At 63.3% G+C, this 461,373-nt stretch carries 383 protein-coding genes, 8 tRNA genes, 3 rRNA genes, 9 pseudogenes and 1 riboswitch (2 of these 404 running past the window's edge); of the genes and pseudogenes, 213 read left to right on the forward strand and 190 right to left on the reverse strand.

The features are described from left to right. From LOY53_RS08000 to mqo, 4 genes and pseudogenes are all read left to right on the forward strand, one after another. Positions 1–987: the 3' portion of an ABC transporter transmembrane domain-containing protein gene (locus LOY53_RS08000; RefSeq protein WP_258703828.1), read on the forward strand. 777 nt of this gene lie to the left of the window's left edge; only the last 987 of its 1,764 coding nucleotides appear in the window; its start codon lies off the left edge, out of view; the stop codon is at positions 985–987. A gap of 736 nt (positions 988–1,723) precedes the next feature. After that, positions 1,724–1,834: pseudogene (locus LOY53_RS26835) on the forward strand (hypothetical protein); the annotation flags it as partial. 228 nt (positions 1,835–2,062) lie between these two features. Further along, complete coding sequence (locus LOY53_RS26840; RefSeq protein WP_374707402.1) at positions 2,063–2,767, forward strand: methyl-accepting chemotaxis protein; 705 nt, start codon at positions 2,063–2,065, stop codon at positions 2,765–2,767. 378 nt (positions 2,768–3,145) lie between these two features. After that, a complete protein-coding gene (gene mqo / locus LOY53_RS08010) occupies positions 3,146–4,714 on the forward strand; it encodes a malate dehydrogenase (quinone) (RefSeq protein WP_252827188.1) in 1,569 nt (522 codons plus the stop codon). 179 nt (positions 4,715–4,893) lie between these two features. Here the strand turns inward: mqo and LOY53_RS08015 are convergent. Both LOY53_RS08015 and LOY53_RS08020 read right to left on the reverse strand, forming a co-directional pair. Continuing rightward, positions 4,894–4,970 (reverse strand) — tRNA-Pro (locus LOY53_RS08015). A gap of 81 nt (positions 4,971–5,051) precedes the next feature. Then, complete coding sequence (locus LOY53_RS08020) at positions 5,052–5,273, reverse strand: YgdI/YgdR family lipoprotein (RefSeq protein ID WP_027596642.1); 222 nt, start codon at positions 5,271–5,273, stop codon at positions 5,052–5,054. A gap of 185 nt (positions 5,274–5,458) precedes the next feature. On the opposite strand from LOY53_RS08020, the gene moaB reads away from it, so the two are divergent. Further along, positions 5,459–5,998: a molybdenum cofactor biosynthesis protein B gene (gene moaB, locus LOY53_RS08025; protein WP_099430048.1), complete on the forward strand. Its 540-nt coding sequence runs from the start codon at positions 5,459–5,461 to the stop codon at positions 5,996–5,998. A 22-nt stretch (positions 5,999–6,020) separates the two neighbouring features. Beyond that, positions 6,021–7,208 carry a gephyrin-like molybdotransferase Glp gene (gene glp / locus LOY53_RS08030; protein WP_252827396.1) on the forward strand — a complete coding sequence of 396 codons (1,188 nt, stop codon included), beginning with the start codon at positions 6,021–6,023 and terminating at the stop codon, positions 7,206–7,208. Here the strand turns inward: glp and LOY53_RS08035 are convergent. After that, on the reverse strand, positions 7,197–8,444 hold the full coding sequence (locus LOY53_RS08035; RefSeq protein ID WP_258703829.1) for a glycosyltransferase family 4 protein: 1,248 nt from the start codon (positions 8,442–8,444) through the stop codon (positions 7,197–7,199). The two genes, glp and LOY53_RS08035, sit on opposite strands and share 12 nt — an antisense overlap. Positions 8,445–8,756: 312 nt before the next feature. On the opposite strand from LOY53_RS08035, the gene yegS reads away from it, so the two are divergent. Beyond that, positions 8,757–9,644: a lipid kinase YegS gene (gene yegS / locus LOY53_RS08040; protein WP_238214659.1), complete on the forward strand. Its 888-nt coding sequence runs from the start codon at positions 8,757–8,759 to the stop codon at positions 9,642–9,644. On the opposite strand, the gene LOY53_RS08045 is transcribed toward yegS, so the two are convergent. From LOY53_RS08045 to LOY53_RS08055, 3 genes are all read right to left on the reverse strand, one after another. Next, positions 9,628–10,287, reverse strand: a complete 660-nt coding sequence (locus LOY53_RS08045) for a response regulator transcription factor (protein ID WP_027596637.1) — start codon at positions 10,285–10,287, stop codon at positions 9,628–9,630. The two genes, yegS and LOY53_RS08045, sit on opposite strands and share 17 nt — an antisense overlap. Then, positions 10,277–11,173: a sensor histidine kinase gene (locus LOY53_RS08050; RefSeq protein WP_252827191.1), complete on the reverse strand. Its 897-nt coding sequence runs from the start codon at positions 11,171–11,173 to the stop codon at positions 10,277–10,279. The genes LOY53_RS08045 and LOY53_RS08050 overlap by 11 nt, the downstream gene beginning before the upstream one ends. A gap of 371 nt (positions 11,174–11,544) precedes the next feature. Continuing rightward, the gene (locus LOY53_RS08055; RefSeq protein ID WP_252827192.1) at positions 11,545–12,051 is read right to left on the reverse strand and encodes a histidine kinase; all 507 of its coding nucleotides are present in this window, start codon (positions 12,049–12,051) and stop codon (positions 11,545–11,547) included. Positions 12,052–12,401: 350 nt separating this feature from the next. Here LOY53_RS08055 and LOY53_RS08060 point away from each other — a divergent pair, with 350 nt between their 5' ends. Beyond that, positions 12,402–13,337 (forward strand): chemotaxis protein CheV, encoded by a 936-nt coding sequence (locus LOY53_RS08060; protein ID WP_099453380.1) that lies wholly within the window; start codon positions 12,402–12,404, stop codon positions 13,335–13,337. Between the two features lie 55 nt (positions 13,338–13,392). Beyond that, entirely contained in the window at positions 13,393–14,193 is an 801-nt protein-coding gene (locus LOY53_RS08065) for an MOSC domain-containing protein (protein ID WP_258703830.1), read from the forward strand. A gap of 100 nt (positions 14,194–14,293) precedes the next feature. On the opposite strand, the gene LOY53_RS08070 is transcribed toward LOY53_RS08065, so the two are convergent. After that, positions 14,294–16,222, reverse strand: coding sequence for a transglycosylase SLT domain-containing protein (locus tag LOY53_RS08070; RefSeq protein WP_027596633.1), 1,929 nt, complete (start codon positions 16,220–16,222; stop codon positions 14,294–14,296). A 220-nt stretch (positions 16,223–16,442) separates the two neighbouring features. Between LOY53_RS08070 and LOY53_RS08075 the strand changes: the two genes are divergently transcribed. Continuing rightward, a complete protein-coding gene (locus tag LOY53_RS08075) occupies positions 16,443–18,371 on the forward strand; it encodes an ATP-binding cassette domain-containing protein (RefSeq protein ID WP_258703831.1) in 1,929 nt (642 codons plus the stop codon). A 65-nt stretch (positions 18,372–18,436) separates the two neighbouring features. On the opposite strand, the gene LOY53_RS08080 is transcribed toward LOY53_RS08075, so the two are convergent. Next, positions 18,437–18,877 (reverse strand): universal stress protein, encoded by a 441-nt coding sequence (locus tag LOY53_RS08080; protein WP_099430039.1) that lies wholly within the window; start codon positions 18,875–18,877, stop codon positions 18,437–18,439. Between the two features lie 110 nt (positions 18,878–18,987). Between LOY53_RS08080 and LOY53_RS08085 the strand changes: the two genes are divergently transcribed. From LOY53_RS08085 to LOY53_RS08115, 7 genes are all read left to right on the forward strand, one after another. Further along, positions 18,988–19,425 (forward strand): hypothetical protein, encoded by a 438-nt coding sequence (locus tag LOY53_RS08085; protein ID WP_027596630.1) that lies wholly within the window; start codon positions 18,988–18,990, stop codon positions 19,423–19,425. 514 nt (positions 19,426–19,939) lie between these two features. Further along, on the forward strand, positions 19,940–22,087 hold the full coding sequence (fadB, locus tag LOY53_RS08090) for a fatty acid oxidation complex subunit alpha FadB (RefSeq protein ID WP_186703866.1): 2,148 nt from the start codon (positions 19,940–19,942) through the stop codon (positions 22,085–22,087). Positions 22,088–22,108: 21 nt separating this feature from the next. Next, the gene (gene fadA / locus LOY53_RS08095; protein ID WP_027596628.1) at positions 22,109–23,284 is read left to right on the forward strand and encodes an acetyl-CoA C-acyltransferase FadA; all 1,176 of its coding nucleotides are present in this window, start codon (positions 22,109–22,111) and stop codon (positions 23,282–23,284) included. Positions 23,285–23,362: 78 nt separating this feature from the next. Next, positions 23,363–23,614 (forward strand): DUF1653 domain-containing protein, encoded by a 252-nt coding sequence (locus tag LOY53_RS08100; protein ID WP_027596627.1) that lies wholly within the window; start codon positions 23,363–23,365, stop codon positions 23,612–23,614. A gap of 100 nt (positions 23,615–23,714) precedes the next feature. Next, entirely contained in the window at positions 23,715–26,324 is a 2,610-nt protein-coding gene (topA, locus tag LOY53_RS08105; protein ID WP_027596626.1) for a type I DNA topoisomerase, read from the forward strand. Positions 26,325–26,545: 221 nt separating this feature from the next. Next, on the forward strand, positions 26,546–27,061 hold the full coding sequence (locus LOY53_RS08110; protein WP_252827196.1) for a DUF6586 family protein: 516 nt from the start codon (positions 26,546–26,548) through the stop codon (positions 27,059–27,061). Between the two features lie 50 nt (positions 27,062–27,111). Continuing rightward, positions 27,112–27,345, forward strand: a complete 234-nt coding sequence (locus tag LOY53_RS08115; RefSeq protein ID WP_004376430.1) for a hypothetical protein — start codon at positions 27,112–27,114, stop codon at positions 27,343–27,345. 50 nt (positions 27,346–27,395) lie between these two features. Here the strand turns inward: LOY53_RS08115 and sulA are convergent, their stop codons facing one another. Then, positions 27,396–27,872, reverse strand: coding sequence for an SOS-induced cell division inhibitor SulA (gene sulA, locus LOY53_RS08120; protein WP_027596624.1), 477 nt, complete (start codon positions 27,870–27,872; stop codon positions 27,396–27,398). Positions 27,873–27,885: 13 nt separating this feature from the next. Beyond that, entirely contained in the window at positions 27,886–28,494 is a 609-nt protein-coding gene (gene lexA, locus LOY53_RS08125) for a transcriptional repressor LexA (protein WP_027596623.1), read from the reverse strand. A gap of 206 nt (positions 28,495–28,700) precedes the next feature. On the opposite strand from lexA, the gene LOY53_RS08130 reads away from it, so the two are divergent. Genes LOY53_RS08130 through nagZ form a run of 3 tightly spaced genes read left to right on the forward strand, consistent with a single transcriptional unit; the run spans position 28,701 to position 30,997 of the window. After that, the gene (locus LOY53_RS08130; protein ID WP_027596622.1) at positions 28,701–29,411 is read left to right on the forward strand and encodes a TetR/AcrR family transcriptional regulator; all 711 of its coding nucleotides are present in this window, start codon (positions 28,701–28,703) and stop codon (positions 29,409–29,411) included. A gap of 40 nt (positions 29,412–29,451) precedes the next feature. Continuing rightward, positions 29,452–29,976, forward strand: coding sequence for a L,D-transpeptidase (locus tag LOY53_RS08135; RefSeq protein WP_258703832.1), 525 nt, complete (start codon positions 29,452–29,454; stop codon positions 29,974–29,976). A 22-nt stretch (positions 29,977–29,998) separates the two neighbouring features. Next, complete coding sequence (gene nagZ / locus LOY53_RS08140; protein ID WP_258704162.1) at positions 29,999–30,997, forward strand: beta-N-acetylhexosaminidase; 999 nt, start codon at positions 29,999–30,001, stop codon at positions 30,995–30,997. A 159-nt stretch (positions 30,998–31,156) separates the two neighbouring features. Here the strand turns inward: nagZ and LOY53_RS08145 are convergent, their stop codons facing one another. Genes LOY53_RS08145 through mfd form a run of 3 tightly spaced genes read right to left on the reverse strand, consistent with a single transcriptional unit; the run spans position 31,157 to position 38,537 of the window. Continuing rightward, complete coding sequence (locus LOY53_RS08145; protein WP_408981353.1) at positions 31,157–34,504, reverse strand: SNF2-related protein; 3,348 nt, start codon at positions 34,502–34,504, stop codon at positions 31,157–31,159. Between the two features lies 1 nt (position 34,505). Beyond that, on the reverse strand, positions 34,506–35,078 hold the full coding sequence (locus LOY53_RS08150) for a CsiV family protein (protein WP_099453388.1): 573 nt from the start codon (positions 35,076–35,078) through the stop codon (positions 34,506–34,508). A gap of 9 nt (positions 35,079–35,087) precedes the next feature. Further along, positions 35,088–38,537, reverse strand: a complete 3,450-nt coding sequence (mfd, locus tag LOY53_RS08155) for a transcription-repair coupling factor (RefSeq protein WP_099453389.1) — start codon at positions 38,535–38,537, stop codon at positions 35,088–35,090. Positions 38,538–38,704: 167 nt separating this feature from the next. Between mfd and LOY53_RS08160 the strand changes: the two genes are divergently transcribed. The 3 genes from LOY53_RS08160 (at position 38,705) to sthA (ending at position 42,921) form a co-directional block, all read left to right on the forward strand. Continuing rightward, the gene (locus tag LOY53_RS08160; protein ID WP_027596617.1) at positions 38,705–40,168 is read left to right on the forward strand and encodes a glyceraldehyde-3-phosphate dehydrogenase; all 1,464 of its coding nucleotides are present in this window, start codon (positions 38,705–38,707) and stop codon (positions 40,166–40,168) included. Between the two features lie 185 nt (positions 40,169–40,353). Beyond that, the gene (locus tag LOY53_RS08165) at positions 40,354–41,325 is read left to right on the forward strand and encodes an FAD:protein FMN transferase (protein WP_408981354.1); all 972 of its coding nucleotides are present in this window, start codon (positions 40,354–40,356) and stop codon (positions 41,323–41,325) included. 201 nt (positions 41,326–41,526) lie between these two features. Further along, a complete protein-coding gene (sthA, locus tag LOY53_RS08170; protein WP_027596615.1) occupies positions 41,527–42,921 on the forward strand; it encodes a Si-specific NAD(P)(+) transhydrogenase in 1,395 nt (464 codons plus the stop codon). Between the two features lie 42 nt (positions 42,922–42,963). Here the strand turns inward: sthA and LOY53_RS08175 are convergent, their stop codons facing one another. Then, a complete protein-coding gene (locus LOY53_RS08175; RefSeq protein ID WP_258703833.1) occupies positions 42,964–43,686 on the reverse strand; it encodes a glycerophosphodiester phosphodiesterase in 723 nt (240 codons plus the stop codon). A 30-nt stretch (positions 43,687–43,716) separates the two neighbouring features. Next, on the reverse strand, positions 43,717–44,301 hold the full coding sequence (locus LOY53_RS08180; protein ID WP_027596613.1) for a PilZ domain-containing protein: 585 nt from the start codon (positions 44,299–44,301) through the stop codon (positions 43,717–43,719). Between the two features lie 93 nt (positions 44,302–44,394). Between LOY53_RS08180 and LOY53_RS08185 the strand changes: the two genes are divergently transcribed. From LOY53_RS08185 to LOY53_RS08195, 3 genes are read left to right on the forward strand one after another with little or no spacing between them, the layout of a single operon-like run. After that, entirely contained in the window at positions 44,395–45,645 is a 1,251-nt protein-coding gene (locus tag LOY53_RS08185; RefSeq protein ID WP_252827199.1) for a lipoprotein-releasing ABC transporter permease subunit, read from the forward strand. A 7-nt stretch (positions 45,646–45,652) separates the two neighbouring features. Beyond that, complete coding sequence (lolD, locus tag LOY53_RS08190) at positions 45,653–46,336, forward strand: lipoprotein-releasing ABC transporter ATP-binding protein LolD (RefSeq protein WP_172960376.1); 684 nt, start codon at positions 45,653–45,655, stop codon at positions 46,334–46,336. A 55-nt stretch (positions 46,337–46,391) separates the two neighbouring features. After that, positions 46,392–47,633, forward strand: a complete 1,242-nt coding sequence (locus LOY53_RS08195) for a lipoprotein-releasing ABC transporter permease subunit (protein ID WP_027596610.1) — start codon at positions 46,392–46,394, stop codon at positions 47,631–47,633. A 137-nt stretch (positions 47,634–47,770) separates the two neighbouring features. On the opposite strand, the gene LOY53_RS08200 is transcribed toward LOY53_RS08195, so the two are convergent. After that, on the reverse strand, positions 47,771–49,123 hold the full coding sequence (locus tag LOY53_RS08200; protein WP_252827200.1) for a heavy metal sensor histidine kinase: 1,353 nt from the start codon (positions 49,121–49,123) through the stop codon (positions 47,771–47,773). Beyond that, complete coding sequence (cinR, locus tag LOY53_RS08205) at positions 49,120–49,800, reverse strand: two-component system response regulator CinR (protein ID WP_238216307.1); 681 nt, start codon at positions 49,798–49,800, stop codon at positions 49,120–49,122. Before cinR ends, LOY53_RS08200 begins: the two co-directional genes overlap by 4 nt. Positions 49,801–49,962: 162 nt before the next feature. Here cinR and LOY53_RS08210 point away from each other — a divergent pair, with 162 nt between their 5' ends. Together LOY53_RS08210 and queF are read left to right on the forward strand one after the other, a co-directional pair. Further along, positions 49,963–50,460, forward strand: coding sequence for a cupredoxin family protein (locus LOY53_RS08210; protein WP_258703834.1), 498 nt, complete (start codon positions 49,963–49,965; stop codon positions 50,458–50,460). 67 nt (positions 50,461–50,527) lie between these two features. After that, the gene (gene queF, locus LOY53_RS08215) at positions 50,528–51,358 is read left to right on the forward strand and encodes an NADPH-dependent 7-cyano-7-deazaguanine reductase QueF (protein WP_252827203.1); all 831 of its coding nucleotides are present in this window, start codon (positions 50,528–50,530) and stop codon (positions 51,356–51,358) included. A 138-nt stretch (positions 51,359–51,496) separates the two neighbouring features. Here the strand turns inward: queF and LOY53_RS08220 are convergent, their stop codons facing one another. Further along, complete coding sequence (locus LOY53_RS08220) at positions 51,497–51,760, reverse strand: DUF4404 family protein (RefSeq protein WP_104887300.1); 264 nt, start codon at positions 51,758–51,760, stop codon at positions 51,497–51,499. Between the two features lie 122 nt (positions 51,761–51,882). Continuing rightward, entirely contained in the window at positions 51,883–52,446 is a 564-nt protein-coding gene (locus tag LOY53_RS08225) for a phosphonoacetaldehyde phosphonohydrolase-related protein (protein WP_258703835.1), read from the reverse strand. A 191-nt stretch (positions 52,447–52,637) separates the two neighbouring features. Here LOY53_RS08225 and LOY53_RS08230 point away from each other — a divergent pair, with 191 nt between their 5' ends. Continuing rightward, the gene (locus LOY53_RS08230) at positions 52,638–53,345 is read left to right on the forward strand and encodes a VacJ family lipoprotein (protein WP_027596604.1); all 708 of its coding nucleotides are present in this window, start codon (positions 52,638–52,640) and stop codon (positions 53,343–53,345) included. Between the two features lie 44 nt (positions 53,346–53,389). Here LOY53_RS08230 and LOY53_RS08235 read toward each other — a convergent pair whose 3' ends face one another. Continuing rightward, positions 53,390–53,689: a PilZ domain-containing protein gene (locus LOY53_RS08235; RefSeq protein ID WP_099430026.1), complete on the reverse strand. Its 300-nt coding sequence runs from the start codon at positions 53,687–53,689 to the stop codon at positions 53,390–53,392. Positions 53,690–53,959: 270 nt separating this feature from the next. Here LOY53_RS08235 and rssB point away from each other — a divergent pair, with 270 nt between their 5' ends. Next, complete coding sequence (gene rssB, locus LOY53_RS08240; RefSeq protein ID WP_027596602.1) at positions 53,960–55,144, forward strand: two-component system response regulator RssB; 1,185 nt, start codon at positions 53,960–53,962, stop codon at positions 55,142–55,144. Next, positions 55,141–55,623, forward strand: a complete 483-nt coding sequence (rssC, locus tag LOY53_RS08245; protein WP_027596601.1) for an anti-sigma factor antagonist RssC — start codon at positions 55,141–55,143, stop codon at positions 55,621–55,623. Before rssB ends, rssC begins: the two co-directional genes overlap by 4 nt. A 125-nt stretch (positions 55,624–55,748) precedes the next feature. Here rssC and LOY53_RS08250 read toward each other — a convergent pair whose 3' ends face one another. From LOY53_RS08250 to dusA, 4 genes are all read right to left on the reverse strand, one after another. Further along, positions 55,749–57,614, reverse strand: coding sequence for an alkaline phosphatase D family protein (locus LOY53_RS08250; protein ID WP_252827205.1), 1,866 nt, complete (start codon positions 57,612–57,614; stop codon positions 55,749–55,751). Between the two features lie 179 nt (positions 57,615–57,793). After that, positions 57,794–58,720 (reverse strand): transaldolase, encoded by a 927-nt coding sequence (gene tal, locus LOY53_RS08255; RefSeq protein ID WP_027596599.1) that lies wholly within the window; start codon positions 58,718–58,720, stop codon positions 57,794–57,796. A 227-nt stretch (positions 58,721–58,947) separates the two neighbouring features. Next, complete coding sequence (locus LOY53_RS08260; RefSeq protein WP_085274224.1) at positions 58,948–59,208, reverse strand: hypothetical protein; 261 nt, start codon at positions 59,206–59,208, stop codon at positions 58,948–58,950. Positions 59,209–59,233: 25 nt separating this feature from the next. Further along, on the reverse strand, positions 59,234–60,244 hold the full coding sequence (dusA, locus tag LOY53_RS08265) for a tRNA dihydrouridine(20/20a) synthase DusA (RefSeq protein ID WP_258703836.1): 1,011 nt from the start codon (positions 60,242–60,244) through the stop codon (positions 59,234–59,236). A gap of 363 nt (positions 60,245–60,607) precedes the next feature. Between dusA and LOY53_RS08270 the strand changes: the two genes are divergently transcribed. Further along, a complete protein-coding gene (locus tag LOY53_RS08270) occupies positions 60,608–61,192 on the forward strand; it encodes a tetratricopeptide repeat protein (RefSeq protein ID WP_258703837.1) in 585 nt (194 codons plus the stop codon). Between the two features lie 245 nt (positions 61,193–61,437). Here LOY53_RS08270 and LOY53_RS08275 read toward each other — a convergent pair whose 3' ends face one another. The 4 genes from LOY53_RS08275 to LOY53_RS08290 form a co-directional block, all read right to left on the reverse strand. Continuing rightward, positions 61,438–61,875 (reverse strand): acetyltransferase, encoded by a 438-nt coding sequence (locus tag LOY53_RS08275; protein ID WP_258703838.1) that lies wholly within the window; start codon positions 61,873–61,875, stop codon positions 61,438–61,440. Positions 61,876–62,088: 213 nt separating this feature from the next. Then, complete coding sequence (gene arsH / locus LOY53_RS08280) at positions 62,089–62,790, reverse strand: arsenical resistance protein ArsH (protein WP_258703839.1); 702 nt, start codon at positions 62,788–62,790, stop codon at positions 62,089–62,091. A 9-nt stretch (positions 62,791–62,799) separates the two neighbouring features. Beyond that, positions 62,800–63,270 (reverse strand): arsenate reductase ArsC, encoded by a 471-nt coding sequence (locus LOY53_RS08285; protein WP_258703840.1) that lies wholly within the window; start codon positions 63,268–63,270, stop codon positions 62,800–62,802. Positions 63,271–63,298: 28 nt separating this feature from the next. Continuing rightward, positions 63,299–63,646, reverse strand: a complete 348-nt coding sequence (locus LOY53_RS08290; protein WP_258703841.1) for a metalloregulator ArsR/SmtB family transcription factor — start codon at positions 63,644–63,646, stop codon at positions 63,299–63,301. A gap of 441 nt (positions 63,647–64,087) precedes the next feature. On the opposite strand from LOY53_RS08290, the gene LOY53_RS08295 reads away from it, so the two are divergent. Together LOY53_RS08295 and LOY53_RS08300 are read left to right on the forward strand one after the other, a co-directional pair. Continuing rightward, complete coding sequence (locus LOY53_RS08295) at positions 64,088–64,345, forward strand: hypothetical protein (protein ID WP_258703842.1); 258 nt, start codon at positions 64,088–64,090, stop codon at positions 64,343–64,345. A 115-nt stretch (positions 64,346–64,460) separates the two neighbouring features. Continuing rightward, entirely contained in the window at positions 64,461–64,748 is a 288-nt protein-coding gene (locus LOY53_RS08300) for a DUF3077 domain-containing protein (RefSeq protein ID WP_258703843.1), read from the forward strand. 261 nt (positions 64,749–65,009) lie between these two features. On the opposite strand, the gene LOY53_RS08305 is transcribed toward LOY53_RS08300, so the two are convergent. Both LOY53_RS08305 and LOY53_RS08310 read right to left on the reverse strand, forming a co-directional pair. Next, positions 65,010–66,092, reverse strand: a complete 1,083-nt coding sequence (locus tag LOY53_RS08305; RefSeq protein ID WP_258703844.1) for an AraC family transcriptional regulator — start codon at positions 66,090–66,092, stop codon at positions 65,010–65,012. Positions 66,093–66,287: 195 nt separating this feature from the next. Further along, positions 66,288–67,298, reverse strand: a complete 1,011-nt coding sequence (locus LOY53_RS08310; RefSeq protein WP_258703845.1) for a phosphotransferase enzyme family protein — start codon at positions 67,296–67,298, stop codon at positions 66,288–66,290. 229 nt (positions 67,299–67,527) lie between these two features. Between LOY53_RS08310 and fabG the strand changes: the two genes are divergently transcribed. Genes fabG through LOY53_RS08325 form a run of 3 tightly spaced genes read left to right on the forward strand, consistent with a single transcriptional unit; the run spans position 67,528 to position 71,214 of the window. Next, positions 67,528–68,301 carry a 3-oxoacyl-ACP reductase FabG gene (fabG, locus tag LOY53_RS08315; RefSeq protein WP_099430006.1) on the forward strand — a complete coding sequence of 258 codons (774 nt, stop codon included), beginning with the start codon at positions 67,528–67,530 and terminating at the stop codon, positions 68,299–68,301. 40 nt (positions 68,302–68,341) lie between these two features. Next, a complete protein-coding gene (locus tag LOY53_RS08320; protein WP_099430005.1) occupies positions 68,342–69,892 on the forward strand; it encodes an APC family permease in 1,551 nt (516 codons plus the stop codon). A gap of 11 nt (positions 69,893–69,903) precedes the next feature. Beyond that, on the forward strand, positions 69,904–71,214 hold the full coding sequence (locus tag LOY53_RS08325) for an aspartate aminotransferase family protein (protein ID WP_252827215.1): 1,311 nt from the start codon (positions 69,904–69,906) through the stop codon (positions 71,212–71,214). A gap of 77 nt (positions 71,215–71,291) precedes the next feature. Here LOY53_RS08325 and LOY53_RS08330 read toward each other — a convergent pair whose 3' ends face one another. Continuing rightward, a complete protein-coding gene (locus LOY53_RS08330) occupies positions 71,292–73,217 on the reverse strand; it encodes an AMP-binding protein (RefSeq protein ID WP_252827217.1) in 1,926 nt (641 codons plus the stop codon). 457 nt (positions 73,218–73,674) lie between these two features. Between LOY53_RS08330 and sfnG the strand changes: the two genes are divergently transcribed. The 9 genes from sfnG to LOY53_RS08375 all read left to right on the forward strand — a co-directional run bounded on the left by sfnG (position 73,675) and on the right by LOY53_RS08375 (position 83,218). After that, positions 73,675–74,769, forward strand: a complete 1,095-nt coding sequence (gene sfnG, locus LOY53_RS08335; RefSeq protein WP_258703846.1) for a dimethylsulfone monooxygenase SfnG — start codon at positions 73,675–73,677, stop codon at positions 74,767–74,769. Positions 74,770–74,899: 130 nt separating this feature from the next. Next, entirely contained in the window at positions 74,900–75,499 is a 600-nt protein-coding gene (locus tag LOY53_RS08340; RefSeq protein WP_252827221.1) for a DUF2491 family protein, read from the forward strand. Positions 75,500–75,511: 12 nt separating this feature from the next. Beyond that, entirely contained in the window at positions 75,512–75,937 is a 426-nt protein-coding gene (locus LOY53_RS08345) for a DUF350 domain-containing protein (RefSeq protein ID WP_027596588.1), read from the forward strand. 28 nt (positions 75,938–75,965) lie between these two features. Further along, positions 75,966–76,682, forward strand: coding sequence for a DUF1190 domain-containing protein (locus LOY53_RS08350; protein ID WP_252827223.1), 717 nt, complete (start codon positions 75,966–75,968; stop codon positions 76,680–76,682). A gap of 2 nt (positions 76,683–76,684) precedes the next feature. After that, positions 76,685–77,842, forward strand: a complete 1,158-nt coding sequence (locus LOY53_RS08355) for a glutathionylspermidine synthase family protein (RefSeq protein ID WP_252827225.1) — start codon at positions 76,685–76,687, stop codon at positions 77,840–77,842. Positions 77,843–78,106: 264 nt separating this feature from the next. Then, positions 78,107–78,589 carry a formate dehydrogenase subunit gamma gene (locus tag LOY53_RS08360; protein ID WP_252827226.1) on the forward strand — a complete coding sequence of 161 codons (483 nt, stop codon included), beginning with the start codon at positions 78,107–78,109 and terminating at the stop codon, positions 78,587–78,589. Continuing rightward, complete coding sequence (locus LOY53_RS08365) at positions 78,583–80,142, forward strand: NADH-quinone oxidoreductase subunit NuoF (protein ID WP_258703847.1); 1,560 nt, start codon at positions 78,583–78,585, stop codon at positions 80,140–80,142. The genes LOY53_RS08360 and LOY53_RS08365 overlap by 7 nt, the downstream gene beginning before the upstream one ends. Further along, entirely contained in the window at positions 80,139–83,018 is a 2,880-nt protein-coding gene (gene fdhF, locus LOY53_RS08370; protein ID WP_258703848.1) for a formate dehydrogenase subunit alpha, read from the forward strand. The genes LOY53_RS08365 and fdhF overlap by 4 nt, the downstream gene beginning before the upstream one ends. Next, positions 83,015–83,218, forward strand: coding sequence for a formate dehydrogenase subunit delta (locus LOY53_RS08375; RefSeq protein WP_085274167.1), 204 nt, complete (start codon positions 83,015–83,017; stop codon positions 83,216–83,218). The genes fdhF and LOY53_RS08375 overlap by 4 nt, the downstream gene beginning before the upstream one ends. Positions 83,219–83,348: 130 nt before the next feature. On the opposite strand, the gene LOY53_RS08380 is transcribed toward LOY53_RS08375, so the two are convergent. Then, positions 83,349–84,212: a universal stress protein gene (locus LOY53_RS08380; RefSeq protein ID WP_258703849.1), complete on the reverse strand. Its 864-nt coding sequence runs from the start codon at positions 84,210–84,212 to the stop codon at positions 83,349–83,351. 154 nt (positions 84,213–84,366) lie between these two features. Between LOY53_RS08380 and LOY53_RS08385 the strand changes: the two genes are divergently transcribed. Continuing rightward, entirely contained in the window at positions 84,367–84,984 is a 618-nt protein-coding gene (locus LOY53_RS08385) for a tRNA-(ms[2]io[6]A)-hydroxylase (RefSeq protein ID WP_027596580.1), read from the forward strand. Positions 84,985–85,019: 35 nt separating this feature from the next. Here LOY53_RS08385 and LOY53_RS08390 read toward each other — a convergent pair whose 3' ends face one another. Further along, a complete protein-coding gene (locus tag LOY53_RS08390) occupies positions 85,020–85,340 on the reverse strand; it encodes a YqjD family protein (protein ID WP_027596579.1) in 321 nt (106 codons plus the stop codon). Between the two features lie 126 nt (positions 85,341–85,466). Between LOY53_RS08390 and LOY53_RS08395 the strand changes: the two genes are divergently transcribed. Further along, on the forward strand, positions 85,467–85,730 hold the full coding sequence (locus tag LOY53_RS08395) for a hypothetical protein (RefSeq protein ID WP_027596578.1): 264 nt from the start codon (positions 85,467–85,469) through the stop codon (positions 85,728–85,730). Positions 85,731–85,735: 5 nt separating this feature from the next. Here the strand turns inward: LOY53_RS08395 and LOY53_RS08400 are convergent, their stop codons facing one another. Beyond that, the gene (locus LOY53_RS08400; protein WP_258703850.1) at positions 85,736–86,215 is read right to left on the reverse strand and encodes an LEA type 2 family protein; all 480 of its coding nucleotides are present in this window, start codon (positions 86,213–86,215) and stop codon (positions 85,736–85,738) included. 136 nt (positions 86,216–86,351) lie between these two features. Between LOY53_RS08400 and LOY53_RS08405 the strand changes: the two are divergent. From LOY53_RS08405 to zapE (LOY53_RS08435), 7 genes and pseudogenes are all read left to right on the forward strand, one after another. Beyond that, a pseudogene (locus LOY53_RS08405) lies at positions 86,352–86,858 on the forward strand (RNA polymerase sigma factor); the annotation flags it as partial. A 4-nt stretch (positions 86,859–86,862) separates the two neighbouring features. Further along, positions 86,863–87,735: a FecR domain-containing protein gene (locus LOY53_RS08410; protein WP_252827230.1), complete on the forward strand. Its 873-nt coding sequence runs from the start codon at positions 86,863–86,865 to the stop codon at positions 87,733–87,735. 197 nt (positions 87,736–87,932) lie between these two features. Continuing rightward, positions 87,933–90,290 carry a TonB-dependent receptor gene (locus LOY53_RS08415; protein ID WP_408981355.1) on the forward strand — a complete coding sequence of 786 codons (2,358 nt, stop codon included), beginning with the start codon at positions 87,933–87,935 and terminating at the stop codon, positions 90,288–90,290. A 662-nt stretch (positions 90,291–90,952) separates the two neighbouring features. Continuing rightward, complete coding sequence (locus LOY53_RS08420; RefSeq protein ID WP_085274169.1) at positions 90,953–92,032, forward strand: extracellular solute-binding protein; 1,080 nt, start codon at positions 90,953–90,955, stop codon at positions 92,030–92,032. Between the two features lie 147 nt (positions 92,033–92,179). Continuing rightward, positions 92,180–92,497, forward strand: a complete 318-nt coding sequence (locus LOY53_RS08425) for a hypothetical protein (protein WP_027596572.1) — start codon at positions 92,180–92,182, stop codon at positions 92,495–92,497. 22 nt (positions 92,498–92,519) lie between these two features. Then, the gene (locus tag LOY53_RS08430; RefSeq protein ID WP_252827232.1) at positions 92,520–93,668 is read left to right on the forward strand and encodes a PQQ-dependent sugar dehydrogenase; all 1,149 of its coding nucleotides are present in this window, start codon (positions 92,520–92,522) and stop codon (positions 93,666–93,668) included. Between the two features lie 173 nt (positions 93,669–93,841). Further along, positions 93,842–94,948, forward strand: coding sequence for a cell division protein ZapE (zapE, locus tag LOY53_RS08435; RefSeq protein WP_252827233.1), 1,107 nt, complete (start codon positions 93,842–93,844; stop codon positions 94,946–94,948). 139 nt (positions 94,949–95,087) lie between these two features. Here the strand turns inward: zapE (LOY53_RS08435) and LOY53_RS08440 are convergent, their stop codons facing one another. The 6 genes from LOY53_RS08440 to yegQ all read right to left on the reverse strand — a co-directional run bounded on the left by LOY53_RS08440 (position 95,088) and on the right by yegQ (position 101,008). After that, positions 95,088–96,086, reverse strand: coding sequence for an alpha/beta fold hydrolase (locus LOY53_RS08440; RefSeq protein ID WP_258703852.1), 999 nt, complete (start codon positions 96,084–96,086; stop codon positions 95,088–95,090). Positions 96,087–96,161: 75 nt separating this feature from the next. Beyond that, entirely contained in the window at positions 96,162–96,599 is a 438-nt protein-coding gene (locus LOY53_RS08445; protein WP_258703853.1) for a YqaA family protein, read from the reverse strand. Then, on the reverse strand, positions 96,599–97,027 hold the full coding sequence (locus LOY53_RS08450; RefSeq protein WP_258703854.1) for a DUF411 domain-containing protein: 429 nt from the start codon (positions 97,025–97,027) through the stop codon (positions 96,599–96,601). Before LOY53_RS08450 ends, LOY53_RS08445 begins: the two co-directional genes overlap by 1 nt. Positions 97,028–97,041: 14 nt before the next feature. Continuing rightward, positions 97,042–97,911: a copper resistance protein B gene (locus LOY53_RS08455; protein ID WP_258703855.1), complete on the reverse strand. Its 870-nt coding sequence runs from the start codon at positions 97,909–97,911 to the stop codon at positions 97,042–97,044. Beyond that, positions 97,904–99,595: a copper resistance system multicopper oxidase gene (locus LOY53_RS08460; RefSeq protein WP_258703856.1), complete on the reverse strand. Its 1,692-nt coding sequence runs from the start codon at positions 99,593–99,595 to the stop codon at positions 97,904–97,906. The genes LOY53_RS08455 and LOY53_RS08460 overlap by 8 nt, the downstream gene beginning before the upstream one ends. A 78-nt stretch (positions 99,596–99,673) precedes the next feature. After that, positions 99,674–101,008, reverse strand: a complete 1,335-nt coding sequence (gene yegQ, locus LOY53_RS08465; RefSeq protein ID WP_252827243.1) for a tRNA 5-hydroxyuridine modification protein YegQ — start codon at positions 101,006–101,008, stop codon at positions 99,674–99,676. A gap of 130 nt (positions 101,009–101,138) precedes the next feature. Here yegQ and LOY53_RS08470 point away from each other — a divergent pair, with 130 nt between their 5' ends. Beyond that, positions 101,139–102,203, forward strand: a complete 1,065-nt coding sequence (locus LOY53_RS08470) for an AI-2E family transporter (RefSeq protein WP_027596563.1) — start codon at positions 101,139–101,141, stop codon at positions 102,201–102,203. A 128-nt stretch (positions 102,204–102,331) separates the two neighbouring features. On the opposite strand, the gene LOY53_RS08475 is transcribed toward LOY53_RS08470, so the two are convergent. The 3 genes from LOY53_RS08475 to LOY53_RS08485 form a co-directional block, all read right to left on the reverse strand. Further along, positions 102,332–102,787, reverse strand: a complete 456-nt coding sequence (locus tag LOY53_RS08475; RefSeq protein ID WP_027596562.1) for an REP-associated tyrosine transposase — start codon at positions 102,785–102,787, stop codon at positions 102,332–102,334. Positions 102,788–102,975: 188 nt separating this feature from the next. Next, positions 102,976–103,803: a phosphonoacetaldehyde hydrolase gene (phnX, locus tag LOY53_RS08480; protein WP_027596561.1), complete on the reverse strand. Its 828-nt coding sequence runs from the start codon at positions 103,801–103,803 to the stop codon at positions 102,976–102,978. Positions 103,804–103,837: 34 nt separating this feature from the next. Continuing rightward, the gene (locus LOY53_RS08485; RefSeq protein ID WP_252827245.1) at positions 103,838–104,944 is read right to left on the reverse strand and encodes a 2-aminoethylphosphonate--pyruvate transaminase; all 1,107 of its coding nucleotides are present in this window, start codon (positions 104,942–104,944) and stop codon (positions 103,838–103,840) included. 134 nt (positions 104,945–105,078) lie between these two features. Between LOY53_RS08485 and LOY53_RS08490 the strand changes: the two genes are divergently transcribed. The 13 genes from LOY53_RS08490 to LOY53_RS08550 all read left to right on the forward strand — a co-directional run bounded on the left by LOY53_RS08490 (position 105,079) and on the right by LOY53_RS08550 (position 124,215). Beyond that, positions 105,079–105,942, forward strand: coding sequence for a LysR substrate-binding domain-containing protein (locus tag LOY53_RS08490; protein WP_258703857.1), 864 nt, complete (start codon positions 105,079–105,081; stop codon positions 105,940–105,942). A gap of 64 nt (positions 105,943–106,006) precedes the next feature. Continuing rightward, the gene (locus LOY53_RS08495) at positions 106,007–107,041 is read left to right on the forward strand and encodes an AraC family transcriptional regulator (protein WP_252827249.1); all 1,035 of its coding nucleotides are present in this window, start codon (positions 106,007–106,009) and stop codon (positions 107,039–107,041) included. A gap of 72 nt (positions 107,042–107,113) precedes the next feature. Further along, positions 107,114–111,586, forward strand: a complete 4,473-nt coding sequence (locus LOY53_RS08500; RefSeq protein ID WP_258703858.1) for an NEL-type E3 ubiquitin ligase domain-containing protein — start codon at positions 107,114–107,116, stop codon at positions 111,584–111,586. A 112-nt stretch (positions 111,587–111,698) separates the two neighbouring features. Continuing rightward, complete coding sequence (locus LOY53_RS08505) at positions 111,699–116,255, forward strand: NEL-type E3 ubiquitin ligase domain-containing protein (protein WP_258703859.1); 4,557 nt, start codon at positions 111,699–111,701, stop codon at positions 116,253–116,255. Between the two features lie 89 nt (positions 116,256–116,344). After that, positions 116,345–117,991, forward strand: coding sequence for an acyl-CoA synthetase (locus tag LOY53_RS08510; RefSeq protein WP_258704164.1), 1,647 nt, complete (start codon positions 116,345–116,347; stop codon positions 117,989–117,991). 12 nt (positions 117,992–118,003) lie between these two features. After that, complete coding sequence (locus LOY53_RS08515; protein ID WP_252827254.1) at positions 118,004–118,771, forward strand: SDR family NAD(P)-dependent oxidoreductase; 768 nt, start codon at positions 118,004–118,006, stop codon at positions 118,769–118,771. Positions 118,772–118,783: 12 nt separating this feature from the next. Continuing rightward, complete coding sequence (locus LOY53_RS08520; protein ID WP_238216230.1) at positions 118,784–119,977, forward strand: acetyl-CoA C-acyltransferase; 1,194 nt, start codon at positions 118,784–118,786, stop codon at positions 119,975–119,977. An 8-nt stretch (positions 119,978–119,985) separates the two neighbouring features. Then, entirely contained in the window at positions 119,986–121,113 is a 1,128-nt protein-coding gene (locus LOY53_RS08525; RefSeq protein ID WP_252827255.1) for an acyl-CoA dehydrogenase, read from the forward strand. Between the two features lie 13 nt (positions 121,114–121,126). Further along, positions 121,127–121,900 (forward strand): enoyl-CoA hydratase, encoded by a 774-nt coding sequence (locus LOY53_RS08530; RefSeq protein WP_099429973.1) that lies wholly within the window; start codon positions 121,127–121,129, stop codon positions 121,898–121,900. Positions 121,901–122,244: 344 nt separating this feature from the next. Beyond that, positions 122,245–122,649, forward strand: coding sequence for a TraR/DksA C4-type zinc finger protein (locus tag LOY53_RS08535; protein ID WP_099453432.1), 405 nt, complete (start codon positions 122,245–122,247; stop codon positions 122,647–122,649). 181 nt (positions 122,650–122,830) lie between these two features. After that, a complete protein-coding gene (locus tag LOY53_RS08540) occupies positions 122,831–123,025 on the forward strand; it encodes a hypothetical protein (protein WP_027596551.1) in 195 nt (64 codons plus the stop codon). Between the two features lie 510 nt (positions 123,026–123,535). Further along, positions 123,536–124,006 (forward strand): hypothetical protein, encoded by a 471-nt coding sequence (locus LOY53_RS08545; RefSeq protein WP_027596550.1) that lies wholly within the window; start codon positions 123,536–123,538, stop codon positions 124,004–124,006. Further along, positions 124,003–124,215 carry a hypothetical protein gene (locus LOY53_RS08550; RefSeq protein WP_027596549.1) on the forward strand — a complete coding sequence of 71 codons (213 nt, stop codon included), beginning with the start codon at positions 124,003–124,005 and terminating at the stop codon, positions 124,213–124,215. The genes LOY53_RS08545 and LOY53_RS08550 overlap by 4 nt, the downstream gene beginning before the upstream one ends. Positions 124,216–124,227: 12 nt before the next feature. On the opposite strand, the gene LOY53_RS08555 is transcribed toward LOY53_RS08550, so the two are convergent. The 7 genes from LOY53_RS08555 to LOY53_RS08585 form a co-directional block, all read right to left on the reverse strand. Beyond that, positions 124,228–124,593 (reverse strand): Na+/H+ antiporter subunit G, encoded by a 366-nt coding sequence (locus LOY53_RS08555; protein WP_027596548.1) that lies wholly within the window; start codon positions 124,591–124,593, stop codon positions 124,228–124,230. After that, positions 124,590–124,868, reverse strand: a complete 279-nt coding sequence (locus LOY53_RS08560) for a K+/H+ antiporter subunit F (RefSeq protein ID WP_003259015.1) — start codon at positions 124,866–124,868, stop codon at positions 124,590–124,592. Before LOY53_RS08560 ends, LOY53_RS08555 begins: the two co-directional genes overlap by 4 nt. Continuing rightward, entirely contained in the window at positions 124,865–125,353 is a 489-nt protein-coding gene (locus tag LOY53_RS08565) for a Na+/H+ antiporter subunit E (RefSeq protein WP_252827257.1), read from the reverse strand. The genes LOY53_RS08560 and LOY53_RS08565 overlap by 4 nt, the downstream gene beginning before the upstream one ends. Continuing rightward, positions 125,350–127,029 (reverse strand): monovalent cation/H+ antiporter subunit D, encoded by a 1,680-nt coding sequence (locus LOY53_RS08570; RefSeq protein ID WP_027596546.1) that lies wholly within the window; start codon positions 127,027–127,029, stop codon positions 125,350–125,352. Before LOY53_RS08570 ends, LOY53_RS08565 begins: the two co-directional genes overlap by 4 nt. Further along, the gene (locus LOY53_RS08575; RefSeq protein ID WP_003250128.1) at positions 127,026–127,370 is read right to left on the reverse strand and encodes a Na+/H+ antiporter subunit C; all 345 of its coding nucleotides are present in this window, start codon (positions 127,368–127,370) and stop codon (positions 127,026–127,028) included. The genes LOY53_RS08570 and LOY53_RS08575 overlap by 4 nt, the downstream gene beginning before the upstream one ends. Beyond that, complete coding sequence (locus LOY53_RS08580; RefSeq protein WP_099453436.1) at positions 127,370–130,285, reverse strand: monovalent cation/H+ antiporter subunit A; 2,916 nt, start codon at positions 130,283–130,285, stop codon at positions 127,370–127,372. The genes LOY53_RS08575 and LOY53_RS08580 overlap by 1 nt, the downstream gene beginning before the upstream one ends. A gap of 150 nt (positions 130,286–130,435) precedes the next feature. Continuing rightward, positions 130,436–131,386, reverse strand: coding sequence for a DMT family transporter (locus LOY53_RS08585; RefSeq protein WP_099430943.1), 951 nt, complete (start codon positions 131,384–131,386; stop codon positions 130,436–130,438). Between the two features lie 83 nt (positions 131,387–131,469). Here LOY53_RS08585 and LOY53_RS08590 point away from each other — a divergent pair, with 83 nt between their 5' ends. After that, complete coding sequence (locus LOY53_RS08590; protein ID WP_099429969.1) at positions 131,470–132,033, forward strand: helix-turn-helix domain-containing protein; 564 nt, start codon at positions 131,470–131,472, stop codon at positions 132,031–132,033. A 25-nt stretch (positions 132,034–132,058) separates the two neighbouring features. Here LOY53_RS08590 and LOY53_RS08595 read toward each other — a convergent pair whose 3' ends face one another. Beyond that, positions 132,059–132,607, reverse strand: a complete 549-nt coding sequence (locus LOY53_RS08595; protein WP_099453438.1) for a cysteine hydrolase family protein — start codon at positions 132,605–132,607, stop codon at positions 132,059–132,061. Between the two features lie 82 nt (positions 132,608–132,689). Here LOY53_RS08595 and LOY53_RS08600 point away from each other — a divergent pair, with 82 nt between their 5' ends. Together LOY53_RS08600 and LOY53_RS08605 are read left to right on the forward strand one after the other, a co-directional pair. Beyond that, positions 132,690–133,673 carry a GlxA family transcriptional regulator gene (locus LOY53_RS08600; protein ID WP_258703860.1) on the forward strand — a complete coding sequence of 328 codons (984 nt, stop codon included), beginning with the start codon at positions 132,690–132,692 and terminating at the stop codon, positions 133,671–133,673. Positions 133,674–133,780: 107 nt separating this feature from the next. After that, on the forward strand, positions 133,781–134,161 hold the full coding sequence (locus LOY53_RS08605) for an antibiotic biosynthesis monooxygenase (RefSeq protein WP_258703861.1): 381 nt from the start codon (positions 133,781–133,783) through the stop codon (positions 134,159–134,161). Here LOY53_RS08605 and LOY53_RS08610 read toward each other — a convergent pair. Continuing rightward, a complete protein-coding gene (locus tag LOY53_RS08610; RefSeq protein WP_258703862.1) occupies positions 134,140–134,910 on the reverse strand; it encodes a S9 family peptidase in 771 nt (256 codons plus the stop codon). The two genes, LOY53_RS08605 and LOY53_RS08610, sit on opposite strands and share 22 nt — an antisense overlap. Further along, entirely contained in the window at positions 134,894–136,006 is a 1,113-nt protein-coding gene (locus LOY53_RS08615) for a DUF3182 family protein (RefSeq protein ID WP_258703863.1), read from the reverse strand. Before LOY53_RS08615 ends, LOY53_RS08610 begins: the two co-directional genes overlap by 17 nt. Positions 136,007–136,233: 227 nt before the next feature. Here LOY53_RS08615 and LOY53_RS08620 point away from each other — a divergent pair, with 227 nt between their 5' ends. Beyond that, a complete protein-coding gene (locus LOY53_RS08620; protein WP_252827262.1) occupies positions 136,234–138,042 on the forward strand; it encodes an aminopeptidase P family protein in 1,809 nt (602 codons plus the stop codon). A gap of 57 nt (positions 138,043–138,099) precedes the next feature. Here the strand turns inward: LOY53_RS08620 and LOY53_RS08625 are convergent, their stop codons facing one another. Further along, positions 138,100–138,381: a hypothetical protein gene (locus tag LOY53_RS08625; protein ID WP_027596536.1), complete on the reverse strand. Its 282-nt coding sequence runs from the start codon at positions 138,379–138,381 to the stop codon at positions 138,100–138,102. Positions 138,382–138,572: 191 nt separating this feature from the next. Further along, positions 138,573–139,460 (reverse strand): threonine/homoserine exporter RhtA, encoded by an 888-nt coding sequence (gene rhtA, locus LOY53_RS08630; RefSeq protein ID WP_258703864.1) that lies wholly within the window; start codon positions 139,458–139,460, stop codon positions 138,573–138,575. A gap of 158 nt (positions 139,461–139,618) precedes the next feature. On the opposite strand from rhtA, the gene LOY53_RS08635 reads away from it, so the two are divergent. The 7 genes from LOY53_RS08635 (at position 139,619) to LOY53_RS08665 (ending at position 147,146) form a co-directional block, all read left to right on the forward strand. Next, on the forward strand, positions 139,619–139,987 hold the full coding sequence (locus LOY53_RS08635; RefSeq protein WP_258703865.1) for a hypothetical protein: 369 nt from the start codon (positions 139,619–139,621) through the stop codon (positions 139,985–139,987). Positions 139,988–140,033: 46 nt separating this feature from the next. Then, positions 140,034–141,570 (forward strand): 16S ribosomal RNA (locus LOY53_RS08640). Between the two features lie 79 nt (positions 141,571–141,649). Continuing rightward, a tRNA-Ile gene (locus LOY53_RS08645) sits at positions 141,650–141,726 on the forward strand. Between the two features lie 6 nt (positions 141,727–141,732). Continuing rightward, positions 141,733–141,808: transfer RNA gene (locus tag LOY53_RS08650), tRNA-Ala, on the forward strand. Between the two features lie 232 nt (positions 141,809–142,040). Continuing rightward, a 23S ribosomal RNA gene (locus tag LOY53_RS08655) occupies positions 142,041–144,932 on the forward strand. 128 nt (positions 144,933–145,060) lie between these two features. Next, positions 145,061–145,176 (forward strand): 5S ribosomal RNA (rrf, locus tag LOY53_RS08660). Together the 16S, 23S and 5S rRNA genes with 2 tRNA genes alongside form the textbook arrangement of a ribosomal RNA operon. A gap of 155 nt (positions 145,177–145,331) precedes the next feature. Next, the gene (locus tag LOY53_RS08665) at positions 145,332–147,146 is read left to right on the forward strand and encodes an ABC transporter ATP-binding protein/permease (RefSeq protein ID WP_252827266.1); all 1,815 of its coding nucleotides are present in this window, start codon (positions 145,332–145,334) and stop codon (positions 147,144–147,146) included. A gap of 32 nt (positions 147,147–147,178) precedes the next feature. Here LOY53_RS08665 and LOY53_RS08670 read toward each other — a convergent pair whose 3' ends face one another. Then, complete coding sequence (locus tag LOY53_RS08670; RefSeq protein WP_252827268.1) at positions 147,179–147,883, reverse strand: SOS response-associated peptidase family protein; 705 nt, start codon at positions 147,881–147,883, stop codon at positions 147,179–147,181. A 99-nt stretch (positions 147,884–147,982) separates the two neighbouring features. Between LOY53_RS08670 and LOY53_RS08675 the strand changes: the two genes are divergently transcribed. After that, on the forward strand, positions 147,983–148,411 hold the full coding sequence (locus tag LOY53_RS08675; RefSeq protein WP_027593988.1) for a LexA family transcriptional regulator: 429 nt from the start codon (positions 147,983–147,985) through the stop codon (positions 148,409–148,411). Positions 148,412–148,418: 7 nt separating this feature from the next. Here LOY53_RS08675 and LOY53_RS08680 read toward each other — a convergent pair whose 3' ends face one another. Next, entirely contained in the window at positions 148,419–149,621 is a 1,203-nt protein-coding gene (locus tag LOY53_RS08680) for an MFS transporter (RefSeq protein ID WP_408981356.1), read from the reverse strand. Between the two features lie 135 nt (positions 149,622–149,756). Between LOY53_RS08680 and umuC the strand changes: the two genes are divergently transcribed. Then, a complete protein-coding gene (umuC, locus tag LOY53_RS08685; RefSeq protein WP_252827273.1) occupies positions 149,757–151,031 on the forward strand; it encodes a Y-family DNA polymerase in 1,275 nt (424 codons plus the stop codon). Positions 151,032–151,144: 113 nt separating this feature from the next. On the opposite strand, the gene LOY53_RS08690 is transcribed toward umuC, so the two are convergent. Then, the gene (locus tag LOY53_RS08690) at positions 151,145–152,428 is read right to left on the reverse strand and encodes an arsenic transporter (RefSeq protein WP_258704165.1); all 1,284 of its coding nucleotides are present in this window, start codon (positions 152,426–152,428) and stop codon (positions 151,145–151,147) included. 240 nt (positions 152,429–152,668) lie between these two features. Here LOY53_RS08690 and LOY53_RS08695 point away from each other — a divergent pair, with 240 nt between their 5' ends. The 5 genes from LOY53_RS08695 (at position 152,669) to LOY53_RS08715 (ending at position 157,846) form a co-directional block, all read left to right on the forward strand. After that, positions 152,669–154,909, forward strand: a complete 2,241-nt coding sequence (locus LOY53_RS08695; protein WP_252827276.1) for a TonB-dependent siderophore receptor — start codon at positions 152,669–152,671, stop codon at positions 154,907–154,909. Positions 154,910–155,085: 176 nt separating this feature from the next. Next, positions 155,086–155,373 (forward strand): hypothetical protein, encoded by a 288-nt coding sequence (locus LOY53_RS08700; protein ID WP_027593983.1) that lies wholly within the window; start codon positions 155,086–155,088, stop codon positions 155,371–155,373. Continuing rightward, on the forward strand, positions 155,370–156,890 hold the full coding sequence (locus LOY53_RS08705) for a PepSY domain-containing protein (protein ID WP_258703867.1): 1,521 nt from the start codon (positions 155,370–155,372) through the stop codon (positions 156,888–156,890). Before LOY53_RS08700 ends, LOY53_RS08705 begins: the two co-directional genes overlap by 4 nt. Continuing rightward, the gene (locus tag LOY53_RS08710; RefSeq protein ID WP_258703868.1) at positions 156,887–157,219 is read left to right on the forward strand and encodes a DUF3325 domain-containing protein; all 333 of its coding nucleotides are present in this window, start codon (positions 156,887–156,889) and stop codon (positions 157,217–157,219) included. Before LOY53_RS08705 ends, LOY53_RS08710 begins: the two co-directional genes overlap by 4 nt. A gap of 87 nt (positions 157,220–157,306) precedes the next feature. Then, a complete protein-coding gene (locus LOY53_RS08715; RefSeq protein WP_252827281.1) occupies positions 157,307–157,846 on the forward strand; it encodes a histidine phosphatase family protein in 540 nt (179 codons plus the stop codon). A gap of 12 nt (positions 157,847–157,858) precedes the next feature. Here the strand turns inward: LOY53_RS08715 and LOY53_RS08720 are convergent, their stop codons facing one another. Together LOY53_RS08720 and LOY53_RS08725 are read right to left on the reverse strand one after the other, a co-directional pair. Then, positions 157,859–158,644 (reverse strand): sulfite exporter TauE/SafE family protein, encoded by a 786-nt coding sequence (locus LOY53_RS08720; protein ID WP_027593979.1) that lies wholly within the window; start codon positions 158,642–158,644, stop codon positions 157,859–157,861. Positions 158,645–158,765: 121 nt separating this feature from the next. Further along, the gene (locus tag LOY53_RS08725; protein ID WP_252827282.1) at positions 158,766–159,371 is read right to left on the reverse strand and encodes a helix-turn-helix domain-containing protein; all 606 of its coding nucleotides are present in this window, start codon (positions 159,369–159,371) and stop codon (positions 158,766–158,768) included. A gap of 115 nt (positions 159,372–159,486) precedes the next feature. Here LOY53_RS08725 and LOY53_RS08730 point away from each other — a divergent pair, with 115 nt between their 5' ends. The 3 genes from LOY53_RS08730 to LOY53_RS08740 all read left to right on the forward strand — a co-directional run bounded on the left by LOY53_RS08730 (position 159,487) and on the right by LOY53_RS08740 (position 162,245). Beyond that, complete coding sequence (locus LOY53_RS08730) at positions 159,487–160,623, forward strand: FAD-binding oxidoreductase (protein ID WP_258703869.1); 1,137 nt, start codon at positions 159,487–159,489, stop codon at positions 160,621–160,623. Between the two features lie 12 nt (positions 160,624–160,635). Beyond that, on the forward strand, positions 160,636–161,013 hold the full coding sequence (locus tag LOY53_RS08735; RefSeq protein WP_252827284.1) for a RidA family protein: 378 nt from the start codon (positions 160,636–160,638) through the stop codon (positions 161,011–161,013). Between the two features lie 167 nt (positions 161,014–161,180). Further along, positions 161,181–162,245, forward strand: coding sequence for a hypothetical protein (locus LOY53_RS08740; protein WP_099429949.1), 1,065 nt, complete (start codon positions 161,181–161,183; stop codon positions 162,243–162,245). 75 nt (positions 162,246–162,320) lie between these two features. Here the strand turns inward: LOY53_RS08740 and mcpA are convergent, their stop codons facing one another. Continuing rightward, positions 162,321–164,207: a methyl-accepting chemotaxis protein McpA gene (gene mcpA / locus LOY53_RS08745; protein ID WP_099453456.1), complete on the reverse strand. Its 1,887-nt coding sequence runs from the start codon at positions 164,205–164,207 to the stop codon at positions 162,321–162,323. Positions 164,208–164,348: 141 nt separating this feature from the next. After that, positions 164,349–165,227: a LysR family transcriptional regulator gene (locus tag LOY53_RS08750; RefSeq protein WP_252827285.1), complete on the reverse strand. Its 879-nt coding sequence runs from the start codon at positions 165,225–165,227 to the stop codon at positions 164,349–164,351. Positions 165,228–165,329: 102 nt separating this feature from the next. Between LOY53_RS08750 and LOY53_RS08755 the strand changes: the two genes are divergently transcribed. After that, positions 165,330–165,758: a PACE efflux transporter gene (locus LOY53_RS08755; RefSeq protein WP_027593972.1), complete on the forward strand. Its 429-nt coding sequence runs from the start codon at positions 165,330–165,332 to the stop codon at positions 165,756–165,758. 64 nt (positions 165,759–165,822) lie between these two features. On the opposite strand, the gene LOY53_RS08760 is transcribed toward LOY53_RS08755, so the two are convergent. The 5 genes from LOY53_RS08760 to LOY53_RS08780 form a co-directional block, all read right to left on the reverse strand. After that, complete coding sequence (locus LOY53_RS08760; RefSeq protein ID WP_258703870.1) at positions 165,823–166,887, reverse strand: hypothetical protein; 1,065 nt, start codon at positions 166,885–166,887, stop codon at positions 165,823–165,825. A 111-nt stretch (positions 166,888–166,998) separates the two neighbouring features. Continuing rightward, the gene (locus tag LOY53_RS08765; RefSeq protein ID WP_027593970.1) at positions 166,999–167,679 is read right to left on the reverse strand and encodes a GntR family transcriptional regulator; all 681 of its coding nucleotides are present in this window, start codon (positions 167,677–167,679) and stop codon (positions 166,999–167,001) included. Positions 167,680–167,694: 15 nt separating this feature from the next. Next, positions 167,695–168,399, reverse strand: coding sequence for a FadR/GntR family transcriptional regulator (locus LOY53_RS08770; RefSeq protein ID WP_099453459.1), 705 nt, complete (start codon positions 168,397–168,399; stop codon positions 167,695–167,697). A 44-nt stretch (positions 168,400–168,443) separates the two neighbouring features. After that, on the reverse strand, positions 168,444–169,754 hold the full coding sequence (locus LOY53_RS08775; RefSeq protein WP_027593968.1) for a C4-dicarboxylate transporter DctA: 1,311 nt from the start codon (positions 169,752–169,754) through the stop codon (positions 168,444–168,446). 247 nt (positions 169,755–170,001) lie between these two features. Next, positions 170,002–170,316: a helix-turn-helix domain-containing protein gene (locus LOY53_RS08780; protein WP_027593967.1), complete on the reverse strand. Its 315-nt coding sequence runs from the start codon at positions 170,314–170,316 to the stop codon at positions 170,002–170,004. Between the two features lie 164 nt (positions 170,317–170,480). Between LOY53_RS08780 and LOY53_RS26845 the strand changes: the two are divergent. From LOY53_RS26845 to LOY53_RS08790, 3 genes and pseudogenes are all read left to right on the forward strand, one after another. Further along, positions 170,481–170,912: pseudogene (locus LOY53_RS26845) on the forward strand (PAS domain-containing protein); the annotation flags it as partial. Between the two features lie 126 nt (positions 170,913–171,038). Beyond that, positions 171,039–172,148, forward strand: coding sequence for a methyl-accepting chemotaxis protein (locus tag LOY53_RS08785; RefSeq protein ID WP_408981370.1), 1,110 nt, complete (start codon positions 171,039–171,041; stop codon positions 172,146–172,148). A gap of 12 nt (positions 172,149–172,160) precedes the next feature. Continuing rightward, on the forward strand, positions 172,161–173,849 hold the full coding sequence (locus LOY53_RS08790) for a bifunctional diguanylate cyclase/phosphodiesterase (protein WP_252827288.1): 1,689 nt from the start codon (positions 172,161–172,163) through the stop codon (positions 173,847–173,849). On the opposite strand, the gene LOY53_RS08795 is transcribed toward LOY53_RS08790, so the two are convergent. The 4 genes from LOY53_RS08795 to LOY53_RS08810 all read right to left on the reverse strand — a co-directional run bounded on the left by LOY53_RS08795 (position 173,846) and on the right by LOY53_RS08810 (position 182,374). Beyond that, complete coding sequence (locus LOY53_RS08795) at positions 173,846–174,331, reverse strand: Lrp/AsnC family transcriptional regulator (protein WP_252827401.1); 486 nt, start codon at positions 174,329–174,331, stop codon at positions 173,846–173,848. The two genes, LOY53_RS08790 and LOY53_RS08795, sit on opposite strands and share 4 nt — an antisense overlap. Before the next feature lie 84 nt (positions 174,332–174,415). After that, the gene (locus tag LOY53_RS08800; RefSeq protein WP_258703871.1) at positions 174,416–175,474 is read right to left on the reverse strand and encodes an ornithine cyclodeaminase; all 1,059 of its coding nucleotides are present in this window, start codon (positions 175,472–175,474) and stop codon (positions 174,416–174,418) included. Between the two features lie 198 nt (positions 175,475–175,672). Further along, the gene (locus LOY53_RS08805) at positions 175,673–180,499 is read right to left on the reverse strand and encodes a dermonecrotic toxin domain-containing protein (RefSeq protein WP_258703872.1); all 4,827 of its coding nucleotides are present in this window, start codon (positions 180,497–180,499) and stop codon (positions 175,673–175,675) included. A gap of 75 nt (positions 180,500–180,574) precedes the next feature. After that, complete coding sequence (locus LOY53_RS08810) at positions 180,575–182,374, reverse strand: sigma-54-dependent Fis family transcriptional regulator (protein ID WP_258703873.1); 1,800 nt, start codon at positions 182,372–182,374, stop codon at positions 180,575–180,577. A gap of 223 nt (positions 182,375–182,597) precedes the next feature. Here LOY53_RS08810 and LOY53_RS08815 point away from each other — a divergent pair, with 223 nt between their 5' ends. The 6 genes from LOY53_RS08815 to LOY53_RS08840 are packed head-to-tail and all read left to right on the forward strand — an operon-like array spanning position 182,598 to position 188,515. After that, the gene (locus LOY53_RS08815) at positions 182,598–183,692 is read left to right on the forward strand and encodes an ABC transporter ATP-binding protein (protein ID WP_258703874.1); all 1,095 of its coding nucleotides are present in this window, start codon (positions 182,598–182,600) and stop codon (positions 183,690–183,692) included. Beyond that, the gene (locus tag LOY53_RS08820; RefSeq protein WP_252827294.1) at positions 183,692–184,789 is read left to right on the forward strand and encodes an ABC transporter ATP-binding protein; all 1,098 of its coding nucleotides are present in this window, start codon (positions 183,692–183,694) and stop codon (positions 184,787–184,789) included. The genes LOY53_RS08815 and LOY53_RS08820 overlap by 1 nt, the downstream gene beginning before the upstream one ends. Continuing rightward, complete coding sequence (locus LOY53_RS08825) at positions 184,786–185,649, forward strand: carbohydrate ABC transporter permease (protein WP_258703875.1); 864 nt, start codon at positions 184,786–184,788, stop codon at positions 185,647–185,649. The genes LOY53_RS08820 and LOY53_RS08825 overlap by 4 nt, the downstream gene beginning before the upstream one ends. A gap of 3 nt (positions 185,650–185,652) precedes the next feature. Beyond that, entirely contained in the window at positions 185,653–186,453 is an 801-nt protein-coding gene (locus LOY53_RS08830; RefSeq protein WP_258703876.1) for a carbohydrate ABC transporter permease, read from the forward strand. 12 nt (positions 186,454–186,465) lie between these two features. Continuing rightward, positions 186,466–186,738 (forward strand): DUF2160 domain-containing protein, encoded by a 273-nt coding sequence (locus LOY53_RS08835; protein ID WP_099453467.1) that lies wholly within the window; start codon positions 186,466–186,468, stop codon positions 186,736–186,738. A gap of 37 nt (positions 186,739–186,775) precedes the next feature. Then, a complete protein-coding gene (locus tag LOY53_RS08840; protein ID WP_252827295.1) occupies positions 186,776–188,515 on the forward strand; it encodes an ABC transporter substrate-binding protein in 1,740 nt (579 codons plus the stop codon). A 125-nt stretch (positions 188,516–188,640) separates the two neighbouring features. Here the strand turns inward: LOY53_RS08840 and folD are convergent, their stop codons facing one another. Beyond that, the gene (gene folD / locus LOY53_RS08845; protein ID WP_027593957.1) at positions 188,641–189,495 is read right to left on the reverse strand and encodes a bifunctional methylenetetrahydrofolate dehydrogenase/methenyltetrahydrofolate cyclohydrolase FolD; all 855 of its coding nucleotides are present in this window, start codon (positions 189,493–189,495) and stop codon (positions 188,641–188,643) included. Positions 189,496–189,765: 270 nt separating this feature from the next. Here folD and LOY53_RS08850 point away from each other — a divergent pair. The 11 genes from LOY53_RS08850 (at position 189,766) to LOY53_RS08900 (ending at position 199,723) form a co-directional block, all read left to right on the forward strand. Beyond that, positions 189,766–189,842 (forward strand) — tRNA-Arg (locus tag LOY53_RS08850). Between the two features lie 40 nt (positions 189,843–189,882). After that, positions 189,883–189,958, forward strand: a tRNA-His gene (locus LOY53_RS08855). 52 nt (positions 189,959–190,010) lie between these two features. Continuing rightward, positions 190,011–190,095: transfer RNA gene (locus tag LOY53_RS08860), tRNA-Leu, on the forward strand. 36 nt (positions 190,096–190,131) lie between these two features. Then, positions 190,132–190,207, forward strand: a tRNA-His gene (locus LOY53_RS08865). Between the two features lie 488 nt (positions 190,208–190,695). Beyond that, complete coding sequence (locus LOY53_RS08870) at positions 190,696–190,995, forward strand: DUF6388 family protein (protein WP_238210583.1); 300 nt, start codon at positions 190,696–190,698, stop codon at positions 190,993–190,995. A 247-nt stretch (positions 190,996–191,242) separates the two neighbouring features. Continuing rightward, positions 191,243–192,556 (forward strand): trigger factor, encoded by a 1,314-nt coding sequence (gene tig / locus LOY53_RS08875; RefSeq protein WP_085273229.1) that lies wholly within the window; start codon positions 191,243–191,245, stop codon positions 192,554–192,556. Positions 192,557–192,647: 91 nt separating this feature from the next. Further along, positions 192,648–193,289, forward strand: coding sequence for an ATP-dependent Clp endopeptidase proteolytic subunit ClpP (gene clpP / locus LOY53_RS08880; RefSeq protein WP_027593952.1), 642 nt, complete (start codon positions 192,648–192,650; stop codon positions 193,287–193,289). A gap of 108 nt (positions 193,290–193,397) precedes the next feature. Further along, positions 193,398–194,681: an ATP-dependent Clp protease ATP-binding subunit ClpX gene (clpX, locus tag LOY53_RS08885; RefSeq protein WP_033699106.1), complete on the forward strand. Its 1,284-nt coding sequence runs from the start codon at positions 193,398–193,400 to the stop codon at positions 194,679–194,681. 166 nt (positions 194,682–194,847) lie between these two features. Then, positions 194,848–197,244 carry an endopeptidase La gene (gene lon, locus LOY53_RS08890; protein WP_027593950.1) on the forward strand — a complete coding sequence of 799 codons (2,397 nt, stop codon included), beginning with the start codon at positions 194,848–194,850 and terminating at the stop codon, positions 197,242–197,244. A gap of 152 nt (positions 197,245–197,396) precedes the next feature. After that, on the forward strand, positions 197,397–197,669 hold the full coding sequence (locus LOY53_RS08895; protein WP_027593949.1) for an HU family DNA-binding protein: 273 nt from the start codon (positions 197,397–197,399) through the stop codon (positions 197,667–197,669). Between the two features lie 182 nt (positions 197,670–197,851). After that, positions 197,852–199,723 (forward strand): SurA N-terminal domain-containing protein, encoded by a 1,872-nt coding sequence (locus LOY53_RS08900; protein WP_252827296.1) that lies wholly within the window; start codon positions 197,852–197,854, stop codon positions 199,721–199,723. A 73-nt stretch (positions 199,724–199,796) separates the two neighbouring features. Here the strand turns inward: LOY53_RS08900 and LOY53_RS08905 are convergent. Next, positions 199,797–200,836: pseudogene (locus LOY53_RS08905) on the reverse strand (patatin-like phospholipase family protein). 162 nt (positions 200,837–200,998) lie between these two features. Here LOY53_RS08905 and LOY53_RS08910 point away from each other — a divergent pair. The 3 genes from LOY53_RS08910 to LOY53_RS08920 all read left to right on the forward strand — a co-directional run bounded on the left by LOY53_RS08910 (position 200,999) and on the right by LOY53_RS08920 (position 202,974). After that, on the forward strand, positions 200,999–201,277 hold the full coding sequence (locus LOY53_RS08910) for a hypothetical protein (RefSeq protein ID WP_027593946.1): 279 nt from the start codon (positions 200,999–201,001) through the stop codon (positions 201,275–201,277). Between the two features lie 14 nt (positions 201,278–201,291). Beyond that, positions 201,292–202,059, forward strand: coding sequence for a CHAD domain-containing protein (locus tag LOY53_RS08915; protein WP_258703877.1), 768 nt, complete (start codon positions 201,292–201,294; stop codon positions 202,057–202,059). 117 nt (positions 202,060–202,176) lie between these two features. Continuing rightward, on the forward strand, positions 202,177–202,974 hold the full coding sequence (locus LOY53_RS08920; RefSeq protein ID WP_258703878.1) for an acyl-CoA thioesterase II: 798 nt from the start codon (positions 202,177–202,179) through the stop codon (positions 202,972–202,974). 16 nt (positions 202,975–202,990) lie between these two features. Here LOY53_RS08920 and LOY53_RS08925 read toward each other — a convergent pair whose 3' ends face one another. The 3 genes from LOY53_RS08925 to LOY53_RS08935 form a co-directional block, all read right to left on the reverse strand. Beyond that, complete coding sequence (locus LOY53_RS08925) at positions 202,991–203,359, reverse strand: Mpo1-like protein (protein ID WP_258703879.1); 369 nt, start codon at positions 203,357–203,359, stop codon at positions 202,991–202,993. 88 nt (positions 203,360–203,447) lie between these two features. After that, entirely contained in the window at positions 203,448–204,926 is a 1,479-nt protein-coding gene (locus tag LOY53_RS08930; protein WP_258703880.1) for a methyl-accepting chemotaxis protein, read from the reverse strand. A 215-nt stretch (positions 204,927–205,141) separates the two neighbouring features. Then, on the reverse strand, positions 205,142–205,939 hold the full coding sequence (locus tag LOY53_RS08935) for a TatD family hydrolase (protein WP_252827301.1): 798 nt from the start codon (positions 205,937–205,939) through the stop codon (positions 205,142–205,144). A gap of 158 nt (positions 205,940–206,097) precedes the next feature. Between LOY53_RS08935 and LOY53_RS08940 the strand changes: the two genes are divergently transcribed. The 4 genes and pseudogenes from LOY53_RS08940 (at position 206,098) to greB (ending at position 209,059) form a co-directional block, all read left to right on the forward strand. Then, positions 206,098–207,504 (forward strand): transglycosylase SLT domain-containing protein, encoded by a 1,407-nt coding sequence (locus LOY53_RS08940; protein WP_252827302.1) that lies wholly within the window; start codon positions 206,098–206,100, stop codon positions 207,502–207,504. 110 nt (positions 207,505–207,614) lie between these two features. Next, the gene (locus tag LOY53_RS08945; RefSeq protein WP_099453479.1) at positions 207,615–208,052 is read left to right on the forward strand and encodes a DoxX family protein; all 438 of its coding nucleotides are present in this window, start codon (positions 207,615–207,617) and stop codon (positions 208,050–208,052) included. Between the two features lie 208 nt (positions 208,053–208,260). After that, a complete protein-coding gene (locus LOY53_RS08950) occupies positions 208,261–208,578 on the forward strand; it encodes a hypothetical protein (protein ID WP_027593938.1) in 318 nt (105 codons plus the stop codon). Positions 208,579–208,589: 11 nt separating this feature from the next. Next, positions 208,590–209,059: pseudogene (gene greB, locus LOY53_RS08955) on the forward strand (transcription elongation factor GreB). Positions 209,060–209,174: 115 nt separating this feature from the next. Here the strand turns inward: greB and LOY53_RS08960 are convergent. Both LOY53_RS08960 and LOY53_RS08965 read right to left on the reverse strand, forming a co-directional pair. Continuing rightward, positions 209,175–211,682: an ABC transporter permease gene (locus tag LOY53_RS08960; protein ID WP_258703881.1), complete on the reverse strand. Its 2,508-nt coding sequence runs from the start codon at positions 211,680–211,682 to the stop codon at positions 209,175–209,177. A gap of 4 nt (positions 211,683–211,686) precedes the next feature. Beyond that, positions 211,687–212,370, reverse strand: coding sequence for an ABC transporter ATP-binding protein (locus LOY53_RS08965; protein WP_027593935.1), 684 nt, complete (start codon positions 212,368–212,370; stop codon positions 211,687–211,689). Between the two features lie 10 nt (positions 212,371–212,380). Here LOY53_RS08965 and LOY53_RS08970 point away from each other — a divergent pair, with 10 nt between their 5' ends. The 3 genes from LOY53_RS08970 to LOY53_RS08980 all read left to right on the forward strand — a co-directional run bounded on the left by LOY53_RS08970 (position 212,381) and on the right by LOY53_RS08980 (position 214,423). After that, positions 212,381–212,986: an arylesterase gene (locus LOY53_RS08970; protein ID WP_027593934.1), complete on the forward strand. Its 606-nt coding sequence runs from the start codon at positions 212,381–212,383 to the stop codon at positions 212,984–212,986. 58 nt (positions 212,987–213,044) lie between these two features. Next, the gene (locus LOY53_RS08975; protein WP_099453482.1) at positions 213,045–213,326 is read left to right on the forward strand and encodes a hypothetical protein; all 282 of its coding nucleotides are present in this window, start codon (positions 213,045–213,047) and stop codon (positions 213,324–213,326) included. 119 nt (positions 213,327–213,445) lie between these two features. Then, positions 213,446–214,423, forward strand: coding sequence for a L,D-transpeptidase family protein (locus tag LOY53_RS08980; protein WP_186678978.1), 978 nt, complete (start codon positions 213,446–213,448; stop codon positions 214,421–214,423). A gap of 123 nt (positions 214,424–214,546) precedes the next feature. Here LOY53_RS08980 and oprI read toward each other — a convergent pair whose 3' ends face one another. Next, entirely contained in the window at positions 214,547–214,798 is a 252-nt protein-coding gene (oprI, locus tag LOY53_RS08985) for an outer membrane lipoprotei OprI (RefSeq protein ID WP_003259780.1), read from the reverse strand. A gap of 506 nt (positions 214,799–215,304) precedes the next feature. On the opposite strand from oprI, the gene LOY53_RS08990 reads away from it, so the two are divergent. Beyond that, positions 215,305–215,586 (forward strand): GNAT family N-acetyltransferase, encoded by a 282-nt coding sequence (locus LOY53_RS08990; protein ID WP_025338432.1) that lies wholly within the window; start codon positions 215,305–215,307, stop codon positions 215,584–215,586. A gap of 38 nt (positions 215,587–215,624) precedes the next feature. On the opposite strand, the gene LOY53_RS08995 is transcribed toward LOY53_RS08990, so the two are convergent. After that, positions 215,625–216,701: a 3-deoxy-7-phosphoheptulonate synthase gene (locus LOY53_RS08995; RefSeq protein WP_099429929.1), complete on the reverse strand. Its 1,077-nt coding sequence runs from the start codon at positions 216,699–216,701 to the stop codon at positions 215,625–215,627. 233 nt (positions 216,702–216,934) lie between these two features. Between LOY53_RS08995 and LOY53_RS09000 the strand changes: the two genes are divergently transcribed. The 3 genes from LOY53_RS09000 (at position 216,935) to cysB (ending at position 219,590) form a co-directional block, all read left to right on the forward strand. After that, positions 216,935–217,882 carry a putative 2-dehydropantoate 2-reductase gene (locus LOY53_RS09000; protein WP_252827305.1) on the forward strand — a complete coding sequence of 316 codons (948 nt, stop codon included), beginning with the start codon at positions 216,935–216,937 and terminating at the stop codon, positions 217,880–217,882. A 106-nt stretch (positions 217,883–217,988) separates the two neighbouring features. After that, positions 217,989–218,486, forward strand: a complete 498-nt coding sequence (locus LOY53_RS09005) for a universal stress protein (protein ID WP_027593929.1) — start codon at positions 217,989–217,991, stop codon at positions 218,484–218,486. Between the two features lie 129 nt (positions 218,487–218,615). Beyond that, complete coding sequence (cysB, locus tag LOY53_RS09010) at positions 218,616–219,590, forward strand: HTH-type transcriptional regulator CysB (protein WP_027593928.1); 975 nt, start codon at positions 218,616–218,618, stop codon at positions 219,588–219,590. A 55-nt stretch (positions 219,591–219,645) separates the two neighbouring features. Here the strand turns inward: cysB and LOY53_RS09015 are convergent, their stop codons facing one another. From LOY53_RS09015 to LOY53_RS09035, 5 genes are all read right to left on the reverse strand, one after another. Continuing rightward, complete coding sequence (locus tag LOY53_RS09015) at positions 219,646–220,380, reverse strand: phosphoadenylyl-sulfate reductase (RefSeq protein ID WP_252827307.1); 735 nt, start codon at positions 220,378–220,380, stop codon at positions 219,646–219,648. Positions 220,381–220,484: 104 nt separating this feature from the next. Then, positions 220,485–221,828 carry an aminodeoxychorismate synthase component I gene (gene pabB / locus LOY53_RS09020; protein ID WP_258703882.1) on the reverse strand — a complete coding sequence of 448 codons (1,344 nt, stop codon included), beginning with the start codon at positions 221,826–221,828 and terminating at the stop codon, positions 220,485–220,487. 193 nt (positions 221,829–222,021) lie between these two features. Beyond that, positions 222,022–223,002: an alpha-L-glutamate ligase-like protein gene (locus LOY53_RS09025; protein ID WP_027593925.1), complete on the reverse strand. Its 981-nt coding sequence runs from the start codon at positions 223,000–223,002 to the stop codon at positions 222,022–222,024. After that, a complete protein-coding gene (locus tag LOY53_RS09030; protein WP_027593924.1) occupies positions 223,002–224,537 on the reverse strand; it encodes an inactive transglutaminase family protein in 1,536 nt (511 codons plus the stop codon). Before LOY53_RS09030 ends, LOY53_RS09025 begins: the two co-directional genes overlap by 1 nt. Before the next feature lie 5 nt (positions 224,538–224,542). Continuing rightward, entirely contained in the window at positions 224,543–225,079 is a 537-nt protein-coding gene (locus LOY53_RS09035; RefSeq protein ID WP_027593923.1) for an ATP-dependent zinc protease, read from the reverse strand. A 293-nt stretch (positions 225,080–225,372) separates the two neighbouring features. On the opposite strand from LOY53_RS09035, the gene LOY53_RS09040 reads away from it, so the two are divergent. The 6 genes from LOY53_RS09040 (at position 225,373) to prpD (ending at position 234,003) form a co-directional block, all read left to right on the forward strand. After that, a complete protein-coding gene (locus tag LOY53_RS09040; protein ID WP_027593922.1) occupies positions 225,373–226,089 on the forward strand; it encodes a GntR family transcriptional regulator in 717 nt (238 codons plus the stop codon). Further along, complete coding sequence (gene prpB / locus LOY53_RS09045; RefSeq protein WP_027593921.1) at positions 226,086–226,976, forward strand: methylisocitrate lyase; 891 nt, start codon at positions 226,086–226,088, stop codon at positions 226,974–226,976. Before LOY53_RS09040 ends, prpB begins: the two co-directional genes overlap by 4 nt. Positions 226,977–227,149: 173 nt before the next feature. Beyond that, positions 227,150–228,277 (forward strand): 2-methylcitrate synthase, encoded by a 1,128-nt coding sequence (gene prpC, locus LOY53_RS09050; RefSeq protein WP_099453488.1) that lies wholly within the window; start codon positions 227,150–227,152, stop codon positions 228,275–228,277. Between the two features lie 161 nt (positions 228,278–228,438). Next, on the forward strand, positions 228,439–231,027 hold the full coding sequence (gene acnD, locus LOY53_RS09055; protein WP_085273352.1) for a Fe/S-dependent 2-methylisocitrate dehydratase AcnD: 2,589 nt from the start codon (positions 228,439–228,441) through the stop codon (positions 231,025–231,027). A gap of 160 nt (positions 231,028–231,187) precedes the next feature. Beyond that, positions 231,188–232,378 (forward strand): 2-methylaconitate cis-trans isomerase PrpF, encoded by a 1,191-nt coding sequence (gene prpF, locus LOY53_RS09060; RefSeq protein ID WP_258703883.1) that lies wholly within the window; start codon positions 231,188–231,190, stop codon positions 232,376–232,378. Positions 232,379–232,518: 140 nt separating this feature from the next. After that, positions 232,519–234,003, forward strand: coding sequence for a 2-methylcitrate dehydratase (gene prpD, locus LOY53_RS09065; protein ID WP_258703884.1), 1,485 nt, complete (start codon positions 232,519–232,521; stop codon positions 234,001–234,003). Between the two features lie 87 nt (positions 234,004–234,090). Here prpD and acnB read toward each other — a convergent pair whose 3' ends face one another. Beyond that, positions 234,091–236,700, reverse strand: a complete 2,610-nt coding sequence (acnB, locus tag LOY53_RS09070; RefSeq protein ID WP_099429920.1) for a bifunctional aconitate hydratase 2/2-methylisocitrate dehydratase — start codon at positions 236,698–236,700, stop codon at positions 234,091–234,093. Between the two features lie 404 nt (positions 236,701–237,104). Between acnB and LOY53_RS09075 the strand changes: the two genes are divergently transcribed. Continuing rightward, a complete protein-coding gene (locus LOY53_RS09075; protein WP_177323889.1) occupies positions 237,105–237,584 on the forward strand; it encodes a DUF1289 domain-containing protein in 480 nt (159 codons plus the stop codon). Between the two features lie 57 nt (positions 237,585–237,641). Here the strand turns inward: LOY53_RS09075 and queD are convergent, their stop codons facing one another. Next, positions 237,642–237,998 (reverse strand): 6-carboxytetrahydropterin synthase QueD, encoded by a 357-nt coding sequence (gene queD, locus LOY53_RS09080; RefSeq protein ID WP_033699061.1) that lies wholly within the window; start codon positions 237,996–237,998, stop codon positions 237,642–237,644. A gap of 134 nt (positions 237,999–238,132) precedes the next feature. Between queD and LOY53_RS09085 the strand changes: the two genes are divergently transcribed. The 5 genes from LOY53_RS09085 (at position 238,133) to LOY53_RS09105 (ending at position 242,182) form a co-directional block, all read left to right on the forward strand. Next, positions 238,133–238,441 carry a PepSY domain-containing protein gene (locus LOY53_RS09085; RefSeq protein ID WP_258703885.1) on the forward strand — a complete coding sequence of 103 codons (309 nt, stop codon included), beginning with the start codon at positions 238,133–238,135 and terminating at the stop codon, positions 238,439–238,441. Then, entirely contained in the window at positions 238,441–238,755 is a 315-nt protein-coding gene (locus LOY53_RS09090; protein WP_027593912.1) for a PepSY domain-containing protein, read from the forward strand. Before LOY53_RS09085 ends, LOY53_RS09090 begins: the two co-directional genes overlap by 1 nt. Beyond that, complete coding sequence (locus tag LOY53_RS09095) at positions 238,756–239,424, forward strand: response regulator transcription factor (protein WP_027593911.1); 669 nt, start codon at positions 238,756–238,758, stop codon at positions 239,422–239,424. Further along, positions 239,421–240,740: a sensor histidine kinase gene (locus tag LOY53_RS09100; RefSeq protein WP_252827309.1), complete on the forward strand. Its 1,320-nt coding sequence runs from the start codon at positions 239,421–239,423 to the stop codon at positions 240,738–240,740. The genes LOY53_RS09095 and LOY53_RS09100 overlap by 4 nt, the downstream gene beginning before the upstream one ends. A gap of 284 nt (positions 240,741–241,024) precedes the next feature. Beyond that, positions 241,025–242,182, forward strand: coding sequence for an HPP family protein (locus tag LOY53_RS09105; protein WP_252827310.1), 1,158 nt, complete (start codon positions 241,025–241,027; stop codon positions 242,180–242,182). Here the strand turns inward: LOY53_RS09105 and LOY53_RS09110 are convergent. Further along, the gene (locus tag LOY53_RS09110; RefSeq protein ID WP_085273236.1) at positions 242,156–243,022 is read right to left on the reverse strand and encodes a LysR family transcriptional regulator; all 867 of its coding nucleotides are present in this window, start codon (positions 243,020–243,022) and stop codon (positions 242,156–242,158) included. The two genes, LOY53_RS09105 and LOY53_RS09110, sit on opposite strands and share 27 nt — an antisense overlap. A gap of 181 nt (positions 243,023–243,203) precedes the next feature. Between LOY53_RS09110 and LOY53_RS09115 the strand changes: the two genes are divergently transcribed. Then, on the forward strand, positions 243,204–245,093 hold the full coding sequence (locus tag LOY53_RS09115; protein WP_258703886.1) for a propionyl-CoA synthetase: 1,890 nt from the start codon (positions 243,204–243,206) through the stop codon (positions 245,091–245,093). 114 nt (positions 245,094–245,207) lie between these two features. Here LOY53_RS09115 and zapE (LOY53_RS09120) read toward each other — a convergent pair whose 3' ends face one another. Next, positions 245,208–246,293, reverse strand: coding sequence for a cell division protein ZapE (gene zapE, locus LOY53_RS09120; protein ID WP_252827313.1), 1,086 nt, complete (start codon positions 246,291–246,293; stop codon positions 245,208–245,210). Positions 246,294–246,410: 117 nt separating this feature from the next. Beyond that, a complete protein-coding gene (locus LOY53_RS09125) occupies positions 246,411–246,653 on the reverse strand; it encodes a hypothetical protein (protein WP_027593905.1) in 243 nt (80 codons plus the stop codon). A gap of 270 nt (positions 246,654–246,923) precedes the next feature. Here LOY53_RS09125 and LOY53_RS09130 point away from each other — a divergent pair. After that, positions 246,924–246,998 (forward strand) — tRNA-Gln (locus LOY53_RS09130). A gap of 245 nt (positions 246,999–247,243) precedes the next feature. Here the strand turns inward: LOY53_RS09130 and LOY53_RS09135 are convergent. From LOY53_RS09135 to LOY53_RS09145, 3 genes are read right to left on the reverse strand one after another with little or no spacing between them, the layout of a single operon-like run. Continuing rightward, on the reverse strand, positions 247,244–249,631 hold the full coding sequence (locus tag LOY53_RS09135) for a hybrid sensor histidine kinase/response regulator (RefSeq protein WP_252827314.1): 2,388 nt from the start codon (positions 249,629–249,631) through the stop codon (positions 247,244–247,246). Between the two features lie 13 nt (positions 249,632–249,644). Then, complete coding sequence (locus LOY53_RS09140; RefSeq protein ID WP_027593903.1) at positions 249,645–250,106, reverse strand: response regulator; 462 nt, start codon at positions 250,104–250,106, stop codon at positions 249,645–249,647. A 15-nt stretch (positions 250,107–250,121) separates the two neighbouring features. After that, a complete protein-coding gene (locus tag LOY53_RS09145; RefSeq protein ID WP_252827404.1) occupies positions 250,122–252,371 on the reverse strand; it encodes an ATP-binding protein in 2,250 nt (749 codons plus the stop codon). 307 nt (positions 252,372–252,678) lie between these two features. Between LOY53_RS09145 and LOY53_RS09150 the strand changes: the two genes are divergently transcribed. The 7 genes from LOY53_RS09150 (at position 252,679) to LOY53_RS09180 (ending at position 259,019) form a co-directional block, all read left to right on the forward strand. Beyond that, positions 252,679–253,206 carry a spore coat U domain-containing protein gene (locus LOY53_RS09150; protein WP_252827315.1) on the forward strand — a complete coding sequence of 176 codons (528 nt, stop codon included), beginning with the start codon at positions 252,679–252,681 and terminating at the stop codon, positions 253,204–253,206. Positions 253,207–253,236: 30 nt separating this feature from the next. After that, positions 253,237–253,773 (forward strand): spore coat U domain-containing protein, encoded by a 537-nt coding sequence (locus LOY53_RS09155; RefSeq protein ID WP_252827316.1) that lies wholly within the window; start codon positions 253,237–253,239, stop codon positions 253,771–253,773. An 18-nt stretch (positions 253,774–253,791) separates the two neighbouring features. Continuing rightward, positions 253,792–254,325, forward strand: coding sequence for a spore coat protein U domain-containing protein (locus LOY53_RS09160; RefSeq protein WP_238210683.1), 534 nt, complete (start codon positions 253,792–253,794; stop codon positions 254,323–254,325). Between the two features lie 3 nt (positions 254,326–254,328). Next, a complete protein-coding gene (locus LOY53_RS09165) occupies positions 254,329–254,832 on the forward strand; it encodes a spore coat U domain-containing protein (RefSeq protein ID WP_027593898.1) in 504 nt (167 codons plus the stop codon). A gap of 39 nt (positions 254,833–254,871) precedes the next feature. Beyond that, positions 254,872–255,648 (forward strand): molecular chaperone, encoded by a 777-nt coding sequence (locus tag LOY53_RS09170; protein ID WP_099429910.1) that lies wholly within the window; start codon positions 254,872–254,874, stop codon positions 255,646–255,648. A 162-nt stretch (positions 255,649–255,810) separates the two neighbouring features. Continuing rightward, on the forward strand, positions 255,811–258,054 hold the full coding sequence (locus LOY53_RS09175; RefSeq protein WP_408981371.1) for a fimbria/pilus outer membrane usher protein: 2,244 nt from the start codon (positions 255,811–255,813) through the stop codon (positions 258,052–258,054). Continuing rightward, positions 258,051–259,019 (forward strand): spore coat U domain-containing protein, encoded by a 969-nt coding sequence (locus LOY53_RS09180; RefSeq protein WP_252827319.1) that lies wholly within the window; start codon positions 258,051–258,053, stop codon positions 259,017–259,019. The genes LOY53_RS09175 and LOY53_RS09180 overlap by 4 nt, the downstream gene beginning before the upstream one ends. Positions 259,020–259,072: 53 nt before the next feature. Here LOY53_RS09180 and LOY53_RS09185 read toward each other — a convergent pair whose 3' ends face one another. After that, complete coding sequence (locus tag LOY53_RS09185; RefSeq protein WP_258703888.1) at positions 259,073–260,221, reverse strand: M14-type cytosolic carboxypeptidase; 1,149 nt, start codon at positions 260,219–260,221, stop codon at positions 259,073–259,075. A 209-nt stretch (positions 260,222–260,430) separates the two neighbouring features. Here LOY53_RS09185 and LOY53_RS09190 point away from each other — a divergent pair, with 209 nt between their 5' ends. Beyond that, positions 260,431–261,396 (forward strand): ABC transporter substrate-binding protein, encoded by a 966-nt coding sequence (locus LOY53_RS09190; RefSeq protein WP_258703889.1) that lies wholly within the window; start codon positions 260,431–260,433, stop codon positions 261,394–261,396. 132 nt (positions 261,397–261,528) lie between these two features. Here the strand turns inward: LOY53_RS09190 and LOY53_RS09195 are convergent, their stop codons facing one another. Further along, positions 261,529–261,771, reverse strand: coding sequence for a hypothetical protein (locus tag LOY53_RS09195; RefSeq protein WP_252827323.1), 243 nt, complete (start codon positions 261,769–261,771; stop codon positions 261,529–261,531). Next, the gene (locus LOY53_RS09200) at positions 261,764–262,546 is read right to left on the reverse strand and encodes a VacJ family lipoprotein (RefSeq protein WP_258703890.1); all 783 of its coding nucleotides are present in this window, start codon (positions 262,544–262,546) and stop codon (positions 261,764–261,766) included. Before LOY53_RS09200 ends, LOY53_RS09195 begins: the two co-directional genes overlap by 8 nt. 256 nt (positions 262,547–262,802) lie before the next feature. On the opposite strand from LOY53_RS09200, the gene LOY53_RS09205 reads away from it, so the two are divergent. Together LOY53_RS09205 and LOY53_RS09210 are read left to right on the forward strand one after the other, a co-directional pair. Further along, positions 262,803–263,516, forward strand: a complete 714-nt coding sequence (locus LOY53_RS09205) for a response regulator (protein WP_252827325.1) — start codon at positions 262,803–262,805, stop codon at positions 263,514–263,516. After that, positions 263,513–264,868, forward strand: a complete 1,356-nt coding sequence (locus tag LOY53_RS09210; protein ID WP_252827326.1) for an ATP-binding protein — start codon at positions 263,513–263,515, stop codon at positions 264,866–264,868. The genes LOY53_RS09205 and LOY53_RS09210 overlap by 4 nt, the downstream gene beginning before the upstream one ends. A gap of 14 nt (positions 264,869–264,882) precedes the next feature. On the opposite strand, the gene LOY53_RS09215 is transcribed toward LOY53_RS09210, so the two are convergent. From LOY53_RS09215 to dkgB, 3 genes are all read right to left on the reverse strand, one after another. Next, positions 264,883–265,347 (reverse strand): DUF1348 family protein, encoded by a 465-nt coding sequence (locus LOY53_RS09215; RefSeq protein ID WP_258703891.1) that lies wholly within the window; start codon positions 265,345–265,347, stop codon positions 264,883–264,885. 194 nt (positions 265,348–265,541) lie between these two features. Beyond that, positions 265,542–266,723, reverse strand: a complete 1,182-nt coding sequence (locus LOY53_RS09220) for an MFS transporter (RefSeq protein ID WP_252827327.1) — start codon at positions 266,721–266,723, stop codon at positions 265,542–265,544. 149 nt (positions 266,724–266,872) lie between these two features. Beyond that, positions 266,873–267,676, reverse strand: coding sequence for a 2,5-didehydrogluconate reductase DkgB (gene dkgB, locus LOY53_RS09225; protein ID WP_252827328.1), 804 nt, complete (start codon positions 267,674–267,676; stop codon positions 266,873–266,875). 288 nt (positions 267,677–267,964) lie between these two features. Between dkgB and LOY53_RS09230 the strand changes: the two genes are divergently transcribed. From LOY53_RS09230 to LOY53_RS09245, 4 genes are all read left to right on the forward strand, one after another. After that, positions 267,965–268,297, forward strand: coding sequence for a DUF6543 domain-containing protein (locus LOY53_RS09230; RefSeq protein WP_258703892.1), 333 nt, complete (start codon positions 267,965–267,967; stop codon positions 268,295–268,297). After that, positions 268,294–269,667 carry a dermonecrotic toxin domain-containing protein gene (locus tag LOY53_RS09235; RefSeq protein ID WP_258703893.1) on the forward strand — a complete coding sequence of 458 codons (1,374 nt, stop codon included), beginning with the start codon at positions 268,294–268,296 and terminating at the stop codon, positions 269,665–269,667. Before LOY53_RS09230 ends, LOY53_RS09235 begins: the two co-directional genes overlap by 4 nt. A 56-nt stretch (positions 269,668–269,723) precedes the next feature. Further along, positions 269,724–271,991, forward strand: coding sequence for a leucine-rich repeat domain-containing protein (locus LOY53_RS09240; RefSeq protein ID WP_258703894.1), 2,268 nt, complete (start codon positions 269,724–269,726; stop codon positions 271,989–271,991). 89 nt (positions 271,992–272,080) lie between these two features. After that, entirely contained in the window at positions 272,081–277,297 is a 5,217-nt protein-coding gene (locus LOY53_RS09245) for an NEL-type E3 ubiquitin ligase domain-containing protein (RefSeq protein WP_258703895.1), read from the forward strand. A gap of 73 nt (positions 277,298–277,370) precedes the next feature. Here LOY53_RS09245 and LOY53_RS09250 read toward each other — a convergent pair whose 3' ends face one another. Next, positions 277,371–277,865 carry a DUF934 domain-containing protein gene (locus LOY53_RS09250; protein ID WP_099453512.1) on the reverse strand — a complete coding sequence of 165 codons (495 nt, stop codon included), beginning with the start codon at positions 277,863–277,865 and terminating at the stop codon, positions 277,371–277,373. Then, positions 277,849–279,501 carry a nitrite/sulfite reductase gene (locus LOY53_RS09255; RefSeq protein ID WP_258703896.1) on the reverse strand — a complete coding sequence of 551 codons (1,653 nt, stop codon included), beginning with the start codon at positions 279,499–279,501 and terminating at the stop codon, positions 277,849–277,851. Before LOY53_RS09255 ends, LOY53_RS09250 begins: the two co-directional genes overlap by 17 nt. 215 nt (positions 279,502–279,716) lie before the next feature. Between LOY53_RS09255 and LOY53_RS09260 the strand changes: the two genes are divergently transcribed. After that, positions 279,717–280,793, forward strand: coding sequence for an ABC transporter substrate-binding protein (locus LOY53_RS09260; protein WP_252827332.1), 1,077 nt, complete (start codon positions 279,717–279,719; stop codon positions 280,791–280,793). A gap of 342 nt (positions 280,794–281,135) precedes the next feature. On the opposite strand, the gene LOY53_RS09265 is transcribed toward LOY53_RS09260, so the two are convergent. Together LOY53_RS09265 and metH are read right to left on the reverse strand one after the other, a co-directional pair. Then, positions 281,136–281,354 carry a DUF2970 domain-containing protein gene (locus tag LOY53_RS09265; RefSeq protein ID WP_085273248.1) on the reverse strand — a complete coding sequence of 73 codons (219 nt, stop codon included), beginning with the start codon at positions 281,352–281,354 and terminating at the stop codon, positions 281,136–281,138. 164 nt (positions 281,355–281,518) lie between these two features. Beyond that, positions 281,519–285,226 (reverse strand): methionine synthase, encoded by a 3,708-nt coding sequence (gene metH, locus LOY53_RS09270; protein WP_258703897.1) that lies wholly within the window; start codon positions 285,224–285,226, stop codon positions 281,519–281,521. A gap of 136 nt (positions 285,227–285,362) precedes the next feature. On the opposite strand from metH, the gene LOY53_RS09275 reads away from it, so the two are divergent. From LOY53_RS09275 to LOY53_RS09295, 5 genes are all read left to right on the forward strand, one after another. After that, entirely contained in the window at positions 285,363–287,702 is a 2,340-nt protein-coding gene (locus tag LOY53_RS09275; protein ID WP_408981357.1) for a fatty acid cis/trans isomerase, read from the forward strand. A gap of 192 nt (positions 287,703–287,894) precedes the next feature. Continuing rightward, positions 287,895–288,929: an acyltransferase gene (locus tag LOY53_RS09280; protein WP_258703898.1), complete on the forward strand. Its 1,035-nt coding sequence runs from the start codon at positions 287,895–287,897 to the stop codon at positions 288,927–288,929. Between the two features lie 58 nt (positions 288,930–288,987). Then, positions 288,988–289,572: a Fe-S biogenesis protein NfuA gene (nfuA, locus tag LOY53_RS09285; protein WP_012271640.1), complete on the forward strand. Its 585-nt coding sequence runs from the start codon at positions 288,988–288,990 to the stop codon at positions 289,570–289,572. 214 nt (positions 289,573–289,786) lie between these two features. Beyond that, positions 289,787–290,395, forward strand: coding sequence for an SCO family protein (locus LOY53_RS09290; protein WP_027593876.1), 609 nt, complete (start codon positions 289,787–289,789; stop codon positions 290,393–290,395). After that, positions 290,395–290,883, forward strand: coding sequence for a copper chaperone PCu(A)C (locus LOY53_RS09295; RefSeq protein ID WP_252827335.1), 489 nt, complete (start codon positions 290,395–290,397; stop codon positions 290,881–290,883). The genes LOY53_RS09290 and LOY53_RS09295 overlap by 1 nt, the downstream gene beginning before the upstream one ends. A gap of 35 nt (positions 290,884–290,918) precedes the next feature. Here LOY53_RS09295 and LOY53_RS09300 read toward each other — a convergent pair whose 3' ends face one another. From LOY53_RS09300 to LOY53_RS09335, 8 genes are all read right to left on the reverse strand, one after another. Beyond that, positions 290,919–291,146, reverse strand: coding sequence for a hypothetical protein (locus tag LOY53_RS09300; protein ID WP_027593874.1), 228 nt, complete (start codon positions 291,144–291,146; stop codon positions 290,919–290,921). Between the two features lie 76 nt (positions 291,147–291,222). Then, positions 291,223–292,056 (reverse strand): AraC family transcriptional regulator, encoded by an 834-nt coding sequence (locus tag LOY53_RS09305; RefSeq protein ID WP_252827337.1) that lies wholly within the window; start codon positions 292,054–292,056, stop codon positions 291,223–291,225. Then, entirely contained in the window at positions 292,053–292,367 is a 315-nt protein-coding gene (locus LOY53_RS09310; RefSeq protein ID WP_099429890.1) for an AzlD domain-containing protein, read from the reverse strand. Before LOY53_RS09310 ends, LOY53_RS09305 begins: the two co-directional genes overlap by 4 nt. After that, positions 292,364–293,065, reverse strand: coding sequence for an AzlC family ABC transporter permease (locus tag LOY53_RS09315; RefSeq protein ID WP_252827338.1), 702 nt, complete (start codon positions 293,063–293,065; stop codon positions 292,364–292,366). The genes LOY53_RS09310 and LOY53_RS09315 overlap by 4 nt, the downstream gene beginning before the upstream one ends. Positions 293,066–293,156: 91 nt before the next feature. Further along, positions 293,157–293,852 (reverse strand): sel1 repeat family protein, encoded by a 696-nt coding sequence (locus LOY53_RS09320; protein ID WP_252827339.1) that lies wholly within the window; start codon positions 293,850–293,852, stop codon positions 293,157–293,159. A 156-nt stretch (positions 293,853–294,008) separates the two neighbouring features. After that, positions 294,009–295,103, reverse strand: coding sequence for a hypothetical protein (locus LOY53_RS09325; protein ID WP_252827340.1), 1,095 nt, complete (start codon positions 295,101–295,103; stop codon positions 294,009–294,011). Between the two features lie 25 nt (positions 295,104–295,128). Continuing rightward, positions 295,129–295,755: a LysE family translocator gene (locus tag LOY53_RS09330; protein WP_099453521.1), complete on the reverse strand. Its 627-nt coding sequence runs from the start codon at positions 295,753–295,755 to the stop codon at positions 295,129–295,131. 2 nt (positions 295,756–295,757) lie between these two features. Beyond that, positions 295,758–296,534 (reverse strand): YqcI/YcgG family protein, encoded by a 777-nt coding sequence (locus LOY53_RS09335; protein ID WP_252827341.1) that lies wholly within the window; start codon positions 296,532–296,534, stop codon positions 295,758–295,760. Positions 296,535–296,694: 160 nt separating this feature from the next. On the opposite strand from LOY53_RS09335, the gene LOY53_RS09340 reads away from it, so the two are divergent. After that, positions 296,695–297,615 (forward strand): LysR substrate-binding domain-containing protein, encoded by a 921-nt coding sequence (locus LOY53_RS09340; RefSeq protein WP_252827342.1) that lies wholly within the window; start codon positions 296,695–296,697, stop codon positions 297,613–297,615. Here LOY53_RS09340 and LOY53_RS09345 read toward each other — a convergent pair. Then, positions 297,600–298,505: a LysR family transcriptional regulator gene (locus LOY53_RS09345; protein WP_099453522.1), complete on the reverse strand. Its 906-nt coding sequence runs from the start codon at positions 298,503–298,505 to the stop codon at positions 297,600–297,602. The two genes, LOY53_RS09340 and LOY53_RS09345, sit on opposite strands and share 16 nt — an antisense overlap. A 119-nt stretch (positions 298,506–298,624) precedes the next feature. Between LOY53_RS09345 and LOY53_RS09350 the strand changes: the two genes are divergently transcribed. From LOY53_RS09350 to LOY53_RS09380, 7 genes and pseudogenes are all read left to right on the forward strand, one after another. Further along, a complete protein-coding gene (locus tag LOY53_RS09350; RefSeq protein WP_252827343.1) occupies positions 298,625–299,815 on the forward strand; it encodes an MFS transporter in 1,191 nt (396 codons plus the stop codon). Between the two features lie 223 nt (positions 299,816–300,038). Beyond that, positions 300,039–302,399: a DNA polymerase II gene (locus LOY53_RS09355; RefSeq protein WP_258703899.1), complete on the forward strand. Its 2,361-nt coding sequence runs from the start codon at positions 300,039–300,041 to the stop codon at positions 302,397–302,399. A gap of 79 nt (positions 302,400–302,478) precedes the next feature. Then, complete coding sequence (locus LOY53_RS09360; RefSeq protein ID WP_258703900.1) at positions 302,479–307,011, forward strand: NEL-type E3 ubiquitin ligase domain-containing protein; 4,533 nt, start codon at positions 302,479–302,481, stop codon at positions 307,009–307,011. A 228-nt stretch (positions 307,012–307,239) separates the two neighbouring features. Then, positions 307,240–307,800: a DUF4174 domain-containing protein gene (locus tag LOY53_RS09365; protein WP_258703901.1), complete on the forward strand. Its 561-nt coding sequence runs from the start codon at positions 307,240–307,242 to the stop codon at positions 307,798–307,800. 164 nt (positions 307,801–307,964) lie between these two features. After that, positions 307,965–308,255: pseudogene (locus tag LOY53_RS09370) on the forward strand (EF-hand domain-containing protein); the annotation flags it as partial. A 93-nt stretch (positions 308,256–308,348) separates the two neighbouring features. Next, positions 308,349–309,185 carry a DUF692 domain-containing protein gene (locus LOY53_RS09375; protein ID WP_252827346.1) on the forward strand — a complete coding sequence of 279 codons (837 nt, stop codon included), beginning with the start codon at positions 308,349–308,351 and terminating at the stop codon, positions 309,183–309,185. Beyond that, a complete protein-coding gene (locus tag LOY53_RS09380) occupies positions 309,166–309,864 on the forward strand; it encodes a DUF2063 domain-containing protein (protein WP_252827347.1) in 699 nt (232 codons plus the stop codon). The genes LOY53_RS09375 and LOY53_RS09380 overlap by 20 nt, the downstream gene beginning before the upstream one ends. Before the next feature lie 53 nt (positions 309,865–309,917). On the opposite strand, the gene LOY53_RS09385 is transcribed toward LOY53_RS09380, so the two are convergent. From LOY53_RS09385 to LOY53_RS09395, 3 genes are all read right to left on the reverse strand, one after another. Next, a complete protein-coding gene (locus LOY53_RS09385) occupies positions 309,918–310,427 on the reverse strand; it encodes a DoxX family protein (protein WP_252827348.1) in 510 nt (169 codons plus the stop codon). Positions 310,428–310,592: 165 nt separating this feature from the next. After that, the gene (locus tag LOY53_RS09390; RefSeq protein WP_258703902.1) at positions 310,593–311,879 is read right to left on the reverse strand and encodes a HAMP domain-containing sensor histidine kinase; all 1,287 of its coding nucleotides are present in this window, start codon (positions 311,877–311,879) and stop codon (positions 310,593–310,595) included. Then, a complete protein-coding gene (locus LOY53_RS09395) occupies positions 311,876–312,616 on the reverse strand; it encodes a response regulator (protein WP_027593856.1) in 741 nt (246 codons plus the stop codon). The genes LOY53_RS09390 and LOY53_RS09395 overlap by 4 nt, the downstream gene beginning before the upstream one ends. Before the next feature lie 219 nt (positions 312,617–312,835). Between LOY53_RS09395 and LOY53_RS09400 the strand changes: the two genes are divergently transcribed. Both LOY53_RS09400 and LOY53_RS09405 read left to right on the forward strand, forming a co-directional pair. After that, on the forward strand, positions 312,836–313,111 hold the full coding sequence (locus tag LOY53_RS09400) for a DUF2790 domain-containing protein (RefSeq protein WP_258703903.1): 276 nt from the start codon (positions 312,836–312,838) through the stop codon (positions 313,109–313,111). 10 nt (positions 313,112–313,121) lie between these two features. Further along, positions 313,122–313,637, forward strand: coding sequence for a thioredoxin family protein (locus tag LOY53_RS09405; RefSeq protein WP_085273255.1), 516 nt, complete (start codon positions 313,122–313,124; stop codon positions 313,635–313,637). A 54-nt stretch (positions 313,638–313,691) separates the two neighbouring features. Here LOY53_RS09405 and LOY53_RS09410 read toward each other — a convergent pair whose 3' ends face one another. Both LOY53_RS09410 and aroQ read right to left on the reverse strand, forming a co-directional pair. Continuing rightward, positions 313,692–314,540, reverse strand: a complete 849-nt coding sequence (locus LOY53_RS09410; RefSeq protein WP_258703904.1) for a shikimate dehydrogenase — start codon at positions 314,538–314,540, stop codon at positions 313,692–313,694. Beyond that, complete coding sequence (gene aroQ / locus LOY53_RS09415) at positions 314,537–314,986, reverse strand: type II 3-dehydroquinate dehydratase (RefSeq protein WP_027593852.1); 450 nt, start codon at positions 314,984–314,986, stop codon at positions 314,537–314,539. The genes LOY53_RS09410 and aroQ overlap by 4 nt, the downstream gene beginning before the upstream one ends. 222 nt (positions 314,987–315,208) lie before the next feature. On the opposite strand from aroQ, the gene LOY53_RS09420 reads away from it, so the two are divergent. The 3 genes from LOY53_RS09420 (at position 315,209) to LOY53_RS09430 (ending at position 320,964) form a co-directional block, all read left to right on the forward strand. Beyond that, positions 315,209–316,444, forward strand: coding sequence for a TolC family protein (locus LOY53_RS09420; RefSeq protein ID WP_258703905.1), 1,236 nt, complete (start codon positions 315,209–315,211; stop codon positions 316,442–316,444). A 157-nt stretch (positions 316,445–316,601) separates the two neighbouring features. Then, a complete protein-coding gene (locus LOY53_RS09425) occupies positions 316,602–317,801 on the forward strand; it encodes an efflux RND transporter periplasmic adaptor subunit (protein ID WP_252827353.1) in 1,200 nt (399 codons plus the stop codon). A gap of 16 nt (positions 317,802–317,817) precedes the next feature. After that, the gene (locus tag LOY53_RS09430; protein WP_258703906.1) at positions 317,818–320,964 is read left to right on the forward strand and encodes a CusA/CzcA family heavy metal efflux RND transporter; all 3,147 of its coding nucleotides are present in this window, start codon (positions 317,818–317,820) and stop codon (positions 320,962–320,964) included. Positions 320,965–321,094: 130 nt separating this feature from the next. Here LOY53_RS09430 and LOY53_RS09435 read toward each other — a convergent pair whose 3' ends face one another. From LOY53_RS09435 to LOY53_RS09460, 6 genes are all read right to left on the reverse strand, one after another. Continuing rightward, positions 321,095–322,432, reverse strand: a complete 1,338-nt coding sequence (locus LOY53_RS09435) for an MFS transporter (RefSeq protein ID WP_252827355.1) — start codon at positions 322,430–322,432, stop codon at positions 321,095–321,097. A 191-nt stretch (positions 322,433–322,623) separates the two neighbouring features. Next, on the reverse strand, positions 322,624–324,774 hold the full coding sequence (locus tag LOY53_RS09440) for a TonB-dependent siderophore receptor (protein ID WP_258703907.1): 2,151 nt from the start codon (positions 324,772–324,774) through the stop codon (positions 322,624–322,626). 66 nt (positions 324,775–324,840) lie between these two features. Continuing rightward, the gene (locus LOY53_RS09445) at positions 324,841–325,248 is read right to left on the reverse strand and encodes a DUF2946 family protein (protein ID WP_027593845.1); all 408 of its coding nucleotides are present in this window, start codon (positions 325,246–325,248) and stop codon (positions 324,841–324,843) included. Positions 325,249–325,329: 81 nt separating this feature from the next. Then, positions 325,330–326,106, reverse strand: coding sequence for a ParA family protein (locus LOY53_RS09450; RefSeq protein ID WP_027593844.1), 777 nt, complete (start codon positions 326,104–326,106; stop codon positions 325,330–325,332). Positions 326,107–326,234: 128 nt separating this feature from the next. Further along, positions 326,235–327,818, reverse strand: a complete 1,584-nt coding sequence (locus tag LOY53_RS09455; RefSeq protein ID WP_252827358.1) for a sensor domain-containing diguanylate cyclase — start codon at positions 327,816–327,818, stop codon at positions 326,235–326,237. A gap of 87 nt (positions 327,819–327,905) precedes the next feature. Then, positions 327,906–328,385 carry a hypothetical protein gene (locus LOY53_RS09460; protein ID WP_258703908.1) on the reverse strand — a complete coding sequence of 160 codons (480 nt, stop codon included), beginning with the start codon at positions 328,383–328,385 and terminating at the stop codon, positions 327,906–327,908. A gap of 128 nt (positions 328,386–328,513) precedes the next feature. Between LOY53_RS09460 and LOY53_RS09465 the strand changes: the two genes are divergently transcribed. Together LOY53_RS09465 and LOY53_RS09470 are read left to right on the forward strand one after the other, a co-directional pair. Next, positions 328,514–329,011 (forward strand): GNAT family N-acetyltransferase, encoded by a 498-nt coding sequence (locus LOY53_RS09465; protein ID WP_258703909.1) that lies wholly within the window; start codon positions 328,514–328,516, stop codon positions 329,009–329,011. Positions 329,012–329,150: 139 nt separating this feature from the next. Then, positions 329,151–329,465 (forward strand): hypothetical protein, encoded by a 315-nt coding sequence (locus LOY53_RS09470; RefSeq protein ID WP_252827360.1) that lies wholly within the window; start codon positions 329,151–329,153, stop codon positions 329,463–329,465. A gap of 66 nt (positions 329,466–329,531) precedes the next feature. Here LOY53_RS09470 and LOY53_RS09475 read toward each other — a convergent pair whose 3' ends face one another. From LOY53_RS09475 to LOY53_RS09500, 6 genes are all read right to left on the reverse strand, one after another. Continuing rightward, positions 329,532–330,869, reverse strand: a complete 1,338-nt coding sequence (locus tag LOY53_RS09475) for an OprD family porin (protein ID WP_258703910.1) — start codon at positions 330,867–330,869, stop codon at positions 329,532–329,534. Beyond that, positions 330,866–331,300 carry a pseudoazurin gene (locus tag LOY53_RS09480; protein WP_099453542.1) on the reverse strand — a complete coding sequence of 145 codons (435 nt, stop codon included), beginning with the start codon at positions 331,298–331,300 and terminating at the stop codon, positions 330,866–330,868. The genes LOY53_RS09475 and LOY53_RS09480 overlap by 4 nt, the downstream gene beginning before the upstream one ends. Positions 331,301–331,317: 17 nt before the next feature. Further along, on the reverse strand, positions 331,318–332,097 hold the full coding sequence (locus LOY53_RS09485) for an ABC transporter ATP-binding protein (RefSeq protein WP_408981372.1): 780 nt from the start codon (positions 332,095–332,097) through the stop codon (positions 331,318–331,320). A 5-nt stretch (positions 332,098–332,102) separates the two neighbouring features. Continuing rightward, positions 332,103–333,119 (reverse strand): iron ABC transporter permease, encoded by a 1,017-nt coding sequence (locus tag LOY53_RS09490; protein WP_258703911.1) that lies wholly within the window; start codon positions 333,117–333,119, stop codon positions 332,103–332,105. Next, positions 333,119–334,129: an ABC transporter substrate-binding protein gene (locus LOY53_RS09495; protein ID WP_258703912.1), complete on the reverse strand. Its 1,011-nt coding sequence runs from the start codon at positions 334,127–334,129 to the stop codon at positions 333,119–333,121. Before LOY53_RS09495 ends, LOY53_RS09490 begins: the two co-directional genes overlap by 1 nt. A 126-nt stretch (positions 334,130–334,255) precedes the next feature. Then, a riboswitch (cobalamin riboswitch) is annotated at positions 334,256–334,455 on the reverse strand. A 28-nt stretch (positions 334,456–334,483) separates the two neighbouring features. Then, entirely contained in the window at positions 334,484–335,650 is a 1,167-nt protein-coding gene (locus LOY53_RS09500) for a DUF1624 domain-containing protein (protein ID WP_258703913.1), read from the reverse strand. Between the two features lie 400 nt (positions 335,651–336,050). Here LOY53_RS09500 and LOY53_RS09505 point away from each other — a divergent pair, with 400 nt between their 5' ends. Continuing rightward, on the forward strand, positions 336,051–336,797 hold the full coding sequence (locus LOY53_RS09505; protein ID WP_099453547.1) for an outer membrane beta-barrel protein: 747 nt from the start codon (positions 336,051–336,053) through the stop codon (positions 336,795–336,797). Positions 336,798–336,924: 127 nt separating this feature from the next. On the opposite strand, the gene LOY53_RS09510 is transcribed toward LOY53_RS09505, so the two are convergent. The 3 genes from LOY53_RS09510 to lpxO form a co-directional block, all read right to left on the reverse strand. Further along, positions 336,925–337,494, reverse strand: a complete 570-nt coding sequence (locus LOY53_RS09510; RefSeq protein ID WP_252823478.1) for a GNAT family N-acetyltransferase — start codon at positions 337,492–337,494, stop codon at positions 336,925–336,927. Positions 337,495–337,572: 78 nt separating this feature from the next. Next, positions 337,573–337,917, reverse strand: coding sequence for a carboxymuconolactone decarboxylase family protein (locus tag LOY53_RS09515; protein WP_013973174.1), 345 nt, complete (start codon positions 337,915–337,917; stop codon positions 337,573–337,575). Positions 337,918–338,014: 97 nt separating this feature from the next. After that, positions 338,015–338,914 carry a lipid A hydroxylase LpxO gene (lpxO, locus tag LOY53_RS09520; protein WP_027593830.1) on the reverse strand — a complete coding sequence of 300 codons (900 nt, stop codon included), beginning with the start codon at positions 338,912–338,914 and terminating at the stop codon, positions 338,015–338,017. A gap of 157 nt (positions 338,915–339,071) precedes the next feature. On the opposite strand from lpxO, the gene thpR reads away from it, so the two are divergent. Next, entirely contained in the window at positions 339,072–339,617 is a 546-nt protein-coding gene (gene thpR / locus LOY53_RS09525; protein WP_252823480.1) for an RNA 2',3'-cyclic phosphodiesterase, read from the forward strand. Between the two features lie 13 nt (positions 339,618–339,630). On the opposite strand, the gene LOY53_RS09530 is transcribed toward thpR, so the two are convergent. From LOY53_RS09530 to LOY53_RS09545, 4 genes are all read right to left on the reverse strand, one after another. After that, positions 339,631–342,066, reverse strand: coding sequence for a TonB-dependent receptor (locus LOY53_RS09530; protein ID WP_252823481.1), 2,436 nt, complete (start codon positions 342,064–342,066; stop codon positions 339,631–339,633). Between the two features lie 94 nt (positions 342,067–342,160). Next, positions 342,161–343,135, reverse strand: coding sequence for a FecR domain-containing protein (locus tag LOY53_RS09535; protein ID WP_252823482.1), 975 nt, complete (start codon positions 343,133–343,135; stop codon positions 342,161–342,163). Next, positions 343,132–343,638, reverse strand: coding sequence for a sigma-70 family RNA polymerase sigma factor (locus LOY53_RS09540; RefSeq protein WP_027593826.1), 507 nt, complete (start codon positions 343,636–343,638; stop codon positions 343,132–343,134). Before LOY53_RS09540 ends, LOY53_RS09535 begins: the two co-directional genes overlap by 4 nt. 212 nt (positions 343,639–343,850) lie before the next feature. After that, positions 343,851–344,756 (reverse strand): AraC family transcriptional regulator, encoded by a 906-nt coding sequence (locus LOY53_RS09545; protein WP_258703914.1) that lies wholly within the window; start codon positions 344,754–344,756, stop codon positions 343,851–343,853. A gap of 180 nt (positions 344,757–344,936) precedes the next feature. Here LOY53_RS09545 and calA point away from each other — a divergent pair, with 180 nt between their 5' ends. Further along, on the forward strand, positions 344,937–345,989 hold the full coding sequence (calA, locus tag LOY53_RS09550) for a vanillin reductase (RefSeq protein WP_186678760.1): 1,053 nt from the start codon (positions 344,937–344,939) through the stop codon (positions 345,987–345,989). Between the two features lie 60 nt (positions 345,990–346,049). Here calA and LOY53_RS09555 read toward each other — a convergent pair whose 3' ends face one another. Further along, positions 346,050–347,366, reverse strand: a complete 1,317-nt coding sequence (locus LOY53_RS09555; RefSeq protein ID WP_258703915.1) for a hypothetical protein — start codon at positions 347,364–347,366, stop codon at positions 346,050–346,052. 202 nt (positions 347,367–347,568) lie between these two features. Here LOY53_RS09555 and LOY53_RS09560 point away from each other — a divergent pair, with 202 nt between their 5' ends. Next, on the forward strand, positions 347,569–348,768 hold the full coding sequence (locus tag LOY53_RS09560) for a sugar transporter (RefSeq protein ID WP_027593822.1): 1,200 nt from the start codon (positions 347,569–347,571) through the stop codon (positions 348,766–348,768). Between the two features lie 66 nt (positions 348,769–348,834). Here the strand turns inward: LOY53_RS09560 and LOY53_RS09565 are convergent, their stop codons facing one another. From LOY53_RS09565 to LOY53_RS09575, 3 genes are read right to left on the reverse strand one after another with little or no spacing between them, the layout of a single operon-like run. Next, positions 348,835–349,419, reverse strand: coding sequence for a LysE family translocator (locus tag LOY53_RS09565; RefSeq protein WP_258703916.1), 585 nt, complete (start codon positions 349,417–349,419; stop codon positions 348,835–348,837). A 50-nt stretch (positions 349,420–349,469) separates the two neighbouring features. Next, positions 349,470–350,300: an AraC family transcriptional regulator gene (locus tag LOY53_RS09570; protein WP_252823487.1), complete on the reverse strand. Its 831-nt coding sequence runs from the start codon at positions 350,298–350,300 to the stop codon at positions 349,470–349,472. A gap of 48 nt (positions 350,301–350,348) precedes the next feature. After that, positions 350,349–351,272, reverse strand: a complete 924-nt coding sequence (locus LOY53_RS09575) for a LysR family transcriptional regulator (protein ID WP_252823488.1) — start codon at positions 351,270–351,272, stop codon at positions 350,349–350,351. A 103-nt stretch (positions 351,273–351,375) separates the two neighbouring features. On the opposite strand from LOY53_RS09575, the gene LOY53_RS09580 reads away from it, so the two are divergent. Then, the gene (locus LOY53_RS09580) at positions 351,376–352,029 is read left to right on the forward strand and encodes an oxygen-insensitive NAD(P)H-dependent nitroreductase NfsB (protein WP_027593818.1); all 654 of its coding nucleotides are present in this window, start codon (positions 351,376–351,378) and stop codon (positions 352,027–352,029) included. 138 nt (positions 352,030–352,167) lie between these two features. Here the strand turns inward: LOY53_RS09580 and LOY53_RS09585 are convergent, their stop codons facing one another. Together LOY53_RS09585 and LOY53_RS09590 are read right to left on the reverse strand one after the other, a co-directional pair. Further along, positions 352,168–353,322, reverse strand: a complete 1,155-nt coding sequence (locus LOY53_RS09585) for a cysteine desulfurase family protein (protein WP_258703917.1) — start codon at positions 353,320–353,322, stop codon at positions 352,168–352,170. A gap of 185 nt (positions 353,323–353,507) precedes the next feature. Then, complete coding sequence (locus LOY53_RS09590; protein WP_258703918.1) at positions 353,508–354,434, reverse strand: LysR family transcriptional regulator; 927 nt, start codon at positions 354,432–354,434, stop codon at positions 353,508–353,510. A 140-nt stretch (positions 354,435–354,574) separates the two neighbouring features. Here LOY53_RS09590 and LOY53_RS09595 point away from each other — a divergent pair, with 140 nt between their 5' ends. From LOY53_RS09595 to LOY53_RS09605, 3 genes are all read left to right on the forward strand, one after another. Beyond that, on the forward strand, positions 354,575–355,804 hold the full coding sequence (locus LOY53_RS09595; protein WP_258703919.1) for an acyl-CoA dehydrogenase: 1,230 nt from the start codon (positions 354,575–354,577) through the stop codon (positions 355,802–355,804). Positions 355,805–355,921: 117 nt separating this feature from the next. Beyond that, positions 355,922–357,325, forward strand: a complete 1,404-nt coding sequence (locus tag LOY53_RS09600) for a PAAR domain-containing protein (protein ID WP_252823492.1) — start codon at positions 355,922–355,924, stop codon at positions 357,323–357,325. Then, complete coding sequence (locus tag LOY53_RS09605) at positions 357,315–357,710, forward strand: hypothetical protein (protein WP_252823493.1); 396 nt, start codon at positions 357,315–357,317, stop codon at positions 357,708–357,710. The genes LOY53_RS09600 and LOY53_RS09605 overlap by 11 nt, the downstream gene beginning before the upstream one ends. Positions 357,711–357,785: 75 nt before the next feature. On the opposite strand, the gene LOY53_RS09610 is transcribed toward LOY53_RS09605, so the two are convergent. The 7 genes from LOY53_RS09610 to ribBA all read right to left on the reverse strand — a co-directional run bounded on the left by LOY53_RS09610 (position 357,786) and on the right by ribBA (position 365,830). Beyond that, positions 357,786–358,850, reverse strand: a complete 1,065-nt coding sequence (locus LOY53_RS09610) for a TerC family protein (protein WP_252823494.1) — start codon at positions 358,848–358,850, stop codon at positions 357,786–357,788. A gap of 169 nt (positions 358,851–359,019) precedes the next feature. Next, the gene (locus LOY53_RS09615) at positions 359,020–360,327 is read right to left on the reverse strand and encodes a substrate-binding domain-containing protein (RefSeq protein ID WP_258703920.1); all 1,308 of its coding nucleotides are present in this window, start codon (positions 360,325–360,327) and stop codon (positions 359,020–359,022) included. A gap of 109 nt (positions 360,328–360,436) precedes the next feature. Next, positions 360,437–361,585, reverse strand: a complete 1,149-nt coding sequence (locus LOY53_RS09620) for an ABC transporter ATP-binding protein (RefSeq protein ID WP_258703921.1) — start codon at positions 361,583–361,585, stop codon at positions 360,437–360,439. 19 nt (positions 361,586–361,604) lie between these two features. Beyond that, positions 361,605–362,414, reverse strand: coding sequence for an ABC transporter permease (locus tag LOY53_RS09625; protein ID WP_027593811.1), 810 nt, complete (start codon positions 362,412–362,414; stop codon positions 361,605–361,607). Between the two features lie 6 nt (positions 362,415–362,420). After that, complete coding sequence (locus LOY53_RS09630; protein WP_033694105.1) at positions 362,421–363,338, reverse strand: ABC transporter permease; 918 nt, start codon at positions 363,336–363,338, stop codon at positions 362,421–362,423. After that, complete coding sequence (locus LOY53_RS09635) at positions 363,335–364,360, reverse strand: polyamine ABC transporter substrate-binding protein (RefSeq protein WP_099429850.1); 1,026 nt, start codon at positions 364,358–364,360, stop codon at positions 363,335–363,337. The genes LOY53_RS09630 and LOY53_RS09635 overlap by 4 nt, the downstream gene beginning before the upstream one ends. A gap of 348 nt (positions 364,361–364,708) precedes the next feature. Continuing rightward, positions 364,709–365,830 carry a bifunctional 3,4-dihydroxy-2-butanone-4-phosphate synthase/GTP cyclohydrolase II gene (gene ribBA / locus LOY53_RS09640; protein WP_258703922.1) on the reverse strand — a complete coding sequence of 374 codons (1,122 nt, stop codon included), beginning with the start codon at positions 365,828–365,830 and terminating at the stop codon, positions 364,709–364,711. Positions 365,831–365,908: 78 nt separating this feature from the next. Between ribBA and LOY53_RS09645 the strand changes: the two genes are divergently transcribed. After that, the gene (locus LOY53_RS09645) at positions 365,909–366,202 is read left to right on the forward strand and encodes a DUF1330 domain-containing protein (protein WP_258703923.1); all 294 of its coding nucleotides are present in this window, start codon (positions 365,909–365,911) and stop codon (positions 366,200–366,202) included. A gap of 22 nt (positions 366,203–366,224) precedes the next feature. On the opposite strand, the gene LOY53_RS09650 is transcribed toward LOY53_RS09645, so the two are convergent. After that, positions 366,225–366,947, reverse strand: a complete 723-nt coding sequence (locus LOY53_RS09650) for a pirin family protein (RefSeq protein WP_252823497.1) — start codon at positions 366,945–366,947, stop codon at positions 366,225–366,227. 92 nt (positions 366,948–367,039) lie between these two features. Continuing rightward, entirely contained in the window at positions 367,040–368,059 is a 1,020-nt protein-coding gene (locus tag LOY53_RS09655; protein WP_252823498.1) for an alpha/beta hydrolase, read from the reverse strand. 146 nt (positions 368,060–368,205) lie between these two features. On the opposite strand from LOY53_RS09655, the gene LOY53_RS09660 reads away from it, so the two are divergent. Beyond that, a complete protein-coding gene (locus LOY53_RS09660) occupies positions 368,206–369,090 on the forward strand; it encodes a LysR family transcriptional regulator (RefSeq protein WP_186703333.1) in 885 nt (294 codons plus the stop codon). A gap of 121 nt (positions 369,091–369,211) precedes the next feature. Next, a complete protein-coding gene (locus LOY53_RS09665) occupies positions 369,212–369,976 on the forward strand; it encodes a hypothetical protein (protein WP_099453565.1) in 765 nt (254 codons plus the stop codon). 17 nt (positions 369,977–369,993) lie between these two features. On the opposite strand, the gene LOY53_RS09670 is transcribed toward LOY53_RS09665, so the two are convergent. Then, entirely contained in the window at positions 369,994–370,395 is a 402-nt protein-coding gene (locus tag LOY53_RS09670) for a GFA family protein (protein ID WP_252823499.1), read from the reverse strand. A gap of 89 nt (positions 370,396–370,484) precedes the next feature. Further along, complete coding sequence (locus LOY53_RS09675; RefSeq protein ID WP_027593800.1) at positions 370,485–371,108, reverse strand: glutathione S-transferase family protein; 624 nt, start codon at positions 371,106–371,108, stop codon at positions 370,485–370,487. Positions 371,109–371,285: 177 nt separating this feature from the next. Here LOY53_RS09675 and LOY53_RS09680 point away from each other — a divergent pair, with 177 nt between their 5' ends. From LOY53_RS09680 to LOY53_RS09690, 3 genes are all read left to right on the forward strand, one after another. Further along, entirely contained in the window at positions 371,286–373,712 is a 2,427-nt protein-coding gene (locus tag LOY53_RS09680) for a TonB-dependent receptor (RefSeq protein WP_258703924.1), read from the forward strand. Positions 373,713–373,884: 172 nt separating this feature from the next. After that, entirely contained in the window at positions 373,885–374,619 is a 735-nt protein-coding gene (locus LOY53_RS09685) for a hypothetical protein (RefSeq protein WP_099453568.1), read from the forward strand. A 224-nt stretch (positions 374,620–374,843) separates the two neighbouring features. Beyond that, positions 374,844–375,332, forward strand: coding sequence for an REP-associated tyrosine transposase (locus LOY53_RS09690; RefSeq protein ID WP_252823500.1), 489 nt, complete (start codon positions 374,844–374,846; stop codon positions 375,330–375,332). A 100-nt stretch (positions 375,333–375,432) separates the two neighbouring features. Here LOY53_RS09690 and LOY53_RS09695 read toward each other — a convergent pair whose 3' ends face one another. From LOY53_RS09695 to LOY53_RS09705, 3 genes are all read right to left on the reverse strand, one after another. Beyond that, positions 375,433–375,975, reverse strand: coding sequence for a WYL domain-containing protein (locus tag LOY53_RS09695; protein WP_252827407.1), 543 nt, complete (start codon positions 375,973–375,975; stop codon positions 375,433–375,435). 98 nt (positions 375,976–376,073) lie between these two features. Then, a complete protein-coding gene (locus LOY53_RS09700) occupies positions 376,074–376,982 on the reverse strand; it encodes a LysR family transcriptional regulator (protein ID WP_252823502.1) in 909 nt (302 codons plus the stop codon). Positions 376,983–377,365: 383 nt separating this feature from the next. Beyond that, on the reverse strand, positions 377,366–378,790 hold the full coding sequence (locus LOY53_RS09705; RefSeq protein ID WP_027593793.1) for a PLP-dependent aminotransferase family protein: 1,425 nt from the start codon (positions 378,788–378,790) through the stop codon (positions 377,366–377,368). Between the two features lie 327 nt (positions 378,791–379,117). On the opposite strand from LOY53_RS09705, the gene LOY53_RS09710 reads away from it, so the two are divergent. Beyond that, positions 379,118–380,527: an amino acid permease gene (locus LOY53_RS09710; RefSeq protein WP_027593792.1), complete on the forward strand. Its 1,410-nt coding sequence runs from the start codon at positions 379,118–379,120 to the stop codon at positions 380,525–380,527. Positions 380,528–380,530: 3 nt separating this feature from the next. On the opposite strand, the gene LOY53_RS09715 is transcribed toward LOY53_RS09710, so the two are convergent. Beyond that, entirely contained in the window at positions 380,531–380,710 is a 180-nt protein-coding gene (locus LOY53_RS09715) for a hypothetical protein (protein ID WP_099429838.1), read from the reverse strand. A gap of 107 nt (positions 380,711–380,817) precedes the next feature. On the opposite strand from LOY53_RS09715, the gene tam reads away from it, so the two are divergent. Then, positions 380,818–381,594 carry a trans-aconitate 2-methyltransferase gene (tam, locus tag LOY53_RS09720; RefSeq protein WP_258703925.1) on the forward strand — a complete coding sequence of 259 codons (777 nt, stop codon included), beginning with the start codon at positions 380,818–380,820 and terminating at the stop codon, positions 381,592–381,594. Here tam and LOY53_RS09725 read toward each other — a convergent pair. Continuing rightward, a complete protein-coding gene (locus LOY53_RS09725) occupies positions 381,584–381,955 on the reverse strand; it encodes a DUF2784 domain-containing protein (protein ID WP_258703926.1) in 372 nt (123 codons plus the stop codon). The two genes, tam and LOY53_RS09725, sit on opposite strands and share 11 nt — an antisense overlap. A 163-nt stretch (positions 381,956–382,118) precedes the next feature. Then, a complete protein-coding gene (locus LOY53_RS09730; RefSeq protein ID WP_085273296.1) occupies positions 382,119–382,988 on the reverse strand; it encodes a LysR substrate-binding domain-containing protein in 870 nt (289 codons plus the stop codon). A gap of 243 nt (positions 382,989–383,231) precedes the next feature. Here LOY53_RS09730 and LOY53_RS09735 point away from each other — a divergent pair, with 243 nt between their 5' ends. From LOY53_RS09735 to LOY53_RS09755, 5 genes are all read left to right on the forward strand, one after another. Continuing rightward, positions 383,232–384,548 (forward strand): MFS transporter, encoded by a 1,317-nt coding sequence (locus tag LOY53_RS09735; RefSeq protein ID WP_252823506.1) that lies wholly within the window; start codon positions 383,232–383,234, stop codon positions 384,546–384,548. Positions 384,549–384,562: 14 nt separating this feature from the next. Then, positions 384,563–385,954: an FAD-dependent oxidoreductase gene (locus LOY53_RS09740; protein ID WP_252823508.1), complete on the forward strand. Its 1,392-nt coding sequence runs from the start codon at positions 384,563–384,565 to the stop codon at positions 385,952–385,954. A 94-nt stretch (positions 385,955–386,048) separates the two neighbouring features. Next, the gene (locus LOY53_RS09745; protein ID WP_085273298.1) at positions 386,049–386,759 is read left to right on the forward strand and encodes a YebC/PmpR family DNA-binding transcriptional regulator; all 711 of its coding nucleotides are present in this window, start codon (positions 386,049–386,051) and stop codon (positions 386,757–386,759) included. 137 nt (positions 386,760–386,896) lie between these two features. Continuing rightward, positions 386,897–387,841, forward strand: coding sequence for a LysR family transcriptional regulator (locus tag LOY53_RS09750; RefSeq protein WP_099453582.1), 945 nt, complete (start codon positions 386,897–386,899; stop codon positions 387,839–387,841). A gap of 87 nt (positions 387,842–387,928) precedes the next feature. Further along, positions 387,929–389,341, forward strand: a complete 1,413-nt coding sequence (locus LOY53_RS09755; RefSeq protein ID WP_252823511.1) for a DOPA decarboxylase — start codon at positions 387,929–387,931, stop codon at positions 389,339–389,341. Positions 389,342–389,460: 119 nt separating this feature from the next. Here the strand turns inward: LOY53_RS09755 and LOY53_RS09760 are convergent, their stop codons facing one another. Next, entirely contained in the window at positions 389,461–390,834 is a 1,374-nt protein-coding gene (locus LOY53_RS09760; RefSeq protein ID WP_027593782.1) for an MFS transporter, read from the reverse strand. A gap of 466 nt (positions 390,835–391,300) precedes the next feature. Between LOY53_RS09760 and quiC the strand changes: the two genes are divergently transcribed. Further along, positions 391,301–393,208 carry a 3-dehydroshikimate dehydratase QuiC gene (gene quiC, locus LOY53_RS09765; RefSeq protein WP_027593781.1) on the forward strand — a complete coding sequence of 636 codons (1,908 nt, stop codon included), beginning with the start codon at positions 391,301–391,303 and terminating at the stop codon, positions 393,206–393,208. 163 nt (positions 393,209–393,371) lie between these two features. Here the strand turns inward: quiC and LOY53_RS09770 are convergent, their stop codons facing one another. Together LOY53_RS09770 and LOY53_RS09775 are read right to left on the reverse strand one after the other, a co-directional pair. Continuing rightward, the gene (locus tag LOY53_RS09770) at positions 393,372–394,040 is read right to left on the reverse strand and encodes a bifunctional 2-polyprenyl-6-hydroxyphenol methylase/3-demethylubiquinol 3-O-methyltransferase UbiG (protein ID WP_252823513.1); all 669 of its coding nucleotides are present in this window, start codon (positions 394,038–394,040) and stop codon (positions 393,372–393,374) included. A gap of 184 nt (positions 394,041–394,224) precedes the next feature. After that, complete coding sequence (locus tag LOY53_RS09775) at positions 394,225–395,037, reverse strand: helix-turn-helix transcriptional regulator (protein ID WP_258703927.1); 813 nt, start codon at positions 395,035–395,037, stop codon at positions 394,225–394,227. 110 nt (positions 395,038–395,147) lie between these two features. On the opposite strand from LOY53_RS09775, the gene LOY53_RS09780 reads away from it, so the two are divergent. Further along, entirely contained in the window at positions 395,148–395,480 is a 333-nt protein-coding gene (locus tag LOY53_RS09780; protein ID WP_252823516.1) for a DUF2834 domain-containing protein, read from the forward strand. Next, a complete protein-coding gene (locus tag LOY53_RS09785; protein ID WP_258703928.1) occupies positions 395,480–395,905 on the forward strand; it encodes an MAPEG family protein in 426 nt (141 codons plus the stop codon). Before LOY53_RS09780 ends, LOY53_RS09785 begins: the two co-directional genes overlap by 1 nt. A 67-nt stretch (positions 395,906–395,972) precedes the next feature. Here the strand turns inward: LOY53_RS09785 and LOY53_RS09790 are convergent, their stop codons facing one another. The 3 genes from LOY53_RS09790 to LOY53_RS09800 are packed head-to-tail and all read right to left on the reverse strand — an operon-like array spanning position 395,973 to position 400,386. Then, positions 395,973–397,301 (reverse strand): TolC family outer membrane protein, encoded by a 1,329-nt coding sequence (locus tag LOY53_RS09790; RefSeq protein WP_252823519.1) that lies wholly within the window; start codon positions 397,299–397,301, stop codon positions 395,973–395,975. 1 nt (position 397,302) lies between these two features. Continuing rightward, positions 397,303–398,643, reverse strand: a complete 1,341-nt coding sequence (locus tag LOY53_RS09795; protein WP_258703929.1) for an HlyD family type I secretion periplasmic adaptor subunit — start codon at positions 398,641–398,643, stop codon at positions 397,303–397,305. Between the two features lie 6 nt (positions 398,644–398,649). After that, positions 398,650–400,386, reverse strand: coding sequence for a type I secretion system permease/ATPase (locus tag LOY53_RS09800; RefSeq protein ID WP_252823521.1), 1,737 nt, complete (start codon positions 400,384–400,386; stop codon positions 398,650–398,652). Between the two features lie 455 nt (positions 400,387–400,841). Here LOY53_RS09800 and LOY53_RS09805 point away from each other — a divergent pair, with 455 nt between their 5' ends. After that, positions 400,842–411,668: a peroxidase family protein gene (locus LOY53_RS09805; protein ID WP_258703930.1), complete on the forward strand. Its 10,827-nt coding sequence runs from the start codon at positions 400,842–400,844 to the stop codon at positions 411,666–411,668. Positions 411,669–411,839: 171 nt separating this feature from the next. On the opposite strand, the gene LOY53_RS09810 is transcribed toward LOY53_RS09805, so the two are convergent. The 15 genes from LOY53_RS09810 to LOY53_RS09880 all read right to left on the reverse strand — a co-directional run bounded on the left by LOY53_RS09810 (position 411,840) and on the right by LOY53_RS09880 (position 432,530). Then, positions 411,840–412,136 (reverse strand): chorismate mutase, encoded by a 297-nt coding sequence (locus LOY53_RS09810; RefSeq protein WP_252823522.1) that lies wholly within the window; start codon positions 412,134–412,136, stop codon positions 411,840–411,842. Between the two features lie 65 nt (positions 412,137–412,201). After that, a complete protein-coding gene (locus tag LOY53_RS09815; RefSeq protein ID WP_258703931.1) occupies positions 412,202–414,628 on the reverse strand; it encodes a TonB-dependent receptor in 2,427 nt (808 codons plus the stop codon). 94 nt (positions 414,629–414,722) lie between these two features. Continuing rightward, a complete protein-coding gene (locus LOY53_RS09820) occupies positions 414,723–415,691 on the reverse strand; it encodes a FecR domain-containing protein (protein ID WP_258703932.1) in 969 nt (322 codons plus the stop codon). Further along, complete coding sequence (locus LOY53_RS09825; RefSeq protein ID WP_252823524.1) at positions 415,688–416,221, reverse strand: sigma-70 family RNA polymerase sigma factor; 534 nt, start codon at positions 416,219–416,221, stop codon at positions 415,688–415,690. The genes LOY53_RS09820 and LOY53_RS09825 overlap by 4 nt, the downstream gene beginning before the upstream one ends. A gap of 151 nt (positions 416,222–416,372) precedes the next feature. After that, positions 416,373–417,158 carry an ABC transporter ATP-binding protein gene (locus LOY53_RS09830; protein ID WP_252823525.1) on the reverse strand — a complete coding sequence of 262 codons (786 nt, stop codon included), beginning with the start codon at positions 417,156–417,158 and terminating at the stop codon, positions 416,373–416,375. An 11-nt stretch (positions 417,159–417,169) separates the two neighbouring features. After that, on the reverse strand, positions 417,170–417,925 hold the full coding sequence (locus LOY53_RS09835) for an ABC transporter permease (protein ID WP_252823526.1): 756 nt from the start codon (positions 417,923–417,925) through the stop codon (positions 417,170–417,172). Positions 417,926–417,935: 10 nt separating this feature from the next. Further along, the gene (locus LOY53_RS09840) at positions 417,936–418,688 is read right to left on the reverse strand and encodes an ABC transporter permease (RefSeq protein WP_252823527.1); all 753 of its coding nucleotides are present in this window, start codon (positions 418,686–418,688) and stop codon (positions 417,936–417,938) included. A gap of 186 nt (positions 418,689–418,874) precedes the next feature. Further along, positions 418,875–421,322, reverse strand: coding sequence for a TonB-dependent siderophore receptor (locus tag LOY53_RS09845; RefSeq protein ID WP_258703933.1), 2,448 nt, complete (start codon positions 421,320–421,322; stop codon positions 418,875–418,877). A 129-nt stretch (positions 421,323–421,451) separates the two neighbouring features. Next, positions 421,452–423,695, reverse strand: coding sequence for a TonB-dependent receptor (locus LOY53_RS09850; protein WP_252823530.1), 2,244 nt, complete (start codon positions 423,693–423,695; stop codon positions 421,452–421,454). A gap of 302 nt (positions 423,696–423,997) precedes the next feature. Next, positions 423,998–425,056 carry an ABC transporter substrate-binding protein gene (locus LOY53_RS09855; protein ID WP_252823532.1) on the reverse strand — a complete coding sequence of 353 codons (1,059 nt, stop codon included), beginning with the start codon at positions 425,054–425,056 and terminating at the stop codon, positions 423,998–424,000. Continuing rightward, positions 425,053–426,117 (reverse strand): ABC transporter substrate-binding protein, encoded by a 1,065-nt coding sequence (locus LOY53_RS09860; protein ID WP_252823534.1) that lies wholly within the window; start codon positions 426,115–426,117, stop codon positions 425,053–425,055. The genes LOY53_RS09855 and LOY53_RS09860 overlap by 4 nt, the downstream gene beginning before the upstream one ends. A gap of 18 nt (positions 426,118–426,135) precedes the next feature. After that, the gene (locus tag LOY53_RS09865; protein WP_252823536.1) at positions 426,136–427,287 is read right to left on the reverse strand and encodes an LLM class flavin-dependent oxidoreductase; all 1,152 of its coding nucleotides are present in this window, start codon (positions 427,285–427,287) and stop codon (positions 426,136–426,138) included. A gap of 258 nt (positions 427,288–427,545) precedes the next feature. Further along, positions 427,546–429,396: an ABC transporter ATP-binding protein gene (locus LOY53_RS09870; protein ID WP_258703934.1), complete on the reverse strand. Its 1,851-nt coding sequence runs from the start codon at positions 429,394–429,396 to the stop codon at positions 427,546–427,548. Further along, complete coding sequence (locus tag LOY53_RS09875; protein ID WP_258703935.1) at positions 429,389–431,164, reverse strand: ABC transporter ATP-binding protein; 1,776 nt, start codon at positions 431,162–431,164, stop codon at positions 429,389–429,391. The genes LOY53_RS09870 and LOY53_RS09875 overlap by 8 nt, the downstream gene beginning before the upstream one ends. A 133-nt stretch (positions 431,165–431,297) precedes the next feature. After that, a complete protein-coding gene (locus tag LOY53_RS09880; protein WP_186678643.1) occupies positions 431,298–432,530 on the reverse strand; it encodes an acyl-CoA dehydrogenase family protein in 1,233 nt (410 codons plus the stop codon). 378 nt (positions 432,531–432,908) lie between these two features. Here LOY53_RS09880 and LOY53_RS09885 point away from each other — a divergent pair, with 378 nt between their 5' ends. The 7 genes from LOY53_RS09885 to LOY53_RS09915 all read left to right on the forward strand — a co-directional run bounded on the left by LOY53_RS09885 (position 432,909) and on the right by LOY53_RS09915 (position 441,343). After that, on the forward strand, positions 432,909–433,964 hold the full coding sequence (locus tag LOY53_RS09885; RefSeq protein WP_258703936.1) for an ABC transporter substrate-binding protein: 1,056 nt from the start codon (positions 432,909–432,911) through the stop codon (positions 433,962–433,964). A gap of 27 nt (positions 433,965–433,991) precedes the next feature. Next, positions 433,992–434,723 (forward strand): class II aldolase/adducin family protein, encoded by a 732-nt coding sequence (locus LOY53_RS09890; RefSeq protein ID WP_099453605.1) that lies wholly within the window; start codon positions 433,992–433,994, stop codon positions 434,721–434,723. A 174-nt stretch (positions 434,724–434,897) separates the two neighbouring features. Then, a complete protein-coding gene (locus tag LOY53_RS09895; protein ID WP_027593756.1) occupies positions 434,898–436,085 on the forward strand; it encodes an LLM class flavin-dependent oxidoreductase in 1,188 nt (395 codons plus the stop codon). A 10-nt stretch (positions 436,086–436,095) separates the two neighbouring features. After that, entirely contained in the window at positions 436,096–437,670 is a 1,575-nt protein-coding gene (locus tag LOY53_RS09900; RefSeq protein WP_258703937.1) for an ABC transporter substrate-binding protein, read from the forward strand. After that, entirely contained in the window at positions 437,663–438,742 is a 1,080-nt protein-coding gene (locus LOY53_RS09905) for an ABC transporter permease (protein WP_252823542.1), read from the forward strand. Before LOY53_RS09900 ends, LOY53_RS09905 begins: the two co-directional genes overlap by 8 nt. After that, the gene (locus tag LOY53_RS09910; RefSeq protein WP_099429805.1) at positions 438,735–439,562 is read left to right on the forward strand and encodes an ABC transporter permease; all 828 of its coding nucleotides are present in this window, start codon (positions 438,735–438,737) and stop codon (positions 439,560–439,562) included. The genes LOY53_RS09905 and LOY53_RS09910 overlap by 8 nt, the downstream gene beginning before the upstream one ends. Continuing rightward, entirely contained in the window at positions 439,559–441,343 is a 1,785-nt protein-coding gene (locus LOY53_RS09915) for an ABC transporter ATP-binding protein (RefSeq protein ID WP_258703938.1), read from the forward strand. The genes LOY53_RS09910 and LOY53_RS09915 overlap by 4 nt, the downstream gene beginning before the upstream one ends. Positions 441,344–441,664: 321 nt before the next feature. On the opposite strand, the gene LOY53_RS09920 is transcribed toward LOY53_RS09915, so the two are convergent. The 6 genes from LOY53_RS09920 to LOY53_RS09945 form a co-directional block, all read right to left on the reverse strand. Then, positions 441,665–442,753 (reverse strand): LLM class flavin-dependent oxidoreductase, encoded by a 1,089-nt coding sequence (locus LOY53_RS09920; RefSeq protein WP_252823546.1) that lies wholly within the window; start codon positions 442,751–442,753, stop codon positions 441,665–441,667. A 28-nt stretch (positions 442,754–442,781) separates the two neighbouring features. Next, the gene (locus LOY53_RS09925) at positions 442,782–445,358 is read right to left on the reverse strand and encodes a TonB-dependent siderophore receptor (RefSeq protein WP_258703939.1); all 2,577 of its coding nucleotides are present in this window, start codon (positions 445,356–445,358) and stop codon (positions 442,782–442,784) included. A gap of 213 nt (positions 445,359–445,571) precedes the next feature. Then, a complete protein-coding gene (locus tag LOY53_RS09930) occupies positions 445,572–447,125 on the reverse strand; it encodes an ABC transporter substrate-binding protein (RefSeq protein WP_258703940.1) in 1,554 nt (517 codons plus the stop codon). Between the two features lie 4 nt (positions 447,126–447,129). Then, on the reverse strand, positions 447,130–448,329 hold the full coding sequence (locus LOY53_RS09935; RefSeq protein ID WP_099429800.1) for an LLM class flavin-dependent oxidoreductase: 1,200 nt from the start codon (positions 448,327–448,329) through the stop codon (positions 447,130–447,132). A gap of 12 nt (positions 448,330–448,341) precedes the next feature. Then, entirely contained in the window at positions 448,342–449,565 is a 1,224-nt protein-coding gene (locus LOY53_RS09940; protein WP_252823551.1) for a lipase family protein, read from the reverse strand. Positions 449,566–449,576: 11 nt separating this feature from the next. After that, the gene (locus tag LOY53_RS09945) at positions 449,577–450,650 is read right to left on the reverse strand and encodes an ABC transporter substrate-binding protein (RefSeq protein WP_027593746.1); all 1,074 of its coding nucleotides are present in this window, start codon (positions 450,648–450,650) and stop codon (positions 449,577–449,579) included. Positions 450,651–450,982: 332 nt separating this feature from the next. On the opposite strand from LOY53_RS09945, the gene LOY53_RS09950 reads away from it, so the two are divergent. Next, the gene (locus LOY53_RS09950) at positions 450,983–452,047 is read left to right on the forward strand and encodes a sigma-54-dependent Fis family transcriptional regulator (RefSeq protein WP_099429798.1); all 1,065 of its coding nucleotides are present in this window, start codon (positions 450,983–450,985) and stop codon (positions 452,045–452,047) included. A gap of 144 nt (positions 452,048–452,191) precedes the next feature. Here the strand turns inward: LOY53_RS09950 and ttdB are convergent. Both ttdB and LOY53_RS26680 read right to left on the reverse strand, forming a co-directional pair. Continuing rightward, positions 452,192–452,728, reverse strand: a pseudogene (ttdB, locus tag LOY53_RS09955) (L(+)-tartrate dehydratase subunit beta); the annotation flags it as partial. Continuing rightward, positions 452,715–452,894 (reverse strand): annotated as a pseudogene (locus tag LOY53_RS26680) (fumarate hydratase); the annotation flags it as partial. The pseudogenes ttdB and LOY53_RS26680, both read right to left, overlap by 14 nt. A 30-nt stretch (positions 452,895–452,924) precedes the next feature. Here LOY53_RS26680 and LOY53_RS09965 point away from each other — a divergent pair. The 4 genes and pseudogenes from LOY53_RS09965 to LOY53_RS09980 form a co-directional block, all read left to right on the forward strand. Continuing rightward, positions 452,925–453,146 (forward strand): annotated as a pseudogene (locus LOY53_RS09965) (fumarate hydratase); the annotation flags it as partial. A gap of 124 nt (positions 453,147–453,270) precedes the next feature. Beyond that, positions 453,271–453,780 (forward strand): sigma-70 family RNA polymerase sigma factor, encoded by a 510-nt coding sequence (locus LOY53_RS09970; protein ID WP_252823554.1) that lies wholly within the window; start codon positions 453,271–453,273, stop codon positions 453,778–453,780. A gap of 3 nt (positions 453,781–453,783) precedes the next feature. Further along, positions 453,784–454,731, forward strand: coding sequence for a FecR domain-containing protein (locus LOY53_RS09975; protein ID WP_258703941.1), 948 nt, complete (start codon positions 453,784–453,786; stop codon positions 454,729–454,731). A gap of 326 nt (positions 454,732–455,057) precedes the next feature. Further along, the gene (locus LOY53_RS09980) at positions 455,058–457,535 is read left to right on the forward strand and encodes a TonB-dependent siderophore receptor (RefSeq protein WP_258703942.1); all 2,478 of its coding nucleotides are present in this window, start codon (positions 455,058–455,060) and stop codon (positions 457,533–457,535) included. 51 nt (positions 457,536–457,586) lie between these two features. Here LOY53_RS09980 and LOY53_RS09985 read toward each other — a convergent pair whose 3' ends face one another. Beyond that, positions 457,587–457,757 carry a hypothetical protein gene (locus tag LOY53_RS09985; protein ID WP_252823559.1) on the reverse strand — a complete coding sequence of 57 codons (171 nt, stop codon included), beginning with the start codon at positions 457,755–457,757 and terminating at the stop codon, positions 457,587–457,589. A 318-nt stretch (positions 457,758–458,075) separates the two neighbouring features. Between LOY53_RS09985 and LOY53_RS09995 the strand changes: the two genes are divergently transcribed. Beyond that, complete coding sequence (locus LOY53_RS09995) at positions 458,076–458,555, forward strand: isochorismatase family cysteine hydrolase (RefSeq protein ID WP_252823560.1); 480 nt, start codon at positions 458,076–458,078, stop codon at positions 458,553–458,555. Positions 458,556–458,652: 97 nt separating this feature from the next. Then, entirely contained in the window at positions 458,653–460,503 is a 1,851-nt protein-coding gene (locus LOY53_RS10000) for a DUF3857 domain-containing transglutaminase family protein (RefSeq protein ID WP_258703943.1), read from the forward strand. 34 nt (positions 460,504–460,537) lie between these two features. Here the strand turns inward: LOY53_RS10000 and pbpG are convergent, their stop codons facing one another. Next, positions 460,538–461,373, reverse strand: the 3' portion of a protein-coding gene (pbpG, locus tag LOY53_RS10005; RefSeq protein ID WP_027593731.1) for a D-alanyl-D-alanine endopeptidase. Its footprint extends 88 nt past the window's final position; 836 of the gene's 924 nt are visible here — the last part of the coding sequence; its start codon lies off the right edge, out of view; the stop codon is at positions 460,538–460,540.

Raw genomic sequence — 461,373 nt, forward strand, 5'->3', positions numbered from 1 at the left:
CTGGGCGCTGTGGGCGTCATGCTCTGGGTGGGCGGCATGGACGTGATCGCCGGGCGTATTTCGGCAGGCGAACTGGCCGCCTTCGTGTTCTACAGCCTGATCGTCGGCAGCGCGTTCGGCACCCTCAGCGAGGTGATTGGCGAGCTGCAGCGTGCCGCAGGCGCGGCCGAGCGCATTGCCGAGCTGTTGGCGGCGCGCAGTGCGATTCTGCCGCCCCCCGTAGCGGCTTCGCTGCCGCACGGCCGTGTGAGTGGGCATATCGAGTTACAGCAGGTGCACTTTGCCTACCCGTCACGGCCCACAGTCGCTGCCATCGACGGCCTGAGCCTGACAATCGAGCCGGGGCAGACCGTGGCGCTGGTCGGGCCTTCGGGCGCTGGCAAATCCACCCTGTTCGACCTGCTGCTGCGGTTCTACGACCCTCAGCAGGGGCGCATCCTGCTCGACGGGCAGGCAGTTACCGAACTCGACCCCGCCGAGCTGCGCCGGCAGTTCGCCCTGGTGGCGCAGAACCCTTCGTTGTTTCGCGGCACGGTAGAGGCCAACATTCGCTATGGCCGGCCAGAAGCAACGCTGGCGGAAGTCGAAGCAGCGGCCCGTGGTGCGCATGCTGACGGGTTTATCCAGCAGTTGCCGCAGGGTTACCAGACACAACTGGGGGAGGGCGGCATTGGCCTTTCTGGCGGGCAGCGGCAGCGCTTGGCAATTGCCCGTGCGTTGCTGGTAGATGCGCCGATCCTGTTGCTGGACGAGGCCACCAGCGCCCTCGACGCGCAAAGCGAACACCTGATCCAGCAAGCCCTGCCCAGCCTCATGGCCGGTCGCACGACGCTGGTGATCGCCCACCGCCTGGCCACGGTGCAGCACGCTGATCGCATCGCGGTGATCGACAAGGGGCGCGTGGTGGCAGTTGGCACACATCGCCAGCTGATCGAAGAAAGCCCGCTGTATGCCCGGCTGGCCTCGCTGCAGTTCACCACAGGCTAGCCTGTCTTGGTTTTGTAACATTTCTGTAGGAATTGCCTGACACTATTGGCTTCAACTGTTGCGCAAGTGCTCAAGCTGGCTGCTATCGAACGATGGCAGCCTTTTTTTTGCGCGAGCGCTGCCGGTGTGCGCTGTTCCTTCCCTACTGGTCTTGAGATCTGCGATGTTGCGTAAATCCCTCAGAGTGCAAATTCTCTCCCTGCTTGGCGGCAGCCTGGCAGCCATGCTGTTGATCGCCCTGGTGTGTTTCCAGTTTCTGTCTTCCAGCGTGCGCGGCTATGCCGAGTTGGTCGATGGCCCGCTGCGCGCTTCGCAATTGATCGATGAAGCCAACCTGCAATTCAAGATCCAGGTGCAGGAATGGAAGAACGTGCTGTTGCGCGGTCGCCAGCCCGCCGAGCTGGACAAGTATTGGCAGCAGTTTCAGGCGCGCGAGCAGCAGGTTCAGCAGTTGCTGGGGCAATTGATCGACAGCAGCGACGCCAGGCTCAAGGCCCCCTTGCAGCAACTGCGTGACAGCCATCGGCAGTTGGGCCAGGCCTATGCGCAGGGCCGCCAGGCGTTTATTGCTGCAGGGGGCGACCCGGTAGCAGGCGACCTGGCGGTCAAGGGCGTGGACCGTGCCGCCAGCGAGCAGATGAGCGAGCTGGTCGAGCAACTGCGCGGCGATGCCCGCGAACGGGCCGCGGCCATCAATGCCAGCGCCGAGCGCACCGTGTGGCTGGGCCTGCTGGTGATGCTGGCGTCGGCGGTACTGGTTGGCCTGCTCAGCCTGTGGTTGATCAACCGCAGCCTGATCGAACCGATCCGCCAGTTGATCGATTATGTCGCGCAACTGAGCCAGGGCCGCTTCGGCGCCCGCGTCGACAGCCGCCGCGAGGATGAGCTGGGGCGTTTGGCACGTGCGGCCAATACCTTGCGTGACTTTTTGGCCGAGACCGTCGGCCGTCTGCAGGACAACGCCCAAGAGCTGGAAGGCGCCAGTGGCCAGTTGCGCAGCATCGCCGCCGACATGGCGCGCGGCACGCATGACCAGTTTCAGCGTACCGACCAAGTGGCGACGGCCATGCATGAGATGTCCGCCACTGCCCAGGAAGTGGCCCGCCACGCCGTCGACGCCGCCCGCGCTGCCGATGATGCCGACCACAGTGCACAGGCTGGTGAGCAGGTGATGCAGCAGACCATCGACATCATCGGCGTGGTCAACCGCGAAATCGCTGGCACGGCGGCGGTGATTCGCGACCTGGAGCATGACAGCACGCGGATCGGCAAGGTGCTGGAAGTCATCCGCGGCATTGCCGAGCAGACCAACCTGCTGGCGCTCAATGCGGCCATCGAAGCAGCGCGCGCGGGCGAGGCCGGACGAGGCTTTGCGGTGGTGGCCGACGAGGTGCGCAGTTTGGCCCAGCGCACGGCCGCGTCGATTGCCGAAATCAACCAGATCATCGAGGCGGTGCAGTCGGGTGCGGTCGAGGCGGTCAAAGCCATCGAAAGTGGTCAGCAGCGCAGCGAAGAGGGGGCCGAGCAGGTCCAGCAGGCCGGGCAGATGCTGCAACGCATCACCTTGGCGGTGGAGGCCATCCGCGACATGAACCGGCAGATCGCCACGGCGGCCGAAGAGCAGACCAGCGTGGCCGAGGATATTTCGCGCAACCTGATCGAGATCACCCGCATCGCCACCACCAACCAAGAAGCGGTCCAACAGACCGAACAGGCTGGGCAGCGTTTGCATGGGTTGTCGGGGCAGTTGGGCGAAGTGACGTCGCGGCTGACAGCCTGACCTGCTGTTCAGGGCCGCTGCGCGCCCATCGCCGGCAAGCCGGCTCCCACAGGTATGGCGCAAGTCTGAAGCAATCCAGTGCCGGTGTGGGAGTCGGCTTGCCGGCGATGTGGCGCGCAGCGGCCCCGGGGAAATCCGCCATGAACATAGCGAACCTGGCGTAAGTGTGGCGGATTGTCGCCATGCGACCCGCTGCCTCACCCCTTAGCCATTGGTCTAAGTCAAGCTGGCACATTCCCTGCTTAAGCGCGCACGGGCTACGGCCCGAGGCGATCGTGCCCCGATCCCGCGAAACAGCCAACTAGAACACAACAACATCCGGGCGTGCATGCCGGGGGGCAACGACTGCCAATCCTTCACATCAATTGGATTGAGCTAATGAAAAAAATACTGCTGACGCTCCTTTGCCTGAGCGTCATCGGCTGCTCCAAACCCGCGGAGCCGGAAAAGACCGTCGACGTCCTGCTGATTGGCGGCGGCATCATGAGTGCAAGCCTGGGCACTTACCTCACGGAGCTTGAGCCGAACTGGAAGGTCGACGTCTACGAGCGCCTGGACCAGGTCGCCGAAGAAAGCTCCAACGCCTGGAACAATGCTGGCACCGGCCACTCCGCGTTTTGCGAGCTGAACTACACCAGCGTCGGCAAGGATGGCAGCATCGACATCAGCAAGGCCGTGGGGGTCAACGAGCAGTTCGAGGTGTCCAAGCAGTTCTGGGCCTACCAGGTCGAGCAAGGCGTGCTGAGCAACCCGAAGTCGTTCATCAACAACGTGCCGCACATGAGCTTCGTCTGGGGTGACGACAACATTGCCTTCCTCCACAAACGCGTCGATGCCCTGCAGCACAGCTCGCTGTTCCGTGGCATGGAAATCAGCGAGGACCACGAGCAGATCCGCCACTGGGCACCGCTGGTGATGGAAGGCCGCGACCCTGCGCAGAAGGTCGCCGCCACGCGCATGGCGATCGGCACCGACGTGAATTTCGGCGAGATCACCCGTCAACTGTTCGCGTCGATGACCCGCAACCCCAACGTCACCCTGAACCTCAGCCACGAAGTGCGTGACATCGTGCGCAATGACGATGGCACCTGGCGTGTGGTGGTTGCCGACCTGGCCAAGGGCGGTCACGAGGTCGCGGTCAACGCCCGGTTCGTCTTCATCGGTGCCGGGGGCGGCGCGCTCAAGCTGCTGCAAAAATCGGGCATTCCCGAGGCCGAAGGCTATGCCGGCTTCCCAGTGGGCGGCCAATTCCTCATGACGGATAACCCGGACGTGGTTGCACGCCATCAGGCCAAGCTGTATGGCAAAGCCTCGGTCGGCGCACCGCCGATGTCGGTCCCGCACCTGGACACCCGGATGATCGACGGCAAGCAAGTGTTGCTGTTTGGGCCGTTCGCGACCTTCTCCACCAAGTACCTCAAGCAGGGCTCGCTGTTGGACCTGTTCGCCTCGCTGAACAGCCACAATGTGCTGCCGCTGGTAAATGCCGGCATCGACAACATCGACCTGAGCACTTACCTGATGGGGCAGTTGATGCTCAGCTTTGATGACCGCATGAATGCGTTACGCGAGTACTTCCCCAACGCCAAGAACGCCGACTGGAAGCTGCTGCAGGCGGGTCAACGCGTGCAGGTGATCAAGAAGGACCCCGTGCTCGGTGGCGTGCTGCAGTTCGGTACTGAAGTGGTCGCCGCCCAGGATGGCAGCATTGCTGCATTGCTGGGGGCTTCCCCGGGTGCCTCGACCGCCGCGCCGATCATGCTGAGCGTGCTGGAGAAGACCTTCAAGGACCGCCTACAGACCCCTGAATGGCAGGCCAAGCTGAAGCAGATCGTGCCCAGCTATGGGCAAAAGCTGAACAACGACCTGGCGCTGACCAACCAGACCCGAGCGTGGAGCAGCGAGCGCCTGCAACTGCTGTATGTGCCGGTACAAGCCGAGCACTAAGTAGCGTTGCGCGTCACTGACAGTAGGAGCAGCCTTGTGCTGCGAAGAGGCCGGTACAGACACCACTGATGTGTAGGCCTGCGCCGGCCTCTTCGCAGCACAAGGCTGCTCCTACAGGTCATCGGTATTTCTTACGCACAACAAAAAGCCCGCGCAAGGCGGGCTTTTTGAATAGGATTTGGTCGGAGAGACAGGATTCGAACCTGCGGCCTTCTCGTCCCGAACGAGACGCGCTACCTGGCTGCGCTACACTCCGATGAACGAAATCCTACTGCATCCCTTTTTCGCACGCAAGCCCTTGTTGTTAAAAGGGCGTTTGCCAAAAAGGGCAGCTGAATCACAGCTCTTTGACGGTACGAATCTGGTCTTTGTTCAGGCGCGTACGCTTGCCATCGAGTTGCTCGAATTCGTAGAAACCAGAGTCCTCGTCAAAGGACGGGGTGTCCACTGCCTGGATCTCGCGGCCATCGTTCAGGGTAATGACGGTCGGCGATGCGCAGCCGGCGAGGGCGCCCAGGCCCAAGGCAAGCAGGAAGGCGGGAAGGGTCCGTTGAATCATCGTGTTTCTCCAGTGCGACAGTGCTAGATGACTTTAAGACGCAGGGCGTCCACGCAAGTTCCTTTCCAGTGCAGCATAGCGGTAAAGCCAGGGTATTGACCAAGGGCAAGCCATAGGGGCACGAGGTTGTATCGGGGGGTGCTGTGTTATAAATGCGCCATCCCATCTTCTTGTGACGGACCCCCATGAAAGCCAAGGCAGATACCCCCTTCGTGCCCCTGAACATCGCCGTGTTGACGGTCAGCGACACGCGCACCTTCGACAATGACACCTCCGGTCAGCTGTTCGTCGATCGCCTGACTGCGGCCGGCCACCAGCTGGCATCGCGGGTATTGCTCAAGGACGACCTGTACAAGATCCGCGCCCAGGTCGCCACCTGGATCGCCGATGACACGGTGCAGGTGGTACTGATCACTGGCGGTACCGGCTTCACCGGCCGCGACAGCACCCCGGAGGCCGTGGCCTGCCTGCTGGACAAGCAGGTGGACGGTTTCGGTGAGCTGTTCCGGCAGATTTCCGTGGCCGACATCGGTACCTCCACCGTGCAATCGCGGGCCCTCGCTGGCCTGGCCAATGGCACGCTGGTGTGCTGCCTGCCAGGCTCGACCAATGCGGTACGCACCGGTTGGGACGGCATCCTGGCCGAGCAGCTCGATGCCCGCCATCGCCCGTGCAATTTCGTGCCCCACCTGAAGCAGGCAGCGGCCTGTGAAAGCCGTGGTTGAGTCTACCCAGGCCCGGCCTCTGATGCCGGTGGAAGACGCATTGGCGCGGCTGCTGGCCTTGGCAGAAGCCGCACCCATCCAGGACATCGAAAATGTGTCGCTGGCCGATGCTGAGGGACGCGTGCTGGCGCGTGACCTGGTGGCCTCGCTCGACCTGCCGCCCTGGCCGAACAGCGCCATGGACGGCTATGCCCTGCGCCTGGCGGATTGGCAGGGTGAGCCCTTGCCGGTCAGCCAGCGGATTTTTGCCGGCCATGCGCCGCAGCCGCTACAGCCGGGTACCTGTGCCCGCATCTTCACTGGCGCGCCGGTGCCGGCTGGCGCTGACTGCGTGGAGATGCAGGAAAACGCCGAGGTGGCCGACGACGGCCGGGTGCGTTTTCTCGAGCCGCTGAGGGTCGACCAGAACATTCGCCCGCAAGGCCAGGAAACACGCCAGGGCGAGCAGGTGATGAGCGCCGGCACACGCTTGGGCCCGATCGAGCTGGGCTTGGCCGCGACCCTCGGCCAGGCCCGTCTGGACGTGGTGCGCAAAGTGCGCGTGGCGGTGCTATCGACCGGTGACGAGCTGATCGAGCCTGGCCTGCCCCTGGGGCCAGGGCAGATCTACAACAGCAACCGCCGCCTACTGGTCAGCTGGCTGCAACGCTTGGGTTGTGAGGTGCGCGATGCGGGGATTTTGCCCGATGACCTGGCGCGCACCCGTGAATGCCTGGCGGCATTGGGCGATGTCGACTTGATTTTGTCTACCGGTGGCGTTTCGGTGGGCGAGGCTGATTACCTGGGTGCCGCCTTGCGCGAGGCCGGCGAGTTGGCCTTGTGGAAGCTGGCGATCAAACCGGGCAAGCCGCTCACCTTCGGGCACTTTCGTGGCGTGCCGGTGATCGGTTTGCCGGGCAACCCGGCGTCCACGCTGGTCACATTCGGGCTGCTGACCCGGCCGTATCTGTTGCGCCGCCAAGGCGTGGCCGATGTCACGCCGCTGCGCTTCGACATGCCAGCGGGCTTTGACTGGCCTAAGCCAGGGACGCGGCGCGAGTACCTGCGCGCACGCATCGAGCAGGGCCAGGTGCGCATCTACAAAAACCAGAGCTCCGGCGTGCTGCGCAGCGCGGCCTGGGCCGAGGGCTTGGTCGAGGTGCGTGAAGGCAGTACGCCGAAGCAGGGCGACAGTGTGCCGTTCATCCCCTTCAGCGAACTACTTGGTTGATCGCCCAAGCCAGCCGCCCGCCAGTGGCGTGGCGCTGGCGGGCTGCACCTGGTTGAGGCGCATGTGCACGTTTTCCAATTGCTGGGCGGCGATGCTCCAATCGTGACGCTGGCGGGCGAATTGCCGGCCGGCTTCGCTCAATTGGGCCATGCGCCAAGGCTGGTTGAGCAGTTGGGTGATCAGCAGGGCCAGTTGGTCGCCATCGTCACTGCCCAGGTAGTGTTCGCCGTTGTTCACGGCCAGCCCTGATACCCCCTTGCTGGTGGTGATGACCGGCAGCCCCGCAGCCATCGCTTCGAGCAGCTTCACCTTGGACCCTCCGCCGTACAGCAGCGGGGCGAAGAACAGTGCCGAACGACGTTGCAGCTCGCGCAGGTCGGGGCGGTAGCCGACCCACTCGATGCGTGGGTCGTTCCAATGCAGCTTCCAGCTGGCCGGCAGGGCGTGGCCGGCTATGGCCAGGCGCACGGCCGGGTTACTCATCCACACCTGCGGCATGATCTCTTCCAGCGCCCATTCGATGGCCTCAAGGTTCGAGCCATATTCGAAGTTGCCGACAAACAGCAGGCGCTGGCTGTGCAACGCCGGTTGCACATGCTGGTAGAAGTCGCAGTCCACGCCACTGACCACCACGTTCACCGGGCGTCCGCTGATCTGGGCGATCAGTTCGGCGTCGTGGCTGCTGACCGCCACCACTTCGCTAGGTTGGCGCAGCACCCGTTGCTCCCAGCGCCGATAGCGCCAGCGGTCGAATGCATTGAACGGGCGCAGCCACAGCGGTAGGCGGTCATGGCAGGCGCCGCCCATCACCGATTCCAGGGTGTGCTCGCTGAGCATGAAGGGCAGCCCGCGCGCCTGCAGGGCTTTTTCGAACGGCTGGAAACTGTAGCTGTGCTCGATCTGGATAACGTCCCAGGGTTCGTCGAGCAGTTGCTCGAAGCGGTGCCTCAGGCAGGGCGCCAAACCATTGATGATCGCCCGCATGGGGTAGTCGATGATGGGTGACGCCAGCAGGTTGAGTGGACTGTGCAGGGCGCGCCTGGGCAACACGATCAGGCGTTCGACCCAGGGTTCAAGGGCTTCACGGGCCGCATCGCTCAGGGGGATCTTGGACTGCACCAACAGGGTGATCCGGTGGCCACGCTGGGCGAGTTCGCGCAGCAGGTGATATTGCCGAGTCTTGCCGCCGCTGGTGGTCGGCCAGGGTAAGTAGGGCAGTGTCCAGAGAATGCGCATGACCCGGAACCCTCGTAACAGATCGCGGATAAAAAGACGCGCCCGTCGGCAGTCAGCCGATCACTGCTGCCGGGGCGCGTCCATGGCTGTCGGTGAAGCAGGCCTCAGGTGAGAAGGGTCAATAGATTGACTCTTTGGAAGCTTTATTCACCTGGGTCAAATACTTGTCAAAGGTGGCTTTCCTGAGCATAGCCGCGCATTCGCGGGCGTGTAAAAAATGGGTGAAATCCGCTGTTATTGTGCTCGGCATGCAACGATCGGTGTGTGAAGGTGGTCGAGATCTGGGTGAGCTATTTTTCATGGAGAAGCGCAATGCAAGGGCGCAAGGCAATGTTGATCCTGCACGGCAAGCAGGCGATGAACGAAGCGCTGCGCAGTGCCGTGCTGGCGCTGCGCGAGAGCGGTTGGGTGCTGGATGTGCGGGTCACCTGGGAAGCCGGGGACGCTCAACGCTTGGTGGGCGAGGCGCTGGCCGCTGGCTACACCCACATTGTCGCGGGCGGCGGCGATGGCACGTTGCGCGATGTCGCCGAAGCCATGGGCCTGGCAGCGGCCCAGGCCAGCCTGGCGCTGTTGCCCCTGGGCACTGCCAATGATTTCGCCAAGGCCGCGGGCGTGCCGCTGGAGCCGGACGCCGCACTGGCACTGCTGAACACCCCGGCGCGGCCTATCGACCTGGGCCAGGTCGGTGATCAGCTGTTCCTCAACATGGCCACCGGCGGCTTCGGCAGCCAGGTCACGGCCAACACCTCGGAGGACCTGAAAAAGGTTCTGGGGGCTGCGGCTTACCTGTTCACGGGGCTGTCGCGCTTCAGCGAGTTGCAGGCGGCCTCAGTGGAGCTGCAGGGTCCCGACTTCCACTGGCAGGGTGATCTGCTGGCGTTGGGCATCGGCAATGGCCGGCAGGCCGGCGGTGGGCAGGCACTGTGCCCGGAGGCGCTGGCAGACGATGGCCTGCTGGATGTCGCCATACTGCCAGCGCCGCAGGAAGTGGTGGGGGCGTTGCGCGACCTGCTGGCCGGGGATGGGTTGTTTGTCCGGGCCAGGCTGCCCTGGGTTGAAATCAAGAGTTCTCAGGGGCTGGACATCAACCTCGACGGTGAGCCCCTGCAGGTCGACAGCCTGCGTTTCGAGGCAAAGCCCGCCGCGTTGCAGGTGCACTTGCCGGTCGACTCACCGTTGCTCAGTCGTCCAGGCTGATGATTTTTTCGCGCACCGCGTACAGCACCAGGCCCGCCACATCGTGAATCTGCAGGCGTTTCATGATTTGCGAACGGTGGGTTTCCACAGTCTTGATCGATAGCCCCAAGCCACTGGCGATCTCCCGGGTGGATTTGCCGCGCACGATCAGGCGCAGGATTTCCAGCTGGCGTGCGGTCAGGTTGTGGCGGTCGCGGTTCGGTTGCTTGCGGTGCTGGGTATGCAGCAGCGCCTGGTTGATGACGGTGTGGGCGATCGCCGGGCTAAGGTACCGCTCGCCGTTGCGCAGGGCGCTCAGCGCCTGCTCCAACTCGGTCGCGCTGGTGTCTTTGAGCAGGTAGCCATGGGCGCCGCTTTCCAGGGCCCGCATGATCAGGTCGGGGTCGGTGTGCATCGACAGGATCAGCACCTTGCAGGTGCTGCCGCTTGCGCGCAGCTGTGTCAGGGCATCGAGGCCGCTGGTCGAGCGCATGGAAATGTCCAGCAGGACGATGTCGGGTGCCAGGTTGCGCACGTGCTCAAGCAGCAGGTTGCCGTCATCGGCTTCACCGGCCACGCAGTAGCCCGGGATGTCGGAGACCAGTGCACGGACCCCGGCGCGGATCAGCGAGTGGTCGTCCACCAACAGCAATCTACAGGTCATGGGCGGTAAAGCTCCTGGCGCGTTCCTGGGTGCGTGGCGGCCACGGGAACAGCGCTTCGATCTGCGTCCCCACGCCAAGCTGGCTGGTGATGTCGAGACGCCCCTGTAAGGCCGTCACCCGTTCCTGCATGCCGGCCAAACCGCGTTGCCCTGCTTCGGCCGGGTGCCTGGCGGGAACAAAGCCGCGGCCATCGTCCTGAATGGTCACGGCAAGCCCAGCGGGGCTGCGTTGCAGGCGGATCGACAGATTGCGCGCCTGGGCATGACGCAGCATGTTGGTCACGGCTTCCTGGGTGATGCGAAACACCGCCATGGCGACGGCTTCGTCAATGCCGCCCAGGCGTTGATTGCAGACCAGGCTCCAGTGCACATCGGTTTTTTCCAGCGTGCGCAGCAGGTGCGCGCGCAGGCTGGCCTCAAGGCCCAAGCTGGCCAGTTGGCGAGGGTTGAGCAAGGCACAGACATCGCGCACGTTGCTCAGCGCGTTGTCGAGCGTGATGCGCAGGGTGTCGCAGTGGCTGTGCAATTCATCGGGCATACGCCGTTGCAGCCATTGCAACTGAAGCTTGGCTGCGGTGAGCAGTTGCCCGATGTCGTCATGCAGTTCGCGGCCCAGATGCTGGCGCTCGCTTTCCTGCACCATCAGCATGCGTTTGGCCAGTTCCGCCGGGTGCAGGCGGATCGACCCGGCCCCCAGGCCCACGTGCAGGCCTACGCCAAGCATCGCCGCGACCTGCAGCAGTAACAGGCTGGCCGGTATCGCTTGGCCGGCCATGTACAACAGCAGGTTGGCGACCATGGAGGCCACGCACAGCACGATCGTCATCCAGCGCAGCAGGGCAGTGCGGGAGCAGCAGCGCAGAAGAGTCTTCAAGCGTGGGAGCATAGATAGAAAAGCCACTGAAGTATTGCTGATGGAGGCCTTGCACAAGTCTTACCAGAGGCTTTGGCGCAGTACTTTATATGTTTTGCGGGGTACGTCCTCAATCAGCCTTGATGCCGGCTGCAGGCGGTCGCTGGCGAGCATGGTAACACTTCACACGGCGTTGGTCGCTGTTGGGCAATGCTTTGAAACCTCATGTTTACGGGGTGTTTCGGCACGTTCGTCCGACTCGAGTCAATAGCAAAGTGCCAGCCGCTATTCGGCTGTCAATCACGCCGAGTGTAACTAGGGCAATAATCACGCGCGCAGTACTGGCGACAGTTGGCGAAACTTCCAAGTTTGGCCACCAACCCCCTTAGTTGCTCTTTTGTTAGTTAATGTGAAGCGCGGGAGTGCGTGCCTTGGGCGACCGTCGTAGCGGTATGCGGGTGAGTGCAGTGGCTGCCGCGCTCATCGCAGGCGGCACAGGCTTGCGGTAATGGTTGCTCGAGCACGCTGGCCAGTTCATTGAGCAATGTGATTTGTTCGTCGGTATCAAGGTTCAGCTGCCCAGTGCGCGGGTCGATCAGCTCGAGCTGCCAGGCCAGCAGGGTCAGGCAAGCGTCGGTTGCGGGCAGGGCTTCACGTTGCAGGCGCTGCTGCTGGCAGGCCGGTGCAAGCAATTGCTGGAGAACGGTGGCGTAATGGGCAATTTCGAGCAGGTCCAGGCGGGTGGCGCGCCTCGCGAGCGTGTCGAGGGCGGTGTTCAGGCAACCGCAGGCGTCTGCGTCGTTGTCGATCAGTTCCAGGTGCTGCAGGCATTCCCGGGACTGGCTCAGCAAGACTTGCGCATCCAGCAGAAAGTCTTGCAACGCACCTTCAAACGATAAGGCACTGTCCATCAAGACGCTCGGGCGCGTTGGGCGCGGGCAAGGGGCGGGCACGGCGATACGATAGCGAACAAAAGCCTGACTCCATTCATGCAATGAGAATGGCGTCACATTAATGGCTAATGGATATCGCGAACATCAGGTTGCACCCGATTGCAGGTAAGGGTTTCCCTGATGGGGGGCCAGGGTGCAACAAGGTGCTAACGGGCACAGGCTAGCCTGGATGTGCCCGCAGTAAAGCATGATGGTAAAGTGATATCAATTACCTTCGCGGCATTTTCCCGCAAGGGTCAAGGTGCGCGTGAACCCGCCGATACAGGGTGGATGAATACACTTTTCCGACTCAAGCCTGGGGGTTTCCAATGGCTGGCATTCTCGACACAGTAGACCAACGCACGCAATTGGTGGGCGAGAACCGCCTGGAAATCCTGATGTTCCGCCTGGCAGGTCGGCAGCTGTTCGCGATCAACGTGTTCAAGGTGCAGGAAGTGCTCCAGCTGCCCAAGCTGACCCTGATGCCGCAGCGCCATGCCTTTGTCTGCGGCGTGGTCAACCTGCGTGGGCAGACCCTGCCGGTGATCGACCTGTCCCAGGCGATCGGCATGCGGCCCCTGCAACCCGGGCCGGACAGCACCATCATCGTGACGGAATACAACCGCTCGGTGCAGGCCTTCCTGGTGGGGGGCGTCGACCGCATCGTCAACATGAACTGGGAAGCGATCATGCCGCCGCCGACCAGTGCCGGGCGCCAGCACTACCTGACCGCCATCACCAAGGTCGACGAGAAACTGGTCGAAGTCATCGATGTGGAGAAGGTCCTGGCGGAAATCGTGCCGTACAACGCCAAGGTCTCCGGCGAACGGCTTGCCGACCCCGTGCTGGCCCGCGCCAGAGGCCGTGAAGTATTGCTGGTGGACGATTCCAGCGTTGCCTTGGCGCAATTGCGTGACACCCTGTCGCAACTGGGCATGAAGCTGCACGTGGCCAGTGATGGCTTGAAGGCGCTGCGCCTGCTTAAAAGCTGGGCTGACGCCGGTGAGGATGTGTGCGAGAAGCTGCTGATGGTGTTCACCGACGCCGAAATGCCGGAGATGGACGGTTACAGGTTGACCACCGAGATCCGTAGCGATGCCCGCTTGCGTCAGCTCTACGTGGTGCTGCACACCTCGTTGTCGGGCAGTTTCAACGAATCAATGGTCAAGAAGGTGGGCTGCGATAACTTCCTGTCCAAGTTCCAGCCGGATCGCCTGGTCGAGGTGGTCAAGCAGCGCTTGCTGCTGGATACGGCTACTGCGTGATCCCTGGCCCTGCCGGGTATAAGCTTGGCGTTTCGAATGACGCGAGGCGGCAGGGATGTTTCTGAGTGAGTTGTATCGATACCCGGTGAAGTCGGGGCGGGCGCAAAGCCTGCAGGCTTCGCCGGTTGGCCAGTTGGGGTTGCTGGGTGACCGCCGCTGGATGGTAGTGGAGGCAGAAAACGGCCGCTTCCTCACCCAGCGTGCCTGGCCACAGCTCGGCCAGATCAGTGCGAGGGATGACGATGCTGGGCAGTTGCTGCTGGAGGCCCCAGGGCAGGTGCCGTTGCGGGTGCCTGTACCGCTTACCGACGATGGCTTGCGGGGCGTGACAATCTGGCGCGACACCCTGCGGGTTCCCGATGCTGGCGAGGCGGCGGCGAACTGGCTGTCGGCGCTGCTGGGTAAGGACGTGCGGCTGGTGTATTGCCCGGAGCAACGGGCGCGTTACCTGCCCAATGGTTATGGCTTGAACAGTGACCGTGCGGCGTTTCCGGATGGTTTTCCGCTGCTGTTGATCGGCCAGGGGTCGTTGGACGAGCTCAGTCGGCGTGTTGGTCGGCCCATGGAAATGCTGCGGTTCAGGCCCAACCTGGTGGTACAGGGCGCAGAGCCATTCGCCGAGGACGGCTGGAAACGGATACGTATCGGCACCCTCGAGTTTCGCGTGCTCAAACCCAGCGTGCGGTGCATTTTCACCACCATCGATCCACGGTCCGGCGAACGCAGCCCGGACCGCGAGCCCATGACCACGCTCAAAACGTTCCGCGAGAAAGAAGGGGATGTGTTGTTCGGGCAAAACCTGGCGGTGGATGGCAGTGGTGTGCTGGAAGTGGGGATGAAGGTCGAAGTCCTGTAGGAGCAGCCTTGCGCTGCGAAGAGGCCGGTAAAAACACCCTGGATCCTCGGTGCTTTTACCGGCCTCTTCGCAGCGCAAGGCTGCTCCTACAAGGGGTGGCTTACATATCGTCGAAGTAGCGCTCGTGCCAATCCACCAGGGGCTGCGGCGAGTTGAGCTTCTGCCCGTAGATCACCGAATACGACAGCACGTTTTGTACGTACTGTCGCGTCTCATCGAACGGGATCGATTCCACCCACACATCGAAGCTCAGGTGTTTGGCGCCCTTGAGCCACTGGCGTACCCGCCCGGGGCCGGCGTTATAGGCCGCCGAAGCGAGTACCCGGTTGCCATTGAACTGGCTGTGCACCTGGCTCAGGTACGCGGCCCCCAGCTGAATGTTCTTGTCGGGGTTGAACACCTGCGCCGGCGAGGCCAGCGGGATGCTGAATTTGCGCGCGGTTTCCTTGGCGGTGGCCGGCATCAGCTGCATCAAGCCGCTGGCACCCACGCTGGAGCGCGCATCTTCCATGAAGGCACTTTCCTGACGGGTAATGGCGAACACCCAGCTTGAATGCAGGCCGCGGACCTTGGCCTCGCGCACCAGGGTGTCGCGGTGGGCCATCGGGAAGCGGATGTCCAGGTCGTCCCAGTATTGGGCCTGGCTGATGGTCCGAATGGCCGGGAAGTACCAGCGCAGTTCATAGGCCAGGCGTGCCTGGGCGACCATCTCGTCACGGGTGAAGTGGCGGCTGACGTGGTACCACTCGCGGCGCCCTTCGACGATCTGCCCGCGGGCATGGAATTCCAACGCGCGCTGAATGCCCGGGGTATTACGCACCTTAGTGACCAGCTGCTGGCTCAGCACCAGGGGCTTGTTGTTCAGCTGGTAGGGGGTTTGTGCGCGGTCGGCGGCGAGGAAGCCGTAGAAGTCACGCTCGCGCGCCACGGTCTTGTACAGCAGTGGAATTTGCGGGTTGTTCGGTTGGGCCAGTTCGAGGCTGCGTGCCTGCCAGTACTTCCAGCGGTTGCTGCTGGCCAGGTCCTGGGGCAGGCGCTTGGTCAGCTCGTAGGCATCTTCCCAGCGGCCCAGGCGCAGCAACAGGCGCAGGCGCCATTCGCTGACGGTGTTGTCGCGCAGTTCGGGGTCGTAGCGGGTCATCAGGTCGAGCGCGCGTGGGTCGTAGCGGCGTGCCAGGGTCAGGCCGATCTCGCGGGCGATGGCCACCTTCTCGTCGCGCGAGAAGTGCATGCGCTGGGCATAGTCGTCGAGCAGGGCCATGGCCCGCTCTGGGTCCTGCCGGGCCAGTCGGCGCAAGCCAAGGCTGACCACATCGGACATGGCCTCGTTGACCGGGGTGAAGCGCGACGGCTGGTTGAGCAGCTCGGGCTTCTGTGCCACATCAATCAGCAGGCGCCCTTGCGGGCCGAGGGTGGTCAGGGTTTTGACCAGGTTGTTGGCCAGGCCGTAGTTGCGCGCCTGGGCTGCCAGCTTAGTGCGGTTCCAGCGCTTGGCCTCGGTCAACTGGCCCTCGGCGGCCCACATGCCGAACAGCGTGTCACAGGCCGCCGGTTGCGACTTGCCGACATTCCACAGTTTATCGGCCGTGGCATAGCCTTCGGCGCGCAGGCCGTGGCTGAGCTGGTACTGGCCGTTGAGGCAGTCCAGTTCGGTGAAATTGAGCTTGGGGTCGTAGTACTTGACGAAGGTGTTCCATTCGCCGCGCTCGGCCAGCCAGCGCAACCAGCGCAGTTTCATCCAGTTGGCCTGGGGCAGGTCGCCGTGTTTGGCCAGGAACCCTTCGATTTCCTCGTTGCTGGCGCTCTTCAGGCGTGCGGTCAGCTCGTCGTAGGTCAGGTAGGGCGTCAGCGGGTAATCACGCAATTGCTGGGCATAGCGCAAGTACGGGCCTTTGTCGCCCTTGGCCAGGGCGCGCTTGGCCTCGTCGTAGTACTGGCGCTGTTGAGTGAGGTCGAGGGCCTGCGCCGCGCTGGCGGTGGCGGCGGTAAGCAGCAAGCAGGATGCAATCTGTAACAGGCGGCTGCGCATGATACGTCCGGGCAGTTGAACCATGGGGAAGTGACGGCGAAGCCAGCACTGTTGGAAGCTATGCCTTAGCTTAGCCGTTTGCCGGCGGCAGATGAAAGCACAGCGCTTGTATCAAGACATTATGTTCGACCAGATGTCGTAAAGCCCTCACCGGGTGGTCAACTTAATGCCGTGGGGGCCCAAGTCAGGTAGAATGCGCGCCCGATTTATGGAGACCAACATGACCCTGCTCAAATTCAGCGATGTGTCCCTCGCATTCGGCGCCATGCCGCTGCTGGACAAAGTGTCCTGGCAGATCGCTCGTGGCGAGCGGGTGTGCATCATCGGCCGCAACGGCACCGGCAAGTCGAGCATGCTGCGCCTGGTCAAGGGCGAGCAGAAGGGCGACGACGGCGAGATCTGGCGCGCTCCGGGCCTGAAGATCGGCGAGCTGCCGCAGGAATTGCCGCTGGCCGACGAGCGCAGCGTGTTCGATGTGGTGGCCGAGGGCCTTGATGGCGTTGGCGCGTTGCTGGCCGAGTTCCATCACCTGAGCCAGAACATCCAGGGCGACGACGACCTGGAAAAACTCATGCACGTTCAGCACGAGCTCGAAGCCCGTGACGGCTGGCGCCTGCAGCAGGTGGTGGAAAGCACCCTGAGCCGTCTGCAGCTGCCTGCCGACAAGACCCTGGCCGAGCTGTCCGGTGGCTGGCGCCGCCGCGTGCTGCTGGCCCAGGCGCTGGTGTCGGAGCCTGACCTGCTGCTGCTCGACGAGCCGACCAACCACTTGGACATCGGTGCGATCGCCTGGCTTGAAGAGGCGCTGCGCGGGTTCAATGGCGCGGTACTGTTCATCACCCACGACCGGTCCTTCCTGCAGAACCTGGCCACTCGCATCCTCGAGCTGGACCGCGGCGGGCTGATCGACTGGAACGGCGATTACGCCAGCTTCCTGGTGCACAAAGAAGCGGCGCTGGCCGCCGAGGAAACCGCCAACGCGCTGTTCGACAAGCGCCTGGCCCAGGAAGAAGTGTGGATCCGCCAGGGCATCAAGGCCCGGCGTACCCGTAACGAAGGGCGCGTACGTGCCCTCAAGGCCTTGCGCGTCGAGCGCGGCGAGCGCCGTGAGCGTCAGGGCAAGGCGAACATCCAGATCGAGGCGGCGGACAAGTCCGGCAAGCAGGTCATGGTGCTGGAAAATATCAGCTTCGCCCATGCCGACGGCCCAATGTTGGTCAAGGACTTCTCCATGGTGCTGCAGCGTCAGGACCGTATTGGCCTGCTGGGTGCCAACGGTACCGGCAAGACCACCTTGCTCAAGATGATGCTCGGTGACCTGGAGCCTATCTCGGGCAAGGTCGAGCGTGGCACCAAGCTGGAAGTGGCCTACTTCGACCAGATGCGCCATCAGCTCGATCTGGAAAAGACCGTGATCGACAACCTGGCCGAAGGCCGCGATTTCATCGAGATCGATGGCCAGAACCGCCACGTGCTCAGCTACCTGGGCGACTTCCTGTTCAGCCCCCAGCGTGCCCGTACGCCGGTCAAGGCGCTGTCGGGTGGCGAGCGTGCGCGCCTGCTGCTGGCCAAACTGTTCAGCAAACCGGCCAACCTGCTGGTGCTCGACGAACCGACCAACGACTTGGACGTGGAAACCCTCGAGCTGCTTGAAGAGGTGCTGTCCAACTACAAGGGCACCGTGCTGATGGTCAGCCACGACCGGGCCTTCCTCGACAACGTCGTCACCAGCACCCTGGTGTTCGAAGGCGAGGGCAAGGTGCGCGAGTATGTCGGTGGCTATGAAGACTGGATCCGTCAGGGCGGTTCGCCGAAGCTGCTGGGCGTGACCGAAAGCAAGGGCGGCAAGTCCGAGCTCAACAGCGCGGTGGTGGAGAAGCAGGACGTGCAAGCTGCGCCGGTGCCAGCGGCAGCTGTGGCCGACGCCTCGAAGAAGAAACTCAGCTACAAACTGCAGCGTGAGCTGGAGATGTTGCCTGGGCAGATCGATGCGATCGAACAGCGCATGGCTGAGGCGCAGGAAGAAGTGAATGCGGCGGGCTTCTATCAGCGGCCAATCGCCGAGACTTCGGCGGTGCTGGCACAGATCGAGAAGCTGCAAGGCGAGCTGGATGTGCTGGTAGAGCGCTGGGCTGAGCTGGAAGGCTGATCAGCGGTTAACCTGAGCCGGCCGCTTCGCGGGCTTGCCCCGCGAAGCGGCCGGTAAGGGTCACATCATTCTTTCTTCTGTAGCCGCACCGCCAGCACGTCACATGGCGCGCCATGCAGCACGTCGTTGGCGGTGGAGCCCAGCAGCAAAGCCAGGCCATGTCGGCCATGGCTGCCGACCACGATCAAGTCGCACTTCTGGTCCTTGGCCAGTTGGTGGATTTCCTGGCGTGGCTGGCCGTAGGTCAGGTGGGAATCGCCGCGGTTGATGTCCGGGTATTTGTTGAACAAGCGGTCCATGCGCTCCTTGGCCTGATCGAACTGCTGCTGTTGCAGCTGCGACAGGTCCATGGGCACGTCACCCCCAAATGCCATGGCCATCGGTTCGACGATGTGCACCAGCGAGACCTTGGCGTTGTAGGGCGCGGCAAGCGCCATGGCGCGCTTGATCACCGGGTCGCATTCCTCGGTCAGGTCGACGGCGACCAGAAGATGTTCGTAGGACATGAGCGGTACTCCTGACAATCGCGATAGAAGAAGTATGGTCGCTTTCGGGCGGGTCTTCCGTGAAAAATGGCTAACCAGCTCATTTGCAACGCTTTATGGGGTCTACTGATATGACGGTATTGCTGGTGGTGTCAATCCTTGCGCTGATTCTCAGCCCGCTTTCCTGGTTGCGCACGTCGCGCAAGCAGGGCGAGCAGATGAACCTGCGCCTGGAAGCGCGGCGCATGGGCCTGGCCATGCAGCTGGCGCCTCAGCAATGGCCGCATTGGCTGGAAAAGGAGCCGCCAAGCCCCTGCCCGCAGTACCACCGTGGGCGGCGCAAGGGGCGCGAGGACAGCTTCTGCTACTGGCAGGTCACGCCAGGCGTGTGGTGGAACCAATGGCGCGAGCCGTGTGAGGACCCGCGCCTTGCTGAGGCTTTTGCGCGCTTGCCGGCCAGTGTCTACAAGGTTGAAGCCGACCCCCGCATGATCGCTTTGTACTGGACCGAGCGAGGCGATAAATCTGTATTGCAGGATATTGCGCACGTCCTCGAAACCCTCGCCTGACCCCTCGCCAATAAAAAGCTAGGTTAAACGACAAAGCGGCGGCTTGGCAGAGCCCCTGAAGGGGTGGGGTGCCAAGTCGCCGCTTTGCGTTCTGCTGCGCAGAAAAGGCCAGGCAGGCCGGGAATGCTTGAAGCCATTGGCAGTGTAGCCGGCTGCCAGCGATCTGCTGAAAAAAATCTTCCCCTGGCAGGCACGGGCCTGTTTTCCCATGGTCAATTGCTGACATGAATGTGCAGCGATCACTGACGTCATGCTTTGTACCCAGACCCTACAAAATGACCGGAAAGTCGCGTTTTCACTCAGTGCGTGAGCATTTGACAACGCTGATCTTTTCGGAGAATGTGTGCACACCCAAATCAAACGGGCGTATGAATTGAGCGTTTGTATGTCACACGGCTCGTTCATAGTCCCGACTAGCGCGCTGACGGGTGTGCCTGGGGCAGGGCGGCATGGCCTGCCTGATGCAGCAGCGACCGGCGTGTACAGTTAGCTTCCATATCGTGGAGATCAGTTGATGATTTACGAAGGTAAAGCCATCACGGTTAAGGCTCTTGAAAGTGGCATCGTCGAACTCAAGTTCGATCTCAAGGGTGAGTCCGTCAACAAATTCAATCGCCTGACCCTGAACGAGCTTCGCGAAGCGGTCGATGCCATCAAGGCCGACGCTTCGGTCAAGGGCGTAATCGTCAGCAGCGGCAAGGACGTGTTCATCGTCGGCGCCGACATCACCGAGTTCGTCGACAACTTCAAGCTGCCTGAGGCCGAGCTGGTAGCCGGCAGCCTGGAAGCCAACCGCATCTTCAACGCCTTCGAAGACCTCGAAGTGCCGACCGTTGCCGCCATCAATGGCATCGCCCTGGGCGGTGGCCTGGAAATGTGCCTGGCGGCCGATTACCGGGTCATGGCCAGCACTGCCAAGATTGGCCTGCCTGAAGTCAAACTGGGCATCTACCCAGGCTTCGGCGGTACCGTGCGCCTGCCGCGACTGATCGGTTCGGACAACGCGGTCGAGTGGATTGCCGCCGGCAAGGAAAACCGTGCCGAAGACGCCCTTAAGGTCGGTGCCGTCGACGCCGTGGTCGCCCCTGAGCTGCTGCAAGCCGGTGCCCTGGACCTGATCAAGCGCGCCATCAGCGGCGAGCTGGACTACAAGGCCAAGCGCCAGCCGAAACTGGAAAAGCTCAAGCTCAATGCCATCGAGCAGATGATGGCGTTCGAGACGGCCAAAGGCTTTGTCGCAGGCCAGGCTGGGCCGAACTACCCAGCGCCGGTCGAAGCCATCAAGACCATTCAGAAGGCCGCCAACTTCGGCCGTGACAAGGCCCTGGAAATCGAAGCCGCAGGCTTTGCCAAGCTGGCCAAGACGTCGGTTGCCCAGAGCCTGATCGGCTTGTTCCTGAACGACCAGGAGCTCAAGCGCAAGGCCAAGGCCCATGATGAAATCGCCCGTGACGTGAAGCAGGCTGCCGTGCTCGGCGCTGGCATCATGGGTGGCGGCATCGCCTACCAGTCGGCGGTCAAGGGCACGCCGATCCTGATGAAGGACATCCGCGAAGACGCCATTCAGCTGGGTCTTAACGAAGCCTCCAAGCTGCTGGGCAATCGCGTTGAGAAAGGCCGCCTGACCCCCGCCAAGATGGCTGAAGCACTCAACGCCATCCGCCCGACCCTGTCCTACGGCGATTTCGCCCACGTCGACATCGTCGTCGAGGCCGTGGTCGAGAACCCGAAGGTCAAGCAAGCCGTGTTGGCAGAAGTCGAAGGCCAGGTGAAAGAGGATGCCATCCTCGCCTCCAACACCTCGACCATCTCCATCAACCTGCTGGCCAAAGCGCTCAAGCGCCCAGAAAACTTCGTCGGCATGCACTTCTTCAACCCGGTGCACATGATGCCGCTGGTGGAAGTCATTCGCGGCGAGAAGTCCAGTGAAGTGGCGGTCGCCACCACCGTGGCGTATGCCAAGAAAATGGGCAAGAACCCAATCGTGGTCAACGACTGCCCGGGCTTCCTGGTCAACCGCGTGCTGTTCCCGTACTTCGGCGGTTTCGCCAAGCTGGTCAGCGCTGGCGTCGACTTCGTGCGCATCGACAAGGTCATGGAGAAGTTCGGCTGGCCCATGGGCCCTGCCTACCTGATGGACGTGGTCGGCATTGACACCGGCCACCATGGCCGCGACGTGATGGCCGAAGGCTTCCCGGACCGCATGAAGGATGAGCGCCGCTCGGCGGTAGACGCCCTGTACGAGGCCAACCGCTTGGGCCAGAAGAACGGCAAGGGCTTCTACGCCTACGAGACCGACAAGCGTGGCAAGCCGAAGAAGGTGTTCGACGCCGCCGTGCTCGACGTGCTCAAGCCGATCGTGTTCGAGCAGCGTGAAGTCACTGACGAAGACATCATCAACTGGATGATGGTCCCGCTGTGCCTGGAGACCGTGCGTTGCCTGGAAGACGGCATCGTCGAAACCGCCGCCGAAGCCGACATGGGCCTGGTCTACGGCATTGGTTTCCCTCCCTTCCGTGGCGGTGCATTGCGCTACATCGACGCGATCGGTGTCGCCGAATTCGTCGCCCTGGCCGATCAGTACGCTGACCTGGGGCCGCTGTACCACCCGACCGCGAAGCTGCGCGAAATGGCCAAAAATGGCCAGCGCTTCTTCAACTGAGCGTAGAGCGAGAGATTTGATATGAGCCTGAATCCAAGAGACGTGGTGATTGTCGACTTCGGTCGCACGCCAATGGGCCGCTCCAAGGGTGGCATGCACCGCAACACCCGCGCCGAAGACATGTCTGCGCACCTGATCACCAAGCTGCTGGAACGCAATGGCAAGGTCGACCCGAAAGAAGTCGAGGACGTGATCTGGGGCTGCGTCAACCAGACCCTCGAGCAGGGCTGGAACATTGCCCGCATGGCGTCGCTGATGACACCGATCCCGCACACCTCGGCGGCGCAGACCGTCAGCCGCCTGTGCGGCTCGTCGATGAGTGCGCTGCACACCGCCGCCCAGGCAATCATGACCGGCAACGGCGATGTGTTCGTGGTTGGCGGCGTCGAGCACATGGGCCACGTCAGCATGATGCATGGCGTCGACCCTAACCCGCACCTGTCCTTGCATGCTGCCAAGGCTTCCGGGATGATGGGCCTGACTGCAGAGATGCTCGGCAAAATGCACGGCATCAGCCGTGAACAGCAGGATCTGTTCGGCCTGCGTTCGCACCAGCTCGCTCACAAAGCGACGGTCGAAGGCAAGTTCAAGGACGAGATCATCCCGATGCAGGGCTATGACGAGAACGGCTTCCTGAAGGTCTTCGATTTCGACGAGACCATTCGCCCGGAAACCACCCTCGAAGGTCTGGCCTCGCTGAAGCCTGCGTTCAACCCGAAAGGTGGCACCGTCACCGCGGGTACTTCGTCGCAGATCACCGACGGTGCTTCGTGCATGATCGTCATGTCTGGCCAGCGCGCCATGGACCTGGGCATCCAGCCATTGGCGGTGATTCGCGCCATGGCCGTGGCCGGCGTCGACCCGGCGATCATGGGCTACGGCCCGGTGCCATCGACCCAGAAAGCCCTCAAGCGTGCCGGCCTGAGCATGGCCGATATCGACTTCATCGAGCTCAACGAAGCCTTCGCCGCACAAGCCTTGCCTGTGCTGAAAGACTTGAAAGTGCTCGACAAGATGGATGAGAAGGTTAACCTGCACGGCGGCGCCATTGCTTTGGGCCACCCGTTCGGTTGCTCGGGTGCACGTATTTCCGGCACCCTGCTCAACGTCATGAAGCAGAATGGCGGTACTCTGGGGGTGGCGACCATGTGCGTCGGCCTCGGCCAGGGCATCACCACTGTCTTCGAACGCGTCTGATCGCGTCGCGGGACAGCAGCCGGGGCCTTGTGCCCCGGTTTTTGTTTTTTACAGGTTTTATTAAAAAGGGTGAGCGACATGCAGATACAGCCAGGCGTATACCGGCACTACAAGGGGCCTGAGTACCGTGTCTTCAGTGTTGCGCAGCACTCCGAAACTGAAGAGTGGATGGTCTTCTACCAATGCCTGTATGGTGAATATGGGTTCTGGGTACGGCCCCTTTCGATGTTCCAGGAGTCCGTCGAGGTTGACGGCGAGCAGGTGCCACGCTTTGCTTTGGTCAAGGCCGAAGAAGGGTTGCCTGGGCTGCTGGCCAAGTCGCACGAGTGATCGACCGCGCTTGACCTCACTGTTTTGCCACTATATATAGCGGTGCCGCGTCTGGCACCTGACGCGTTTTTCATCTTCAGATTCAGGAATACTCCGATCCATGGGCAAATCGCTGGTCATTGTGGAATCCCCGGCCAAGGCCAAGACCATCAACAAGTACCTGGGCAACCAGTACGTGGTGAAGTCGAGTATCGGCCATATCCGAGACCTCCCCACCAGCGGTTCGGCCAGCGCTAGCAAAGAGCCGGCCGCCAAGCGTGGTAAGGCTGCGGGTGAGGCGCCGGCCCTTTCGCCGAAAGAAAAGGCACGCCGCCAGCTGGTGGCACGCATGGGTGTCGACCCCGACCACGGCTGGAAGGCCAAGTACGAGATCCTGCCTGGCAAGGAAAAGGTGATCGAAGAGCTGCGCCGCCTGGCCAAGGATGCTGACACCATCTACCTCGCAACCGACTTGGACCGCGAAGGGGAGGCCATTGCATGGCACCTGCGCGAAGCCATCGGTGGTGACGACACCCGCTACAAGCGCGTGGTGTTCAACGAAATTACCAAGAAGGCCATTCAAGAGGCCTTCTCGCAACCGGGCGAGCTGGACATCGACCGCGTCAACGCCCAGCAGGCGCGGCGCTTCCTCGATCGCGTGGTGGGCTACATGGTTTCGCCACTGCTGTGGGCAAAGATCGCCCGTGGCCTGTCTGCAGGCCGTGTACAGTCGGTCGCGGTGAAGCTGGTGGTTGAGCGCGAGCGCGAGATCCGTGCCTTCATCCCCGAAGAGTACTGGGAGATCCACGCCGACCTGGGCACCGCCAAGAACGCCAAGGTGCGGTTCGAAGTGGCGCGCGAGAAAGGCGAGGCCTTCAAGCCGCTCAACGAAGCACAGGCCATGGCAGCGCTGGAGAAGCTCAAGGCTTCCAGCTACAGCGTGGTCAAGCGTGAAGACCGCCCGACCAGCAGCAAGCCGTCGGCGCCGTTCATCACGTCTACCTTGCAGCAAGCCGCGAGCAACCGCCTGGGCTTCGGCGTGAAGAAAACCATGATGATGGCCCAGCGTCTGTACGAAGCGGGTTACATCACCTACATGCGTACCGACTCCACCAACCTGTCGGCCGATGCCCTGGACATGGCGCGCAGCTACATCGAGCGCGAGTTCGGCAAGCAGTACCTGCCGGAAAACCCGCTGGTGTATGGCAGCAAGGAAGGCGCCCAGGAGGCGCACGAAGCGATTCGTCCTTCTGACGTCAACACCCACCCGACCAAGCTCAGCGGCATGGAGCGCGATGCAGAGCGCCTGTACGAGCTGATCTGGCGCCAGTTCCTGGCCTGCCAGATGCCGCCAGCGCAGTACCTGTCCACCAGCGTCACGGTGGCGGCTGGCGACTTCGAGCTGCGTGCCAAGGGCCGTATCCTCAAGTTCGACGGTTACACCCGCGTGCTGCCGCAACAGAGCAAGCCGGGCGAAGACGATGTGCTGCCGGAAATGGTCCAGGGTGAAGCGCTCAAGCTGATCCAGATCGACCCGAGCCAGCACTTCACCAAGCCGCCAGCGCGCTTCACTGAAGCCAGCCTGGTCAAGGAAATGGAAAAGCGCGGTATCGGTCGCCCGTCGACCTACGCGGCGATCATCTCGACCATCCAGGACCGTGGCTATGTGACATTGCACAACCGCCGCTTCTATTCCGAGAAGATGGGCGACATCGTTACCGAGCGCCTGTCCGAGAGCTTCTCCAACCTGATGGACTACGGCTTCACCGCCGGCATGGAAGAGAACCTCGACGACGTGGCCCAGGGCGAGCGTGACTGGAAGAACGTGCTCGACGAGTTCTACGGCGACTTCAGCAAAAAGCTGCAGACGGCCGAGTCGGCCGAAAACGGCATGCGTGCCAACCAGCCGACCATGACCAACATTCCGTGCAAGGAATGTGGCCGCCCGATGATGATTCGTACCGCCTCCACTGGCGTGTTCCTCGGCTGCTCGGGCTACAGCCTGCCGCCCAAGGAGCGTTGCAAGGCAACCGTCAACCTGGTGCCTGGTGACGAGATTGCCGCGGATGACGAGGGTGAGTCGGAGTCCCGCGTGCTGTTGGGCAAGCACCGTTGCCCGATCTGCGCCACGGCGATGGACGCTTACCTGCTGGACGAGAAGCACAAGCTGCACATCTGTGGTAACAACCCGGATTGCGCCGGCTACGAGATCGAAGAGGGCAGCTACCGCATCAAGGGTTACGAAGGGCCGAGCCTGGAGTGCGACAAGTGTGGCAGCGAGATGCAGCTCAAGACTGGCCGTTTCGGCAAGTTCTTCGGTTGCACCAACCCAGCGTGCAAGAACACCCGCAAGCTGCTCAAAAGCGGTGAGGCGGCGCCACCGAAGATGGACAAGGTGGAAATGCCAGAGCTGAAGTGCGAGAAGGTCGATGACACCTACGTGTTGCGCGATGGTGCTTCGGGGTTGTTCCTGGCGGCCAGCCAGTTCCCGAAAAACCGCGAGACGCGTGCGCCGCTGGTACTGGAGATCGTGCCGCACAAGCATGAGATCGATCCGAAGTACCACTTCCTCTGCGATGCCCCGCAGAAGGACCCGGAAGGCCGCCCAGCGGTGATTCGCTACAGCCGCAAGACCAAGGAGCAGTACGTGCAGTCCGAGGTCGATGGCAAGCCGACGGGGTGGAAGGCGTTCTACGACGGCAATGCGTGGAAGGTTGAAGACAAGCGCTGATTGGCGTTGAACTGGGGCCGCTTTGCGCCCCATCGCCGGCAAGCCGGCTCCCACAGGTACAGCGCCATTTCAACGGTGGCGCTCCCCCTATAGGAGCCGGCTTGCCGGCGATGGGGCGCAAAGCGGCCCCAGTTGTTTATGCGACATTCAGCTTGCGGCCAGCCAGGCCATCCCTGAAACTGATCCTAATCGCTTACCAGCCTTCAGGGAGGTCACTCGAGATGGCCCAGGAACTCTACACCCGCACCAACCAGAAACTGTTCTTCGCCGGCCTCGCGCTCGAGTCCATGGCCAAAGCCGAACAAGGCCAAGCCATGAACGCTCAGGGCCTGGTCCAGGCCGAACGCGAATCGGCGCTGTTTCACTTGTACGGCGCGCTACTGGGCCTGTGCCATGAAATCGGTGGCTACTACCGCCTGCCAGCGGCGTCGAGTGTTGAGCAACTGCTTGAAGGCGATGCGCTGAATGGCATCGCTATCCCCGAGGTGGCCGAGCTGCTGGAATTGGCCCGTCAGCGCGAAACCTGGCTGGCGCAAATGCTGGGTGCTTATGCCGATTTGTTCCGACCACCGGTCGCGAAAAAAACGCCTAAAACCGATGTCACCCAGCCGCTGATTCAGGCCGTCAATCTCGATGAGCCCGAGCAGCCTGCGCTGTCGCGAGAAGAGCTGGAAAGCTGGCGCAGCAACCTTAAAAGCTTGGTGAGACGTTTCCGTGACGCGTTGAGTGAGTGCTGATAGGCGCTGCGGCTGATACAATGCTGGCCTTTCGTGGAGAACAGCCTTTTATGTCTACGTCTTTTCTGGAAATTGTCGAGTTGCCTGATGGCCGGATCGAACTGCGTCGTGCGGAGGATGAGGGCTCTCTGGTAACCCTGGATTTCTCGGAAGACGCCAAGGCGTTCCTGCAGGGTCAGCATGTAGAAGTGGCCAAGGCCATGCTCAGTGTCGGTGTGCAGATGGCCGGCCGCCTGATGGACGGCGAACTCGAGCGCGACGAAGGCCCTCGCGTTCTGCATTGATCGCGTTGCGTGGTATCAGTGCTTTTGAAGTAACAGGCAAAGCCTGAACATCAGCCGAGGCGGATGTTCAGGCTTTGTGCGTTTCCGGTGCTGGCTGAGCGCAGCAGCAGTTGACGCGCACTGGCATTGACGCTGCCAAGCCAGCTGACCACGGTGTGGCTGCGGCCAAGGCGCAGCGCTTCGCAGGTCAGTTGCAGCGGGCTCTGATTGCCACGAGGGTGCAGCAGCAGGATGCGTTCGCGGTTGAGGCCGGCATCGCGTAACCATGCCTGGGTCAGGCTCGAGGGTGGGGCGATCAGGGTCAGCCAGCGGGCGTCTTCCTCTTCGCTCAGTTCGCGCAGGACCGGGGCCAACAGGCTCTGGCAATGCTCGGCAGCGCCGCGCAGTGACAGCTCGCTGAACAGCTCGGGGTGGCTGCTCTTGCGCGTCTGCTCGCTGGCCTTCAGGCCCGGCAGAATGGGCTGGGCAAGGAATGCTTCGAACAATGGCAACTGGGCTTGCTCGGGTGCGTGAATGAACTGCTGCATGGCGCCTCCTGGATCAGCGGCGTATGACGCCGACGCTCAAGCCCTCGATCACCAGCTCCTGTTCTTTCAGGTCGACTTCGATGGGGGCGAATTCGGGGTTTTCGGCAACCAGCCAGACCTTGGTGCCTTCGCGCTTGAAGCGCTTGACGGTCACTTCGTCACCGATGCGGGCGACAACGATCTGGCCATTACGGGCCTCGCGGCAGGTGTGCACTGCCAGCAGGTCACCGTCGAAAATGCCCACATCCTTCATGCTCATGCCGTGCACGCGGAGCAGATAGTCGGCGCGAGGGTGGAAGAAGGCAGGGTTGATGTTGCAGGATTGCTCGATGTGCTGCTCGGCGAGGATCGGTGCGCCCGCTGCGACCCGGCCGATGATCGGCAGGCCGCTTTCGTCGGCCTTGGCCTCGAACCCGGGGATACGGATGCCGCGGGATGCGCCGGGGGTCATCTCGATGGCGCCTTTGCGAGCAAGGGCCTTCAGGTGCTCTTCGGCGGCGTTGGGCGATTTGAAGCCCAGCTCCTGAGCGATTTCAGCGCGTGTCGGTGGGAAGCCGTTGTCTTCAAGGCAACGTTTGATGAACGCGAGAATTTCAGCTTGGCGTGGCGTCAGTTTCAACATGGTGAGCGCTCTGTCTTTTTATACAGTGACTGGGATTATATACAGTACTGGATGAGCTGCAAGCACCCTGTACGAAGAAACAGCGAGAATGGCGCTTGCAGCGCGATCATTGGCGTTTTTAAATGGCGACCGCCCAGTCACCGAGCCTTGACAGACGCAGGCCTGAAACGTATGTTTCAAACACCTGTTTGTCTGGCGGAATAATCATGGCCCAATCGGAAACCGTTGAACGCATTCTCGATGCTGCCGAGCAGCTGTTCGCGGAAAGAGGCTTCGCTGAAACCTCGTTGCGGTTGATCACCAGCAAGGCCGGGGTGAACCTGGCGGCGGTCAACTACCACTTCGGTTCCAAAAAGGCCCTTATCCAGGCGGTCTTCTCGCGTTTCCTCGGCCCTTTCTGTGCCAGCCTGGAACGTGAACTCGAGCGTCGCCAGGCGCGCCCAGAGCAAAAGCCCAGCCTCGAAGAGCTGCTCGAAATGCTCGTCGAGCAGGCCCTGGCCGTGCAGCCGCGCAGCAATAATGACCTGTCTATCTTCATGCGCCTGCTGGGGCTGGCTTTCAGCCAGAGCCAGGGGCACCTGCGGCGTTACCTGGAAGACATGTACGGCAAGGTGTTCCGCCGCTACATGCTGCTGGTCAACGAAGCCGCGCCACGGGTTCCGCCGCTGGAGCTGTTCTGGCGCGTGCACTTCATGCTCGGCGCCGCCGCGTTCAGCATGTCCGGGATCAAGGCGTTGCGCGCCATCGCCGAAACCGATTTTGGCATCAATACCTCGATCGAACAGGTCATGCGCCTGATGGTGCCGTTCCTGGCAGCAGGCATGCGCGCCGACAGCGGGGTCACCGACGAAGCGATGGCCGCCGCCCAATTGCGCCCGCGCAGCAAGACCAGCAGCACAGCCACCGCCAAGGCCTGAAGGCTGGGCGGGGCAGGGCGCTTCGGCTAAGCTAGCGCCCATGCCCGATCTCGATCTATTGCACATCTCCCTCGCCGACCAATGCCTCTATGGGTTCGCCCAGGGCCGCTTGTGCCTGCGCCTGGCGGTGTCCACGGCGCGTAACGGCGCCGGCGAGCGCAATGGTTCGGGCTGCACGCCGCGGGGCCTGCATCAGGTACGGGCGAAAATTGGCGCGGGCCTGCCGCTGAACGCGGTGTTGCGTGGGCGGCGCTGGACCGGTGAGGTCTGGTCGCCTGAGTTACATGAGCGGTTTCCCGGGCGGGACTGGGTCCTCACCCGCATACTCTGGCTTAGTGGCTGCGAGCCGGGCGTCAACCGCCTCGGCGCCGTCGACACCTTTCGCCGCTATATCTACTTGCATGGCACACCTGAGACCGAACCTTTGGGTGTGCCGCTGTCCCATGGCTGCATACGCCTGCACAACACCGATTTGCTTGGCCTGTTCGATCGGGTCCCGGCCCATTGCCGGGTGCGCATCGAAGAGGCGGCTTGCCCCCAGTGGGCTTTTTTAAGTCTTCAATGAAGGATTTCCCATGACCGTCAGCCTGCAAGGCTCCTTGATGGTGGACATCGCCGGTAAATGGCTGACCGCCGAAGACCGTCACCTGCTGCGCCAACCTGAAGTGGCCGGCTTGATCATCTTTGCCCGCAATATCGACAGCCCGCGCCAGGTGCGCGAACTGTGTGCGTCCATTCGCGCGATTCGCCCGGACTTGATCCTGGCCGTCGACCAAGAGGGCGGGCGTGTGCAGCGGCTGCGCCAAGGCTTTGTGCGCCTGCCGGCCATGCGTGCATTGGCCGACAACGACAACGCCGATTACCTGGCGAAGCAGTGCGGATGGTTGATGGCCACCGAGGTGCTGGCGGTAGGCCTGGACCTGAGCTTCGCCCCCGTGCTCGACCTGGACCACCAGCGCAGTGCGGTGGTCGGCAGCCGCGCCTTCGAAGGTGACCCGCAGCGTGCCACGCAGCTGGCGGCGGCCTTCATTCGCGGCATGAACGCTGCGGGCATGGCGGCCTGCGGCAAGCACTTCCCGGGGCACGGTTGGGCCGAGGCCGACTCGCACGTGGCCATCCCCACTGACGAGCGCAGCCTTGAACAGTTGCGCCAGGCGGACCTGGTGCCCTTCACCCGGCTCAGCGGCCAGCTGGCAGCGGTGATGCCGGCCCACGTGATCTACCCGCAGGTCGACAACCAGCCCGCCGGCTTCTCGCGGCGTTGGCTGCAGCACATCCTGCGCGGTGAGCTGGGCTTTGACGGGGTGATTTTCAGTGACGACCTGTCCATGGCCGGTGCGCACGTGGTCGGGGACGCGGCCAACCGCATCGAAGCAGCTTTGAGTGCTGGCTGCGACATGGGCCTGGTGTGCAACGACCGGGCGGCGGCAGAGCTGGCATTGAGTGCGGCGCAGCGGCTGAAGGTCAAGCCTTCGCCGCGCATTGCACGGATGCGCGGGCAGGGCTTTGCGCGCACCGATTATCGCCAGCAGCCGCGTTGGCTGGAGGCGTTGGGGGCGTTGCGCGAGGCGCAGCTGGTCGATTGACTGATCCGGCCGTATTCGAGGGTAGGCCGGATTTACCCACTTCCCGGTAGGAGCAGCCTTGTGCTGCGAAGGCGGCGGTGACAACAGCGAAGATCAAGGGTGTTGTCACCGGCCTCTTCGCAGCGCAAGGCTGCTCCTACAGAGAGTGCTCACAAGCGCTTAGCGGCCGCGCTTCCCTGGCAAGGGGGCAAACAGCGCCTCGATCTCATCATCCCCCAGCCGCCACTGCCCGGCCTGCCCGCCATCGAGCAGGCTTGCCGCCAGGGCCGCCTTTTCTTGCTGCAACAGCTGAATCTTCTCTTCCACCGTGCCGCGGGTAATCAGCTTGAACACGAACACCGGTTTGTCCTGACCGATGCGGTAGGCGCGGTCGGTGGCCTGGTTTTCGCTGGCCGGGTTCCACCAGGGGTCGAAGTGGATCACCGTGTCCGCAGCTGTCAGGTTCAACCCGGTGCCACCCGCCTTGAGGCTGATCAGGAACACATCGCTGTCACCCTGCTGGAATGCTTGCACCGGCGTGCGGCGGTCGCGGGTGTCGCCTGTCAGCAGGCTGTAACGCACCTTGCGCTTTTGCAGTTCTTGCTCGATCAGTGCCAGCATCGAGGTGAACTGGGAGAACAGCAGTACCCGCCGGCCTTCACTGAGCAGCTCTTCGAGCATTTCCAGCAGGGCGCCGAGCTTGCCTTTATCGGCCTGGTTGCCCTTGGTCTCGACGCCCTTCACCAGGCGCAGGTCGCAGCACACCTGGCGTAACTTGAGCAGGGCATCAAGGATGACAATCTGGCTGCGCGAGGCGCCGTTGCGGGCGATTTCGTCGCGCACTTTCTTGTCCATCGCCACCCGTACGGCCTCGTAGGTATCGCGCTGGGCATCGCTGAGTTCGACCCAGTGCACCATCTCGGTCTTGGCGGGCAGTTCGGTGGCCACCTGTTCCTTGGTGCGGCGCAGCAGGAACGGGCGGATGCGGCTGACCAGGTGGGCCATGCGTTCGGCGTCGCCGCGGCGTTCGATCGGGGTGCGGTAATCCTGGTTGAAGCGCTTGAGGTCGCCCAGCCAGCCCGGCATCAGGAAGTGGAAGATCGACCACAGTTCGCCGAGGTTGTTTTCCATCGGCGTACCGGTCAGGCACAGGCGTTGCTCGGCCTGCAGCTCGCAGACGGCGAGGGCGGCTTTGCTGGTGCTGCTTTTGATGTTCTGCGCCTCGTCGAGCACCAGCACGTGCCAGTGCTGCGTGCGTAAGTGTTCGAGGTCACGGGGCACGAGGGCATAGGTGGTGAGCACCAGGTCGTAGTCGTGCAGCGTAGCGAAATGCTTGCTGCGCCCTGGGCCCTGCAGTGCCACCACACGCAGGTCGGGGGCAAAGCGTTTGGCCTCGTCGAGCCAGTTGGGTATCAGGCTGGTCGGCATCACTGCCAGGGCGGGAGTGGTCAGGCGGCCGGACTGTTTCTCCAGCAACAGGTGAGCCAGGGTTTGCAGGGTCTTGCCCAGGCCCATGTCGTCGCCGAGGATGCCGCCCGTGCCCATTTCGCGCAGGGCTTGTAACCAGTTCAGGCCTTGTTGCTGATAAGGGCGCAGGGCCGCGTTCAGTTGCGCGGGCGGCTCGACCTGCAGGTCGCGTGCGTCACGCAGGCGCTTGCCCAGGTCGCGCACGTGCGCGCCGCCTTCCCAGTGCAGCGGCAGGTGATCGAGCTCGTTCAAGCGCGCGGCATCGGCCCGGTCCAGGCGCAGTGAAGGGCCTGCGGCGTCTTCATGCAGGTAGAGCTCACCAAGGGTGCCCATCACTGCCTTGATCCGGCCGTAGGGCAGGGCGACGCGCAGCGCGGGGCTGTCGAGGCGGCCGCGGTTAAGGTCGATCAGCAAGTGTTCGTCGTCACTGCGTCGGGCCAGTTCGCTGGCGCGCAGCAGCTCGGGGTTACTGCGCAGCAACTGCAGCACGATCGGCAGCAGGCTGTGGCGCTGGCCATCGACCACGATGCCCAGTTCCAGGTCGAACCATTCATGCCCGGGGGCTTCGTCGATGCTGGCGTACCAGTCGTCCACCTCGTGCAGGTTGAAGGAGAAATCGCGGTGGATGTCGATCACCCAGCCGGCTTCGCGCAGGCGGGCCAAGCCGTTGCGGGCGAAGTGCAGCCAGGCCTCGTCATCGGGCAGTTGGTGCATCTCGCCCGCACTGTTGGGCAGGGCCTTGCTCTGCCGGGTGGCGGCCTTGAAGCCGAGGTCGCGTAGCGTCTTGCGCAGCGCCTGTTCGGCCTTGGGCTGGCGGCGAATACGCTGGCTGGTGGCATCCACCAGGCGGGTCAACGGTTTGTCGTCGCTGCCGCTGGCGCGCAGGCCGTCGTAGTCGAACGACAGCGCGGCGCGGTGCTGCATCTGGCGCTGCATGCGGCCGGTCTTGGGCATGTAGGCGCTGTACTCGAGGCTGCCCAGGGTCAGGTGAGGGCGAGGCTCGATCGTGTCGATCTGTTCGCTGCGGACCTTGGTGGGGGTCGGCACCTGACGGTTCAATGCGTTCAAGCGATGGCTCAGGGGGATGATCAGGTGCTCGGGAACCGTCGGGGCGCTGGCTAATTGGCTGGCAATGAACGGGTCAAGGTCATGCAGCAGTTTGCCGGTCTGCCCGCTTTGTGGGTCGACGTAATAGAGGGGGTCGACCGGCAGTGCCAGCATGTGGGTATTTTCAGCATGGTGCCAGGCGCCGCGGTAGCTGCCGTTGTCCAGCCGAACCCAACGAAATTCGGCTTGCAGGTCGGGGCCTTGGGCCAGGGGTTTCTGCTGTTGGCCATACAGCAAGCGGCCGGTGGCGAGGGCATACTCGTAGAGTTCGGCGCCCTTTTTGCCTTCCAGGCGTGCGACGGGCAGGCTGTAATCCTTGCTGAGGGCATCGATCAGCCGCAGCGCACGCAAGTCTTCATCGGTCACGTACTTGGGTGTGTAGTAGATCAGCTCGGGCATCGAACTGGGCCGGCCCAGCTTCAAGCTGTCATCGGGCTGCCGGGTGCCTTTGAACACGCTGAGCATGCACTGGCCATGGTTATTGCTCACCACATAGTAGAGTGCGGGGCCTTTGCGCTTGGCGGGTTCTGTGGCAACGCTTGCCGGTACTTCCAGGGCCTCGACCCAATGTGCGAGTTCAGGGGGCAGTTCTAGGGACTGCTGCGCTGCTGGCGTAACGGCAAGGGGTTCGTCAGGTGTGCCTTCGACCCAGTCCGGGCCGCGTTCAAGCAGATAGAGCGCCGCTGCACAGTGCTTGCAATTGTTACCGACAGGGCACGAGCAGGTGCCCTCGCATTCAAGGCCGTCCTCGGTCATGTCCAGCGTGATGCGCTGGTAATAGGCGCGGCCGCCAGAGCCTGCGCACTGCGCGCGGATGGTCAGGTCCAGGATCGATACGATTTCGCTCCTGCCTTCCTCTGCATAGTCGAAGCCGCGTTGCAGCGTAGTGCGGTCAAACGCGAACCTCCAGTTGTCAAGCCCGCGGATAAAGAACTGCGCATCGGTCTCGCTCACATCACTGCTCCATCATCTCCGGGTCCATCTCTGGCAGCTTACGCATCCCTGCCGGTGTCACCTTCAGCAGCACCGCCAGGTGCCCGCCGTCGAGGAACGTCAGCTGGCCGCCCTTGACGTTGCTGTTGCTCTGCTTGAATTGCTCGCTGCGCAGCACGCTGCCGTTGCCGTCGAGCTGGTTGACCCAGAAGTTGGCCTCCACCGCGATGAAGCGGCCTTCGGCGATGCTCAGGTTGCCTTCGATGGGGAAGTGGCCGAACTGCTCTTCGCCTTCGCCCAGGGCGATGCGGCTGGGCTCGCTGCCGACCTGCTGCTGCCAGGCCTTGTGCATCAGCACGGTGTAGTCGGCGGTGGCTTGCAGGCGGGTGGTTTCATCGTCCAGCCCCAGTGGGCGTTCGGCGGCCTTGTCCAGGCGCGGGGCACCAGCGCTCCAGTCTTCGGGGGCGAACGGGCTGGTGAAGGCGGGGACGCTGTTTTGCCGCACCAGGATCATTTCTACCTGATACAGGCCTTCGGCGAAGGCGGCTGGCGCGAACAGCGCCAGCAGCAGGGTCAGGCAACGGATGGCACGCATGGATCTTCCTTAGGCAGGCTGTGGGGTCAGGCGCTCGAACAGCGCCTCAAGGGTGTTGAAACGTTCGTCGGGGCGTTCCATCGGTACCAGGAAGCGGAACTGGGTGGCGCCTTCGAACTTGTAGCGTTTGGGCTGGCCCTGGATCAGCTTGATCAGGGTCAGCGGGTCGACCGGTGTCTCGGCCTCGAACTCAAGCTTGCCGCCGTTGGGGCCAGCATCGACTTTCTTGATGCCGAGCTTTTCCGCCTGCAGCTTGAGCGAGGTCAGGCGCATCAGGTTTTTGGTTGGCTCCGGCAGCAGGCCGAAGCGGTCGATCATCTCGACTTGCAAGTCCTTGAGGCCTTCTTCGTCGGCGGCCGAGGCGATGCGCTTGTAAAGGATCAGGCGTGCATGCACATCGGGCAGGTAGCCCTCGGGGATCAGGGCCGGCAGGCGCAGGTTGATCTCTGGGCCGCCACCCAGTGGCTGTTCGAGGTTTGGCTGGGCACCCTTGCGGATCGCCTTGACCGCGCGTTCGAGCATTTCCATGTAAAGGGTGAAACCGACCGCCTGGATCTGCCCGCTTTGGCCTTCGCCCAGCAGTTCACCAGCGCCGCGGATTTCCAGGTCGTTGGTGGCCAGCACGAAGCCTGCCCCCAGGTCCTGGGTGTTGGCGATGGCTTCCAGGCGCTTCTCGGCGTCGCTGCTGACCTTTTGACGTGCTGGCGTCAGCAGGTAGGCGTAGGCCTGGTGGTGGCTGCGGCCGACCCGGCCACGCAACTGGTGCAACTGGGCCAGGCCGAACTTGTCAGCGCGCTCGATGACAATGGTGTTGGCGCTTGGCACGTCGATGCCGGTCTCGATGATGGTCGAGGCGATCAGCACATTGAAGCGCTTGTGGTAGAAGTCGCTCATCACCTGTTCCAGCTCGCGCTCGCGCATCTGGCCGTGGCCGATGCCGATACGCGCTTCCGGGACCAGTTCGGCAAGGTCTGCAGCGCACTTCTCGATGGTTTTCACGTCGTTGTGCAGGTAGTACACCTGGCCACCGCGCAGCAGTTCACGCAGCAGGGCTTCTTTGACCGTGCTGTTGTTGTGTTCCATGACGAAGGTGCGTACCGACAGGCGTCGGGCGGGCGGTGTGGCGATGATCGACAGGTCGCGCATGCCGGCCACGGCCATGTTCAGGGTGCGCGGAATCGGCGTGGCGGTCAGGGTGAGAATGTCCACCTCGCTGCGCAGGGCTTTGAGCTGTTCCTTCTGGCGTACGCCAAAGCGGTGCTCTTCGTCGATCACTACCAGGCCCAGGTCTTTGAAGCGCACATCGTCCTGCAGCAGCTTGTGGGTGCCGATGAGGATGTCGATCTTGCCTTCGGCCAGGTCCGCCGCCGCGCTGGCGACTTCCTTGGCCGATTTGAAACGGCTCATCACTTCGACGGTTACCGGCCAGTCGGCGAAGCGGTCGCGGAAGCTGTTGTAGTGCTGTTGGGCCAGCAGGGTAGTAGGCACCAGTACCGCTACCTGGCGGCCGCTGTGCACGGCGATGAAGGCCGCGCGCATGGCCACTTCGGTCTTGCCGAAGCCCACGTCGCCGCACACCAGGCGGTCCATCGGCTTGGCCGCGAGCATGTCGGCGCGTACGGCTTCGATGGCGTTCTGCTGGTCGGGGGTTTCTTCGAAGGGGAACCCGGCACTGAAGGTGGCGTAGTCGGCAGCGGGGTCGGCAAAGGCGTAGCCCTTGCGCGCGGCGCGGCGGGCATAGATGTCGAGCAGTTCGGCGGCGACATCACGCACCTGTTCGGCGGCCTTGCGCTTGGCCTTCTGCCAGGCCTCGGAGCCGAGCCGGTGCAGCGGCGCCAGGGCGTCATCGCTGCCGGTGTAGCGGGCGATCAGGTGCAGGTTGGCCACCGGCACGTACAGCTTGGCGCCCTCGGCATATTCCAGGGTGAGGAACTCGGCGGCCTGGCCGTCGATCTCCAGGGTAGCCAGGCCCAGGTAGCGGCCCACGCCATGGTCGATATGCACCACCGGTGCGCCTTCGCGCAATTCGGTGAGGTTCTTGATCACCGCATCGTTGGCGGTCTCGCCGCGCTTGTCGCGCCGCCGGCGCTGCATCACGCGCTGGCCGAACAGCGGGCTCTCGGCGATCAGGGCCAGGGCCGGGTCGTCCAGCACCAGGCCTTCATCAAGCGGGGCAATGGTGATCGCCAGCCGCTCGGAGCCGGTAATGAAGTCGGTCCAGCCTTCGACGGTGTGCGGGCGCAGTTTCAGGCGTTCGAGCAGTTCCAGCAGCACTTCGCGACGGCCCGCAGACTCGGCGGTAAACAGTACGCGGCCAGGGAACTGGTCAAGGAAGCTGGACAGCGCCGCCAGTGGCTGGTTGGCCTTGGCCTCAATGGCAAGTTCGGGCAGGGCGCGTGCCGGGAAGCGTTCACGGCCGGCGCCTGCCTCGACGTCGTCGGCGCTGACCACCACCCGCGGCCATTGCTTTAGCCGGGCGAAACAGTCTTCCACCGGCAGGAACAGCTCGGCAGGCGGCAGCAGCGGGCGGCTCAGGTCGCCACGGCGGTCTTCGTAGCGCCCACGCACGTCGTTCCAGAAGTGCTCGGCGGCCTGCTCGACGCCGGGCAGGGAAAACACCTGGGTGTCGCTGGGCAGGTAGTCGAACAGCGTCGAGGTGTCTTCGAAGAACAGCGGCAGGTAGTACTCGATGCCGGCGGGAATGATGCCGCTGGCCAGGTCCTGGAAGATTGCGCTGCGGCGGAAGTCGACGTCAAAGCGTTCGCGGAAGCGCGCCTTGAAGCGGGTCACTTCCTCTTTTTGCATCGGAAATTCGCGTGCTGGCAGCAGGCGCACCGAGTCGACCTTGTCGATCGAGCGCTGGGTCTCGGGGTCGAAGGTGCGCAGCGTCTCGATTTCGTCATCGAACAGGTCGATGCGGTAGGGCAGCTTGCTGCCCATGGGGTAAAGGTCGATCAGTGCGCCGCGCACGGCGAATTCGCCATGTTCATAGACAGTGTCGACGCAGCGATAGCCGCTGGCTTCGAGGCGCGTGCGCATTTGCTCGACGTCGATGGTCTGGCCGATGTCCAGCACCAGGCTGCTGCCCAGCAGGAAGCGGGTCGGCGCCAGGCGGTGCAGGGCGGTGGTGATCGGCACGACGAGAATGCCGTGGCTCAGCTCCGGCAGCCGGTACAAGCTGGCAATGCGCTGGGAGATGATGTCCTGGTGCGGCGAGAACAGGTCGTAGGGCAGGGTTTCCCAGTCGGGGAAGGGCAGCACCGGCAGGTCTGGGGCAAAGAAGCGCAGCTCCTGTTCCAGACGGTCGGCGGCCTGGCTGTCGGCGGTCAGCAGCAGGGTAAAGCGGCCAGCGCTGCTGGCGGCTTCGGCAATGGCAAGGCTGAGGGCGGCACCGGGCAGGTTGCCCCAGGTTTGTTTGCCGGCCGTGGCCGACAGTTGCGGTAGGCGCAGAACTGACACGGGAGATTGCACTCCAAGCGTTGCGGCAAAGACACCGATTGTACCGGTGCCGGTGCCTGCTGTCAGGCTCCAAAGGCCATGAACACTGGCTCTGGCTGCTGCGACAGGCGCTCATTGCCCGTTCCGCGTTGGGGCGTCATAATGTAGCCCCTTTTTTCTGTCCCTACATGTGGAAGGTTCCCGTGACTCAGAAGCCCGACCAGTGTCTTGGTGAGTGGATTGATCGTGAAGCATTGGCTGAAGCGATGATCCCGCTTATCGGTCAGCTCTACCGCAACAACAACGTGGTGAGCTCGATTTATGGCCGCAGCCTGATCAACCGTTCGGTTATCTCGATCCTCAAAGCCCACCGCTTTGCGCGTCATCGTCAGACCGACGAGACCGAACTGTCTGTCCACGAGACGTTCCCCCTGCTCAAGGCCATGAGCGAGCTGAAACTGGGTGCCGCTTCGGTCGACCTGGGCAAGCTGGCCAACAAATTCAAGCAGGAAGGCAACGGCCGCAGCGCCGAGCAGTTCGTGCGTGAAGAGCTGGCTGACGTAGTTGGCCAACAGAACGCTTCGGCCCGTAAAGGCACCGACGTCGTCCTGTACGGTTTCGGCCGCATCGGCCGCCTGCTGGCGCGCATCCTGATCGAGAAGACCGGTGGTGGCGACGGCCTGCGCCTGCGTGCCATCGTCGTGCGCAAAGGCGCCGAGAACGACCTGGTCAAGCGTGCCAGCCTGCTGCGCCGTGACTCGGTGCACGGCCCGTTCGATGGCACCATCACCATCGACGAAGCCAACAACACCATCACCGCCAATGGCAACCTGATCCAGGTTATCTACGCCAAGAACCCGAGCGAAGTCGACTACACCCAGTACGGCATCGACAACGCGCTGATCGTCGACAACACCGGTGTATGGCGTGACGCCGACGGCCTGGGCCAGCACCTGGCCTGCCCGGGCGCTGCCCGCGTGATCCTCACCGCACCTGGCAAGGGCGCGCTGAAGAACATCGTGCACGGCATCAACCACGGTGACATCACTGCCGATGACAAGATCATCTCGGCTGCTTCCTGCACCACCAACGCCATCGTGCCGGTGCTGAAGGCTGTCAACGACAAGTACGGCATCGTCAACGGCCACGTCGAAACCGTTCACTCGTTCACCAACGACCAGAACCTGATCGACAACTTCCACAAGGGCAGCCGCCGTGGCCGTGCCGCGCCGCTGAACATGGTTATCACCGAGACCGGTGCCGCCACTGCAGCCGCCAAGGCACTGCCAGTGCTGAAGGGCAAGCTGACCGGCAACGCGATTCGCGTACCGACGCCGAACGTCTCGATGGCCATCCTGAACCTGAACCTGGAAAAGCCCACCACTCGCGAAGAGATCAACGAGTACCTGCGTCAGACGGCCATGCACTCGGAGCTGCACAAGCAGATCGACTTCGTCAGCTCGCAGGAAGTGGTTTCGACCGACTTCGTCGGCTCGCGCCACGCCGGTGTGGTTGACGCAGAGGCGACCATCGCCAACGACAACCGCGTTGTGCTGTACGTTTGGTACGACAACGAATTCGGTTACAGCTGCCAGGTGGTTCGTGTGATGGAAGACATGGCCGGTGTGAACCCGCCAGCGTTTCCACGCTGATTCGCTTGTAAGGCAATGAAAAAACGGGAACCTTCGGGTTCCCGTTTTTTTTGCCGGCCTCTTCGCAGCACAAGGCTGCTCCTACCAGGCTGGCGCCGTAACGGTAGGAGCAGCCTTGTGCTGCGAAGAGGCCAGTACCGGCAGCCGAGAACTTCAATTTGCGCGCAATCCCGCTACTTTTCCTTGTGCTCCTCACCGCCTGCAACCAGGGCCCGACCCTGGAGCGCCTGGGCGGCCCGACCATGGGCAGCAGCTACAGCATCCAGTACGTTCGCGCCCCCGGTGGCCCAGCCCCAGCCCAGGTGCAGGCTGCCGTCGAAACCATCCTCCAGGACATCGACCAGCACTATTCCACCTACCGCAGCGATTCCACCGTCAGCCAGTTCAACCAGCTGCCGGCCAATCAATGCCTGGAATTGCCATCAGACATGCTCGACCTGGTCCGCTTCGGCCAGCAGTTGGCGGCGCAAAGTGCCGGCGCCTTCGACCTCACTGTCGAGCCGCTACTTGACCTCTGGGGCTTCGGCCCCCAGGCCCGCCACGAGCAGGTGCCCGACCCGCGAGCCTTGGCCCAGGCGCGCCTGCGCGTGGGCTACCAGCACCTGCGCATCGAAGGCCAGGCATTGTGCAAGGATGCCCCGGTGGAGCTGGATTTCAACAGCATCGCCGCCGGCCACGCGGTTGACCTGATCGCCCAGCGCCTGCAGGCCATGGGCATCAGCAGTTTCATCGCCGAAGCCACCGGCGAGCTCAAGGCGGTTGGCCGCAAACCCGATGGCAGCCCGTGGCGCATCGCCCTTGAGCTGCCCCGTGAAGACCGCCAGATCGCTCGCCAGGTCATTCCGGTGGATGGCCTTTCGGTATCGACCTCGGGTGACTATCGCCACTATTTCGAGCAGAATGGCCGGCGCTATTCGCACACCTTCGATGCCCGTCTCGGGCGCCCGGTCGCGCACGACCTGGCTGCGGCCACTGTGCTCGACGCCTCGGCGCTGAAAGCTGACGGGTTCTCGACCCTGCTGCTGATTCTCGGCCCCGAGCGCGGCTGGGATTTCGCTGTCAGCCATAACCTTGCCGCCGTACTGGTGACTCGGGCCGAGGGTGGCTTCGTCTCCCGAGCGACCCCAGCGTTTTCGCGGGCAATGAAAGGCGAGTGAAAGCGCAAGGATGGATGATCGCCAGGGAATCGGTGAACCACATGTAGTGCAGGCAAAATTGGCCTACGACGCGACCAAGGGTTAATGTGCGCGGCGTTCACGCTTGATTAGACTGCAACCGAATTTTCTCATGGCGCCCCGGCGACATGATCGCGCCCCGCGAGCCACCGTGACTCGCGGGCCAGTTCTGAAGGAGTACGCATGGCTGTCTACAACTACGACGTAGTGGTGCTGGGTTCCGGCCCGGCCGGAGAAGGCGCGGCAATGAACGCCGCCAAAGCAGGGCGCAAGGTGGCGATGGTCGACAGCCGTCGCCAGGTCGGCGGCAACTGCACCCACTTGGGCACCATCCCGTCCAAGGCACTGCGTCACTCGGTGCGGCAGATCATGCAGTTCAACACCAACCCGATGTTCCGCGCCATCGGCGAGCCGCGCTGGTTCTCCTTCCCGGACGTGCTCAAGAGCGCCGAAAAGGTCATTGCCAAGCAGGTCGCTTCGCGTACCGGCTACTACGCCCGCAACCGTGTCGACCTGTTCTTCGGCACCGGCAGCTTCGCCGACGAGCAGACCATCGAAGTGGTCTGCCCCAACGGTGTGGTCGAAAAGCTCAACGCCAAGCAGATCATCATCGCCACCGGCTCGCGCCCGTATCGCCCGGCCGACATCGACTTCCACCACCCGCGCGTCTATGACAGCGACACCATCCTCAGCCTCAGCCACACCCCGCGCAAACTGATCGTTTACGGCGCCGGCGTGATCGGTTGCGAATACGCCTCGATCTTCAGCGGCCTGGGTGTGCTGGTCGAGCTGGTCGATAACCGTGGCCAGTTGCTGAGCTTCCTGGATTCTGAAATTTCCCAGGCGCTGAGCTACCACTTCAGCAACAACAACATCACCGTGCGCCATAACGAGGAGTACGACCGGGTCGAAGGCTTGGACAACGGTGTAATCCTGCACCTGAAGTCGGGCAAGAAGATCAAGGCCGACGCCTTGCTGTGGTGCAACGGCCGTACCGGCAACACCGACAAGCTGGGCCTGGAAAACATCGGCATCAAGGTTAATAGCCGCGGCCAGATCGAGGTCGACGAGGCTTACCGCACCACCGTGTCGAACATCTACGGTGCCGGTGACGTGATCGGCTGGCCGAGCCTGGCCAGTGCCGCCCATGACCAGGGCCGTTCGGCAGCGGGCAGCATCGTCGACAATGGCAGCTGGCGCTTCGTCAATGACGTGCCGACCGGTATCTACACCATTCCGGAGATCAGCTCGATCGGCAAGAACGAGCAGGAACTGACCCAGGCCAAGGTGCCGTACGAAGTGGGTAAGGCCTTCTTCAAGGGCATGGCCCGCGCGCAGATTGCCGGCGAGCCACAGGGTATGCTGAAGATCCTGTTCCACCGCGAAACCCTGGAAATCCTCGGCGTGCATTGCTTCGGCTACCAGGCTTCGGAAATCGTCCACATCGGCCAGGCAATCATGAACCAGCCGGGCGAGCTGAATAACCTGAAATACTTCGTCAACACCACGTTCAACTACCCGACCATGGCCGAAGCCTATCGGGTAGCTGCCTACGACGGCCTGAACCGGCTTTTTTAAGCGGCTCCGACCGGTGGCCTGAGCCGGTCGGGGATACCGATTTCAGCCCTGCCCGAGGGTGGTCTTGGCCAAACCGGGAAAGTCTGTAATCAGGCTGTCCACGCCAAAATCAGCGAGCCGGCGCATCAGTGCCGGTTCGTTGACTGTCCATACCGACACATGCAACCCCTGGCCTTGGGCTTTGAGCAGGCGCTCTGGGGTGCACAGTGTCCAGTTCAAGGCCAGCAACTCGCAGCCGTAGTTTTGCGCGACCTTCAGTGGGTCGAGCCAGGCGTATTCGGCCACCAGCCCGCGAGACACGTCGGGTACCAGCTCTTGTGCGGCGCCCAGCACGTCGCGTGAGCTCGAGGTGATGGTGACCTTGTCCAGCAGGCCGTATTGCTGGGCCAGTTCACGAATGGCCAGCACCGTGGTGGCGGCGCGGGTGCGCGAGGCACTCTTGACCTCCAGCTGCCAATGCTCGAAGGCGCATTTTTCGAAGAGTTCTTCCAGTTTTGGGATAGGGCAGGGCTGCACATGGCCCGGGCCGCCTTTGCGTGCGTCATAGGTGACCAGGTCGGCTGCCGGGTGCTCGACCACCTTGCCGCGTCGGCCGGTGGTGCGCTTGAGCGTCGAGTCGTGGATCACCATCAGTTCGTTGTCGGCCGACAGGTGCAGGTCCAGTTCACAGCGATTGACGCCGTGGGACAGGCACTGGCGGAAGCTGTTCAGGGTATTCTCGGGCGCTTCGCCCTTGGCGCCGCGATGGCCGTAGATCAGGGTCACGTTCGTTCCTTCAATTCAAGGGGAAGAGGCTCAGGAGGCAGGGTCATTCTGCTCCAGCTGCTGGCGCCGTTGTTGCTGCTGGCGCTGCAGGATGTATCGGGCCAGCAGTTGGCGCTGGGCGTCAGTCATGTCGATGAATTCGGTGCCGACCTCAAAGCCGCCGCCCGGGCGTGGGTCGCAGTGGGTGACCTTGCCGCGCAGCAGCAGGCCGTGGGCGCGGGGCATCAGCACCATCTTCACCTTGACGCGGGTGTCGGGGGCGATGGCCTGGGCCTGGGTGAATTCGATGCCGCCCTCGGAGATGACCACTGCCTGCGGCTGGCCGACCTCACCGATGAGGGTTTGCGCGACCACGGCGCTAAGCAGGTCGAGGCGTTTGCTTTGAGCGCGCAAAAACGCCGCCAGGGTGCGGTCCTTGTCACTCAGCTGGCGCAGCAGGTGCTGGGCTTCGAAGTCGGACAGGTGCAGCTCGCTGAGCAGGTTGAACAGCGGCGAATCATCCTGCAACACTTCTGGGTCAAGGGCTTCAGCCGCGCTCAAGGGGTTGATTTGAAGTGCGATCCGATCTGCGATGCGGTAGTATTCGCGGCGATCTTCTTCGTCTAATGTCGTCATGGCGAACCCATGGTAGCGGCGGTGGTCCGAGTGTAAAGCCGCCGTAAGCGCCCCGCCACAAGGACGTTCCCTTTCATCCGAACAAGCCCCGACATGTTCAGACCTCTTTTCGCATTCATCGGCACGCGTTATACCCGTGCCAAACGTCGCAATCACTTCGTCTCGTTCATTTCCCTGACCTCGATGATCGGCCTCGCCCTGGGCGTGGTGGTGATGATCGTGGTGCTCTCGGTCATGAACGGTTTCGACCACGAGATGCGTACCCGCGTGCTTGGCATGATTCCCCATGCCACGCTCGAGAGCGGCCAGCCGCTTGACGACTGGCCTGCGCTTGCCCAACAAGTAAAGCAGAATCCGCAGGTGGTGGCGGTAGCGCCCTTCACCCAGATGCAGGGCCTGCTGACCCATGACGGCAAGGTGCAGAAGGTGCTGCTCAATGGCATTGACCCGGCCCGCGAGCGCGAGGTGTCCATCATCGACAACTTCGTCCAGCAAGGCCGCCTCGACCAGCTGGCACCGGGCGAGTGGGGCATCATGATCGGCGACAAGGCCGCCGCCAAGCTGGGTGTGGCCATCGGCGACAAGCTGACCTTCGTCGCCCCTGAGGTCAGCGTGACCCCGGCCGGCATGTTCCCGCGCATGAAGCGCTTCACTGTGGTCGGTACCTTCCACGTGGGCGCTGGCGAAATCGACGGTTACCTGGGCCTGACCAACATCAGCGACCTTTCCCGCCTGCACCGCTGGAAGCCGAACCAGGTACAAGGCCTGCGGCTGAAGTTCGACGACCTGTTCCAGGCGCCGCGCGTGGCCTGGTCTATCGCCCAGCAGCTGGGCGAGCAGGAGTTCTACAGCCGTGACTGGACCCGCACCCATGGCAACCTTTACCAGGCGATCCGCATGGAAAAGGCCATGATCGGCCTGCTGTTGCTGCTGATCGTGGCGGTGGCGGCGTTCAACATCATTTCTACCTTGGTGATGGTGGTCAACGACAAGCGCGGCGACATCGCGATCCTGCGCACCCTCGGCGCCACGCCTGGGCAGATCATGGCCATCTTCATGGTGCAGGGTACGGTGATCGGGGTGATCGGCACCTTGATCGGCGCCGGCGTCGGCATTCTTGCCGCGCTCAACGTGAGTGCGGCGATTGCCGGCATCGAGAAGCTGATCGGGCACAAGTTCCTCAACGCCGACGTGTATTTCATTGATTATCTGCCGTCGCAGATCATGGCCAATGACGTGTACATGGTCTGTGCCGCGGCATTGGTCCTGAGTTTCTTCGCCACCCTGTACCCGGCCTGGCGTGCGGCCCGCACCCAGCCTGCAGAGGCGCTACGTTATGAGTGAGTCGCGCATGAGTGATAAAGCCGTTCTGAGTTGCCGCAACCTGGGCAAGTCCTACGACGAGGGCCCGGAGTCGGTGCAGGTGCTGTCTGGCTTGCAGCTGGAGCTGCACCCGGGTGAACGCGTGGCCATCGTCGGCAGCTCGGGCTCTGGCAAGAGCACCTTGCTCAACCTGCTTGGCGGCCTCGACACGCCTACCCAGGGCAGTGTCTGGCTGGCGGGCGAGGAGCTGTCGGCGCTGGGTGAGCGCGCACGTGGCCTGTTGCGCAACCGGGCGCTGGGTTTCGTTTACCAGTTTCACCACCTGCTGCCTGAGTTCACCGCCATGGAGAACGTGTGCATGCCGCTGTTGATCGGCCGCACCGCCATCCCCGAGGCGCGTGAGCGCGCCGAGGCCCTGCTCAAGCGCGTCGGCCTTGGCCACCGCCTGCACCACAAGCCTGCTGAGTTGTCCGGCGGTGAGCGCCAGCGTGTGGCGATTGCCCGCGCCTTGGTCAACCGCCCGGGCCTGGTGATGCTCGACGAGCCGACCGGCAACCTTGACCATCACACCGCCCAAGGCATCCAGGAACTGATGCAGGAGCTGTCCAGCGCTTCGCGTACCGCGTTCCTGGTGGTGACCCACGACCTCAACCTGGCGCGCCAGATGGACCGTGTGTTGAAACTCGACGACGGTCACCTGGTGGCGATCTGAGCCGCTTGCACGGGGTGGCCTGAGCCGCCCCGCAACTCTTTCATTGGGTGTTTACATGTTCAGACCCTTGCCCTTGTTCATTGGTGCTCGCTACACCCGTGCCAAGCGCCGCAACCATTTCATCTCGTTCATCTCGATGACCTCGATGATCGGCCTGTCGCTGGGCGTGCTGGCGATGATCGTGGTGCTGTCGGTAATGAACGGCTTCCAGCGCGAGATGAGCTCGCGCATTCTTGGCCTGGTGCCCCATGCCAGCATCCTGGGTGTGCAGCCGCTGGATGACTGGCGCACAGTCGCCGATGCCGCGCTGAAGGACCCGGCGGTGATGGCCGCAGCGCCAATCACCGAGATGGAAGGCATGCTCTCTTACAAGGGCGCGATGCAGCCGATCCAGGTCAGCGGCATCGACCCGGCAGAGGAAGGCAAGGTCTCCATTGTCGGCCAACACATTGTCCAGGGCCGCCTGCAGGACCTTAAGCCAGGTGAGTTCGGCGTGGTGCTCGGTGAGCTGAGCGCGCGGCGTTTTCGCTTGAACACGGGCGACAAGCTGACCCTGATCGTGCCGGAAATCAGCAAGGCGCCGGGTGGCATCACCCCGCGCATGCAGCGCCTGACCGTGGTAGGTATTTTCAAGGTCGGTGCAGAGCTGGACGGCTCGCAAGCGTACATTCACGTCGCCGATGCGGGCGAAATGCAGCGTTGGGCGCCGGGCCAGGTGCAAGGCGTGCGGCTCAAGCTGCATGACCTGTATGCGGCGCCGCAGGTGTCCAAAGCCATCGCGGCCGGCCTGGGCGATGCCTACCGCGCCGATGACTGGTCGCACACCCAGGGCAGCCTGTTCAGCGCCATGAAGATGGAAAAGACCATGATCGGCCTGCTGCTGATGATGATCATCGCGGTGGCGGCGTTCAACATCATTGCCACGCTGGTGATGGTGGTGAACGACAAAGGGCCGGATATCGCCATCCTGCGCACGTTGGGTGCTACGCCTGCGCAGATCATGGGTACGTTCATGGTCCAGGGCAGCTTGATCGGTATTGTCGGGACCTTGATCGGCGGTGTGCTGGGGGTGATTGCCGCGTTCAATGTCAGCCAGATCGTTGGCTGGCTGGAGCGGGTCAGCGGCCAGCATATCTTCACGTCGGACGTGTACTTCATCAGCAGCCTGCCGTCGGAACTGCAGTGGGGCGATGTGGTGATCATCTGTGCGGCGGGGTTGGTGATGAGCTTCTTGGCGACCATTTACCCGGCGTACCGGGCATCGCAGGTGCAGCCGGCGATTGGCCTGGCGGTTTGAAGCGCTGATCCGCGTTCATTGTAGGAGCAGCCTTGTGCTGCGAAGGGGCCGATGCAGGCAAAACAGATTGCTGCAGCCTGCACCGGCCTCTTCGCAGCACAAGGCTGCTCCTACACGCCGATGCAGAAGCTGCGGTTTTATTGATTGCCAGGTAACTCGATCACAAACCGCGTCCAGCCACCCTCGCACTCTGCCCGAATACGCCCACCATGCGCCTGCACGATCGACCGGGTAATCGCCAGCCCTAACCCAGCGTGCTCTGTGCTGCCTTCGCGCCGCGCCGGGTCCACCCGGTAGAACCGGTCAAACAAGCGGGGCAGTGCAGCCGGTGCGATTGCCGCCCCGGTATTGGCCACGCAAACCCGTAACCCAGGCTCTAGCGTCACGCGTACCTGCCCACCGGGTGGAGTGAAGCGCAAGGCATTGTCGAGCAGGTTCGACAGTGCGCGGCGCAGCATGGGCCCATCCCCCTGCAACAGCAGTTGGCCTTCGCGCAGCAGCGTCACGTCGCGGTCCTCGGCCAGCGGCGCGTAGTATTCCAGCAATGCATCCACATCCTCATGCAACGCCAGCGCGGCTTGCCCAGGCACCAGCAGGCCATGGTCGGCCTTGGCCAGGTACAGCATGTCGTTGATCATCTGCGCCATCCACTGCAGCTCCTCCAGGTTGCCATGCAAGGCCTCGCGGTATTCCTCAAGGCTGCGCGGGCGGGTGAGGGTGACCTGGGTGTGGGTCAGCAGGTTGGACAATGGTGTGCGCAGTTCGTGAGCGATGTCGGCGGAGAATGCCGACAGGCGCTGGAAGGCATCGTCCAGGCGCTGCAGCATGGCGTTCACGGTGGTGGCCAGTTCGGCCAGCTCTTCCGGCATCTGCGCCACCGGCAGGCGGGTGGTCAGCGAGCGGGCCGACACGCTGGCCGCAACTTGGCCCATCTGCCGCAGCGGCCGCAGCCCCCGGCGTACGGCCCAGGCACCGAGCAGGGCGGTGGCCAGGGCCGAGAGACCGACCGTTAGCCAGATCAGGCGCTGCATGCCCTGCAAGAAGTGTTGATGGTGGGTGATGTCGAGGTACAGGGTCAGCTGCGCAGACTGCGGGTCGGCCGGGTTCAGGGGCATGGCCAGGCTGCGGTAGTCGGCGCCGTCGGTGTGCAAAGTGGCAAGCCCAGAGGGCGGCGTGGTGTCGGGCAATTGCGTGCGGCTGTCGAACCACGGCGTACCGTCATGGCCGCTGATGCGCAGGGCCAAGTCGGCCTGGTGGCTGAGTTCATCGCGCAGGGCAGGGAGGCGGGCGCCCAGTTCGGCGGGCCCGACGACGCCTGCCAGCTGCGTGCGAAACAGCGACAGACGAGATTCCAGCAACTGCTGGTCGAGTTCAATGAAGTGCTGCTCGCTGGCACGGCTGAACAGCACACCAGCCCCCAGCGAAACGGCAGCGGTGCAGGCCGCGAACAGCAGCGCCAGGCGGCTGCCCAGGGAAAGTCGGCGCATCAATCCTGACGCTCCTCCAGCACGTAGCCCATGCCCCGCACGGTGTGGATAAGCTTGCTGGTGTGCGGGTCGTCGATTTTCAGGCGCAGGCGGCGGATGGCCACTTCGATGACGTTGGTGTCACTGTCGAAATTCATGTCCCAGACCTGCGAGGCGATCAGCGATTTGGGCAGTACCTCGCCCTGGCGCCGCAGCAGTAATTCGAGCAGGGCGAACTCTTTGGCGGTCAGGTCGATGCGCTGGCCGGCGCGCTCGGCGCGGCGCCGGATCAGGTCCAGGCGCAGGTCGGCCAGGCTCAAGGTGGTGTCCTGGCTCGGGCTGGCGCCACGGCGCAGCAGGCTGCGTACCCGGGCCAGCAGTTCGGAAAAGGCAAACGGCTTGACCAGGTAATCGTCGGCGCCCAGCTCCAGGCCGTGCACACGGTCTTCTACCGCATCGCGGGCGGTCAGGAACAGCACGGGGGTGTCCAGGCCGGCCTGACGCACCGCGTGCAAAATCTGCCATCCGTCGCGGCCTGGCAGCATCACGTCGAGGATCAGCAAGTCATGGTCGCCGGTCAGTGCCAGGTGTTGGCCTGTTTCGCCATCGGCCGCCAGTTCGGTGGCGAAGCCTGCCTCGCTGAGGCCCTGGCTCAGGTACTGGCCGGTGCGGGCCTGGTCTTCAACGATCAACAGTTTCATGCAGTGTCCACAGTTCTGGAGGGGGCGCAGCGTCTACCGGGAAATGATACGTGACGATGTCGGCGCTCGCCCAAGCTGACAAAGTTGTAATCTTCCCGTCAGGTAGCCGCCAGCCCCGCCTGATTAAGGTGCTCTCATCACGTTGTGTATTTTGGAGTCATCATGAAACGCCTGTTCATCGCCGCCGCCCTTGCCGTGGCAAGCCTGCCCACGTTTGCTGACAGTTTCGCCTTTGGCGAGCCTGCCTCGGCTGGTAAGGCCACCCGTACGGTCGAGGTGGTGCTCAAGGACATTGCCTTCGAACCGAAAAGCCTGGAGGTCAAGGCGGGCGAGACGGTGCGCTTCGTGTTGATCAATGAGGGCAAGTTGCCCCACGAATTCAACCTGGGCGACAAGGCCATGCATGCTGAGCACCAGAAAGAAATGATTGCGATGCAAGGCAAGCTGTTCACCGCAGGCATGAACCATGAAGGCATGGACCACGGCCAGATGAACCACGGCGAAGGCCACGGCCACGGCGGGGGCAACACCGTACTGGTGCAGCCTGGCCAGCGTGCCGAACTGGCCTGGACGTTCCGCAAGTCGGCACCCATCGAGTTTGCCTGCAACGTACCTGGGCATTACCAGGCGGGGATGGTCGGGCCATTGACCATCGAGTGACATCAGGCCCAAGGCGGGGCGCAAAAACGGTAGACTAGGGGCATTTCGAACCTTCAGGTCAGTTTCCATGCATCCCGCCGCCGAACACTCCCCGCTGGGCAAGTCCAGCGAATACATCGCTACCTACTCCCCTGAGCTGCTGTTCCCAATCCCGCGTACCGCCAAGTGGGCCGAGCTGGGCGTTACTGCCCAGACCCTGCCGTGGCAGGGTGTGGATTATTGGAACTGCTTCGAGCTGTCGTGGCTGCTGCCGTCGGGCAAGCCGGTGGTGGCAATCGGCGAGTTCGCCATTCCTGCAGACTCGCCGAATATCATCGAGTCCAAGTCGTTCAAGTTGTACCTGAACTCGCTGAACCAGACGGTTTTTGCCTCGATCGGCGAGCTGCAGGCCTGCCTGGAGAAAGACTTGTCTGCGGCGGCTGGCAAGCCGGTCGGCGTCAAGGTTCGCACGTTGGCCGAGGTTGAGGCTCAGGGCGTTGTGGCACTGCCGGGGCAGTGCATCGACGCGCTGGATGTGACCATCAGCAACTATGAGCAGCCGCAACCGGAGTTGCTGCGTTGCGATGCGCAACGTGTGGTTGAAGAGACCCTGCACAGCCATTTGCTCAAGTCCAACTGCCCCGTCACCGGCCAGCCGGATTGGGGCAGCGTGGTGGTCGAGTACAAGGGCAGGGCGCTGGACCCTGCCAGCCTGCTGACTTACCTGATCAGCTTCCGGCAGCATGCCGACTTCCATGAGCAGTGCGTGGAGCGGATTTACCTGGACTTGAAGAACCTGCTGCAGCCGGAGCATTTGACGGTGTATGCACGGTATGTGCGCCGGGGGGGGCTGGATATCAACCCGTACCGCAGCATGGGGGCGATCAGTCCGGTGAATGGGCGGTTGGTTCGGCAGTAAGGTCACCGCCGTTGGGGAGCGCTTCGCGCCCCATTCGCGGGCAAGCCCGCTCCCACAGGTTTTAGTGCAGCCCTTAGACTGCGCTGTCCTGTAGGAGCGGGCTTGCCCGCGAAAGGGGTGCGAAGCGCCCCCGACTATTCAGATACCCATACTGTGCAGCGAGTTGGCAATGCTGCGCAGGGTAGCGGTCAGGTCCGGGTGTTCGGCTTCGAAGCGCTCGATTGCCAGGTTCACGCCATCCACCAGGTTGTTGTCCGGTGTGGCTTCCTCAAGCTTCAGCTGCGCTTCAATTTGTCTGGCTTCCTCATGCAGCGCGGCCAGTTCCTCTTCCGAAAGCGGCACGTTACGGTCCAGTTGCTCGCGCAAGCTGTTCAGTCGCTCTTGCAATTCGCGGGCAGGCATTGGCTTTTCTCCATCAATGGCTTGGCAAGCCATGGACCTCAGCGAAGCGGCAAAGGTTCTGGCCTGCTTTCAATGTAATCCACTCGCAGCCGCTTTGCATGATCCGCGTCAAAGGTGCTGTATCAGGGTTTTTCACCCTTGCGCCGCCGCTGGGCGATGTCCTGCAGGCAGGTGTCCAGGGCTTCGAGGTGATCGATCACCGAGTGCACGCCGAGGCTGAACAGCTCGAGGGTGGCCTTGCCACGGGCCAGGTCTTGTTCCTGTTGGCTCATGGCTTGCCAATGCCGGGAGCTGAGGTCGCAGTACGGGCTGCAGGCCGCCAGGCCGACGGTCCACAAGCCGGCGTTTAGGCCCGATTGCAGCAGTGCAGGGTCGCCGCTGACCAGTACGCAGCCATCCAGGCGCGCGCTGTCCAGCGCCATCAACGCCTGCCAGCAGGCGTTTGGCGCGGGCCAGCGCACGCCATTGACCGCATGCCCCGGCAGCCAGTCGGGCAGCACATTGGCCAGGCGTTTGCCTTGTGTGGCAGTCAGATCGTCCAGCCAGATGCAGGGCACCTGGCGCTGGCGCAGGCTGGTGAGCGTTGCCAAGGCGCCGGGCGCGGGCAGGGGGTTGCCGTTAGCACCCTGGACCAGGCAGCCACGCAGGCCAAACAGCACAGCAGTGAAGGCGGACGCATCGTGCATGGCAACTTCCCTGAAATAGTCCGAAGGCTAGGCCGCTATTGTTACCAGCCGATGACGAGGCAACATACGTTCACAAAATCTTGAGCAAAAATGTGTAATGCTGGTGATCAGCCCGCAAGCCCTTATACTTGCGCCTTATCAGCAGCACGCCCGGTGCGGCTGCGGCCAAGAAATTCGATGGAGAGACATCTATGCGTAGGATCGGTGCCGGTGTGATCGAGCGAGTCACCCAGGCCTGTGTCTGCGCCAGCTTGTTGCTGGCGCCCGTGGCGGCCACCCAAGCGGCCACCGAGGAAGACCCTTGGGAGGCGGTCAACCGCCCGATCTTCAGGTTCAACGATACGGTCGACACCTATGCCCTCAAGCCATTGGCCAAGGGCTACCAGGCAGTGACGCCGCAGTTTCTCGAAGATGGCATTCACAACATCTTCCGCAACCTGGGCGATGTCACCAACCTGGCCAACGACATTCTGCAGCTCAAACCGCATGCGGCGGGCGTAGACACGGCGCGGCTGATCGTCAACACCACCTTCGGCCTTGGTGGCTTCTTCGACGTCGGCACCAAGATGGGCCTGCAGCGCAACGACGAAGATTTCGGCCAGACCTTGGGTTACTGGGGCGTGGGCAGCGGCCCTTACGTGGTTATCCCGTTGCTGGGCCCTAGCACCGTGCGTGACGGCCTGGCCAAGTACCCGGACAGCTACACCGAACCCTACCGCTACATCAATCACGTACCGACGCGTAACACGAGCCTTGCGGTTGACGTCGTCGATACCCGTGCCAGCCTGTTGTCGGCTGAGAAGCTGATGCAGGGTGACAAGTACATCTTCATTCGTAACGCCTACCTGCAGAACCGCGAGTTCAAGGTAAAGGACGGCGAAGTCGAAGATGATTTCTGATTGTTTCTGATTTAAACCATCGGGGCTGCCACGCAGCCCCAGCGTCAATGCATCGCCAGGATGCGCAGGCCGAATTTCTGCTGCCCGTCGGGCTGGTCGGCGATCCACACCACCTCGGTGCTGGCATGCAGGCCTTTTAGCGCTTTGTGATCGGAATCGATCCTCACCTCAAGCGTATCCCCTACCTGAAAACGCTGCGGCGCCTGCACCTGCATGCCCCCGCTGGACAGGTCCAGGCACACCGCTGCAATCACCTGGCCTTGGTGCAACAGGCTGATGTCGGTGTCGATGCGCATGCGGATGAAATCGCGTTTTTCGCTGTGGCTTGAGGGTGTCTGGGGCATGCTGCATCCTTCCCTTTAGGTTGCGCGGGTCGGCTTTCTTATAACTCTCGGTGATTTGCCCTGTAAAGAGCAGCGAGGTCGACCCTTGCACGCTTGAAACGCCTGGCGGATGGGAGTACCGTCTGCGCCTTACAGGGTACCTCTGATAGTTGCCGGGCGGGTCTTCTTGTCCTACAACTCAAGTAGAGTGTTACCACAGAGTATTCCCGTAGCTGGCCGTCAGCCTTGCCGACACCGCTGCACCAACCTAAATCGGCGCCGTTCGCCCACATGCAGAAAACCAGTGCAACGCTGCTGATCATCGATGACGACGACGTGGTCCGTGCGAGCCTCGCCGCCTATCTTGAAGACAGTGGTTTCAGCGTCCTCCAGGCCGGTAATGGCCAGCAGGGGCTTCAGGTCTTCGAAGAACACCAGCCCGACCTCGTGATCTGCGATCTGCGCATGCCGCAGATGGGCGGGCTCGAACTGATCCGCCAGATCAGCGAGCGCGCGCCGCAGCTGCCGGTGATCGTGGTGTCGGGTGCCGGCGTGATGAGCGATGCGGTCGAGGCCTTGCGCCTGGGCGCCGCCGACTACCTGATCAAGCCGCTGGAAGACCTTGCCGTGCTCGAGCACTCGGTGCGCCGGGCCCTCGACCGTTCGCGCCTGGTGCTGGAAAACCAGCGCTACCGCGACAAGCTCGAAGCCGCCAACCGCGAGCTGGAGGCCAGCCTGCACCTGTTGCAGGAAGACCAGACCGCCGGCCGGCAGGTGCAGATGAACATGCTCCCGGAAAGCCCCTGGGTGGCCGGCGAGTTTGCCTTCGAGCACCAGATCATCCCGTCGCTGTACCTGTCCGGCGATTTTGCCGACTACTTCCGCGTGGATGATCGACGCATTGCCTTCTACCTCGCCGATGTCTCCGGGCACGGCGCCTCGTCGGCGTTCGTCACGGTGTTGCTGAAGTTCATGACCACGCGGCTGTTGTTCGAATTCAAGCGTGGGAGCAAGATGCGTGAGTTCAAGCCCTCGCAAGTGCTCAGCCACATCAACCGCGGGTTGATCAACTGCAAGTTGGGCAAGCATGTGACCATGGTGGGCGGCGTGATCGACGAAGACACCGGGCTGTTGACCTATGCCGTGGGCGGCCACCTGCCGCTGCCGGTGCTGTACACCCCGGGCAATACCCGCTACCTGGAAGGTCGCGGCCTGCCGGTGGGGTTGTTCGACGAGGCCAGTTACCAGGACCTGGTGGTGGAGCTGCCACCGGTGTTCAGCCTCAGCTTGATGTCCGATGGCATTCTGGACCTTTTGCCAGGTGACACGCTCAAAGATAAAGAAGCCGCCTTGCCAGAAATCGTCAAGGCAGCGGGTGGCAGCCTGGATGGGCTGCGGCAACGATTTGGATTGGCTACGCTTGGGGAGATGCCGGATGATATCGCCCTATTGGTGTTGAGCAGGAACCTTCAATGAGTACCGGTAGAATTCAGTTCGCCGAGCAAAGCGGTACCTTTGTACTGAAATTTGTCGGTGAAGTGCGCCTGACCCTGTGTTCGGCGCTGGATGCGACGATCGAGAAGATTTTCACCGCGCTGAACTTCTCGGCCATCGTCATCGACTTGACTGAAACCGAGAGCATCGACAGCACCACCTTGGGCCTGCTGGCCAAGTTGTCGATCCTGTCGCGCCAGAAAGTGGGGCTGTTGCCGACCGTGGTCACCACCAACCCGGACATTTCCCGGTTGTTGCAGTCCATGGGCTTCGATCAGGTGTTCAACATCGTCGATCGCCCGATACCGTGCCCAGAGTGCCTGACCGACTTGCCGTCGCAGGACCAGAACGAAGAAGTGGTGCGCTCCAAGGTGTTGGAGGCGCATAAGATTCTCATGGGGCTCAATGACTCCAACCGCGAAGCGTTTCATGACCTGGTGAATGCGCTGGAGCGGTCCTGATTTATTGCCTGTAGCGGCCTCTTCGCGGGGCAAGCCCGCTCCCACAGAATTACCGCATATCCTGATGCAGCGCTAACCCTGTGGGAGCGGGCTTGCCCCGCGAAGAGGCCGGCACAGGCAATCCTTCATTCCGGCCCAACAAACTCCGTCACATCCCGCCCACCGGCATCCAGCTGAAACACCCGTGCCGGCCGCCCCTGCTCATCAAAAAACACCTGCCCCAGCCCCGCACCATTCCACAACCGCTCACCCGCCTTGCTACCGCTGGGCGTACGCGGCACCACTTCCATCTCCCGCCGTTTGGTAAACCAGTTCAGCGGCGAACGTGGTGAATACAGCCAGCGGTTAAGCCGGTCGAGCACATCCAGCAAGCGTCTGGGGAATTCGTTCTTGATCCCGCTGCTGGTGATTTGCCACAAGTGCGGGCTGCGCTGGCGGTGACGAATCAGCACCTCATAGACGAACGAATAATGCACATCCCCTGAGAGCACCACGTAATGCCCCGGCGTGCGCGAGTGGCGGAAGATATTCAGAATCACCTGTGCCGCGCCCCGATGGGCCATCCAGTTCTCGGCATCCACCAGCAACGGGTAGCCCATCCAACTGAACACCTTTTGCACAGTCTCTATCAGCTTTACCCCGAAGATCGGCGCTGGAGACACGATAATCGCCGAAGGATGATCGAGCAGTGCCTGCTGCAATTCGCTCAGCGCCTCCCAGTCGAGCAGGCCCGAAGGCTTGGCCAGGCTGGCTTCGCTGCGCCAGCGCCGGGTGCGGGTGTCGAGCACCAGCAAGGGTGGATTACTGGGCAGGCTGAACTGCCAGCCCTGGAAGCGCAGCAGCTCGCCGATCAGTTCATCCTGCGCCTGGCTGGCCAGTGGCGCACCGGTCAGCGCCTGGCAGCGTTCGACCAACGGCCCGCAGCCATCCGGGTCGTTACCCCAGGCCTGGCACAGGAGATAGCCGAGCAGCGCATTGCCGATGATCCGCCGCGAGAAGGGGTGGCCATAAGCAGTTTCTTCCCACTGCGCCGAGAGGTTCCAGTCGTCGGTGATGTCGTGGTCGTCGAAGATCATCAGGCACGGCAGGTGTGCCATCACCCGCGCCACCTGGCCGAGGTTGTCGGCGAAGGCCTCGATCAGTGGCACCTCCTGCCGATAACGCGCCTGGCGTTCATCGGTGAGCCCTGCGGGCATGTCCAGGTTGACCAGCCGCCAGGGTTCGGGTGACCACACCAGCAGGTACATGGCCATGACCTCGGCGAAGGTCACCAAGTGGTTGTCGGCGTTGCTGGACGAGAAGATCGGCTTGCGTTTACCCCCGAAAAAGCGCTCGCGCAGGCTGTCGTTACGTTCCTGCGCGGGCAGCAGGTCGGCGCGGTGGTAGTAACTGGCCGGGTGGCGATAGAGCGCCGCGCTGTCGGCGACGACTGCACCGTCCAGCTGTTCGTCGAACAGGCCCAGGCGTTCGATCAGGACGTGGATCGCGCGCAGCATGGGCCCGGCGACATCATCGGCATACACTTGGTCGCCGGTCATCAACAGCACCGCAGGGCGTTGTTCGGGGTGCTGGCACTGTTGCAGCAAACGGTCGGCGCAGAGCAGGCCGTCGGCGGCGGGGTGGTGCGGCTTGCGGCAAGAGCCGTGCAGCAAATGGTCCAGGCGATCACGCAACACGAAGTGTGGGCGCGTTTCGCCGGGGTAGAGCATGTGGGGTGCCCAGTCTGCGATGCCCTGGCCATTGATGCGCAGGTCGTAGCCCAGCGTCTGGTTGCAGGGGAGCGGCTGGGCAACGTGGATATCCAGCAAATGAATAAACGCGTGCTGGCCTATCGGGATCACCTGGCAAGTGACCTTGGCCGAGTGCTCTACGCCATCAAGGGCAAATTCAGGTTGCAAGGGTTGCGTTGCGGCCAGCCAGATGGCCAGGCGCTGTGGCTCCAGGCGGCGCAGTACCGGGCCGGCGAGAACGAGGGGTAGGGAAGAGGTCATCAACAGCTCTGGTGGCTAGACAGCCCATTCACGCAGCACGGTACCGGTGGGAGCGGGCTTGCCCGCGAATAGGCCATCGAATTCAAAATACCTCGGAAGCCTGGCGCACCTTGGCGCCAAACCAAAAACGGGCGGAAAATGCTGAACATTTCCCGCCTGTCAGGCAAACCCAAAATGTATCAGGCCTTTTCAGCCATCAACTTTTCCAGCTTCTCCTGATCCCGCGCAAACTGGCGAATACCCTCGGCCAGCTTCTCGGTGCCCATGGCATCTTCGTTCATCGCCCAGCGGAACTGGCTCTCGCTCAATACCTGCTTGGCCTCGCCCGTGTTACCCGGCTTGAGCACGCGCGGCAGTTCGCCCTGGTCATCGCTCAACTGCTGCAGCAGTTCGGGGCTGATGGTCAGGCGGTCGCAGCCTGCCAGTTGCTCGATCTGGCCGATGTTGCGGAAGCTGGCACCCATGACCACCGTGTTGTAGCCATTGGTCTTGTAGTAGTCGTAGATGCGCGTGACCGACTGCACGCCCGGGTCCTCGGCACCGACGTATTCCTTGCCAGTGCTCTTCTTGTACCAGTCGTAGATACGGCCCACGAACGGCGAGATCAGGAACACCCCAGCATCGGCGCAGGCTTGGGCCTGGGCGAAGGAGAACAGCAGGGTCAGGTTGGTCTGGATGCCTTCCTTCTCCAGCTTCTCGGCGGCGCGGATGCCTTCCCAAGTCGAGGCCAGCTTGATCAGCACGCGGTCTTTACTGACCCCGGCGGCGTCGTACAGCGCGATCAACTGGCGGGCCTTGGCTAGCAGGGCCGGCTCATCGAACGACAGGCGCGCATCCACTTCGGTGGAGATACGGCCAGGGATGACTTTGAGGATCCCGGAACCGACCGCGACCGCGAACTTGTCGCAGGCCAGGTCCACATCGCCCTTGGCATCACCTTTTACCTGCTTGAGCAGGTCGGCATAGCCGGGGATGGCGGCGGCTTTGAGCAGCAACGACGGGTTGGTGGTGGCATCGACCGGTTTCAGGCGGGTGATGGCGTCCAGGTCCCCGGTGTCGGCGACCACGGTGGTGAACTGCTTGAGTTGTTCCAGCTTGGAGGTCATGGGCGTGCTCTGTCCTGTGCAATGACTCGACATTACCCGAGCCCCGGCGGCCGCTCAAGGCCCGTCGAAGCCGCTCGGGTAAACCGCATGTGAGCGCGGCGTTGCGTCGCGAATGGGTTGCGCAACAGCCCCAAGGTCTCAGCCCAAAACGGCAGGCAAGCCCCTGAAGTTCTACGCAAGGTGATGATTCGATTCACCCACAGCCCCGAGGTTCCCAAGGCTGCCGACTACCTGCTTTTCAAGGCTTCGCCCAAGGTGCCCGATTGCCCTTCCTGGAGGCGTTTGCCGTCGGGCATGATGATTTCCAACGTGGTCCCCGCAGGGCGAGGCGCCGGCTGTGCCGCACGCGCCTGCGCCTTTCTCGCTTCAACCCTGCGCTCGATCATCGTCGGGTATTGCGAGGCGACCGCCAGAATGATGCCCACCGGGGCAAAGATCGCCACTGCCACGCCCAAGCTGCCCTGCGAACGCGTGCGCCTTTTCTTCATTGCCAATCCATCCCTGGTTCATTCATCAATGACCCTGCATCAACTCTGCCGCCTGATCAAACACCACCAACGGCTCTGGCGCCTTGTGAATATCCGCCGACAACAGCTGCCGGAACCGCCGAGCCCCCTTGAACCCCTGGGCCAGCCCCAGAATATGCCGGGTGACGTGATGCATGGCCCCACCACTCTCGATGTGCGCCACGATATAAGGCCGCAACAACGCCAGCGCCTCACTGCGGCTGACCACCGGCGCCTCGCTGCCAAACAACTGCTGGTCCACCTCGGCCAGCAGGTAAGGGTTGTGATACGCCTCACGCCCCAGCATCACCCCATCGAACGTTTCAAGGTGCGCCTGGCATTCCGCCAGCGTCTTGATCCCGCCGTTAAGCACGATCTCAAGGTCCGGGAAGTCTGCTTTCAGCTGCGCCGCCACGTCGTAGCGCAAAGGTGGCACCTCGCGGTTCTCCTTGGGCGACAGCCCTTCAAGAATCGCAATGCGCGCATGCACGGTAAAACTCCGGCACCCAGCCTCGCGCACCTGGCCGACGAAATCGCACAGCTCGGCATAGCTGTCACGGCCATTGATGCCGATACGGTGCTTCACCGTCACCGGCGTCGACACCGCATCGCGCATTGCCTTGACGCAATCAGCCACCAGCGCCGGGTGGGCCATCAGGCACGCACCGATCATGTTGTTCTGCACCCGGTCGCTCGGGCAGCCAACGTTAAGGTTGACCTCGTCGTAGCCCGCCTCCTCGGCCAGGCGCGCGCAGGCCGCCAGGTCGGCCGGCACGCTGCCGCCCAGTTGCAGGGCCAGCGGGTGCTCGGACACGTCGTGGCGTAGGAAACGGTGGGCGTCGTTGTGGAGTAGGGCGCCGGTGGTGACCATTTCGGTGTAGAGCAGGGTGTGCTTGGAGAGCAGGCGCAGGAAGAAGCGGCAGTGGCGGTCTGTCCAGTCCATCATGGGGGCAACGGAGAACCGGCGCGACGGCTCAGGCCTTGTCGCAACTGGGTTAGAGCCTGATTTTGCGGTCATTTCGTTCAACGTGTTTCGTACCGGATTCGGGGTTTTTCGGGCGATTTCAGCAAGCGGTGGCTGCGATCTAGCAACCGGGCGGCAATGTGTAGCAAATTCCCGTGGTGAGGAGCAGCGCACACACTGGCGGATTGTTGAGTCTGCTACACAGGCCATGTTCGCGTGAGTGTGGAAGGCGGCCAGTTTACCAAGAGAAATCGCAGTTCGTCCGGAAACAGGTCCTTCGAATGCTGTTGGCGCGACATTAGGCCTCTATATCCGAAGTCCCACAGGCTGCGCCCCTGCCCGATACCGCTACCTTGTTGGCAGGCACAATTTCCGATAACGTCCCGCCCCCGACCGACACATGGCAAGGATTCCATCGTGCATCAGAACCTCAGGACTGCGTTCATCGTTAGCGTATTGATGATGACCTCCTGCACATCGTCCACCCCTTCAACTCCTGCAACCGATCAAACGCGTATCGGATCACGAGGCGACTCGGCCTATGGCCTGGGTGTCGATGCATACAAGCGCGAAGACTATCCTGAAGCGGTGGTGCAGTGGCGTCAGGCCGTGGCGCAAGGGAATCGGCTTGCGCTCAACAACCTGGGCTACCTGGCCTACTATGGCCTTGGCATGCAGGCCGACCCATCCTTGGCTGTCGATCTGTGGCACAAAGGCGCAGCGCTGGGTGTTTCGGAGGCTCAGTGGCATCTGGGCATCGCTTACCAGGAAGGCAAAGGGGTGAGGCCAGATCTCGTTCAGTCCTACGCATGGGTGCGCTGTGCCATAGATACCGCCACACGCAATGCCGCGGCTGCGGATGCGCATGCGGACACCGAGCTGAAGATTGCGAGCGACGCGCGCGAAAGCCTGGTGGAGATTGTTGACAAGATACCGGTAGAGAAGCTGGCTGATGCCCGCCAGCGCGCCTCGGCTTGTATGAACGCCTACAAAGTGCGATGAGCCTGTTTTCTCGGCCCTGTAACCCTCAGGGCTGATTGAAGGAAGGGCAGTTCGGGCTCGCGTACGTTATTCGCGGGTGTCCCTGAGGCAGATCTTCGAGAGACGGGCTAAATCCTAATGCCAGCCACTTAGGGCCAAGGGGGCCGCTGCGATGGGCTGTTAAAAAGCGCTCAGCGTAAACGCTCCATGGAAAGCCCGCGGGTGCTTTAGCTCCGCGAGCCCAACTGCCCATCAAGCTCGACCGTTTAACTCGGCAAACTCATATGCAACAACGGAAACGGTCGCCCCTCACCATCCACCTCAGAGCGCCCCGTCTGCACAAACCCATAATGCAGATAAAACCCCACAGCCTCAGGGTTCTGCTCGTTCACATCCACACTCAGCGTGCGCCGCGAACCGCGTGCGTAATCCAGCAGCGCACGCCCAATCCCACGCCCATGCAGGTCGGGGTCGATAAAGAGCATTTCCACATGCTCCTGATTCAGCCCCATGAAGCCTAACGGGCAATCTTCAGCATCGACCGCGACCCACAACTCGACAGCAGGAAGGTAAACATCGCGCAACTGCGGCAGCAGCGCGTCTATGTCGGATGCCTGCAAAAAATGGTGAGTGGCGCGAACGGCGCGCAGCCAGATGTCGAGCAGCAGTGGGTGGTCTGCGGCGTTGGCCTGACGAATGATCATGTAATCAACCTTGTTCACTTGATAACGGAGTAGCGGCACGCCTTTGGGCGACCGTATAAGTGTCGGCATCTTGAATGCCCGCTTCGCGAATTAACGCCTGGGCGGTGCACTGCAAAGGGGGCCGAAAAGGAAGGGGCTGAAAACGTACTGATACCCGCAGGTTGCGTCAAGGGCCGGGGACGGCTTCAAAGCCGCGCCGTCCCCGGTAATCACTCAAATCGAACGCTGGTTAACCCGCGCCGTAAGCTGCTCGGCGCTTTCCTTACGCTCGGAATAGCGGTCCACCAAAAACTCGGTGCGGTCGCGCAGCAACAGGGTGAACTTCACCAGCTCTTCCATCACGTCGACCACCCGGTCGTAGTAGGGCGATGGCTTCATGCGGCCGGCATCGTCGAATTCCAGGTACGCCTTGGGCACCGAGGACTGGTTGGGGATGGTGAACATGCGCATCCAGCGGCCCAGTACGCGCAGTTGGTTGACCACGTTGAACGACTGCGAACCCCCGCACACTTGCATCACGGCCAGGGTCTTGCCTTGGGTGGGGCGTACGGCGCCGAGGGCCAGGGGGACCCAGTCGATCTGCGCCTTGAACACGGCCGACAGGGCGCCGTGGCGTTCGGGCGAGCACCAGACCTGGCCTTCGGACCACAGCACCAAGTCACGCAGTTCTTGCACTTTGGGGTGTTCTACCGGCACGTCGTCAGGCAACGGCAGGCCGGAGGGATCGAAGATACGTGTCTCGGCACCGAAATGCTGCAGAAGGCGGGCGGCCTCTTCGGTCAGCAAGCGGCTGAAGGAGCGTTCGCGGGTCGACCCGTACAGCAGCAGGATGCGCGGTTTGTGCTCGCTGGCACGGGGCGCGGCCGGGGCTGCGTCGAGCAGGGACAGGTCGAGGTTGGGCAGTTGCTCTGACATGGGGCCTCCTTAAAGCGTGCCGATGCGGTTCAGCTCGCGCTGAAGTTCGTCACGGCCGAGGGTATTGAAGGGGAGGGCGAAGAGGGCGTTGCAGCGTCGCTCGATGATTGACAGCGTGGCGTTGAACGCGGCGTCAATCGCGGCCTCGTCACCCTCGACCTCGGAAGGGTCTTCCAGGCCCCAGTGGGCTTTTAGGGCTGGGCCGAAGTACACGGGGCAGGGTTCACCGGCGGCTTTGTCGCAGACGGTGATGACGATGTCCGGTGGGTTGGTGGCGAAGGCATCGTTACCTTTGCTGTGCAGGCCTTCTGTGCAAATGCCGGCCTGCTGCAGGGTGGTGAGGCTGCGCGGCAGCACCTGGCCTTTGGGAAAACTGCCGGCACTGACGGCTGCGAAGCCTGGCGGTGCCAGGTGATTGAACAGCGCTTCGCTGAGGATGCTGCGGCAGCTGTTGGCGGTGCACATGAACAGGACTTGCATTGGAAGGCTCTCTCGCGGGGTGGCGGCTTCAGCAGCAGGCGGCTGCGCGGACGGGGCGGTCGGCCATGTGCTGCAGGCGGGCTGTGTTCGCCTGCAGCCAGGTGGCATTGGCCTGCAACGTCACCTGCAGCATGTCGTGCACCCACGTGGGCAGGTCTGGGTTGAGGCGGTAATACACCCACTGGCCTTGGCGGCGATCCAGCAGCAGGCCGCTGCTTCGCAGTTGGGCGAGATGGCGGCTGATTTTCGGCTGGCTGTCGTCGAGCGCGCACATCAGCTCGCAAACGCAAAGCTCGCCCAGGGTCGCGATGAGCAGGGTGGCGCGAGCGCGGGTCTCGTCTGCCAGGTTCTTGAAGACCTCGGGTGGGGTGATCATGGAGGTGCTCTTTACATATGGATAATCGAATATACGGATTTCCATATGTTTAGCGCAAGCGGGAAAAATGCGGCATGGAATTGATACAGAGCTACCGGAAATGATCAGATTTTGGCTCTTCCTTGTAGGGCGTTTCTGAATAACTCTTTGCAGGCCATTGCGTCATTGAAGTGAGGGGGAGAGCCTTCTAGTCTGGCCGCGTCGGTGAGAAATCAACGACCAGGTCTGCAAGCCTGTAGGGTCAACTAGGAAGAGTCCACCATCAGCCACAGATGCTTTGCGTCCGGCTGCGCTTTATGGTGGCTACGTACGGGTGGTCCTCGGACCAGCCGGGCATTCTCTCTAGTTGCCCCCGGCCTTGCAGGCCTGTATGTAGCCGCCACCCAATCATCTGCAAGTGAGCAGGTGGCGATCTGAATAGTGCAACTAGAGAGACTCGCCATGCTCAAGATCGTCCCCGACCCACCATGCTCCGCCGATACACCCCATCACCTCGAAGACACCCTGATCCAGGCCTCGGAGTACGTACTCTGCGCCTTGGCCGTCGCCCACCACGCCGTCTCCACGCTCCCCAAGTCGCCTGCCTCAATCATGACCCTGGCCGTCATGCACGAAATGGAAGCTGTGCGCACATTGCTGGAATCGGCGGTTGCGCAGGTGCAACTCACGGCCAGGCCGCACATGCAGACGCTGCATTGACGTTCTCCGATGCCGGGGCTGCTTTGCAGCCCTTCGCGGGCAAGTCCGCTCCTACAGCGGGCGTCGACGCGCTTGCGAACGTTATTTTCAGCGCGACAGCGCAGGGGGATATGCAATGGACAAGGTATTACCAGAACGCACCGGCACGCTGGGTTTGACCATAGGCTCCGCGTCATGCTTGGACGGCGTGATACAGGGCAAGCGGCTGTTTCGCGTAGAGCCCGGCAACTGCTGCGACCATGCCATCGAGCAGGCGTCGGTGCTGATGGACTGCTCAAGACGAGCCTCGTTCATCGGCGTGATGGACGACGAACCTGCGCTGGTCTGGGCCTCGCACTTTCTTTGCGAAATGGCCAAGGCGTTGATGGACGATGCGCACATGGGCATGCGCAAGCACCGCTGATGCGTCAGCGCTCAACAGTGAGGGTGTAAACAATGAAGATCTTTTCCGAAGGTGATAGCGGCAGGGCGCTTTGCGAGGATTGTCGGGCGGTAGTGCCCACGCACTATGCTCGCCGTGATGTACCGTTCAGCGATGGCCGAGGACATTTTGGTAGGCGTATGCACCCACTGCGACACCGTGGTCGCCATCCCGCCGGAGGCTACCCTGGCCTTGCAGCGTCTGGCTCGCTTGGCAGTCTAGCCAGCCGCCCCACGCCAGCTTCTACTGCGCCGTCACCGTCTGCCCCTTATGCGCCTGGCGCCACTGCTTGGGGCTGACATCGAACCAGCGGCGGAACGCACGCGAAAACGCGCTGATCTCCGAATACCCAAGCAGCAAGGCCAGCTCGGAAATCGGCAGCGCGGACTGTTGCAGGTAGTAGGTCGCCAGCTCCTGGCGCACGGTGTCGATCAGGGTCGAAAAACTCAAGCCTTGCTCCTGCAGGCGGCGTTGCACTGTCCAGCTGGGCAGGCGCAACTGCTCGGCGACCTGCTCCAGGCTCGGGTAGCCGTCGCCGAGCAGGGCCCTGACCTGCGTCTTGACGTCATCGACAATGCCGGGTCGGTTGGTCGTGCCGGCCTGGCCGCCGAGCATGCGCATGCTTTCGATGACGATGGCCAGCAGCCGTGGGTCGCGGCCAGGCATCGGCCGGTCGAGCACGCTGCGGCGGAACACCAGCGAATTGCGTGGCTGGCCAAACAGCACCGGGGCGTCGAACACTTTGCAGTGCTCGTGCCAGGCCTCGGGTTGCGGGTGCTCGAACAGCACCTTTTCCGGCGCCCAGTTCTGGCCCAGTGCGTGGCGCATGAGGTTGAAGAACATGCCCAGCGACAGTTCGGCATCCTGGCGTCTGCGCACAATGGCGCCGTACTGCACCTGGTAGTCGAGGCGGTAGAACTCACCCATCGCCTCCAGCCGCAACAGGCTGCTCTGCTGGTGCACCGGGAAGGTGTCGACCACATTGCGCAAGGCATCGCCCAGGGTGGCGGAACACATGCCCACATAGCCGAGCAAACCCAGGGCGTCGGGCTTGAACTGCTGGCCGAAGCGCAGGCCGAAGTTGTCGTTGCCGGTTTGCCGGGCGGCTTCTTCGAACACCTGGCAATACTGGTTCAGGTCCAGGCTCAGGGTCGGGTGCTCCAGGCGTTCGGAGTCGATGCCGGCGCGCCCGAGGATGCGCTCGGCGTCGCCGCCTTGCTGGCCGATGAAGGTGACCAGGCCGGTTGCCGCCGAGGCGAGAATGCCGATCGCGTTGCCGGGCTGGGCGCCGGTGGGGTGGAGCGGACCTGGATGGACAACGTGCACGTAGAATCCTCCTCGATCGTTTACCGAGTGCTGCTGGGTAACGGTGGGAGCAATTTTCATTCCACGCCGCGCGAAACGCTGTAATCACACCGTTCAGCCGCTCAAGGGTACCTCTTTGCGGGCTGGGCTGGAGCACGCCAGGCGGGGGCGACGCACCAACAGGGTGCGTAGCCTTTGGTTACAAAACTGTTTCGTTCATGCCCGCGCAAGTGCGCCCACCGGGCGCTCCTGCAAGTAGCGCTGGCACAGCTCGACCGTTTGTTCGACCCACACCGGGCCCAGGCACTCGACCTGTGGGGTGCCGCGGTGGGTGCCGGTCCAGGCCAGCAGCTGCAGGCGCCGTTGCATGATCAGCGTTGGCAGCAGGGCGATGTCGCAGTCGTCAAGGCTGGCCACCGTGCTGTAGCCCTCCAGCCAGTTGTCTATCCAGTGCGGCAGGTCGGGGTGGTGTTCGAAAAAGCTCAGGGCTGCCGCCAGGTCATGCAGGTACCAGCCCATGCCGCAGTCGTCGAAGTCGATGATGCGCGTGCGGTCCCCTTGCACCAGCAGGTTGGTCAGACGCAGGTCGGCGTGGATCAGGCCAAAGCGCGATGGGTCCTCGCCATACTCGTGCAGCCGTTCGCCAATCACGCCCACGGCTTCGCTGATCAATGCGCTACCGCGTGCATCCAGGTAGGGCGCCGCACGCCAACTGCCCCAGTGGCCCTGGTCACCCAGCATGGTTTGGTGGTTCCAGGTCAGCCGCTGGAAGTTGCCCGGTCGTTGCCAGGTGCGGGCATGCCGGTGCAGGTGGGCGTTGATGGCGCCCAGCCGGCGAAAAGAAGCATTGAGTTGTTGCTGGTCGGGCTCGCCCCCGTCGATCCAGTGGAACAGCACCACAAACCGGCGGCCGTGGCCGGGCAGATCGACAACCTGAATTGCCTCCCCATCCAGCCCCGAAATCGGCACAGGTACTTCCAGGCCAGCGCTTTGCAACGCCGCGAGCCAGGCCAGCTCGCTGGCGATGTCGGCCTGCTGGTGGTAGCCGGCGCGGTGCACCCGCATGACAAAACGTTGCCGTTGCCCCTGAACCTGATAGGTGGCGTTCTCCGAATGCACCAGTAACCCGATCTGGCCCTGGTAGGCCTCGGCATAGGCCGACAGCGCACGTTGGGCAAAGCGGTCGAGCACGGCAGGGCTGGTGTGGGAGGAGATATCGGTGGTCATCAGGCACGCTCCGTTGGCAGGGGTCTGGCTGCCAGCATGAGGCGAGCCCCGCGCCACTGGCTTGACCGCAAACCGCGAAATCTTGACCGCTCGCCACAAGGCGCCCAGGCCTGATCGAGAATTTGATCTTGCGACCCGCAACTTGTGCCCTGCGGTCAAGTCGGCCGCTGCCGGTCAGCCCACCATCGGTCCACATCACCGGCTAGGTCATTGGATCGAGGGCTTGAACATGCTGACTTCACTACAAGGCAAGAGCGTATTGGTCACCGGCGGCACCAGCGGCATTGGCTTGGGCATCGCCGTCGGCTTTGCCCGCCAGGGCGCCAAGGTGGCCATCAGTGGGCGGCAGCGGGACAAGGTCGAGGCCGTGGCCAGCCGCCTGCGCGACCAAGGCCTGGCAGTGATCGGGCTGGTCGCCGATGTGGCGCAGCGCGAGCCGGTGCGGCAGTTGATCGAGCAGGTGGTGCAGGCCCAGGGCGGGCTTGATGTGTTGTGCGCGAACGCGGGTGTGTTCCCTTCGGCGCCGCTGGAACAGATGACCGACGCCGATTGGGACCTGGTGCTTGATACCAACGCCAAAGGCACCTTCCTGTGCGTGCAGGCGGCGCTGCCGCACCTGCGCCGGGCGGCCTATGGCCGGGTGATTCTCACCTCTTCGATCACCGGGCCAGTCACTGGCTTCCCCGGTTGGGCGCACTACGGCGCGAGCAAGGCGGCGCAATTGGGCTTCATGCGAACGGCGGCCATCGAGCTGGCGCGCGATGGCATCACGATCAATGCCGTGTTGCCCGGCAACATCCTCACCGAGGGCTTGCAGGGCATGGGCGAGGCGTACCAGGCCAGCATGGCTGCGTCCATTCCACTCAAATGCCTCGGCCACGTCGAGGACATCGCCAACGCCGCGCTGTTTTTCGCCTCGAAAGAGGCCGGCTACATCACCGGGCAGAGCCTGATCGTCGACGGCGGGCAGATCCTGCCAGAGTCCCTGCAGGCACTCGCCTGACGCCTTGCACCATAACCCTATAAGAACGGAGTGCATCCTGATGAGCGAGATCTACAGTGGTGAACTGAAACTCACGCGCGATGGCCAGGCGCAGCCCCACCAGGTGCAGCGCCTGCGCAAGAACGCGGTGGGCCTGATGGGTGTGCTGTTCATGACGGTGGCGACGGCGGCGCCGATCACGGCAATGCTGGGCAACGTGCCAATCGCCATCGGCAGCGGCAATGGCCAGTACGCCCCCGCAGGCTACCTGGTGGCGACGATCATCCTGGCGCTGTTTGCCATCGGCTATGCGCAAATGGCCAAGTACATCACGGCCACCGGCGCGTTCTATGGGTTTATCTCCCATGGGCTGGGGCGGGTGGTGGGAATGGCCTCGGGGATTGCGGTCACGCTCACCTACATCGTGTTTGAAGCGGCGCTGGTGGGCATTTTCGCCTTCTTCTGCGAAGACCTGCTGGCCAGCGTCTTCGGCGTGCACGTGCCCTGGATCGTGTTCGCCCTGGCCATGCTGCTGGCCAATGGCGTGCTCAGCTACTTTGACATTTCCCTGACCGCCAAGGTGCTTGGGCTATGCCTGGTGCTGGAGATCCTGATGCTGGGGCTGATGGCCTTTGCCGTGCTGCTGCATGGCGGTGGCCCGCAGGGCATGGCCGCGGAGTCGATCAACCCGCTGAACGCGTTCAAACCCGCCGAGGGCGTGATCGGCGCGAATGCGGGCATAGGCCTGTTCTTCGCGTTCTGGTCGTGGGTCGGTTTCGAGTCCTCGGCGATGTACGGCGAGGAGTCGCGCAACCCGAAAAAGATCATCCCGCTGGCGACGCTGATCGCGGTCATCGGCATCGGGGTGTTCTATGTGTTCGTGTCGTGGATGGCCATCGCTGGCTCCGGGCCTGCCGAGGCCATTCGCCTAGCGCAAGACCCAGCCACTGCCGCCGAAGTGTTCTACGGGCCGACCCGCACCTACTTGGGTGAGTGGGCGGTGAGCCTGTTCAAGCTGCTGGTGGTGACCGGCTCGTTCGCCTGCGGCATGGCCTTCCACAACTGCGCGGCGCGCTACATCTATGCCCTGGGCCGGGAAAACCTGTTCGTGTTCCTGGGCCGTACCGTGGGCCGCACCCATGAGCGCCATGGTTCGCCGCACATAGCCTCGACCGTGCAAAGCCTGATCGCCACGGTGATCGTCCTGGCGTTTCTGTTCACCGGTAAAGACCCCTACGCCGACCTCTACGCGCTGCTGGCCATTCTCGGCACCATGGGCATTCTCATCGTCCAGGCGCTGTGCGCCTTTGCCGTGGTCTGCTACTTCCATGTGGGCACTCAACGCCGTGCCCAGGCGCACTGGTTCAAGACCTTCCTCGCGCCCCTGCTGGGCGGCATCGGCATGCTCTACGTGGTCTACCTGCTGTTCGCCAACCTCAGTTTTGCCGCAGGCAGTGCGGCCGAGTCGCTGCTGTTCCGGCTGATCCCTTGGATCGTCGCGGCCAGCTTCGCGCTGGGGGGCTCCATTGCCCTGTACTTCCGCTACTTCGACCGCCGCAAGTACCACATCATCGGCAGCATCGTCATGGACGACGCGCGCCAGGACACCTGAGGAGACCGACCATGTTGAAAGTGAACGCCTTCCAGCCTGAACAGGCCGAGGCCCTGGACGCTGCCGAGCGCAGCCTGATCGAGCGCCGCCAGCGCCTGCTTGGCCCGGCCTATCAGTTGTTTTACGACAACCCGCTGCACCTGGTGCGGGGTGCCGGCACCTGGCTCTATGACCGCGCAGGCCGGGCCTACCTCGACCTGTACAACAACGTCGCTTCGGTCGGCCACAGCCACCCGCGGGTGGTTGAGGCCTTGGCCCGGCAGGCGGGCGAGCTCAACACCCATACCCGCTACCTGCACGAGGGGGTGCTCGATTATGCCGAGAAGCTGCTGGCGACCATGCCGGCAGCACTGGGCAACGTGATGTTCACCTGCACCGGCAGTGAAGCCAATGACCTGGCGCTGCGCATTGCCCGCGACTACACCGGTGGCACCGGGGTGATCGTGACCCGTTATGCCTATCACGGGATGACGTCAGCCATCGCCGAGCTGTCGCCTTCGGTGGGTGACTATGTGCCGTTGGGCCGCGATATCCGCGTGGTCGATGCCCCCCTGCATGTGCCAGAAGACCCGCAGCGGGTGGGCCAGGTATTCGCCGCCAAGGTGCGTGCCGCGCTGGCCGACATGCAGCGCCATGGTATTCGCCCGGCAGCGTTGCTGGTCGATACCCTGTTCACCAGCGATGGTGTGTTCGCCGACCCGCCGGGCTTCCTCTGCCAGGCGGTGGAGGCGGTGCGCGCTGCTGGTGGGCTGTTCATCGCTGACGAGGTGCAGCCAGGGTTCGGCCGCACCGGCACGCACATGTGGGGCTTCGAGCGCCATGGCCTGGTGCCCGACCTGGTGACGTTGGGCAAGCCGATGGGCAACGGCCACCCCCTGGCGGGGCTGACGGTACGCCCACAAATACTCGAACGTTTCGGCCGCAACGCCAGCTACTTCAACACCTTTGGCGGCAACCCGGTGTCGGCGGCAGTGGGGCTTGCCGTGCTGCAGGTTATCGAAGACGAGGGCTTGCAGGAGAATGCCCGGCGCGTGGGCGCTCAGCTCAAGGAGGGCCTTGAAGGGCTTGCTCGTGAGCATGCCTGCCTGGGGCAGGTGCGGGGGGCAGGGTTGTTCATCGGTGCCGATGTGGTGGACGGGGAGGGCAGCGCCGATGGCCCGACGGCCCGGCGCATCACCAACTTGCTGCGTGATGAAGGCATGCTGATTGGTGTGTCGGGGGCGCACAACAATGCGCTGAAGATCCGGCCGCAGCTGTGCTTCTCTGCGCAGAACGTCGAGCAGTTTCTTGGTGCCCTGCAGCGCGTGTTGCGCCAGCTGTGATGGGCTAGCAAAGGTAGTGTTTCTGCCACCCCGCCAGGGCTTCCCTGGCGGGGTTTTCTGTTTGCAGTCCCGCGTGCTCAGTGCCCGGTTGCCGCCTTGCGCCCTTGCACCTGATCATAGCAACCGGCCTGCTCGAATACCGCGCGCACTTCATCGAGCACCAACGGGTCTTCGATGGTCGGGGGTGTCGCGACGTCGGGGCTCGACGCCAGGCTGCGCAGGGTTTTGCGCAGGATCTTGCCGGAACGGGTCTTGGGCAGGCGCTTGAGGATGAACACCCGGCGCAGTGAGGCGATGGCACCGACCGCCTCGCGCACCCGCGCCACCAGCTCGCCTTCAAGTTGCGCAGGGTCTGGCTGCAGCCCTTGCTTGAGCACCACGAACCCGACCGGTACCTCGCCCTTGAGCTCCTCTGCCAACGCCACCACGGCGCACTCGGCGACGGCCGGGTGGTCGCCCAGGGCTTCTTCGAGGCTGCCGCTGGACAGGCGGTGCCCGGCGACATTGATCACATCGTCCACGCGGCCCATCACGAACAGGTAGCCGTCTTCGTCCAGGTAGCCGCCATCGCCACTGCAGTAATAGCCGGGGAACGCGCTCAGGTAGCTGTCGGCAAAGCGCTGCGGGTCGCCCCACAACGTGATCAGCGTGCCGGGTGGCAATGGCAGGCGCAGGGCAATGTTGCCGGGCTGGTTGCTGGGCAACGGCTGGCCTTCGTCGTCGAGTATTGCCAGGCGATAGCCGGGCATCGGCAGGCTCGCCGAGCCTGGTTTCATCGGCAGGTCGTCCAGCCCACGGGGATTGCCGGCAATTGCCCAGCCCGTTTCGGTCTGCCACCAGTGGTCGACCACCGGGCAGGGTAGAAAGCCCTGCAGCCATTCGTAGGTCGGTGGGTCGAGGCGTTCGCCGGCCACATACACCGCCTTCAGGCAGGACAGGTCGCGGCCGGCGGCCAGGCGCACCTGTGGGTCCTCGCGCTTGATGGCGCGGAACGCGGTGGGCGCGGTGAAGAACACATTCACCCGGTGTTCGGCGATCACGCGCCAGAAGGAGCCGGCATCGGGTGTGCGCACCGGCTTGCCCTCGTAAAGCAAGGTGGTGCAACCGCGGATGAGCGGGGCATAGACGATGTAGGAATGCCCAACGACCCAGCCGATGTCCGAGGCCGCCCAAAACACTTCGCCGGGGTGCGCGTCGTACAGCGCTTGCATGCTGTAGTTAAGTGCCACGGCGTGGCCGCCATGGTCGCGCACCACGCCTTTGGGCCTGCCGGTGGTGCCGGAGGTGTACAAGATGTACAGCGGGTCGGTGGCATCGACCGGTACCGCTGGCACCGCTTCGGCCTGGGCGAGCAGCGCCTGCCAATCATGCTCGCGAGGGCCGCGCAGCAGGGCGCGAGCTTGCTCGCGTTGTTCGATCACCACGTGTGGTGTGTGCTTGGCGGCCAGTTGCAGGGCTTGGTCCAGCAATGGCTTGTAGGGCACCACCCGTTCGTACTCGATGCCGCAGCTGGCGCTGAGCAGCACCTTGGGGCACGCGTCGTTGATGCGCACGGCCAGTTCGGCCGCAGAGAAGCCACCAAACACCACCGAATGCACCGCGCCGAGCCTGGCGCAGGCCAGCATGCCGACCACCGCCTGAGGGATCATCGGCATGTAGATGATCACCCGGTCGCCGCGCGCCACCCCCAGCGCCCGCAGCATGCCGGCGCAGCGGGCCACGCGGTCCTGCAACTGGCGATAGCTGATGCGCTCTTGCACGCCGCTGGCCGGTGAATCGTAGAGGATCGCGCAGCGCTCACCGGCTCCGTTGGCAACGTGCCGATCGACCGCCAGGTGGCAGGTATTGAGCTGGCCGTCGGCAAACCAGCGGCCGCCTGCGCCGGGGGTGTCGGTGAAGATCTGGCATGGGAAGCGCGACCAGTCCAGTTCGCTAGCCTGTTCGCGCCAGAACCCTTCCGGGTCCTCGGCCGCGCGGGTGTAAGCCTGCAGGTAGGTAGTCATGGGTGTTCTCCTTGTTACTGTTATTGTTTTTGCGACCCTCGGGCCATCCAGCCAAGCCTCATGGGCTGTAAAGGGGGCTGCCTTGCAGCCCATCGCCGGCAAGCCAGCTCCCACAGGTACGGCGCATGCTTGAGGTTTGTACTTGCCTGAGGGAGCTGGCTTGCCGGCGATGGGTCGCGCAGCGGCCCCTTTGGCCCAGACCGGAACTCATAAACCCTCGGGCCTGCTTCAATCCTCCCAGTCGCTGGCTGCCGTCGCTTGACCATCGGGCACAATTACTTGACCGCCGAACGCTGGCTGTTGCCCCCGCAACAGTGTTTCGACAGTCTGCTGCGCAGAGGGCACCGCGCCCGGTCTGCGCTGTTGGCTATCCCATTGAGGCTCAACGCTATTTTCGTTTGGCACGGTTGCTGCGTTGTCGCCTTCAACCCTTCGAGGACAGCCAAGGAGCCTCCCCATGAGCCAAGCCCCAGTCAAGTTCGCCTACTGGGTCCCCAACGTCAGCGGTGGCCTGGTGGTGAGCACCATAGAGCAACGCACCAGCTGGGACATCGACTACAACCGCAAACTGGCGCAGATCGCCGAAAAGGCGGGCTTTGACTACGCCCTGTCGCAAATCCGTTTCACTGCCGGTTATGGTGCCGACAACCAGCACGAGTCGGTCACCATCAGCCATGCGCTGCTGGCCGCCACCGAGAAGCTCAAGGTCATCGCGGCCATCCTTCCAGGCCCATGGAACCCGGCGCTGGCGGCCAAGCAACTGGCAACCATCGACCAATTCACCCACGGGCGGATCGCCATCAACCTGGTGTCGGGCTGGTTCAAGGGCGAGTTCCACGCCATCGGTGAACCGTGGCTGGACCATGACGAGCGCTACCGCCGTTCAGAGGAGTTCATCCGCGCGTTGAAGGGCATCTGGACCCAAGACAATTTCACCTTCAACGGCGATTTCTATCGCTTTCGGGACTACACCCTCAAGCCCAAGCCCCTGCAGCAGCCCCACCCGGAAATCTTCCAGGGTGGCAGTTCGCGTGCTGCGCGGGACATGGCGGCGCGGGTGTCGGACTGGTACTTCACCAATGGCAATACCGTGGAGGGGATCGAGGCCCAGGTCGACGATCTGCGTGCCAAGGCAGCCGCCAACGGCCATTCGATCAAGGTGGGCGTGAATGCCTTCATCATTGCCCGCGACACCGAGGAAGAGGCACGGGCGGTGTTGCAGGAGATCATCGACAAGGCCAACCCCGAGGCGGTGAAGGCGTTTGGGCATGAGGTCAAGAACGCCGGGGCGGCCAGCCCGGAAGGCGAGGGCAACTGGGCCACGTCCAGCTTCGAGGACCTGGTGCAGTATAACGATGGGTTCAAGACCAACCTGATCGGCACACCGCTGCAGATTGCCGAGCGCATTGTTGCGCTGAAGGCGGTGGGGGTGGATTTGATCCTCTCAGGGTTCCTGCATTTCCAGGAGGAGGTGGCGTACTTTGGTGAGCGTGTGTTGCCGCTGGTGCGGGAGTTGGAGGCCGGGCGCCGAGTTGAAAAAGCGGTGGCGTGAGGCCTGCCAGATGCGGCCCTACAAGGGCCGCGCCTGACATCAATGCAAACAGTGCTTGAATTGGCTCAATCGGCCAAACCCGCTAAGGTATCGCCCCTCGCAAGCATTGCCCCGCTTCAGGAAAGGTTCGATGCCGCTTTCGCCCAGTACCAACCCGCCCTTTGGCCTGCTCAACGGCCGCCGGTTCATACCCGACGCCTCACTCAAGACACTGCTCGAGGGTTATTCAGCGTTGCAGATTCCCAGCCCGGAAACGGTCTGGGCCGTCGGCGAGGTCGACCTCGGCGATTCGGTGCACCTGCTGCGGTTTTACCTGGACAACGAAGACTACTGGCTACAAGTGCTGATGAACGGCGACAAGGTGGGCGATAGCGTGCTGTTCGGTTATCACAGCGCTGTACCGATCCACGACGAAGCGCACCTTCAGCGCCTTGTCGGTAGCCAGTCCAAGGTCGGCCTGCCGATCTACGAACACGACGGCTGTCTGTATTCCCGCCAGTGGGGCCGTGAGCCGGGCCAGGCCAGGTTGGTGCCGTTGTACGAGCGGGTGGTCAGCCCCGACGCCCGTTATGGCATCCAGCACCTGTCAATGCTCTACGCCCGCGACACCGGCCTGCCTGAGCGCCGCGAATTTCTGCTGTTGTCGGCGGAGGAAGACGAGGCGGGCAAGGCCACCCTCACCACCTCGCTCGGCATCACCCTGCTCCCCACGGACTTTCACGTAACCTGACAAGGACTCACCATGCTCGACGCGCTACGCCTGTCGCTCAATGCCTCTGCAGTGACCGGCTTCATCCTCTATATCAGCGTGGCACTGTTGCTGTTCTGGCTGTTCCAGTTCATCTACACCCGCCTTACCCCGCACCGCGAGTTCGCGCTCATTCGTGAGAACAACCCGGCCGCGGCCATTGCCTTGGGCGGCTCGCTGATCGGCTTCTCGCTGCCAGCCAGCAATATCATTGCCTACAGCGTTGGCATCCTGGACTTCGTGGCCTGGGTCGTGATTGCCGCTGTGGTTCAATTGATTGCCTTTGGCATTACCAGCCTGGTACTGCGCGACCTGTCCAGGCGTATCGCCGCCGGCGAGCTGGCCGCGGCCATTTACGCTGCCAGCGTGGCGATCAGCGTCGGCTTCCTCAATTCGGCCTGCATGACCCCGTCGGCCTGACGCCCAAGGAGCCCCCATGAAACCCCCAATGAGACGCAGCTCCGTCAAGCTGGTGCTGGCCAGCTCGCTGCCGTTGGCCCTGACCGCGTGCAGCCCGCAAGAGGAGACCTACACCGTCAGCCAGCAGGTGAACTACGACAGTGTCGAAGCCTGCGTCAGCGACAAGGTGCCGGAGAAGGCGTGCAACGATGCCTACAAACAGGCGCTGGCCGAGTATCGGCGTACCACGCCGACCTATGTGTCCAAGCCCGCCTGCGAAGCAGAATTTTCCCCTGATGGCTGCCAGATCAGCGTCGGTGGCCGGTACATGCCGCGCATGAGTGGGTTCGCGTTAGAGACCACCGGCGAGGTGACCCAGGCCCAGGTCGATGCGGCGCACGCCCAGGGCGGCGGTTATGGCCATGTCGCTACAGCAGTGGTGGCGGGCATGCTACTGGGGCAGATGGCCAACAGCGCCGACCGCCGTTACCGCGCGCAGCCGCTGTATGCGTATCGCGAGGGCGCCGGGCAGCGCAATGGCCTGCTTGGGCAGCGCTACGGTACGGCCGGGGGCATTCAGCGCAGCAACAAAGACGAGCAGAGCAGCAGCGGCGGTGCCTCCGGTGGCGGTGGTAGCTATGGCGCCTCAGGCCGCAGCGCGTCGCGCTCGGCGGTGTCTGCGTCCATCTCGCGGGGTGGGTTTGGCAGCCAGGCGACGGCCCGAAGTGGCTGGGGCGGCAAGTCCGGTAGCTTCTTTGGGGGGTGAGCATGCGCAAGGTCGAACTCGCAGAGCGCCCAGGCTGGCGCAAGACAGCCGAGCAAGAAGGCTTTGCCTTCCACACCCTCGACGGCGAGCGTTACTGGGATGAACGGGGTTACTACCAGTTCAGCCAGGCCCAGGTCGAGCGGGACCTGCAGGCCCCGACCGAGGCGCTGCACGCGATGTGCCTTGAGGCTGTCGGGCGCATCGTCGACAGCGAGGCGCTGATGGCACGCCTGGCGATTCCACCGGCATTCTTCGACCTGGTGCGGCAGTCGTGGCTGGCGCGGCAGCCGCACCTCTATGGGCGTTTCGATTTCAGCTATGACGGCCATGGCCCGGCGAAACTGATCGAGGCCAACTACGACACGCCGACTTCGTTGTACGAAGCCGCGGCGTTTCAGCTGATCTGGCTGGAAGAACAAATCCTGCGCGGCGTTCTGCCCGCGCAGGCCAGCCAGTTCAATACCCTGGCCGAAGACCTGGTGCAGGTGTTTGCCGCGCAGCCGGGGCAGGGCACGTTCTACTTCTCGACCATCTCGGGCTCGGTGGAAGACCGTGGCACCACGGATTTTCTGCGCAAGATGGCCGCCCACGCGGGTATTCATACCCGGCACATCGACCTGGAGGACATTGGCCTGAATGGCGAGGGGCGTTTCGTCGACCTGGAGGGGCGGCCGATCCCGCGGCTATTCAAGCTGCATGCCTGGGAGCATATCTTCCACGAAGACTTCGGCAGGGCTATCCCGGGGTGCGACACGCAGTTCGTCGAGCCGCCCTGGAAGGCGCTGATCTCCAACAAGGGCATCTTGCCGTTGCTGTGGGAGTGGTACCCAGGGCACCCCAATCTGTTGCCAGCCTTCGTCGACGACAACCCTTCGCGGCCAGTGCCCAGAGGGTGGGTGCGCAAGCCGTATTTTTCGCGGGAAGGGGCCAATGTCGATATCCGCACCGGCGCGGGGCAGCGGGTATTCGAGGACGGCCCTTATGACGACGCACCGTACATCTTGCAAGGGTTTGCGCCGCTGCCCAGGTTTGGCGACAGCTACACGCTGATCGGTTCGTGGGTAGTCGGCGACAAGGCGGCAGGGATGGGGATTCGTGAGGATGATTCGCTGATTACCAAAGACAGTTCGCGGTTTGTGCCGCATGTCGTGCTGGGCTGACGGACTGCAAAGCGGGGCAACTGAAACAGCCTGAACCTCACGTCGGTTTCAGGATGCGCCTGGTCGTTCGCATGCAACCCTCCGGCGCCACAAGTGCCATGCTTGCAGGATGCTCCTGGACCAGTGCGCGCAGACGCACGGCCGTGGGCAAGGAGGCTGCCGACACCCCGCAACCGTGACGTGGCCGGCACGCCGCAGCAGAACACGCCGGACACCTGCCCCTACAACAACACAGGCAGGGTCCGTGATGCCGAGGTCCGCTGTATGCCTGATGAACTGCTCCACCTGCCTTTGATCCACAGCATCCTGGCCCGTGAAAAGGACACACCCGGCGCCTTGTTGCCGATCCTTCACGCCATTCAGCAAGGCATCGGCTTCGTGCCGGATGCCGCCGTCCCTGAAATTGCCCATGCCCTGAACCTCAGCCTGGCCGAGGTGCGCGGGGTGATCAGCTTCTACCACGATTTCCGCACCACCGCACCGGCACGCCATACCCTGCGCCTGTGCCGGGCCGAGTCGTGCCAGAGCCGTGGCGCCGAGGCCCTGGCCGCGCAACTGCGCGACCAACTGGCACTGGACGACCATGGCACCAGCGCCGACGGCGCTATCAGCCTGCGCCCGGTGTATTGCCTGGGCGCCTGCGCCTGCTCGCCCGCGCTGGAACTGGACGGCCAACTGCACGCGCGGCTCACGCCTGAGCGCCTGCGTGCCCTGGTGAACGGTTGCCTGGAGGGCGAAACATGCTGAAGGTGTACATCCCCTGCGATTCGGTGGCCCGTGCCGTGGGTGCCGACCAGGTTGCCGAGGCCCTGCAACGCGAGGCCGAGCGCCGGCAGTTGGCGGTCGATATCCAGCGCACCAGTTCGCGTGGGCTGTACTGGCTGGAGCCGCTGGTCGAATGCGACAGCGTCCAAGGGCGCCAGGGTTTCGGCCCGGTGACTGCGGACGATGTGCCGGCGCTACTCGATGCCTTGGCCGGCCAGCCCCAGGCGCATGGCCTGGCCTTGGGGCCGGTTGAAGACATTCCTTATCTGAAATCCCAGCAACGCCTGCTGTTCGCCCGCGCCGGCGTGACCCGGCCGCTGTCGCTGGACGACTACCGCGCCCATGGCGGTTTTGCCGGGCTGGAGCGCGCCGTGGCACTGGACGGTGCTGAGGTGGTCGCTGCTGTGCTCGACTCTGGCCTGCGTGGCCGGGGTGGCGCCGCGTTCCCGGCGGGTATCAAGTGGCGCACTGTGCGCGATGCCGGGGCTGGGCAAAAGTATGTGGTTTGCAACGCCGACGAAGGCGACTCCGGTACCTTCGCCGACCGCATGCTGATGGAAGGCGACCCGTTCCTGCTGATCGAAGGCATGATCATCGCTGGCCTCGCCGTGGGGGCCGACAAAGGCTACATCTACGTGCGCTCGGAATACCCGGACGCCATTCGCGTGCTCGACCAGGCCTTTGCCATAGCACGCGACGCCGGTTACCTGGGCGACGACGTGGCCGGCAGCGGCCAGGCCTTCGACCTGGAAGTCCGGGTCGGTGCTGGCGCTTATATCTGCGGCGAAGAAACCGCGTTGCTGGAATCGCTCGAAGGCAAGCGCGGGATCGTCCGGGCCAAGCCGCCACTGCCGGCCCTGCAGGGCCTGTTCGGCTTGCCGACGCTGGTGCATAACGTGCTCACCCTGGCGTCGGTGCCGATCATCCTGGCCAAGGGCGCGGCGTTTTACCGCGATTTCGGCATGGGCCGTTCGTTGGGCACCATGCCGTTCCAGCTGGCGGGCAACATCCGCCACGGTGGCCTGGTGGAGCGTGCATTTGGCCTGACCCTGCGCGAGTTGGTGGAAGGCTACGGTGGCGGTACCGCCAGCGGCCGGCCATTGAAGGCCGCACAGGTCGGCGGCCCGCTCGGGGCCTGGGTGCCGCCCAGCCACTTCGACACGCCGCTGGACTATGAAGCCTTCGCTGCCATGGGCGCGATGCTCGGCCACGGCGGTGTGGTGGTGGCTGACGATACCCTGAACATGGCCAGCATGGCCCGCTTCGCCCTGCAGTTCTGCGCCGAGGAATCGTGCGGCAAGTGCACCCCGTGCCGCATCGGCTCGACCCGTGGCATGGAGGTGGTGGACCGACTGATCGCCACCACCGATTTCACCGAACGCCACGACCAGGCCCTGCTGCTGCGCGACCTGTGCGACACGATGCAGTACGGCTCGCTGTGCGCCATGGGCGGGATGACCGCTTACCCGGTGGCCAGCGCGCTCAAGTACTTCCCCGCCGATTTCGGGCTGACCCACACGGAGGCCGCGCAGTGATCAATTTCTTCGACCCCGAGACCGACCTTGGCACCCCAGCACGCGACAGCGAGGTGCAGGTCAGCCTGAACATCGACGGCCGTGCCATCAGCGTGCCTGCTGGCACCTCGGTCATGCGCGCCGCCGCCATGCTTGGTACCAGCATCCCCAAACTGTGCGCCACCGACAGCCTCGAGGCGTTCGGTTCGTGCCGCATGTGCATGGTGGAAATCGAAGGCATGCGCGGTTACCCGGCGTCGTGCACCACTCCGGTCAGCGAAGGCATGGTGGTGCGCACCGAAACCCCTCGCCTGGCGGGGTTGCGGCGCAATGTGATGGAGCTGTACATCTCCGATCACCCGCTCGACTGCCTGACCTGCACGGCCAACGGCAACTGCGAACTGCAGACCGTCGCCGGCCAGGTCGGCCTGCGCGAGGTCCGCTACGGCTATGACGGCGCCAATCACCTCGCCGAGAAAAAGGACGTTTCCAACCCGTACTTCGACTATGAACCGAGCAAGTGCATCGTCTGCAGCCGCTGCGTGCGCGCCTGCGAAGACATCCAGGGCACCTTCGCCCTGACCATCACTGGCCGCGGCTTCGACTCGCGTGTGGCGGCCGCTGGCGGGGACAACTTCCTGGCCTCGGAGTGCGTGTCGTGCGGCGCCTGCGTACAGGCCTGCCCAACCGCGACCTTGACCGAAAAAAGCCTGGTGCAGCTCGGCCAGCCTGAGCGTGCGGTGATTACCACCTGCGCCTATTGCGGTGTCGGTTGTTCGTTCCGTGCCGAGATGAAGGGCGACCAGCTGGTGCGCATGGTCCCAGATAAGAACGGCGGCGCCAACCATGGCCACGCCTGCGTCAAAGGCCGCTTCGCCTGGGGGTATGCCACCCACCCAGACCGCATCACCAAGCCAATGATCCGCAAGCGCCTCGAAGACCCGTGGCAAGAAGTCAGCTGGGACGAGGCGGTAACCTACGCCGCCAGCGAGTTCCGCCGCATTCAGCTCAAGTACGGGCGTGATTCCATCGGCGGCATCACCTCCAGCCGTTGCACCAACGAAGAAGCCTACCTGGTACAGAAGTTGGTGCGTACGGCGTTCGGCAACAACAACGTCGACACCTGCGCGCGAGTGTGCCATTCGCCCACGGGCTATGGCCTCAAGCAGACCCTCGGTGAATCGGCGGGCACGCAGAGCTTCGATTCGGTGATGCAGGCCGACGTGGTGCTGGTGATCGGCGCCAACCCCACCGATGCCCACCCGGTGTTCGGCTCGCAGCTCAAACGCCGCCTGCGCCAGGGCGCGCGGCTGATCGTCATCGACCCACGGCGTATCGACCTGGTCGACTCGCCCCACGCCCGCGCCGAGCTGCACCTGCAACTGCGCCCGGGCACCAACGTGGCCATGCTCAACGCCCTGGCCCATGTGATTGTCAACGAAGGCTTGCTGGCCCAGCGCTTTATCGACGCCCGCTGCGAGACCGAGGACTTCGCCCGCTGGCGCGACTTCGTCAGCCTGCCAGAGAATGCGCCAGAAGTCCTTGGCCCGGTCTGTGGCGTGCCTGCCGAGCAGATCCGCGCCGCCGCGCGGCTTTACGCCACCGGTGGCAACGCGGCCATCTACTACGGCCTGGGGGTCACCGAGCACAGCCAGGGCAGCACCGCCGTGATGGGCATCGCCAACCTGGCCATGGCCACCGGCAACATCGGCCGCGAAGGGGTAGGGGTGAACCCGCTGCGGGGGCAGAACAACGTGCAGGGCTCGTGCGACATGGGCTCGTTCCCACATGAGCTGCCCGGCTACCGGCATATTTCCAACGAAGGTGTGCGTGCCGAGTTCGAGCGGGCCTGGGGCGTGACCTTGCAGCCAGACCCAGGCTTGCGCATCCCCAACATGTTCGAGGCGGCCCTGGATGGCAGCTTCAAGGCGCTGTACTGCCAGGGTGAGGACATCGCCCAGAGCGACCCCAACACCCAGCACGTCACGGCCGCCTTGCTGGCCATGGAATGCGTGGTGGTGCAGGACATCTTCCTCAACGAGACGGCCAAGTTCGCCCACGTGTTCCTGCCGGGCAGTTCGTTCCTTGAAAAGGACGGCACCTTTACCAACGCCGAACGCCGTATCTCGCGGGTGCGCAAGGTCATGGAGCCCCTGGCTGGCAAAGCTGACTGGGAAGCGACCGTGGCCCTGGCCAACGCCTTGGGCTACCCGATGCAGTACCGCCACCCGGCCGAGATCATGGACGAGATCGCGCGCCTGACGCCGACCTTCCACCGCGTCAGCTACGCCGAGCTCGACCGCCATGGCAGCCTGCAGTGGCCGTGCAACGATGCCGCGCCCGATGGTACGCCGACCATGCATATCGACCAGTTCGTGCGGGGCAAAGGGCGCTTCATGCTCACCGGCTACGTGCCGACCGACGAGAAGGTCAACAGCCGCTACCCGCTGTTGCTGACCACCGGGCGTATCCTCAGCCAGTACAACGTCGGTGCCCAGACCCGCCGCACTGGCAACGTCGCCTGGCATGACGCCGACCGCCTTGAGCTGCACCCCACCGACGCCGAAAGCCGTGGCATCCGCGATGGCGATTGGGTCGGTATCGGCAGCCGCGCCGGGCAGACGGTACTGCGTGCCAAGGTCAGTGCGCGGGTGGCGCCGGGGGTGGTGTACACCACGTTCCACTTCCCTGAGTCGGGCGCTAACGTAATTACCACCGACAACTCCGACTGGGCCACCAACTGCCCTGAATACAAAGTCACGGCGGTGGAGGTGGTGAAAGTGTTCCACCCGTCTGAATGGCAGAAGCGTTACCAGGACTTCAGCGACGAACAGCGCCGCCTGCTCAAAGAGCGCCGTACTGCCGAACAGCAAGAGAAAGCCGAGGTGCGCCGATGAGCAGTGACAACCTGGTCAAGATGGCCAACCAGATTGCCCATTATTTTGACAGCGAACCGAACCGGCAGCTGGCGGTGCAGGGGGTAAGGCAGCACATTCAGAGCTTCTGGACGCCGGCGATGCGCCGGCAGTTGCTGGCGTGGAGCGAGGCCAATGCAGGGGAGGGGCTGGACCCGAAAGTGCGCGAGGCACTGGTGTAAGCGCGCCGCCCTTTGTATTTGTAGGAGCAGCCTTGTGCTGCGAAGAGGCCGGTGATAGCAGCATAGATTCTCTGAGCTGTCACCGGCCTCTTCGCAGCGCAAGGCTGCTCCTACAAGGGCTACGCATGCTTCAACCGCGGGCAAGCTCAGTCAGGTGGGCAATCGCTTCTTCGCTCTTGAGCACCAGCACATCCCCTTCGAGTGAATCGAGCACCACCTCGGAGGTATTACCGATCAATGCACCGGAAATACCGGTGCGGGCCACCGTGCCGATCACCGTCACCACAGCATCGTATTTTTTCTCGGTGTAGGGAATCAGCACATCCGCTGGGCCTTCGGCGACATGCAGGCGGTCATCGCTGATGTCGAACTCGGCCTGAAACGCGCGGCAGGCTTCCCGGTAGCGTTCGGCGATGGTCTCGCTGAGCTGGTAGGTCGGGTCCGAGGCGGACAGCATGGGGGAGGGGTGTGCGCTGATAACGTGCAAATTGCCTTTGGCCAGGCCGGCAATGGCATAGCCATGGTCGATGATGCTCGCGTGCAACCGGCGGTGGTCCTCATCCTGGTTGCCGACATCCACCGCCGCCAGAATCACCCCGCCGGTCCAGGGCCGCTCGCTTTTCACCATCAGCACTGCGCTGGGGCACTGGCGCAGCAGTTTCCAGTCGCTGGGGGTCAGCAATGCCTTTTTCAGTGGGTTGTCTGGCCGATGCTCCTTGATGACCAGCTCGCAGCCCTCGGCTTGCTGCACATAGATGATGGTGTCGTGCAGGTTGTCACGCCAGGCTGCCTCATGCGTGACGTTGTCGTATCCGTCATCGTGCAACTGGCTGCTCAGCAGGCTGAGCAACGCACTGTGATCCTGCTTTTTGTCGCACATCAACAGGTGCAGGCGCGCGCCGGTCACGCTTGCGATCAGCTTGGCACGGGTCAACGCCCGGCTGTGGGCATGCGCGGGGTCGAGGACGACGAGGATGCTGCGGACGGCTTGCATGGGCGTGAGCTCCGTTCAAAGATGGCGACCAGTGGCTGACTATAGTCGGCGTCTCACCCGTCGCCGCTTGATGTACATCAAGCATAGTCACTGGCGCTGCCGGTTGCCGCCGGTATAATCGCCGGCCCTGCCTGTTCTGTCTGGTTGCACGCTTATGTCCTTGATCCCCGAAATCGACGCCTTTCTTGGCTGCCCGACCCCAGATGCCTGGATCGAAGCGGCGCTTGCCGACCAGGAAACCCTGCTGATCGACCACAAGAACTGCGAGTTCAAGGCCGCCAGCACCGCCCTGAGCCTGATCGCCAAGTACAACACGCACCTGGACCTGATCAACATGATGTCGCGCCTGGCCCGTGAAGAGCTGGTGCACCATGAACAGGTGCTGCGCCTGATGAAGCGCCGGGGCGTGCCCTTGCGGCCGGTGTCGGCCGGGCGTTATGCCTCCGGCTTGCGCCGCCTGGTACGTGCCCACGAGCCGGTCAAGCTGGTGGATACCTTGGTGGTGGGGGCGTTTATCGAAGCCCGCAGTTGCGAGCGCTTTGCCGCGCTGGTGCCGCACTTGGATGAAGAGCTGGGCACGTTCTACCACGGCCTGCTGAAGAGTGAAGCGCGCCATTACCAGGGCTACCTGAAGCTGGCCCATCAGTACGGCGAAGAAGCGGACATCGCCCGCAGGGTTGAGCTGGTACGTGAGGCAGAAGCCGAGCTGATCCAGTCACCGGACCAGGAACTGCGCTTTCATAGCGGCATTCCAATGGCGCAGGCCGCCTGAAAACGTTCAGGCGGCACTGCGTTCATTAAATGGGCTTAGTAGCGGCGACCCAGCAACAGGCCGACCACCAGGCCGAAGCCTGCGGACACCGCGACGGTCTGCCAAGGGTGGCCGCCGATGTAGTCCTGGGTGGCATCCACCACCGGTTGAGCCTTGTCACGGACGTTACTCGCGGCCTGGCGAGCCTGGCGCAGTTTGAGGCTGACTTGCGCGCGCAGGGTTTCGGCCTCCTCGCCAACCAGGGCAGCGCTGTCGTTGAGCAGCTTTTCGGATTCTTCGATCAGTGACTGCAGTTCGCTGAAGACCTGATCCTTGATCTGATCGCTGGCGGCTTGTACGGCGTTTTTTCGGGCCATGAACTCATCCTCGTCAATGGGGGGGTGAACAATGGATGCCGGTGCGTCGGGAAAGTTGCGCCGGCTTTCCGATGACGCGTCGCTACGGTGTAAGATAGCGGCCATTTTCAGCAGGCAGGTACCTTCATGAGTTTCAATCTGGCCAACAAGAGCTTCGAGGAACGGGCGCAGATCGAGGCAGAGAAGGCGCGGTTGTTCGAACTGTGGCAGAGCAACCTGGGCAAGGCCAAGGGCGAAGCCGCCCGGCTTATCTCCGAAAAGCCTCGGCGCAAGGGCAAATGGGCGGAATGGGTGCGGGCTGAACTTGAGGCCATGTCGCCGCCTGAGTACGCCAGCATGGTGCGCAGCGAAGTCAACAAGATGATGGCCGCCGCCAACAGCAATCGCTGAGTGTTCTACCAGTAAGTCCCGGCTGCCTTGGGCAGGTCCAGCGTGCCCTCATCGGTGAAGCGCACGGTGCCCAGCAGCCCACCGGCCAATTTGCCGCGCAGTACATAGGGTAGCCCTTGCAGCGAACTCCGCTGGCCCAGGCCATAGGCCTGGCGCAGGAAAGAGAACGCGGTCACGCTCACCGGCACCACGATTACCGCCTCGTCGAAACGGCCTATGTGGCCCTGCTGGTCGCTCACACCGGCGGCCAGCGGCTGGCCGTTCACCTGCAGGTCGAGCGCAATACCGTTGTAATCGATCGCGGTTTCGTTGGGGTTCTGCACACGTATTTTCACCGCCATGCGCAGTTCCAGCTCCTGCCTAGGCAGTGGCTCGATACCAATCACGTTGATATTCAGTGGGTCACGCGCCTGAAACAAGGCGCAGGCACTGAGGCCGTAAGCCATCAGCAGTATCAGCAACCAGCGGTGCAATCGGGCAGTCATGGGTTGCAACCTTGCCTGAAGAATTCAACCGCCAGTGTGGCAAATGCGCGTTGACGTTGAAAGTAGCGCGTCTAATGAAAGATACTGTTTCTCATTAACGCCCGATAATTCCTCTTACTGGCCTTTCTCCTACCCCATGCTGACGTCTCCCGTGTCTGGTCTGCTGGCGAGTTTCCAGGAGCACTACGACGACCTCTTGCTGTTCCTGACTCGGCGCATGAGCGACCGGCAGCGTGCTGCCGACGTCGCGCAGGAGACATACCTGAAGCTGGTGAAGATCGACGAGCAGGCCGTGCCGGTGCTGCATGCACGCAGCTTCATTTTCCGGGTGGCGGGCAACCTGGCGATCGATGCGTTGCGCCGTGAACAGCGTATCGCCGCCCGCCACGAGGACGCCGAGGGTACCGGTGAAGTGGCCTGCCCGGCGCCTGCGCCCGAGGCCACGCTGCTCGCCCGCGAGCGCTTGCAGATACTCGATGAGGCGCTGTTGCAACTGTCCAGCAATGCCCGCCAGGCCCTGTTGCTCAACCGCGTCGAAGGCCTGACCCAGGCGCAGATCGCACAACGGTTGGGCGTTTCCGAGAGCATGGTGGCAAAATACATCGGCCAGGCGCTGCGCCATTGCCGTGACTGGCTCAAACACAACCATGACTGAGCCTTATGCCATGCCAGCCGCCCAACCGCTCAGCGACCTCTCTGACGATGCCCTCGATTGGCAGGTGTTGTTGCATTCGGGCAACGCCAGCGCGGCTGACCACGCGCGCTACCAGCGCTGGTGCGCATTGAGCCCGGCGCATGCCGAGGCCGCGCGTGAGGCAGAGGCACTGTGGCTGGACATCGGCCACACCCCAACCGCTCAGGTTGTCGCGGCACCGCCTGCCCGACCCAAACGGCACTGGGCCGCAGGCCTGGCAGCATCGCTGGCGCTGTTGGTCGCGGGTTATACCGGCTGGCAGCAGGCGCCTATCTGGCTGGCGGACTACCACACAGGCCTCGGGCAACGGCAGGCGGTGACCCTGGCCGATGGCTCGCGGGTACTGCTGAACAGCGGCAGTGCCTTGACCGTCGCGTTCACCGACCGCGAGCGCCGCGTGGTGCTCAATGCTGGCGAAGCCTTGTTCGAGACGGCCAGTGACCCACGGCCCTTTGTGGTCGATAGTGCAGGCGAGGCGGTGCGCGGTACGGGCGCGACCTTCAGCGTGCGCCGGGATGGCCGCGTGGTGGTGGCCCAGGGCGAAGCCACGGTGGGTGAGCGCAGCGTACCGGTGTCGCCTGACGCCAGTGCACAGACCGCCTGGCAGCGCGGCAAGCTGATCTTCAACGGCAAGCCGCTGGGGCAGGTGCTGGCGGAGCTCGAGCGCTACCAACAGGGGCGCATTCTGCTGTCTGACACCAAGCTGGCCGCACTGGAAGTCAGCGGTGTATTCGACCTCGATGAACCCCAGGCGCTGCTGCGCACCCTTGAGCAACGTTATGGCCTGCAGGTCACCTATCTACCCTGGCTGGCCGTGGTGCACTGAGCCTGTAAAAATAATCTAAATATTTTTCATCTGCCGCTGCAAGTTCAGCCAGGCCAGATCGTCGTAGTGGGACTGATCAGCAACCCATTCTCATTTACGACTTGTCTGGAAGCTCATTCGTGGCCCTTACGCTCAAGCCTTTTCACCGCCGCAGCGGTCCCCTTCATCACGCCTTGTTGTCTTGCACTGCCTTGGCCATGCTGGCTGGCCCTTTGCAGGCGATGGCCTCAAGTGGTGCGCAACAGGCTCCGGTGGAAGCCCGCCAAGTGCAGCTGGACCTGCCTGCCCAGGCGCTGGACCAGGCACTGACGGCCTTCGCCGACCAGGCGGGGTTGCACCTGCTGTACACCACCCACGATGTCGCGGGCCTGAACAGCCCGGCGCTGCAGGGCAGCTACAGCATCGAGCAGGCACTGCAGCAGTTGCTGGCGGGCAGTGGCATGAGTTGGCAGTTCAGCGATGCCCGCACGGTCACCCTGCGCAAGGTGGACGCCGCGCCGCAGGCTGTCAACCTCAAGCCCATCGAGGTCAGTGTGGCCTCGCGCACCAGCACGGCGATCAGCGAAATCCCTGGCACCGTCTGGGTGGTCGACCAGCAGCAGCTGCGTGAGCAGATCGACAGCGGAGTGAGCCTCAAGGAAGCCATCGGCAAGCTGGTACCTGGCCTGGACCTGGCGCCAGAAGGGCGCACCAACTATGGCCAGAACATGCGCGGGCGCAATGTGCTGGTGATGATCGACGGGGTCAGCCAGAACAGCTCGCGCGGCCTGTCGCGCCAGTTCGACAGCATTTCGCCGTTCAACGTCGAGCGTGTCGAAGTGCTGTCGGGGGCCAGCGCCCTTTACGGCGGCGGCGCCACCGGCGGCATCATCAACATCGTGACCAAGAAGGGCGAGCCCGGCCCGGCCCGCTTCGAGACCCAGCTGGGTGCCAGCAGCGGCTTCAACAACAGTGATGACCTGGCTACCCGCATCGCCCAGTCGATCAGCGGCGGCAACGAGCGGGTCAGTGCCCGCCTTGGTATTTCCGGCGAACAGAACGAAGCCTTCTATGACGGCGCTGGCGATCAGATCTTCATCGACAATACCCAGACCGACCTGCAATACAACCGCACCATCGACGTGCTCGGCACCCTGGGGCTGACGCTGACCGATGAGCAGAGCCTGGACTTGCTGGCCCAGTACTACGACTCGGGCAACCACGGCAGCACCGGCATCTACTTCCCCAACCTCAACTACAACGCCCCTTCTGACCTGGAAGACGCCGAGCTGCGCAGTGGCTATTCCTCTGATCTGGAGCCACGTACCCGGCGACTGTTGCTCAACGCCAACTACCATCACACCGATGTGCTGGGCCAAGACTTCTACCTGCAGGCCTCGTACCGCAAGGAAGACGACAACTTCTACCCGTTCCCGTACTACAACCGCGCCACACCCACCGGTTCGCGCGGGGTGTACTTCGCCGCATCACAACAGAACTTCGAAGTCACTAGCCTCAAAGGCCTGTTCGCCAAGCAGTGGGACACGCTCAAGCTGACCTACGGCGTCGACCTGGACCGCGAGCGCTTCAACGCCGAACAGACCACCTTCGATGCCCTGACCTCATCCGAAAGCGGTGGCCTGGACATGGAAAAGGCCAGCAAGGCCGCGCGTTACCCCAGCTACCGGGTTGACGGTGTGTCGGTGTACGCCCAGCTCGATTGGCATGCCACCGACAACCTGACCTTGTCCGGCGGCGCCCGGCGCCAGCAGATGGACGTGGATGTCAGCGAGTTCAAAGGCGTACCCGGCGGCAGCAACGATTACCAGGTCAACCTGTACAACGTCGGCGCCCTCTACGACTTCAAAAATGGCCATCAGGTGTGGACCAACTACGGTGAAGGTTTCGACCTGCCGGACCCGGCCAAGTATTACGGCAAGCCGGGTTTGAGCGTTGCCGACAACCCGCTGGCCGGCATCAAGAGCCGCCAGGTCGAACTGGGCTGGCGCTATGCCGACCTGGATTGGGACGCCCAGGCGGCGCTGTACTACATCTGGTCGGACAAGATCATCAATGTCGATTCGCAGACGCTGACCATCAACGTCGAAGAGCAGAAGAGCCGTGACTTTGGCTTCGAAGGTGCGTTGACCCGCCACTTCCAGAGCGGTTGGGAAGCCGGGGGTACGCTGCACCTGACCCGCTCCGAGGAAGAAGACGTCGACGGTGGCTGGATGAAACGCGATGCCCGTTACGCGTCGCTGTCCAAGTCCACGGCGTTTGTTGGCTGGAAGGGCGATGGCCGCAGTGCCCGCCTGCAGGCCAACCATGCGTTCACCCTCAAGGACGATGCCGACCACGAGATCGACGGCTACACCACCTTCGACCTGCTGGGCAGCCAGGAAACCGGCTTCGGCACCTTCAGCGCAGGCATCCAGAACTTGCTGGACAAGCAGTACAGCACGGTCTGGGGACAGCGGGCGACGTTGTTCTATGCACCGACCTATGGCCCAGCGTACCTGTATGACTACCAGGGCCGTGGGCGCACCTACACCCTGACCTGGAGCATGGCTTACTGACAGCTATGCCGAGTTTCAGGTAGGCGCAGCCTTGTGCTGCGAAGAGGCCGGTGCAGGCAGCGAAAATCTATGCTGTTGTCACTGGCCTCTTCGCAGCGCAAGGCTGCTCCTACCCAAATCGAGCATGGCGCGAGTTGTCTGGACTAGTTGTTCTACGCACCGACCTATGGCCCAGCGTACCTGTATGACTACCAGGGCCGTGGGCGCACCTACACCCTGACCTGGAGCATGGCTTACTGACAGCTATGGCGGGTTTCAGGTAGGAGCAGCCTTGTGCTGCGAAGAGGCCGGTGCAAGCAGCGGAAATCTATGCTGTTGTCACTGGCCTCTTCGCAGCGCAAGGCTGCTCCTACCCGAATCGAGCATGGCGCGAGTTGTCTGGACTAGTTGTTCTACGCACCGACCTATGGCCCAGCGTACCTGTATGACTACCAGGGCCGTGGGCGCACCTACACCCTGACCTGGAGCATGGCTTACTGACAGCTATGGCGGGTTTCAGGTAGGAGCAGCCTTGTGCTGCGAAGAGGCCGGTGCAGGCAGCGGAAATCTATGCTGTTGCCACTGGCCTCTTCGCAGCGCAAGGCTGCTCCTACCCGAATCGAGCATGGCGCGAGTGGTGTGGGCTACAGTGACGGACAGCTCCCTTTGCCGAGGTGTCCGTCATGCGTCGATCGCTGTGCCTGCTGTCCCTGTGCCTGGCCCTGCCGCTGCAAGCCCAGGAGAAGGTCGTCAACCTCTACAGCTGGGCCGACTATGTCGCCCCGCAAACCCTCCAGCGCTTCGAGCGCGAAACGGGCTACAAGGTACGCTACGACACCTTTGACACCACCGAGGTGCTGGAGACCAAGCTGCTGACCGGTGGCAGCGGCTACGACGTGGTGGTGCCGTCATCCACCGTGCTGGCCCGGGCGCTCAAGGCCAAGGCCCTGCAGCCGCTCGATGCCCAGGCCATGCCCGGCTATGCCAACCTCGACAAGGACTTGCTGGCCAAACTGGCCGAGGCCGACCCCGGCAACCGCTACGCGGTGCCTTACACCTGGGGCACGCTGGGCCTGGGGGTGAATGTCGAGGCCGTGCGCCAGCGCCTGGGCGATGTGCCGCTGGACAGCCTCGACCTGTTGTTCAAACCGGAGTACGCCAGCCGCCTGAAGGATTGCGGCATCGCCATGCCCGACTCGCCGCAGGAAGTGATCGGCCTGACCTTGAACTACCTGGGCAAGGACCCTTACAGCCAGAACAAGGCCGACCTGGACGCCGCGCAGGCACTGCTGAACCAGCTGCAGCCCTCTGTGCGCTATGTTGCCAACGGCCGGCAGATCAGCGACCTGGCCAATGGCAGCGTGTGCCTGGCGCTGACCTACAACGGTGATGCGGCGATGGCCGCCGACCAGGCACGCCGTGCTGGCAAACCGTTCGAGCTGATCTACCGCATCCCCCAGGAAGGCACCCTGGTCTGGCAGGACAACCTGGTCATCCCCAAGGATGCGCCTCACCCGGAGGCAGCCCGCGCGTTCATCGCCTTCATGCTCAAGCCGGACTCGGTCGCCGCGCTGACCAACACGCTGTTCTTCGCCAATGCCAACCAAGCGGCCACCCCCTTGGTCGACGCTGCCGTGCGCAACGACCCGGACATCTACCCGCCAGCCCAGGTGCGTCAACGGCTGTACGCCGACCGCAGCATGGCGCTGTCCGACTTGCGCCAGCGTAACCGCCTGTGGATGGCCTTCCGCAGCGGCCAATGAGCCCGGCGGGGCTGCGCTGCAGCCCCTTGGGGTCCATACTGAAACATCAGGAATTATCTCCAGCCGCTTTCACACTTTTGCCGCGAACCCCTCGCGCCTTAGGCTATCCAACGCACAAGGCGCGGCATTTCGTACAGGAGGTGAAGCATGAACCTAGCACTGCCAATCCTGGCCATCGGCCTGGCGTTGTGCCTGCCCGCGCGCGCAGCGCCGGTTGCGCCCTTGCAACTCGCGGCCAGCAACAACAACCCCTACAACAGCCCGATCCAGCGCGCCAACCCCAATAGCCGCCAGGGCAGCATGCCGGCCACACCGCCCGTGCGTGGCCCGTCCACCGACCCCTACCAGCGCACGCCCTCGCTGGACAACCGCGGCATTGGCAACGGCGACAACCTGCGCCGCCAACAGCAAGCGCCCAATCTGGAACCCACCCGGCCGCCGCGCGATAACCCACGCGCGCCGTAAGCCCCGTCGAAAGGAATTCTGCATGACCCGAGCTACCTGGCTGACCACCTTGACCGCCGCCGCGCTGCTGCCCCTGTTGGCGCACGCGGCTTCCGAGCAGCAGTTCCCCAGCGAAGAAGGGCCATTGACCGTCAGCACCGTCGCCGATGGCCTGCGCAACCCTTGGGCATTGGCTTTCTTGCCCGGCGGCAAGGACATGCTGGTGACCGAGCGCCCCGGCAACCTGCGGGTAGTCAACGCCGAAGGCAAGGTCGGCCCGCCCATCAGTGGCGTGCCTCAGGTCTGGGCCGAAGGGCAGGGCGGGTTGCTGGACGTGGTGTTGTCGCCGGAGTTCGGCAAGGACCGCACCGTTTACCTGTCCTATGCCGAAGCGGGCAATGATGGCAAGGCAGGGACGGCGGTCGGCCGCGGTCAGCTGTCCGAAGACCGCGCACGGCTAGAAAACTTCACCGTGATCTTCCGTCAGCAGCCCAAGCTGTCGGTGGGCAACCATTTCGGTTCGCGCCTGGTGTTCGACCGAGACGGTTACCTGTTCATTGCCCTGGGCGAAAACAACCAGCGGCCGACTGCCCAGGACCTCGACAAGCTGCAAGGCAAGGTCGTGCGGATCTTGCCTGACGGCGAAGTGCCCAAAGACAACCCCTTCGTTGGCAAAGACAACGTGCGCCCCGAGATCTGGTCGTTTGGCCATCGCAATCAGCAGGGCGCAGCACTCAACCCTTGGACTGGCAAGCTCTGGACTCACGAACACGGCCCACGGGGCGGCGACGAAATCAACATTCCCCAGCCCGGCAAGAACTACGGCTGGCCGGTTGCCACCCACGGCATCAATTACTCGCTGCTGCCGATCCCGGAGGCCAAGGGCAAGCACGTCGATGGCATGGTCGACCCGCACCATGTCTGGGAGAAGTCCCCTGGCATCAGCGGCATGGCGTTTTATGACAGCCCGACGTTCAAGGCCTGGGACCACAACCTGTTCATTGGGGCGCTGGCGACCCAGCAATTGATCCGCCTTCAGCTCAAGGGCGACAAGGTGGTGCACGAAGAGCGTTTGCTGGGGGACCTCAAGGCGCGTATCCGAGATGTGCGGGTAGGCCCGGATGGGTACCTGTACGTGTTGACCGATGACAAGGACGGGGCGCTGTTGAAAGTGGGGCTGGGCGATGGCTGAAGCGCTGGTTTTCGCCATGCACGGTTCGTGTAGGAGCAGCCTTGCGCTGCGAAGAGGCCGGTGGTGACACTTACATAGTTGTGGCCTGCACTGGCCACTTCGCAGCACAAGGCTGCTCCTACTCAGGTGCGGCGTTGGCTTGCCGGCAATGGAGACAGTACCGATAATGCGGCATGACCGCCCAGCCGCAGACCCTCTACCAACAAGCCCTGACCGACCAAGGCTATGTCCATGACCCCGCCCAGGCCCACGCAGTCGATGCGTTACAGGCCTGTTTCGAGGCGATCGAACAGGGCCGCCCGAGCCAGGGTGTCTACCTCTGGGGCCCTGTCGGCCGGGGCAAGACTTGGCTGATGGACCAGTTCCACCGCTGCCTGCAACACCCCAGCCGGCGCCAGCACTTTCACCATTTCATGGCTTGGGTGCACCAGCGCCTGTTCCAGCTCAACGGCACCGCCGACCCGCTGTTGGCCCTGGCCCGTGAACTGGCCCGGGAGATCCGCGTGCTGTGCTTCGACGAGTTGTTCGTCAATGACATCGGTGACGCGATTATCCTCGGCCGCCTGTTCCAGGTGTTGTTCGACCAGGGCGTGGTGATTGTCGCCACCTCCAACCAACCGCCCGACCAACTCTACCGCGATGGCTTCAACCGTGACCGCTTCCTGCCCGCCATTGCCGCCATCGAACGGCACATGCGGGTGTTGTCGGTGGCCGGCGAGCAGGATCATCGCCTGCATCCGGGCGCTGTGCGACAGCGTTACTGGGTCACTGAGGCCGGTGAGCGCGGCGTGCTGGGTGAGGTGTTCCGCCAACTCAGCCCGGCTGACCCTGGCAGCGAGCAGCCGTTGGCCATTGGCTCAAGGCAAATAAACGTCATCCGGCGCAGCGCGCACGCCATCTGGTGCCGTTTCACCGACCTCTGCGAGCAGCCCTTGGCGGCGATGGAGTTCATGGCCCTGTGTGACCGTTTCCCGTCGATTCTGCTGGAGGGTGTGCCGGCGTTAGGTGGCGAGCAACGGGCTGGGCGGATTGCGCGCGGTACCGAGGATGGTGCGGCGCGGGTCGCGGCAGGGGACCGGGAGCTGCCGGCGCTGTCGCCCAAGGACGATGCGGTGCGCCGGTTCATTGCCCTGGTCGACGAATGCTACGACCGCCGGGTGGCGCTGTACCTGGAGGCGCAGGTGCCGCTTGACGCGCTTTATACCCAAGGGTACCTGGCGTTCCCGTATCAACGCACCTTGAGCCGCTTACGCGAGATGCAGTTGCAACGCTTTTGCTAAGCCCCTGTGGGAGCGACGCGATGGATGGCACGGGCTGCGCCCGTGTTCGCGGGCAAGCCCGCTCCCACAGTGATCGCGCATAAGTTGAGATTTTGCCCAAGGCAGTTGCGCCCACTCAGTAGGTTGGGGGCTAGCTGAATCAGCGCCCCAACCACTCGACCAACGTCCGGTTGAACCGCATCGGCTCTTCGATCTGCGGCGCGTGGCCCATACCCTCGAACGTCACCAGTTCACCCTGGGGGATCAGCTTGGCCACTTGCGGCCCCAGCACCTGGTACTTGCCCAAGCGTGCTTTGACCTCTGGCGGCGCGATGTCGCTGCCGATGGCCGTGGTGTCCTGGTCACCGATCAGCAACAGGGTCGGCATCTTCAGGTCCTTGAACTCGTGGTACACCGGTTGGGTGAAAATCATGTCGTAGATCAACGCCGAGTTCCACGCCACTGCTTCATGCCCCGGCCCTTGGTTGAGCCCCACCAGCATCTGTACCCAGCGCTCGTACTCCGGCTTCCAGCGGCCGGCGTAATAGGTCTTGCGCTCATACTCACGCACCCCTGCGGCGTCGAGCTTGAGCTCCCGTGCATACCACTGGTCCACCGTACGGTAGGGGACGCCCAGGGCCTTCCAGTCTTCCAGGCCAATCGGGTTGACCATCGCCAGGCGTTCGACTTGCTGCGGGTACATCAACGCATAGCGGGTGGCGAGCATGCCGCCGGTGGAGTGGCCAAGCACGATGGCTTGCTTGACGCCCAGCTGGTCGAGCAAGGCGTGGGTGTTGTCCGCCAACTGCTGGAAGCTGTACTGGTAATACGCAGGTTTGCTTGAGGTGCAGAAGCCGATCTGGTCAGGGGCGATGACCCGGTAGCCGGCTTTGCTCAGGGCATTGATGGTGGTTTCCCAGGTGGCGGCGCAGAAGTTCTTGCCATGCATCAGCACCACGCTGTGGCCATTGGCCTGGCCTTGGGCGGGTACGTCCATGTAGCCCATCTGCAGGGCTTGGCCCTGGGAGCTGAAGTCGAAATGTTTGAGCGGGTGAGGGTAGCTGAACCCTTCGAGTTGTTTGCCGTAGGTGGGTGACTCGGCAGCAAAGGCCGGGCCGCCGACAAGGCAGGCAAGGGCCAGGGCGGTTGCGCGCAGCATGGGGGCACTCCGTGTAGGGCCATGTAGGAATTGGCGACTGTAACAGCCAGTTGACCGCCTGAAGCGGCAAAGGTGTTACCAGGCGTGAAACCAGCCCAGGGTGATCATCGCCACCACGGCGTAACGGCCGGCCTTGGCCAGGGTCACCAGCAGCACAAAGCGCCAGAAGGGCTCACGCATGATCCCCGCGATCAGGGTCAGCGGGTCGCCGATCACTGGCATCCAGCTGAGCAGCAGCGACCACTGCCCCCAGCGCTGGTAGCGTTGTTGCGCACGTTCGAGTTGGCGGGCGCTGAACGGGAACCAGCGCTTGTCACGCAGGTGCTCGATGGCCCGGCCCAATACCCAGTTGACCACCGAGCCGAGTACATTGCCCAAGGTGGCCACCAGCAACAAGGTCGGCCAGGCGTCGGGCTGGCGCAGCAGCAAACCAACCAGCACGGCCTCCGATTGCAACGGCAACAGGGTGGCGGCGCCGAAGGCGCTGAGGAACAGCGCCCATTCGCTGAGCATCAGTAGTTGGCGACCACGGTGTCCTGGCCATCCTGGGTCACACCGATGACCTGGTAGGCGTCTTTGTGGTCACCCATTTCCATGCCCGGCGAGCCCATGGGCATGCCGGGGACGGCCAGGCCCTTGAGGTCGTTGCGTTTGGCCAGCAGGCGGACCTGTTCGGCCGGCACATGGCCTTCGACGAACTTGCCGTTGATCACCCCGGTATGGCACGACGCCAGGCGCGGTGCCACGCCCAGGCGTTGCTTGACTGCGCTCATGTTCGGTTCGACGTGGTCGTTGACGGTGAAGCCGTTGTCGCGCAGGTGGCTGATCCAGGCCTTGCAGCAGCCGCAGTTGGGGTCGCGGTAGACATCGAGGGCCCAGGCGGCCTGGGCCAGGCCAGTGATAGCCAGTAGCCCGAGGGTCAGCAGGTGTTTGTGCAGCATGGTGAAGCACTCCTTTAGAAACGCAGGCGGATACCGGCCACCAGGCGGGTCTGGCCGGTGTCTTCGCCGTCTTCGCGGGCCTGGTCGGCGCGGTTGCCGTGCAAGCGATTGAAACTGACCCCGACGTACGGCGCGAAACCACGGCTGATTTCATAGCGCAGGCGCAGGCCGATTTCGCTGTCGGCCAGCCCCGTACCTTGCTCGCGGCGCGTATCGTCGCGGCCAAAAACGTTGGCTTCCAGGGTGGGTTCGAGTACCCAGCGGTTGGTCAGCAGCATAGCGTAAGCGGCTTCCAGGCGCAGCGCGGTCTGTTGCCGCTCGCCGACGTAAGCAGTGGCCTCCAGCTCAACGCCATACAGCGGCGTGCCCTGGATACCGAAGGCGGCCCAGGCCTGCCCGTTGGCGGGCTTGAAGTCTTGGCGCAGGCCGCCGACCAGTTCCCACCAAGGGCTGATGGCGTGGCCCCAGAGCGCCTGCAGTTCGGCCTTGTGGGTCGTGCCCTGCTCGCGTTCGCCTTCGCTACGCAGCCACAGGCGGTCGATGTCGCCGCCGACCCACGCATTAGCGTTCCAGTTCAACGCGCCACTGCTGTCGAAGTGCTGGTATTCAAGCTGCTCGACGATCACCGCCCCGTTCAGCGCCCGGTCATGCACCTGGTGCCCTGGCTGCGGCGGGAAGGCTGCGCGACGGTCGGCGTCACTGAGCACCGGCAACGGCGTACGCGGTGGCTGCGCAGGCGGCGTTGCGTGGTTCATCTGGCTGTGGTCCATGGGCATGGCGCCATGGTCCCTGTGCTGCAGGCCGGCGGCCATGGCGCGTTCACTGGCGAGCAGCGCCACCAGGGCCACACCGGTGACGATGCGACGGCTATTGAACTCATTCATCGACGCGTACCTCGCGGAACATGCCGGTCTCCATGTGGTAGAGCAAATGGCAGTGGTAAGCCCAGCGGCCCAGGGCGTCGGCAGTGACTCGGTAGCTGCGGCGGCTGCCAGGCGGGATGTCGACGGTGTGCTTGCGCACCAGAAAACGCCCCTGTTCGTCTTCCAGGTCGCTCCACATGCCATGCAGGTGGATGGGGTGGGTCATCATGGTGTCGTTGACCAAGGTGATGCGCACCCGCTCGCCATAGTCCAGGCGCAACGGTTCGGCATCGCTGAACTTGACCCCGTCGAACGACCAGGCAAAGCGCTCCATGTGGCCGGTCAGGTGCAGCTCGATGTCGCGTGAGGGTTCGCGGCCATCGGGGTCGGGGTAAGGGCTGCGCAGGTCGGCGTAGGTCAGCACGCGCCTGCCGTTGTCGCGCAGGCCGATGCCTGGGTCGGCGAGGTTGGGCCGTGGGGCCATGGTCTGCATGTCCACCAGTGGATTGTCGGTTTCGCTGGGTGGATGTTGCTGCAGGGCGGCCATGCTGGAATGGTCCATGCCGGCCATGTTGCTGTGGTCCATGCCTGCCATGGCGCCGTGGCCCATGTCGGCCATGCTCAGTACGGGGCGCGGGTCTGGTTGCGGCACGGGCGCCTGCAGGCCGTTGGCGCGGGCCAGGGTGCCGCGCGCGTAGCCACTGCGGTCCATGCTCTGGGCATACAGGGTGTAGGCGGGCAGGTCGCCGACGGTCACCAGCACGTCGTAGGTTTCAGCCACGGCGATGCGCAGTTCGTCCACGCTCACGGGTGTTACCGGCAGGCCGTCGGCGGCGATCACCGTCAGTGTCAGGCCGGGGATACGGAAGTCGAAATAGGTCATGGCCGAGGCGTTGATCAGCCGCAGGCGCACGGTTTCGCTCGGCTGGAATAGGCAGGTGAAGTTGCCATCCGGTGGTTGGCCATTGAGCAAGTAGCTGTAGGTGGCTGCGCTGACATCGGCCAGGTCCGTGGGGCTCATGCGCATGCGGGCCCAGCTCATGCGCTCGGCGACGGTGGTGCTCCAGCCATGGTCGGCCACGTCATCGATGAAATCGCCGAGCGTGCGTTTGTTGTAGTTGAAGGCGTCGGACTGCTTTTTCAGGGTCGCCAAGAGCTGTTCAGGGGGCTGGTCCGACCAGTCGCTGAACAGCAGCACATGGTCACGCTGGTACTGATGCTCCTCGGGTTCGCGGGGTTCGATGACGATCGCCCCATACACCCCGGCTTGCTCCTGCAGCCCAGAGTGGCTGTGGTACCAGTAGGTGCCGCTTTGGCGCAGGGTGAACTGGTAGAGGTAGTCGCCGCCGGGCTCGATACCGGCAAAGCTCAGGCCTGGCACACCGTCCATGTTGGCCGGCAGGAGGATGCCATGCCAATGGATCGAGGTGCTCTGGTCGAGCCGGTTACGCACGCGCAGGCTGACGGTGTCACCTTCGCGCCAGCGCAGCAGCGGGCCGGGCAGGCTGTCGTTGACGGTCAGGGCGGTGCGTGGGCGGCCGGTGATGTTGACCGCGGTCTGGCCGACCGACAGCTCGAAGTGCTGGCCGGCCAGGTCGCGGCCGTCGGCGGCCTGGGCCAGTGGCCGCCAAAGCCCCAGGCCCGCCAGCGTAGTGGCGGCGCCCAGGCCTTTGACGAAGGTACGGCGGGAGGGGTTGCGCAACATGGCGTGGCCTCATGCGAGAGAGCCTTGATGTTGGCCGTTGCTGGCTGTCAGCCAGCTGAGCTGCGCATTACAGCGTTGTCAGGCGGCGGCCTCGTCGTGGCGCAGGTCACGCATCAGCAGGCCGTACTCCAGCGGGACCTGCTCCGGAATCGGCAGGTACACCACATGGCCGTCACCCGGAGCTACCTCGATGGCCTGCTGCTGGCGGTCGCACAGGCGGTGCAGGTCGAAATGGTAGTTGCCGCGCGGGGTCATCAGCTCCAGGTGGTCGCCCACGGCGAAGCGGTTCTTGACCTTGACCTCAGCCAGGCCGTCCACACGCGCGCCGGTCAGTTCGCCGACGAACTGCTGGCGCTCGGACACCGAGTTGCCACGCTGGTAGTTCTGGTACTCATCGTGCACATGCCGGCGCAGGAAGCCTTCGGTGTAGCCGCGCTGCGCCAGGGATTCGAGGTTGCCCATCAGGGCGCGGTCGAAAGGCCGGCCTGCCACGGCGTCGTCGATGGCCTGGCGGTAGGACTGCACCGCGCGGGCGCAGTAGAAGTGCGACTTGGTGCGGCCTTCGATTTTCAGCGAGTGCACGCCTATGCTGGCCAGGCGTTCGACGTGCTGGATGGCGCGCAGGTCCTTGGCGTTCATGATGTAGGTACCGTGTTCGTCCTCGAACGCCGGCATCGCTTCGTCCGGGCGGTTGCTTTCCTGCAGCAGGAAGACCTGATCGGTAGGGGCGCCGAGCCCCAGGGTCGGTTGCACTTCGCGCACGATGTCGCCGGTGGCATCCTCGCTGGCCGGCGTAGCGTCGTACTTCCAACGGCAAGCATTGGTGCAGGTGCCTTGGTTGGCGTCGCGCTTGTTGAGGTAGCCCGAGAGCAGGCAGCGGCCGGAGTAGGCCATGCACAGGGCACCGTGGACGAACACTTCCAGTTCCATGTCCGGCACGTGGTGGCGGATGTCTTCGATTTCTTCGAGCGACAGCTCCCGCGACAGGATTACCCGGCTCAACCCCAACTGCTGCCAGAACTGCACGCTGGCCCAGTTGACGGTGTTGGCCTGCACCGACAAATGCACCGGCATCTGCGGGTAGTGCTGGCGCACCAGCATGATCAGGCCGGGGTCGGACATGATCAGCGCATCCGGCGCCATCGCAATCACCGGTGCGAGGTCCTTGAGGAAGGTTTTCAGCTTGGCATTGTGCGGGGCGATGTTGATCACCACGTAGAAGCGCTTGCCCAGGGCATGAGCCTCCTGGATGCCCAGCGCCAGGTTGGCGTGATCGAATTCGTTGTTGCGCACCCGCAGGCTGTAACGCGGCTGGCCGGCATAGACGGCGTCGGCGCCGTAGGCGAAGGCGTAGCGCATTGTCTTGAGGGTGCCAGCGGGGGCCAGCAGTTCGGGCTTGGCGGGAAGGGTCATGTGCGCACCGGGGCAAAAGGCCGGGATGCTAAGGCTTGGCGGTTTTGCTGACATTGACCTGAATCAACGGCGCGACGGCACTTTTACCCCTACGCCGCGCACTAACGTTCAGGACACTTGAGGATCCTTCATGAACGAAACCGCTTTGCAGAACAGAGCCTTGGCCGTGCTCTTGGCACTGGTGACCATCGCCTTCGTGTGGATCTTGCTGCCTTACTATGGGGCCATCTTCTGGGCGGTGATTCTCGGCATCCTGTTCGCACCGCTGCAGCGCAGCCTGCTGATACGGTTTGGCAGGCGGCGCAACCTTGCCGCCGCCACGACGCTGTTGATTTGCCTGGTGGTGGCTGTATTGCCTGTGATCATCACCAGTGCCTTGTTGGTGCAAGAGGGCGCGACGTTGTACCAGCGCATCGAGAGCGGGCAATTGGACATTGCCGGCTACGTCGAGCATGGCATGAACATGCTGCCGGGGTTCGTGCAGCACGGCCTGGACAGCTTGGGCATCGGCAACCTGGAAGGGCTGCGCGAGAAGATCACCAAATGGGCCACCCAAGGTAGCCAGGCGTTGGCCAGCCAGGCCTACAGCTTTGGGCAGGGCACGTTCGAGTTCCTGGTGAGCTTCGGCATCATGGTCTATCTGCTGTTCTTTTTCCTGCGTGAGGGGGCCGAAGTCGCGCGCCGCGTGCGCCTTGCGGTGCCGCTGCCCGAACACCAGAAGCGCCGCTTGCAGCTGAAGTTCAACCGCGTGGTGCGGGCAACGGTCAAGGGCAACGTGTTGGTTGCCATTACCCAGGGCGCGCTTGGCGGCTTCATCTTCTGGGTGCTGGATATCCCCAGTGCGTTGGTGTGGGCGGTGATGATGGCGTTTCTGTCGCTGCTGCCAGCGGTGGGGGCGGGGATCGTGTGGGCGCCGGTGGCGGCGTATTTCCTGTTGAGCGGGGCGATTCTGCCGGGGGTGATCCTCACGGCATTCGGGGTGCTGGTGATCGGCTTGGTGGATAACGTGCTACGCCCGATCCTGGTGGGCAAGGACACGCGCATGCCGGATTACCTGATTCTGGTGTCCACCCTGGGGGGCTTGGCGGTGTTCGGGCTCAACGGGTTCGTGATCGGGCCCTTGATCGCCGCGTTGTTCGTGTCGAGCTGGGCCATTTTTGTCGCCACCAAGCCGCAGGTGCAGTTGCCGCAGTAGGGCTGCTTTGCAGCCCATCGCCGGCAAGCCGGCTCCCACAGGTGCGGCGCTAACCTTGGCGTCTGCACAGATCCTGTGGGAGCCGGCTTGCCGGCGATGAGGCCTGAACAGGCTGCAACTTGGGTTGATTACAGCCAGATCGCATCCCAGTGTGAGTAATCCCCAATTCGCTCTACCAAACCCGCCCGCTTAGGGTTCAAAACGATGTAACGTGCCACTGCCTGCACATTCTCCTCCCTTCGCAAGGCTCGATCATGAAAGCCTTTCTGCCAGAGCCGCCCACTGCGTCCTTGCAGTCTGTTGATCGCCAGCGTGCTACGAGACTTCACCCGGCGCATCAGGGTTTTCAGGCTCACCGGCCCCAGCTCAACCAGCCAATGAAAATGGTCAGGCATCACCACCCATGCCAGAGATTGAGCTGCGCCTTCGTCCTGCGCCTGGCGCAACTGAGCGACCAGCAAGCGGGCAGACTGAAGCTCATTCAGAAGCGGGGCTCTGTGTAGCGTTGTGCTGGTTAATAGGTATAACCGGTTGGGCTCTGAAAACCGACCGAGTCTCAATTGGCTAGAGCGAGGACTGTCCATGCTGCCTACTCCTGATGGTTTGCTCATCAGGCTAGTGATAGTGGGCTGTTGGTGCAGGCTGAATTGAGACCCAGTATTTCAAATTTAATGGACGCCGCTCCCATGGCCGCTGGCCTTGAACACTGCGCATTTTTTGTGGGAGCCGGCTTGCCGGCGATGGGCTGCAAGGCAGCCCCGTTTGGGTAGGGTCAGGATGCCTGCGGCATCTCGCCCTTGGCCAGGCGCCGGTTGATGTCGGCTATCACTTCGGGCAGCTCATTGATGGTGTCGATCAGGTAGTGCGGGCGGGAGCTGGCGAACAGCGCGTGAATGCGCGTGCGCTCGCGCTCCAGTTTCTCGGCACTCAATGCCCGGTAGCCTTCCCAGGTCAGCCCCAGGGCGTTGCCGGAGCACACCAGTGCCACCGTCCACATGCCGGCACGGCGGCCTTCGAGGATGCCCGGCACGGTGTCATCGACCTTCACGCAGGCGGCCACGTCATCGATGCCCAGGGCAATCACGTTGGCCAGGGCCTGGGCCGGCCAGGGGCGGCCGTTCGGGGTTTCGTCGGTGGCCACGACATGGTCGGCGACATAGCCGTTTTGGGCGGCCAGCTCCACCACCTTGTCCATCACCACCTTCGGGTAGCCCGAGCACGAGCCGATCTTCAGGCCGTCCTGGCGCAGGCCGGTGAGGGTGTCCAGGGCGCCGGGGATAAGCGCCGAGTGCACGGCGATCTTCTCGATCTGCAGCGGCATGAAGCGGTTGTAAATGGCCGTGACGTCATCGTCGGTGGGGGTGCGGCCGAACACCTTGCGGTAGCGTTCGGCGATTTCCGGCACGTTGCACAGGGTGCGGATGTGGTCCCACTTGCCCATGCCCATCGGGCCTCGGGCTTCTTCGATGGACACCTGGACGTCGAACTCGGCGAAGGCTTCGACGAAGATCTGGGTGGGGGCGAACGAGCCGAAATCGACCACGGTGCCGGCCCAGTCGAGGATGGCGGCTTGCAGTTGGGTAGGGTTGCTGTAGTTCATGTGCGCTATTTCCTGAATTGGGGTGGGCAAAGGGTCAGATGTCCAGCACTTCCATTTCCCGCAGCACCTCGGCCACGGCGTTGACCGCAGCCTGCATGCCGTCTGGCCCGACCACGCCGATGCAGCCGACGCGGAAGGTCTCGACCTGGGTCAGCTTGCCGGGGTAGAGGATGAAGCCCTTGGCCTTGACCCGCGCGTAGAAGTCTTTGAACTGGTAGCGGGCATCGTTCGGGGCATGGAAGGTGACGATGATCGGTGCCTGGATCTCGGCCGGCAGGAAGCTGCGCAAGCCGAGGGCGGCCATGCCGTCGAGCAGGGTTTTGCAGTTGTCGGCGTAGCGCTGGTGGCGCGCGGGTAGGCCACCTTCTTCGTTGTACTGCTGCAGCGCTTCATGCAGCGCCGCGACCACGTGGGTGGGCGGGGTGAAGCGCCACTGGCCGGTCTTGGCCATATAGGCGTGCTGGTCATGCAGGTCCATGGCCAGCGAGTGGGCGTTGCCTTCGGCAGTGGCCAGGGCGGTTTTTTCGGCGAAGACGAAGCCCATTCCCGGCACGCCTTCCAGGCATTTGCCCGAAGCGGCGATCAGTGCGTCGAAGGGGACCTCGCGGGCATCGATCGGCAGCGCGCCGAACGAGCTCATGGCGTCGATGATCAGGCGCTTGCCGTGGCGTTTGATCACCTGGGCGATCTCGGCCAGTGGGTTGAGGATGCCGGTGCTGGTTTCGCAGTGGATCAACGCCACGTGGGTGATGGCGGGGTCTGCGGCCAGCAGGCGGTCGACATCGGCGGCGGTGGTCGGTTGGTCTTCGGCGGTTTCGAAGGTGCTGTAGGTGCGGCCCAGCACGTTGCAGATTTTCGCCAGGCGTTGGCCATAGGCGCCGTTGATCAGTACCAGCACCTTGCCATTGCGGGGTACCAAGGTGCCGATGGCGGCTTCCACGGCGAAGGTGCCGCTGCCTTGCAGGGGGACGCAGTGGTGGCTGACGCTGCCGTCGATGATCGCCAGCAGTTGCTCGCAGACGCTGGCGGTGAGTTGGTTGAAGTCGTTGTCCCAGGAGCCCCAGTCCACCAGCATGGCTTGGCGGGTGCGCAGCGACGTGGTCAGGGGGCCGGGGGTCAGCAGGATGGGTGCGTTGCTCATTCCGTGGTTCCTCACAAGCGGCGGGTGGTCAGCCGAAAAATCTGGCGCTGAAACTACGTGGGCTAGGTTGCAATTGGCTAAGCTATCAATCAAATTGTTTGTTGTTATGCCAGCCATAAGTCAGGCCGATAGACATGAACCTGTTCCAGCTCCGCGCTTTCGATGCCGTCGCCCGCGAGGGCAGCTTCACCCGTGCTGCTGCGCGGCTGTTCATCAGCCAGCCGGCCGTGACCGGGCACGTCAAGGCGCTGGAGGAGCACTACCAGATCACCCTGCTCAGGCGCACGGCGCGGCGGGTGGAGCTGACCGAGGAGGGCACGCGGCTGGCGGCCATCACCCGGGCCATGTTTGGCCTGGCCGAAGAAGCCCAGGCGATGCTCGAAGCCAACCGGCAGTTGCTGACGGGGCGCCTTGAGGTGGCGGCGGACGGCCCGCACCGCGTGATGCCGATGCTCGCCCAGTTGCGCGAGCGCTACCCGGGGATCACCGTCAACCTGCGCTTGGGCAATGCCCAGGAAACCTTGGCCGCGCTGTTGTCCGAGCACGCCGATGTCGCGGTGCTGACCGAAATCGAACCGCGCAAGGGCTTGTACCTGCAAAGCCTGTGCGAGTCGCGGCTGTGCGCGTTGCTGCCAGCGGGGCATGCGTGGGCGAACGGTGAAGGCGACTTGCCGTTGACCGCGCTGAATCAGCAGATCATGGTGCTGCGCGAGCCCAGTTCGACCACCCGCCGTACGTTCGACAAAGCCTGTGCCGCTGCCGGGGTGCAGCCCCGTGTGCTGTTGGAGCTCGACAGCCGTGAAGCGGTGACCGAGGCGGTGGCGTCGGAACTGGGGGTGGGCGTGGTGTCGTCGACTGAGGTGGCCCACGACCCGCGGGTGGTGGCGCGGCCGCTGGCGGGAGACGGCCTGGTTAACCAGCACATGATCGGCTGCCTGGAGCGGCGCCGCGAACTGCGGTTGATCCAGGCGTTTCTGGGTTTGGCGGCCACCCTGTGAGGCAACGCTGGCGTTTTTCCTGCCCCGGCCTAAGATGGCCGGCATAGACCCACCTGGATGGCCGATGAGCGATAAAGACACCATCTCCATGCAACTGGTGCGTGAAGCCCTGTTGCAGACCTGCCCGGCCGGGCAGCCCGATGTCGGCGTGCTGCAGCGTGCTGGCATCGACCCGGCGCAGCTCGAGTTGCCCCAGGCACGCGTCTCTGCCGATGCCTATGCGCGGCTGTGGCGGCTGCTGGCGCGTCGCTGCAACGACGAGTTCTTCGCCATGGACCCGCGCGGGTTGCCGGTGGGCAGCCTGGCCTTTCTCACACGTGCAGCCATGGCGCAGCCTACTCTCGGGGCTGGCCTTGAAATTGCCATGGGCTTTCTGTCGCTGATGCTCGAAGACTTGCAGCCAAGCGTGGTGCGCCAGCAAAGCCTGGCCGAAATCGTCATCAACGAGCCGCGTGAGCACCCGCGCCGGGCCTTTACCTATTTCACCTTCTGGATGATCGTGCACGGCGTCGCTTGTTGGCTGGCGGGGCGGCGCATTCCGATTCTGGCCATCGACCTGCGCTGCGCCGAGCCGCCGTTCTGTGACGATTACCGGGTGATGTTCTCGGAAAACCTGCAGTTCGAACGCCCGCGCTCGCGCATCATCATCGCGGCCGACTGCCTGGACCTGCCGCTCAAGCGCACACCGCAGGAATTGCAGCGGTTCCTGGCCGAGGCGCCGGGCAACATCCTGGTCAAGTACCGCGACCCGGCCAGCCTGGCCCGGCGCATCCGTGGCCAACTGCTGGCCCTTGACCCGGCGCAGTGGCCGGATGCCGAAAGCCTTGCCCACGACTTGTGCCTGTCTGGCGCGACCCTGCGGCGGCGCTTGGCCGACGAGGGCCAGACTTATCAGCGGCTCAAGGACAGCGCCCGCCGTGAGCTGGCCATTGCCTGGCTGGCGCAAACGCAGCCGGCCCTGGGCGAAATCGCTGAGCGGCTGGGGTTTGCCGACAGCAGTTCGTTCTATAAGGCTTTTCGCAAGTGGTTTGGTTGTAACCCGGGGCACTACCGGGCGTTGATCCAGGCAGAAGGTCTCGGCGAAGCGCGAGGCGATTGAAGCGTTTCCAGCTGATGGGGAGGGCATGCAGGCACAAGCATGTACGGCCCATCGCCTACCACTGGAACCGCCATGCCCACGCCAACTGCCACTCAGCAATCGCCTGCCGTGCAAGCGAAGCTGTCGACTGCAACGGATGACTTCATCAAGGGCCAGTTACCCGACTGGCTGAAGCGCGCCACACCCGCACAGATCAATGCGCTGCGCAGCCTTTTCAGTGAGCACAAGAAAAGCCAGGAGCTACTGCACGACGCAATCGGTGGGTTGCTCCCGCTGCGGCAATTTGCCGAAACGCATTTTCAAACGCTGCTGCCGGACACCTTGCCCCCAGGCGTGCGACTGGCTGATTTGTCCTGGATCAAAGTGGCCAACGCAGCCCAGCCGGATCTGAACAGGTTTACCTACCCCCGCAAGTACAGCTACGAACCCGCGCTGGCCCGCTTGATGCAGGGCTTGCAAGCCGGTGCTGATTTTTTGTTGAGCAAGGGCCTGGGCTTTGAAGGCAGCACCACCCTGCTGGTGGAAGCCGATGAGGCGTTTATTGAACGCTGCCGGCAACTGGACGTGGGCAGGCGCTACCAGGATGAACTTGACCAGGTCTACAACCCGCAGAACCTGAACCTGCTTGCTGCGGACAAACGCAACGGCTTCAGCCTGGCCGTCGAGCTTGCTGCACTCAAAGGGGACCTTACCGTGTGGGAGCATGCAGCCCTGCGCGAGGTTGCGGCGTTTTCCCCGAACACCTACGGGCAGCCCAAACCGCACAGTGTCAGCACGCTCGAAATGCTCGGGCAAACGCTTTCCAATACCTTGCTGATCGAGCTGCGCACACCCGCCAACGTCAGCCGGTGCGTGCTGCTCTATCTGCCCGGGGATTCGCATAACGCCTTGCGCCGCTGCGGGTCGATGGCCGAGATGCAGCAGACGCTTGCCGTCGAGTTGCAGCAAGCGGGCTTTCGCCAGGCGCTGGCGCAACAGGTGAGCCTGAAGCAGCGTCCTGAGTTTACGCAGACACTCGGCTTGCGCTTGCAGGACACGCAGCCGGACCTGTCGCTGACACGGGGTGAGATGGTCGAAGACGCCTTTCTTACGCTGGCCAGGCTGCAGGTGCTACAGGCGAAGGCCGATGCCCGTTTGCTGCTGGTGCCCACCGTCGACGTCGACAAAGCGGCAACCGAACACAGCTTGCAGATGTGGAAGGCGCTGGGCATCGGCGTGGTCAACTTGGCCGGGCTGTTCGTGCCAGCAGTGGGCGCGTTGTTGTTGGGGCAACTGGTGGTACAGACCTTGTCCGAGGTGTTCGAGGGCGTCAGGGATTGGTCGCAGGGCCACCAGCATGAGGCGCTGCAGCATTTCCTCAGCGTCGCTGAGGTGGTGGCGCTCGCCGGCGCCACGGTTGCTGGGGTGGCGGTGGTGCGCAGTGTGTTCGTCGACAAGCTCGAACCCGTCGCGCTGGGCACGCAGCAGGCGCGGCTCTGGAACAATGACCTGGCCCCTTACGAAACAACCCCTGAAGACCGAAGCCTGCAGCCTGATGGCCTGTATGGCGCGGGCAAGCGCCGCTGGCTGCGGTTGCAGGCCCGCTATTACGAAGTGCATCGCCCTGTGGCCAACAGCTCTTGGTGCTTGCGCCATCCGCTGGACGACAGTGCCTATGGGCCGGCGCTGGTGCACAACGGCGAGCGCGGCTGGCGCTTGCAGCTCGACCAGCCACTGGCGTGGGACGACAGCGCCCGCATGCTCGATTGCCTGTGGCCACAGGACCCGCCCGTCGACAGGCAGATGGCCGAGCAGATCCTGAAGGTGGCCGGTATCGACCAGGATGAGCTGCGCGGTGTGCTGGTGGAGAACCGTCCGGCCCCCATCACCCTCGCCGACACGCTGCGCCGTTTTGCTGCGGATGCACGCATCGAGGCCTTCGCCCGCCACTTAAGCAACGAAACGCGCCTGCCCCGTGATGAAGAGCTGCTGACCTGGCTAAGCGCGCAGCGTGAAGTGGCAGGCCCCCAAGCCGGCCTGCGCGACAGGCTGCTGCAACAGCTACCTGGCATGCGTTGGCGTGCGTTCGAACATTTGGCCTATGCCCCGCGCTCTGCCGCATCGGTGGCCGGCCTGGTGTTGCGCGAGTTCCCTGGCCTGCCGAAGGGTTACATTCCTGAGGTATTGAAAGACTGCAGTGCAGTCGAATACGCCATTGCCCGTCGCGAGCAGCGCTTACCACTGCCACTGGCCAGCAAAGCGCGAGCGCTGCTGCGCGCCGCACGCCTGACCCGTGCCATCGAAGGTTTTTACCTGGCCAGTGCCAGTTGCAGCGAAACCGATGAGCTTGCCGTCGCTTTGCTGCGCAAGCTGCCAGCATGGCCCGCCGGGCTTGCGCTGGAGGTGCGCGAGGCGACACCGCAGGGCCGGCTGGTGGCCAGTTTTGTTCCAGAGGGCCAGGAAGCGGCGCGTGTTCAGTTGGTTCGCATCGATCGGTATTTCCACCTGTACGATGCGCAAGGGCAGGCCTTGGCACAGACCCCCCCGATGCCTGCCACGGTTTTCGAAGCCTTGGTCGCGGCGTTGTCGCCAGCCCAATTGCAAACACTCGGCCTTGAAGGGAATGACCCCGCCCTGGCCTTGCGAGAAAAGCTGCGAGCACAGTTACCAGCCTCACACCAGGATTGTGTGGCACTGCTTGGATGGACGCCGCAACAGCGCTGGTTCAACCCGGGCCAGCGCCTGGCTGATGGCCGCGTGGGCTATCTGCTCAGCGGCCGTGGTGCGCTGGTACAGACACCGCGGCAAACCTTGCTCACCGGCTTGCGCCGGCTTTTCCCGGGCCTGGACGGCAACCAGCTGAACCAGGAACTGGAGCACCTGCTGCAGGGCGAAGAGATGCCGTTTGCACGGCTGGCAGGTTTGCAGGATGACCATGAGCAATTGAATCGGGCGGTCAACCGTTGGGTATCCGCAGAGTTCAGCAACAACAGGCGGGCCAGTCGGCAGTTGATCGCCGATGGGCTGCTCCGTGCCTGGCGTGGACAAGGGGAGCGCCTGTCACTGGGCTTCGGTGAACTGGCCAGCCTGCCGGCACTGCCGGGGCATGTGCAATTTCGCTTCGTGATGTCGCTGGTCATTAACGACACCGCTATCAGTAGTGTGCCGAGTGACTTTCTGCACAGCTTCACCCACGTCAACTACCTGAACCTCAGTGGTAACCGGTTGTTGAGTGTTCCACCCGGGCTCAGCTACCTGCCCCAATTACGGACACTGCGGCTGTCGCGTAACTTGATTCGCCTGAATGCGTCGGCTGTCGAGACACTTGCCGGGCTGTCCGAACTGTCACGGCTGGACCTGAGCTACAACCCGTTAGGGGCGCTGCACTTGCGCTTCAATCGGCTGCAGCAGCTGGTGCACTTGAACGTGCGACATTGCCGGCTCGGTATCTGGCCGCAGTACATTGAGCTGTGCCAGAACCTGCAGGTGGTTGACCTGCGTGACAACCAGCTCAGCGCGGTGGCTGATGAAACACTGCAGATGCCGCAAGCCTTTCGTCAGGTGTTTCTGGTGGAGCGCAACCGCTTGAGCAACCGCCAAGTCATGGCCCTTTACGCGCCAGAGGTGATACCGGAGGTCCCGGAGACCGCAGTGGACCCCGCCTACGTGCGCGACCTGTGGCTTCAGGCCTCGCCTGAGTCACTGCAGGCCGAGCGGGGCTTGGCATGGGCAGCAATGGCGACGCATCGCAACAGCGACGCTTTCGTTCAATTGTTGGGGCAATTGGAGCATGCCTCGGATTACGAGCAGGCACGCTCGCATATCGCCGGGCAGGTGTGGTCCCTGCTGGAGCAGATGCAACGCGATGACACGCTGCGCGATGCCGTGTTCGAGCAGGCTGCTGATACACCCTCGGGCGAAAGGCGGGCAGTGGATGTGTTCAGCCGGATGCAACTGCATAGCTTGCAGGCACGTGCTGCGGCTAATGCCCATCGGCTCGAGCGCATCAACGAGCATATCGGCTTGGGGCTCAGCCTGTTCCGGTTGGACTTCCTGGCAGTGATTGCACGGGAGATGGCCGCACACGTGAATGAGCAGCGGGAAATCGCCCGGCTGGCTGACCCCGCGTTGATAGGCTTGGCGGATGTCGATGTCCGGGACATCGACATGCTGTATCGCGTCAGGCTGAGGGCGGCCCTGAGCCTGCCTGGCCAACCCCAAACCCTGCGTAATGCTGAGGCGCTGGGTGTCAGTGAGGCGTCGATAGAGGATGCCAGGCAACGTATCGCACGGGTGGGCGATATCGAGACGTTCGCCGAAGACTTGAGTCAGCGTGGCTTCTGGCAGCGCTACTTGCGTAGCCAGCACGCGGAAGATTTTCTCGCCTTGGAGCGTGCTCATGGTGAGCGTGTCCGCAGGTTCCACGCCGAGCAGGCAGACGCATCTGCGCCAGTGCGTGCGCAGGCCTTGGAGAACCTGGAAATCGAGCACGAGTCAGCCCTGCACCGGCACAGCGTGGCACTGACGCGCTTCGAGCTGAGGACCAACCTGGCCCGCCAGGGCTGACACCAGTTGCGCCATCAGCCCTTGAACGTGCCTGCGGGGGCGGTTTTCCGGGTTCAGGCAGGGGGTGGAGGGCCGCAGAGTTAGCGGCTCATCCACCACTGTGATCACCATCATGACCGAACCGACCCCAGACCTCCCGCGCCAACAGGCAACCGATGCGTTCATCGCGCAAACGCTGCCTGATTGGCTGAAAAACGCCGATCACGAACAGTTGCTGGCCCTGCGCAGCCGCTTCGACGCGCACATTCAGAGCCAACAGAAGATTCAGCAGGCGTTTGCCCGGCTGCAGTCGATCGATACGTTCGCCACGGCGTTGCTACAAGAGCGGTTGCGCGTCGCCATGGCACTGAATATCACGTTGGCCAAAGCGCAATGGCGAGAGCAGCGTTTCAAGAAAGTCGACGATGCGCCAGCTACGCAGTTCGAACCTTACTTCCTGCGCCAGCCGGCATTGCAAAGACTCATGCAGAACTTCAAGGCCGGTGAGTCGTTTTATCCAGATACTGGTTTGGTGTATCCGGACGATTCAGCGACGGGCGAGGTGGAGGAGGTGCTGACCACCTCGGGTGACACGCTGGTCGAGACCTGCCGGGCGCTGGATATTGGCAAGCAGTACCAGCAGCACCTCGACACGCTGCTCGATGCCGACTGCATGGCCCTGATTGCCGATGACAAGCACTTGCAACTGGCCTTGGCGATCGAAATCGCGATGTTGAAAGAACAGCTACCGGACGATGACCTGGCGATGTTGCGGCGAATCTTGCAAGGCAAGCCACCGACACACGCCCGCAGCAACCGCGCCTATGTGGGGGCGTTGACCGTGCTCGGCTGCCGGGTAGAGGGCGCCATGGCATTCGAGCGTATGGATATTGCCCCCTTGTTCGGCTCTGGGTCTTCAACCGTGGTGACCGGTGTCATCCTGTATCTGCCAGGCGATCCTGAACAGTCGCTACGTGCCTATGGCACTTGGCGCGAGGCCAGCATGGACCTTGGCAGGCGTTTGCGCGAGCCCGGCTATCAGCGGACATTTAGCCAGCGCATCGCCTTAGCCGACCGCCCTGAGTACCTCACCACCTTGAGCAAACGCCTGGCCGATAAGAAGACCGATGCCCAGTGCGGCTGCGAAGAGATCCATGAGGCGTTGTTCGCGACCTTGGCAGCTCAGCAGGTGCAGCGTATTCGCGACAACGCGGGGTTTATCGCGGTGCCCACCGCGCAGGTCGATGCCCGGGTCAGCGCCCAACGCCTGAAAACGCTGGAAGCGATAGGGATGGGCCTGCTCAACCTGGCCGGCCTGTTTGTACCTGTGATCGGTGAGGTGCTGGCGGCCGACATGATCGGCCAGACGCTGAAGGAGGTGTGCGAGGGGGTCGAGGACTGGCATCAGGGGCATCGCCATGAAGCCATCGAACACCTGCTGGGCGTGGCCGAAACGCTGGCGGTCGGCGCTGCCTTGGCTGGCGGTACAGCCGTGGTCGCCCGAGGCTTCACCCGCAGCGCGCAGGTCGATCAATTGTTGCCGGTACTCAACGATGGCGGAGCGCCGCGACTTTGGAACGGGGATATCAGCCATTTCGAAGACAAGGCGCCGCCCGCCGACCTGCAGGCCCTGGACAACGGCTTGCTCGCCAAGGGGGACGGGCGCTGGTGGCGCGATGGCGACACCTACTACCCAGTCAGGCCGGTGCCTGGGCGCAGTGCCTGGCAGCTGTGCCACCCGCAACGTGAGGCAAGCTTTGGCCCAGTACTGGAATTCAACGGCGAGCGCAGCTGGCGCTTGCCGACCGAGCGACCCCTGGCATGGCAAGGGGAGGGGCTGCTGTTGGGGCGCCTTTGGCCGCCGGCGGCAGCGCTGAGCGAGCAACGTATCGGGCAGATCCTCAAGGTGGCCGATGTCGACCAGGAACACCTGCGCGGGCTGTTGGTGGAGGCGCGGCCGTTACCGGTGGCGTTGCGTGACACGGTTGAACGGTTTGCCGTTGAGGCGCGCATCGAGGTGTTCTTCACACAATTGGCCGAAGGCCAACCCGCAGATGCCCCACTGTGGCAGTGGTGCATGGACAGCTTGCGCATCGAAGCGTTGTCTTTGGAGGAGCAACGCCTGGAACTGCTGGATGACGCGGCAGATTTGAGGGAGCAACTGCTGGAACATTTTTCGCGCCAATACCTGGCAACAGACCCTTTGTTGCCGTTGATCCGGCGAGACTTCAACGGCCTGCCTGACGCCTACGCGCTCGATGTGCTCAAGTCGGCAACCGACACCGAGCGCCAGTGGATGCTGAGGGAGGACCGCATCCCCTTACCGGTTGCCGAAAAGGCCCGTGAGCATTTGCAACTGGCGCGGCTGACGCGCATGCGTGAAGGCCTGTACCTCAAGGGTAGCTATCACCCCGACACGATCAAACTGGTGTTTGCGCTGTTGCGCCAACAGGCCAACCTGACCGGGGCGGTCGACTTGCAATTGCGCGAAGGCTCAGATGTCGGCCGGTTATTGGCGCAGTTGCAGCCGGACAAGGGCTCGGAATATGTCACCACGGTGTTGGTGAAGTGCCCTGGCGGGTTCAAGTGCTATGACGCGCAGGGGCGTGAAGTGGATATCGACCGGCGCGACCCCGTCGATATCGCCGACGTGTTGGCCAGGCACCTGGCCCCTGGTGATCTTGCTCGCCTGACCTGGGATGGCAGCCAGGCCCCTGAGCAAATCCGCAATGCGCTGCGTAGCTGGTTGCCTCGCGAGCGTCAGGCGCTGGCCGACCTCATCGGGTTGCGCGAGATCAAGCCTACGCGCAGCCCTTTGCGAAGGCTTGCCGATGGGCGAGTCGGTTACCTGCTCAACGGGCGTGATGAACTGCCTGATTCGCTCCGGCGTGACCTGGCCGGTGCGGTGGGGGATTTGTTCCCATCCTTCCGCACACTGGAAGTGGACCGCTACGTGTCGGTATTGCTCGAATCGCCGGAGACCGCGTATGCCGCGATGATCCGGCTGTACAGGGAATATATGGGAATGGACCAGGCTCTGCATGCCTGGATGTTGGACGTACCGCCCGGCAACGTGCGTGGCGCGCGTCATCATGTGGCCAGCATGTTGCGCCGCAGTTGGCGCCTGGAAGGGCTGCGCATCGATGCCCAAGGCGCGAGTCGGGAGTATCGGCGCTTGAGCCTGGTCGGGATTGAGGTCGGGAGCTTGCCCACATTGCCTGTCGGCACGCAGTTCGGTCATGTCACCGACCTGGGTTTGATCGGCCTGCGCCTGCAGACGCTACCCCAAGGTTTTCTGCGCTGCTTCACGGGGTTGCGCTTGCTCAACCTCAGCAACAATGCCCTGGCTACGTTGCCAGCGGAGATCGCCGAGCTGAACCTGCTGAGCAGCCTGCGTGTGTCACACAACCGCATCCGCATGACCGAGGCGTTAGCGACCAGCCTGAGCGGGTTGTCGCAGCTGGATACGCTGGACCTGAGCTTCAACCGCTTGGGCAGCGTCAGCCTGCATTTGGGTGAGTTGACGCACCTCAGGGTGCTGAACATGCGGCGGACCAACCTGCAGACCGTACCCGTCGGGCTTGAGCGTTGTGTACAGCTGGAGTCGGCCAACCTGCGTGACAACCACATCGCCCACGTGCGGCAAAGCATGTTCGCCATGCCCTTGCAGCGTCGTCGCGCGGTACTGCTGGAGAACAACCCGCTGGCACTGGCCGAGCGTGAACGTTTTCATGCCGTCAATCCATTGCCGGCCCTACCGCCTGAGCCTGCCGAGAACTTTGCGCAAGCCCGGGCGCAATGGCTGGAGCAGTTGGATGAGCCCGCCAGGGCTGGCCGCGAGCTGCAGTGGAATGCATTGCAGGCCCTCGATGAAAGTTCTGAGTTTTTCAGTTTGCTGAGGGCGTTGACCCTGACCAGCGACTTCCGGCGCGAACCCCTGGACCTGGCGCGCCGGGTATGGACGGTGATCGCGGCGGCCAGCGAGGATGCAGCCTTGCGTGATGAGCTGTTTGAAACGGCCTCTTCACGTGGCTGTGTGGACAGCGTGATCTCGTGTTTCAGTGCGCAGGAGGTGGGCGTCATGGTGGCGCAGGCGATCCGCGCCGAAGGGGCTCCGGCGCAGCAAGGCGCCTTGCTTGAACTGGCAACAGGCTTGTTCCGTCTGGATCAAGTCGAGGCCCAGGCACGTTTGGATATCGAGCGACGCGTGGCGCTGGAGGAGGACAGGTTGCGCGGCGCCGGGTTGGCCGAGGCTGATGCGGCACAGCGCGCCCGTGACAGCGTGGATGAGATTGAGGTCAGCTTGGCTTACCGAATTGGCCTGGCGCGTGTGTTGAACCTTCCGGGTCAGCCAAAAACCATGCAGTTCGAGGCACTGGGTGGCGTCAATCAGCAGCAGCTCGACAATGCCGCGGCTTCAGTGCGCTGGGCGGAAAGTACCGATGCACTGGTGAATTTCATCAGTGATCGGGATTTCTGGGTCAAATACCTGCGGGCACGCCATGCCGATGAATTCGTCCAGATCAGGCAACCGTTCGATGAACAAATGGAGGCAGAAAGCCCGCTTGATGAGGCACGTGGGATGCAGATCCAGCATGCCTATCTTGAGGCTGAACGCCGGCTGATCCTGCGCTCGACGCGCAAGGCCCTGAGCGAACAGGCCTCAGGCCAAACCGCTCATCACGATTGAGCAATTAGGCCATTGCCGAGCGGCAGGTGTAGCGACACCATCGTCAGATAACGGGTGCACTCCAACAATAAAAAGCCAGGAGTCTGATGATGCGTAACTACGCCGAGGCCGCTCGTGCCTTCGACCATGCCCAGGCCGCCGCTGATGCCCTGCAGGGCGATCTGTCTGCGCTCAACGCCTGCGTCGAATGCTGCGACCGCCATGTGGGCCGCGACAAGCTCGCGCTGCTGTGGGTGAACCGTGACGGCGAAAGCCAGCCGTTCACATTCGATACGCTGTGCGAGCAGGCCGCGCGCTTTGCCAACGTGCTCAAGGCCCAGGGTGTAAAAGCGGGAGACCGCGTTGCCGGCCTGATGCCGCGTACCCCGCAGTTGCTGGTGATCATCCTTGCCACGTGGCGCCTGGGTGCTGTCTATCAGCCGCTGTTTACTGCGTTCGGGCCCAAGGCCATCGAGCATCGCCTGGAGCAATCCGGGGCCAAGGTGGTGGTCACCGACAGCCAGAACCGCGCCAAGCTGGATGAGGTGTCCGGTTGCCCAACGATCATCAGCGTGCAGGCCCGCGCCGGTGAGCTGGACTTCCAGCAGAGCCTGGACAATGCTGCCGAGCACTGCCCGCCGGTCATGCGCACGGGCGACGACCCTTTCCTGTTGATGTTCACTTCCGGCACCACGGGCCCGGCCAAGCCTCTTGAAGTGCCGCTGCGCGCAATCGTCGCCTTCCAGGGTTATATGCGCGACGCCATCGACTTGCGGCCGGAAGACAACTTCTGGAACCTGGCCGACCCGGGCTGGGCCTATGGGCTTTACTACGCCGTCACCGGCCCGCTGGCGCTGGGCCATGCCACGACGTTCTATGATGGCCCGTTCAGCGTTGAAAGCTGCGCGCGGATCATCGACCAGTTCGGCATCACCAACCTGGCCGGTTCGCCAACCGCTTACCGCCTGTTGATCGCGGCAGGCAGCGAATTTTCGGCACCGATCAAAGGCCGCCTGCGGGTGGTCAGCAGCGCCGGCGAACCGCTCAACCCAGAGGTGATCCGCTGGTTCGCCGACGAGCTTGGGGTAACCATTCACGACCATTATGGGCAGACCGAACTGGGCATGGTCTTGTGCAATCACCATGGCCTGGAGCACCCGGTGCACCTGGGGTCTGCCGGCTTCGCCATCCCCGGGCACCGCATCGTCGTGCTGGACGAGCAGGGCGCGGAGCTGCCGCCTGGCCAGCCCGGCATCCTCGCCGTGGACCGCGAGCAGTCGCCGTTGTGCTGGTTTGGTGGCTACCACGGCGTGCCGACCAAAGCCTTCGTCGGCAAGTATTACCTCAGCGGCGATACGGTCGAACTCAATGCCGATGGCAGCATCAGCTTCGTGGGCCGCAGCGACGACGTGATCACCACCTCTGGCTACCGGGTTGGCCCTTTCGACGTGGAGAGCGCGCTGATCGAGCACCCGGCAGTGGTCGAGGCGGCGGTGGTCGGCAAGCCCGACCCTGAACGCACTGAGCTGATCAAAGCGTTCGTGGTCCTGGCCAAAGGCGTGGAGGGCACCCCTGAGCTGGAAGAAACCCTGCGCCAGCATGTGCGCAAGCGTTTGTACGCCCATGCCTACCCGCGCGAAATCGAATTCGTCAGCGAGCTGCCCAAGACCCCGAGCGGCAAGCTGCAACGCTTCATCCTGCGTAACCAGGAAATCGCCAAACAACAGGCGCAACTGGCCGCTCACGCCAGTGCCTAAAGGAACGACACCATGCAAATAGCCAACAAACACTTTATCGTCAGTGGCGCCGCATCCGGGCTGGGTGCGGCTACCGCACAGATGCTGATCGAGGCCGGTGCCAAGGTCATGCTGGTCGACCTCAATGCCCAGGCGGTCGAGGCTAAGGCGCGTGAACTGGGCGACAACGCCCGCTTCGCGGTCGCCGACATCAGCGACGAGCAGGCCGCCAAGGCTGCCGTCGACGCCGCCGTCAGCGCGTTTGGCAGCCTGCATGGGCTGGTCAACTGCGCCGGTATCGTCGGCGCCGAGAAAGTCCTGGGCAAACAAGGCCCGCATGGCCTGGCCAGTTTCGCCAAGGTCATCAACGTCAACCTGATCGGCAGCTTCAACCTGCTGCGCTTGACTGCAGCAGCGATGGCCGAGGGGCCGGCGGATGAGCATGGCGAGCGCGGGGTGATCATCAATACCGCCTCTATCGCTGCCTATGATGGGCAGATCGGCCAGGCCGCCTACGCGGCCTCCAAGGGCGCCATCGCCAGCCTCACACTGCCAACGGCTCGTGAGCTGGCGCGTTTCGGTATCCGCGTGATGACCATTGCCCCGGGCATTTTCGAAACCCCGATGATGGCCGGCATGACCCAGGAAGTGCGTGACTCGTTGGCCGCCGGAGTGCCGTTCCCGCCGCGCCTGGGTCGCCCTCAGGAATACGCGGCACTGGCCCGCCACATCATCGAAAACAGCATGCTCAACGGCGAGGTGATCCGCCTCGACGGCGCACTGCGCATGGCTGCCAAGTAAGGAGTGATGAACATGACCCTCGCCAACGACCCGATTGTCATTGTCAGCGCCGTGCGCACGCCCATGGGCGGCCTGCAGGGCGACCTCAAGAGCCTCACCGCACCACAGCTGGGTGCCGCAGCGATCCGCGCCGCCGTCGAGCGCGCCGGCATCGAGGCCACCAGCGTCGAACAGGTACTGTTCGGTTGCGTGCTGCCGGCAGGCCTGGGCCAGGCCCCCGCGCGCCAGGCAGCGCTGGGCGCCGGCTTGGACAAACACACCACCTGCACCACCCTCAACAAGATGTGTGGCTCGGGCATGCAGGCCGCGATCATGGCCCATGACCTGCTGCTGGCCGGCAGCGCCGATGTGGTGGTGGCGGGCGGTATGGAGAGCATGACCAACGCGCCCTACCTGCTGGACAAGGCCCGGGGTGGCTACCGCATGGGCCATGGCAAGATCATCGACCATATGTTCATGGATGGCCTCGAAGACGCCTACGACAAGGGCCGTTTGATGGGCACCTTCGCCGAGGATTGCGCACAGGCTGGCGCCTTCAGTCGCGAAGCCCAGGATGCCTTTGCCATCAGCTCGCTGACCCGCGCCCAGGACGCCATCAAGCAGGGCCGTTTCAGCGCCGAGATCGTTCCGGTGGAAGTCACCGAGGGCAAGGAAAAACGCGTCATCAAGGATGACGAGCAACCGCCCAAGGCGCGCCTGGACAAGATCCCGCAGCTTAAACCGGCCTTCCGTGAAGGCGGTACGGTGACGGCCGCCAACGCCAGCTCGATTTCCGACGGCGCTGCTGCGCTGGTGCTGATGCGCCGCAGCGAAGCCGAAAAGCGCGGCTTGAAACCTTTGGCCGTGATCCATGGCCACGCCGCCTTTGCCGATGCGCCCGCGCTGTTCCCCACCGCGCCAATCGGGGCCATCGACAAACTGATGAAGCGCACCGGCTGGAACCTGGCCGAGGTGGACCTGTTCGAGATCAACGAAGCGTTTGCCGTGGTCACCCTGGCGGCCATGAAACACCTCGACCTGCCACACGACAAGGTCAATATCCATGGCGGTGCCTGCGCCTTGGGCCACCCGATCGGCGCCTCAGGCGCGCGCATCCTGGTGACCTTGCTGTCGGCCCTGCGCCAGAACAACCTGCGCCGCGGCGTGGCGGCTATCTGCATCGGCGGTGGCGAGGCCACGGCCATGGCCGTCGAATGCTTGTATTGAGGTGAACCATGTTGGTAACTGACGAGCAACAACAAATCGCCGACGCCGTGCGTGACTTTGCCCAGGAGCGCCTGCGCCCGTTCGCCGAACAGTGGGACAAGGCCCACCGCTTCCCGCGGGAAGCCATCGACGAGATGGCTGCCCTGGGCCTGTTCGGCATGCTGGTGCCGGAACAGTACGGCGGCAGTGATACGGGCTATGTGGCGTACGCCATGGCCCTGGAAGAAATTGCCGCAGGCGATGGTGCCTGTTCGACCATCATGAGCGTGCACAACTCGGTGGGCTGCGTGCCCATCCTGAAGTTCGGCACCGAGCAGCAGAAGCAGCAGTTTCTGGCCCCGCTGGCCAGCGGCGCGATGATCGGCGCCTTCGCCCTCACCGAGCCCCAGGCCGGCTCCGATGCCAGCAGCCTGAAGACCCGCGCGCGCCTGGACGGTGACCACTACGTACTCAACGGCAGCAAGCAGTTCATCACCTCCGGGCAAAATGCCGGCGTGGTCATCGTTTTCGCAGTCACCGATCCGGAGGCGGGCAAGCGTGGCATCACAGCGTTCATCGTGCCGACCGATTTGCCGGGCTACCAGGTTGCCAGGGTCGAGGACAAACTCGGCCAGCATGCCTCAGACACCTGCCAGATCGTCTTCGACAACGTGCGGGTGCCGGTCGCCAATCGCCTGGGTGAAGAGGGGCAGGGTTACAAGATCGCCCTGGCCAACCTTGAAGGGGGCCGCATCGGCATTGCGTCGCAGTCGGTCGGTATGGCCCGGGCGGCCTTCGAGGTGGCCCGCGACTATGCCAAGGAGCGGCAGAGTTTCGGCAAGCCGTTGATCGAGCACCAGGCCGTGGCCTTCCGCCTGGCCGACATGGCCACGCGCATCGCTGTGGCCCGGCAGATGGTACTGCACGCCGCGGCCTTGCGTGATGCCGGGCGGCCGGCCTTGACGGAGGCGTCGATGGCCAAGCTGTTTGCCTCGGAAATGGCCGAAAAGGTCTGTTCGGACGCCTTGCAGACCCTGGGCGGTTATGGCTATCTGAGTGACTTCCCGCTGGAGCGGATCTACCGCGACGTTCGGGTCTGCCAGATTTACGAAGGCACCAGCGACATTCAGCGCATGGTCATTGCGCGCAATCTTTGAAGGAGCAGTCTGCATGGCATTCGAAACCATCCTGTTGGACATCCATGGCAAGGTCGGCCTGATCACCCTCAACCGGCCGCAGGCGCTCAATGCGCTCAATGCGCAGATCGTCGGCGAGATCAACCAGGCCCTGGACCAGCTCGAGCGTGACCCGAACATCGGCTGCGTGGTGCTGACCGGCTCGGCCAAGGCCTTTGCCGCAGGTGCCGATATCAAGGAAATGGCCGATCTCCAGTACCCTCAGATCTACGTTGACGACCTGTTCAGTGACGCAGACCGGATTGCCAATCGGCGTAAACCGATCATTGCGGCGGTGTCGGGGTTTGCCCTGGGCGGTGGGTGTGAGCTGGCGATGATGTGCGACTTCATTCTGGCAGCGGACAATGCCCGGTTTGGCCAGCCTGAGATCAACCTTGGCGTGTTGCCGGGCATGGGCGGCACGCAGCGGCTGACCCGCGCGGTGGGCAAGGCCAAGGCCATGGAGCTGTGCCTGACGGGGCGCTTGATGGGCGCCGAGGAGGCCGAACGTGCCGGGCTGGTGGCGCGTGTGGTACCGCAGGCTGAGCTGGTCGAAGAAGCCCTGAAGGTGGCGGCCACCATCGCCAGCAAGTCGATCCCAGTGAGCATGATGGTCAAGGAAAGTGTCAACCGGGCCTTTGAAGTAACCTTGAGTGAGGGGGTGCGTTTCGAGCGTCGGGTGTTCCATGCGGCCTTTGCCACTGAAGACCAGAAGGAAGGCATGAGCGCCTTTATCGCCAAGCGCGAGGCTCAGTTCAAGGATCGTTGATCCCACCTTCACAGGCGTGACTGGCCCGAAATAGATCTAGGAGCAGCCTTGTGCTGCGAAGCGCCGCGCGAGCGGCGCTCTATCTCATGGCCGCTGCATAACCCAAGGCAGCCACCTGTCAGCCCAGACGCGCCTGTACCCCCTGCCACACGAGCACCGACCAGCGGATTCTGGTCAATCGAATCAAATTCGCCTCCGATTGCAGTTGCTCCACGCGACGTGGCGCCTTAGACTGCCGCCCCCTGTAAAAGAGTGCCGGTTGGCGCTTGAAGAATTCCGCTGCCGATGCACTGGCGTCGGCGGCACCCGAATCGCCCAAATGCACATTTTTCATAGAGAAATCGATGACCAAGGAACAGTTGCTGGCCATGTCGGCCGATGACTACATGAACGCTGATCAGCTCGCCTTCTTCGCTGGCCTGCTGCAGTCGATGAAAGTCGAAACCCATGAGCGCATCGAGTTGAGCCGTGCCACCATCGAGGGCCTGGACACTCCGTCGGACCCTGCTGACGTGGCTTCAGTAGAAGAAGAGCGCAGCTGGCTGGTCAATGCCATCGACCGCGACCAGCGTTTGCTGCCACAGCTTGAAATGGCGCTGGACCGTATCACCGACGAGAGCTTCGGCTGGTGCGATGACAGTGGTGAGCCGATTGGCCTGAAGCGTTTGCTGATCAGCCCGACCACCAAGTACTGCATCGAAGCCCAGGAACGCCACGAGCAGCTCGACCGCCACCAGCGGCAGGTCTGATCGCGCGCAGTGCGTGAAGCCCCACGGAGCAATCCCTGGGGCTTTTTGCGTTTGTGCGCGACGGGCCCGGTTTTGTTGCCTGTGGTGTAACACTGCTGTACCGAGATGCGCTGTTTCCTTCCTGCAGGCAAGCGTATTATGGCTTTATCGTTAGGGTGCTAATTAAATTCCGGAGGGGATGATGAATAGCCGTGTCGATGTAGCCGTGATGATTGGCTCGGGGGTGCCTGCCACCCTGCAGGCGCTGGGCAAGCGTATATGTTGGGTGGTGCTGGTCAACGGCGAGCGCCGTGGCACGGCGTTCGCCACGCGTGACGAGGCCCTGGAGTGCCAGGCGGCCTGGATGCAGCAACTCAGAAAAGGCTTGGCCGCCTGACGGCCGTCATTGCTCCAGGTGGTGGGCCAGTTCACACGCGTCCTGATGCCGGCAGCGAAACCCTTTGACCCTTCCCGTGGCGCTTTCGGTGACATGAAAGAAGCGGATACCTGCCGGTATGACAACGTAACGTGGCGTTGCATGAGTGCTGGTGATGTAAGAAATGTTCTTTGCCTCTCGACGGATTTCGGTGTTTTCGTGCATATTCCTTCCCCAGTAATGCGCTGATGGATTTCAGAGCCCGTTCTGTCGAGCGCTCTGCAACTACCTATCGCATCTTTTCTGGCGGGTTTGTTGTCAGGCATTACGCTTCCCGCGTTGGGAATTTGCCGAAAACCTGCACTTAGGCCATATCTGGCAAGCCAGAGTAAAGAATCCTGCAGGCTGCAGTGCCAGCGGATACAGACATCAGCGCATCGCTTTATTACTCTTTTCGCCTATCGATATGTAATGGCCGTGCCTCACCGAGCGTGTGTGGGGGCGGGATGTAACCGATTGAGGATCACTTCATTGGCAGTCAGCACACTTGATACCCACGCCTTGTTCGCCCTGGGCGATTTGCGCGGTAAATTGGCCCAGCTGTTCCAGGGCCGCTTTGTTTATGTCACCGAACAAAGTCCTGAAGGCCTGTACATGGCCGAAATCGACACCGAAAGCGCATTGGTGGTCGATGACAAACAGCGTCTGGAACTGAAGGTTGGCGATCACTTCCGCGCTGCGGTATTGCCCAGCCGCGAGGGTGGCAAGCTGGAAATGCGCTTTCGAGACATCAAGTTCAACGTCTACGGTGTTGGCGACTACGCCTTTGTTTCCGTACCTGAAGGCGAGGGCGTCGTGTTGCGCGAAGGCAATGGCGTGATGCTGGTCTTTGCTGCGCAACAGCAAGTGCAGGAAGGGTTGGGTAAGCTGCTCAAGGCAGTGACTGGCAAAGTCGCGAAGTGGCGCAAGGGTGAGCTGACCACGTTCAAGGCCAGTGAATGACCGAGCGCGACAACGCGCCTGTGTCGCGTGCCGAGTTCCATCACCAGCACCAGGCGGATGCGCTGGCGCAAGCCGAACGGCTGTTGGCCCAACGTGAAGCGCTGCAAGGCGCTTGGCTAAACTGGGTGGCAGGCGAGCTCTATCGACTCAGCCCGCCACCGTACGCCGCCATGGTACGGCGTGAGTTGCAGCGCCTCAGCCAAGGGTGAGGCTGCAACCGGTCAATGGCCGCGGTCGCTACCGCTACTGACTTCTTCAGGTACCGCCTCTTTGGACATCCGCTTGCGAAACAGCGCAGCCCTGGCCAGCAAGAGTGTGGTGACCGGCACCGTGATCGACAGCAGGATCGGGATTAGCCAAGCGTGCAGAACGGGCCCTTCTTTAAGCCACGAAAAGTAGATGATCGAGGCCAGGGCAACGCACCATGCACCAATGGTGGAGGCCAGCGCGGGTGGGTGCATGCGCTGAAAGTAATCCTTCAGGCGCACCAGGCCCACGGCACCGATCAGGGCGAACAGGCTGCCGATCAGCAGCAGTGCGGCGGTGACCAGTTCAAGCCAGAAGGGCAGTTGTAGCGCTTCGGTCATTCGATCACCTCACCACGTAGCAGGAACTTGGCCAGGGCGAACGAGCCGACAAAGCCGAACAGTGCAATCAGCAGGGCACCTTCAAAGTAGGTGTCACTGGCATAACGGATCCCCAGCACCAGCATGGTCAGCATGGCCAGGATGTACAGGTAGTCCAGAGCCAGCACCCGGTCCTGAGCGGACGGGCCGCGGAACAGCCTGATCAGTGCCAGGGCCATGGCCAAAGCGAAGATGAACAGGCTGGCGAGTACAGCGTTGGCGAGCAGGCCTGTCATTGGAAAATCTCCATCAGCGGGCGTTCGTAGGTGTGCTTGAAGTGCTCGATGAAGGCGGCTTCATCCTCAAGGTCGAACACATGCAGCAGCAGCACGCTGCGGTCCAGCGCCAGTTCGGACCAGACCGTGCCAGGTACCACCGTGGTGATCATCGACAGGGCAGCCAAGCCATGGGCATCGCGCAGGGCCAGCGGAATGTGCACGAATGCCGAGCGCGGCGGCTGCTTGCCTGCACGCAGAACGCCGCGGGCCACCAACAGGTTGGACACGATCACATCCAGGCCGACCCGGCCAATCAGTTTGGTAATCACCCAAGGCCGCTGCACATGGGCGTGCTGAGGGCGTAGTGGGGCCATCAGCAGAGGCGCAAAAAAGCCGAGGATGGCACCCAGCAGCAGGTTGCCGGCGCTGACCGACAGGTTCAGCAGCAACCACAGGCCGAACAGCGAGACCGACAGCAGTGGGGCGGGAAACAGGCGTTTCATGGCAACACCTCCACGTCGAGGGAGGTCGGGCCGGGGATGGGCCGAGCGGCCATCACCGCTTTGATGTAGGTATCGGGTGCCTGCAGGCTGGCCGCCGTGTCCTGGGTGTAGCGCAGCAGCGGCTCGGCCTTGAGGCTGAGGATGATGCACAGGCCCAGCAGGATGACGATTGGCAGGCATTCATAACGACGCAGTAGCGGCGAGGGGCGCTCCTCAGGCTTCCAGAAACGCTGGATGCCCACGCGGCCGAAGGCGATCAACGACGCCATGCCGGACAGCACCAGCAGTGCCACCAGGCCCCAACCTGCCGCTGTTAGCGGTTGCTCCGGCGCGATACCCAGCCCCAGCGGGTTGAACAGCGCGTTGATCAGGTTGAGTTTGCCGACGAAGCCCGACAGCGGCGGCATGCCGATGATCAGCAGCGCGCAGGCGATGAAGCTCAGGCCGAGGAAGGCCATGGTCCAGGGAATGATTTGGCCGATCACCACCTTTTGTTCATCATCGAGGTTGATGCCCTTGGGTGGGTGCAGCGATTCCAGGGGCGAAGGCATGGCATCTTCTTCGTCATCCAGCGGCGCTTCATTGGCTGAACGCGAGCGCTCGACCAGTTCGGCGAGCAGGAACAACGCGCACAACGCCAGGGTCGAGTTGACCAGGTAGAACAAGGCCGCACCCGTTAACGCCGGCTGGGCAAAGCCGACGGCCGCGAGCAGGGTGCCGGCGGACACCAGGATGCTCAGGGCAGCCATGCGCTCCAGGCGCTGTGCGGCCAGTATCGAGACCGCCGCCACGGCCAGTGTAACCAGCCCCCCGTACACCAGCCACTCGCCGCCAAACTGCGCGGAGGCGCCGGCCTGCCCGGAGAACAGCAGCGTCCACAGGCGCAGCACGGCATACAGGCCGACCTTGGTCATGATCGCGAACAGCGCGGCAACCGGTGCACTGGCCGAGGCGTAGGCCGGCACCAGCCAGAAGTTCAGCGGCCAGATACCGGCCTTGGCCAGAAATGCCATGGCGAGGATCGCGGCGCCCGCATGCAGCAGGCCTCGGTCGGCCTCTGGCACCAGCGGGATCTTCAGCGCAAGGTCGGCCATGTTCAGGGTGCCTGTCACGCCATAGAGCATCGCCGCGCCCACCAGGAACAACGACGAAGCGAACAGGTTGATAGCGATATAGTGCAGGCCCGCCTTGACCCTGGCACGCCCCGAACCATGCAGCAGCAAACCGTAGGACGCGGCCAGCAGCACCTCGAAGAACACGAACAGGTTGAACAGGTCGGCGGTCAGGAAGGCACCGTACAGCCCCATCAGCTGGATCTGGAACAGCGCGTGGAAGCTGGCGCCGGCGCTGTCCCAGCGGGCTCGGGCAAACAGCAGGGCGCTGAAGCCGATGATGCCGGTCAGGGTCAGCAGCAAGGCAGACAGGTGGTCCACCACCAGCACGATGCCAAAGGGTGCTGGCCAGTTGCCCGGCAGGTAGACCCCGATCGATTCGGCCTGGCCCTGGGTGCGGACCCACAGCAGCAGGCTGACCGCGATGGCCAGGCCAGCGAAGGTGGACAGCAGGTTAAGCCGCGCCTTGATCCGCCGGTGTTTCTCGCCCAGCAACAGCATGATTGCCGCCGTGATGAGGGGCAGCAGGATGGGCGCGACGATCAGTTGACTCATACCACTCATTCGTCACGCTCCCGGCCATCGACGTGGTCGGTACCGGTCAAGCCGCGCGAGGCCAGCAGCACGACCAGAAACAGCGCGGTCATGGCGAAGCTGATGACGATGGCGGTCAGCACCAAGGCTTGCGGGAGCGGGTCGGTGTAGTGCAGCAAGTCTTGGGTGACGCCGTCCTTGATGATCGGTTCCTTGCCGATGAACAGGCTGCCCATGCTGAAGATGAACAGATTGACCCCGTACGACAACAGGCACAGGCCCATGATTACCTGGTAGGTCCGAGGGCGCAGGATCAACCACACCCCGGAGGCGGCCAGTACACCGATGGCGACTGCAATGACTTCTTCCATCAGGCGGCTCCTGCTTGGCTGGATTTCGACGGGTTGCCCGGGCGGTAAGCGCGTACCGATTGGTGCGCCAGGGCAGTGAGGATCAGCAGGGTCGAGCCGACCACCACGGTGTACACGCCGATGTCGAAGAACAGCGCGCTGGCCACATGCACATCACCCAGCACGGGCAGGTGCAAGTGGGCGGTGTGCGTCGTCAGGAAGGGGTAGCCCAGCAGCATGGCGCCTACCCCGGTCAGGGTCGCGCAGAGCAGGCCGGTGCCCATCCAGCGCAGCGGGCGCAGGCTCATCTGCGCTTCGACCCACTGGGTACCGGCGACCATGTACTGCAGGATGAACGCCACTGACATCACCAGGCCTGCGACAAAGCCGCCGCCCGGCTGGTTGTGGCCGCGCATGAACAGGTACATCGATACCAGCAGGGCGATCGGCAGCAACAGCCGCACCAGCACCGCAGGCACCATCATGAAGCCCAGCGCGGTGTCCGTAGCGTGGCGCGGGTTGATCAGGTCAGTGACCACGTCGGGCGCCAGCTGGCGTTGCTGGGCGGGTAGCTGCATGCTCTCCTTGGGTGGGCGGAAGCGTCGCAGCAGGGCGAATACGGTCAGGGCCACGGCGACCAGCACGGTGATTTCGCCGAGGGTGTCGAAGCCACGGAAATCGACCAGCATCACATTGACCACATTGGTGCCGCCGCCCTGGGGCAGGGCGCGGCTCAGGTAGAACGAAGAAATGTCGTTGGGGGTCGGCCGGGTCAGCATGGCATAGGACAGAATCGCCATGCCGCCGCCTACCAGCACGGCCAGCAACAGGTCGCGCAGGCGACGCATGCGGGCGCGCTCCAGGCTGCCGGGCAGCGGCGAAACGCCCTCGATACGGCGCGGCAGCCAGCGCAGGCCGAGCAGGATCAGCACGGTGGTGACCACTTCCACAACCAGTTGAGTCAGGGCCAGATCGGGTGCCGAGAACCAGACGAAGGTGATGCAGGTCATCAGGCCGCAGACACTGACCATGATCAAGGCGGCCAGGCGGTGATACTTGGCTTGGTAGGCGGCGCCGATGGCGCAGGCGATGGCGATCAGCCAGAGTGCGACAAATACACCGGAGCCCGGAATTTTCGGGCGCTCGCCCCAGGTCAGGCCGCTGTAGAGCATGGGTGTGAGACCGGCCAGAAACGCCGCCAGCACCAGCATGAACAGCTGCGATTGCAGGCGGCGCGTGGTCAGTAGGTTTTCGATTCGCCGGGCCAACAGCATCAGGTGGACCTGGCCATGCTCGAACAGACGTTTGCCATTGAAGCGCTCGATCAGCGGCGGATAAGGGAAGCGCCCCAGGCGCAACTGCTTGCGCAGCAGCAGGTACAGCACGATCCCGCCGCTCATGGCGATCAGGCTCATGATCAAGGGTGCATTCCAGCCGTGCCAGATGGCCAGGCTGTATTCCGGTAGCGTACCGCCCACCACCGGCAGGGCTGCCGCCGCCAGCAGCGGGCCTACCGACTGCGCGGGGAAAATACCGACCACCAAGCAGGTGAGCACCAGCAACTCGACCGGCGCACGCATCCAGCGCGGCGGTTCGTGGGGGGTATGGGGCAGGTCCTGGGCGGGTGGCCCGAAGAACACATCGACCGTGAAGCGCAGGGCGTAGGCCACGCTGAATGTACCGGCCAGGGTGGCGATTACCGGCAGGGCGGTTTCGACCCAGGCGGTGGAGCTGATGAATACCGTTTCGGCGAAGAACATCTCTTTCGACAGGAAGCCGTTCATCAGCGGCACGCCGGCCATCGAAGCGCTGGCTACCATGGCCAGGGTCGCGGTGTAGGGCACCAGGCGGATCAGGCCGCTAAGCCGTCGGATATCGCGTGTGCCACTCTCGTGGTCGATGATGCCGGCGGCCATGAACAGCGAGGCCTTGAAGGTGGCATGGTTGAGAATATGAAACACCGCGGCGACCGCTGCCAGCGGGCTATTGAGGCCCAGCAGCAGGGTGATCAGGCCTAGGTGGCTGATGGTGGAGTACGCCAGCAGGCCCTTGAGGTCGTTTTGGAACATCGCGGCGAAGGCGCCGAGCAGCAACGTGATGGCGCCGGCACCGCCGACGATCCAGAACCACTCCTCGCTGCCTGACAGCACAGGCCAAAGCCGCGCCAGCAGGAACACCCCGGCCTTGACCATGGTTGCCGAATGCAGATAGGCGGAGACCGGCGTGGGCGCTGCCATCGCGTGGGGCAGCCAGAACTGGAAGGGGAACTGCGCACTCTTGCTCAAGGCGCCAATCAGGATCAAAGGCAGCAGCACCGGGTACAGCGCGTGCTGGCGGATGAGGTCGCCGGCAGCCAGGACCTTGTCCAGGTCGTAGCTGCCGACCACATGGCCCAGTAGTAGCGCCCCGACCAGCAAGCATAGGCCGCCAGCACCCGTGACCATCAGCGCCATGTAGGCGCCGCGGCGGGCGTCGGCGCGGTGGTGCCAATAGCCGATCAGCAGGAACGAGAACAGGCTGGTCAGCTCCCAGAAGAACACCAGCTGGATTAGGTTGCCGGATATTACCAGGCCTAGCATCGCGCCCATGAACGCGAGGAAGAAGGCGAAGAAGCGCGGTACCGGATCCTGCGGCGACATGTAGTAGCGGGCGTACAGCGACACCAGTGTGCCGATGCCCAGTACCAGCAGCGAGAACAGCCAGGCGAAGCCGTCCATGCGCAATACAAGGTTCAACCCCAGGCTGGGCAGCCAGAGGAATTCCTCGCGAATCACGCCACCGTGGGCAACTTGGGGGTACAGCAGTGCTACCTGGACCGTACCGACCAAGGCGACAAGCCCGGCGAGTATGGACTCGGCGTTTCGTGCGTTGTGCGGCAGCACGGCTGCCAGGCAACTGCCCACGAACGGCAGAAGCAATAGCACTATCAAGGACATAGCGTTCTATTCTGGAGAGGTTTGCCAAGGATCATACGTGCCGAGCAGTTGATCACCAACACGCAAGCTGTCGCAGAATCGTACAAATACGGTGTGACAAGGTATTTTTTTATAACAGTTTTTTACAAAGCATAGCTGGAGTTGGCCGGTTTACAGGCCTGTTTGGTGCTCGGCTTCATCCTGCGCTTCGCGCGTTGTGGCGCTTTCGCGGGGGCGGCGCACCTTCAATTCGCTGACCACCACGGCGATCACGATCAGCAGCCCGCCAATCAACGCCACACCGGGCAGACGCTCGCCGGCAATGCGCCCAACGATCCCGGCCCACACAGGCTCGCCCGCATAGATCAGCGTGGCGCGGGTGGGTGAAACCGACTTTTGTGCCCAGTTCATGGCCAGCTGGATCACTGCGCTCATGGCGCCGAGCCCCACCGCACTCATCACCAACAGCCAGGAGAAGTCGGGGAGGCGCTCCTGGGTCGGCACGATCATCAGGAATGACAGCAACGACGCGGTGGCCAGCTGCACCACGGTCACGCGGCGCACATCGACCTGGCCGGCATAGCGGCTGATCAGGATGATCTCGCCGGCGATGGCGATGGCGCTGACCAGGGTCACCATCTCGCCTTCGCTGAAGTGCAAGCTGCCGCCTTCCGGCCCTGCCAACAGCATCAGGCCAAGGAATGCCAGGCAGATGCCGAGGCTCGGCATGAGGCCTGGGCGACGGCCAAGCACCAGCCATTGCAACAACGGCACGAAGGGTACATACAGCGCGGTGATGAACGCGGACTGGCTGCTGCTGATGGTTTGCAGGCCCATGGTCTGCAAGCCGTAGCCGAGCATGATCGAGACGCCGATCAATACGCCCGCCTTAAGTTCGGTAAAGGTAAGACCCGACAGCGCGCGCGCCGAGATCGCGCCAACGAACAGCGCCGCCGCGGCAAAGCGCAGGCCGACGAAGAACATCGGGCCGCTGACCGTCATCACGTTATGCACCAGCAAGAAGGTGCCGCCCCACAACATGGTGATGAACACCAGCATCAGTTCGGCTTTGCTCAGGCGCAAAGAAACGCGTGTATTGGGCTTGCAGGTGGGTTGGCTCATGGTCTTGCGCACTCGGAGGGGGTGGCGCACAATCTGCGCAAAGTGGGCAGTATACTGCGCAGTCACGATCAGCGAGCAATACAGTGCACAAAAATTCCACGCACCGGGCATCGGTGTTACAGCATGTCAGCCTTAATGTTCGCAGCCTGCGTCACGCAGCGGGTATGAGCCAGTCTGCCTTGGCCGAGCGGTCTGGCGTTAGCCGACGAATGCTGGTGGCGATCGAAGCGGGTGAGAAAAATGTCAGCCTTACCACGCTCGATTTGATCGCCGAAGCCTTGGGGGTGGCGTTCAGTACGTTGATCCAGGCGCCCGAGCGGCGGGACCCCAGCCGCATCGACGAACTGGCCTGGGCCGGTGAGCACCCGCAAAGCAAGGCAGTGCTGCTGGGTAGCAGTACCGCCCGGCGTGAGGTCGAACTCTGGGAGTGGACCCTGGCACCGGGCGAGTGCTATGTCAGCGAGGCCGATGCCGATGGCTGGAGCGAACAGATCTATGTGGCCGAAGGGCAGCTCACATTAGTCATCGAGCAGGCCGAGTATTGCCTGCAGGTTGGCCAGTTTCATGTCTTCCCCAGCAACTGTCGCTACGCCTACCGCAACGATGGCGCCGTGGCGGTGCGGTTTGTGCGAAATGTGGTGATCTGACACTCGCTTTAAAGATGGGGCGCGATCATTTGCCGAGCAGCTCATCGGTCTTCACCACCTTGGCGTAGGCAAACGCCAGGGCCGCCATCGCCGAGTCGTGTACATGGGCTGCCGGCACCTGTTTGCCATCGAACTCCAGCGGCAAGGTCGCGCAGGCATCGTGCGCCACAGTCACGTCATAGCCATAATCGGCGGCGGCGCGGGTCGCTGCATCGATGCACATGTGGCTCATGCTGCCGACGATGGTCAGTGCCTCGACCCCTTGCTGGTCCAGCGTGTGTTTAAGGTTGGTACCGAGAAACGCATTGACCTTGTGCTTGAGCACCACCGGCTCACCGGCCTTGGGTTGCACCTTGGCGTGGATGGCCGCGCCGGGTGAGTCCGGTGCGAAGAATGGCGCATCGGCACTTTCGAACTCATGCCGCACATGCACCACCAGATCGCCCCGTTCACGCGCGGCCGCCAACAGCCGGGCGGCGTTGTCGGCTGCCTGGTCTGCGCCGTCGAGGGTCCATTTGCCACCGGGAAAATAGTCGTTCTGGATGTCGATGATGATCAGGGCTTGCTTGCTCATGTTGCCTCCTGCGGCAGTGGTCGTTGGATGACGATAGTTATAGGCTGTGCGCTTCGACCTGAGGATTGGCACGACCGACACAATGAGGGCAAAAACTGACAACCCTGCGAGCCTGGACATCGGCCTCCTGCTTTACCCAGGGGCGCAGCGCGCGGCCGTGCATGGCCTGACCGACCTGTTCACGGTGGCCAACCGGGTTGCCGCCGAACTGGGCGCTGTCGAGCTGCCGCAGATCCGCGTCAGCCATTGGCAGGTCGATGAAGCGGGGTTGCTGCAGTTGGTTGAGGATAGCGGCTCTGAGGCGGCCACGGCGCTGAGGGTGATGATCATTCCGCCGAGCCTGGACTCGGCGCCAAACGCTGAGCTGCTTGCGCGCCATCGCCTGCCTTTGAATCAGCTCCACGGGCGCGGCACGGTGCTGGCGTCGGTGTGTATCGGCGTGTTTTTCATCGCGGCCAGTGGCCTGCTCGACGGGCGCCCGGCCTGTACCCACTGGAACTACGTGCAAGCGCTTGCGCAGCGTTTTCCCCTGGTGCGGGTGGAGGCGAACCAGCCGCTGCTGGACGACGGTGACATCATGACGTCGGCCGGGCTAATGGCCTGGACCGAGCTGGGCTTGCGCCTGCTGGAGCGGTTTATGGGGGTGACGGTGGCGCGCGAGACGGCTCGCTACCTGGCGGTCGAGCCCGTGGCGGCGCCGTTGCCGGGGGCATTGTTCAACCCCCGCCTGGACCATGGCGATGAGGCAGTGCTCAAAGTGCAGCACTGGTTACAGGGCGATGGTGGGCAGGATGCCGACCTGGCCGCCATGGCCGCTTGTGCAGGCCTTGAGCAGCGGACCTTTCTGCGGCGCTTTCGAGCTGCCACCGGTTTACGCCCGACCGAGTATTGCCAGCAAGTACGGGTAGGGCGCGCCTGTCGGTTGCTGGAATTTACCCGGCGCAATGTCGAACAGATCGCCTGGGGTGTTGGCTATCAGGACCCGGGCGCTTTCCGCAAAGTGTTTCAGCGCATCACCGGTTTGACGCCCAGTGAATATCGACGACGCTTTGCGGTTTCAGGTTGAGCCAGCGACCGCCCGTGCGGCAGCAAAAAACACTTGACCTTGACTTAACTTGAGGTTTTACCCTGCTCACCATCACGCCATTGGCGTCCGGAGCAAGGAGACTTTTCATGACGGCAACGCCTCATTCTCTGTGGTTTACCCAGATGATCGAATACGAAGTGCCTGCGCTGCAGCAAGTGGCGTTGGCCCAGGCCCTGGTGGTACGCAGCGAAGCATTGGCCTCAGGTTGTGAGGGCTTGCAGGGCGTGAGCATCCAGGCCAGTGATGATGGCAGCCGGGTCCTCCAGTACCTGCAATGGCAATCGCGCCAGGCCTGGGCGGCGGCCGCAGACCGTTTCGTTGAAGAACCCTTTCTCGACCTGCTGTGTCAGCACCAGGCGCGGGGCGTCAACTTCGCGGCCTACCAGACACTGCGCAGCTTGGTCCGTAATGCCGACGGTGGCCTGCACTGCCAGGTCGGTGAGCTTCAGGCATACCAGGGCGCGTAGTGTGGATAGCGGTCCAGGCGAGCGCCAATGACCATCTCGCTGATCCATGACGTGAGGATCGAGCTGTAGGCTTTCTGGCTTTCTTCGCTGGACAAGGCGTGGTCGGCACCGTCGACGATGCGGTGCGTCAGCGAATGGGCGCTGATGAATGCCGAGCGGTAGCTCATCAATGTGCTGTGGGGCACATAGTCGTCTTGTTCAGACTCCACCAGTAACACATCGCCGCCGAATTCGGCGCACGCGGCCAGTGCGCGGTTATCCGCCGGGCCAAGCTGGCGCTGGCGGTAGGCGTTCAGCCGCTGCCGATCAAGGGTTTGCTTGGGGATGTCCCACTCATCGTCCCAGTACAGGGCAGGCACCCGCATTGCTAGCCAGCGTACTGACCGCAACCGCGTCAACAAGGTGGCCAGGTAGCCGCCATAGCTGCTGCCAATGATGGCGATGGCAGTGCTATCCACGTTGGGGTGGCTGACCAGGCGGTCGTAGGCTGCCAGCAGGTCGTTGAGGTTCTGTTCGCGGGTGACGGTAAGGCGTTGGCTTTTGGTCTTTTCGTGCCCGCGCAAGTCGAAGGTCATGCACACGCACCCCAGCCCGGTAATGTGCCGGGCGCGGGCCAGGTCGCGTTGCTGGCTTCCGCCCCAGCCGTGGACGAAGAGTATGCCGGGCATCTTGCTACCAGGGCTGACCAGGGTGCCGACGATGCTGTCATTCTCAACGTGCAGCTCAATGATCTCACTCTGAATGCTCATGTTCGCGAATCCGCGCAAATTTGCTGAGTTGTCCGAGTTCACTGTCGATTCCTTGGTAGAAGAGGGTGGCGTCAGTGGGCAGGTCGGGGGTGCCGAACACTTCATGGGTCGAAGCACGGACGCGCTGCAGTGTGGGGTCAGTTGCGAAGGCCTGCAGGGCCAGCAGTTCTGCACTGCTGGCACCGCCCAGACGCCAGGATTGTTCAAGCACGCCGCTGCGTACATGGCCTTGGGCGGTGGTGCCGCGGGCAATGTCGTAGTTACGTCTTGACGCTACGAAGCCTGGGAAGTGCTGCTCGGCGGCACGTTCGTAGACCATGGCTTGGTTGATCGCCAGGCGCAGGTGGTCTTCCAGCGGCAGCTGCAGCAACGCCTGGTAATCACCGCGCACCACGACCAGGTCGGAGCCGCCATAGACCTCTGTGCCCTGGTGGTCGTGCGTCAGTTGCTGAGTGCCGTGGTAGCTGCAGGTCAGGCCGGCGACACGCACTTGGCCGACACTGAAGGTCTGCACCTCGCTCAGGTCTTCTTCTAGCACCAACCCCCAGACGGCCAGGTCTTGGTCGTCCATGTCGGCCAGTAACGGCTCCAGCGCATGCAGTGTGTCGATGACCTGCTGCCCCCGCCCGGCACAGGCCAGCACCGGCTTGATCCGTAGAGGTCCATCGAGCAGGAGCAAGCGTGCGGCATTGCGAGCGTCGGCCTTGCTGAAGACGGTATAGCCGCGCAATAGCGCATCACTGGCCTGAAGGGCGAAGGCGTCGGTCCAGCCTGGAGGGAAGCTGGCGTTGGCCGGCAGCGGGTGGGAAATCGCCTTGGTCGCCATATAAGGGTAAGCGACCAGCCCGCCAAACAGATCCTGTTCGGTGCGGATACCCAAGGCTGCATGGCGCTGCGGGTCGATCAGCGTTTCGGTCGGCAGGTAGTAGTAGCGGTCACTGGACGTGGTGGGCGGGTCGAGATACACGTGTGCGCAACCCAGCAGTTGCGCCAGGCCATCGGCAAGCTTGAGGTGCACAGCATGTTCATGGTCAGGCGTGTGCTGGCGGGTGTCGAGCAGCACAACGGCGGTTTTCGCGTCACAGGCAGCGGGCATAGGGGTTGGCCTGTCTGCAATGAATGTACTTGGTGTGAAGCCGGCGCTTTTGGGAAGTTCAGCAGGATGTGATCGGTGGTCCTGGTTCTGCTGTAGGAAACGTCCTGATTGCAGAGGGCGTGATGGGCAATGCATGCCGCAGGCCGGTCGCCGTGATTGCAGGGCAGGGGTGGCTGTACCATTATCGATGGTCTGAAATCAGTAGAGATGTTTTCGCAGGAGTGCGCATGAACGTTCAGACCACGATTGAGCAAGCTGTGCCGGAGCGCCTGGCGCAGGTGCGTCAGGCCATGGCCGCAGAGGGGGTCGATGCGCTGCTGGTGCCCTCGGCCGATCCTCATCTTTCCGAGTACCTGCCTGGCTACTGGCAGGGGCGCCAATGGCTGTCTGGTTTCCACGGGTCGGTCGGCACGCTGGTGGTCACGGCGGGGTTTGCCGGGCTCTGGGTTGACAGCCGCTATTGGGAGCAGGCCGAGCACGAGCTGGCAGGCAGCGGCATCGAACTGATGAAGCTGCTGCCAGGCAAGCCGGGCGCGCTGGAATGGCTGGGTGAGCATGTCGAGCCACAGGGCGTTGTGGCAGTGGACGGTGCTGTGATGGCCTTGGCGTCGGCGCGTTTGCTGGGTGAGCGTCTGAAGGCCCGGGATGTGCGGCTGGTGACGGACAAAGACGTGCTTGGCAAGGTTTGGGAGGGGCGCCCGTCACTGCCGAGCAACCCGGTCTACCAACATTTGCCGCCGCATGCCACGCAGAACCGGGCAGACAAACTCGGCCAGTTGCGTGAGGCTTTGAAGGCCAAGGGCGCTGACTGGCATTTGATAGCCACCCTGGATGACATCGCCTGGCTCTTCAATCTGCGTGGCAGTGATGTGTCCTACAACCCGGTGTTTGTTTCCTTTGCCCTGATCAGTCAGCAGCAGGCGACGGTGTTCGTTGGCCAGGACAAGGTCGATAAACATCTGCGCCATGTGTTGTCGGTTGATGGGATTGAGGTGCGTGACTATGCCGAAATCGGTCAGGCCCTGGGCGCCGTGCCTTCAGGCAGTCGCCTGCTGCTCGACCCGGCGCGGGTCACCTGCGGTTTGCTGAAAAACCTGGCCTCAGGCGTTGAGCTGGTCGAGGGGGTCAACCCCACCACGCTGAGCAAGTCGTGCAAGGGTGAGGATGATCTTGTGCATATTCGCCGGGCCATGGAGCAGGACGGCGCCGCCTTGTGCGAATTTTTCGCTTGGTTCGAGGGCGCTCTGGGCCATGAGGTCATTACCGAGCTGACGGTCGATGAGCGATTGAGCGCCGCCCGTGCTCGCCGTCCAGACTTCGTGTCGTTGAGTTTCTCGACCATTGCCGCCTTTAATGGCAATGGCGCGATGCCTCATTACCGCGCCACCGAGCAATCGCATGCCATCATCGAAGGCGACGGTTTACTGCTGATCGATTCCGGGGGGCAGTACCTGGGAGGGACTACCGACATTACCCGGATGGTGCCGGTGGGTAACCTTACGCTTGAGCAGAAGCAGGATTGCACGCGTGTGCTCAAGGGCATGATTGCGCTATCGCGCGCCACCTTCCCCCGCGGGATCCTCTCGCCGCTGCTCGATGCCATCGCCCGGGCACCGATCTGGGCCGATCAGGTGGACTATGGCCACGGCACCGGCCATGGGGTGGGTTACTTCATGAATGTCCACGAAGGGCCGCAGGTGATTGCTTATCAGGCGGCGCCCACGCCCCAGACAGCCATGCAGGCGGGCATGATCAGCTCGATCGAGCCGGGTACTTACCGGCCGCGTGAGTGGGGCGTGCGCATTGAGAACCTGGTGGTTAGCCGAGAAGCGGGCAAGAGTGTGTTCGGCGATTTCCTGAACTTCGAGACTTTGACGCTTTGCCCGATCGACACACGCTGCCTGCTGCCCGAGTTGCTTGCCAAGGAAGAGTTGGCGTGGCTGAACCGTTACCACGCGAGTGTGCATGAGCGTCTTGCGCCGCTGTTGAAGGGCGAGGCCCTGGCGTGGCTGCAGGCGCGTACCGCGCCGCTGTGATGGCAAATAAAAAGGGCAGCGCTCGCGCTGCCCTTTGAACTCAATGCCTGGTGGTCATCACTTGCAGATGACGATCATGCTGCGGCTGGTATAGCCAGCCGGGTTGATGCCGAACAGGTAATCACCTTGCTCTTCGTCGGTATCGCCGGAGCGAGCAATGACTTTGTAACCGCGGGTGCTGCAGGAGGTGGCGGCCTTGCTGTAGCAATTATCCCACGATGAGGAGAGGCCGGAGCAATTGATATGTAGGCCTTTCTTACCCTTTTTGACCTCAGTCTTGGCCGTGGCGGCACATCCAGCAATAGCCAAAATGGCCAGAATGAGCAAAATACGTTTCATTCCCTTCCTTAAATGCAGGGCGGATCATTTGTCGGGCCCTGTCGTTGTCACTGCTGTCTTCCTGAAAAATCCCCAGCGTCCGTCTTCGGTCCACCAGATCGCGTAAAGTTATTGATTCTGTGTGACAGCTTAATCAGCGAGACGGGCCGCTACAATCACTAATCCTGTCTCAAATGAAAATAGTTCTCATATCAGTCGGCGGCGACGGGTGGGGTTGGCGTCTGGCGCATCGACAACGTGGTGCCCACCGACGCGACGATGATGGCGAGAATCGCGAGCCATTGGGTGGCGCTCAATACCTCGCCGAGGAACAGAAGGCCTGAAAGTGCACCAAACGCTGGCTCGATGCTCATCAGGGTGCCGAAGGTACGTGCGGGCATGCGGGTCAGGGCAACCATTTCCAGGCTATAGGGCAGGGCGGTGGACAGTATCGCGACACCCAGTGCCATTGGAATGACCGCTGGGGTGACCAGTGCGCTGCCGGCATGAATTACGCCGATGGGTGCAACGAACAGGGCGGCCACCACGACGCCGAGAGCGGCGCTCTGAATGCCGTGCTCGGCGCCGGCGCGTTGCCCGAACAGGATATACAGCGCCCAGCACACCCCCGCACCCAAGGCATACGCAGCGCCTACCGGGTCCAGGGCCTGGCCGCCATCGCCTGCTGGCAGCAACAGGAGAAGCCCGGCGATCGCCATCGCGATCCAGAGAAAGTCGATAGGGCGGCGCGAGGAGAAGATCGCCACCGCGAGTGGCCCCGTGAACTCCAGTGCCACGGCGATACCGATAGGTACTGTCTGCAGCGCCATATAGAAGAGGAAGTTCATGCCCCCGAGTGCCATGCCATAGATAATGACATTACGCAGAGTGTTGGCGGTCATGCGGACGCGCCATGGGCGCAGTATGAGCAGCATGATGATACTGGCGAAGATCAGGCGCAGGGCTGTGGTGCCTTGGGCGCCGATGATGGGGAACATGCTTTTGGCCAGTGATGCACCGGACTGTATGGATGCCATGGCGATCAGCAGCAGGCCGATAGGGAAGAGGGTGGCGGCCAGGCTGCGGGGTTGGGTGTTCATCTCTGCGCGGCGATCCTTGGGCGGGTAGGGTGTGCACTATAGTGCGCACTTACGTGGGCAGAGGGCAAGATGTCACGCTTTTGAAATTAAAGGTTGACGGGGTTTCGAATCCCCTTATAATGCGCCCCACTTCCAGCGTGATTGGAACGAGAAACTCCTTGAATATCAACGAGTTAATCGATTCAGGTAGTGTTGAAAGGGCTCCGATCGAAAGATCGTCAGCGGTTGAAAAGGTGGTTGACAGCGTTTCTAAACGCTGTATGATTCGCCTCCCGCTACGAGAGATCGCAGCGAGCCAAGTGTTTGAAGCTAAACGAGTTTCTCGCGAAAAACTTCAAAATAAACGCTTGACAGGCTCTGAGGAAAGCGTAGAATGCGCGCCTCGGTTGAGACGAAAAGCTCTTAACCAAACGCTCTTTAACAAATTGAATCAAGCAATTCGTGTGGGTGCTTGTGAGTATGGACTGATAGTCACAAAGATTATCAGCATCACAAGTGACCATGCGAGAAATCACATAGTCATTTGAGATTGCTGAGCCAAGTTTAGGGTTTCTTAAAAACCCAAGCAGTATTGAACTGAAGAGTTTGATCATGGCTCAGATTGAACGCTGGCGGCAGGCCTAACACATGCAAGTCGAGCGGATGAGAAGAGCTTGCTCTTCGAATCAGCGGCGGACGGGTGAGTAATGCCTAGGAATCTGCCTGGTAGTGGGGGACAACGTTTCGAAAGGAACGCTAATACCGCATACGTCCTACGGGAGAAAGCAGGGGACCTTCGGGCCTTGCGCTATCAGATGAGCCTAGGTCGGATTAGCTAGTTGGTGGGGTAATGGCTCACCAAGGCGACGATCCGTAACTGGTCTGAGAGGATGATCAGTCACACTGGAACTGAGACACGGTCCAGACTCCTACGGGAGGCAGCAGTGGGGAATATTGGACAATGGGCGAAAGCCTGATCCAGCCATGCCGCGTGTGTGAAGAAGGTCTTCGGATTGTAAAGCACTTTAAGTTGGGAGGAAGGGCAGTAAGCGAATACCTTGCTGTTTTGACGTTACCGACAGAATAAGCACCGGCTAACTCTGTGCCAGCAGCCGCGGTAATACAGAGGGTGCAAGCGTTAATCGGAATTACTGGGCGTAAAGCGCGCGTAGGTGGTTTGTTAAGTTGGATGTGAAAGCCCCGGGCTCAACCTGGGAACTGCATCCAAAACTGGCAAGCTAGAGTACGGTAGAGGGTGGTGGAATTTCCTGTGTAGCGGTGAAATGCGTAGATATAGGAAGGAACACCAGTGGCGAAGGCGACCACCTGGACTGATACTGACACTGAGGTGCGAAAGCGTGGGGAGCAAACAGGATTAGATACCCTGGTAGTCCACGCCGTAAACGATGTCAACTAGCCGTTGGAATCCTTGAGATTTTAGTGGCGCAGCTAACGCATTAAGTTGACCGCCTGGGGAGTACGGCCGCAAGGTTAAAACTCAAATGAATTGACGGGGGCCCGCACAAGCGGTGGAGCATGTGGTTTAATTCGAAGCAACGCGAAGAACCTTACCAGGCCTTGACATGCAGAGAACTTTCCAGAGATGGATTGGTGCCTTCGGGAACTCTGACACAGGTGCTGCATGGCTGTCGTCAGCTCGTGTCGTGAGATGTTGGGTTAAGTCCCGTAACGAGCGCAACCCTTGTCCTTAGTTACCAGCACGTTATGGTGGGCACTCTAAGGAGACTGCCGGTGACAAACCGGAGGAAGGTGGGGATGACGTCAAGTCATCATGGCCCTTACGGCCTGGGCTACACACGTGCTACAATGGTCGGTACAGAGGGTTGCCAAGCCGCGAGGTGGAGCTAATCTCACAAAACCGATCGTAGTCCGGATCGCAGTCTGCAACTCGACTGCGTGAAGTCGGAATCGCTAGTAATCGCGAATCAGAATGTCGCGGTGAATACGTTCCCGGGCCTTGTACACACCGCCCGTCACACCATGGGAGTGGGTTGCACCAGAAGTAGCTAGTCTAACCTTCGGGAGGACGGTTACCACGGTGTGATTCATGACTGGGGTGAAGTCGTAACAAGGTAGCCGTAGGGGAACCTGCGGCTGGATCACCTCCTTAATCGACGACATCAGCCTGCTGATGAGCTCCCACACGAATTGCTTGATTCATTGTTGAAGACGATCAACGGACCCTCTATAGGTCTGTAGCTCAGTTGGTTAGAGCGCACCCCTGATAAGGGTGAGGTCGGCAGTTCAAATCTGCCCAGACCTACCAGTATTTGGGGCCATAGCTCAGCTGGGAGAGCGCCTGCCTTGCACGCAGGAGGTCAGCGGTTCGATCCCGCTTGGCTCCACCACTCTTCGCAGTACGCTGTGTCAAACTCAGAAATGAGCATTCGTGATCGAATGTTGATTTCTGACTTTTGTCAGATCGTTCTTTAAAAATTCGGATATGTGATAGAAATAGACTGAACACTACTTTCACTGGTAGTGGATCAGGCTAAGGTAAAATTTGTGGGCTCGAAAGAGCAAAACGAATTTTCGGCGAATGTCGTCTTCACAGTATAACCAGATTGCTTGGGGTTATATGGTCAAGTGAAGAAGCGCATACGGTGGATGCCTTGGCAGTCAGAGGCGATGAAAGACGTGGTAGCCTGCGATAAGCTTTGGGGAGTCGGCAAACAGACTGTGATCCAGAGATCTCTGAATGGGGGAACCCACTCAGCATAAGCTGAGTATCTTGTACTGAATACATAGGTGCAAGAGGCGAACCAGGGGAACTGAAACATCTAAGTACCCTGAGGAAAAGAAATCAACCGAGATTCCCTTAGTAGTGGCGAGCGAACGGGGACCAGCCCTTAAGTTGGTTTGAGATTAGTGGAACGCTCTGGAAAGTGCGGCCATAGTGGGTGATAGCCCCGTACACGAAAATCTCTTATCAATGAAATCGAGTAGGACGGAGCACGAGAAACTTTGTCTGAATATGGGGGGACCATCCTCCAAGGCTAAATACTACTGACTGACCGATAGTGAACTAGTACCGTGAGGGAAAGGCGAAAAGAACCCCGGAGAGGGGAGTGAAATAGATCCTGAAACCGTATGCGTACAAGCAGTGGGAGCCTACTTGTTAGGTGACTGCGTACCTTTTGTATAATGGGTCAGCGACTTATATTCAGTGGCGAGCTTAACCGAATAGGGGAGGCGTAGCGAAAGCGAGTCTTAATAGGGCGTTTAGTCGCTGGGTATAGACCCGAAACCGGGCGATCTATCCATGGGCAGGTTGAAGGTTAGGTAACACTGACTGGAGGACCGAACCGACTACCGTTGAAAAGTTAGCGGATGACCTGTGGATCGGAGTGAAAGGCTAATCAAGCTCGGAGATAGCTGGTTCTCCTCGAAAGCTATTTAGGTAGCGCCTCATGTATCACTGTAGGGGGTAGAGCACTGTTTCGGCTAGGGGGTCATCCCGACTTACCAAACCGATGCAAACTCCGAATACCTACAAGTGCCGAGCATGGGAGACACACGGCGGGTGCTAACGTCCGTCGTGAAAAGGGAAACAACCCAGACCGTCAGCTAAGGTCCCAAAGTCATGGTTAAGTGGGAAACGATGTGGGAAGGCTTAGACAGCTAGGAGGTTGGCTTAGAAGCAGCCACCCTTTAAAGAAAGCGTAATAGCTCACTAGTCGAGTCGGCCTGCGCGGAAGATGTAACGGGGCTCAAACCATGCACCGAAGCTACGGGTATCACCTTTTGGTGATGCGGTAGAGGAGCGTTCTGTAAGCCTGTGAAGGTGAGTTGAGAAGCTTGCTGGAGGTATCAGAAGTGCGAATGCTGACATGAGTAACGACAATGGGAGTGAAAAACTCCCACGCCGAAAGACCAAGGTTTCCTGCGCAACGTTAATCGACGCAGGGTTAGTCGGTCCCTAAGGCGAGGCTGAAAAGCGTAGTCGATGGAAAACAGGTTAATATTCCTGTACTTCCAGTTATTGCGATGGAGGGACGGAGAAGGCTAGGCCAGCTTGGCGTTGGTTGTCCAAGTTTAAGGTGGTAGGCTGAGATCTTAGGCAAATCCGGGATCTTAAGGCCGAGAGCTGATGACGAGTTGCCTTTAGGCGACGAAGTGGTTGATGCCATGCTTCCAAGAAAAGCTCCTAAGCTTCAGATAACTGGGAACCGTACCCCAAACCGACACAGGTGGTTAGGTAGAGAATACCAAGGCGCTTGAGAGAACTCGGGTGAAGGAACTAGGCAAAATGGCACCGTAACTTCGGGAGAAGGTGCGCCGGCGAGGGTTAAGGACTTGCTCCGTAAGCCCATGCCGGTCGAAGATACCAGGCCGCTGCGACTGTTTATTAAAAACACAGCACTCTGCAAACACGAAAGTGGACGTATAGGGTGTGACGCCTGCCCGGTGCCGGAAGGTTAATTGATGGGGTTAGCGCAAGCGAAGCTCTTGATCGAAGCCCCGGTAAACGGCGGCCGTAACTATAACGGTCCTAAGGTAGCGAAATTCCTTGTCGGGTAAGTTCCGACCTGCACGAATGGCGTAACGATGGCGGCGCTGTCTCCACCCGAGACTCAGTGAAATTGAAATCGCTGTGAAGATGCAGTGTATCCGCGGCTAGACGGAAAGACCCCGTGAACCTTTACTATAGCTTTGCACTGGACTTTGAATTTGCTTGTGTAGGATAGGTGGGAGGCTTTGAAGTGGGGACGCCAGTTCTCATGGAGCCATCCTTGAAATACCACCCTGGCAACTTTGAGGTTCTAACTCAGGTCCGTTATCCGGATCGAGGACAGTGTATGGTGGGTAGTTTGACTGGGGCGGTCTCCTCCCAAAGAGTAACGGAGGAGTACGAAGGTGCGCTCAGACCGGTCGGAAATCGGTCGTAGAGTATAAAGGCAAAAGCGCGCTTGACTGCGAGACAAACACGTCGAGCAGGTACGAAAGTAGGTCTTAGTGATCCGGTGGTTCTGTATGGAAGGGCCATCGCTCAACGGATAAAAGGTACTCCGGGGATAACAGGCTGATACCGCCCAAGAGTTCATATCGACGGCGGTGTTTGGCACCTCGATGTCGGCTCATCACATCCTGGGGCTGAAGCCGGTCCCAAGGGTATGGCTGTTCGCCATTTAAAGTGGTACGCGAGCTGGGTTTAGAACGTCGTGAGACAGTTCGGTCCCTATCTGCCGTGGACGTTTGAGATTTGAGAGGGGCTGCTCCTAGTACGAGAGGACCGGAGTGGACGAACCTCTGGTGTTCCGGTTGTCACGCCAGTGGCATTGCCGGGTAGCTATGTTCGGAAGAGATAACCGCTGAAAGCATCTAAGCGGGAAACTTGCCTCAAGATGAGATCTCACTGGGATCTTGAATCCCCTAAAGGGCCGTCGAAGACTACGACGTTGATAGGTTGGGTGTGTAAGCGCTGTGAGGCGTTGAGCTAACCAATACTAATTGCCCGTGAGGCTTGACCATATAACACCCAAGCAATTTGCTAGCGCGAATTGCGGTGGTGAAGACGAAAGACCCGAAAGTTCGTAACCACAAAATCGCATATCCGAATTCGCTGGGCTGTCCATCTGGACATTCTGGCTACAGAATTTCTTGACGACCATAGAGCATTGGAACCACCTGATCCCATCCCGAACTCAGTAGTGAAACGATGCATCGCCGATGGTAGTGTGGGGTTTCCCCATGTGAGAGTAGGTCATCGTCAAGATTCATTTCGCAAAACCCCTATCTGCGCGAGCAGGTAGGGGTTTTGTCCTTTCCGACCGTCAACACTGGCCGTGATGATGAAACATGCGTCATCCATGCCTGATAAAACCTGAGGTAATGCTACCCTCGCGGAAATACTCAGCATGGATACCCATCATGGAAATGAACTGGCACCAGGCTTTGCAAGAGAGCCTGAGCTGGCTGGCAATCGCCTCGTTCATCACCCTGGTCTGCTTCACCGCAGCGGCGACACTGGCAGTGCGCTTTACACGCTGGGGCAGCCAATTCTGGCAGCTCGCCGGGTCGTATTTCAGCTTCAGGCGCAGCTGGCGGCCGCTGTTGGTGTTTGCCCTTTTATTGGTCATGACACTGTTCTCGGTGCGCCTGAACGTACTGTTTTCGTTCTGGTACAACGGTTTCTACAGCGCACTGCAAGGCCTGGATCAGAGTGCCTTCTGGTACCTGCTAGGCGTATTTGCGGTGCTCGCCACCATCCACGTGCTGCGCTCGCTGTTCACGTTCTACGTGACCCAGGCCTTCAGCATTCACTGGCGAGTCTGGCTCACCAAGCGCCTGACGCGCGACTGGATGCACGGCGATGCTTACTACCGCGGCCAGTTCCTCGCCGAGCCCGTAGACAACCCCGACCAGCGTATCGAGCTGGACGTCAATGCTTTCGTCACCAACTCCGTGTCGCTTGCCCTCGGCGCAGTCAGTGCCCTGGTGTCGTTGGTGGCATTCACAGGCATCCTCTGGGGCTTGTCGGCACCGCTGGCAGTGGCGGGGGTCGAGATCCCACGGGCGATGGTCTTTGCCGTGTACCTGTACGTGATCGTCGCCACCTGGATTGCCTTTCGCCTTGGGCGCCCGTTGATTCGTCTGAACTTCCTCAACGAAAAACTCACCGCTAACTTCCGTTACGCGCTGATGCGTCTGCGCGAAAATGCGGAGAACATCGCGTTCTATCAAGGGGCACAGGTAGAGCGGGGCACATTGTTGGGCCGCTTTGGCGCATTGATTGTCAACGCTTGGGCATTGGTCTACCGAAACTTGAAGTTCAGCGGTTTCAACCTGGGCATCAGCCAGGTTGCCGTGGTGTTCCCCTTCATCCTTCAGGCGCCGCGTTTCTTCAGTGGCGCTATCAAACTTGGCGACGTGATGCAGACCTCCCAGGCCTTTGGCCAGGTGCAGGATTCTTTGTCGTTCTTCCGCGAATCCTACGACGCCTTCGCCCAGTACCGCGCCACCCTCGATCGTTTGACGGGCTTCCTCGATGCCAATGAACAGGCCAGTTCGCTGCCGCGCGTCACTACCGCGGAACAGGCGCATGCCCTGGACATTACCGGTTTGCAGGTGCTGCGCCCTGATGGCCATGCCCTTATAGCCGACCTTGATCTGAGCCTGCGCGCTGGCCAGGCGCTGCTGATCAAAGGGCCTTCTGGGAGTGGTAAAACCACCCTGTTGCGTGCACTGGCTGGGCTCTGGCCTTACGCTGCGGGGGAGGTCAGGCGCCCCGTGGGGCACCAGGCGTTGTTCCTGTCTCAGCGCCCGTACCTGCCGCTAGGCGACCTGCGCACCGTTATCGCCTACCCATCGGCCAGCGCAGCCGAGCATGAAGTGCGCATGCAGCAAGCCCTGCGCCAGGTCAACCTGGCCCACCTTGCCGAGCGCCTGGACGTCAGTTGCGACTGGTCGCACATCCTCTCGGTGGGTGAGCAACAGCGCCTGGCGTTTGCCCGGGTACTGTTCAACCAGCCCCAAGTAGTGTTTCTCGACGAGTCCACCTCGGCCATGGACGAAGGGCTGGAGCATACGTTGTATGCCCTATTGCGCAGCGAGATGCCGCAGGCCCTGTTGGTGAGTGTTGGCCACCGCAGTACGTTGGCGGCGTTCCACACGCATCGGCTCGAGGTGGATGGGCATGGGGGCTGGTCGGTCATAGAGCAGCAACCGGCGCACGTTCCGGTTTAGCGGAGGGGTAGGAGGGTAATGACAGCGCAGCGTCAGGTTTGATCCTCGGCATCCTGCATCACGATCAACTCGGCCCCGTCGTTGCGCACATTTCCGACAGCCTTGCTCACTGGGAACCACTCGAACGCCTCGACCGGCAGGCACCGCTCTCGTGCCAGGCGCTCGGCTTCCTCGGCGGGTACGTCAGCGTCAATCCATATGCGCGCATCCGCCGGCTCAAGCACCAGAGGCCGGCGGTCATGGATGTCGACCATGCCCTCGTCACTGGCGGCGGTGATGATCACGAAGCCATCGCCTTCGTTAGGCGCCATCCCCGTGTGCACCTGGGCCAACGCGGCCATGAACATCGGTGCCTGGCTTTTCAGGCGAATGTAGTACGGCTGCTTGCGGTTGGCGTCATGCGGGTCGGCCACCCATTCGTACCACCCATCCGCCATCACCAACGCCCGCCCTTGCGGCCATAAGGCTTTGAAAAACTTGCCGGTGGTCACTGTTTCTACTCGGGCGTTGATCGGGGCGGGGCGTTTGCCGGTGGCCCAGAACGGTGCCCAGCCCCAGTGGCAGGGGTCGACGCGCAGCCCGCCCTCGGCACGGTGCAGGATCAGCACCCGGCTGCCGGGGGCGACGTTGTAGCGACCGATCGGCAGGTTGTCATAGCCGCTGATCACGTCCTGTTCGGCGTTCAGCTCACGCAGGTAATCGGCCAGGCCTTGATACTGGGCGAAGCGTCCACACATGGCATGTACCCCACTTGTCGAAATGTCCTACGCCGAAATTGACCTGATGCTCGGTAGATCGATACTGTATCCATATACAGTTAAATTCAAGGCCGTGCCATGACTTCCATCCTGGGTCCCATCACCTGCGGCAGCGGTGCCGTTTCGCGTTATCTGTTCCGCATCCCGGCAGGCTTTCCGTCGCCGGCGGCGGACCACATGGAGCAGCCGATTTCGCTCGATGAACTGTTCAACCTGCGCGCCCCGCATATGTATCTGGTCAGGATAGACGGCGACAGCATGCAGGGCGCCGGGATCTTCGACGGCGACCTGGTGCTGGTCGACCGCTCTCTCGAAGCGCGGCATGGCCAGATCGTGATCGCAGCGGTCAATGGCGAACCGCTGTGCAAGCGGCTGCATAAGGTGGGTGGGCAGGTGGTGCTGCGTTCGGAGAATCCGCGTTACCCCCCACGTTACATCCTCGAAGGCGATGAGTTGACGATCTGGGGGGTAGTGACCTTCAGCGTGCGCAGTCACGATCCGAAATAGCGGCCGTTCAGCGCAGCAAGCCAACCCCTGTCAGGGTAATCCCAGCAAGCACTGCCCCCAGCAGAAAGGTGGCCTGGAACCCGACCCCATCCCACATCAGCCCGGCCACCACGCTGGCGATCAGCAGGGCAACGCCGGTCAGCAGGTGGAACAGGCCGAACGCGGTACCGCGCAGGTTGGCCGGGGCGCTGTCGGCGATCAGCGAGGCAAAGACGCCTTGGGTGAAACCCAGGTGCAGCCCCCAGGCCACTACCCCCAGCGCCAGCCCGGCCCAGCCCGGCCACAACGCCAGCATCACGTCAGCCAGCAGCAGCAGCCCCAGCCCTGCCATCAGTACACCACGGCGGCCAAGCCTGTCCGACAGCACTCCGGCGGGGTAGGCCGACAGCGAATAGGCCAAGGCCATTACCACCAGAACCGCCGGTGCCCATAACGCGGCCAGGCCCATGTCCTGGGCGCGCAGCAACAAAAAGGCCTCACTGAAGCGTGCCAAGGTAAACACCATGGCCAATGCGATCAGTCGCCAGTAGCCGGCGCCAAGCCGCCTCAGTTGGTGCAGGGTCAGTGGCGAACGCACCGGTCGCGACGTGGCCGTGGCCTCGGGCTCGTGCACGAACGCCACAAGCGTGCCGACCGCCACAAGCGCAGGGATCACCGCCACCCAGAACACCGTCTGGAAATGACTGGCCGTGAGCCACATCAGCAAGATCGCCAGCAATGGCCCAAGGAAGGCGCCGACAGTGTCCAGTGCCTGGCGCAGGCCGAAGGCGGCGCCGCGCAATTCGGGCGGCGTTACGTCGGCCACCAATGCATCCCGCGGCGCCCCGCGGATGCCCTTGCCGATACGGTCGACAAAGCGTGCCGCGATCAACCAGTCCAGGCCCGAGGCCAAGGGGAACACGGGCTTGGTCAGCGCGCCCAGGCCGTAGCCCACGACCGTGAGCAGCTTGCGCTTGCCCAGCCGGTCGCTCAGTGCGCCGGAAAACACTTTGGTGATCGATGCGGTCGCCTCGGCGATACCTTCGATAAAGCCGACCGCCACCACCGAGGTGCCGAGCACGGTCACCATGTAAAGCGGCAGCAGGGCGTGGATCATCTCCGAGGAAATGTCCATGAACATCGACACGAAGCCCAGCGCCCAGACACTGCGCGGGATCTTTGGCAGGCCCTTGGCGGCAATCGTATGCCCGGTTTTTTCGGTGGTGCGCATTGGCCGTCTCGCGGGGGTTGCTACGTTCAGAACTGTAGGAGCCAGCGCGCAGGATGCAAATCGGATGAATGGGAGAGGCGACAACGCGCTTATAGGGTGTACTGTATAGATATACAGCCAATGAAAGCCTTCGAGATGAATCCACAGCCCGTTTATGCCCTGATCGACTGCAACAGTTTCTACGCCAGCTGCGAGCGCGTGTTCCGCCCCGATCTGCTGCGAACGCCCATCGTCGTGCTCAGCAACAACGATGGGTGCATCATCGCCCGCAGTGCCGAGGCCAAGCAGTGGGTGAAGATGGGCCAGCCGTATTATCAGGTGAAGGACCTGTTGCGCCGCCATGGCGTGGTGGCTTTTTCATCCAACTATGCGTTGTACGGCGACATGAGCCAGCGGGTGATGGCGGTAATCGAAGGCATGGTCCCGGCACTGGAGGTGTATTCCATCGACGAAGCCTTCGCCGACCTGACCGGCGTACCCGGAGACCTCGACTACCTGGGCCGCTGCATCCGCGAGCGGGTGCTCAAGCACACCGGCATCCCCGTCGGCGTCGGCATCGCGGGTACCAAGACCCTGGCCAAGCTGGCCAACCACGCGGCCAAACGCTGGGCCGTTCACAGCGGTGGGGTGGTCGACCTGCGCATCGCGTCGCAGGGTGAGTGGGTGTTGAAGAAGTGCGACGTGTCCGAGGTCTGGGGCATCGGCAAACGCCTCACCGCGCACCTGCAGGGCATGGGAATCCGTTCTGCCTGGGACTTGTCACGCGCCGATCCAGGCCTGCTGCGCAAGACCTTCAGCGTGGTGGTGGAAAAGACTGCGCGCGAACTGGCGGGCACGCCGTGCCTGCAACTGCAGGACATCGACCCGCCACGCCAGGAAATCTGTTGTAGCCGCATGTTCGGCAAGCGCCTGACCGAGCTGGCACCCATCAAGGAAGCGGTGGCCACCTACGTGATGCGCGCTTCGGAGAAGTTGCGTAGCCAGCGCTCCCTGGCGAGCAAGATGCGCGTCAGTATCCGTACCGGTATGTTCAACCCGGACGAGGCCAAGTACGCCAACGGCGTGGTGGTGCAGTTGCCGTACCCGACAGATGACGTGCGGCTGCTTACACGCATGGCCCTGGAGGCGGTGGGGCGTGTCTATCGGCAGGGCTTTCGCTACAGCAAGGCAGAAGTGTTGTTGCTAGAGCTGTGCCAGCGTGGGCAATTCACCGGCGACTTGTTTGCCCCGTCGCAGACGGTGCAGGCGGAGCGGGTAATGGGTGTGATCGACGGTGTCAACGCACGTTGGGGCAGGGGCACGCTGCGCAGTGCAGCGGTACCGGCGGCAGCGGAATGGGCAATGCGGCGCGAGTTGATGAGCGCAGGCTTCACCACGCAGATGGCCGGGTTATGGCGGGTTAATCGCTGAGCACGGATTACAACGTACCTCCTGTAGGAGCGGGTTCACCCGCGAACCAGGGCGTAGCCCTGGCCAGGCACCATGTCCAAATTATCGCAGGTCAACCCCACAGGCCGGGGCGCCTAGATACTCAACCGCACCGCCAAAGCCGCCAATGTCACCAGCAACACCGGCACCGTCAGCAACACCCCGACCTTGAAGTAATACCCCCAGCCGATGCTAACCCCTTTGCGCGCCAGCACATGTAGCCACAGCAGCGTGGCCAGGCTGCCAATCGGGGTGATCTTCGGCCCCAGGTCACAGCCAATCACGTTGGCGTAGATCATCGCTTCGCGCACCACGCCTTGCGCCTCGCTGGCATGGATCGACAGCGCACCGATCAGCACGCTGGGCAGGTTGTTCATCACCGACGACAACAGCGCGGCAATCAGCCCGGTACCGAGCGAAGCCACCCACACCCCATGGCCGGCCAGCCAGCTCAGCACGCTGCCCAGCGAGTCGGTCAGGCCGGCATTGCGCAACCCGTAGACCACCAGGTACATCCCCAGTGAAAACACCACGATCTGCCACGGGGCTTCGCGCAGCACGCGGCGAGTGGAAATCACGTGACCACGGGCCGCGACGGCGAACAGTACGGCCGCACAGGCTGCGGCCACGGCACTGACCGGGATACCCAACGGCTCGAGCACGAACAGGCTGGCCAGCAACGCCAGCAGCACCACCCAACCGACACGAAACGTCGCGCGGTCGCGGATGGCCATGGCTGGCAGCTTGAGCTCATCGGTGGCATAGCGCAGCGGGATATCGCGGCCGAAGTACACCCTCAGCACCAACAAGGTGGCTGCCACGGCCACCAGGTTCACCGGCACCATGACCGAGGCATAGGCGTTGAAACCCAGGCCGAAGTAGTCCGCCGAGACAATGTTCACCAGGTTCGACACCACCAGTGGCAGGCTCGCAGTGTCGGCGATAAAGCCCGCACCCATGACGAAGGCCAGGGTGGCGGCGGGCGAAAAGCGCAGCGCCAGCAGCATCGACATGACGATGGGGGTGAGGATCAGCGCCGCCCCGTCATTGGCGAACAGCGCCGACACGGCGGCGCCCAGCAGCACCATGAAGGCGAACAAGCGGCGCCCGTCACCCCCCGCCCACCGCGCCACGTGCAGCGCCGCCCACTCGAAGAAGCCGGCCTCGTCCAGCAGCAGGCTGATGATGATGAGGGCGATGAACGTGGCCGTGGCGTTCCAGATAATGGCCCAGACGGTGGGGATGTCGTGCAGTGACACCACCCCGCACAACAGCGCAAGCACAGCCCCCAAGGTGGCGCTCCAGCCGACGCCCAGGCCTTTGGGCTGCCAGATGACGAGGGTCAGCGTGAACAGGAAAATCAACGCGGCTGGGAGCATGAACACAAGGTCTCGAATGGCCAAAGAAGCTGCCACAGAGTAGGGCAAGGACGGGCGTTTCAGCAAAGTTCCGTTACAAACATGTAAGTTTCGTAAATAAGATTTAAACCCATTTGAGAATCACTATATTTACCACCCCTGTTGGCCTCCACTTTTTAGTTGCGAGGCCGGTGGGCGAGGGCTCGCCGGCTTCCTGGCAGGGATGTGCCTTTTCGCTCATGAATCGCAGGAGATGTACCGATGCAATCCAGACCTTCACCCAACAGCCTGGCCCTGGCGTTCGTTGCGTTGGCCTCGCCGGCCATGGCCGCGACCGCCGCCCAGGCTGAAGAGCAACGCGCCGGTGAAGTGCTGGAGGTGCCTGTTGCGCAAAGCGCGCTGGTCATTCAGGACACCCTGGTCACCGCCGAACGCGAAGCGCGGCAGGCACTGGGTTCGTCGATCATCACCGAAGAAGACATCAAGCGTCACCCCCCGGCCAATGACCTGTCCGAACTGATCCGCCGCGAACCGGGGGTCAACCTGACCGGCAACAGTGCCAGCGGTGCGCGCGGCAACAACCGGCAGATCGACCTGCGTGGCATGGGGCCGGAAAACACCTTGATCCTGATCGACGGCAAGCCCTCCAGCGCGCGCAATGCGGTGCGTTATGGCTGGAACGGCGACCGCGATACCCGTGGCGAAACCAACTGGGTGCCGGCCGAAGCGGTCGAGCGCATCGAGATCCTGCGCGGCCCGGCGGCGGCGCGTTACGGCTCTGGCGCCATGGGCGGGGTGGTCAACATCATCACCAAGCGCCCGACCGATGAGCTCAAAGGCAGCGTCAGCCTGTACACGCAAATGCCTGAAGACAGCGCCGAGGGAGCCAGCCGTCGTACCAACTTCAACCTGGGGGGCGGCCTCACCGAAAACCTGGGTTTCCGCCTGTATGGTGGCCTGGCCAAGACCGACGCCGACGACCTGGACATCAACGCCAGCCATGCCAACAGTGCGCTGTCGGCCGGCCGCGAAGGCGTGCGCAACAAAGACATCAACGGGATGCTGAGCTGGAAACTCAACGACGAGCACCGCTTTGAAACCAGCGCCGGCTACAGCCGACAAGGCAACATTTATGCTGGCGACACCATGAACAGCAACGGCGGCAGCAATGTCGATCTGATCTCCAGCCTGTATGGCCACGAGACCAACGTGATGCAGCGCAACACCTACGACCTGACCCACCTGGGCGATTTCGCCTGGGGCACCAGCAAGACCACCCTGGCCTACGAGTACGTGCGCAACTGGCGCCTCAACGAAGGCCTGGCCGGGGGGCCGGAAGGCGCGATCAACGACAGCGGCGCGGCCATGTCACGGCTGCGCAATACACGCCTGAGCAGCGAAGTGAACCTGCCATTCGCGATGGGCAGCACCGAGCATGTACTGACCCTGGGTGGTGAATACCTGTACGAGTCACTCAACGATCAGGGCTCGTTCCGCCCGCAGAGTTTTGACCCCAGTGGCGGTGGCAACGACGCGATCAGCGGCTTCGACCGCAGCAACTCGAAGATGACCGCCAAGAGCTACGCGCTGTTCGTCGAAGACAACATCATTGTCGGCGATACCACCGTCACCCCAGGTCTGCGCTTTGACCACCACGAGACCTTCGGCGACAACTTCAGCCCCAGCCTTAACCTGTCGCACAAACTGACCGAGGCGCTGTCGGTCAAGGGCGGTATCGCCCGCGCTTACAAGGTGCCGAACCTGTACCAGTCCAACCCCAACTACCTGCTTTACAGCCGTGGTAACGGTTGCAGCGTGCAGCAGACCAACTCGGGTGGCTGCTACCTACAGGGCAACGCCGACCTCAAGCCTGAGATCAGCGTCAACAAAGAGATCGGCCTGCTGTACGACCGTGGCACCTGGCGTACCAGCGCGACCTACTTCCGCAACGATTACAAGAACAAGATCATTGGCGACACTGATGTGCTCTACACCATCAACAGCGGCCGCCGCGTGACGCAGTGGGAGAACGCCGGCGAAGCGCGCGTGGAAGGGATCGAGGGCAACTTCTTCATCGAGCTGAGCCCGACCCTGGATTGGAACACCAACCTGACCTGGATGCTCGACAATGACAACCGCGAGACGGGCGAGCCGCTGTCGGTGATTCCAGAGTACACGGTCAATACCACCCTCGACTGGCGCGCCACCGACAAACTGTCGTTCCAGGTGGCAGGCACTTACTTCGGCAAGCAGAAGTCGCCGACCTACAACTACCGCACCCAGGAAAGCTACGACCAGGAGGCGCAGCAGGATGTCGAAGCCTACGGCCTGGTGGACGTGAGCACAGGTTACAAGTTCAACGCCAACTATGACGTGCGGGTGGGGGTGAACAACGTGTTCGATAAGCAGATCCTGCGCGGTGGCAATGCCAGTAGCTCGGGGGCCAACACTTACAACCAGCCAGGTCGGGCGGTGTTTGCTTCGTTGAATATCACCTTCTGATCCCGGGGCCGCAGTGCGGCCCAATCCCCCTGTAGGAGCAGCCTTGCGCTGCGAAGAAGCCGGTGATAACAGCGAAGACTCTCGGGGCTGTCATCGACTGCTTCGCAGCACAAGGCTGCTCCTACAGGGCGATCGGGTTGCGCAGCAGCCCGCCCAAGACCCTCGAGGAGCTCCCGATGATCCAAGCCCCCGCCTGGCTGCAGATCTTCTCCCGCAGCACCGCGGCGTTGCTGGGCGGTTACGCGTTCAGCTACGCCGCCAGTGCCTGCCTGGCCCGGTTGCTGCCGCTGTCGTCCGCCGACGCGGTCATTGTCGCAACCCTGCCAGCCTTCATCTTCTACACCGGCGCAATCCTCTGGGCCTTTGCCAGCCGTGATGCCGTGCGTGCCTGGGCGCCACTGGTGCTTGCTGCACCGCTGGCTTTGATCGGCTTCTGGCCGCAGGCACTAAGGTGGCTGGCATGAAGAATACCTTCACCCAATCGATGGCCTGGTTACACACCTGGGCCGGGCTGATCTTCGGCTGGCTGCTGTTCGCCATCTTCGTCACCGGCACCCTGGCGGTGTTCGACAAGGAGCTCGATCACTGGATGCAGCCGGAAATCCCGGCAACCGAGGTGTCCCAGGCCGACGCCGCGCAGCGGGCCGTTGCCTATCTGCAAGCCCATGAACCGAAGGCCAGCAACTGGGGCATCAGCCTGCCCACCGAGCGTTCGCCCGGGTTGCGCGTATCCACCGGCGAGCGCCGCCATGGCGGTGGCGTGCAGCTCGACCCACGTACCGGCGAAGCCATCGAGGTGCGTGACAGTGTCGGTGGCAACTTCTTTTTCCGCTTCCATTTCACCCTCGATTTGCCGCGCAACTGGGGCATCTTCGTGGTCGGCGCGCTGGCGTTGGTGATGCTGGCGGCACTGGTCACGGGCATCGTGATCCACAAGAAGATCTTCAAAGAGTTCTTCACCTTCCGGCCCAACAAGGGCCAGCGCTCATGGCTGGACTTTCACAATGCCAGCGCCGTGCTGTTGCTGCCGTTCCACCTGATGATCACCTACACCGGGTTGGTGATCTTCATGCTCATCTACATCCCGGCAGGGGTCGATGCATTGTTCGAAGGCGACAGCCGCGCGTACTTCCAGGCGCAGGGCAATGCCCGCCTGGAACAGCCACGGCAACTGGCCAGGCAGCCGGGCGAGCTGGTTGATGTGGCGCCGTTGTTGGCTCAGGCCGAGGCGCGGCTGGGGCCGATTGGCGGTTTGAACATCCGCAACCCCAACACCGCGGGCGCGCGTATTGAAGTCCGCCCTGAGCTGGGCAACCGGATCGCCCTCGCCAAAGGCCAGGCGATGGTCTTCGATGGCGTCAGCGGCGAGCTGCTTAGCGATGTGCCGGAATGGCGCGCGGCCCCGCTGACCCAGCGGGTGATGGTCGGCCTGCACTTTGCCCAGTTCGGCGGCTACCCGATGCGTTGGCTGTACTTCATTTGTGGGGTGGTCAGTTGCGTAATGATCGCCAGTGGGCTGGTGCTGTTCTGCGTCAAGCGTGGGCGCAAGTATGCCAGCGCCACAGCGCAGCCTTCTGCGCGGCGCTGGTACCGGGTGGCCGAAGTGTGCAATGTCGGCTTCGTCAGCGGGTTGTTACTGGCCTGCGTGGCCCTGCTGTGGGCCAGCCGCTTGTTGCCGGTTGAACTCGTGCAACGGGAAAGCTGGGAGGTGCGCGCGTTCTTTGGCACATGGCTGCTGGCGCTGCTACACGCGGGGGTGAGGCCGGCACGGCGCGCCTGGGTCGAGCAATTGCTGTTGGTGGCGCTGCTGTGCATCAGCTTGGCTGCGTTGGGTGGCATGGCTGACGCGATGCGCGTGGGTGTAGTGGCGTGTGCGATGGTGTTGGGCGTGTTGCTGGGGCTGGTGGCTTGGCGTGTACGTCAGGCTGCGTCGGCGCCGCAGAAGACAAGGGCAGGGCGAAGCGTGGAGGCGGGCGCATGATGATGTGGGTTACAGGCGGTGTGTTGTTTGCCTACGCCGGGATGCTCGCCTTGTGCCAAGGGCTGGAGCGGCACTACAAGCACGTCTGGAATCGGCCCTGCCCGCGTGGCCTACGCCTGGGATTGCGAGGGGCAGGGTGGCTGGCGCTGCTGGTCAGCCTGCTGCTGTGCGCCCAGGCCTGGGGTTGGGCCATGGGGCCGGTGGCGTGGTTCGGGTCGCTGTCGCTGGCAGGGATGCTGCTAGTGATGCTATTGCCCTACTGGCCGCGGTTGGCCGTCGGCTTGTCGGCGGCAGTGCCGGTGTGGGGCGTGATGTTGTTGCTGGCTTGATCCGCACGGGCCAGGCGCATTTCGTCGCGCAAAAAAAGTGACGGCATGCTAAACCATCCGCTCCCGCCTGCCATGAAGAGAACACTGGTGAAAGCCGTTCGCCTGACCCTCGTTTGCCATGCCCTGACCCCCGCGCAGAAGACCGGCTGCCTGCCCAGGCCGGAGGACGGCATCCTGGCGCTGGAGCAACCGCCCGTGTCAGCTGGGCCTGCCGTGCAGGTGCTGACTGCGCCGGAGCGGCGAGCCTGCGAGACGGCGGCATTTTTATCGGTGCAAGCACGGGTCGAACCCGCATTGGCGGATTGCGACCTGGGGTGTTGGCAAGGCTTGTCGCTCAAGCAGTTGCAGGCAGCTCATCCACAGGCGTTGTCCGAATGGCTGGAAAACCCCGACAGCACACCGCATGGCGGCGAATCGTTCGCCCAGCTGTGCCAGCGCGTAGCGGCTTGGCTGGCGGCGTTCGACACGCCGGGTGAATGGCTGGCGGTGACTCACCCCATGGTCATCCGTGCCGTGCTGGTCCAGCTATTGGGGTGTCCGATGAGCGCCCATCAGCGCATTGATGTGCTGCCGCTATCGCGCCTTGAGCTCAGCTTCGCCGGGCAGTGGCGTCTGCGTCTGGGTTGATAGCGGTGGCAGTTAGAAGGCCAGTTTGTAGCCGATCAGCAACAGCATCGCGGCCAGGCACGGGCGCAGCACGCGGTCGGAAATCCGCCCGGTAAGGTGGCTGCCCATGTAGATACCCGGCAGCGAACCAAGCAGCAAGTAGCCCAACAGCGACCAGTCCATGTTGCCCATGCCGGCGTGGCCCAGGCCCGCGACCAACGTCAGCGGTACCGCGTGGGCGATTTCGGTGCCGACCAGGCGGCGGGTCACCAGGAACGGATAAAGCAGGAACAAGGCCACGGTGCCCAGTGCGCCGGCGCCGATGGAGGTCAGGGTGACCATGACGCCCAGCACGACGCCGGTGAGCACGGTCAGCGTGTTCAGGCTGCGGTCGCTGAGATGATAGTGGTCACCGGCATGACGGCTGGCGAATGCCTGCAGGCGCGATTTGAACAGAATGGCCAGTGCGGTGAGGATCAACACCACGGCCAGGCCTTGCTTGATGATGGCGTTGAGCGCCGAGGTGTCGGTATGCAGGGTGCTGAGGAACCACAGGGTCAGTGCGGCGGCGGGCACGCTGCCCAGGCTCAGCAGGCCGGTGATTTTCCAGTCGATGTTCTTGTTGCGGGCATGCACCCAGACGCCACTGGCCTTGGTGATGGCGGCATAGAGCAGGTCGGTGCCGACAGCGGTGGCCGGGTTGATGCCAAACCACAAAAGAATAGGGGTCATCAGCGAGCCGCCGCCTACGCCGGTCATACCGACGATGAAACCCACGACCAGCCCGGCAAGGGTGAAACCGAAAGAACCTACATCCATACGCTACTCGACTGCCCAACTTTGCCCGTTATCGGATGGAAGCCAGCATATAGAATTTTTAATAGCCAAATAGACTAGTTCGTTATTAGGTTATAACTGCGTGGCGCCTGTGCGGCACCGCTTAGCGGTCCGTCATGACCACCATCACCTGCGCATCACCGCCGTCTTCGCTTTCCGACAGGTAGATATGCCCCACCTGGCTATTGAAGTAGGCGGTCTCTTGCGGTCCGATGCTGACGGCTTCACCCGTTTCGAACTCGATGCGCACGCGCCCGCTGAGCACCAGTGCGAACTCTTGGCCCGGGTGGCGGATAAAGTCGTCGAACTGCCCGCGTTCGCGCGCGATGATGCGGGCATAGGCGGGTGTCATGCGCCGCTCGGGGAATGCACCGGCGATCGGGTGGTAGTCGTAGGTACCCGTTGCGTACCCCGCCACCGCGGCCAGTGAATCCACCACCACAGTGACCGGCACCGGTGTATCGGCGGTGCCGCTGGCACGGAACAGCTGCGCAATATCGACATTCAACGCACGGGCAGCGGCGGCCAGTTTTTCGTAACTTACCGAGACTTGGGCAAGCTCCATTTTCGACAAGGTCGACACCGGCACGCCGCTGGCTTCGGACAATTGCTTGAGGGTCAGTTGGCGCGCCTTGCGCACCTGGCGCAGGCGCCTGCCGACGGCGGCGCGGTCTAGCAAGGGCTGGGCATCGGGACGGTCATCGGGCATTCGGGGCACTCGGCATACGGCGTTGGTCGGGCATATTACCTTGGACCCTTGCGCATTTCTAAATTCTCATATATTAGAATTCTCATAAATGATAATTATCGAAGCAGGAGCGTGCATGACCCCGATCTACGACACCCTGATCATTGGCGCAGGCATTGCCGGCGCCTCCTTGGGTTATCGCCTGGCTGGCCAGCAACGGGTGCTGCTGCTCGAGCGCGAGTCACAGCCGGGCTATCACTCGACCGGGCGCTCGGCGGCCATGTTCATGGAGGCCTACGGCACGCCGCAGATTCAGGCGCTGACCCGTGCCAGCCGGGCGTTTTACGAAGCGCCGCCCACAGGCTTTTGCGAGCACCCTTTGCTTGAGCCGCGCGGTTGCCTCTATGTCGCCAGCCATGAACAACAGCAGCTGCTTGAACAGACCCATGCGCAGAACCTGGCCAATGGCACCGAAGTCAGCCTGCTCGACCGCGACGCGGCGCTGGCGCTGGTGCCAAGCCTGCGGCCTGAAGTCGTGGCCGGCGCAGTGCTGGAGCCAGGCGCCATGGACCTGGATGTACACGCGCTGCACCAAGGGTTTTTACGCGGCTATCGGGTTGCCGGGGGGGAACTGCGCTGCAACGCGGAATTGGCCAAGGCCCGCTTGCTCGATGGGGTATGGCAGGTGGAATTGAGCGATGGCAGCTGTGTCCAGGCTCATCAACTGGTCAATGCGGCAGGTGCCTGGGCCGACCGCGTCGCCGAGCAATGCGGCGTGGCGCCCATCGGCCTGCAGCCGTGCCGCCGCAGCGCGTTTACTTTCCCCGGCCCCGCCGAGCAGGACTTCGCCTGCTGGCCAGCGGTGATTGGCGTTGACGAGAGCTTCTATTTCAAGCCCGACGCCGGGCAACTGCTCGGCTCACCCGCCAACGCCGACCCGGTCGAACCCCAGGACGCCGCGCCCGAAGAGCTCGATGTGGCGGTGGGCATCTACAAAATCGAAGCCATGACCACGCTGACTATCCGCCGACCAAGCCACAGTTGGGCCGGTTTGCGTTCGTTTGTTGCCGATGGCGACCTGGTGATTGGTTTCGATTCGCGCATGCCTGCGTTTTTCTGGCTGGCGGCGCAAGGTGGCTATGGCATCCAGTCGGCCGCAGGTGCTTCGCGCCTGGCAGCTGACCTGCTGCTGGGCCAGCCGCTGTGCCCTAGCCTTGTCAGCCAGGGGGTGGCGCCTGAACGCCTGTCCCCGGCACGTTTCCAGCAACCGTGAAAGGAGCTTTCCATGAGCAATGATATCCAGCGTTTTCCCAGCAGCCTGCCATTTCCGTTTTCCCGTGGGGTAAAAGCCGGCGGCTTTCTGTTTCTGTCTGGCCAAGTGCCGATGAGTGCCAGCGGCGAAGTGGTGCGGGGTGATATCCAGACCCAGACCCGGGCAGCCTGCGAACGCATCGCCGAGAGCCTGGAGGCGTGCGGGGCACGCTTCGATCAAGTGGTGAAAGCCACGGTGTGGCTGTCGGACATGAGCCACTTCGCCGGCTTCAACGAGGTTTACAAGGAGTTCTTCGGCGCCGCCTTGCCCGTTCGTTCAACGGTGGCCTCGGCGTTGGCGCTGGGGGTGGATGTGGAGATCGAGGTGCAGGCGTTTATCGGCCAAGCGTAACCGTTCACTGATCCAGCAGGAAATTGTAGGCGCAGCCTTGTGCTGCGTAAGGGCCCGATGGCCAACGGAACTGCTGTGGTGCTGCTGGCCTCTTCGCAGCACAAGGCTGCTCCTACAGAGATTCTTTGCCGCAGTGACACACAACAACAATAAAACCAGAGGTTCACATGCAAGAGCAGCTGAAAATCGCCGGGGCCTTCGTTGGCGTGATCGTGGGGGCGGGCTTTGCTTCGGGGCGGGAACTGTTGTTGTTCTTTGTCGATTTCGGGGTGTGGGGGCTGGTCGGCGCGCTGGTCAGTGCCGCCTTGTTCACCTTCCTCGGCATGGCCTTGGCGGGCTTGGGCAACCGCCTGCGGGCCACATCGCACAAGGATGTGATACAGGCCATCTGTGGCCGTCACCTGGGCCTTTTCGTCGACTGGCTGATCACCTTCTTCATGTTCGCCGTCACCGTGGTCATGCTGGCCGGTGGGGGCGCACTGCTGGAGCAGCAGTTCGGCATCCCGGCGTTGACCGGCAGCGTGCTGATGACGGTCGTGGTGGTGGGCATCGTGTGCCTGGACGTGCGCAAGGTGATCCTGGCCATCGGCGCGATCACCCCGTTGTTGATCCTGGTGGCGTCGGCGATTGCACTGTACGCAGTGTTCACCCGCGAGCAGAGCTTTGCCGACCTCGATCACCTGGCGAGCCAGCAGCAGGCCGGTACCCGTCATTGGCTGTTGGGCGCGTTCTTGTATGTGTCCTACAACATCGTTGCCGGTGCACCGATCCTGGCCATTCTGGGGGGCTCGGCCAAGGGCGAGAAGACTGCGGTGTGGGGCGGGTTGCTGGGCGGTGCAGCGCTCGGTGGCCTGATGTTGGTGATGAGCGCCGGGCTGTTGTCGCGCCTGGACAGCGTCGCCGATCTGCCGATGCCGATGCTGTCGATTGCCAATGAGGTGTCGCCGCTGTTGGGGCTGGTGATGTGCCTGATCATTTTCGGCATGATCGTGAACACAGCGGTGGGCACTATGTTCTCGTTCCTTTCGCGGCTGTTGCCGGCGGGCACGGCGACGTTTCGCTGGGGCTCGGTGGTGACCGGGGTGGTGGCGTTTGGCTGTAGCCTGGTGGGGTTCATCAGCCTGGTGGGCGAGGTGTATCCGCTGTTTGGCTACCTGGGGTTTGTGCTGATGGCGGCGGTGTTGCTGGCCTGGGTGCGGCGGGGTAAGGCGGTAAAAGCGGTGGTGGTTTAGGGGCGCTGCTGCGCAGCCCATTCGCGGGCAAGCCCGCTCCCACAGGGGGAGAGGGCTTGCTGGCGAACGTGACAGTTAGATTCTGAAGCTGCCCACCAGCTGCTTCAATCGGCCAGCTTGTTGGGCCAACTGATCGCAGTGCAGCAGTGTCTCGTTCAGGTTCTCGACGCCTTGCTGGTTGAGGGCGTTGATCTGGGTGATGTCCAGGTTGAGGCTCTCGACCACGGCAGTCTGCTCTTCAGTGGCAGTGGCCACCGACTGGTTCATGCCATCGATCTCGCCAATGCGCTGGGTCACGCTGGCCAGGCGCACACCGGCCTGGTTGGCCACCTGCACGGTCTGTTCGCTGGAGACCTGGCTGGTGTTCATGGTATGCACCGCCTCGCGCGAGCCCACTTGCAGGCTGGTGATCATGCGATGGATCTCTTCGGCCGACTCTTGGGTGCGGTGCGCCAGGTTGCGCACCTCGTCGGCGACCACGGCGAAGCCACGGCCGGCTTCACCGGCACGCGCGGCTTCGATGGCGGCGTTGAGTGCCAGCAGGTTGGTCTGCTGGGAAATGCCTTTGATCACATCGAGAATCTTGCCGATTTCGTCGGTGCTGGCGTTGAGCGTTTCAATCTGTGCGCACGATTCGCTGATGCGCTGCGACAGGGCGGTCATGGCACTGATCGCTTCCTCGACCACTTCGCGGCCACCGTGGGCCTGCTCGCTGGCGCCGCTGGCATGCTGCGAGGCGTCGGCGGCGTTGCGCGCGATCTCCTGGGTAGCAGCACCCAGCTCGTTGATGGCTGCCGCTACACTGTTGGTGCGCATGCTCTGTTCTTCGGAGCCGGTGATCGAGGCGTTGGAGGCGTTGACCACCTTTTCCGACAGGTCATGCACCAGCCGCGTGGCCGACGACACTTCACTGATCGAGGCATGGATGCGTTCAACGAACCGGTTGAACGACATCGCCAGTTCGCCGAATTCGTCCTTGTTCTGCACGGCCAGGCGGCGGGTGAGGTCACCTTCGCCTTCAGCGATGTCGCGCATGGCGCGGCCCATGGTGGTCAGCGGTTGCATCAGCACCGGGATCAACAAGCCCAGCAGGCCGGCGATGGCGGCCACGGCGATGAGCATGGCGATGATCGCGGAGGTGCGGAATTGGCTAAGGGCGGCGTAGGCCTTGTCCTTGTCGATCGACAGGCCGATGTACCACTGGGCCGACGGCAGGCCGTTGACCGGGGCAAAGGAGATCAGGCGGTCCTGGCCATTGAGGGTGACATCCTGCATGCCCGAGGCGACGCGCAGGCCACTGCCAGGGTAGATGTCCTTGAGGTTTTTCATCACCTGGTCTTTGTCCGGGCTGACGATTACCTGGCCATTGCTGTCGGCAAGGAAGGCATGGCCGATGCCGCCGAAATCGACCGAGTTGATGATCTCGACCAAGGTGTCGAGGGTCACGTCGCCACCGACCACGCCGATCAGTTCACCGTTGCTTTTGCCCTTCACGGGGGTGGCAATGGTTACCATCAAGCCGCCGACGGCGCCTTGGTAAGGTGCGGTCAAAACGGTCTGCCCGGCGCTTGCCGCGGTGCTGTACCACGGGCGTTGGCGGGGGTCGTAACCGGCGGGCATCTGCGCGTCTGGGCGCTGGGTGAATGCACCGTTGGCCTGGCCCAGGTAGGTGAACAGGAAATTACGCGTATAGGACGGCTGCTCGACCAGGCCGTTCAGGGTGTCACCGGCGCCTTGCTGGCCGATGTCCTGGGCCAGGTTTTCCAGTACCAGGATGCGCCCGCTCATCCAGTTCTGCACGCTGCTGGCAGTCAGTGCGCCGGATTGCTGCACCGAGGACTCGATATTCTGGCGAATGGTGTTGCGTTGCAGGTAGTCGTTGTAGAGGGTGAACAGGGCAAAAGCCAGGACCACGACGCCGCACGCGCTGAGCAGGATCTTGTGGCGAAATTTCAGGTTCATGTTTCGAGACCTTGAGCCAATCAGGGGGGAGGGCATAGCGCACTCATGACGCGCTGCGCCCTGTCGTCTGGCTATCGGCTAGAGGGGTAAAAAATTGAAACACTTAGCGAAATTTCTTTAGGCCGTTTCGACGAACGGCATTCAGCGTTTACACAGCTGTTCGATCAACAGCCGCGCCGCCTGGCGCAGCGGGTGCTGCTTACGCCACAGGATGTGCACGGGCAACTGCAGTTCATTACGGGTATTGCGAAAATCCAGCCGCACCAGCCGCCCGGCCGCCAACAGCGGCGCGATGCGCGAAAGCGGCAGGTCACCCCAGCCCAGGCCAGCCTCGACCATCTGCAGGGCGACATCGAAGCTGTCGGTTGACCAGTGCGTGGCCCCGATCAGGGCGCGCGGGTCGGTCAGCGGCAAGTCGCGGCTGCGCACCAGGATCTGGCGCACATTGATCAGGTCTTCAAGGTAGTGAATGCGTGCGTCGAGCAGCGCCGGATGGGTGGGTGACAGGGTAGCCACTAGCGACTCAATGCCAATGTACTGGAAGCCGCGACGGGCATCGACCTGCAGGCCGGCGAAGGCTACGCAGAGGTCGGCACGGCCACTGTCGAGCAAGTGCAGGGCTTCTTCCTGGGGGGCGCTGAGCAGCGCGATGTCCAGCAGCGGGTAGCGCTCACCGAGCTGGGCGATTGCGCTTAATAGCGGGCGATGGTCGACGTCGGGGACCACCGCGATGGTCAGGCTGCTCTCAAGCCCTTGGGACAACTCCAGGGCATGCACCTGCAGCAGCCCGAGCTGTTCGGCGATCAACCTGGCGTGGGGTTCCAGGGCCAAGGCCTGGGCCGTCGCCCGCACTTCGCGCGGGCCGCGTTCGAACAGGCTGTAGCCGAGCTCCGCCTCAAGGTTGCCGATGGCCATGCTCACAGCCGACGGCACCCGATGCAAGGCGCGTGCGGCAGCGGAGAACGAACCGCGGTCGAGCACGGCGAGAAACAGCTGAATATTGTCGCTGGAAAAGTTCATGGCAACCTCCTGTCAGTAGATCTGACAGCTGCTGACTTTAACTGTCAAGAGGATTGAAGCATGCTCGCCCCCCTCGTTTTTTGATTTTGGAGGTAAACCCAGGTGCAGGGGCTCAAACGCAAACTGGTCTATGTGACTTTCTATGAACTGATCGGGTTGTGCATGTCCACCCTCGGGCTGGCGTATCTGTCAGACACCCAGGCTTCCCACACCGGGCCATTGGCCGTGATGATCACCACCATCGCGATGCTCTGGAACCTGATTTACAACACCCTGTTCGAACGCTGGGAGGCCCGCCAGGCCAAACGCGGGCGCAGCGTGGCCCGGCGCGTGGCGCATGCCATCGGTTTTCAACTGACGTTGGTGGTGTACCTGATTCCGCTGATTGCCTGGTGGTTGGACATGAGCCTGGTCGAGGCGTTTCTGGTGGACCTGGCGTTCATCATCCTGGTGCCGTGCTACACCTTTGCCTACAACTGGGCATTCGACAGGCTCTTCGGCTTGCCCACCTCGGCGCTGGCCACTGCCTGACGGGCTGCTGAAACGCCCCTTGTAGAAGCAGCCTTGTGCTGCGAAGAGGCCCGCACAAGCAACCCTAAGGCGGCAGGCGTATCAACAAAGGCGCCTGCCGCTGTTCCGCCTGCGGCTCTACCGGCTGCTCCACCGGCCGCGGCGCACTGGCCAGCAAACTGTCCTCGACCTGCCCCGACAGGTAATACACCCCCGCCATCGCCCCGCTCTGGCGGTTCTCCATCAACTCCTGCCATTCCTGGTTCAGCGCCACGTTGAGGATCACCCGCAACTGTTCAACCATCTGCGGTTGTTCACGGCCGTGGGTGATCATGCCGTAACCGGTCGCCGCCACCGAGATCATTGCCCCAGCCACCTTGCCCACCGCAGAAGCCACGGCACTGGCGATACCGCGTGGGGCCAGGGTGGCGCCGAGCTTCTCGCTGGCGCGAGTGGCCACCGACGACAGGCCCACGTCGGTCTGCCCCGGGCCTTTGCTGGCTTGTTGGTGCAAATGCTCGCGCATGGCTTGCCAGGCCGGTTGTTGGTCCAGCGACTTGGCCCGCAGCAGTTGGTAGAGGCTGGCGTTGCGTGCAGCCGGTGGGCCCAGGGCGATGGCGGGTATCCGGTTGAGGCGCTGGCTGAATTGCTCTGCCGGTGCGTTGTAGCGGGCGATGATGCCAGGCAGTTGCTGGCCGAACAGTTGCACGTACAGTTCACAGGCCCGGTCGCGAATACCCTCGGGGTTGATCTGCTCGGCCACGGGCTCGATCACCCGTTCGTGGTACTGCTCCTGCAGGTACAGCGCCAGGCGTTTTTCTGCAGGCTCACGGCCCTCGCCACTGTCGAGCTTGTACCAGGCGACCTTGAGGGTCAGCCATTGTTGGGTCCAGTAGCCGGTGAACCAGGGGATGAAGTCGCTCTCGGTGCGTTGCTGCACCTGCGCCTTCCATACCCGCATCGAGCGGCGAGCGTAGTCGTTGGCCGACCCGGCGGCACCGACCGAGGCCTTGATCAAGTCCTGGTCGATGCGCTGCCAGGTGGCGGGGGTGAGCACGGCGGGCGGTGGCGGGGCAGGCGGGCGCTTGCTCGCACAGCCGCCGAGGGCCAGCATCAGGCACAGTAGCAGTAAGGGGGTACGCGAGCTCACGCGGCCGCCTCCCTGGGTAGAGGCTGGGGTGGTTTCTCGAGTATAGAGAGAAGGCTGCCAGTAGGAGCGGCCTTGCGTCGCGAAAGGCCGCTCCTACAACGGCGAAAAAACTCAGCCCAGGTCGAGCTTGTCTTGCAGGCGATCCAGGTGCTCGTGCATCAACGCCAGCGCTGCGGGGGCATCACCTGCCTCGACCGCATCGATGATCGCCGCATGTTCTTCCCAGGCACAGTGGTCGCAGCAGGGCGACTCATAGCGGGCGATGATCAGCGAGGTCATCGGCACCAGGCCGTTGAGAAACCGCGCCAGCGGCGCGTTGGCGGCGACCTGCGCGAGCTTCAGGTGAAACTCGCCGCCCAGGCGGATGGCCGCGCAGCGCTCACCGTTTTCGTGGTGTTGGCGCTCCCGCTCGACCAGCAGGCGCAACTGGCGGATCTGCGCCGGCCGGGCGCGTTGCGCGGCGAGGGTGATCAAGGTGGTTTCGGCCAGGCGCCTGGCACTGAGCACCTGGCGCGCCTGGTCTGGGTCGGGTGCGGCCAGGTGCGCGGTGTGGCTGGGGCGCTGAACCACCACCTGTTGGTCCGACAGGCGGCCAAGCACCCGGCGTATCACCGTGCGGCTGACACCAAAGGCATGGCCTAAGGCCTGCTCGGGCAGCAGCGCACCTGGCGGCAAGCGCTGTTCAAGAATTGCGTCGAACAGCCGTGGGTAGATCTGGTCGGCCGACAGGCGAGTTTCGCCGGCGGCGAGCAAGGCAGGCAGGCGGGGGGCGGCGTGGGCGCAGGCGGTCATGGTCGCTCTCCTGGGTCAAGGGCGGGGGTGTTCGTCCGGGATGTTCAGTTGGATGCCCATGCGCTGGCCTTCGGCAAGGATGTGCTGGCGCATCTGGGCGCTGGCCTCGGCGCTGTTGCGTTCGCGGATGGCGCGCACCACGGCATCGTTTTCCTTCAGCCGTGCGGCCAGGTGCTCGGGCGAGTTGCGCAGCATGTCGGCGCTCTGCTTGAGGGCGTTGCTGGTCTGCTGCACCACGCTCTGGAAGATCGGGTTGGTGGTCAGGGCGAACAGCGCCTCATGCAAGGCGATGTAGGCTTTGACCCCGGCTTCGCTGTCATCGGCCTCCAGCGCTTCGCGCATGTCCATCAGCGTCAGGCGTAATTGGCCGATGTCGTGGCTGTTGGCCGATTGCGCGACCAGGCCGACGATGAAGGGCTCAAGGGTGTAGCGCAGCTCCAGTACATCGGCCAGGCTGGCCGACGCGCTGGTGTCGATGCCCGGCTCTTGCAGGGCAGCATCGGCATCCAGCACCAGCACGCCTTTACCGGGCAGCGCGCGCACCAGGCCCAGGGTTTCCAGCACGGTGACGGCTTCGCGCAGGCTGGGGCGGCTGATGCCCAGTTGTTCGGCCAGTTCGCGCTGGCCAGGCAGCATGTCGCCGGAGCGCCACTGGCCTCGGGCCAGGGCTTGGCGGAGTTTTTCCACCACTGAGTTGACGACGGTCGATGAGCTGATCACGGTTCGCTCCTGGAAGGGCCGGCGTCATCGCCGGCCGCGTTCGATCAGAATTCCTGTTGATGGATGTTGGGCTGCTTGCGGGGCGTGTGGGCAAAACCTGGTTTGCCAGCGAGTACGTTCTGCGCGCGCTCCAGGTCGATGTCCTTCTCCCAGCGCGCGATGGCCACGGTGGCTACGCAGTTGCCGATCAGGTTGGTCAGTGCCCGGCCGATACCCATGAACCAGTCCACTGCCAGCACCAGCACCAGGCCCACCACCGGGATGGCCGGCACGGCGGTCAGGGTGGCGGCGAGGATCACCAGCGCCGAGCCTGGGATGCCATGAGCGCCCTTGGAAGTCACCAGCGAGACCAGCAGGATGGTCAGCAGGTCGGTCATCTCCAGTGGCGTGCCGGTGGCGTTGGCGATGAACACGATGGCCAGCGTCAGGTAGATGGAGAAACCGTCGAGGTTGAACGAGTAGCCAGTCGGGATCACCAGGCCGACGGTAGAGGTACCGATGCCCAGGTGTTCGAGCTTGCGCATGATCTGCGGCAGCACGGCGTCGGAAGAGGCGGTGCCGAGGACGATGGTCAGCTCCTCACGCAGGTATTTGATCAGGGGCAGCAGTTTCAGGCCCGACAGGCGCATGACGGTACCCAGGACAATCAGCACGAAGCCGGCGCAGGTCAGGTAGAACAGCGCCACCAGGCCACCCAGGTGCTGCAGCGACTCGAGGCCATATTTGCTGGTGGTGAAGGCGATTGCGCCGAACACACCAATGGGCGCCAGGCGCACGATCATGCCCATGATGCGGAAGATCACGTGGCTAAGCTCGTTGATCAGCCGCGAAATACCTGCCGCCGAGTCACCCACCAGGTTCAGTGCACTGCCGAACAGCACCGAGAACAGCAGCACCTGCAGGATGTTGTTGTCAGCAAAGGCGCCGATCACCGACGTCGGGATCAGGTCCATGAAGAAGGCGGTGGCACCATGGATGTGCTGGCCGCGCTCGGCCAGGCTGCTGGCGTCGGCGCTGGACAACTGGTCCAGATGGATGTTGGCACCGCTGCCAATGCCGCTGGTGAAGGCGAACACCAGGCCGATCACCAAGGCGATGGTGGTCAGTACTTCGAAGTAGATGACTGATTTCAGGCCGATCCGCCCAACCTTTTTCAAGTCGCCAGCACCGGAGATACCGCTGACCACCACACAGAAGACGATCAAGCCGATGAGCATCTTGATCAGCTTGATAAAGCCGTCACCGAGGGGTTTGAGTTGCAGGGAGACTTCGGGGAAGCTGAGGCCGCAGGCAATGCCGAGGGCAAGGCCCAGCACGACTTGCAGGAAGATCGAACGCGAGCACCATTTGAGCATGGGAGTGATCTCTGGTCGGTGTCCTTGCTTCGATGCCGCGAGGGTCAAAGAGCGCAGGACTTAATTATTGTGGTCTTACCGGTTTGTTCAGCGCGAGGCCATAAAAGCGCGAAAAATCCTACATTGCAAGTGATTTTGGCCTTACCGGTCTGACCAGTTGTGGGGCAATTGGCCCTGCCAGGCTCTAATTCGGTGCATGCCATTTATCGGGGCTGAACAGCGCCCCCAGGTAAACCGATGAATCAGGTCAGGGCTTGGCCAACGCCTGGTCCACTGCTGCAATCAGCTTGCCAAGATCTTTGGGCGGGGCGTTGTGGATGACACCGAACAGGTAGGCGCGCTGCTCCTCTTCGTCGTCCGGTTCGGCGAAGAAGTCCTTAGGTTTGACACCCAGTACACCTGCGAACGCCATGAGCGCGTCGACGCTGGGGGTATAGGCGCCGGTCTCGAAACGGCTGATGGTCTTGGGGTCGAAGCCGGTTCGCTCGGCGAATTGTGCCTGGGTCAGACCCGCCAGCTTGCGGTAGCGGCGCAGGGCAAAACCCAGAGCTGATCTCGTCATCACTTAATTCCCATTTAGAATCAAGAACTTAACGATATCTATCCGCATGGCGCAACGCCATGATCGATCACCTTTATTTGATTTATGTGATGAATTTCGTAGAATTCGCGGCTTGACCGGACAGTCATCGTCGAGTTTCCAGTGTCATTCGGCCTCATGCCGGTATGGCTGGAAGCGCATGTGCACATTGGAGCGGATCGCTGCGTATCGGTTCCGATGGTCGTCGATGGGCAGGGTGCCGGTTCGTCAGTGAATGGAGTCTCATCGTGCGTCTCAATCTCCCGGTAACCCCGGTCGAGCAACGTTTCCCCTCGGGTCAGCGGCTGATTTCCGCCACCGACACCGCCAGCCACATTACCTACTGCAACCCGGAATTTGCCGCCATCAGCGGTTACAGCGTGGCCGAGCTGATCGGCAGCCCGCACAACCTGGTGCGCCACCCCGACATGCCGCCAGCGGTGTACGCATTGATGTGGCGCTACCTCAAAGCCGGCAAAAGCTGGATGGGCATCGTCAAGAACCGCTGCCGCAATGGCGACTTCTACTGGGTCAATGCCTACGTCACGCCGATCCTGGAAGACGGCCGGGTGATCGGCTACGAATCGGTGCGGGTCTGCCCGACCCGCGAACAAGTCAGCCGTGCCGAGGCCCTGTATGCGCGACTGCGCCAGGGCCAGGCGCCGCTGCCGTATGGCCGCCGCCTGGCGTTGTTGGGGCAGGCCATGGCCTTGCCGCTGCTGGGTGGGGTGCTGGCGGTGGGCGCCAACCAGTTCTGGCCAGGCTGGCCAGGGCAGGGCCTAACCCTTGCGTTGTTCGCGGCCTATGGCCTGTGGATGCGCAACGACCTGGGCCGCCAGTTGCGGCGGGTTATCCAGGGCGCCGAAGGCACCTTCGCCGACCCCACCGCTGCGCTGACCTACAGCGACCTGCCGGGCGCTGCCGGGCAACTGCAGCTGATTTTGATCGGTGAGGAGGCGCGCCTGAAAACCGCGTTGACCCGGCTCAGCGACCTGGCCACGCAGATGGCAGTGGCCGCGCACGATGCCGGGCGTCTGTCGCGCGGTACCGAAACGGCCCTGCTGGAACAGCGCGCCGAAACCGACCTGAGCGCAACCGCGATGACCGAGATGACCGCCTCGATCGGCGAGGTGGTCAACCATGTGCAACTCACTGCCGCCGAGGCGCATACCGCGCACCTGCTGGCCGAACAGGGCAGCCGCGTGGCCGATGCGAGTGGCACGGCGATTCGCGCCCTGGCCGGCACCGTGGACCAGATCAACCAAGCGGTCACTCACCTGGCTGGTCAGACCGGTGCCATCGCCGAGGCGGCGGGGATGATCCGGGGCATTGCCGAGCAAACCAACCTGCTGGCCCTCAATGCCGCCATCGAGGCCGCCCGTGCCGGTGAGCAGGGCCGTGGCTTTGCCGTGGTGGCCGACGAGGTGCGGGCGCTGGCCGACAAGACCCGGCAGTCGACGTTGCATATCCAGGCCATCATCGATGGCCTGCGCAGCGGTGCCGAAGAAGCCGTGGCCATTGCCAGCCAAGGCATTCAGGGCGCCGAGCAGGGCGTTGCCCAGGTGCAGGAGGCCCAGCAGGCGCTGCACGGTATTCGTGAAGCGGTGCAACGCATCAGCGGCATGAGCCAGCAGATGGCCACAGCCTCGCAGCAGCAGTCTGCCGTGGCTGAAGAGGTGTCGCGGCAGATCAACGGTGTGGCGGGCATTGCCCAGCACAGCGCCCATAGCGCCAACGCGGCCGCCTCGCGCGGTGCCGAGCTGGAGGAGGTGTGCGCCGGATTGCGCGCCCTCGTGGAGCGCTTCAACCGTTAGGGCAGGATGCTTATGGACGATAACTATCGCGCGGCCGTGGACGCGGCCGCGATCTTTTCCGAAACCGACCTGCGTGGCTGCATCACTTACGTCAACCAGCAGTTCTGCAGCATCTCCGGTTACAGCCGCGATGAACTGCTGGGCGCCAACCACCGCATTCTGAATTCCGGCCTGCACGAGCCGGAATTCTTCCTCGGCATGTGGCGGGCGCTGACGGCGGGCAAGGTGTGGAAGGGCGAGATCTGCAACCGCGCCAAGGACGGTTCGCTGTACTGGGTCGACAGCACCATGGTGCCACTGGTCGACCCGCTGACCGGCAAGGTGCGCAAGTATGTGTCGATCCGCTTCGACGTCACCGAAAAGCGCCAATTGCTGCACACCTTGCAATGGCGGGTGGGGCACGATGTGCTGACCGGGCTGCCCAACCGCGCCTACCTGTCCGACCTGCTCAACCAGGCACTGGCGTTCTCGCGCCGTGAAGACATCCCGCTGGCGGTGTGCATGCTCGACCTGGATGGCTTCAAGGCGGTCAACGATGGCTACGGGCATGCCACCGGCGACCTGTTGCTGGTCGAAGTGGCGCAGCGCCTGAAGGGCATCTTGCGCGGGGGGGACGCCGTGGCCCGGTTGTCGGGTGACGAGTTTGTGCTGATCCTGCGCAATGTCAGCGACGACCGCCAGTTGCATGCGGCCCTGCGCCGGGTGCTGCGGGCGCTGGCAGCCACCTATGTGGTGCGCGAGCACACCCTCTCGTTGAGCGCCAGTATCGGCGTCACGCTGTACCCGCTCGACGATGAGGACGCCGATACCCTGGTGCGTCACGCCGACCAGGCCATGTATGTGGCCAAGCAGCGTGGGCGCAACCGTTACCACCTGTTCGATGTATCCCAGGAGCAGGAACTCAAGGCCACCCACCAGACCGTGACACGGGTGCGTCGGGCACTGCGCAATCGCGAGCTGTGCCTGTATTACCAGCCCAAGGTCAACCTGCGCAGCGGCGAGGTGCTGGGTTTCGAGGCGTTGCTGCGCTGGCAACGGCCGGGTCGTGGCCTGGTGCCGCCGGGCGAGTTCCTGCCGTTGGTGGAACAGACCGACCTGATCATCGAAATTGGCGAATGGGTGATCCACCAGGCGCTGAGCCAGTTGCAGGCCTGGCAAGGGCAGGGGCAGCCGTGGTCGGTGAGTGTCAACATTGCTGCGCGGCATTTGCAGCGCAGTGATTTCGTCGAACGCCTGGAACAGTTGCTGGCGGAGCACCCTGGGGTTGACCCGGCCCGGCTGGACCTGGAAATCGTCGAATCGGTGGCCATCGACAACCTGCAGCATGTCAGCCGTTGCCTGGATGCTTGCCGGGCCTTGGGCGTGCGCTTTTCGCTGGACGATTTTGGCACCGGCTATTCGTCGCTGAGCTACCTCAAGCGCTTGCCGACCCAGACCATCAAGATCGACAAGTCGTTCGTGCGTGACATCCTGCATGACCAGGATGACCTGGCCCTGACCGGGGCGGTGATCGGGCTGGCGCGAGCGTTTGGCCGCGAGGTGGTTGCCGAAGGCCTGGAGAGTGTCGAGCATGGGCGGGTGCTGATGGCACTGGGTTGCGAGCTGGCGCAGGGGTATTTCATCGCCAGGCCGATGCCGGCGAGTGAAGTGCTGGGCTGGGCGCAGGGGTATCGGCAGCCTGAGCAATGGCGTGGCGGCTAGGGCTGCGGCGCCATGCTTTTGATTACGGCCAGTTCGGGGTGGGCGACCAGCTTGTCGATGTGCAGCGCGTCGTCGTTCATCCAGCTTTCGCTCAGCAGCCGGTAGTGCTCCATGTCGCGGCAGCGCAGGCGTAGGCTGTAGTCGAAATGGCCGCTGATCAGTTGGCATTCGTAGACGTGCGGGCAGGCGCTCAGGGTAGCTTCGAACGCTTTTTGCGCCGCCCGGCCGCTCTGGTTGGACAGGGCTACCAGCACCAGCAACGACACCCCGGGGGCGATTTTCTGCAAGTCGATGATTGCGCCATAGCCGCGAATCACGCCGCGTCGTTCCAGCTTGCGGACGCGCTCAAGGCATGGGCGTGGGGTGAGGTGGACCAGGGTCGAGAGCTTCTCGAAGGTGATCCGGCCGTCATGGCGCAGCACATCGATGATGGCTTCGTCGATTCGGTCCAGAGGGTGGCGGGTGGCGTCCTGGGTGTCCATGCGCGGGGCCTCGTTGTAGAGGGACATGGACAGGGTAGGCGGTAATGCGGGGGGTGTCCTGCGCGCCGGTGCATGTGGGGGCCGTCATGCACAGGCAGTCGTTGGTGTAGCGCGAAAACCGACCACGCGTGGCTGCAGCAGCGCATACAGGTCTTTTGGGTTTTCCAGCGTCGGCACCAGCGCAATGTCCTGCCCGATCCCAAGTGCCTGGGCCATGTCCAGCACATAGCGCAGCGCCGAGTAGTCCTCCAGGGCAAAGCCTACCGAGTCGAACAACGTCACTTGTCGAGCGCTCTCGCGGCCGTTGGCCTGACCTGCCACCACCTGCCAGAACTCGGTCACTGGCGAATCGGCCGGCATCTGCTGAATCTCGCCTTCCACCCGGCTCTGTGGGGCGTACTCGACCACCACGCGGGCTTGCTCGACGATCTCGCGGTGCAGCTCGGTCTTGCCTGGGCAGTCGCCGCCCACGGCGTTCAGGTGCATGCCTGGCTCGATCATGTCCGGCGTCAGGATGGTGGCAAAGGCTTTGTCGGCCGTCACCGTGGTGACGATATCAGCCCCCCGTACCGCTTCGGCGACCGACTGGGCGACGATCAGCTTGAGCCCTGGCCGGCCTGCCAGGTTGGCCACCAGTTTTGCCGAGGCCGCAGGGTCGATGTCATACAGGCGGATCTCATCGATGCCCAGCAGGGTATTGAAGGCGATGGCCTGGAATTCGCTCTGCGAGCCATTGCCGATCAGCGCCATGCTGCGGCTGTCTTCGCGCGCCATGTAGCGGGCGGCGAGGGCCGAGGTGGCTGCGGTGCGCAGCGCGGTGGCCAGGGTCATCTCGCTGAGCAGCAAGGGCGCGCCAGAGCTGACGTCGCTCAGGGTGCCGAACGCCATGACCGTGGGCAGGCCGTTGTGGGTGTTCTTCGGGTGACCATTGACGTACTTGAAGGCGTACAGGCTGGCGTCGGCAACCGGCATCAACTCGATCACGCCGTCCTGGGAATGGCTGGCCACGCGCGCGCACTTGTCGAAATCGTGCCAGCGCAGGTAGTCCTGACGGATGTACTCGGCCATCTCCACCAGGCAGGTGGCCACGCCTTTGCGATTGACCAGGCGGGCGAGGTCTTGCACATCGATGAAGCGGGTCATGGTGTTCTCCCAGCAGCGACGCACCGGAATGTCGAGCAGGCATTCTGGGTGGGCTGTAGGTACATTTTCTGACAGGTACAGCGCAGATGCTGGTTGAAGAGGCGCGGCGGCGCAGCGCTAAAGGCTGAAGTCGAAGCGTTTGCAGCTGAATCGGCTGCGGGCGACACGCCCTGCAAGGGGCCTGCCACCCGCTGTATGTCAACCGACCTGGAACAGAGCCTGGGTCAACTGCCGGTAGAGCTGGTCTCGCGCCTGCTGGCGGGTGCTGAGCAGCAGGCGGCCAGCCAGCGCGTAAAGCTCATCTTCGCCACTGTAGCGCCCCGACACCAGGTCGATGCGCTGCAAGGTGCCCTCCACCCGCCATGCCAGCCCCGGTACGGTTTGGGTCTCGCGCTCCAGCGCGGTGATGAACGCCAACGGAACAGTGGGGCCGCGGTAGGCACCCGACGCGGTGGTGGGTTCACTCAACTCGGTGTAGTACTCCGAGGCGGCCTCCCAGTCACGTGCGAGCGTTTCGAATGGCTCAGGCCGTAGCCGCTGAACCCAGGCGCGCCAGAAGGGTTGCTCGCTCGCCCAGTGTGCCAGGAAGGCCGCATCCGCCTCAGTTTCGACTGCCAGGGCCAGGCGTTGCAGTGTGGCCTCGCTCAGTTGCGCCAGGTAGCCGAAGGCGATTTGCCCAGGTTGTTCGGGCAGGCCCAGGCGTTCGCGCAGGGCGATGCGTGCGACCAGGGCGATTTCAATTTCGTCGGGCGGTGTTTGTGGGTCGCTCAGGTGCGCATCGCTCAAGTCGTCTTCCGCCACCAGGGCCGGTGCGGCCTGGCGTTCGCTGTCGTTTTGCGCATCGCTCAAGGCCTGCCGGCGTGCCCGGCGAGCGTTGTACAGGGCGCCTATGCGTTCATCCAGGCGGCCCTGGCGAGCCAGGCCAGTGGCGACGGAGACGGCGACCGCTTCGTCGGTGGCGCCTGGGTGCGCGGCAGCCACGCTACGCCACACCGACACCTGCGTTTCGACTCGCTGGAACAGCAGGCTGGCCTGGTCCACGCAGGCCTCGGCTGCGTCGTTGATCTCGGTGAGTACTTGCTCACGCAGTTCGGCGAGGCCCCAGCCCGCGTCACCGACGTCTTCGCGGGTGAGCGTGCGCAGTACATGCACGATGCGCTCACGTGTGCGCATCGGGTTAGCCAGGTACTCCGGCGTTTGCGTCATGCGTTCGGTCAGGCGGTACACGGGCGCCCACTCAGCGTCCTCGGCATTGGCCTCGCGGTGCGCCTCAAGCTCGGGGGGCAATTCGATCACCCAGGCTTCGCCCTCCAGGGCATCCATGTCTGGGATGGCCGTCAGCCCTGCGCCGAACAGGCTGCGTTGGGCCTGCTCACTGAAAGGGTTGTCGTCGAAGTCGTAAAAGGTGCCTTCATCCCCGTTGCGTATCGCTTCAGCGAACGCCGTGTCGTGCAATTCGGGTGCATCGACCAACCGGTTGCCACTGAGGTCGAGCGAGCGCAGCACGAGTGGGCGTTGGTTCATCAAGCCTGGCAGGCCTTCGGGCCATTGGGTGATACCGACGCGGTCGAGGTCGAGGGTATGCAAGTGCTGCCAGCCGGTCACGTCGGGTGTCAATTGCAGTGGGTTATCCCCTAAGCGCAGCGAGTGCAGCTGGTTGAGGCGGCCCAGCGCCGCGCGGCTTTCTGCGGTGAGGGTGATCGCGCATGAGCCCAGGCTCAATTCGGTCAGCGCGGGCCAGCCTTGCAAAGCCTCGAAGTGTTCGGTTTGCAGTGCGAGACTGTTCAAGTCGGCCCTCAGTGCGTACAGGTGCTGCAATTGGCCGAGCCGCTGCAGAGCGGCGACAGGCAGGCTCTGCAGGCCGCCAGAGAGGTTGAGCCGCTGCAGGCGGGGCAGGCGCGTCAGTAGATCGATATTGTGTGCCTCCTGCAAAGCCACGACGTTGCACTGCAAGTCCAAGGTTTCCAGTTCGGTCATCTGCGCCAGGGTGCCGGGCAGCAAACGCAGCCTGTTGCTGGCCAGGTCCAGGTTACGCACGCCAGGGAATGCCTGCAGGAAACCATCGAGGTTGATCGCTTCGCCATGGGGTGAGTCGACGACCGTCAGCCACCGGACGTGCTCCAGGCGCGTGGGTAAGGTCGGCAAGGCGCCCAGGTCCTGGGCTTCCAGCACCAAGTCCAGCTGATCGGCCTCCACGCCCTCCCTGCGCCAGGCCTGGCGTATGCGCCGTGCGGCCTCTGTGCGCGCGGCGGTACGCTGTTCGAGGGTGTCCACCGCCAGGCCTTCTGTGTCATTTACCCAGCCATCCAGTGTGGTGTTCAGGCGCTGGTACGCTTCGCGCAACTGTTCGAGCAGCCGGGTAAAGGCGCCTAGGCTTTCACCGGCCTCCAGGCGCAAGCGCTGGCGCAGCCACTCACGGTCACCGGGGTGGCGGCTGGGGTACAGGGTGTCGAATAGCGCGTCGTCATTCAGCCAGCCCCGGCCACGGCCGCTGAGGGGGTAGCCGACACGGCCGCCCGGCGCGAGCCGCGTTGGCCGCCGATAGAGTGTGCGCACAGGCGCCATACCTAATGGGGTGGCGGCGTACTTGCGGTTGCCGGCGGCCTGTTCGAACAGTGCGTCACGCAAGGGCAGAGGGTCATGTATCTGCAAGCCCAGGGCGATGCGTTCGCTGTCAGGCAGGGCGTTGAGAATGGCCTGGTAGAGCGTCGTGTGGCCGGCCAGTGGTTGGCCGTGTTCGTCGTAGGGTTGGTAGCCCCGATCATCGCGCACCACGGTTTTGCTGAGTCGTCCCTGGGCATCAGTGCCCTGCAGTCGCGGGCCTTGCAGGTTGCCCTCTCGCAATTCAAGGTGCACCTCGCCCGTCCAACCCGGTAGCCGTTGCAGGAAACCCAGGGCGAGGGCATCACGGTCCTGCACCGGGCCGCTGTCCTGATAAAAGCGCAGCAGCGCACGGTCGAGGCGGGCTTCGTGCTGGTAGGCGCGGGCTGTTTCGGCTACCGAGAGTGGCAATCGGCCCCTTCGTTGGCCAAGGGCCAGGTCCTTGGTACGGGTGTTGGCAAGGATCTCGGCCTTGGCTCTGCGGCTAAGGGACGGGAAGTCCCGACCAAGCAGCAAGGTGGCGGCGTCAGTGCTGGCCGCCGTGGGGGTATCGAGGGCGCCCAGTGCTTGCAAACAGTCGAGCAACAGGGCGGGGGCGGCTTCCTGATCGGCCACCACGCGGCGCACGGCCGCTTCGCTGAAACCACTGCAGCGCAGGGCGCGCAGCAGGGTTTCATCACTCACCGCCGGGCCGCTGTTGGCGATGCGCCGCAGCAGTTTGGCCGCGTCCCACGCCAAGGGCTGTTCGTGCTCCAGCAACCACGGCACCTGGCCATTGCCGAGCAGGCGAGGGGTGCGTTGATGGCCCTTGGCGTGCGCCAGCTGCCAGCGACCGTCGGGGGCTTTTTCCAGCGGCATGGCCTTGCCCTCCAGGTTGATCCACGGTTGGCCTTGCCAGTAGTGCAAGCCATTTGCCCCAGGTGTGCCTGGCAGCCAGGGCGCTTCGCGAGTGAAGGGGCGCAGGTCGCCGTGCCACAGGCGCTGGCCTGTTCTACTGGGGAGGCGTGTCCAGTTTTCCAGGGGGCCTGCCAGCTGGACCGCACTGTGCACGGCACCCAGTGCCGCAACCTGCAGCAGGCTGTTGAGCACATCGAACAGATGGCTGATGGCGGCCTCGGTTTCGCCTTCGTTCAGTGCATGGACGCCTTCGAGGAACTCACCCACGATTTGCGCCCCGCCGACTACCAGCATCACCTCGCCCAAGGCGGGCACGAAGAAGCTGGCCACATTCAGTACAGTCAGCCCCACACTCAGCCAACCGAGCAGCCGGGCAGTTTGCGCCGCCGCGTCGAACTGCGCCGTGGGCACGGCCAGTGTCACGGCATCTGCCAAGGTGGTCTGCACTTGGTTGCGGGCCCTGGCAGTGAAGCATTCGCCGGGCCACGGGGTGAAGTCCAGTGGCAGGCGGGCGTTCTTGTCCAGGGTTTCCTGCCACAGGTCGTGGGGCGAGGGGAACAGCCGGTTGATCCAGTTGAATGACGCGCCTTTCTCCAGTGTAGGCGGGGTCGGGTACAGCGCTGCGTAGGGGTAGCGCGGGTAAAGTGTGTGCCGTAGCCGCGCGGCGAAGGCGGGTTGCTGCGCGTGGCTGACAAAGCGTTTGAAATACACACGAAAAGGCTCCTCCCATAGCCGCTTCGTGAGGGCTGTGCCGACGGCCTGCAAGGAAGTGTACTGGTGCAGGGCACCTTGGGTGTCGCCAGGCAGGTAAAGCAGGCACGGCTCGGTCTGCCCGTGCGGCTCGAGTCGCAGCAGCAGCGCGCCACTCAGCGGGAAACCGAGCAGGCTCAGGTAGCCACATTGCAGGCGCCTCGCCCCACTGAGCGTCTGTACCTCGCGCGCGCCGGCAAGCGCGGCCTCGCCCAAGGCGTCGCCGCGGCTGTCGATGTGCCCTTGCAGTCGCGCTGATAACAACTCGGCCGCGAAGGCCGCGCGGTCCTGCTCGCGCAGTAACGCGCGAAAATCAGCGGTGTCGACGTGCTCGCGCAGGTGGTCCAGGTAGCGCTGGCCAAGGTCGAGGCGCCGTACGCCTTTCACGAATCGCACGGTGTCGAGCTGTTCCATTTCAGGCGCATCCTGGTTGGCATAGAGGCGTACCGGCGTGTCCGCTTGCAGATTCTGCAGGGCAGCTTCCAGCCAGGACCGACTGCGCAGATGGCCTGTGGTGCGCTCGGTCAACACGGTGGTATCGAGTGGAGGCAGCGACACGCCGGGGTACCAGTGAGCGAGCGCGTCCTTCAACAACGGTCGGCAGAACGCCTCTACCGATTGCAGCGGGGCAAGGGCCTTCTGCAGTGCACGTGTGGCGCGGTGGCTGTGCAGCAGGTGGGTTTTCAGGGCCTCGCGCTGATGCGGGGAAGTCTGGCGAAGCCAGTCGGGCAGGCGCTGTTGAATCAGGGCTACGTGATGGGGGTGCAAATGGCTCATGGGCTGCTCCTGACAGGTTGGAGCAGCGAGGGTAATGACCCGCATTAGCCCGGCTTCAGTATGCTGATAGCACCTTCAACGCCCACTCTGCAGGTGGGCGGGTTCGAGCCCCTGTTCACGTAAGCGTTTGTACAAGGTGGTGCGGCTGATGCCGAGCAGGCGTGCCAGCGATGAGATATTGCCGCCGCAGCTGTGCAGCAGGTTGGCCAGGTCCGTGGCTGGGGTGTGCGCCAGGGCGGGCGGCGGGCATGGGGCAGGTGTGCCCGCCTGGGCAAGGAAACACGCTGAAAAGTGTTCGGTGTCGATGGATTGGCTGCCAGCGAGGGCCAGCGCCACCTGCATTACGCTGTTGAGCTGGCGCAGGTTACCTGGCCAGGGGTGGTGCAACAGCAGGTCGAGTATGTGCGGTGGCAGTTGCTGGGGTTGCCCGGGGGCGAGGTGCCGGGCGTGCACCTGCTCGATCAGCGCGCGCCGATCACTGCGCTCGCGCAAGGCGGGCAACACCAGGGTCAACCCGGCCACGCGGTAGTAGAGATCCTCGCGAAACTGCCCGTTGCGCACGGCTTCGGCCAGGTCGCGGTTGCTGGCCGAAACCACGCGGATGTCCACAGTCACTGGCTCACCGCTGCCCAATGGCTGGATGCTGCGCGATTGCAACACGCGCAGCAGCCGGGCTTGGGTCGGCAGCGGCATGTCGCCGATTTCGTCGAGAAACAAGATGCCGTGGTCGGCCTTGCGGATCAGCCCGGGGTTGCCCTTGTGGTGGGCGCCGGTAAAGGCCCCTTTGTCATAGCCGAACAGCTCCGATTCGACCAGCTCGGCGGGGATCGCCGCGCAGTTGACTGCAATCAACGGCTGCCCGGCGCGGCGGCTGGCGCGGTGCAGGGCCTCGACGAAGACTTCCTTGCCAACCCCGGTTTCGCCCTGGATCAACACCGGGATGTCTTTTTCCAGTAACAGGCTGGCCTGGACCAAGGCGTTGTCCAGGCGTGGGTCGACAGGGCTAGGGGCCGGGCGCTTGGGGCTGTGGCGCGGCGCTTGCCATTGGCAGTGGAAGCGGTGGCGCCCGGCGGCCTGCAAGGCGAAGGGCTGTTGCGGCGGCTGGGCTAGCAACTGCTGCAACGGGACCTGGAACAGTTGCTCGAGGTTTTGCCGCAGCGGGTTGTCGCCGAGCAGGCTGTCGGCCCGGTGATTAGCCGCAATGACCTGGCCGCGCTCATCGAACACCAGCAAGCCCGCCCAGGGGCTGTCGAGGTTATCGGAGGCGCTGTTGAACAGCAGCTGGGCGTGGTGGTCGGCATGCTGCGCCAGTATCAAACGGTTCTCCAGGCTCTGGCCCATCATCCGTACCAGGCCGAGCGTCTGGCTGGCAGGCAAGTACCCGTCGCTGGCCACATCGAGCGCGCCGACCAGTTGCCGTTCGCCATCGAACACCGGCGCCGCAGCGCTGCACAGGTAGCGGTTCTGGCGCAGGAAGTGTTCATCCTGGCCCACATGAATCGCCTCGGCGCAGACCAGCGCCGTGCCGAGTGCGTTGGTGCCCACGCCGCGCTCGTGCCAGTGCGCGCCGGCATTGAAGCCATGGCGCTGGCGCGGGTCGACGAAGCGCCGCGAACCCCAGCTGTCGAGCAGGCAGCCACCGGCGTCGGCCAGCATAACCAGGTAGCTGGCGTTGCCTAGCAGGTGTGCGTACTGCGGCAGCACCTCATCGCGCGTCAGGCGCAGCAGGGCCTGGCGGCGCTCCAGCAGGGCGCTCAGTTCGGCCGGCGGCAGGCAATCGAAATCGGGTGGGCTTTGCGGCTGCAGGCCGTGGTCGCGACAACGCGCCCAGGATGCCTGGATCAGTTGGGCATGCGGCGAAGCGGATGCGGCCATGGGCCTGTCCTGTGTGATTGTTGTTATCAGCCGACCGCTGTTCAGTGTCGTCCACCGTTGTTCATTGTCAAACCTTGGCGTGTTCAGTTGTCCAGCGAATGTGTTCAGCTGTGAACAGGCCATGGCCGACGTTGGGCGGTGAGGGCACGCGGCAGAGCGTTCAGGCCGGGCTGGCACGAAACTCGCTCTGCCCAGCGGACAACAATCCTAAAAAGGCCACGCCATGTCCTTGGTGCTGGAGCAGGTCAGCCGCAGTGTCGATAACCAGGCCTGCATCGTCGATGCGTCCCTGCGTTTCGAGCCGGGTTCGTTCAACGTATTGCTCGGCCGTACCCTGGCCGGCAAGACCAGCCTGATGCGCCTGATGGCCGGGCTCGATCGCCCAGACTTGGGCCGTGTGTTGCTGGACGGCAACGATGTCACCGGGGTGCCGGTGCGCCTGCGTAACGTATCGATGGTGTATCAGCAGTTCATCAACTACCCGACCTTGAGCGTGTACGAAAACATCGCCTCTCCCCTGCGCCAGGCGCGCCTGGCCGAATCGGAAATTCGCCGGCGGGTGCAGGAAACCGCCGAGATGCTGCGCATCGAAGCCTACCTGCAGCGGTTGCCGCTGGAACTGTCCGGCGGCCAGCAGCAACGCACGGCGATGGCCCGGGCGCTGGTCAAGGACGCCTCGCTGATCCTGTTCGATGAGCCCTTGGTCAACCTTGATTACAAGCTGCGTGAAGGCTTGCGCCAGGAGCTGCGGGCGTTGTTTGCGGCGCGTAACTGCATTGCCGTGTACGCCACCACCGAACCCAACGAAGCGCTGGCGCTGGGTGGTACCACAACGATCCTGCATGAGGGGCGCATCGTGCAGAGCGGCCCGACCGCTGCCGTCTATCAGCAGCCCAGCAGCGTGCTGGCCGCCGAGCTGTTTTCTGAACCGCCGATCAACCTGGTGCCTGGGCGGATCGCCGGCAACGAGGTGAGCCTGGCGCAGGCGGTGCACTTTGCCCGCAATGCCGACCTGCAGCGCCTGGGTGATGGTGACTACCGCTTTGGCGTGCGGCCCAGCCACATCACCTTGGTGCCGACCCATGATGATGACCTGGAGCTGGCGGTGCTGGTGGAGCTGGCCGAGATCAGTGGCTCGGAAACCTTCCTCCACGTGCGCAATGAACACTGGCGGATGACCCTGCACCTGCCGGGTGTGCACGAGTACCAGGTGGACACCCCGATCCGCGTGTTCATCCCCACGCACAAGCTGTTTGTCTTCGACGCTGCCGGAGCCCTGGTGCAGGCTCCAGGCGTGCGTCAGGCGAGGAGTCGCTGATGGCCGAGATCCGCCTGCGCCAGCTGGCGCACAGTTACAGCCGTCAACCGGCCTCGGAGGCGGACTACGCGCTGCACGCGCTGGAGCATGTCTGGGAGCAAGGCGGCGCCTATGCCTTGCTCGGGCCTTCGGGGTGCGGCAAGTCGACCTTGCTCAACATCATTTCGGGGCTGCTTACCCCCTCCCATGGCGACGTGCTGTTCGACGGCAAGCCCGTGAACGCGCTATCGCCACAGGCGCGCAACATCGCCCAGGTGTTTCAGTTTCCGGTGGTGTACGACACCATGACGGTGTTCGACAACCTGGCCTTCCCCCTGCGAAACCAGGGCGTGGACGAGGGCAGGGTGCGTGCCCGGGTCGAAGAGATCGCCGAGGTGCTCGACCTGTCCGCTGTGTTGAAAAAGAAGGCCCGCAACCTCAGCGCCGACGAGAAGCAGAAGGTTTCGATGGGCCGTGGCCTGGTGCGCGATGACGTCTCGGCGATCCTCTTCGACGAGCCGTTGACGGTGATCGACCCACACCTGAAGTGGAAGCTGCGGCGCAAGCTCAAGCAGATCCATGAGCAGTTCAACATCACCATGATCTATGTCACCCACGACCAGTTGGAGGCTTCGACCTTTGCTGACAAGATCGCAGTGATGCACGGCGGGCGCATCGTCCAGTTCGGCACCCCGCGCGAGTTGTTCGAGCGCCCGCGGCACACCTTTGTCGGCTACTTCATTGGCAGCCCCGGCATGAACTTCATCGACGTGCGTGCCGAGGCCGATGGCATCAGCTTTGACGGCTTGCACCTAGCGCTGCCCGAGGGCCTGCGCGAACGCTTGGCGGCAACCGCCGGCGGGCGCCTGCAAGTGGGCATCCGGCCGGAGTTCGTGCAGCTTTGGGACAGCCCGCTCGACAACGCGTTTGCCGTGCAGGTGCTGGATATCGAAGACCTGGGCACCTACCGCATCGTCACCTTCCAGCTCGGCAGCGCCACGCTCAAGGCGCGCCTGGGCGAGGATCGCCCGCTGCCGGCGGGGCAGGCCTGGGTCACCCTGCCGAGCCAGTGGCTGATGCTGTATGTCGACGATGTACTGCTGGAGGCCGGGCCATGAACAAGGTGCGCAACAACAAGGCATGGTGGCTGGTACTGCCGGTCTTCGCGCTGGTGGCGTTCAGCGCCGTCGTACCGATGATGACCGTGGTCAACTATTCGGTGCAGGACATCTTCGACCAGTCCAACCGCTATTTCGTCGGCGCCGACTGGTACCGCCAGGTGCTACGCGACCCGGCTTTGCACGATGCCTTGCTGCGCCAGTTCATCTATTCCGGCTGCGTGTTGTTGATCGAAATCCCACTGGGGATCGCGATCGCCCTGACGATGCCGACCAAGGGGCGCATGGCCTCGGTCTGCCTGATCGTGATGGCTATTCCGCTGCTCATTCCCTGGAACGTGGTCGGCACCATCTGGCAGATCTTCGGCCGCGCCGACATCGGCCTGCTCGGTGCCACGCTGGCCAAGCTTGGGGTCAACTACAACTATGCCGGCGACCCGTTCGACGCCTGGCTCACGGTGTTGGTGATGGACGTCTGGCACTGGACGTCGCTGGTGGCGCTGCTGTGCTATTCGGGCCTGCGCGCCATCCCGGATGTCTATTACCAGGCCGCCCGCATCGACCGGGCTTCGGCCTGGGCGGTGTTCCGCCATATCCAGCTGCCAAAGCTGAAGAACGTGCTGCTGATTGCGGTGATGCTGCGTTTCATGGACAGCTTCATGATCTACACCGAGCCGTTCGTGCTGACGGGTGGTGGGCCCGGCAACGCCACCACCTTCCTCAGCCAGACTCTCACGCGCATGGCGGTAGGGCAGTTCGACCTGGGGCCGGCCGCGGCGTTTTCGCTGGTGTACTTCCTGATCATCCTGCTGGTGTCGTGGCTGTTCTATACCGCCATGACGCACGCCGACAAGGACTAGACCATGAGCGCGCGCAAAGCAGTGCCACTGTTGCTGTACTTCTTTTTCCTGCTGGTGCCGATCTACTGGCTGCTGAACATGTCGTTCAAGAGCAACACCGAAATCCTTGGCGGCCTGACCCTGTGGCCGCAGGCATTCACGCTGGACAACTACCGGGTGATCTTTACCGATGCGAGCTGGTACAGCGGCTATATCAACTCGCTGTACTACGTGTGCCTGAACACAGTCATTTCGCTGGCGGTGGCGTTGCCGGCGGCCTATGCCTTCTCGCGCTATCGCTTCCTGGGTGATCGCCATCTGTTTTTCTGGTTGCTGACCAACCGCATGGCGCCGCCGGCGGTGTTCTTGCTGCCGTTTTTCCAGCTGTATTCCTCGATTGGCCTATTCGACACGCACATTGCCGTGGCGTTGGCCCATTGCCTGTTCAACGTGCCGCTGGCGGTGTGGATTCTTGAAGGCTTCATGTCGGCGGTGCCGAAAGAGATCGACGAAACGGCCTACATCGACGGGTACAGCTTCCCGCGTTTCTTCGTGAAGATCTTCATCCCGCTGATCGGCTCCGGCATCGGTGTGACGGCGTTTTTCTGCTTCATGTTTTCCTGGGTCGAACTGCTGCTGGCGCGCACCCTGACTTCGGTGAACGCCAAACCTATTGCGGCGGTGATGACCCGAACCGTGTCCGCTTCGGGGATCGACTGGGGTGTGCTGGCGGCGGCCGGGGTGTTGACCATCCTGCCCGGCATGTTGGTGATCTGGTTTGTCCGCAACCATGTCGCCAAGGGCTTTGCCCTCGGCCGAGTGTGAGGAGGGGAGCACATGGAATGGATGGCCTGGACCTTGCCCACGGCGCTGTTCTTCGCGGCCGTCGGCGTGCTGCTGTTGTGCATGACCCTGCTTGAACTGCGTCGCCCCTGCGTGGAGCGGCGCGGCTTCCTGCCGATCGTCACCAGCCGTGGCGACCGGTTGTTCATCGGCCTGCTGGTCAGCGCCTACCTGCACTTGCTGGTAGTCGGGGTCAGCGACTGGCCTTTGTGGGTGGCCTCGCTGCTGTCGCTGGGCTGGCTCGTGGTGGTGTTGCGCTGGGGCTGAGCGACGGCTCCGGGAATAACTCAATCGGGAGATCACAATGTTCCACAACAATCATAAACGGCGACATTTGACCCTGGCCGCGTTGCTGGTGCTTGCCAGCGTGCACGGGATGGCGTGGGCCGACCAGTACGAAGACGCGGCGAACAAGTGGATCGGCAGTGAGTTCAAACCGTCGACCCTGACCCCTGAACAGCAGTTGGCCGAACTCAAGTGGTTCATCAAGGCCGCCGAACCGTTTCGTGGGATGAAGATCAACGTGGTGTCGGAAACCATCACCACCCATGAATACGAGTCCAAGGTGCTCGCCAAGGCATTCAGCGAGATCACCGGCATCCAGCTGACCCACGACCTGCTGCAGGAAGGCGACGTGGTGGAGAAGCTACAGACGCAAATGCAGTCGGACAAGAACATCTATGACGGCTGGGTCAACGACTCGGACCTGATCGGTACGCACTTTCGTTACGGCAAGGTCGAGTCGATCACCGACCTGATGGCCAACGAGGGCAAGGCCTACACCTCGCCGACGCTGGACTTGAAAGACTTCATCGGCATTTCCTTCACCACCGCGCCGGATGGCAAGGTCTACCAACTGCCTGACCAGCAGTTCGCCAACCTTTACTGGTTCCGTGCCGACTGGTTCGAGCGGCCTGAGCTGAAAGCCAAGTTCAAGGAAAAGTACGGCTATGAACTGGGCGTGCCGGTGAACTGGTCGGCCTACGAGGACATCGCCCAATTCTTCACCGAAGACGTCAAGGAAATCGACGGCAAGCGCGTGTACGGCCACATGGACTACGGCAAGAAAGACCCCTCGCTGGGGTGGCGCTTCACCGACGCCTGGTTCTCGATGGCCGGTGGTGGCGACAAAGGCCTGCCCAATGGCCTGCCGGTTGACGAATGGGGGATTCGCGTCGAGGACTGCCACCCGGTAGGCTCGAGTGTTACCCGAGGCGGCGACACCAACGGCCCGGCGGCGGTCTATGCGACGCAGAAGTACGTGGACTGGATGCGTGCTTACGCGCCCAAGGAAGCTCAGGGCATGACCTTCTCCGAGGCCGGCCCGGTGCCGGCCCAAGGCAACATTGCCCAGCAGATTTTCTGGTACACGGCTTTTACCGCCGACATGACCAAACCCGGCTTGCCTGTGGTCAATGCCGACGGCACGCCGAAGTGGCGCATGGCGCCGTCGCCCAAGGGGCCGTATTGGGAGGAGGGGATGAAGCTGGGCTATCAGGACACGGGGTCGTGGACCTTCTTCAAATCCACCCCGGAGAAGCAACGCCTGGCCGCCTGGTTGTATGCGCAGTTCGTAACCTCCAAGACCGTCTCGCTGAAAAAGACCATCGTCGGCCTGACGCCGATTCGTGAGTCGGACATCAACTCCCAGGCCATGACGGACCTGGCGCCCAAGCTGGGGGGCTTGGTGGAGTTCTACCGCAGCCCGGCGCGGGTGCAATGGACGCCTACCGGCACCAACGTGCCCGACTACCCGCGGTTGGCGCAGTTGTGGTGGAGCCATATCGCCGAAGTGGCCAGTGGCGAAAAGACCCCGCAGGAGGCGCTGGATGGCCTGGCCCGCGACCAGGACCGGATGATGGAGCGGTTGCAGCGTTCCAACGCCCAGACAACCTGTGCACCGAAGCTCAACCCAGAAAAGGATGCCCAGTACTGGTACGACCAGCCGGGTGCGCCGAAGCCGAAGCTGGCCAACGAGAAGCCCAAGGGCGAGACGGTGAGCTACACCGAGTTGCTGAAGTCGTGGGAGGCAGCGCGCAAGTGATCGGCTGATGACCGCTTTGGCCTCTTCACGGGGTAAGCCCGCGAAGAGGCCGGTGCAGCGAGCCGAAAACCTTCAGGCAAAAAAAACGGCACCTGCAGCAGGTGCCGTTTTCATGTCACGCCTTGTTACTTATGCAGCTCTTCCGCCGCATACAGGGTGTTTTCCAGCAAGCACGCCCGAGTCATCGGCCCGACACCACCCGGCACCGGGGTGATCCAGCCCGCGCGCGGCAGGGCGGTCTCGTAGACCACATCGCCGACCAGCTTGCCGTCTTCCTGGCGGTTGATGCCCACGTCGATGACGATGGCGCCTTCCTTGACCCACTCACCCTTGACCAGCCCCGGCTTGCCGGCGGCCACGACCACCAGGTCGGCACGGCCGACGTGGCCGGCCAGGTCCTTGGTGAAGCGGTGGCAGACAGTGACGGTGCAGCCGGCCAGCAGCAGTTCCATGGCCATGGGGCGGCCCACGATGTTGGACGCGCCGACGATCACCGCGTTCATGCCGTACAGGTCCTGACCGGTGCTTTCGAGCAGGGTCATGATGCCTTTGGGCGTGCACGGGCGCAGCAGCGGGATGCGCTGGGCCAGGCGACCGATGTTGTAAGGGTGGAAGCCATCGACATCCTTGTCCGGACGAATACGCTCGAGCAGCAGCGAGGCGTCCAGGTGCGCGGGCAGCGGCAGCTGCAGCAGGATACCGTCGACAGCCGGGTCATCATTGAGGCGGTCGATCAGGTCGGTCAGGGTTTGCTGCGTGGTTTCGCTGGGCAGGTCGAACGCCTGGGAAATGAAGCCGACCTCTTCACAGTCCTTGCGCTTGTGCGAGACATAGACTTGGGAGGCGGGGTCGGTGCCGACCAGGATCACAGCCAGGCCTGGGGTGCGCAGGCCTTGCTGGCGACGCTCCACGACACGTTGAGCGATCTGCTGGCGCAGGCTGGCGGCGATCGCCTTGCCATCGATTAGGTGTGCAGTCATAGACGCGTGATTAACCATCGAGAAGGAAACAATAAAGAGGGCACATTCTCGCACGACACGGCCCGAGGGCAAAGGCGGGTGGTCGGGCAAATCCCCTAACCCCTTAAATAATTTAAATTTTTTAGAGAAAGATGTTGACGACCCTGCGCCTCGACTATAACATTCGCCGCACTTGTCGGGCACTGCCTAGCACTGGTTGGCAAAGTCGGGCAGAATGGGTGGTTTAGTGGTTCTCTGCTAAAGCATCGTTCGGTTAGGCTGATCGCTTATGCGCCCGTAGCTCAGCTGGATAGAGCATCCGCCTTCTAAGCGGATGGTCGCAGGTTCGAGTCCTGCCGGGTGCGCCATCAGGCAGCTTAGGCAAGCAAGTAGATGTACCGCAATATGGTGGGCGTAGCTCAGTTGGTAGAGCGCCGGATTGTGATTCCGGTTGTCGTGGGTTCGATTCCCATCGTCCACCCCATATTTTACAGAGGCGCCTTGATAGTATCTGGCGCCTTTGTTTTAAGCGTTACGCGGACGTGGTGAAATTGGTAGACACACTGGATTTAGGTTCCAGCGGCGCAAGCTGTAAGAGTTCGAGTCTCTTCGTCCGCACCATGCTTCTGTAAAGTTGTACCGTAACACCGCAATATGGTGGGCGTAGCTCAGTTGGTAGAGCGCCGGATTGTGATTCCGGTTGTCGTGGGTTCGATTCCCATCGTCCACCCCATATTTTTCGAAGGCGCCTTGATCGTAAGATCGGGCGCCTTTGTTTTTTTGTGTTGCGAAAAAGCCGCTGATTGCGGTTTTTTTTGTGCGTTTTTTTGGGTGGGGTGTTCAATTTGAGCCTTGTAGCGCCTTTGAGGTCGAGCGCCGCCCGCGCGGCGCTTCGCAGCACAAGGCTGCTCCTACATCTGTTTCGGGCCAGTCACGCCTACCCCAACGCGCGCGACCGCCTTGTTGACCCGACTCGATATAGAGGCGGACACCAAAGGGTCGCGCGCGCATGCCCCAGGAATAATTGGCCCGAAACAAATGTAGGAGCAGCCTTGTGCTGCGAAGCGCCGCGCGGGCGGCGCTCGACCTCAAAGGCGCTGCAAGGCTCAAATCGAACACTTCACAATCCACCCCTTGCAATCCTCTGGTGACACCCCAATAAAAGCTGATAGATTTCAGCCGGTTGAAACACCGGCCCCGCGGCCGGCAGAGGATAACCCCATGATTGCAAAAGAAGCCCGCCAAGCCTTGGCGCTGCAGCGCTTCGCCGAAGCCAATCCGCAACTGCTCGAAGAAATCCGCGAGTTGGATGCGCGTGAGCAAGCTCAGCAGATCGAGTGGGCGTTCGAAGATGCGGCGCAGGAGCAGGGCGTCGAGCCTTGGGAGCTGGCGCTGCAACTGATCGCCGAAAGCCCCGAGCAACTCCAGGCCATGCGCCTGGAGACGCATCGCGAGGTCGCTGAGGCGCTGGGCATGGCGTGGGAAGAGTACTGCCAGTTCAACGAGATCGACCCTCAATAAAGGAAGCGATTTCGTAGGCTGCAGTTGTTTGACAAGTTATTACGGCTGCGCGTCGCCAAGGGCGTCGCGCAACCTCAATTGAAAGGGGCTCGGCGTTAAGCCGTGCGGGCCTTGCAAGTTAATCGACCGGCGTGGTTTCTCGTCGTCCCGAGTGGGGTGACTTCTGCTGCGCGACTCACTAGAATGCTTGCCCTTGATTCTGGAGTCGGGCTAACGCCGGCTAACGTCTGTGCAACGAGGAATATCCATGCAAGTTTCTGTTGAAAACACTTCCGCTCTCGAGCGCCGCATGACCATCGCCGTCCCGGCCGAGCGCGTCGAGACCGAAGTCAACAAGCGTCTGCAACAGACTGCCCGTCGTGCCAAGGTTGCAGGCTTCCGTCCTGGCAAGGTACCGATGAGCGTGATCCGTCAGCGTTTCGAAGCTGACGCCCGTCAGGAAGTGTTCGGTGATCTGGTCCAGTCTTCGTTCTACGAAGCCGTGGTCGAGCAGAAGCTGAACCCGGCCGGCGCTCCAGCCGTCGAGCCGAAGTCCTTCGAAAAGGGCAAGGACCTGGAATTCGTCGCAATCTTCGAAGTGTTCCCAGAGTTCACCGTTGCTGGCCTGGAGTCGATCAATGTCGAGCGCCTGAGCGCCGAAGTGGCTGACGCCGACCTGGACAACATGCTGGAAGTGCTGCGCAAGCAGAACACCCGTTTCGAAGAAGTTGATCGCGCCGCGCAGAATGACGACCAGGTCAACATCGACTTCGTCGGTAAAGTCGACGGTGAAGTGTTCGCTGGCGGTTCGGCCAAGGGCACCCAGCTGGTTCTGGGCTCCGGCCGCATGATCCCAGGCTTCGAAGAAGGCCTGGTAGGCGCCAAGGCTGGCGAAGAGCGCGTTGTCAACGTGACCTTCCCAGAGGATTATCAGAACCTGGACCTGGCCGGCAAGGCCGCCGAGTTCACCATCACCGTCAACAGCGTTTCGGCCCCTGCACTGCCTGAGCTGAACGAAGCCTTCTTCGCTCAGTTCGGCATCAAGGAATCGACCCTGGAAGGCTTCCGCGCCGAAGTTCGCAAGAACATGGAGCGTGAACTGCGTCAGGCAATCAAGGCCAAGGTGAAGAACCAGGTCATGGACGGTCTGCTGGCCGCCAACCCGATCGAAGTGCCAAAAGCCTTGCTGGAAAACGAAGTCAACCGTCTGCGCGTGCAGGCTGTTCAGCAGTTCGGTGGCAACATCAAGCCTGAGCAACTGCCAGCTGAGCTGTTCGAAGAGCAAGCCAAGCGCCGTGTGGTCCTGGGCCTGATCGTCGCTGAAGTGGTCAAGCAGTTCGAACTGAAGCCAGACGAAGGCAAGGTTCGCGAAATGATCGAAGAAATGGCTTCGGCTTACCAAGAGCCAGAGCAGGTCATCTCCTGGTACTACAAGAACGACCAGCAGCTGAACGAAGTCCGTTCGGTTGTGCTGGAAGAACAAGTTGTAGATACTGTTCTGCAGAAAGCGACTGTGACCGACAAGTCGGTCTCGTACGAAGAAGCCGTAAAACCAGCCCAGGCACCTGCCGAAGCCGAGTAATACGCTACTCTCGTAGGAAACCCCCACAAGCCAGCCTTCGCGCTGGCTTGTGCGTATTCAAGCCATGACTATTTGGGAGTGAGCGCAGGACATGTCCCGCAATTCTTATATTCAGCAGAGCTCTGACATCCAGGCCGCAGGCGGCCTGGTCCCGATGGTTATCGAGCAGTCCGCCCGTGGCGAACGCGCTTACGACATCTACTCGCGCCTGTTGAAGGAGCGTGTGATTTTCCTGGTTGGCCCGGTAGAGGATTACATGGCCAACCTCGTCGTTGCGCAGATGCTGTTCCTCGAAGCGGAAAACCCGGACAAGGATATCCATCTGTACATCAACTCGCCGGGTGGCTCGGTCACCGCTGGCATGTCGATCTACGACACCATGCAGTTCATCAAGCCGGATGTTTCGACCATCTGCATCGGCCAGGCCTGCAGCATGGGCGCGTTCCTGCTCACTGCCGGTGCCAAAGGCAAGCGTCACTGCCTGCCGAACTCGCGCGTGATGATTCACCAGCCGTTGGGCGGCTTCCAGGGCCAGGCTACCGATATCGAGATCCATGCCCAGGAAATCCTCAATATCAAGGCGCGTCTGAACGAGCTGCTGGCCTACCACACTGGCCAGGATCTGGAGACCATCAAGCGCGACACCGAGCGTGACAACTTCATGAGCGCCTCGCGCGCGGCCGAGTACGGCCTGATCGACTCGGTATACGACAAGCGGCAACTGGCCTCCTGATCCCAGGGGCCAGAGCAGGTGGGTGCCGAAAGCGCCTACCTGCGGACTTGAAAAAGCCCGCAATTGCCTTCATCTTGTGTTGCAAGCCTACCGGATTGGATCGATCGAATGACTGACACCCGTAACGGCGAGGACAGCGGCAAATTGCTCTATTGCTCCTTCTGCGGCAAAAGCCAGCACGAAGTGCGCAAATTGATTGCCGGGCCCTCGGTATTTATCTGCGACGAGTGCGTCGACCTGTGCAACGACATCATCCGTGAGGAGGTGCAGGAAGCCCAGGCCGAGAGCAGCGCGCACAAATTGCCTTCGCCGAAAGAAATCAGCGGCATCCTGGACCAGTACGTGATTGGTCAGGAGCGCGCTAAGAAGGTGCTGGCCGTAGCGGTATACAACCACTACAAGCGCCTTAACCAGCGTGACAAGAAGGGCGACGAAGTCGAACTCGGCAAGAGTAACATCCTGCTCATCGGGCCTACTGGCTCGGGCAAGACCCTGCTCGCCGAAACCCTTGCACGCCTGTTGAACGTACCGTTCACCATTGCCGATGCCACCACCCTGACCGAAGCCGGTTATGTGGGCGAGGACGTCGAGAACATCATTCAGAAACTGCTGCAGAAGTGCGACTACGACGTGGAAAAGGCCCAAATGGGCATTGTCTACATCGACGAAATCGACAAGATTTCGCGCAAGTCGGACAACCCGTCCATCACCCGTGACGTCTCGGGCGAAGGCGTGCAGCAGGCGCTGTTGAAGCTGATCGAAGGCACCGTTGCTTCGGTTCCACCGCAAGGTGGGCGCAAGCACCCGCAACAGGAATTCCTGCAGGTTGATACCCGCAACATCCTGTTCATTTGCGGTGGCGCGTTCTCTGGCCTGGAAAAGGTCATCCAGAACCGCTCCACCAAGGGTGGCATCGGCTTCAGTGCAGAAGTACGTAGCAAGGAAGAAGGCAAGAAAGTTGGCGAGTCCTTGCGTGAAGTCGAGCCGGACGATCTGGTCAAGTTTGGCCTGATCCCAGAGTTCGTCGGCCGTTTGCCAGTACTGGCGACGCTCGATGAGCTGGACGAGGCTGCGTTGATGCAGATCCTCACCGAGCCGAAAAACGCACTGACCAAGCAGTATGCCAAGCTGTTCGAGATGGAAAGCGTCGACCTCGAGTTCCGCAGCGATGCGCTCAAGGCCGTTGCTCGCAAGGCTCTGGAGCGCAAGACGGGCGCCCGTGGCCTGCGCTCCATCCTCGAAGGCGTGCTGCTCGACACCATGTACGAGATTCCTTCGCAGAAGGATGTCAGCAAGGTGGTGATCGATGAGAGCGTCATCGAAGGGACTTCGCAGCCGCTGATGATCTACGAGAACAGCGAGCCGCAAGCCAAGGCCGCACCCGACGCCTGATTCAGGTGATGCTTGGGTGATGGTTGCAAGCAAGAAAGGGGCCTACGGGCCCCTTTCTGCTTTTCCTGCGCAAGCGCTTGTAATTTCCCAAGCGTGCCCCCACATTAGGTCCAAGCATCATTTCCACCGGTTTCCGGCCATCAAGGCCGCTGTTAGAGGCGAAATCATGAAGACCACCCTCGACTTGCCTCTTTTGCCATTGCGCGATGTCGTTGTTTACCCGCACATGGTCATCCCGCTGTTTGTGGGGCGCGAAAAATCCATTGAAGCCCTAGAGGCCGCGATGACGGGCGAGAAGCAGATTCTGCTGCTGGCCCAGAAGAACCCAGCCGATGACGACCCAGGCGAAGATGCCCTGTACCGCGTCGGCACCGTTGCCACCGTACTGCAATTGCTGAAGCTGCCTGATGGCACCGTCAAGGTGCTGGTCGAGGGCGAGCAGCGTGGCGCGGTAGAACGCTTCACGGAAGTGGAAGGGCACATCCGTGCTGAAGTCTCCCTGATCGACGAAGTCGACGCCGCCGAGCGCGAGTCGGAGGTCTTCGTGCGCACGTTGCTGTCGCAGTTCGAACAGTACGTGCAGCTGGGCAAAAAAGTTCCTGCCGAAGTACTGTCCTCGTTGAACAGCATCGAAGAGCCTGGGCGCCTGGTTGATACCATGGCCGCGCACATGGCGCTGAAAATCGAGCAGAAGCAGGAAATCCTCGAGATCGTCGACCTGGCGACCCGCGTCGAGCACGTGCTGGCGTTGCTGGATGCCGAGATCGACCTGTTGCAGGTCGAGAAGCGCATCCGGGGTCGGGTCAAGAAACAGATGGAGCGCAGCCAGCGCGAGTACTACCTGAATGAGCAGATGAAGGCCATTCAGAAAGAGCTCGGCGATGGCGACGAAGGCCACAACGAAGTCGAAGAGCTGAAAAAGCGCATCGAAGCCGCTGGCCTGCCCAAAGATGCCCTGACCAAGGCCCAGGCCGAGCTGAACAAGCTCAAGCAGATGTCGCCGATGTCGGCCGAGGCTACGGTGGTTCGCTCCTACCTCGACTGGCTCGTGCAGGTGCCGTGGAAGGCCCAGAGCAAGGTGCGCCTGGACCTGACCAAGGCTGAGGAAATCCTCGATGCCGACCACTATGGCCTGGAAGAGGTCAAGGAACGCATTCTCGAATACCTTGCCGTGCAAAAGCGCGTCAAGAAAATCCGCGGCCCGGTGTTGTGCCTGGTCGGCCCGCCTGGCGTCGGTAAAACCTCGCTGGCCGAGTCGATTGCCGCTGCCACCAACCGCAAGTTCGTGCGCATGGCCCTCGGCGGTGTGCGTGACGAGGCCGAAATTCGTGGCCACCGTCGCACCTACATTGGCTCCATGCCAGGTCGTCTGATCCAGAAGATGACCAAGGTCGGCGTGCGTAACCCGCTGTTCCTGCTCGACGAAATCGACAAGATGGGCAGCGACATGCGTGGCGACCCTGCCTCGGCACTGCTCGAAGTGCTCGACCCTGAGCAGAACCACAACTTCAACGACCACTACCTGGAAGTCGACTACGACCTCTCGGACGTGATGTTCCTGTGCACCTCCAACTCGATGAACATTCCGCCAGCGCTGCTGGACCGGATGGAAGTCATCCGTCTGCCCGGCTACACCGAAGACGAGAAGATCAACATCGCAGTCAAGTACCTGGTGCCCAAGCAGGTCAAAGCCAACGGCTTGAAGAAGGAAGAGCTCGAGGTCGATATCTCGGCGATCCGCGACATTATCCGCTACTACACCCGCGAAGCCGGTGTGCGGGGCCTGGAGCGGCAAATTGCCAAGGTCTGCCGCAAGGTGGTCAAGGAACATACCGGCCAGAAGCAGGTCAAGGTCAAGGTGTCCAGCGAGCAGCTCGAGCACCTGCTGGGCGTGCGCAAGTTCCGCTACGGCCTCGCCGAGCAGCAGGACCAGATCGGCCAGGTGACCGGCCTGGCATGGACCCAGGTGGGCGGCGAGTTGCTGACCATCGAGGCCGTGGTCATCCCTGGCAAGGGCCAGCTGATCAAGACCGGTTCCCTGGGCGATGTCATGGTCGAGTCGATCACTGCCGCGCAGACCGTGGTACGCAGCCGCGCCCGCAGCCTGGGTATCGCAGCCGACTTCCACGAGAAGCACGATGTGCACATCCACATGCCTGAAGGCGCCACGCCGAAGGATGGCCCGAGTGCCGGTGTTGGCATGTGCACCGCGCTGGTGTCGGCACTGACGCAGATTCCGGTGCGTGCCGATGTGGCCATGACTGGCGAGATCACCCTGCGTGGCCAGGTGCTGGCCATTGGTGGGTTGAAGGAAAAACTGCTGGCGGCACACCGTGGTGGTATCAAGACGGTGATCATTCCCGAGGAGAATGTTCGCGATCTGAAGGAGATTCCGGAAAATATCAAACAGGATCTTCAGATCAAACCGGTCAAATGGATTGACGAAGTCCTGCAAATTGCGCTGCAATACGCCCCGGAGCCCTTGCCAGATGTGGCTCCGGAGATTGTCGCGAAGGAAGAGAAGCGCGACAGCGACGCGAAGGAAAGAATCAGCACGCATTAGTAGTTTTTGGCTGGGGGGCTTTCCTTGACAGTTTTTTCGGGGCCTTGCTATAAAGCGGCACGCTATTGTTATCAGGCCACCCAGCACTCGTTTGATACGCTTTTCATTACATACTTAGAAACAAACTCAATAGAGAAATAAGGGGACTTAGAGTGAACAAGTCGGAACTGATTGACGCTATCGCTGCATCGGCTGACATTTCCAAAGCTACCGCAGGTAAGGCTCTGGACGCTGTGATCGACTCCGTAACCGGTGCCCTGAAAGCAGGCGACGACGTCGTTCTGGTTGGCTTCGGCACCTTCTCGGTCAAGGAGCGCGCCGAGCGCACCGGCCGCAACCCGCAAACCGGCAACGCCATCAAAATCGCTGCTGCCAAGGTTCCAGGTTTCAAGGCTGGCAAAGGCCTGAAAGACGCCGTCAACTAAGTCGTCTCTTTCAGCCGGGCCCGGCTTCGCCAGGTCCGAGCACGTTAAGGCGGGTCGCAAACGTTCCCGCCTGACACGTTTGCTAAGAAAAGGCGCATCCTCGGATGCGCCTTTCTTTTATCAGGATTCTACCCACGCTCCGCGGTTGTCGACGCAGTGGTACAGCCGTTTCTGGGGGACGCATGCTGCAAAATATCAGGGACAATTCACAAGGTTGGATTGCCAAGACCATCATCGGCCTAATCGTCGTGTTGATGGCGTTGACCGGCTTCGAGGCCATTTTCCAGGCTGCCAGCCATAGCCAGGACGCCGCCAAGGTGAACGGCCAGACCATCAGCCAGAACGAGCTGAGCCAAGCGGCCGACATGCAGCGCCGCCAGCTGATGCAACAGCTGGGCAAGGATTTCGACCCTGCACTGCTGGATGACAAGCTGCTGCGTGATGAGGCGCTCAAAGGCCTGATCACCCGCAAGCTGTTGTTGCAAGGTGCTGAAGATGCCAAGTTCGCCTTCTCCGAGGCTGCGCTGGATCAAGTGATCCTGCAAACCCCGGAATTCCAGGTTGACGGCAAGTTCAACGCCGATCGTTTCGACCAGGTCATTCGCCAGATGGGCTACGGCCGCCTGCAATTCCGCGACATGCTCGCCGAAGAAATGCTCATTGGCCAGTTGCGTACCGGCCTTGCCGGCAGCAGCTTCGTCACTGACAAGCAGGTCGAGGCGTTTGCACGCCTTGAGAAGCAGACCCGTGATTTCGCCTCCCTGACCTTCAAGGCCGACCCGGCCGCGGTCAAGGTCAGCGATGAAGAGGTCAAGGCGCACTACGAGAAGCATGCCAAGGAATTCATGTCGCCCGACCAGGTGGTCATCGATTACATCGAGCTGAAAAAGTCGGTGTTCTTCGACCAGGTCAAGGTCAGCGACGACGAACTCAAGGCCCAGTACGAGAAAGAAATCGCCAACCTCGCCGAGCAGCGCCATGCTGCGCACATTCTCATCGAGGTCAACGACAAGGTCACCGACGCCCAGGCCAAGGCCCGTGCAGAAGAGATCGAGCAGCGCCTGGCCAAAGGTGAAAACTTCGCCGCACTGGCCAAGGAGTTCTCCCAGGACCCAGGTTCGGCCAACAGCGGTGGTGACCTTGGCTTCGCCGGCCCGGGCGTGTACGACCCAGCCTTCGAAGATGCTTTGTACAAGCTGAAGGATGGCCAGGTGTCGGCCCCGGTTCGCACCGAGTTCGGTTACCACCTGATCAAGCTGCTGGGTGTCGAGGCGCCGGAAGTACCGAGCTTCGCCAGCCTGAAAGACAAGCTCACCCGTGACCTGAAGATCCCACTGGTCGAACAGCGCTACGTCGACGCCAGCAAGCAGTTGCAGGATGCCGCGTACGAGGCGTCTGACCTGGCTCAGCCGGCACAGGACCTGAACCTGAAGGTGCACACCTCCGCAGCCTTCGGCCGTGAGGGTGGCGAAGGTATCACCGCCAACCGCGCAGTAGTTCAGGCGGCGTTCTCGGAAGAAGTGTTGGAAGAGGGTGCCAACAGCACCGCCATCGAGCTCGATCCGGAAACCACCGTGGTGCTGCGCGTCAAGGAGCACCGCAAGCCAGAACAGCTGCCGCTCGAAGCCGTGGCCAAGAACATCAGCGAACACCTGGCCAAGGAGAAGGCGACGGCCGAACTCAAGACCAAGGCGGACAAGCTAATTGCCGGCCTGCGTGATGGTTCTGTTGCCGCTGGCAGCGTTCATGAAGGGCAGGGCTGGAAAGCCTACGAGGCGGTGACCCGCGGTGAGGAAGGTATCGACCCTGCCGAACTGCAGGCCGTGTTCCGCTTAGGCAAGCCGCAAGCCAAGGACAAGCCGGTCTACGGCAGCGTGGTCCTGGGCGATGGCAGCCTGGTCGTCTTGCAGCTCAAAGGTGTCAACGAAGGCGCCGCCGCCACCGACGAAGAGAAGCAGCAGATTCGCCGCTACCTCGCTTCGCGCGCCGGCCAGCAAGACTTTGCGGCATACCGCAAGCAGCTGGAAGCCAATGCTGATATCACCCGTTACTGAGTGATCTCTGCATGACAAGACAGGCCGCGTAATGCGGCCTGTCTTGTTTCTGGCCTTTTGTAGGAGCGGCCTCCTAGCGCTTCACCCCTTCGTAGTTGTCCAGCGTGTCCCGCGCAATCTCCCGTCCCAGTGCGATCAGCTCGGGTGCCTTGTAGAACTCGAAGAACCGGCACACCCGCTTCGGTACGTTGATCAACACATCTGGCGGGTAACCGGCGATCTTGTACTGCGCCAACGACGTCTGCATCACCTCGAAGCTCTGGTTGATCAGGTCCAGCAGCGAAGCCGGCCCCACGTTGTCGATGATGAACGAGCCGGTGGCCGACTTGGGTGCGCCTTCGCGCTCGGGTGCGGCCGCGGGCTGCTGGCCTTCCGGGTCGGCGACATCCGCCAGCCATGGGCTGGGTGGCGCCAGGCCTTCGGCAACGATTTCCTGTTCGATACGTATCAGTTCTTCCGCCGGCTTGCGCCGGAACGGCAGGCGCGAACCCAGTGAGCTAAGCAGCGAATCGAAGCGCATTTTGAAGGCTGCCGGGCGTTCGATCACGGGCAACTGGTACTGCTTCTGGTTGGTGGCGTTGAGGTTGACTGCGATGATCAGGTCGCAGTGGCTGGACACCACCGGCACGATCGGCAGCGGGTTGAGAATGCCGCCATCGACCAGCATGCGGTTGCCCTGCATCACTGGGGTGAACAGGCTAGGGATCGCCGCCGAAGCGCGCATGGCCTGGTGCAGGCAACCTTCCTGAAACCAGATTTCCTGCTGGTGGGTGAGGTCGGTGGCCACGGCGGTGTAGGGAATGCGCAACTGTTCGATGTTGATGTCGCCGACGATTTTGCGGATTTGTCCGAAAACCTTGTCACCTCGGATCGCACCCAGGCGAAAACTGACGTCGACCAGGCGCAGTACATCCAGATAGTCGAGGCTTTCGATCCAGTTGCGATACTCGTCGAGTTTGCCGGCGGCGTAGATACCGCCAATTACCGCCCCCATGGAGCAGCCGGCAACGCAGGCAATGTCGTAGCCACGCCGCTCTATTTCTTCGATCACCCCGATGTGTGCATACCCTCGTGCACCCCCGACCCCAACACCAGCGCCACGCGTTTACTCATGATTTTCCCTCAGCCTGTGCAACCATGGTTTAACAATGCACCCATTGCTGCCTGTGCTTCAATGTAGACCGCGCTGATCTACGCTAAGCAAAGCCCACACGCGGGCACTTTTTGTTTGCCCATGCGTCGAACAGCCACTCTTTTGACTTTGAGGAATTATCGATGAAAGCCTGGATCTGCCTTCCACTGATTGCCCTGGCCCTTGCTGGCTGTGCGGGCAAAACGGCCTACCGTGACAGCTGCGCGACCCAGCTGGATGCCGCCTGGAAGGAGCTCGACCTGGCCAAGGCCGAAGGGTTTGCCGGTACTGTCAGTTATTCGAAGGCGTTGTCGCTGCTGACGGGGGCCAAGACCCAGCAGCAGTTCGAAGGTTTTGAAGGGTGTACCAAGAAGGCCGAGAAGGCGCGTTTCTACATTCGTGAGTCGCGCGCTGGCCGCTGACCGAGGAGCGTCCCATGTCTGCCATGCTCGATCATGTCGTGTCACAAATCCTGGCCTTGCAGGTGCGCCTGCTGGCCTGCCGCGAGCGGCTTGCCGCGGATACCGACAGCGAGGCACTGCATGACCTGCGTATCGCTGTACGGCGCTTGCGCAGCCTGCTGCGGCCGCTGCGGGGGTTACCGGGTGTCGAACAGCTGGAGGACGCTGCCAAGTCCCTGGGCACATTGACGACGCCGTTGCGTGACCGTGAGGTGCTGGCGGCCGAGTTGGTCGAGCGGGGCTTGGTCGAGGCCGGGCAGCGGCGGCTGGCAGGGCGCGGCAAGGCCTTTGCCAGTGTCGCTGGTAGCCCGCAACTGACCCGTCTGCTGGCGATCGTGGATGCGTTTCCGTTGTTCCTGCGTGCGGCGGATCGCGAGGGGCTGGCGGATGCGCTGGAAAAACGCGTCGACAAACGCCTGGTTCAGCAATGGCGCAGGCTGCGCAAGGCATTGGCAGACCCGGCACACGATCGGCATCGCCTGCGGCTGTTGATCAAGCGTGCACGCTACGGTGATGAGGCCTATCCGCAGCTTGAACATGCCGGAAAAAAACTGCAACGCCTGCTGAAAAAGGCCCAGGGCGACCTGGGCACTTGGCATGACCGCCTGCAATGGTTGCTGCAAGCGCGCGAGCACGCCGACCTGGCGCCGTGCAAGATCGACTGGGAGCAAGAGCTGCATGAGGCGGAGCGTCAATCCGACCTCACGCTGGAGGCTTTGCAGGTGGCGTTGAAGCAGCGATAGCACGGCATATGACCGATTTACGGCCTGATCGGTGCAGATGGGCTGGTTAGTATGTTTCGATGCAGGGCGCGTGCACTACGTGCCCCCAGATCGATACGCTGCAGGAGCCTACGTGCGATGAACTTCACTGAACTGCTCGACGCCGTGCGAGCGAATGCTGAATCGGTAACCGTCCCCCCGACATGGGCCCAGGGCCGCGCGGCCTTCGGCGGGTTGATGGCTGCCATGGTCTATGAAGCAATGCGCCTGAAGCTGCCCGATGACCGCCCTGTGCGCTCCTTGGCCATCAGCTTCGTGGCGCCTGCGGCGGCGGATGTACCGATTCGTTTCGAGGTCGACGTACTGCGTGAAGGCAAGGCTGTCAGTACCTTGCTTGGCCGAGCGGTGCAGGAAGGGCAGGTGGTGACGCTGGTACAGGGCAATTTCGGTGCAGGCCGCCCCTCGGTGGTCAACATCCCGGCGCAACCGGCGTTTGCCATGAAACCGCTGCAGCAAGCCGCCCCAGAACTGCCTTACATCAGAGGCGTGACCCCGGAATTCATGCGCCATGTAGCCCTGCGCTGGGCGGTGGGTGGGCTGCCGTTCAGTGGCAACGATTCGCGGCAGATGGGCGGCTGGGTACGGTTGCGCGACATCACCGACGAAGCGTTGAACGTGTCTCACCTGCTGGCTTTGGTAGATGCTTGGCCACCGAGCCTGTTGCCGTACCTGAAACAGCCGGCAGCCGGCAGTACGCTGACCTGGACCATCGAATTCATCCAGCCCACGCCGACGCTTTCGACACTGGACTGGTGCCGCTATTGCGTCGAGACCGAGTACGCGCGTGATGGTTATGGGCATGCCGCCGCCGCGCTCTGGTCGGCTGATGGCGAGTTACTGGCGCTAAGCCGTCAAACCGTTACGGTTTTCGCCTAGAGGTCCTCTTCAGCCTTCAGTGGCGATGCTTGTGCCGTTCGCGCCAAGCCCGCCACCAGGCACCGCTCAGTACAAAGCGCGGAAAAGTGATGAACTGCTCGGTCAGCAGGCGCTGTACGGCGTCCTTGCGGTTGGCAAACGGCTCGGGTTGTTGAGCTTCCAGTCGATGCCCGTGTCGTTGCAGGCCCAGGCCAGCGATTAGAGAAATGATGCCAACGGCAATCTGACCCAGGTCCAGGGCAAACAGGCCGGACAGCACCAGCAGCACACCGAGAATGAACAGAGGTACGGCAATCAGGTGCAGCGCCAGGTTGGTCGGGTGGCGATGGTTATGGTGATAGCCACGCCATTGCCAGGCGGGCAGATTGGTCAGGCGTTTGCTCATGGGCATTTCCTCTCGGTCATGCCCAAAGCTTAGTGCGGCACCCGGGAGGGGGCCAATCGAGCCTGGCTATCGTGGCTAGCTAAGGTGACTATAGCTTGAGCTGGCCTATGGCCTTGTTCAGCTCGCCAGCAAGGGTCGCTAATTCGTTGCTGGTGGTGGCCGAGCCGACGGTCTGTTGCACGGTGTGTTCGGTGACATCACGGATGCTCACCACCGCCCGGTTCATTTCTTCGGCCACCTGGCTCTGCTCTTCGGCAGCCACGGCGATTTGGGTATTGCTTTCGCGCATCTGCGCCACTGCACCGGTAATCTCGGCCAGCGCCTCACCGGCTGCCTGGGCCTGTTTAACGCAATCGTCGGCCTTGTACGAGCTTTCCTGCATGAACTCCACCGCATCACGGGTGCCGCTCTGAAGCGCGGAGACCATGGTGGTGATCTCGTCGGTCGAGGTCTGCACGCGTTTGGCCAGGTTGCGTACTTCATCGGCGACCACTGCGAAGCCGCGGCCCAAGTCGCCCGCGCGTGCTGCTTCGATGGCGGCGTTCAGTGCCAGCAGGTTGGTTTGCTCGGCAATGCTGTGGATCACCCCCACCACGCCGTTGATCTTCTGGCTGTCCTCGGCCAGTTGGCGGATCATCTCGGCGGTCTGCTGCACGCCGCTGGACAGCCCTGCGATCGAATCCTGTACGCGGCTGACCACTTCCTGGCCACTGCCGGCGAGCGTATCGGCCGTCTGCGACAGGTCGCGGGTAGCGCCGGCATGCTGGGCAATGTGGTGCACAGTGGCCGACATCTCGTTGATGGCCGTGGCGGCCTGGTCGGTTTCACTTTGCTGGCCGAGCATGCCCTGGCGCACGTCGTTCATGCTTGACGCCAGGCGCGCTGCGCCGGCATCCAGTTGCGCGGCGGTGAGGGCCACGGTGCTGACCACGCGGTGGTAGGTCGACTGCATGGCATTGAAGGCCCCCGCCATCTGGCCGACTTCGTCGCCACATGCCAGCGGCACCCGTGCCGACAGGTCGCCGGTCTTCTCCACGTGCAGCATGACGTCCTTGAGGGTGTTGAGCTGGCTGAGCAGGAAGCGGATCAGCAGCTGCGAAGCAGCGAGCATGGCCAGCATCAGGATCAGTACGCACACGGCATAGTTGGTGAAGCGTTCGAAGAACACCTGACGCACGCTTGGCGACTGGGCCAGTACGGCAACCTGCTGGTCGCCGTGTTGCAGCACCTGGGCGCCGCGCAGCGGGTTGTCGCCCAGCAGCCACGCGGCGGGCAGGTCGACCCAGCCCTGGGCGTTGCGCAGGGCTTCGATCGGTTCGCCGGCAAAGCTGGGTGTCTGGCCCGGCAACCAGCTGATGACATTGGCTTGCCGGGGCAGCGCTTGCCCGGCAGGCCAGGCTGACAACAGCTGGGCTTGCGCAGCAGCTTGCGCCTGGGCCGCGTCGGCGCGGGCGCGTTGCTCCAGGTGCACGGCGTAGAGCACCAGCAGCAAGGTCGTGACAAAGGCCACCGCGTTGACGGCCCAGAACTTGTACTTCAGGGAAACATTGCTAAGCCAGGCACCCATGGGCAGGTCTTCTCTGAGTTGAGCGGAAACAATATTGGCAAGGTGCCATCATTGTGCCTGCACCCGCCAGAGCCATTCTTGATATGTATCAAGAAAAAACAGGGCAGGGCTAATACCAGTCAGTTAAGCTTCATCCGCCTTAATTGGGGCTGCTGTGCAGCCCATCGCAGCGGCCCCCTAGGCCCTCACTGACTGGCATTAGGGCTGGGGTCAGCTTAGGCTAGCCGAAAGAACGCCCGTGCCGCCGCTGTCGTATGGGCTGCCGTGTGCTCCACGGGCTCGCCCCGGTGCAATGCCACTTCCCTCAGCACCTCCGGCAGAAACGCCGGTTCGTTACGGCCGTTTTTAGGCTTGGGCCTCAGGCTTCGCGGCAGCAGGTAGGGCGCATCGCTCTCGAGCATCAGGCGGCCTTCAGGGATATTGCCGACCAGGGGATGCAGGTGCGTTCCGCGGCGTTCATCGCAAATCCAGCCGGTGATGCCGATGTGCAGGTCCATGTCCAGATAAGCGAACAATGCGTCACGCTCGCCGGTAAAGCAGTGCACCACAGCACCGGTCAAGTGGTCCCGGTAGTTCTTGAGAATGGCCAGCAATCGCTCGCTGGCATCACGTTCGTGCAGAAACACCGGCAAGCCCAGTTCGGCGGCCAGCGCCAGTTGAGCTTCCAAGGCCTTTTCCTGCAGCGGACGAGGGGAGAAGTCGCGGTTGAAGTCCAGGCCACATTCGCCCACTGCCCGTACCCGTTGCTCATTCAGCAATTGGCGCAGCTGACGCTCGCTGTTGGCATCCCAGGACTTGGCATCGTGAGGGTGCACGCCGGCGGTGGCGAACAGGTGGTCAGCGCTTGCATCCAACTGCTGGCACAGCTCCAGCGCCTGCTCGCTGACCGCCAGGCTGGTGCCCGTCAGGACCATTTGCGCCACGCCTGCCTCGATGGCGCGCTCGACGATGGCCGCCTGTTGGTCGTGGAAACTGCTGTTGGTCAGGTTGACGCCGATATCGATCAGTTGCATGGTGCTATCTCGTGCCGCGGGGCGGCCAGCATAGCAAAATCCGCGTTTTTCGGAAAAAACCAAGAACTTCATGCTGTTGCCGTGGTCTTCTGCCGTCATTTATCACGAAGCGGCGATGCCACATGAACGCCGCCCACCGACCTCGGACACGCTCTCGCATGCTGCGATACCTGCTGACCTTCCTGCTGATGCTTGGGCTGACCACTGCCGGTGCTGCCCACGCACGCCTGCCGGGGCCGCAGCAGAACATCCCGCCCAGCAAGCTGCGTGACTTGCAGCAGATCCGTAGCAGCAAGGTGCTGCGGGTGTTGGTCAATCAAAGCCGCAACAGCTCTGGCGAGGTCAAGGGCGAGCCGGTCGGCATCGAATACTATCGCTTGCGTGCGCTTGAGCATTTCCTGAATGCCCGGGCTGGCGACGGGCAGCAGATTCAGCTCAAGCTCATCCCCCGCGCCAAAGAGCAGTTGCTGGGTGCCCTGCAGCGCGGCGAGGGGGACCTGGCTGCCCCGGGGGAACTGCTCGACCCAGTGGTGGTGCGTGGCGTCAGCAGTAGCGCGCCAGTGCTCGACCAGGTGCCGCTGATGCTGGTCGGGCGCAAAGGCGAGCGCAGCTTCAGCCATGTCGAGCAGTTGTCGGGGCGTACGGTCGCCTTGACCAGTGCCAGTGCCGCCGGGCCTTTGATCCAGCAGGTGAACCAGCAATTGGCCTTGCGCAAGCGTGCGCCGATCAAGGTGGAGTGGGTCGACTCGACCCTGGCGGTGGAAGACGTGCTGGAAATGGTCCAGGCCGGCATCTATCACCTGACAGTGGTCGAGCGCCCGATTGCCCTGCGTTGGGCCAGGGTGATGCCGCGTCTGCGCCTGGACAGCCGTGTGCACCTGGGGGCGCCGCAAGCCATGCGCTGGTACGTGGGGCGCGACGCGCCGCAGCTGCTGGCCAGCGTCGATCGCTTTCTGCAGGGTTACCGCGCACCGGATAACCAGGATGCCGCGTTCGAGCGCATCTACCGTCGCCAGTACCGCGTACACAACCCCTTGGCGAGCAAGGATCGGCAGCGGCTGAGCGCAGTGCGTGCGGTGCTGCAGAAGCATGGCGAGGCGCAGCAGATCGACTGGCTCAACCTGGCCGCGCTCGCCTTCAAGGAATCGACACTCAACCCCTCGGCCCGCGGCACGGGCGGCGCCCATGGCCTGATGCAGATTACCCCGTCGGCCGCGCAACGGGTCGGGGTGAGCAATACCGCTACGGTCGATGGCAACGTCCAGGCCAGTGCCCGCTACTTAGCGCTGATCCGGCGCAAGTTCTTTGCCAGCGCGAAGATCAACGAGCGAGAGCGCATGGCGTTTGTGCTGGCAGCCTATAACCTGGGGCCTGAACGGGTCCAGGCGATGCGTGCCGAAGCCCGCCGTCGCGGGCTCAACGGCAACCAGTGGTTCTTCCAGACCGAGCGCATTGCGATGGAGCAGGTGGGCATGGGGCCGGTCAACTTCGTCAACAGTGTCAACAAGTACTTCCTGGCGTTTAACCGTGAGCGTGCTGTTCTGGAGCGAGTAGCCAAGCGCTGACAAATCGATTTTGTCGATTGTTATGTTGGGGTTTTTGCGATTTTCATATTCATTGAATTGATTATGATGGCGCCATTCCAACACAACTTCCCGGATTCAAGGACGCCACAATGAACACCTCCACCCTCAACGCAGTGATCGCAACCCGTGCAGGCGCTGGCCTCAGCGTGATCCGTATCCTGGTCGGCATCATCTTCATGGCGCACGGCGCGCAGAAGCTGTTCGGCCTATTTGGCGGTTACGGCCTTGAGGGCACCGGCCAGTGGATGGAAAGCATCGGGCTGGCACCGGGTTACCTGATGGCCTTGCTGTCTGGTAGCGCCGAGTTCTTCGGCGGCCTGGCCCTGGTGATCGGCCTGCTGGCGCGCCCAGCGGCCCTGGCGCTGACGGTCACCCTGGTGGTGGCGATCTTTTCGGTGCACATCGGCAACGGCCTGTTCATGTCCAACAACGGTTATGAATTCGCCCTGGCGTTGCTGGCCGGCACTCTGGCGGTGATGATTGAAGGTGCAGGTCGCTTCTCCCTCGACCGCCTGATCGCCCGCTGACAGGCCCCGGGCCTCAAGCTGCAACGTGCAGCTTGAGGCTTGAATCTTTGCGCTTGTAGCTCTAGCATACCGCCTGCGCCGATTTAAACAGCTACTTGCGGGGCGCAGGAGAGGCCCCCTCCGGGTCATCCGAAATACCGCTAAAGCGCTGGTTCGGTGACGCCTCCCACCGCTGCCCAGCGGGATTCGCGAGGCGGAGAGAAGCACCATGAGTTGCCCACGTAGCCCACGTACTAGTGTCTGTTTGAGCCCGTTGCCTGCAAACGAGGCCTCCCGCACACCGCGCATCCTGCTCGGTGGCCAGCATCAGCCTACCCTTTTGCGTCATCTCGAAGGCCTTTCACGTCGCAAGGGCCAGGCGCGTGCCTTTCTAATCCAGTTCACCGAAACCTGCTGCCATCTCGCGCAGTACGGCAACGACCGTTTTGACCTGGCGGTAATTCAGGCCCCAGCCTCTGCCGAGGCCGCCGAAGTCATTGGCCATCTCACCCGCATCGCTCGTCAAGGCCTGATCACCCGCCGTTGAGGAGAACGCTGTTGAGCACCAACATCATCACCACCGAAGGCCATGAGGCCCTGAAAAAGAGTTGGATCACCTGTGGCGTGTCTACCGCCCCGAGATCACCCAAAAGGTCACCTGGGCGGCATCGCTGGGTGATCGCAGCGAGAATGCCGATTACCAATACAACAAGAAGCTGTTGCGCGAGATCGACCGCCGGGTCCGGTACCTGCGCAAGCGCCTTGAAGATGTAAAAGTCGTGGCGTATTCGCCAGAGCAGGAAGGCAAGGTGTTTTTCGGTGCCTGGGTCGAGATCGAGAACGACGAGGGCGAGACCAAGAAGTTTCGCATTGTCGGGTATGACGAGATTTATGGGCGTAACGACTACATCTCGATCGACTCACCCATGGCCCGTGCCTTGCTCAAAAAGGAGGAGGGCGACGAGGTGGTGGTGCAGACCCCGACCGGCGACGCGGCCTGGTACGTCAACAGCATCAGCTACGTGTAGGAACGGCCCTAGGGGTATAACGCGGTCGGTGTGGGAGCGGCCTTGTGCCGCGATGGGCCGCAGAGCGGCCCCAGCATTCTTAAGTGAACAGCATTACGCTCCTGTAGCGGTTTTTTCACCCCTCCCGCAACACCGTCAACGGGCTGGCATTGAGCGCCCGCCGCGTGCCGAGCACCCCAGCACCCCCCACCAGCACTGCCCCCGCCAGGGGTAACACGAGCAGCCACGGGTGCGGGTTCCATTGCAGGTCGAAGGCATAGCGGTACAGCACCAGTGTGATCAACTCGCAACCCAGTGCAGCCAGCAAGCCGCTGGCTGCGCCCAGCAGGCCAAATTCGATACGTCTTGCCTTGACCAGCAATGGCCGTGCCGCGCCCAGTGCCCGCAGCAGGGCGCCTTGGCGAATGCGTTCGTCCAGTGTTGCCTGCAGGCCGGCGAACAGCACCGCCAAGCCTGCCGCCAAGACGAACAGCAGCACATACTCGACCGCCAGAGTGACCTGGGCAAGGATGCTGCGCAGTTGATCCAGCAACGCGTCAACCTGCAGGATGGTCACCGCCGGGAAAGCCCGTGACAGCGCGACCACATCCAGGTCATGGCCTGGGGCCAGGTAAAAGCTGGTGAGGTAAGTCGTGGGCAACCCCTGCAGTGTGCCAGGCTGGAAGATCATGTAGAAGTTCGGCTGGAAGCTGTCCCAGTGCACACTGCGCAGGCTGCTGACCCGGGCCTGGCGTTGCTGGCCACCGATGTCGAAGGTCAGCAGGTCACCCAGTTGCAGCTTCAGGCTCGTGGCCAATTCCGCCTCCACCGATACGCCCGGTATCTCGTCGCCCGACGGCAGTGCCTGCCACCAGTTGCCTGCCGTCAGCGCATTGCCATTGGGCAACTCGGCGGCCCAGGTCAGGCTGAGGTCGCGTTGCACGGCGCGCTCGCCGGCGGAGTCCTTGCTGACGATCTGCTGCACCGGTTGCTGGTTGATCTGGATGAGGCGGCCGGGCGTTACCGGGTACAGCGGTGCCGAGGCCGCATTGACCTGCTGCAGGTGCTGAGCGAAGGGCTCACGATCATCCGGCAGGATGTTTAGGGCGAAGTGGTTGGGGGCATCCTTGGGCAGTTGTGCCTGCCAGGTGTCGAGCAGCTCGGCACGCAGCAATGCGACCAGCGCCATCGCCAGCAGAATCAGGCCAAAAGCCAGGGCCTGGCCAGCGGCGGCCAAGGGATGGCGCAACAATTGCCCGAGCCCAAGGCGCCAGGCCAGCGGGGCACCGACCAACAGTTGGCGCAAGCTGCGCAGGCCCAGCAGCAGCAAGCCGCCGAGCACCACCGCCGCGACCAGGCCACCGCCCAGCAGTGCGAAGGTCAGCAGCAGGTCTAGGCTCAGGCGCCACATGATCAGGCCCAGGGCCAACAAGGCGGTGCCATACACCAGCCAACTGCTGGGTGGCACTGGCAGCAGGTCGCGGCGCAGCACGCGCAGCGGGGGTACCTGGCCGAGGGCGGCAATGGGCGGCAGGGCGAAGCCAGCCAAGGCGACCAGCCCAGTGCCGATGCCGGCCAGCGCGGGTACGACACCGCCTGGCGGAACCACGCTCGGCAGCAGGCCGTGCAGCAGCCGGAACAGGCCCAGTTGCGCCAGCCAGCCGAGCAGGGCGCCCGCCACGGCAGCTACCAGACCCAGCATGGCCAGCTGCACACAGTACAGGCCAAGGGCCTGCCGACGGGAAAGGCCCAGGCAACGAAGCAGCGCACTGGCATCCAGGCGCCGGGCGGCGTAGCGGCTGGCCGACATGGCCACGGCGACGCCGGCCAGCAATACCGCCACCAGGCTTGCCATGTTCAGGTAGCGCTCGGCCTTGCTCAGGGCGCCCCCGATCTGGCGGTTGCCATCGCGGGTGTCGAGCAGGCGCTGGTTGGCCGCGAGGTTTTTCTCCACGGCCTGGCGATACTGGGCCAGCGCTTCGACGTCGCCCCGCCACAGGTCGCGGTAGGACACCCGGCTACCCGGCTGGATCACCCCGGTCGCCGCCAGGTCCTCCAGGTTCATCATTACCCGCGGGGTCAGGCTATAGAAGTTGTTGGCGCGGTCCGGCTCGTAGGTCAGTACGCGGCTCATGCGCAGGGTTTTCATGCCCACGTCGATGCTGTCGCCGATCGCTAGCCCCAGCGCGGCCAGCAGCCTCGGCTCGACCCAGGCCTCGCCGGGCGCCGGGCCACCCCCAGGGGTTTCCTCGGCATAGGGGGCGGCGGCACTGCGGACTTGCCCGCGCAGGGGGTAGGCGCCGTCGGCGGCCTTGACGCTGGACAGCTGGATGCCGCTGTCACCGCCCACCACGCTGGTGAATTCGACCACTTGAGCGTGGCGCAAGCCGAGGGCCTTGCCTGCGCTGATCTGTTCGTCTCGGGCAGGTGCGCTGCCTTGCAGCACCAAGTCGGCGCCGAGGAATTCGCTGGCACGTAATTGCATGGCACCGTTGAGGCGGGCACCGAAGTAACCAATCGCCGTGCTGGCCGCAACGGCTACCAGCAGGGCAAAGAACAGCACGCGCACTTCGCTGGCGCGGATGTCGCGCAGCAACTGGCGCAACGCCAAGCCGCACAATCGGGAGAAGGGCATGCTGGTCATGGGCTCAGACCTCCACCGGGGCCACCAGGCGGCCGGCGTCCAGGCGGATAAGGCGCCGGCAGCGTCTGGCCAGGCGTTCGTCATGGGTGACCAGTACCAACGTGGTGCCGCGCTCCTTGTTCAATTCGAACAGCAGGTCGCTGATGCGCTCGCCGGTGTGGCTGTCGAGGTTGCCGGTGGGCTCGTCGGCGAACAGCACGGCAGGTTGTGCCGCGAAGGCGCGGGCAATCGCCACCCGTTGTTGTTCGCCACCGGACAGCTGGCGTGGGGTGTGGCTCAGGCGCTTGCCCAGGCCAACCCGTTCGAGCAAGGTGCGGGCGTGTTCGCGGGCATCACGGCGGCCGTCCAGCTCCAGGGGCAGCATGACGTTCTCCAGGGCGTTGAGGCTGTCGAGCAGTTGGAACGACTGGAACACGAAGCCGACATGCTCGGCGCGCACACGGGCGCGCTGGTCTTCGTCCAGTGGGCCCAGGTCATGCCCGGCGAGGATGACCTTGCCGGCGCTGGGCTGGTCGAGGCCGGCGAGTAAGCCGAGCAATGTCGACTTGCCTGAACCCGAAGCACCGACGATGGCCAAGCTGTCGCCTTGGGCGAGATCGAGGGAGAGGGCGTGGAGGATGGTCAGATCGCCTTCCGCGCTGGGGACCACTTTGCTAAGGTTCTGCGCAACGAGAATGCTGGGGCCCATGGAGAATCCAATGCGAATGTGGTGGTTGAGTGCCGGTCTGGCCTTGTGTTGCCTGGCCCAGAGCGCCACGGCGGGAACGGTGCTGGTGGTTGGCGATAGTATCAGCGCCGGTTTTGGCCTGGATAGCCGCCAGGGGTGGGTCTCTTTGTTGCAGACCCGGCTCAAGGACGAAGGTTTCGATGATCAGGTGGTCAATGCTTCGATCAGCGGCGATACCAGTGCAGGAGGCCAGGCGCGGCTGCCGGCGCTGCTTGCAGCGCACAAGCCGGCGGTGGTGGTGCTGGAGTTGGGCGGCAATGACGGGCTGCGCGGGCAGCCGCCGCAGCAATTGCAACAAAATCTTGCTTCGATGATCGAGAGCGCTCGGCAAGCGGGTGCCAAGGTGCTGCTGCTGGGGATGCGCCTGCCGCCCAACTATGGTGTGCGTTACACCACGGCGTTTGCCCAGGTGTATGAACAGTTGGCTGCCGAAAAACAGGTCCCGTTGGTGCCGTTTTTCCTGGAGGGCGTGGGCGGTGTGCCGGCGCTGATGCAAGCTGATGGCATCCATCCTGCGCAAGGTGCCCAGCAGCGCCTGCTGGAAAATGCCTGGCCGGCGATAAAACCCTTGCTGTGACGCTTTAAACGGGGCCGGCTTTCGGCTAAGGTTGCGCCCCCCGTTTCGAGAGCCCCCGATGCCGCGCCCTGCCTGGTCCCTTTATGCCTACCAACTGATCGAGCCTGACGAACAGCTCGACCTGTTTGCCTGCCAGGAAATCCGCGTCCACCTGGCGGCCCGCCAGCTTGAGCTGGGCGTGCCGGTCGACCGTACCTTATGCGGCGGTTTGCTGCCCGCGCAGCCGCGCTGGTCTGGGGTGCAACGGTCGATCTACCGCGACGACCGCCTGTGCGCGCTCTGCCGCGCCATTCTCGACGCCCAGCGGCGCGGCATGCGCCCGGTGTGGCCGCAGCTTTGATGCCAAACCTGACACACCTTTCATCATCTGAAACGCTTGCGTGACGCCAATGCCTCCCGCTTGCATCGGTGCGGGTGTACAATCGATTCTCTTGACCCACCTTTCGAAGGATTTACCGGATGTTGCCGCGCTTTCCTGCCGTCACCCGTAGCCTGTCCCTGGCCGCCCTGCTGGTAGCGGGCCCCGCTGCTGCGCTGGAGCTGCCATTGCCACCCCCCGGTGAAGACATTGTCGGCCAGGTGCAGGTGATCAAGGCAAAGTACGAAGACACCTTCGCCGATATCGGCACTGCCAACGACCTAGGCTACCTGGAAATGATCGCCGCCAACCCGGGCGTCGACCCTTGGTTGCCGGGTGCCGGTACCGAAATTATCCTGCCGACCCGCTATGTGCTGCCGCCGGGGCCGCGCGAAGGCGTCGTCATCAACCTGGCCGAGTACCGTCTGTACTACTACCCGAAAGGGCAGAGCGTGGTGTACACCTTCCCGCTGGGCATTGGTCGTGAAGGTTGGGGTTCGCCAATCGCCAATACCAAGATCACCGCCAAAACCCCGAACCCGACCTGGACACCGCCCGCTTCCATCCGCGCCGAACACGCCGCTGACGGCGACATCCTGCCCACCGTGGTGCCTGCCGGGCCAGATAACCCGCTGGGCCCGTTCAAGTTTACGCTGGGTGTACCGGGTTACCTGATTCACGGTTCCAACAAGAAGTTTGGCATCGGCATGCGCACCAGCCACGGTTGCTTCCGCATGCTTAACAACAACGTGGTCGAGCTGTCGAAGATGGTGCCGGTAGGTACTCCGGTGCGCATCATCAACGAGCCTTACAAGTTCGGTATCAGTGCTGGCAAGGTCTACCTCGAAGCGCACACTCCGCTGGACGATCAAGGTAATCCGTCGGTGGTGGATAAGCACACTGCGGTTATCAATGCACTGCTCAAGCGTGAAGACCTGGCGAACAACCTGCGCATGAACTGGGACATGGTGCGTGACGTGGTCGCCGCTGAAGATGGCATGCCCGTCGAAATTGCCGTGCCGGTCGATAATCAGGGTGCGGCGCCGATGGTTTCGAGCATCCCGCCTGAACTGCAATAAGCGTTCGCGAGCTGCCCAGGGCCTGCCTTAGTGCAGGCCTTTTCGTTTGTGTACTGCTTGTTGCGCGGCAATAAAAAAGCCGACCCACAAGTGGGTCGGCTTCATAACAATCCGTGAGGACTATTACTTGCGGCTGGCTTTGTCCAGCATACGCAGAGCGCGCTCATTGGCTTCGTCAGCGGTCTGCTGAGCCTTCTGAGCGGCTGCCAGTGCGTCGTCAGCCTTACGGTAGGCTTCGTCTGCACGAGCTTGAGCGCGAGCTGCTGCGTCTTCAGTCGCAGTCAGACGAGCTTCGGTTTCTTTGGATACGCTGCTGCAACCGGTAGCCAGAACTGCGGCCAGAGCCAGAGCAGAGAATTTCAGAACGTTGTTCATCGTGTTCCCCTTCAAGGACTTTCTATTAAAGAGCCATCTCTCGGAAAAGAGAAACTGGCCGGCGTACATAGTACCCATTACTTGTAGTAAGTAAACTGACAGAGCGCAAGAACTGCAAAAAAAATGTTGCTCCAGGTCACGCCGACAAGATTTGCGACGCGTTTGTGAAAAAAACGTACAGGGGCCGCAACCGTTTGTACTACGGGAACTTTTTTGTTGAACTAACGGTGACTTTGTCTGTCGTTCAGCGTCTTAAGCCCTACAACATCCGGCGGCTGTTGGCGTAACGGGAAGAGTCCATTAGCGACGTTTTTTGCCGTTTTTTAACCGTTGCCACCTTGAGCAATCCTGCTTGCCGCGCCTACTATCTTGTGAATGCCCGAGGGTAGAACGATTGCAATCGTCCTGTGGTCCAAGGGGCAACAGGTGGCGTAGAGGATTCTGTGCCGGATAAACCACCATTGGTTAAGGTATGGGTCTGCCGAGAAGACCTGCGAGGAGTAGTGATGAGCGAAGCGCTGACCATCCACCATGACCAGGCCGGTCATCAGTTCGAGACCAACGTGGACGGTCATCGTGCCTATCTGACGTACATGGATCTGGGCAAGCAGACGCTGGACATCTATCGCACCTTCGTGCCTAACGCCCTGCGCGGGCGTGGCATTGCCGCAGCGCTGACCGAGCGGGCCCTGGAGTATGCCGAGCAGATGGGGTACACGGTGATTCCGTCGTGCTCTTATGTAGAACGCTACATGGAACGCCAGCAGCGTCATTCGAGCAAAGTATGAACCTGTAAAAAAAGGGCCGCTTAGCGGCCCTTTTTTTGTCAGCCGCGCTGGCGCTGCGGCAGTACATCCTTGAGCTTGGCGTGCATGCTGCGCAAGGTCTTCTCAGTCGCAGACCAGTCAATACAGGCGTCGGTCACCGAAACACCGTATTGCAGTTCGTTCAGGTCTTTCGGAATCGACTGGCAGCCCCAATTCAGGTGGCTCTCGACCATCAGGCCGATGATCGACTGGTTGCCTTCGAGGATTTGGTTGGCGACGTTTTCCATCACCAGTGGCTGCAGGGCCGGGTCCTTGTTGGAGTTGGCGTGGCTGCAGTCGACCATGATGTTGGCCTTGATCTTGGCCTTGGCCAGGTCCTGTTCGCACAAAGCGACGCTGACCGAATCATAATTCGGCTTGCCATTGCCGCCGCGCAGCACCACGTGACCGTAAGGGTTGCCCTTGGTGGTGACGATGGAGACGCCGCCTTCCTGGTTGATACCAAGGAAGCGGTGCGGTTTGGACACCGACTGCAGGGCGTTGATCGCAACGGTCAGGCCGCCATCGGTGCCGTTCTTGAAGCCGACCGCCGAAGACAGGCCCGAGGCCATTTCGCGGTGGGTCTGGGATTCGGTGGTGCGGGCGCCGATGGCCGACCAACTGATCAGGTCCTGCAGGTACTGCGGGGAGATCGGGTCGAGCGCTTCGGTAGCGGTCGGCAGGCCCATTTCAGCCAAGTCCAGCAGCAGTTGGCGGCCGATGTGCAGGCCGTCCTGGATCTTGAACGAGTCATCCAGGTACGGATCGTTGATCAGGCCTTTCCAGCCTACGGTGGTGCGCGGCTTCTCGAAGTACACGCGCATGACCAGATAGAGGGTGTCGGACACTTCCGCAGCCAATACCTTCAGGCGTTCGGCGTACTCGTGGGCAGCCTTGATGTCGTGGATGGAGCAGGGGCCGACCACGACGAACAGGCGATGGTCCTTGCCGTCGAGAATATCGCGCACCACTTGGCGGCCGGCAGTCACGGTTTGCAGGGCCGTGGCGCTGAGGGGGATTTCCTTCTTGAGCTGATCGGGCGTGATCAGGGTCTCGTTGGAGGCAACGTTTAAGTCGTCGATCGGTAAATCAGCCATCGTGTTACTCGTCAGGTCACGGGTGCCGGCCGCCAGCAATCCCCGTGCGGCCCAGCAGCAAGAATGTTCGCAGCGGGGAGCCGAACCTTAGCGCGTTACAGGTGGCGCGACAATGGGCTTTGGCCTGTCAGGGCAGGGATTTTCCCGTGCTGGTGGCGCCGTTGCGCGATTGGGGTGCCCAGCGGGCCGCAACCAGTGTAAAAAAGCGCACTGACATTTACCTGGAGATCGGCATGCATCCGCGCAAACCACGTATCGGTATCATCGGCAGTGGTGCCATCGGCGGCTTTTATGGGTTGATGCTGGCGCGGGCCGGTTTCGACGTGCACTTCCTGCTGCGCAGCGAATACGAGGTGGTACGCGACCAGGGGCTGGTGCTTGAAAGTGCCGTGCATGGCGCCTTGCACATGCAGGTTCAGGCGTATGCCAATGTTGCCGATATGCCGCAATGCGACTGGCTGCTGGTGGGCGCCAAGGCCACCAGCAACGACCAGCTGGCGCCGCTGATCGTGCAGGCCGCCGCACCTGACGCACGCGTGGTGCTGCTGCAGAATGGCCTGGGTGTGGAGGAGCAACTGCGCCCGGCATTGCGCGACGACATGCACCTGCTCGGCGGCCTGTGCTTCATTTGCGTCAATCGCCAGGCTCCGGGTGTGATCCGCCATCAGGCACTGGGTGCGGTCAACCTGGGCTATCACAGTGGGCCGGCAAGCGAGGGTGGTGCTGCGCTGGTCAAGGAGGGGGCGGGGCTGTTCCAGGCGGCGGGTATCGATTCGCAGGCGATGGACAATTTGAGCCAGGCCCGTTGGCAGAAGCTGGTGTGGAACGTGCCATATAACGGGCTTTCGGTGTTGCTCGGCGCCAGCACCACGCCGCTGATGGCCGAGCCGCACAGCCGGGCGCTGATTCAGGCGTTGATGGACGAGGTGGTGCAAGGCGCTGCGGCGTGTGGCCATGTGCTGCCCGAGGGGTATGCCGAGCATCTGTTCCAGGTCACCGAACGGATGCCCGACTACTGGCCAAGCATGTACCACGACCATGTCCAGCAGCGCCCGCTGGAGCTTCAGGCCATTTATGGTGAGCCGCTGGCGCACGCACGGGCGGCGGGTTGCAGCTTGCCGCGCATGGAGATGCTGTACCAGGCGCTGTCGTTCATCAGTCGCGATACACGCCCCGTCTGACGCCCCCCTGCGGCCCGCGCCAGCAGCACGCCGGACGGCAAAGCGTGCGTGCGGCGCGCTGCTAAGCTGAAGCTTGCTCTGCCGCAGCGGCAGTCGAGGAGGTCGAATGATCCGCTCCATGCTGTACGCCACCGACCTCGGTGTCTACGCCCCTTTTGTGATGCAGCACGCCCTGGCTTTGGCGCGCACGTTCAATGCAGAGTTGTATGTGATCCACGCCGTGGAGCCCATGGGCCAGTTCGCCGAATCGCTGCTGCAAAGCTATCTCGATGAGCAGACGCTCGACCAGTTGCACAGCCAGGGCGTCAACACGGTCATGGCCAATATCGAACAGCGCGTGCTGGAGAACTTTCGCGATGAACTGGGCGAGGAGGCGGACCTGGCGGTCATCAAGGCGGTCCGCGTGCGCCAGGGGGATCCTGCCCAGGTCATACTCGACCAGGCGCAGCGCTTGAGTGTCGATTTGCTGATTTTCGGAAGCCACAGTGCTGGCGCGGGCGTTGATGTACCGCTGGGGCGAACGGCGGTGCGGTTGCTGCAGTTGTCGCCTGTGCCGGTGTATATGGTGCCGCTTGCACAGCACCTGGGACGTAGGAAAACGTGAAGCTGGCCGTAGGCTATTACTGGGGCGCGTGTAACAAAATAGTTCTAGATTTATTTCCAGAACCACTAATATAGTTATATATCGTCGCTGCCTGCTGCCGCTGACTCACCGCTGAACCGAGGGAAACCTATGAAGCTTCAACAACTGCGCTACATCTGGGAAGTGGCGCACCACGACCTCAACGTCTCCGCGACGGCGCAGAGCCTGTATACCTCCCAGCCAGGTATCAGCAAGCAGATCCGTTTGCTCGAAGATGAGCTGGGCGTTGAAGTCTTTGCCCGCAGCGGCAAGCACCTGACCCGCGTCACGCCGGCAGGTGAGCGCATCATCAATACCGCTGGCGAAATCCTGCGCAAGGTCGAGAGCATCAAGCAGATCGCCCAGGAGTTCTCCAACGAGAAGAAGGGCACGCTGTCCATCGCCACCACCCACACCCAGGCCCGCTACGCGCTGCCGCCGGTGATCAGCAGCTTCATCAAGCAGTACCCGGAAGTGGCCCTGCACATGCACCAGGGCTCGCCGATGCAAATTGCCGAGATGGCCGCTGACGGCACTGTCGACTTCGCCATCGCCACCGAGGCGCTGGAGTTGTTCGGCGACCTGATCATGATGCCGTGCTACAAGTGGAACCGCTGCGTGGTGGTTCCGCAGGGGCACCCGCTGACCAAACTGCCAAAGCTGACCCTGGAAGCCGTTGCCGAATACCCGATCGTCACTTACGTGTTCGGTTTTACCGGCCGTTCCAAGCTGGACGAAGCCTTCAACCATCGCGGCCTGACGCCGAAAGTGGTGTTCACCGCCGCCGACGCCGACGTGATCAAGACTTACGTGCGCCTGGGTCTGGGTGTGGGCATCGTGGCCAAGATGGCCGTCGACACCAAGCTCGACAGCGACCTGGTGGCCCTGGATGCCAGCGAACTGTTCGAGGCCAGCATCACCAAGATCGGCTTCCGCCGTGGTACCTTCCTGCGCGGCTTCATGTGCGACTTCATCGAGAAGTTCGCCCCGCACCTGACCCGCGAAGTGATGGCCAAAGCCATCCAGTGCCATAACAAGCAAGAGCTAGAAGAGCTGTTTGAAGGCGTCGAGCTGCCGGTGCACTAAGCCGTTCGAGCATGAAAAAACCGGCCCAGTGGGCCGGTTTTTCTTTACCTGTCGATCAGCCCTTGCTGATCAGGTTGCCGGCGTGCAGGCCGCATTCCTTCTGGGTCGACTCTTCCCACCACCAGCGGCCTTCGCGCTCGTGCTGGTTCGGCAGCACCGGGCGTGTGCATGGCTCGCAGCCAATGCTGATGAAGCCGCGTTCGTGCAGGCTGTTGTAGGGCAGCTCGAGCATGCGGATGTAGCCCCACACTTCTTCGCTGCTCATCTGTGCCAGCGGGTTGAACTTGTACAGGGTACGCTCGGGGGTAGAGAAGGCGCTGTCGATCTCCAGTGCCGCCACCTGGCTACGCGTGCCGGGGCTCTGGTCGCGACGCTGGCCGGTGGCCCAGGCGCTTACCGTGGCCAGTTTGCGGCGTAGGGGTTCGATCTTGCGGATGCCGCAGCACTCGCCGTGGCCGTCCTTGTAGAAGCTGAACAGGCCCTTTTCCTTGACGAACGGGTCGAGCTTGCTGCGATCCGGGCTGAGGATTTCGATCGGCACGTTATAGTGTTCACGGACCTGGTCGATGAAACGGTAGGTCTCCGGATGCAGGCGGCCGGTGTCGAGGCTGAAGACCTTGACCTGTTTGTTCAGCTTCCAGGCCATGTCGACCAGCACCACATCCTCGGCGCCGCTGAAGGAGATCCACAAGTCGTCGCCGAAATGCTCGAAGGCGAGTTTCAGGATGTCTTGCGGGGACTTGTTGGCATAGGTCGCGGCGAGGGCGGCGACGTCGAAGGGTTGGCTCATCAGGCGGTTTCCATCTTGGCTGTGGCGCTGTGCGCTCGTAATGAGGTGATGGTAACAAAAAATGCTCGGTTAGACGCCTGGCATAACGGCCTTGTGGCACCGAATCAGAGCTGTTGCAAGGTCTCCATCAGCACCCGCACCTTGGCAATCGATTCTTCGTATTCCGACGCCCAGTCGGAGTCCGCCACCACTGCGCCGCCGCCCCAGCAACTGGCTTGACCCGCCTTGATCAGCACACTGCGGATGGCTATCGAGCTGTCCATCTCGCCGCGCACATCCACGTACAGCAACGAGCCGCAATACAGTGCACGGCGGCTGGGCTCCAGTTCATCGATGATCTGCATGGCGCGGATCTTCGGCGCCCCGGTGATCGAGCCGCCGGGGAAGCTGTCGCCAATCAGGTCCAGTGGGTCCTTGTCGGTGGCCAATTGCCCGGTGATGCTGCTGACCAGGTGGTGAACGTTGGGGTAGCTTTCCAGGCTGAACAACTCGGGCACCTTGACCGAGCCGATCTGGCAGGTACGGCCCAGGTCGTTGCGCAGCAGGTCGACGATCATCAGGTTTTCCGAGCGGTCCTTGGGGCTGTGCTGCAGCTCTTCGGCGTTGCGGGCGTCCTGGTCAGGGTTGCTTGAGCGTGGCCGGGTACCCTTGATCGGGCGAGTCTCGACCAGCCCTTGGCTGACGCGAATGAACCGCTCCGGCGAGAAACTCAGCAGTGCGCTGCCATCGGCCAGTTGCTGATAGCCGGAAAATGGCGTCGGGCACGCCTTGCGCAGCGCCTGATAGGCGCGCCAGGGGTCGCCCTGGCACGGTGCGCGGAAGCGTTGCGTCAGGTTGATCTGGTAGCAATCGCCGGCCTGGATGTAGCGTTGCACCTGGTCGAACGCTGCTTGGTAGTGCTCGGGTTTCAAGTCGCCGGTCATGCTGGCCAGCAGGTGGAAGTCGCCAGTTTCAGCACAATCGGGGGCTTCGAACAGGGCAACCAGGCGCTCGCGCTCAGTGCTTGCCAGGCTTGGGTGGAACACCAGCTGGCTGGTTGCCTGCGTGTGGTCGGTCACCAGTGCCCAGCGGTACAGGCCAAGTTGCGCATCGGGCAGGCCGAGATCATCGACGGCCAGGCTGGGCAGGTTTTCCAGGCGCCGGCCGAAGTCGTAGCTCAGGTAGCCAATCAGGCCGCCGGCAAACGGCAGTTCCACCCCAACCGGTAAGTCGGCGTGGCCCAGTTGTGCCAGCCCTGCGCGCAGCCGTTGGAGGAAGGCGCGGCCGTCCTCGTCTGCGTGGGCTTGCAGGTGTTGCACGGGCCAGGCGCTGAGCAGGTCGAAGCGGCCGCGTTCGGCACCGGGGCGGGCACTGTCGAGCAGAATCGCGCCGGGCGCCTGGCGCAGGCGGGCGAAATAGGCGGCAGGGTCAGGCTGGTAGGGCAGGGGGTGGAGCGTACAGGTCGGCATCAGTGTGGACGGCGATGTAAAAGCGAGGAGGGCGATTGTAGACCTGTGTAGGAAATGCGCCTAGCGTTAGCGCGACATTCAACATTGTGTTTTGCCCATTCGCAGCACAAGGCTGCTCCTACAGGGAAGGGCTGCGCAGTACCTGTAGGAGCAGCCTTGCGCTGCGAATGGCTGCAAAGCAGCCCCGGCAATCTCAGCGCGGATGCACGTGCCCGAACAGCCCTTGCGAGACACGAACGCGCTGTTCGGCATCCTCGGTCACACCGTCCTTGGCCAGCGCCTCGATGTGCGCCTCGATGGCGTGGGTGCGCTGGGTTAGCCCGCAGTCGTTGGCGATCTGGATGTTCAGGCCTGGGCGGGCGTTGAGCTCCAGAATCAGCGGGCCCTTTTCCTGGTCCAGCACCATGTCCACACCGATGTAGCCCAGGCCGCACAGCTCGTAGCAACCAGCCGCAAGCTTCATGAAGCCGTCCCAGTTCGGCAGTTGCACGCCATCCACGGCGTTGGTGGTGTCCGGGTGCTTGCTGATGATGTTGTTCAGCCAGGTGCCGCGCAGGGTCACCCCGGTGGCCAGGTCGACACCCACGCCGATGGCGCCCTGGTGAAGGTTGGCCTTGCCGCCGGACTGGCGGGTCGGCAGGCGCAGCATGGCCATCACCGGGTAGCCCATCAGCACGATGATGCGGATGTCTGGCACGCCTTCGTAGCTGATGCTCTTGAAGATCTGGTCGGGTGTTACTCGGTATTCGATCAACGCCCGGTCGCGGTGGCCACCCAGCGAGTACAGGCCGGTAAGGATGCTCGAGATCTGGTGCTCGATTTCCTCGTGGCTGATGATCTTGCCCGACACCGTGCGGTAGCGGTCCTCGAAGCGGTCGGCGATCACCAGGATGCCGTCACCGCCGGCGCCTTGCGCCGGTTTGATGACGAAGTCACTGCGCCCGCCGATGATTTCATCGAGCTTCTCGATCTCTTTCTCGGTCTCGATGACGCCGTACATTTCCGGCACATGGATGCCGGCCGCGAGCGCGCGCTCTTTGGTGATGATCTTGTCGTCGACGATCGGGTACAGGTGGCGCTTGTTGTACTTCAGGACATAGTCCGCGTTGCGCCGGTTGATACCCATGATGCCCCGGGCCTCCAGGGCTTTCCAGGTCTTGATCAGTCCGAACATCAGGCATCAGCCTTCTTCAGGAACGCCTTGAAGCGAACGAGCTCGGTCAGGCGGTAGCCGCGGTAGCGACCCATCGCCAGCATGAAGCCCACCAGAATCAGCAGCACCGCCGGGAAGGTGAAGACGAAGTACACCAGCTCCGGTACCATCATCAGCAGGTGCGCGACGGACGCTGCGAACAGGGTGCCGATGGCCACTTTCATGGCATGGCCACCGCCGCGCTCTTCCCAGGTGATCGACAGGCGTTCGATGGTCATGGTCAGAATCACCATCGGGAACAGCGCCACCGACAACCCGCGCTCCAGGCCCAGTTTGTGGCTGAACAGGCTGATGGCGGCGATCAGCACCACCACGAAGGTCAGCACCACCGACAGGCGTGGCAGCATCTGCAGCTTGAGGTGTTCGAGGTACGAGCGCAGTGACAGGCCCAGCGCCGTGATTACCGTGAACAGCACGATACCGAAGCCCAGCTGAGTCTCGCGGAAGGCCAGGGCGATCAGTACCGGGGTGAAGGTACCCAGGGTCTGCAGGCCGATCAGGTTGCGCAGCACCAGGATCACCAGCACACCGATCGGGATCATCACCATGATCATGAAGGTCTGCTGGGTCTGCAGCGGCAAGCCGTACAGCGAGTACTCGAGGAAGTCGGCGTCGGTGTTCTCGTCGGTCAGCTTGGCCAGGCGGATGGCGTTCATCTCGCTGTTGTTCATGCTGAAGGTGACGTTGGCTTTCTTGCCGCCATCGACGGTGATCAGGTTGTCATCACCGGTCCACCACAGCAGGCGGTCATTGGGCAGGCCCTGCTCGCCGGTGTCCGGGTTGAAGTACAGCCAGTCGTTGCCGTTGAAGCTGCGCAGCCACAGCTCTGGGGTCTGCGGGGTGTCGGCGACCAGGCGGATGGTGTGGACCTTTTCCATCGGCACGTGGGCGATGGACAACAGCAGGTCGATGACTTGGGCCTTCTTCATGGCCGAGGTGTCGCCGGCCAGCAGCAGCTTGACGTTGTCGTCGTTGAGGTTGTTGACGCGCTTGATGGTCTCGCTGACGAAGGTCTCGACGTCGGCCGAATGCTGGCGGATAGGCGCCATCAGGGCTTCGGCGGCGATCTTCTCGGGGCCGTCGACTGCCAGGCTGTCACGGAAGGTCGGGCCCTTGATGGTGGTCTTTTCGTTGCTGTAGCGCTTGGTCAGCACCAGGCGGTAGTAGAGCGTCTGGTTGCCGCTGGCGCGGCGTGCCGACCAGGTTACCTTACGGTTGCCGTCAGCACGGTTGACGCTCACCCCGTAGTTGTTGGAGATGAAGCTCTCGTTGAGGCTGACGTAGTCGCGGTTCAGCGGCGGCACGAACATCTGCACCTTGACCGGGTCTTTGGTGCTGGCCACGAACTCGACCTTGGCGTCGATATTCCACAGGTCGTCGGTTTCGTCTTCGGTCACCGGGATGCCGAGGAAGAAGATCTGATAAGCGGTGACCGCCACGCCCAGCAGCACCAGGACGGTGATCAGGACTTTCAGATGGAGGGTAAGAGAGCGCATCGGGATTACTCTGCTTTAGGAGCGTCGGTGGCACAGGCAGGTTTGCCGGCCGCGTATTTAAGGCTTGGGTCGACCAGCGCGTCGAAGTGCTTGAGCGCCTCGGAGCCGATCAGCAGCGGGAACTGGAACGCGCTGCGGTCGGTGAGGTTGACTTCGATGGTGCGCAGGGCCTGGCCCATGCAGATTTCGAGTTCGATGACCGGGCGCGCGGTGTAGGCCTTGCCCGATTCGGCATCGTAGTCGCCTGCCCGTCGCTTGATCTTGCTGACGCGCGCGAGGGGGCGTTCGATCGGGTGCGAGTGGGCGGCATCGATGGCCAGGTAGAAACGCACCCAGCTCTCGCCGTTGCGCTTGAAGCGCTTGATGTCGCGGGCGCTGAGCGAGGCGGTCTTGGCACCGGTGTCGAGCTTGGCGGCCACTTCCAGGTCCAGGTCGCCCAGCTTTGCGTATTCGTTGAGACCGTACACGGTCTTGCCCGCCGCTTGGCCGATGGCCGGCAGCAGGGTGAGGCATAGCAGCAATAAAACGGGTGTAAGTCTCATAATCCTGGCGCGGTACTGTGCAGGGTTCGGGGCAAGGCGACTGGCAACGACTGCGCAAGCTTCCTCGTTCATCTGTCAACAACATGAATAGATGACAGACACGCTATCCATACTCCGTCGGAGGCGCGGCATTCTATCACGCCGACGTCTTGACGCCAGCGCGTCGCGATCTGACAGCAGCGGGGCAGGGTTAGTTCGTTATTAGACGATTGTCGACAATGTTCATTTTTTCTTTGACTGATCGCGCTGAATTAGCTAATTTCTGGCCATGTGATTATCAGGGTGTCGACAATATGCTGGACCTATCCACTCCCAGCCCAGCGTTGGCGGACGAAACGGAAACCTTGTCCGAAAACGTCTTTCGGCGCATCCAGGCGGCCATCGTCAAGGGCGACATCGCCCCGGGCAGCAAGATCTCCGAGCCGGAGCTGGCGCGCACCTACGGCATCAGCCGCGGGCCGCTGCGCGAGGCTATCCACCGCCTCGAAGGCCAGCGCCTGCTGGTGCGCGTGCCGCATGTCGGGGCGCGGGTGGTGTCGCTCAACCATGCCGAGCTGATCGAGCTGTACGAAATCCGCGAATCGCTCGAAGGCATGGCCTGCCGCCTGGCCGCCGAGCGCATGAGCCAGGCTGATATCGACGAACTGCGCCGGGTGCTCGACACCCATGAGCGCGATGCGGCGTTCCAGGCGGGTGTCGGCTACTACCAGCAGGAAGGTGACTACGACTTCCACTACCGAATCATCCAGGGCAGCGGCAACCAGACCCTGGTCAAGATGCTGTGTGGCGAGCTGTACCAGCTGGTGCGCATGTACCGCATCCAGTTCTCCGCCACGCCCAATCGGCCACGCCAGGCGTTTGCCGAACACCACCGGATTCTTGATGCCATCGCCGACCGTGACGGTGAACTGGCCGAACTCCTGATGCGCCGCCACATCGGCGCGTCCAAACGCAACATCGAGCGTCACTACCTGGACGCCAACGACAATAGCCCACGAGGTGATTCATGACTGTGAAGAGCACGCCCGGCCAACGTTTCCGCGACGCGGTTGCCGCCGAACATCCCTTGCAGGTAGTCGGCGCCATCAACGCCAACCATGCCCTGCTGGCCAAGCGCGCCGGCTTCAAGGCCATCTACCTGTCCGGTGGCGGCGTGGCCGCAGGCTCGCTGGGCCTGCCGGACCTGGGCATCAGCGGCCTGGACGATGTGCTCACCGATGTGCGCCGCATCACCGACGTCTGTGACGTGCCGCTGCTGGTGGATGTCGACACCGGTTTCGGTGCCTCGGCGTTCAACGTGGCGCGTACCGTGCGCTCGATGAGCAAGTTCGGCGCGGCCGCCATCCACATCGAAGACCAGGTTGGCGCCAAGCGTTGTGGCCACCGCCCGAACAAGGAAATCGTCACCCAGCAGGAAATGGTCGACCGTATCAAGGCCGCCGTCGATGCCCGTACCGATGACAGCTTCGTGATCATGGCGCGCACTGATGCCCTGGCCGTCGAAGGCCTGAATGCCGCCCTGGACCGAGCCGCAGCGTGCGTCGAGGCCGGCGCCGACATGATCTTCCCGGAGGCCATTACCGAGCTTTCGATGTACAAGACCTTCGCTGATCGTGTGCAAGCGCCGATCCTGGCCAACATCACCGAGTTCGGCGCCACCCCGCTGTACACCACCGAAGAGCTGGCGTCGGTCGACGTGTCGCTGGTGTTGTACCCGCTGTCGGCGTTCCGCGCCATGAACAAGGCGGCCGAGAATGTCTACACGGCGCTGCGTCGTGACGGCACCCAGAAGAACGTGGTCGACACCATGCAGACCCGCATGGAGCTCTACGATGCCATTGGTTACCACGCCTTCGAGCAGAGCCTCGATGCGTTGTTTGCCCAGAAGAAAGGATAAGTGACTTCCTGTGCTGGCCCCTTCGCGGGACAAGCCCGCTCCCACAGGTACAGCGCAAGTTTCTAAAGCTGTGTTGGACGTGTAGGAGCGGGCTTGCCCGCGATGAGGCCGGTACAGGCACACCGAATTAGCCAGCAAGAAATCCATAACAAATTCAAGAAAGGAGAAACACCATGGCCGAAGCAAAAGTACTCAGTGGCGCAGGCCTGCGTGGCCAGGTGGCCGGCCAGACCGCACTGTCGACCGTTGGCCAGGCCGGTGCCGGCCTGACTTACCGTGGCTACGACGTCCGTGACCTGGCGGCGGGTGCTGAATTCGAAGAAGTGGCCTACCTGCTGTTGTACGGCGAGTTGCCAAGCAAAGCACAGCTGGCCGAATACAAGCACAAGCTCAAAGGCCTGCGTGACCTGCCGCAAGCCCTCAAGGAAGTGCTCGAGCGCATCCCGCGTGACGCTCACCCGATGGACGTGATGCGCACCGGCTGCTCAGTGCTGGGCACCCTGGAGCCCGAACTGACGTTCGACGCCCAACACGACAAGACCGACCGCCTGCTGGCGCTGTTCCCGGCCGTGATGTGCTATTGGTACCGCTTCACCCACCATGGCGTGCGCATCGACTGCACCAGCGATGAAGACACCCTCGGCGGGCATTTCCTGCACCTGTTGCACGGCAAGAAGCCAAGCGAGTTGCACGTCAAGGTGATGAACGTGTCGCTGATCCTCTACGCGGAGCACGAATTCAACGCCTCGACCTTCACCGCACGGGTCTGCGCTTCGACCCTGTCCGACCTGTACTCCTGCGTCACCGCCGCCATCGGCTCGCTGCGTGGCCCGCTGCACGGCGGTGCCAACGAAGCGGCGATGGAGCTGATCGAACGCTTCCAGAGCCCGCAGGACGCCACGGCCGAGCTGCTCAAGATGCTGGAGCGCAAGGACAAGATCATGGGCTTTGGTCATGCCATCTACAAAGAGTCCGACCCGCGCAACGAGGTGATCAAGGGCTGGTCGAAGCAGCTGGCTGACGAGGTCGGTGACAAGGTCCTGTACCCGGTGTCTGAAGCCATCGACAAGACCATGTGGGAGCAGAAACGCCTGTTCCCTAACGCCGACTTCTACCATGCGTCGGCGTACCACTTCATGGGCATTCCGACCAAGCTGTTCACCCCGATCTTCGTCTGCTCGCGCCTGACCGGCTGGGCGGCGCACGTGTTCGAACAGCGTGCCAACAACCGCATCATCCGCCCGAGCGCCGAGTATGTCGGCGTCGAACAGCGCCAGTTCGTGCCGATCGAGCAGCGCTGAATAGATCTAGAGAGGCAACCCGTTCCCTTGTGGGGGCGGGCTTGCCCGCGAAGGCGCCGGACCGGGCAACCGATGTGCACCTGCTGACGCCTTCGCGGGCAAGCCCGCTCCCACAGGGACGGAGCAACCTTCCGAATCCTGTGACCGAGCCTGATTCCATGATGAACACCGCATTCCGCAAGCACCTGCCAGGCACCGACCTGGACTACTTCGATGCCCGCGCGGCAGTCGAGGCTATCAAGCCCGGCGCCTACGACGGGTTGCCCTACACCTCGCGCGTGCTCGCCGAAAACCTGGTGCGCCGCTGCGACCCCGCCACCCTCGACGCCTCGCTCAGCCAACTGATCGAGCGCAAGCGCGACCTCGACTTCCCGTGGTTCCCGGCGCGCGTGGTGTGCCACGACATCCTCGGCCAGACCGCCCTGGTCGACCTCGCCGGCCTGCGTGACGCCATTGCCGACAAGGGCGGCGACCCGGCCCAGGTCAACCCGGTGGTGCCGGTGCAGTTGATCGTCGACCACTCCCTGGCGGTCGAATGCGGTGGTTTCGACCCACAGGCGTTCGAGAAAAACCGAGCCATTGAAGACCGCCGTAACGAAGACCGTTTCCACTTCATCAACTGGACCAAGAAGGCGTTCAAGAACGTCGACGTGATCCAGCCGGGCAACGGCATCATGCACCAGATCAACCTGGAGAAGATGTCGCCGGTGATCCACAGCGACCGCGGCGTGGCCTACCCGGACACCTGCGTCGGCACCGACAGCCACACCCCGCATGTCGACGCCCTGGGCGTGATCGCCATTGGTGTCGGCGGCCTGGAAGCCGAGAACGTGATGCTCGGCCGTGCCTCGTGGATGCGCCTGCCGGAAATCGTCGGCGTCGAGCTGACCGGCAAGCTGGCGCCGAACATCACCGCCACCGACCTGGTGCTGGCCCTGACCGAGTTCCTGCGTAAACAGAAAGTCGTCGGCGCCTACCTCGAGTTCCATGGCGAGGGTGCCCGTGCCCTGACCCTGGGCGACCGTGCGACCATCTCCAACATGGCCCCTGAATACGGCGCCACTGCTGCGATGTTCGCCATCGACCAGCAGACCATCGACTACCTCAAGCTGACCGGCCGCGAAGAGCAGCAGGTCAAACTGGTGGAAACCTACGCCAAGGCCACCGGCCTGTGGGCCGACAGCCTGGCCGGCGCCGTCTACGAGCGTACCCTGAGCTTCGACCTGTCGAGCGTGGTGCGCAACATGGCCGGCCCGTCCAACCCGCATGCCCGCGTGGCCACCAGCGACCTGGCGGCCAAGGGCATCGCCGGGGCCTGGGAAGATGTCCCGGGGCAAATGCCAGACGGCGCGGTCATCATCGCCGCCATCACCAGCTGCACCAACACCAGCAACCCGCGCAACGTGATCGCAGCGGGCCTTTTGGCACGCAATGCCAACAAGCTGGGCCTGGCGCGCAAGCCCTGGGTCAAATCTTCGCTGGCGCCAGGCTCAAAGGCTGTGCAGCTGTACCTGGAAGAAGCAGGGCTTGAGAAAGAGCTGGAGCACCTGGGCTTTGGCATCGTCGCTTTCGCCTGCACCACCTGCAACGGCATGTCCGGTGCGTTGGACCCGGTGATCCAGCAAGAGATCGTCGAGCGTGACCTGTATGCCACTGCGGTGTTGTCGGGTAACCGCAACTTCGACGGGCGCATCCACCCTTACGCCAAGCAGGCGTTCCTGGCTTCGCCGCCGCTGGTGGTGGCCTACGCCATCGCCGGGACCATCCGGTTCGACATCGAGAAAGACGTGCTGGGCGTGGTCGACGGCAAGGAAATCCGCCTTAAGGATATCTGGCCGAGCGATGAAGAAATCGACGCCGTGGTGCGTGCCTCGGTCAAGCCGGAGCAGTTCCGCAAGGTTTACATTCCGATGTTCGCCATCGAGGAAGACCGTGGGCCGAAGGTGGCGCCGCTGTACGCGTGGCGCCCGATGAGCACCTATATCCGCCGTCCGCCGTACTGGGAAGGTGCCTTGGCCGGTGAGCGCACCCTGCGTGGCATGCGCCCGCTGGCAGTGCTGCCGGACAACATCACCACCGATCACCTGTCACCGTCCAACGCCATCATGATGGACAGCGCGGCGGGTGAATACCTGGCGAAGATGGGCCTGCCGGAAGAAGACTTCAACTCCTACGCCACCCACCGTGGCGACCACCTGACCGCCCAGCGCGCCACCTTCGCCAACCCCAAGCTGTTCAACGAGATGGTGCGCAAGGACGACGGCAGCGTGAAGCAGGGCTCGTTGGCGCGTATCGAGCCGGAAGGCAAGGTGACCCGTATGTGGGAGGCGATCGAGACCTACATGGAGCGCAAGCAGCCGCTGATCATCGTCGCTGGTGCCGACTACGGCCAGGGCTCGTCCCGTGACTGGGCGGCCAAGGGCGTGCGCCTGGCGGGTGTCGAGGCGATCGTGGCCGAAGGCTTTGAACGCATTCACCGCACCAACCTGGTGGGCATGGGCGTGCTGCCGCTGGAGTTCAAGCCGGGTACGGACCGCAACACCCTGGGTCTGGATGGCAGTGAGACCTATGATGTGCTCGGTGAGCGCAAGCCGCGTGCAACGCTGACGCTGGTGGTTACCCGTCGTAATGGCGAGCGGGTCGAGGTGCCGGTGACGTGCCGCCTGGATACCGCCGAGGAAGTGTCGATCTACGAGGCGGGCGGGGTGCTGCAGCGCTTTGCCCAAGACTTCCTCGAAGCTTCTGCTTGAGTGTTTGGGGCTGCTTTGCAGCCCATCGCCGGCAAGCCGGCTCCTACAGGGATAGCGCTGTATTCGAAGCCTGCGCCGTAGCTGTAGGAGCTGGCTTGCCGGCGATGGGCCGCGCAGCGGACCTAAGGGTTATTGCATTTTCAGACAGGACAGCACAGCAATGGCACACGCACCACAAATCAAGATCCCCGCCACCTACATCCGTGGCGGTACCAGCAAAGGCGTATTTTTCCGCCTGGACGACCTCCCCGAGCCGGCGCAGATCCCAGGCCCAGCCCGCGATGCGCTGCTGTTGCGGGTGATCGGTAGCCCCGACCCCTACGGCAAGCAGATCGATGGCATGGGCGGCGCCACCTCGAGCACCAGTAAAACGGTGATCCTCTCGCGCAGCATCAAGCCCGAACACGACGTCGACTATCTGTTTGGCCAGGTCAGCATCGACAAGGCCTTCGTCGACTGGAGCGGTAACTGCGGCAACTTGTCTGCTGCGGTCGGTTCCTTCGCCATCAGTAGCGGCCTGGTCGACCCGGCGCGGGTGCCGCGCAACGGCATCGCCACCGTGCGCATCTGGCAGGCCAACATCGGCAAGACCATCATCGCCCATGTGCCGATTACCGAAGGTGAAGTCCAGGAAACCGGGGATTTCGAACTCGACGGCGTGACCTTCCCGGCGGCCGAGGTTCAGCTGGAATTCCTCGACCCAGCTGCCGACGAAGAGGGCGCAGGTGGGTCGATGTTCCCAACCGGCAACCTGGTAGATGACCTGGAAGTGCCAGGGGTTGGCACGTTCAAGGCAACCCTGATCAATGCGGGTATCCCGACCATCTTCGTCAATGCCAGCGATATCGGCTACACCGGCGCCGAGCTGCAGGACGCGATCAACGGTGACCCGCAAGCGCTGCTGCGTTTCGAGACGATCCGTGCCTACGGCGCCGTGCGCATGGGGCTGATCGAGCATGTCGACCAGGCAGCCGGGCGTCAGCACACGCCGAAAGTGGCCTTCGTCGCGCCACCGAGCACCTACACTGCGTCCAGTGGCAAGGTGGTTGCGGCGGCTGACATCGACCTGTTGGTGCGTGCATTGTCCATGGGCAAGCTGCACCACGCGATGATGGGCACTGCCGCGGTCGCCATCGGTACCGCTGCCGCCATCCCAGGCACGCTGGTCAACCTCGCCGCCGGCGGGCGCGAGCGCAGTGCCGTACGGTTCGGTCACCCTTCCGGTACCCTGCGGGTTGGCGCCGAGGCGCGTCAGGTGAGGGGCGAATGGACGGTGACCAAGGCAATCATGAGCCGCAGTGCTCGCGTGCTGATGGAAGGCTGGGTGAGGGTTCCTGGCGATAGTTTCTGACGCACCACTGGCGCTCGGCGTTCGATGACTGGGGCCGCTTCGCGGCCCATCGCCGGCAAGCCGGCTCCCACACCGAACCTGTGGGAGCTGGCTTGCCGGCGATGGGCTGCCAGGCAGCCCCACAATCACAGGAGCTGCAAATGAGCGCCAACGTGGACCTTAACCAGCGCCCCGACTACGACCGGGTGCTGCAAACCCTCGCCGATTACGTCCTCACCTACCGGGTCGAATCCCCGGAGGCACTGGACACCGCGCGCAACTGCCTGATGGACACCCTGGGCTGCGGCCTGCTGGCCCTGCGCTTCCCCGAATGCACCAAACACCTCGGCCCGTTGGTAGAGGGCACGGTGGTACCGAACGGCGCCCGCGTGCCCGGCACCGCCTACCGCCTCGATCCGGTCAAGGCCGCCTGGGACATTGGCTGCATCGTGCGCTGGCTGGACTACAACGACACTTGGCTGGCCGCCGAGTGGGCGCACCCTTCGGACAACCTCGGCGGCATTCTGGCCGTGGCCGATCACCTGTCGCAAAAACACGTGGCAAAGGGTGAAAGCCCGCTGCTGATGCGCGAAGTGCTCGAAGCCATGGTCATGGCGCACGAGATCCAGGGCGTGTTGGCGCTGGAGAATTCGTTCAATCGCGTGGGCCTGGACCACGTGATCCTGGTCAAGGTGGCTTCCACGGCCGTGTGCGCCAAGCTGATGGGGGCCAGCCGCGAGCAACTGCTGTCGGCGTTGTCGCATGCCTTTGTCGATGGCCAGGCGCTGCGCACCTACCGCCATGCACCCAACGCAGGCTCGCGCAAGTCCTGGGCTGCGGGCGATGCGTCCAGCCGGGGGGTGCGCCTGGCCGATATCGCGCTGCGTGGCGAGATGGGTGTGCCTGGCGTGCTCACGGCGCCGCAATGGGGCTTCTATGACGTGTCATTCAGTCATACCAACAAGGACCTGGCGCTCAAGCCCTCTGCCCAGCAGGAGTTGCGCCTGCCGCAGCCCTTGGCCAGCTATGTGATGGAGAACGTGCTGTTCAAAGTCAGTTTCCCGGCCGAGTTCCACGCCCAGACGGCCTGTGAAGCCGCCGTCCTGCTGCACCCGCAGGTGCGCAATCGCCTGCATGAGGTGGACCGTATTGTCATTACTACGCAGGAGTCGGCAATTCGCATCATTTCCAAGGTCGGCCCACTGGCCAATGCCGCTGATCGTGATCACTGCCTGCAGTACATGGTGGCGGTGCCGCTGATTTTTGGCCATCTGGTGGCCGAGCATTACGAGGATGTCTTCCACGCTGCCCACCCGAGTATCGACCGCTTGCGCGACAAGATGGAGGTGGTCGAGGACCCGCGCTTTACCCGTGAATACCTGGAGGCTGACAAGCGCTCGATCGCCAACGGCTTGCAGGTGTTTTTCAAGGATGGCAGCAGCACCGAGCAGGTGGTGGTGGAGTACCCGGTCGGGCACAGGCGTCGGCGCGGGGAGGGCATCCCCTTGCTGGAGGCGAAGTTCAGGGAGAACCTGGCGACGCGGTTTGCGCGGCAACGGTGTGAGGCGATTTTCGAGCTGTGCGAGGATCAGCAAAAGCTGGAGGCGACGGCGGTGCACAGGTTTGTGGATTTGTTCGTCATCTGAGCTTGACGCTGCCCGCGAGGAGCCCCGAGAGGGCAATAAAAAAACCCCAGCATTTCTGCTGGGGTTTTTTCTTACAGCGTACTGCTATTACGCTTGAACAACCGGGATCTTGGCGTTGGCCGCAGCCTCGCGGAACTCGGCGATCTGGTCGAAGCTCAGGTAGCGGTAGACGTCGGCAGCCATGCTGTCGATGTCCTGCGCGTACTGCATGTACTCTTCGACAGTCGGCAGTTTGCCGATGATCGAAGCGACAGCAGCCAGCTCGGCCGATGCCAGGTACACGTTGGTGGCGTCGCCCAGACGGTTCGGGAAGTTACGGGTCGAGGTGGAAACCACGGTCGAACCGGTCTGCACACGTGCCTGGTTACCCATGCACAGCGAGCAGCCTGGCATTTCCATGCGTGCACCGGCTTTGCCGTAGATGCCGTAGTAGCCTTCTTCGGTCAGCTGGTGAGCGTCCATCTTGGTTGGCGGAGCCAGCCACAGACGGGTCGGAATGCCACCCTTGACCTTCTCCAGCAGTTTGCCGGCAGCGCGGAAGTGACCGATGTTGGTCATGCACGAACCGATGAACACTTCGTCGATCTTCTCGCCCTGTACCGAAGACAGCAGGCGGGCATCGTCCGGGTCGTTCGGCGCGCAGAGCACAGGCTCTTTGACGTCGGCCAGGTCGATTTCGATGATTTCGGCGTATTCGGCATCGGCGTCGGCCGACAGCAGCTCAGGCTTGGCCAGCCAAGCTTCCATGGCCTGGGCGCGACGCTCCAGGGTGCGGGCATCGCCGTAGCCTTCGCCGATCATCCAGCGCAGCAGGGTGATGTTGGAAGTCAGGTACTCGGCGATGGCCTTTTCTGGCAGCTTGATGGTGCAACCGGCAGCCGAACGTTCAGCCGAGGCGTCGGACAGTTCGAACGCTTGCTCGACGGTCAGTTCGTCCAGGCCTTCGATTTCCAGGATGCGGCCGGAGAAGGCGTTTTTCTTGCCCTTCTTCTCGACGGTCAGCAGGCCCTTCTGGATGGCGTAGTAAGGGATGGCATGAACCAGGTCACGCAGGGTGATGCCAGGTTGCAGCTTGCCCTTGAAACGCACCAGGATCGACTCTGGCATGTCCAGCGGCATGACGCCGGTGGCGGCGGCGAAGGCCACCAGGCCGGAACCGGCCGGGAACGAGATGCCGATCGGGAAGCGGGTGTGCGAGTCGCCACCGGTACCGACGGTGTCAGGCATCAGCATGCGGTTCAGCCAGCTGTGGATGATGCCGTCGCCTGGGCGCAGCGACACGCCGCCACGGGTGCGGATGAAGTCTGGCAGGGTGTGGTGGGTGGTGACGTCGATCGGCTTCGGATAGGCCGCAGTGTGGCAGAACGACTGCATGACCAGGTCAGCGGAGAAGCCCAGGCACGCCAGGTCTTTCAGCTCGTCGCGGGTCATCGGGCCAGTGGTGTCCTGGGAACCGACGGTGGTCATCTTCGGCTCGCAGTAGGCACCTGGGCGTACGCCCTGGCCTTCTGGCAGGCCGCACGCACGGCCGACCATCTTCTGCGCCAGGGTGAAGCCCTTGGTCGAAGCGGCAGGCTGTTCCGGTTTCTTGAACAGGTCGACAGGGCCCAGGCCCAGCTCGGCGCGGGCTTTATCGGTCAGGCCACGGCCAACGATCAGCGGGATACGACCACCCGCGCGGACTTCGTCCAGCAGCACTTCGGTTTTCAGCTCGAAGTTGGTGACCAGTTCGTCGCTGCCGTGACGGCGCACTTCACCTTTGAACGGGTAGACGTCGATGACGTCGCCCATGGCCAGGTTGGTGCAGTCGAACTCGATTGGCAGGGCGCCGGCGTCTTCCATGGTGTTGTAGAAGATCGGGGCGATCTTGGTGCCGAAGCAGAAGCCACCGGCGCGCTTGTTCGGCACGTACGGAATGTCGTCACCGAAGAACCACAGCACCGAGTTTGTGGCGGATTTGCGCGACGAGCCGGTACCGACCACGTCACCCACGTAGGCGACTGGGAAGCCTTTGGCCTTGACCGCTTCGATCTGGGCCAGAGGGCCGACCGAACCTGGCTGCTGTGGCTCGATGCCGTCACGGGCCATTTTCAGCATGGCCAGGGCGTGCAGCGGGATGTCAGGGCGCGACCAGGCGTCCGGGGCAGGGGACAGGTCGTCGGTGTTGGTTTCGCCAGGCACCTTGAATACGGTCAGGGTGTACTTGTCGGCGATGGCCGGACGCGAGGTGAACCACTCGCCGGCAGCCCAGGACTCGAGCACGGCCTTGGCGTGGACGTTGCCCGCCTTGGCTTTTTCGGCCACGTCGTGGAAGGCATCGAACATCAGCAGGGTGTGCTTGAGCTTTTCGGCCGCGACGGCGCCCAGTTCGGCGTCATCCAGCAGCGCGACCAGCGTTTCGATGTTGTAGCCGCCCTGCATGGTGCCCAGCAACTCGGTGGCGAGCTTGCGGTCGATCAGCGGGGATTTGGTTTCGCCCTTGGCCACGGCGGACAGGAAGGCAGCCTTGACATAGGCAGCTTCGTCGACCCCTGGCGGTACACGGTTGGTGATCAGGTCTACGAGGAAGGCTTCTTCGCCGGCCGGCGGGTTTTTCAGCAGCTCGACCAGGCCTGCAGTTTGTTCGGCGTTCAGCGGCTGGGGCACGATACCCAGGGCGGCACGCTCTTCGATGTGTTTGCGGTAGGCTTCAAGCACAGTTATTACCCTCATCAGTGGTCCCTAAAGGGAGTCCGGGACGCTCATCCAGCATTCCCTGCACCCATGCGCAATGACGGCTTCTTGGGCCGCCCAGCCAGGGTCGCAGAGAATCCTTACAGAAGCTGCTTTCAAAGTTTTACGCCTGCAGAACGGGGAGCTGATGAGGGCTGGCACGGGCATGCGAGGGTGCATGGCCCGGGCCAACGCCGTTCTACCGGATTAACTGTGCTCGTGACGCTTTGAAAACAGCTTCCAACGGACATTGTTGCCTTGAAAAGGCCGGATGATTCTACGGCAAAAAAAGCCTGAAGGTAAGGCGGCGAAGATGACTTTAACGAGTGACCCTGGTTAGACAAAGGGCTAACATGGGCCCGTGTTCCACCGCCAAGCTGTTGTTTTTCATGTCCAACAAGTCCATCAAAACCCCTTGCGTCGGCCTGTGCTCCACGGTGTACGGAGACACGGTATGCCGCGGCTGCAAGCGTTTTCACCACGAAGTGATCAACTGGAACGGCTACGACGACGCGCAGAAACGCGCCGTGTGGCTGCGTCTGGAGCAGTTGCTGGTGCAGGTGATGATGGCCAAGCTGGAAGTCTTCGACAAAAGCCTGCTGCGCCTGCAGTTGGAGCAGCGCTCCATCCGCTTTGTGGATCAACAGTCGGAATATTGCTGGGCTTACCAGTTGATCGCCCGTGGGGCCCGGATGATCCGTGACCTGGAGGCTTACGGCATGGTATTGCTGCCGGAGTTTCGAGGCTGGGAGTTGCCGCAACTGCGCGACGCCATCGACCGCGAGTTCTTTCTGCTGTCCGAGGCGCATTACCAGCGCTATATCGCCCCGAGCTTCTTGCGCGATGCCCTGGAGAATGGGCAGGGCTGAAATTTCACTGGCCTCTTCGCGGGCTTGCCCCGCGAAGAGTCCGGAATATTTCTCGGCTCAGTCGCCGGTATATTCGCACCCGCTGGTGCAGGTCTCGTGAATGCGCACCTTGGACAGCTCTGGCAGCAACGGTTTGACCTGTTCCCAGATCCACTTGGCGATCACTTCGCTGGTGGGGTTTTCAAGGCCTGGAATGTCATTCAGGTAGTTGTGGTCCAGCTGTTCGTAGATCGGCTTGAAGATCGCCTTGATCTCGGAAAAATCACGAATCCACCCGGTGTGCGGGTCAAGCGGGCCGGTCAGGTGCAGGCCGACCTTGAACGAGTGACCATGCAGGCGACCACACTTGTGCCCGGCAGGAACGTGCGGCAGGCGGTGGGCCGATTCGAATGTGAACTCTTTGAAAATTTCCACGCTGTCAGAACTCTGTATGAATCAAGAATGCGCGCAGTTTATCATGGCGCCAGCTGTTTTCAGGTTGAATTAAGGACCGCTGGGTAATCTTAACCCCGTAGACAACTTGAACATCTCTCAGGAGAGAAGACACGATGAAAACCTTGATTGCCCTGTTCACCGCCGCCGCCCTTACCCTGGGCGCCAATGCCGCTTTCGCCAAGGACGTTCAGCCTGACGAAGTGGTCAAACTGGTCAACGCCAAGACCATCAAGTCGCTGGATGAGCTGAAAGCCACCGCCATGGCCAAGCACCCGGGCGCCACGGTCACCGACTCGGAACTTGAAGACGAATACGGCCGCTACATCTACAAGGTCGAGCTGCGCGACGCACAGAACGTCGAGTGGGACGTCGACCTGGATGCCAAGACCGGTGAAGTACTCAAGGACGCACGAGACAACTGATGATCCACTTACCGCGGCCGGCGCGATACCTCGCGCTTTCGCTGCTGGCTGTCTGCTCCCTGGCGGCTGCCCGTGACCTGGATCAGGATGAGGCCCTGGCGTTGCGCCAGAAGGGCGTCATCCTGCCGCTCGAACAGCTGCTGGAAACCGCCCTGGGGCGTCACCCCGGGGCGCGTTTGCTGGAGGCCGAGCTGGAAGAAGACGACGATCGCTACGAATACGAAGTCGAGTTGCTGACTGCCGAAGGTGTGGTCCGCGAAATCAAGCTAGACGCCAGTACCGGTGCCCTGCTCAAAGACGAGGAAGACGACTGAATGCGCCTGTTGCTTGTCGAGGACAATGTTCCGCTGGCCGATGAACTGATCGCCGGCCTGCAGCGCCAGGGCTACGCCGTTGACTGGCTGGCCGATGGCCGCGATGCGGTGTACCAGGGCCAGAGCGAACCCTACGACCTGATTATCCTGGACCTCGGCCTGCCAGGCTTGCCGGGGCTCGACGTGCTCGCCCAGTGGCGTGCCGCTGGCCTGGCCACGCCAGTGCTGGTGCTGACCGCGCGCGGCTCCTGGGCCGAGCGCATCGAAGGCCTCAAGGCCGGTGCCGACGACTACCTGAGCAAACCCTTCCACCCCGAAGAGTTGCAGTTGCGCATCCAGGCGTTACTGCGCCGTGCCCGTGGCCTGGCCAACCAGCCCACCTTGGAAGCCGCCGGCCTGCACCTGGATGAAAGCCGGCAGTGCGTGAGCCGTGACGGTGTCGATATCCAGCTGACCGCTGCCGAGTTTCGGCTGCTGCGTTATTTCATGCTGCACCCGCAGCAGATCCTGTCCAAGAGCCACCTGGCCGAGCACCTTTACGATGGCGAGACCGAGCGCGATTCCAATGTCCTTGAAGTGCACGTCAACCACCTGCGCCGCAAGTTGGGCCGCAGTGTGATCGAGACGCGTCGCGGGCAAGGCTATATCTACGCCGGAAGCGTCGCGTGAAGTCGATTCAGGCGCGGCTGAGCCTGGGTCTGGTGGCCGTGCTGGTGGTGGTGGGTGTGGTGCTGGCGCAACTCACTCTGTGGCTGTTCGAGGCGGGCCTGCAGCGCTACCTGGAAAACGGCTTGCGCAAGGAAAGCGAGAACCTGCTGGTGGCCCTGGTGCGGGGGCCTTCAGGTTTGCAGTTGGACGAGCGGCGCATATCTGCGGCCTATCAGCGGCCGTTTTCCGGGTATTACTTTCGCATCGATTTTGACCAAGGCACCTGGCGCTCGCGTTCGCTGTGGGACCTGGACATGCCCAAGCCCGCCGCCCCTGGGCTTTCCGATAGCCACGAGCTGGGCCCAGAGGGGCAGCAATTGCTGGCGCTGCGCGCTGACTATCGCCGCCTAGGCCAGGACATCTCGATCAGCGTGGCGCAGGATTACTCACCGGTGCGTGAAGGCTTCCGGCGCATGCAGCAGATCGGCCTGGGCATGGGGCTGGTGGCGTTGATACTGGTGCTGGTGCTCCAGCGCGTCACGGTTAAGCGCTCATTGCGCCCGCTGGAGCGTGCCCGCCAGCAGATCGCCCAGCTGCAACAAGGGCAGCGCTCGCAACTGGATGCCGAAGTACCTGTCGAGCTGGTACCGCTGGTGGGGCAGATCAACCACTTGCTGAGCCACACCGAAGACAGCCTGCGGCGCTCGCGCAATGCCCTGGGCAACCTTGGCCATGCGCTGAAGACGCCGTTGGCGGTGTTGCTGAGCCTGGCGTCCAGCGCGCGTTTGGAGGGCCTGCCTGACGTGCGCGAGCAAATGCGCGCGCAGCTTGAGCACATTCAGCAGCGCCTGGCACGCGAACTCAACCGCGCTCGCCTGGCGGGTGACGCCTTGCCCGGTGCCCAGTTCGATTGCGATGCCGAATTGCCGGGGTTGTTGAGCACCTTGGGCATGATCCACGGCGAAGGCCTGCTGCTTGAGCGGGACGTACCGCCGGGGCTGCTGTTGCCGTGGGACCGCGAGGACGTTCTGGAGTTGCTGGGCAACCTGCTGGACAACGCTTGCAAATGGGCAGACTGCGAAGTGCGCCTGGGCATTGCACCGAGCGACGGCGGTTACCGGTTGTGGGTCGACGATGATGGCCCAGGTATTCCAGAAAACCAGCGCCTGCAGGTGCTGGAACGGGGCTCGCGGCTGGATGAGCAGGTCGATGGGCATGGCCTGGGGCTGGGTATCGTGCGCGATATCGTCGAGGCCTGGGGCGGGCAACTGGCGTTGCTTCAGAGCCCATTGGGCGGGTTGCGGGTGAGCATCGACTTGCCGCGCAGGGTTAGATAATGCCGTGGCCGCTTCGCGCCCCTTTCGCGACGCAAGGCCGCTCCCACAGCATTGCCGCAGCGGCCCTGTGAGCAGATCACCACTGCAAAAAAATTGCAGTACAGGCGCATTTTTTTGAATTGGCCCTCGCCAATCCCACCCGGCACAATCCCCGCACGAAACTTCCCAGTTTCCATCTCTCCACGGACGGAGCCCCTTGCGCTATTGCTCTGGCAATACAGGGCCCAGGCCAGCGCGGCTGGGCTTTCTTTTTAACCAGAAAAACTACGATTTCGATTATTCACATGCCTGCCTCGCGTTCCGAAAGTCGTCTGCAGCGGCTGTTGCCCGCACCCCTGAATATTCCCCCCAAAGAATGGCTGCGCGCTGGTATCGGCGCCTTGCTTGGCCTGTTCCTGGCCGGCTGGCTGACCAGCATGGCCTATGGCCCCGGCATCGCTTTGCACCTTCTGGGCCCTTTGGCCGCCTCGGCAGTGTTGGTATTTGCCGTGCATTCCGGGCCTTTGGCCCAGCCCTGGCCCGTGCTGGGCAGTTACGCCCTGGCGGGCGCCGTCGGCCTGGCCATGCGCCAGGGGTTCGGGCCTGAGCTTTGGGTGGCTGCTGCTGCTCTGGCGCTTTCGGTACTGGTGATGTGCCTGTTGCGCTGCCTGCACCCACCGGGCGGCGGTGTGGCGGTCAGTGCGGTGCTGGCCGACCCCGGCCTGGCCGGCCTGGGGGATCACCTGCTGGAGCCGGTGCTGCTCAATGCGCTGATTCTGGTGGCAGTGGCGGTGGTCTACAACCGCCTGACTGGCGTGCGTTACCCCAAAGGCATGGCTCCACGCAAAGAGCTGCATCACACCCACGACCCGCTGCCCAGCGAGCGTGTCGGGGTCAGCGGCGCCGACTTGGACCAGGCCCTTGAAGAGCTGGGCGAGTTCGTCGATGTCACCCGGGACGAACTGGAGCGCATCATCCTGGCCACTGAACAGCATGCGTTGCAGCGCAGCCTGGGCGGTATCACTGCAGCCTCCGTGATGTCGCGCGATGTGCAGTTCGCGTCACCAGACACCACCCTGGAGCAGGCGTGGAAGCTGCTGGCCAGCCACCACCTGAAAACCCTGCCGGTGCTGCAGCACGGCAAGCTGGTCGGCATCGTCAGCCTAAGTGACCTGGTAGGGCCGGCTATGCAGCGCGGGCGGTTCCGCTGGCGCGGCCTGTTCGGGCGCAAGGCGGTGCGCATGGAGCAGGTGATGAGCCGGCGGGTGGTCAGCGTCAGCAGCCAGCACCCGCTGGAGCGCCTGCTGCCCTTGTTGTGCGAGCAAGGGCTGCACTGCCTGCCGGTGCTCGACAATGGCCAACTGGTCGGGGTGGTCACCCAGACCGACCTGATCGCCGGCCTTAAGCGGCAATTGCTGAGCGCCGCCGGCAGTGCCTCAGATAACCGGGTCCCAGCGCTGTGACCAATCGCTGGCGCCGGCAGCCACCAGCTGGCGGAGTATCGCGAAGGCCTGTTGCAGTGCTTCGCTGTCGCGCTTGCGCGGGTACACCAGGAACGTCGGGTAGGTGAACTCTGGCGCCTGCGGCACGCGCTCGAACACGCCGCTGTCCAGGTAAGCCTGCACCACACGGGTTCGGAAGTAGCCACTGCCGCCCTGGTCGAGGATGAACTGCAGGGCCAGCGGCCCGAGGTTGAAACTCAGTGCCGGGCGCGCGCAGTCGGGCAGGGCGGCGTCGTGCTGGCGGCGGAACGCCTCGCCCCAGTCGATGTAAATGTACGGGTCAGGCTGATCGACCCGGCGCACGCGGATCAGCTTCTCTTCCATCAACTGCTCGACTTGCAGGCCTGGCCCGTAGGTCGGCTGATAGACCAGCGCGGCGTCCAGCAGGCCCATTTCGACCTTGCGCAGCAGCGATTCGCCGTCGCTCACTTCGCTGCGGATGGCATGGCTGGGCAGTTCGCGGTGCAGCGCACTGACCCAGTCGAGCATCATCGGGTTACCCAGGCTCACTTCGCCGCCCACATGCAGCACTTGCTGGCAACCTTCGGGCAGCGGCAGGTCGCGGCGCGCCGCCTCCCAGGTCTGCACCAGCTGGTTGGCATAGCTGACGAAGGCCTCACCATCGCTGGTCAGGCTGGCGCCGTTGCGGCTGCGTACGAACAACTGGCAGCCCAGTTGCTGCTCAAGGCGCTGGACCCGCGCAGTGATCGCCGTTTGTGACACGAACAGGCGTTCGGCGGCGGCGACCAGGCTGCCGCAGCGCACGATTTCCAGAAAGGTACGGGCCTGATCGATGTCCATGGGCTGCTCGGTGGCTAAAAGGGGCGGCCTATTCTAGAGGCTTTGCACCGTTATGGGGCGTATTCGTGTTGTCTGCAAATTTGCAGGTCGGTTGTGACTTTAGTCCCATGGCGCGCCCGGCGTGGCGGTCCATACTCAAGTTTCGCCCTTCAATAACAACAAGTACCGGGTTCCCTTAGACATGAGCTATCAGCACAGCTACGCCCATTCCATCGCCGACCCTGCCGCTTTCTGGGCCGAGCAAGCCGCGCACCTGGCCTGGCACCGCAAGCCTTCCCTGACCCTGCAGGAAAACCCTGACGGCACCCACCGCTGGTTTGCCGACGGCCGCCTGAACAGCTGCCACCTGGCACTCGACCATCAGATCGAACAAGGCCGTGGCGAGCAGTTGGCGCTGATCTACGACTCGCCGGTGACCGGTACTCAACAGACGTATACCTACTGCCAGCTACGCGACGAGGTGGCACGCCTGGCCGGTTTGCTGCGCCAGCTGGGGGTCGGCAAGGGCGATGGGGTGATCATCTACATGCCCATGGTGCCGCAGGCGGCCATGGCCATGCTGGCGTGCGCGCGGATAGGCGCGGTGCATTCGGTGGTGTTCGGCGGTTTTGCCGCCAACGAGCTGGCCTTGCGTATCGATGATGCCCGCCCCACGTTGCTGCTGACGGCGTCCTGTGGCCTGGAGTTCGACCGGGTAATCGAATACAAGCCGCTGGTCGATCGTGCCCTGCAATTGGCCCGTCACCAGCCGCGCCACGTGCTGGTCCTGCAACGCCCCCAGGCCACCGCCCACTTGCAGCCAGGCCGCGACCTGGACTGGCAGCAGGCGTTGGCAGCGGCCGGGCCGGTGGCCCCTGTCGAGCTGGACGCCGGTGACCCGCTGTACATCATGTACACCTCCGGCACCACCGGAAAGCCCAAGGGCATCGTGCGTGAAAACGGCGGCAACGCGGTTGCGCTGTGCTATGCCATGCGCCACATCTACGGCATGCAGGCGGGCGATGTGTGGTGGGGTATTTCTGACGTGGGTTGGGTGGTGGGGCATTCGCTGATCGTCTACGGGCCGTTGATGAGCGGCTGCACCACGGTGTTCTATGAAGGCAAGCCGATCCGCACCCCGGACGCCTCCGCCTACTGGCGCGTGGTCGAGCAATACAAGGTCAACGCGTTGTTCTGTGCGCCGACCGCCATGCGCGCCATCCGCAAGGAAGACCCGGACGGTGAGCGGATCAAAGGGCACGACCTGAGCTCGCTGCGCCAGTTGTTCCTGGCCGGGGAAAAACTTGATTCAAGCACCCACGAATGGTTGGAGCGGGTCACTGGCAAACCTGTGCACGACCATTGGTGGCAAACCGAGACCGGCTGGCCGGTCACCGCGCCCTGTGTTGGGCTGGAGGGCAGCGCGGCACGTGCAGGGTCCAGCAACCGCGCAGTGCCGGGTTACCACGTGCGTGTGCTGGACGATGACGGCCATGTGCTGGGGCCCAACCACCAGGGGTCGATTGTGATCGCGCTGCCGTTGCCGCCTGGGTGCAGCCAGACGCTGTGGGGCGATCACGAGCGCTACCTGCAAGCGTACCTGCGCACTTACCCGGGCTACTACCACACGGGCGATGGCGGCTACCTGGACGATGACGGCTTCGTCTACATCATGGGGCGCACGGACGACGTGATCAACGTCTCTGGGCATCGCCTGTCCACCGGCGAAATGGAGGATCTGGTGGCGCGTCACCCGGCGGTGGCCGAGTGCGCGGTGATCGGCGTGCATGACGATATCAAGGGTCAGGTGCCGCTGGCGCTGGTGGTGCTGAAAGACGGCGAGGGCATTGCCGAGTCGCAGTTGCTGGTAGACTTGGTCGGCAGTGTGCGCGAAGAAATCGGTGCGCTGGCGTGTTTCAACCGGGTGCGATTGGTCAAGCGGTTGCCCAAGACCCGGTCGGGGAAAATTTTGCGAGCGGTGCTGCGCAAGATTGCCGATGGGCAGGACTATGTGCCGCCGTCGACCTTGGATGACCCGGCGGTGCTGGGGGAGATCGAGGCCGTGTTGGCGGACCTGCCGCGGGCGGGTTGATTCGGTGGTATTGATGGCCCATTCGCGGGGCAAGCCCGCTCCCACAGGAAGCCCCCGGCTTTCAGGTTCGGTGACATGCCGGTGGGAGCGGGCTTGTCCCGCGAATGCGCCAGTTCAGCCAACAAAGAGCTCAGGCCCCACCTGATGCAACTGCCCCAAGCGGCTGCGGGTGCGCATCAGGTCGGCAATTGACCCGCCCAGGCTTTCGTCCAGCGGCCGCCGCCCGATCACTGTCACCTGCTTGTCCTGGTCATACAGCACATCCACCAGGTTGACGAACCGCTGCTGCGCTGCCAGCGAACATTCCGACAGGTCGTCCAGCCCATCGATGACCCACGCATCGTACTGCGCCGCCAGCGCCAGGTAATCGATCACCGCAGTAGGCTGCTCGCACAGGTCGTCGAAGGCGAACATCACCTGCCGGTCGTTACTGGCCAGCACGCGCAGGCTGCGATTATTGATGTCCAATGTGGCCGGCTGCGCGTCCGGTACGCTCACCGCCTGGCGTTGCTCGGCAGTGCCGGGCCACACATAGTGCCCCTGGGTAAAACGCTGATGCTCGCGGTTGGCCGGCAGGCTGCGAAAGTCGGTGTCGCCACCGACTTCCAGCACCTGCATGCGCCCGTTGATCAGGCGGATCACCGGCAGGAAGCGTTCGTGGTACAGCGGATTGGGCAGCAGGCCTTCAGGTGCGTAGTTCGACGTCACCAACAGGAAAACCCCACGCTCGAACAGTGCGGTGAACAGCCGAGTGAGCAGCATGGCATCGCCGATGTCATGCACATGGAACTCGTCGAAGCACAACACCCGGCACTGGCCAATCAGCTCGTCCAAGGTAGCGCCCAGTGCGTCGTCCAGCGCGCGGTGGCGGTGCATGCCCTGGTGCAGGCGGGCAAAAAAATCATGGAAGTGCAGGCGTCGTTTGGCCTGTACCGGCACGGCCTGGAAAAACCCGTCGAGCAGCCAGCTTTTGCCACGGCCGACCGAGCCGTGCAGGTACAGGCTGCACGGTTGCCCATGTTCCAGCTGCGCCAGTTGCTCGGCCATGCTGTGGATGACCCGGCGTTGGCCGTCGCTGAGCTGGTAGCCACGGCTGCACGCCTTGTCTTCGAACCAGGCCAGCAGTTCGCTTTCAGGGGCAGTGTTGGCGCGCAGGCGCTGGCCGAGCTGACGCAGCGGGGTAGGGATCCAGGCAGGCAAATCAATAGCTCCTTGGTCGATGGCGGTGCAGGGCGCAGCTTGCGCGACGGTCGCCATTTTGACCAATAGAGAAAGCAGTGGGCAATGATCGCCTGACGAGATAGGTCGTGCGCTCGCTTAGGCTTTACGCTCCAGCTGGCGCTCGATCATGTACTTCACTGTCAACCGGCGTTCCTTGAGGTGGCGTAGGTCTTCGTCGACGAAGTTGCCGGCCGAGATCGATTCGGCGGCCAGCACCTGGTTGTCGATGTCCATGTACTCGTCCAGCAGGCGGTCGAGGGCTTTGTCTTGCTGGCGACGTTGCTGGACGATTTCCCGCGGGTAGTGCAGGTCTTGGTAAAGGTCGTGTGAGACAGGCATGGATACCTCCTTGGTCAATGAATGCGCCTATCTGATTGGAAAGGCGAAATGCGATTGTGTTGAAGCCATGCAGGCGGAAAGCGACGGATGGTTGCCAGGCTGGGGGTATTGGCAGAGGGAAGGGACTAACTTGCTGTTTTAAAGCATTTTTTTTACATCAGGGGGTTCACAGGCCGAAAGATTGTTGTTAAAGTGCCGCGCATTCCAAGACAACAACCCAGTTGTCACTCAGTTGGAATTGTCAGAGCAGCGTTTGCTGCATCTCGATACAGGGGCGTCGCCAAGCGGTAAGGCAGCAGGTTTTGATCCTGCCATGCGTTGGTTCGAATCCAGCCGCCCCTGCCATTTTCTGATTCAACTCATTATTTCTTCCCGGTGCTTAGCCAGATAAGCGCTGGGTTTTGTCGTTTCCGGTTTTTAGTCCTGGCATGCCCGCCAAACTGTAGGAGCAGCCTTGTGCTGCGAAGAGGCCAGTGACCGTCAGGGAATGTCCGCTGCGGCTGCCGGCCTCTTCGCAGCACAAGGCTGCTCCTACAGTTAGCGTGCGTAAAGCAGGCACAGTTGGCGTGCGTACAACAGATGCTGTAAAGCTACGCCGAGACGCGCAGCAATTCACTCAGCACCCGCGCCAATTCTTCGGCCTGTACTGGCTTTTGAATCACCAGGCTACCGGGCAGTTCCAACCCTTCCAGTTCCGCATACCCCGTCAGAAACACCACCGGTAAACGCGGGTGTCGCACGCGCGCTGCCAGGGCCAACTGCGCGCCATTGAATTCGGGCATGGCGAAATCGGTCAGCAACAGGTCGATGCTGTCGTCGAGCAATGCCAGGGCCTGTTCGCCACTGTGTGCCTGGCGCACCTGATAGCCGTACTGGCGCAGCACATCGCCGAGCATGTCGCGTACCAGGTGGTCGTCGTCCACCAGCAAAACGGTGTGGTTTTGGCCACTGTCACCAAGCGGCTGGGAAGCCTCTGGCACCACGGGCTCGCTCTGCGCTTCACCCTTGACCGCCGGCAGGTACACCGCCACCTGGGTGCCGCGCCCGGGCACGGTGTCAATGCGCACGCCGCCGCCCGACTGCTTGGCGAAGCCAAACACCTGGGCCAGGCCAAGCCCCGACCCCTTGCCGATGTCCTTGGTGGTGAAAAATGGCTCGAACACTTTGGCCAGCACGTCTTCGCTCATGCCGCAGCCGGTATCGCGGATGCTCAGCATCACGTACTCGCCAGGGTCCGGGTCTTCCGGGCGCTGGGGGCGGGCCTCGATGTGGGTGTTGCGGGTGTAGAGGGTCAGTTGGCCGCCGTCGGGCATGGCGTCGCGGGCATTGATCGCCAGGTTGAGAATGATCATCTCGGTCTGGGTCGGGTCGGTCAGTGCCTGCCACAGGTGCGGGTCCAGGTCCAGGCGCACCGACACGTTACCGCCCAGGGTGCGGCGCAGCAGTTCTTCAAGACCGGCCAGCGTCCGGTTCAGGTTCAGCGGCACGGGCTCCAGGCGCTGGCGCCGGGAGAAGGCCAGCAACTGCGAGGTCAGCTTGGCACCGCGTTCGCCTGCTTCACGGATGTGTGTGAGGCGGGTGCGCGCTTTGTCCAAGTCGGCCTTGTTGAGGTCCCGTTCAAGGAAGCTGGCACCGGTGAGGATCACCGTCAGCAGGTTGTTGAAGTCGTGCGCCACACCCGCGGTCAGCTGGCCGACCGCTTCCAGGCGCTGCATCTGTTGCAGCGCGGCCTCGATACGCTCGCGTTCGGTGATTTGTTCACGCAGGCGGGTGTTGGCCTCGGCCAGCCCCAGGGCGGACTCGCGCTCGCTGGTGATGTCGCGGGCCACCACATACAGCAGGGTGTCTTCGGGTACCACTACCCAGGACAGCCAGCGCTGCTGGCCGCCGGCATGCAGGATGCGGCCGACAAAGCGCGCGCTGGTACGGCCGTGGGCGAGGGCGGCCAGCTCGGTGAGGAAAAGCTCCTGATCGGGCTCAGGCAGCAGGTGCAGCAGTGACGTCTGGCTCAGGCGCTCGCGCGACAGGCCCAGGCTGGCTTCCCAGGCTGGGTTGAGGGCGACCGGCGTGAGGTCTTTGTTCAGCACGGCCAACAAGTCTTGCGACAGCTCCCAGGCGCGGTCGCGTTCACGGGTACGGCGCTCGACGCGCTCGCCGAGCATCTCGTTCAATTGCTTGAGGGCGAGGGTGGCCTGGCGCTGGGTGTGAATGTCCTGCAGCACGCCAGAAAAGCGCACGCACTGGTCATCGACGAACTGGCTCTGGCCGCTGCTGAGCAGCCAGCGGGGTTCCAGACCGTGGGGTTGCGCGATACGGAACTCGACCCGGTAGTGGCCGCCGCTCTCGGGGCGCATGGCATGCTGCACGGCGTCGCGAACCATGGCCAGGTCTTCGGGGTAGATGCCGGCGAAGAACACGTCCAGGGTCATTTCGGTGCTGGTGGGCAGCCCGAACAAGGTCTTGCAGCGGTCGTCCCACAGCAACAGGCCTTCCTGTGGGCGCAGGTCCCAGGTGCCCATGCCGGCGGCGTCGATGGCGATGCGGGCACGCGCCTCGACATCCGCCAGCGCTTCTTCGGCGCGGCGCCGACGCTGGCGTTCCTGCACTTCGGTCAACGCCCGACGCACGGCCTTTGGCAGCAGCGGCAGGTTTTTCTTCAGCACATAGTCAGTGGCACCCAGGCGGATCATCTCCACCGCGTGCTCCTCACCGTAGATGCCGGAGAGGAAGATGAACGGGGTGTCGGGTGCCAGGCGCTGGGCGATGGCCAGCACGTCGGTGCCGGACGAGCCGGGCAGCACACAGTCGCAAAGGATCAGGTCATAGTGGCTCTCACGCAGGGCGTGTTCGACGCCGATATGATCGAACACCAACTGCGACTGAACGTGCAGCCCGCTGCGCTCCAGGCGCAGCAGGGTCAGCTCGGCGTCCATCGAGCTGTCTTCGACCATCAAGAGTTTCAGCGGCGTTGGCAGCATCTTCGCGGTGGCCTCAGTTGCTGCCGCGGCGGTTTAGGCGCAGCGAGCCGGGTGGCGGTTCGTTGAGCACGGCCCAGAACACCCCGAGGTCGGAGATGGCGGCGACGAATTCCTTGAATTCCACGGGCTTGACCACGTAGGCATTGACCCCCAGTTCGTAGGCGCGCAGCAGGTCTGGCTCCTCCCGCGACGACGTTAGCATCACGGTCGGAATGCTGCGCAGGTCAGGGGTGGTGCGAACTTCCTTGAGCACTTCCAGGCCATCGACTTTGGGCAGTTTCAGGTCCAGCAGCAGCACGGCGGGGTTGCCACCGTCGCGTTCGGCATAGGCATTACGGCGCAACAGGTAGTCGAGCGCATCGGCGCCGTCACGCAGCACGATGACTTCGTTGGCCAACTGGCTGCGCTCCAGCGCCAGCAGCGTCAGCTCCAGGTCCCGGGGGTTGTCTTCTACCAGCAGGATAGGTTTGAGCATGATGGTACAGGGGCCTCATGTAGTCGCGGCGGGGCGCGGGAGGGTGAAATGGAAACTGGCGCCCTGGTCGATCTGGCCTTCGGCCCAGACACGGCCGTCATGGCGCTCAATGATGCGGCGTACGCTTGCCAGGCCTATCCCGGTGCCTTCGAAGTCTTCCATGCGGTGCAGGCGCTGGAACACGCCGAACAGCTTGTTGGCGTAGGCCATGTCGAAGCCTACGCCGTTATCGCGGATGCACACCTCGACCTCGTCTGGGTGCTCTTGGGCGCGGATCTCGATGCGCGCAGGGTCGCGGCCGCGGGTGTATTTGATGGCGTTGCCAATCAGGTTTTGCAGCGCCAGGTTGATGAACGCCGGGTCAGCGATCACCTTGGGCAGGGGGGCGATGTCCCAGACAATTTCGCGGCCCTGGTAGTCCGGTGCCAGCTCGGCGCGTATGGCGTCGACCAGGGCATTGAGGTCGACATCCGACAGGCGCAGGGCCGAGCGGCCCATTTGCGAGAAATTCAGCAGGTTGTCGACCAGGCTGCCAGCGAACTGCGCGGCTTCGCCAATGTGCTGCAGAAAACGCCGGCCGCGCTCGCTCAGGCCCTGGCCTTCGATTTCGCCGAGCAACTCGGTGTACCCAGCAATGTGCCGCAAGGGCGCACGCAGGTCGTGGGACACGCTGTAGGAAAAGGCTTCAAGCTCCTTGTTCGAGCGGCGCAGTTCACCGGCCAGTTGCGCCAGCTCTTCGGCTTTGCGCAGGACGATGCCCAACACGGCAGTGCGCAGTTCCACCACGCCTTCGACGATCAACGGGTCCCAGGCTTGGCAAAAGCCACGTACTTCTTCCTGCCAGCGTTCAAAGCTGTGGCGTGGGTCGAGCTGGCCTTGCGGGCCGACCTGCTTGCTTGGCTGCCCGGCCCAGTTGACGGTGCGCACCTGCTCGGGGCGGAACCACAGCAGGTAATGCGAGTGGATTTGTGAGATGGCCACTGCCAGCACACCGCCGACATGGTCTGCCAGTTCAGGCAGCTCGTCGATGTCGCGGCGTACGTTGTCGCTGTGGAAGACCGTGTCTTCACCGCGCTGGGCCAACCAGTGCACCAGCGCGGTGACTTGCGCCTGCGGTGGCGTCTTGCCGATCAGGTCGCAACGGTCGGCGGAGATCACTGCGGCGCCGCTGGCACCGGCGAATTCCAGCAGCACATCGGGCAGGTCGCGCAGGCCCTCACTGACGCTGTCGTGATCGGCCATCGACGAAATCATCCGCACGATGTGCTGGCGCAGGTCGAGCAGGGTACGCGTGCTGGCGTGGGATTCACGCGACTCGATCTGCAGCGACAACACGCTGGCCAGCAGCTCACAGGCGGTGCGGGTACGCAGGTCCACGGGGCGTGGCTGGTCATGGTGGCAGGACACCAGCCCCCACAGTTGCCCGTCGACCACGATCGACAGCGACATCGAGGCCAGCGTGCCCATGTTACGCATGTACTGCAGGTGCACCGGCGACACGCTGCGCAGCGCGGCGAAACTCATGTCCAGCGCCTTGCCGGTGCGCGGGTTGGCAGCGGGTACCAGCTTGGAGGGCTGGTAGTTGGCGTCTTCGATCACGCGGATGCGGTTGACCCGATACAGTTCGCGCGCCTGGCGCGGGATGTCCGAGGCGGGGAAGCACAGGCCCAGGTAGCTGGGGTAGCCGGGGTCGGCCACCTCGGCCAGCACCTGGCCGTTGCCTTCGCTGTCGAACCGGTACGCCTTGACCCGGCCGAACCCGGTGATGCGCTTGAGCTGTTCCACCGACTGTTGCAGCAGGTCTTCGAGGCTGGCGGCCAGGTGCAGGTTGCCGACGAAGCTGCGCACCAGTGGGTAGTAATCACCTTGCTCAGCCAGGTCGGCTGGCAAGCGCACGGGCTCGAACTCGACGATCAGCACCTGGTCGTGACGGTGGGCCAGCACGCGCAGCTTGTCGCGCCAGGGCGCACCCGGGCGCAGGCACACGTCGCCGATATGAAACGGAAAGGCCTCGTCGTCGGGCAGACGCGCAAGGTGCGCGCGCATATCGAAGCCGTCATCGACCAGCTCGGCCAAGGCGCAGCCCAGCAGCTCCCTGGCGGGCAAGCCTAGCCAGTGCTCGGCGTTTTCGCTGGCCTGGAGGATGTGCAGGTCGGTCTCGTCCAGCACCAGCAGAAACCCGTGGGGCTGGATGCTGCCCGGCACCTGGATCGGCTCCTGGGCACAGCGCTCTACGGCCTCGGCGAGGGGGTTGTCTGCAGTTATCAATGAAAACGCTCCTGTCATGCCCGCCCATGCAGCGGTCACGTGTCTGGTGCAGGACGATGGTTGACATGCACCGTACCAGAATGTCGGCTGATTTGCCGGCTCATGGCCATTGGAGGCACTGTGCGACGAGGGGTTCGGTGGCATTGAAGATTTTTTCGCGGTGGTCTCGAACGCGCGCTATCGCTTTATCGCTAATACAAAAAAATGGCTTGAAGCCATCACTGCTATTCCACCCCGCTGCTACGCTCCAATGAGTACACAGCTTCAATGCAAAGCGTCAGCACACAGCGATAAGGATTATAAAGTGACGGAACGCTTTTTGGCCGCGTTGTTTGGCCTGTTGTTGAGCGGCAGTGCCGTAGCGACGGACTTTCTCGTTGAAGTGCGGGTCCTGGTGCAGCGAGGCTGCATGCTGGTCAACCAGACGCGAGATGCCGGGGCACAAGCGCTGGGCCTGATCGACCTGGGCAGTGCCGCGCGGCTCGATGGCCCAGGGGCGCCCTTGAGCGGTGTACTGCTCAGCCAGCGGCCGCCACGCCTGGAATGCAACCCCGACACGCCCTATCAGGTGCGGGTCGATGGCGGCCAGCACGGTGGCGTGGGTGAACTGCGCTTTTTGGCCAACGACGACGGCAAGGCCCGGCCTATTCCTTATCGCTTGTACCGCGACCCCGCCTGGCGCGAGCCGCTGGCGGTCGATGTCGCACACTCGGCGCGGGTGCCGAGCAGCGGTTCGATCGAGCTCCCGCTCTACGCCCGTATCGACAAACTGGCCTGGGTACCACGGGCAGGCCTGTATGGCGACCTGCTCAAAATCACGGTCAGCTGGTAAGGACGCCACCATGCACAAGGACGCGACGCCATGAACCGCACCTCGATCCTGCTGCTTACCCTCGGCCCGCTGCTGTTGCCCGGTGGCGCGGCCCATGGCACCACTGCCGGGTTCATCCAGGCGCGGCTGGTGATCAGTGCGGCCTGCCAGATCAGCAGCGGCACCGACCAGCCTGCAACCCTGGGCAACCCTGGCCTGATGGACTTCGGTGAACGTGGCCCGAATTGGGACCAGCCACTGCGCAGCCGGGTCGACGAAGTGGCCGGCGAGGGCAGCTTGCAGATCAGTTGCACGCCCGAGGTCAGGGCCTTCAACGTGCGCATCAACGGCGGCCTGAATGGCAATGACGGCGTACGGCGCCTGAGCAACGGCCGTGAACTGATCCCTTATCAACTGGCGGTGGACCCGGGTGGCAACAGCCGCTACGGCATCGGCCAGGCCCGCGCCTTCACCATCAGCAGCACCCAGCAGATACCGATTCCGATCTACGGCGTGGTAGTGGCGCAACCGCGCGCGCTGCCTGCCGGGCTGTACCGCGACACCCTGAGAGTGACCCTGGACTGGTAACCACGCAAGGAGACTCCGATGCGCACGAACCTCACCCGCTGCATCCTCGCCGGCCTCGGTTTGGCCTTGGCTTCCCAGGCCCAGGCCGCCTCGGTGACCGGCAACATCACCTCGACGCTGACACTGATCGCGGCCTGCCAGGTCAATGGCAGTTCCGCGAGCTCAGGGTTGAACTTCGGTACCCTCAACTTCGGCACCCAGGACGCCCTGTTCGGTACTGCCAACGCCCAGGTCCTTGGCGGCACGGGTAGCGCCCTGAGCATCCTGTGTTCGGCGGGCAGCATACCGGCGATCCGCGTGCGCGCCGGTAGCCACGATGGCCAGTCCAGCGGCGGCACGCGTGCACTCGCCGATGGCGCCGGCAACTTCGTGCCCTACGACTTCTACACCGATACCGGGCGCACCCAGGTTCTGGTCATTGACGCCACCATCACCTTGCCGACCAGTACCGGCGTCGCACAGACCGTCAACCTGTATGGCCAGGCACGCGGCAAGGCGGGCCTGCCGGCGGGGGTGTACACCGACACGGTGGCCGTCGAGCTGACCTTCTGAGCCATGCGCGGTTGGCTGGCAAGTGGCATCACGGGTATCGGTGTGCTGCTGGCCACGCCCCTGGGGGCGGTGCCCACCAGCACGTTCCAGGTGAACGCGCAGATTGTCGCCGGTTGCCTGGTGGTCGGTGGCGTGAGCAACTACGGGACGCTCGACTTCGGCACCCAGTCGGCGCTGGCCAGCGGCACCCTGAGCACCTCGCTGGGGGGCGCCAGCGTGACGTTTCAGTGCACACCCGGGGTAACCCTGAACATGAGCCTGGACGGCGGCCAGAACAACGCCAGTGGCACACGCAACCTCAAACGCACGGGCGGCACGCAAGTGTTGGCCTACCAGTTGTACCGCGACGCGGCGTACAGCCAAGCCTTCGGCATTGGCCAGAGCGTGGCGGTCAGTTATACCGACCCCACGTCAATCAAATTGCCGGTGTACGGCAGAACCCAGTTGACCGGCACGCTGCCGGCAGGGACCTACACCGATGTAGTGCAAGTGACGGTGACCTGGTGAAACGGCCAGCACCCATGACAGCAGTCTAAGGAGAGTGGCATGTGGGCAGGCGCGAAGTGGGCGCGTGGTTTGATCGGGTTATCGCTGCTGGCAAGCCTGCCGGCGGGGGCAGCCACCTCGGTGCTGATCTGGCCGATTGACCCGGTGCTGGAGGCTGACCAGAAGGCCGGCGCACTGTGGCTGGAAAACCGTGGCACTGCGCCGGCGAACCTGCAGGTGCGGGTGTTCGCCTGGCGCCAGGGTGATTACCAGGAGCAGTTTCAGGCGCAGCGCGACATCATTGGCAGCCCGCCCGTGGCCAATATCGCCCCGGGGCAAAAACAGTTGATCCGCCTGACCCGCACTGGCAGTTCGCCCGCCGGCCAGGAACAGGCCTATCGCATCATCATCGATGAAATCCCACCAGCAGTCCCGGCAGACAACGCCAGCCAGGGCGCCACGGCCGCGATCCGCCTGCAGATGCGCTATTCAGTGCCGCTGTTCGTCTACGGCGAAGGGTTGTGGGGCAAAGCCGACCCTGAAGGCAAACGTAATGCCGAAGGGGTGGGCAAGCCGCAACTGAGCTGGCACGCAGTGACCGTGCAGGGCAAACCCTACGTCGAGCTGCGCAACACCGGCCCGGTGCATGCGCGCCTGACCGATGTGGTGGTGCAGCAAGGCAGCCAGAGCAAACCGCTGGCCGAAGGCCTGCTGGGCTATGTACTGCCCGGTGCCAGCATGCGTTGGCCGGCGCCGCTGGCGCCGAGCGCCGGCAGTGTGCTGAAAGGGCGGGTCAATGGTCAGAACGTGGCGGATGCCATCCGCCAAGGTCAATGAGCCTGCGGCTGAATGAAGGGCAGGGGCCAGGGAGGACCCGGCAATGGTCGGAAACCGTGTGTGAAATGGCTGTCGGCGACGCCGCGCCGCTGGTGCCTGGGGCTGGCCCTGTTCGGCCCCTGCCTGGCGCTGGCCGACGACCTGCCGCCACCGCCCACGGAGATGTCCGCCATCGCCGACGCCACGCTGTACCTCGACCTGCTGGTGAACCAGATGCCCAGGGCTGAACTGGTGCCCGTGCAGCAACGGGCCGGGCAGCTGTTCCTGGGCAGTGATGTGCTGCGCGCGGCCGGTGTCAGCCTGCCGAACGATCCCCAGGGCGAGGTGGCACTGGATGCCGTGCCAGGCCTGCACGCCGACTACGACAGCCAGAACCAGCGCCTGTTACTGCAGGTGCCGCCGGCCTGGCTGCCGGACCAACAGGTTGGCGACCGCAACCTGTACCCCGCCAGCGATGCGCGCAGCAGTTTCGGCGCCTTGTTCAACTACGACCTGTACCTGAATGACACCGATCAGGGTGGCACCTACCTGGCAGCCTGGAACGAACTGCGCCTGTTCGACAGCTGGGGGACGTTCTCCAGTACCGGCCAGTGGCGCCAGTCGTTCAATGGCGCCCAGGCCGATCAGTCGCGCCAGGGCTTCCTGCGTTACGACAGCACCTGGCGCTTCACCGATGAACAACGGCTGCTCAGCTACGAAGCCGGTGATTTCGTCACCGGTGCCTTGCCCTGGACCAGCGCGGTGCGGGTCGGCGGCCTGCAACTGTCGCGCGATTTCGCGGCCCGTCCGGACCTGGTGACCTACCCGCTGCCCGCATTCGCCGGAGAAGCGGCGGTACCGACTTCGCTGGACTTGTTCATCAACGGCTACAAGTCCAGCACCACCGAGCTGCAACCCGGCCCGTACACCCTGACCAACGTACCGTTCATCAACGGTGCAGGCGAGGCGGTGGTGGTAACCACCGACGCCCTCGGCCGGCAGGTGTCGACCACGCTGCCGTTCTATGTCACCAGCAGCCTGCTGCAAAAGGGCCTGTCGGACTTCTCGGTAGCGGCCGGTAGCCTGCGCCGCGATTATGCCGTGCGCGATTTCAGTTACGGCCCAGGGGTCGCCTCGGGGAGCTTGCGCTACGGCCTCAGCGATAGCTTTACCCTAGAGAGCCACCTCGAAACCGCCGAGTCACTGGTACTGGGCGGCCTGGGTGGCAATATGCGCCTGGGCAACTTCGGGGTGCTGAATGCGGCCTTGGCACAGAGCCAGTTCGACGGCGAGAAGGGCCATCAGGTCGCCCTTGGCTACCAGTACAACAGCCAGCGCATCGGCTTCAGCTACCAGCGCCTGCAGCGCCACGGCGACTACGCCGACCTGTCGCGGGTCGACAGCCCGGACATGCTGTTGAGCCAACGCAGCGAGCAGGTCACCGTCAGCCTCAACCTCAATGAATATGGCAGCCTCGGCGCTGGCTATTTTGACGTACGCGCCGCAGACGCTTCGCGCACGCGGTTGATCAACTTGAGCTGGAGCAAGCCGCTGTGGGGTAACAGCAGCATCTACCTGTCTGCCAACCGCGAAATCGGTGACAGCCAGTGGGCCGTGCAGGCGCAACTGGTCATGCCGTTCGACCTTAACGGAACCCTGGCGTTAAGCGCAGAACGCAGTAAGGAAGGCGAGGACCTGCAACGGGTCAACTACAGCCGGGCGGTGCCGGTGGGTGGCGGTGTCGGGTACAACCTGGGGTATGCCACCGGTGGCAACCGCGATGCCTATCGCCAGGCCGATGTCACCTGGCGCCTGCAGTCCGTGCAGTTGCAGGCCGGTGTATACGGCAGCAGTGGCGAGATGACCCGTTGGGCAGACGCCAGCGGCTCGTTGGTTTGGATGGACGCCGGGGTGTTCGCCGCCAACCGCATCGACGACGCCTTCGTGGTGGTCAGCACCAACGGCTATGCCGATGTGCCGGTGCGCTACGAGAACCAGCAGATCGGCCGCACCGACAGCAGCGGCCATTTGCTGGTGCCTTACAGCAGCGGTTACTACCGGGGCAAATATGAGATCGACCCGATGGACCTGCCGCCCGACATCCTGGCACCCGAAGTGGAGCAGCGTGTGGCGGTGCGTCGTGGCAGCGGCTACTTGCTGGAGTTCCCGCTCAGGCGCGTGCTGGCGGCGAGTATCGAGTTGGTGGACGCTAGCCAGCAGGTGATCAAGCTCGGCAGCCGAGTGACTCACGAGGAAAGCGGCAGCCAGGCGGTGGTTGGCTGGGATGGGTTGGTTTACCTGGAAAACCTCTCGCCGCACAACCGCCTGCAGGTGGCGCTGGAGGGCGGAGGGCAGTGCCAAGTCGAATTCGACCTGCCTGAAGGCGCAGGTTCCGTTCCCTTGATCGGCCCATTGGTGTGCCGATGAAGGCCTGGCAGCAAGGGTTGTGGGCGTGCGCGCTGCTGCTGCCGGCAGGTGCGGCGTGGGCCAAGTGCTTGTCGGTGCCAACCTCGCCCGCAGCGTTTGGCACCATCAGCTCGACCCTGGTACGTAGCACGGTACAGACCGCCTTCAGCAGCAATTCGGGGTTGCAGTGCAACGGCTCGGTGCTCAGCGTGCTCGGCAGTGGCGATACCTTCAAAGCGACCATTCTGCCGGCTACCGGAGGTTTGGTCGGCCCCACCGGTGACGTCATCCCCTACACGCTGTATGCCGACAGCAGCACCAATTACCCGATCACCCGTGGCGTAGCCTTCGATTTCGCCCGCAACGGCATTCTTGACTTGCTCGGGTTGCTCAACGGTACACCCAAGGCGGTGCCGATCTACATGCGCACGCAGATCAATAGCAACGTCGCGGCGGGGCTTTACCAGGAGGCGCTGACCGTCAACTGGGCCTGGAATTACTGCGAAGGGATTGGCATCGGCGGGTTGTGCATTGGCAAAGACAACAGTTCCGGCTCTCAGCAGCTTACGGTCTCCTTGACGGTGAGCAACGACTGCCAGATCACCACGCCCACCATCAGTTTCGGCAGTGCGCCGGTGGTGTCGGGGTTCGCCACAGTGAACCAGGGCGTGAGCCTGATTTGCACCAAGGGCACCAGCTATACGGTAGGGCTGGATGACGGGCTGAACGCATCGGGTGGGCGGCGCAGGATGAAGTCGGCGGCCAACAACTACCTGGCCTACGATATTTTCAAGAGCGCCAGTGCGGTGCGCTGGGGCTCGCTCACCGGTGCCCGGCGTTCGAGCAGTGATGCCGATATCAACCCGGGGGCGGGTACGGGGGCGGGCAGCCAAGTGTTCAACTACAACGCCAAGGTGTACACCGACCAGGCCACACCGCCGGCGGCGAGCTACACCGACAGTGTGACGCTGGACGTGCAGTTTTAACGGTCTACTGTATCGGCCTCTTCGCGGGCTGGCCCGCGAAGAGGCCTTGAAGGTCAACGCAGGTCGTCAGCCATCATCAGCAATGTCTCCAACACCGCACCCGCCAGCGCCTTGGACCGCGCCCCTGACCACCCGGTAACGGCAATGGGTGCATCGTCATGGTCCTTGAACGGCATCTCCAACGTCAGCGACAGGCAGTCATGAGCCATGCCCACCGCATTGCACGCCAGCGTGGTATTGGCTTGCCCGGGCTCATCGCGTGTATAGCCATGCACGGTCTGGAAGTCCGGGGTCACGCTGCACAGCGTGCTCCGGAACTGCTCCTCCAGCTTAGCCAGGCGTGGTGTGTAACCGGGGTTGCCCTCGCACGCCGCAGTGAACACATGGGGGATTTCTTCATCGCCGTGCACATCGATGAACGCATCCACCCCGTACTGTTTCATCTGCGCCTGGGCAAAGAACACCTCAGGGCTGAACTCGACGCTGGCGTCCTGCCAGGCACGGTTGAGGTCCTTGCCCTTGAAGTTGGTGCGCAGATGCCCGAGGAAGGCGCCGTCCGGGTTCATGTTGGGGATCAGGTACAGGTCGGCTTTTGCCAGCAATTGCTGCACCTGGCCATCGTTGGCTTGCAGGCGGTCGATCACGCCCTCCATGAACCACTCGGCCATGTGCTCGCCCGGGTGTTGCTGGGCAATCAGCCACAGCTTGCGCTTGCCGGTTGCGCCGTCGCCTGCACGCAGCAAGGGGATATCGCGCCCTTGCACGCTGCGGCCGCTGGCCAGCAGTTCGACACCGGGGATCTGCTTGGCGCGCTCGATCAGTTGGTTGTGGCGCGCGCGCGGGTAGGGCTCGAAGTAGGCGAACCAGATCTGTTCCTGCTCGGCAGTCACTTCGAATGACAATGCCTTGCCATCGTACTGGCTGGGTACGCGGAACCAGGTCTGCTGGTCGTAGGAGGCCACGGCGTTGTACCCGGCCCAGGCATTCTTGTAGGAGGATTCGGAGGCGTTATCCAGGCTGAAGCGATGGACCTGGCCCGGCGTCAACCCGCTGACCTTGAAGTGAAACCACTGGAAGTGGCCGCTGTGGGTGTCCGGCCGGATGGCCAGGTGGACCTTGGCAGGGTTGCTGGCATCCAGTACCTGGATGTTGCCGGAATCGAAATCGCAGTCGATCTGCAGGGGGGACAGCGTCACGGTCATCGCCGGGCTCCTTGACGGGCTTTGTTGTGGGGTTACTGTACACCGGTTGCGCGCTTGAGTGATGCAGGTGGCCTGTTGCTTCAGGTGTCGAGGGTTCGACAGTCACTGCTTTGTGCTTTATTTTGCATATTAGGTTATCGCTAAAATCAATTTCATTTATTAATTGGCTGCCGCTAGAGTCCAGGTTCCCTACCTGCAAGGAGCCGCGGATGTCCATCCGATCCCACCTTCTGATGATTGCCGCCAGCGCATTGCTGGCGACCCAAGCCTTCGCAACCGAACGCCTGACCCTGCGCATTGGTGACCAGAAAGGCAACATGCGTGCGCAGCTGGAGGCCGCCGGTGCCTTGCGCGACCTGCCCTACGACATTCAGTGGGCCGAGTTCCCCGCCGCTGCGCCCTTGGCCGAGGCGCTGAATGCTGGGGCGATCGATGCCGGCATCATCGGCGATGCACCGTTGCTGTTCGTGCTCGCCTCCGGGGCGCCGGTCAAGGCCATTGCCGTCGACAAGTCCGACCCCTACGGCACGGCGTTGTTGGTGAACCCCGACGCGCCCTTCAACAGCGCCGCCGACCTCAAGGGCAAGCGCATTGCCACGGGCCGCGGGTCGATTGGCCATCACCTGGCGCTCAAGGCGCTGGACCAGGCTGGCCTGTCGGAAAAGGACGTCGAGTTTCGCTTTCTCGGCCCGGTCGATGCCAAGATTGCCCTGGCCAATGGAGCGGTGGACGCCTGGTCGACCTGGGAACCCTACACCGCGCTGTCCGAGTTGAGCGGGCAGGGCAGGGTGCTGGTCAATGGCCGTGGCCTGTCCAGCGGCAACAGCTTCCTCGCAGCCACCGACAACGCGCTGGACGATGCGCCACGCCGGGCCGCACTGCAGGACTACCTGGCACGCCTGGCCGGCGCCCAGGTCTGGGCGTATCAGCACCTGGACAGCTATTCGAAAACCCTCGCGGCGATCATCGGCTTCCCTGAAGAGGCCGCGCGCCTGCAGTTCGAACGCCGCCAATTGCGCTGGCAGGCCATCGACGCCACGACCATTGCCGAACAACAGGAAACCGCCGACTTCTACAAGGCCCACGGCCTGATGAGCCAACGGCTGGATGTGGCACCGACCTTCGCCAGCGGCTTCAGCGTGCCCGCAGCCGATGCACTGGCCGTTCAACGCTGACCTGTTGCGCGCTTGCCTGCGAAAGGCCACGGCAGTGACAGGGTTTCTCCGTAGTCGAAGGCGATCACCGACAAACAGATGGCGCCCTTGCTGCTTGCCGCAGTCAGCAAGATGACGCTCTGAATCTCCTGATCAGGATGGCTCGCGCTCCAGGCTTTGCCGGGCCATCCACTTCAGCAGCGTTGCGATGGGCACGCGGCGGTGCACTTCGTGACGCTGCTGTGCAGCAGCGCCATCGCCCGTGCGCTCGCGATAACGGCTCAGAATCAGATGCTGGCCATCCTCGGAGACCCGCGCCTCGAGCTCGTGCAGCAACTGCTGGCGAGGGTCGCGCTGCAGGCGCCTGAACAACACCACCGGCTGGGCATCAGTCATTGGTGGGCACCCCTGTGCAGCTCGCCGGCCGTTTGCCAGGCGCGCCTGCCTTGCCTTCGGCCACCCGCTCGGCACGCTGTTGGGCGGTGTAGTCACGCACGGCCAGGTAGTAATCAGGCAGGATGCGCAACGTGTCGGTCACCGGCAGCGCTTCGGCGCGGCCATCCACCACACTGCCTGCCATGGCCGCATTGCCCAGGGTGTCGACCGTGTCGCTGTTGTCGCCGAACGGGTCGACCGCCAAGCTCAGCAAGCTGCCGGTCGCATCGCGCAGGTTGTGGGTGCCCAGCAGCGGTAGCTCGACGATCGGGCCATCGGCGACGTTCCACACGCCGAAGGTTTGGCCAAAGTCCGACGTGTGTCGGGGTAGGCCCATCTTCCCGGACACATCGATCAAGCCGGCGACGCCCAGGGTGGTGTTGAACATGAAGCGCGTCAGGCTGGTCATTGCCCGCTCGCCGTTGCCTTGCAACAGGTCGTTGACCAAGACCTTGGGTTCGCCGAAGTTGGCGGCGAAGTTGTGCACGCCCTGCCGGGTGAAATCAGGCAATGCGCTATAGCCACGGGCGACCGGTGCCAGCAGGTAATCGTCGACACTGCGGTTGAAGGCGAACACGGCGCGGTTGGCGGGCTCGGCGGGGTCGCTGAGCTGATAGGCCACAGGGCCGCAGGCACTGGCAGGTGGCCGCTGGCTGCAGCCTCCGGCAGCAAGCAGTGACAACGCCAGTAGCGCATGACGGGCTGAAAACCAGGCAGTGGGGGTAGCGGTGGGCATGGGCACATTCCTGACAAGAACTGGCGCCGATGGTGTGGCCGGTTGATTGCCTGGGAATGTCTGGATTATTGCCCGGCTGACACTTTGTTTCCGGGTTGAAATATATGACGGCAGCCCTGGGATGGCCGTAAAGTAAGCCTTTACTCTAGTGCCACTCAGTTGAGCGTCATCGGCTGTCATTGGGGCCGCGCAGCGGCCCCCTTGGCCTTAACTGACGGGCATTAGCTTTTACTCCCTCTGTTCGCGGTGCCCCGGTGTGAGCCATTTGCTGATTGTCGACGATGATGTCGAAGTACTCGACCTGCTGCAGAAGTTTCTCCGCCAGCACGGCTACGAGGTCGATGTAGCCAGTGATGGCCAAGGCCTTTGGCAGGCACTCGAACGGCGCGTGCCGGACTTGGTCATTCTGGATGTCATGCTGCCGGGCGACAGCGGCCTGGTGCTGTGCCAGCGCTTGCAGGCCGAGTACAAGGTAGCGGTGATCATGCTCACCGCCATGGGCGAACTGAGCGACCGTGTGGTGGGCTTGGAGCTGGGCGCGGACGACTACCTGACCAAGCCGTTCGCCGCTCGCGAGTTGCTGGCCCGGGTGCGGGCGGTGCTGCGCCGGGCAGGCGAGAGTCCGGGCAGCCCAGCGCCTGCCTCGTCGCGTGCTGTACTCGAATTCTCTGGCTGGCAGCTGGACGTGCTGCGACGTGAGTTACGCTCGCCGGAGGGGGTCATGATCCCCTTGTCCAACGGCGAATTCGAGCTGCTGCTGGTGTTTGCCGAGCACCCCAGGCGTGTGCTCAGCCGCCAGCAACTGCTGGACCTGGCGCGGGGCGAAGCGCACGAGGCCTACGACCGCAGCATCGACGTGCAGGTGAGCCGGCTGCGGCGCAAGCTTGAGAGCGACGGCGACAGCGAACCGTTGATCCGCACCTTGCGCAACGTCGGCTACCTGTTCACCGCCAGCGTGACCAAGCGATGAGGCTGCTGGCCTGGGCGCGCAGGGCCCTGCCACGGCCACGCGTCACCATTGCCCGCTGGATCGCGCTCACTACCCTGGCGGCCATGCTCAGCCTGCTGCTGCTCAAATGGCTGTTCAGTGTGCTGCTCAGCGTGTGGGCGCAGCCGCCGTTGCTGGAAAGCGGCTTGATCGAGAAGGTTGCTACCGTCGCCCGCATGGTCGACGCTGCGCCTGTGGCGCAGCGGCCGACCTTGGCCAGCGCCGCAGGTGATGTGTCGTACAGCGTGCAATGGCTACTGCAACGTGACGAGGCCGGTTTGCCAGCCTTGGCCGATAACGAATTTCACCAAGGGGCGCCGACATTGCGCGCACTCTTGGCGCGCCCGGACGCGCAGATCGAAGTCTACGGGCCGTCCGACTTGCCCGCGCAGGCGCAACCGCGTGGCTATGCGCTTCTGATCGAACTGTCAGACAAGTCATGGCTGCTCTATCGCGCCACCGACCGCAGCTGGGGGCTGGATGAGCTGCCGCGCAACCTGATCATTGTGGCGCTGATGATCGTCTCCAGCCTGGCGCTCGCGCTGTTTGCCACGCGCTACCTGGCCCGCCCTCTGGAGCGCTTCGCCGAAGGCGCGCGGCGCTTTGGCAAGGACTTCAACGCCCCACCGATCCCAGTGGTCGGCCCTTACGACCTGCGCCAGGCCATTTTGGCTTTCAACGCCACCCAGGCCCAACTCAAGCATTTTCTCGACGACCGCACGCAGATGCTCGCGGCGATTTCCCATGACCTGCGCGCCCCGTTGACACGCATGCGCCTGCGCGCCGAGTTCATCGAAGAGGGCGAACTGCAGGCCAAGTTGTTCAAGGACGTGGACGAGATGCAGGCGATGGTCGACGCCGCACTGCAGTTTTTCCGCGATGATGCACGGCTGGAGCCGGCCACGGCGTTCGACCTGGGCGAGCTGTTGTCGACCGTGGTCGACGACTTCAAGGATGCGGGGGTGGACATTGACCTCAGCGGGCCGCGCCGGTGGGTCTATGTGGGCCGCCCCATTGGTATCAAGCGGGTGATGGTCAACCTGATCGAAAATGCGGTGAAGTACGGCACCGAGCCGACGGTGCAGTTGGCGATCACTGACGAGCAGATCATCATCCGCGTTCTTGACCGAGGCCCGGGCATTCCAGAGCACCTGCAGGCATGCGTTTTCGAGCCCTTCTACCGCATCGAAGGCTCACGCAACAAGGACACCGGCGGGGTCGGCCTGGGCTTGCCGGCGGCGCGCGCCATCGTCCTCGAACAGGGTGGTAGCGTGACCCTTAGCAACCGCCAGGGCGGTGGGCTCGAGGTCAGGGTCACGCTGCCTGTCGGCTGACCCACCGGTGGCGATCAGAGCCCCAGGTCACTGAGCCCGGGGTGATCGTCCGGGCGCCGCCCCAGGGGCCAATGGAACTTGCGATCCGCCTCGGCGATGGGTTGTTCGTTGATACTCGAATGGCGGTTCTGCATCAGGCCATCCTCGGCAAATTCCCAATTCTCATTGCCATAGGCACGGAACCACTGGCCGCTGTCGTCGTGGTACTCGTAGGCGTAGCGCACGGCAATGCGGTTGCCGGTGAAGGCCCACAGCTCCTTGATCAGGCGATATTCCAGTTCATGGTTCCACTTGCGTGTCAGAAAGGCCTCTACCTCGGCCCGACCACGGGGGAACTCGACACGGTTACGCCACACGGTATCGGGCATGTAGGCCAACGCCACCTTGGCGGCGTCGCGGCTGTTCCACCCGTCTTCGGCAAGACGGACCTTTTCGATGGCGGTTTCGCGGGTGAAAGGGGGTAGCGGTGGGCGGGGCATCGTAGGCACTCCTCAGGTGGTTTATAGCTAGGAGCGTAGTCATCGAGGGCGGTGCAGGGAATCGGCGTGCCCGGCACTTCATAATTGCGAGGGGCGGAATAATGGTGGGATGCGGAGGTCGCAAGTGCGTCGCTGACTCTGTGGGAGCCGGCTAAATCAATGAAACATCCGCTCTATGGGAGGTTATCAGGCGTTCAGGCTGCGCTGTCCAGCGCTGTACCCGTCTCCTTCGCGCGCCCGCCGAGCCATACCAAAAGCAGCCCCGCAGCCGCCAGCAGCCCACCTGCCATCGGTACCGCCGCGTAGCCCAAGTTCAGGCTGATCACCCCACCCCCGAGCGCAGCGCCCGCGGCATTGCCAAGGTTGAACGCGCCGACGTTGATCGAAGAGGCCAGCCCTGGAGCCTCTGCGGCGGCGGTCATGACGCGCATCTGCAGTGGCGGCACCACGGCGAAGGTGAACACACCCCACACCAGCAGCGCGAGGGCGGCGCCCAGGTGGCTGCCCAGCACCAGTGGCATCAGCAGCATGATCAGCGCCAAGGCACCCAGGAAGATCCGTGCCGCGCCGTCCAGTGACCAATCGGCCAGGCGGCCGCCGAAGCTGTTGCCGAGGGTGAAGCCCACGCCGATCAGGACCAGCCCGAGGGTGACGAAGCTGTCCGAGGCACCGGTCAGCTCGGCCAGCACCGGCGCCACGTAGGTGTACAGGGTGAACATGGCGCCGGCACCCAGCACGGTGGTGGCCATGGCCAGTAGCACGCTGGGGCGGGCAATCACGGCGAGTTCCTTGCGCACATGGGGCACGCTGCCGCGCTCACCTTTGGGCAGGGCGTACCACAGCGCGGCCATGGCCAGCAGGCCGAGCACCGCTGTGCCGGCAAACGCCATGCGCCAGCCGACCTGCTGGCCGACCCAGGTGGCGGCTGGCACGCCGCCGATATTGGCGATGGTCAGGCCCATGAACATAGTCGCCACGGCGCTGGCCTGTTTGTCTTTGGGCACCACGCTGGCAGCAACCACTGCGCCCAGGCCGAAGAAGGCCCCGTGGTTGAGGCTGGTGACCAGTCGGGAGGCCAGCAGCGTGTAGTAGTCCGGCGAAAGTGCCGACAACAGGTTGCCCAAGGTGAAGATGGCCATCAGCGACATCAGCGCCGCGCGCTTGCCGAAGCGGCTGAACAGCAAGGTCATGATCGGTGCACCGACCATCACGCCGATGGCGTAGGCGGTGATCAGCATGCCCGCGCTGGGGATGCTTGCATCGACGCCTTGGGCGATCACGGGCAACAGGCCCATGGGGGTGAATTCGGTGGTGCCGATGCCGAAGGCGCCGATGGCCAGGGCGAACAGGACCCGTTTGGGAGAAAGCGTGCTCATCGAGCGCTCCGGATGGGATGAAGGGGGGGGGTAGGAGCAGCCTTGTGCTGCGAAGAGGCCCGTAAACACAGCGAAGATTCATGCTGTGTTCACCGGCCTCTTCGCAGCACAAGGCTGCTCCTACAGTGCAAGCTGCAGCGGCGGGGTGATCAGTCCCAGGCTGGCGCCAGGCCATCCGGGCTGACTTCACGCCCGTTGCGTTCGAGCGTGGCGATGCGCGCCATGTCGTCGGCGTCCAGGCGCAGGTCGCGGGCGAGTAGGTTGCTGGCCAGGTTCTCGCGTTTGGTCGACGACGGAATCACCGCATAGCCCGATTGCAGAGCCCAGGCCAGGGCCACTTGCGCGACGGTGGCTTTGTGCTTGGCGGCGATCTCGGCCAGCACCGGGTCTTTCAGGACCTTGCCATAGGCCAGGGTCATGTAGGAGGTGACGGTGATGCCCTGATCCTGCAGGAACGCGGCCAGCTTGGCATTTTGCAGGTAAGGGCTGAGCTCGATCTGGTTGGTGGCGATCTCGCCCTCGCCAACCACCGCGATGGCCTGCTGGGTCAGGTCGATGTTGAAGTTGGACACACCGATCTGGCGGGTCAGGCCCTGCGCCTTGGCCTCAGCCAGGGCTGCCATGTACTCGGGCAGCTCGACGCCATTGCCCGGTGCCGGCCAGTGGATCAGCAACAGGTCGACATGGTCGGTACGCAGTTTGGCCAGGCTCTCGCGCAGGCTGGGGACCAGCTTGTCAGCGGCGTAGTTGTCGACCCAGATCTTGGTGGTGATGAACAGCTCGCTGCGCGGCACGCCGCTTTCGGCGATGGCTTGGCCCACCTCGGCTTCGTTCTTGTAGATCTGTGCGGTGTCGATGACGCGGTAGCCCAGCGCCAGGGCCGACTTGACCGAATCAATGACCGCTTGGCCGGTGAGGCGGAAGGTGCCCAGGCCGAAAGAGGGAATGCTCATGGAAGTGCTCCTGTTCAGTGAGACGTGGATCGAATGAAGGCGAGTGGCCCGGTTCGATACCTGTTCGAGTGGGGAGCAGTGTGCGGGTTTCAGATGAATTGATTAAGGCGGGTCTGTGCGAAGGTCATTTGACCTGTAGTCACGAATGGGTGGGATGACCTTGCTCGCGGCGCGTGCAATCGAAGCGGTTGTACCTTCGGGCTGTCGCCTCGGTTGACATAAGTACTGCGGATGCTCGACGCAACACTGCTTAGCTGCGGCCTGAACTCTCAACCGTAAAGGCTGCCAATGACCACCCCATCGCCACAACCCAATCTCGTCGACACCCTGATCGCAAGCCGCCTGCCCGCCTGGCTCAGCAATGCATCTCTCGACCACCTGGGCAAGTTGCGGGCAAGCCTGCAGCAGCAACAGCGCACCCAGCATCGGCTGGCAGCGCTGTTTGCGCGTGTTGCGCCACTGGATGCGTTCGCCCAGGCGCTGCTTAACCGGGCGTTGAACGAGCAGGAGTTGACGGGGCTTGATGTCCGCCAGCTGAAATTGCGCCACACGACCCTCATTCCAAGCCCTTCCGTAGCCCCCGGGGGCTGGGTAACGCGGTGCGAGAGGTCAGTGACGTGACGCTGCTGGCCGCCGGGCTACACAACTTCGCCGCGCAGGAAACCTCGCCTGCCGGCAGCCTGCAAACCCGGGTGATCGTGGATGCTCATGGTGCAGCGCAGGCGCTGAGCCCGGATGCTTATATTGCGTTATGCCGCAGTGTGGACGTCGGCGGGCAGTACCAGCGCCACCTGGAATCCATTCTGCTTGCACCGGGGGACGAGGGCACACGGGTAGCTGCGTTGCTCGAAGAAGGCGCCCGCGCCAACTTGGAGGCCGACGTGCGGCTGGCGGCAATCAAGGGTGAGATCGATGAGCGCACGTACCTGCAGTGCCTGCCGATCATCTCCAAGGCTGCCGCAGTGGCGTCCGACCCGACTCGATTGTTGCCGTTCGAGCTTCGTATGCTGGGCAAGGTACTGCACGGGGTTGTGGCGTTCGAAGCGCGTCGCGAGGGCGTGCCGAATGCGCCACTCGAAGGGGTCGTGCTGTGGGTGCCGGACGATGCCCAGGGTGCGTTGCGGCGATTCGATTCGTGGGCGGCGCTGTGGCGCAGTTTGGGCGAGCGGTGCCGGGTGAATGGCTATCCCGCCTTCATTCAGCGGTTTGTCAGCGAGCGCGACCGGGTTGCCTTCAGCCAAACGCTGCGCCGTTTGTTGCAAGCCCGAACGGGCGGCCTGGCGCTGCAGCTCGATGGCCGCAGCCAAGCGATCGAACAGCCTCTGTTTCAGCATCTGCGTCAGCGGCGCCTCGCTATCGTGCTTGACGATGCGAGCGTGCTGGCCACGCCGACCGCACAGGTAAACCAGGCCGAGCGCGAACGGCGCAAGCACGATTATGAAAGTGCCGGGCTTGACCTGTTGGGGCTGGCCAGCCTGTTTGTCCCCGTGCTGGGTCTGCCGTTGCTGGGCATCGCTGCACTGCAAATCACCGATGAAGTCTATGAGGGGTACGCCGACTGGCAGCTCGGTGATCGGGAAGGCGCTCTGAACCACTTGTGGGGCGTTGCTGAAAACCTGGCAGCGGGGGTGGCATTGGCGTCGATCGGTGTGGCAGCAGGCCATTTGATCGAACGATCTGCTTACGTCGATGCACTGGTGCCCGTGCTGACCGAACGTCATGACCTGCGCCTGATCGATGCGACCTTACCCGGCTACGCGGTGCCTGATCAGGGGCTCGCCGTTGGCGAGCGAGTGCCAGTGGCCGGCCACGTGCGGTTGCGCACCCACGTGGCGACTTATGAGGTGATCGAAGATGCCCAGGGGCCGGGCTGCGCATCCGCCACCCTAGCCGGCCGGGTGCGTACTCGCCCTTGCTCGACAGCAATGGCGAGGGCGGTTGGTGTCATCAGTTGGAAACCCCACAGCACTGGCAAGGGGCGACGCAGTTGATGCAGCGCTTGAACAGTGCGTGGGCGGCGCTTGACCCTTTGACGGCGGAGCGTGTCATGCACACGACCGGCTTTGATGAGGCGCGCCTGCGGCGCCTGCACCTTGAGCATGCGCCAGCACCGGCGCGGCTGCACGACGCCTTGCAGCGCTATCAGTTGCATGCGCAGCACCCTGAGTTGCACGGCGATGTGTTCGAGCTGCACCTGAGTGGGCTGCAACGCCCGCTGGAGGCGGCAGAGCAGCTGTTGAAGCGCGACTTCCCGGGCCTTACCCCGCGCGCTGCACGGCAGATCACCCAGTGCGCCGGGCCTGATGAAGTCGAGCGCATGATCGGCACCCAGCGCGTGCCGCTTGCCTTGGCCAGCGAAGCGCGCTGGCTGCTGCGTGACAGCCGACTGGACCGTGCCTGCGCAGGCTTCTATCAAGCGGCGGCGGTGAACGCCGATACCGAGCGGTTGGCATTCGGCCTGCTGGCTGATGCGGCGCCATGGGCACAAAGCGTGCGGGTCGAACTGCGCAACGACAGCCTGAGCGGGGACATGCTCGCCCACGTCGGGGCAGAAGGGGCCGCTGACGTGCGTTACGTCATCAGGCGCGGCCAGGGTTATCAGGCGTCGCCTGCAGCCAGCGAAAATGACACTCTGTTCCAGGCGCTGTGGTGGCACCTCGATGAGGCGCAAAAACAGGTGCTAGGGGAGGGTGGCCAGACCGGCGAGCAGCTTGGGCATGCCTTGGCGGTGCGGGCCGGTGAGCAACGCGAGCGCGCGGCAACGTTGCTTGGCATGGCGCCAAAAGAGGGGGCGGTTCGTCCGCCCGTGCGTTTCGGCGATGGTCGGCTGGGCTACCCACTGAGTGGTGGCGATGCTCTGCGCCCACCCCGCGGTCAGGTGCTCACCACGGCAGACATGCGCGCTCGCCAGTCCATTCGCGCCGGGCTGCACCAGTTGTTCCCGCACCGCCCGGCACAGGATGTGATGTGGCTGGCGCTGCAACTGGCGCAAAGGCCAGGGCGCACGGTCTGGGCCGCTTTCAGTGAGTTGGCCAGGCAGGTCGAACGCCTCGACCTGAGCTTGCGCGCTTGGCGGGGGCAGGCCACTGCCGTCAATTACCACCGACGTCAGCGCGTCGGGCAAATGATTCGCGAGGCCTGGGAGCCAGATTTCTATGGCCCTGGCGGGGTCGATGAGTTGATTGTACGCAACGAGCCTGTGGGCAACCTGCCCGTACTTCCGGCAGATCTTCACTTTGGGCATTTGCATCGCCTGAGCTTGAGCAATGTTGGGATCAGCGCGCTGGAGGGGGATTTCCTCGGCCGCTTCCCTCAGTTGCGAAGCTTACAGTTGAGTGGCAACCGGCTGATGGCGCTGCCTGGGCTAGGCAACCTGCGTCGCTTGGTCAGCCTGGATGTGCAGCATAACCGGTTGACCACCCTTGAGGGGGTGCAGCACCTGTCGTCATTGACCCAACTGATCGCGAACGACAACGCGCTCACGCAGGTGCCCGGTTTGGCCACCCTGACCCGGCTCACGCGCCTGGACCTGCGGGGCAACCAGCTGGCGGTGCTTGACGGTGTGCAGAGCCTGACGCTGCTGACCCAACTGGACCTCAGTGACAACCTGCTGTCAGCGCTTCCCGAGCAGATTCACCGGTTGATCAGGCTGCAGTACCTGAACCTGAGCAACAACCAGTTCACGTCGCTGCCAGGGGGTATCGAGCGCGTGGTCGGCCTGACCCAGTTGAACCTTTCAGGTAATCGCCTTGGCGAGCTGCCGGGCACACTGAGCGGGCTAAACAGACTGTTGCAACTGCACCTGGCCGAGAACAGGTTGCGCAGCGTACCGGCGGTGATTGGCAATATGCCCAGCTTGAGAATCCTCAATCTACGCGGCAACCAGCTTGAGGCGATACCCGAGGGTTTGGAGCGGCTGCGGCAGTTGACCGAGCTGTACCTGGGGGACAACCAGATCGTCATCGACGTGGCAGGCGGCCAACGGCTGGAAGCGTTCAGCGAACTGCGAACGTTCAGTTTGAAGGGCAACCCGATAGGCATGATTCCGCCACTGCGCAACCTCGACCACTTGCGCCACCTGTCGCTGCGCGCGACTGGCCTGAGTGAGTTCCCCTTGGTGTTTCTGGAGCGTCATGCACAGGTTTACGTGGACCTCGCCGACAACCTGATCGTCGAGCTGAGCGAGCGGGCATTGGCGTGGATTCGGCAACACCCTAACCGGCTCAACCTGAACAACAATCCCCTTGATGAGCAGGACCTGGCGCGTTGGCGGGCAATGTGGGCGCAGTTTGACACGCTGAGCCAACGCGGCTGACGCCGCTGCGGGCGGGGGGCTTTGCATAGTTACCGCCAGTACCTCGCCCTACACTGGTGCAATCGCAGCTCCGGCCCGAGGAGCCTGCGATGCCAGATCTACCCTTTGCCAACGATTCTACCGACGCCCTGATCGCCAGCCGCTTGCCTGCCTGGCTGACGGCAGCCTCGCTGGAGACTCTCTACGCCCTGTACGAAAGCCAGCGCTGGCAGCAGCAGGTGCAGCATGAGTTGCACGGTTTGCTGGCACGGATCACGCCATTGGATGTGTTTACCGCGCCGTTGCTGCAACACGCAGTGCAGGAACAACACCTGCTGACACTCGATGTGCGCCAGGCCACGCTGCGGCGCAGAACCTTGCAGCGCTTTCCGTCGTACGTTGCCCAGATCCCAGATGGGGTCAAAACACAGGTCTACCAGCACAGCCTGTTGCAGTCGGCGCTGCACAACTTCACCGAGGGCGAAACCCTCGCCACCGGGCTCATGCAGGGGAGTGCGGTATTGGACAGCGAGGGGCAAACTCTCGGGCTGTCACCAAGGGCGTTTACCTTGCTGTGCCGCTCGCTCGACCTGGGTGGCCAATACCAGGCTTACCTGCAGGGGCAGTTGACCCCAGGCGGGGACGCTGGCCGGCAAGTCGAAGCGTTGATGGAGGAGGGCTTTCGCGCAAGCCTGGAGGCGGCCCTGCGACAATCGCTGGTCAATGGAGAGATCGTGGCGCATGCCTGTGAGCAATGTGCGCCGCTGGTGGCCATGGTCGCGACCAAGTCAGCGATCGCCGGGTTCGAGCCGCGGCAGATCAGAGTATTCGGCCAGCGGGTTCGGGGGGCTGTGGCCTTTCAGGTCCGTCATGCTGGCCAAGAAGGCGTGCTGTGTTGGATCCCCGACGACCCTCATGGCCCGTTGACCTGGTTCGCCTCCTGGCACTTGCTATTCCTGACCTTGGGCAAACAGTTCCGCTTGCCGAAGTATGTCGAGTTCTTCCAGCGGTTCATCGGTGAGCGAGACCGAGAAGCCTACACGCGAGCCCTGGACAACGCGTTGAAACGTGCGGGGCAGAATGCTCCCGTTCAACTCGACGGCCGCCATGAGGCGATCGAGCTGCCGTTGTTCGAGCACCTGCGCAAGCAACAGATCGATACTCTGCTGGACAACGCCAAGGTGCATGCCGTGCCCACTGCTGTCGTAGATGCCCAGGCGCGGGACCGGCGTTTGCACTTCTGCCAGAGCTTTGCCCTCGATGCACTGGGCCTGGCGAGTTTCGCGATGCCGGTACTGGCGTTGCCCTTGTTGGGCATCACAGCGCTGCAGGTGGCGGACGAGGTATACGAGGGGTATGCCGATTGGCAGCTCGGTGACCGGCAGGCCGCACTCGAGCATGCCTATGCCGTGGCCGAGACGGTGATCATGACAGCAGCCAATGTCGGTGCGGGTGCTGCCTCGCATCGCTTGGCCCGTGCAGCCGTGGTCGATGAACTGGTCCCCGTGCAGGCCGGTCCGCACGGGTTGAAACTGTGCGACCCCGAGCTTCCCGGGTATGCCGTCGAGGGGCCAGGCGCCCTGGGTCAACTTACCGTGGCAGCGGGGCGAGAGTACCTGCGTACACCGGTAGCAAGGCACTTGACCGAGCTGGACGCTGAATCGCAGCAACGGCGCATACGCCACCCTGTCCGCGCCGATGCCTATGCGCCCTTGCTTGAGGGCAATGATGCCGGCGGCTGGCAGCATGAACTCGAACGCCCCCACGAGTGGCAGGGGAGTGCTCAGTTGTTGCGCGACCTGGGTCATGGCCTGGCGCCACTCGATGACCAGTTGGCCCATGAAGTGTTGCGCGCAACCGGGCTCGACGAGGACCAACTGCGCCGGCTGCATGTAGAGCACGCACCGCCCTCCGCTCGGCTGCTGGATGCCGTGCAGCGTCATCAACTGCATGACCGGTTGCCCTGGTTGCGGGACGAAGGTTTCGAGCGTCACCTGCAGGCGCAGCAAGCGCACCCCACGGCGGACGAAGCTTTGTTGCAGCGTGACTTCCCCGGGCTCACGGTGAGCGGGGCGCGGGAGATCATCAAGCACGCTACCGAGGCGCAGGTCGAGCACCTGCAAGCACGCCAGCGCGTACCGCTGGCCTTGGCCGAGGAGGCGCGCTGGTACCTGCGGGATGCGCGCCTGGACCGCGCCTGTGCCGGCCTGCTGCAAGCGGCAGCGCTCAATCGCGACAGCGAGCAACTGGCCTTGGCCTTGATTGCCGACCGGGCGCCCTGGCGAGCTGTACGCATAGAGCTGCGCAGCGGCACACTGACCGGCGAGCGGACCGCCTGGGCGGGTGCACAGGCCGCCGCTGAAGTGCGCAGCGTGCTCAGAACTGCCAAGGGCTATCAGGCCTTGGACGCCTACGGGCGCCCCTTGCCCGCGGCCAATGCCGAGGACAGCCTGTTCCAGGCGCTGTTGCTGCAGCTCGACCCGTGGCAGCGGCGGGCCTTGGGTGAAGCCAGTGAGTCCCCGCAGGCACTGGCCGATGCCTTGTCGAAGTGGGCCAGCGAGCAGCGGGACAAGGCCGCCACGCTGTTGGGCATGGCGCCGGTCGGGCTGGGCTTCCGGCCACCGGTGCGGCTGGGCGATGGTCGCCTGGGCTACCCCCTGAGTGGGCGTGGCGAAAGCAGCAATCGCGCACTGCGCCGGGGGATTCAGCGGCTGTTTCCCGATTACGATGACAGCGCCCTTGAAGCCTTCACGAATACCGCCCGCGAGCAGGGGCTGACACCCTGGAGCTACTACCTGCAACTGTGCGAAGCACTGCGTGCACTGGATCAGGCGTTAGGGCGCTGGCGCCGGCAATCGTCCGGGCCGATCCAGTTGATCAGGCGCACGCGCATGGCACGGCGCATTCGGCATGCTTGGCAGCGACGCGTACGTGATGCCAGTGGCAACCCCATACTGGTCCTTGACGGCACACGGTTGGGCAGCCTGCCCGACCTTCCGCCGGCGGTGAATTTTGATCATGTGACCGCGTTGACGCTGCGCAACCTTGAGCTGACGGCGGTCAACGCTGATTTCCTCGCCCGTTTCCCGCGGGTGAACCAACTGGACCTGTCGCGAAACCGGCTGACAGCCATGCCCGATACCTCGCACATGGAGAACCTTGAATGGGTCGATCTCAGTCACAATCGCATCGTTGACGTCAGTGAGGCGCAGGCCGCCTTGCTGCGGGCCAACCCCGACAGCGTGCGTTTACACAGCAACCCGTTGTCACCGGTTGCGCTTGAGCGTTTGAATGTTGCCCCGGCCCCGCCGGTCGTGGAAAGGGTAAATGGGCATGAACAGTGGTTCGAGGGGCTGAGCGAGGCGGAAGCCGCCCGTCGTCGCGGGCAATGGGAAGCGCTAAGCGCCGAAGCCGACAGCGATGCGTTCTTTGGGTACCTCGCAGAACTGCTGCACGCCGAAGACTTTACTCGGCAACCGCAGGGTATGCGGCGTCGCGTCGGTGAATTGCTCAATGCCATGTTTCATCATACCCATGTGCGGCGTGCAGTGTTCGAGCAGGCGGCGCTGCCACGTGGGCGGGCCGACCTCGATGTGCTGGTCATCAGGCTGCAAGTTGCCTTGCGCACCGATGGCATGCGTGGTCGGCGAGTTGAGCGCGAGTTACGCAACCTTGGCCGTGAGATGTTCAGGCTCGATCAGGTCGATCGCTTTGCCGCGCGGCACATCGAACGCTTGCAAGGGCGGCCAGGCCAACGCGATGAGGACGACATCTATCTGGCGTTCCGAGTGGGACTTGCAGAGCCGTTGAGCCTCTACGGCCAGCCGACCCACCTGGACCTACAGCACGTCGATACCGTAACGCTGGGGGACCTGGCCGAGGCCGAGGCTGCCGTGCACCGGGCCGAGACGCCAGAGGCGCTCAGCCAGTTCCTGGCGCAGCAGGCGTTCTGGCAGGACCACGTGCGAGTCGAATACAACGCGCAGTTTGCAGCCATTCGCCGCAGGTACGGTGCACGGCTGGCCGCGCTGGTGCCAGAGCCGGGCCAGGACCATGCGCCAAGCGGACCGGTCAATGCGATCGTTGCCCAGCGCAGGGAGGAGGAGCAGGTACTCATGCTCACCCTTGCGCGTGGCAACCCGTGGACCTGGTATCGGCTTGAGCCTCCGCATGGGCCCGGCACCCTTGCCTATGCGCATTTGTCGCGGCAGCTTGAACACAGCTTCGATGCGTGGCGCGGGCAACCCAGTGAACCGGAATATGCTGCGCGGTCCTACATCGCCGGTGTGTTGCGCGAAGCCTGGCAGTCAAATTACCGAGATGAACTGCCGTCTTTGGGCTCATCCGGCGATGGGCTGGCGGTCAGTTCGCTTCCCGAACTGCCGGCTGGCATCCAGTTCGAACGCCTGCGCGCGTTGTCACTACGCAACCAGCAGCTTGCCACGCTCAGCGGCGATTTCCTGCTCCGCTTCCCCAACCTGGAGGACGTCGACCTCTCAGGCAATCAGCTCTCGGCTTTCGAGGGGCTTGAGCATCTGCCGCGCCTGCGCAGGTTGAATCTGGGGGGTAATCTGCTCGAGACCTTGGACGGCTTGGGCAATGCCAGGCAACTGACGGACCTGGACCTCAGTGGCAATCAGCTTGGCGAGTTGCCGGCCGGTATCGAGCAGTTGGAGCATCTGGCCAGTCTCGATCTTTCTTTCAATCAGATCGCTGTGCTGGATGCCCGTGCAGGGCAACTGCCGAACCTTGAAAACCTGCAGCTGGGTGGCAACCTGCTGAACGATGTGCCACGCAGCCTTGGCAACCTTGCCCGGCTAAGCATCCTCAACCTCAGTGCCAATCGGCTGACCCGCGTACCGGAGCAGCTGAATGGCCTCGGCCGCTTGACCCGTCTGGATCTGCGCGACAACGCGATTGTTTTGGACGCCCAAAGCGAGTTGCGACTGGAATGGTTCTCCCGGTTGCAAGTCCTGAGCCTGGAGGGTAACCCGTTGGGCATGGCGCCGAGGCTGCACTACAACGTGCAACTGCGCTACCTGTCGTTACGCGCGACCGGCTTACGCAGTGTGCCCCTGGCGTTACTGCAGCGTCATCCCGACATGGTCGTGGACTTGCGTGGCAACCGCATCGCGGCATTGAGCGAGGAAGCGCTCGGCTGGATCGAGGCCCATCCGGAGACCGTAAATCTTGAGCAGAACCACTTGAGCGAGGCAGTCATGGCGCGGGTGCGCAATGCGCTGGCGCGCCTGCAAGCCGAGTGGGCGCGGGCGGCAGAAGCGGGGGAGGTGAGCGCGACCAGGAAGCCACCGGGGCGCAGGGGCTGACGAGCGGCGGGTGAAGAGGGGGTGTGCAACAACACTCCTGACCCGCTAGAGCGCGGGCCAGGGATGATGAAGATCAGCGGCGGCGGAACAGTGGCAGCGGCTGGTCGGCTGCGGCCTGGTAGGTCACCGAGAAGTCCTTCAGGCTTTGCAGTGCGTCTTCCGGGTCCTTGTCGGCACGGATGGCAAACGCATCGAAGCCACAACGGGCCATGAAGAACAACTGGTCGCGCAGCACGTCGCCAATGGCGCGCAGCTCACCGGTGAATTTGTAGCGGTCACGCAGCAGGCGCGCGTTGGAGTAACTGCGCCCGTCGGTGAAAGCCGGGAAGTTCAAGGCGATGACCTGGAAGTGCTGCACGTCTTCGCCGATCTCTTCCGCTTCTTCATCGCTGTCCAGCCAGATGCCCAGGCCGCCGTCGCGGGCCTTGAGCACGTGGGCATGGTCGCGCCACAGTTGCAGCGGGACGATGTAGTCGTCGCAGTTGGTCAACTCGTCGAACGACGTTTCCTTGGGCAGCAGGTGCCAGGTTTCGTCGACGATCTGGTTGTTTTTAATGATTCGCTGCATAGACGCGTTCCTTGAAGGGGTCGATGCCGATACGCTGGTAGGTGTCGATGAAACGCTCTTCCTCGGTACGCTGTTCTACGTACACGGCGATCAGCTTTTCAATCACATCGGCCATGGCGTCCTGGGCGAAGGATGGGCCGAGGATCTTGCCCAGGCTCGCGTCACGCGCAGCGTTGCCGCCGAGGGACACCTGGTAGAACTCCTCGCCTTTCTTGTCGACGCCAAGGATGCCGATGTGGCCCACGTGGTGGTGGCCGCAGGCGTTCATGCAACCGGAGATGTTCAGGTCGATCTCGCCGATGTCGAACAGGTAGTCCAGGTCGTCGAAACGGCGCTGGATGGATTCGGCGATCGGGATCGACTTGGCATTGGCCAGCGAGCAGTAGTCACCGCCCGGGCAGCAGATGATGTCGGTCAGCAGGCCGATGTTCGGCGTGGCAAAGCCACCTTCGCGCAGCTCCAGCCACAGGGCGTGCAACTGGCGCTGCTCGACGTCGGCGAGGATGATGTTCTGCTCGTGCGAGGTGCGCAGGAAGCCGAAGCTGTAGCGCTCGGCGAGGTCCGCCACGGCGTCCAGCTGCTTGTCGGTCAGGTCGCCAGGGGCAACGCCGGTGGGCTTGAGCGACAAGGTCACGGCCACATAGCCAGGGCGCTTGTGGGCGCGGGTGTTGCGCGAGCGCCAGCGGGCGAAACCGGGGGCTTCGGCGTCCTGGGCGCTGTAGTCGACGTTGTCCAGGGCCAGGTAGTCCGGGTCGACGAAGTGGCGCGAAACACGCTGTACTTCGTCTTCGGTCAGGGTGCTGTTGCCGCCGCGCAGGTGGACCATTTCGGCCTCGACCTTTTCGGCGAACACTTCAGGCGTCAGCGCCTTGACCAGGATCTTGATCCGCGCCTTGTACTTGTTGTCACGGCGACCGTAACGGTTGTACACGCGCAGGATGGCGTCGAGGTAGCTGATCAGGTCCTGCCAAGGCAGGAACTCGTTGATGAACGAGCCGACCACCGGGGTACGCCCCAGGCCGCCGCCAACCAGTACACGGAAGCCCAGCTCGCCCGCTGCGTTGCGCACCGGCTCCAGGCCAATATCGTGCACTTCGATGGCCGCGCGGTCTTCTTTCGAGCCGTTGATGGCGATCTTGAACTTGCGCGGCAGGTAGGCGAATTCCGGGTGGAAGGTGGTCCACTGGCGGACGATCTCGCACCATGGGCGCGGGTCGATGATTTCATCCGCAGCAACACCGGCGAATTGGTCGGTGGTGGTGTTGCGCAGGCAGTTGCCGCTGGTCTGGATTGCGTGCATCTGCACGGTGGCCAGCTCGGCGAGGATGTCTGGGATGTCTTCCAGCGCCGGCCAGTTGTACTGCACGTTCTGGCGGGTGGAAATGTGGGCATAGCCCTTGTCGTAGTCGCGAGCGATCTTGGCCAGTGTGCGGACCTGGCGCGCGTTCAGCTGGCCATAAGGCACGGCGACACGCAGCATCGGGGCGAAACGTTGGATATAAAGGCCGTTCTGCAGGCGCAGAGGGCGGAATTCTTCTTCGCTCAGCTCCCCGGCCAGGTAGCGGCGGGTCTGATCACGGAACTGCTTGACGCGGTCCTCGATGATCCGCTGATCGTACTCGTCGTATACGTACATAAAAGTCCTGTCTCAGGCTGCATGCAGCTATTCGCGCGCACGGCCGCGCACTCCGGTTCGGAGCTGGGGAACGATATCAGAGTGTGTTTATGCGCTAAAGTGATGTTTTTGCATATGAAAAGAACCAAACGAACTAAGTGAGACTGACTGGCATTTGTTCGTCCGCCGGTGCCGTGGGTTTATACTCGCGGGTTTGTTGCAAGGGGTGTAACCGCATGCTCAAGGCGCTTTGCCAAAGCTTGTGCCTGAGCCTGCCGTTGGCAGCCAATGCGCAGGCTGCTTCCGTCGTGTTCCTTAACCCAGGCTTGTCCACCGAGACATTTTGGGTCAGTTATGCGCGCTTCATGCAGGCAGCGGCGGACGACCTGGGCATGACGCTGCGGGTCGAATACAGCGAGCGCAATGCCGAGCGAACCCTGAGCCAGGCACGGGCGCTGCTCAAGGGCCCGCAGCGGCCGGACTATCTGGTGCTGGTCAACGAACAGTATGTGGCGCCGGAAATCATCCGCCTGTCGAAGGGGACCGGGGTCAAGCTGTTTCTGGTCAACAACGGGCTGACGGCCAGCCAGGCACAAAGCATCGAGGCGCAGCCCGAGAAGTATCCCCAGGTGCTGGGCACGCTGACCACCAACGACGAGCAGGCCGGTTACCAGATGCTGCACCAGATGGTTGCCTTGCTGCCGCGCACTGACGATCCAGTGGACCTGGTGGCCTTCGCCGGGGTCAAAACCACGCCGGCCTCGCAACAGCGTGAAGCGGGCATGCGCCGCGCCTTGGCCGACTTCCCACAGGTGCGCCTGCGCCAGGTGGTGTATGGCGGCTGGAGCCGTGAGCGCGCCTTCGAGCAGGCGCGTGTGTTGCTGCAGCGTTACCCGGATACCACGCTTGTGTGGTCGGCCAACGATGAGATGGCCTTCGGCGCCATGCAGGCATTCGAGGCGGCTGGGCGCATGCCAGGGCGCGATGCCGTGTTCAGCGCCGTCAACAGTTCGCCCGAGGCGTTGCGGGCGCGGGTTGACGGGCGCCTTGGGGTGTTGATGGGTGGGCACTTCACCTTGGGTGGCTGGGCCATGGTCATGTTGCACGACGATGCGCGTGGGCTGGTGGTGAATCGCGATGGCCTGCGTGAGCACAGCGTGCCCGCGCTGCAGTCGATTGACCAGGCAAAGGCGCGGCGCTGGCTCAAGTTGCTCGAGCAGGCTGATCATGGTGTCGATTTTCAGCCCTACAGCGCTGAAGGGCGCCCGGCTGACTACACGTACCCGTTTCTGACCGCACCCATGGATTACTGAACGCATTGCCACTTGGCGGCCTTGGCGAGGGATGCAGGCCTTGCCAAAGCCTGAGCGTCGCCCGTCGCCGGACAAAAGACCTTGCTTGAGGAAAGGGCATTGCTCGTCTTAACTGCTGAGGGTGAAGTGCATTCCCATAACCACAACAAGAGGCAATGCAATGGGAAACTCAACCAAGGTCCGCAAAGCTGACAGCAGTGTCGATGCCTGGGCGATTCTTTGCTTGATCGTCCTGGTGGTGGTCACCGCCGTGTATTGGGTCAGCCACCAGTAGACTGCCATTCAGACCGTGATGCAGCCAAAACGCCTGCGGGAGGGATTCCCGCAGGCGTTTTCATGGGCTCAACGCGCGGTCAGGTGCATGGCCAATTGCACCAGGCCGATCAGTATCAGAATGAACAGCAGGGTGAACACGGTACCCATCGCAATGAAATGGCTGGCTTTGCCGTGGGTGAAATCGCGTGCGCGGTTCTTGCCGCTCTGCACACCGAAGGCGGCGGCGAGGATGCTGTGCAGCATTTGCCAGAAGGTGGGGGGCTTGCCTTGGCTTGAGTCGTCCATGGGGGCTCCTGGGTATTCGGAGGCAATCAGGGACAGTGTAGGCAATGGAAGGGGTGTTGGCTTTGCTGGCCTCTTCGCGGGCAAGCCCGCTCCCACAGGAGGGACGCGTAAATCCCTGTAGGCGCGGGCTTGACCGCGAAGAGGTCAGTCAGGCTAGAACGGTCTTAGCTGTCGTACCCAAGGTTCGGCGCCAACCAACGCTCACTCACGCTAACCTCCTGGCCTTTACGCGCGCTGTAGCTGTCGATCTGGTCCTTGTCGACCTTGCCCACGGCAAAGTACTGCGCCTGCGGATGAGCAAAGTACCAGCCGCTGACCGCCGCCGCCGGGAACATCGCAAAGTGTTCGGTCAGGAACACGCCGCTTGGGCCTGTCTCGCCAATGGCCGTGCCGTCGAGCAGGCGGAACAGGGTTTCTTTCTCGGTGTGGTCCGGGCAGGCCGGGTAGCCGGGGGCAGGGCGGATGCCGCTGTACTGCTCCTTGATCAACGCTTCGTTGTCCAGGTGCTCGTCGCGGGCGTAACCCCAGTGCTCTTTACGCACCTGCTCGTGTAGCCATTCGGCGCAGGCTTCGGCCAGGCGGTCGGCCAAGGCCTTGACCATGATCGAGCTGTAGTCATCGCCCTTGTCCTGGTAGGCCTTGGCCACTTCCTCGGCACCGATGCCCGCGGTGGTGATGAAACCGCCGACGTAGTCGGTGATGCCGCTGTCCTTGGGTGCGACGAAGTCGGCCAGCGACCAGTTTGGCTTGTTGTCAGGCTTGATGGTCTGCTGGCGCAGGTGGTGCAAGGTGGCCAGGGGCTGGCCGTCATCGCCATAGACTTCGATGTCGTCATCGGCGACCTGGTTGGCCGGCCAGAAGCCGAACACGGCGCGGGCACTGATCAGTTTCTCGTCGATCAGTTTGTCGAGCATCTCGCGGGCGTCCTTGTACAGCGACGTCGCGGCCTCGCCGACCACTTCGTCGGTGAGGATGCGCGGGAATTTGCCGGCCAGGTCCCAGGAGATGAAGAACGGCGTCCAGTCGATGTACTCGGCCAGGGTGCGCAGGTCGATGTCTTCCAGCACCTTGACGCCGGTAAAGGTGGGCACGGCTGGCTGGTAGCTCGCCCAGTCATACTGCGGCTTGGCCGCGATGGCCTTGGCGTAGCTCAGGCGCTCGGTGCGGGCACTGCGGTTGGCGGTGCGCTCGCGCACTTCGACGTAATCCTGGCGGGTTTTCTCGACGAAGCCGGGCTTGAGCTCCTTGGACAACAATTGGGTCGCGACGCCGACGGCGCGCGAAGCGTCGGTGACGTAGATCACCGCGTCGTTGCTGTACTTGGGCTCGATCTTCACCGCCGTGTGCGCCTTGGAGGTGGTCGCGCCACCGATCATCAGCGGCAGGTTGAAGCCCTGGCGCTGCATTTCGCGGGCAACGTGGACCATCTCGTCCAGCGACGGGGTGATCAGGCCGGACAGGCCGATGATGTCGCATTTCTCGTCGCGTGCGGTCTGCAGGATTTTCTCGGCCGGCACCATCACGCCCAGGTCGACGATGTCGTAGCCGTTACAGCCCAGCACCACGCCGACGATGTTCTTGCCGATGTCGTGCACGTCGCCCTTGACCGTGGCCATCAGGATCTTGCCCTTGGCTTCGGGCTTGTCGCCTTTTTCGGCTTCGATGAACGGGATCAGGTGCGCCACGGCCTGCTTCATCACGCGCGCCGACTTGACCACCTGCGGCAAGAACATCTTGCCGGCACCGAACAGGTCGCCGACCACGTTCATGCCGCTCATCAGCGGGCCTTCGATGACTTCGATCGGGCGCGCGCACTGCTGGCGGCACTCTTCGGTGTCTTCGACGATGTGCGCGGTGATGCCTTTGACCAGGGCATGTTCCAGGCGTTTGCCGACCGGCAGCGAGCGCCAGGCTTCGTTTTCAACTTCCTTGGTGGCGCCGCCGCCTTTGTAGTCGTCGGCGATGGCCAGCAGCGCATCGGTACCTTCCGGGGTGCGGTTGAGCACCACGTCCTCGACCTTGTTGCGCAGGTCGGCCGGGATCTCGTCGTAGATTTCCAGCTGGCCGGCGTTGACGATACCCATGGTCAGGCCATTGCGGATGGCGTGGAACAGGAACACCGAGTGGATCGCTTCACGCACCGGGTTGTTGCCGCGGAACGAGAACGACACGTTGGACACACCGCCCGAGCTCAAGGCGTGGGGCAGGTGGTCGCGGATGTAGGCGCAGGCTTCGATGAAGTCGACAGCGTAGTTGTTGTGCTCTTCGATGCCGGTGGCGACGGCGAAGATGTTCGGGTCGAAGATGATGTCTTCTGGCGGGAAGCCGACTTCGTTGACCAGGATGTCGTAGCTGCGCTTGCAGATTTCCTTCTTGCGCGCGGCGGTGTCGGCCTGGCCGACCTCGTCGAAGGCCATCACCACCACGGCGGCGCCGTAGCGCTTGCACAGGCGGGCGTGGTGCTTGAACTGCTCGACGCCTTCCTTCATGGAAATCGAGTTGACGATGCCTTTGCCCTGGATGCACTTGAGGCCCGCCTCGATCACTTCCCATTTGGAGGAGTCGATCATGATCGGCACGCGGGAGATGTCCGGCTCGCCAGCGATCATGTTGAGGAAGCGGACCATGGCGGCCTGGGAGTCGAGCATCCCTTCGTCCATGTTGATGTCGATTACCTGGGCGCCGGCCTCGACCTGTTGCAGGGCCACTTCCAGGGCTTCGGTGTAGTTCTCTTCGCGGATCAGCCGGGCGAACTTGGCGGAACCGGTGATGTTGGTGCGCTCGCCCACGTTGACGAACAGCGACTGGCGGTCGATGGTGAACGGCTCCAGGCCCGACAGGCGACAGGCCTTGGCGATCTCCGGGATCTCACGTGGCTTGTACTTGGCAACCGCCTCGGCGATGGCCTGGATGTGGCCCGGGGTGGTGCCGCAGCAGCCGCCGATGATGTTAAGGAAGCCGCTGGCAGCGAACTCCTCGACCACCGCGGCCATTTCGGCCGGGGTTTCGTCGTACTCACCGAAGGCGTTGGGCAGGCCGGCGTTGGGGTGCGCAGAGACGTGGGTGTCGGCCTTGGTCGACAGCTCTTCCAGGTAGGGGCGCAGGTCCTTGGCGCCGAGGGCGCAGTTGAGGCCGACGGAAATCGGCTTGGCGTGGCGCACCGAGTTCCAGAAGGCTTCGGTGGTCTGGCCCGACAGGGTGCGGCCCGAGGCGTCGGTGATGGTGCCGGAGATCATGATCGGCAGTTCGACGTTGTCATCCTCGAACACCTGCTGCACGGCGAAGATCGCTGCCTTGGCGTTGAGGGTGTCGAAGATGGTTTCGATCAGGATCAGGTCGGCGCCGCCCTCGATCAGGCCGCGGGTGGCCTCGATGTAGTTTTCCACCAGCTCGTCGAAGGTGACGTTGCGGTAGCCGGGGTCGTTGACGTCCGGGGAAATCGAGCAGGTGCGGCTGGTCGGGCCCAGCACGCCGGCGACGAAGCGCGGTTTGTCCGGCGTCTCTAGGGTCTTGGCGTCGGCCACCTGGCGGGCGATGCGCGCGCCTTCGACGTTCAGCTCGTAGACCAGCGATTCCATGCCGTAGTCGGCCTGGGAAATCTGCGTGGCGTTGAAGGTGTTGGTTTCGAGAATATCGGCGCCAGCGTCCAGGTAGGCTTTCTCGATCGCGGCGATGACATCGGGGCGGCTAAGCAGCAACAGGTCGTTGTTACCTTTCACATCGCTTGGCCAATCGGCAAAGCGCGTGCCACGATAGTCGTGTTCCTCGAGGCGATAACTTTGGATCATAGTACCCATGCCGCCGTCGAGGATCAGGATGCGCTCTTTGAGTGCGTGCTGGAGTGCTTGGAGACGAGCGCTGCGGTCGGACATAGGAACTACCTGGTCGGGCGAATATCAGAAGGTGCCGAATCATAACAAAGCTGCGCGGTTTTTAGGCGCACTGCCCATTTGCATGAATTTAGCTCATGTTGGCACACAAGCACCCAAGGACGACCAGGCAATCGTGATGGCTTTCAAGAACCAGGACTTTCCGCACATGGTGCATCGTTGTATTCGTGCTTGGGCGGGCGTTTTCGCCTTGCTCATCAGTGGCGCGACCTTCGGGCAGGCTGCCCAATCGAGCCCGGCTATTTCCTACACCCGGGATATCCAGCCGATTTTCACCGAGAAGTGCGTGGCCTGCCATGCCTGCAACGACGCGGCCTGCCAGCTTAAGCTGGAAAGCCCAGAGGGCGCGGTGCGGGGGGCCACCAAGGTGCCGGTGTACCAGGGTGACCGCAGCGCGGCGGTGCCGACCACGCGGCTGTTCTACGATGCCCACAGCGAAGGCGAGTGGCGCAAGAAGGGCTTTTACTCGGTGCTCGACGGCCAGGGCAGCCAGGCCGCGCTGATGGCGCGCATGCTCGAGCTGGGGCACAAGACGCCGCTTACGCCCAATGCCAAGCTGCCCGAGGACATCGTCCTGGGCATCAACCGCAACAACATGTGCCCTTTGCCCCATGAGTTCGACGCCTATGCCGGCGCGCACCCTAAAGAAGGCATGCCGCTGGCGGTCACCGGCCTGACCGATCAGGAGTACACCACCCTGCAACGCTGGCTGGCGGCTGGCGCGCCGGTGGAGTACCAGCCGATTCAGCCGAGTGCGGTCGAGGCCAAGCAGATTGCCGACTGGGAAGAGCTGCTCAACCGCCCGGGTTCGACCGAGGCGCTAGTTGGCCGTTGGCTTTACGAGCACCTGTTCCTTGCGCACATCTACTTCGTCGGCGGGGAGCAGGGCCACTTCTTCCAGTGGGTGCGTTCCCGCACGCCCAGTGGCCAGCCGGTCGACGTGATCGCGACCCGACGCCCCAACGACCCGCCGGGCACCGACTTCTACTACCGGCTGATGCCGGTGCAGGGTGTGATCGTGCACAAGACGCACATCACCTACCCAATGGGGCCGCAGAAGCTCAAGCGGGTCAAGCAACTGTTCTACGCGGGTGACTGGCATGCCTCCGCGCTGCCAGGCTATGGCCCGCGCCACCGGGCCAACCCGTTCGAGACCTTCGAGGCGATCCCCGCAGTGGCGCGTTACCAGTTCATGCTGGACAACGCCGAGTACTTCGTGCGCACCTTCATCCGTGGCCCGGTGTGCCGTGGGCAGATTGCAACCGACGTGATCCGCGACAACTTCTGGGCGCTGTTCCAGGAGCCGGCGCACGACCGCTACATCACCGATGCCCAATACCGTGGCGAGGCCACGCCGCTGCTGGCCATGCCGGGGCAGATCGACGACGTGGGCAGTGTGTTGGGCCTCTGGCATGCCTACCGCGACAAGCGCAACGAATACGAAAAACTGCGCCGCGAAGCCTATGCCGAAATGCCAGCGCCGGGTTGGTCGACGCTGTGGGCCGGTAACGACAATGCACTGCTGAGCATTTTCAGGCACTTTGACAGCGCCTCGGTGACCAAGGGCCTGATCGGGGATGTGCCGCTCACCGTGTGGCTGTTCGACTACCCCTTGTTCGAGCGCACTTATTACCAGTTGGCCGTCAACTTCGATGTGTTCGGCAACGTTTCGCACCAGTTGCAGACCCGCTTGTACTTCGACCTGATCCGCAACGGCGCGGAGGTCAACTTCCTGCGCCTGATGCCGGCCGACCAGCGTGGCGCGATCCTCAGCGACTGGTACCAGAACAGCGGCAAGGTGAAGATGTGGCTCGATTACGAGGACATCGACACTGACACCCCAAGCGGCATCAAGTTGGACCCGGTTAACCCAAAACGCGACTTCGGGCTCAAGCTGGTACAGCGTACCGGCAGCCTGAATGCGGCGCCTGACCCGATCAACCGCTGCCAGGGGGCGTACTGCTCGCGGCCGCAGATGAACGAAGCGTTCCGCAATGTCGAGCAGTCGCTCAGCCGCCTGGTATCGCGCCCGGCCGCCGGGCTCAAGGTCATCAACCAACTGCCTGAGGCGACGATGCTGCGTATCGAAGGGCAGGGCGGCCAGCGCCAGGTGTACAGCTTGCTGCGCAACCGTGCGCACAGCAACGTTGCCTTCCTGCTGGGCGAGGCCTACCGCTATCAGCCGGGGCTGGACACCCTGACCTTGTACCCAGGCGTGCTCAGCAGCTACCCGAACTTCATCTTCAATATTCCGGCCGAGGATGTGCCCGAGTTTGTCGAGGACATGGAGTATGCGCGTGATGATGCCGGCAAATTCGAGCGCATCGTCATGCGCTGGGGCGTGCGCCGCAGCCATCCGCAGTTCTGGCAGTACTTCCATGACCTCAATAGCTACATCAAGGAGACCCAGCCAGTGGAAGCGGGTGTGCTGGACATGAACCGCTACGAGAACCTCTGATCGGCCAACCTGACCTTTCCGAAACAACTGCGGTCGGAAAGGTTGGGTGGTCCGGGGGCTGCTTTGCAGCCCAATCGTGGGGCAAGCCCACTCCTACAGGTTTTGCGTGGTCCCTGTGGGAGCGGGCTTGCCCGCGAACGAGTGCGAAGCGCTCGCCGAGGCCTCAATGCACCGGCAATCGCAGGGTATTTCATGCTGTATTCGCTTCAGGCACTGCGGGCGTTCGCCGCCTGGGTGGTGGTCTGCCACCATTTCATGCAGATCTTCTTCGACTTCAAGGCCAGCGGGCCCATCGGCCAACTGCTCACCGACCGGGGCGCTGTCGGCGTCGACATCTTCTTCGTCATCAGCGGCCTGGTTATCTACCTCTCCACCCGCGACAAAACCATCGAACCCCGCCAGTTCCTGCTCAACCGGGTGCTGCGCATCGTCCCGGCGTACTGGTTCTACACCTTGGTCATGGCGGGCCTGCTGCTGGCGGCCAGCCGCTGGATGCCGCACCAGGAATTCGACTGGCACCACCTGCTGTTGTCGCTGCTGTTCGTGCCAGCAGAAAACCCTGGCGGGTATGGCCTTTATCCGACCTTGAACGTGGGCTGGACGCTGAACTTCGAGATGTTCTTCTACCTGCTGTTCGGCCTGGCATTCCTGGTCCGCCAACGCCATCAGTTGCTGCTGGTCACCGTCGCGCTGCTGCTGGTGAGTGAAGTGCTGGGGCGGCTGGGTGTGCTTAGCCGCTTCTACAACAACGACATCATCTATGAGTTCCTGCTCGGCATCGGCCTGGGTGTGCTGTATCGGCGCGGCCTGATCCGCGAGGGCATCTGGACGCCCCTGGCGTTGCTCGCGGTGGCGGGGTATGCCATCTACCACCTCGACGCCTCCCAGCGTCTGCTGCACTGGGGCCTGCCAAGCGCGCTGGTGGTGCTAGCCTTTGTCTCCCTGGAGCCGTTGTTCGCGGGTAACCGGCTGCTCAAGGCGCTGGGCGACTGTTCGTATTCGGTCTACCTGATCCACGTGCTGGTGCTGTATGCCGGCTGGTTCGCCAGTCAGCGGCTGCACCTGAACCCGTACCTGGTGTTTGCCCTGTGCGTGCCGTCCATTGGACTAATGTCGTGGTTCAGCTACCAGTGGCTGGAGCGCGGCCTGTATCGGCGGATGCAGGCCTGGCTGGCGGCGCCACGGGGGCAGGCGCCGGCGTATGCGCTTTCCCGAGTTAAATACTAGGACTTTGTACAAGGGCCAGGTTGGCGTACACTTGGCCGCAAGTCTGTGAGGAACTTCCATGAGCGCTATAACCATTACCGACGCCGCCCATGATTACCTGGCCGATCTGCTCTCCAAGCAGAATACGCCCGGCATCGGCATCCGCATTTTCATCACCCAGCCAGGCACCCAGTACGCAGAGACGTGCATTGCCTACTGCAAGCCGGGCGAAGAGAAGCCTGACGACACCGCCGTGGGTCTGAAGAGCTTCACCGCTTACCTCGATGCAGTCAGCGTACCCTTCCTTGAAGACGCGCTGGTCGATTACGCCACCGACCGCATGGGCGGCCAGCTGACCATCAAGGCGCCGAACGCCAAGGTGCCGATGGTCAACGAAGACAGCCCGATCAACGAGCGTATCAACTACTACCTGCAGACCGAGATCAACCCGGGCCTGGCCAGCCATGGCGGCCAGGTAAGCTTGGTGGACGTGGTCGACGACGGCATCGCTGTGCTGCAGTTCGGCGGCGGTTGCCAGGGCTGCGGCCAGGCCGACGTGACCCTGAAGGAAGGCATCGAGCGCACCCTGCTCGAGCGTATTCCGGAGCTCAAAGGTGTGCGCGATGTGACCGACCACACCCAGAAGGAAAACGCATACTACTGATACCAGGGTTCGCCGCTTCCTTAGCAACAAACTGTTACGAGTTCAACCCCTGCGACAACAGGCCGCAGCCCGTATTCAAAGGGCTGCAGGCCATCTGCGCCTTCGTCGGGTAGAAGCACTTGGGGTGTCATGTAAGAATGCCCCGGTTTTTCGGCTGGCCCGTCCCAAGGGCCGGTACCTTTCCTGTAAAGGATGGCCTGTAAAGGATAGTTCCATGAATGATCTGTATACCCGGCGCGCGGTTGTCGCCGGGATGGGCGTTCTCGGGCTTGGCCTGCTGGCTGGCTGCAGCCCGGCCCGGGGTCTTGAGTTCAAGTACGGCAAGAACATGAGCAACGAAATCCTTGGGCGCAAGTTCAACCTCAAGGACCCCCAAGGCAACCCGCGTACCCTGTCGAGCTTCTACGGCAGCATGCCGATGATTTTCTTCGGCTTCACCCAGTGCCCGGCGGTCTGCCCGACCACGCTGGCGCGGGCGGCGCAAATCAGGCAGTTGCTCAGGGGCCGCGACCGTGACTTGTTCCAGGTGGTGTTCATTACCCTGGACCCGGAGCGCGACACCCCCGAAGTACTCGACGCTTATGTCAAAGCGTTCGACCCCTCGTTCACCGCGCTGACGGGTACCCCCGAAGAAATCGCCGAGGTGGCCAAAGAGTTCAAGGTGTTCTACGAGAAGGTCCCGGCCGGGGATACCTACACCATCTCTCATTCGTCCACCAGCTACGTCTACGATACGCGTGGCACCCTGCGCCTGAGCCTGGGCCATTCCTTGAATGCCAAGGAATGCGCTGAAGACCTGGTCACCCTGATGGAGATTTGCTAATGGCTGTTTCACTGCAACCGATCAAACGCGGCCTGGCCGCCATCGCCCTGCTGGGCTTTGCCCTGCCAGCCCTGGCCCAGACCACCGTGAGTGATGCCTGGGTGCGCGCCAGCGTGCCGCACCAGCAGTCCACCGGTGCCTTCATGACCCTGACGGCCAGCAGCGACAGCAAGCTGGTGGGTGTTCAATCGCCTGTCGCCAAGACCGTCCAAGTGCATGAAATGACCATGAACGGCGACGTGATGGGCATGCGCGAGGTCAAGGCCGTCGAGTTGCCGGCTGGCAAAGCAGTCACCCTGGACCCGAACGGCTTGCACGTGATGCTGATGGGGTTGAACCAGCAGGTGAAGGAAGGCGAGCAGGTGCCGCTGACCCTGGTCATCGAAGATGCCAAGGGCGGCAAGGAAACGCTGCAGGTGCAAGCGCCAGTGCGTCCGCTCAACGCCGAGGCAGGCGGTGGGCATGACCACATGCACATGAATCACTGATACAGCTGGGGCCGCGCATAGCGGCCCCAATTCATTCAGCTACGAAAACGCGGCAATGGCCTGTCGAGGGTCAGCGAGGTCAAGGTCTTGCGTACCTGGGCTTCGTCGGCCTCCAGGGCCTTTAGACTCGCGCGGATCTTGCCGGCGGCGGGCACATCGCCCTGCCGGTCGATCCAGTCGGCAATTTCCTTGCAGGCACTGCTCAGGCAGGCCTGACGCTGGTTCATCAGCGATATGAGGGTGGTGAGCTCTCTTTCGGACATGGCAGGATCCTCCAATTCAGCCCTGTCAGTGTAGCAGTGGCCAGCAAGCTTGCCTGGGGCCGGGTGTCGCAGGGTGTCAGCCTGGCAAGCAGGCGATGCGGTATGCCCCTGGGGTTACCCCATAAGCCTGTTTGAACTGCCGGCTCAAGTGGCTCTGGTCGGCAAACCCAAGCGCAAACGCTACCTCCGAAGCCGCCTGGCCGCGCTTCAAGCACTCACGGGCACGGGCCAGGCGCCGTTGCTTGAGCCAGGCATGGGGCGGCAGGCCGGTGGCCTGGCGAAACACCCGGGCGAAGTGGAAGGGTGACAGGTTGACCGCCGCCGCCAGGGCTTCAAGCGATGGCGGGTCGGCCAGCTGGCTCTCCAGCAGTTCGCGGGCGCGGGCCACCGCCTGCGGCTCATGGCCGGGGGCGGCGGGTTCGGCGCATTGCCCATGGCGTTGCACCAGGGCCAGCACGGCATGGCGCCAGGCGGTCTGCTGTTCCAGGGCACTGGCCGCTGCTTCGGACAATTGGTGCAACTGGCTGAAGGCGAGCGCCAGGGCCGGGTCCTGGATCACACTGTCCTTGAAGGTGGGCATGCCATGGCGGCCCAGTTCCAGCTCCTCCAGCACGCCTGTTACCCGCTCATGTTCTGGGTAGAAACCGCGGTAGCGCCAGCCGGCTTCGTGGGCCGTGGCGCCGGTGTGCAGTTCGTCGGGGTTGATCAGCACCATGCTGCCCACCGGGGCCAGGTGTTCGCTGCCGCGATGCCAGAAGCGCTGGGCGCCCGACTCGATCACGGTGAACACGTAGCCTTCGTGCACGTGCGGGGCGAAACGCTGCTGGAAGTAGCGCGCGTGCAGCATTTCGACGTCGCCCAGCGCCGGCGCCTGCCACAGGTGCGTCTGCTCGCGCAGGGGCGTGGTCATGCCAGCCAGCTGCGCAGGAGGAAGAAAATCAACATGCTCACCAGCATGCTCAGCAACACGCTGCGGGTCAACAGCACCAAGATGACGGCCACCACCGAGCCCAGCAGATAAGGGTTGAGCAGGCTCAGGTTCAGCTGGTGGTCAGGCATGAAGATGATCGGCCCGCAGATGGCGGTGAGCATGCCCGGCACCGCGAAGCCCAGAAACTGCCGGGCATTGGAACTCAGGCGCAAGGGCAGGCGCGGTTCAAGAAACGCATAGCGATTGAGAAACACGATGGCGCCCATGGCGAAAATCAGTAACCAGGTCATGCGCGGCCTCCAAAGCACTTTTGGCAAATGAAGCCGGCGCCCATGCCGAGCAGGCCAGCGGCCACCAGGGCGGTTTCCCAGTGCCAGGCACTGAACAGGACCGAGCAGAACAGCGACACGGCCACGCACACCACTGTGGCCCGGTTGCGCACCAGTGGCGCGATCAGGGCGACGAAGGTGGCGACAATTGAGAAGTCCAGGCCCAACTGGTCGAGGTGCGGGATGTTCTGGCCAAGGACGATGCCTGCCAAGGTGAACAGGTTCCAGGCGATGTAGAAGGTCAGGCCCACACCCAGCGCATACCAGCGATTGAACTGCTGCTGGTCGTAATGGCTGGTCAGGGCAAAGAACTCGTCGGTCAGCAAAAAGCCCAGGCCCAACCGCCAGCGCAGCGGCTGGTTCGACAGCACCGGGCGCATGGACAGGCCGTACAGCAGGTGCTGCGATGTCAGCAGCAAGGTGGTGAGCAGGATCGACGCCAGGTTGGCGCCGCCCTTGAGCATGCCGATCGCCACCAGTTGTGCGGCACCGGCGAAGACGATGGCCGACAGCCCCTGGCCTTGCCAGGCGCTCAGGTTGGCTTCGATGGCCATGGAGCCGGCCAGCAGGCCCCAGGGGGCGACGGCCAGGGAAAGTGGGAGGATGGCGATGGCGCCGTGAACAAAGGCTTGGCGAGCGATGTGTGGGCTGTGGGGCATGGTTGGCTGCAACGCGTGTACTCGGTTGGGCAGCATGCCAGAGTGCGGCGGGCGATGGCTTGAACGATCTTGCTGGTTTGTCGGTTGGCCGCTATCGATGGCGGGTCAACCAGCGCTGCGCGGTCGAACATCCGTTGATGTCCACGGCCTTTTGCAGCAAAGCCTGGCGATGCCCAGGGTCAAGGTCGGCCAGCACCCGGTACACCTCGGCCTGGTAGTCCCGCTGGCGCCCCCACTGCATGTTCAGGCCTTGCGGCTGGCTGCGGTTGCAGGCCAGTCGCGTGGTGGGCTGTGGGTAGTAGGGCGCGTATTGGGGGGCCATGCTTGGGATCGCCTCCAACGCAGCGCGATAGTCTGCGCTGGCGTTGTAGGGCGGGCACCAGGTGGCAATGGCCGGTGCCGGGGGCGCGAAGCCTTGCTTGAGGCTCGCCTCCAGCAAAGGGCAGGCAGCGTCCGGGATCTGGGCCACCGGCAGGTAGGTCATGTAGTACAGCGCCAGCCGGTACTGGGCCACGGGGTGGCCAAGCTCCACCGACTTTTTCAGCAGTGCCACGGCGGTGGGCAAGGTGTGCGCCAGGGCCTGGCCCTGGCGGGTGAGCTCCGGGTCGCTACCCACGGCAGTGCGCAGTGAGCTGGCGCCGTCGTCCTGGCTGTCGGCCTGCTCGAGCAAGGGCAGGGCCTGGCGGTAGAGCAAGTCGGCATGAGGGTCGATGCGCACGTCGAGCGCTTGCGCGGTCAGTGGCATCAAGGCGATCACCAACGGCGACAGGGTTGCCACACGACTCACAGGCAGGCCTCGTGGGGCGGGCAGTCACGACAGGCGGCCAGTGGTTGATGCACGGCTTGGATGTTCATCACAGGTACAGGTACGCCTCGGGCGAATCGGAACGACGACGTATTCTAGCCACCCAAGGGGCCTCGCCGGAAGACCGGCGGGCAACTGTCAGACGAGCTTGATAGGCGTGACCTTGCGCTGAGCGTGTTTTTCCTGGGCCAGGCCAAGCTTGGCGGTAATGACTTTGGCCAGTGCGTTGTTGCCCAGGTCGTTGAGGTGCAGGCGGTCTACGAACAGGTCGGCGCCAAACACGGGTGAGCTGCTGAGCATGCTGTTCATGTCATAGCAGGCTACCGGGTCGGCCTGGTCTTTGATGCGGCGAAAGAAGGCCGTGTGCAAGTGGCTGTCGAAGACCCCGTCCAGCAGGCGCTCGAAGTTCGCGGGCTGCCGCGCCAACGCCGCCAGCATGGCTTGCTCGCCCGCCGGCAGGGTTTCTCGGCACCAGGGCAGCAGCGGCTGAAGAATGAAGGTGAGGGTGGCGTGGCTGTCTGCCAGCAGCCGCTCCCACTGGCGCAGGGTGCGGCCGATGCTGTCGGCCGCGCGGGCCAGGCGCTTCTCAGGGGGCGACAGCGGCTGGGCGGCTGGAGGCGCGGGAGGAGGTGCGGCCAAGGCTTGGCCGATGCGCCGCCAAAGCGATTGCTGGCGGGGGGGCGAGGCAGGCGGCATGCCATCGCTGAAACTGTTCAAGGCTTCCTGAAAACCTGTGACGTGATGCGCCTCGCGGGGGCTGGCGAGGATTTCGTAGAGGGCCTCATGGGCCAAGGTATTGAGGCCGCTGAGCACCACCACGTGGCCGAGCTGGCCGAGGCGGTGCTGGTGAGTGAGGAACATCAGCAGCTCTTGGCCAGCATTGAGCCCGCAGCCTGCCAGGCTCAGCCAGACCTCGCCGGTCAGCATCGACAGGTGCGAAGCCACCGTGTGCTCATCGCTGCTGGCACCGACGCCCAAGGCGGTGGAGCCCCCCACCAACAGGTTGATGCGCGGCGCCGTGCCGCGCTCGGCCGCCGAGAAGCGCTTGCCGGCACAGTGGCTGTAGCGCAGGCCGAGCGCATCGGTGTTGATGGTGCCCGAGCGGTAGCCGCTCTCGTGGATGTGCAAGGCGTGTGGCGCACGGCGGCTGCCCAGTTGCAGAAAGCGCTGGTAGTCCTGTTGCAGCGGCGAAGGAAGGCCCAAAACATCTGTGCTCGTGTCGGTCGATCTCATGGGCACTCCTTGCGAGGCATCCGGCTCAGGCCGCCAGTTCCTTAAGGTTGTACAGCAGGCCGCCGGCCGCGATCAGTAGCAGGGCAACGCCCGACGCCAGGCTGATGACGCGATTGCTGCGCTGCGAAGCGATCTTGCCGATGGCGAAGATGTACAGGCTGAGCACGGCAAAATCGATGGCCACCCACAGCAGCGACAGCACCACCATGCTCTTGCCGAACGACTCGGTGATCTGGATGAACTGAGGGAAGAAGGCGATAAAGAAGATGATGTCCTTGGGGTTGGAGATACCCACCATGAACCCTTGCAGCAGGCCGCCACGCCCAGGCCCAGGCGCTTCGCTCGCCGACTCAGGGGTGGGCGCCTGCAGGGCTTCCTTGAGTGTGCCCACGGCGATGTAGCCGATGAACAGGCAGCCCAGCAGGCTCATGCCGCTGAGCCAGGCCTTGTCGATGGCCGCGCTGGTCAGGATGATCCAGGCCGCCGCGCCAATCAGTACCAGGGACGCCCAGTTGGTCCCCACGGCAGTGAACATGGCCTTGCGCGACCCGGAGGCGGCAGCGGTGTTGACGATCAGTGCCACCACTGGGCCAGGGGTGGCGATCAGCAGCAGGACGGTCAGGGCATAGGTGGCGGTGAGTGCGGTATTCACGGTCAATTCTCGATCAGTGTGTCGGCTGTTACATGGGCGTGGAACGGGCAGCGCGACGGGTTGAGCGAACCCGCCTCCTGTAGCTGGTACTGCTTCCACTCGTAGTTGTCGGCATCGCCGAACGCGCCAAGGGTGTCGGGCATGATGCCGTTGTTGTATTGCTGTACGCGCTCGCGGATGCGGGCACGGATACGCTTGCCACTTTCGGTGCTGGCGTTGGCCACTTCGTCGAAGTTTTCCCGCGGGTTGATGACGAAGGTGATGTGCGGCCCCAGGTTGCGGCTTTTCATCTGTTGGTGGCCTGGGAAGTTCATGTTGATGAACAGCGGCATGCCGGCGTAGCAGAACGACCAGCCCGTGTCGTGGGGGTCAGTCGGCATCGCCTGTGGCCAAGGGTGCGGGTCGCGCGCGTGCACGCCCTGCAAAACTTTCCAGGCCAGCGCCTGTTGCTCGGCAAGGGTGTATTCGCTGGCGGTTTCGAGAAACACCACCAATGGGCTGCCGATGCGCTGCTTGAGAGGGATCGGTGTGATGGTGCGCACGTAGTCAGCCAGGCCCTGGGCGATGTCGTCGGCCAGTTGTTCGGCGCGGGCGAAGAGGATGTGGCAGGTCTCGCTGGCGACTGCCTTGCGGCCAAACAGGCAGGGGAATTCGGGGTTGGCGAGAATGCTGCGAAAATGTTGTATGGTTTTGTACGTCCAATGTTGCGTGTTCCGCACATGTTCAGCGGCCAGCTCTAGCGCATCCAGGCGATAGCAGTTTCCATAACCCGTAAACATGATTTCCCCAGGCATCTAATTAAGTAACGTTCCAGTCATATGCAGGCAGAATCGTTGGTAATCTTTATTATTTACCCGCATTTTCTGAGACAGACTTAACGTTGTAAAACGCGTGGAACTATGACCTACTATTAGTCTCACTCATGCTTCGGACGTCGCCATGTCGGAACGGATTCAGGCCTTGCACGCCCTGCGTGCTTTCGAGGTGGCCTCTCGTTATGGCTCCTTTACCCGTGCGGCGGAGGAGCTGGCGCTGACCCAAGGGGCGGTCAGCCACCACATCAAGACCCTCGAGGCCATGTTCGGCTGCGACCTGTTCGAGCGTCGTGGGCCGAAACTGAGCCTGACCGAGCACGGGCGCTTGCTGTCACAAGAGCTCAAGGTCGGCTTCAAGATCATCGAGAACGCCTGCGCGTTGCTGCGACAGGACCGTTATGGCGTGCGTCTAAAGGCGCCATCCACGCTCACCATGCGCTGGTTGCTCAGGGCCCTGGACGGCTTCAAGAAGCTCGATGACAGCAGCAGCGTGCAACTGTCGAGCGTGTGGATGGACATCGACAGCGTGGACTTCTATTCGGAGCCCTACGACTGCGCCATCCTGTTGGCCAACGGCCGTTTCCCCGCCGATGTCGAGAGCTTCAAGCTGTTCGATGAATGGCTGATCCCGGTGTGCCACCCCGATTACATGGTGCAAGCCCAGCCCGACCTTGCCGACCTGCGCCAATGCGAGTTCCTGCACCCGTCGCCGGACCGTCGCGATTGGCGACGCTGGCTGGCGCGGATGGACGCACTGGATATCAGCATCGACCAGGGGCAGGTTTTCGATACCCTCGACCAGGGGATTTCGGCGGCCCAGCAAGGCCTGGGTATCTCGGTGGTGGACCTGGTGCTGGCCAGCTCCGACCTGTCGGCAGGGCGGCTGGTGACGCCGTTCAAGCACGCGGTGGCCACCGGTGACGGGTATTACATGACCTGGCTGAAATCCAGCCCCAAGGCCCGGCAGATGCACAAACTGCGTGATTTTCTGATCAGCCAGGTGCCGCCGTTGGCCTACAAGGACATCAACTATTTGTACGGTTGAGGGCTGCCGGGGAATACCCGCTCAAGCATGAAATCGATGAACACCCGCAGCTTGGGCGGCACCTGGCGCCCCGACGGCCACAACAGGTAGAAACTGCCACGCCGCTCCATGAAACTGTCGAGTACCGTCACCAGCGTGCCAGCCGCCAGCTCGCGGCGCACGCTGAAGTCTGGCAGGCAGGTGATGCCGCGGTGGTTGAGGGCGAAGCAGATGCGTGTCTCGACGTGGTTGCATACCATCGAAATGGGGATGTCATAGCCTTGGTCGGGGTGCTCCTGGCGCAGCGGCCAGGTTTCCAGCTTGCCGTTGCTGGGGAAGCGGTAGTGTAGGCAGGTGTGTGCACTCAGGTCGCGGGGGTGGGTGGGCGTGCCGCGTTCGCACAGGTATTCGGGCGATGCCACCAAGCGATGCTGGAAGTGGCCGAGGAACTTGGCATTAAGGCGCGAATCCACGGGTTGACCGCCGCGCATCACCACATCAAAACCTTCACCGACGATATCCACCATGCGGTCGGTGAACTCCAGGTCCAGCTCAACCTCAGGGTACAACGCCATGAAGTCGGCCAGCGCCGGCATGACCAGCCCGGTGACCTGGGGCAGGCTCACGCGTAGCCGGCCGCGCGGGGTTTCACTGGCCTGTGACAGGGCCTGCTCGGTGGCCTCGATCTCAGCCAGGATGCGGCGGCTGCGTTCAAGAAACAGCGTGCCTTCGGCCGTCAACGTAATGCTGCGTGTGCTGCGGTGGAACAGGCGCACACCCAGGCGGCTTTCCAGCCGCGCCACGCGCTTGCCCACGGCCGAAGCACTGATGCCCAACGACTGGCCGGCAGCCACGAAACTGCGGGTTTCGGCCACCCGGTTGAAGACCACGAAGCCGCTGAGGCTGTCCATTGCGTTCTCCTGATTGCGGAAATGAATGTCCGGTGTGAACGGCATTGTACCCATCTTTTTCCGCAATACCCCCAGCATGCACACTGCCGGCCTCGATCACCACTTCAAGGCATCCTGCAATGTCCCAGACTTCTTCCGCACCGCTACTGGGTGACAGCGCCGAGCGCTTACCCTTGAGCGGCCTGCTGGCCCTGGCGATGACCGGCTTCATCGCCATCCTCAGTGAAACCCTGCCTGCCGGCCTGCTGGACCAGATCGCCGGCGGCATGGCGATCAGCCAGGCGATGGCCGGGCAGTGGGTCACGGCGTATGCATTGGGCTCGCTGCTGACGGCCATTCCGCTGGTGACCCTGACCCAAGGCTGGTATCGCCGCCGTGCATTACTGCTGGCGATTGGTGGCTTCGTGTTGTTCAACGGGTTGACGGCCTTGTCGTCGTCCAATGCCCTAACCCTGGTGCTGCGCTTTTTCACCGGTGCCGCGGCCGGCTTGGCCTGGGGCTTGATTGCCGGCCATGCCCGGCGCATGGTGCCGGTGGCCTTGCAGGGGCGGGCGATGGCGGTGGCCATGCTCGGCCAGCCGATAGCTTTGTCCCTCGGCTTGCCCATCGGCACCTGGCTGGGGGCACTGCTGGGGTGGCGGGCCACGTTTGTCGTGGTCACTGTGGTGGCGCTGCTGCTGGTCGTCTGGGTGTTGCGCGCCGTGCCGGACTACCCGGGGCAGGCAGCCGGCAAGCGACCGGCGGCGCTGCAGGTGCTGCGCACACCTGGCGTGGCATTGGTGCTGATGGTGATCATGACCTGGATCCTCGGCCACAACATTCTCTATACCTATATCGTGCCGTTGCTGGCGGCGGCCGGGATGGCCGCCGAAATCGGCCAGGTGTTGATGGTGTTCGGCTTGTCGGCGCTGGCGGGCATCGGCCTGGTTGGGCTGTTGGTCGATCGGCACCTGCGCACGTTGGTGCTGCTCAGCCTGGCCGGTTTTGCCGTGGCCACGCTGGTGCTGGGGCAGGCGTCCTCGTGGGCCCTGTACCTGAGCATCGCGCTGTGGGGTGTGACCTACGGCGGCGCGCCAACACTGTTGCAGACGGCCTGCGCAGATGCAGCGGGCGAGGGCGGTGACGTGGCGCAGTCGATGCTGGTGACGGTATGGAACAGCGCCATTGCCTTGGGCGGGATTATCGGTGGGTTGCTGCTGACCGGGGCGGGAGTGGCCTGGTTTGGCCCCGTGGCGCTGGTATTGATTGGCCTGGCGTGGCTGCTGGCCTGGGCAGGGCGCCGTGGCGGGTTCAAGGCCGGCTCGCGATAGTTTCCCAGGCCTACGCGGTCGTTGTAGGAGCAGCCTTGTGCTGCGAAGAGGCCAGTCCTGCCCATGCGACTCTGCTAGGTTTACCGGCCTCTTCGCAGCACAAGGCTGCTCCTACAGAGGCCAAGTCGGATCTGAGGGCAACGCCGGATATGGCAGCCCTGGATTGCCCTGCACAGGGTAGAATCGTCACTTACGGCACAACAGACGATCAGAGGTCGACGCGGTGGAATTGCAGCAGGGCTTTGTCCTGACCCGGCATTGGCATGACTCACCCGAAGGCACGTGCGTGGAGTTCTGGCTGGCGACGGACCAGGGCCCGCGCCAGCTGCGCCTGGCGCCGCAAGTCTCGGTGGCGTTCATCGCGCAGGCGCAGGCCGAACATGCCCGCGTGCTGCTGGCCAACGAGCCGGGTGTCGAGCTTAAGCCCTTGCAACTGCGCGACTTCGATCAGCGCCCGGTGCTGGGCTTGTACTGCCGCCAGCATCGCCAGTTGATGCAACTGGAACAACGCCTGCGCAACGCCGGCGTCGAGGTGTACGAAGCCGATATCCGCCCCCCCGAGCGCTACCTGATGGAGCGCTTCATCACGGCCCCGGTGCAGTTCACCGGCCAGCCAGACGCCCACGGCGTGCTCTGCGACGCCCAGCTCAAGCCACTGCCAGACTACCGACCGCCGCTGCGCCTGGTGTCGCTGGATATCGAAACCAGCGAGCGCGGCGCGCTGTACAGCATCGCCCTCGAAGGCTGCGGCCAGCGCCAGGTGTACATGCTCGGCCCGGCCAACGGCGACAGCAGCGCGGTGGACTTCGACCTGCAGTACTGCGACGACCCTGCCGCGCTGCTCGATTGCCTTAACCAGTGGATGGCCCGGCACGACCCGGATGCGATCATCGGCTGGAACCTGGTGCAGTTCGACTTGCGCCTGTTGCACGAACATGCCAAGCACCTGCAGGTGCCTTTGGCCCTGGGCCGCAACGGCGCGCCCATGACCTTGCGCGCTCACGCCAGCGGCGGCCACGTGTTCGCCGATGCCCCTGGGCGCTTGCTGATCGACGGCATCGAAGCCTTGCGTTCGGCAACCTGGAGCTTCCCGTCGTTCAGCCTGGAGAGCGTTGCCCAAACGCTGCTGGGCGAGGGCAAGGCGATCAGCACGCCATACCAGCGCATGGATGAGATCAACCGCATGTTCGCCGAAGACAAACCGTCGCTGGCGCGCTACAACCTCAAGGACTGCGAACTGGTCACGCGCATCTTCGCCCACACCCGGCTGCTCGAGTTCCTGCTTGAGCGCGCCTCGGTCACCGGCTTGGCCGTGGACCGAAGCGGTGGCTCGGTGGCCGCGTTCTGCCATTTGTACATGCCGCAGATGCACCGTTTGGGCTTTGTCGCGCCCAACCTCGGCAGCCGCCCGGACGAAGCCAGCCCCGGCGGTTTTGTCATGGATTCGCGCCCTGGCCTCTACGATTCGGTGCTGGTGCTGGACTACAAGAGCCTGTACCCCTCGATCATCCGTACCTTCCTGATCGACCCGGTAGGCCTTGTCGAAGGCTTGCGTCAGCCCGACCCGCAGCACGCGGTCGAAGGTTTTCGCGGCGGGCGCTTTTCGCGCAGCCAGCACTGCCTGCCGGCCATCGTCGAGCGGGTATGGCAGGGCAGGGAGGCGGCCAAGCGCGCGGGCAACGCGCCGCTGTCGCAGGCCCTCAAAATCATCATGAATGCCTTCTACGGGGTGCTGGGCTCAAGTGGCTGCCGCTTCTTCGACCCGCGCCTGGCATCGTCGATTACCATGCGCGGGCACCAGATCATGCGCCAGACCCGCGAACTGATCGAAGCCCGCGGTTTCGATGTGATCTATGGCGATACCGATTCCACCTTCGTCTGGCTCAAGGGTGCCCATGACGAGGACGCTGCCGCGTGCATTGGCCGCGAGCTGGTGGCCGAGGTCAACCATTGGTGGCGCCGGCACTTGAGCGATTCGATGGGCCTGGAGAGCGCCCTGGAGCTGCAGTTCGAAACCCATTACCGACGCTTCCTGATGCCGACCATCCGCGGTACCGAAGAAGGCAGCAAGAAGCGCTACGCAGGGCTGGTGCAGCGCGCCGACGGCAGCGAGGAGATGATCTACAAAGGCCTGGAGTCGGTACGCACCGACTGGTCGCCGCTGGCTCGGGAATTTCAGCAGGCGCTTTACGGGCGGATCTTCCGTGGCCAACCGTACCGCGACTATGTGCGCCAGTACGTGCAGCAGACCCTGGCCGGCGAACTCGATGAGTTGATGGTGTACCGCAAGCGCTTGCGTCGTCCGCTGGCCGATTACCAGCGCAACGTGCCGCCGCATGTACGCGCCGCGCGCCTGGCCGATGAGTACAACAGCCGCCTTGGCCGACCCCGGCAGTACCAGAACGGCGGCTGGATCAGCTACCTGATCACCACGGCCGGCCCTGAACCCTTGGAAAGCCTACAGGCGCCCATCGATTACGAGCATTACCTGAGCCGCCAACTGCAACCGGTGGCCGACGCCATTCTGCCCTTTGTCGGGGATGATTTCGCGGCGTTGACCGGCCGCCAGCTACAGCTGTTCTGAGCACAGGCATTACCTATCTAGCGCCTCGATAAACTGCGGCTGCCTAGGCTGGCCTCTTTACTCAGAAGAGGCTTTGCGCATGGGCACTACACAATCGCCAGAGGATCAGGCTGGGGGCAATGCCGTCGTCCGCCCCGACACGCTGCAGCACGACAGCGACGCGTTTCAGGATGGTTTCATCGGCAAGCGTCTGCCCCGTTGGTTGCGACAGGCGCCCATTGATCAACTGCCTGCGATCAGCCACGCCTTGGCCAAGAGCCTTGAAAGCCGTCAGCAACTGGGCACGTTGCTGACGCGCATCGAAGGCATCGATGGCTTCGTCGCCTCCAGGCTGGAGAAGGCGCTCAGCGAGCGTTACGGGGTGACCTACAACCTGCACCGGTTGAAGTTCCTCGAAGGGCGCCGTGAACCGGTGATCAACGCCCAGCCGGTGGGGGCTCACCTCACAGAAGTGGTATACGACGAAAAACCACTGCTTGAGGTGGCACTGCGCAACTTTACCGCCGAACAGGCCAGCGCAGGCGGCCAGCCGGCGGGTAACCGGCTGCTGGTACCGCGCTCGGGTGCGCGCAAGCCGCCCACCGCCATCGCCTTTGCTGCGCTGTGCCGCGAGCTCGACCTGGGGCAGGGGTACCAGCAGCATCTGGACAGCATCCTGAAACCGGCCAATGACGAAAAACGCATCGAGTCGCTGCTGGTCGATGCCGTGCGCTACGCCATGCTGGTGGACGGCTACAAGGCCCGGCAAGACAATCTGCTGGATACCAGCGAGCTGAAATTGCTGGTGGGCATGTGCCTCGAGGGCAAGCTGCTGCGCCTGGCAGGTGACCTGGTGGTGGCCAAGCAGCTGAAGCTGCTCGGGTATGCGCTTGAGCAAGTGGTGGTGCTGGAGGTGATCGATCAAGGCCCCTTGTTCAACACCACGCGGCGTTTGCTGATGTATGTACCGGGTGACCCGGTGGCACCCTGGAGTGCATTTGGCAGCCTCAGTGACCTCAACCGTGAACTGGGCCACCGCTTGCGCGTCAAGACGTATCAGCGATTCTTCAGCCGCTTCGTGCTCAGGCGCGACAGCCAGGCGTTCTTCGCCACGGTAACGCCCGTTTTTGATGACCTGCCGGCCTGGGCAAGTTATGACCTCGCCCCCCGTTTGCAGGCCTACCCGTCACCGCTGTTCAACAGCCTCGCACAGTCGCGTATCCGCCAGATCAAAGAGGATGCGGCAATGATCGCGGTGCCGGTGGCGCGGCTCGACCGCGATGTCCAGCGTGCCCATGACGAGCGCCTGGCTGCAGAAGGCTGGCTGCTGCTGAACCTGGCGTCGTTTTTTGTCCCGGGCCTGGGCCTGGTCATGCTCGCGGTGACTGTCTGGGAGTTGCTGGGCGAGGTTTACCATGGCATTGAGGCCTTGCAGGCGGGTGATGCGCAGGAGGCACTCGACCATTTGACCCACGTCGCCACTGACCTTGCGGTGATTGCAGCGACGGTGGCGGGCGTTACGGTGGCGCGGCGGTTGTGGGCGCGTTCTGCCGTGGTCGATGCGATGCTGCCTGCCCAGCTGGAGGACGGTAGCAGCAAGCTTTGGCAGCAGGACCTGGCACCATACCGCAGCGTCGCGCCGGGACCTGCGGCTACGCAGGATGCCTTGGGGATTCGACGCCGCGCCGGGCAGGCCTGGATCGAAATGGACGGCCACCACTACCCTGTGGTCGACCCCGGCAGCGAGGGCCAATGGCAGCTTCGTCCGCGCAGCGGCAATGGGCCTGCGCTGCGTCACAACGGTGCTGGCGCCTGGCGGGTCTGGAGCGAGCAACCTGCGCAATGGGACGACACCCACCGCATGTTCCGCCGCCTTGGCACGCCGTTGGACAGCATGACGGACGAGCAGATCGACCAGGTGCTGGGCTTTCATGACCTGGGTGCGGATCACCTGCGGGCCCTGCATGTGTATGGGCGTGCGCCCGAGGCCGGCATGCTCGACAGCGCCGAGCGTTGCAGGATCGATCAACGGATCCGCCAGGTGATCAGCTGCTTGCGGGCGGGCGAGCCGGTCGAGGATGCCACCGTGTTGCAGCATGCCCAGCGCTTGCCGGGTGCAGCCGGTGCTTCGGACCCGCAGCTGGCCGAGCTCGCCTGGGCCCAGCGGCGACTTTTATTGGGGCATGTGTATGACGCCGTGCAGGTCACCGACAGCCCGGGCAGTGCCCTGCTGCGCAATGTGTTTCCGGGGTTGCACTCGCGGGCCGCGCAGGCGCTGCTGACGGCGGCCAATGGGGATGACCGACGGCGGTTGCTGCAAAGTGGCCGCGTGCCATTGAACTTGGCCGAGGCGGCCAGGCGGGCTGTGGCGACCATTCGCAAGGTCAGGGTCCTTGAAGCGTTGAGCCTGAATACCCCACAGAATGCCGACCTGGCGCGTGCCGTACTCGGGCTGCTCAAGCACTTGCCTGGCACTGGCCAAGGCGTGCGTTGGCGCTTGTTCGAAGGCCATCGCGGTGGGCCGCTGCTGGCATCGACCGAGGACGGCGGGCAGGCATTCGATATGCTGCACCACGCGGGCACGTTCCAATTGCTCGATGCTCAAGCGGTGCCGCAAGGCGAGGCAGGCGAATTGTTCGAGGTGATGGCCGCAGCCTATTCACCGTCCCAGCGTGAGTCGATGCAGGTAGGGGAACCCTTCGCCCATAACCTCAGGGTTGTGCTGGCGCGTGAGGCTCTGCGACGTCGCACCGAGCTTGAAGGGTTATTGGGTGTGCAGCCCCGCGGGATGTTCCGCTCACCCCTGCGTTTGGCCGATGGCCGCCTGGGTTACCCCTTGGGCGGCCGTAACTCAGGGGGGCCAGGTAGGCCAGAGCGGGCACTGGCAGCGTCGGTGCGTGACCTGTTTCCCTCGTTCAGTGACGAGCAGGTGGCGACATGGACCGACAATGTACGGCGCTCGGGGCGCCAGGTAGAAGCGGTATTGGCCCAATTGCGTGCAGAGTACAGGGTGCTGCGCAACACCTTGGAAGGGTGGGTCGGGGAGGCTCAAGGTGCGGTGAGGGAAGACCGTACCTGCATGCGAAACACGTTGCTCGATTGCTGGCGGCGCACCACCGACGCAGGGCAAACCCACCTCGACACCGACCACAACTACCGGATGGTCCTGTACAACATGCGGCCTGGGGAGCTGCCGGAAATGCCGGCACAGGTCAGCTTTGCTCATGTTTCCGATGTATCACTGCTACGCATGGAGCTGCGGGAAATTCCTGCGAGTTTTCTGCTCGCTTTTCCCCATGCGCGATTGCTAGACCTGGGGGGGAATTTACTGACCCGCTTGCCGCAGCCGTTGCTGCAGATGCAGCACTTGCGTCAGTTGACCCTGACCAACAATCAGATCGTGTTGAACATCAGCCAGGCCGCTACCTTGGCAAGTTGCACGACCCTCGAGTACCTCGACCTGTCTCATAACCCATTGGGGCGCGCCTTCACGTTGAGCGGGCTCACCGCTCTTCGCTGGCTGAACTTGCGCAATACGGGGCTGACGCAGTTTCCGCACGGCGTGGACAACCGCTCAAGCCTGGTTTACATGGACATGCGCGAGAACCGCCTCACGCGGATTCCAGAGTGGTTCTATCAACTGGCACCTGGCTTTCGGCGGCGCATCAGGTTGGCCGGTAACCCGTTGGAGAACGCCGAGCTGATTCGCCTGCAGGCGGCGCTGATGGGGCCGGCCATGCCGACGGACGAGGTGTTGCTTTACGAACAACTCGAGCATGCCCGTGCCGTTTGGGGGGATGCTGTCGGGCCGCGTTATCGGGGCCTGCTGATGGCGGCTTGGGAGTCGGTAGACATAGGTGAGCCTGCTGATCGCTTCTTTCGCGTCCTGCAGCAGTTGCTGCAGTCCGCAGATTTTCACATCAATGCCGAAGCCCTCGCCCAGCGGGTACTGGCCGTGCTGCAGGCGATGGCCCGGGAGCCGGCCCTGCGCGAAGCCTTGATGGACATCGCCAACGACGAGTGGGGTTGCCAAGACGGCGCGACCTGGTGCCTCAGCAACCTTGAACTGAACGTGCTGGTGTGGCGCGCCCGGACCGATGACCCAGGTAATACCGAGCACGCCTTGCTTACATTGGGGCGGCGTTTGTGGCGCTTGGATGAAGTCGACCGGCTGGCTGTGCTGGACATCCTGAATCGCGGCGGCAATCCGGATGAAAGCGAAGTGGGGCTTGCCTATCGCCTCGGGTTGCGCGATCGCCTGAACTTGCCCATTGCAGTAGTCGACATGAGCTTTCGCCCCCTGGCAGGGGTCACTGAGGCGCACCTTGCACGGGCGCAAGCGCAAGTGCTCGAGGCCGAAACGCAAGAGGAAATCGCGCGTTCACTGGTGGACCGAACGTTCTGGCAGGGGCACCTGGAACGTGCTCACCCTGAACGCTTCGCGCAAGTGGACAGGCCGTTCCGGCGCCGCCTTGATCGCGTGCTCGACGATGAGGCGTTGACTGACGAGGCCAGGCAGGCTGAGTCGGATGCGATTCTTGCCGCGCAGCGCGCTGCCCGGCGCGGGTTGATGCTCGACATGACGCTGGCGGCATTGGAGGCTGGGCCTCCGGGCGCTGGCATCGACGTGTAACAACACCGCGTGTGTGGCGTAGCGCAGCCTTGCCAGCAGTGGCTTTGGGCTATGCTCAGTCAGGAGGCGGCCTTTTCGGCAAAGTCCGTCATCCTGATCTGACACATGGCTGGAAATTGTCAGTTACTTTTCCTTCGCCACGCAGCTTTTGAAGTGGTTTAGGCTCCAGGTCGGATTTTTCTCCGTGATCTGTAGTCATTGGTTTATCGAGACATTAAGGAGATGTGTATGCTCGTCCGGTCACTGACCCTCGCTACCTTGCTCGCCGTCACCGGCCCACTGTTCGCCGCCGACAGCGACGCTCCATTGGCCAAGGAGCTGGGCAAGGCACGGCCTCTGGTGATCATTGCCCCCAGTTCTGCCGACCCGACATTACGTGGGTTGAACAAAGCCTTGGAAGACCCGGAAACTCAGAAAGCCTTCAAGGAGCGCAGCCTGGTGCTGTACAGCGTTGCCAAGATGGTCGGCAAGCGCGAGGACAAGAACCTCGAGCAGCAGACCACCATGGCCCTGATCCGCGAACTCAAGCTTGGCGCGAGCGCGGGTACCAAGGTGATCCTGGTGGGCAAGGACGGTGAACGGCACATGCTCAAGGATGACGCCACGGGCGAGCCGATCGACCCGCAGGCCATCCTCAAGGCGGTCGATGAGTTGCCGGCGAGCGAGAAGGCCGTGACTGCGCCAGAGCCTGTCGCGGTGGCACCTGAAACCAAGGGCAAGGACAGCAAACCGGCCAAACCCGTTAAACCTGCCAAACCCGCAGCACCGCCCAAGCCGCTGGAAGATTGACAGCCTTCACCCGCCACTGGCCGCAGGGGCGGGTGCTCTGTATCACACTGTATCCTGCAAGCCTTCAGACCTATTCATGTACAAAATGCCGATTTCGGCGATACAACCCCGACACACCCGCCCGGCCTAATGGCTCCACTTTCCAACCACAGTGGAGCTACACCATGACTCATGCACGCAACACTCTCGGCCTGCTTGGCGCCGCCCTGATCGGCAGCATGGCCTTTGGCAGCAGCGCGTTCGCTGTCGAGCCGCTGTCCCAGGGGTATCAACTGGCGTCGGCCAAGGTGCCTGGCGAAGGTAAATGCGGTGAAGGCAAGTGCGGTGGCAGCGGCAAGGCTGCGCAGGGTGAGGGCAAGAGCGGTGGCGACAAGAAGGCCAGCCATGGCGAAGGCAAGTGCGGTGAAGGTAAATGTGGCGGCGCTGGCAAGGCAGCAGAAGCCTCGTCCAGCGAAGTGACCGGTAAGTCCTGAGTTAACCCCTTGGAATGACACAACGCCCCTCCTGCTGTTCAGGCGGGGCGTTTTGCGTGTTGTGGAGACTTATCGATGACGACCACCCCCTTGCTTGTCGGCCTTGGCCTGCGCCGTGGCCTGATGGCTGAATTGCTTACGCTGGATGACGGTGCCGTGGATTTTCTGGAGTGCGCGCCAGAAAACTGGATTGGGGTCGGAGGCGCCTATGGGCAAGGCCTGGCGCAATTGACCGAACGGTTTGCGCTGGCCTGCCATGGGCTGTCCTTGTCCTTGGGCGGCAGCCTGCCGCTGGACCGGGGTTTGCTGGACCAGACCCGGCGCTTTCTCGATCGCCATCAGGTACGCCTGTACAGCGAGCACCTGAGCTATTGCAGCGATGACGGCCACCTCTACGACCTGATGCCGATCCCCTTCACGCAAGAGGCTGTGCATCACGTCGCCGCCAGGATTCGTCAAGCCCAGGACCACTTGCAACGGCGTATTGCCGTGGAAAACATCAGCTATTACGCGGCGCCCTACCAGGCGATGAGCGAGCTGGATTTCATCCGCGCCGTGCTCGACGAGGCCGGCTGCGACCTGCTTCTGGACGTCAACAACGTGTTCGTCAACGCCTGCAACCATGGCTACGATGCGCAGGTCTTCCTTCAGGGGCTGCCGCCGGAACGCGTCGTCGGCATGCATGTGGCGGGTCATTACGACGGGGCCCCGGACCTCAAGGTGGATACCCACGGCGCACCCGTTAAGGAGGATGTCTGGTCGTTGTTCGCGATGGCCTGCAAGCGTTTTGGCGCGCAGCCGACAACGCTCGAGCGAGACTTCAATTACCCGCCCTTGGCCGAACTGCTCGAAGAGACTGACCGCATTCGCACGCTGCAGCGGGAGGTGTCGCATGAGCGAATTATTGCGTGAACAGCAGTTCTCGCTGGCTCGGCATCTGCGAGATCCGCAGCGGCATGCCCCACCGCCTGGCATCGAGGCACGCCGGCTGAAGGTTTACCGTGAGCTGTTCTATAGCGCCATCGAAGGCCTGCTGGCAGGCAGCTTTCCGGTGCTGCGGCAAACCTTGGGCGAGCTGCGCTGGCATGCCCGCGTGCATGATTTTTATGCCAACTACCGCAGCCAGACACCCTTGTTCACCGAGATCGCCGAAGCTTTCATCGACTACCTTCAGGGCATCGAGCTGGATGCCCCGTGGCAGCTGGAACTTGCCCACTACGAGTGGATCGAGGCCCAGCTGTACCTCAGCGATGCCGAAGACCCGGCCCATGACCCACAGGGTGACCTGCTACAAGGGGAGCCGCTGCTGTCGTGCACGGCCAGGGTATTGGCATACCGTTGGCCGGTTGACCGTATTGGCCTGGATTATCAACCACAGGAGGCGCCTGAACTGCCCACCTTGCTGCTGGTCTACCGCGACGCCGGACTGCAAGTGCGTTTCGCTCGCCTTGCACCTCTGGCTTACCGCTTGCTCACAGAGAAGAATGGTACTGGGCTGGCGCGGCTCCACGCAGTGGGTGGGGATCAGGAGCAAGGCTTGGCACTGCTGGAAAGCCTGCGCGCGCAAGGCATTATCATCGGTACAGCCTGAGAAAAAAAACGGGCTCGGCGCCTACTGGCCCCGAGCCCGTTGCTATTTACGCGTCATGCCCTGGCTGCGAGCCGCGCGTTGAGCCAGTGGTCAAGGCTCAAGCGGCCTGCGCCCTTGAGCAGCAGTGGCAGCAGTGCCACCAGGTAGATCAGCGGCAACTTGAAGTTGCCGAAACCCTGGTCGGTGATGGCATAACCCTGCGCCAGCTCCGCCAGGCTCGACCACTGCGCCGGCCAGTGCACCGCAGCAATGGCCACCACAGTGATGACCATGAGCCCGGCCGAGGCCAGCCGTGTGCCCAGGCCAAGCAACAGCAGTAAAGGCAGCACCAGCTCGGCCCACATCGACAGTTGCCAGTTCAGCGCTGCTGGCAGTGCGCTGAACGGGAAGGGGAAGCTGGACTGCAGGTCGCCGAACCAGTTGGTGCCGTTGTATTTTTCCAGACCAGACTCGAAAAACTCCCAGGCCAGGAACAGCCGCAGCGGCACGTCGGCGCTCCAGCTTCCGATCCGGTCAATGTGGCTGAAGGGGTGGGTAAATGCCGTTATGTTTGGACGTGTCATCGGTTTAACTCCTGGCGTGCCAATGTGTGGCCGGGAGTGTGGAGCGGTGGCGTATCGACAGTGTGTCGGCGGAGGCGACAGTGTGTATCGGACTGTAGCAATCGGTTGCGTAAGGCGGCATCCCTATCCCGCGTAAGACCTGGAGAGGCGACATGCCGGTGGCACTCACTTCAACTCGATCTGTGCACACAACCCGCCACCTTGGCGATTGCTCAGGGTCAAGCGCCCACCCATGGCCTGGGTCAGTTGCTGCGCGATCGCCAGCCCCAAGCCGGTGCCTCCGGTACTGCGGTTACGCGAACTTTCTACCCGGTAGAAAGGCTTGAGCACTTCATTGAGCTCGTCTTCCGGAATCCCCGGGCCGTCATCGAGTATCCGAATCCGGGTGCAACCTTGTTCACGGCTGACCTCCAGTTGTGCTTTACCCGCGAACTTCAAGGCGTTGTCCACCAGGTTGACCAACACCCTGCGCAGCGCATGCGGGCGGGTTTCCAGCAGGCCGTCGGCGTTGCCATGGCGTTCGACCTGGGCGCCGCTGTCCTGGTAGTCGAACACCAGGCTGTCGAGGAAGGCATCCAGGTTGATTCGGCACGGGGCTTCGGTATTGATGTCCATGCTGCGGGCATAGGCCACACCTTCGCGTACCAGGTGCTCCATGGCATCCAAGTCATGCCACAGCTTGTCTTTCTCGACCCCATCGTCCATCACTTCGACCCGCAACTTCATGCGGGTGATGGGGGTTTGCAGGTCGTGCGAAATCGCCGCCAGCAACTGCATGCGCTCCTTAAGGTAGGCCGCGATGCGCGCCTGCAAGGCATTGAAGGCAACGGCAGCGTACTTCACCTCGCGCGGGCCGCTTTCGTCCAGTTGCACACCGGGTTTGTCCGGGTCGAGGTTGTCCACGGCCTGCGACAAGCGGGTGAGCGGGCCGATGGCCAAGCGCACGGCCAGCCAAGTGCACAGCAACAGCACAGCCAGCTGGATCAGCAAAACCACCGGCAGCCAGCGGGCAATCGGCACGGGGGTGGGGGTAACGTCGATGGTCAGAGGCGCGCCATCGGCCAGGCTCAAGTGCGCCTGAAAATGCGCATTGGGGCCGGGGATCTCTTGGAAGGTCAGGCGGTAGTCGTTGCCGATGGCTTTGACGATCGACTCGGCGGCCATGGGCGGGTCGCTGGTCGGCATCGCCTGGCCATCCTGGCCCTGGTCAAGGTGGTAGCGGTAGGTGCGCCGCTCCAGGCGCGGCAGCCAGGCGGCACGTTCGTCGGCGGGCAGGCGGTCGAGGATGGCGACGGAAGTAGCAACGTCCTGTTCCAAGTTGCTGAGCATCATCGAGCGGCTGCTGATGTAACGCTCGTAGGCTTGCAGGCCGAACGACAACCCATAGGCCAGGACCAGCCCTGTGAAGAAGATCAATGCCAAGCGCGAGGCCAGGGTGCGTGGCCATTTCATGAGGGCGACTCGAGCAATTGCACCGGCAGCGAGAACACGTAGCCTTCGCTACGCACAGTCTTGATGCAGCTGGGTTCGCGGGCGTCATCACCCAGGCGCTGGCGCAGGCGGCTGACCAGCAGGTCGATGGAGCGGTCGAAGATGTCCGCCTCGCGGCCCTGGGTGAGGTTGAGCAGTTGCTCGCGGCTGAGCACACGTTGCGGGTGGTCGAGGAATACCCGCAGCAGCCGGTACTCGGCGCCGCTCAGGGCCACCAGGGTGTCTTCACTGTCGAGCAGGTGGCGTGCGGTGGTGTCCAGGCGCCATTGGCCGAAGGCCAGCAGGCGGCTGCTTTCACTGATGGTCAGGTTCGGCGGCAGCATGCGCGTGCGGCGCAGTACGGCGTTGATGCGGGCCAGCAGTTCGCGGGCGGAGAACGGTTTGGTCAGGTAGTCGTCGGCGCCCATCTCCAGGCCGATGATGCGGTCGGTTTCGTCGTTGCGTGCGGTCAGCATCAATACAGGGGTATTGCGGTGCTTGCCGGCGCGCAGTTCACGGCACAGCAACAGGCCATCGTCGCCGGGCATCATGATGTCGAGGACGATCAGATCGACGCTATTGGCTTCGAGAAAGGCGCGCATCTGCCGGCCATCGGCAACGATGCTGGTCCGCAGGCCGTTCTTCTTCAGGTAGTTGCCGACCAGTTCGCGGATCTCGCGGTCGTCGTCGACGATCAGGATGTGATCGACGTGTTCCATGCGCAGCGTTCCTGTATGGGGTGGGGTTGGCGCAGTGTACCGAGCGTTATCGCGCTTGCCTGCGGGGTTTTGTATTGCAGTGTATCTGGCGTTGGCAGAGATACAGGAGGAAGCAGATCACAGGCTCGGGTGACACATACGGGATACCTGGCGGCCGTGTAATGGCTCTCGACCGGGGAGCAACCCTCCCCACTTAAAGCGTTACACAGGAGAGTTGCCATGAACCTCAAAGCCTTCGCCAGCGTCAGCCTGTTTGCCGTGTTCAGTTTCGGCGCCATTGCCGCTCAGGCCGCCACCACCGCGATGAACGATGCCAGTGTGATGCAGTACCGCTACGGTGATCATCTGGATGTGAAGAAAGTCCTGTCGCTGCAGGATGATCAGGGCAACACCTGCGGCCTGGTCAACACCCGCATGGACTACCTCGATTCCAAAGGTCAGCATCGGAGTGTGGAATACCGCTCGTACGCCACCGGCGGTTGCCATGAGAATTGATCGCCGCCTGATGTTGAAGGTGGGCGGCATTGCGCTGGCCCTGACAGGCCTGGGCCTGGCGGGCTATCTTGAGGCCCGCGACAGTTACGGCGCCATGCCGTCGCTGGCGGGGGCCAGCCAGTGGTTGAATTCGCCGCCACTGGATGCGCCGGCGCTCAAAGGCAAGGTGGTGCTGGTGGACTTCTGGACCTGGGACTGCATCAACTGCCAGCGCAGCCTGCCGCATGTGAATGACTGGGCACGGCGTTACGCCGACCAGGGGCTGGTAGTGGTGGGCGTGCACACGCCAGAGTATGACTACGAGCATGACGTCGCGACCTTGCGCGACAAGGTAGCTGCGCTGGGGATCGGGTACCCGGTGGCGGTGGACAACGATCACCGGGTGTGGAATGCCTGGGGTAACCAGTTCTGGCCGGCGCATTATTTTGTCGACCGCACAGGGCAGGTGCGCCACGTGCATTTTGGCGAGGGGGATTATGCCGGGCAGGAACAGGTGTTGAAGGCCTTGCTGGATGAAAAGGGTTGATGCGCCTGTGCCGGCCCTTTCGCGGGGCAAGCCCGCGAAAGGGCCGGTGCCGACTCAGCTAAAACTGGCAAAATGTGCCTGCATCCGCGCCGCATCGGCTTCGCGCCCACTGAACAGCTCGAACGCCTTGACCGCCTGGAACACGGCCATGTTGCTGCCATCCAGCGTGCGGCAACCCAATGCCCGCGCGGCGCGCAACAGTTCGGTCTCCAGCGGGAAGTAGATGATCTCTGCCACCCACAACTGTTCATGCAGCAGCTCCACCGGCAGCGGCGTCCCCGGCAGCTTGGCCATGCCCACAGGCGTGGTGTTGACCAGCCCGTCCGCCTCGGCCAATGCTGCGCGCAGGTCAGTGCCGAGCACCGCACGGCCGGCACCGAAATGCCCGTTGAGGTTGTCGACCAGCGCTTGTGCCCGTGCCGTGTCGACTTCGAACAGCACCAGCCGTTCGACCCCTTCGCCCAGCAGCGCATGGGCCACGGCCGAGCCTGCGCCACCAGCGCCCATTTGCACCACTTGCCGGCGTGCCACATCTGGCAGGCCGCGGCGCAGGCCTTCGGCGAAGCCCAGGCAGTCGGTATTGTGGCCGACGCGCTTGCCGTCCTTGAGCACCACGGTGTTCACCGCGCCAATCCCTCGGGCTTCATCCGACAGCTCGTCGAGCAGCGGCAGAATCGCCTGTTTGAACGGGTAGGTGATGTTGAGCCCGGTGAACCCGGTGTGCTGTGCGGCATCGAGCAGGCCGGGCAGGGCGCTGTCGTCTAGCTGCAATTGATCGGCATCAATCAGGCGATACAGGTAACGCAGGGATTGCGCGTCACCTTCATGCTCATGCAGCGCAGGGGTGCGCGACAGCTGGATGCCGCGGCCGATGAGGCCGGCGAGGATGGCCTGTTGGCTCATGCGGTCTGCTCCTGGAACATTTCCGCGAAGTGGCTCAGGGCCAGGCGGTAGCCATGGCTGCCCAGCCCGCAGATCACGCCGACGGCAATCGACGAGACGAACGACAGGTGGCGGAAGGGCTCGCGTTTGTGCACGTTGGACAGGTGCACCTCGATGACGGGCAGTTCACTGGCCACCAGGGCGTCGCGGATGGCCACGGAGGTGTGGGTCCAGGCGCCCGGGTTGATCAGGATGCCAGCACAGCGGCCACGGGCAGCGTGGATCCAGTCGATCAGTTCGCCTTCGTGGTTGGTCTGGCGGAATTCGATTTCCAGGCCTTTGGCAAGGGCGCTGTCTGCGCAGCCTTGGGCCAAGTCAGCAAGGGTTTCATGGCCATACTGTGTGGGCTCTCGGGTGCCCAGCATGTTCAAGTTAGGGCCGTTCAGCACAAGAATAAGGGGCTTCATGAAAGGCATCGCTTTGTTGTTTTTGGATGCGTTTATCTTTGTACCACCTGGTTAGTTTCGTCAATTGCGCGAACGGACTTGGACGGGAAAGTGGGCGATAACCGGACGTTTTGCGCCAATGCCGCCCCCGCTGATTACAGCATTGTAATGTTCACGCCACCGCCCCGATAAGCACGCCGCCCTACAGTCCCTCGCCAACGCTCGCCGACGAGGACCTGTTTCGTGCCCTGCACCCGTGCCATCCCCCGCAAGATCGCCTTGCTTTGCCTGTTACTGGCGGCCACTGGCAGTGCCCAGGCCAGTGGCAGCCTGAGCCTGCCCGAAGCGCTTAGCGCTGCCTTTGCGCAAAACCCAGAACTTGCTGCCGCGGGCCGTGAAATCGGCATTGCCGAAGGCGAGCGGCGCCAAGCGGGGTTGATACCTAACCCGGAGCTGTCCTGGGAAGTCGAGGACACCCGCAGCGAGACGCGCACCACCACGGTCACCCTGAGCCAGCCACTGGAGCTGGGCGGCAAGCGGGGAGCGCGCATCGCCGTGGCCGGTGCCGGCCAGACCATCGCCCAGCTTGACCTGGAACGCCAGCGCAATGGCTTGCGCGCCGATGTGGTGCAGGCCTTTCACGCTGCCCTGCGTGCGCAGACGGCGCTGGAGCTGGCGCAACAGTCCCAGTCACTGACGGAGCGCGGGCTGCGGGTGATACAGGGGCGCGTCACGGCCGGCCAGTCTTCGCCGGTGGAGGCCACGCGGGCCCAGGTGCAACTGGCCCAGGCGCAGGCGCAAGTACGCCGCGCCGCCTCACAGCGCAGTGTGGCTTATCAGGCCTTGGCGCGGTTGACGGGCAGCCCGGTGGCACGCTTCGACCGCCTGCTGGCCACTGATTTGTCGCCGGGTGCCCCGCCTGCGGCCGAGGACTTGCTGGCGAGGGTCGAACAGACCGCCGAGTGGCGCTTGGCGGCGGCGCAGGTTGAGCGCGGCGAAGCGTCGTTGGGCTCTGAAAAGGCTCAGCGCATACCCGACCTCACCGTCAGCCTCGGCAGCCAATACAGCCGCGAGGATCGCGAGCGAGTCAACGTGGTCGGGCTGTCGATGCCGCTGCCGTTGTTCGACCGTAACCAAGGCAACGTGCTGGTGGCCGCGCGACGTGCCGACCAGGCCCGTGACCTGCGCAATGCCGTTGAGTTGCGCTTGCGCAGCGAGACCCGAAGCGCCCTCAGCCAATGGGCCACGGCCATGCAGGAAGTGCAGGCCTACGACCGCACCATCCTGCCCTCGGCGCAGCAAGCGGTAGATACCGCCACCCGCGGCTTCGAGATGGGCAAGTTCGCCTTCCTCGATGTGCTCGATGCCCAGCGCACGCTGATCGAGGCGCGGGGCTTGTACCTGCAAGCCCTGGCCTCGGCGACCGATGCGCGGGCCCAGGTCGAGCGCCTGTATGGCGACCTTGAGGGCGGCTTGTGATTCAGGGGCCGCTACGCGGCCATCGCCGGCAAGCCAGCTCCCACAAATGAAGCGCCACGTTGATGCACGGTGCCGTCCCTGTGGGAGCTGGCTTGCCGGCGATGGCCGCGCAGCGGGCCCACTGGCTTGAGCAACAACACGAACAGTAGGAGCAACAATGGATAACCCACGCAAGATCGCCCTCCTGGCGGTCGCTCTGGCCGTGCTTGGCCTCGGTGGCCTGGCCTGGACCGGCAACCTCGGCCAGGCCACGAGCGGCGAAGCCCAGCACGACGCGCATGGCGAAGACGGCCACGGCCACGATGATGAGCAGGCCGAAGAAGGCCACGCCGACGAGGAAGGCAAATTGCACCTGTCCAGCGCCCAGATCGAGGCGGCTGGCGTGCAGTTGGTAGCTGCCGGCCCCCGCGAGCTGGGCACTGCCATCAGCTACCCGGGTGAAATCCGTTTCGATGAAGACCGCACCGCGCATGTCGTGCCGCGTGTACCGGGCGTGGTCGAGTCGGTGCAGGCCGACCTCGGGCAGGCGGTAACGCGCGGCCAGGTGCTGGCAGTGATCGCCAGCCAGCAGATTTCTGACCTGCGCAGCGAACAACAGGCAGCCCAGCACCGCCTGGAGCTGGCGCGTCTGACCTTCCAGCGCGAAGAGCAGCTGTGGCAGGAACGCATCAGCGCCGAACAGGACTACCAGCAGGCTCGCCAAGTGTTGCAGGAGGCCGAGATCGCGCTGGCCAATGCTCGGCAAAAGGTCGCGGCAGTCGGCCCCGCCGGCGCCGGCAACCGCTATGAGTTGCGCGCACCCTTCGATGCGGTGGTGGTGGAAAAACACATGAGCGTGGGCGAGGTGGTCGACGCCTCCAGCAACGCCTTCACACTGTCCGACCTGAGCCGGGTCTGGGCCACCTTCGCCGTCGCCCCCCGCGACTTGAACCGTGTCGTCACCGGGCGCAGTGTCACGGTCAGTGCGCCGGACCTGGGCGCCGAGGTCGAGGGCACGGTCAATTACGTCGGTAGCCTGCTCGGTGAACAAAACCGCGCCGCCACCGTGCGCGCCACCTTGGCCAACCCCAACGGCGCCTGGCGCCCTGGGCTGTTCGTGAACATTGCGGTCAGCGTCGAGCGGTCGACCGCCGCCGTGGTGGTACCGGAAAGCGCGTTGCAGACCTGGGAGGAGCAGACCGTGGTGTTCGTGCGTACCGAGCAAGGCTTCGAGGCACGCCCGGTGACGACAGGGCGCCGCGACGCCGGCCAGGTAGAAGTCGTCGCCGGCCTGGCTGCAGGCATTCAGGTCGCTGCCGCCGGCAGCTTCGTCCTCAAGTCGGAGCTTGGCAAAGGCTCCGCCGAGCACAGCCATTGAAACCGGGGGCGACGCCATGTTCGAACGCCTGATCCAATTCGCCATCGAGCAGCGCCTGGTGGTGATGCTTGCCGTGCTGCTGATGGCTGCGGTGGGTATCCACAGCTACCAGAAACTGCCCATCGATGCCGTGCCGGACATCACCAACGTCCAGGTGCAGATCAACACCGCCGCGCCCGGTTACTCGCCATTGGAGACCGAGCAGCGCATCACCTTCGCCATCGAAACGGCCATGGCCGGCCTGCCAGGCCTCAAGCAGACCCGTTCGCTGTCCCGCTCGGGCTTGTCCCAGGTCACGGTGATCTTCGATGACGGCACCGACCTGTTCTTCGCTCGTCAACTGGTCAACGAGCGCCTGCAGGTGGCCCGTGAGCAGTTGCCCGACGGCATCGAGGCCGGCATGGGGCCGATATCCACGGGGCTGGGCGAGATTTTCTTGTGGACCGTCGAGGCCGAGGAGGGCGCGCTCAAGGACGACGGTACGCCCTACACCCAGACCGACCTGCGGGTGATCCAGGACTGGATCATCAAGCCGCAGCTGCGCAATGTGCCGGGGGTGGCCGAGGTCAACAGCATTGGCGGCCATGCCAAGCAGTACTTGATCGCACCGGAGCCCAAGCGCCTGGCCGCCTACAAGCTCACCCTCAATGACTTGATCGCGGCACTGGAGCGCAACAACGCCAACGTGGGGGCCGGCTACATCGAACGCAATGGCGAGCAGTTGCTGATCCGCGCACCGGGCCAGTTGGACTCCGCCGAGGACATCGCCAACATCGTCATCGCCAGCGTCGACGGCACTCCAATACGCGTCAGCCATGTCGCCCAGGTTGGCCTGGGCCAAGAGCTGCGCTCTGGGGCTGCGACCGAAAATGGCCGTGAGGTGGTGCTGGGCACGGTGTTCATGCTGATTGGCGAAAACAGCCGCACGGTCTCCCAGGCGGTGGCGGCCAAGCTGGTCGAGATCAACCGCAACCTGCCCAAGGGCGTGGTCGCGGTAACGGTGTATGACCGTACCAACCTGGTCGAAAAAGCCATCGCCACGGTGAAGAAAAACCTGATCGAAGGCGCGATCCTGGTCATCGCCGTGTTGTTCCTGTTCCTGGGCAACATCCGCGCTGCGGTCATTACCGCCATGGTCATCCCGTTGTCGATGCTGTTTACCTTCACCGGCATGTTCAGCAACAAGGTCAGTGCCAACCTCATGAGCCTCGGCGCGCTGGACTTCGGCATCATTGTCGACGGCGCGGTGGTGATCGTCGAGAACGCCATTCGCCGCCTGGCTCATGCCCAGCAACGCCATGGCCGCATGCTGACCCGCGGCGAGCGCTTCCATGAAGTGTTTGCCGCCGCCCGTGAAGCACGGCGCCCGCTGATCTACGGGCAGTTGATCATCATGGTGGTGTACTTGCCGATCTTTGCCCTGACCGGGGTCGAGGGCAAGATGTTCCACCCCATGGCCTTCACCGTCGTGATCGCCCTGCTGGGTGCCATGATCCTCTCGGTGACCTTCGTGCCGGCGGCGCTGGCGCTGTTCGTGACCGGCAAGGTCAAGGAAGAAGAAGGCTTGGTCATGCGTACCGCGCGCCAGCGCTATGCGCCGGTGCTGGGCTGGGTGTTGGGCCGGCGCAAGCTGGCGTTCGCCGGGGCGGCAGCGCTGGTGGTGTTGTCCGGGGTGATGGCCAGCCGCATGGGCAGCGAGTTCATCCCCAGCCTCAGCGAGGGCGACTTTGCCCTGCAGGCGCTGCGCGTGCCAGGCACCAGCCTGTCGCAGTCGGTAGACATGCAGCAGCGCCTGGAGCGGGCGATCATTGCCCAGGTGCCGGAAGTGGAGCGCGTGTTCGCCCGCACCGGCACTGCCGAAATCGCCTCGGACCCGATGCCGCCGAACATCTCTGACGCCTACGTAATGCTGCGTCCGCCCGCGCAATGGGCTGACCCGAACAAGCCACGTGAGGCGCTGATTGCCGAAGTGCAGCGCGCCGCAGCCAGTGTGCCGGGCAGCAATTACGAGCTGTCGCAACCGATCCAGTTGCGCTTCAACGAACTGATCTCGGGTGTGCGCAGTGATGTAGCCGTCAAAGTGTTTGGGGACGACATGGACGTGCTCAACCAGACCGCCGCGCAAATCGCCAGCAGCCTACAGCGTGTGCCGGGCGCTTCGGAGGTCAAGGTGGAGCAGACCACAGGCCTGCCGGTGCTGACCATTGATATCGACCGCGACAAGGCCGCCCGCCATGGCCTCAATGTCGGCGACGTGCAAGACGCCATCGCCATTGCCGTGGGGGGGCGTACGGCAGGCACGCTGTATGAGGGCGACCGACGTTTCGACATGGTGGTGCGCCTGCCCGAGACTGTGCGCACCGATGTCGACGGGCTTTCCAGCCTGCTGATACCGGTACCGGCGAGCAGTGCAGCCGGCGCTGCCCAGATCGGTTTCATCCCGCTGTCGCAGGTCGCGACGTTGAACCTGCAACTGGGGTCTAACCAAGTCAGCCGTGAGGATGGCAAGCGCGTGGTGGTGGTCAGTGCCAACGTGCGTGGCCGCGACCTTGGCTCGTTCGTGCAGCAGGCCGAGCAGGCCCTGATCGAGCAGGTGCAGATACCGCCCGGTTACTGGACGCGCTGGGGCGGCCAGTTCGAGCAGCTGCAGTCGGCCGCCGAGCGTCTGCAGGTGGTAGTGCCGGTGGCCTTGCTGTTGGTGCTGGCCTTGCTACTGATGATGTTCAACAACCTCAAGGATGGCTTGCTGGTGTTCACCGGTATTCCGTTTGCCTTGACCGGTGGGGTATTGGCGCTGTGGTTGCGGGATATTCCATTGTCCATTTCCGCTGGGGTGGGCTTCATCGCGCTGTCGGGGGTGGCGGTGCTCAATGGCCTGGTGATGATTGCCTTTATCCGCAGCCTGCGCGAGGAAGGGCGGACGTTGCGGGTGGCGGTCGAGGAGGGCGCGTTGACGCGCTTGCGGCCGGTGCTGATGACCGCGTTGGTAGCCTCGCTGGGGTTCATCCCGATGGCGTTGGCGACCGGCACCGGGGCCGAAGTGCAACGGCCGCTGGCGACCGTGGTGATTGGCGGGATTCTGTCGTCCACGGCGTTGACGTTGCTGGTGTTGCCGGCGTTGTACCAATGGGCGTATCGGCGCGAAGAGGGGGAGGAAGGCTGATAATGCCGGGGCCGCTGTACGGCCCATCGCCGGCAAGCCAGCTCCTACAGGTACCGCGCTTTTTCTGGCTGGCGCAGTACCTGTAGGAGCTGGCTTGCCGGCGATGGGCTGCAAAGCAGCCCCAAAAATCTCAAACGCTGGTCCGTACCCCAGGCCGCACGCTATCGACGCCGGCCTCATCATGCAACGAAATGCGCGACGTCTCCGGCAATGCCAACCCTCCGACCAGCGCCACCAGCGCAATCACAACCAGGTAAAACGCCGGTGCCAGGCTGCTGCCGGTTTGCCCGATCAACCAGGTCGCCACCAACGGCGCAGTGCCGCCGAACAGCGTATAGGCCACGTTGTAGGTAATCGCCGACGCGGTATAGCGGGTCCGTGTCGGGAAGCTTTCCGACAGCAACGCCGCCGTCACCACGCCGCTGCACAGCGCGCCCACGGCCAGCAGAATCACCCCCAGCAGCGCCCCGGACAGTGAGCCGGAACTGGCCAGCCAATACGCCGGGAACACACAGACCATCACCCACAGGCAGGTGAAACCAATGGTCTTGCGCCGCCCCACCCGGTCAGAAAACGCCCCAGCCAGCGGGCAGCCGACGGCAGCGAACAACAACGCCACCGTGGTTACCAGCAGCGATTGCGCACGGGTGAGGTTGCCGACCAGTTGCAGGTAGGTGGCAAAGTAGGTGGTGAACATATAGAACGACAGCGCCGTCAGCGAAATGAACGCCCCCAGGTTACGGATGGCCCGGCCATGGTTGCGCAGGGTCTCTTTGAGCGGCGAGTGCTCGTGTTCTTTGCCTTGGGCCACGGCTTCGCGGAACGCCGGGGTTTCTTCCATGCGCCAGCGCAGGTAAAGGCCTACCAGCCCCAACGGGGCGGCGATCAGGAAAGGCACGCGCCAGCCCCAGGCGTTCATCGCCTCGGCCGTCAGGTTCGCTTCCAGGCCGTAGGCGATCACCGCCGCGCAGGCAAAGGCAGAAAAGGTCGAGACCGGCACGAAGCTGCCGTAGAACGCGCGCTTGTCGTTGGGCGCATGCTCCATCAGGTAAGCGCAGGCACCGGCGTACTCGCCACCCGCCGAGAAGCCTTGCAGGCAACGGGCCAGGGTCAACAGCACGGGGGCCGCCAGGCCAATGCTGGCATAGGTCGGCAGCAAGCCGATCAAGGTGGTGGAGCCGGCCATCAGCAAGATGGTCAGCGACAGAATGCGCTTGCGGCCCAGGCGGTCACCCAGCGCGCCGAACACGATGCCGCCGAGTGGGCGCAGGGCAAACGCCACGGCAAACACGGCGAAGGTCTTGAGCAAAGCCACGCTGGCATCTTCACTGGCGAAGAATTGGCTGGCGATCAGCGTTGCGAGAAAGCCATAGACGGCAAAGTCGAACCACTCGACGAAGTTGCCGATGGCAGAGGCAGCGATCACCCGGCGCAGGGTGGCGGGGGATACCTCATGAGGTGCGGACATGTGGGAGCTCTCCGGTTTCCATTGGCAGCCTGAATGAACGTGACGCGGTCGGGCCGCGTCATCATTGTTGTGCTTGCCAGTAGATCGGTGAGCGCCTGCGGGAGCTTCGTCGAGGGCGACACTGGGATGTCTGTTTCAACCAGGCGAGTACAGCCCTGCTGCGGCATACCCCTTGCAGCAGGGCTGACACCTCAGAAGCGCATGTCCAGCGCCACCTCGAAGGTGCGCGGAGCACCCATGTAGTACTGGGAACTGTAGGCCTGCTTGGCATACACCTCGTCGGTCAGGTTGCGCACCCGCCCGGTCACTGTGGTGTGCTCATCCAGCCGGTAGCGGGCGAAGGCACCGAACAGCGTGTAGGCCGGTGCCTTGAGGGTATTGGCATTGTCGGCATACACCGAGCCCACGTAGCGCCCATCGACCCCCGCTGACCACGCCGATGTGAAGCTGTAGGTCAGCCACAGGTTAGCGACGCTGGCCGGTACGTTGACCGGCGTATTGCCCCTGCGTGACACCGATACCCCGTTGACTGCTTCGTTGAACGTGTCGTACTGCGCATCGACGTAGGCGTAGTTGGCCTCGGCCAGCAGTTTCGGCGTGACCTGCAGCCGCCCCGACAGCTCGACGCCGCGCGAGGTCTGCTGCCCGGCCTGGACCGTCTGGTTGGCATCGTTGGAATCACGCACGGCAAAGTCTTTGCGCACGATCTGGTACAGCGCCAGCGTGGCGGCGCCGCGGCCGTCGAGGAAGTTGAACTTGCTGCCGACCTCCCATTGCTCGCCCTTGGACAGATCGAACAGGCCGACGTTGGAGTAGGTCGCCGCTGCCAGTGAGCCGGCTGGCAGATCGGCCGAGCTGCTGTACTGCGCGTACACACTGGCGCTGGGCGTCAGCGCGTAGGTCAGGCCGATGCGCCCGGAAAGCGGCTCCCAGCGGCGCTCGAAAAACGCCGGCGAGGTGGGCGAGACCGTTCCGTAGTTGGTCACTTGCATGTCCAGGTAGTCATAGCGCAGGGCAGTCAGCAGGGCCAGACGATCGGTCAGTTGCAGGCGGTTTTCGGCAAACACCGCGCGGTTGGTGACTTCGTGGCGACGCTGCTTGGTCAAGCCGGCATTCACCCCAGGGATGTCATCGAAGCTGCCGGGGTCGAAATGGTCGGCATCGACAATGTCGCTCCAGCTGCCCGATGTCGGGTAGAGGGTCTGGTGCATGCGCGAGTATTCCAGGCCCAACGACCATTGGTTGGCAAAGCCGAACAGGGTGTTGTCATGGCGCAACTCGAGGCGGTCGCCCAGCAGGTTCTGGTCGTGGCGTTGCAGGTACGGGCTGCTGCGCTGCACCTGGCCATTGGCGGTGTAGCTGTAGCGTTCAACGTTGCGGTAGTCGCGCTGGGCGTTGTAGTGGTACAGCGTGTTCTGCACGCTGGTGCTGTCGCTGAGCTGGTAGTCGAGGATCGAACGCAGCCAGCGTACCCGCTGTTCGTAGCGCCCGTCCGCGACGTTGTAGTTTTCGAAGCGGCGGCTTTTGTCGATCTTCATCGTGCTGCGGTCCGGCAGGATCGGCGAACCCCAGTACGGACTGTCTTCGCGGTCTTCCTGGTACTCCAGCGCGAGGGTGTGGGTGAGGTTGGGCGCCAGGTCGCTGAGTACCGAAAACGCCAGGCTGTCGGTGTTGCGCTGGTTACGGTCGATGTAGCCGTTGCCCTGGCCCCGGCTGAAGTCCAGGCGCATGAAGTGGCGGGCGTCGGCGGGGTTGCTGGCCAGCGCCTGATTGATGCCGATGGCCACTTCTGAGTCATCGAAACTGCCGTAGCGCAGGCGGCCGTCGATGATCTGCTGATCGCGGCTGGCAAGCTTGGTGATGTAGTTGATCGAGCCGCCCACGGCTCCCGCGCCATGCAGGAAAGAGGACGGCCCGCCGATCAGTTCGACCCGGTCCAGTACCCAGGCATCCACTGGCCGGGTGGCACTGCTGTAGCCCAGGTTGATGCCGTTGTAGAGCTGGGTGACCTGGTTCTGGGTGAAGCCCCGGTAGGCGACGAAACCGCCATAACCAGGGTTGGCCGAGGCGTTGACGCCGGTCATGGCGTTGATCACGTCCTGGCTGTCCTTGGCGCCGTGCGCCTCGATCAGGCGGCGGTCCGAGACACTGACCGACGCCGGGGTTTCCCGTGCGGTGAGGCCCAGGCGCGAACCGGTTTGGATCGGCTCGTCCAGTTGCACACCGGAGGGGGCGTCGCGTTCGCCATCAATGGTGGTGGCGTTGAGTTCAACCGGGGCAGTGTCGGCCCAGGCGAAGGTGCAAGTGCCCATGAGGAGCACCAGGGAGGTCTTGCGGATCATGTTGTCGTGTCTTCCACGCAAAAGTCATGGCTGACCGCGAGCGCGCACAGGCGCACCCGATCGAGGTCAGGCGAACAGAAGGGCTGCGGGAAGCGCGGCGGGGGAGGCGCGGGGGTTTAGGGCAGGGCGCAAGTAGCGCGGCGGCGGTTGTGCCCAGCTGCGCACGACAATGGGCGAGGTGGCCCCGGCCTGGGGGGGCAGGAACGCCCAGCCGGTGTGGGCAAGCGGCACTGCCAGGCCGAACGAGGAGCACACGGGGCAGTCGAGCTGGGCCATGTGCTGGTCGCCACCGGCGTTGTCCAGGTTGATGGCCGGGCCGTGGTCACTGCTGATCGAACAGAAGCCACCCTCGAGGCCCGCCAGGCGCAGGCCACTCATCTGGCCGTGATGCAGGCCGCACAGCAATAGGCTGAACAGGACGCTGGCATAGAGCGTCCAGGCGGTCAGCGTGCGGGTCTGCCGGGTGGTTTTCATGGCGGCGAATCTATCACCCGAATGCGTGATCGGGTAGCCCTGGTGACGCAAAATGCTGGGGTGCAAAGCACCCCGCTTGGCTCAGGCTGCGCGCTCCAGTACATCCAGCAGGTCGGCAAACTCCAACGCCAGCTTGTGCCGCGGTGCCATGTGCACCAGCGGCACCGACGCCTGGTGCGACTCGCGCATCTTGATCGAGCTGCTCAGGTACACCGGCAGCACCGGAACCCCTTCACCGCGCAACTGATCGACCAGTGTCTGGTGCAGTGCCGTGCGCCCGGCAAACTGGTTGACGACCACGCCCTCCACCTGCAGCGCTGGGTTGTGGTCCTGGCGCAGCTCCTCCACTTCGGCCATGACGCTGTGCAGCGCATGCCGCGAGAAGCTGTCGCAGTCGAACGGAATCAACAGGCGTTCGGCGGCCACCAGGGCGCTGAACGTGTAGAAGTTCAGCGCCGGCGGCGTGTCGATGTAGATCCGCTCGTAGTCTTCGGCCAATTCCACCAGCAGCTTGCGCAGCTTATTGATCTTGAACTTGCTCTCCAGCTTGCTTTGCAGGTCGCTGAGGTCGGGGCTGGCGGTGATCAGGTGCAGGTTGCTGTAGCGGGTTTCGGTAATCGCCACACGGGGCTTTTTGCCGTGCGCGGTGGCGGATGACAAGGTCTGTCGGAAGAAGTCGGCAATGCCCGAAGGGATGGCGTCATTGACCAGGCCGGTCAGGTAGTAGGTGGCATTGGCCTGCGGGTCGAGGTCGACGAGTAAGGTCCGATAGCCTTCAGCGGCACTGGCGGCAGCCAGGTTGCAGGCGATGCTCGACTTGCCGACGCCACCTTTCTGATTGAAAACCACACGACGCATGAGACGCTCATCCATGAAGAGTGAAAATGTCAGGTTGGGGTCAATCCTATGACTGAAACACGACAGTTTTATGACAAGGCTTGTAACAACTTTTGCGAAGGGTCTGGCCGTGACGTTCTGCGCAGGTTTCAGGGCTGAACTCGCGCGACACACACCCGATTGCGCCCATTCTGTTTGGCCGCGTACAGCGCCCGGTCCGCCTCGCTCAATGTATCGCCAGGCTCGCTGCCGGTGCCGCCCGGCCAATGCGCAACCCCCAGCGAAATCGTCACCGCGCCCACGGGTTCCACCGGCGTATCCTGCACCGTTACCCGTAGCCGTTCTGCCACTGCTGCCGCAACCGCCAGGCTTGCCCCCGGCAGTAGCATGAGAAACTCCTCGCCCCCGGTGCGGCAAAGCAGGTCGCCCTCTCGGCAACAGCGGCGCATCAGCTCGGCCAGCCGCTGCAGTACCTGATCGCCCACCTCATGCCCATGGCCGTCGTTTACCCGCTTGAAGTGGTCGATATCGAGCACGATGGCCGAAAAAGCCCGCCCTTCGGCCTCCAACAACGACAGGCTGAATTCCAGGTTGCGGCGGTTGCCCAGCCCGGTCAGTGGGTCGGTCTGGGCATCGCGGTTAAGCCGGCCGATGCGCTCTTGCAGCAGGTTGAGCCCGAACAGCAGCGCACGCTTGAGCTCCGCTGCCTCGAAGTACCAGGCCGGCACCCGATGCAGGCGCTCGGCGGTGCCTGCGCGGTCCATCGACCTGGCCCCGGCTGCCAATTGCCAGAGTGGCCGAGCGATGGTCATCGCCAGCCACCACAGCACCAGGCTGCCCACCAGCGCCAGCGGCGCCGAGGTGCCGATAACGTTGAGCACAAGGTGGCTCAAGGGCGCTACGGTCTGCGCCAGCGGCTGCTGCGCCACCACACCCCAGCCAGCGCTCGGCACTGTGGCGAAGCCTGCCAGCATTTCCACGCCTTGGCTGTTGGTCAGCTGGCGGGTACCGCTGTCCAGGGTCGCCAGTTGATCGATCAGCGGGTTGCCTTCCACCACCGTGCCCACCCGCTGGTTGTCTGGGTGATAGAGCAGGCGGCGGTTGCGGTCGACCACATAGAGGTACGAGCCGTCCTTGTAGAAGTGCTCGCCCAGCAGGCTGTTGAGGATGTTGCGCTCGCGCAGGTACAGGCTGCCACCGACGTAGCCCAGGTAACGCCCATTGGTATCGAAGATCGGCTGCGACAGTGCCACCACCAGGTTGTTGGCGGTGGACAGGTAGGGCGTCGACACCAGCGCCTTGCGCCCTTGCAAGGCCTCCTGAACCCCGGGCGACTGCACCTTGGTATTGAGGTAGTGGCGCAATGAGGCAGGGGAGATTGCCCGCAGGATCCCGTCGGCATCGACCACGAACGTCGAGTTGAAGGCCAGGCCCTGGTGCAGCACGCGGTCGGTCTCCGCCTGCAGCGCGGCGGCATCAGCCAACTGGTGGGCTTGTACGCCGGCACTGAACGACAACTGCTGCAAGGCACTGGCGATGAAGGTCTCGGTGATCGACGCCAGCTTCGCCGCGTACACCCGGTTGGCCTCCAGGGCGTGGTCGATCAGCAACTGACGCTGAACCCGGTAGCTGGCGAAATAACTGGCGCACAGCATCAGCAGTGCGGTGAGGGCACAGAGAATCAGAATGAGCGAGCGTAAATCCAGGCGCAATCCGTGCTTGGGGTGTGGCAATCCTGACCTCACTGGTACGAAAAGGGAGTAACCCTGCTGCTTGTAGGTGTAGTGCGTTATTGTCGCCGCGGCGGTGCGTTACGTCGATCAGGAACCTGCTTTTTCCAGGTCAGCCAGCTCATCTTCGACCTGCTGCATGCGCTGCTCGGCCAATGCCTGCACCTGGGTGTCGCGGGCGGTTTCGCGCATCAGCGCGGTCAGTTTTTCGCTCAGGCGCTTGCCGGCCTCAGTCTCTTCAAGTGCACGGGCCTTGGCCGGGTCCTGCATGGCTTCGACGATGCTGGCGAATTCAGCGTCGCTGAAATTCTTTTCGCTGTAGAGCTTGAACAAGTCCTGGCGCTGGTCTTCGACTGTCAGGTGTTTGCGCAGCACCTCACGGATGCGCGCTTCGGGCACCTGCGGGTGGGCCGGGGCCAGCAGCGACGCCATGCGGTCGATGTTGTGCTCATAGGCGTCCTGCAGCGGCAGCTTGGCCAGGATCTGCGCTTCGCGGGAGGGTTGCTGGTCGCAGGCGGCGAGGGCAGTAATCAGTAGCAGGGGCAGTAGCAACGTCTGGAGGCGGGGCATGGGGTGGCCTGGTTGGGCGGTCTAGGCCTGCGATTATACCGGGGTCTTGATCGCGATGAGCCCAGAATTTGCCATGGGCGGCGCGCTGGGTTAGAACCTTTGCCCTCGACTCATTGCCTGTAGCCCACATGCCGAATTGGATCATCCAACCCGTCCCGCGTGACGCCATCGACGAGGTGGTCGTTTTTGTCGACAGCGCCCGCCGCGAACTTTTTCCGCAGCTTGCCGACGCACCGTTGCCCCCTGACTTGGCTCGCTTCGCCGAGACTTACCTGGACGGCGCAGGCGTGTTTCTCGAAGCCCGCGATCAGGGCCGGCTGGTGGCCGTGATCGGTTATGTGCCCTATGACCACCGCTTCGCACAACTCGACTATCAGCGGGTGCGCGTGGTCGAGGTGGTGCGCTTGTTCGTGTTGCCGGCCTATCGACGCCATGGCCTCGCCGCAGCCTTGTTCGCCGCCTTGCGCGGTGCGGCCGAACAGGCGGGTGTCGAATGCCTGTACCTGCACACCCACCCGTTCCTGCCGGGCGCGATTGCCTTCTGGGAGCGCCAGGGATTCGTGGTGATCGATGTGGAGCAGGACCCCGTCTGGCAGACCACCCATATGCAGCTGAAGCTGGCATGACGTCGCCGTAAGGTCAGAAACCGCCTACAGCTGTTGTTGTGGAGTGTTCAACGCGTTCATTTCCATAACGCACCTGCTTGCTTACCGTCTCCCTCAAGGCTTACCCAACGCCCCCAAGGGAGATTCACCGATGCCACACATGGCCCTGTACAAGCTCAAACTGCTGGACGAATTCGAAGACTGCAGAGACCCGTGGTCGTTCGGCCACTTCGAAAACAGGCTGATGGATTTGTGGCGGGGGGCCACGCGCCACGACGCCAAGGGCATCATCAATGCAGCACACAAGGAAGGGCGTTGGCCCAATACGGTGAAGCGCTACCTGCTGACCAACTACAAGGCGTTCGGCAATGTCAGCGCAGAATTGGAGCAGACGTTTATGGAAGTGCTTGCTGCGATGACCTCGCAGGAAAAAGCCGAATGGGGCCTGCATCCGCTATCCGCTGCAGCGTCTTGAACCGGGGGGCTGCTGCGCAGCCCCGTCACCGGCACCTTGGTGCGAAACCTGGTCCCTGAACGATGATCAGAACCCGCCGCCCAGCGGCCATTCGACCGCCAGGCGGATCTGGTCACCATCCAGTTCCGCCTGCGCCGTGTTCCCCCGGTGCGCGTTATGCCGTACCGAGAACGTGGTGCCCTTGGCCTTGCCACTCTGCACCACATAGCGCGCTTCCAGGTCGCGCTCCCAGTGCTTGCCACCCTTGCCATACCCCAGGTACGCGTAGCCGCCGGTGGGGTCGACATGCGTGCCATCGATATCGAACCCGCGCACGTACAGCGCCGTCAGGCTCAACCCGGGCACACCGTAAGCGCCCATGTTCAGGTCATAGCGCGCCTGCCATGACTTCTCGTTCGGTGCGTTGAAGTCCGACATCTGCACGGCGTTGGCGATATAGATCGCGCCCCGCGTCACATAGTCGAACGGTGTATTGCCGTCTACCTGCTGCCAGCCCAGGCTGAACCCGTGTGGCCCCTGGTTGTAACGCGACACCAGGCTCCAGGTGGTGTTGTCGATGCGCCCGGACAGCGCCTTGCCAGTGTCGGTGGTGCGGTACAGGTTGAGGTCCAGGCTCAAGCTGCGCCGGTCATCCAGGGCGTGGGTCAGGGTGCTGCCCAGGTAGTGCTGGTTCCAGCTGTCCTCGTAGCGCGAGGTATACAGGCTGCCGCTGAAGGCCGCGCCGGGGTTCCAGACCACGCCGGCCAGGTCGAAGGCATTGCCCTGGCGGCCATTGGAATAGTTCACCACGAACCCTTGATCGTGGCTTGAAGCGTTGCGATCCGCGTTTTCATTGAAGTGGCCGGCCACCAGCCGAAGCGTGTCGATCTCGTTGCTGGTGAGGAAAAACCCCGTCGCGGTCTCAGGCAGCAAGCGGCTGTCGGACGAACTGAAGACCGGGGTTTTCACCCGCTGCTCGCCGTAGGACAGCACCGTGTTCGACACTCGCATCTTCAAGGCCGCGCCTGCTCGGCTGTATTCGTTTTTCGGGTGCCCATCGTTGTCGATGCCCAGCAAGCGCGCCTTGCCGGCACGGCCACCGCCGCTGTCAAGCTGTACGCCCAGATAAGCGTGGGCATCGACACCGACGCCGATCAGGCCTTGGGTAAAGCCAGACTGCAAAGTCCCCATCAAACCGTAGGCCCATTCTTCAGCTTTGCCGCTACGTTCGTCGCGTGGCTTGTAGGCATTGCGCGCACTGCTGTTGCGCCCGCCATGCTTGTAATCGCGCTGGTCGAACACGCTGCGGTTGAGGATGCTCCAGCTGGCGTCTTCTAGCAAACCATTGCTCTGGGACTGAGCGGAGTCAGCCAATGCGAGCGGGGTAAGCCCGAGCAGAGGCAGGGCCAGCAACAGCCGGCTCATTGCCCGGCCCCCAGCTTCTGCAGTTGCGCTTCGAAGCGGGTTTTCGCCCGTGCAGGCAGGCTGGCAGGCACTGTGGCCGGCGCCGCGTCACCCACCTGGATTACCATCACCATGCCCATCGCCAGGTGCGGAATGCACTGGATACCGTACATGCCGGGCACGCTGAAGGTGTGCTCGTAGGGCTGGTTGAGTTTGCTCTTGAACGCCTCAGCGCCCTGCGGCAGCAACCCCGGCACACTGGCTGCGTTGTGCCCGCTCATGGTCGGCACAAAGCGCACGGTATCGCCGGGTGCGATGCGCAAGTGGTCCGGCTCGTAGACCATCGCGCCCTGCGTACCGCGGTTGAGCATCTTCACTTCGTGCACGTCTGCCAGCGCGGCAGGGGCAAACAGGGTGCTGGCGAGCAGCAGGGCGACAGGGCGCAAGAGCATGGTGGGAACTTCCTGGTTCAGGGGGCGCGAAAACGCAGAATGCGTGCGCCGTCGAAGGGGTCGGTAAGGTAGTGGGCGTGTACGCCGAAGGTGCTCAGCAGGCGCTCTGGGGTGAGGACGTCAAGCGGCTTGCCGAGTGCGACCAGGCAGCCTTTGTCGAGCACCGCGAGGCGGTCGCAGGTCAGCGCTTGGTTGAGGTCATGCAGGGCCACCAGCGTGGTAACCGGCAGCCCCTGCACCTGTTGCAGCAGGCTCAGCTGGTGCTGGATGTCCAGGTGGTTGGTCGGCTCGTCGAGCAACAGCACCTGGGGGCGTTGCGCCAGGGCGCGGGCAATGTGCACGCGTTGGCGTTCCCCACCTGAAAGCGAATGCCAAAGGCGCGTGCGCAGGTGCAGGGCATCCAGGTCGGCCAGGGCCTGCTCGACGATGGCGCGGTCCGCTTTGCTGAATGGCGCCAGGGCTGACAGCCAGGGCGTGCGGCCCAAGGCAACGGCGTCGTACACGCTGATGGCGTCAGCGGTATCCGCCTGCTGCTCGACCAGCGCCAGGGCCTGGGCAATGCGCCGGCGTGGCAGTTGCGTGAGCGGCTCGCCCAGCAGCTCGACACGGCCACTGTCAGGCTTGCGCAGGCCCGCCAGCAGTTTGAGCAAAGAGGACTTGCCCGAGCCGTTAGGACCGACGATGCCCAGCGTTTCGCCGGGGATAACGGTTAGCTCGATGTCGCGCAGCACAGGGTTGCCGCCCAGCTGCAGCCCTAAGCCCTGGCAGGCCAGGGGGGCAATCTTCACGTTGGCCATGACGGTCATGGGCGCCCCCTTCTGCTGACCAGAATCAGCGCGAACACTGGCGCGCCGATCAGCGCGGTCACCACGCCCACCGGGATCACCTGGCCTGGGATCAGCGTGCGCGACAAGATATCGGCGCTGATCAGGAACAGTGCGCCGCCCAGCGCACTGGCCGGCAGCAGGCGGCTATGCCCAGGCCCGAGCAGCAGCCGCAGGGCGTGGGGGATGACCAGCCCGACAAAACCGATGGCGCCGACGATGGACACCATCACCGCCGTCACCAGGGCGGCACAACTGATCAGCAACAACTGGGTGCGCCGCACCGGGATCCCCAGCGACGCGGCCGAGTCGGCGCCGAAGGTAAAGGCATCCAGCGCGCGGCGATGCCACAGGCACACCACCAGCCCGAACAGTGCCACCGGCAAGGCCAGCCACACGGACGGCCAGCGCACGCCACTGAGGTTGCCCAGCAGCCAAAACAGAATGCCGCGCGCCTGCTCGGCGGTGGCCGACTTGGTGATGAGAAACGCGGTCAGCGCAGTGAACAGTTGCGAGCCAGCGATGCCGGCGAGTATCACCTGGGCGTTGTTGCTGCTCGGCCCAGCGGCGCGGGCCAGCACCAGCACCAGCGCAAACGCCGCCAGCGCGCCGATGAAGGCGCCCCCGGACATACTCAGGGCGACGCTGCCCAGCCCCAGCAGGCCGACCAGCACCGCGCCGGTCGACGCACCGGCCGACAACCCCAACAGGTAGGGCTCGGCCAGCGGGTTGCGCAGCAGCGCCTGCAGAATCACGCCACACGTGGCCAGCCCGGCGCCACAGGCGGCGGCGACCAGGGTGCGGGTCAGGCGGTAGTTCCAGACAATACCGGCATCGATCGGGTCGACCAGGTAACCGGCCTGCCACAGGTGATTGGCCAGCACCTGGTAGACCACGTTCGGCCCCAGGTTGCTCTCGCCGATCGCCGTGCCGGCCACCAGCGCGACACACAGGGCTGCCAGGGCCAGTGCACTGTAGGGCAACAGGCGGCTCATCACTGGGCTGCTTTACCGCTGGCGAACGCCGTCGACAGCGTCTGCAGGCCACGGAACAGGCGGATGCCGGCCTGCATGGCGTCGGCGTCGAGGACGATGATGCGGTCGTTCTTCACTGCGTCCATGTTGCGGGTAACCGGGTCGTTGCGCAGGAATTCGAGCTTTTTCTGGTAGTCGTCTGCCGGGAAGCGGCGACGGTCCATGCGGGCGATGATCAACCAGGTCGGGTTGGCCTTGGCCAGGGTTTCCCAGCCCACGGTCGGCCATTCTTCGGTGGACTCGACCACATTGCGCACCCCCAGGGTACGCAGCATGAAGTCAGCCACCCCTTGGCGGCCGGCGACGTAGGGGTCGATATCCAGGTCGGCGCTGGAGAACCAGAACAGCGCCGAGGTGTTCGACAAATCCTTGCCAGCCAAGTGCGCCTTGGCACTGTCCAGGCGGCCTTTGAGGTCGGCGTTCAACGCGGCGCCGCGGTCCTGCACGTCGAAGATTTCGGCCAACTGGTGGACGCTCTTGTAGATGCTGTCTACCTGGAACGCCTGCAGGCGGGTGCCGTCGGCCCCCACCAGGTTGTCCTTGCCTTCGCAGTCCGACGGCAGCAGGTAGGTCGGGATCTTCAGCTCGTCGAACTGCTCGCGGGTGCCGACCACGCCTTGTGCGCCGACCATCCATTCAAACTGTACGGCCACCAGTTGCGGACGCTTGCCGACCACCGCCTCGAAACTGGGGTCGTTGTCGGCCAGGCGCTCGACCTTGTCGTTCAGCGCCTTGTACTCGGGCAGCACGTTGTTGAACCACAGCGAGGTACCGGCCAGCTTGTCGCCCAGCCCCAGTGCGTAGAGCATCTCGGTGCCGGCCTGGCCAATGGTCACTGCACGCTCGGGCGCGTGGGCGAAGGTCTGCGGCATGCCGCAGTTGTCGACCGTGAGTGGGTAGTGGGTGGCGGCAGCCTGGGCCAGGCTGGTGAGGCCGAGGCCGGCGATCAAAGCGGCAAGACGAGGCAGCATGAGGGGGCGATCTCCTATCGAAGGGTTCACGGAATGAACGCACGGACAGGCATCGCCGAGCCCCATGCACACGGCAGGGGGCAGCACCCTGAAAAGGGTGGAGATGGCCATCCCGGACACCCCGCCGGTTGGTGTTTTTGCGCCGGCAGGTCTCCTGACTGGTGCGTCATGGCCCGGCTCCAGCCTTCCCGGACAGTGTTGTCCAGTGGCATCGATGGAGCAGGCTCGGCACCTACAGTTGCGGGGGCAGTTCCGTTTGGCCCGCGTTAGCGAGCTTGGGATTCCCTATTAATTCCGTGGTGGAAACCGGCGGCCGGCATGGTAGACCATCAGGCAGCCGGGTGAAAACGCTTTTCAGAAGTACTTGAGCCAGGTGATGTCACGCCGACGCGCCTTCAACCGCGCGAAGCTGCGTACTGGCAGGTACAGCGACACGGCGAGCAAGGCGGCGCCCAGCCAAACGGCGCCGATGCCGTCGAAGCCGAAGTAATCCACCTGGTTGTGGCCGAACAGCGCGACGCAGGCCAGGTAAAGCAGCTTCAGCACATACAGGTGCAGCAGGTAGAAAAACATCGGTGCTGCACCGTAAACCGCCAGGGCGTTGATCCAGCGGGCCTGGCCGGCACGCTCGAAGGCGCGCAACAGCAGCAGGCCACAGCCCAGGGTGAGGGCCAGGAACAGCAAGGATGGCGGGTACTTGGTGATGTTGAAGAAGCTCATCAGCGTCTGCGTCAACGTCGGGTACCCGCTCCAGGGTGCCTCGCCGTAGCCGTTGAGCATGCGCAGCACGACAAAACCAAGCAGTGCGATCACCCCGGCCAGCAGCAGGCGGTGCTGGCGTTGGCCTGCGTCGCTGCCACGGGCAAACCAGGGGCCAAGGCCGTAGCCCAAGGCGATGACGCCGATCCAGGGCAGCACCGGGTAGGAGGTGCGCAGGCGCAGGTGGTCGGAGAACGCCAGCCAGCCACGGTCGTGTAGGATCGCCCACGGCACGTGCAGGGCCGACTCAGCGCCGAAGTGCAGGCTGTCGAGCAGGTTGTGCCCGGCAACGATGATTGCACCCAGGGCGATCAGCGCTGCCCGTGGCAACCACACCAGCAGGGACAGGGCGATCATGCTCACGCCGATGGCCCAGATCACCTGCAGGTAGATCACGCTGGGGGGCAGTTGGAAGGTCCAGGCGAAGTTGACCAGGGTGAACTCCAGCGCCACCAGGAACAGCCCACGTTTGAACAGAAAGACCGAGACATCGCTACGGCCCTGGTACTTCTCGCCATACAGCCAGGCCGAAAGGCCAGTCAATAGGACAAACACCGGCGCACACAGGTGGGCCAGGGTACGGCTGAAGAACAACGACGGGTCGGTGACGTCGATGGCCATCGGGTCGCTGACCTGGCGGTGCAGAAAGAAGGTCTCGCGGACGTGGTCCAGGAGCATGAACAGGATGACCAGGCCGCGCAGGGCATCGATGCTCTGCAGGCGCTGGGTAAGCAGGGTGGGGGTGGCGCTGGCGCTAGTCATGGAAGGTCGCTGGTAGGAATAGGTGTCAAATGAAACGTTATCTTATAACTTAAATTGGGTGGCCAGCAATGGGGATTTGGAGGGGGTGCATGGCATGAGGGGGTTGGCGCCTATGAGATCGAGCGCCGCTCGCGCGGCGCTTCGCAGCACAAGGCTGCTCCTACAGTTGTTTCGGGCCAGTTACGCCTGTGCCTGCGCGCGCCCATGCCCCAGGAATAATTGGCCCGAAACAGATGTGGGAGCAGCCTTGTGCTGCGAAGCGCCGCGCGGGCGGCGCTCGATCTCATAGGCACTGCATAGCTCAAGGCAGACGCTCTCAATGAATTTTTTCGAACTTTCTCCAAAGCGTGTCTCTCGAACCGCTCGTTATCACTGTTTTCACGTCATGGAGACTTCACGCATGTCCGCTCGTCACCTGCTGCGTCACACTTGCCTGCTCGCCTTGATCGCTTCGCCTTTGGCGGCCACCGCAGCGCCCAGTACCGACCCGCTGTTCACCCTCGGCCTGCTGGGTGCCTACAACGACTTCAAATTCGAAGGCGGTAGCGAAACCGACAAGGAACACTTGGGGCAGGGCGGTGTATTCGCCACCTTCGGCAACAAGATGACCGCCGAGTCCGGCTTCATCTACCAGATCGGTGCCGAGGCCAAGTACGGCAAGAAGAATGACAACAAACTCAAGGAAGCCCAGGCCGATCTCGACCTCGGTTGGCGTGCTGCACTGGATGCGCGCAACTTTGTCGATGTGACCGTGGGCGGCGGCTACAGCTGGTCGCGCTTCGAGCCCGAAATCAACGACCTGGACACCAAACTCACGGTCAAGTCGCCCTTCGCCAAGGCGGCCTTGGGTTACAACCATCAATTCGATGCGTCGACCCTGCGCGTGGAGGTGGGCGCGCGCCATACCCTTGATGGTCGTGCGCGCCTGAAGGTCGATGATTTCGGCAGTGACACCGTGGACCTTAAAGACCGCACCAACCCCTATGCCGAGGTCACCCTGCTGATGAACCAGCAGGGCGGCATGCCGGTACAGGCGGGGGTCTACTATACCCGCACCGAATACAAGCTGGATGGCGACTCGCCCGTGGCGGACAACACCAAACTCAAGCGTGATGAGTTTGGCTTCAAGGTCGGCTTGGCGTTCTAAGCAGCGATTTGCCAACACCGCGGTTTGTGTAGGAGCAGCCTTGCGCTGCGAAGGGGCCATTGCAGGCGATGACCCGCATGATGCATGCGTTGACCTTTTAGCAGCACAAGGCTGCTCCTACCGTCGGCTAACGCCCCCGGCGGCGCGACACGCGGGCTTCGATGTTCTTGCGCCCGATCAACAGTGGCGGTTTTTCCACCACCGGCTCATCCGCCAGCCACTTGTACATCACCAGGCAATCCACCAAGCCCAGCCGGCCATGTCTGAATGCCTTGGGCAGGCGGCCGACCGTTTCGAAACCGAGCTTGTGCCACAGCGCCACGGCCACTTCGTTGCTGGCCACGACCGAATTGAACTGCAGCGCCAGAAACCCCTCCTGGCGCGCCAGCTTTTGCGAATGCTCGCACATCATCCGGGCCACCCCACGGCCACGCGCCGCCTCGCAGACCATGTAACCGCAGTTACCTACATGGGCCCCGGGGCCGGCAGCATTGGCTTTGAGGTAGTAGGAACCCAGCAGCTCACCGTCGTCCTCTGCTACCCAGGTGCGAAGGGGCATCTCCAGCCACAACTGGCGGGCCTGGTCGAAGCTCAGGGCAGGGTCGAAGGCGTAGGTTTCACGGGCCAGGACAATGGCCTGGAAGGTGGGCCAGAAACGCTCGAAGTCCTCGGGCGTCATGGGGCGAATGTGGATCATGGTGGTTCCTGCAATGGCTGGACCGCCAAGTCTGGGTGGCGCGGCGCCGTCGCGCAAGGGCGGCGACGCCACGCAGGGTCAGCCGTTGGCCTTGCCCACTGCGTCCATGGCGCGTGCCGAGTACACCAATGCGGCGCCGGCGTTCATCGCCACCGCTACGCCAAGGGCTTCGGCAATCTCTTCGCGGCTGGCGCCGTGTTTCACCGCCTGCTGCGAATGCACGGCGATGCAGCCGTCACAACGGGTGGTCACGGCCACCGCGAGGGAGATCAGTTCGCGGGTCTTGGCGTCCAGGTGGTTGGTCTTGGCGCCCGCACCGCTGGCGGTCATGTAGCCGGCCACGGTGTCGGGAGACAACTGCTTGAGATCGCCGATGCCGGCCATCAACTGCTTACGGTAGGCGTCCCAGTCCATCATGCTCATCGTCTTCACCTTGGGGTGGTTGCGAGTGGAGCTTTCAGGCTAGTCGAAAAAGGCGAGGGCATCTGCTGCCTGCACCGACGGCACAGGCAGCGCTGAATCAGATGTAGATGAACACCAGCACCAGTGCAGCCACCACCGCCCATTTTTCCAGGTAGTAGCGCATGCGATTGCGCTTTTTCAGCGCCTTGCCGCGTTCGCGGATCTTGTAAATGCGGGTGAACAGCCGGTTGATGCCACCGGTCTTGTCGTTGGCATCGTTGGGCGCGGCGGCGGCGGCCATCACGTTGCGGCTGAACCAGCGGTTGAACGCCGTTGCCCAGCGGTACTTGAGCGGGCGCTCGACATCGCAGAATAGGATGATGCGGTTGTGGTCGGTGGTGTTGGCCGCGTAATGGATGTAGGTTTCGTCGAAGATCACGCCCTCACCGTCGCGCCACGAGTACTTCTCGCCGTCCACGTCGATATAGCAACCGTCATCGTTCGGCGTGTCCAGGCCCAGGTGGTAGCGGTAGGAGCCGGCATACGGGTCGCGGTGGCGCACCAGCTTGGCGCCCGGTGGCAGGGTCGCGAACATCGCAGCTTTGACCGTGCCGATGCCTTGCAGCAGTTCGGTGGTGCGTGGGCACAGGGTCATGGCCGAGGGGTGGCTTTCGCCGTACCACTTCAGGTAGAAGCGCTTCCAACCGGTCTTGAAGAATGAGTTGAAACCGACGTCATCGTAGTTCTCGGATTTCTTGATTTCACCGACGTGGAGCAACTGCTGGGCCTCGGCACGAATTTCTTGCCAGTGGTCCTGCAGCGGTTGCAGTTCGGGGAAGGCCTCGACCGGCAAGTAGGGCTTGGCCGGATGCTTGGAAAACAGGTAAAGGAAACTGTTGACCGGGGCCAGAAAACTGGAGTGGTCGCCCAGCTGGCGAGTCAGCTTGTGGCGAACGCGACCGCGTAGGTGAACATAGGCGATCGACAGAACAAAGAGGAGTACGAGTGCAATTTTCATGGACGTTTACTTGTCGAAAAATGGCCATGCGCCATGGCATAAGCTGGCCAGCATAAACAATCATGGAAGCAGTTTGTACTTATTGTTACGTGACTACCGCGCGACTTAGGTGTAATGGCCTAGCGCTTGCGCAAACGTTTCATGTCAAGGAGATCACATGGTTCAGGACGTTCGCCCCAGTGGCGCCCCCTTCAAACGGCTGTTTTTCGCCTTGCCGGTCAGCGATGCCCAGCGCCGTGCCCTGGCCCAGTGGCGGCGCGGCTTGAACCTGCGCAGCGGCAAGCCGGTACCCGCCGACAACTTCCATGTGACGCTGCTGTTTCTCGGTGATGTAGACACCGCTTTGCTGCCCTCGATCTGCGCTGCGGTCGATGCGCTCAAGCGCCCGGCTGCGGCGCCGCGCCTGTTGCTCGACCGTTTGCAGGTATGGCCGCGCGCCAGTGCGCTGGTGCTTGAGCCGCAGCAAACGCCGCCGGCCTTGCTGCAACTGGTGTATGGCTTGCAGCAGGCGCTGCTGCCTTTGGGGGTGGAGGCGGCGAGCCGTGAATACCGCCCGCACCTGACCTTGTCCAGGGACTACCGCGGCCAGCCGCCGGAGGCCGCCACGGCGCCGGAGTTCTTCCTGGCCGCGCGGCACTTCGCCCTGTATGAATCGCGCAAGGGTGTGTACTGGCCCCTTGCGCAATGGCCGTTGACCGAGTGATGCGTGCTGCGTTTTAAAACTCAGGCGTGTACTTGACCGTCAACATGAAGTTGCGGGGTTCGCCGTAGTTGTTGCTGCCATTGAGCTGGTTGAAGCCGGCAACCCAGTACTTCTTGTCGAGCAGGTTGTTGGCGTTGACTGCAAGGTTCACTTCCGGCGTCAGCTGATACGCCAGGCGCCCGCTCCACACGGTGTAGCCAGGCACGGTGTAGGTGCGTTCGTAGCCCAGGGTGTGGCTTTGGCTGGTGAAGCCCAGGCCGGTGCTCCAGCGTTGGCCGTCCAGTGGCAGGGTGTAGTCGGCCCAGGCCCGCAACATGTGCTTGGGCGTCCACTGGCTGAACACGCGGCCTTCTTCGTCCGGGTCGTCGAGGAACTTGGTGGTGTTGTAGGTGTAGCCGGCAAACAGCTGCAGGCCGCTAAGCACTTCGCCGCTGATCTCGGCCTCGATGCCCTGGCTACGCACCTTGCCCGCCGCAGTGGAGCAGTACCAGTCATCACAGGCAAAGCCCGAAGCCACGTCGGTCACCGCACGGTTTTCCTGGTCGTAGCGGAACACCGCCAGCGAGGCGTTGACCCGGCCGTCCAGCAACTCGCCCTTAAGGCCGGTTTCGTAGTTGCTGCCGATCACAGGCTTAAGTGGCACGTTGTTGACGGCCCGCTCGGTCTGCGGCACGAACACGTCGGTGTAGCTGGCGTACCAGGCCCATTCGCGAGTCAGGTCGTAGACGAAGCCGGCATACGGGGTGACTTCGCCCGACTCGGTCATGCGGCTGGTGGGGGTGCGGCTGCCGGGGTCGGTGCGGCTGTTGAAGTCGATCGAGTCCCAGCTGTAGTCGAACCAGCTGACCCGCGAGCCGAGGATCAGGGTCAGGTCATCGGTCGGCTTGACCCGCCACACGCCGTACAGGCCTTTTTGGCGGATGTCATAGCTGGCCTTGTTGGAGCGCGCGAGCTTGCCGTCGAACACACTGTCACGGCTAGGCTCGGGGCGGTTGTGGTCGATGTCGAAGAGGGTGTCGCCAGACGCAGCGAAGTTGCGCCAATAGGCGTCGTCCGACGTCAGCTTGGAGTAGTTGCCGCCGACGGTGATTTCATGGGCCAGCGGCCCGGTGTTGAAGTGGCCCACCACGTTCATGTCCAGGCCCAGCTTGGTGTTGTGGAAGTCGGTGAGCCAGTCGGCATAGGTGATGCCGCTGCCGTCCGGCGCCACGCCCTGGCCGGTCGACTGCACGCGCTGGTGCGTGGACGTGTTGACTTCGTCCATGCGCACGGCGGCGGCTTTGAACGCCCAGTCGTCGTTGAAGCGGTGCTCGAGGTCCGCGTAGTAGGTGGTCACGTCGGTTTCGGCACGGTTCCAACGGGCGCCGGTGAAGGTCGAACGGGGCAGGTCGACCGGCTTGCCGTCGGTATAGCGGGGGATGCCACGCAGCATTGGCCGCGACTGCTGGCGGTTGTAGCTGATGCCGGCACCTACGGTGGTGGCGTCGTTCAGGTCAATGTCCAGCGCGCCATACAGGGAGTGGGACTTGCTCCATTGGTAGTCGATGAAGCTGTCGCTCTGGTCCTCGTCGGCCACCATCCGGCCGCGCACGCGGCCGTCGGCGGTCAGCGGGCCGCCAGCGTCCAGTTGCAGGCCGTAGTGGTCCCAGGAGCCGGCCTTGCCGGTGACGGTAACGGTCGGGGTGGCCTGGCCGCGTTTGCGCACCAGGTTGATCGCGCCGCCGGGGCTGCCGGTGCCTTGCAACAAGCCCGAGGCGCCGCGCAGGACCTCGATGCGGTCGAAGAACACCAGGTCCTGGGTCGCCCAGTTGCCCAGCGAATAGTTGTTACGCGGGATAGGCACGCCGTCGTACTGCCAGTCGTCGATCTGGAACCCGCGCGATGTCACCACCACGCCTGGGCCGATGCCTTGCGCGCCGACGATCCCGGTGGTGTGGTTGAGCGCCTCCTGCAGGTCGGTGATGCCTTGGTCATCCAGCTGTTTACGGGTAATCACCGTCACCGACTGAGGGATTTCCTTGAGGGTGTGCGTGCCTTTGCCAAGGGTCACCGCGCGTGCGGCGTACGAGCCGCTACCTTCGCTGGTGGCATCCAGGTAATTGTCGGTGATGCTGGTACTGCCAAGCTCCAGCACGTCGCTCTCTGGGGTTGCCGGGGCGACGCTGAAGTGGCCGCTGCTGGTGAGCCGCAATTGCAGGCCGCTGCCGACCAGCGCGGTTTGCATGGCTTGCTCGGCACTCATCTGGCCGACGACTGCTGGCGCCTGCTTGCCGCGTACCAGCTGGGGTTCGAGCGCGATGATGTAGCCGCTCTGGCTGGCAATCCGGTTAAGGGTGGTGGCCAGGCTGGCAGGCGGCAGGTCGAACGCCAGGGTCTGCACCTGGGCATGGGCATTGAGGCTGCTCAGGGCAACGACGAGGGGCAAGGCGCGGGGCCAGAGGTTGAGCACAGAATTCTCCCGAATGAAGTGACTTGTCAGGAGATAGGTGGGACGAGAAACGAAAACCGGACACGCCCGCGAATGATTTTCGAAAATATTTTCATTAGCCTTGGCCGGTGCCGATCAACGTCACCCAGGGGCCGAACGGTTCGACCTTGATCGGCAGGGCTTCCGCCAGGGCGGCCAGCGCTTCCTGCGGCTGGTCCAGCGGGAACACGCCTTGCACGCGCATCTCGCGCACCGCCGGGGCCAGTCGTATGTAGCCGCGCTGGTAGGGGCGCAGGGCATCGATGACCGCGTGCAGGGGTTCGTCGAGCACTTCCAGGCGCCCATACAGCCAGGCGCAGCGTTGTTGCTGCTCGCCGCCCAGTTGCTGGATGCCATCGCTGCGCAGCAGGGCCGCCTGCCCTTGTTGCACGTCTTGCCAGCGGCCATCGCGCAGGCTGGCGCGCACGCTGTGCTCCAGCACCACGATGCGGGTAGCGGCTTGCTCTTGGCTTACCAGGAAGCGGGTGCCCAGCGCCTGCACTTGCCCTTGGGTCGTGCGCACGCGCAGGGGGCGCTGAGGGTCGGGCGCGACCTGAATCACCATTTCGCCACGGCGCAGTATCAGCAGGCGTTGGCTGGCATCGAACTGCAGGTCGACGGCACTGGCGCTGTTGAGGCTCAGGCGGCTGCCGTCTGCCAGGGTGAAGCTGCGCCGCTCGCCGCTGGCGGTGTGCAGGTCGGCCAGCCAGTTTTGCGCGCTGTCGCTGCGCCAACCGCTCCACAAGGCGCCTGCGACGACACCCATGCCTGCCAGCGCGCCCAGCACTTCGCGGCGAGAGTGGGTGGGCGTGAGCAGCAGTTGGCGGGCTTCGGCGGCTTGCCCTGGGGCTCGTTGGTCCAGCGCCTGCAGCGCCGCAAACGGGCTGCCCAGGCGTTGTTGCAAGCGGTCCCAGGCGCGTTGGTGTGCGGGGTCCTGGCGCAGCCAGTGCGCCAGGCGTTGCAGCAGCGCCTGGTCAGGCGTGCCGGCCTTGAGTGCGACCATCCAGTCGATGGCCTGCTCGCTGATCGGGTCCAGGTGTGTTGCGCTCATGCGTGCACCTCGCACAGGTAGCACTGGCGCAGGGCCTGCTTCATGTGGCGGCTGACGGTGCGTTCGCTGATCTGCAAGCGGGCAGCGATGTCGACGTAGCTCATGCCGTCGAGCTGGCTATAGAGGAAGGCGGCCTTGACCATGGCGGGCAAGCCGTCAAGCACCTTGTCGATGGTCACCAGTGCTTCGATCAGCAGCAGTTGTTCTTCGGCAGAAGGGGCGATGGGTTCAGGCAGAAGCGCCAGGCGCTCTAGGTACGCCTGCTCGAGTTGGCGGCGGCGGTACCGATCGAAGATCAGCCGACGGGCGATGGTCGAGAGGTAGGCACGCGGTTGCTCGATGCTGTCCGGGTCGACGCGTGCGCCCAGCATTTGGCAGAACGCCTCGGCTGCCGTGTCCTCGGCATCGGCGCGATTACGCAGGCGTTTGAAGACATGTTGGAGCAGCCAGCGGTGATGGTCGCTGAAGAAGAAGCCCAGCTTGCGGGTCGATGTGCTGTCCAACGCCTGGTATCCAGTTGTGAGTGTGAATCGTTCTCAATATTAGCTGGGTCGGTTGGTGGGTAGCAATGGGGGGGTGAGATGTTGGGTGTGTATGGCTGGGGTTTGATGGTGTGGCGGAAACCGAGCGCCGCGCGGGCGGCGCTCGATTTCAGCCACACCACAGCCCCCCAGCCATCCACCTAAAAACCTCACGCACGCGCCACATCCAACCATCAAACCGGCAAACTCTGGTACGCCACCTCATCCCCCGGGCTGCGGTCAAACTGACGTTTGTACTCGCGGCTGAACTGCGACGTGCTCTGGTAGCCCACCCGGTGCGCCGTCTGCGCCACCCCCAAGCCCTCGCCGATCAGCATCTGCTGCGCCTTGAGCAGCCGCAGGCGCTTGAGGTATTGCATCGGTGCCATGTCGGTGCAGCGTTTGAAATGCTCATGGAAGGTCGACACGCTCATGTTGGCGCGTGCCGCCAGCGCCTCAACGCTCAACGGCTCGGTGTAGTGTTCGCGCAGGTGGGCGAGGGCGGCGCCGATGCGGGCGAAATGCCCCTGCTGTTCGACCAACGCCCGCAACACGCCGGCTTGCGGGCCGCGTAGCGCGGTATAGAGCACTTCGCGCACCCGCGCCGGGCCGAGCACCTTGGCATCCAGCGGGTCTTGCAGGCAGCTCAGCAGCCGCTCGACGCTTTCGCGCATGGGCGCATCCAGCGCCGCAGAGGTCATGGACTGCGGGGTCTGGGCCTGGACAGCGGCATCCGGTGCCAGGTCCATGCTTTGTACCAGTTCACCGAGCACGCTGCGGTCAATGTCCACTGCCACGCCCAACAGCGGCGCCTCGCGGGTGGCGAACGTCTCGCACATGAACGGCACCGACAACGCCTGCACCAAGTAGTAGCCCGCACCGTACTCCAGGGTGCGCGGCCCCAGCCGCGCGAGTTTGCTGCCCTGGGCCAGGATCATCAGGCTTGGCTCGTAGATTTGTGGGCTGCTGGCGACATAGTGGTCCCAGCTCAGCACCTGCACCTGGGGCAGGTAAGTGGGCACGAAACCCGGGCGGGTGGCGAGGCGGCGGATCAGCGCGCAGAGGGGGGCGTTAGCGTCGACATGGCGGGTGAGCTGCATGGTGAACCTGGGCAGAGAATCAGACAGTTGCATGATCGCAGATTGAAGGTCTAGCGTCAGATACTTGAGGGTAACTCCGGAGAATCAGGCATGCATGCCGGAGAATCTGCGGTGGGCGAGGCGAGCCATGGCGCGCAAAATGCGCCGCCTGAATCGTTTCACTTCTCTGCGAGGTCCCGCATGTACACCGCCATCGGTTATGCCGCCCAAACCCCGACCAGCCCTCTGGCTCCCATGACCTTCGAGCGCCGCAGCCCGCGCCCGGACGATGTCGCCATCGAGATCCTCTACTGCGGCGTGTGCCACTCAGATATCCACCAGGCGCGCAACGAATGGGGCATCGCCGTGTACCCGCTGATGCCGGGCCACGAGATCATCGGCCGGGTCACTGCGGTGGGCGACAAGGTGTCCGCGCACAAGGTCGGCGACCTGGTAGGCGTCGGTTGCATGGTCGATTCCTGCCGCCATTGTGAGGCGTGTGCCAAGGACCTGGAGCAATACTGCGTGGAAGGCCCGACCATGACCTACGCCACCCCTGACCGGGTCGATGGCAGCAACACCATGGGTGGCTATTCCAGCAGCATCGTTGTCAGCGAGCACTTTGTCGTGCGTATCCCTGCCGGTATGGACCTGCCCAGCGCCGCGCCGATCTTGTGCGCCGGCATCACCACCTATTCGCCGCTCAAGCACCACGGCGTTGGCCCTGGGCACAAGGTAGGCATTCTGGGCATGGGTGGCCTCGGCCACATGGGTATCAAACTGGCCAAGGCGCTGGGCGCGGAAGTGACCTTGTTCACCCGTTCGCCAGCCAAGGCCGAGGAAGCGCGCCGCCAGGGTGCCGACCATGTGATCGTGTCCACCGATGACGAGCAGATGCGCGCCGCGGCAGGTCGCTTCGACTTCCTGCTCGACACCATTCCGGTGCAGCACGACCTCAATCCGTACCTGGAAACCCTCACCTTCGATGGTGTGCATATTCTGGTCGGCCTGATCGAACCGATTGAACCGGCACTGCACGCGGCCAACTTGGTGCTCAAGCGTCGGGTACTGGCCGGCTCGTTGATCGGCGGCATCGCCGAGACTCAGGAAGTGCTGGATTTCTGTGCCGAGCACGACATCCGTTGCGATATCGAAATGCTCGATATTCGTAATATCAACCAGGCTTACGAGCGGATGATTGCTGGGGATGTGAAGTACCGCTTTGTGATCGACATGGCGACATTACAGGGCTGATCCTGGCGTTAATCTGCACCGGGCTCTTCGCGGGCTTGCCCGCGAAAAGCCAGTGCAGATCTACCAGACCAGCGCCTTGTCCCACCCCTTCCAGAACAACCAGCGCCGCACTTCACCATGCTCGCCGGTACCGATCTGCCACTCAGGCCGCCCACTGCCCAAGGCAATCACTGAAATGAACCCGGCATGGCTCGCCGCAACCAGCGTGCGTCCATCGGCGCTGATGTCCATGGCGCTGATGGTCGACCCCAGGAAGTGCTGCCAATGTTCCGTGCCCTCTTCGCCAAAGGCCCGCAGGTAGCCGTAGGCATCGCCCACGATGTACTCGCCATCGCCTGCGACCCCGGCATACACCCGGGCCCCGTCTTGCAGCAGTGGGGTGCGTGGGTCTTCGCTGTAATAGTCGGTGTCCAGGCCCGCAAGGTCTGCCACGCGTACCCCCAGTGTGCCGCCGTTGTAGAAGTGGCAGGCATTGACGATCAACTGGTCGCCGCTGCGGTTGAACAGGGCGAAGTGAGGGTATTCGCCGCCGGGGCCGATCTGCGCCACTTCCTCCAACTGGTCATTCAGCACCAGATGGCGGCTGCATTGTTCACCCACCACGATCAGGCGTCCGTCTGGCGACACTGCACCGTGCTCCATGGCCAGGCCCAGGGCGATATCGTCCGGGTCGGTGCCTTCGGCCAGTTCCTCGAGTATCTGCGATTGGCGAGGCAGCAGCCGGGTGGCACCTTCGGCGGCCAGCAGGTAAATACCCTCGGCGCTCACCAGCAGCACCCGCTGGCCATCGGCGAAGGGCACCAGGCTGGTGGGTGTGGGTGGCAGGTCGAGCGGCTCAAACGGGTAACCTGCTGGCAGGCCTTCGAGCCCGCTAGGCCAAGCCAGGCGAGCGACCTGCGGGCCGCCCCAGCCATCGGTCACGCGCACGCCCTCGGCGTTGGCCAGGGCAAAGTAGCGGCGCTGTGGGCAACGCCCGAAGTGCTCGATACCGATGACGGGCGTCACGCCTTGTTGATCGATGCGCACCACCTGGCCCTTTTCATACGGCATGCCAATGCGCGCGAGCAGGCTGCCGTCGTCCAGCACCAGGACGCTGCTGATGCCTTGGCCATGCGCGTCGAGCAGCGGCACCAGCGGCAGGTGGGCGGGCGGCCAGGCGGCGCGGAAGGCTTGGCGTTGCTGTTCGTCTACCCCCGGCCGGTTGATCGCTTCCAAGGCGGCCTGCCAGGCGTCGAGCAGGTGCTCGGTGGCCGCAGGCTGTGGTTCTTCGAGGTCGTCCCAGCCCTGTGCGCAGCCTTGCGCGACGTAGCGGTTGATGGCCTGGGCGTAGGTGGTGACCGCCTGCTGCCACTGCTGCTGGGGTTGTTGCTTGTCCATGGGCGGATCGGGCTCCTTGTTCCGCTTGCAATTCACATTAAGCGGGCATGTTACTCGCAATGTGCCGCTGGTTGTGAGGCCCGGTATTGACGCGTACCATGCCGGCATTCCTTCCAATAACAAACCCGTGCCTCAGCGCGGCCGATACTTGGCCCCTGACGCGCGTCTTTTCGCCATGCCTGCGGAGAATAGAATCCCACCCATGAACGGACCCCTACCCACTGATGTGCCGCCGACCACCGGTAACGGCAGTTGGCTGAGCGTGATCGCCCTTGCCCTCGCGGCCTTCATCTTCAACACCACCGAGTTTGTCCCGGTAGCGTTGCTCAGCGACATTGGCCGCAGCTTCGACATGAGCACTGCCCAAGTCGGCCTGATGCTGACCATCTATGCCTGGGTCGTGGCCCTGGCGTCGCTGCCGATGATGCTGCTGACCCGCAACATCGAGCGCCGGCGCCTGCTGCTGTTCGTGTTTCTGGTGTTCATCGTCAGCCACCTGTTGTCGTGGTTGTCGCAGAGCTTTGCCATGCTGCTGGTGAGCCGCATCGGCATCGCCCTGGCCCACGCTGTGTTCTGGGCGATTACCGCGTCGCTGGCCGTGCGTGTGGCGCCGCCTGGCCAGCAGGCCAAGGCCCTCGGCCTGCTGGCCACCGGCACGACCCTGGCGATGGTGTTGGGTATCCCGCTGGGCCGCGTGGTGGGTGAGGCCCTGGGCTGGCGCGTGACGTTCCTCAGCATTGCCGGGGTGGCATTGGCCACCATGCTGTGCTTGATGAAGTCGTTGCCGCTGCTGCCCAGCCAGAACTCCGGTTCGCTGCGCAGTTTGCCGATCCTGTTCAAGCGCCCGGCCCTGGTGATCACCTACCTGCTGGTGACGCTGGTGATCACTGCGCAGTTCACCGCCTACAGCTACATCGAACCGTTTGCCCTGCATGTGGCGCAGATCAGCGGTGAGCGCACCACGTTGCTGCTGCTGTTGTTTGGTGGCGCCGGGGTGTTCGGCTCGGTGCTGTTCAGCCGTTACAGCGACCGCTTCCCCCAGGGTTTTCTGGTGGGCTCGATTGGCCTGCTGGCGGCCTGCCTGCTGTTGATGTTGCCCTTGTCGGGCAACTTCTATGCGTTTGCTGTGTTGAGCATGTTCTGGGGCGTGGCGATTTTGAGCTTCAGCCTGTCGCTGCAGTCCAAGACACTGAAGTTGGCGTCCGATGCCACGGACGTGGCCATGGCCTTGTTCTCGGGCATCTACAACATCGGTATCGGTGGAGGGGCATTGCTGGGCAGTATCGTCAGCAGCCAGATGGACGTGGCCGATATCGGCCTGGTCGGAGGCTGTGTCGCGGTTGTCGGGTTGCTGCTGGCGGCGGCCAGTACCCGTCGGTTCCGTGATGCCTTAGGTGGCTGATTTGCCTGTACTGGACTCTTCGCGGGCAGTCGGACCGCGAAGAGGCCGGCAAAGCCAACATCACAATCAACCCAGCAGCGTCGCCCAAGCCGACGCCAGCAACACCACCGCCAACCCCCGGTTGAACCACAGCAACCGCGCAGGCGCCTGCAACCAGCGTGCACTTCCCACCCCCAGCAGTGCCCAGGCCGTCATGCACGGCAGGGCAATCAGCAGAAACACCAGCGCCAACTGCCACACCGGCAGTGCGGGCGCGGCAAATACCCCGATCACGGCCACGGCCATCATCCACACTTTCGGGTTGACCACTTGCAGCGACGCTGCGCTGAGCGCATCGAAAGGCTTGTCTGCGTTGATGTCCAAGGGCTGCCCAGCGCTGCGCAGAATGCGCCACGCCAGCCAACTCAACCACAGCACGCCGGCCCAGCTCATCAGCTGCTGGGCCAGGGGATGGCGCAGTAACAGCTCGCCCAGCCCCAGCCCGACCAGCAACACCACGGCCGCTGCCGCGCCACAGCCGGCCAGGATGGGCGCCACGCTCGCCCGCAAGCCCTGCCGTGCGCCATGTGCCAGGATCAACAGATTGGTCGGCCCGGGGCTGATGCTGGCCACCAGGGCGAAGAGGATGAAGGGCAACAACGTCTGCGACATGGCACAAGGCTCCGAGGGTTCGAAGCGCCATGTTCGCTGCCTGGCTGCAATCAGTCTGGAAGGTTTGAGCAGCGCCTGCGGTAGTCGGCCGGGGTCAACCGATACGCCCGGCGGAACCAGCGCCCCAAGTGGCTCTGGTCGGCAAAGCCCAGCGCCATGGCCACTTCAGCAGGTGTCTGGCCTTGGCTGAGCAGGCGCCGCGCGCGGGCCAGGCGCAACTGGATCAGGTAGGCGTGCGGGGCCAGGCCGAAGGCGGCTTTGAACGCCCGGGTCAGGCGAAAACGGTCGACGCCGCAGGCCAGGGCCAGGTCTTCCAGGCCGATGTCGCGGTCCAGGTGAGCATGCAGGTAGTCACGCGCCCGCTGCGCAGTCAGCGGCAGGCGAGGGTCGGGGTTGACGCGTTTGCGCCAGTGCAGGTGGCGGGTCAGGCAGGCCAGCAGGTCGTCCATGGCGGTTTGGCGGACAATGCGCAGGTCCTGGTAGTGCACGCTGTTAAAGGCCAGCGCAGTGGCGCGGGCCAGGCGCTCATCGTGGCACAAGGTATCGGCAAAGCTGGGCAGGCCGGCGCTGGATGCGTGTTCGAACAAGGCCCGCAATTGATCGTCCAGCCAGGCCGGCTCCAAGTACAGTGTCGAGTAGGTGAAGCCTTCCTCGGTCGGTGCAAGGCCGTCGTGGATGTCGCCGGGCTCGAGCAGAAACACCTGGCCCGGCGTGCTGCGATGGCGTACCCGGCGGCAGTTGAACTGCTGCACACCTTGCTCGGTGACGCCGACCAGGAAACTGTCGTGCCAGTGCGGGTCGTAGGCATGCCCGACAAAATGCGCGCGGACCGACTCGATGCCGGTGTCGGCGTCTTGCTTGAGGTCGATCCAGTTGCTCATGGGGGCAGGCCGTGGGGGTAAAACGCTACCTTAGCGCAAGCGTGTGGTTCAGTCTGGAACGATTGTGCAGCCCTTGTTCAGCAGCCGCGGCCGCAGGGCCTCGAAGCGTTCGCGCAGCCACAGGTGCAGCTGTGTCACTGCCGGCGTCAGCTGCTTGCGGTGCGGGCAGACTAAGGTGACCGGCGTCGGCTCGCCCAGGTGTTCGGGCAGCAGAATCTCCAGTGCGCCTGCCTCGATGTCGGCGCTGACATCCAGCCACGACTTGTAGACGATACCTTCACCCAGCAGTGCCAGGCGGCGGATCACGTCGGCGTCGTCGCTGACCAGCGGCCCACGCACCTGCACGGTGCGGTTACCCACCCGCCATTTGTCATACACCCGGTTCTGTTGCATGTACAACAGGCAGGCATGTTGCTGCAGGGCCTCCGGCGTCAGTGGCCGGCCGTGGCGTGCCAGGTAGTCGGAGGAGGCGACCAGTACCCGGCGGTTCCAGCTGGCCAGGGGCAGGGCGATGTAGTTGGCATCTTGATTGAGGCCGTAGCGGATGGCGATGTCCACCGGGTCACGATTGAGGTCGGCCATCTGGTCGGACAGAAAGAAGCGCAGGTGCAGCGCCGGGTGCTCGCGGCGAAAAGCACTCAACCAGGGCAGCAGCATGTTGCGGCCCATGTCCGAAGGGGCTGAAACCTGCAGGGTGCCGCGCAAGGTACTGGCATTACCGTGCAGGTCCTCGCGGCCCTGGCGCAGGCTTTCCAGCACGTTTTGCGCGGTCGGCAAGTACAACTCGCCCTCAGCGGTCAGGCGCAGGCTGCGGGTGGTCCGCGCAAACAGGCGCACGTCCAGCTCGCGTTCCAGGCGTTTGATGGCAGCGGCCACCTGGCCCGGCAGCAGTTCGGCCTCATGGGCGGCGGCGGTGAAACTGCCCAGCACGCTGCTGCGTACGAACAATTCAAGGTCGGTGATGCGCAGCATTTTCACTCACAGGATGAAAGTGTTGCTGTAGTTTGCCGGTTTTTCTTATTTGCAGGAAAGATAAGATGCGCGACAAACCCCGTTTCACTGCAGGAGTTGTTGCATGGATACCGTTTCCCTGGCCAAGCGCCGCTACACCACCAAGGCTTACGACGCCTCGCGTCGCATTCCCCAGGCCACCCTCGATGCGTTGCTCGAGCAACTGCGCCACAGCCCATCGTCGGTCAACTCCCAGCCTTGGCACTTCATCGTCGCTGACAGCGCCGAAGGCAAGGCCCGGTTGGCCAAGAGTACCCAAGAGCGCTTCGCCTACAACACGCCGAAGATTCTCGATGCGTCCCATGTCATCGTGTTCTGCACCCGTACTGAGATGACCGAGGCCCATTTGGATGCGGTGCTCGCGCAGGAAGCCGCTGATGGCCGTTTTCGCGATGAACAGGCCCGCGCCGGGCAGAACCAGAGCCGTCGTCACTACGTCGACCTGCACCGCTTCGATCAGAAAGATGTGCAGCACTGGATGGAAAAGCAGACCTACCTGGCCTTGGGCACCGCACTGCTTGGCGCTGCGGCACATGGCCTGGATGCAACACCGATCGAAGGCTTCGACAGCAAGGTGCTGGATGCCGAGCTGGGGTTGCGCGAGCAGGGCTACACCAGCGTGGTGATCATGAGCCTGGGCTATCGGAGCGAGGCTGACTTCAATGCGGGGCTGAGCAAATCGCGGTTGCCGGCTTCGAAGGTCTTCACTTTCCTGTGATATCGCTGGGGCCGCTTCGCGCCCCATCGCCGGCAAGCCAGCTCCTACAGGGCCATCACTGTCCTGAAGACGGCGCAATTCCGGTGGGAGCCGGCTTGCCGGCGATGGGGCGCGAAGCGGCCCCTAACAAGCTCGGCCTCACCAAAGTGCCATTGAAGCCTGCGCTGTCACCCTGGCAAACACCTCGATCGCCTTGTCCACTTCAGCCTCGGTGCTGAACCGCCCAATGCTCAACCGCACGCTGTTACGTGCCTGGCTTTCATCTAGCCCCAGCGCCAGCAGCACATGCGATGGCGCATTGCTCGCCGAATTACACGCTGACGTGGTCGACAGTGCCAACTCACTGGCCAACGCTGCACTGTTGAAACCCCGGCTCTCGATGCACAGGTTCAAGGTATGCGCAATGCGCTGTGTGTCGCAGCCGTTGAGGCTTACCGCTGGCAAGGCCAGCAACCCATCGCGCAGTCGCCGGGACAGGTGCTCGATGCGCTGGTGTTCGCTGTCCCCCGGCTGGCCGGCGAGGGCAAAAGCGCTGCCCATGCCGACAATCTGGTGGGTCGCCAAGGTGCCGGAACGCAGGCCGTGTTCATGCCCGCCACCGTGCATCTGCGCACGCATCAGCTCGCGCGCGCGCGGCCCGACGTAGAGCGCGCCGATGCCTTTGGGGCCGTAGGCTTTGTGGGCCGAGAACGACATCAGGTCTACCGCCATTGTTGCCAGGTCGATGGCCAGCTTGCCCACCGCCTGCGCGGCGTCCACATGCAACAGTGCACCGTGGGCACGCACACGCTCGCCAATCGCCGCAAAATCGGTCACGGTCCCCAGTTCGTTATTGACCGCCATCAGCGAGACCAGGCGGGTATCGGCCTGCAGAGCCGCCTGCACGGCTTCAGGCTGGATCAGGCCCGAAGCATCCACAGCCAGGCGGGTAACGGCCCAACCTTGGCGCTCCAGTTCAGCGACCGTGTCGAGCACGGCTTTGTGTTCCAGCTGGCTGGTGATCAAGTGGCCCGGCTCGCCAATCCCTTGGGCGATGCCCTTGAGTGCAAGGTTGTTGGACTCGGTAGCGCCTGATGTCCACACCAGCTCATCGGCGCGGGCGCCGACGCGTTCGGCGACCTGCTGTCGCGCCTGCTCCACGGCATTGCGGGCCGCTTGGCCATAGGCGTGGCCACTGGATGCGGGGTTACCGAAGTTGGCCTGGCGGCCAAGGCAGGCGAGCATCGTTTCGATGACGCGGTCGTCAACGGGCGTGGTAGCGGCGTAGTCGAAGTAGAGCGGGGCGCTGGGCATGGGGCGGGTCCGTGTCTGTCACGTGGGGTTCAGTGATCGCTGCAGTAAGCGTACCCGGCCCCTGGCCAACAATTTTTGCCTTCTGTTTAGTTGATTTGCACCTGTTTGGTAAATAACTCTTCTAATTTAGGCTAGTGGAGAAAAAAATTCTCCAGCAGCCAGGCGTCCGTCCCATCACTGCAGCGTCAGGCCGGTTCCAGCGTGCGTTCTTCCTCCGCCACCACCCGTTCGCACAACTCGATGATCTGCTCGCGCATCCAGCGGTTGGCGGGGTCCTGATCCGTGCTTTCATGCCAGTACAGGTGGGTTTCCAGCGCTGGTACATCCACAGGCAACGCCTGGTAGCGCAGTTGATGACGGCGGGCGAAACGCTCGGGGACGGTCATCACCATGTCGGTCTGCTGCAGCACCTGCGAAGCCATCAGGTAGTGCTGTGAGCGCAAGGCCACCTTGCGTTGCACGCCCATCTTGCCCAGGGCCAGGTCCACATAGCCGAGGCCATTGCGGCGGCTGGAAATATGGATATGGGTCATGCCCAGGTAGCTGTCGAGGGTCAGTTTGCTGTCGGCCAGCGGGTGGCCCTGGCGCAGGGCGCAGATATAGCGATCTTGCATCAGTTTGACGTGGCGTACCTGCGGGTCGGTGTTCAGCGGGGCGTCGACGGCAAAGTCCAGCCGCCCGGCTGCCAGTTCCTTGGTGGTTTCGCGACGTTTGCACAGGAAGCTCTCGATCAGCACCGAAGGCGCCAGGCGGCGCAGGCGCTGGAACAGCGGCGGCAGGATCACCGCCTCGGTCAGGTCGGTCATGCTGATGCGGAAGGTCTTGTTGGCCTGCTGCGGGTTGAAGATGCGGCTTTCTTGCACCGAGGTGCGCAACAGGGCAAGGGCGTTGCGCACTGGGCCGATGATGTTCTGCGCCATCGGCGTGGGCACCATGCCTTGTGCGGTGCGCACGAACAGCGGGTCGTTGAAGGTTTCGCGCAGCCGCGACAGGGCATTGGACACCGCCGGTTGGGTGATGCCGACAATTTGCCCGGCGCGGGTCAGGTTGGCTTCGGTGTAGATCGCGTCGAAGACGATGAACAGGTTGAGGTCGACCTTGCTGAGGTTCATGTGCGCCGCTCGTTGTTGGAATTATTGCCCGATCATATATCGGTTATGAATGTTTATACACGCGGAAAATAGACTAGGTGGATGGGCGCGTGCTGCTCTAGGCTCTGGCCCATGTCCTACGAACCGTGAAGGTAGCCCCGATGGATTTCGCCTATTCGCCCAAGGTCCAGGCATTGCGTGAGCGCGTCACCGCGTTCATGGATGCCTATGTCTATCCCGCCGAGGCAGTGTTCGAGCGCCAGGTCGCCGAGGGCGATCGCTGGCAGCCCACCGCGATCATGGAAGAGCTCAAGGCCAAGGCCCGCGCCGAGGGGCTGTGGAACCTGTTCTTGCCCGAGTCGGAGTTCGGCGCCGGGCTGAGCAACCTGGAATACGCCCCACTGGCCGAAATCATGGGCCGCTCGCTGCTCGGGCCAGAGCCGTTCAACTGCTCGGCACCGGACACCGGCAACATGGAAGTGCTGGTGCGTTATGGCAGCGAGGCGCAGAAACGCCAATGGCTGGAGCCCCTGCTACGCGGGGAGATCCGCTCGGCCTTCGCCATGACCGAGCCGGACGTGGCCTCGTCGGACGCCACCAACATGGCCGCCACCGCTGTGCGCGATGGCGATGAGTGGGTGATCAACGGCCGCAAATGGTGGACCTCTGGGGCCTGTGACCCGCGCTGCAAGGTCATGATCTTCATGGGCCTGTCCGACCCCGAAGGGCCGCGCCATCAGCAGCACTCGATGGTGCTGGTGCCAACCGACGCGCCTGGCGTGAAGATCGTCCGGCCGCTGCCGGTGTTCGGTTACGACGACGCGCCGCATGGCCATGCCGAGGTGTTGTTCGAGAACGTGCGGGTGCCTTATGAGAATGTAATTCTGGGTGAGGGCCGTGGCTTCGAAATCGCCCAGGGCCGCCTCGGCCCAGGCCGCATCCACCACTGCATGCGCTCGGTCGGCATGGCCGAACGGGCGCTGGAATTGATGTGCAAACGCTCCGTGGAGCGCACAGCCTTCGGTCGCCCGCTGGCCCGCCTGGGCGGCAACGTCGACAAGATCGCCGACTCGCGCATGGAAATCGACATGGCCCGCCTGTTGACGCTGAAAGCGGCGTATATGATGGACACGGTCGGCAACAAAGTAGCCCGCAGCGAAATCGCGCAGATCAAAGTAGTGGCGCCGAATGTGGCCTTGAAGGTGATTGACCGGGCGATCCAGATGCATGGTGGCGCCGGGGTGAGCGGTGATTTCCCGCTGGCGTACATGTACGCCATGCAGCGCACCTTGCGCCTGGCCGACGGGCCGGATGAAGTGCATCGAGCGGCGATTGGCAAGTATGAGATTGGCAAGTATGTGCCGGTGGAGATGTTGCGTAGTTCCAAGTGATTTGTAAGCAGATTTCGTAATTGCTGTAGGAAGTGTCTGGTTTTCACGTTCAGGCACTAAAAGCGCTGTTGCAGCTGTTAGGTTTCGACACCTCACCTATGCACAGAGAGCGTGTCGATGCGTGTCAACCTGGGAGGAAAAGGTCAGGCGGTAGACGGTGATGTCACCACGACGGGCGCTGTTTGCATCGCGACTGATCTCTGCTATTTGAGTGATGGGCGTAGGGTGCTGAGGGAGGGCGACAGGACAACACCCTGTCCCCTCTGCGGCGATGAAGGGACCGTCGCTGAAGGCGTTTTGCATTTCATCTCTGATGGCCATGCCGTGGCCATGGATGGGGCGCTGGTGAACTGTGGTTGCCCGCCCGGTAGTAACCGAGTCGTAGCACCGCTGGATGTGGCACCGCCACCTCTGCGGACTTTGGCGTCTAACCGCGTCATGTCTATTGTGCCAACCGCAGGTGCTCAAGCAGGCAACTGCTCGCGAGGGTCAGTTACAGCATCGCCGGGGACAATGGAGCCGGGCTTTTATGTGGTTCCCAGAAGCATGTCGTTCTCTCAGGTTCTGCTGCGGTTGGCCGAGCAGGACGCCACGTTACCCATTTCCCGTTTGCAGCGGCTTAATCCTACCTACGATCAAGGCTTCAAGGCTGGGGAAATTTTCGTCATTGGTGACCCAGATAATGGCGATGCCTGTACCCGTGAGGAAGCCAAGCTGATGGCTGCCGCGCAGGACGCCCGGCACGCGTTGGCGGCGCTTGATTTTGCCGAATCGGATTTCATGATGAAGCACCAGGCTGATATTGCCGGCTTGCTCAGCAATGCCAGCCAATCGATGGGCGTGGGCAAGGACATGCTGGATCAAGGGTTGAAACAAGTCCGCAACACCTTGAACCAGATCGAGCAATTGCATCAGCGTGAGTTTTTGCGGCATGGGCATTTGAACAGTCGCGAATTCTTCGTCTCGCGGCGTCAGCTGTTGCAGCAACTGGATGGACAGTTGAAGGCGGCATTGCTTAACAAACAGCTGAACTTGGGCAGTTATGAACGGCTGAAGAAGAGTCTGAATATTTCGACCAAGAGCCTGGTGCACCATTGGTCGAAAGCGGGTGGGGCAGGGCAGATACCGGGGTATGCGACGCATCTCGATAAAGTGGCGAAACTTTCCAATTACCTCAAACACGGCGGGAATGCTGCAATTGGACTGAGCGGCGTTTCGTCGTACCTCAATGTGAGAGAGGTTTGTCAGGCAGGGAGTACAGAGGCTTGCAGGAAAGCCCGTTTCGTAGAAACCGGAAAATTCAGCGGGAGCGTGGGTGGTGGAATGGCAGGGTCGTTGGTAGCCGGTGCAGCGGCTGGTACGGTGTGTGCTGCTTTTACTGTGGGTACTGCGGGTTTAGCCATTCCATTATGCGGAATTTTATTAGTTGGCGGCGGTAGCTTCGCGGGCGGTAAGTTAGGTGAGGTCATGGGGGAGGGGGCAGGGGAATTCATCTATGAGGTATCAGATTATGGATATTAATACATGGCCTATAGCTGTAAAGCTGTTATTTGTAATTCTGCCATTTGTTATTTCCATGTCGGGCTTGGCAATAAGTGCTTACATAACGTTGACTCGTCATTATCAGGTTGTTTGCTCTTCGGTTAAAAGTAATTCGTATATAGAGTGCTTGAAAGTAACCTGGGGTGGGTCTTATTTTAAATGGCGACTAATGTTGGTTTGTGCTATTGGAGGGCTAGTCACGTTCCCCTGGTTTGTGTTGCGCCGCGGCCAAGTGGATGCTGAGGAACTAAAAAGATTTCCGCCAAAGCTGAAACGATGGTTGGCAGTGTCTACTTGGCTTGCTATCATCGGTTTTGCCTGGATGATGTTTGCAGGTTTGCTTATCAAGATTTCCAAGGTGTAGTAATTCTAGTTCTTGTATTTTTGATGATTAGTTGCATCAAAGAATTGCTAAGTTTGCACGTATTAAGCGCGTTAGTCAGACCCGCAATTGCGGGTCTTTCTCTTTTTTATCCTCCTCAGCTTTCCCCGCTGGAAGCGGCTCCATGCTGGCCTCATCCACCGTCACCTTATCCCCCCGCGTCTTGACCAACGACACCACCACCCCACCCAGCAACAACCCAAACGTCACCCCCAGCGACAGCAGCGCCGGCACCTTGCCGACCATCCCGTGGTAGAAGATCTTGCAACCAATGAAGATCAACACCAACGCCAGCGCGTACTTCAGGTAGATAAACCGGTGCATCAACGCCGACAAGGCGAAGTACAGCGAGCGCAAGCCAAGGATGGCGAAGATGTTCGAGGTGTAGACAATGAACGGGTCCTGGGTGATGGCGAAGATCGCCGGCACGCTGTCGACCGCAAACACCAGGTCGGCCAGTTCGATCAGTACCAGGGCCAGAAACAGCGGGGTGGCATACCGCAGTGCCTTGCTTTGCCCAGGCGGTGTCTGGCGCACGAAGAAGTGCGAGCCGTGGATCTGGTCGGTAACCCGCATGTGCCGGCGCACGAATTTCAAGATTGGGTTGTTGGCCAGGTCCGGATGGCTGTCCTCCTTCGACAGCGCCATCTTCACCCCGGTAAACAGCAGGAAGGCGCCGAAGATGTACAGTACCCATTCGAAGTTCTGCACCAGTGTCGCGCCCACGCCGATCATGATCGCCCGCAGGAACACCACGCCCAAGATGCCCCAGAACAGCACGCGGTGTTGATAGCGGCGGGGGATGGCGAAGAAGCCGAAGATCATCGCCATGACGAACACGTTGTCCATCGACAGCGACTGCTCGACCAGGAACCCGGTGTAGAACTCCAGCGCGGACTGCGCGCCCAGTTCATACCAAACCCAGACGCCAAACAGCACGCCGACACTGAAATAGCCCGAGTACAGCAGCAGGCTTTCGCGCATTTCGATCTCGCGGTCCTGGCGATGCAGCACGCCCAGGTCGAGTACCAGCAAACCGATGACGATGGCGATGAACACCAGCCACAACCACGTGCTGGTACCGAGAAACGGAGTGGTGAGGAATGTCTGCAGAGCCGTCATGAGCCCCTCCTTGATTGTCGACGTTGCAAGGCAACAGTGATCCGACATGGCGGCTTGGCAGCCGTCAGAGGGGCCCGGTATCACATGGGCTTGAGCCTAGTCCTGTTTGCGCGGGATGCCGAATGCAGACCTGTTACATTTCTTTGCCTGGCACCCGGCGGGTGACGCCTTAATACACCCACACTTCTACCCGCCGATTGCGCAAGCGGCCTTGCTCCTGGTCGTTCCCTGCTACGGGCAGTTCGTCGCCCATGCCGGTCACTTCCAGCACGTCCACGCCATCGCGTGCCAGCTCGCGACGAACCGCCAACGCCCGCAAGCGCGAAAGCAGCGCCGCCCGCCCGGGTGTCTCCTTGGGGTCACCAAAGCCCACCAGCACCGCCTTGCTCTGCAACTTGCCGGCCTGGCGCAGGTACTCGGCTACCCGCTGCACATCGCGCAACGCTTTGTTGTCGAGGCTGGCGCTGCCCTCCTGAAAGCGAAAGTTCACGCTCAACCGCTGCGCTTGCTGGGCCAGCGTGCGGTAGCGTGGCGGCATGTCGGCCTGTGGGGGGACCGGTTGGGCCTTGACCTGCTGCGAAACGAAACCCAGTTGGGCGACGATGGCCTGGCCGGCTGGGCTCTGGGCAAAGTCGGCCAGGGCCTTGGCCTGAGGCTTGGGGTTGGCTGGCAGGTAGAAATACAGGCGCCGCGACAGCGGGTAGTCCTCGCTGGCCACGAGCGAGCGCTGCGGCAGCATGGCCGGTGCATCGCCCTCGGCGACGGCCAGCACCTTGGCCCCGTGTACTGCCGCCAGGCTGCTGAAACCGATAGCCTGGCGGTCGGCGGTGACGCGCTCGGCCAGCGTGTCGCTGGATTCAAAGCGCTGAGCCTTGGCAGATAGCTCGCCTTGATTAGGGTCGAGCACCAGTGCCTTGAAGGTTTCGAAGGTGCCGGAACGGTCGTCGCGGGCATAAAGGTGAACCTTCCCACCTGCAATGCCCACCTGGTCCCAGCGCTGAATTTGCCCGGAGAAGATCTGCGCCAGTTGCAGCGTGGTCAGTTGCGGCAGTGGGTTGTCGGGGTGGACGATCACCGCCACGCCATCGAGGCCGATGACCTGTTCGGCGCTGGCCGCGCGCAGGTCACCCAGGGCAAGCAGTTGCTGAACTTCTGTATCGTTGATCGGCCGCGAGGCGGCAGCCAGGTCGGCCTCGCCCCGGCCCAACGCTGCAAAGCCGGTGCTGGAACCATGCGCGGCGATGTCGATACGCAGCGGTTGCCCGCGAACGTCGCGGGCGGTGATGACGGTTTCGTTGGTATGTGTGCCGGGGGCCTGTTCAATCGCCGTTGCACCTTGAGCCCGCAATTGCCCTTGCACCAAAGCCGGCAGCAGGGCCGCGCCGATGGTGTTGGAGCCCTGCACGCGCAAATGCGCAAAATCGGCCAGGGCCGACAGCGGTAGCAGGGCAAGAAGAATGAGCAGCAGGCGGGGCATGCCGGGCGACCTATGGCACAGAGTTGCCCGGCAGATTACGACGGTGGCGTGATAGAAATATGACAGGCAGTCGGAGGGCTTTGCCCTCCATTACGCAGCTCCGGCTAAATCAGTGCGCGCCTGCCGACTTGCTCAGGTCACTCTCCGCCCACTCGGTATAGATGCAGGCATCGGCCACGGCCCAGCGCACGTTCACGGTGTCCCCTGGCTGCATCGGCATGCCTGCCGCAGACAGCGCCTTCACGGTCATCTCGGTACCGCCGGCAGTGACCACATGGCAGGTCTGGCTTTCACCCAGGAACAACACTTCGGCGACCTTGGCCCGCACCTCGTTCCAGCCCGCTGGCAGGGGCTGCGCAACGGCCTGGGCAGCGGTCAGTGCCAGGGCTTTTTCCGGGCGTACCATGATCAGTGCCTGCTGCTCGGCAGCCAACCCGGCGGTCAGGCGAATGGCCACCGGCTGGCCCTCGAAACTGCCCGCGCCATTGCTGCTGGCCGTGATCCGCAGGAAGTTGGAATTGCCCAGGAACGAAGCGACGAACGCGTTCGGTGGGTTCTGGTAAAGGTCATAGCCACTGCCCAACCCAACGATCTTGCCATGGCTGAAGATGGCGATGCGCTGGGACAGGCGCATGGCCTCTTCCTGGTCGTGGGTAACGTAGACGATGGTGATGCCTAACCGGCGGTGCAACTGGCGCAGTTCGTCCTGCAGGTCTTCACGCAGCTTTTTGTCCAACGCGCCGAGCGGCTCGTCCATCAGCAGGATGCGGGGCTCGTAGACCAGCGCACGGGCGATCGCCACCCGTTGCTGTTGGCCGCCCGACATTTGCGAGGGCTTGCGGTGAGCGAACTTTTCCAGTTGCACCAGCTTGAGCATGGCATCGACCCGCTTGTTGATCTCGGCAGCGCCGAGCTTGCGGATGGCCAGGGGGAAGGCGATGTTGTCGCGCACGTTCAGGTGCGGGAACAGCGAATAACGCTGGAACACCATGCCGATATCACGCTTGTGCGGCGGTACATTCACCAGCGACTGGCCTTCGACCAGAATCTCGCCGCTGCTGGGGGTTTCGAAACCGGCCAGCATCGACAGGGTGGTGGACTTGCCCGAACCGCTGGAGCCGAGGAAGGTGAGGAACTCGCCGTCCTGGATTTCGAGGTTCAGGTTGTCCACGGCGGTGAAGTCGCCGTAGTGCTTGTTCAGGCCGCGCAGGCTGACCAGGGTCTTGTTGTGCGCGTTGTCTTTGATCACTGCACTCATTGTTATTTTCTCCGGGCGCTCAGGCGTTGACTTCGGTGCGCCGGCGCAAAGCGGCGGCAATGACCATCACAAGCAGGGACAGGCCGATCAGCAGCGTCGAGGCGACGGCGATCACCGGGCTCAGGTCCTGGCGCAGGGTGGTCCACATCTTCACGGGCAGGGTCTGCAGGTCGGGGCTGGCCATCATTACGCTGAGCACCACTTCATCCCACGAGACGAGGAAGGCGAACAGGCCGCCGGCGATCATGCCTGGGCGAATGGCCGGGAAGGTCACCTTGAAGATCGCCTGCAGGCGCGAGGCACCGCAGATGACTGCGGCATCTTCGATCGACTGGTCGAACAGCTTCAGCGAGTTGATGATCGAGATAATGGTGAAGGGCAGGGCGACGATCACGTGGCTGACCACGAACGCGAACAGCGTGCCGGTGTAGCCCAGTTTGAGAAACAGCGCGTACACCGCGACGGCGATGATCACCAGCGGCACGATCATTGGCATGGTGAACAGGCCGTAGAGCATTTCACGGCCGGGGAAGCGGCCGCGCACCAGGGCAAACGCTGTCGGCAGGCCCAGCAGTACTGCGGCAACAGTGGTCAGCACGGCGACCTTGAGGCTGGCCAGGGCGGCATCCATCCACTCCGGGTTGGAGAAGAACTGGCCGTACCACTTGAAGGTCCAGCCAGGCGGTGGGAACACCAGCCACTGCGAAGAGCCGAACGACAGCAGCACAATAAACACCACCGGCAGCAGCAGGAAGGCGGCGATGACCCCGGTGGTCAGGTACAGGCCCGTACGCAGCGGGCGGCCCATGGCATTGGGTGACAGGAGCATGGCGGATTACCTCGCGTTGCCGACCGGGGATTCCGGCTGCAGCTTCAGGTACAGGTAGAAGAGCACCAGGGTGATCACCACCAGCAGTGCGGCGGCGGCGCTGGCCAGGCCCCAGTTGAGGAACGACTGCACCTGTTGAATGATGAATTCGGGCAGCATCATGTTCTGTGCACCACCGAGCAGGGCCGGCGTGACGTAGTAACCGAGCGACATGACGAACACCATCAACGCCCCCGAGAACAGCCCCGAGCGGCACAGCGGCAAGAACACCTTCCAGAAATTGGTCCACGGGCTGGCCCCGCAAATCGACCCGGCTTGCAGCACCATCGGGTCGATGGCGTGCATGGTCGCCTGCAGCGGCAGCACGATGAACGGGATCATGATGTAACTCATGCCGATCACCACGCCGGTGAGGTTGTGCACCATCTCCAGCGGGGTATCGATGATGCCCATGGCCATCAACGCCTTGTTGATCACACCCGAGCTTTGCAGCAGCACCAGCCACGAGTAGGTGCGCGCCAGCAGGCTGGTCCACATCGACAGCAGCACGATGTTCAGCAACCAGCGGCCCCAGCCGTTAGGCACCAGGGTGATCGCCCAGGCCAGCGGGAAGCCCAGCAGCACGCTGATCAGGGTCACCACACCGGCCACCGAGAAGGTGTTGAACAGCACCCGCGCATAAGCCGAGTTGGCGAACAACTGCTCGTAGTTACCCAGGCCTGGCACTGGCTCCAGCACGCCGCGCAGTAACAGGCCGATCAGCGGGGCGAAGAAGAACAGGCCAAGGAACAGCAGGGCAGGCAGCAGGTTGCGGCTGCCTTTCCAGCGCTGGCCAAGGCTCACGCGGCGGGGGGCCGTTCCCGGGGCGCCGGCGCCCGTGGGGGCACCTTGCGCGTTGTGCAGGGCGTTGATGGCGACTTTCATTTGACCAACCACTCATTCCAGCGTGCGGCGATGGCCTGGCCGTTTTTCGCCCAGTAGGCAAAGTCCAGTGTCACCTGGTCCTGGGCGTAGGCGGTCGGCAGATTAGGCGCCAGGTCGGCTTTGAGCTTGGGCACGCTGTCCAGGTTGACCGGCGCGTAAGCGGTCAGGTTGGCGAACTCCGCCTGGCCTTCGGGGCTGCTGGCGTTGGCGAGGAACTTCATGGCCGCGTCCTTGTTCTTGGCACCCTTGGGGATGACCAGGAAGTCGGCCATGACCAGGTTCTGCTTCCAGCTCACGCCCACCGGTGCACCGTCTTGCTGCAAGGCATACACGCGGCCGTTCCAGAACTGGCCGAGCGAGGCTTCACCAGAGGCCAGCAATTGCTGCGACTGCGCGCCGCCGCCCCACCAGACGATGTCTTTCTTGATGGTGTCGAGCTTTTTGAAAGCGCGGTCCAGGTCCAGCGGGTAGAGCTTGTCGGCGGGCACGCCGTCGGCCAGCAAGGCCAGTTCCAGCACGCCAGGGCTCGGCCATTTGTACAGGGCGCGCTTGCCGGGGTAGGTCTTGGTGTCGAACAACGAGGTCCAGTCTACCGGCTTGTTGGCACCCAGCTTGCCTTCGTTGTAGCCGAGCACGAACGAGAAGAAGAACGAGCCGACGCCATGGTCGGACACGAAGCGCGGGTCGATGCGGTCTTTTTTGACGGTGTTGAAATCCAGCGGCTCGAGCAGGCCTTCACTGGCGGCGCGCAAGGCGAAGTCGGCTTCGACGTCGACCACGTCCCACTGCACGTTGCCGCTTTCGACCATGGCCTTGAGCTTGCCGTAGTCGGTAGGGCCGTCTTGGACGACTTTGATGTTGGTCGCTTTGGAGAAGGGTACGGCCCATGCTTCTTTCTGGGCGTCCTGGGTGGTACCGCCCCAACTGACGAAGTTCAGGCTGTCAGCGGCCTGCGTGGCCTGACACGCCAGGGTCAGCAGGCTGGCGGACAGCACTGCGGTTACACGTTTGCTCAACAGCATGGTTACGCCCTCGTTGCTTTTGTTATTCGAGGCGGGGCTTTTTGGTGCGCCCGCCAACAGTATTCGGGGAGCAGCTAAAACAAAGTGTCGGTGGCCGATTGTGAGTGTAGGTGCCGGCCTGCACATTCAAGGTCTACGGGATATCATATTATGGTATTCCAAACTTTTGGCAAGAGGCGGAGGCGACCGGCCATCACTCCAACCCTTCCAACCATCGCCTCCACGTGCTGTAGGCGCAGCCTTGTGCTGCGAAGAGGCCGGTGCAAACAGGACCCTTCTCTGGGTAAGTACCGGCCTCTTCGCAGCACAAGGCTGCACCTACACGGCGTGGGCGTTAGGTCAGAGGTTTCAGCTAGCCAACACTGGCTCGAACGGAATGCTCTGCACCACCTCCAACTCATACCCTGCCAACCCCGCATACTTGAGCGGCGGCCCTAGGTGGCGCAGCTTGCCTGCGCCCAGGTCCTGCAAAATCTGTGCACCGGTGCCGACTTCCGAATACACCTTCGACTGCCCGCGCTGGTAAGGCCGCACCGGCTGGGTCAGCTGCGGAACGCGTTCGAGCAACGCCTGCGAAGACTCATGGTTGGCCAGGATCACCACCACGCCGGTGCCTTCTTCGGCGACCTTCTGCAGCGCCGCCCACAGCGTCCAGTTGGCCGGGCCGGCGTATTCGGCGCCGACCAGGTCGCGCAGCGGGTCGATCACATGCACGCGCACCAGGGTCGGTTGCTCGCGGCGGATGTCGCCCATGACCATGGCCATGTGCACGCCACCTTCGATGCGGTCTTCATAGGTGACCAGGCGGAAGGTGCCGTGCACTGTGGGCAATTCGCGCTCGCCGATGCGCTTGATGGTCTGCTCGGTGCTCAGGCGGTAGTGGATCAAATCGGCAATGGTGCCGATCTTGATGCCGTGCCTGGCGGCGAACACTTCCAGGTCGGGGCGGCGCGCCATGGTGCCGTCGTCATTGAGCACTTCGACGATCACCGAGGCGGCTGTGAAACCGGCCAGGCGCGCCAAATCGCAGCCCGCTTCGGTGTGGCCGGCGCGGGTCAGCACGCCGCCTTCGCGGGCGCGCAGGGGGAAGATATGCCCAGGCTGCACCAGGTCTTCCGGGCGCGCGTTCGGCGCCATGGCCGCGGCCACGGTGCGCGCACGATCGGCAGCGGAAATACCGGTAGTGACGCCAGTGGCGGCCTCGATCGAAACGGTGAAGGCGGTGCTGAACACGCTGCCGTTGGCCGGTACCATCTGCTCCAGGCCCAGGCGCTGGCAATGATCGTCGGTCAGCGTCAGGCAGATCAGGCCACGCGCTTCGCGCGCCATGAAGTTGATGGCCTGGGCGTCACAGCGCTCGGCGGCGATCAGCAGGTCGCCTTCGTTTTCCCGATCCTCATCGTCCACCAGCAGGACCATCTTGCCTTGCCGGTAGTCCTCGAGAAGTTCTTCGATGCTGTTGAAAGCCATGCTGCACGCTCGCTGTGATGGGGTGATTTTTATGGTATACCATCATACACAAATACTTTTGCAACAGGAGAGCAGCGGATGAAAGCGTATTGGATCGCCCACGTGGATGTGACCGACCCCGAGCAATACCAGCAATACACCCAGCGCGCGCCCGCTGCCTTTGCCGCATTCGGTGGGCGGTTTCTGGCGCGGGGCGGGCGTAGCGAGGCGATGGAAGGGCGGCCGACGCCGCAGCGCAGCGTGGTGATCGAGTTCGACTCGTACGAGAAGGCGGTGGCCTGTTATCGGTCCGCGCTTTATCAGGAGGCCTGCAGCCACCGCCAAGGTGTGGCGAAGGCTGAAGTGATCATCGTCGAAGGGTTCGAGCCCTGAGGTGATCAGGGCCGGCATCGGTTTACGGCATGCCTGGCAACTCATGGGGGCGCAAGTCGAACACCAGGACCTCTGCATCCTGGCCATTGCCAAGTTGCAGCAACTGCTCCTGGCGCACCCGAACGCCATCGCCCTCATTCAGCACCTGCCCATTGAGCTCGATGCTGCCGCGCGCCACATGCACGTAGCCGTGCCGATCCTGCGGCAAGGTCAGGCTCGCCCGCTCTGCACCGTCGAACAACCCGGCGTACACCCGCGCGTTCTGGCGTACCTGCAATGACCCTTCGGCACCATCCGGGGAGATGATCAGCCGCAATTTGCCGCGTTTTTCCTCGGCACTGAAGTGCTGCTGCTGGTAACGCGGCGTTGCACCCTGGACGTTAGGCACGATCCAGATCTGCAGGAAGTGCACTGGCTGCGCCTGGCTGTGGTTGAACTCGCTGTGAGCCACACCGTGCCCGGCACTCATCAGTTGCACGTCACCAGGGCGGATCACCGAGCCGGTGCCCAAGGTGTCCTTGTGCTCCAGCGCACCTTCGAGCACATAAGAAAAGATTTCCATGTCCCGGTGCGGGTGTTCGCCAAAGCCCTTGCCAGCGATGACGCGGTCGTCGTTGATCACTAGCAGGTCCGAGAAGCCTTGTTCTTCAGGGTTGCGGTAATGGCCGAAAGAGAAGGTGTGAAAGGATTTCAGCCAGCCATGAAAGGCCAGGCCGCGGTCTTGGGCGTTACGGACAGTGAGCATGGTGGTCTCCTTAAAAGTGGGTTTCGGAAGAACAGGTGGCAATGGCACGCGTAACCACAAAGACCCGATCGCGCGGGCCTTTGTGTCTGGATTTATTGAAGGTGTACCTTCAGCTCCCCAGCCGCCTGGCGCATCGCCGCTTTCACTTCAGGCACCTGGCTCAGCGGGTTCAATAACCCATAGTCATGAATCATCCCGTTGTACCGCACCGCAGTCACCGTCACCCCAGCCGCATCCAGCTTGCGGGCATAGGCCTCGCCCTCATCACGCAACACATCGAACTCTGCGGTCTGCACCAGCGCTGGCGGCAGGCCTTTGAGCTGCTCGCTGCTGGCCCGCAGCGGCGAGGCGTAGATGTGCTCACGTGCCTTGGCGTCAGTGGTGTAGTTATTCCAGAACCACTTCATCATGCCGGTCGTGAGGAAGTGCCCCTCAGCGAACTGCTTGTACGAGCCGGTTTCGAAGCTGGCATCGGTCACCGGCCACAGCAGTAACTGGAAGCGCAGCTTAGGCGTACCGGCCTCCTTGGCCTTGAGCGCGACCACTGCGGCCATGTTGCCGCCGACGCTGTTGCCGGCCACGGCCAGGCGCTTGCCATCCACGCCGATCGCTTTGCCATGCTCGGCCACCCAGCGGGTGGCGGCATAAGCCTGGTTGATGGCGGTGGGGTAGTGCGCTTCAGGCGAAGGCGTGTAGTCCACGTACACTGCTACCGCGCCGGAACCGACCACCAGGTCGCGAATGAGCCGCTGGTGAGTCGGGAAATCGCCCAGTACCCAGCCGCCGCCGTGGAAGAACATGAACACCGGCAACTCACCCTTTACATTGGCCGGGCGGACAACCTGCAGCGTGATCGCCTCGCCGTTGGCCTGGATCGTGTGTGCTTTGACTTCGATGCCGGACAGGTCAACCTTGACCGACGATTGAGCACCGGTCAGCACTGCACGGGCGTCCTTCGGCGCGAGCTGTTCCAGGGGCTTGCCGCCACCCTTTTCCAAGGCTTCGAGGAAGGCTAGGGTGTGCTGCTCGACGCCTGGGCTGCCTGCTGCAAACGCAGTGGACACGGAGAGAGCAAGCAAGCTGGTAGTGAGTGCTTTGTGGACAATGTTCATGTGCGAATCCTTTTCTATGCAAGTGTTTGAGAGGGGCGAATTGCCTGGCCTTAAGGGCTATCGCTGTGACTTGCGAGTAGATTAAGGAGATGCCTTCGTGGGAAAAAGCGGCTATAAAGCGTTTGACTGTCACCAAGAGCGAGACAATGAACCCTTACGAAGACATGCGGATCTTCGCCCAGGTCATGGAAGCCGGTAGCTTCACCGCTGCGGCGGACCGTCTGGGCATGTCCAAGCAATCGGTCAGCCGGCGCCTGATGCAACTTGAAGAACGCCTGGGCGTGCGCCTGCTCAACCGCTCGACACGGCGCCTGGACGCCACTCCGCTGGGGCAACACTATTACCAGTCGGCGTTGCGCTTGCTGGGCGAAGTGCAGCAGGTGGAGCATGACATCAGCGGCCAGGCCCAGGCCTTGCGTGGCACCTTGCGCCTGAGTGCGCCGCTGTCGTTCGCCATGGCCCACCTGGGGTGCCTGCTGACCGAATTTCTGCAGTTGCATCCGCAGGTAGACGTAGAAGTGGACCTCAGCGACCGGGCTGTGGACCTGATCGGCGAAGGCTATGACCTGGCCTTGCGCATTGGCGCGCTGGAGGACTCCAGCCTCATCGCACGGCGTATTGCCGGTGTTGAACGGGTGTACTGCGCAAGCCCGGCCTATCTTGAGGCGCAGGGGGTGCCCGCATTCCCCGAGCAGTTGGCCGGGCATGACTGCCTGCCTTATGGGCATTCACGGCAGGTGCAGTGGCAGTTCAAACAGGGCGGTAAGACGCAGGCGATTGCGGTGGCGGGGCGGATGCGCGCCAACAATGGCGAAATGCTCAGGGATGCGGCGATAGCGGGGATGGGCGTGACGTACCTGCCCACGTTCATCGTTGGCCAGGCACTGACGGATGGCCGCTTGGTGACGTTGCTGGAAGACTGGACGCCGCCGGCGTTGCAGTTGTCGGCGGTGTATCCGCAGCATCGCCAGGTGGCGCGGGCGGTGCAAACCTTTGTCGGGTTCTTGCGGGAGCGGCTGGCGCAGTTGTGACAGGGCCGGCGCGTTCGCCGCTGGTGGGCAGAAGTGCAATTCGGCTAGCATGAGGCTCTGCCAAGCAACCCGCGCGCGACTGCGCAAGGCTTGATCCCTCCCTTCTGATCCGAACCTCTGCATGACTGCCTTCTACCTCAAACTACTCATGACACCCACCCTCATGCTGGCCATCTCGCTGGCGGGCAAACGTTGGGGTACGCAAATTGGCGGGCTGCTGTCGGGGCTGCCTGTCACCTCGGCGCTGGTGATGCTGTTTCTCAGCCTTGAACAGGGCGAGGTGTTCGCGTCGCAGGCCGTACCTGGGGCATTGGCGGGGGTGGCCGCCGTGCAAGCGACCTGTTTGTTCTACTACTGGGTGACCCAGCGCGTCAGTGCGTTTGTCGGCTGCATCGTAGCGCTGCTGTTCTTCGCTGTGGCCGCATTGGCGACCAGCCACCTGGGCTGGGTGGCGCTGTCTGTCGTTGCCACGCTGTTACTGGTCGTCGCCATCGTCGTCGCCACCTCGCAACCGGCCCAGGCCCGTTCAGCGCGTTACGTGCCGATGCCGCGCTGGGTCATCCCGATGCGCATGATGACCGCCACCTTGTTGCTGTTGGTGATCACGGCCAGTGCAACGATGCTCGGGCCGGTGGTCAGTGGGATGCTGGCGCCGGTCCCGGTAATCGCCTGGCCGCTTGCAGTATTTGCCCACGTCCAGGGCGGGCGCCACGAGTTGGGTGCGATCGTACGTGGCAATGCCATTGGCGCGGTGGGCGTGGTGGGCTTCTACCTGGCCCTGCAAAGTACGTTGTTGCAATGGGGCGCAGTCCTGTCGATTTCGCTTGCGGTGCTGCTGGCGGTGGTAGTGACGTTCATTCTGGCGAAGCTGTTGCAGCCACGCTAGAGCGTGCTGCAAGGCGCCTAGGCGCCAGGCGCACTGGGTTCGACAGGGGAATACCAAGGCGCCTTGGCATCGAGGTGAATGTGCTTTTGGCTGTGAGGCGTGAAGGGCGTGTCCAGTGTGGCGAGGGCCACCGAAACCCAGTCGCTGAACTCACCCTCGACGCGTGACCAGAACAGGTTCGAGCCACAGCGTGCGCAGAATTCGCGTTGTACCGAAGGCGACGAGTGATAGGTGCTGATTGAGCCTGCGCCGGTCAGTACCTTGAGTGCGTTGCGGGGTACGCTGGCATAGCTTGCAAACGCCGCCCCGTGGCCTTTGCGGCACTGGCTGCAATGGCAATGGGTGAGCGCTTTGGGGGCTGCGAGCAACTGGTAGCTGACGGCGGCGCAAAGGCAGCTGCCGTGATAAGTGTGCGGCATGAGGTATTCCGGGGGCGGTGGACCGCTACGCAGCCCTATCGATCAGTTCTGCCAGGGCGGCGCAGCGGTCGAGTGTGGCAGTAGGGCGCTCAGGGGGTGCCGTTTCTGCCATGCAGGCAAAACGCCCGGCGCTTGCTCAAGCGTTCGTAATACGCCCTGACGGCTGGCAAATGAGGGTGCTCGAAAGGCGTCTCGAACCACCGGTTGACCGAAAGGCCGATGGGGATGTCAGCCAGGGTGAACATGTCGCCGGCCACATACGCACCGGTTGCGGCGAGCTGGCGATCGAGGATCTGCATGTAGCGAGACCATTCGGCACGGCCAGCGGCCAGCGCCTGCGGGTCCTGGTGGGCGGGTGAATGCCTGACCAGCGACATGAAGGTGTAGCTCCAGGACCTGTTGAGGTCTGAAGCCTGCCAGTCGATCCATTGATCGATACCTGCCCGTGCTTTTGCCTCGGTCGGGTACACCGAGGCGTGGCCATAGCGCGTCGCCAGGTAACGGATGATGGTGTTGGATTCCCACAGGGTGAAGTCGCCATCCTGGATGACCGGGATCATGGCGTTGGGGTTCAGTGCCAGGAATTCGGGGGTGTCGGTGGCGGTGAACCCCGCGCCCCAGTCTTCCCGTTCGAAGGGGATATCAAACTCGGCACAGGCCCAGAGGACTTTACGCACGTTGATCGAAGACGCTCTGCCCAATATCCGTAACATGGTATTCGTCCTTGCTTGTGGAAGGCTGATCGTCCTTCACGGCATGACCTCGGTCAAGGATTAACCGTGGGCGGTAGGCAGGGTTTTTCGTTCGTTAGAAATAATGCGGCAAGGCTGTCCCTTTTTTTCAGGCCGCCTGTCATTAGCGGTAGTAGAGAATAAAGGGAGCCTGTTTCAATGCCTGTCGTATTACCTTGCCGCCCGCGTGCGGCGTCAGTTGGTTCGCGTCCGTTGATGTACCTGGGTTTTGCCATCAGCCTGAGTGCCAACCTGTTGTCTTCGTCAGCCTGGGCCGACGACCTCGCGCGGCGTGCCTACACCGTGCCCGCCGGCACCCTGGGCGCCGCACTGACCCGTTTCGCCCACCTCGCCGGGGTCAGCCTTTCACTCGACCCGGCGCTGGTCACGGGCCGGCAGAGCAGGGGGTTGTCAGGCAGTTACAGCGTTGACGAGGGGTTCATGCAGCTGCTTCAAGGCAGCGGTCTGCAGCTGCAACCGGTGGGTAATGGGGCGTTTACCCTGGTGCCTGAGGCGCAAGCGTCGGATGCGCTGGAGATCGCCCCGACCAGCATCGTCGGTGGCCATGTGGGTGGCAGCGACGCGCCACCTTATGCCGGTGGCCAGGTCGCCCGCCAAGGGTCGCAAGGCCTGCTTGGCTCGCGCGACTTCATGGACACCCCGTTCAGCATGACCACCTACACCAGTGACCTGGTGAAGAACCAGCAGGCACGTACCCTGGGTGACCTGATCGCCAGCGACCCCTCGGTGCGTGCGACCAACCCGGCCGGTGGACGCTTCGAGCAGTTCACCATCCGCGGGTTCAGCTTGTTCAACAGCGATGTTTCCTACAATGGCCTGTTCGGCATCCTGCCGACCTACTCGATCGATATGGAGATGGCCGACCGGGTCGACATCATCAAGGGGCCGAGCCAGTTGCTCAATGGTATTTCGCCGCGCGGCAGCGTGGGCGGCGGTATCAATGTGGTGCCAAAGCGGGCAGGTGATACGCCCATTACCGAGTTCACCGGCAGTTATGCCTCGGGCAGCCAGGCCGGCGGTGCGGTGGATGTCGGCCGCCGTTTTGGCGAGGGTGGGCAGTTTGGTATCCGCTTCAACGGCGTCAAGCAGGCCGGCGACACCGAGTGGGAACACCAGCGTGTCGAGCGGGAGATGGCGGTGCTGGGCCTGGACTTTCGCGGCGAGCGGCTGCGCCTATCGACCGACATCGGCCACACCGAACGTGATACCGATGCCCCCCAGGAACGTGTGCTGATCGGTGCCAACGCCAAGGTGCCGAGCGCCAATGATGTACACCACAACTACGCACAGGCCTGGAGCAAGGCGCGCACTAATGACACCTTCGGTGCCGTCAATGCCGAGTACGACATCAGCGACTCGCTGATGGCTTATGGCGCAGTCGGCGCGCGCAAGAGCAACCATGACTTCTTGCGCCACAACGTTTCGATCATCAACGATCCCGGGGACTTTACCGTTCAGCCGCGCGATTTCACCCGCGATGAAAGCGTGCGTACCGCCACGGCCGGTGTGCGCAACTGGTTCCATACCGGGCCGGTCAGCCATGAAGTGAACCTGGCCGCCACGTACTTTTACATGGACTTCACCAACGGCGGCGCGCGCTATGCCTCGGCGCCCAGCAACCTCTACAACCCGGTGGCCACGCCGACACCCGGCACCCCGACCCGGCTAGACCCCAAGGTTTACACCGAGAACCGGTTCAGCGGCGTCGCCCTGGCCGATACCCTTGGCTTTTTCGATGACCGCCTGCTGCTGACCTTGGGCGCCCGCTGGCAGCGGGTGCAGGTCGATGACTGGAGCGACGGCGTCAAAGGCGACACGGCCTACGACGAAGAAAAGGTGTCGCCATCGGCGGGCGTGTTGTTAAAGGTCAGCGAGCAGCTGTCGCTGTACGCCAACTACATGGAAGGCTTGAGCCAAGGCAAGATCGCGCCGTCGACGTCGATCAACGAAGACCAGATCTTCCCGCCCTTCACCAGCCGGCAGGTGGAAGTGGGGGCGAAGTATGACCTGGGTAAGGTTGCCTTCACCGCCAGCGTGTTTCGCATACGCCAGCCCGCCTACGAAACCAATGCCACCACGCGGGTGTTCGGGCCCAATGGCAAGCGCGACAACCGAGGTGTGGAGCTGAGTGTGTTTGGCGAGCCGCTGGAGGGCGTCCGCCTGCTGGGCGGGGTGATGTACATCGACAGTGAACTGACCGATACCGTCGGCGGCGCCTTCGACGGCAACCGCGCACCGGCAACGCCCGAGTACAACGTCAATCTGGGGGCCGAATGGGATGTGCCGAGGGTAAACGGGCTGACCTTGACCGCGCGGGGCATTCACTCGAGTTCGCAGTACCTGGACCAGAACAACAGCAAGCAGATTGACGGCTGGGAGCGTTTCGACTTGGGGGCCCGCTATGCCTTCAAGGTAGACGAGACCCAGGTCACGCTGCGGGCCAGTGTCGAGAACGTGTTGGACGATCGCTACTGGGCGTCGGCAGGGGCATCGGACGACAGTGAACCAGGGCTGACGCTGTCTACCCCAAGGACCTACCTGCTGTCGGCGACGCTGGGGTTCTGAGCCCAGGGTCAGAACTTCAACCTGTCGATGCTGAGGGTGGCTATGCTCTGCTATCAGGGTAGCGGTGTGGTCGCTTTCGGCTCCCAGGGCGTTGAACGCTTGCCTGGGCGCCACGAAATTGGCACCCTTGGGCGCCTTGAACCGTCAGTATCACGACAGAAGGAAGTTTGCGTTGAGCTGGGACAAAGTCGGCAAAGTCCTCGTAGCCCTGCTGATTGGCCTGATGGTCATGGTAGTGGCCTATGTGGTGATCAAAGGCAGCCCTCGCCTGGAGGCCTCCCTGACCTACGCCTACCTCACTTACCCGAGCCAATTCAGCGAACGCATCACCAAGGCCAGCGAGCAACTTAAATATGAGCAGTTGCAGGGGCGTATCAACACCATCAGCGAAGGGCAGTTGCACCAGGACCAGGTCGACAGGTTGATCGAGCTGGCCCAGGCGCCTTACGCCCAGTTGTTCGCCAAACCGTTCGAGGCGGGGCTGGTGGACCACCGCACGGGTCTGCTCATCGACCTGCGCAACACCGGTAATGCGCCGGTTCGCCAAGTGAAGATTCGCCTGCCGGCCAAGGGCCTGGTGCAGGTGCGCGATGCGGCTGGCAACGACACCATTATCGAAGCAGCCACGCCCTTGGTCGAAATACCCTCCATCGAACCGGGTGGGGTGTGCAAGGTGTGGGTGTACTTCGATGCCGACTACTCGCAGATCCGTCAGGGCGGCGTCAGCATCCGTCATGCCGACGGCGTGGCCGATGTGCAGGTGTACCGCGAGTTCACCGGCTTCCCCGCGCAAGTGGCGCGCTACAGCCGAGAATTGATGGTGCTGCTGGTGGTGTTAGGGTTCAGCGTGCTGGGGTTGGCGTACGCTTGCCTGTCACGCCGACGCGTGCCAGTGTTGCCGTCCTGAACCTATCGATGGGTCACTGTAGGAGCAGCCTTGCGCTGCGAAGAGGCCCGTAGCACCAGCGAAGATTCACGGTGTTGTCGCGGGCCTCTTCGCAGCGCAAGGCTGCTCCTACACAACCGCTATTCGGTATTTGGTTGTGATATTCAGTAACGATCTACCGAGTGCTGAATTGCTGTGTCTCCTATTGTTCGTAACGACAAGGATCGTTAAACGAGGGGCACACCATGGATTGGGCCAAAGCAAAACTACTACGGCGGGGACGGTTTTCGGAACCCGGCAGGCTATACCTGCTCACCACTGTCACTCACCAGCGCAGGCCGCTGTTTGCAAACCTGCGTGCTGCGCGCCTGGTCATCGGGCAAATGCGCCATTCGGAACGAGAAGATGCCTGCCATTCACTTGCCTGGGTGGTGATGCCTGACCACTTACATTGGCTGATTGAGCTTCACACCGACACACTGTGTAGCCTGATGCGGCAGTTCAAGTCGCGTTCTGGCACTGCACTATGCAAAGCAGGGGTAAGTCGCGGCCAAGTCTGGCAACGTGGTTATCAAGACCGTGCCGTACGCAAGGACGATGACGTGCGCAAGATAGCCAGGTACATCGTTGCAAACCCATTGCGTGCGGGTTTGGTTCAACACATAGGTGACTATCCCCATTGGGACGCAGTGTGGCTCACTGCGGGCGTGACCAACCCACTTAACTCACTGTAGGAGCAGCCTTGTGCTGCGAAGAGGCCCGTAGCACCAGCGAAGATTCACGGTGTTGTCGCGGGCCTCTTCGCAGCGCAAGGCTGCTCCTACACCATCGTGCTTAGCCGCATTCTTCGTGCAGCGCCAGGCTCTGGCGTTGCTGCTCCAGCAGGGCGGTGCGCAGTGAAGCGGGGGCTAGGACACGAATCGACCCTGCCTGGGACAGCAACCAGCCCATCAGCGCACGGCTGTCGTCGACGGTAGCGGCCAGCGCGGCGCCGCCGTCTTGCTGTGGTGCCAACTGCATGTCTGTGGACAATGGCTGCTGTTCAAGGCGCAGCGCGAGCGCGTCGTCGACCCAGGCGCGTAGCCCGATCGGGCGAACCGGTGCGAGGGTATCCGGTTGCAGTTGCTGCGCCTCGTCCAGGCTCAGCCCCGGTTGCCAGTACCAGCCGTAAGGCATGCCTTTGCTGTTGCAGTGCAGCGGAAACAATGCCGACAGTTCAACCAGGTCGCGCTCCACGGTGCGCTTGCTGGTGGTGTGGCCCACCTTCGCCAGCGCTGCCTGCAACTGCGTAGAGCTCATGCCTGGGTGGCGCCCCGGCAGCAGCTTGAGCAGCTGCCATTGGCGGGCGATGGTGTGGCGGGTAGGGTGGCTGGGCAAAGGAGGCTCGTCCGTGAATGCCAGGCACTGGGTGCGCCCGGATGGTGGCATTTGGCTATCCTGCAAGCATACCCTGCCCGGGGATGGGATCCAAACTTTTACGGGGCCATAGCTTGCAGCGTCTGGATAAACGTCTCTTCCGCCCGGCTCAACCGTTGCTCCCTGTTCCACAGCAGGTGAATATCCACATCCGCAATCCCCTCCTGCGGTGGCAGCTTCCATAACAACCCCGCCGCCATATCCGCCGCCACCACGTGCTCCGGCAGGCAGCCGATGCCAAAGCCCGCGATCACTAGCCGGCGTACCTCTTCAAGGCTAGGTGAGGACGCCACGATCCGGCCGGAGAACCCTTGCTGGTCCCGGAAGATGGTCAGCGGTGAGAGCATCCCGCCAATCTGGTCACTGGTGAAACTGACGAAGTTCTCACGCTGCAGGTCGCCCTCCAGCTGGCCGAACAAGGCATGGTGCTTGCCGCAGAAAAACGCATAGCGCTGGCGCAGGAACAGCCGCTGCTCCAGCCGCGGTTGCGGCCGTCGATTGAGGCTCAAGCCCGCCGTGGCGGTCTTCTCCTGCAAGGCGGCGACGATGTCGGAGCTGCGCATCACCTCGATTTCCAGCTCTACCCGTGGGTGCTGGCGGTGGAAGTGGGCAAGAAAATCGTCGAACTGCCCGCTTTCGATGCGGCTGATCATCAGCAAACGCACCTTGCCCACCAGTTCGTCCGCCGGTTGTTCCAGCAGGCCGCCGATCTGCGACATTTGCCCATACACCTCGCCGGCCAGCACAAACAGCTGCTCGCCCATTTCAGTCAGCACAAAGCGTGGCCCACGGCGGGCGATGAGTTGCCGGCCGAGCTGATCTTCGAGGCGTTTGAGCGCCTGGCTCACCGCCGGCTGGGTAAGGTGCAGGCGGGCGGCCGCGCGGCTGATGGACAGCTCCTGGCCGATGACCCGGAAGGTACGCAGCAGGTTCCAGTCGAGGCGGTCGTTGAGCAGGCGGTCGGACATGGTCAGGCTCGATAATAAGCAGGGCTAATAGTGCAAATAATAAATAGAAAACTGACTGATCATAGCCCTGGGACGATGAATCGCCTGCCTTGAATGCTTCAGCGCCTATGAGATCGAGCGCCGCCCGCGCGGCGCTTCGCAGCACAAGGCTGCTCCTACATCTGTTTCTGGCCAGTGAGGTCTGTGATATCTGCGCGCGACCGCCTTGTTTGTTCGAACGGTATTGAGGTGGGAGCCAAAAGGGGCCGCGCGCCCATACTCCAGGAATAATTGGCCCGAAACAGATGTGGGAGCAGCCTTGTGCTGCGAAGCGCCGCGCGGGCGGCGCTCGATCTCACAGGCGCAGAAGATGTCAAGGCGAACATCCCGCCACACCACCGTCCCTACACCCCACCCCGCCGCACATGCTTCACCAGCACCTTCTCCAACAACTCCCACATCGCCGGGTCCGTACTGAACGCCACATTGAAGCGCATCCACCCGGTCGGCTTGGCATCGACCATGAACAGCTGCCCAGGCCCAAGCATGATGCCTTTCTCCAACGCATCATCCAGCAGCTCCGCGCTGTCGGGGATGGCGGGGTGGCGGGTCCAGATGTACATGCCTTCATCCGACTCGGTGAACAACTCGAAGCCCAGCCGGTGCAGGTGCCGGCCCACTTCCTGGTGCGCCTCGGCCAGGCGCTGGCGCAGGCGTTTGAGGTGTTTGCGCCAGCGGCCGTCGATGATCGCGGCGTACACCACCCGCTCCATCACCTGCGAGGTGGTGAGGCCTGAGCGCATTTTCAGGTGCACCAGTTTCTGCATCAGCTCCGGGTTGGCCATCATGTAGCCGACCCGCACGTTGGGCGAGATGCTCTTCGAATAGCTGCCGACGTACACCACCTGCTGCAGGTGGTCGAGGCTGGCCAGGCATGGTTGCGGTTCTGCGACCATGTCGGCGTACAGGTTGTTCTCGACCAGGCGGAAGCCATGCTGGCTGGCCAGTTGCAACAGCCGATGCAACTGCGGCAGCGGGGTGCGCGAGCAGGTCGGGCTGTGCAAGTGCGGCTGGGTGAAGAACGCGGTCGGGCGGTGGTGCGCCAGCAACTGCTCCAGCTGGTTCAGGTCGTAACCGGCAGGGGTGCGGGGTACGCCGACCAACGTCGCGCCTTGGGTGCGCAGGATGCTCATCAGGTTGGGGTAGCCGGGGTCGTCGACCAGCACCACGTCCCCTGGGCGCACCAGGGTGCGCGCGGCCAGGTCCAGGGCCTGGCTGGCGCCGTGGGTGAGCATCAGCTGTGCCGGGTTGGCGACGATCGACAGCTCCTGCTGCAGGTTCTGTGCAGTCAGCGTGCGCAGTTCGGCCAGGCCCATGGGGTCGCCGTAGCCGGACAGCTCCAGCGGGCTGCCAGCGACCTGGCGCAGGCCGCGGCGCAGGCCTTCCTCATACATCCAGTCATTGGGCAGCCAGCCGCAGCCGGGCTTGAAGGGCAGCTGGCGGATCTCGAAGATCTGTTGCAGGTACCACTCGGAGTTGAACGTTGGTCGGCTGGTGTCGGCCTCGACATTGTGTTTGTCCAGCAACTCGCCAGCCGCGCGGTTGATGAAAAAACCGGCATTGCCGCGGCTGACCAGCAGGCCCTGGGCGACCAGGCGGTCGTAGGCCTCGACCACGGTGAAGGTACTCACCGAGTAGGTCGCGGCAAAGGCGCGGATAGACGGGACCTTGGCCCCAGGCTTGAGCGTCTGGTTGTCGATCAGCTCGCGCAAGCCGTCGATGATCTGGTTGACCAACGGGGTGGGGGCGTCTGGGTGTAATTCGAACATTCGAGGGCCTTTCAGGGTGCGTAGCGTCAGGTGCCTACAGGGTGTACTGCATTGGCGACCTGTACAGTGCAGTGCGAGATTCATGCCACTGTGCATGGCTCTCTGCGTCGGACATTTTTACATTAGGTGTCGGATATCGCCACATAAAGCATGTTCAGTTCGCTCGAAGGGCAAACCTTCGGGCGCGTCAGCAGGCCGCCATGGATGGCCTGCGTGTGTTTGCTCACACCATCCTGCCCGCATTAGCACTGATGTACAGGTGAGGCCGCTAGCCATCGGGGTCTCACAGTTTTCCTTGGATAAAAAGAAGCACGGGGTACACAACTGATGGACGCAACATCCACAACCACCACCGCGAAAGGCGGGCACGAGAGCAAGCTCAGTGCCTCCCTCAAGTCGCGCCACCTGACGATGATGTCGATCGCCGGGGTTATCGGCGGCGCCTTGTTCGTCGGTTCCGGCAGCGTGATTCACAGCGCCGGCCCGGCCGCTGTCCTGGCCTACCTGGCAGGCGGCATCCTGGTGGTGCTGATCATGCGCATGCTCGGCGAAATGGCGACGTCCTCGCCTGACACCGGCTCGTTCTCCACCTACGCCGACCGCGCCATTGGCCGTTGGGCAGGTTTCACCATCGGCTGGCTGTACTGGTGGTACTGGGTCATCCTCATGGCGTGGGAAGCCTATGTTGCGGGCAAGATCCTGCATGGCTTCTTCCCTGACGTCAGTGTCAACGTGTTCGTGCTGGCCACGACCCTGCTGCTGATCACCGTCAACTTCTTCAACGTCAAGCATTACGGCGAGTTCGAGTTCTGGTTTGCCTTGATCAAGGTGATCGCCATCGTCTGCTTCCTGGTGGTGTGCACCGCAGCGGTGATGAACGTCTGGCAGTTCGGTGAAGTGCGTGGCATCAGCCACCTGACCGCAGAAGGCTTCATGCCCAACGGCATCACCACTGTGATTGGTGCGTTGCTCGGGGTGATGTTCGCCTTCCTCGGCGCCGAGATCGTGACCATCGCCGCATCCGAAGCCAAAGACCCAGCCGCGCAGATCGTCAAGGCCACCAACTCGGTGGTGTGGCGTGTGTGCCTGTTCTATGTCGGCTCGATCTTCCTGATCGTCTGCCTGGTGCCGTGGAACGACCCGCACCTGGGCGTCTCGGGCTATGGCGCCTACCGCCGTACCCTGGAGCTGCTGGGCGTGCCGTATGCCGAGTTGCTGATGAACTTCGTGGTCCTGACCTCGGTGAGCAGCTGCCTGATCTCCGGTCACTACACCGCTTCGCGCATGCTGTTCTCGCTGTCCCAGCGTGGCGACGCGCCGTCGTTCTTCAAGATCACCCGTGCCGGCACCGGCGTACCGGTGTACGCGATCATGGGCTCGTGCGCCGTGGCGGTGGTATGTGCGCTGATCAACTTCAGCGAAACCCTGCGCCCGAAAGACGTGCTGGACACCCTGATGAACACCACCGGCATGATCGCGCTGCTGGTGTACCTGGTGATCGCCTTCTCGCAACTGCGCATGCGCCGCAAGCTGATTGCCGAAGGCAAGGAAGTGCGCCTGAAGATGTGGCTGTTCCCGTGGCTGACCTACCTGGTAATCGCGTTCATCGTGGCTGCCCTGGTGACCATGGCGTTCATGCCTGACTACCAGATCCTGGTGATCTCCACCGGTATTGCTGCCGCAGTCGTGGTAGCCATGGGTGTAGTGCATCAGATCCGTAGCGCCAAACGCCACTAAGCTTCAGTTGTGGTTCGAGACGGCCGGCTCCCTTGGGGACCCGGCCGTTTCGCGTTGTTGGGCCGGGTGTTTGTCCGGCGGCATGTGGAAACGCTGGTTCATCCACGGCGAGCCGAGCAGGGCGGCGGCGGCGATCAGGGCCAGTATGGCGAGGGCCAGGAATGTTTTCATGGGCAGGCGCATATAAGGACTGACTTCAAGGATAGACGCTCGGTTCCGGCCCGCGAATAGACCCTAAGTGCCACTACTTGGCTTATGCTGGGCACATTGCCCGCCCAAAGGAGCCGCACATGGCCTGGTCCGCCACCCAGTATTCCCTGTTCGAAAACGAGCGCACCCGCGCCGTACGCGACCTGCTGACCGCCGTGCCGCCGCGCCCGGTCCGCCATGCCACCGACCTGGGCTGCGGCCCGGGCAACTCGACCGAGGTGCTGCTGCAGCGCTACCCCGATGCCCAGGTGACGGCGCTGGACAGCGACCCGGACATGATCGAAAAGGCCCGGGAGCGCAAAAGGCTGTGTGTACCACGCGTGCGCTGCGCCATTGCCGACATCGCCCAGTGGGCCGCGCCAGAGCCACAAGACCTGATCCTGGCCAATGCCTCGCTGCAATGGGTACCGGACCACGCTTCGCTGTATCCGCGCCTGGTCCGCCAGCTGAGCGAGGGCGGCAGTCTGGCGGTGCAAACCCCTGACAACCTTGACGAGCCAGCGCACCGGCAACTGCGCGAAATCGCCAGCAAAGGCCCCTGGGCCGCCAAATTCGCCGATTTCCAGTTACCACCCAGGCACAACGCCGCGTTCTATTACGACCTGCTCAGCCCGCTGAGCGCGCGGGTGGATGTGTGGCGTACTACGTACCATCACCCGTTGGAGGGTGGCGCCGAAGCGGTGGTCGAATGGTTCAAGGGCTCGGCTTTGCGGCCTTACCTGGCCAAGTTGGACGAACAAGAGCAAGCAGCCTTCCTGCAGATGTACCTGCAGGCGATGCAGCACGACTACCCACCGGCCACCGACGGTAAGGTGCTGTTGCCGTTCCCGCGCTTGTTCGTGATCGCTACGCGTTAGGGCGACGCCAGCGCCCGAGCACGTAGCCGTAAATGGCGAGGTTGAGCAGCAGGACGATGGCGCCCAGCAGCCATTGGATCTGCGGCGTCAGCCCGGCCGGGTAGATCAGCGGCCAGATGTAATGTTCGACGAAACCGCCGTGGTAGCCCGCGTCGCCGGCGGCGAAGCGCATGCGGTTTTCCCAGTCGGTCAGCGGGCATTCCAGGTGCAGCCCTTCTACCGCCAAGCCCCAGGCCAGGGCGGGCAGGTGGACGAGCAGGGCGGGGCGCCACGTGAGTACCAGCAGGCCACCGAACAGCACCCACACGATGAAGGCCAGGTGTAACAGCACCAGAGCGTCGGCGGCAAATCGAAAGAGCATGGGATGTAATCCTCGCTCGCGACCCCCGTGATCCTCGCGATCCTTGTAGGAGCAGCCTTGTGCTGCGAAGAGGCCGGTACAGGCACCATACATCAATGCTGCCTGCACCGGCCTCTTCGCAGCACAAGGCTGCTCCTACCCAGCAAACATTGGGGGTACTGCTTTACAGCCCTTCCTCAACCATCTGCAAGAACGTCGCTACTACCCGCCGTGTACGTTGCTCGCTGAGGCACACCAGCGTCTCGGTCAAATGCCGCTGGCAATCGACAATCGGCAACGCACACACCCGCGCATCCGCGCCAAACTCCGCCGCCGACACAACCCCCACGCCAATCCCCACCACCACTGCTTCGCGCGCCGCCTCGCGGCCTTCCACTTGGATCGCCGGCCGAATCCGCAGCCCGGCGCGCTGCATTTCTTCTTCCAGCGTCTGCCGCGTCACCGACCCAGGCTCCCTCAGCACCAGCGGGGTGTCATCCAGGTCTGCCAGGCTGATCGAGCCCCGGCTGGCCCAAGGGTGATGGTGGCTGACGAAGGCAACCATCGGGTCGCGGCGCAGCGGCAGGCAGTGCAGGCGCTCATCGTCGACGTCCCTTCCCAGCAGTGCCAGGTCCGCCTGGTAGCTGAACAGCCGGGCCAACGATTCATCGGTGTTGCCGGTCTCGATCTTTACCTGGATGCCCGGGTAGCGCTGGCAGAACCGCGCAATCTGCGGCAGCACGTGCACCGGCGCGTCCACCGCCAACACCAGGCTGCCGGTGTGCAGGGCGCGTGAGTCCTGCAGCAGCTCGTGGGCTTCGGCTTCGCAGGCGAACAGGCGTTGGCTGATGCCCAGCAGGCGCTCGCCCAGGTCGGTCAGTTGCACCGAACGCTTGTTGCGGTGGAACAGCAGCACGCCGAAGCGCTCTTCCAGCTTGCGCACTTGGTCGGAGACCGCTGGCTGGGTCAGAAACAGTTTTTGCGCCGCACGGGTGAAGCTGCCGTGCACCGCCACCGCGTGAAAGGCCTTGAGTTGAGCGTGGGACACCGACATGACGACTCCAGTAACAAGCTGGGCTTATGAGTGAAATACGATAAATCGATTTTATTTATCAGTCACCAGCTGTTTCCATACCTCCCAGCCCCGCCGCAGCCACAAGCGCCGGTCGGGGCCATGGCGCTGATACAGCGCCATCTGACCCGATGACAGGCCCCGTCATCGCTGTGCGTAACACAAGAACAAGACAGGCGTTTCTTCACATTCTGCCGGCACACTTGAGCAAGAGGTCAGACTCACATGAACCATTCCCTAGCCACGTTCAAACGCTGGCGTATGCAGATTTTCGCAATCACCTGGCTGGCCTACGCCGCCTTCTACTTCACCCGCAAGGCGTTCTCGGTCGCCAAGCTGGGCATCGCCGAAGACCCAGGCTTCATGCTCGACAAGGCCGCCATGGCCAACCTCGACGCGATCTACCTGGCCGCCTATGCCGTGGGCCAGTTCACCTGGGGCATGCTTGCCGACCGCTTCGGCCCACGTGTGGTGGTGCTTGGCGGCTTGCTGATCTCGGCGGCGGCGGCGGTGGTGATGGGCAGCTACGCCACCTTCCCAATCTTCGCCACCTGCATGTTGATCCAAGGCCTGGCGCAGTCCACCGGCTGGGCCGGTTTGTGCAAGAACATCGGCAGCTTCTTCCCAGCGGCGCAGCGCGGGCGGGTACTGGGGTTGTGGAGCTCGTGCTATGCCTTTGGCGGCCTGGTGGCCTCGCCGTTTGCCGGCTGGTGGGCTTACACCCTGGTCGGCACCTGGCACGCCGCGTTTTTCTCCAGTGCCGTGGTGGTCGCCCTGGTGGCCGTGCTGTTTTTCTTCCTGCAGCGCAACAAGCCAGAAGACGTCGGCTTGCCCGCCGTAGAGCCCGAGCCACAGAGCATGGCACCGGGCGCGAACCTGTGCAGTGTCTGGGCGCCGTTGCGCGAGATCCTGCGTAATCGCACGGTGTTGACCCTGGGCCTGGCCTACTTCCTGCTCAAGCCGGCGCGCTACGCCATTCTGCTGTGGGGGCCAGTGATCGTCTTCGAGCAAATGCCGTCGGTGGGCAAGGTCGGTGCGGCGATCATCCCCACGGCCTTCGAACTGGCCGGGCTGCTGGGGCCGATCATGATCGGCCTGGCCTCCGACAAACTGTTCGGCGCGCGGCGCATGCCGGCCTGCGTGATCAGCCTGATGCTGTTGACGGTGACGCTGGCGGCGTTCATGGCGGCCATGCACACCGGCAGCGTGATGCTGGTGGTGGGCCTGCTGTTCGTCATGGGCCTGACCCTATATGGCCCGGACTCGATGATCAGCGGCGCGGCGGCCATCGACTTCGGCACCGCCAAGGCCGGTGCCACTGCAGCAGGCTTCGTCAACGGCTGCGGCTCGGTGGGGGCCGTGCTTGGCGGGCTGCTGCCGGGTTATTTCGACGGCGTCACGGTGTTCATCGTGTTCGCCGGTTGCGCACTGTTCTCGGCGCTGGTGCTGATGCCGCACTGGAACAGCCGCCCGGCCACCGCGGTGCAGCGCCACGACGTGGCACCGAACACCAGCATGGCAATCAAGCCACTGCGTACCTAAAGGAAAGCGAGCGAATGAGACCCTTCTGGCTGCAACAGGCCCTGGATTCGGCGCAGGAAGCGGCGTGCCCGCCGCTGCACGGCGACAGCCGTTGCGATGTGTGCATTGTCGGCGGCGGCTACACCGGCCTGTGGACCGCGTTGATGCTCAAAGAGGCGGTGCCGGCGCTGGATGTGGTGCTGATCGAGGCCGACATCTGCGGCGCTGGCGCCAGTGGTCGCAATGGCGGTTGTGCGCTGTCGTGGTCGGCCAAGTACTTCACCCTCGAGCGCCTGTTCGGGGCGGCCGAAGCGGTGCGCCTGGTGCGCGAGTCGGAACGCAGCATCGGTGCCATCGGCGCGTTCTGCGCTGCCAATGGCATTGACTGTGACTACCGGCTGGACGGCACGCTGTACACCGCCACCAACTCGGCCCAGGTCGGTGCCACCGATGCGGTGATCGCCGCGCTGGAGCAGCAGGGGGTGAATTCGTTCCAGCGGCTGCCGCTGGACCAGGTGCAACGCCTGGCGGGGTCGGCGCGGCACCTGGAAGGCTGGTTTTCGCCGGCCGCCGCCACCGTGCAGCCAGGGCAGTTGGTGCGCGGCCTGCGGCGGGTGGCGTTGCAGCGGGGCGTGCGCATTCACGAAGGCACGGCCATGACGGGCCTGGCGCACGGTACGCCGGTACAGGTGCGCACGGCCCACGGCACGGTGCACGCCGACCGTGTGGTGTTGGGCCTCAATGCCTGGATGGCGAGGGCGTTCCCGCAGTTCGAGCGCAGCGTGGCGATCGTCTCCAGTGACATGGTGATTACCGAACCATGCCCCGAACGGTTGCGTGAAACCGGCCTGGACAGTGGCGTCAGCGTGCTCGATTCGCGCATTTTCGTGCATTACTACCACAACACCTCCGATGGTCGGCTGATGCTCGGCAAGGGCGGCAATACCTTCGCCTATGGCGGGCGCATGCTGCCGGTATTCGACCAGCCATCGCCGTACCGGCCGCTGCTGCGAGAAAGCCTGGGCGAGTTTTTCCCGGCGTTGGCGGATGTGCCCTTGGCGGCCAGCTGGAACGGCCCGTCGGACCGCTCCGTCACGGGCTTGCCGTTCTTTGGCCGGTTAGACGGGCAGGGCAATGTGTTCTATGGCTTTGGCTATTCCGGCAGCGGCGTCGGGCCGTGCCACATGGGTGGGCAAATCCTGTCGTCGCTGGCGCTGGGGCTAGACAACCCCTGGACCCGCTCGCCATTGGTCAAGGGGCCGCTGGGGCTGTTTCCGCCAGAGCCGATTCGCTACCTGGGGGCGCTGATGGTGCGCAATGCCATTCGCCGCAAGGAGCGCGCCGAGGACCGCGGGCTGCGGCCACGGCACCTCGATGTACGCCTGGCACGTTTTGCGGCGGCGGCGGGGAAGGCCGACAAAGCATGAGATTTCTTGTCGATCACATGCCCGAGGGCGTATAAACTGCACCCACTTTTGGCCGGTCGCTTCCTGAACTGGCCGTTGAAACAAGAGAGTCGACATGGGCGCACAGTGGAAAGCCAAACATAGAGAAACAGCGGCCAATGCCAAAGGCAAGATCATGGGCAAGCTGTCCAAAGAGATCCAGATCGCTGCCAAATCGGGCGCGGATCCCGACATGAACCCGCGCCTGCGCCTGGCGATCGTGCAGGCCAAAAAGGCCTCGATGACCCGCGAGACCCTGGACCGGGCAATCCGCAAGGGTGCTGGCCTGGACGGTGATGCCGTGCAGTACCACGCGGTCAGCTACGAAGGTTTTGCGCCGCACCAGGTGCCGCTGATTGTCGAGTGCCTGACGGACAACATTAACCGTACCGTCGCGCAGATCCGCGTGCTGTTCCGCAAGGGCCAGCTGGGTGCGAGCGGTTCGGTGGCCTGGGACTTCAACCATGTCGGCCTGATCGAAGCCACCCCGAGCGAAGGTGCCGACCCGGAAATGGCCGCCATCGAAGCCGGTGCCCAGGACTTCGAGGAAGGGGAAGAGGAGGGTTCGACCCTGTTCATCACCGACACCACCGACCTGGACGCGGTGCAAAAGGCCCTGCCGGAGCATGGTTTTACCGTGACCTCGGCAAAGATCGGCTACACCCCGAAGAACCCGGTAAGTGCTGCCAGCCTGAGCGCTGAGGCATTGGCCGAGGTCGAGGCGTTTCTTGAGGCGATCGATGAGAACGATGACGTGCAGAACGTCTATGTCGGCCTGACCGACTAAAAGCCGGGGCCGCTTTGCGGCCCTTCGCGGGGCAAGCCCGCTCCCACAGGCCTCCGCTAACCTCAAACACGGCGGAGCTCTGTGGGAGCGGGCTTGTCCCGCGAATGGGTCGGTGAATTTGATAAAGGGGAGCCTGCATGAACCCAACTTTCGCCTCCCTGAGCCTCGCCCATCTACGCACCCTCGACTGCCTCCTGCAGCTCAAGAACCTCAGCCACGCCGCCGAGCGCCTGGGTGTCAGCCAATCTGCCCTGAGCCGTCAACTGGCCCACCTGCGCGAAGCCTTCGACGACCCGCTGCTGGTGCGCCAAGGCCGTGGCTACGTGCTCAGCGAGCATGCCGAAGCCTTGGTCGAGCCACTGCGCCAAGTCCTTGAAGAGCTGCACGCCCTGCGCCAACCGGCCGTGTTCGACCCCGCCCGCTGCGAGCGGCGCTTCTGCCTGGCGGCTTCGGACTACGTCGCCGAGCATATGCTGCCGCTGCTGGTAGCGGCGCTGGAACACGAAGCGCCCGGTGTGTCCCTCGAATACCGCACCTGGCAGGCTGGCCAGTACGCGTTGCTGGCCAGTGGCGAGATCGACCTGGCCACCACGTTGTTCGACGAGTCGCCGCCCAACCTGCACGGTCGTCTGCTCGGCGAGGACCGCGCGGTGTGCCTGATGCGTCGCGACCACCCGTTGACCGCCCATGACACGCTCAGCCAGGCAGCCTATCTGGCGCACAAGCATGTGCGCATTTCCGGGGGTGGCGACAAGGACAGCTTCATCGACCGCCACCTGCGCGCCCAGGGCCTGCAGCGGCGGGTCAGCCTGGAAGTGCCGTTTTTTTCAGCCACCGTGCAAGTGATCGGCAACAGCCAGGCGGTGGCCACGGTCCCGGAACACATTGCCCGGCAACTGTGCCGTTTGCATGACCTGGCCTGGCGACCGTTGGGCTTCATCGATCACAGTCAGCGTTACTGGGTGGTCTGGCACCAGCGCCTGCAGGCCTCGGCCGAGCACCGCTGGTTGCGCAACCGGGTGTTCGAGCTGTGGCGCCAGTCCCAGTTCGGCGTGCAAGGGGGGCATGCGCCAACGCCATAGGAGGTATGCGCGAAGCGGGGTTCTTTGCAGGGCGGGTGGCACCTAGACTAATGGGCCTGTATTGCCAGTGCCCAATGGAGACCGCCCGTGACCCCAGAGCAATTCCGCCAGTATGGCCACCAACTGATCGACCTGATCGCCGACTACCGCCAAACCGTAGGCGAACGCCCGGTCATGGCCCAAGTCGAACCGGGTTACCTGAAAGCGGCCCTGCCTGAGTACGCCCCGCAGCAGGGCGAACCCTTCGAGGCGATTCTCGACGACGTCAACAACTTGGTCATGCCAGGCCTGTCGCACTGGCAGCACCCGGATTTCTACGGTTACTTCCCGTCCAACGGCACCTTGTCATCGGTGCTGGGCGACTTTCTCAGTACCGGCCTGGGTGTACTGGGCCTGTCCTGGCAGTCCAGCCCTGCCTTGAGCGAGCTGGAAGAAACCACCCTCGACTGGCTGCGTCAGTTGCTCGGCCTTTCAGGGCAATGGAGCGGGGTGATCCAGGACACCGCCTCGACCAGCACCCTGGTGGCGCTGATCTGCGCCCGCGAACGGGCCAGCGATTACGCGTTGGTCCGCGGTGGCCTGCAGGCCCAGGCCAAGCCGCTGATCGTCTACGTCAGCGCCCACGCTCACAGCTCGGTGGACAAGGCCGCACTGCTGGCCGGTTTTGGCCGTGACAACATTCGCCTGATCCCCACCGACGCGCAGTTCGCCCTGCAGCCAGAAGCGCTGCGGGCGGCCATCGAGCAGGACCTGGCGGCAGGTAATCAGCCCTGTGCGGTAGTCGCGACCACCGGCACCACCGCCACCACGGCGCTTGACCCACTGCGCCCGATTGGTGAAATCACTCAGGCCCATGGCCTGTGGCTGCACGTTGACTCGGCCATGGCGGGGTCGGCGATGATTCTGCCCGAGTGCCGCTGGATGTGGGACGGCATCGAGCTGGCCGACTCGGTGGTGGTCAACGCGCACAAATGGCTGGGTGTGGCCTTTGATTGTTCGATCTATTACGTGCGCGACCCGCAGCACCTAATCCGGGTGATGAGCACCAACCCCAGCTACCTGCAGTCGGCGGTGGATGGTGAGGTCAAGAACCTGCGTGATTGGGGTATTCCACTGGGCCGGCGGTTCCGCGCTTTGAAACTGTGGTTCATGTTGCGCAGCGAAGGCGTCGAAGCGCTGCAGGCGCGCTTGCGCCGTGATTTGGATAACGCTCAGTGGCTTGCTGGGCAGGTCGAGGCGACGCCGGGTTGGACGCTATTGGCACCCGTGCAGTTGCAGACGCTGTGCATCCAGCATCGGCCGGCGGGGCTGGAAGGGGAGGCGCTGGATGCGCATACCAAGGCCTGGGCCGAGCGGCTCAATGGTTCTGGGGAGGCGTATGTAACGCCGGCGACCCTTGATGGGCGGTGGATGGTGCGGGTGTCGATTGGCGCATTGCCGACCGAGCGGGAACATGTTGAAAGACTGTGGCAGCGGCTGCAGGAAGTGATCAAGGCCTGAAAACGCTGGGGCCGCTTTGCGGCCCATTCGCCAGCAAGCCGGCTCCTACAGGGATTTGCGCACACCTGTGGGAGCCGGCTTGCCGGCGAAAGGGCTGCGCAGCAGCCCCCTGCGATCTATCAGTGGCTTGCAGTCTGCAAGCTGCCTTTACGGCTGGCTTCGTACGCGGCCTTCTCCATCGGCTTGGCCTGTGGGTTGCCGAGGTCTTCCATCGACAGGCGATGGGTTTCCGGTGCGATGTACGCCGCCAGGGCGCAGATGCAGGTGATGAAGAACGCCATACCACCCACGACCAGTGGAATGTTGTCCGAGCCCGGTGGTGCCACCAGGGCGAACAGCGCCGGCAGCATGGCCGTCAGCATGGTGCCGATGTTCTGCGCAATGGCCATGGCCGAAACACGGTAGCGGGTCTGGAACAGCTCAGGGTAGAAGCTTGGGAACACCGCGTTGTAGCCCTGGTAGACCATGCCCCACATCACGATCGAGGCGGCGAAGGCCAGCGGTACGTTCTGGATGCTGATCGCATACAGGTAGACGAAGGCCAGCAGGCCCGAACCCAGGCACCCAGCGATCATGGTCGGACGACGGCCGATCTTGTCGGAAAGGTTGCCGACGAATGGAATCACCAGCACCGCAACGATGTTGCCGACCACCGGAATCCACAGGTACACGCTCTTGTCGAAGCCGATGCCATAGGCCGGTTGCACCGCGTAGGCCGCGCCGAAGATGGTCGCGACGACCGGGATCACGTTCATCAGGGCCATGAACATCACCAGCACCATGTGTTTCCAGCTGTGGCGGAAGGCCTCGCTGACCGGCGACTTGGCGACTTTATCCTGCTTCTCTTCCTTCACGAAGGCAGGCGTTTCGTGCACTTCTTTACGGATGATGAAGCCGGCGATCAGCACCACGGCGCTCATCAGGAACGGAATCCTCCAGCCCCAGTCGTTGAAGGCTTCGCTCGGCATGAAGTAGGCCAGTGGCAGGAACACCGCCGCCGCCAAGACCTGGCCGGCTTGCACGCCCTGCAGGGTGAAACTCGCGTAGTAGCCTCTTCGGCCGAACGGCGCGTGCTCCATGATCATCGAACTGGCGCCGGAGATCTCGCCGGCTACCGCGAAGCCTTGGACCAGGCGCAGCAGCACCAGCAAGGCGGGGGCGAGGATGCCGATGTCGTGGTACGTCGGCAGCAGGCCGACAGCCATGGTCGACACACCCATCAGGAACATGCACAGCAGCAGTACGTTCTTGCGTCCGCGGGTATCACCCCAGTGGCCGAGCACGATGGCGCCGACCGGGCGGGCCAGGTAGCCGACACCGTAAGTGGCCAGCGAGGCGATGATCGCCATTTTCGGATCGGTGTTAGGGAAGAAGATTTGCGGGAAAATCAGGGCCGCAGCCTGTGCATAGATGAAAAAGTCGTAGTACTCGAGTGCCGAGCCTATCCATCCACTGGCGGTCGCTTTCTTGGCTTGAGAGCTGGAGTGAGCCATCGGTGTCTCCGTTGTTCTTGTTGGTTCCCGCACGGCGCAAGGCGAGCGTGGGGTTATCTCGGGAGTGGGGTCAAACGTGAAGTGCGGGCGTATTCCGCGCCAAGGCCGTGACAGGCAGCCAGGAGACAGGTGCGGATCGCAAGGCGAGAGCAGTGTTCATAGGTCGGTACCCGGTTTTATTGAACTTATTATGTTGTGGCGTTGGGCTTGTTAGCGCAGGTTCTGCCGAATGACCGTCTGGCAAGAAGGCGGTGGTCGGTGTGCCTGCGTCTGGTTTCATGTTGACCACGGGGTGGCGGTCTAGCAATTCGCGAAATCCGGTTTTGTTCGGTAATCGAACACAAAACTAACCATTCCGTACAAAGAGATTGATGAGGCGACTTTACCTGCGAATAATCCATCATGCCAGGCACCGTTACCGTGGTTTTCCTGCGCCGTCGTCCCCTAACAACAAGGAACTCCCGCCATGCAGCGTTCGATTGCCACCGTGTCCTTGAGCGGCACTCTGCCGGAAAAGCTCGAAGCCATCGCCGCCGCCGGTTTCGACGGCGTCGAAATTTTTGAAAACGACTTGCTCTATTACGCCGGCAGCCCGCGTCAGGTTCGCCAGATGTGTGCAGACCTGGGCATCGCCATCACCCTGTTCCAGCCGTTCCGCGACTTTGAAGGCTGCCGCCGCGACCGGCTGCAGCGCAACGTCGACCGCGCCGAGCGCAAGTTCGACTTGATGCAAGAGCTGGGCACTGACCTGGTGCTGGTGTGCAGCAACGTCCAGGCCGATGCCTTGGGCGACGAGCAGCTGCTGGTGGACGACCTGCGCCTGCTGGCCGAACATGCCGGCAAGCGTGGCCTGCGCATCGGCTATGAAGCGTTAGCCTGGGGGCGTCACGTCAATACCTACCAGCAGGTCTGGAACCTGGTGCGCCAGGCTGATCATCCGTCGCTCGGGGTGATCCTCGACAGTTTCCATACCTTGTCGCTCAAGGGTGACCCGAGCGCGATCCGTGACATCCCGGGCGACAAGATTTTCTTCGTGCAGATGGCCGACGCACCGATCCTGGCCATGGACGTGCTGGAGTGGAGCCGGCATTTCCGCTGCTTCCCGGGGCAGGGCGAAATGGACCTGGCCGGCTTCCTCGCACCGATCCTCGCCACCGGCTACCGCGGCCCGCTGTCCCTGGAAATCTTCAACGACGGCTTCCGCGCCGCACCGCCCCGGCAGAATGCCGCCGACGGCTTGCGCTCGCTGCTGTACCTCGAAGAGCAGACCCGCCTGCGCCTGGAGCAAGAGGCCGTGGCGGTGGAGCCGGGCGTGCTGTTCAATCCGCCGGCGGCCAGTGCCTATGATGGCGTGGAGTTCCTCGAATTCGCCGTCGATGAGGCGGTGGGTGCGCGCTTGAGCAACTGGCTGAAACGCCTGGGCTTCGCCGACGCCGGCAAGCACCGCAGCAAGGACGTGCAACTGTTGCGTCAGGGCGACATCAACATTGTCCTCAATGCCGAACCCTATTCGTTTGGCCACAACTTCTTCGAGGCGCATGGCCCGTCGTTGTGCGCCACGGCGTTGCGCGTCAAGGACCAGCAAGCTGCCCTGAAGCGTGCCACCGCCTTCCGTGGCCAGCCGTTCCGTGGCTTGGTCGGCCCCAACGAGTGCGAAGTACCCGCCGTGCGCGCGCCCGATGGCAGCCTGTTGTACCTGGTAGAACAGGGCACTGCTGGCCAGACCCTGTATGACACCGACTTCAGCCTGGACAAAACCGCCACTGCCAGCGGTGGCCTGCGCCGTATCGACCACATGGCCCTGGCACTGCCGGCCGAGTCGCTGGACAGCTGGGTGCTGTTCTACAAGAGCCTGTTCGACTTCGCCGCCGACGACGAAGTGGTGCTGCCCGACCCGTACGGCCTGGTCAAGAGCCGTGCGCTGCGCAGCCAGTGCGGCACCTTGCGCCTGCCGCTGAACATTTCCGAGAACCGCAACACCGCCATTGCCCACGCATTGTCCAGTTACCGCGGCTCGGGCGTGCATCACATCGCCTTCGATTGTGATGACATCTTCCGTGAAGTGGCGCGTGCCAAGTTGGCTGGCGTGCCGCTGCTGGAAATCCCGCTCAACTATTACGATGACCTGGCGGCGCGCTTCGACTTCGACGACGAATTCCTCAGTGAGCTGGCGTATTACAACGTGCTGTACGACCGCGATGCCCAAGGCGGCGAACTGTTCCACGTATACACCGAGCCGTTCGAGGAGCGCTTCTTCTTCGAGATCATCCAGCGCAAGGGCGGCTATGCCGGGTATGGCGCAGCGAACGTTGCAGTGCGCCTGGCAGCCATGGCCAAGGCCCGCAGCGGGGCAGCGCGCAAGCCGGTGCTGTAAGCGTCTCAAGTGGCAGTCGCGTTCTGTGATTGTCACAACCCTGTGGGAGCCGGCTTGTCCCGCGAATGGGGCGACGCGGGGCATGGCACCGGCTTTGCCGGTGTTCGCGGGGCAAGCCCGCTCCCACAAGGGTCGGCAACTCACTTGCAATGCCACACAGGGTTCACCGCCCTTCAGCCACCATCAACAACGCCTGCGGCACCGCACTTTGCGGATGCTGCGGCTCCTGCAGGCTGACCAGGCGCAACCCAGCCATGTCCAATGCATTCAGCCAACTGGCCAAAGTGCGGAAGTACCAAGGCATTGGCCGCCAGTCCCCGGCAAACCCTGCGAACGACTCTTCCCGCCAGCCATCCTGATAATCGCCCGCAGCCACACTCCAGGGGTGCAACGTCTGGATCACCACTGCACCACCCGGAGCCAGCAGCCCATTCATCGCCGCCAACAAGGGGATGACGTCCTGCTGCAACAACGCAAAATTGGCACAAACCAAATCGTAGCCACGGCCAACGCTGACGTCGCCCTCGGCCAGCTGTGCGTAACTGCCAAGGTGCACCTCGGCGGAGCCTGCCGCACGGGCCGCCTCCACCAGGGTGTGGTCGCCATCCACGCCGACCGCCTCGATACCGCGATCAGCCAGCGCCCGCAGCAACCAGCCTTCACCACACCCAAGGTCGAGCACGCGCTCGGGTTGCCGGCTGAGAATGGCCAGCAGGATTGCCTGGTCTGTCACCTGCCGACGGCTCTCGATGGCGCCACTGCGCACCGCGTCGATCCAGGCTTGGGCGTTGTGCTGCCAGCTATTGAGCACGTGCGTTTCGGCGTCGAGCATGGGTAGTCCCTCATGGCTGGATTCGCTGTCTAACATCACTGTGCCCCCGCCAAGAGGTGCGTTGCAAGGCCCGCCATTGCGCTGGCAATCAGTACGCTGATCACTCCGCGCCTGAAGCGGAATAATGCGATTGCCGCGGACACGAAACACACTGACGGGTGGCTCAGCCATCGTGTTTCCCCACTCACTGAGTATTCGTCGTATCACTGCAGGCCAATGTCATGGCTTGCCAGGTTTGCGCATCGGCGGGAATCAAGTGCTCGATGCGCAGCGATGCCACTGTTATATCCTGAGGCATGCCAAACGTCGTGAACGTCGAGAGAAACTTCAACTCGCCCTGGCTCGAGCGCAGCCGAGTCAGCACCACGGGCGACGACGATACGACTGCGGTACGCACTTGGGGCGTCGGCAGTTGCGCCAATAGGCTCGCCAACGCCGCGTTGCCGGCTGCTTCGCGGGAGGCGCGTTGCCAAGCGATTGCGCGGACTTCCTCCATGTTGACCAAGGCATCACCCAACCCCCCAGGGCAAAACAGCAACTGCAGCAGATTGAGCGCTGTGCAGTTGCGCATATTGACCCCGGCTATGTGCAGCAGCCGGGTTGCAGCGGTGTTGGCTGCGGTGATGCGCCAAGTACTGTCCAGAACGATCGCAGGCGCAGGGTTGTTGGCCTGCAAAATATGCGCAATCGCCTCGTGCACCATTGCCATCGCGGGCGCATTCAGCGGCGACGCGGTGTAGCGGGGCGCATAGCCTGCCGCGAGGAAAACCTCGTTGCATGCCTCCAACGGTACGTCCAGCGCAGAAAGCAAGGCATGCAATGTGCCTGGGCTTGGTTTGGCGCGACCGGTCTCCACGCAGCTCAGGTGACGCTGGGATACGTTGGCGCGTAGCGCCAGCTCAAGCTGACTCAAACCTGCCTGTTGACGGTGCCGGCGCAATTGGTTGCCTGCCGGGTTACCGGGTGACACGGTCGGGTGAAAAGGGCGGTTACTCATGGGGCAACTCTGACGGGGCGTGAGCGGAGGCGTCGATGACCTGTGAGGTCATTGAGCAGGCTGCAACCATAGCACTACCTTGTCGCGGTATTGGTTATGGAGCGTTGCAGATGAAAAGCACTTGGATCGCGCTGGCTACCCTGATGTCGTTTTCGTTGTACACCGGCTGGACGATGTTCATTGCAGAGCAATCATTGCTCGCATTTGGCCTTGAACTGATGGCCCGGCCTGACACCGCGCAGGTTGTAATCGACTTGTACGTGATGGCTGGGCTTGCATGCGCCTGGATGATCACGGATGCCCGTTCGAAAGGGCGATCGTGGTTACGGGTTGCCCCTTTTTTGCTGCTCACGGCTGTGTTTGTGTCAGTGGGGCCGCTTCTGTACATCGTGTTTGAAGGCTTTGGCAGGCGCTCGGCACATCCTGCTCAGGAGGGGGCGTGATGCACGGTGCCCTGTCTGTCTATGCGGTCTGTGTTGTCGCGCTGTTCATGAAGATGCTGGCGATCTCTTGCTACCAAGGCTATTACCGCCTGCGTTACCAGGCCTTCACCAATGGTGAAGACGCAGCGTTCTTCGGGCGCTTGGCCAATGTTGAAGAACTGCCGCAGGTCAGCCGGGCGGGCAGGGCTTGGGCGAATGATCTGGAGAATATTCCAGCGTTTTTTGCCTTGGCCGGCTTGGCTATTGCGCTGAATGTTGCTGCGGTCGTCATTATTTGGCTGAGTGTGGTGTTCACCGTTGCCAGGGTGGCGCATACGGTGTGCTACCTGAGCGGTTTGCAGCCCTGGAGGACAGTCAGCTTTGCGGTGGGGCTGGTGTGCTTACTGGGGCTAGCGGTAACGGTCTTGCAGGCTTGTGGGTTGTAAGTAGGCTTTAGGATCTTGGGGCGCAAAACGCCCCAACAATCTCAAGCTTAAACAAAGCCAGAGCAGGTCAGTTACTCACCATCAACTCCGGCCCAAGGTAATTGTTGACCAGCTCGATATCGTCATCCCCCAGGCTGCCCACCGATGACGCCAGGCGCAGGCGCGACATCAGGTAGTTCAACTTGGCCTCGAACAGGTCATGCCGTGCGTCAAAGAGCAATTCCTCCGCATTAAGCACATCCGAGTTGGTACTGGTACCGCCCTCCTTGAAGCCCTTGCGTGTCGAGGTCAACGAGCGTTCGTTGGACGCGACGGCCTTTTCCAGCGCATGGATACGCATGGCGCCACTCTGCACACCTCGGTACTCACGGGTGGTGCCGGAGATGACTTCCTGGCGGGTGGCGTCGAGCTCGTCCAGCGCTTTCGAACTGTTGGCGCTGGCCTGGCGGGTCAGCGCGCTGGTGCTGCCACCGCTGTACAGCGGGATGTTCAGTTCCAGGCCGATCGAGCTGTACTGGTTGCGCTGGTTCAGCTCTGAAATCGATTGGCTGCTGCCCGCGGTGTAGCCCGCAACGAAGTCCAGGGTCGGCCAATGCCCGGCCTTGGCCCGGTTCACCTCTTCTTCTGCCAGTTCGTAGCTGTGCCGGCGGGCGTGAATCAGCGGGCTGTCGGTTTGTGCTTTGACCAGCCAGTCCTGCAGGTTGCCCGGCAGCAGCGGCGGGGTGGTGAAGCCTGGCTGCAAGGTGGTCAGCGATGCCGGGGTTTCACCGATGTACTCCTCGAGCTTGCGGCGGGCGTTGACCAGGTTGTCCTGCGCCTCGATCAGGTCGGCCTCAGCCAGGTCGCGGCGAGCGACCGACTCGTCGATATCGGTCACCGTGCCGGCGCCCAGCTCCATGCGCCGTTTCGCTGACGCAAGCTGCTCCTCGAAAGCGTTCAGCTTGGCCCTGGCCAGCGTGATGGTTTCGCTGGCCAACAGCACATCGAAATAACTGTCGGCCAGGCGCACCGCGGCATCCTGGCTCTTGGCATCGAACACCGCGACGCTGTAGTCGGCACGCTGCTGGCCCTGGCGGTATTCGGCCATTTTCTGTTTGTTGAACAGCGGTTGGCGCAGGCGCACGTTGGCGCCTTTAGAGTCATAGTCCAGGTCGTTGTCCTGGCCGCTCTGGCGCTGCGAGCCATTGACCTTGTTGTAATAGGCCGTGGCATTGATCTGCGGCAGCAGGCCGGCCTGGCCGATGGCCCGGTTCTCCAGGCCGGCCTGTTTCTCATGCTCGGCGGCATGGTAGATGGGCCCTTGGTACTGCAGCAGGTCCCAGGCTTGCTTCAGGTCCATGGCACTGGCTGGCAAGGACAACCCCAACAGGCACAACATCAGGCAGTGGCGGTTCATCTCATTGCTCCTTGAAGGCGCTGTCGACGCGTTCGAGCATGGGTTTGAGCAGGTAGCTGAGCAGGTTGCGCTCGCCGGTCTTGATGGTGACGGTGGCTGGCATGCCGGGGCGTATGTGGTTGCTGCCCAGCAGGCTCATGCCGGCGGGTGAGACGTCAACCTGCGCCAGGTAGAACGGCTGCTTGCTTTCTTCATCAAGCAGGCGGTCGGCAGAGATGGTTTTGACCCGGCCGGGGATGTTTGGGGTCTGGGCGTGGTTGAAGGCCGGGAAGGCGATGTCCACGGCAAGCCCTGGGACCATTTTGTCGATGGCCTGCACCGGGATCATCGCGTCGACCTGCAGCGGCTCGTCGAGCGGGACGATTTCCATCAGCTTGGCGCCAGGCTGGATAACCCCGCCGACCGTGGCGATGCCCAGCGCCTGGACCATGCCATCGATGGGTGAACGGATCACCGTGTGGGTCACTTCATAGTCCAATGCACGCAAGCGGTCGGCCAGGGTGGTGTTTTCCTTGGCGGTGTCAGTCAGTTGCGATTCGACTTCTTTCAAGTAATCGTGCTGGCGCTGAAGCATGCGCAGTTTGATCTCGGTGGCCTGGCTGCGCACCCGGGCGATGTTGTTGAGGTTCTCGGCCTGGCCGGCGGAGAGGTCGGCGTTGCTGCGCTCCAGTTCCAGCAGGCGGTTGCGCGGTACATAGCCTTCGGCGGCCAGCACGCGGGTCCCTTGCAGCTCCTGGCCGAGGAAGTTGATCTGCGAGGCGCGGGCGCCGTACACCTGCTGCAGGCCTTTGAGCTGCACGGCCGATGCCGCCAGGTTCTCTTCGAGGATGCTGAGTTCGCCCGCCAGGCCGGCGCGGCGGGTGTCCAGCAAGCGCTGCTGCAAGTCCATGGCGGCCAGCAGGCGTGGGTCTGCGCCGAAGCGCTTGAGCAGCGCGGGGTCGAAGGTTACCGTGTCGCGGTTGTCGCGCTCGGCTTCGAGGCGGTTTTCCACGGTTTTGCTGACAATGTACTGGGCACTGACTGCGCCCTGTTCGGCCACGGCCCGCAGGGCATCGAGGCGAACCAGTTCCTGGTCCTTTTTCACCACGTCGCCTTCGCGCACCAGGATCGCCTCCACGGTGCCGCCGCTCAAGTGCTGCACGGCCTTGCGATTGCTGCTGACCTTGACCGTGCCGGTGGCGACCACGCCGGCATCCAGCGGCGCCAGCCAGGCCCACAGCAAAAAGCCGCCGAAGCCGGCCAGCACCAGCCACAGGCCCCAGCGCACCGGCTTGCCGGCATCCAGGTCGATCAGGCTCTTGGCCTCGGCAGGGATCAACTCGGTCGGTTGGCTCATGTGCATGATCGGTTACTCCCGTACTTTTACCGAAGCCAGCGGCGCTGCTGCGGCCGCTGGTATCACGCTTGCCTTGCGCAGGGCGGCAAAGACTTCGTCGCGCGTGCCCAGCATCTGCACGCCGCCGTCACGCAGCATCAGCACCTTGTCGACGGCGCACAGTACGTTGGGCCGGTGAGAAATCAGCACCACCGTGGCGCCACGGCCTTTGAGTTCGCCCAGGGCATCGACCAGGGCCTTTTCCCCGACATCGTCGAGGTTGGCGTTGGGCTCATCCAGCACCACCAGGTTAGGTTCGCCATACAACGCACGGGCCAGGGCAATGCGCTGTTTCTGGCCACCGGAAAGCGGGCTGCCATCGGTGCCCAGGCGGGTGTCGTAGCCCTGCGGGAAGCGCAGGATCATCTCGTGCACGCCGGTGCTCTTGGCTGCGCGGATGACCGCATCGCTGTCCACCTCGGCAAACCGCGCGATGTTGTCGGCGATGGTCCCTTCGAACAGTTCGACGTCCTGCGGCAGGTAGCCGAGCCACGGGCCCAGTTCGCCTTTGTTCCAGGTGAAGATGTCGGCGCCGTCCAGGCGCACCTTGCCGGCCTGGGTCGGCCAGACGCCAACCAGCAGGCGGGCGAGGGTGGACTTGCCCGAGGCGGAGGGGCCGATGATGCCGAGGCTTTCGCCCGGCGCCAGGCTGAAGCTCACCCCGCGCAGAATGGTGGTGTTGGTGCCGGGGGCGCCAGCAAACACGTTCTCCACGGCGAGCATGCCCAGGGGGCGCTGCAGCGACATGCTCGGTGGGCGGCGCGGGTAGTCCTGCAGCAGCTCGCTCAGCCGCCCCCAGGCTGACCGGCAGCCAAGCAGTTGCTTCCACGAGGCGATGACCTGTTCCACCGGCCCCAGTGCGCGTCCGGTGAGGATCGAGCAGGCGATCATCATGCCCGGGGTGATCTTGCCTTCGATCGCCAGCAGCGCACCGGTGCCGAGGATCAGCGATTGCAGGGTGATGCGCACGAAGCGCCCGGTGCTACTGATCAAGGCCGCACGGTCGGACGCCAGGGTCTGCATCTGCAGGATGCGCAGATGGCTCTGGTACCAACGCTTGCTGATCGACGGCAGCATGCCCATGGCCTCGATGACCTCGGCATTGCGCAGGTTGTTGTTGGCGTAGTTGGCAGACGACAGCGCCGCGTGGTTGGCCTCGGCCAACGGCTTGTGGGTGGCCTTTTCGGTGAGGTACGCCAGGCCGGCGAGGATCATCGAGCCGATCATCGTAACCAGCCCCAGCAATGGGTGGATCAGGTAGCACACCAGCAGGTAGATGGGCGTCCACGGTGCATCGAAGAAGGCGAACAGGCCATTGCCGGTCAAGAACTGGCGGACCTGTGCCAGGTCTTGCAGGGCCTGGGCCGGGTTGCCACCGGCGCGGTTCAGGTTGCGCTCGAAGGCGGCGCTGAAGATGCGCCGGTTGAGGTCCATGTCCAGGCAGTTGCCGACCCGGATCAACACGCGGGTGCGGATCATTTCCAAGGCGGACATCAGCAGGAACAGCCCGACAACCAGCACGGTGAGCATCGTCAATGTGGTGACGTTACGGCTGACCAGGGCGCGGTCGTAGACCTGGAGCATGTAGACAGCTGGCGTCAACATCATGACGTTTATCACGCCACTGAAGCCTGCCAGTGAGTAGAAGCTGCGGCGCAGGCGAAAGAGCGCCTCGGCCAGCTCGGAACGGGTGCGCGGGTGCTTGTGCATCTGGGGCCTCCCTCTGTACCAAACCGGAGGCCGTTGCGGCGCTCTGGACTGCTCTAGATGTGGCTTCTGGACGGCACGCAGGCGGGTCGCTCTGTAGGCGAATCATCCGAAAACGCTGCGGTGCCCCACAAGCAGGAGCGTAGGTTGCAACGAAACATCTTGTAATATCATTTCGCTCTATAAATTCTTTGAACTTTTTATAAGTCACGTAAAAACAGCGAGTTGCAACGCATTATCATCGGGAGTCATTTTTTCGACGGCTTATTGACAAGGTTTGAACCTGCGACTTTAGTCTTGATTATTCGGGCCGCTCCAACGGACCGCGCTTGACCAGAAGTCATCGCACTACCGATCCCGGAAAACCGAACCACGAACTGCGCACGTCAGTACTGACTGGGCGCGGGATGGACCCTGTTGCCCTGTGTCTTTCTCCCGATAGATCGAGGGCAATCTAAATGGCCAATTTCAGCAAGTCGGACCTGGAGTTCATCCTCAAGCAGATCTTCATCGCCGAAGCCCACGCCAAGGGCGCCAATCTCATCGATCTGCTGCCCAACAGCCAAGTGCCGTTTGGCTTGCGCACCGTGGACGGCAGCTACAACAACTTGGTGGCCGGGCAAAGTGAGTTCGGTGCCGCCGACAATTCCTTCCTGCGTTTGCTTGATGCGTCGTACCGCGCGGCCTATGCCGGCACCGGCACGGTGGTCGACGGGCAGCCGCGCACCATCAGCAACCTGATCGTCGACCAGACGCCGAATAACCCCGCCGCCGTCGAAGCCAATGGCGGCGCGGCGCCGGTGATGAGCCCTGGCCTCGATGGGGTGTTCGGCACCGCTGACGACAAGCCCGTGTTCTTCATCCCCAACCAATCTGCAGACGCGGGCCTGACGGCCGGTTTCAACGCCTGGATGACCTTCTTTGGCCAATTCTTCGATCACGGCCTGGACCTGGTGACCAAGAGCACCACCGACATCGTGTTCATCCCGTTGCAGCCGGACGACCCGTTGTACGTGCCCAACAGCCCGACCAACTTCATGGTGCTGCCACGTGCCGTACGCACGGCCGGCGCGGACGGTGTGCTGGGCACGGCTGACGATGGCCAGCCCAACACCACCTCGCCGTTCGTGGACCAGAGCCAGACCTACAGCTCGCACCCCTCGCACCAGGTGTTCCTGCGCGAATACATGCTCAATGCCGCGGGCGACCCGATTGCCACCGGGCGCCTGATCACCAACCGCGATCTTGGCGACGACGGCAAGTTCGGCACGGCCGACGATGGCAATAGCGAAAATGGCGGCATGGCCACCTGGGCCGTGGTCAAGGCCCAGGCCCGCGACCTGCTCGGTATCAACCTGACCGATGCCGACGTGCACAGCGTGCCGCTGCTGGCGACCGATGCCTATGGCAATTTCCTGCGCGGGCCCAATGGCATGCCGCAGGTGGTGATGCGCGTCAGCAATGGCGCCGATGGGGTTGCCGGCACGGCCGATGATGTGACTCAACTGGTCGAAGGCAATCGCGCCGCGCCGATCAGCCTGGCCAATGCTGTCAGCACCGGGCACGGCTTCCTCGACGATATCGCCCACAACGCCGCGCCCGTGGTGGTCGGCGGCGTGCTGCAGGCCGACGGCGACACCGCGGTGGGCAACGCGCAGCTGGTGGGCCCAGGTGGCAACAACCTGACCTACGACAACGAACTGCTCGACGCCCACTACATCGCCGGCGACGGCCGGGTGAACGAGAACATCGGCCTGACCGCCGTGCACCACGTGTTCCACTCCGAGCACAACCGCTTGGTCCAGCAATCCAAGGACACCATCCTCGCCGCAGGCGACCTGGCCTTCCTCAACGAATGGCTGGTGGATGACGTTGCCGCGCTGCCGACCACACCTGCCGCGATCGCCGCGCTGGTGTGGGATGGCGAACGCCTGTTCCAGGCCGCCAAGTTTGGCACCGAGATGCAGTACCAGCACCTGGTGTTCGAGGAGTTCGCTCGCACCATCCAGCCGCAGATCGACGAGTTTCTGGCGCCCAACGGTTATGACACCTCGATCAACCCGGCCATTCTCGCCGAGTTCGCCCACGTGGTGTACCGCTTCGGCCACTCGATGCTGACCGAGACCGTCGACCGCTTCGACCCCGAGTTCAACCCCGTTCTTACCGACCCCAACAACCCCGACCAGCAGCTTGGCCTGATCGCCGCCTTCCTCAACCCGTTGGCGTTCGCTGGCAGCGGGGCGACGGCCGATGAAGCGGCAGGGGCAATCATTCGCGGCGTGACGCGCCAGGTCGGCAACGAGATCGATGAGTTCGTCACCGAAGCCCTGCGCAACAACCTGCTGGGCCTGCCGCTCGACCTGCCGGCGCTGAACCTGGCCCGCGGGCGCGACACCGGCATCCCCTCACTGAACGAGGCGCGCCGTGAGTTCTATGCCGCCACCGGCGACAGCCAGCTCAAGGCCTACATCAGTTGGGTCGACTTTGCCGACCACCTCAAGCACCCGGCCTCGCTGGTCAACTTCATCGCCGCCTACGGCACCCATGCGACAATCACCGGGGCGACCACGCTGGCTGACAAACGTGCCGCCGCCATGGCCTTGGTGTTCGGGGGCGATGGCGCGCCGCTCGACCGCCTGGACTTCCTCAACGGCACCGGCGCCTGGGCCAACGTGACCCGGGCCGGCAAAGACGGCGTGCTGGGCACTGCGGACGACGTGAGTGGGGTGACCATCACCGGCGTCGACACCATCGACTTCTGGGTCGGTGGCCTGGCCGAGCAGAAGATGCCGTTCGGCGGCATGCTGGGTTCGAGCTTCAACTTCGTCTTCGAAACCCAGCTGGAGGCACTGCAGAACGGCGACCGCTTCTACTACTTGTCGCGTACAGCGGGCCTGAACTTCGGCACGGAGCTTGAAAACAACTCCTTTGCCAAGCTGATCATGCTCAATTCCGACGTCACCCACCTGTCCAACACGGTGTTCCTGACGCCGACGTTCACCCTCGAAGTGAACCAGGCCAACCAGTTCACTGGGCTGGGTGCCGACGGCAAGGCCGACCCTACCGGCGGCATCATGATCTATGGCCAGGAAATCGTCCCGCTGGTGATCCGCGACAACCCGGATACCGTGGGCCCCGACAGCAACTACTTGCATTACACCGGCCTGGACCATGTGGTTCTGGGGGGCACTGCGGGCAATGACATCATCATCTCCAGCGAGGGTGACGACACGCTCTACGGCGATGGCGGCGATGACCGCCTCGAAGGGGGCGCTGGCAATGATGCGGTGCTGGGTGGCGCGGGCGATGACATCATCACCGATTCGTTCGGTGACAACCGCCTGGAAGGCAACGCCGGCAACGATGTAATCGTCGCCGGCAGCATGGGCGTTGCCGGCAACCTGATCCTGGGCGGTGATGGCCAAGACTTCATCATCACCACCGAAGACATCAGCACCACGTTCGGCGGCCAGGGCGACGACTTCATCCTCGGCGCCAAGACCAACCTGCCGCCCACCGGCAACGAGGGCGATGACTGGATCGAGAAGGGCACCCAGGACGGTGCACCCGGCGACAACTTCGCGCCGCTGCTGGGTGACGAAGTGATCGGCAACGACATCTTCGTCGGCGGCGGTGGCTTCGACGAGATGATCGGCGAAGGTGGCGATGACATCTTTGTCGGCAGCGATGCCCAGGACAAGATGGACGGCATGTCCGGTTTCGACTGGGTCACTTACAAGAATGACCAGGTCGGCGTCACTGTCGACCTGAGCCTGGCCGCGCTGGCGCAGCCCCATGGCAACGCGCCGAACCAGAACGCCGGCGTGTTCAACCCGGTCGGCGCCTCGCCGGCCTCGATCCTCGACCGCTTTGCCGAAGTCGAAGGGTTGTCGGGTTCCAAGTTTGGCGATGTGCTCAAGGGTGACGACGTCGATGCAGTCACCATCCTCAACCACGGCGGTGCCACTGGCAGTGCGCTGACCAACGTCGCGCTGATCCATGGGCTGCAGCAGTTCCTGGCCGATGCCGGTTTGCCCACCACCGGCTTTGCCACCGGCAACATCATCCTCGGTGGCAATGGCAGCGACCTGATCGAGGGCCGCGGCGGCGATGACCTGATCGATGGCGACAAGTGGATCAACGTGCGCATCGCGGTGTATGCCGCCGGCGACGTTAACCATACCGGGCCGGAAATCGCCAGCTTCGACAGCATGGTCGACATGATCCCGTTCATGCTCGACCGCACCTATAACCCAGGCCAGCTCAAGGCCGTGCGGGAAGTCCTGCCGGGTACTTCGACGGGCGGCGCGGCGTTCGATACCGCTGTATTCTCCGGTGTTCAGGCCGACTATGTGGTTACCCAGAACAACCGTGGCACGGCCGATGTGTCGGACGATGTATGGACGGTCACCGACACCGTTGCCGGCCGTGACGGCGTCGACACCCTGCTGCATATCGAGCGCCTGCAATTTGCCGATGGCCAGCGCGTGCTGGTGACCGGCGTGAATGCGCAGCCAACCGGCAGCCCGACGGTCACCGACAACAACGCTGGCGCGATCACCGTGGGCGACATGCTGACCGTGAGCATGGCCGGGGTGCGCGATGGCGACAATGTGTCGCCGACCAATCCGCAAGGCGTGCTCAACAACACCTCGGTGTCCTACTACTGGCAGTTCGAGGCGAACCCGGGTAGCGGTGTGTTCGAGGACATCATCCTGCTGCCGGCCGGCGACCTGGCGTTCCAAAGCGCCGATGGCACGGCGTTCAAGGTCTCGCCAGACCTTGCCGGGCTGTCACTGCGGGTGAAGGCGATCTACCAGGATGCGCACGGCACCACTGAAGTGCTGTTCTCGCAACCCACGGCCGTGGTCGAGGCGGGCGCCCCCGTGGTGCCGACCGCGCCGACGCCGGTGGTTGATGCCAGCGAAGGTGGCGCAGGCCTGCACATGGTCCGTTCCGACCTCAACTTCATCCTCGCGCAAATCAAGATCGCCGAGGCTGATGCCGCCGGGCAGGACATCCTCTCGCTGATACCGAATATCCGTGCACCCTTGGGGCTGCGAGCAGTCGACGGTTCGAACAACAACCTGATGAACCTCAACGGCATCAACAACACCCAGTTCGGGGCGGCCGATAATGTCTTCCCACGCCTCACCGACCCGGTGTTCAACCCCGCTGAAGGCGCGCCTGCCGGCTTCTTCGGCCCAGGCTCGCCGGCCATTCCAGGGTCGTCCTACCAGCAAACCAGCGGCGCAGTGTTCGACTCGCAGCCGCGTACCATCAGCAACCTGATCGTCGACCAGACCTCGAACAACCCGGCCGCCTATGCCACGGCCTACGACCCTGGCACCGACGGCGTGCTCAACTTCGGCACGCCGGGTAACGACGATGTGCTCAAGGATGGCGTGCGGGTCGTCGCCAGCCCCGGCCTGGACGGGCAGTTCGGCACCAATGACGACCACGACGTGTACCTGTTCGAAAACACCACGGCGGATGCCGGGCTGTCTGCGCCGTTCAACGCCTGGATGACCTTCTTTGGCCAGTTCTTCGACCATGGCCTGGACCTGGTCACCAAGGGCGGTTCGGGTACCGTGTACATTCCGCTGCAACCGGATGATCCGCTGTATGTGCCGGGTGGCAACACCAACTTCATGGTGCTGACCCGGGCCACCAACCAGCCAGGGCCGGATGGCATTCTCGGCAACGCCGACGACATCCATGAGCACAGCAACACCACCACGCCATTCGTGGACCAGAACCAGACCTACAGTTCGCACCCGTCGCACCAGGTGTTCCTGCGCGGCTATCAGATGACGGACCATGGCCCCGTCGCCACGGGCCGGTTGATCACCAACCGCGACCTGGGCGCCGATGGCAAGTTCGGCAGTGCCGACGACAGCGAAATTGGCGGCATGGCGACCTGGAAAGTGGTCAAGGCGCAGGCCAATGACCTGCTTGGCATTCACCTCACCGATGCCGACGTCAACAACGTTCCGCTGCTGGCGACCGATGCCTATGGCAACTTCATCAAAGGGCCCAATGGCTACCCGATGGTGGTCATGAAGGGCGCCGATGGCCTGGGCGGCACGGCGGATGACGTGCTGGTCGAAGGCAACCCGTTGGCGCCGATCGACCTGACCAACGCCGTACGCACGGGGCACGAGTTCCTTGCCGACATCGCCCACAATGCCGTGCCAGTCTTCAACGGCGGTGTATTGGCACCCGATGCCGGTACCCAGGTCGGCAACGCCGTCCCGGTCAATCCGCAGACCGGCGCCAACCTGGCCTACGACAACGAGTTGCTGGATGCGCACTACATCGCGGGCGACGGCCGGGTTAACGAAAACATCGGCCTGACCGCCGTGCACGCGATCTTCCACGCCGAGCACAACCGGCTGGTGGCGCAGACCAAGGACACCGTGCTTGATTCGGGCGACGTGGGCTTCCTCAACGAGTGGCTGCTCAACCCGGTCAACGCGCTGCCGGCCAGCCAGGCCGAGATCGATGCACTGGTGTGGAATGGCGAGCGGTTGTTCCAGGCGGCCAAGTTCGGTACCGAGATGCAGTACCAGCATTTGGTGTTCGAGGAGTTCGCCCGCACCGTCCAACCGCGTGTCGACCTGTTCTTCGCCCCGACCCAGGTGTACGACGTCGACCTCGACGCCTCGATCGTCGCCGAGTTCGCGCACACCGTGTACCGCTTCGGCCACTCGATGCTGACCGAGACCGTCGACCGTTTCGACATCGACTTCAACGTGGTCAAAGACCCCTCCAGCGCCGACCCCGACCAACAGTTGGGCCTGATCGCCGCATTCCTCAACCCGCTGGCGTACGCCGCCAGTGGCGTCACCCCCGAGGATGCGACCAGTGCCATCGTGCGCGGGGTTACCCGCCAGTCCGGTAACGAAATCGACGAGTTCGTCACCGAGGCGCTGCGCAACAACCTGCTCGGGCTGCCGCTCGACCTGCCGGCGATCAACATCGCCCGTGGCCGCGATGTGGGTATCCCTTCGCTCAACGCCGTACGCCGCGACATCTATGGGCAAACCGGCGATACCCAACTCAAGCCCTACACCAGTTGGGTCGACCTGGTGCAACACCTCAAGCATCCGGAGTCGTTGATCAACTTCATCGCCGCCTATGGCACGCACAGCACCATCACCGGGGCAACCACCCTGGTGGACAAGCGTGCGGCGGCGATGGCGCTGGTGTTCGGCGGCGACGGTTCGCCGCTTGATCGGCTCGACTTCCTCAACGGCACCGGGGCTTGGGCCAACGTGACACGGCCGGGCAAGGACGGCGTGCTGGGCACGGCCGATGACCTGAAGGGCGTCACGGTGACCGGTGTCGATGCCATCGACCTGTGGATCGGCGGCCTGGCCGAGGCAAAAACTCCGTTCGGCGGCATGCTCGGTTCAACGTTCAACTTCGTGTTCGAGAACCAGCTGGAAAAACTCCAGGACGGCGACCGCTTCTACTACCTGGAGCGCACCGCTGGCCTGTCGATGAACGCGGAACTGGAAAGCAACTCGTTCGCCAAGCTGATCATGGCCAACACCTCGGCCACCCACTTGCCGGGCCTGGTGTTCTCGGACCCGGCGTTCTACCTCGAAGTGGACCGCAGCAAGCAGTACAACGATGGCCTGGGCAATGCCGACCCGCTGGGCGAGAACGGCCAGCAGGTGGTGTTCCGCGACAGCCCGCTGACCGCAGGGCCGGACAGCAACTACATCCGCTATGCCGGTGACGAGCACATAGTGCTGGGTGGCACCAACGGCGCGGATGTGCTCGTCTCCGGCGGGGGGGACGACACGGTCTGGGGCGATGCCGGCAATGACCGCATCGAAGGCGGCAACGGCAACGACCAACTGCGCGGTGGTGCTGGCGACGACATCATCAGCGACATGGGCGGTGACGACAATATCCAGGGCGGCGACGGCAACGACGTGCTGCACGGCGGTAATGGCATCAACCTGATCATTGGCGGTTTCGGCAACGACTTCATCGTCACTGGTGAAGACGCTTCCGAGGCCATCGGCGGCCAGGGCAATGACTTTATCCTGGGCAGCAAGGCCAACGAACAGGACATGGGCAACGAAGGCGACGACTGGATCGAGAAGGGCACCTCGGACGGTGCCCCTGGCGACAACTTCGACCCGCTCGGCAACGACCCGATCATCGGCAACGATGTGTTTATCGGCGGCAACGAGAACGACAAGTTCAACGGCGAAGGGGGCGACGACATCATGGTCGGCAGCCTCGGCTTCGGTGACCGCTATATCGGCGGCTCCGGCTACGATTGGGCGACCTTCAAGGGGCTCGCCCAAGGGGTGACCATCGACTACAGCGACCGCTTCTTCGATGTGCCGCCGGTACCGGGTTCGGGGGCATCGGCGCTGGTGCGTTTCGACATCATGGAGGGCCTGTCAGGCTCGGCGCACGGTGACTTCCTACGCGGCGACAACGAAGATGCCGCCTCGCTGCCCACCGCCGGTGCCAATGGCAGCGTGCTGACCAACATCAGCCTGATCAACGGCCTGGCTGATCTGCTGGCGGCTGGCGCGACGTTCTACGACGGCGGCAACATTATCCTCGGCGGCAGCGGCAGCGACCTGATCGAAGGCCGCGGCGGTGACGATATCCTCGACGGTGACAAGTGGCTCAACGTGCGCATCAGCGTACGCGCCAACAGCGATGGCACTGGCCCGGAAATCGCCTCGTTCGACAGCATGGAACCGATGGTACCGTTCATGCTCAACGGCACCTACAACCCCGGGCAACTGGTGATCGTGCGGGAGATCCTGAAAGGCACTGACAACTTCGACACCGCGCTGTTCTCAGGCGTGGCGACGGACTACAACGTCGTGGTCGATGGCAATACCGTGATTGTCACCGACCTGGTAGCGGGGCGTGACGGCGTCGATCGGCTGACCGGCATCGAGCGGCTGCAGTTCTCCGACCGGGCCATCGCCTCCGGTGTCGGCACGGCCGCCAACGCAGGCCCGTCGGGCCACCTGGTGATCCTCGACGATGCCACCGGCGTACGCGATGACACACCGGTGGCTGGCCAGCTGCTGCGGGTCACTGACCTGGCTGTGCACGATGCGGACAACACCAGTGCAAGCAACCCGACCGGCGCGGTCAACGGCCCGGTCGCCTATTACTGGCAGGTCGAGCAATTGCCGGGTTCGGGGGTGTATGAGGACATCACCTTCGTCGCGGCCGGCGAGGTGTCGCGGGCCATCGGCAGCACCTACCGGGTGACCGACGATGTGGCGGGGCTGAGCATTCGGGTGCGGGCGGTGTATCAGGATGCCAAGGGCACCCTGGAAATCGTCGACTCCGCGCCGAACAGCGCGCCGAGCGCCGGGCCGGCCGTGACCGGCTTGCTGGTTCAGAACCAGACGCTGACGGCCAACCCGGCCACCATTGTCGATGCCGACGGCCTGAGCAACCCGCAGTTCACCTTCCAGTGGCAGTCGAACCGGGGCGTTGGCTGGGTCAACATTGCCGGCGCCATCAACAGCACCTTCGTCCTGACCCAGGCGCAGGTGGGGCAGAACATGCGGGTGGTGGTCAGCTACGTGGATGACTTCGGCGTGCACGAAAGCGTCGCCTCCGACATCCTCGACCCGGTGGCCAACGTCAACGATGCACCGACAGGCGCGGTGCTGATCAGCGACACCACACCGGACCGCGGCCAGGTGCTGACCGCGCTCACCGCTGGCATTGCCGACCTCGACGGGCTGGGTACGTTCAGCTTCCAGTGGCAGCAAGGCAGCGGCAGCAGCTTCAGCAACATCGTCGGCGCAACGGCGGCCACCTTCACCCCGGGCTTTGCCCAGGGTAACCAGCAACTGCGGGTGATCGTGCGCTACACCGACGGCTTCGGCACGCTGGAGACGCTGACGTCGGCAGCAACCGCGCCCGTCGTGGTGCCGCCCGGTGTGACCCTGGTCGGTACCAACGCGGCCAACACCCTGACCGGTTCGGCGGGTAACGACGTGATCTCGGGCCTGGGCGGTAACGATACCCTCAACGGATTGGGCGGCGCGGACCAGCTGTTCGGCGGCCTGGGTAACGACGTGCTCAACGGCGGTGACGACCCCGACATCCTCAACGGCGACGATGGCAACGACACCCTCAACGGCGGGCTTGGCGCGGACGCCATGAACGGTGGTGCCGGCAACGACACGTTCGTGGTCGACAACGCCGGTGACACGGTGACCGAGGCGCTGAACGGCGGGACCGACCTGGTGCAGACCAGCCTGGCAAGCTACACGCTGACGGCGAATGTCGAGAACCTGACCTACACCGGCAGCAGCAGCTTCACCGGCACCGGCAACGCCTTGGCCAACACCCTCACTGGGGGGGCCGCCAACGATGTGCTCAATGGCGGTGCGGGGGCCGACCGCCTGGTCGGTGGCGTCGGCAATGACACCTATGTGGTCGACAATGCCAACGATGTGGTGGTCGAAGCGTCGGGTGCTGGTACCGATACCGTGCAGACCTCGCTGGGTACCTACACCTTGGCCGGCAACGTCGAGAACCTGACCTTTACCGGGGTGGGCAACTTCACCGCCACGGGCAATGGGCTGGCCAACCTCATCAACGGCGGGGCAGGTAATGACACGCTCAATGGTGACGGCGGCAACGACATCCTCAATGGCAACGCGGGCAACGACACGCTCAACGGTGACGCCGGCAACGACCAGCTGTTTGGTGGGCTGGGTATCGATACCTTGAACGGCGGCGGTGGCGATGACAGCCTCGATGGCGGTGATGGCAATGACTCACTGCTGGGGGGCGCTGGCAACGATACGCTGCTGGGTGGCCTGGGCAACGACACCCTGGACGGTGGCGTCGGCGTCGATTTGCTGCAGGGTGGCGATGGCAACGACACGCTGTTTGGTGACGTCGGCAACGACACCTTGCTGGGGGGGGCCGGCAACGACTTCATCAACGGTGCCGCTGGCAACGATACAGTCACAGGTGGGGCGGGCAACGACACGATGATTGCCACTGACGGCAATGATGTCTTCCAGTTCGCTGCAGGCTTTGGCAACGACCTGATCATCAACTTCGATGCCATCGCGTCGGGCGGCCAGGACCGGCTGGACATCACCGCGCTCAATATCACGGCTGCCACCTTCGCTGCCAGCGTCACCATCGCCGATGTCGGCGCTGATACGCTGGTCAGCATCGGCGCTGCCGACTCGATCCGCCTGGTGGGGGTGGCCGACGCCACGACGGTGACGGCGGCAGACTTCATTCTGGCGGGGTGAGTGGCTGAGCGTTCGTCGTCCCAGAATCGACGCATTCTCGTGTAGGAGCAGCCTTGTGCTGCGAAGAGGCCGGTGACAGCACAGCGTATTTTCGCTGCTGTCACCGGCCTCTTCGCAGCACAAGGCTGCTCCTACCGGGTTCGCGTAGGGCAGTGTTGAAGCGACCGCGGTTCACTCACGGCTCAAGGCGGCATGCACTTTCAGCTCTTCATCGATAAAGGCCGCAATCATCGCCCGGTACACCCGTTCCACCACGTCGGGCGACGCCCCGGTATCGCTGGCTATTGCACGCACCTTGGCAATCACCTGCTCGACCCGCGCCGGTGCGCGCACATCGTCGGTGGTCTTCTTGAAAGTGGCTGCCTGGGCGACCAGTTGGCCGCGTTGGGCGAGCAGCGCGACCAGATTCTGGTCGATGTGATCGATGCGCGAGCGAACGTCCTCGATCGATGTGCAACGTACGTCCATGTAGGGCTCTCTATGTTGATGGGCAAGCAAGTCGACCGACATTAGCACAGGCGCCGTGGCAGGCTTCAGAAGTCGTAGCGCAGATCCAGCACCGCATTGCGCGGTGCACCATAGTGGCCGTAGCTGCCGGCCATGCCGGAGTAGTACTTCTCATCAAACAGGTTGTTCACATTCAAGGTGGCCGAGAGGTGGTCATTGACCTGGTAACGCGCCATCAGGCTGGCCACCGCATAGTCGTCGTCCTTGGCCTTGGCATTGTTCAGCTCTTTGAACGTCAATGACTTGCTGGAATCCCAGTTGACGCCACCGCCGACGGTCAGCTGTTCCCACTCACCCGGGAGGCGGTAGGTCGTCCACAGGCGGAAGGTGTCCATGGGCAACTGGGTGTTCAGGCGATTGCCATCGGCATCTTCGGTCCGCGCATGGCTGTAGCCCGTCTGCATATTCCAGCCTGGCGCGATCTCGCCGCTAAGCTCAAGGTCCAACCCTTGGGTCCTGGCACCGTTGACTGCGCGGTAGGCCGACGAGCCCGAGGGCGTGGTCTGCCCAGGATCGAGTTCCGCGAAGTTGTCCCGCTCCACCCTGAACACTGCCGCATTGGCATTCAGGCGACCCTGGTAGAATTCACCTTTCCAACCCATTTCGTAGTTCTTGCCAATGACCGGAGCGAGCGTTTGGCCATCTTTGTCCTGTGAAGATTGGGGTTGGAAAATATCGGTGTAGCTGGCGTAGACGGATTGCTCCGGTGTCAGGTCATAAACCACGCCGGCGTAGGGTGTGACTTCGCCTGTCTCACGCATCTGGCGGGGTATGTGCAGCCCGGTCGTGCGCATCGTGAAGCTGTAGTCGTAACTGTAGTTCGACACCCGAGCGCCTAACAGCAGGTGAAGTTCATCGGTGAGGTTGAACCGGTTGGCCACGAAGTACCCACTTTGTCGGGTTTTGATGTCCAACAGCACCGAGGGACGATAGCCATCGCGTACCAGGTAGTTGTCCCAGGTATAGAAGTTGAAGTCAGTGTTGCCACCGCTCAGGGAGTCGTGGTTGTTCTGATAATCCGAATAGTTGTAGCCGACCACCAGATCATGGGCGCGACCGAACAACGCATAGGTGCCCTGCAGGTTTACGTCGACACCTTTCTGCACTTGATCGGCAGAAATCATCGCCCGCTCGGCGCTGGCAACACCGGTCTGCTGATTCAGGTAGCTCGTCCCTGTCGTACTCCTGAACCAGCCCAGGTCCGCATCGCGATCAACGTCCATGTAGTTCGTCACTACCCTGAGCTTCCAGTCATTGGCCAACTGCTGCTCCACGGTAGCGGTGTAGTTCAGGGTCTCGAAATCATCGTACATCCAACGGGCGCCAGAGCTGGTGGCGCGCGAAAAATCGGTTTGCTGGCCGTTGTCAAAGAGCAGGGGAACACCGGGGGAGCCGGTCGATCGGTACTTCTGGTAATCCACACCAAAGCGCACCAGCGTGGTGTCGCTCAGGTCGGCCTCAACGACACCGTAGAGAATTTCTCGCTTCTGGTCGTACCAGTCCATGAAAGTGTGGTTATCCTGCTTGGCCGCCACCAGGCGACCGCGCACATTCCCGGTTTCAGTCAGCGGGCCCGACACATCCGCTTCGCTGCGGTAGTTGTCCCAAGCACCCACGGTGGCTTTGACGTAGGACTTGAATTCATGCGTCGGCTTCTTGCGGATCAGGTTGATCAAGCCCCCCGGTTCACCGGAGCCGCTCATCAGGCCAGTTGCCCCTCTAACGATCTCGATCCGGTCGTACAAGGCCATGTCCAGCAGTGTGCTGGGCATGTTGCGGGTCTCGTTCTGCTGGCTGGTGTTGACGCCATCGAACTGATAGCTGTTGATGGCACTGCCACGCGAATAGATGTTGAAACGTTCCCCGCCATCTTGTGAAAGGGTGATGCCAGGGGTCTCCTTCAGTACATCGGTGATACTGGCAAGGTGCTGGTCGTCCATCCGCTGGCGGGTGATGACACTGATCGATTGTGGCGTCTCACGAATCGACAGGTTCATCTTGGTGGCCGTGCTGGTCACTCCAGTCGTGTACGAACCAGTGCCCTCGGTCGTCGCCCCCAGCCCTACACTGTTCACCTGCGTCGGCGACAGCTCCAGCGCTGTGCTTTCTTCGCCTGCCGGGACAATGAAATAGCGATCATCACGTTCGCGCAGCACCCGCAGGCGGCTGCCCGACAGCAACGCCTGCAAGCCGTCGTCGACCCCGTAGACACCGTTAAGGCCGGCAGTCTTCTGGCCCTGGGTAGACGTCGGGTCGAACGACAGCACGATACCCGCCTGGGTGGCGAACCGGGTCAGGGCCTGCCCCAGGTCACCCTGGCCGATGTGGTATTCGCGGGGGGCGGTGTCCGCCAGGGCAGCAGTGGCGGCGAAGCCGGGCAGCAACAGGCACGAAACGAACAGCGCCTTGCGGATACCAGCCGCCAGCGGGCGGAGCGGATGATGCGTTTTCATGGAGGGCTTCTCTTATGTTGGCAAGCGGGTCATGCACCCGTTACCCCTGAGTCGAATGAGAAAGAGAAGAAATCTCATCGATGCGAAAAAAACTTCACGCTGTGTTCAGTTCGCTGACTGTCACCCAGTAGCGGGTGCGGCGTTCGATGCTGACCGGCAGCACACTGGTGATCGCCCGCAAGGCCTTGTCGGTGTCATCCACCGGGAACGTACCACTCACACGCAGCGCCGCTACGGCGGGGTCGCAGCGCAGCCAGCCGCTACGGTAGCGGGCAAGCTCCGGGATGAAGTCGCCGAGGCGCTGTTCATTGGCCACCAGCAGGCCTTGGGTCCAGGCATCCTGTTCGGCGGCCAAGGGCTTCGCTGCAGCAACCTGCGCCGCAGAGAATCGGCTGAACTGCCCTGGCTGCAGCAGCAGTGGCTGGCCATGGCTGGGCAGGACGCGCACCTGGTGTTCGAAGACTTCGACCTGGGTTTGCCCCTGTATGACCCGCACTGCAAACCGAGTCCCCAAGGCTTGCACCCGGCCATGCAGTGTCTGCACGAAGAAGGGGCGGCCAGCGGGGTCGCTGGCCGTGGTGACCATCACCTCACCTTGGCGCAGGCGCACCAGACGCTGCTGCGCGTCATAGCGCACATCGGCGGCACTGTCGGTATTGAGTAACACTTGCCCACCGTCTGCCAGTGTGACGGGGAGGCGCTGGCCCACCTTCGTGCGGTAATCGGCGAGCCACATGCCGTTGTGCACTTGATCGTAGCTGGCCCAGCCCAGGGCACTGCCGCCCAACAACAAGGCCACGCCCTTGATCACCGTGCGGCGGGTATTGAGCTGCGCCTGGCTGGCAAGGTCCAGCGTGCGGCAGCCGACGCTGGCGGGGATGCCTTGCAGGCGTTGCTGCAGGTGCTCGATCTGTTGCCAGGCCCATTGGTTGGCCGTCGTCTGCTGTAGCCAGTGCTGCCAGCCAAGGTGGTCCTGCGGCCCGGCCGAGCCGCTCTGCAGCAGGGTGTACCACTGCACGGCCTGCTCCAGTGCCTCGCGTTGCCTGGGGTCGATCAGCGTCATGCCAGCCCCGCCTCAAGGTTGAACAGCAGGCAGTGGTGCAGTGCCTTGGCCATGTAGCGGTTGACCGATGACAGTGAAATCCCCAACTGTTCGGCGATGTCCTTGTACGGCATGCCCTCCAGTTGCGACAGCAGAAACGCACGGCGCACGTCCGGCCCCAGGCCGGCCAGCATGGCGTCCAGCTCACAGAGGGTTTCCAGCAGCAACGCGCGTTCTTCCTCGGAGATATCCAGCGCCTGCGGTTGCTCGGCCAGTGTTTGCAGCCACGCCCGCTCCAGGCGCGCGCGGCGCACGTGGTCGATCATCAGGCGGCGGGCAATCGTGGCGAGATAGCCCTTCGGCTCGCGCACGGCGCGCAGGCGCTCGGCGGCATTGTCAGCGGTGAGGATGCGCACGAACACGTCCTGGACCATGTCGGTTGCCAGGTGCCGACACGCCAACCTTGGCTGCAGCCAACTGCGCAACCAGCGATGGTGGTCGCGGTAGAGATCATCGACCTGAGCATGCACTTCCCTGTGAGGCTTCTTCATACATTCGAATTCAAATAAGAATTCTTATCATTATGGAGGCGGGAGGGGCGCAGCGACAAGGGGGCGTCGCGCGACCGTCATGAGGCACGCGCGCTTACAGCGGCCACCTTGCGTCGCCTACGATTTCTGAGGTTGGTGTTCCGATCGCAGCTCAATGCCCCACCAGCTCGCCCAGCAACCGCTGTTTGTAAGCGTGCAGCACCGCACTGTCGCGCTCACGCGGGTGCGGCAAGTCGATGCGCAGGTCCTCGCGGATTCTGCCAGGGTGGGCATCCATCACGATCACCCGGTCACCCAGGTACAGCGCCTCCTCTATATCATGGGTGACCATGATCACGGTGCACCGCTCCTGCACCCAGATGCGCTGCAGCTCTTGCTGCAGCCTGACCCGGGTCAGGGCATCGAGGGCGCCGAGCGGCTCGTCGAGCAGCAGCACCTTAGGTTTGTTCACCAGCGCCCGGGCAATGGCCGCGCGCTGGGCCATGCCGCCGGAGAGCTGGTGCGGGTAGGCGTGCTCGTAACCGCTCAGGCCCACCAGCTCGATGTGCTCAGCCACCAGGCGGTCCTTGTGCGTGGCTGGCATGGCGTGGTTTTTCAGGGCCAGGGCAATGTTCTGCTGCAAGGTCATCCACGGGAACAGGCGGTGGTCCTGGAACACGATGCCGCGTTCCAGGCCCGGCCCGCGCACGGGGTGCTGGTCGAGCAGGATCTGCCCGTGATAGTCCTGGTCGAGGCCGACGATCAGCCGCAGCAGCGTGGACTTGCCACAGCCGCTGGCGCCGACAATGCTGACGAATTCGCCAGGTTGGATGTTCAGCTCGATGTCCTTGAGCACTTGCATCGGCTTGCCCTTGAGGGCGTAGGTCTTGCTCAGGCCACGAAGGGTCAGTGCGCCGTAGGTGGCGGTGGTGGGTAGAGCATGGGCGATGGCGTTCATGGTCGGGCCTTTCAACGGGTCGGGCGCCAGCGCAGCAGGCGGCGGGAGAGGAGGGTGCAGAGCCAGGACATCAGGTAGCCGCACAGGCCGATGCACAGCACGCAGACCACGATGATCTCCATGCGCGCGCCGGCTTCGGCGGTCATCATCAGGCTGCCGAGGCCGGCACCGGAAGACAGGAACAGCTCGCTGCCGACCGAGGTCACCCAGGCGAATGCCAGTGCCTGCAGCACGCCAGCGGCGATGCCCGGCAAGGCGGCAGGCAGCAGGATCAGGCGCAGCTGCTGGGCGCGGCTGAGCATCAGCACGCGGGCAGCTTCGCGGTGCTGGCCTTCGACCTGGCGCAGGCTTTCGAAGGTGTTGAGCACCATGGGGTACAAAGCCGCGAGGCTGACGATCAGCAGCTTGGCGCTTTCGCCGTTGCCCAGCCACAGGGCGATCAACGGGATCCAGCCCAGCATCGGCACCTGCCGTAGGGCATGGAACAGCGGCGCGATCAGGCGGTTGGCAGGGGCGGACAGGGCCATCAGCGCGCCCAGCCCCATGCCGCCGACAATGCCCACCGCCAGGCCGGTGCAGGTGCGCAGCAGGCTTGCCCACAGGTTGATCAGCAGCTCGCCGCTGCCCAGCAGTTCGACCCATGCCGACCCTACCTGCGCCAGTGGCACGAAGGCGTAGGCGCCGGCAGCGTCCTGGCGCGAGGCGTATTCCCAGGCGCCGAGCAGCAGCAACGGCAGCACCAGGCCACGGATATTGTGTCGTTTCATCACTGCCTCCTCAGCGGCTTTGCCAGCCAGACAAGCGCCGCTCCATGCGGCGCAGGGCAAAATCCAGGGTGAAGCCGATCACACCGGTGATCACCACCCCGACCATCACGACATCAATGCGCAGCATCTGCCGGCCCATTTCGATCATCTGCCCCAGCCCGCTGTCGGCGGCCAGCAGCTCGCAGGCCACCAGCACCACCCAGGCGCGGGTCAACGCCACGCGCACGCCGGTGACGATCGCGGGCACGGCAGCGGGCAGGGCAATACGGCCGACCAATGTAGTCCAGCGCAGGCGGTACACCGCTGCGACCTCGAAGTGACTGCGCGGGATGGCGCGCACCCCTTCACAGGTGGCCAGGGCCACGGGGAAGAACGCGGTCTTGGCGACAATGACGATCTTGAAGGTTTCATCGACGCCAAACAGCAGCACGAACATCGGGATCAAGGCGATGCTGGGCACCTGGCGAAGCGTGTGGAACAGCGGTGCGCAGTAGGCCTCCACGGTGTTTGACAAGGCCAGCGCCGTGCCGAATGCCAGGCCGCCGAGCGCGCCGCCGACAAAGCCCAGGGCCAGGCGTGAAAGGCTGCCGGAAAGGTGTTCCTGCAGCTCGCCGGTGGCCAACAGGTCGGTGAAGCTGTGCCAGACCTCCAGCGGTGGTACCAGCAGGTTGGCAGGGAACAGCCCAGCGTTGGCCAGCACGGCCCAGAGTGCGAACAGGGCTGCAGGTGAGATCAACCAGGAGAGGGGCGAGAGCAAGCGCATGGCGGGCCTTGGGGGAGCAGACGATACAAAGGGCTATCGCAAGAGCTGTGCCAGGCGCTGAAGGCCCGGAAATACGGGGGATTAAAAGGAGGTGATGCTGGAGCAGCACAGGGCTGCTGCTCCAGCAGCAGGTCGTCAGCACTACGTGTGCTGGCTTCATCGCGGGCAAGCCAGCGCGGTCGCTGATCAGAAATCGTAACTGACGCTGGTGTAGTAGAACGCCCCCTGCGCCCCCTCGGGGCTGGTGATGGAATACTTCGGCACTCCATACAGCTGCGCGCCTTCGAGCTTGTCTGGGTGGCTGTCGAACAGGTTGATCGCGCCCGCCGACAAGGTCAGGCCCAGATCGAAGCGGTACGACACATCCAGGTCGGTCACCCACTGCGCAGCAAACGTCTGGTCCAGCGCCGGGTTGGCGGCGTTGCGGCTCTGCCATTCGCCATAACGGCGCTGGGCCACGGTGACGCTCCAGCCGTCATACAGCCAGTTGGCGCTCAAGGTCAGTTTGTCCTTGGGCGTACCGTCCTCGATCAGGCCTTGGGTGTTGCGGCCGATGATCTGGTTGCCGGGGATGCTGCCCACATCGTCCAGCCCAGTGATACGCGTGTTGTTGCGTGCGTAGCCGCCGTTGAAGTCCAGCCTTCCCCAGCCGCCCAGCTCGAGCTGGTAGTGGCCGGCCAGCTCGAAGCCATCGGTGCGGGTGTCGGCGATGTTGGTGTAGAACGCCGCACTCTGGATACTGGCGTAGGGCGTGCCGGCGAAAATCGGTGTGACCACCGACGACGGCAACTGGTCGGACAAGGTGATGCGGTTGTCGATGTCGATGCGGTAGGCATCCAGGGTCACCGAAGCGTTGGGCAGCGGGCGCCAGACCAGGCCCACGGAGAAGTTGGTCGACTCTTCGGGCTTGAGCGACTTGCCACCCAGCAGCGCCGCTTCCGGGCTGTCGGCCCGCAGGGTGCGCTGTTGCACCTCGACCCAGTTGCCACTGCCCGGCGGTTGCTCCACCACCTGCACGCTGAACGAGGACAACCCGCTCTGCACCAGTGAAGGCGCGCGGTAGCCAGTGCTGGCGCTGGCCCGGGCGGCGATTTCGGGGGTGAAGTCATAGCGCAGCGACAGTTTGCCGTTGGTAGTGTCGCCAAAGTCTGAGTAGTGCTCACTGCGCACCGCCACGCCGGCCTGGAATTTCTCGGTGAGCTGGGCTTCGACATCCAAGTAGGCGCCGATCACCCGGCGGTCGAGCGACACCGCATCGACCTGGGTGATGCCCGAGTAATAACCGGGAATACGCCGGCCAGAAACCGGGTCGACGGTGTTGAACAGCGGCCCGTTGGACCAGCCGGCGGCGTCACCCTCGGTCAGGTCGAAGTTCTCCTGGCGCCAGGCCAGCCCTGCCGAAACGGTCAGTGGCTTGAACAGCCAGTCGTTGGCGAAGTCGCGTGTCCAGTCCAGGGTTAGGTTGGTCTGGTCGGCTTCGCGCCGGCCGGTGTAAATGGTCGAGGGGCTGGCGGTGCCCCAGCTGGGGTTGATGGCGTCGCGGTCGGTGGAGTCGACACGGTTGTTGCCGTAGTTCAGCGCCAGGTCAAAGTTGCCCAGTGCTTCATTCTCCAGGCGCAGGCCACTGGTGACGGCGAAGTCTTCCAGGCCATAGCGGGTTATTGGCAAGCGGCCGTCGGGGTAGCGCGTCAGCGCCACGCTACCGTAGTTGTTACGCAGGGTGGTGGGCGGGTCGAAAAAGTTCTCGGCGTCGGTGTTCTTGTGCGCGTAGGTGGCGAAGCCATAAGCGCTCAGGCCCTCGCTCAGGCCCATCTCGGCGTTGGCGGTGAAGTTGTACTGGTCCGAGACGTTGCCCGAGCCCCAGCGCCAGTTGCGGTAGCGGTTGTTCTGTTCACGCGGGGTGTCGATGCTGGTCGAGCCGGGGTAGAACAGGCGGTTGTCGTCACGCGTGTCGCTGGCCGGGTCCTGGCTGCCAGCGTCGAAGGCCAGGGTAACGAAACCGTCGTTGGGCAGGGCAAAGCCTTTCCAGCCGCTGAGCTTGCGTTGCAGGCCATCGCCTTTCTTGTAGCCGCCGAAGCGGTAGCCGGCGTTGCCGCCGTCATCGCGTTCCTTGAGGACGATGTTGATCACCCCGGCGATGGCGTCCGAACCGTACTGGGCGGCGGCGCCATCGCGCAGGATCTCTACCCGCTCGATAGCCGACAGCGGGATCAAGCTGAGGTCCACTGCCGCCGCGCCACGGGCGTTGACCAGGCCTTGGCGGGTAACGTTGGCGCTGGTGTGGCGGCGCTTGCCGTTGACCAGCACCAGCACCTGGTCGGAAGCCAGGCCACGCAGCGAGGCGCCCTGGGCGATGGAACCGGCAAAGGCGCCTTGCGGCGATTGTGGGAAGCTGAACGACGGTGACAAGGCCGTGAGCGCGGCGGACAGGTCGCTGGCGCCGGTTTCCTGCAGTTTTTCGCCACTCAGGACGTCGACGGGCGCAGCGCTTTGCAGGGCGGTGACGTCGCTGCGGTGGGTGCCGACCACGACCACGGTGTCGAGGTTGGTGGCGGGTTCGGCGGCGAATGCGGGCACGGCAAGGCTGCCGATGGCCAGGGCGATGGCGCTGGCCAAGGGGGTGTGGTGGGGCATAGTGGGTTCCTGCTGGAATAGGTGTTGTCAGTGCTGACGTCTTCGCGGGCAAGCCCGCTCCCACAGGAACCCCATTGTGCTCGGGGGAGGTGTTGAACCTGTGGGAGCCGGCTTGCCTTGCACGGTGACTTAGAAGCGGCTGGTGACACTCAGCCCGACCGTGCGTGGGTCGCCATAGGTGATCACGTACTGCCCGGCAGTCCCGTTAGGCCGGCCATGCACCTGGTAGCGGCGGTCGGTCAGGTTGTTGACGAAGCCGGTCACGCTCAGCTTGTCGTCGGGGCTGAACCACGTCAGGCGGGCGTTGGCCAGGGTGTAGTGGGGCTGGCTGAGGGTTTCGTCAGCGCTGCTCTGGCGGTCAGCAAGGAAGTATTCCTTGTCGCGGAAACTCACGTCGCCGCCGGCCACCAGCTTGCCGCCGACCTGCAACGGAAAGGTGTAGTCGGCACCCAGCGACACCACGTTGCGCGGCGAGCGCACGAAGCTGTTGCCGCTGTAGTCGCCGGTCACCGCGCCAGTGGTGGGGTTGGTGTTCTTGAAGTCGGTGTATTCGGTGTCGAGGAACGACACCGCCGCACGCACGTGCAGGCGGTCGGTCGGCTGGCCTTCGATCTCCAGCTCCGCACCTTTGACCTTGCCCTTGGCGCCGTTGGTCAAGGCGGTGGTGAGCACGCCGTTGTTGACCGTCAGCAGGTTCACCTGAATGTCCTTGTAGTCGTAGTAGAAGACGTTGGCGTTAACCGTCAGGCGGCGGTCGAACCACTCGGATTTCAGGCCCAACTCGTAGGCATCCAGCTCTTCCGGGTCTACCGTGGTCAGCTGTGCAAGGCTGGTCGATAGCCCGGTGTTGAAGCCGCCAGAGCGGAAACCATGGGCATAGCGGAAGAACACCCGCAGGTTGTCGTTGATGCGGTACTCGGGGGTCAGGTCGTAAGTCCAGGCTTCCCAAGTCTTGTCTTCCTGGCGATTACCGTTGGTGCCCACGCCTGCCAGCGGGATCAGCGGGCCGTTGGCGGTGGCGCGGGTCAACTGGGTCAGGTCCAGGTCGATGTCTTTTTTCTCCTGTGTCCAGCGCAGGCCACCCGTCACGCTGAAGTCATCGGTGAAGTCGTAGGTGAGGTTGCCAAACAACGCGTAGCTGTCGGTGCGGTGGTCATAGCCCAGGTCGCGGAACGCGGTGGTGCCGACCTGATTAGAGCCGGTGCCGTTGGGTGTCGGGCCCGGGGTGACGATGCGCTGGGCCGCGCTGTCGAGGTCTTCATGGAAGTAGTGCGCGCCGGCCAGCCAGTGTAGCGGGCGGTCTTCCGGCGATGCCAGGCGCAGCTCCTGCGACCACTGGCGGTAGCTGTTGTCGGTGATCGACGCGCCGTTGACCTCGTACGGGGTGTAGTCGGCGTCGCTGGTCGAGCGGTTGCGGATGTAGTCGTAGGCGCTGATCGAAGTCAGGGTGTAGTCGCCCAGGTACCCGTTGAAGGTCAGCGACGCGCCGTCGTGGTCGAGGCGGTAGTCCTCGTTGACGTTGAGCGAAATGTCGCGGCCATTGGGGCGCTCGTAACCGACGTTGTAGTAGCGGCCCACCGGCAGTGCGCCGTTGCTGCCATCGCCCTTGAACTGGCGGCTGTGCAGTTTCAGCAGGGCGTCCAGGTCGGGGTTGAGCTGGGCGAGGAACTGCAGGCGGATGGCTTTCTTGTTGACGTCGCCATAGGTGTTGCCGTCGAAGTCGTTGTGCTGGAAGCCATCGCGTTCTTCGGAGTACAGCGACACCCGGCCGGCCAGTTTTTCGTCCACCAGTGCGCCGCCGATGGCACCGGTGAGGATCCGTTCGTTCTTGCTGCCGACGCCGACCGTGCCGTAGCCGTCGGTGTCGAAGGTCGGCTTCTTGGAGATCACGTTGACCGCGCCCGCCGTGGTGTTCTTGCCATACAGGGTGCCCTGCGGCCCGCGCAGGATCTCGATGCGTTCGAGGTCGAACAGCGGGCCGCCGCCGGCGATCGGTGCATTGAGGTAGACGTCGTCGGCGTAGATGCCCACTGGGTAGACCGTCGCGGCGCCGGTGTCACCGGTGCCCAAGCCACGGATGTACCAGCGCGGCCGGCCATCGCCGTCGGGGTTCTTGGCCGAGGCGTTGGGCACGAAGGTGGTGATGTCGCCCATCGAGCGCACGCCGTCGGCAGTGATGCTGGTGCCCTTGATCGCCGACACGGCGACCGGGACTTCCTGCAGTGTCTGTTCGCGGTGCTGGGCCGTGACGGTGACGGTTTCCAGGGCGGGCTCGGTCTTGGCGTCTTCGTTGGCGGCGACGGCCTGGCCGCCGGTGCCGGCCAGCAGCAGCGCGAGGCTGATCTGGCGGGCCAGTGGGTGGAGCTGGTGCATGGTGAATCTCCCCGTATGTAAAGCGTTGTTGGGGAGAGCTAGAGCAGGGACTGTGCCATATTTGTAAGGTGTTGAATTATATGAATTTAATTGGATTTTTTGAGGGCTGTTGCCGGTAGGGCAGCAGTGGGGTGCTTGGCGGGTGCTGCTGGGGCAGCAGCGTTTGGTTGAGCGTGTTGGGGCCGCGTTGCGGCCCTATCGCCGGCAAGCCGGCTCCCAACCGAACTGGGTAGCCTCCAAGGCTAGCGCCGCACCTGTGGGAGCGGGCTTGTCCCGCGAATGGGGCGCATAGCGGCCCCAGGTCAGACAGCCAACCGCGAAGTCGAGCCGATCACACGCTCCAGCACGCTGAAGTCGATCCACTCCCGCACATCGAAGCGGCGCGGTATGAACCCCCACCTGAACAGGAACTCGGTAAAGTCCTGCAACGCATCGATCGAGCGGCTGTCCAGGGTCGTGCGCAAGCGCCGGTGGGCATCGTCGCCATAAGCCGCCGCCACCCAGTACTCGCTGGTGTTCAGCTCACGGGCAAGGAAGCGCCGGGTCTCTTCCGGGTTGGCCCACGCCCACTGCTCGGTGCGCAACACCGTGTCGACCAGTGTACGGCTGGCATCGAAGTGCTCTTCCAGCAAATGCCGGTCCACGGTCAAGGTGCGCGGCGTGCCGTTGTTGCTGCGGATCAGCGGGTCGGGGTGGCTGCCGGTATCGACGACTACACGCAGGCCAAACTCGTGGGCCAGGTGCACCGCATGGGCGCCCTTGAGGAAGATCGCGTCGATGTCGCCGCGCAGCAGGCCGATCAGTTCGTTGTTGCGGCGGCTGAAACGGCTGGTGTCCAGGCTCACTTCGGCGCCATACAGGTGCTGCTTGGCGTCGTCGCTGTAGGTACCGCCATAGGGGTAGTCGACCAGTTCGACATCCGCCACGCTCAAGCCTTCGAGCTTCAGCGCGTTTTCCAGGCCGCGCAGGGCCTGGGCGCGGGTGAAGTCGATCTGCACATTGGCCCACTTGGGCAAGCCGAAGCGGCGGTTTTTCAGGTCGCGGATGCTGCGCACACCGCTTTCTTCGGTGGTCAGGATCAGTTGCACTTCATCGCTCCACGACAACCCCAGCACGCGGGTTTCGACACCACTGGCGTAGGCCCAGATTGCCGGGATGTTGCCGCCGTGGCGCACTGAGTTCTGCAGGTGGTGGTCGTAGTGGGCTTCGCGCACTTCCCGTTCGCTGGATTCGCGCAACGACTGGATGTTGGTGCCGAACGGCGTAAAGGCCTCGGCCAGGCGCCCGGATTGCACGGCAATGCCGAGGCCGGTGGGCACGGGGCTGTGGGTGTACCAGAGCGTTTCCAATGGCTTGGTCATGGGGTAACGGGCTTCCTGTCCAGGGGAGTGGGGGCCAGCAAGTGGTCCAGGGGTTGGCGGGCGATCCAGTCACGTACCTCGAACCGGTTGGGGATGAAGCGCCAGCGTTTGAGAAATTCGACAAAATCCTGCAGGGCGTCGATGGCCTGGTCATCCAGGCGGGTGCTCAGGCGCAGGTGGGCATCGGCGCCGTACGCGACCGTGACCCAGTATTCGCTGCTGTTGGTTTCTCGGGCCAGGTAGCGGCGGGTTTCGTCCGGGTGCTGGTGGGCCCAGCGTTCGGCGCGCAGTACGGACGACAGCAGGGTGTGCACCACCTGCGGGTGTTGCGCCAACAGGTGACTGTCCACGGCGAGGGTGCGCGGCGTGCCGTTGTTGCTGCGGATCAGCGGGTCGGGGTGGCTGCCGGTGTCTATGACCGTGTGCAGGGCAAAGGCATGGGCCAGTTGCACGGCGCTCGCGCCTTTGAGAAAGATTGCATCGACCTCGCCGCGCAACAGCCCGGCCAACTCCAGGTTGCGGCCTTCGCTTTGGGTGCTGGACACCGGTGTGCCCGCCACATTGCGCACTGGGCGGTCGCTGAAGGTGCCGTCGTAGCGGTAGTTGACCAGCGCGACGTCGCCTACTTGCAGGCCTTCGAGTTTAAGGGCGTTTTCCAGCCCGCGCAGGGCTTGTGCGCGGGTGAAGTCGATCTGCGCCGAGGCCCAGTCGGGCAGGCCGAAGCGCCGGCCCTTGAGGTCCTTGATCGTGTGGATGCCGCTGTCCGGGCGGGTCAGGATCAACTGCGCTTCATCGGCCCAGGACAGGCCGATTACACGGGTTTCGCGGCCTTGCGCGCGGGCCCAGATGGCCGGGATGCTGCCGCCGTGGCGGACCGAGTTGAGCAGGCTGTGGTCGAAATGCGATTCGCGCACGGCCTGCTGGTCGGCTTCGCGCAGGGATTGTACCTGGGTGCCAAGGCTGGCCAAGTCATCCTGCAGCCAGCCTTGCTGCACGGCGATGCCCAGGCCGGTGGGGACTGGACAGCGGGTGTACCAAAGGGTATCGAGGGGTGTGCTCATGTTCCGGCTCCGTCGGGTTCAGGCGCTGGCCTTCAAGGGGGGGATGGCGGCAGCCTGTTGCACCAGGGGCAGCACTTCCTGGCCGATGCGCAAGGCTTCTTCCAGGTGCGGGTTGCTGGCCAGAATGAACGTGCTGAAACCCGCATCACGGTATTCGGCCAGGCGCTCGGCGATGTTCTGGTGGCTGCCCACCAGGCCCACGGTCGGGCCGGGCTTGGCCTTGGCGAAGCCGGCCCACAGGTTGCGCGCCAGGATCAGTTCGTCGAAACCTTGCAAGCCCTGGTGATAGGCCGCCTGGCGAGCGCCGCCGACCGAGTCGGAGCCGGTCACGAAGCCCTTGGCCGAGGCGCTGGCCTTGCCTTCCAGGCGCTCGAACTGCTGGCGCAATTCCCGCCACGCCTGTTCCTCGGTCTCACGGGCGAACAGGTCGACGCGCAGGCCGAAGCGCACGGTGCGCCCTTGTTTGTCGGCCAGTTCCCTGACCCGCTCGATGTGCGGTTTGAGCGTGTCGATCGGCTCGGCCCAGTTGAGGTACACATCGGCGTGGCGCGCCGCCACGTCCAGCGCTGCATCGGAAAACCCGGAGAAGTACACGCCCGGTTTGCGCTCGTGTTGCAGGCCGGGTGGCAGGCTGCCGTTTTCCAGGCGGTAGATGTCGCCGTCGTAGGAAAATTTGTCCTGCGCCCACAGGCCCTGGATCACGTCGAGGAACTCACCGGTGCGCTTGTAGCGCAGGTCATGTTCGAGGAAGTCGCCGTTGGCCCGCTGGCTGGCCGGGTTGCCGCCGGTGATGATGTTCCAGTCCAGCCTGCCGCCGCTGAGGTTTTGCAGGATCGCGGCCTGCTGGGCGGCATAGGCGGGCAAGGTCCAGGTGGCCTGGAACGCGATCAGAAAGCGTATGCGGCGGGTTTCGCGGGCCAGCGCTGCGGCAGCGATCCACGGCTCGGGGCCGGTGGGCAGCAAGGCACCCTCGAAACCTGCCAGCTCGGCGGCCTTGGCCACCTGGGCGATGTAGTCGATGTAGGTAAAGCCGTCGCTTTCGCCGTTGGGCAGGCGACCGGGGGCGATGTTGCCGGGGCGGTGCTGCGGGTTGCCACGGTTGTGGCGGTCGGTGGACAACTGCGGGCCATCGGTGCCCAAGGGCAGGCGCCAGAAAAATTCGGTGGTCATGGGGGCTCCTGAAGGGGAGGTTGTGCGGATGGGGAGGGTGGTGCAACGGCTGTGCCATGCGTGGCGTTGGGCTTGTGCGGCGGGGGCTTGCGGTGCAGGAGAGGGGCGGGGTGCTGCTGTGGCAGCAACCGGGAAGCAGTGGATGCTGGGAGAGCAGCATGGGCAGGCCTGGCCCTTTCGCGGGCAAGCCCGCTCCCACAGGGTCGGCGCTGGGCTCCGACCCGTGGCAGCGGGCATGCCGGCGAAGAGGCTGCTGAATCAGGCCGGGGTAACTTCTATCGGCACCTCCCCGGCACTGCGCAAGTACGCCTCATACAACGCCGCATAAGCCCCACCCCGGTCAATCAGCTCGGCATGCGCTCCTTGCTCCACCACTTGCCCATGGCGGACCACGGCGATGCGGTCGGCATCGCGGATGGTCGCCAGGCGGTGGGCGATGATGATCGCCGTGCGCCCTTGGCACAGCCGCCGTAAGGCTTGCTGGATACGCCGCTCGGTGTGCACATCCACCGCGGAGGTGGCCTCGTCGAGCACCAGTACCGCCGGGTCGGCCAGGTAGGCGCGCACCAGGCACACCAGTTGCCGTTGGCCATGGCTCAGGTGCGCGCCCAGGGGCCCGACTTCGGTGTGGTAGCGCTGCGGCAGGCGCTCGAGCACTTCGTCTGCCCCCAACTCGCGGGCAGCTGCCACCAGGCGTGTATCGTCGGCACCAGGTGCCGCCAGGCGCAGGTTGTCGAGGATGCTGCCGCTGAACAGCACGTTGTCCTGCAGCACCACGCCGACGTTGCGTCGCAGGTCCTGCTGGGCCAGTTCGCGCAGGTCGATGCCGTCCAGTTTCACGGCGCCGCGTTGCACTTCGTAGAAGCGCGTCAGCAACTGCACCAAGGTACTTTTGCCATGCCCGGACGGGCCGACGATGGCCAACACTTCACCGGCGCGGATGTGCAGGTCGAGGCCATCGATCACCGGGCGCGGGCCGTTTGGGGTGTAGGCGAAGCCCACCTGCTCGAAGTCAACCTGGCCGCGTGCCCTGGCCAGCGGGCGGGGTGATTGCGGGTCGAGTACCTGTGGGCGGGTGTCGAGCAGCAGGAAGATCCGCTGCGCCGACGCACTGCCGGTGGCATAGCGCTCGAACAGGTCCGATAGCTCCTGCAGTGGCCCCAGGAACAGGAACACGTAGAACAGGCTCTCGGCCACCTGGCCGACAGTGACCTTGCCTTCGGCCAGGCCGTGGGCGCCTACCAGCAGCAATACGGCCATGCCTGCCGTGCTCAACAGTGCCGTGAACGGCGCGAACCAGCCGGCGCGCAGGCTGCCGCGGATGAGGGCCTGGTTGAAGTCCTCGAGCAGGCGCCGGTAGCGCGCCCGGTTTTTTTGTTCCTGGCCGCATTGCTGAATCAAGCGCACGCCGCTGACGCTCTCGACCAGGTGCGCGGTGAAGCGGCTGCGCTGTTCGGCGACTTTGGCCCAGTTGCGTTGCGACACCCGTTTGAAGCGCCAGGTGGCCAACGCCAGCAGTGGCACCGTGGCGGCCAGGCTGTAGAAGAAGCTCGGCTCGATGCGCCACAGCATCACCGCCGCCAGGCCGCAGCGCAGCAGGGCGCCGAGCAGCTCTGGCGGGCCTTGCACCAACAACGGTTCGAGCGCATCGACATCACGGTCAACGCGAGAAATGATGCGCCCGGCGCGGGTCTGGTCGAAGTAGCTCACCGACAGCGCCTGCACGTGGGCAAACACCTTCACCCGCAGGTCGTTGAGCACGCGGATCGCCGCCCGCCCAGCAATGAACTGCGACACGCCTGCCAGCAGGAAACGCCCCAGCCAGCTGGCCGCCAGGCCCAGGCCCAGCCACAGCACCAGGCGTTCGTCCAGCAACCAGTGATCGGCGCTGGCCACCAACCCCTTGTCGAGCAGCTCGCGGACGAACCAGGGCCGCAGGAACACGGTGAACACCAGCAGCAGTTCGATGCCGATCACCCCCAGGATCTGCCGGCGAATGGGCCGCAGCAGCGGCAGCAGGCGGTGGAACATGCCACGGTCCAGGGCCTGGCGCGCCAGGTGCTGCTCGATCTCGATATCGCTGGGGGCCTTGTTGGGTGCATTACTCATGGTCGATCCCCAGCAGGTCGCGGTAGTGGGCATTGTTCGCGCTCAGCTCGGCATGGCTGCCACTGGCGCTGATGCGGCCGTTTTCCAACATCAGTACCCGGTCGGCCAACAGCAGGGTCGAAAGGCGGCTTGTGATCAGCAGCAAGGTCGGCCCCTGGCCCGTGTCGCCGCGCAGGCGGCGGATGTTGTGCAGCACCTGGCGTTCACCCAGGGCATCCAGGGCGCTGGTGGCGTCGTCCAGGCACAGGATGTCCGGCGCGCCGAGCAGTGCGCGGGCCAGGCACAGGCGTTGGCGCTGGCCGCCGGAGAGGGTCACTCCACGGTCGCCCAGTGGCGTGTCGAGGCCATGCGGCAAGCGTTCGAGTACATCCTCTGCCGCCGCCAGGCGCAGCCCTTCGCGCAACTCAGCGGCGCTGGCATCGGCTGCCGCCAGGCGCAGGTTGGCCGCCAGGCTGTCAGAGAACAGGAAGCTTTCTTGCGGCAACACCTGGACGCGTCGGCGCAGGTCGGCCAGGTCGAGGGCGCGCACATCCTGCCAGCCCATTGCGTCACTGCCGATCAGCACGGCGCCGCCTTGCACGTCGGCCAGGCGCGGCAGCAGGCTGGCCAGCAGGCTTTTGCCGGTGCCCGTGGCGCCGACCAGTGCCACCACCTCGCCGGGCTGCAGGGTCAGCGAGCAGTCCTGCAAAATGGCGCGCTCACCCGTGGGGGCGCTGACGCGCACCTGAGCCAGTTTCAGGCCCAATGGCCCAGGGGGCAGGGTAGCCTGGCCGCTAAGGATCGCCGGTTGCTCGTCCAGCAGTTGCCAGATGCGCTCGGCACTGGCGCGGGCATCGGCGAAGGTCTGCATGACCCGACCGATGCCTTCGATACGGAACACCAGCGTGGTGGCCACCAGCAGCGAAGTGACCAGCTCGCCGATGCCCAGCGCGCCCGCCGCCACGCGATGGGCGCCGTACACCAGGATCCACACATGCCCCAGCGCCACCACCGCCTGTGGCAGCGGGATGCGTGAGCTGGCGTAGGCCAGGGCCGCGCGCGCGTGGCCTGTAAACACGCCAACCTGACGGGCGAACCGCTCGACGCGCTGGCCCTCCAGGCCGAACGCCTTGATCACGCGCACGCCACCGATGCCTTCTGCCAGGTCCTGGCTGACCTGGTCGTAGGCAGCGCCCACGGCGCGATCGAGCGTGACCAGGCGATCGGTCTGCACGACGAACAGCCACAGCCCCGCCCCGGTCAACAGCAGCGGCACCAGGCCGAGCAGTGGGTCATACCCGCTCAGCAGCCCCACGGCGGCCATTACCACCAAGGGGGTTTCGATGATCTGTCGCCAGAAGGTGATCAGCGCATCGCGCACCTTGTCGGCGTCGCGGGTAGTGCGGGTCACCAGTTCACCCATGCCGTGGCGCCAGTGGTAGCCCAGGTGCAGGCGCTGGACCTGCGTGAGGATGCGTTCACGCAGGCGCGTCAGCAGCGCCTGGCTGAGCACCAGCGACAGCACCGCGGCGGCGTATTGCAGCACACCACGGCCCAGGGCGATGGCCAGCAGCAGCCATAGCCAGTGCCAGGCCACGGCGGCATCCAGGCCGCCCTCGGGCAGGCGCACCACAGCGCGGCCAGCGCTGACATCGTCGACCGCGTGGCCAATCAGCCATTGCTGCCAGACCAGGCCAAGGTTGCCGGCGATGTACAAGGCGGTCACGAGGGCGAAGCGCCAGGGCATTTCACGGTAGATGGCCAGGGCGCGAAGAAGAGGGTGGTTCATGTAGAGGCTCGGTACTGGGGCTGCTATGCAGCCCATCGCAGGCAAGCCAGCTCCCACAGGTACGGTGGCGTGGCTTGGTGTGTGGGCGCTGGTTTGCCTGCGATGGGCCGCGCAGCGGCCCCCAGGGTTAGGTTCAACGGCGCGTTGCGCCCTGGGTTTCCTTGGCATTGAGCACGGCGGTGTACTCCCCTGGGTCGGCGCCATTGAGGTAGTAGTTGCCGACGTTGTGCAGCCGCCAGCGAATGGGGTCATGGGTGGTGTGCACCCGCGCGTTGCGCCAGAAGCGGTCGAGGTTCCACTTGCTCAACGAGGCACTGGCCCCGAGAAGAGAAAACAGGTCGCTGGAGATCTTCAGTGACGCCGCATCGGAGTGGGCGCGGGCAGTGGCCACCGACAGAATCAGTTCATCCTGCAGGGCTTTGTCCTCCGGGTCGCGCTCATGCGCGTCGAACACCCGTGCGGCATCGCGCAGTACCGACTCGGCACCGCGCAGCGCCACGGCGTACTCGCCAATCTGGCGAATCACGTGCGGCTCGTCACTGGCGCGGTCCACGCCACTTTCCACCCAGGCCCGGGCATGCTCGCGCAGGTAGTCGACGCCTGCCTGCAGCGCGCCGGCGGCGATACCGGTGTCGATGGCGGCATGAAGAATCTGCGGGAAGGTCAGCCCTGTGCGCTTCATCGGGCCGGTGCGCCGCGACAGGTAACGCTCGTCCAGCACGATCTCGTCGAAGTTGACCGTGCCGCTCACCGAGTTCTGCTGGCCGAAGGCCTGCCAGTCATCGACCAGGGTCAGCCCAGGGGTGTCGCGGTGCAGCAGCACACCGACGCCGCCGTCTTCGCTGGCGGCCGTCAGCGAGATCCAGTCGGCCAGGTAGGAGCCGGTGGAGTAGAACTTGCTGCCATTGAGCACCAGCTTGCCATCGGCGCGGCGCTCGACCCGGGTTTTCAGGGCGAACTTGTTCTTGCCGCCCACCTCGGCCAAGGCATTGCCGAAACGCTTGCCGGCCAGTACGTCGGCGATCAGGCGGTCGCGCACGTCGTCGGCGTAGCTGGTGAAGATGCCGCGCAGCATCACGTTGTGGATCTGCAGCAGTTGGCCGACACCGCCGTCTGCGGTGGAGATCAGGCGCACGGTTTCGACGATGGTTTGCACCGAGGCGCCAAGGCCGCCGAATTCGGCCGGTACGGCGATGGCGGTGAGACCGCTGCTGGACAGCAGGTCCGCCTGGCGGCGCGGCAGCTGGCCGTTGTTGCTGGGGTCGGCGGCGAGCACGGCGATTTGCGCGGCGACCTCGCGGGCGGCGGCGATGGCTTCGGCTTCGCTGGTCAGGCGGTGGATAGGGCTGGGTTCGATGGCGCTCATGGGTCGTCTCGCAAGGGTCTTCAAGGGCCAGTGCGCCTGCTTCGCGGGCATGCCCGCTCCTACAGATGAAGTGCCGGTTTCAAGGGCAATGAAGGTCCTGTGGGAGCGGGCTTGCCCGCGAATGGCCGCACCGCGGTCCCATAGCCTTGAGCAAGTTCTTTGCCATGACTCACCAGGCCCCGTGTTGCTTGGCTTCGGGCCGCGCCTGCTGCCCCAGCAACAGCCCGCCTGCTGATCTGGCAGCACCCCGCCCGCAATCCTGCTCCGTGCCCAGCAACCAACGCCTGTGAACGACACTCAGCTCCCCGTAAATCAAGGCCTCCAGCGGTTGGCACGCACGCTGCAATAGCGCTATCACGACGCCCAAGGAGCCACCCCATGACACGCGCTACTGCCGCAACGCAAACCGACGACCCCACTGCCCTGGACCGCATCTGGTTTACCCGCTGCCCGGTGCCCACCGCTTCGGGCATCGCCTACAAGCTGGGCTGGCTGGACGAAGAATTCGCCCGCGACGGCCTGCCAGTCTCGACCCTGCAGGAAACCCGTCAGCTCGGCCATCACCACTACGATCACCAGCTCCCGGGGCTGTTTCGCGAAGGCGGCAACGTGCCGGCCCTGGCCGCCCGTGCAGCCGGTTCGCCGAGCAGGCTGATCGGCCTGACCTGGATCGAGGAATGGCAGACCATCCTGGTGCGCCCGGACTCAGGCATCCGCAACGCCGCCGACCTGCGCGGCAAGCGTCTGGCCTTGCCGGCCTGGGGTGACAGCCGCCCCGGCAGCATCGCCCGGGCCATGAGCCTGCACGGCTACAAAGGCGCCCTGGCCTCGGCCGGCCTGCACCTGGACGACGTGCAACTGGTGGAAGTGGCGCTGCTCGACCAGGCCAGCGCCGCCACCCCGCAGCTGGGCCTGCAGCGCCTGTGGTCGGGCCTTGATTACCTGGCGCGCGGCGAGGTCGATGCCGTCTACGTCAAGGGCGCCGCCGCTGCCGATGCGGCGCGGCGCCTGGGCCTGGTGGTAGGCGTCGATCTCGACCTGCTAGCCGACCCGCGCCACCGCATCAACAACGGCACACCAAGGCCAATCACCGTGCACCAGAGCCTGCTCGACAACCACTTCGAGCTGGTCGCGCGCTTCCTGGCCCAGACCCTGCGCGCTGCCGAATGGGCGGCCGGTAACCGCGATGCGCTCAACAGCTTCCTTGAGGACGAGACCCGCGCCGGCAGCCAGGGTGTTGCCGAAGCTTATCGCGGCGCGTTCCACACCACCTTGGCGCCGGACCTGTCCGAGCAACGCCTGGCCTTTCTGGGCACGCAAAAGGACTTTCTCTACCTGCATGGCTTCCTCGAAGCCGACTTCAGCATCGCCGACTGGGTCGACCCACGGCCCCTGCAGGCTGCCCATGAATTGCTGGCCCAGCGCCGCGCTTGACCTTGCATCCGCCCCCGGAGATTGAACATGACCGTACTGATCAACGAACGCCCCGTCACTGCCGAACTGCAAGCTTTCATCGACCAGGTGGTCGCCGAAGCCGAAGCGGCGTTTACCGTATTCCGCGAGACCAACACCATCACCGCCAATGGCACCGTCGGCTTCATCGAGCGTGTGCCCGGTGAAGACCTGCTGGTGTCCGTCAACTACGGCGGCCCGTGGAACCACCGCAAACCGCTGCAGGCGACCGTGACCGACTTCTCCGGCAACGTGATCGTCGGCAAGGGCAAAGGCGGGCTGGGGCGCTACACCAAACTGTTCCAGACCCACGCTGACATCACCACGATCTCGCATGTGCACAGCCCATACCTCGGCGCCTGGGCCCAGACCCACCGTACCTTGCCGTTCCACTACGTGCCGGTGCAACGCTATCAGCTGGCGCGGGAGCTACCGGTGTACATCGACCGGCGCCAGGCCGAGGTGGACTTCATCCTCGACAAGATCGCCGAAAACCCGTTCAACCTGGCCATTCTCGAAGCCAATGGCGGCTCGACGGTGTGGGGTAAGCAGGGGCTGCGTGCGACGGCCGAGTTCATCCTGCTGTTGGAAGAAGGCGCGCAGATTCAGCTGCTGGCCGATGCGCTGGGCGGTTCGCGGCCTTACGGGCCAGGGGTGCTGACGCAGCAGTGGAAGATGAGTGGGTTGTACGAGCGCGCTACCGAGCTGGGGCTGGTGCCGGGTATCGATCGGCGCAGCTGATTCGCAGTTTCAAGCTCACCACTCCCTCCTTTGTAGGAGCAGCCGTGTGCTGCGAAGAGGCCGGCCCGCCAGATGCAGTTGCTGCGCCTGGACTGGCCTCTTCGCAGCACAAGGCTGCTCCTACAGGGGGACGAGTGACAGTTTGGTATTTCACTCCAAGCAAGGACCACCGCCATGGCAGTAAAAATCCTCTGGTACCTCACCACCCCCGACGGCCCCTATCCCTGGGAGCCCGAAGGCCGTTGGAAAACCGACTTCGAGCACCTCAAGCAGCTGGCCATCGCCGCCGATCGCCTGGGCTTCTACGGCTCGCTGCTCGGCTCCAGCCCCAACGAAAGCCTTGCGGTATCGGCCGCCCTGATCGACGCCACGTCACGCCTGCGCTTCCTGGTCGCGCAACACCCAGGCGAACTGTCACCTGCGGTGTTGGCCAAGTGGGCACTGACCTTCGACCAGTTTTCAAACGGCCGCCTGCTGTTCAACGTGGTCAACGGCAACGACGCCGGCCTGGCCACGTTGGGCGTGCATTACCCGCACGATGAACGCTACGACTTCAGCCTGGAGTACTGGCGTGCGTTCCAGGGCTTCTACGCGGGTGAAACGGCAGGCTACGACGGCCGTTACGTCAAGCTCTCACCACGCTCACCTGCGGCGGCCAGCCACCCCTTGGGCGGTTGGCACCCACCCAAGCAAAAGCCTGGCATCCCGCTATGGGGCGCCGGTACGTCGGCACCAGGCGTGGCCCATTCGGTGCAGTTGCTCGACGTCTACTTGAGCTTTGCCGATACCCCGCAAAAGCTCGGCGACAAGTTCCGCAGGGTGGCCGCCGAGGCAGCAAAAATCGGCCGCGAGCTGACCTACGGCACACGCCTGCAAGTCATCGTGCGCGAGACCGAAGAAGAAGCCTGGGCGCATGCCGAACGCCTGCTGCAGCGCACTTCGCTGGCCACCGCCCGCGCGGCCATCGAGCGTCAATTGCCGGCAGGGCAGACCCTGGACACCTACGTCAGCGACGACCCGCGCATTCAGCGCAACCTCGACAGCATCCGCGCCGGGCGCCTGCCCACTGCCCGCGAGCTGGAGATCTACCCCAACGTCTGGCTGGGCCCCAGCCTGTTCGGCTTCAACATCCTTGGCCCGGCCGCGGGCACCTACCTGGTCGGCAGCGCCGAACAGGTGGCCGAGCGCATCCGCGAGTACGAAGCCCAAGGCACCTCGGCGTTCATCCTGTCGGGCTTCCCGCTGATTGACGAAGCCCACCGGGTGGCCGACCTGCTGTTCCCGCTGCTCGACCTGGACCACGGGTTCGAGGTGCCGCGCTTGAGCGCCCGCACTAAGCCGACCGTGGCCCAACCGGCGTAAGGAGAGGGTGATGAGTGAGTTTTCGCGCCGGGTGTTTCTCGGCAACAGCCTGGCCGTCGGGGGCGGCCTGCTGCTCGGTGGCGGGCTGCTCAGCGGCTGCGATGGCGGCGCGCCCGCTGCCACGGCTGGCGGTATCGCATTAGCCGCCACGCCGGTACATGGTGGGCGGTTGCGCGTGGGCATCATTGACGGTGACCAGGCGGGCAACCTCGATGCGCACAAGCCGGTGGGCGGCGGCATCATCCGTGGCTGGGCGCTGTACGCCAAGTTCTGGGAATGGAACCCGGATGTCAGCACGCGGCTGGCCCTGGCCGAGTTCGCCGAGCCGAATGCCGATGCCAGCGCCTGGACCATCCGCCTCAAGCCGGGGTTGGAATTTCATCATGGCAAGAGCATCACTGCCGACGACATGCTGTTCTCGATCCTGCGCCTGACCGACCCGCAGTTGGCCTCGCCGTTTGCCGGCCTGGTCGGCGCCATCGACCGTCAGGCGCTGCGCAAGCTGGATGCGCGTACGATCGAGATCCGCTTCAAGCAGGGGCAAAGCTTCTATCCCTTGGATGAAACGCTGATCAGTTTCGGCGGCATCGTGCCGACCGATTATCATCCATTGACCAACCCGGTCGGCGCCGGGCCCTACAAGCTCAAAAGCTTCATCCCTGGCCAACGCTCGCTCTACACCCGCTTCGAAAACTACTACAAACCCAACCGTCCTTATGCGGATGAGCTGGAAATCATCGAATTCAAGGACCAGGTCTCGCGTGCGGCGGCCTTGCGCGCAGGGCAGATCGACGTGGCCAGCGGAGTGCAGGCCGAGCACAGTGCCTTGCTCAAGGCTGACCCGCGCCTGCGCCTGTACGCCTCGCCCAGCACCTCGTTTACCGGTTTCAACCTGAACCTGGCCAAGGCGCCATTCCAGGACGTACGTGTGCGCCAGGCGTTCCGGCTGCTCGCCGACCGGCAAGAGCTGGTGGCGCGTGGGCTCAATGGTTTCGGGCGTATCGCCAACGACCTGTATTCGCCACACGACCCGACCTACAACCACGCGATCGCCCAGCGCCCGTACGACCTTGATCAGGCCCGTTCACTGCTGCGCCAGGCCGGGCAGGACGACTTGCGTGTCGAGTTGACCACCACGCCTGGCCCGGGCGTCAACGCGGCGCTGGTGTTTGCCCAGCAGGCGCAGAAGGCGGGGGTGCAGGTCAAGGTCAACCAGGTCGACGGCTCGGTGTTCAATGGCCCACAGCGCGAGCAGTGGCAGCTGTCGCCAGGTTCGACGCCGGCCCGCGGTTTCCTCGCCTCGGCGCTGCACAACGATGCGCCGCAAGCCATCTACAACCGCAGCAATTTTCACGACCCACGGTTCACCGAACTGTACGGCCAGGCGCTGGCGCAGCCCGACCTGCAGCGGCGCAAGGCCTTGGTGCATGAGGCCCAGGTAATCCAGCACGAACGTGGCGGGCTGTTGATCTGGGGTTTCTCGGACGTGCTTGATGCAGCGTCCGCCAAGGTCGGCGGGCTCGCCCCCGAACAGACCACCTTCGCCTCCTGGCGCTTCGACGAACTCTGGTTGAACCATGCCTGATCACGCTCACCGTTCCCCACGTACGCCGGCCTGGCTGGCCTGGTTCATTGGCCGTCTCGGCTACGGCCTGCTGACCGCCTGGGTCATCAGCCTCGTGGTGTTCATCGCCACCCAGGCGCTGCCCTCGGACCCGGCGCGGGTCATCCTTGGCCCCGATGCGCCACTGGACAGCATCGTGACCTTGCAGCGCCAGCTAGGCCTCGACCAGCCGGTCCTGGTGCAGTACCTGCGTTGGCTGGGGGCGGCATTGTGCGGTGACTTGGGCATCTCGCTGGACTCGCAGGTGCCGGTGGCACAGCTGTTGTTCGGGCGGCTCGGCCACACCCTGGCCTTGCTGGCCGGCGTGCTGGCGCTGGTGGTGCCACTGGCGCTGACCCTGGGCGTGAGCCTGGCGCTGCGCCGTGACCGGCCGCTGGACCGCTGGGGGTTGTCGGCCTTGATCCTGTTGAAGGCCACGCCGAGCTTTCTGCTGGCCATCGGCCTGGTGCTGTTGTTTTCCATGCCCGGTATGGGCTGGCTGCCGGCGGTGTCGATCCTCGACCCGCAATTGCCTTTGTGGCGGCAGTTGCCATCGTTGGTGCTGCCGGTAGTTGCCCTGAGCCTGTCGGCGCTGCCGTACCTGACACGGATGGTCCGCGCCTCGATGATCGAGGCGCTGGAGTCCGACTACGTGGTGGCCGCACGCTTGCGCGGTATACCGGAGCGGCGCATCGTCTGGCGCCATACCTTGCCCAACGCCCTGACCCCGGCCATCCAGGGCGTGGCGCTGACCCTGCGTACGTTGGTCGGTGGCGCACTGTTGGCCGAAGTGATCTTCAGCTACCCCGGCATCGGCACGGCCCTCAATGCGGCGATCCAGATGCGCGACCTGCCGATGATCCAGGGCGTGGTGCTGGTCATCACCCTGGCTGTGGTGCTGATCAACCTGCTGGCCGACCTGCTGACTGTTCTGCTCACCCCCAAGCTGCGCACCGCGCGCCGGGTCAAGATGATCCGCCGCAACCGGCGCGGCATTCGCCCGTGGTGGCGACGCGCACGCCGTACACCTGCCCAGGAGGCAACCCATGACTGAGACCCGCTGGCTGGCCGACCCGCAGGTGCGGCGCGGCGCCGTGATTACCGCGCTGGTGATGTTGCTGGCGCTGCTGGGCCCCTGGCTCGCGCCGCATGCGCCGACGGCCATGGTCGGGCCGGTGTATGGGCCGCCGACTGCCGATGCGCCGCTGGGGCATGATTTTCTTGGCCACGACTTGTTGTCTCGCTTGCTCAGTGGGGGCGTGTCGGTGCTGTGGATGTCGGTGGCGGCGGCCACCCTTGCGCTGGTGGTCGGCGGCAGCCTTGGGTTGTTGGCCGGTTTTTCGCGGCGCCGCCTGGACCAGGCGATCAGTTGGGCGGCGGATGTCTCGCTGGCTTTTCCGGACCTGATTCTGGTGCTGCTGATCGTTTCGATGCTCGGCCGTGCGCCGTGGCTGATCGTGTTGACCGTGGCCATCGCGTTTACCCCAGGGGTCGTGCGCCTGGCGCGTGGCAGCGCGGTGGCGGTGGCGGGCCAGGAGTTCGTCGAGGCGGCGCAGATGATGGGCTACTCACGTTGGCGCATCCTGTTCAGCGAAATCCTGCCGAACATCCTGACGCCGCTGCTGGTGCATTTCGGCAACATGCTGACCTGGGCGGTGGGCATGCTCTCGGGCTTGAGCTTCCTGGGTTATGGCGTAGCGCCGCCGGCGGCGGACTGGGGGCTGATGATCAACGAAAACCAGGCCGGCCTGCTGGTACAGCCCTGGGCAGTATTGGCACCGGCGCTGCTGATTGCCGTGTTCGCCTATGGCACCAACATTCTGGCGGAAGGTATCGGCCGGGTCAGTGCACGTATTGGGGAGAAGCAACCATGACGGCGGCGTTGAAAGTCGACAGCGACGTGTTGCGAGTCAGCGACCTGCGGGTGGAACTGGCCGGGCAGGTCGATGTGCTGGCCGATGTCTCGTTCAGCCTGGCGGCGGGAGAGATCGTGGGGTTGGTGGGCGAGTCCGGTTCGGGCAAGACCACCCTGGCCACGGCCTTGCTGTGCCACGCGCGGCAAGGCGCGCGGATTACCGGCGGGCGCATTGCGGTGGCGGGGCAGGCGGTGTTGGAGCTTGAGGGCGAAGCCTTGCGCCTGGCGCGGGGCGGGTTGGTGGGCTACGTCGCCCAGGACCCGGCCACAGCGCTGAACCCGGCTCTGCGCATAGGCGCCTTGCTGCGTGAAACCGTATTGGCGCATCAGCCAAGGCTGACTACAGATGCATTGCAGCAGCGCATCAATGAGACTTTGGTGGATGTTGGTTTGCCGGATGATCCCGCCTTTTTGCGGCGTTTCCCCCATCAGTTGTCCGGGGGGCAGCAACAGCGGGTGATGCTGGCGCTGGCGTTTGTCCTGCGGCCGAAGCTGATCGTGCTCGACGAGCCGACCACGGCGCTCGATGTCACCACCCAGGCGCATGTGCTGGAAACCCTCAAGCGCCTGTGCCGGGGGCATGGTGTGGCGGCGTTGTATGTGACGCACGACCTGGCCGTGGTGCGCGACCTGGTTGACCGAGTGATGGTGATGTATGCCGGGCGGCTGGTGGAAGTGGCGGGGCGCGAAACCTTGTTCAAAGCACCGGCACACCCTTACACCCGTGCCTTGCTCGCGGCCATTCCTGATATTGCCCGACGCCAGCCGCTGCAAGCCATTGGCGGCCATGCGCCGGCGCCGGGGCAGCGGCCTGCGGGCTGCGCGTTTGCCCCGCGTTGTGCCAGGCGACGTGCCGAATGTGCGGTGATCGTGCCTTCGCTGCTGGCGTTCGAGGGCGGTCAGCAAGTCGCTTGCCTGGCGCCCTACCGTGAGCCGCTGCCCCCGGGCGAGCGGGATGTCGAGTTAGCAGCGGCGCCTTGTGCAGAGGTGTTGCTGGAGGTGCGGGGGCTGGATGTGGCTTACGACCGCCAAGTGCTGTTCGATGTTTCACTGCAGGTAGCGCAAGGCGAATGCCTGGCGCTGGTGGGCGAGTCTGGCTCGGGCAAGACCAGCCTGGCCAGGGCCATTGCGGGGTTGGGCGAGAACGTTCAGGGGCAACTGCGTTACGGCGGCGCGCCGCTGGCGTTCACCGCGCGTCACCGGGATGCGCGGCTGCGTCACCAGATCCAGTACGTGTTCCAGAACCCCTACCGGGCGTTGAACCCTCGGCAGACGATCGCGCAGACCTTGAGCGCACCCCTGGCGCATTTCTTCAGTGTGCGCGGTGACGAGGCGCGCAGCCGGGTCGAGGCCGTGTTGGCGCGGGTGTCGCTGCCGGCGCGTTTGGCCGATCTGTATCCGCACAGTCTGTCAGGGGGGGAACGGCAGCGCGTGGCGATTGCCCGGGCGTTGATCTGTGAGCCACGGCTGTTGGTTTGTGACGAGATTACCTCGGCGCTGGATGTGTCGGTGCAGGCGTCGATCCTGGCATTGCTGCGGCGTTTGCAGCGTGAAGGGCTGACCGTGTTGTTCGTCACCCATGACTTGGGGGTGGTGCGGGCGATAGCCGACCGGGTGTTGGTGTTGCGCCGGGGCAGGGTGGTGGAAGAGGGGTCGGCTGAGCAGGTGCTTGGGCGGCCGGTTGATGGCTATACCCGGACCTTGGTGGAACATTCGCCTCGGTTGCAGGTGGGCGTGTAGGTGCATGGCTTTGGGTGGGGCGGCGCCTGTGAGATCGAGCGCCGCCCGCGCGGCGCATCGCGAGCAACGCTCGCTCCTACGTTTGTTTTTGGCCAATAACGCCTGTGACAGGCGCGCGCGAACGCCTTGTTTGTTCGACGCGATATCGAGTCATGCGTCAAGGCGGTCGCGCGCGTTTGCCCCAGGAATAATTGGCCCGAAACAAACGTAGGAGCGAGCGTTGCTCGCGATGCGCCGCGCGGGCGGCGCTCGATCTACCAGGCGCTGCAAGGCCCAAGGCATGCACCTGGCACCCCAGATGCAATCCTCAGCTGGGCACCATCACCCACCAAATCGCGCCTGCCGCCGCCGCACTTCCTCGCGCACCGCCGGAATCACCCAGCGCCCGTAATCCACCGTGTCGTACAACGGGTCATACCCGCGGTTGAGGAAGGTGCTCACCCCCAAATCGACATAATCCAGCAACGCCTGGGCCACGGTCTCCGGCGTGCCCACCAGCGCGGTGGTATCGCCATAAGCCCCCACCGCCGTCGCCGTCGGCATCCACAATGCCCGGTCATGCCGGTCCGCCCGGGCGGCGGCGGCGAGCAGGCGTTCGGAACCGGTGCCCTTGATGCGCTTCTGCCAGGGGCTGTCCGCCGCAAACTGCGGGTTGGCCTTGATCTGCGCGAGGATCTGCTCAGCGCGCTGCCAGGCCAGCTCCTCGGTGGCACCCAGGATCAGCCGCACCGACAAGCTCACGCGTGGCGCCGCCACGCCAGCGGCACTCGCCGCAGCCTTGAGCTTGGCGATCTGCTCGGCGACGCCGCTCAGCGGTTCACCCCACAGGGCATACAGGTCGGCATGTTTGACGGCGATCTGGTAGGCGATGTCGGACGAGCCACCAAAGGAAATCGGGATATGCGGCTGCTGCAGCGGCTTGACCGGCGAAAAAGCGCCCTTGATGGTGAAGTAGCGGCCTTCGAAGTCGAACGGCTCCTCGGCAGTCCAGGTGCGCCGGACAATCTCCAGGTATTCGTCGGCGCGCTGGTAACGCGCGGTCTTGTCCAGCAGGGTGTCGCCTTCTTGCGGCTCGGCCGTGATGCCGGTAATTGCATGCAGGCGAATGCGCCCGCCGCCGGTGGTGTGGTCGAGCGTGGCGAATGCCCGCGCGGCCACCGTCGGCGCGGTCAGGGCCGGGCGGTGGGCGATCATGAAGCCGAGGCGCTCGGTGTGCGCGGCCGCATAGGCGGCAATCTGCAGGCTGTCGGCACTGCCTGGGCCGCTGGCGATCAGTACCCGGTCGAAACCGGCATGCTCATGGGCGCGGGCGTGGTGGCGGATGAACGGCAGGTCGAAATCGGGCGAGCGCACGCCGCGGGTCTCGGACCACTGGCGTGGGAAAATCATGCCGACGAATTCAATGGACATGGCGATGGCCTTTTACGTTGAGGAAGGGTCAGAACTGGTAATCGACCTGGGCCAGTAAGGTGCGCCCAGGCATGGGTTGCAGGAAGGTGTTGGTCGAGCCGGCCAGGCCACTGACGAAATTCAGTTCGTCGGTGACGTTGAGCATGCGCAGCGTCACGCCCCACTGCGGCTGGCGGTAATACGCGGCAAGGTCGATGTTGTATTCGTCGGGCACCTTCACCGTCTTGCTCAGGTTCAGGTACCAGCTGCTGGTCCACCAGCCAGAGAGCTCCACCCCGAACCCGGAATCGAAGCGGTAATCGACATAGCCGCCGGCGTTGTATTCAGGAATCTGCACCGCATCGAACTTGCCGGACGGGCGCTGGTTGAGGCTGTTGTTATCGCCGAACACGGTGCCGTTGTCGGGGATGAACCCTGCGGAGGCGAACCCGGCCTGGCTGGTGAACTCGTTGTAGGCACTGATGCGGCTGAGGTTGAGGCCGCCGCGCAGGTGCGGGTCCTGGTAGCGCAGGGTTGCTTCCCAGCCTTTGACGATCAACCGGGCGATGTTGTTGTTGCTGTCTGGCGACTGGTCGCGCGCCTGCTTGTAGGCGGCCAAGGTGAAGAACAACTGGTCGGGCATGGCCTCGACCTTCAGCCCCACTTCGTGCAGCACGCTAAGGCTCTCGAACGCCAGCGGGTTGAGCTGGTTGGCCCCGGCGCCACTGCCCCAGCCCAAACCATTGGTGAAGAACCCGGTGTTGACGGCGAGGGATCGGTCGAAGGTGTAGTACAGGGTGCTGTTGTCGGTGGGTTTGAAATAGGGGCTGACCTGTACCGAGAACAACCGGTAATTGTCCGAGTCCTTGCGCGGGTTGCCGCCCGCGAGCACGAAGGGGTTTTCGATACGGGCATCGATCCAGCTGCGGCTGGCCCCCACGTTCAGCCCCACGCGCTCGCCCAGGCGCAGGTTGTGCTGGCTGAACAGGGTTTGGGTGGTGCAGGTGCTGTCGGCGGTGTAGGGCGCCACCGATTCAGCGTACAAACCGTGCCCTGCCGGGTACATGGCGGGCAGGTTGAGCCAGCCATAGTAATTGGACAACTGTGGCACGCCGGGCTGGCCGATCCAGGCTCCGTTGCCACCGGCGGGGTTGCGCCCACTCAGGCCAAGCAGGTCGCCAGGGTTTTTCAGCGTCGGGTCGAGGGTGAGGTCGTAGGCGTTGATGGTGGAGCCAAAATTGTTGTTGGCGGCGATCGACTCGTTGGTCTCGCGGCGGTAGATCAGCCCGGTGTTGCTGTCGTCGACCAGCGTCAGGCCGCCCAGCTGCCATTGGCCACGGGCGCGGAACTCGAAGCGGTTGTCGAAGATGTCGTCCTTGCCCTGCACCTGGAACGCGCCCACCGCGTCGGTGGTGTCGGTGGAGTGCTGGTAGAAAGTGCTGTTGGCCAGGGTGATCGACGGGGTCAGGTCGCCCTCGACGCGCAGTTGTGTGGTGAAGCGCCGCGAGCGGTTCTGGTCCTGCGCGCGCTGGCCGGTCTGTGACGACAGCGAGGTCTGGCCATTGCCTGCCAGCGACGGGTCGTACACCCAGCCGCGCAAGCTGCCTGGGCTGGCCTGGGTATTGGGTGAGGCGCCCTGGAAGCTGCCATCGACCACCTGGTACTGGCCCTGCGCGTTGCGCTGGCGCTGCACCCAGCCGAGTACCTGGGCATCGCTGGCACCCGATGACAGCACCGGCGACCACAGGCTGTTGCCGTTCTGGATGATCGGCGTGGCGCGCCCGGCGTTGTACCTGCCGTGGTCGACCAAGTCCTGGGTGGCGCGGTTCCAGCCGTGGGTGATGTTGTAGTCGTAGTAGTCGTCGTAGGCGGCGTTCCAGTCCACCCGCAGGTTATCGTTGCGCCAGGCGAGGGCGCCGTAGAACGCGTCGAAGTTGTTGTCGACGTTGTCGTAGAAGGTTTCCTGGCGCTGGCGGGTGATGCTGACCCGGTAGGCCAGGCTGTCACTGAGGGGGCCGGTGTTGTCGACGCTGAATTGGGTGGCATCGCGTGATTCGCCGTCGGGGATCCAGCTGCCGATTTCGCCACTCAGGCGGGTGCGGAAGCGGTTGAAGTCGGGCTTTTTGCTTAGGTAGTTGATGTAGCCGCCGCTGCCGCTGACCGAGCCGTAGGTGACCGACGAAGGCCCGGCGACGACGTCGGCGCCTTCGTAGGCGTTGAAGTTGGCGGGGTGGCGTACGCCGTAGGCGCGTTGGCCATCCTGGAACACCTCGGAGCTTTGCCCGCGCATTTGCGGGGCGATGCCGGCGTTCTGGCCGCCGCCTCGGGTGATGCCGGGGGCGTACTTGACCAGGTCGTCCGAGCTCTGGATCGGGTCGCGGGCCAATTGCTCGGCGTTGATCTGGGTGACCGAGCGTGGGGTGTCGAGGACTTTGCTTTCCAGGCCGCCGTAGATCGAGGCCGGTGGGCGTGTGGGCAGCGCGTCGTCGTCAGCCTGTTCGGCTTGGACGGTGACGGTTTGCAGTTGGGTGTCCTCGGCGTAGGCCAGCGGTACGCTGGCGGCCAGGATGGCCAGTGCCAGGGCGCTGGGCTGGAATGTCGGGTGCAGCAGGGCAACGCGGAGCATGGGGCTGAGCCTCGTTCTGTTCGGGAATGGGAAAAGCGAGGGCGCAGCCGCGCCTGCGGTTATTGGGTGCCTATGGCGACTGCCGGGGGCGCTATGCGCCCCTTGTGGGAGCGGGCTTGCCCCGCGAACATGGGCGAAGCCCGTGCCATCCACTCGGGGTACCTGCTTCGCGGGGCAAGCCCGCTCCCACAGAAGATTGTGCTGGCCCAGCGTTTAGCGCTTGAGCCACAGGCTCTCGAACCGCCAGGTACTGAACAGCGACTGCTCCGCCTGCGCCCCACCGACCCGTGTGCTGACACTGTCGAGCAAGTCGGCAAAGCCCCAGATCAGCATGCCGCCGCGTTCGTACTGGATGCGTTGGGCGCGGTGCACCAGGGCTTTGCGTTTTTCAAGGTCCGGCTGGGCCATTGCAGCGAGGAAGGCCTCGCTGAATGCCGGGTCGTGGAAATGGGTCTTGTTGGCCACGGCGAAGGGCGCGTCGGTATGGATGGCGCTGGCCAGAAACGGCGCACCGATGCTGCCCCCAGTGCTCAACGTCCAGTCGTCGCGCTGCGGCCCCTGGAACGTCGCCAGGTCGACCTGGCGCACCGTGATCGTCACGCCGATGCGCCGTGCCTGTTCGGCCAGCACCAGGGCTGAGGCAAGCCCAGGCCCTGGGGTCGTGACCAGTTCCACCTGCAGGCCTTCGCGGCCCGCGTCCTTGAGCAATTGCGCCGCCCGTTGTGGGTCATGCGGCCGTGGCCCCAGGCTGTGGTCGAAGGTGGGGTCGAAAGGGGCGTACAGGTCGTTGGCCACCCGGCCCTGGCCATTGAGTGCCCGGCGCACCAAGTCTTCTCGGTCTGCCAGCAGGCGAAACGCTTCACGCACCCGCGGGTCGTCAAAGGGCGCTTTGGTGGTGTTCATGTCGAACGACAACCAGTTGCCACTCACCGACTTCAGCAGGCGCAGGCGTGGGTCGGCTTGCAGCACTTGCAGGTGCTCGGTGGACATGACGTTGGCCATGTCGATCTGCCCGGCGCGCAAGGCCGCCAGGCGGCCGGTCTGGTCTTTGAAGTCGATGATCTCCAGTTCATCGGCATACGGCTTGCCGGGCTTGTAGTAATTGTCGAAACGGGTGAACAGCGAGCGTTGGCCCGGGGTGAAACTTTTGAGTTTGTAAGGGCCGGCACCGACCGGGTTGGTGACCGGGTGGTAGTCCACCGGTACGATGCCGCCGAAGTTGACCCACGTCTCGGGCAACGGCAGGTAGCTGCGGCCTTCGCGAAAAGCCAGGCGCACGGTGCGATCGTCGAGCTTGACCAGGTTGTCGCGGTCGACCCAGTGCAGCAGCGCCGCATAGGGCGAGGCCAGCTGCGGGTCGGTCAGGCGCCTGATGGAGAAGATCAGGTCGTCGGCGTCGATGGTCTTGCCGTGGTGAAACTCCAGCCCAGGCTTGAGCCGCAACGTCCAGCCGCTGGCGTCGGCGTTGGGCTCGGCGAACTCGGCCAGGGCCAGGCGCGGCTGCATCTGCTCGTCCCACTCCCACAGCTTGCTGTACAGGGCAAAGCCGCGGACGATGCTGCTGCCGACCGGTTTATGGGCGTCGAGGTTGCCGCTTTGGTTGCCATCGATGATGCCAAGACGCAGGCGCCCGCCATGGCGTGGCTGGTCGGCAACCGCGTCGCCGCGGCTGTCGCTTGGGCCGCAGCCGGCCAGCAGCCCACCGGCCAGTACGCCGGCATGGCCAATGAAGGCGCGCCGGCTCAATGGGTAACCGTCCCAGGCCATGGCGTCAGCCTCCGTTGCTGGCGTGCAGTTGCACGGGGGTGGGCGCCGGGCGGGCGAGGGCGGCGCGCTGGCCACGGAAGTGCGGCAGGATGTGCTCGCCGAGGCGGTAGGCTTCTTCCAGGTGCGGGTAGCCGGCAAGGAAGAACAGGTCGATGCCGATGCCGTGGTACTCGCGAATGCGCGCCACCACGTTGGCATAGCTGCCCACCAGCGCGCAGCCTGGCGGGATGCCGATATAGCCGAAGCCGGTCCACACGTTGGGGTGGATGAAGAAATCGTCGAAAGCCTGCTGCTCGTCCTTGTCGCTGTAGCCGTGCTCGTAGCTCAGCTTGCGTGCGGTGCGCAGGCCAGCATGGGCGGCGCGGGCCTTGACCGTGCCCTTGGCCACGCCTTCGTCGAAGAAACGTTTGGCCTCGGCCCGCGCGGCCTCTTCGGTCTCGCGGGCAATCACGTCGATGGACAGGCCGAAGCGAATGTCGGTACGCCCCCACTTCAAGGCGCGGGCGCGGATGTCGGCGATCAGCGCAGCGATTTCGTCCGGGTGTTCGGCACGCATCAGGTAGAAGTCCGCATGCTTGGCGGCAAACTCGCGCGCGGCCAGCGAAGAACCGGCGGTGCAGATCAGCGGCAGCTCGGCTTTTTTCAGCGGCCCGCGCAGCCCGCCGCCCTCGGCGCGGTAATAGGTGCCCTCGTAGTGGAATTGCTCGTTATGCCAGTAGCCGCGTACCACGTCCATGAACTCGGTGGCGCGGGCGTAACGTTCGTCGTGGCCCTCGAAGTCGCCGACCTGGCGCTGGAGGGCGTCGGAGCCGCCGTTGATGATGTTCCATACCAGCCGGTTGCCGGTGGCGCGCTGGTAGGTTGCGGCCTGTTGCACGGCTACCCAGGGCGTGTAGTGATAGGGCTGGAACGCGGTGACGAACTTGAGCGTGCGGGTTTCCCGTGCCAGCAGCGAGCACACGGTCCACGGCTCTTCGCCGGTGGGCGCATTGACCATCAGCGCGCCACCGAAGCCGTTGATTTCTGCAGCGCGGGCGATTTGCCCGAGGTAATCGATGTAGGTGAAGTGATCACCTACCGCGAACCCGGACACCGCACCGCTGCTATCGCCACCTGCGTGCCAGTCGCCGCGGTTGCGCGGGTCGCCAGGCAGGTACTGGGTTTCGCCATGCAGTGGCAGGCGGGTGAAGAATTCGATGCTCATGGGGTGGCCTCCTTACTGGACGCTGGGGCTGCAGATGGGCGTGACCGGCTGGCCGCTGATGACCTGGCGGGCGAAGGGGATCGAGTCCTTGAGCGAGGCGTTGACCGTTTCGCTATGGCCCAGGCCTTTGTACAGGTGGCCCTGCACCACCGAGCCGGCCTTGCAGGCATCCTGCATCAGTGCAACCTGGGTCGCGGCGGCAGGGGTCTTGTCCTCGGCGCCGGTGCCGATGAAGATCGGCTGGGCCAGTTTGAGGGTGGGGTACGACACTTGGGCCAGCCACGGTTTGAGCTGGTCGCCCTGGTAGTCCTTCTTGGCGTTGGCGGGGGTCAGGCCGGTGCCGACCACATCACTGACCAGTGCCGACAGGCAACTGGTGCGCGCCTGCTCGAACAGCGGCAGGGCCTTGTCGGTGTAGAAGTCGCGTGGGTCGATGCTCGGGTCGTACTGCTGTGCGGCGAGCAAGGTATAGAAGCCGTAGGCCAGGGCCGGGTCGACCTTGTTCTGATCTTGTTCACCGACGTTTTTCGAGCCCACGGTGTAGATCACGCCGGTGCCGATGCTGCCCTTGACCCCCAGTTTGGGTGCATAGGTCGCGGCATAGGCACCGGCTGCGAAGGCACCGGCGCCACCCTGGGACTGGCCGATGATCAGGACCTTGTCGGCCAGCCCCGGCACGCCGGCGACCACGGCCTTGGCGGCATCGAGAATGCCATAGGCGGCCATGCGGTTGTTCAGCAGCGGGTGGCCACCGGGTACACCCAGGCCTTGGTAGTCGGTGGCGACGATGGCATAGCCCTCTTCGAGCCAGCGGTTCAAGTACTGCACATCCCGGTAGGAACGCCCGGCCCAGGACGGTGCGCAGATATCCGCCACACCGACGGTGCCGTGGCCCCAACTGGCGACCGGCCAGCCACCGGCGGGTGCCGGGCCCTTGGGAATGAACAGCGCGCCAGAGACCACGATTGGCGTCTTGCCATCGATGCCGTCCAGCGAGGTGTAGAGGATGCGCTGGGCACTGGCGGCGTTGGGCAAGCTCAGCGCTGAGTCCAGCGGTTCGCTGCGCAGCAGTTTGCCGGGAGTAGCAGGGATTGCCTTGGACCAGGTGTAGAAACTCGAAACGCGGCCGTCGCCTTGTTGCGGGTCGGGTTTGGGGGCGTAGGTGTCGGCGGCCAGGGCGCCAATGGAAAAGGCCAGGGCGCTGAGGCCGAAAACGATGGAAACAGGCAATTTCATGGAAGGTGTTCTCAAGGTTGTTGGCTGATTTGAGCGTCCAGGGACGGCCAATAGTGGGTGAGCTGCAGGTCGATCAGCGCCTGGCGGGTGAAGCCCGTGGCCAGGTCGCTGCTGATGTCATAGGGCGTGCGTATCAGGCGGTTGGCCAGGGCGTAGTGGCCCAGGGCGTCGTAGTGGGCTTTGAGCTGGGCATCGCTTTTTGGCGCCCAGCGCGCTTTCCAGGCCACCGGGTCGTCCTGGTCATCGCGGCGCAGCACGCTTTCGGCCACCCCGGCGCGGGACGACAGCGCGTAATAGGCGTCGCGGTTCTGCGCTTGGGAGATCCACCAGGCCGCGCGCACCCAGGCCGTGGCCACCAGCTGCGTGAGGTCGGCGTGCTGCTGCACGAAGCGGTCGGTGCCCCACAGGTCGGACACCAGCCGCCAGTCGTTGGCGCCTTGCTTGGTCGACCAGAGGATCCGCGCCACGCCTTTGTCTTCCAGGGCGTAGGCTTCGTTGAGCAGCACGGCGGCATCGACCTTGCCGGCCGACACGGCGGCGGCACCGACCTGCGGGTTGAGGTTGGCGATCTTGAAGTCGGTCAGCTTGAGGCCCTGGCTTTCCAGGAAGTTGCTGAAGGCAAATTCCCAAGGCCGCCCGCGGTGCAGGGCCAGGCGCTTGCCTTTGAGGTCCTGGATGCTGCGCACCGCTGAGCCGCTGGGCACCACCAGGTAAATGTTGTTGCCGCTGCCACCCGGCACGATCAGCTTGCCGGGCACTTGGCCGGCGCCAGCGATGACCGAGGGCAGGTCGCCGCGTACGGCGAAGTCCAGGCTGTCGTTGCTGAAGCCTTCGTTGATTTGTGGCCCAGCGCCGGCGTGGGGCAGGGCGGTCCATTGCAGCTTCACGCCGCGGGCGGCCAACTGCTGTTCAAGCCAGCCGTCTTCGATCACCCGCCCCGGGATGCCCCCGAAGACCGGCGCGCCGCCTTGGGTGAAGGCAACGATGGCGATGCGCACCGCTGCCGGTGGCTCGGCGGCCAATGTGGTCAGGCTGAGTAACAGGCCGCCCAGCAGGGCCAGGCCATGACGCCAGAGTGTGTTCATATGCGGCTCCAGGCAAGGGTTCAACAGGTCTGGGCCGCGTGCTGCAGCGAACCAGGCGTTGTCAGGCCAAGAGCGAAATGCATGCCAGTCTTTGAAAAGGCGGCTGCAGGCCTTTAACGGCGTGGCCTTCAGCACATGGGAGGGGCGCGGCGGGCAGCCCAGCCTGCTGATCGGCACGCAGGGCAGTGCTGGCGAGTTGCTGCTCCAGCAGCAGTCGGCTGCTGGAGCATCAAATATTCAAAAATGGAATATATAAAGATTAATTAATAATTTTTTGATCTAATTTGTTTCGGGCACTATGGGGCTGCGCGTCAATTGCCAGGAATGCCCCCATGTCGCTGATCACCCACCCTAATGCCCGAGAGCTGACCAAGTCGGTACGTGCCACCGTGCTTGTGTTCAAGGACCCTCGCTCCCAGGAGCTGCTCAGCCGTATCGAGCGCCTGGCACCCAGCGAGGCCAATACCCTGATCATCGGCGAAACCGGAACCGGCAAAGAACTTGTCGCTCGTCACATCCATCAACTGAGCCGCCGTGGCCGCGAACCGTTCGTGGCAGTGAACTGCGGTGCCTTTGCCGAAACCCTGGTGGAAAGCGAACTGTTCGGCCATGAGAAAGGGGCGTTCACCGGAGCCACCTCGAACAAAGCCGGCTGGTTCGAAGCGGCCAATGGCGGCACGCTGTTCCTCGACGAGATTGGTGACTTGCCGCTGAACATGCAGGTGAAGTTGCTGCGGGTGCTGCAGGAGCGCGAAGTCGTGCGGCTGGGCTCGCGTACACCGATCCCGATCAACGTGCGCCTGGTGGCCGCGACCAACGTCAACCTAGCCGACGCCGTGGTGGCGGGGCATTTTCGCGAAGACCTGTTCTACCGCCTGCACGTCGCCACCATCCGCCTGCCACCGCTGCGTGAGCGGCCCGGCGACATCCTGCCCTTGGCCGAATTTTTCATCGAAGAGCATTGCCGGCGCCTGGGTTATGAACGTGCGTCGCTCAGCCCGGATGCCGAGCGCAAATTGCTGGCCCACAGCTGGCCGGGCAACATCCGTGAGTTGGAAAACGCGATCCACCATGCCTTGCTGGTATGCCGTTACCAGGTGGTAGCGCCCGCAGACCTGCACCTGGTGGACATGAGACCGCAAGGTGCGGCCCAGGTGTATGCCACGCAGGCCAACGCCCCGGCCGCGCTCGCGGCGCCGCCTAACCTTGAAAGCGCGCTGTTGGCGTTGTTCGAGCAGAACGTGCCGAACCTGTATGAGCATATCGAGGAGACGGTGTTCCGGGCGGCGTATCGGTATTGCCACGGGAACCAGCTGCAGACCGGGCGGTTGTTGAACATCAGCCGCAACATCGTGCGGGCGCGGCTGGAGAAGATTGGCGAATTGTCGAAGGCATGAGGTGCCTGTATCGGGGCTGCTGCGCAGCCCATCGCCGGCAAGCCTGGCTCCCACAGGTACTGCACATGGCTTGAGGTCTGTGCAGTCGAGGTGGGAGCCCGGCTTGCCGGCGATGGGCCGCATAGCGGCCCCGATTTTGCCCGGTTATTTGATAAAGCGAACCTGGCTGTTGATCTTCTCGATCACCGCCCCTTTGCGCGCGTTGAAGCGGGCCTTGTTCTGTTCGAACAGGTTATTGCCCTTGGTGTCGATGGAAATGATCAGCGGGCCGAACGCCCGTACCCGGTTGACCCACAGGGTTTCAGGCATCCCCAGGTCTTGCCACTCGGCACGTTCGATCTCTTCTACCTGCGTTGCAGCCAGCACCGCACAGCCCCCTGGGAACACCGCATGCACAGCTTTGTTTTCCAGGCAGCCGGTGGTGGTTTCGGGCCCCATGCCGCCTTTACCAATGATCAGCTTGACGCCGGTTTGCTCGATGAACTGCTTTTCGAACTTCTCCATGCGCATGCTGGTGGTTGGGCCAATGGACACCATCTCGAAACTGCCATCGTCTTTTTTGCGCACGATAGGCCCGGCGTGGAAGATTGCACCGCCGCGCAAGTCGACCGGCAACTCTCGCTTGAGCTCGATCAACCGACGGTGCGCGACGTCGCGGCACGTCACCGGTCGAGGGGTGACGCGCGGAAGACTCGATGTTCACGCCCATGACACTGCTGTTGCCGGTCAGCCCCTGCGGGCCGATGCCGATTTCGTTGAGGCCGTCTTCCAGGAGCTTTTCCATCATGGCGGCGCTTTCGTTCGGGTGGTTGGAATCGACCGGGCGCAGGATCGCCTTTTTCGACAATCAGCCTTGTGATGCAGTGAGGAAAAAACCGTGGATAAGGAATCAGCCGTGTCATCGCTCACCGACGTGATGGCGAAGTTCACCGCCTATATCGGCAAGCGCCTGCCCAAAGACGTCAAGGAGAAAACCGCAAAACTGCGCGCCGCAGAAACCAACCCGTTGGCCATCGCTGTGTATGACTCGATGGCCGACAACCAGGAATACGCCGACAAGCTCGACCGCCCCAGTTGTCAGGACACAGGGGTCATTCAGTAGACAGCTTGGCGGCATGGCAGTAGCGGCATGAATGATGTCGCGTGAATGAAGAGTTGCACAGCGTTGGATGGCTCAGGTTAAATGAGAGTCATTATTAAAGACGTCCTGACCGGTTCACCCCATGCCCTGCGCTGACCCTTCCCTGCAAAAAACCGTGCATACCCTCTACGCGGAGCACCATCCCTGGCTGTGCGGTTGGCTACGCAACAAGCTCGGGTGTGTCGAGCATGCGGCGGACCTGGCCCAGGACACATTCATACGCGTGCTGACCCTGCGCAAGGCGGCCGAGCTGCGCGAGCCACGGGCGTACCTCTCCAGCATCGCCCGCAGCCTGATGATCGACATGTTCCGCCGCCGTGCTGTTGAGCAGGCCTACTTGGAAACGCTTGCCGCCCGCCCCGAGCAGGTCGAAGTCTCGCCCGAGGCGCGCACGTTAATCATCGAAGCGTTAATGGAAATCGACCGCCTGCTCGACGGCCTGGGCGCCCGCACCCGGGAGATTTTCCTGATGGCCCAGCTGGATGGCTTGAGTTATGTCGAGATCGGGCGGCGCCTGGACATTTCGGTTACCACCGTCAAGAAGCACGCAGTGCGGGCACTGACCCATTGCCTGATGCTGGCCGAGGACTGAACCGTGGCCGGGGCCCCGCCACTGGATCGGAACGTGCTCGAAGCCGCGGCGCACTGGTATGTCGAGTTGCGCTGCGATGCCGATGAACGTACGCGTGCCGCGCATCAGCGCTGGTTGCTCAGCGATCCACTTCACCGGCAGGCCTGGGAGCGCCTGGCGCGCTTGCAGGGCACCTTCGAGCACGTGGCACCGGGCATCGCTCGGCCAACCCTGAGCAGTGCCAGGGCCAAGCGCCGCGAAGTGCTCAAGGTGATGTCGATTGTGCTGGCTGCGGGTGGAGCAGGGGGGCTGGCCTGGCACGAGGGGGGCATCGCGCGGTTGATGGCCGACCAACGCACAGGGGTTGGCGAGCGCCGTTCGCTGCGCCTGGAGGATGGCAGCCGCTTGCAGTTGAACACCGCCACTGCGGTCGATATCCGTTACACCGCCCAATGGCGCGCCTTGCACCTGTTGGGCGGGGAGATCCTTGTGCAAACCGCGCGCGACGCGCAGGCCCGAGCGTTCATCGTGCACACCGAACAAGGCAGCATTCGCGCCTTGGGTACGCGTTTTACTGTCCGCTGTGACGCTGACGTCAGTCGGGTTTGCGTGCTTGAACATGCCGTGGAGGTACGCACGGCGCACACGCTGGCGGCCGTGCGTGTCGAGGCCGGTCAGCAGCTGATCTTTCGCGCGGATGGAGCCGGCCTGGTGCAGCCCGCGACAGCGCTGGCGGATGCCTGGACCCGCGACATGCTGGTGGTGGACGACTGGCGCCTTGCCGATGTTGTCAGCGAACTGCAACGTTATCGGCCCGGCCATTTGGGGTGTGACGCGGCCGTGAGCGAGCTGCGCCTGTCCGGCGCGTTTCAGCTGGGCAATATCGATACTGCCCTGGACAACCTCACCCGCACCTTGCCGGTACGCATTCGGCGGTTCAGCCGATTCTGGACGCGGGTCGAGGCTGTTTGAGGGCTTAGGGGGAAGGTGTTCGCTCAGCATTTTCAGCGCCTATGAGATCGAGCGCCGCGCGCGCGGCGCTTCGCAGCACAAGGCTGCTCCTACAGTTGTTTCGGGCCAGTCGCGCCTGAGCGCAGGAATAATTGGCCCGAAAAAATGTAGGAGCAGCCTTGTGCTGCGAAGCGCCGCGCGCGGCGATCGATACACCCCTCACATCAAAACCAAAAGCAGCACTCTTTTACCCAGGGGGGGGTTATCGATTTCAATTCTCATTCGACTTGTTAAGTAGAGGCGCATCAGACGCCGTAAAAAACTGCCGCAGGGCGAAAGGAATACCCATGCTCCCTTCAGACACTCGCAACCCCGTTATCCTCATCAACTGTGCCAAAAAACCAATGACGCGGGCGGTCAATCGCGCGCTGTTCAGCATCGTGCTTTCGGCGCCTCTGGCTGCGGCGATGATCGCCCCGCCAGCCATGGCGCAGACCCGTGTCGAAGCCGCATTCGACATCCCGGCCGGCCCGTTGGGCGCCGCGCTCACCCAGTTCGCGGAAGCAGCGGGGGTGACCGTGTCGTTCGAGCCGTCCTACGTGCAGTCGTTGAAGTCGCCAGGCTTGCATGGCCGCTACAGTGCCGAGGCCGGGCTGCGCCAGTTGCTGGCAGGCAGCCAGTTGCAGGTGCTGCGCCAGGCCAATGGCAGCTATTCGCTGTTGCCCATGGTCGGCGACGCCTCGACGCTGCAACTCGACAGTACCAGCATCACCGGCACGTCCGTGGAGTCGGCCTACGGGCCGGTAACCGGTTACGTCGCCACCCGCAGCGCGACAGGGACCAAGACCGATACACCCATTCTGGAAATCCCGCAGGCCATCAACGTCGTCACTGCCGACCAGGTACAGGCCCAGGGCGCGCGCAACCTGACCCAGGCATTGCGTTATACGCCGGGGCTGGCAACGGGTGGTTTCACCGATCGCAACAGCATTGCCGACGAAATCACCAGCCGCGGCTTCGCCCCAACCCCGCTGTACCTGGATGGCGCGTACCTGCCGTATGCGGGCAGCCTGGGCGGCGCGCCACAGATCGACCCCTATACCCTGGAACGTATCGAGGTGCTCAAGGGCCCATCGTCGGTGCTCTACGGGCAAAACCAGCCGGGCGGGCTGATCAACATGGTCTCCAAACGCCCGACCCGCGAGCAGCGCAACCAGGTAAAGCTGGGTGCCGGCAGTTACAACCGGGTCAACGGTGCGTTCGACACCAGCGGCCCATTGGATGAGCAGGGCGCGTTCACCTATCGCCTGGTCGGTGTGGCCGACAAAGGCAATGAGCAGGTGGCGCACACCCACAGCGAACGCCTGCTGCTGGCGCCAAGCCTGACCTGGGCGCCGAACGAAGACACCGCCCTGACGGTGCTGGCACAGGTGCAGCGCGACGACGGCCTTGCCGACTACCAGTCGCTGCCGATGATCGGTTCGCTCAAGCGTGGCCCGACGGGCCAGCGCATCGACCGCGACTTCTTCTCGGGCGATTCGCACTACAACGATTACAAGCGTAACCAGTACATCTTCGGCTACGACTTCAGCCACCGCTTCAGCGATGACCTGGCGGTACGTTCCACAGCGCGCTACACCGATGTGCGTGACCGCTACAAAGGCTTCTACCTGCGCAGTTTCGTTTCGGACGACGAGTGGGTGGATTACACCCGAGCCAACCGGGTCAAGCTCGACTGGCGCCAGCACAATATCGCCTACACCCTCGATAACAATCTTGAGTACAAATTCAATACCGGCGCGCTGCAGCACACCACACTGGCCGGCGTGGACTATCGCCACTTCTCCCGCAAATACGATGGCTATAACGCCTACAACGTGTTGCCCGTCGACCTTTACGGCAAGAACAACTACGACACCAGCAGCGTAACCCCTGTGCTGGACACCCAATGGGACAATACCGTTCGCCAGACTGGGGTGTATGTGCAGGACCAGATCAAGCTCGACCAGTGGATCCTGACCGGTGGTGGCCGCCAGGACTGGGCAGAAATCGACAACAAAGACCTGTTGGCCAAAAGCATCGCTTCACAGCGTGACAACAAGTTCACGGGCCGTATCGGCCTGACCTACGTCACCGAGTTTGGCCTGGCGCCTTACGTCAGCTATTCCCAGTCGTTCTTGCCGACGCTGGGCACCGACAGCGCTGGCAAGTCATTTGAGCCGACCGAGGGTGAGCAGTACGAAGTGGGGGTTAAGTACCAGCCGGTCGAGGGCACCTTGCTCACCGCGTCGGTGTTCCAGATCAAGCAGAAAAACGTGCTGACTCAGGACGACGACAACCCCCAGTACCAGGCGCAGGACGGTGAGGTGCGCTCGCGTGGCGTTGAACTTGAGCTCAAGTCCACCCTCGACAACATCGACGTGCTGGCGGCAGCCACCTACATCGACTCGTTCTACACCAAGAGCAACTACGGCGACCAAGGCAACCGCAGCGAGTCGCAGGCGCCGGTATCGGCGTCCCTGTGGGTGGATTACCACTTCACCCAGGCCATGCTCAACGGCCTCACCTTCGGCGCAGGTGCCCGCTACACCGGCCGCAAACCGGGTGATTCGTCCAACTCGTTCGACGTGCCGGCCTACGCGGTGTATGACACTACCGTCAGCTACGACCTGGGCAAATTTGACGCGAGCCTGCGTGGTTTGCAGGCCAGCCTGAATGTACAGAACATCTTCGACCGCGAGTATGTGTCGGACTGCAACTATGCGTTCGGTTGCTATTACGGCCAGGAGCGCGTGGCGTCGGTGGAGATGACCTACGACTGGTGATCGGGGGGTAGTTATGACCGGTGTTCGCGGGTTCGCGTGCGAACACCCGCCTCACGAGAGGAATTTGACAAAGATGACCGCAGCTACCCAGCATTGGCGACTGGCGATTGCCTGGGCGATGAAGGATCGTCGTTGCGGCGCGTGCCGGGCAATGGCGTCCAGCGCTATAAGCGCATCGATGTCTTCGGGCTGAGCGAGGCGTGGGGTTGAGTGCAAATCCATTGTGCGGGCTGCCATGGAAGGAGAGTGGCGAGTTTAGCGGCGAAGACGAGTAAGCTGCGAGCAGTCATCCACAACGCCAATGACATCATGGGGCTGTTGCTCGGAGGGTCCAAGGCGTGGCCGAAGCGCCATCCTGAATTCGAGGTGGTTGGGGCAAAGATGGAAGCTGCGTGGATCGCGGGGATGGCTAGAAGTCTCAGACCTTAGCATGGCATCGGCGGTAGCCTCGGTGCGGGTCATGCAGGCACTGTTTTCAGCAAACCGCAGTGCTGGCACCACGTTATACTCGGCGCTTTTTGCCCATGGCCGGAGACCCTTATGCGCCAGGTTTTGCTCATCGTCGATGTTCAATCCACCTTCAGCCCGCCCGAATGGCTGGTCGACGGTTTGCGGCGGTTGTCGGCGAATATCCCGACCATCGCCTCGGTCGAACTGCACGATGAGCAGGCCACGCCGTTCCAGCGTCAATTGGGCTGGCACCCGGCAGCCGAGGACGAGAGCCTGGTCGAAGCGGACCAAGTGTTCGTCAAGCATGGCTACGGGCAGACCGTCGAAACCCTCGAATACATCAAGCAACTGGGCGTGGAGCGGGTGCTGGTGTGCGGCATGCAAACCGAAACCTGCGTGCTGGCTGCAGGCTTTGCGCTGTTCGATGCGGGGCTCACGCCAACCTTGGTGACCGACATGACGGTAGGGTCGTCCCTGGACAGGTCCGGGAAAATGGGCATTGACTTGTGGAAGCACCACTTCCGCCAGGTGACGACGTCTGCCGAGGTACTAGCCTCGCTGGCAATCTAAGCACAGGAAGTGCAATCATTTTGCCATCTTGCTACGCCAATGAGTATCATTGCTGATTGATAACGGCCTCGATACACCTGGATTGAGAAGGATCTCCATGCTGAAACAGTCTTACCTTGTCGCTGTGCTGCTGCCGCTTGCAATGAGCTGGTGCGGCTCGGCGCAAGCCTTCACCGATGGCACTGACCGCTCCGTGACCTTGGAAAAGGTCGAGCAGACCTTTGTCGTGCAGAAGGATGGCAGCCACCGCCTGGACGTCGACAGCGTCTTGCTGATCAATGACGAACGCGCCATCAAGGCCCGCGCCCAGCAGCCGGTGAGCTTCAACCGCTCGCTGGAAACCCTGGAAGTGATCGAGGCCTACACGCAAAAGCCCGATGGGCGCAAAGTGCGGGTGGATGCCGCGCACATCAAGGAGCAGCAAGAGCAGGCGTCTGCGCAGGCGCCGATGTTTCAAGACAGCGTCAACAAGGTGATCATCTTCCCTGAGGTCGCGGTGGGGGATCGCCTGTTCCTGCATTACCAGCGCAACCGCGTCACGCCGCTGTTCCCGGGGCAGTTCGAAGACATCACTGTGCCGGAGTTCCACCCGGTCGGGCAGTTCACACTGACCTACGACATGCCCGAGGACATGCCCCTGCAAGCGGACGCGCGCAGCTTCAAGGCGTCGATGCCGGCGGTTGCACCCGGGCGCAAGGTCTACCGCTGGGACTACGTGCCGGCGGACCGGGCGCGGATCGAGGCCAGTGCGGTGTCCTACCTGGACTACGGGCACTATCTGGCCGTCTCGACCTTCACCGATTTCAAACAGTTCGCCGAGGCCTACCAGGCACGGGCCAAGGTCGAGGTCACGGCACCGATCACCGAGTTGGCGCACCGCCTGACGGCCCATTTGCCTACCGCACGGGAAAAGGCGCTGACGCTCAGCGACTGGGTGCGCGAGAACATTCGCTATGTCGCCGTGTATGTCGGTGCCGGTGGGGTGGTGCCACATGCCGCGCAGACCGTGCTGGACAACCGCTACGGTGATTGCAAGGACCATGTGGCACTGCTTGAAGCACTGCTGACGGCGGCGGGTATCAAAAGCACGCCGGCCTTGATCAACCTGGGCAATGCTTATGTGTTCCCCAAGGTCCCTGCGCTGGGGGTGTTGAACCACGTGATCACCTACGTGCCGAGCCTGGACCTGTACCTGGACTCGACCGACCCTTCGATTGCTGCAGGCTACCTGCCGCTGGGCACCTTGAACAAGCGCGTGCTGCTGACTGCCACAGGCGAGTTCGGGCGTACTCCGGCCATCCAGCTCAACAAGGTGTCCAGCGACCTGAAGTTCAAGGTCAACGGCAAGGGAGCGGCGGACTTCACCAACGTTGCCACCGTGCAAGGCTGGGCCAGCGAGGTCAGCCGCTATGGGGTTAAATCGATGAAGCCGGCCGACCGTGAACTGCTCGTCGAAAAAGTGCTCGGCGCCTATGGGCAGCGGGGCAGCGGCACGTTCGAGGTACGCCCGCCGAGCGCCAGTGGCGAGTTTGTCAGCACCGTCGATGGGCGCACGGAAAACCTCGTCAACCTGCCCGGGCCGGTGGGGGTGGTGGCCTTGAGCAGCCTGGCAGGGGGTATTTCGCAGAACGTCTACAGCTTTGCCATGGAAAAGGAGCGCAGCCAGCACTTCGTGTGCATTTCCAACGACACCGTGGAAACATCGCGTTTCGAATTCCCACCGGAGGTCAGCGTACTGGCGATCCCCAAGCAGGTGCGTCTGCAAGACGCCAATGTGGAATACAGCGCGCGGTACGCTCAGGAGGGGAATGCGGTGGTGATCGAGCGGCACTTCAAGTTCAGCCGCCCGAACGTGGTGTGTTCACCCGAGGATTTTGCCGCCATGAAGCCGACGCTCGAGGCGATGGTCAAGGACCTGCAGAGCCAGATCATCGTGCAAGCGAGCTAGCCCCCAGGTCGTACGGCAACAGCATGCGCCTGGCTTACTCGGCCGCCAAGCGCCCCTTCACCCGGTCAGCCTTGTACTGCATAGCTACTGCTGGCGCAGGTTTGGCTGCTCCGGTTTCCAGCCACTGACGCATGCGGCTGGCATCGGCGAAGTGGGTGTACTTGCCGAAGGCATCGAGGATCACCATCGCCACCGGGCGGTTGTCCATGCGGGTCAACAACACCAGGCAGTGGCCAGCTTCATTGGTGAAGCCGGTCTTGGTCAGCTTGATGTCCCAGTTGCTCTTGTTCACCAGGTGATCGGTGTTACGGAAGCCCAAGGTGTAGTTGGGCGCGCGGAAGGCCACGGTCTTCTCGCGGGTGGTCGACAGTTCGCTCAGCATCGGGTACTTGCGCGACGCCATCAACAGTTTCGACAGGTCGCGGGCGCTGGACACGTTCTGCGTCGACAGGCCGGTCGGCTCGACATAGCGGGTGTGCGCCATGCCCAGGCTGCGAGCCTTGGCGTTCATGGCCTTGATGAACGCCGGGTAGCCGCCGGGGTAGTGGTTGGCCAGGCTGTTGGCCGCACGGTTTTCCGACGACATCAGGGTAATCAGCAAGGTCTCGCGGCGGTTCAGCTGGCTGCCCAGGCGCACCCGCGAATACACACCCTTCATCTCCGGGTTGTTGGCGATGGTCATGGTGAGCATTTCATCCATGGGCAGCTTGGCGTCCAGCACCACCATCGCCGTCATCAATTTGGTCACCGAGGCAATGGGCACCACGCGGTCGGCGTGGCTGGCATACAGCTCCTGATTGGTGTTCAGGTCGATCAGCAAGGCGCTGCCCGAAGCCAGGTGCAATTTGGCCGGGTCACGTTGCACCTGGG

This window comes from Pseudomonas sp. B21-031, from assembly GCF_024748985.1.
In the GTDB taxonomy this organism is placed as follows: Bacteria; Pseudomonadota; Gammaproteobacteria; order Pseudomonadales; family Pseudomonadaceae; genus Aquipseudomonas; species Aquipseudomonas kermanshahensis.

Excerpts from the sequence above, each read along its gene's own strand:
- LOY53_RS09760 (WP_027593782.1), bottom strand. The coding sequence starts at position 390,834 with ATGGCTCACTCCAGCTCTCAAGCCAAGAAAGCGACCGCCAGTGGATGG.
- LOY53_RS09460 (WP_258703908.1), bottom strand. The coding sequence starts at position 328,385 with ATGCCCCGCCTCCAGACGTTGCTACTGCCCCTGCTACTGATTACTGCC.
- LOY53_RS09405 (WP_085273255.1), top strand. The coding sequence starts at position 313,122 with ATGTTGAAGGTGGGCGGCATTGCGCTGGCCCTGACAGGCCTGGGCCTG.
- LOY53_RS08290 (WP_258703841.1), bottom strand. The coding sequence starts at position 63,646 with ATGATCACCCCACCCGAGGTCTTCAAGAACCTGGCAGACGAGACCCGC.
- LOY53_RS09260 (WP_252827332.1), top strand. The coding sequence starts at position 279,717 with ATGCTCAAGGCGCTTTGCCAAAGCTTGTGCCTGAGCCTGCCGTTGGCA.
- LOY53_RS08555 (WP_027596548.1), bottom strand. The coding sequence starts at position 124,593 with ATGACCGAAGCGCTACAACTGCCCTTCTGGCTTGAACTGGTCACCGCC.
- LOY53_RS09660 (WP_186703333.1), top strand. The coding sequence starts at position 368,206 with ATGAACCCTTACGAAGACATGCGGATCTTCGCCCAGGTCATGGAAGCC.
- LOY53_RS08775 (WP_027593968.1), bottom strand. The coding sequence starts at position 169,754 with ATGCTCAAATGGTGCTCGCGTTCGATCTTCCTGCAAGTCGTGCTGGGC.
- LOY53_RS08520 (WP_238216230.1), top strand. The coding sequence starts at position 118,784 with ATGACCCTCGCCAACGACCCGATTGTCATTGTCAGCGCCGTGCGCACG.
- LOY53_RS09485 (WP_408981372.1), bottom strand. The coding sequence starts at position 332,097 with ATGGCCAACGTGAAGATTGCCCCCCTGGCCTGCCAGGGCTTAGGGCTG.
- cinR (WP_238216307.1), bottom strand. The coding sequence starts at position 49,800 with ATGAAACTGTTGATCGTTGAAGACCAGGCCCGCACCGGCCAGTACCTG.
- LOY53_RS08420 (WP_085274169.1), top strand. The coding sequence starts at position 90,953 with ATGCGTCGATCGCTGTGCCTGCTGTCCCTGTGCCTGGCCCTGCCGCTG.
- LOY53_RS08795 (WP_252827401.1), bottom strand. The coding sequence starts at position 174,331 with ATGGACACCCAGGACGCCACCCGCCACCCTCTGGACCGAATCGACGAA.
- acnD (WP_085273352.1), top strand. The coding sequence starts at position 228,439 with ATGAACACCGCATTCCGCAAGCACCTGCCAGGCACCGACCTGGACTAC.
- LOY53_RS09185 (WP_258703888.1), bottom strand. The coding sequence starts at position 260,221 with ATGACCGTGACGCTGTCCCCCCTGCAGATCGACTGCGATTTCGATTCC.
- prpD (WP_258703884.1), top strand. The coding sequence starts at position 232,519 with ATGAGCGCCAACGTGGACCTTAACCAGCGCCCCGACTACGACCGGGTG.
- LOY53_RS08060 (WP_099453380.1), top strand. The coding sequence starts at position 12,402 with ATGGCTGGCATTCTCGACACAGTAGACCAACGCACGCAATTGGTGGGC.
- LOY53_RS08330 (WP_252827217.1), bottom strand. The coding sequence starts at position 73,217 with ATGACTACCTACCTGCAGGCTTACACCCGCGCGGCCGAGGACCCGGAA.
- LOY53_RS08460 (WP_258703856.1), bottom strand. The coding sequence starts at position 99,595 with ATGTTGCGCAACCCCTCCCGCCGTACCTTCGTCAAAGGCCTGGGCGCC.
- LOY53_RS09495 (WP_258703912.1), bottom strand. The coding sequence starts at position 334,129 with ATGCTGCCTCGTCTTGCCGCTTTGATCGCCGGCCTCGGCCTCACCAGC.
- LOY53_RS08075 (WP_258703831.1), top strand. The coding sequence starts at position 16,443 with ATGACCCTGCTCAAATTCAGCGATGTGTCCCTCGCATTCGGCGCCATG.
- LOY53_RS09900 (WP_258703937.1), top strand. The coding sequence starts at position 436,096 with ATGAGTGAGTTTTCGCGCCGGGTGTTTCTCGGCAACAGCCTGGCCGTC.
- LOY53_RS09905 (WP_252823542.1), top strand. The coding sequence starts at position 437,663 with ATGCCTGATCACGCTCACCGTTCCCCACGTACGCCGGCCTGGCTGGCC.
- thpR (WP_252823480.1), top strand. The coding sequence starts at position 339,072 with ATGGTTCAGGACGTTCGCCCCAGTGGCGCCCCCTTCAAACGGCTGTTT.
- LOY53_RS09630 (WP_033694105.1), bottom strand. The coding sequence starts at position 363,338 with ATGAAAGTCGCCATCAACGCCCTGCACAACGCGCAAGGTGCCCCCACG.
- moaB (WP_099430048.1), top strand. The coding sequence starts at position 5,459 with ATGAAAGCCAAGGCAGATACCCCCTTCGTGCCCCTGAACATCGCCGTG.
- LOY53_RS08450 (WP_258703854.1), bottom strand. The coding sequence starts at position 97,027 with ATGCTGCACAAACACCTGCTGACCCTCGGGCTACTGGCTATCACTGGC.
- LOY53_RS09670 (WP_252823499.1), bottom strand. The coding sequence starts at position 370,395 with ATGCCGCACACTTATCACGGCAGCTGCCTTTGCGCCGCCGTCAGCTAC.
- LOY53_RS09300 (WP_027593874.1), bottom strand. The coding sequence starts at position 291,146 with ATGTCCGAAAGAGAGCTCACCACCCTCATATCGCTGATGAACCAGCGT.
- LOY53_RS09280 (WP_258703898.1), top strand. The coding sequence starts at position 287,895 with ATGCTGTATTCGCTTCAGGCACTGCGGGCGTTCGCCGCCTGGGTGGTG.
- LOY53_RS08675 (WP_027593988.1), top strand. The coding sequence starts at position 147,983 with ATGACTTCCATCCTGGGTCCCATCACCTGCGGCAGCGGTGCCGTTTCG.
- LOY53_RS08750 (WP_252827285.1), bottom strand. The coding sequence starts at position 165,227 with ATGAACTTTTCCAGCGACAATATTCAGCTGTTTCTCGCCGTGCTCGAC.
- LOY53_RS09435 (WP_252827355.1), bottom strand. The coding sequence starts at position 322,432 with ATGTCCGCACCTCATGAGGTATCCCCCGCCACCCTGCGCCGGGTGATC.
- pabB (WP_258703882.1), bottom strand. The coding sequence starts at position 221,828 with ATGCCGACCTGTACGCTCCACCCCCTGCCCTACCAGCCTGACCCTGCC.
- LOY53_RS08530 (WP_099429973.1), top strand. The coding sequence starts at position 121,127 with ATGGCATTCGAAACCATCCTGTTGGACATCCATGGCAAGGTCGGCCTG.
- LOY53_RS08410 (WP_252827230.1), top strand. The coding sequence starts at position 86,863 with ATGACTGAGCCTTATGCCATGCCAGCCGCCCAACCGCTCAGCGACCTC.
- quiC (WP_027593781.1), top strand. The coding sequence starts at position 391,301 with ATGCAGCGTTCGATTGCCACCGTGTCCTTGAGCGGCACTCTGCCGGAA.
- LOY53_RS08220 (WP_104887300.1), bottom strand. The coding sequence starts at position 51,760 with ATGCCTGCCCGCGAATTGCAAGAGCGACTGAACAGCTTGCGCGAGCAA.
- LOY53_RS09790 (WP_252823519.1), bottom strand. The coding sequence starts at position 397,301 with ATGAACCGCCACTGCCTGATGTTGTGCCTGTTGGGGTTGTCCTTGCCA.
- LOY53_RS09575 (WP_252823488.1), bottom strand. The coding sequence starts at position 351,272 with ATGCTGCGCATCACCGACCTTGAATTGTTCGTACGCAGCAGCGTGCTG.
- LOY53_RS09085 (WP_258703885.1), top strand. The coding sequence starts at position 238,133 with ATGAAAACCTTGATTGCCCTGTTCACCGCCGCCGCCCTTACCCTGGGC.
- LOY53_RS08915 (WP_258703877.1), top strand. The coding sequence starts at position 201,292 with ATGTCTGCCATGCTCGATCATGTCGTGTCACAAATCCTGGCCTTGCAG.
- LOY53_RS08400 (WP_258703850.1), bottom strand. The coding sequence starts at position 86,215 with ATGACTGCCCGATTGCACCGCTGGTTGCTGATACTGCTGATGGCTTAC.
- LOY53_RS09340 (WP_252827342.1), top strand. The coding sequence starts at position 296,695 with ATGTCGGAACGGATTCAGGCCTTGCACGCCCTGCGTGCTTTCGAGGTG.
- LOY53_RS09710 (WP_027593792.1), top strand. The coding sequence starts at position 379,118 with ATGGACGCAACATCCACAACCACCACCGCGAAAGGCGGGCACGAGAGC.
- LOY53_RS08160 (WP_027596617.1), top strand. The coding sequence starts at position 38,705 with ATGTGGAAGGTTCCCGTGACTCAGAAGCCCGACCAGTGTCTTGGTGAG.
- LOY53_RS09780 (WP_252823516.1), top strand. The coding sequence starts at position 395,148 with ATGAAAAGCACTTGGATCGCGCTGGCTACCCTGATGTCGTTTTCGTTG.
- LOY53_RS08135 (WP_258703832.1), top strand. The coding sequence starts at position 29,452 with ATGCCCGATCTCGATCTATTGCACATCTCCCTCGCCGACCAATGCCTC.
- LOY53_RS08415 (WP_408981355.1), top strand. The coding sequence starts at position 87,933 with ATGCTGGCTGGCCCTTTGCAGGCGATGGCCTCAAGTGGTGCGCAACAG.
- LOY53_RS08700 (WP_027593983.1), top strand. The coding sequence starts at position 155,086 with ATGATCCAAGCCCCCGCCTGGCTGCAGATCTTCTCCCGCAGCACCGCG.
- sulA (WP_027596624.1), bottom strand. The coding sequence starts at position 27,872 with ATGCAGCAGTTCATTCACGCACCCGAGCAAGCCCAGTTGCCATTGTTC.
- LOY53_RS09360 (WP_258703900.1), top strand. The coding sequence starts at position 302,479 with ATGGGCACTACACAATCGCCAGAGGATCAGGCTGGGGGCAATGCCGTC.
- metH (WP_258703897.1), bottom strand. The coding sequence starts at position 285,226 with ATGTCCGACCGCAGCGCTCGTCTCCAAGCACTCCAGCACGCACTCAAA.
- LOY53_RS09170 (WP_099429910.1), top strand. The coding sequence starts at position 254,872 with ATGTGGGCAGGCGCGAAGTGGGCGCGTGGTTTGATCGGGTTATCGCTG.
- LOY53_RS09935 (WP_099429800.1), bottom strand. The coding sequence starts at position 448,329 with ATGAGCATCGAATTCTTCACCCGCCTGCCACTGCATGGCGAAACCCAG.
- LOY53_RS08055 (WP_252827192.1), bottom strand. The coding sequence starts at position 12,051 with ATGGACAGTGCCTTATCGTTTGAAGGTGCGTTGCAAGACTTTCTGCTG.
- LOY53_RS08395 (WP_027596578.1), top strand. The coding sequence starts at position 85,467 with ATGAGTTTCAATCTGGCCAACAAGAGCTTCGAGGAACGGGCGCAGATC.
- LOY53_RS09820 (WP_258703932.1), bottom strand. The coding sequence starts at position 415,691 with ATGACGCTGATCGACCCCAGGCAACGCGAGGCACTGGAGCAGGCCGTG.
- rssB (WP_027596602.1), top strand. The coding sequence starts at position 53,960 with ATGCAGAAAACCAGTGCAACGCTGCTGATCATCGATGACGACGACGTG.
- LOY53_RS09850 (WP_252823530.1), bottom strand. The coding sequence starts at position 423,695 with ATGCACCAGCTCCACCCACTGGCCCGCCAGATCAGCCTCGCGCTGCTG.
- arsH (WP_258703839.1), bottom strand. The coding sequence starts at position 62,790 with ATGTCAGAGCAACTGCCCAACCTCGACCTGTCCCTGCTCGACGCAGCC.
- clpX (WP_033699106.1), top strand. The coding sequence starts at position 193,398 with ATGACTGACACCCGTAACGGCGAGGACAGCGGCAAATTGCTCTATTGC.
- prpC (WP_099453488.1), top strand. The coding sequence starts at position 227,150 with ATGGCCGAAGCAAAAGTACTCAGTGGCGCAGGCCTGCGTGGCCAGGTG.
- LOY53_RS09970 (WP_252823554.1), top strand. The coding sequence starts at position 453,271 with ATGCCCTGCGCTGACCCTTCCCTGCAAAAAACCGTGCATACCCTCTAC.
- LOY53_RS09345 (WP_099453522.1), bottom strand. The coding sequence starts at position 298,505 with ATGGACAGCCTCAGCGGCTTCGTGGTCTTCAACCGGGTGGCCGAAACC.
- LOY53_RS08595 (WP_099453438.1), bottom strand. The coding sequence starts at position 132,607 with ATGAGCAAGCAAGCCCTGATCATCATCGACATCCAGAACGACTATTTT.
- LOY53_RS08310 (WP_258703845.1), bottom strand. The coding sequence starts at position 67,298 with ATGACCACCGATATCTCCTCCCACACCAGCCCTGCCGTGCTCGACCGC.
- LOY53_RS09930 (WP_258703940.1), bottom strand. The coding sequence starts at position 447,125 with ATGGCCTGGGACGGTTACCCATTGAGCCGGCGCGCCTTCATTGGCCAT.
- LOY53_RS09730 (WP_085273296.1), bottom strand. The coding sequence starts at position 382,988 with ATGTCGGTGTCCCACGCTCAACTCAAGGCCTTTCACGCGGTGGCGGTG.
- LOY53_RS08295 (WP_258703842.1), top strand. The coding sequence starts at position 64,088 with ATGCTCAAGATCGTCCCCGACCCACCATGCTCCGCCGATACACCCCAT.
- LOY53_RS08740 (WP_099429949.1), top strand. The coding sequence starts at position 161,181 with ATGCAAGAGCAGCTGAAAATCGCCGGGGCCTTCGTTGGCGTGATCGTG.
- LOY53_RS08945 (WP_099453479.1), top strand. The coding sequence starts at position 207,615 with ATGAACACCTCCACCCTCAACGCAGTGATCGCAACCCGTGCAGGCGCT.
- LOY53_RS09810 (WP_252823522.1), bottom strand. The coding sequence starts at position 412,136 with ATGGACGTACGTTGCACATCGATCGAGGACGTTCGCTCGCGCATCGAT.
- LOY53_RS08500 (WP_258703858.1), top strand. The coding sequence starts at position 107,114 with ATGCCCACGCCAACTGCCACTCAGCAATCGCCTGCCGTGCAAGCGAAG.
- LOY53_RS09375 (WP_252827346.1), top strand. The coding sequence starts at position 308,349 with ATGACGACCACCCCCTTGCTTGTCGGCCTTGGCCTGCGCCGTGGCCTG.
- LOY53_RS09750 (WP_099453582.1), top strand. The coding sequence starts at position 386,897 with ATGAACCCAACTTTCGCCTCCCTGAGCCTCGCCCATCTACGCACCCTC.
- LOY53_RS10000 (WP_258703943.1), top strand. The coding sequence starts at position 458,653 with ATGCTGAAACAGTCTTACCTTGTCGCTGTGCTGCTGCCGCTTGCAATG.
- LOY53_RS08790 (WP_252827288.1), top strand. The coding sequence starts at position 172,161 with ATGGACGATAACTATCGCGCGGCCGTGGACGCGGCCGCGATCTTTTCC.
- LOY53_RS09915 (WP_258703938.1), top strand. The coding sequence starts at position 439,559 with ATGACGGCGGCGTTGAAAGTCGACAGCGACGTGTTGCGAGTCAGCGAC.
- LOY53_RS09140 (WP_027593903.1), bottom strand. The coding sequence starts at position 250,106 with ATGCTCAAACCTATCCTGCTGGTAGAAGACAACCCCCGGGACCTGGAG.
- LOY53_RS08325 (WP_252827215.1), top strand. The coding sequence starts at position 69,904 with ATGTTGAAAGTGAACGCCTTCCAGCCTGAACAGGCCGAGGCCCTGGAC.
- LOY53_RS09180 (WP_252827319.1), top strand. The coding sequence starts at position 258,051 with ATGAAGGCCTGGCAGCAAGGGTTGTGGGCGTGCGCGCTGCTGCTGCCG.
- LOY53_RS09165 (WP_027593898.1), top strand. The coding sequence starts at position 254,329 with ATGCGCGGTTGGCTGGCAAGTGGCATCACGGGTATCGGTGTGCTGCTG.
- LOY53_RS09005 (WP_027593929.1), top strand. The coding sequence starts at position 217,989 with ATGATCCGCTCCATGCTGTACGCCACCGACCTCGGTGTCTACGCCCCT.
- LOY53_RS09580 (WP_027593818.1), top strand. The coding sequence starts at position 351,376 with ATGGATACCGTTTCCCTGGCCAAGCGCCGCTACACCACCAAGGCTTAC.
- LOY53_RS09535 (WP_252823482.1), bottom strand. The coding sequence starts at position 343,135 with ATGAGCGCAACACACCTGGACCCGATCAGCGAGCAGGCCATCGACTGG.
- LOY53_RS09335 (WP_252827341.1), bottom strand. The coding sequence starts at position 296,534 with ATGTTTACGGGTTATGGAAACTGCTATCGCCTGGATGCGCTAGAGCTG.
- LOY53_RS09025 (WP_027593925.1), bottom strand. The coding sequence starts at position 223,002 with ATGTTCGGACTGATCAAGACCTGGAAAGCCCTGGAGGCCCGGGGCATC.
- LOY53_RS08695 (WP_252827276.1), top strand. The coding sequence starts at position 152,669 with ATGCAATCCAGACCTTCACCCAACAGCCTGGCCCTGGCGTTCGTTGCG.
- LOY53_RS09725 (WP_258703926.1), bottom strand. The coding sequence starts at position 381,955 with ATGCTCTTTCGATTTGCCGCCGACGCTCTGGTGCTGTTACACCTGGCC.
- aroQ (WP_027593852.1), bottom strand. The coding sequence starts at position 314,986 with ATGAAGCCCCTTATTCTTGTGCTGAACGGCCCTAACTTGAACATGCTG.
- LOY53_RS09610 (WP_252823494.1), bottom strand. The coding sequence starts at position 358,850 with ATGACGGCTCTGCAGACATTCCTCACCACTCCGTTTCTCGGTACCAGC.
- LOY53_RS08445 (WP_258703853.1), bottom strand. The coding sequence starts at position 96,599 with ATGCTCAGCGAATGGGCGCTGTTCCTCAGCGCCTTCGGCGCCGCCACC.
- LOY53_RS08225 (WP_258703835.1), bottom strand. The coding sequence starts at position 52,446 with ATGCACGATGCGTCCGCCTTCACTGCTGTGCTGTTTGGCCTGCGTGGC.
- LOY53_RS08430 (WP_252827232.1), top strand. The coding sequence starts at position 92,520 with ATGACCCGAGCTACCTGGCTGACCACCTTGACCGCCGCCGCGCTGCTG.
- LOY53_RS09380 (WP_252827347.1), top strand. The coding sequence starts at position 309,166 with ATGAGCGAATTATTGCGTGAACAGCAGTTCTCGCTGGCTCGGCATCTG.
- LOY53_RS09430 (WP_258703906.1), top strand. The coding sequence starts at position 317,818 with ATGTTCGAACGCCTGATCCAATTCGCCATCGAGCAGCGCCTGGTGGTG.
- LOY53_RS09035 (WP_027593923.1), bottom strand. The coding sequence starts at position 225,079 with ATGAGACTTACACCCGTTTTATTGCTGCTATGCCTCACCCTGCTGCCG.
- LOY53_RS09505 (WP_099453547.1), top strand. The coding sequence starts at position 336,051 with ATGTCCGCTCGTCACCTGCTGCGTCACACTTGCCTGCTCGCCTTGATC.
- dusA (WP_258703836.1), bottom strand. The coding sequence starts at position 60,244 with ATGACCGCAAAATCAGGCTCTAACCCAGTTGCGACAAGGCCTGAGCCG.
- zapE (WP_252827233.1), top strand. The coding sequence starts at position 93,842 with ATGACCGCCCAGCCGCAGACCCTCTACCAACAAGCCCTGACCGACCAA.
- LOY53_RS08935 (WP_252827301.1), bottom strand. The coding sequence starts at position 205,939 with ATGCAACTGATCGATATCGGCGTCAACCTGACCAACAGCAGTTTCCAC.
- LOY53_RS08390 (WP_027596579.1), bottom strand. The coding sequence starts at position 85,340 with ATGGCCCGAAAAAACGCCGTACAAGCCGCCAGCGATCAGATCAAGGAT.
- LOY53_RS09395 (WP_027593856.1), bottom strand. The coding sequence starts at position 312,616 with ATGGAACACGTCGATCACATCCTGATCGTCGACGACGACCGCGAGATC.
- LOY53_RS09910 (WP_099429805.1), top strand. The coding sequence starts at position 438,735 with ATGACTGAGACCCGCTGGCTGGCCGACCCGCAGGTGCGGCGCGGCGCC.
- LOY53_RS09230 (WP_258703892.1), top strand. The coding sequence starts at position 267,965 with ATGACCACCCCATCGCCACAACCCAATCTCGTCGACACCCTGATCGCA.
- LOY53_RS08995 (WP_099429929.1), bottom strand. The coding sequence starts at position 216,701 with ATGGCTGATTTACCGATCGACGACTTAAACGTTGCCTCCAACGAGACC.
- LOY53_RS08385 (WP_027596580.1), top strand. The coding sequence starts at position 84,367 with ATGTCCTTGATCCCCGAAATCGACGCCTTTCTTGGCTGCCCGACCCCA.
- fadA (WP_027596628.1), top strand. The coding sequence starts at position 22,109 with ATGAGCCTGAATCCAAGAGACGTGGTGATTGTCGACTTCGGTCGCACG.
- LOY53_RS09115 (WP_258703886.1), top strand. The coding sequence starts at position 243,204 with ATGAGCTATCAGCACAGCTACGCCCATTCCATCGCCGACCCTGCCGCT.
- LOY53_RS09845 (WP_258703933.1), bottom strand. The coding sequence starts at position 421,322 with ATGCCCCACCACACCCCCTTGGCCAGCGCCATCGCCCTGGCCATCGGC.
- LOY53_RS09855 (WP_252823532.1), bottom strand. The coding sequence starts at position 425,056 with ATGACCAAGCCATTGGAAACGCTCTGGTACACCCACAGCCCCGTGCCC.
- LOY53_RS08490 (WP_258703857.1), top strand. The coding sequence starts at position 105,079 with ATGAACCTGTTCCAGCTCCGCGCTTTCGATGCCGTCGCCCGCGAGGGC.
- glp (WP_252827396.1), top strand. The coding sequence starts at position 6,021 with ATGCCGGTGGAAGACGCATTGGCGCGGCTGCTGGCCTTGGCAGAAGCC.
- LOY53_RS09445 (WP_027593845.1), bottom strand. The coding sequence starts at position 325,248 with ATGAAAACCACCCGGCAGACCCGCACGCTGACCGCCTGGACGCTCTAT.
- LOY53_RS09830 (WP_252823525.1), bottom strand. The coding sequence starts at position 417,158 with ATGAACGCCATCGCCCATGCTCTACCCACCACCGCCACCTACGGCGCA.
- LOY53_RS08550 (WP_027596549.1), top strand. The coding sequence starts at position 124,003 with ATGACCGAGCGCGACAACGCGCCTGTGTCGCGTGCCGAGTTCCATCAC.
- LOY53_RS09705 (WP_027593793.1), bottom strand. The coding sequence starts at position 378,790 with ATGTTCGAATTACACCCAGACGCCCCCACCCCGTTGGTCAACCAGATC.
- LOY53_RS09565 (WP_258703916.1), bottom strand. The coding sequence starts at position 349,419 with ATGTCGCAGACGTTGTTGCCCTTCATCCTCTTCGCCCTGGTGGCCAGC.
- LOY53_RS08910 (WP_027593946.1), top strand. The coding sequence starts at position 200,999 with ATGAAAGCCTGGATCTGCCTTCCACTGATTGCCCTGGCCCTTGCTGGC.
- LOY53_RS09095 (WP_027593911.1), top strand. The coding sequence starts at position 238,756 with ATGCGCCTGTTGCTTGTCGAGGACAATGTTCCGCTGGCCGATGAACTG.
- LOY53_RS09390 (WP_258703902.1), bottom strand. The coding sequence starts at position 311,879 with ATGAAATGGCCACGCACCCTGGCCTCGCGCTTGGCATTGATCTTCTTC.
- LOY53_RS09925 (WP_258703939.1), bottom strand. The coding sequence starts at position 445,358 with ATGCTCCGCGTTGCCCTGCTGCACCCGACATTCCAGCCCAGCGCCCTG.
- LOY53_RS08615 (WP_258703863.1), bottom strand. The coding sequence starts at position 136,006 with ATGCCCGCTGCCTGTGACGCGAAAACCGCCGTTGTGCTGCTCGACACC.
- LOY53_RS09880 (WP_186678643.1), bottom strand. The coding sequence starts at position 432,530 with ATGAGCGCCATCGAACCCAGCCCTATCCACCGCCTGACCAGCGAAGCC.
- LOY53_RS08705 (WP_258703867.1), top strand. The coding sequence starts at position 155,370 with ATGAAGAATACCTTCACCCAATCGATGGCCTGGTTACACACCTGGGCC.
- LOY53_RS09385 (WP_252827348.1), bottom strand. The coding sequence starts at position 310,427 with ATGACACGTCCAAACATAACGGCATTTACCCACCCCTTCAGCCACATT.
- LOY53_RS09440 (WP_258703907.1), bottom strand. The coding sequence starts at position 324,774 with ATGATCCGCAAGACCTCCCTGGTGCTCCTCATGGGCACTTGCACCTTC.
- LOY53_RS08375 (WP_085274167.1), top strand. The coding sequence starts at position 83,015 with ATGAGCAGTGACAACCTGGTCAAGATGGCCAACCAGATTGCCCATTAT.
- LOY53_RS09480 (WP_099453542.1), bottom strand. The coding sequence starts at position 331,300 with ATGCTCTTGCGCCCTGTCGCCCTGCTGCTCGCCAGCACCCTGTTTGCC.
- LOY53_RS08970 (WP_027593934.1), top strand. The coding sequence starts at position 212,381 with ATGCGAATGTGGTGGTTGAGTGCCGGTCTGGCCTTGTGTTGCCTGGCC.
- LOY53_RS09515 (WP_013973174.1), bottom strand. The coding sequence starts at position 337,917 with ATGAGCATGATGGACTGGGACGCCTACCGTAAGCAGTTGATGGCCGGC.
- LOY53_RS09895 (WP_027593756.1), top strand. The coding sequence starts at position 434,898 with ATGGCAGTAAAAATCCTCTGGTACCTCACCACCCCCGACGGCCCCTAT.
- LOY53_RS08605 (WP_258703861.1), top strand. The coding sequence starts at position 133,781 with ATGACGGCAACGCCTCATTCTCTGTGGTTTACCCAGATGATCGAATAC.
- LOY53_RS08285 (WP_258703840.1), bottom strand. The coding sequence starts at position 63,270 with ATGCAAGTCCTGTTCATGTGCACCGCCAACAGCTGCCGCAGCATCCTC.
- LOY53_RS09570 (WP_252823487.1), bottom strand. The coding sequence starts at position 350,300 with ATGAGCAACTGGATCGACCTCAAGCAAGACGCCGACACCGGCATCGAG.
- LOY53_RS09030 (WP_027593924.1), bottom strand. The coding sequence starts at position 224,537 with ATGCGCTCTCTTACCCTCCATCTGAAAGTCCTGATCACCGTCCTGGTG.
- LOY53_RS08130 (WP_027596622.1), top strand. The coding sequence starts at position 28,701 with ATGGCCCAATCGGAAACCGTTGAACGCATTCTCGATGCTGCCGAGCAG.
- LOY53_RS08665 (WP_252827266.1), top strand. The coding sequence starts at position 145,332 with ATGGAAATGAACTGGCACCAGGCTTTGCAAGAGAGCCTGAGCTGGCTG.
- LOY53_RS08575 (WP_003250128.1), bottom strand. The coding sequence starts at position 127,370 with ATGGAAGAAGTCATTGCAGTCGCCATCGGTGTACTGGCCGCCTCCGGG.
- LOY53_RS09200 (WP_258703890.1), bottom strand. The coding sequence starts at position 262,546 with ATGCCCACCGCTACCCCCACTGCCTGGTTTTCAGCCCGTCATGCGCTA.
- sfnG (WP_258703846.1), top strand. The coding sequence starts at position 73,675 with ATGAGCCAAGCCCCAGTCAAGTTCGCCTACTGGGTCCCCAACGTCAGC.
- LOY53_RS08785 (WP_408981370.1), top strand. The coding sequence starts at position 171,039 with ATGGCCTTGCCGCTGCTGGGTGGGGTGCTGGCGGTGGGCGCCAACCAG.
- ribBA (WP_258703922.1), bottom strand. The coding sequence starts at position 365,830 with ATGGCTTTCAACAGCATCGAAGAACTTCTCGAGGACTACCGGCAAGGC.
- LOY53_RS09090 (WP_027593912.1), top strand. The coding sequence starts at position 238,441 with ATGATCCACTTACCGCGGCCGGCGCGATACCTCGCGCTTTCGCTGCTG.
- LOY53_RS09700 (WP_252823502.1), bottom strand. The coding sequence starts at position 376,982 with ATGTCCGACCGCCTGCTCAACGACCGCCTCGACTGGAACCTGCTGCGT.
- LOY53_RS09585 (WP_258703917.1), bottom strand. The coding sequence starts at position 353,322 with ATGCCCAGCGCCCCGCTCTACTTCGACTACGCCGCTACCACGCCCGTT.
- umuC (WP_252827273.1), top strand. The coding sequence starts at position 149,757 with ATGAATCCACAGCCCGTTTATGCCCTGATCGACTGCAACAGTTTCTAC.
- LOY53_RS08320 (WP_099430005.1), top strand. The coding sequence starts at position 68,342 with ATGAGCGAGATCTACAGTGGTGAACTGAAACTCACGCGCGATGGCCAG.
- LOY53_RS09015 (WP_252827307.1), bottom strand. The coding sequence starts at position 220,380 with ATGAGCCAACCCTTCGACGTCGCCGCCCTCGCCGCGACCTATGCCAAC.
- LOY53_RS09715 (WP_099429838.1), bottom strand. The coding sequence starts at position 380,710 with ATGCGCCTGCCCATGAAAACATTCCTGGCCCTCGCCATACTGGCCCTG.
- LOY53_RS08730 (WP_258703869.1), top strand. The coding sequence starts at position 159,487 with ATGACCCCGATCTACGACACCCTGATCATTGGCGCAGGCATTGCCGGC.
- LOY53_RS09625 (WP_027593811.1), bottom strand. The coding sequence starts at position 362,414 with ATGCTCCTGTCACCCAATGCCATGGGCCGCCCGCTGCGTACGGGCCTG.
- LOY53_RS09290 (WP_027593876.1), top strand. The coding sequence starts at position 289,787 with ATGAATGATCTGTATACCCGGCGCGCGGTTGTCGCCGGGATGGGCGTT.
- LOY53_RS08070 (WP_027596633.1), bottom strand. The coding sequence starts at position 16,222 with ATGCGCAGCCGCCTGTTACAGATTGCATCCTGCTTGCTGCTTACCGCC.
- LOY53_RS09860 (WP_252823534.1), bottom strand. The coding sequence starts at position 426,117 with ATGAGCACACCCCTCGATACCCTTTGGTACACCCGCTGTCCAGTCCCC.
- LOY53_RS09770 (WP_252823513.1), bottom strand. The coding sequence starts at position 394,040 with ATGCTCGACGCCGAAACGCACGTGCTCAATAGCTGGCAGCACAACGCC.
- LOY53_RS08035 (WP_258703829.1), bottom strand. The coding sequence starts at position 8,444 with ATGCGCATTCTCTGGACACTGCCCTACTTACCCTGGCCGACCACCAGC.
- LOY53_RS08080 (WP_099430039.1), bottom strand. The coding sequence starts at position 18,877 with ATGTCCTACGAACATCTTCTGGTCGCCGTCGACCTGACCGAGGAATGC.
- LOY53_RS09835 (WP_252823526.1), bottom strand. The coding sequence starts at position 417,925 with ATGAAACGACACAATATCCGTGGCCTGGTGCTGCCGTTGCTGCTGCTC.
- LOY53_RS08925 (WP_258703879.1), bottom strand. The coding sequence starts at position 203,359 with ATGAGCAAACGCCTGACCAATCTGCCCGCCTGGCAATGGCGTGGCTAT.
- LOY53_RS09740 (WP_252823508.1), top strand. The coding sequence starts at position 384,563 with ATGAGACCCTTCTGGCTGCAACAGGCCCTGGATTCGGCGCAGGAAGCG.
- mqo (WP_252827188.1), top strand. The coding sequence starts at position 3,146 with ATGAAAAAAATACTGCTGACGCTCCTTTGCCTGAGCGTCATCGGCTGC.
- LOY53_RS08690 (WP_258704165.1), bottom strand. The coding sequence starts at position 152,428 with ATGCTCCCAGCCGCGTTGATTTTCCTGTTCACGCTGACCCTCGTCATC.
- LOY53_RS08805 (WP_258703872.1), bottom strand. The coding sequence starts at position 180,499 with ATGAGCCATTTGCACCCCCATCACGTAGCCCTGATTCAACAGCGCCTG.
- folD (WP_027593957.1), bottom strand. The coding sequence starts at position 189,495 with ATGACTGCACACCTAATCGATGGCAAGGCGATCGCCGCCAGCCTGCGC.
- LOY53_RS09125 (WP_027593905.1), bottom strand. The coding sequence starts at position 246,653 with ATGCCTGTCTCACACGACCTTTACCAAGACCTGCACTACCCGCGGGAA.
- sthA (WP_027596615.1), top strand. The coding sequence starts at position 41,527 with ATGGCTGTCTACAACTACGACGTAGTGGTGCTGGGTTCCGGCCCGGCC.
- LOY53_RS09135 (WP_252827314.1), bottom strand. The coding sequence starts at position 249,631 with ATGCTGCCAACGCCGCTGAAACTCTTGATGGTCGAAGACAGCTCGATG.
- LOY53_RS08195 (WP_027596610.1), top strand. The coding sequence starts at position 46,392 with ATGTTCAGACCCTTGCCCTTGTTCATTGGTGCTCGCTACACCCGTGCC.
- LOY53_RS09890 (WP_099453605.1), top strand. The coding sequence starts at position 433,992 with ATGACCGTACTGATCAACGAACGCCCCGTCACTGCCGAACTGCAAGCT.
- LOY53_RS08990 (WP_025338432.1), top strand. The coding sequence starts at position 215,305 with ATGAGCGAAGCGCTGACCATCCACCATGACCAGGCCGGTCATCAGTTC.
- rhtA (WP_258703864.1), bottom strand. The coding sequence starts at position 139,460 with ATGAACACCCAACCCCGCAGCCTGGCCGCCACCCTCTTCCCTATCGGC.
- LOY53_RS08580 (WP_099453436.1), bottom strand. The coding sequence starts at position 130,285 with ATGTCCTTGATAGTGCTATTGCTTCTGCCGTTCGTGGGCAGTTGCCTG.
- LOY53_RS09250 (WP_099453512.1), bottom strand. The coding sequence starts at position 277,865 with ATGCAGCGAATCATTAAAAACAACCAGATCGTCGACGAAACCTGGCAC.
- LOY53_RS09995 (WP_252823560.1), top strand. The coding sequence starts at position 458,076 with ATGCGCCAGGTTTTGCTCATCGTCGATGTTCAATCCACCTTCAGCCCG.
- LOY53_RS08670 (WP_252827268.1), bottom strand. The coding sequence starts at position 147,883 with ATGTGTGGACGCTTCGCCCAGTATCAAGGCCTGGCCGATTACCTGCGT.
- LOY53_RS09245 (WP_258703895.1), top strand. The coding sequence starts at position 272,081 with ATGCCAGATCTACCCTTTGCCAACGATTCTACCGACGCCCTGATCGCC.
- LOY53_RS09665 (WP_099453565.1), top strand. The coding sequence starts at position 369,212 with ATGACTGCCTTCTACCTCAAACTACTCATGACACCCACCCTCATGCTG.
- yegQ (WP_252827243.1), bottom strand. The coding sequence starts at position 101,008 with ATGACCCTTCCCGCCAAGCCCGAACTGCTGGCCCCCGCTGGCACCCTC.
- LOY53_RS08870 (WP_238210583.1), top strand. The coding sequence starts at position 190,696 with ATGATTGCAAAAGAAGCCCGCCAAGCCTTGGCGCTGCAGCGCTTCGCC.
- LOY53_RS09545 (WP_258703914.1), bottom strand. The coding sequence starts at position 344,756 with ATGCAGCTCACCCGCCATGTCGACGCTAACGCCCCCCTCTGCGCGCTG.
- LOY53_RS09950 (WP_099429798.1), top strand. The coding sequence starts at position 450,983 with ATGTCGCTGATCACCCACCCTAATGCCCGAGAGCTGACCAAGTCGGTA.
- LOY53_RS09555 (WP_258703915.1), bottom strand. The coding sequence starts at position 347,366 with ATGGACAAGCAACAACCCCAGCAGCAGTGGCAGCAGGCGGTCACCACC.
- LOY53_RS08570 (WP_027596546.1), bottom strand. The coding sequence starts at position 127,029 with ATGAGTGGTATGAGTCAACTGATCGTCGCGCCCATCCTGCTGCCCCTC.
- LOY53_RS08505 (WP_258703859.1), top strand. The coding sequence starts at position 111,699 with ATGACCGAACCGACCCCAGACCTCCCGCGCCAACAGGCAACCGATGCG.
- mcpA (WP_099453456.1), bottom strand. The coding sequence starts at position 164,207 with ATGAACCTGAAATTTCGCCACAAGATCCTGCTCAGCGCGTGCGGCGTC.
- LOY53_RS09325 (WP_252827340.1), bottom strand. The coding sequence starts at position 295,103 with ATGAGATCGACCGACACGAGCACAGATGTTTTGGGCCTTCCTTCGCCG.
- LOY53_RS08340 (WP_252827221.1), top strand. The coding sequence starts at position 74,900 with ATGCCGCTTTCGCCCAGTACCAACCCGCCCTTTGGCCTGCTCAACGGC.
- calA (WP_186678760.1), top strand. The coding sequence starts at position 344,937 with ATGTACACCGCCATCGGTTATGCCGCCCAAACCCCGACCAGCCCTCTG.
- LOY53_RS09560 (WP_027593822.1), top strand. The coding sequence starts at position 347,569 with ATGAACGGACCCCTACCCACTGATGTGCCGCCGACCACCGGTAACGGC.
- LOY53_RS08260 (WP_085274224.1), bottom strand. The coding sequence starts at position 59,208 with ATGAAGAAAAGGCGCACGCGTTCGCAGGGCAGCTTGGGCGTGGCAGTG.
- lolD (WP_172960376.1), top strand. The coding sequence starts at position 45,653 with ATGAGTGATAAAGCCGTTCTGAGTTGCCGCAACCTGGGCAAGTCCTAC.
- LOY53_RS08765 (WP_027593970.1), bottom strand. The coding sequence starts at position 167,679 with ATGACCGCCTGCGCCCACGCCGCCCCCCGCCTGCCTGCCTTGCTCGCC.
- LOY53_RS09865 (WP_252823536.1), bottom strand. The coding sequence starts at position 427,287 with ATGACCACCGAATTTTTCTGGCGCCTGCCCTTGGGCACCGATGGCCCG.
- LOY53_RS09400 (WP_258703903.1), top strand. The coding sequence starts at position 312,836 with ATGAACCTCAAAGCCTTCGCCAGCGTCAGCCTGTTTGCCGTGTTCAGT.
- LOY53_RS08360 (WP_252827226.1), top strand. The coding sequence starts at position 78,107 with ATGCCTGATGAACTGCTCCACCTGCCTTTGATCCACAGCATCCTGGCC.
- prpF (WP_258703883.1), top strand. The coding sequence starts at position 231,188 with ATGGCACACGCACCACAAATCAAGATCCCCGCCACCTACATCCGTGGC.
- LOY53_RS08230 (WP_027596604.1), top strand. The coding sequence starts at position 52,638 with ATGCGTAGGATCGGTGCCGGTGTGATCGAGCGAGTCACCCAGGCCTGT.
- LOY53_RS08920 (WP_258703878.1), top strand. The coding sequence starts at position 202,177 with ATGAACTTCACTGAACTGCTCGACGCCGTGCGAGCGAATGCTGAATCG.
- LOY53_RS09920 (WP_252823546.1), bottom strand. The coding sequence starts at position 442,753 with ATGTCCATTGAATTCGTCGGCATGATTTTCCCACGCCAGTGGTCCGAG.
- LOY53_RS09295 (WP_252827335.1), top strand. The coding sequence starts at position 290,395 with ATGGCTGTTTCACTGCAACCGATCAAACGCGGCCTGGCCGCCATCGCC.
- tal (WP_027596599.1), bottom strand. The coding sequence starts at position 58,720 with ATGACCTCCAAGCTGGAACAACTCAAGCAGTTCACCACCGTGGTCGCC.
- LOY53_RS09155 (WP_252827316.1), top strand. The coding sequence starts at position 253,237 with ATGAACCGCACCTCGATCCTGCTGCTTACCCTCGGCCCGCTGCTGTTG.
- LOY53_RS08050 (WP_252827191.1), bottom strand. The coding sequence starts at position 11,173 with ATGCTCCCACGCTTGAAGACTCTTCTGCGCTGCTGCTCCCGCACTGCC.
- queF (WP_252827203.1), top strand. The coding sequence starts at position 50,528 with ATGCATCCCGCCGCCGAACACTCCCCGCTGGGCAAGTCCAGCGAATAC.
- LOY53_RS08950 (WP_027593938.1), top strand. The coding sequence starts at position 208,261 with ATGAGTTGCCCACGTAGCCCACGTACTAGTGTCTGTTTGAGCCCGTTG.
- LOY53_RS08250 (WP_252827205.1), bottom strand. The coding sequence starts at position 57,614 with ATGACCTCTTCCCTACCCCTCGTTCTCGCCGGCCCGGTACTGCGCCGC.
- LOY53_RS09645 (WP_258703923.1), top strand. The coding sequence starts at position 365,909 with ATGAAAGCGTATTGGATCGCCCACGTGGATGTGACCGACCCCGAGCAA.
- lpxO (WP_027593830.1), bottom strand. The coding sequence starts at position 338,914 with ATGAAAATTGCACTCGTACTCCTCTTTGTTCTGTCGATCGCCTATGTT.
- LOY53_RS08840 (WP_252827295.1), top strand. The coding sequence starts at position 186,776 with ATGTTCCACAACAATCATAAACGGCGACATTTGACCCTGGCCGCGTTG.
- LOY53_RS09980 (WP_258703942.1), top strand. The coding sequence starts at position 455,058 with ATGCTCCCTTCAGACACTCGCAACCCCGTTATCCTCATCAACTGTGCC.
- LOY53_RS09600 (WP_252823492.1), top strand. The coding sequence starts at position 355,922 with ATGCGTGTCAACCTGGGAGGAAAAGGTCAGGCGGTAGACGGTGATGTC.
- LOY53_RS08735 (WP_252827284.1), top strand. The coding sequence starts at position 160,636 with ATGAGCAATGATATCCAGCGTTTTCCCAGCAGCCTGCCATTTCCGTTT.
- LOY53_RS09875 (WP_258703935.1), bottom strand. The coding sequence starts at position 431,164 with ATGAACCACCCTCTTCTTCGCGCCCTGGCCATCTACCGTGAAATGCCC.
- LOY53_RS08540 (WP_027596551.1), top strand. The coding sequence starts at position 122,831 with ATGAATAGCCGTGTCGATGTAGCCGTGATGATTGGCTCGGGGGTGCCT.
- oprI (WP_003259780.1), bottom strand. The coding sequence starts at position 214,798 with ATGAACAACGTTCTGAAATTCTCTGCTCTGGCTCTGGCCGCAGTTCTG.
- tig (WP_085273229.1), top strand. The coding sequence starts at position 191,243 with ATGCAAGTTTCTGTTGAAAACACTTCCGCTCTCGAGCGCCGCATGACC.
- LOY53_RS08825 (WP_258703875.1), top strand. The coding sequence starts at position 184,786 with ATGAACAAGGTGCGCAACAACAAGGCATGGTGGCTGGTACTGCCGGTC.
- LOY53_RS08275 (WP_258703838.1), bottom strand. The coding sequence starts at position 61,875 with ATGATCATTCGTCAGGCCAACGCCGCAGACCACCCACTGCTGCTCGAC.
- LOY53_RS08975 (WP_099453482.1), top strand. The coding sequence starts at position 213,045 with ATGCCGCGCCCTGCCTGGTCCCTTTATGCCTACCAACTGATCGAGCCT.
- LOY53_RS08045 (WP_027596637.1), bottom strand. The coding sequence starts at position 10,287 with ATGACCTGTAGATTGCTGTTGGTGGACGACCACTCGCTGATCCGCGCC.
- LOY53_RS08425 (WP_027596572.1), top strand. The coding sequence starts at position 92,180 with ATGAACCTAGCACTGCCAATCCTGGCCATCGGCCTGGCGTTGTGCCTG.
- LOY53_RS08780 (WP_027593967.1), bottom strand. The coding sequence starts at position 170,316 with ATGACGAGATCAGCTCTGGGTTTTGCCCTGCGCCGCTACCGCAAGCTG.
- LOY53_RS09885 (WP_258703936.1), top strand. The coding sequence starts at position 432,909 with ATGACACGCGCTACTGCCGCAACGCAAACCGACGACCCCACTGCCCTG.
- LOY53_RS09315 (WP_252827338.1), bottom strand. The coding sequence starts at position 293,065 with ATGCCCCACAGCCCACACATCGCTCGCCAAGCCTTTGTTCACGGCGCC.
- LOY53_RS09680 (WP_258703924.1), top strand. The coding sequence starts at position 371,286 with ATGCCTGTCGTATTACCTTGCCGCCCGCGTGCGGCGTCAGTTGGTTCG.
- dkgB (WP_252827328.1), bottom strand. The coding sequence starts at position 267,676 with ATGAGCATTCCCTCTTTCGGCCTGGGCACCTTCCGCCTCACCGGCCAA.
- prpB (WP_027593921.1), top strand. The coding sequence starts at position 226,086 with ATGACTGTGAAGAGCACGCCCGGCCAACGTTTCCGCGACGCGGTTGCC.
- LOY53_RS08515 (WP_252827254.1), top strand. The coding sequence starts at position 118,004 with ATGCAAATAGCCAACAAACACTTTATCGTCAGTGGCGCCGCATCCGGG.
- LOY53_RS08065 (WP_258703830.1), top strand. The coding sequence starts at position 13,393 with ATGTTTCTGAGTGAGTTGTATCGATACCCGGTGAAGTCGGGGCGGGCG.
- LOY53_RS08965 (WP_027593935.1), bottom strand. The coding sequence starts at position 212,370 with ATGGGCCCCAGCATTCTCGTTGCGCAGAACCTTAGCAAAGTGGTCCCC.
- LOY53_RS09275 (WP_408981357.1), top strand. The coding sequence starts at position 285,363 with ATGGCTTTCAAGAACCAGGACTTTCCGCACATGGTGCATCGTTGTATT.
- LOY53_RS08960 (WP_258703881.1), bottom strand. The coding sequence starts at position 211,682 with ATGACCAGCATGCCCTTCTCCCGATTGTGCGGCTTGGCGTTGCGCCAG.
- LOY53_RS08350 (WP_252827223.1), top strand. The coding sequence starts at position 75,966 with ATGAGACGCAGCTCCGTCAAGCTGGTGCTGGCCAGCTCGCTGCCGTTG.
- LOY53_RS08365 (WP_258703847.1), top strand. The coding sequence starts at position 78,583 with ATGCTGAAGGTGTACATCCCCTGCGATTCGGTGGCCCGTGCCGTGGGT.
- LOY53_RS09110 (WP_085273236.1), bottom strand. The coding sequence starts at position 243,022 with ATGGACATCGATCAGGCCCGTACCTTTCTGGAAATCGTGCGCTGCGGC.
- LOY53_RS08510 (WP_258704164.1), top strand. The coding sequence starts at position 116,345 with ATGCGTAACTACGCCGAGGCCGCTCGTGCCTTCGACCATGCCCAGGCC.
- LOY53_RS08815 (WP_258703874.1), top strand. The coding sequence starts at position 182,598 with ATGTCCTTGGTGCTGGAGCAGGTCAGCCGCAGTGTCGATAACCAGGCC.
- LOY53_RS09500 (WP_258703913.1), bottom strand. The coding sequence starts at position 335,650 with ATGACTAGCGCCAGCGCCACCCCCACCCTGCTTACCCAGCGCCTGCAG.
- LOY53_RS08345 (WP_027596588.1), top strand. The coding sequence starts at position 75,512 with ATGCTCGACGCGCTACGCCTGTCGCTCAATGCCTCTGCAGTGACCGGC.
- LOY53_RS08180 (WP_027596613.1), bottom strand. The coding sequence starts at position 44,301 with ATGACGACATTAGACGAAGAAGATCGCCGCGAATACTACCGCATCGCA.
- LOY53_RS08600 (WP_258703860.1), top strand. The coding sequence starts at position 132,690 with ATGAGGGCAAAAACTGACAACCCTGCGAGCCTGGACATCGGCCTCCTG.
- LOY53_RS08560 (WP_003259015.1), bottom strand. The coding sequence starts at position 124,868 with ATGACAGGCCTGCTCGCCAACGCTGTACTCGCCAGCCTGTTCATCTTC.
- LOY53_RS09840 (WP_252823527.1), bottom strand. The coding sequence starts at position 418,688 with ATGCGCTTGCTCTCGCCCCTCTCCTGGTTGATCTCACCTGCAGCCCTG.
- LOY53_RS08620 (WP_252827262.1), top strand. The coding sequence starts at position 136,234 with ATGAACGTTCAGACCACGATTGAGCAAGCTGTGCCGGAGCGCCTGGCG.
- LOY53_RS08150 (WP_099453388.1), bottom strand. The coding sequence starts at position 35,078 with ATGCGTGCCATCCGTTGCCTGACCCTGCTGCTGGCGCTGTTCGCGCCA.
- LOY53_RS09305 (WP_252827337.1), bottom strand. The coding sequence starts at position 292,056 with ATGACCACGCCCCTGCGCGAGCAGACGCACCTGTGGCAGGCGCCGGCG.
- LOY53_RS09160 (WP_238210683.1), top strand. The coding sequence starts at position 253,792 with ATGCGCACGAACCTCACCCGCTGCATCCTCGCCGGCCTCGGTTTGGCC.
- LOY53_RS09945 (WP_027593746.1), bottom strand. The coding sequence starts at position 450,650 with ATGAACACACTCTGGCGTCATGGCCTGGCCCTGCTGGGCGGCCTGTTA.
- LOY53_RS09265 (WP_085273248.1), bottom strand. The coding sequence starts at position 281,354 with ATGGACGACTCAAGCCAAGGCAAGCCCCCCACCTTCTGGCAAATGCTG.
- LOY53_RS08020 (WP_027596642.1), bottom strand. The coding sequence starts at position 5,273 with ATGATTCAACGGACCCTTCCCGCCTTCCTGCTTGCCTTGGGCCTGGGC.
- LOY53_RS08830 (WP_258703876.1), top strand. The coding sequence starts at position 185,653 with ATGAGCGCGCGCAAAGCAGTGCCACTGTTGCTGTACTTCTTTTTCCTG.
- LOY53_RS09220 (WP_252827327.1), bottom strand. The coding sequence starts at position 266,723 with ATGAGCACGCTTTCTCCCAAACGGGTCCTGTTCGCCCTGGCCATCGGC.
- LOY53_RS08625 (WP_027596536.1), bottom strand. The coding sequence starts at position 138,381 with ATGAAACGTATTTTGCTCATTCTGGCCATTTTGGCTATTGCTGGATGT.
- LOY53_RS09175 (WP_408981371.1), top strand. The coding sequence starts at position 255,811 with ATGTCCGCCATCGCCGACGCCACGCTGTACCTCGACCTGCTGGTGAAC.
- LOY53_RS08100 (WP_027596627.1), top strand. The coding sequence starts at position 23,363 with ATGCAGATACAGCCAGGCGTATACCGGCACTACAAGGGGCCTGAGTAC.
- LOY53_RS09690 (WP_252823500.1), top strand. The coding sequence starts at position 374,844 with ATGGATTGGGCCAAAGCAAAACTACTACGGCGGGGACGGTTTTCGGAA.
- LOY53_RS09650 (WP_252823497.1), bottom strand. The coding sequence starts at position 366,947 with ATGCTCACTGTCCGTAACGCCCAAGACCGCGGCCTGGCCTTTCATGGC.
- LOY53_RS09805 (WP_258703930.1), top strand. The coding sequence starts at position 400,842 with ATGGCCAATTTCAGCAAGTCGGACCTGGAGTTCATCCTCAAGCAGATC.
- LOY53_RS08455 (WP_258703855.1), bottom strand. The coding sequence starts at position 97,911 with ATGAATGAGTTCAATAGCCGTCGCATCGTCACCGGTGTGGCCCTGGTG.
- LOY53_RS09815 (WP_258703931.1), bottom strand. The coding sequence starts at position 414,628 with ATGAAAACGCATCATCCGCTCCGCCCGCTGGCGGCTGGTATCCGCAAG.
- fabG (WP_099430006.1), top strand. The coding sequence starts at position 67,528 with ATGCTGACTTCACTACAAGGCAAGAGCGTATTGGTCACCGGCGGCACC.
- LOY53_RS08185 (WP_252827199.1), top strand. The coding sequence starts at position 44,395 with ATGTTCAGACCTCTTTTCGCATTCATCGGCACGCGTTATACCCGTGCC.
- LOY53_RS09105 (WP_252827310.1), top strand. The coding sequence starts at position 241,025 with ATGCCTGCCTCGCGTTCCGAAAGTCGTCTGCAGCGGCTGTTGCCCGCA.
- LOY53_RS09795 (WP_258703929.1), bottom strand. The coding sequence starts at position 398,643 with ATGCACATGAGCCAACCGACCGAGTTGATCCCTGCCGAGGCCAAGAGC.
- topA (WP_027596626.1), top strand. The coding sequence starts at position 23,715 with ATGGGCAAATCGCTGGTCATTGTGGAATCCCCGGCCAAGGCCAAGACC.
- LOY53_RS09210 (WP_252827326.1), top strand. The coding sequence starts at position 263,513 with ATGAGGCTGCTGGCCTGGGCGCGCAGGGCCCTGCCACGGCCACGCGTC.
- LOY53_RS08300 (WP_258703843.1), top strand. The coding sequence starts at position 64,461 with ATGGACAAGGTATTACCAGAACGCACCGGCACGCTGGGTTTGACCATA.
- LOY53_RS08980 (WP_186678978.1), top strand. The coding sequence starts at position 213,446 with ATGTTGCCGCGCTTTCCTGCCGTCACCCGTAGCCTGTCCCTGGCCGCC.
- LOY53_RS09465 (WP_258703909.1), top strand. The coding sequence starts at position 328,514 with ATGCCGAATTGGATCATCCAACCCGTCCCGCGTGACGCCATCGACGAG.
- LOY53_RS08710 (WP_258703868.1), top strand. The coding sequence starts at position 156,887 with ATGATGATGTGGGTTACAGGCGGTGTGTTGTTTGCCTACGCCGGGATG.
- clpP (WP_027593952.1), top strand. The coding sequence starts at position 192,648 with ATGTCCCGCAATTCTTATATTCAGCAGAGCTCTGACATCCAGGCCGCA.
- LOY53_RS09985 (WP_252823559.1), bottom strand. The coding sequence starts at position 457,757 with ATGGATTTGCACTCAACCCCACGCCTCGCTCAGCCCGAAGACATCGAT.
- LOY53_RS08720 (WP_027593979.1), bottom strand. The coding sequence starts at position 158,644 with ATGGATGTAGGTTCTTTCGGTTTCACCCTTGCCGGGCTGGTCGTGGGT.
- LOY53_RS08535 (WP_099453432.1), top strand. The coding sequence starts at position 122,245 with ATGACCAAGGAACAGTTGCTGGCCATGTCGGCCGATGACTACATGAAC.
- LOY53_RS08470 (WP_027596563.1), top strand. The coding sequence starts at position 101,139 with ATGAACGAAACCGCTTTGCAGAACAGAGCCTTGGCCGTGCTCTTGGCA.
- rssC (WP_027596601.1), top strand. The coding sequence starts at position 55,141 with ATGAGTACCGGTAGAATTCAGTTCGCCGAGCAAAGCGGTACCTTTGTA.
- LOY53_RS09620 (WP_258703921.1), bottom strand. The coding sequence starts at position 361,585 with ATGAGTGCAGTGATCAAAGACAACGCGCACAACAAGACCCTGGTCAGC.
- LOY53_RS09350 (WP_252827343.1), top strand. The coding sequence starts at position 298,625 with ATGTCCCAGACTTCTTCCGCACCGCTACTGGGTGACAGCGCCGAGCGC.
- LOY53_RS09000 (WP_252827305.1), top strand. The coding sequence starts at position 216,935 with ATGCATCCGCGCAAACCACGTATCGGTATCATCGGCAGTGGTGCCATC.
- LOY53_RS09195 (WP_252827323.1), bottom strand. The coding sequence starts at position 261,771 with ATGACTGATGCCCAGCCGGTGGTGTTGTTCAGGCGCCTGCAGCGCGAC.
- LOY53_RS09735 (WP_252823506.1), top strand. The coding sequence starts at position 383,232 with ATGAACCATTCCCTAGCCACGTTCAAACGCTGGCGTATGCAGATTTTC.
- LOY53_RS09590 (WP_258703918.1), bottom strand. The coding sequence starts at position 354,434 with ATGAACCTCAGCAAGGTCGACCTCAACCTGTTCATCGTCTTCGACGCG.
- LOY53_RS08115 (WP_004376430.1), top strand. The coding sequence starts at position 27,112 with ATGTCTACGTCTTTTCTGGAAATTGTCGAGTTGCCTGATGGCCGGATC.
- LOY53_RS09450 (WP_027593844.1), bottom strand. The coding sequence starts at position 326,106 with ATGCGTCGTGTGGTTTTCAATCAGAAAGGTGGCGTCGGCAAGTCGAGC.
- LOY53_RS09595 (WP_258703919.1), top strand. The coding sequence starts at position 354,575 with ATGGATTTCGCCTATTCGCCCAAGGTCCAGGCATTGCGTGAGCGCGTC.
- LOY53_RS09800 (WP_252823521.1), bottom strand. The coding sequence starts at position 400,386 with ATGCACAAGCACCCGCGCACCCGTTCCGAGCTGGCCGAGGCGCTCTTT.
- LOY53_RS08210 (WP_258703834.1), top strand. The coding sequence starts at position 49,963 with ATGAAACGCCTGTTCATCGCCGCCGCCCTTGCCGTGGCAAGCCTGCCC.
- LOY53_RS08680 (WP_408981356.1), bottom strand. The coding sequence starts at position 149,621 with ATGCGCACCACCGAAAAAACCGGGCATACGATTGCCGCCAAGGGCCTG.
- LOY53_RS09215 (WP_258703891.1), bottom strand. The coding sequence starts at position 265,347 with ATGCCCCGCCCACCGCTACCCCCTTTCACCCGCGAAACCGCCATCGAA.
- LOY53_RS09675 (WP_027593800.1), bottom strand. The coding sequence starts at position 371,108 with ATGTTACGGATATTGGGCAGAGCGTCTTCGATCAACGTGCGTAAAGTC.
- LOY53_RS09745 (WP_085273298.1), top strand. The coding sequence starts at position 386,049 with ATGGGCGCACAGTGGAAAGCCAAACATAGAGAAACAGCGGCCAATGCC.
- LOY53_RS09040 (WP_027593922.1), top strand. The coding sequence starts at position 225,373 with ATGCTGGACCTATCCACTCCCAGCCCAGCGTTGGCGGACGAAACGGAA.
- LOY53_RS26840 (WP_374707402.1), top strand. The coding sequence starts at position 2,063 with ATGTCCGCCACTGCCCAGGAAGTGGCCCGCCACGCCGTCGACGCCGCC.
- yegS (WP_238214659.1), top strand. The coding sequence starts at position 8,757 with ATGCAAGGGCGCAAGGCAATGTTGATCCTGCACGGCAAGCAGGCGATG.
- LOY53_RS08835 (WP_099453467.1), top strand. The coding sequence starts at position 186,466 with ATGGAATGGATGGCCTGGACCTTGCCCACGGCGCTGTTCTTCGCGGCC.
- LOY53_RS09785 (WP_258703928.1), top strand. The coding sequence starts at position 395,480 with ATGCACGGTGCCCTGTCTGTCTATGCGGTCTGTGTTGTCGCGCTGTTC.
- LOY53_RS08585 (WP_099430943.1), bottom strand. The coding sequence starts at position 131,386 with ATGAGCCAACCCACCTGCAAGCCCAATACACGCGTTTCTTTGCGCCTG.
- LOY53_RS08355 (WP_252827225.1), top strand. The coding sequence starts at position 76,685 with ATGCGCAAGGTCGAACTCGCAGAGCGCCCAGGCTGGCGCAAGACAGCC.
- LOY53_RS09490 (WP_258703911.1), bottom strand. The coding sequence starts at position 333,119 with ATGAGCCGCCTGTTGCCCTACAGTGCACTGGCCCTGGCAGCCCTGTGT.
- LOY53_RS09775 (WP_258703927.1), bottom strand. The coding sequence starts at position 395,037 with ATGAGTAACCGCCCTTTTCACCCGACCGTGTCACCCGGTAACCCGGCA.
- LOY53_RS09240 (WP_258703894.1), top strand. The coding sequence starts at position 269,724 with ATGCACACGACCGGCTTTGATGAGGCGCGCCTGCGGCGCCTGCACCTT.
- LOY53_RS09075 (WP_177323889.1), top strand. The coding sequence starts at position 237,105 with ATGTCCAACAAGTCCATCAAAACCCCTTGCGTCGGCCTGTGCTCCACG.
- LOY53_RS09470 (WP_252827360.1), top strand. The coding sequence starts at position 329,151 with ATGGCCCTGTACAAGCTCAAACTGCTGGACGAATTCGAAGACTGCAGA.
- LOY53_RS08495 (WP_252827249.1), top strand. The coding sequence starts at position 106,007 with ATGAGCGATAAAGACACCATCTCCATGCAACTGGTGCGTGAAGCCCTG.
- LOY53_RS08940 (WP_252827302.1), top strand. The coding sequence starts at position 206,098 with ATGCTGCGATACCTGCTGACCTTCCTGCTGATGCTTGGGCTGACCACT.
- cysB (WP_027593928.1), top strand. The coding sequence starts at position 218,616 with ATGAAGCTTCAACAACTGCGCTACATCTGGGAAGTGGCGCACCACGAC.
- LOY53_RS09510 (WP_252823478.1), bottom strand. The coding sequence starts at position 337,494 with ATGATCCACATTCGCCCCATGACGCCCGAGGACTTCGAGCGTTTCTGG.
- LOY53_RS08475 (WP_027596562.1), bottom strand. The coding sequence starts at position 102,787 with ATGGACAGTCCTCGCTCTAGCCAATTGAGACTCGGTCGGTTTTCAGAG.
- LOY53_RS08110 (WP_252827196.1), top strand. The coding sequence starts at position 26,546 with ATGGCCCAGGAACTCTACACCCGCACCAACCAGAAACTGTTCTTCGCC.
- LOY53_RS09255 (WP_258703896.1), bottom strand. The coding sequence starts at position 279,501 with ATGTACGTATACGACGAGTACGATCAGCGGATCATCGAGGACCGCGTC.
- LOY53_RS08725 (WP_252827282.1), bottom strand. The coding sequence starts at position 159,371 with ATGCCCGATGACCGTCCCGATGCCCAGCCCTTGCTAGACCGCGCCGCC.
- LOY53_RS08235 (WP_099430026.1), bottom strand. The coding sequence starts at position 53,689 with ATGCCCCAGACACCCTCAAGCCACAGCGAAAAACGCGATTTCATCCGC.
- tam (WP_258703925.1), top strand. The coding sequence starts at position 380,818 with ATGGCCTGGTCCGCCACCCAGTATTCCCTGTTCGAAAACGAGCGCACC.
- LOY53_RS08820 (WP_252827294.1), top strand. The coding sequence starts at position 183,692 with ATGGCCGAGATCCGCCTGCGCCAGCTGGCGCACAGTTACAGCCGTCAA.
- LOY53_RS08485 (WP_252827245.1), bottom strand. The coding sequence starts at position 104,944 with ATGAGCAACGCACCCATCCTGCTGACCCCCGGCCCCCTGACCACGTCG.
- LOY53_RS08085 (WP_027596630.1), top strand. The coding sequence starts at position 18,988 with ATGACGGTATTGCTGGTGGTGTCAATCCTTGCGCTGATTCTCAGCCCG.
- LOY53_RS09475 (WP_258703910.1), bottom strand. The coding sequence starts at position 330,869 with ATGAGCCGGCTGTTGCTGGCCCTGCCTCTGCTCGGGCTTACCCCGCTC.
- LOY53_RS08810 (WP_258703873.1), bottom strand. The coding sequence starts at position 182,374 with ATGGCCGCATCCGCTTCGCCGCATGCCCAACTGATCCAGGCATCCTGG.
- LOY53_RS08525 (WP_252827255.1), top strand. The coding sequence starts at position 119,986 with ATGTTGGTAACTGACGAGCAACAACAAATCGCCGACGCCGTGCGTGAC.
- nfuA (WP_012271640.1), top strand. The coding sequence starts at position 288,988 with ATGAGCGCTATAACCATTACCGACGCCGCCCATGATTACCTGGCCGAT.
- LOY53_RS09410 (WP_258703904.1), bottom strand. The coding sequence starts at position 314,540 with ATGAGCCAACAGGCCATCCTCGCCGGCCTCATCGGCCGCGGCATCCAG.
- LOY53_RS09940 (WP_252823551.1), bottom strand. The coding sequence starts at position 449,565 with ATGAAATTGCCTGTTTCCATCGTTTTCGGCCTCAGCGCCCTGGCCTTT.
- fadB (WP_186703866.1), top strand. The coding sequence starts at position 19,940 with ATGATTTACGAAGGTAAAGCCATCACGGTTAAGGCTCTTGAAAGTGGC.
- LOY53_RS08930 (WP_258703880.1), bottom strand. The coding sequence starts at position 204,926 with ATGGGTGCCTGGCTTAGCAATGTTTCCCTGAAGTACAAGTTCTGGGCC.
- LOY53_RS08900 (WP_252827296.1), top strand. The coding sequence starts at position 197,852 with ATGCTGCAAAATATCAGGGACAATTCACAAGGTTGGATTGCCAAGACC.
- LOY53_RS09615 (WP_258703920.1), bottom strand. The coding sequence starts at position 360,327 with ATGCCCCGCCTGCTGCTCATTCTTCTTGCCCTGCTACCGCTGTCGGCC.
- LOY53_RS09655 (WP_252823498.1), bottom strand. The coding sequence starts at position 368,059 with ATGAACATTGTCCACAAAGCACTCACTACCAGCTTGCTTGCTCTCTCC.
- LOY53_RS09365 (WP_258703901.1), top strand. The coding sequence starts at position 307,240 with ATGCTCGTCCGGTCACTGACCCTCGCTACCTTGCTCGCCGTCACCGGC.
- LOY53_RS08800 (WP_258703871.1), bottom strand. The coding sequence starts at position 175,474 with ATGACCCGCTTCATCGATGTGCAAGACCTCGCCCGCCTGGTCAATCGC.
- lon (WP_027593950.1), top strand. The coding sequence starts at position 194,848 with ATGAAGACCACCCTCGACTTGCCTCTTTTGCCATTGCGCGATGTCGTT.
- LOY53_RS09425 (WP_252827353.1), top strand. The coding sequence starts at position 316,602 with ATGGATAACCCACGCAAGATCGCCCTCCTGGCGGTCGCTCTGGCCGTG.
- LOY53_RS09605 (WP_252823493.1), top strand. The coding sequence starts at position 357,315 with ATGGATATTAATACATGGCCTATAGCTGTAAAGCTGTTATTTGTAATT.
- LOY53_RS09825 (WP_252823524.1), bottom strand. The coding sequence starts at position 416,221 with ATGAAGAAGCCTCACAGGGAAGTGCATGCTCAGGTCGATGATCTCTAC.
- LOY53_RS09310 (WP_099429890.1), bottom strand. The coding sequence starts at position 292,367 with ATGACCTGGTTACTGATTTTCGCCATGGGCGCCATCGTGTTTCTCAAT.
- LOY53_RS08380 (WP_258703849.1), bottom strand. The coding sequence starts at position 84,212 with ATGCAAGCCGTCCGCAGCATCCTCGTCGTCCTCGACCCCGCGCATGCC.
- LOY53_RS09635 (WP_099429850.1), bottom strand. The coding sequence starts at position 364,360 with ATGCTGTTGAGCAAACGTGTAACCGCAGTGCTGTCCGCCAGCCTGCTG.
- LOY53_RS08565 (WP_252827257.1), bottom strand. The coding sequence starts at position 125,353 with ATGAAACGCCTGTTTCCCGCCCCACTGCTGTCGGTCTCGCTGTTCGGC.
- LOY53_RS09190 (WP_258703889.1), top strand. The coding sequence starts at position 260,431 with ATGTCCATCCGATCCCACCTTCTGATGATTGCCGCCAGCGCATTGCTG.
- lexA (WP_027596623.1), bottom strand. The coding sequence starts at position 28,494 with ATGTTGAAACTGACGCCACGCCAAGCTGAAATTCTCGCGTTCATCAAA.
- LOY53_RS09870 (WP_258703934.1), bottom strand. The coding sequence starts at position 429,396 with ATGAGTAATGCACCCAACAAGGCCCCCAGCGATATCGAGATCGAGCAG.
- LOY53_RS08440 (WP_258703852.1), bottom strand. The coding sequence starts at position 96,086 with ATGCTGCGCGCAACCGCCCTGGCCCTTGCCTGCCTTGTCGGCGGCCCG.
- phnX (WP_027596561.1), bottom strand. The coding sequence starts at position 103,803 with ATGAACTACAGCAACCCTACCCAACTGCAAGCCGCCATCCTCGACTGG.
- LOY53_RS08610 (WP_258703862.1), bottom strand. The coding sequence starts at position 134,910 with ATGAGCATTCAGAGTGAGATCATTGAGCTGCACGTTGAGAATGACAGC.